General features: G+C 64.9%; 423 protein-coding genes, 3 tRNA genes and 2 pseudogenes (2 of these 428 running past the window's edge). 211 read left to right on the plus strand and 217 right to left on the minus strand.

Annotation, left to right across the window (positions count from 1 at the left end):
• A protein-coding gene (locus ACE10Z_RS06725) for a TRAP transporter substrate-binding protein (protein WP_375787239.1) crosses the window boundary here: on the minus strand, window positions 1–183 show its beginning. Its footprint begins 906 nt before the window's first position; 183 of the gene's 1,089 nt are visible here — the first part of the coding sequence; it begins with the start codon at window positions 181–183; the stop codon falls past the left edge of the window.
• Window positions 184–479: 296 nt separating this feature from the next.
• On the opposite strand from ACE10Z_RS06725, the gene ACE10Z_RS06730 reads away from it, so the two are divergent.
• Window positions 480–1,565: an NAD-dependent epimerase/dehydratase family protein gene (locus ACE10Z_RS06730; protein WP_375787240.1), complete on the plus strand. Its 1,086-nt coding sequence runs from the start codon at window positions 480–482 to the stop codon at window positions 1,563–1,565.
• A 300-nt stretch (window positions 1,566–1,865) separates the two neighbouring features.
• Here the strand turns inward: ACE10Z_RS06730 and ACE10Z_RS06735 are convergent, their stop codons facing one another.
• The 5 genes from ACE10Z_RS06735 to ACE10Z_RS06755 all read right to left on the minus strand — a co-directional run bounded on the left by ACE10Z_RS06735 (window position 1,866) and on the right by ACE10Z_RS06755 (window position 7,574).
• A complete protein-coding gene (locus ACE10Z_RS06735; RefSeq protein ID WP_375787241.1) occupies window positions 1,866–3,173 on the minus strand; it encodes an NAD(P)H-dependent oxidoreductase in 1,308 nt (435 codons plus the stop codon).
• Window positions 3,174–3,330: 157 nt separating this feature from the next.
• Window positions 3,331–4,131, minus strand: coding sequence for a phytanoyl-CoA dioxygenase family protein (locus ACE10Z_RS06740; RefSeq protein WP_097673904.1), 801 nt, complete (start codon window positions 4,129–4,131; stop codon window positions 3,331–3,333).
• 57 nt (window positions 4,132–4,188) lie between these two features.
• A complete protein-coding gene (locus tag ACE10Z_RS06745; RefSeq protein ID WP_375787242.1) occupies window positions 4,189–4,863 on the minus strand; it encodes a GntR family transcriptional regulator in 675 nt (224 codons plus the stop codon).
• 255 nt (window positions 4,864–5,118) lie between these two features.
• Entirely contained in the window at window positions 5,119–6,375 is a 1,257-nt protein-coding gene (locus ACE10Z_RS06750; protein ID WP_375787243.1) for a M20/M25/M40 family metallo-hydrolase, read from the minus strand.
• Between the two features lie 389 nt (window positions 6,376–6,764).
• Complete coding sequence (locus ACE10Z_RS06755) at window positions 6,765–7,574, minus strand: alpha/beta fold hydrolase (RefSeq protein ID WP_375787244.1); 810 nt, start codon at window positions 7,572–7,574, stop codon at window positions 6,765–6,767.
• A 152-nt stretch (window positions 7,575–7,726) separates the two neighbouring features.
• Here ACE10Z_RS06755 and ACE10Z_RS06760 point away from each other — a divergent pair, with 152 nt between their 5' ends.
• Complete coding sequence (locus ACE10Z_RS06760) at window positions 7,727–8,269, plus strand: methylated-DNA--[protein]-cysteine S-methyltransferase (protein ID WP_375787245.1); 543 nt, start codon at window positions 7,727–7,729, stop codon at window positions 8,267–8,269.
• Window positions 8,270–8,454: 185 nt separating this feature from the next.
• Here ACE10Z_RS06760 and ACE10Z_RS06765 read toward each other — a convergent pair.
• The 9 genes and pseudogenes from ACE10Z_RS06765 to ACE10Z_RS06805 form a co-directional block, all read right to left on the minus strand.
• Window positions 8,455–9,570 (minus strand): annotated as a pseudogene (locus ACE10Z_RS06765) (integrase core domain-containing protein); the annotation flags it as partial.
• A 281-nt stretch (window positions 9,571–9,851) separates the two neighbouring features.
• Complete coding sequence (locus tag ACE10Z_RS06770; RefSeq protein ID WP_375787246.1) at window positions 9,852–10,721, minus strand: MBL fold metallo-hydrolase; 870 nt, start codon at window positions 10,719–10,721, stop codon at window positions 9,852–9,854.
• 72 nt (window positions 10,722–10,793) lie between these two features.
• Complete coding sequence (locus ACE10Z_RS06775) at window positions 10,794–11,984, minus strand: serine hydrolase domain-containing protein (RefSeq protein ID WP_375787247.1); 1,191 nt, start codon at window positions 11,982–11,984, stop codon at window positions 10,794–10,796.
• A gap of 18 nt (window positions 11,985–12,002) precedes the next feature.
• A complete protein-coding gene (locus tag ACE10Z_RS06780; RefSeq protein WP_375787248.1) occupies window positions 12,003–12,617 on the minus strand; it encodes a glutathione S-transferase family protein in 615 nt (204 codons plus the stop codon).
• Window positions 12,618–12,894: 277 nt separating this feature from the next.
• The gene (locus tag ACE10Z_RS06785; protein ID WP_375787249.1) at window positions 12,895–13,737 is read right to left on the minus strand and encodes a fumarylacetoacetate hydrolase family protein; all 843 of its coding nucleotides are present in this window, start codon (window positions 13,735–13,737) and stop codon (window positions 12,895–12,897) included.
• Window positions 13,738–13,877: 140 nt separating this feature from the next.
• Window positions 13,878–14,726, minus strand: coding sequence for an MBL fold metallo-hydrolase (locus ACE10Z_RS06790; protein ID WP_375787250.1), 849 nt, complete (start codon window positions 14,724–14,726; stop codon window positions 13,878–13,880).
• A gap of 132 nt (window positions 14,727–14,858) precedes the next feature.
• Window positions 14,859–15,848, minus strand: a complete 990-nt coding sequence (locus tag ACE10Z_RS06795) for an NADPH:quinone reductase (protein ID WP_375787251.1) — start codon at window positions 15,846–15,848, stop codon at window positions 14,859–14,861.
• Window positions 15,845–16,627, minus strand: coding sequence for an SDR family oxidoreductase (locus tag ACE10Z_RS06800; RefSeq protein WP_375787252.1), 783 nt, complete (start codon window positions 16,625–16,627; stop codon window positions 15,845–15,847). Before ACE10Z_RS06800 ends, ACE10Z_RS06795 begins: the two co-directional genes overlap by 4 nt.
• A gap of 335 nt (window positions 16,628–16,962) precedes the next feature.
• Window positions 16,963–17,478: a CvpA family protein gene (locus ACE10Z_RS06805; RefSeq protein WP_375787253.1), complete on the minus strand. Its 516-nt coding sequence runs from the start codon at window positions 17,476–17,478 to the stop codon at window positions 16,963–16,965.
• Between the two features lie 109 nt (window positions 17,479–17,587).
• Here ACE10Z_RS06805 and ACE10Z_RS06810 point away from each other — a divergent pair, with 109 nt between their 5' ends.
• The gene (locus tag ACE10Z_RS06810) at window positions 17,588–18,349 is read left to right on the plus strand and encodes an SDR family NAD(P)-dependent oxidoreductase (RefSeq protein WP_375787254.1); all 762 of its coding nucleotides are present in this window, start codon (window positions 17,588–17,590) and stop codon (window positions 18,347–18,349) included.
• Between the two features lie 714 nt (window positions 18,350–19,063).
• Here the strand turns inward: ACE10Z_RS06810 and ACE10Z_RS06815 are convergent.
• Both ACE10Z_RS06815 and ACE10Z_RS06820 read right to left on the minus strand, forming a co-directional pair.
• The gene (locus ACE10Z_RS06815) at window positions 19,064–20,665 is read right to left on the minus strand and encodes a GMC family oxidoreductase (RefSeq protein ID WP_375787255.1); all 1,602 of its coding nucleotides are present in this window, start codon (window positions 20,663–20,665) and stop codon (window positions 19,064–19,066) included.
• Between the two features lie 123 nt (window positions 20,666–20,788).
• Window positions 20,789–22,222 carry a coniferyl aldehyde dehydrogenase gene (locus ACE10Z_RS06820; RefSeq protein WP_375787256.1) on the minus strand — a complete coding sequence of 478 codons (1,434 nt, stop codon included), beginning with the start codon at window positions 22,220–22,222 and terminating at the stop codon, window positions 20,789–20,791.
• A gap of 316 nt (window positions 22,223–22,538) precedes the next feature.
• Here ACE10Z_RS06820 and ACE10Z_RS06825 point away from each other — a divergent pair.
• The 3 genes from ACE10Z_RS06825 to ACE10Z_RS06835 all read left to right on the plus strand — a co-directional run bounded on the left by ACE10Z_RS06825 (window position 22,539) and on the right by ACE10Z_RS06835 (window position 25,127).
• Window positions 22,539–22,615 (plus strand) — tRNA-Met (locus tag ACE10Z_RS06825).
• 423 nt (window positions 22,616–23,038) lie between these two features.
• Window positions 23,039–23,245 carry a hypothetical protein gene (locus tag ACE10Z_RS06830; RefSeq protein ID WP_375787257.1) on the plus strand — a complete coding sequence of 69 codons (207 nt, stop codon included), beginning with the start codon at window positions 23,039–23,041 and terminating at the stop codon, window positions 23,243–23,245.
• A 688-nt stretch (window positions 23,246–23,933) separates the two neighbouring features.
• Entirely contained in the window at window positions 23,934–25,127 is a 1,194-nt protein-coding gene (locus ACE10Z_RS06835; protein WP_375787258.1) for a polysaccharide biosynthesis/export family protein, read from the plus strand.
• 279 nt (window positions 25,128–25,406) lie between these two features.
• Here ACE10Z_RS06835 and ACE10Z_RS06840 read toward each other — a convergent pair whose 3' ends face one another.
• Window positions 25,407–29,015, minus strand: coding sequence for a hypothetical protein (locus ACE10Z_RS06840; protein ID WP_375787259.1), 3,609 nt, complete (start codon window positions 29,013–29,015; stop codon window positions 25,407–25,409).
• Between the two features lie 642 nt (window positions 29,016–29,657).
• On the opposite strand from ACE10Z_RS06840, the gene ACE10Z_RS06845 reads away from it, so the two are divergent.
• Window positions 29,658–31,799, plus strand: coding sequence for a type I secretion system permease/ATPase (locus tag ACE10Z_RS06845; protein WP_375787260.1), 2,142 nt, complete (start codon window positions 29,658–29,660; stop codon window positions 31,797–31,799).
• A complete protein-coding gene (locus ACE10Z_RS06850) occupies window positions 31,783–33,195 on the plus strand; it encodes an HlyD family type I secretion periplasmic adaptor subunit (RefSeq protein ID WP_375787262.1) in 1,413 nt (470 codons plus the stop codon). Before ACE10Z_RS06845 ends, ACE10Z_RS06850 begins: the two co-directional genes overlap by 17 nt.
• A gap of 21 nt (window positions 33,196–33,216) precedes the next feature.
• On the opposite strand, the gene ACE10Z_RS06855 is transcribed toward ACE10Z_RS06850, so the two are convergent.
• Window positions 33,217–34,020, minus strand: coding sequence for an FkbM family methyltransferase (locus ACE10Z_RS06855; protein ID WP_375787263.1), 804 nt, complete (start codon window positions 34,018–34,020; stop codon window positions 33,217–33,219).
• Window positions 34,021–34,170: 150 nt separating this feature from the next.
• On the opposite strand from ACE10Z_RS06855, the gene ACE10Z_RS06860 reads away from it, so the two are divergent.
• Complete coding sequence (locus ACE10Z_RS06860; RefSeq protein ID WP_375787264.1) at window positions 34,171–35,481, plus strand: autotransporter strand-loop-strand O-heptosyltransferase; 1,311 nt, start codon at window positions 34,171–34,173, stop codon at window positions 35,479–35,481.
• A 42-nt stretch (window positions 35,482–35,523) separates the two neighbouring features.
• The gene (locus ACE10Z_RS06865) at window positions 35,524–41,886 is read left to right on the plus strand and encodes a hypothetical protein (RefSeq protein WP_375787265.1); all 6,363 of its coding nucleotides are present in this window, start codon (window positions 35,524–35,526) and stop codon (window positions 41,884–41,886) included.
• 131 nt (window positions 41,887–42,017) lie between these two features.
• On the opposite strand, the gene ACE10Z_RS06870 is transcribed toward ACE10Z_RS06865, so the two are convergent.
• On the minus strand, window positions 42,018–43,535 hold the full coding sequence (locus ACE10Z_RS06870; RefSeq protein ID WP_375787266.1) for a helicase HerA domain-containing protein: 1,518 nt from the start codon (window positions 43,533–43,535) through the stop codon (window positions 42,018–42,020).
• Between the two features lie 514 nt (window positions 43,536–44,049).
• Between ACE10Z_RS06870 and ACE10Z_RS06875 the strand changes: the two genes are divergently transcribed.
• The 3 genes from ACE10Z_RS06875 to ACE10Z_RS06885 are packed head-to-tail and all read left to right on the plus strand — an operon-like array spanning window position 44,050 to window position 46,078.
• The gene (locus ACE10Z_RS06875) at window positions 44,050–45,396 is read left to right on the plus strand and encodes a hypothetical protein (RefSeq protein WP_375787267.1); all 1,347 of its coding nucleotides are present in this window, start codon (window positions 44,050–44,052) and stop codon (window positions 45,394–45,396) included.
• Window positions 45,397–45,398: 2 nt separating this feature from the next.
• Window positions 45,399–45,959, plus strand: coding sequence for a hypothetical protein (locus ACE10Z_RS06880; protein WP_375787268.1), 561 nt, complete (start codon window positions 45,399–45,401; stop codon window positions 45,957–45,959).
• The gene (locus tag ACE10Z_RS06885) at window positions 45,956–46,078 is read left to right on the plus strand and encodes a hypothetical protein (RefSeq protein WP_375787269.1); all 123 of its coding nucleotides are present in this window, start codon (window positions 45,956–45,958) and stop codon (window positions 46,076–46,078) included. Before ACE10Z_RS06880 ends, ACE10Z_RS06885 begins: the two co-directional genes overlap by 4 nt.
• A 27-nt stretch (window positions 46,079–46,105) precedes the next feature.
• Here ACE10Z_RS06885 and ACE10Z_RS06890 read toward each other — a convergent pair whose 3' ends face one another.
• The 4 genes from ACE10Z_RS06890 to ACE10Z_RS06905 form a co-directional block, all read right to left on the minus strand.
• Window positions 46,106–46,816 (minus strand): alanyl-tRNA editing protein, encoded by a 711-nt coding sequence (locus ACE10Z_RS06890; RefSeq protein WP_375787270.1) that lies wholly within the window; start codon window positions 46,814–46,816, stop codon window positions 46,106–46,108.
• An 11-nt stretch (window positions 46,817–46,827) separates the two neighbouring features.
• Window positions 46,828–47,991, minus strand: coding sequence for an OpgC domain-containing protein (locus ACE10Z_RS06895; protein WP_375787271.1), 1,164 nt, complete (start codon window positions 47,989–47,991; stop codon window positions 46,828–46,830).
• A gap of 211 nt (window positions 47,992–48,202) precedes the next feature.
• Window positions 48,203–48,817, minus strand: a complete 615-nt coding sequence (locus tag ACE10Z_RS06900) for a TetR/AcrR family transcriptional regulator (protein WP_375787272.1) — start codon at window positions 48,815–48,817, stop codon at window positions 48,203–48,205.
• A gap of 84 nt (window positions 48,818–48,901) precedes the next feature.
• Window positions 48,902–49,222, minus strand: coding sequence for an acyl-CoA dehydrogenase family protein (locus tag ACE10Z_RS06905; RefSeq protein ID WP_375787273.1), 321 nt, complete (start codon window positions 49,220–49,222; stop codon window positions 48,902–48,904).
• 11 nt (window positions 49,223–49,233) lie between these two features.
• Between ACE10Z_RS06905 and ACE10Z_RS06910 the strand changes: the two genes are divergently transcribed.
• The gene (locus ACE10Z_RS06910) at window positions 49,234–49,449 is read left to right on the plus strand and encodes a hypothetical protein (protein WP_375787274.1); all 216 of its coding nucleotides are present in this window, start codon (window positions 49,234–49,236) and stop codon (window positions 49,447–49,449) included.
• On the opposite strand, the gene ACE10Z_RS06915 is transcribed toward ACE10Z_RS06910, so the two are convergent.
• Window positions 49,431–49,658: an acyl-CoA dehydrogenase family protein gene (locus ACE10Z_RS06915; RefSeq protein ID WP_375787275.1), complete on the minus strand. Its 228-nt coding sequence runs from the start codon at window positions 49,656–49,658 to the stop codon at window positions 49,431–49,433. The genes ACE10Z_RS06910 and ACE10Z_RS06915 overlap by 19 nt on opposite strands.
• 222 nt (window positions 49,659–49,880) lie before the next feature.
• Here ACE10Z_RS06915 and ACE10Z_RS06920 point away from each other — a divergent pair, with 222 nt between their 5' ends.
• Entirely contained in the window at window positions 49,881–50,981 is a 1,101-nt protein-coding gene (locus ACE10Z_RS06920) for an asparaginase (protein WP_375787276.1), read from the plus strand.
• On the opposite strand, the gene ACE10Z_RS06925 is transcribed toward ACE10Z_RS06920, so the two are convergent.
• Window positions 50,960–51,514 (minus strand): sigma-70 family RNA polymerase sigma factor, encoded by a 555-nt coding sequence (locus ACE10Z_RS06925; RefSeq protein WP_375787277.1) that lies wholly within the window; start codon window positions 51,512–51,514, stop codon window positions 50,960–50,962. The genes ACE10Z_RS06920 and ACE10Z_RS06925 overlap by 22 nt on opposite strands.
• Before the next feature lie 177 nt (window positions 51,515–51,691).
• Between ACE10Z_RS06925 and ACE10Z_RS06930 the strand changes: the two genes are divergently transcribed.
• The 5 genes from ACE10Z_RS06930 to ACE10Z_RS06950 all read left to right on the plus strand — a co-directional run bounded on the left by ACE10Z_RS06930 (window position 51,692) and on the right by ACE10Z_RS06950 (window position 58,484).
• Complete coding sequence (locus ACE10Z_RS06930; RefSeq protein WP_375787278.1) at window positions 51,692–52,672, plus strand: AraC family transcriptional regulator; 981 nt, start codon at window positions 51,692–51,694, stop codon at window positions 52,670–52,672.
• 60 nt (window positions 52,673–52,732) lie between these two features.
• The gene (locus ACE10Z_RS06935; RefSeq protein WP_375787279.1) at window positions 52,733–53,539 is read left to right on the plus strand and encodes an MBL fold metallo-hydrolase; all 807 of its coding nucleotides are present in this window, start codon (window positions 52,733–52,735) and stop codon (window positions 53,537–53,539) included.
• A gap of 86 nt (window positions 53,540–53,625) precedes the next feature.
• The gene (gene htpG, locus ACE10Z_RS06940; protein WP_375787280.1) at window positions 53,626–55,485 is read left to right on the plus strand and encodes a molecular chaperone HtpG; all 1,860 of its coding nucleotides are present in this window, start codon (window positions 53,626–53,628) and stop codon (window positions 55,483–55,485) included.
• 412 nt (window positions 55,486–55,897) lie between these two features.
• Window positions 55,898–57,103 (plus strand): zinc metallochaperone GTPase ZigA, encoded by a 1,206-nt coding sequence (gene zigA / locus ACE10Z_RS06945; protein ID WP_375787281.1) that lies wholly within the window; start codon window positions 55,898–55,900, stop codon window positions 57,101–57,103.
• Window positions 57,104–57,335: 232 nt separating this feature from the next.
• The gene (locus tag ACE10Z_RS06950; protein ID WP_375787282.1) at window positions 57,336–58,484 is read left to right on the plus strand and encodes a DUF3095 domain-containing protein; all 1,149 of its coding nucleotides are present in this window, start codon (window positions 57,336–57,338) and stop codon (window positions 58,482–58,484) included.
• 72 nt (window positions 58,485–58,556) lie between these two features.
• Here ACE10Z_RS06950 and ACE10Z_RS06955 read toward each other — a convergent pair whose 3' ends face one another.
• From ACE10Z_RS06955 to ACE10Z_RS06965, 3 genes are all read right to left on the minus strand, one after another.
• Complete coding sequence (locus ACE10Z_RS06955) at window positions 58,557–59,000, minus strand: DUF2147 domain-containing protein (RefSeq protein WP_375787283.1); 444 nt, start codon at window positions 58,998–59,000, stop codon at window positions 58,557–58,559.
• A gap of 149 nt (window positions 59,001–59,149) precedes the next feature.
• Window positions 59,150–60,535: an MATE family efflux transporter gene (locus tag ACE10Z_RS06960; protein ID WP_375787284.1), complete on the minus strand. Its 1,386-nt coding sequence runs from the start codon at window positions 60,533–60,535 to the stop codon at window positions 59,150–59,152.
• A gap of 140 nt (window positions 60,536–60,675) precedes the next feature.
• A complete protein-coding gene (locus tag ACE10Z_RS06965; RefSeq protein WP_375787285.1) occupies window positions 60,676–61,206 on the minus strand; it encodes a GNAT family N-acetyltransferase in 531 nt (176 codons plus the stop codon).
• A gap of 142 nt (window positions 61,207–61,348) precedes the next feature.
• On the opposite strand from ACE10Z_RS06965, the gene ACE10Z_RS06970 reads away from it, so the two are divergent.
• From ACE10Z_RS06970 to ACE10Z_RS07030, 13 genes are all read left to right on the plus strand, one after another.
• Complete coding sequence (locus ACE10Z_RS06970; RefSeq protein WP_021078629.1) at window positions 61,349–61,948, plus strand: superoxide dismutase; 600 nt, start codon at window positions 61,349–61,351, stop codon at window positions 61,946–61,948.
• Between the two features lie 267 nt (window positions 61,949–62,215).
• A complete protein-coding gene (gene crcB / locus ACE10Z_RS06975; protein WP_375787286.1) occupies window positions 62,216–62,602 on the plus strand; it encodes a fluoride efflux transporter CrcB in 387 nt (128 codons plus the stop codon).
• A gap of 485 nt (window positions 62,603–63,087) precedes the next feature.
• Window positions 63,088–63,801 (plus strand): protein TolQ, encoded by a 714-nt coding sequence (gene tolQ / locus ACE10Z_RS06980; RefSeq protein ID WP_016846954.1) that lies wholly within the window; start codon window positions 63,088–63,090, stop codon window positions 63,799–63,801.
• 34 nt (window positions 63,802–63,835) lie between these two features.
• A complete protein-coding gene (locus tag ACE10Z_RS06985) occupies window positions 63,836–64,303 on the plus strand; it encodes a biopolymer transporter ExbD (protein ID WP_097676111.1) in 468 nt (155 codons plus the stop codon).
• Window positions 64,304–64,333: 30 nt separating this feature from the next.
• The gene (locus ACE10Z_RS06990; RefSeq protein WP_375787287.1) at window positions 64,334–65,269 is read left to right on the plus strand and encodes a cell envelope integrity protein TolA; all 936 of its coding nucleotides are present in this window, start codon (window positions 64,334–64,336) and stop codon (window positions 65,267–65,269) included.
• A 72-nt stretch (window positions 65,270–65,341) separates the two neighbouring features.
• Entirely contained in the window at window positions 65,342–66,685 is a 1,344-nt protein-coding gene (gene tolB / locus ACE10Z_RS06995; protein WP_375789764.1) for a Tol-Pal system beta propeller repeat protein TolB, read from the plus strand.
• Window positions 66,686–66,870: 185 nt separating this feature from the next.
• Complete coding sequence (locus tag ACE10Z_RS07000) at window positions 66,871–69,195, plus strand: putative bifunctional diguanylate cyclase/phosphodiesterase (RefSeq protein WP_375787288.1); 2,325 nt, start codon at window positions 66,871–66,873, stop codon at window positions 69,193–69,195.
• Window positions 69,196–69,371: 176 nt separating this feature from the next.
• Window positions 69,372–70,106, plus strand: coding sequence for a hypothetical protein (locus ACE10Z_RS07005; protein WP_212320437.1), 735 nt, complete (start codon window positions 69,372–69,374; stop codon window positions 70,104–70,106).
• A gap of 270 nt (window positions 70,107–70,376) precedes the next feature.
• Entirely contained in the window at window positions 70,377–70,871 is a 495-nt protein-coding gene (gene pal / locus ACE10Z_RS07010; RefSeq protein ID WP_375787289.1) for a peptidoglycan-associated lipoprotein Pal, read from the plus strand.
• 248 nt (window positions 70,872–71,119) lie between these two features.
• On the plus strand, window positions 71,120–72,142 hold the full coding sequence (gene ybgF, locus ACE10Z_RS07015) for a tol-pal system protein YbgF (protein ID WP_375787290.1): 1,023 nt from the start codon (window positions 71,120–71,122) through the stop codon (window positions 72,140–72,142).
• Window positions 72,143–72,193: 51 nt separating this feature from the next.
• The gene (gene tilS, locus ACE10Z_RS07020) at window positions 72,194–73,228 is read left to right on the plus strand and encodes a tRNA lysidine(34) synthetase TilS (protein ID WP_375787291.1); all 1,035 of its coding nucleotides are present in this window, start codon (window positions 72,194–72,196) and stop codon (window positions 73,226–73,228) included.
• Between the two features lie 259 nt (window positions 73,229–73,487).
• Complete coding sequence (ftsH, locus tag ACE10Z_RS07025; protein ID WP_097676103.1) at window positions 73,488–75,410, plus strand: ATP-dependent zinc metalloprotease FtsH; 1,923 nt, start codon at window positions 73,488–73,490, stop codon at window positions 75,408–75,410.
• Between the two features lie 12 nt (window positions 75,411–75,422).
• Entirely contained in the window at window positions 75,423–75,836 is a 414-nt protein-coding gene (locus tag ACE10Z_RS07030; RefSeq protein WP_375787292.1) for a DUF3052 domain-containing protein, read from the plus strand.
• 2 nt (window positions 75,837–75,838) lie between these two features.
• On the opposite strand, the gene ACE10Z_RS07035 is transcribed toward ACE10Z_RS07030, so the two are convergent.
• Window positions 75,839–77,341, minus strand: a complete 1,503-nt coding sequence (locus ACE10Z_RS07035) for a hypothetical protein (RefSeq protein ID WP_375787293.1) — start codon at window positions 77,339–77,341, stop codon at window positions 75,839–75,841.
• Window positions 77,342–77,750: 409 nt separating this feature from the next.
• On the opposite strand from ACE10Z_RS07035, the gene ACE10Z_RS07040 reads away from it, so the two are divergent.
• Complete coding sequence (locus ACE10Z_RS07040; protein ID WP_176533690.1) at window positions 77,751–78,425, plus strand: TetR/AcrR family transcriptional regulator; 675 nt, start codon at window positions 77,751–77,753, stop codon at window positions 78,423–78,425.
• An 84-nt stretch (window positions 78,426–78,509) separates the two neighbouring features.
• On the plus strand, window positions 78,510–78,938 hold the full coding sequence (locus ACE10Z_RS07045) for an OsmC family protein (RefSeq protein ID WP_016841620.1): 429 nt from the start codon (window positions 78,510–78,512) through the stop codon (window positions 78,936–78,938).
• A 139-nt stretch (window positions 78,939–79,077) separates the two neighbouring features.
• Here the strand turns inward: ACE10Z_RS07045 and pyk are convergent, their stop codons facing one another.
• Window positions 79,078–80,514 (minus strand): pyruvate kinase, encoded by a 1,437-nt coding sequence (gene pyk, locus ACE10Z_RS07050; protein WP_375787294.1) that lies wholly within the window; start codon window positions 80,512–80,514, stop codon window positions 79,078–79,080.
• Entirely contained in the window at window positions 80,511–81,119 is a 609-nt protein-coding gene (locus tag ACE10Z_RS07055) for a DUF1036 domain-containing protein (protein ID WP_092123478.1), read from the minus strand. Before ACE10Z_RS07055 ends, pyk begins: the two co-directional genes overlap by 4 nt.
• 197 nt (window positions 81,120–81,316) lie before the next feature.
• Between ACE10Z_RS07055 and ACE10Z_RS07060 the strand changes: the two genes are divergently transcribed.
• The 3 genes from ACE10Z_RS07060 to ACE10Z_RS07070 all read left to right on the plus strand — a co-directional run bounded on the left by ACE10Z_RS07060 (window position 81,317) and on the right by ACE10Z_RS07070 (window position 83,971).
• The gene (locus ACE10Z_RS07060) at window positions 81,317–81,619 is read left to right on the plus strand and encodes a DUF1244 domain-containing protein (RefSeq protein ID WP_176533687.1); all 303 of its coding nucleotides are present in this window, start codon (window positions 81,317–81,319) and stop codon (window positions 81,617–81,619) included.
• A 175-nt stretch (window positions 81,620–81,794) separates the two neighbouring features.
• Window positions 81,795–82,067 carry a DUF2312 domain-containing protein gene (locus ACE10Z_RS07065; RefSeq protein WP_029085502.1) on the plus strand — a complete coding sequence of 91 codons (273 nt, stop codon included), beginning with the start codon at window positions 81,795–81,797 and terminating at the stop codon, window positions 82,065–82,067.
• A gap of 140 nt (window positions 82,068–82,207) precedes the next feature.
• Entirely contained in the window at window positions 82,208–83,971 is a 1,764-nt protein-coding gene (locus tag ACE10Z_RS07070; RefSeq protein WP_375787295.1) for an adenylate/guanylate cyclase domain-containing protein, read from the plus strand.
• A 35-nt stretch (window positions 83,972–84,006) separates the two neighbouring features.
• Here the strand turns inward: ACE10Z_RS07070 and ACE10Z_RS07075 are convergent, their stop codons facing one another.
• The 4 genes from ACE10Z_RS07075 to ACE10Z_RS07090 all read right to left on the minus strand — a co-directional run bounded on the left by ACE10Z_RS07075 (window position 84,007) and on the right by ACE10Z_RS07090 (window position 90,186).
• Window positions 84,007–85,602, minus strand: a complete 1,596-nt coding sequence (locus tag ACE10Z_RS07075) for a DUF882 domain-containing protein (RefSeq protein ID WP_375787296.1) — start codon at window positions 85,600–85,602, stop codon at window positions 84,007–84,009.
• Between the two features lie 264 nt (window positions 85,603–85,866).
• The gene (locus tag ACE10Z_RS07080; protein ID WP_375787297.1) at window positions 85,867–88,182 is read right to left on the minus strand and encodes a L,D-transpeptidase family protein; all 2,316 of its coding nucleotides are present in this window, start codon (window positions 88,180–88,182) and stop codon (window positions 85,867–85,869) included.
• Between the two features lie 303 nt (window positions 88,183–88,485).
• Complete coding sequence (locus ACE10Z_RS07085) at window positions 88,486–89,976, minus strand: sigma-54-dependent transcriptional regulator (RefSeq protein ID WP_375787298.1); 1,491 nt, start codon at window positions 89,974–89,976, stop codon at window positions 88,486–88,488.
• A gap of 21 nt (window positions 89,977–89,997) precedes the next feature.
• Window positions 89,998–90,186, minus strand: coding sequence for a hypothetical protein (locus ACE10Z_RS07090; RefSeq protein WP_375789765.1), 189 nt, complete (start codon window positions 90,184–90,186; stop codon window positions 89,998–90,000).
• On the opposite strand from ACE10Z_RS07090, the gene ACE10Z_RS07095 reads away from it, so the two are divergent.
• The 10 genes from ACE10Z_RS07095 (at window position 90,119) to ACE10Z_RS07140 (ending at window position 99,283) form a co-directional block, all read left to right on the plus strand.
• On the plus strand, window positions 90,119–92,065 hold the full coding sequence (locus tag ACE10Z_RS07095) for a M3 family oligoendopeptidase (RefSeq protein WP_375787299.1): 1,947 nt from the start codon (window positions 90,119–90,121) through the stop codon (window positions 92,063–92,065). The genes ACE10Z_RS07090 and ACE10Z_RS07095 overlap by 68 nt on opposite strands.
• Before the next feature lie 251 nt (window positions 92,066–92,316).
• Window positions 92,317–92,469, plus strand: a complete 153-nt coding sequence (locus ACE10Z_RS07100) for an aa3-type cytochrome c oxidase subunit IV (protein WP_375787300.1) — start codon at window positions 92,317–92,319, stop codon at window positions 92,467–92,469.
• Window positions 92,470–92,611: 142 nt separating this feature from the next.
• Entirely contained in the window at window positions 92,612–93,736 is a 1,125-nt protein-coding gene (locus ACE10Z_RS07105; protein ID WP_375787301.1) for a Re/Si-specific NAD(P)(+) transhydrogenase subunit alpha, read from the plus strand.
• 11 nt (window positions 93,737–93,747) lie between these two features.
• Window positions 93,748–94,065: a proton-translocating transhydrogenase family protein gene (locus ACE10Z_RS07110; RefSeq protein ID WP_016841609.1), complete on the plus strand. Its 318-nt coding sequence runs from the start codon at window positions 93,748–93,750 to the stop codon at window positions 94,063–94,065.
• Window positions 94,066–94,108: 43 nt separating this feature from the next.
• Entirely contained in the window at window positions 94,109–95,506 is a 1,398-nt protein-coding gene (locus ACE10Z_RS07115) for an NAD(P)(+) transhydrogenase (Re/Si-specific) subunit beta (protein ID WP_375787302.1), read from the plus strand.
• Between the two features lie 12 nt (window positions 95,507–95,518).
• The gene (locus ACE10Z_RS07120) at window positions 95,519–95,689 is read left to right on the plus strand and encodes a hypothetical protein (RefSeq protein ID WP_375787303.1); all 171 of its coding nucleotides are present in this window, start codon (window positions 95,519–95,521) and stop codon (window positions 95,687–95,689) included.
• Window positions 95,690–95,703: 14 nt separating this feature from the next.
• On the plus strand, window positions 95,704–96,522 hold the full coding sequence (locus ACE10Z_RS07125; RefSeq protein ID WP_375787304.1) for an alpha/beta hydrolase: 819 nt from the start codon (window positions 95,704–95,706) through the stop codon (window positions 96,520–96,522).
• A 55-nt stretch (window positions 96,523–96,577) separates the two neighbouring features.
• On the plus strand, window positions 96,578–97,675 hold the full coding sequence (locus ACE10Z_RS07130) for a calcium:proton antiporter (protein WP_375787305.1): 1,098 nt from the start codon (window positions 96,578–96,580) through the stop codon (window positions 97,673–97,675).
• Window positions 97,676–97,795: 120 nt separating this feature from the next.
• Window positions 97,796–98,080, plus strand: coding sequence for a cupin domain-containing protein (locus tag ACE10Z_RS07135; protein WP_092123500.1), 285 nt, complete (start codon window positions 97,796–97,798; stop codon window positions 98,078–98,080).
• A gap of 276 nt (window positions 98,081–98,356) precedes the next feature.
• Entirely contained in the window at window positions 98,357–99,283 is a 927-nt protein-coding gene (locus tag ACE10Z_RS07140; RefSeq protein WP_375787306.1) for a hypothetical protein, read from the plus strand.
• A 74-nt stretch (window positions 99,284–99,357) separates the two neighbouring features.
• Here the strand turns inward: ACE10Z_RS07140 and ACE10Z_RS07145 are convergent, their stop codons facing one another.
• The gene (locus ACE10Z_RS07145; RefSeq protein ID WP_375787307.1) at window positions 99,358–100,017 is read right to left on the minus strand and encodes a tetratricopeptide repeat protein; all 660 of its coding nucleotides are present in this window, start codon (window positions 100,015–100,017) and stop codon (window positions 99,358–99,360) included.
• Between the two features lie 113 nt (window positions 100,018–100,130).
• Complete coding sequence (gene rpsU / locus ACE10Z_RS07150) at window positions 100,131–100,427, minus strand: 30S ribosomal protein S21 (protein WP_021078544.1); 297 nt, start codon at window positions 100,425–100,427, stop codon at window positions 100,131–100,133.
• 264 nt (window positions 100,428–100,691) lie between these two features.
• On the opposite strand from rpsU, the gene aqpZ reads away from it, so the two are divergent.
• On the plus strand, window positions 100,692–101,414 hold the full coding sequence (gene aqpZ / locus ACE10Z_RS07155) for an aquaporin Z (RefSeq protein WP_375787308.1): 723 nt from the start codon (window positions 100,692–100,694) through the stop codon (window positions 101,412–101,414).
• Window positions 101,415–101,615: 201 nt separating this feature from the next.
• Here the strand turns inward: aqpZ and ACE10Z_RS07160 are convergent, their stop codons facing one another.
• Together ACE10Z_RS07160 and purE are read right to left on the minus strand one after the other, a co-directional pair.
• On the minus strand, window positions 101,616–102,719 hold the full coding sequence (locus ACE10Z_RS07160) for a 5-(carboxyamino)imidazole ribonucleotide synthase (RefSeq protein WP_375787309.1): 1,104 nt from the start codon (window positions 102,717–102,719) through the stop codon (window positions 101,616–101,618).
• Window positions 102,716–103,204 (minus strand): 5-(carboxyamino)imidazole ribonucleotide mutase, encoded by a 489-nt coding sequence (gene purE, locus ACE10Z_RS07165; RefSeq protein ID WP_375787310.1) that lies wholly within the window; start codon window positions 103,202–103,204, stop codon window positions 102,716–102,718. The genes ACE10Z_RS07160 and purE overlap by 4 nt, the downstream gene beginning before the upstream one ends.
• A gap of 347 nt (window positions 103,205–103,551) precedes the next feature.
• On the opposite strand from purE, the gene ACE10Z_RS07170 reads away from it, so the two are divergent.
• A complete protein-coding gene (locus ACE10Z_RS07170; protein WP_375787311.1) occupies window positions 103,552–104,088 on the plus strand; it encodes a GGDEF domain-containing protein in 537 nt (178 codons plus the stop codon).
• A 6-nt stretch (window positions 104,089–104,094) separates the two neighbouring features.
• Here ACE10Z_RS07170 and ACE10Z_RS07175 read toward each other — a convergent pair whose 3' ends face one another.
• The 3 genes from ACE10Z_RS07175 to ACE10Z_RS07185 form a co-directional block, all read right to left on the minus strand.
• Complete coding sequence (locus tag ACE10Z_RS07175) at window positions 104,095–104,346, minus strand: hypothetical protein (RefSeq protein WP_375787312.1); 252 nt, start codon at window positions 104,344–104,346, stop codon at window positions 104,095–104,097.
• Window positions 104,347–104,365: 19 nt separating this feature from the next.
• Window positions 104,366–104,575, minus strand: coding sequence for a hypothetical protein (locus ACE10Z_RS07180; protein WP_050401735.1), 210 nt, complete (start codon window positions 104,573–104,575; stop codon window positions 104,366–104,368).
• Window positions 104,576–104,760: 185 nt separating this feature from the next.
• Complete coding sequence (locus ACE10Z_RS07185; protein ID WP_024583705.1) at window positions 104,761–104,967, minus strand: YdcH family protein; 207 nt, start codon at window positions 104,965–104,967, stop codon at window positions 104,761–104,763.
• Between the two features lie 240 nt (window positions 104,968–105,207).
• Between ACE10Z_RS07185 and ACE10Z_RS07190 the strand changes: the two genes are divergently transcribed.
• Window positions 105,208–105,393, plus strand: coding sequence for a YdcH family protein (locus tag ACE10Z_RS07190; RefSeq protein WP_050422666.1), 186 nt, complete (start codon window positions 105,208–105,210; stop codon window positions 105,391–105,393).
• Between the two features lie 93 nt (window positions 105,394–105,486).
• Here the strand turns inward: ACE10Z_RS07190 and ACE10Z_RS07195 are convergent, their stop codons facing one another.
• Window positions 105,487–106,590 (minus strand): NAD(P)/FAD-dependent oxidoreductase, encoded by a 1,104-nt coding sequence (locus ACE10Z_RS07195; protein ID WP_375787313.1) that lies wholly within the window; start codon window positions 106,588–106,590, stop codon window positions 105,487–105,489.
• A 267-nt stretch (window positions 106,591–106,857) separates the two neighbouring features.
• On the opposite strand from ACE10Z_RS07195, the gene ACE10Z_RS07200 reads away from it, so the two are divergent.
• The 3 genes from ACE10Z_RS07200 to ACE10Z_RS07210 all read left to right on the plus strand — a co-directional run bounded on the left by ACE10Z_RS07200 (window position 106,858) and on the right by ACE10Z_RS07210 (window position 113,234).
• The gene (locus ACE10Z_RS07200; protein WP_375787314.1) at window positions 106,858–109,545 is read left to right on the plus strand and encodes an EAL domain-containing protein; all 2,688 of its coding nucleotides are present in this window, start codon (window positions 106,858–106,860) and stop codon (window positions 109,543–109,545) included.
• 354 nt (window positions 109,546–109,899) lie between these two features.
• On the plus strand, window positions 109,900–111,423 hold the full coding sequence (locus ACE10Z_RS07205; RefSeq protein WP_375787315.1) for an ABC-F family ATP-binding cassette domain-containing protein: 1,524 nt from the start codon (window positions 109,900–109,902) through the stop codon (window positions 111,421–111,423).
• Between the two features lie 344 nt (window positions 111,424–111,767).
• Window positions 111,768–113,234, plus strand: coding sequence for a glycerol-3-phosphate dehydrogenase (locus tag ACE10Z_RS07210; protein ID WP_375787316.1), 1,467 nt, complete (start codon window positions 111,768–111,770; stop codon window positions 113,232–113,234).
• A gap of 7 nt (window positions 113,235–113,241) precedes the next feature.
• Here the strand turns inward: ACE10Z_RS07210 and ACE10Z_RS07215 are convergent, their stop codons facing one another.
• The gene (locus ACE10Z_RS07215; protein WP_375789766.1) at window positions 113,242–114,471 is read right to left on the minus strand and encodes a tetratricopeptide repeat protein; all 1,230 of its coding nucleotides are present in this window, start codon (window positions 114,469–114,471) and stop codon (window positions 113,242–113,244) included.
• Window positions 114,472–114,870: 399 nt separating this feature from the next.
• Here ACE10Z_RS07215 and ACE10Z_RS07220 point away from each other — a divergent pair, with 399 nt between their 5' ends.
• The 3 genes from ACE10Z_RS07220 to ACE10Z_RS07230 are packed head-to-tail and all read left to right on the plus strand — an operon-like array spanning window position 114,871 to window position 117,697.
• On the plus strand, window positions 114,871–115,971 hold the full coding sequence (locus tag ACE10Z_RS07220) for an ABC transporter ATP-binding protein (protein ID WP_375789767.1): 1,101 nt from the start codon (window positions 114,871–114,873) through the stop codon (window positions 115,969–115,971).
• Window positions 115,968–116,882, plus strand: a complete 915-nt coding sequence (locus tag ACE10Z_RS07225) for an ABC transporter permease (protein ID WP_375787317.1) — start codon at window positions 115,968–115,970, stop codon at window positions 116,880–116,882. The genes ACE10Z_RS07220 and ACE10Z_RS07225 overlap by 4 nt, the downstream gene beginning before the upstream one ends.
• Window positions 116,882–117,697: an ABC transporter permease gene (locus tag ACE10Z_RS07230; RefSeq protein WP_375787318.1), complete on the plus strand. Its 816-nt coding sequence runs from the start codon at window positions 116,882–116,884 to the stop codon at window positions 117,695–117,697. The genes ACE10Z_RS07225 and ACE10Z_RS07230 overlap by 1 nt, the downstream gene beginning before the upstream one ends.
• 336 nt (window positions 117,698–118,033) lie before the next feature.
• Here ACE10Z_RS07230 and ACE10Z_RS07235 read toward each other — a convergent pair whose 3' ends face one another.
• The 4 genes from ACE10Z_RS07235 to ACE10Z_RS07250 form a co-directional block, all read right to left on the minus strand.
• Complete coding sequence (locus ACE10Z_RS07235; protein WP_097677078.1) at window positions 118,034–118,885, minus strand: carbohydrate ABC transporter permease; 852 nt, start codon at window positions 118,883–118,885, stop codon at window positions 118,034–118,036.
• Window positions 118,882–119,751 carry a carbohydrate ABC transporter permease gene (locus ACE10Z_RS07240; RefSeq protein WP_097677079.1) on the minus strand — a complete coding sequence of 290 codons (870 nt, stop codon included), beginning with the start codon at window positions 119,749–119,751 and terminating at the stop codon, window positions 118,882–118,884. Before ACE10Z_RS07240 ends, ACE10Z_RS07235 begins: the two co-directional genes overlap by 4 nt.
• Before the next feature lie 179 nt (window positions 119,752–119,930).
• Window positions 119,931–121,316, minus strand: coding sequence for an ABC transporter substrate-binding protein (locus tag ACE10Z_RS07245; protein WP_298380049.1), 1,386 nt, complete (start codon window positions 121,314–121,316; stop codon window positions 119,931–119,933).
• 206 nt (window positions 121,317–121,522) lie between these two features.
• Window positions 121,523–123,487, minus strand: coding sequence for an AsmA family protein (locus tag ACE10Z_RS07250; protein ID WP_375787319.1), 1,965 nt, complete (start codon window positions 123,485–123,487; stop codon window positions 121,523–121,525).
• Window positions 123,488–123,730: 243 nt separating this feature from the next.
• Between ACE10Z_RS07250 and ACE10Z_RS07255 the strand changes: the two genes are divergently transcribed.
• From ACE10Z_RS07255 to ACE10Z_RS07270, 4 genes are all read left to right on the plus strand, one after another.
• Window positions 123,731–124,438 carry a CoA transferase subunit A gene (locus tag ACE10Z_RS07255; protein ID WP_092123538.1) on the plus strand — a complete coding sequence of 236 codons (708 nt, stop codon included), beginning with the start codon at window positions 123,731–123,733 and terminating at the stop codon, window positions 124,436–124,438.
• A gap of 78 nt (window positions 124,439–124,516) precedes the next feature.
• The gene (locus tag ACE10Z_RS07260) at window positions 124,517–125,167 is read left to right on the plus strand and encodes a 3-oxoacid CoA-transferase subunit B (RefSeq protein WP_163151796.1); all 651 of its coding nucleotides are present in this window, start codon (window positions 124,517–124,519) and stop codon (window positions 125,165–125,167) included.
• 1 nt (window position 125,168) lies between these two features.
• Window positions 125,169–125,813 carry a GNAT family N-acetyltransferase gene (locus ACE10Z_RS07265; RefSeq protein WP_375787320.1) on the plus strand — a complete coding sequence of 215 codons (645 nt, stop codon included), beginning with the start codon at window positions 125,169–125,171 and terminating at the stop codon, window positions 125,811–125,813.
• Between the two features lie 615 nt (window positions 125,814–126,428).
• On the plus strand, window positions 126,429–126,914 hold the full coding sequence (locus ACE10Z_RS07270) for a Crp/Fnr family transcriptional regulator (protein WP_375787321.1): 486 nt from the start codon (window positions 126,429–126,431) through the stop codon (window positions 126,912–126,914).
• Here ACE10Z_RS07270 and ACE10Z_RS07275 read toward each other — a convergent pair.
• Together ACE10Z_RS07275 and ACE10Z_RS07280 are read right to left on the minus strand one after the other, a co-directional pair.
• A complete protein-coding gene (locus tag ACE10Z_RS07275) occupies window positions 126,853–127,680 on the minus strand; it encodes a metallophosphoesterase (RefSeq protein WP_375787322.1) in 828 nt (275 codons plus the stop codon). The genes ACE10Z_RS07270 and ACE10Z_RS07275 overlap by 62 nt on opposite strands.
• A gap of 395 nt (window positions 127,681–128,075) precedes the next feature.
• Window positions 128,076–131,978 carry a PAS domain-containing protein gene (locus ACE10Z_RS07280; protein ID WP_375787323.1) on the minus strand — a complete coding sequence of 1,301 codons (3,903 nt, stop codon included), beginning with the start codon at window positions 131,976–131,978 and terminating at the stop codon, window positions 128,076–128,078.
• A gap of 364 nt (window positions 131,979–132,342) precedes the next feature.
• Here ACE10Z_RS07280 and ACE10Z_RS07285 point away from each other — a divergent pair, with 364 nt between their 5' ends.
• The 6 genes from ACE10Z_RS07285 to ACE10Z_RS07310 all read left to right on the plus strand — a co-directional run bounded on the left by ACE10Z_RS07285 (window position 132,343) and on the right by ACE10Z_RS07310 (window position 135,627).
• Window positions 132,343–132,741 (plus strand): phasin family protein, encoded by a 399-nt coding sequence (locus ACE10Z_RS07285; RefSeq protein WP_375787324.1) that lies wholly within the window; start codon window positions 132,343–132,345, stop codon window positions 132,739–132,741.
• Window positions 132,742–133,015: 274 nt separating this feature from the next.
• Complete coding sequence (locus ACE10Z_RS07290) at window positions 133,016–133,453, plus strand: phasin (protein WP_074130367.1); 438 nt, start codon at window positions 133,016–133,018, stop codon at window positions 133,451–133,453.
• Between the two features lie 188 nt (window positions 133,454–133,641).
• Window positions 133,642–133,718: transfer RNA gene (locus ACE10Z_RS07295), tRNA-His, on the plus strand.
• 211 nt (window positions 133,719–133,929) lie between these two features.
• On the plus strand, window positions 133,930–134,220 hold the full coding sequence (locus ACE10Z_RS07300; protein ID WP_375789768.1) for a hypothetical protein: 291 nt from the start codon (window positions 133,930–133,932) through the stop codon (window positions 134,218–134,220).
• Between the two features lie 219 nt (window positions 134,221–134,439).
• Window positions 134,440–134,766, plus strand: coding sequence for a hypothetical protein (locus ACE10Z_RS07305; protein WP_375787325.1), 327 nt, complete (start codon window positions 134,440–134,442; stop codon window positions 134,764–134,766).
• A gap of 180 nt (window positions 134,767–134,946) precedes the next feature.
• Window positions 134,947–135,627, plus strand: a complete 681-nt coding sequence (locus tag ACE10Z_RS07310) for a ParA family protein (RefSeq protein ID WP_021081815.1) — start codon at window positions 134,947–134,949, stop codon at window positions 135,625–135,627.
• 420 nt (window positions 135,628–136,047) lie between these two features.
• Here the strand turns inward: ACE10Z_RS07310 and ACE10Z_RS07315 are convergent, their stop codons facing one another.
• Entirely contained in the window at window positions 136,048–136,344 is a 297-nt protein-coding gene (locus ACE10Z_RS07315) for a DUF4282 domain-containing protein (RefSeq protein WP_050404422.1), read from the minus strand.
• 321 nt (window positions 136,345–136,665) lie between these two features.
• On the opposite strand from ACE10Z_RS07315, the gene ACE10Z_RS07320 reads away from it, so the two are divergent.
• From ACE10Z_RS07320 to ACE10Z_RS07330, 3 genes are all read left to right on the plus strand, one after another.
• Complete coding sequence (locus tag ACE10Z_RS07320) at window positions 136,666–137,124, plus strand: MaoC family dehydratase (RefSeq protein WP_375787326.1); 459 nt, start codon at window positions 136,666–136,668, stop codon at window positions 137,122–137,124.
• An 8-nt stretch (window positions 137,125–137,132) separates the two neighbouring features.
• Window positions 137,133–137,615: a MaoC family dehydratase gene (locus ACE10Z_RS07325; RefSeq protein WP_375787327.1), complete on the plus strand. Its 483-nt coding sequence runs from the start codon at window positions 137,133–137,135 to the stop codon at window positions 137,613–137,615.
• A gap of 206 nt (window positions 137,616–137,821) precedes the next feature.
• Window positions 137,822–137,965, plus strand: coding sequence for a hypothetical protein (locus tag ACE10Z_RS07330; protein WP_167350177.1), 144 nt, complete (start codon window positions 137,822–137,824; stop codon window positions 137,963–137,965).
• A 106-nt stretch (window positions 137,966–138,071) separates the two neighbouring features.
• Here the strand turns inward: ACE10Z_RS07330 and ACE10Z_RS07335 are convergent, their stop codons facing one another.
• The 3 genes from ACE10Z_RS07335 to ACE10Z_RS07345 form a co-directional block, all read right to left on the minus strand.
• Window positions 138,072–138,212, minus strand: a complete 141-nt coding sequence (locus ACE10Z_RS07335; protein WP_173640867.1) for a hypothetical protein — start codon at window positions 138,210–138,212, stop codon at window positions 138,072–138,074.
• Between the two features lie 227 nt (window positions 138,213–138,439).
• On the minus strand, window positions 138,440–138,859 hold the full coding sequence (locus ACE10Z_RS07340; RefSeq protein ID WP_050630361.1) for a hypothetical protein: 420 nt from the start codon (window positions 138,857–138,859) through the stop codon (window positions 138,440–138,442).
• A 154-nt stretch (window positions 138,860–139,013) separates the two neighbouring features.
• Window positions 139,014–139,979, minus strand: a complete 966-nt coding sequence (locus tag ACE10Z_RS07345) for a hypothetical protein (RefSeq protein ID WP_375787328.1) — start codon at window positions 139,977–139,979, stop codon at window positions 139,014–139,016.
• Here ACE10Z_RS07345 and ACE10Z_RS07350 point away from each other — a divergent pair.
• Complete coding sequence (locus ACE10Z_RS07350) at window positions 139,897–140,220, plus strand: hypothetical protein (protein WP_375790125.1); 324 nt, start codon at window positions 139,897–139,899, stop codon at window positions 140,218–140,220. The two genes, ACE10Z_RS07345 and ACE10Z_RS07350, sit on opposite strands and share 83 nt — an antisense overlap.
• An 8-nt stretch (window positions 140,221–140,228) precedes the next feature.
• Here the strand turns inward: ACE10Z_RS07350 and ACE10Z_RS07355 are convergent, their stop codons facing one another.
• The 3 genes from ACE10Z_RS07355 to ACE10Z_RS07365 all read right to left on the minus strand — a co-directional run bounded on the left by ACE10Z_RS07355 (window position 140,229) and on the right by ACE10Z_RS07365 (window position 141,810).
• Window positions 140,229–140,663, minus strand: a complete 435-nt coding sequence (locus ACE10Z_RS07355) for a nuclear transport factor 2 family protein (protein ID WP_229170418.1) — start codon at window positions 140,661–140,663, stop codon at window positions 140,229–140,231.
• 316 nt (window positions 140,664–140,979) lie between these two features.
• Window positions 140,980–141,240: a hypothetical protein gene (locus ACE10Z_RS07360; protein WP_298378539.1), complete on the minus strand. Its 261-nt coding sequence runs from the start codon at window positions 141,238–141,240 to the stop codon at window positions 140,980–140,982.
• A 126-nt stretch (window positions 141,241–141,366) separates the two neighbouring features.
• Window positions 141,367–141,810 carry a nuclear transport factor 2 family protein gene (locus ACE10Z_RS07365; protein ID WP_375787329.1) on the minus strand — a complete coding sequence of 148 codons (444 nt, stop codon included), beginning with the start codon at window positions 141,808–141,810 and terminating at the stop codon, window positions 141,367–141,369.
• A gap of 358 nt (window positions 141,811–142,168) precedes the next feature.
• On the opposite strand from ACE10Z_RS07365, the gene ACE10Z_RS07370 reads away from it, so the two are divergent.
• From ACE10Z_RS07370 to ACE10Z_RS07380, 3 genes are all read left to right on the plus strand, one after another.
• Window positions 142,169–142,408 carry a hypothetical protein gene (locus ACE10Z_RS07370; RefSeq protein WP_375787330.1) on the plus strand — a complete coding sequence of 80 codons (240 nt, stop codon included), beginning with the start codon at window positions 142,169–142,171 and terminating at the stop codon, window positions 142,406–142,408.
• Window positions 142,409–142,488: 80 nt separating this feature from the next.
• A complete protein-coding gene (locus ACE10Z_RS07375) occupies window positions 142,489–142,680 on the plus strand; it encodes a hypothetical protein (RefSeq protein WP_375787331.1) in 192 nt (63 codons plus the stop codon).
• A gap of 335 nt (window positions 142,681–143,015) precedes the next feature.
• Window positions 143,016–143,402 (plus strand): hypothetical protein, encoded by a 387-nt coding sequence (locus ACE10Z_RS07380; RefSeq protein ID WP_375787332.1) that lies wholly within the window; start codon window positions 143,016–143,018, stop codon window positions 143,400–143,402.
• A 16-nt stretch (window positions 143,403–143,418) separates the two neighbouring features.
• On the opposite strand, the gene ACE10Z_RS07385 is transcribed toward ACE10Z_RS07380, so the two are convergent.
• From ACE10Z_RS07385 to ACE10Z_RS07410, 6 genes are all read right to left on the minus strand, one after another.
• Window positions 143,419–144,696 (minus strand): hypothetical protein, encoded by a 1,278-nt coding sequence (locus tag ACE10Z_RS07385; protein WP_375787333.1) that lies wholly within the window; start codon window positions 144,694–144,696, stop codon window positions 143,419–143,421.
• 15 nt (window positions 144,697–144,711) lie between these two features.
• The gene (uvrB, locus tag ACE10Z_RS07390; RefSeq protein ID WP_375787334.1) at window positions 144,712–147,624 is read right to left on the minus strand and encodes an excinuclease ABC subunit UvrB; all 2,913 of its coding nucleotides are present in this window, start codon (window positions 147,622–147,624) and stop codon (window positions 144,712–144,714) included.
• Between the two features lie 112 nt (window positions 147,625–147,736).
• On the minus strand, window positions 147,737–147,943 hold the full coding sequence (locus tag ACE10Z_RS07395; protein WP_375787335.1) for a hypothetical protein: 207 nt from the start codon (window positions 147,941–147,943) through the stop codon (window positions 147,737–147,739).
• Entirely contained in the window at window positions 147,940–148,215 is a 276-nt protein-coding gene (locus ACE10Z_RS07400) for a hypothetical protein (protein WP_375787336.1), read from the minus strand. The genes ACE10Z_RS07395 and ACE10Z_RS07400 overlap by 4 nt, the downstream gene beginning before the upstream one ends.
• Before the next feature lie 110 nt (window positions 148,216–148,325).
• Window positions 148,326–149,546 carry an NAD(P)-binding domain-containing protein gene (locus tag ACE10Z_RS07405; RefSeq protein ID WP_375787337.1) on the minus strand — a complete coding sequence of 407 codons (1,221 nt, stop codon included), beginning with the start codon at window positions 149,544–149,546 and terminating at the stop codon, window positions 148,326–148,328.
• Complete coding sequence (locus tag ACE10Z_RS07410) at window positions 149,539–150,441, minus strand: LysR substrate-binding domain-containing protein (protein WP_375787338.1); 903 nt, start codon at window positions 150,439–150,441, stop codon at window positions 149,539–149,541. The genes ACE10Z_RS07405 and ACE10Z_RS07410 overlap by 8 nt, the downstream gene beginning before the upstream one ends.
• A gap of 187 nt (window positions 150,442–150,628) precedes the next feature.
• On the opposite strand from ACE10Z_RS07410, the gene ACE10Z_RS07415 reads away from it, so the two are divergent.
• Window positions 150,629–150,862 carry a hypothetical protein gene (locus ACE10Z_RS07415; protein WP_375787339.1) on the plus strand — a complete coding sequence of 78 codons (234 nt, stop codon included), beginning with the start codon at window positions 150,629–150,631 and terminating at the stop codon, window positions 150,860–150,862.
• 129 nt (window positions 150,863–150,991) lie between these two features.
• On the opposite strand, the gene ACE10Z_RS07420 is transcribed toward ACE10Z_RS07415, so the two are convergent.
• Both ACE10Z_RS07420 and ACE10Z_RS07425 read right to left on the minus strand, forming a co-directional pair.
• Entirely contained in the window at window positions 150,992–151,645 is a 654-nt protein-coding gene (locus ACE10Z_RS07420) for an SCO family protein (RefSeq protein WP_375787340.1), read from the minus strand.
• Entirely contained in the window at window positions 151,642–152,757 is a 1,116-nt protein-coding gene (locus tag ACE10Z_RS07425; protein WP_375787341.1) for an MBL fold metallo-hydrolase, read from the minus strand. The genes ACE10Z_RS07420 and ACE10Z_RS07425 overlap by 4 nt, the downstream gene beginning before the upstream one ends.
• A 220-nt stretch (window positions 152,758–152,977) precedes the next feature.
• Between ACE10Z_RS07425 and ACE10Z_RS07430 the strand changes: the two genes are divergently transcribed.
• The gene (locus ACE10Z_RS07430) at window positions 152,978–153,685 is read left to right on the plus strand and encodes a glutathione binding-like protein (RefSeq protein WP_375787342.1); all 708 of its coding nucleotides are present in this window, start codon (window positions 152,978–152,980) and stop codon (window positions 153,683–153,685) included.
• 117 nt (window positions 153,686–153,802) lie between these two features.
• Here the strand turns inward: ACE10Z_RS07430 and ACE10Z_RS07435 are convergent, their stop codons facing one another.
• Entirely contained in the window at window positions 153,803–154,594 is a 792-nt protein-coding gene (locus ACE10Z_RS07435; RefSeq protein WP_375787343.1) for a crotonase/enoyl-CoA hydratase family protein, read from the minus strand.
• A gap of 89 nt (window positions 154,595–154,683) precedes the next feature.
• Between ACE10Z_RS07435 and ACE10Z_RS07440 the strand changes: the two genes are divergently transcribed.
• Window positions 154,684–155,280, plus strand: coding sequence for a TetR/AcrR family transcriptional regulator (locus ACE10Z_RS07440; RefSeq protein ID WP_375787344.1), 597 nt, complete (start codon window positions 154,684–154,686; stop codon window positions 155,278–155,280).
• 189 nt (window positions 155,281–155,469) lie between these two features.
• Here the strand turns inward: ACE10Z_RS07440 and ACE10Z_RS07445 are convergent, their stop codons facing one another.
• Window positions 155,470–156,216: a hypothetical protein gene (locus ACE10Z_RS07445; protein WP_375787345.1), complete on the minus strand. Its 747-nt coding sequence runs from the start codon at window positions 156,214–156,216 to the stop codon at window positions 155,470–155,472.
• 334 nt (window positions 156,217–156,550) lie between these two features.
• Here ACE10Z_RS07445 and ACE10Z_RS07450 point away from each other — a divergent pair, with 334 nt between their 5' ends.
• Window positions 156,551–157,123: a hypothetical protein gene (locus ACE10Z_RS07450; protein WP_375787346.1), complete on the plus strand. Its 573-nt coding sequence runs from the start codon at window positions 156,551–156,553 to the stop codon at window positions 157,121–157,123.
• A gap of 216 nt (window positions 157,124–157,339) precedes the next feature.
• Here ACE10Z_RS07450 and ACE10Z_RS07455 read toward each other — a convergent pair whose 3' ends face one another.
• A complete protein-coding gene (locus ACE10Z_RS07455; protein ID WP_375787347.1) occupies window positions 157,340–158,014 on the minus strand; it encodes an HAD family hydrolase in 675 nt (224 codons plus the stop codon).
• 315 nt (window positions 158,015–158,329) lie between these two features.
• Between ACE10Z_RS07455 and ACE10Z_RS07460 the strand changes: the two genes are divergently transcribed.
• Both ACE10Z_RS07460 and ACE10Z_RS07465 read left to right on the plus strand, forming a co-directional pair.
• Window positions 158,330–159,913 (plus strand): DUF1800 family protein, encoded by a 1,584-nt coding sequence (locus ACE10Z_RS07460; RefSeq protein ID WP_375787348.1) that lies wholly within the window; start codon window positions 158,330–158,332, stop codon window positions 159,911–159,913.
• Window positions 159,910–161,139, plus strand: coding sequence for a DUF1501 domain-containing protein (locus ACE10Z_RS07465; RefSeq protein ID WP_375787349.1), 1,230 nt, complete (start codon window positions 159,910–159,912; stop codon window positions 161,137–161,139). The genes ACE10Z_RS07460 and ACE10Z_RS07465 overlap by 4 nt, the downstream gene beginning before the upstream one ends.
• Window positions 161,140–161,441: 302 nt before the next feature.
• Here the strand turns inward: ACE10Z_RS07465 and ACE10Z_RS07470 are convergent, their stop codons facing one another.
• The 4 genes from ACE10Z_RS07470 to ACE10Z_RS07485 form a co-directional block, all read right to left on the minus strand.
• On the minus strand, window positions 161,442–162,479 hold the full coding sequence (locus ACE10Z_RS07470; protein ID WP_375784156.1) for an IS110 family transposase: 1,038 nt from the start codon (window positions 162,477–162,479) through the stop codon (window positions 161,442–161,444).
• Between the two features lie 179 nt (window positions 162,480–162,658).
• A complete protein-coding gene (locus tag ACE10Z_RS07475) occupies window positions 162,659–163,600 on the minus strand; it encodes an aldo/keto reductase (RefSeq protein WP_375787350.1) in 942 nt (313 codons plus the stop codon).
• A gap of 275 nt (window positions 163,601–163,875) precedes the next feature.
• Window positions 163,876–164,337 (minus strand): GNAT family N-acetyltransferase, encoded by a 462-nt coding sequence (locus tag ACE10Z_RS07480; RefSeq protein WP_375787351.1) that lies wholly within the window; start codon window positions 164,335–164,337, stop codon window positions 163,876–163,878.
• Between the two features lie 102 nt (window positions 164,338–164,439).
• Window positions 164,440–165,255, minus strand: a complete 816-nt coding sequence (locus ACE10Z_RS07485; protein WP_375787352.1) for a PAS-domain containing protein — start codon at window positions 165,253–165,255, stop codon at window positions 164,440–164,442.
• Window positions 165,256–165,466: 211 nt separating this feature from the next.
• Between ACE10Z_RS07485 and ACE10Z_RS07490 the strand changes: the two genes are divergently transcribed.
• Entirely contained in the window at window positions 165,467–165,820 is a 354-nt protein-coding gene (locus tag ACE10Z_RS07490; RefSeq protein WP_375787353.1) for a DMT family protein, read from the plus strand.
• Window positions 165,821–165,991: 171 nt separating this feature from the next.
• On the opposite strand, the gene ACE10Z_RS07495 is transcribed toward ACE10Z_RS07490, so the two are convergent.
• From ACE10Z_RS07495 to ACE10Z_RS07505, 3 genes are all read right to left on the minus strand, one after another.
• Window positions 165,992–166,132: a hypothetical protein gene (locus ACE10Z_RS07495; protein ID WP_375787354.1), complete on the minus strand. Its 141-nt coding sequence runs from the start codon at window positions 166,130–166,132 to the stop codon at window positions 165,992–165,994.
• 76 nt (window positions 166,133–166,208) lie between these two features.
• Window positions 166,209–166,385, minus strand: a complete 177-nt coding sequence (locus ACE10Z_RS07500; protein ID WP_375787355.1) for a hypothetical protein — start codon at window positions 166,383–166,385, stop codon at window positions 166,209–166,211.
• A gap of 179 nt (window positions 166,386–166,564) precedes the next feature.
• Window positions 166,565–167,218 (minus strand): glutathione S-transferase family protein, encoded by a 654-nt coding sequence (locus ACE10Z_RS07505; protein WP_375789769.1) that lies wholly within the window; start codon window positions 167,216–167,218, stop codon window positions 166,565–166,567.
• 650 nt (window positions 167,219–167,868) lie between these two features.
• Here ACE10Z_RS07505 and ACE10Z_RS07510 point away from each other — a divergent pair.
• The 3 genes from ACE10Z_RS07510 (at window position 167,869) to ACE10Z_RS07520 (ending at window position 170,625) form a co-directional block, all read left to right on the plus strand.
• Complete coding sequence (locus ACE10Z_RS07510) at window positions 167,869–169,071, plus strand: pyridoxal phosphate-dependent aminotransferase (protein ID WP_092117420.1); 1,203 nt, start codon at window positions 167,869–167,871, stop codon at window positions 169,069–169,071.
• 268 nt (window positions 169,072–169,339) lie between these two features.
• Entirely contained in the window at window positions 169,340–169,867 is a 528-nt protein-coding gene (locus ACE10Z_RS07515) for a DUF992 domain-containing protein (RefSeq protein WP_375787356.1), read from the plus strand.
• A 275-nt stretch (window positions 169,868–170,142) separates the two neighbouring features.
• Window positions 170,143–170,625, plus strand: coding sequence for a DUF992 domain-containing protein (locus ACE10Z_RS07520; RefSeq protein ID WP_375787357.1), 483 nt, complete (start codon window positions 170,143–170,145; stop codon window positions 170,623–170,625).
• Window positions 170,626–170,680: 55 nt separating this feature from the next.
• Here ACE10Z_RS07520 and ACE10Z_RS07525 read toward each other — a convergent pair whose 3' ends face one another.
• The gene (locus tag ACE10Z_RS07525; protein ID WP_375787358.1) at window positions 170,681–171,613 is read right to left on the minus strand and encodes an alpha/beta fold hydrolase; all 933 of its coding nucleotides are present in this window, start codon (window positions 171,611–171,613) and stop codon (window positions 170,681–170,683) included.
• Between the two features lie 124 nt (window positions 171,614–171,737).
• On the opposite strand from ACE10Z_RS07525, the gene ACE10Z_RS07530 reads away from it, so the two are divergent.
• The 6 genes from ACE10Z_RS07530 to ACE10Z_RS07555 all read left to right on the plus strand — a co-directional run bounded on the left by ACE10Z_RS07530 (window position 171,738) and on the right by ACE10Z_RS07555 (window position 178,090).
• Window positions 171,738–172,655, plus strand: a complete 918-nt coding sequence (locus ACE10Z_RS07530) for a LysR substrate-binding domain-containing protein (RefSeq protein ID WP_375787359.1) — start codon at window positions 171,738–171,740, stop codon at window positions 172,653–172,655.
• A 169-nt stretch (window positions 172,656–172,824) separates the two neighbouring features.
• Window positions 172,825–174,873, plus strand: a complete 2,049-nt coding sequence (locus tag ACE10Z_RS07535) for an elongation factor G (RefSeq protein WP_375787360.1) — start codon at window positions 172,825–172,827, stop codon at window positions 174,871–174,873.
• 95 nt (window positions 174,874–174,968) lie between these two features.
• Window positions 174,969–175,610, plus strand: a complete 642-nt coding sequence (locus ACE10Z_RS07540; RefSeq protein ID WP_375787361.1) for a YoaK family protein — start codon at window positions 174,969–174,971, stop codon at window positions 175,608–175,610.
• Window positions 175,611–175,641: 31 nt separating this feature from the next.
• A complete protein-coding gene (locus ACE10Z_RS07545) occupies window positions 175,642–176,532 on the plus strand; it encodes a shikimate dehydrogenase (protein ID WP_375787362.1) in 891 nt (296 codons plus the stop codon).
• 115 nt (window positions 176,533–176,647) lie between these two features.
• Complete coding sequence (locus ACE10Z_RS07550; RefSeq protein ID WP_375789770.1) at window positions 176,648–177,226, plus strand: hypothetical protein; 579 nt, start codon at window positions 176,648–176,650, stop codon at window positions 177,224–177,226.
• A 255-nt stretch (window positions 177,227–177,481) separates the two neighbouring features.
• On the plus strand, window positions 177,482–178,090 hold the full coding sequence (locus tag ACE10Z_RS07555; protein WP_375787363.1) for a hypothetical protein: 609 nt from the start codon (window positions 177,482–177,484) through the stop codon (window positions 178,088–178,090).
• A gap of 204 nt (window positions 178,091–178,294) precedes the next feature.
• Here the strand turns inward: ACE10Z_RS07555 and ACE10Z_RS07560 are convergent, their stop codons facing one another.
• On the minus strand, window positions 178,295–179,431 hold the full coding sequence (locus ACE10Z_RS07560) for an L-lactate dehydrogenase (RefSeq protein WP_375787364.1): 1,137 nt from the start codon (window positions 179,429–179,431) through the stop codon (window positions 178,295–178,297).
• 123 nt (window positions 179,432–179,554) lie between these two features.
• On the opposite strand from ACE10Z_RS07560, the gene ACE10Z_RS07565 reads away from it, so the two are divergent.
• The 13 genes and pseudogenes from ACE10Z_RS07565 (at window position 179,555) to ACE10Z_RS07625 (ending at window position 191,822) form a co-directional block, all read left to right on the plus strand.
• On the plus strand, window positions 179,555–179,728 hold the full coding sequence (locus ACE10Z_RS07565; protein ID WP_375787365.1) for a hypothetical protein: 174 nt from the start codon (window positions 179,555–179,557) through the stop codon (window positions 179,726–179,728).
• 216 nt (window positions 179,729–179,944) lie between these two features.
• The gene (gene glmM, locus ACE10Z_RS07570) at window positions 179,945–181,291 is read left to right on the plus strand and encodes a phosphoglucosamine mutase (protein ID WP_092117402.1); all 1,347 of its coding nucleotides are present in this window, start codon (window positions 179,945–179,947) and stop codon (window positions 181,289–181,291) included.
• Window positions 181,292–181,463: 172 nt separating this feature from the next.
• A pseudogene (locus ACE10Z_RS07575) lies at window positions 181,464–181,628 on the plus strand (MFS transporter); the annotation flags it as partial.
• Window positions 181,629–181,946: 318 nt separating this feature from the next.
• Complete coding sequence (locus ACE10Z_RS07580) at window positions 181,947–182,798, plus strand: outer membrane protein (RefSeq protein ID WP_375787366.1); 852 nt, start codon at window positions 181,947–181,949, stop codon at window positions 182,796–182,798.
• A gap of 179 nt (window positions 182,799–182,977) precedes the next feature.
• Window positions 182,978–183,829 carry an outer membrane protein gene (locus ACE10Z_RS07585; protein WP_375787367.1) on the plus strand — a complete coding sequence of 284 codons (852 nt, stop codon included), beginning with the start codon at window positions 182,978–182,980 and terminating at the stop codon, window positions 183,827–183,829.
• 71 nt (window positions 183,830–183,900) lie between these two features.
• Window positions 183,901–184,491 (plus strand): glutathione S-transferase family protein, encoded by a 591-nt coding sequence (locus tag ACE10Z_RS07590; protein ID WP_375787368.1) that lies wholly within the window; start codon window positions 183,901–183,903, stop codon window positions 184,489–184,491.
• 18 nt (window positions 184,492–184,509) lie between these two features.
• Complete coding sequence (locus ACE10Z_RS07595; protein ID WP_375787369.1) at window positions 184,510–184,980, plus strand: GNAT family N-acetyltransferase; 471 nt, start codon at window positions 184,510–184,512, stop codon at window positions 184,978–184,980.
• Window positions 184,981–185,148: 168 nt separating this feature from the next.
• A complete protein-coding gene (locus ACE10Z_RS07600; protein ID WP_375787370.1) occupies window positions 185,149–185,361 on the plus strand; it encodes a hypothetical protein in 213 nt (70 codons plus the stop codon).
• Between the two features lie 78 nt (window positions 185,362–185,439).
• Window positions 185,440–186,612, plus strand: coding sequence for a phosphoserine transaminase (locus ACE10Z_RS07605; RefSeq protein ID WP_375787371.1), 1,173 nt, complete (start codon window positions 185,440–185,442; stop codon window positions 186,610–186,612).
• A 233-nt stretch (window positions 186,613–186,845) separates the two neighbouring features.
• Entirely contained in the window at window positions 186,846–188,435 is a 1,590-nt protein-coding gene (gene serA / locus ACE10Z_RS07610) for a phosphoglycerate dehydrogenase (protein WP_375787372.1), read from the plus strand.
• 95 nt (window positions 188,436–188,530) lie between these two features.
• Complete coding sequence (locus tag ACE10Z_RS07615; protein ID WP_375787373.1) at window positions 188,531–188,722, plus strand: hypothetical protein; 192 nt, start codon at window positions 188,531–188,533, stop codon at window positions 188,720–188,722.
• On the plus strand, window positions 188,715–189,887 hold the full coding sequence (locus tag ACE10Z_RS07620; protein ID WP_375787374.1) for a thiolase family protein: 1,173 nt from the start codon (window positions 188,715–188,717) through the stop codon (window positions 189,885–189,887). The genes ACE10Z_RS07615 and ACE10Z_RS07620 overlap by 8 nt, the downstream gene beginning before the upstream one ends.
• A gap of 267 nt (window positions 189,888–190,154) precedes the next feature.
• On the plus strand, window positions 190,155–191,822 hold the full coding sequence (locus ACE10Z_RS07625; RefSeq protein ID WP_375787375.1) for a mucoidy inhibitor MuiA family protein: 1,668 nt from the start codon (window positions 190,155–190,157) through the stop codon (window positions 191,820–191,822).
• A 182-nt stretch (window positions 191,823–192,004) separates the two neighbouring features.
• Here ACE10Z_RS07625 and ACE10Z_RS07630 read toward each other — a convergent pair whose 3' ends face one another.
• From ACE10Z_RS07630 to hemP, 6 genes are all read right to left on the minus strand, one after another.
• On the minus strand, window positions 192,005–192,448 hold the full coding sequence (locus tag ACE10Z_RS07630) for a hypothetical protein (RefSeq protein WP_375787376.1): 444 nt from the start codon (window positions 192,446–192,448) through the stop codon (window positions 192,005–192,007).
• Between the two features lie 307 nt (window positions 192,449–192,755).
• Window positions 192,756–194,108 carry an esterase-like activity of phytase family protein gene (locus tag ACE10Z_RS07635; protein WP_375787377.1) on the minus strand — a complete coding sequence of 451 codons (1,353 nt, stop codon included), beginning with the start codon at window positions 194,106–194,108 and terminating at the stop codon, window positions 192,756–192,758.
• A gap of 108 nt (window positions 194,109–194,216) precedes the next feature.
• Window positions 194,217–195,020 (minus strand): heme ABC transporter ATP-binding protein, encoded by an 804-nt coding sequence (locus ACE10Z_RS07640; protein ID WP_375787378.1) that lies wholly within the window; start codon window positions 195,018–195,020, stop codon window positions 194,217–194,219.
• Window positions 195,017–196,117 carry a FecCD family ABC transporter permease gene (locus ACE10Z_RS07645; protein ID WP_375787379.1) on the minus strand — a complete coding sequence of 367 codons (1,101 nt, stop codon included), beginning with the start codon at window positions 196,115–196,117 and terminating at the stop codon, window positions 195,017–195,019. Before ACE10Z_RS07645 ends, ACE10Z_RS07640 begins: the two co-directional genes overlap by 4 nt.
• Window positions 196,114–197,064, minus strand: a complete 951-nt coding sequence (locus ACE10Z_RS07650; RefSeq protein ID WP_375787380.1) for a hemin ABC transporter substrate-binding protein — start codon at window positions 197,062–197,064, stop codon at window positions 196,114–196,116. The genes ACE10Z_RS07645 and ACE10Z_RS07650 overlap by 4 nt, the downstream gene beginning before the upstream one ends.
• An 8-nt stretch (window positions 197,065–197,072) precedes the next feature.
• Window positions 197,073–197,279: a hemin uptake protein HemP gene (hemP, locus tag ACE10Z_RS07655; protein ID WP_375787381.1), complete on the minus strand. Its 207-nt coding sequence runs from the start codon at window positions 197,277–197,279 to the stop codon at window positions 197,073–197,075.
• A gap of 251 nt (window positions 197,280–197,530) precedes the next feature.
• On the opposite strand from hemP, the gene ACE10Z_RS07660 reads away from it, so the two are divergent.
• The 6 genes from ACE10Z_RS07660 (at window position 197,531) to ACE10Z_RS07685 (ending at window position 202,967) form a co-directional block, all read left to right on the plus strand.
• Complete coding sequence (locus tag ACE10Z_RS07660) at window positions 197,531–199,879, plus strand: TonB-dependent hemoglobin/transferrin/lactoferrin family receptor (protein WP_375787382.1); 2,349 nt, start codon at window positions 197,531–197,533, stop codon at window positions 199,877–199,879.
• A 146-nt stretch (window positions 199,880–200,025) separates the two neighbouring features.
• The gene (locus ACE10Z_RS07665; RefSeq protein ID WP_375787383.1) at window positions 200,026–200,358 is read left to right on the plus strand and encodes an antibiotic biosynthesis monooxygenase family protein; all 333 of its coding nucleotides are present in this window, start codon (window positions 200,026–200,028) and stop codon (window positions 200,356–200,358) included.
• A gap of 47 nt (window positions 200,359–200,405) precedes the next feature.
• Entirely contained in the window at window positions 200,406–200,879 is a 474-nt protein-coding gene (gene hutX / locus ACE10Z_RS07670; protein ID WP_375789771.1) for a heme utilization cystosolic carrier protein HutX, read from the plus strand.
• 25 nt (window positions 200,880–200,904) lie between these two features.
• Complete coding sequence (gene exbB, locus ACE10Z_RS07675) at window positions 200,905–201,690, plus strand: tonB-system energizer ExbB (RefSeq protein ID WP_375787384.1); 786 nt, start codon at window positions 200,905–200,907, stop codon at window positions 201,688–201,690.
• 3 nt (window positions 201,691–201,693) lie between these two features.
• Window positions 201,694–202,140 carry a TonB system transport protein ExbD gene (exbD, locus tag ACE10Z_RS07680; RefSeq protein WP_375787385.1) on the plus strand — a complete coding sequence of 149 codons (447 nt, stop codon included), beginning with the start codon at window positions 201,694–201,696 and terminating at the stop codon, window positions 202,138–202,140.
• Between the two features lie 5 nt (window positions 202,141–202,145).
• Entirely contained in the window at window positions 202,146–202,967 is an 822-nt protein-coding gene (locus ACE10Z_RS07685) for a TonB family protein (RefSeq protein ID WP_375787386.1), read from the plus strand.
• A gap of 177 nt (window positions 202,968–203,144) precedes the next feature.
• On the opposite strand, the gene ACE10Z_RS07690 is transcribed toward ACE10Z_RS07685, so the two are convergent.
• From ACE10Z_RS07690 to ACE10Z_RS07705, 4 genes are all read right to left on the minus strand, one after another.
• Window positions 203,145–203,987 (minus strand): carbohydrate ABC transporter permease, encoded by an 843-nt coding sequence (locus tag ACE10Z_RS07690; protein WP_375789772.1) that lies wholly within the window; start codon window positions 203,985–203,987, stop codon window positions 203,145–203,147.
• A 58-nt stretch (window positions 203,988–204,045) separates the two neighbouring features.
• Complete coding sequence (locus ACE10Z_RS07695) at window positions 204,046–205,002, minus strand: carbohydrate ABC transporter permease (protein WP_375787387.1); 957 nt, start codon at window positions 205,000–205,002, stop codon at window positions 204,046–204,048.
• A 132-nt stretch (window positions 205,003–205,134) separates the two neighbouring features.
• Window positions 205,135–206,481, minus strand: coding sequence for an ABC transporter substrate-binding protein (locus ACE10Z_RS07700; RefSeq protein WP_375787388.1), 1,347 nt, complete (start codon window positions 206,479–206,481; stop codon window positions 205,135–205,137).
• A 148-nt stretch (window positions 206,482–206,629) separates the two neighbouring features.
• A complete protein-coding gene (locus tag ACE10Z_RS07705) occupies window positions 206,630–207,673 on the minus strand; it encodes a C-terminal binding protein (RefSeq protein WP_212316156.1) in 1,044 nt (347 codons plus the stop codon).
• 270 nt (window positions 207,674–207,943) lie between these two features.
• Between ACE10Z_RS07705 and ACE10Z_RS07710 the strand changes: the two genes are divergently transcribed.
• Window positions 207,944–209,629, plus strand: a complete 1,686-nt coding sequence (locus tag ACE10Z_RS07710) for a methyl-accepting chemotaxis protein (RefSeq protein WP_375787389.1) — start codon at window positions 207,944–207,946, stop codon at window positions 209,627–209,629.
• A gap of 390 nt (window positions 209,630–210,019) precedes the next feature.
• On the opposite strand, the gene ACE10Z_RS07715 is transcribed toward ACE10Z_RS07710, so the two are convergent.
• Window positions 210,020–210,403: a nuclear transport factor 2 family protein gene (locus ACE10Z_RS07715; protein WP_375787390.1), complete on the minus strand. Its 384-nt coding sequence runs from the start codon at window positions 210,401–210,403 to the stop codon at window positions 210,020–210,022.
• A gap of 135 nt (window positions 210,404–210,538) precedes the next feature.
• On the opposite strand from ACE10Z_RS07715, the gene ACE10Z_RS07720 reads away from it, so the two are divergent.
• Window positions 210,539–211,495: a LysR family transcriptional regulator gene (locus tag ACE10Z_RS07720; RefSeq protein ID WP_375787391.1), complete on the plus strand. Its 957-nt coding sequence runs from the start codon at window positions 210,539–210,541 to the stop codon at window positions 211,493–211,495.
• 262 nt (window positions 211,496–211,757) lie between these two features.
• On the opposite strand, the gene ACE10Z_RS07725 is transcribed toward ACE10Z_RS07720, so the two are convergent.
• Window positions 211,758–212,699 (minus strand): DMT family transporter, encoded by a 942-nt coding sequence (locus ACE10Z_RS07725; protein WP_375787392.1) that lies wholly within the window; start codon window positions 212,697–212,699, stop codon window positions 211,758–211,760.
• 424 nt (window positions 212,700–213,123) lie between these two features.
• Window positions 213,124–213,969: an HD domain-containing protein gene (locus ACE10Z_RS07730; protein WP_375787393.1), complete on the minus strand. Its 846-nt coding sequence runs from the start codon at window positions 213,967–213,969 to the stop codon at window positions 213,124–213,126.
• Between the two features lie 133 nt (window positions 213,970–214,102).
• On the opposite strand from ACE10Z_RS07730, the gene ACE10Z_RS07735 reads away from it, so the two are divergent.
• Window positions 214,103–214,504: a DUF1330 domain-containing protein gene (locus ACE10Z_RS07735; protein ID WP_097673176.1), complete on the plus strand. Its 402-nt coding sequence runs from the start codon at window positions 214,103–214,105 to the stop codon at window positions 214,502–214,504.
• 113 nt (window positions 214,505–214,617) lie between these two features.
• On the opposite strand, the gene ACE10Z_RS07740 is transcribed toward ACE10Z_RS07735, so the two are convergent.
• Entirely contained in the window at window positions 214,618–215,235 is a 618-nt protein-coding gene (locus ACE10Z_RS07740; RefSeq protein ID WP_375787394.1) for a TetR/AcrR family transcriptional regulator, read from the minus strand.
• A 74-nt stretch (window positions 215,236–215,309) separates the two neighbouring features.
• On the opposite strand from ACE10Z_RS07740, the gene ACE10Z_RS07745 reads away from it, so the two are divergent.
• Window positions 215,310–215,714, plus strand: a complete 405-nt coding sequence (locus ACE10Z_RS07745) for a hypothetical protein (RefSeq protein ID WP_375787395.1) — start codon at window positions 215,310–215,312, stop codon at window positions 215,712–215,714.
• Window positions 215,715–215,716: 2 nt separating this feature from the next.
• Here the strand turns inward: ACE10Z_RS07745 and ACE10Z_RS07750 are convergent, their stop codons facing one another.
• From ACE10Z_RS07750 to ACE10Z_RS07770, 5 genes are all read right to left on the minus strand, one after another.
• Window positions 215,717–216,871, minus strand: coding sequence for an alpha-hydroxy acid oxidase (locus tag ACE10Z_RS07750; protein ID WP_375787396.1), 1,155 nt, complete (start codon window positions 216,869–216,871; stop codon window positions 215,717–215,719).
• Window positions 216,872–216,978: 107 nt separating this feature from the next.
• Window positions 216,979–217,788, minus strand: a complete 810-nt coding sequence (locus ACE10Z_RS07755) for an MlaD family protein (protein WP_375787397.1) — start codon at window positions 217,786–217,788, stop codon at window positions 216,979–216,981.
• 82 nt (window positions 217,789–217,870) lie between these two features.
• The gene (locus ACE10Z_RS07760; protein WP_375787398.1) at window positions 217,871–218,797 is read right to left on the minus strand and encodes a DMT family transporter; all 927 of its coding nucleotides are present in this window, start codon (window positions 218,795–218,797) and stop codon (window positions 217,871–217,873) included.
• A 427-nt stretch (window positions 218,798–219,224) separates the two neighbouring features.
• Entirely contained in the window at window positions 219,225–219,611 is a 387-nt protein-coding gene (locus tag ACE10Z_RS07765) for a hypothetical protein (protein WP_375787399.1), read from the minus strand.
• 357 nt (window positions 219,612–219,968) lie between these two features.
• The gene (locus ACE10Z_RS07770; RefSeq protein ID WP_375787400.1) at window positions 219,969–220,742 is read right to left on the minus strand and encodes a LuxR family transcriptional regulator; all 774 of its coding nucleotides are present in this window, start codon (window positions 220,740–220,742) and stop codon (window positions 219,969–219,971) included.
• 79 nt (window positions 220,743–220,821) lie between these two features.
• On the opposite strand from ACE10Z_RS07770, the gene ACE10Z_RS07775 reads away from it, so the two are divergent.
• From ACE10Z_RS07775 to ACE10Z_RS07785, 3 genes are read left to right on the plus strand one after another with little or no spacing between them, the layout of a single operon-like run.
• Window positions 220,822–221,478 carry an acyl-homoserine-lactone synthase gene (locus tag ACE10Z_RS07775; RefSeq protein WP_375787401.1) on the plus strand — a complete coding sequence of 219 codons (657 nt, stop codon included), beginning with the start codon at window positions 220,822–220,824 and terminating at the stop codon, window positions 221,476–221,478.
• Entirely contained in the window at window positions 221,438–222,802 is a 1,365-nt protein-coding gene (locus ACE10Z_RS07780; RefSeq protein ID WP_375787402.1) for a cytochrome P450, read from the plus strand. Before ACE10Z_RS07775 ends, ACE10Z_RS07780 begins: the two co-directional genes overlap by 41 nt.
• Before the next feature lie 53 nt (window positions 222,803–222,855).
• On the plus strand, window positions 222,856–223,059 hold the full coding sequence (locus tag ACE10Z_RS07785; protein WP_375787403.1) for a hypothetical protein: 204 nt from the start codon (window positions 222,856–222,858) through the stop codon (window positions 223,057–223,059).
• A gap of 104 nt (window positions 223,060–223,163) precedes the next feature.
• Here the strand turns inward: ACE10Z_RS07785 and ybaK are convergent, their stop codons facing one another.
• Window positions 223,164–223,646: a Cys-tRNA(Pro) deacylase gene (ybaK, locus tag ACE10Z_RS07790; RefSeq protein WP_375787404.1), complete on the minus strand. Its 483-nt coding sequence runs from the start codon at window positions 223,644–223,646 to the stop codon at window positions 223,164–223,166.
• Window positions 223,647–223,995: 349 nt separating this feature from the next.
• On the opposite strand from ybaK, the gene ACE10Z_RS07795 reads away from it, so the two are divergent.
• From ACE10Z_RS07795 to ACE10Z_RS07820, 6 genes are all read left to right on the plus strand, one after another.
• Window positions 223,996–225,288, plus strand: coding sequence for an adenylosuccinate synthase (locus tag ACE10Z_RS07795; RefSeq protein ID WP_375787405.1), 1,293 nt, complete (start codon window positions 223,996–223,998; stop codon window positions 225,286–225,288).
• A 35-nt stretch (window positions 225,289–225,323) separates the two neighbouring features.
• On the plus strand, window positions 225,324–226,925 hold the full coding sequence (locus ACE10Z_RS07800) for a hypothetical protein (RefSeq protein ID WP_375787406.1): 1,602 nt from the start codon (window positions 225,324–225,326) through the stop codon (window positions 226,923–226,925).
• Between the two features lie 193 nt (window positions 226,926–227,118).
• Window positions 227,119–227,553, plus strand: a complete 435-nt coding sequence (locus ACE10Z_RS07805; RefSeq protein WP_375789773.1) for a DUF5413 family protein — start codon at window positions 227,119–227,121, stop codon at window positions 227,551–227,553.
• 284 nt (window positions 227,554–227,837) lie between these two features.
• Window positions 227,838–229,460 (plus strand): inorganic phosphate transporter, encoded by a 1,623-nt coding sequence (locus ACE10Z_RS07810; RefSeq protein ID WP_375787407.1) that lies wholly within the window; start codon window positions 227,838–227,840, stop codon window positions 229,458–229,460.
• A 63-nt stretch (window positions 229,461–229,523) separates the two neighbouring features.
• A complete protein-coding gene (locus ACE10Z_RS07815; RefSeq protein ID WP_375787408.1) occupies window positions 229,524–229,892 on the plus strand; it encodes a Crp/Fnr family transcriptional regulator in 369 nt (122 codons plus the stop codon).
• Between the two features lie 215 nt (window positions 229,893–230,107).
• Window positions 230,108–230,668: a DUF4112 domain-containing protein gene (locus ACE10Z_RS07820; RefSeq protein ID WP_375787409.1), complete on the plus strand. Its 561-nt coding sequence runs from the start codon at window positions 230,108–230,110 to the stop codon at window positions 230,666–230,668.
• 67 nt (window positions 230,669–230,735) lie between these two features.
• On the opposite strand, the gene ACE10Z_RS07825 is transcribed toward ACE10Z_RS07820, so the two are convergent.
• From ACE10Z_RS07825 to napE, 10 genes are all read right to left on the minus strand, one after another.
• Entirely contained in the window at window positions 230,736–231,026 is a 291-nt protein-coding gene (locus ACE10Z_RS07825) for a hypothetical protein (protein ID WP_375787410.1), read from the minus strand.
• A 222-nt stretch (window positions 231,027–231,248) separates the two neighbouring features.
• Window positions 231,249–231,413 (minus strand): DUF3309 family protein, encoded by a 165-nt coding sequence (locus ACE10Z_RS07830; RefSeq protein ID WP_074131060.1) that lies wholly within the window; start codon window positions 231,411–231,413, stop codon window positions 231,249–231,251.
• A 264-nt stretch (window positions 231,414–231,677) separates the two neighbouring features.
• Window positions 231,678–232,091, minus strand: a complete 414-nt coding sequence (gene msrB, locus ACE10Z_RS07835) for a peptide-methionine (R)-S-oxide reductase MsrB (protein ID WP_375787411.1) — start codon at window positions 232,089–232,091, stop codon at window positions 231,678–231,680.
• A gap of 145 nt (window positions 232,092–232,236) precedes the next feature.
• Window positions 232,237–232,953, minus strand: coding sequence for a peptide-methionine (S)-S-oxide reductase MsrA (gene msrA / locus ACE10Z_RS07840; RefSeq protein WP_375787412.1), 717 nt, complete (start codon window positions 232,951–232,953; stop codon window positions 232,237–232,239).
• A 311-nt stretch (window positions 232,954–233,264) separates the two neighbouring features.
• Window positions 233,265–234,374, minus strand: coding sequence for an ATP-dependent RecD-like DNA helicase (locus ACE10Z_RS07845; RefSeq protein ID WP_375787413.1), 1,110 nt, complete (start codon window positions 234,372–234,374; stop codon window positions 233,265–233,267).
• Window positions 234,375–234,476: 102 nt separating this feature from the next.
• The gene (locus ACE10Z_RS07850; RefSeq protein WP_298374339.1) at window positions 234,477–235,115 is read right to left on the minus strand and encodes a NapC/NirT family cytochrome c; all 639 of its coding nucleotides are present in this window, start codon (window positions 235,113–235,115) and stop codon (window positions 234,477–234,479) included.
• The gene (locus ACE10Z_RS07855; protein ID WP_375789774.1) at window positions 235,112–235,579 is read right to left on the minus strand and encodes a nitrate reductase cytochrome c-type subunit; all 468 of its coding nucleotides are present in this window, start codon (window positions 235,577–235,579) and stop codon (window positions 235,112–235,114) included. The genes ACE10Z_RS07850 and ACE10Z_RS07855 overlap by 4 nt, the downstream gene beginning before the upstream one ends.
• Entirely contained in the window at window positions 235,579–238,092 is a 2,514-nt protein-coding gene (napA, locus tag ACE10Z_RS07860) for a nitrate reductase catalytic subunit NapA (RefSeq protein WP_375787414.1), read from the minus strand. Before napA ends, ACE10Z_RS07855 begins: the two co-directional genes overlap by 1 nt.
• 42 nt (window positions 238,093–238,134) lie before the next feature.
• Window positions 238,135–238,461 carry a chaperone NapD gene (locus ACE10Z_RS07865; protein ID WP_375787415.1) on the minus strand — a complete coding sequence of 109 codons (327 nt, stop codon included), beginning with the start codon at window positions 238,459–238,461 and terminating at the stop codon, window positions 238,135–238,137.
• 28 nt (window positions 238,462–238,489) lie between these two features.
• The gene (gene napE, locus ACE10Z_RS07870; protein WP_375787416.1) at window positions 238,490–238,675 is read right to left on the minus strand and encodes a periplasmic nitrate reductase, NapE protein; all 186 of its coding nucleotides are present in this window, start codon (window positions 238,673–238,675) and stop codon (window positions 238,490–238,492) included.
• 386 nt (window positions 238,676–239,061) lie between these two features.
• Here napE and ACE10Z_RS07875 point away from each other — a divergent pair, with 386 nt between their 5' ends.
• From ACE10Z_RS07875 to ACE10Z_RS07910, 8 genes are all read left to right on the plus strand, one after another.
• Window positions 239,062–240,267: an LLM class flavin-dependent oxidoreductase gene (locus tag ACE10Z_RS07875; protein ID WP_375787417.1), complete on the plus strand. Its 1,206-nt coding sequence runs from the start codon at window positions 239,062–239,064 to the stop codon at window positions 240,265–240,267.
• A gap of 420 nt (window positions 240,268–240,687) precedes the next feature.
• On the plus strand, window positions 240,688–241,638 hold the full coding sequence (locus ACE10Z_RS07880; protein WP_375787418.1) for a sulfonate ABC transporter substrate-binding protein: 951 nt from the start codon (window positions 240,688–240,690) through the stop codon (window positions 241,636–241,638).
• 40 nt (window positions 241,639–241,678) lie between these two features.
• On the plus strand, window positions 241,679–242,632 hold the full coding sequence (locus ACE10Z_RS07885; protein ID WP_375787419.1) for a sulfonate ABC transporter substrate-binding protein: 954 nt from the start codon (window positions 241,679–241,681) through the stop codon (window positions 242,630–242,632).
• Entirely contained in the window at window positions 242,614–243,795 is a 1,182-nt protein-coding gene (ssuD, locus tag ACE10Z_RS07890; protein WP_375787420.1) for an FMNH2-dependent alkanesulfonate monooxygenase, read from the plus strand. The genes ACE10Z_RS07885 and ssuD overlap by 19 nt, the downstream gene beginning before the upstream one ends.
• Window positions 243,792–244,700: an aliphatic sulfonate ABC transporter permease SsuC gene (ssuC, locus tag ACE10Z_RS07895; RefSeq protein WP_375787421.1), complete on the plus strand. Its 909-nt coding sequence runs from the start codon at window positions 243,792–243,794 to the stop codon at window positions 244,698–244,700. Before ssuD ends, ssuC begins: the two co-directional genes overlap by 4 nt.
• An 8-nt stretch (window positions 244,701–244,708) precedes the next feature.
• On the plus strand, window positions 244,709–245,554 hold the full coding sequence (locus ACE10Z_RS07900; protein WP_375787422.1) for an ATP-binding cassette domain-containing protein: 846 nt from the start codon (window positions 244,709–244,711) through the stop codon (window positions 245,552–245,554).
• Between the two features lie 7 nt (window positions 245,555–245,561).
• Window positions 245,562–246,146, plus strand: a complete 585-nt coding sequence (locus tag ACE10Z_RS07905) for a flavin reductase family protein (RefSeq protein WP_375787423.1) — start codon at window positions 245,562–245,564, stop codon at window positions 246,144–246,146.
• Window positions 246,147–246,381: 235 nt separating this feature from the next.
• Window positions 246,382–246,537, plus strand: a complete 156-nt coding sequence (locus ACE10Z_RS07910) for a hypothetical protein (RefSeq protein ID WP_171947754.1) — start codon at window positions 246,382–246,384, stop codon at window positions 246,535–246,537.
• A 33-nt stretch (window positions 246,538–246,570) separates the two neighbouring features.
• On the opposite strand, the gene ACE10Z_RS07915 is transcribed toward ACE10Z_RS07910, so the two are convergent.
• From ACE10Z_RS07915 to ACE10Z_RS07940, 6 genes are all read right to left on the minus strand, one after another.
• Window positions 246,571–247,956 carry a sigma-54-dependent Fis family transcriptional regulator gene (locus ACE10Z_RS07915; RefSeq protein WP_207835228.1) on the minus strand — a complete coding sequence of 462 codons (1,386 nt, stop codon included), beginning with the start codon at window positions 247,954–247,956 and terminating at the stop codon, window positions 246,571–246,573.
• Window positions 247,957–248,009: 53 nt separating this feature from the next.
• Window positions 248,010–248,360, minus strand: coding sequence for a flagellar motor switch protein FliN (gene fliN / locus ACE10Z_RS07920; protein WP_021076999.1), 351 nt, complete (start codon window positions 248,358–248,360; stop codon window positions 248,010–248,012).
• Between the two features lie 18 nt (window positions 248,361–248,378).
• Window positions 248,379–249,002, minus strand: a complete 624-nt coding sequence (locus ACE10Z_RS07925) for a FliH/SctL family protein (RefSeq protein WP_375787424.1) — start codon at window positions 249,000–249,002, stop codon at window positions 248,379–248,381.
• Complete coding sequence (fliG, locus tag ACE10Z_RS07930; RefSeq protein WP_375787425.1) at window positions 249,002–250,087, minus strand: flagellar motor switch protein FliG; 1,086 nt, start codon at window positions 250,085–250,087, stop codon at window positions 249,002–249,004. Before fliG ends, ACE10Z_RS07925 begins: the two co-directional genes overlap by 1 nt.
• A 1-nt stretch (window position 250,088) precedes the next feature.
• Window positions 250,089–251,666 (minus strand): flagellar basal-body MS-ring/collar protein FliF, encoded by a 1,578-nt coding sequence (gene fliF / locus ACE10Z_RS07935; protein WP_375789775.1) that lies wholly within the window; start codon window positions 251,664–251,666, stop codon window positions 250,089–250,091.
• 227 nt (window positions 251,667–251,893) lie between these two features.
• On the minus strand, window positions 251,894–252,169 hold the full coding sequence (locus ACE10Z_RS07940; protein ID WP_002714638.1) for a DUF1153 domain-containing protein: 276 nt from the start codon (window positions 252,167–252,169) through the stop codon (window positions 251,894–251,896).
• 424 nt (window positions 252,170–252,593) lie between these two features.
• Here ACE10Z_RS07940 and ACE10Z_RS07945 point away from each other — a divergent pair, with 424 nt between their 5' ends.
• Complete coding sequence (locus ACE10Z_RS07945; protein WP_375787426.1) at window positions 252,594–253,373, plus strand: alpha/beta fold hydrolase; 780 nt, start codon at window positions 252,594–252,596, stop codon at window positions 253,371–253,373.
• Window positions 253,374–253,543: 170 nt separating this feature from the next.
• Here the strand turns inward: ACE10Z_RS07945 and ACE10Z_RS07950 are convergent, their stop codons facing one another.
• Window positions 253,544–254,740: an OpgC family protein gene (locus tag ACE10Z_RS07950; RefSeq protein WP_375787427.1), complete on the minus strand. Its 1,197-nt coding sequence runs from the start codon at window positions 254,738–254,740 to the stop codon at window positions 253,544–253,546.
• 849 nt (window positions 254,741–255,589) lie between these two features.
• On the opposite strand from ACE10Z_RS07950, the gene ACE10Z_RS07955 reads away from it, so the two are divergent.
• Both ACE10Z_RS07955 and ACE10Z_RS07960 read left to right on the plus strand, forming a co-directional pair.
• Window positions 255,590–256,558, plus strand: a complete 969-nt coding sequence (locus tag ACE10Z_RS07955) for a helix-turn-helix domain-containing protein (protein ID WP_375787428.1) — start codon at window positions 255,590–255,592, stop codon at window positions 256,556–256,558.
• 476 nt (window positions 256,559–257,034) lie between these two features.
• Complete coding sequence (locus ACE10Z_RS07960; RefSeq protein ID WP_375787429.1) at window positions 257,035–257,322, plus strand: hypothetical protein; 288 nt, start codon at window positions 257,035–257,037, stop codon at window positions 257,320–257,322.
• A gap of 136 nt (window positions 257,323–257,458) precedes the next feature.
• Here ACE10Z_RS07960 and ACE10Z_RS07965 read toward each other — a convergent pair whose 3' ends face one another.
• The 3 genes from ACE10Z_RS07965 to ACE10Z_RS07975 all read right to left on the minus strand — a co-directional run bounded on the left by ACE10Z_RS07965 (window position 257,459) and on the right by ACE10Z_RS07975 (window position 260,480).
• The gene (locus ACE10Z_RS07965; RefSeq protein ID WP_375787430.1) at window positions 257,459–257,641 is read right to left on the minus strand and encodes a hypothetical protein; all 183 of its coding nucleotides are present in this window, start codon (window positions 257,639–257,641) and stop codon (window positions 257,459–257,461) included.
• A 510-nt stretch (window positions 257,642–258,151) separates the two neighbouring features.
• A complete protein-coding gene (locus ACE10Z_RS07970; protein ID WP_375787431.1) occupies window positions 258,152–258,871 on the minus strand; it encodes a flagellar hook assembly protein FlgD in 720 nt (239 codons plus the stop codon).
• Between the two features lie 10 nt (window positions 258,872–258,881).
• Window positions 258,882–260,480 (minus strand): flagellar hook-length control protein FliK, encoded by a 1,599-nt coding sequence (locus tag ACE10Z_RS07975; protein WP_375787432.1) that lies wholly within the window; start codon window positions 260,478–260,480, stop codon window positions 258,882–258,884.
• A gap of 359 nt (window positions 260,481–260,839) precedes the next feature.
• On the opposite strand from ACE10Z_RS07975, the gene mnmA reads away from it, so the two are divergent.
• The 4 genes from mnmA to ACE10Z_RS07995 all read left to right on the plus strand — a co-directional run bounded on the left by mnmA (window position 260,840) and on the right by ACE10Z_RS07995 (window position 263,302).
• Complete coding sequence (gene mnmA, locus ACE10Z_RS07980) at window positions 260,840–262,036, plus strand: tRNA 2-thiouridine(34) synthase MnmA (RefSeq protein WP_207835238.1); 1,197 nt, start codon at window positions 260,840–260,842, stop codon at window positions 262,034–262,036.
• A gap of 24 nt (window positions 262,037–262,060) precedes the next feature.
• Window positions 262,061–262,699 carry a class I SAM-dependent methyltransferase gene (locus ACE10Z_RS07985; protein WP_375787433.1) on the plus strand — a complete coding sequence of 213 codons (639 nt, stop codon included), beginning with the start codon at window positions 262,061–262,063 and terminating at the stop codon, window positions 262,697–262,699.
• Window positions 262,700–262,752: 53 nt separating this feature from the next.
• Window positions 262,753–263,109 carry a hypothetical protein gene (locus tag ACE10Z_RS07990; protein ID WP_375787434.1) on the plus strand — a complete coding sequence of 119 codons (357 nt, stop codon included), beginning with the start codon at window positions 262,753–262,755 and terminating at the stop codon, window positions 263,107–263,109.
• Between the two features lie 116 nt (window positions 263,110–263,225).
• Window positions 263,226–263,302 (plus strand) — tRNA-Met (locus ACE10Z_RS07995).
• A 111-nt stretch (window positions 263,303–263,413) separates the two neighbouring features.
• Here the strand turns inward: ACE10Z_RS07995 and ACE10Z_RS08000 are convergent.
• The 3 genes from ACE10Z_RS08000 to ACE10Z_RS08010 are packed head-to-tail and all read right to left on the minus strand — an operon-like array spanning window position 263,414 to window position 266,485.
• The gene (locus tag ACE10Z_RS08000) at window positions 263,414–264,538 is read right to left on the minus strand and encodes an alkene reductase (protein ID WP_375787435.1); all 1,125 of its coding nucleotides are present in this window, start codon (window positions 264,536–264,538) and stop codon (window positions 263,414–263,416) included.
• 45 nt (window positions 264,539–264,583) lie between these two features.
• Complete coding sequence (locus ACE10Z_RS08005; protein ID WP_375787436.1) at window positions 264,584–265,591, minus strand: MBL fold metallo-hydrolase; 1,008 nt, start codon at window positions 265,589–265,591, stop codon at window positions 264,584–264,586.
• A gap of 24 nt (window positions 265,592–265,615) precedes the next feature.
• Window positions 265,616–266,485, minus strand: a complete 870-nt coding sequence (locus tag ACE10Z_RS08010; RefSeq protein ID WP_375787437.1) for an alpha/beta fold hydrolase — start codon at window positions 266,483–266,485, stop codon at window positions 265,616–265,618.
• A gap of 363 nt (window positions 266,486–266,848) precedes the next feature.
• On the opposite strand from ACE10Z_RS08010, the gene ACE10Z_RS08015 reads away from it, so the two are divergent.
• Complete coding sequence (locus ACE10Z_RS08015) at window positions 266,849–267,790, plus strand: ring-cleaving dioxygenase (RefSeq protein ID WP_375787438.1); 942 nt, start codon at window positions 266,849–266,851, stop codon at window positions 267,788–267,790.
• Here ACE10Z_RS08015 and ACE10Z_RS08020 read toward each other — a convergent pair.
• Together ACE10Z_RS08020 and ACE10Z_RS08025 are read right to left on the minus strand one after the other, a co-directional pair.
• Window positions 267,787–270,648, minus strand: coding sequence for a winged helix-turn-helix domain-containing protein (locus ACE10Z_RS08020; protein WP_375787439.1), 2,862 nt, complete (start codon window positions 270,646–270,648; stop codon window positions 267,787–267,789). The two genes, ACE10Z_RS08015 and ACE10Z_RS08020, sit on opposite strands and share 4 nt — an antisense overlap.
• A 92-nt stretch (window positions 270,649–270,740) precedes the next feature.
• Window positions 270,741–271,172, minus strand: coding sequence for a hypothetical protein (locus ACE10Z_RS08025; RefSeq protein WP_375787440.1), 432 nt, complete (start codon window positions 271,170–271,172; stop codon window positions 270,741–270,743).
• A 196-nt stretch (window positions 271,173–271,368) separates the two neighbouring features.
• Between ACE10Z_RS08025 and ACE10Z_RS08030 the strand changes: the two genes are divergently transcribed.
• Entirely contained in the window at window positions 271,369–272,292 is a 924-nt protein-coding gene (locus ACE10Z_RS08030) for a helix-turn-helix domain-containing protein (RefSeq protein ID WP_375787441.1), read from the plus strand.
• A gap of 19 nt (window positions 272,293–272,311) precedes the next feature.
• On the opposite strand, the gene ACE10Z_RS08035 is transcribed toward ACE10Z_RS08030, so the two are convergent.
• Together ACE10Z_RS08035 and ACE10Z_RS08040 are read right to left on the minus strand one after the other, a co-directional pair.
• Window positions 272,312–272,938 (minus strand): hydrolase, encoded by a 627-nt coding sequence (locus tag ACE10Z_RS08035; RefSeq protein ID WP_375787442.1) that lies wholly within the window; start codon window positions 272,936–272,938, stop codon window positions 272,312–272,314.
• A gap of 14 nt (window positions 272,939–272,952) precedes the next feature.
• On the minus strand, window positions 272,953–273,996 hold the full coding sequence (locus ACE10Z_RS08040) for an alpha/beta fold hydrolase (protein WP_375787443.1): 1,044 nt from the start codon (window positions 273,994–273,996) through the stop codon (window positions 272,953–272,955).
• 115 nt (window positions 273,997–274,111) lie between these two features.
• On the opposite strand from ACE10Z_RS08040, the gene ACE10Z_RS08045 reads away from it, so the two are divergent.
• The 9 genes from ACE10Z_RS08045 (at window position 274,112) to ACE10Z_RS08085 (ending at window position 283,737) form a co-directional block, all read left to right on the plus strand.
• Window positions 274,112–274,750, plus strand: coding sequence for a hydrolase (locus tag ACE10Z_RS08045; protein ID WP_173641047.1), 639 nt, complete (start codon window positions 274,112–274,114; stop codon window positions 274,748–274,750).
• A 132-nt stretch (window positions 274,751–274,882) separates the two neighbouring features.
• Window positions 274,883–275,167 (plus strand): XapX domain-containing protein, encoded by a 285-nt coding sequence (locus ACE10Z_RS08050; protein WP_375787444.1) that lies wholly within the window; start codon window positions 274,883–274,885, stop codon window positions 275,165–275,167.
• The gene (locus tag ACE10Z_RS08055; RefSeq protein ID WP_375787445.1) at window positions 275,164–277,041 is read left to right on the plus strand and encodes an amidohydrolase; all 1,878 of its coding nucleotides are present in this window, start codon (window positions 275,164–275,166) and stop codon (window positions 277,039–277,041) included. The genes ACE10Z_RS08050 and ACE10Z_RS08055 overlap by 4 nt, the downstream gene beginning before the upstream one ends.
• 1 nt (window position 277,042) lies before the next feature.
• Window positions 277,043–277,483 carry a DoxX family protein gene (locus ACE10Z_RS08060; protein ID WP_375787446.1) on the plus strand — a complete coding sequence of 147 codons (441 nt, stop codon included), beginning with the start codon at window positions 277,043–277,045 and terminating at the stop codon, window positions 277,481–277,483.
• A 25-nt stretch (window positions 277,484–277,508) separates the two neighbouring features.
• Complete coding sequence (locus ACE10Z_RS08065; protein ID WP_375787447.1) at window positions 277,509–278,417, plus strand: glyoxalase; 909 nt, start codon at window positions 277,509–277,511, stop codon at window positions 278,415–278,417.
• A 50-nt stretch (window positions 278,418–278,467) separates the two neighbouring features.
• A complete protein-coding gene (locus ACE10Z_RS08070; RefSeq protein ID WP_375787448.1) occupies window positions 278,468–279,847 on the plus strand; it encodes an alginate export family protein in 1,380 nt (459 codons plus the stop codon).
• 202 nt (window positions 279,848–280,049) lie between these two features.
• Window positions 280,050–281,432, plus strand: a complete 1,383-nt coding sequence (locus tag ACE10Z_RS08075; protein WP_375787449.1) for an alginate export family protein — start codon at window positions 280,050–280,052, stop codon at window positions 281,430–281,432.
• Window position 281,433: 1 nt separating this feature from the next.
• A complete protein-coding gene (locus ACE10Z_RS08080) occupies window positions 281,434–282,129 on the plus strand; it encodes a YoaK family protein (RefSeq protein ID WP_375787450.1) in 696 nt (231 codons plus the stop codon).
• 6 nt (window positions 282,130–282,135) lie between these two features.
• A complete protein-coding gene (locus ACE10Z_RS08085) occupies window positions 282,136–283,737 on the plus strand; it encodes a Na+/H+ antiporter (RefSeq protein ID WP_375787451.1) in 1,602 nt (533 codons plus the stop codon).
• 58 nt (window positions 283,738–283,795) lie between these two features.
• Here the strand turns inward: ACE10Z_RS08085 and ACE10Z_RS08090 are convergent, their stop codons facing one another.
• Both ACE10Z_RS08090 and ACE10Z_RS08095 read right to left on the minus strand, forming a co-directional pair.
• Window positions 283,796–284,425, minus strand: a complete 630-nt coding sequence (locus ACE10Z_RS08090; protein ID WP_375787452.1) for an alpha/beta hydrolase — start codon at window positions 284,423–284,425, stop codon at window positions 283,796–283,798.
• Window positions 284,422–285,360: a ring-cleaving dioxygenase gene (locus ACE10Z_RS08095; protein WP_375787453.1), complete on the minus strand. Its 939-nt coding sequence runs from the start codon at window positions 285,358–285,360 to the stop codon at window positions 284,422–284,424. The genes ACE10Z_RS08090 and ACE10Z_RS08095 overlap by 4 nt, the downstream gene beginning before the upstream one ends.
• Window positions 285,361–285,482: 122 nt before the next feature.
• Here ACE10Z_RS08095 and ACE10Z_RS08100 point away from each other — a divergent pair, with 122 nt between their 5' ends.
• Entirely contained in the window at window positions 285,483–286,376 is an 894-nt protein-coding gene (locus tag ACE10Z_RS08100; protein WP_375787454.1) for a LysR substrate-binding domain-containing protein, read from the plus strand.
• 5 nt (window positions 286,377–286,381) lie between these two features.
• Here ACE10Z_RS08100 and ACE10Z_RS08105 read toward each other — a convergent pair whose 3' ends face one another.
• From ACE10Z_RS08105 to ACE10Z_RS08115, 3 genes are read right to left on the minus strand one after another with little or no spacing between them, the layout of a single operon-like run.
• Window positions 286,382–287,530: a hypothetical protein gene (locus tag ACE10Z_RS08105; protein ID WP_375787455.1), complete on the minus strand. Its 1,149-nt coding sequence runs from the start codon at window positions 287,528–287,530 to the stop codon at window positions 286,382–286,384.
• A gap of 38 nt (window positions 287,531–287,568) precedes the next feature.
• Complete coding sequence (locus ACE10Z_RS08110; RefSeq protein ID WP_375787456.1) at window positions 287,569–288,678, minus strand: FAD-dependent monooxygenase; 1,110 nt, start codon at window positions 288,676–288,678, stop codon at window positions 287,569–287,571.
• Between the two features lie 40 nt (window positions 288,679–288,718).
• Window positions 288,719–289,921, minus strand: a complete 1,203-nt coding sequence (locus tag ACE10Z_RS08115) for an MFS transporter (RefSeq protein WP_375787457.1) — start codon at window positions 289,919–289,921, stop codon at window positions 288,719–288,721.
• 437 nt (window positions 289,922–290,358) lie between these two features.
• Here ACE10Z_RS08115 and ACE10Z_RS08120 point away from each other — a divergent pair, with 437 nt between their 5' ends.
• Genes ACE10Z_RS08120 through ACE10Z_RS08130 form a run of 3 tightly spaced genes read left to right on the plus strand, consistent with a single transcriptional unit; the run spans window position 290,359 to window position 294,421 of the window.
• Window positions 290,359–291,666 carry a c-type cytochrome gene (locus ACE10Z_RS08120; RefSeq protein WP_375787458.1) on the plus strand — a complete coding sequence of 436 codons (1,308 nt, stop codon included), beginning with the start codon at window positions 290,359–290,361 and terminating at the stop codon, window positions 291,664–291,666.
• A 41-nt stretch (window positions 291,667–291,707) separates the two neighbouring features.
• A complete protein-coding gene (locus ACE10Z_RS08125; RefSeq protein WP_375787459.1) occupies window positions 291,708–292,196 on the plus strand; it encodes a (2Fe-2S)-binding protein in 489 nt (162 codons plus the stop codon).
• Window positions 292,193–294,421: a molybdopterin cofactor-binding domain-containing protein gene (locus tag ACE10Z_RS08130; protein WP_375787460.1), complete on the plus strand. Its 2,229-nt coding sequence runs from the start codon at window positions 292,193–292,195 to the stop codon at window positions 294,419–294,421. Before ACE10Z_RS08125 ends, ACE10Z_RS08130 begins: the two co-directional genes overlap by 4 nt.
• 16 nt (window positions 294,422–294,437) lie before the next feature.
• On the opposite strand, the gene ACE10Z_RS08135 is transcribed toward ACE10Z_RS08130, so the two are convergent.
• The gene (locus ACE10Z_RS08135) at window positions 294,438–295,109 is read right to left on the minus strand and encodes a TetR/AcrR family transcriptional regulator (RefSeq protein WP_375787461.1); all 672 of its coding nucleotides are present in this window, start codon (window positions 295,107–295,109) and stop codon (window positions 294,438–294,440) included.
• A 202-nt stretch (window positions 295,110–295,311) separates the two neighbouring features.
• On the opposite strand from ACE10Z_RS08135, the gene ACE10Z_RS08140 reads away from it, so the two are divergent.
• Genes ACE10Z_RS08140 through ACE10Z_RS08155 form a run of 4 tightly spaced genes read left to right on the plus strand, consistent with a single transcriptional unit; the run spans window position 295,312 to window position 299,038 of the window.
• Window positions 295,312–296,562, plus strand: coding sequence for an FAD binding domain-containing protein (locus ACE10Z_RS08140; protein WP_375787462.1), 1,251 nt, complete (start codon window positions 295,312–295,314; stop codon window positions 296,560–296,562).
• Between the two features lie 29 nt (window positions 296,563–296,591).
• Complete coding sequence (locus tag ACE10Z_RS08145) at window positions 296,592–296,891, plus strand: DUF485 domain-containing protein (protein ID WP_375787463.1); 300 nt, start codon at window positions 296,592–296,594, stop codon at window positions 296,889–296,891.
• Window positions 296,888–298,546 carry a cation/acetate symporter ActP gene (gene actP, locus ACE10Z_RS08150; protein WP_375787464.1) on the plus strand — a complete coding sequence of 553 codons (1,659 nt, stop codon included), beginning with the start codon at window positions 296,888–296,890 and terminating at the stop codon, window positions 298,544–298,546. Before ACE10Z_RS08145 ends, actP begins: the two co-directional genes overlap by 4 nt.
• Before the next feature lie 36 nt (window positions 298,547–298,582).
• Window positions 298,583–299,038 carry a hypothetical protein gene (locus ACE10Z_RS08155; protein ID WP_375787465.1) on the plus strand — a complete coding sequence of 152 codons (456 nt, stop codon included), beginning with the start codon at window positions 298,583–298,585 and terminating at the stop codon, window positions 299,036–299,038.
• 142 nt (window positions 299,039–299,180) lie between these two features.
• Here ACE10Z_RS08155 and ACE10Z_RS08160 read toward each other — a convergent pair whose 3' ends face one another.
• From ACE10Z_RS08160 to ACE10Z_RS08175, 4 genes are all read right to left on the minus strand, one after another.
• Window positions 299,181–300,530 (minus strand): carbohydrate porin, encoded by a 1,350-nt coding sequence (locus ACE10Z_RS08160; RefSeq protein ID WP_375787466.1) that lies wholly within the window; start codon window positions 300,528–300,530, stop codon window positions 299,181–299,183.
• Between the two features lie 307 nt (window positions 300,531–300,837).
• Complete coding sequence (locus ACE10Z_RS08165; RefSeq protein WP_375787467.1) at window positions 300,838–301,899, minus strand: ABC transporter permease; 1,062 nt, start codon at window positions 301,897–301,899, stop codon at window positions 300,838–300,840.
• Window positions 301,896–303,422 (minus strand): sugar ABC transporter ATP-binding protein, encoded by a 1,527-nt coding sequence (locus ACE10Z_RS08170; RefSeq protein ID WP_375787468.1) that lies wholly within the window; start codon window positions 303,420–303,422, stop codon window positions 301,896–301,898. The genes ACE10Z_RS08165 and ACE10Z_RS08170 overlap by 4 nt, the downstream gene beginning before the upstream one ends.
• 64 nt (window positions 303,423–303,486) lie before the next feature.
• Entirely contained in the window at window positions 303,487–304,452 is a 966-nt protein-coding gene (locus tag ACE10Z_RS08175; protein WP_375787469.1) for a sugar-binding protein, read from the minus strand.
• Between the two features lie 253 nt (window positions 304,453–304,705).
• Here ACE10Z_RS08175 and ACE10Z_RS08180 point away from each other — a divergent pair, with 253 nt between their 5' ends.
• Together ACE10Z_RS08180 and ACE10Z_RS08185 are read left to right on the plus strand one after the other, a co-directional pair.
• Complete coding sequence (locus ACE10Z_RS08180) at window positions 304,706–305,977, plus strand: ROK family protein (protein WP_375787470.1); 1,272 nt, start codon at window positions 304,706–304,708, stop codon at window positions 305,975–305,977.
• A gap of 79 nt (window positions 305,978–306,056) precedes the next feature.
• Entirely contained in the window at window positions 306,057–306,815 is a 759-nt protein-coding gene (locus tag ACE10Z_RS08185) for an SDR family NAD(P)-dependent oxidoreductase (protein ID WP_375787471.1), read from the plus strand.
• 23 nt (window positions 306,816–306,838) lie between these two features.
• Here ACE10Z_RS08185 and ACE10Z_RS08190 read toward each other — a convergent pair whose 3' ends face one another.
• The 21 genes from ACE10Z_RS08190 to ACE10Z_RS08290 all read right to left on the minus strand — a co-directional run bounded on the left by ACE10Z_RS08190 (window position 306,839) and on the right by ACE10Z_RS08290 (window position 330,976).
• Window positions 306,839–309,205, minus strand: a complete 2,367-nt coding sequence (locus ACE10Z_RS08190) for a xanthine dehydrogenase family protein molybdopterin-binding subunit (protein ID WP_375787472.1) — start codon at window positions 309,203–309,205, stop codon at window positions 306,839–306,841.
• Window positions 309,206–309,220: 15 nt separating this feature from the next.
• Window positions 309,221–309,679, minus strand: coding sequence for a (2Fe-2S)-binding protein (locus ACE10Z_RS08195; protein WP_375787473.1), 459 nt, complete (start codon window positions 309,677–309,679; stop codon window positions 309,221–309,223).
• Between the two features lie 15 nt (window positions 309,680–309,694).
• Window positions 309,695–310,585 (minus strand): FAD binding domain-containing protein, encoded by an 891-nt coding sequence (locus ACE10Z_RS08200; protein WP_375787474.1) that lies wholly within the window; start codon window positions 310,583–310,585, stop codon window positions 309,695–309,697.
• Window positions 310,585–311,598: an ABC transporter permease gene (locus tag ACE10Z_RS08205; protein WP_375787475.1), complete on the minus strand. Its 1,014-nt coding sequence runs from the start codon at window positions 311,596–311,598 to the stop codon at window positions 310,585–310,587. The genes ACE10Z_RS08200 and ACE10Z_RS08205 overlap by 1 nt, the downstream gene beginning before the upstream one ends.
• Window positions 311,591–312,607, minus strand: coding sequence for an ABC transporter permease (locus ACE10Z_RS08210; protein ID WP_375787476.1), 1,017 nt, complete (start codon window positions 312,605–312,607; stop codon window positions 311,591–311,593). Before ACE10Z_RS08210 ends, ACE10Z_RS08205 begins: the two co-directional genes overlap by 8 nt.
• Window positions 312,604–314,142 carry a sugar ABC transporter ATP-binding protein gene (locus ACE10Z_RS08215; RefSeq protein ID WP_375787477.1) on the minus strand — a complete coding sequence of 513 codons (1,539 nt, stop codon included), beginning with the start codon at window positions 314,140–314,142 and terminating at the stop codon, window positions 312,604–312,606. The genes ACE10Z_RS08210 and ACE10Z_RS08215 overlap by 4 nt, the downstream gene beginning before the upstream one ends.
• 88 nt (window positions 314,143–314,230) lie before the next feature.
• A complete protein-coding gene (torT, locus tag ACE10Z_RS08220; protein WP_375787478.1) occupies window positions 314,231–315,337 on the minus strand; it encodes a TMAO reductase system periplasmic protein TorT in 1,107 nt (368 codons plus the stop codon).
• Between the two features lie 110 nt (window positions 315,338–315,447).
• The gene (locus tag ACE10Z_RS08225; protein ID WP_375787479.1) at window positions 315,448–317,409 is read right to left on the minus strand and encodes a hydantoinase B/oxoprolinase family protein; all 1,962 of its coding nucleotides are present in this window, start codon (window positions 317,407–317,409) and stop codon (window positions 315,448–315,450) included.
• A 3-nt stretch (window positions 317,410–317,412) separates the two neighbouring features.
• Entirely contained in the window at window positions 317,413–319,437 is a 2,025-nt protein-coding gene (locus ACE10Z_RS08230) for a hydantoinase/oxoprolinase family protein (RefSeq protein ID WP_375789776.1), read from the minus strand.
• Between the two features lie 193 nt (window positions 319,438–319,630).
• A complete protein-coding gene (locus ACE10Z_RS08235) occupies window positions 319,631–320,590 on the minus strand; it encodes a helix-turn-helix domain-containing protein (RefSeq protein ID WP_375787480.1) in 960 nt (319 codons plus the stop codon).
• Window positions 320,591–320,695: 105 nt separating this feature from the next.
• The gene (locus tag ACE10Z_RS08240) at window positions 320,696–321,661 is read right to left on the minus strand and encodes a LysR family transcriptional regulator (RefSeq protein ID WP_375787481.1); all 966 of its coding nucleotides are present in this window, start codon (window positions 321,659–321,661) and stop codon (window positions 320,696–320,698) included.
• Between the two features lie 210 nt (window positions 321,662–321,871).
• A complete protein-coding gene (locus tag ACE10Z_RS08245) occupies window positions 321,872–322,849 on the minus strand; it encodes a biotin-dependent carboxyltransferase family protein (protein WP_375787482.1) in 978 nt (325 codons plus the stop codon).
• Window positions 322,839–323,714 carry an allophanate hydrolase subunit 1 gene (locus tag ACE10Z_RS08250; RefSeq protein ID WP_375787483.1) on the minus strand — a complete coding sequence of 292 codons (876 nt, stop codon included), beginning with the start codon at window positions 323,712–323,714 and terminating at the stop codon, window positions 322,839–322,841. The genes ACE10Z_RS08245 and ACE10Z_RS08250 overlap by 11 nt, the downstream gene beginning before the upstream one ends.
• Before the next feature lie 43 nt (window positions 323,715–323,757).
• Window positions 323,758–325,158 (minus strand): acetyl-CoA carboxylase biotin carboxylase subunit, encoded by a 1,401-nt coding sequence (locus ACE10Z_RS08255; RefSeq protein ID WP_375787484.1) that lies wholly within the window; start codon window positions 325,156–325,158, stop codon window positions 323,758–323,760.
• Between the two features lie 14 nt (window positions 325,159–325,172).
• The gene (locus ACE10Z_RS08260) at window positions 325,173–325,415 is read right to left on the minus strand and encodes an acetyl-CoA carboxylase (RefSeq protein ID WP_021082329.1); all 243 of its coding nucleotides are present in this window, start codon (window positions 325,413–325,415) and stop codon (window positions 325,173–325,175) included.
• A 38-nt stretch (window positions 325,416–325,453) separates the two neighbouring features.
• Entirely contained in the window at window positions 325,454–326,182 is a 729-nt protein-coding gene (locus tag ACE10Z_RS08265) for a LamB/YcsF family protein (RefSeq protein ID WP_092124377.1), read from the minus strand.
• Between the two features lie 87 nt (window positions 326,183–326,269).
• Entirely contained in the window at window positions 326,270–327,457 is a 1,188-nt protein-coding gene (locus ACE10Z_RS08270) for an ABC transporter substrate-binding protein (RefSeq protein ID WP_375787485.1), read from the minus strand.
• Between the two features lie 30 nt (window positions 327,458–327,487).
• Window positions 327,488–328,561, minus strand: a complete 1,074-nt coding sequence (locus ACE10Z_RS08275) for a branched-chain amino acid ABC transporter permease (RefSeq protein WP_375787486.1) — start codon at window positions 328,559–328,561, stop codon at window positions 327,488–327,490.
• A gap of 3 nt (window positions 328,562–328,564) precedes the next feature.
• The gene (locus ACE10Z_RS08280; protein WP_092124380.1) at window positions 328,565–329,479 is read right to left on the minus strand and encodes a branched-chain amino acid ABC transporter permease; all 915 of its coding nucleotides are present in this window, start codon (window positions 329,477–329,479) and stop codon (window positions 328,565–328,567) included.
• A 1-nt stretch (window position 329,480) separates the two neighbouring features.
• Window positions 329,481–330,203: an ABC transporter ATP-binding protein gene (locus tag ACE10Z_RS08285; RefSeq protein ID WP_375787487.1), complete on the minus strand. Its 723-nt coding sequence runs from the start codon at window positions 330,201–330,203 to the stop codon at window positions 329,481–329,483.
• Entirely contained in the window at window positions 330,200–330,976 is a 777-nt protein-coding gene (locus ACE10Z_RS08290) for an ABC transporter ATP-binding protein (protein ID WP_375787488.1), read from the minus strand. Before ACE10Z_RS08290 ends, ACE10Z_RS08285 begins: the two co-directional genes overlap by 4 nt.
• Window positions 330,977–331,073: 97 nt before the next feature.
• Here ACE10Z_RS08290 and ACE10Z_RS08295 point away from each other — a divergent pair, with 97 nt between their 5' ends.
• Both ACE10Z_RS08295 and ACE10Z_RS08300 read left to right on the plus strand, forming a co-directional pair.
• On the plus strand, window positions 331,074–331,994 hold the full coding sequence (locus tag ACE10Z_RS08295; protein ID WP_097673243.1) for a LysR substrate-binding domain-containing protein: 921 nt from the start codon (window positions 331,074–331,076) through the stop codon (window positions 331,992–331,994).
• Between the two features lie 175 nt (window positions 331,995–332,169).
• Entirely contained in the window at window positions 332,170–332,823 is a 654-nt protein-coding gene (locus ACE10Z_RS08300) for a TetR family transcriptional regulator (protein WP_375787489.1), read from the plus strand.
• An 8-nt stretch (window positions 332,824–332,831) separates the two neighbouring features.
• Here the strand turns inward: ACE10Z_RS08300 and paaZ are convergent, their stop codons facing one another.
• Both paaZ and paaG read right to left on the minus strand, forming a co-directional pair.
• Window positions 332,832–334,859: a phenylacetic acid degradation bifunctional protein PaaZ gene (gene paaZ / locus ACE10Z_RS08305; protein ID WP_375787490.1), complete on the minus strand. Its 2,028-nt coding sequence runs from the start codon at window positions 334,857–334,859 to the stop codon at window positions 332,832–332,834.
• Window positions 334,860–334,974: 115 nt separating this feature from the next.
• Entirely contained in the window at window positions 334,975–335,766 is a 792-nt protein-coding gene (gene paaG, locus ACE10Z_RS08310) for a 2-(1,2-epoxy-1,2-dihydrophenyl)acetyl-CoA isomerase PaaG (RefSeq protein ID WP_375787491.1), read from the minus strand.
• Window positions 335,767–335,997: 231 nt separating this feature from the next.
• Between paaG and ACE10Z_RS08315 the strand changes: the two genes are divergently transcribed.
• On the plus strand, window positions 335,998–336,228 hold the full coding sequence (locus ACE10Z_RS08315; protein ID WP_375787492.1) for a hypothetical protein: 231 nt from the start codon (window positions 335,998–336,000) through the stop codon (window positions 336,226–336,228).
• Window positions 336,229–336,230: 2 nt separating this feature from the next.
• Here the strand turns inward: ACE10Z_RS08315 and ACE10Z_RS08320 are convergent, their stop codons facing one another.
• The gene (locus tag ACE10Z_RS08320; RefSeq protein ID WP_375787493.1) at window positions 336,231–336,800 is read right to left on the minus strand and encodes a TetR/AcrR family transcriptional regulator; all 570 of its coding nucleotides are present in this window, start codon (window positions 336,798–336,800) and stop codon (window positions 336,231–336,233) included.
• An 89-nt stretch (window positions 336,801–336,889) separates the two neighbouring features.
• Here ACE10Z_RS08320 and ACE10Z_RS08325 point away from each other — a divergent pair, with 89 nt between their 5' ends.
• The 4 genes from ACE10Z_RS08325 (at window position 336,890) to ACE10Z_RS08340 (ending at window position 341,720) form a co-directional block, all read left to right on the plus strand.
• Complete coding sequence (locus tag ACE10Z_RS08325; RefSeq protein WP_375787494.1) at window positions 336,890–337,207, plus strand: monooxygenase; 318 nt, start codon at window positions 336,890–336,892, stop codon at window positions 337,205–337,207.
• A 153-nt stretch (window positions 337,208–337,360) separates the two neighbouring features.
• Window positions 337,361–338,410 carry an aldo/keto reductase gene (locus ACE10Z_RS08330; protein WP_375787496.1) on the plus strand — a complete coding sequence of 350 codons (1,050 nt, stop codon included), beginning with the start codon at window positions 337,361–337,363 and terminating at the stop codon, window positions 338,408–338,410.
• Window positions 338,407–339,261, plus strand: a complete 855-nt coding sequence (locus ACE10Z_RS08335) for an amidohydrolase family protein (RefSeq protein WP_375787497.1) — start codon at window positions 338,407–338,409, stop codon at window positions 339,259–339,261. Before ACE10Z_RS08330 ends, ACE10Z_RS08335 begins: the two co-directional genes overlap by 4 nt.
• 119 nt (window positions 339,262–339,380) lie before the next feature.
• Window positions 339,381–341,720, plus strand: coding sequence for a Tex family protein (locus ACE10Z_RS08340; RefSeq protein ID WP_375787498.1), 2,340 nt, complete (start codon window positions 339,381–339,383; stop codon window positions 341,718–341,720).
• A 149-nt stretch (window positions 341,721–341,869) separates the two neighbouring features.
• Here ACE10Z_RS08340 and ACE10Z_RS08345 read toward each other — a convergent pair whose 3' ends face one another.
• Window positions 341,870–343,330 (minus strand): catalase, encoded by a 1,461-nt coding sequence (locus ACE10Z_RS08345; protein WP_375787499.1) that lies wholly within the window; start codon window positions 343,328–343,330, stop codon window positions 341,870–341,872.
• A gap of 629 nt (window positions 343,331–343,959) precedes the next feature.
• Between ACE10Z_RS08345 and ACE10Z_RS08350 the strand changes: the two genes are divergently transcribed.
• From ACE10Z_RS08350 to ACE10Z_RS08365, 4 genes are all read left to right on the plus strand, one after another.
• On the plus strand, window positions 343,960–344,847 hold the full coding sequence (locus ACE10Z_RS08350; protein ID WP_375787500.1) for a LysR substrate-binding domain-containing protein: 888 nt from the start codon (window positions 343,960–343,962) through the stop codon (window positions 344,845–344,847).
• A 157-nt stretch (window positions 344,848–345,004) separates the two neighbouring features.
• Window positions 345,005–345,535 (plus strand): hypothetical protein, encoded by a 531-nt coding sequence (locus tag ACE10Z_RS08355; protein WP_375787501.1) that lies wholly within the window; start codon window positions 345,005–345,007, stop codon window positions 345,533–345,535.
• Between the two features lie 146 nt (window positions 345,536–345,681).
• On the plus strand, window positions 345,682–346,374 hold the full coding sequence (locus ACE10Z_RS08360; protein ID WP_212315806.1) for a response regulator transcription factor: 693 nt from the start codon (window positions 345,682–345,684) through the stop codon (window positions 346,372–346,374).
• A 268-nt stretch (window positions 346,375–346,642) separates the two neighbouring features.
• Window positions 346,643–347,734, plus strand: a complete 1,092-nt coding sequence (locus ACE10Z_RS08365; protein WP_375789777.1) for a sensor histidine kinase — start codon at window positions 346,643–346,645, stop codon at window positions 347,732–347,734.
• A gap of 201 nt (window positions 347,735–347,935) precedes the next feature.
• Here the strand turns inward: ACE10Z_RS08365 and ACE10Z_RS08370 are convergent, their stop codons facing one another.
• The 24 genes from ACE10Z_RS08370 to ACE10Z_RS08485 all read right to left on the minus strand — a co-directional run bounded on the left by ACE10Z_RS08370 (window position 347,936) and on the right by ACE10Z_RS08485 (window position 374,624).
• Window positions 347,936–348,562 carry an FMN-dependent NADH-azoreductase gene (locus ACE10Z_RS08370; protein WP_375787502.1) on the minus strand — a complete coding sequence of 209 codons (627 nt, stop codon included), beginning with the start codon at window positions 348,560–348,562 and terminating at the stop codon, window positions 347,936–347,938.
• 9 nt (window positions 348,563–348,571) lie between these two features.
• Window positions 348,572–350,146, minus strand: coding sequence for an isochorismatase family protein (locus ACE10Z_RS08375; RefSeq protein ID WP_375787503.1), 1,575 nt, complete (start codon window positions 350,144–350,146; stop codon window positions 348,572–348,574).
• A gap of 17 nt (window positions 350,147–350,163) precedes the next feature.
• Window positions 350,164–351,012 (minus strand): MBL fold metallo-hydrolase, encoded by an 849-nt coding sequence (locus ACE10Z_RS08380; protein WP_092124404.1) that lies wholly within the window; start codon window positions 351,010–351,012, stop codon window positions 350,164–350,166.
• Window positions 351,013–351,063: 51 nt separating this feature from the next.
• Window positions 351,064–351,954 carry an amidohydrolase family protein gene (locus ACE10Z_RS08385; protein ID WP_375787504.1) on the minus strand — a complete coding sequence of 297 codons (891 nt, stop codon included), beginning with the start codon at window positions 351,952–351,954 and terminating at the stop codon, window positions 351,064–351,066.
• Complete coding sequence (locus tag ACE10Z_RS08390) at window positions 351,951–353,069, minus strand: VWA domain-containing protein (RefSeq protein ID WP_375787505.1); 1,119 nt, start codon at window positions 353,067–353,069, stop codon at window positions 351,951–351,953. Before ACE10Z_RS08390 ends, ACE10Z_RS08385 begins: the two co-directional genes overlap by 4 nt.
• The gene (locus ACE10Z_RS08395; protein WP_375787506.1) at window positions 353,066–353,947 is read right to left on the minus strand and encodes an AAA family ATPase; all 882 of its coding nucleotides are present in this window, start codon (window positions 353,945–353,947) and stop codon (window positions 353,066–353,068) included. Before ACE10Z_RS08395 ends, ACE10Z_RS08390 begins: the two co-directional genes overlap by 4 nt.
• Before the next feature lie 9 nt (window positions 353,948–353,956).
• Complete coding sequence (locus tag ACE10Z_RS08400; protein ID WP_021075858.1) at window positions 353,957–354,979, minus strand: xanthine dehydrogenase family protein molybdopterin-binding subunit; 1,023 nt, start codon at window positions 354,977–354,979, stop codon at window positions 353,957–353,959.
• 1 nt (window position 354,980) lies between these two features.
• The gene (locus ACE10Z_RS08405; protein ID WP_375787507.1) at window positions 354,981–356,573 is read right to left on the minus strand and encodes a xanthine dehydrogenase family protein molybdopterin-binding subunit; all 1,593 of its coding nucleotides are present in this window, start codon (window positions 356,571–356,573) and stop codon (window positions 354,981–354,983) included.
• Window positions 356,574–356,585: 12 nt separating this feature from the next.
• Entirely contained in the window at window positions 356,586–357,065 is a 480-nt protein-coding gene (locus ACE10Z_RS08410) for a (2Fe-2S)-binding protein (RefSeq protein ID WP_375787508.1), read from the minus strand.
• A 6-nt stretch (window positions 357,066–357,071) separates the two neighbouring features.
• Window positions 357,072–357,890 carry an FAD binding domain-containing protein gene (locus tag ACE10Z_RS08415; protein WP_375787509.1) on the minus strand — a complete coding sequence of 273 codons (819 nt, stop codon included), beginning with the start codon at window positions 357,888–357,890 and terminating at the stop codon, window positions 357,072–357,074.
• Window positions 357,891–357,905: 15 nt separating this feature from the next.
• Window positions 357,906–358,349: an SRPBCC family protein gene (locus ACE10Z_RS08420; protein WP_375787510.1), complete on the minus strand. Its 444-nt coding sequence runs from the start codon at window positions 358,347–358,349 to the stop codon at window positions 357,906–357,908.
• A 215-nt stretch (window positions 358,350–358,564) separates the two neighbouring features.
• Window positions 358,565–359,002, minus strand: a complete 438-nt coding sequence (locus tag ACE10Z_RS08425) for an SRPBCC family protein (protein WP_092124412.1) — start codon at window positions 359,000–359,002, stop codon at window positions 358,565–358,567.
• A 9-nt stretch (window positions 359,003–359,011) separates the two neighbouring features.
• A complete protein-coding gene (locus ACE10Z_RS08430; RefSeq protein ID WP_375787511.1) occupies window positions 359,012–361,903 on the minus strand; it encodes a flotillin domain-containing protein in 2,892 nt (963 codons plus the stop codon).
• Between the two features lie 26 nt (window positions 361,904–361,929).
• Window positions 361,930–362,763, minus strand: a complete 834-nt coding sequence (locus ACE10Z_RS08435; RefSeq protein ID WP_375787512.1) for a phosphoenolpyruvate hydrolase family protein — start codon at window positions 362,761–362,763, stop codon at window positions 361,930–361,932.
• 3 nt (window positions 362,764–362,766) lie between these two features.
• Window positions 362,767–364,977: an ABC transporter permease gene (locus tag ACE10Z_RS08440; RefSeq protein ID WP_375787513.1), complete on the minus strand. Its 2,211-nt coding sequence runs from the start codon at window positions 364,975–364,977 to the stop codon at window positions 362,767–362,769.
• Window positions 364,970–365,752, minus strand: coding sequence for an ABC transporter ATP-binding protein (locus ACE10Z_RS08445; RefSeq protein WP_375787514.1), 783 nt, complete (start codon window positions 365,750–365,752; stop codon window positions 364,970–364,972). The genes ACE10Z_RS08440 and ACE10Z_RS08445 overlap by 8 nt, the downstream gene beginning before the upstream one ends.
• Entirely contained in the window at window positions 365,745–366,830 is a 1,086-nt protein-coding gene (locus tag ACE10Z_RS08450; protein ID WP_375787515.1) for a branched-chain amino acid ABC transporter permease, read from the minus strand. The genes ACE10Z_RS08445 and ACE10Z_RS08450 overlap by 8 nt, the downstream gene beginning before the upstream one ends.
• A 1-nt stretch (window position 366,831) precedes the next feature.
• Window positions 366,832–367,842, minus strand: coding sequence for a branched-chain amino acid ABC transporter permease (locus tag ACE10Z_RS08455; RefSeq protein ID WP_375787516.1), 1,011 nt, complete (start codon window positions 367,840–367,842; stop codon window positions 366,832–366,834).
• Between the two features lie 129 nt (window positions 367,843–367,971).
• On the minus strand, window positions 367,972–368,790 hold the full coding sequence (locus ACE10Z_RS08460; RefSeq protein WP_375787517.1) for a helix-turn-helix transcriptional regulator: 819 nt from the start codon (window positions 368,788–368,790) through the stop codon (window positions 367,972–367,974).
• A 138-nt stretch (window positions 368,791–368,928) separates the two neighbouring features.
• Window positions 368,929–370,179, minus strand: coding sequence for an ABC transporter substrate-binding protein (locus ACE10Z_RS08465; protein ID WP_050401637.1), 1,251 nt, complete (start codon window positions 370,177–370,179; stop codon window positions 368,929–368,931).
• A gap of 497 nt (window positions 370,180–370,676) precedes the next feature.
• A complete protein-coding gene (locus ACE10Z_RS08470; RefSeq protein ID WP_375787518.1) occupies window positions 370,677–371,396 on the minus strand; it encodes an SDR family NAD(P)-dependent oxidoreductase in 720 nt (239 codons plus the stop codon).
• A gap of 25 nt (window positions 371,397–371,421) precedes the next feature.
• Window positions 371,422–372,666, minus strand: a complete 1,245-nt coding sequence (locus ACE10Z_RS08475; protein WP_375787519.1) for an acyl-CoA dehydrogenase family protein — start codon at window positions 372,664–372,666, stop codon at window positions 371,422–371,424.
• 113 nt (window positions 372,667–372,779) lie between these two features.
• Window positions 372,780–373,715 (minus strand): helix-turn-helix domain-containing protein, encoded by a 936-nt coding sequence (locus tag ACE10Z_RS08480; RefSeq protein ID WP_375787520.1) that lies wholly within the window; start codon window positions 373,713–373,715, stop codon window positions 372,780–372,782.
• A 135-nt stretch (window positions 373,716–373,850) separates the two neighbouring features.
• Window positions 373,851–374,624, minus strand: a complete 774-nt coding sequence (locus tag ACE10Z_RS08485) for an SDR family oxidoreductase (RefSeq protein ID WP_375787521.1) — start codon at window positions 374,622–374,624, stop codon at window positions 373,851–373,853.
• A 136-nt stretch (window positions 374,625–374,760) separates the two neighbouring features.
• Here ACE10Z_RS08485 and ACE10Z_RS08490 point away from each other — a divergent pair, with 136 nt between their 5' ends.
• A complete protein-coding gene (locus ACE10Z_RS08490) occupies window positions 374,761–375,669 on the plus strand; it encodes a LysR family transcriptional regulator (protein ID WP_375787522.1) in 909 nt (302 codons plus the stop codon).
• A gap of 37 nt (window positions 375,670–375,706) precedes the next feature.
• Here the strand turns inward: ACE10Z_RS08490 and ACE10Z_RS08495 are convergent, their stop codons facing one another.
• From ACE10Z_RS08495 to ACE10Z_RS08505, 3 genes are all read right to left on the minus strand, one after another.
• Window positions 375,707–375,859 carry a hypothetical protein gene (locus ACE10Z_RS08495; protein ID WP_375787523.1) on the minus strand — a complete coding sequence of 51 codons (153 nt, stop codon included), beginning with the start codon at window positions 375,857–375,859 and terminating at the stop codon, window positions 375,707–375,709.
• Window positions 375,860–375,991: 132 nt separating this feature from the next.
• Entirely contained in the window at window positions 375,992–376,456 is a 465-nt protein-coding gene (locus ACE10Z_RS08500) for a hypothetical protein (protein WP_375787524.1), read from the minus strand.
• 46 nt (window positions 376,457–376,502) lie between these two features.
• Window positions 376,503–376,841 (minus strand): hypothetical protein, encoded by a 339-nt coding sequence (locus ACE10Z_RS08505; RefSeq protein ID WP_375787525.1) that lies wholly within the window; start codon window positions 376,839–376,841, stop codon window positions 376,503–376,505.
• Window positions 376,842–376,956: 115 nt separating this feature from the next.
• Between ACE10Z_RS08505 and ACE10Z_RS08510 the strand changes: the two genes are divergently transcribed.
• Window positions 376,957–377,889 carry a LysR family transcriptional regulator gene (locus tag ACE10Z_RS08510; protein WP_375787526.1) on the plus strand — a complete coding sequence of 311 codons (933 nt, stop codon included), beginning with the start codon at window positions 376,957–376,959 and terminating at the stop codon, window positions 377,887–377,889.
• Between the two features lie 53 nt (window positions 377,890–377,942).
• Here ACE10Z_RS08510 and ACE10Z_RS08515 read toward each other — a convergent pair whose 3' ends face one another.
• The 3 genes from ACE10Z_RS08515 to ACE10Z_RS08525 form a co-directional block, all read right to left on the minus strand.
• Entirely contained in the window at window positions 377,943–380,216 is a 2,274-nt protein-coding gene (locus tag ACE10Z_RS08515; protein ID WP_375787527.1) for a TonB-dependent receptor, read from the minus strand.
• 147 nt (window positions 380,217–380,363) lie between these two features.
• Window positions 380,364–380,735 (minus strand): DUF2946 family protein, encoded by a 372-nt coding sequence (locus ACE10Z_RS08520; RefSeq protein ID WP_375787528.1) that lies wholly within the window; start codon window positions 380,733–380,735, stop codon window positions 380,364–380,366.
• Window positions 380,736–380,896: 161 nt separating this feature from the next.
• Window positions 380,897–382,321 carry an aldehyde dehydrogenase family protein gene (locus tag ACE10Z_RS08525; protein WP_375787529.1) on the minus strand — a complete coding sequence of 475 codons (1,425 nt, stop codon included), beginning with the start codon at window positions 382,319–382,321 and terminating at the stop codon, window positions 380,897–380,899.
• 95 nt (window positions 382,322–382,416) lie between these two features.
• Here ACE10Z_RS08525 and ACE10Z_RS08530 point away from each other — a divergent pair, with 95 nt between their 5' ends.
• The 3 genes from ACE10Z_RS08530 to ACE10Z_RS08540 all read left to right on the plus strand — a co-directional run bounded on the left by ACE10Z_RS08530 (window position 382,417) and on the right by ACE10Z_RS08540 (window position 384,970).
• Entirely contained in the window at window positions 382,417–383,322 is a 906-nt protein-coding gene (locus tag ACE10Z_RS08530) for a LysR family transcriptional regulator (protein ID WP_375787530.1), read from the plus strand.
• Between the two features lie 123 nt (window positions 383,323–383,445).
• Entirely contained in the window at window positions 383,446–384,066 is a 621-nt protein-coding gene (locus ACE10Z_RS08535) for a hypothetical protein (protein ID WP_375787531.1), read from the plus strand.
• A 130-nt stretch (window positions 384,067–384,196) separates the two neighbouring features.
• Complete coding sequence (locus ACE10Z_RS08540; RefSeq protein WP_375787532.1) at window positions 384,197–384,970, plus strand: SDR family NAD(P)-dependent oxidoreductase; 774 nt, start codon at window positions 384,197–384,199, stop codon at window positions 384,968–384,970.
• 22 nt (window positions 384,971–384,992) lie between these two features.
• On the opposite strand, the gene ACE10Z_RS08545 is transcribed toward ACE10Z_RS08540, so the two are convergent.
• The 4 genes from ACE10Z_RS08545 to ACE10Z_RS08560 form a co-directional block, all read right to left on the minus strand.
• Window positions 384,993–387,176 carry a TonB-dependent receptor gene (locus ACE10Z_RS08545; protein WP_375789778.1) on the minus strand — a complete coding sequence of 728 codons (2,184 nt, stop codon included), beginning with the start codon at window positions 387,174–387,176 and terminating at the stop codon, window positions 384,993–384,995.
• A 613-nt stretch (window positions 387,177–387,789) separates the two neighbouring features.
• Window positions 387,790–388,464 (minus strand): RraA family protein, encoded by a 675-nt coding sequence (locus ACE10Z_RS08550; protein WP_375787533.1) that lies wholly within the window; start codon window positions 388,462–388,464, stop codon window positions 387,790–387,792.
• Window positions 388,465–388,497: 33 nt separating this feature from the next.
• Entirely contained in the window at window positions 388,498–389,523 is a 1,026-nt protein-coding gene (locus ACE10Z_RS08555; RefSeq protein ID WP_375787534.1) for an amidohydrolase family protein, read from the minus strand.
• Between the two features lie 22 nt (window positions 389,524–389,545).
• Window positions 389,546–390,874 (minus strand): MFS transporter, encoded by a 1,329-nt coding sequence (locus ACE10Z_RS08560; protein WP_375787535.1) that lies wholly within the window; start codon window positions 390,872–390,874, stop codon window positions 389,546–389,548.
• Window positions 390,875–391,076: 202 nt separating this feature from the next.
• On the opposite strand from ACE10Z_RS08560, the gene ACE10Z_RS08565 reads away from it, so the two are divergent.
• Window positions 391,077–392,012, plus strand: coding sequence for a LysR substrate-binding domain-containing protein (locus ACE10Z_RS08565; protein WP_375787536.1), 936 nt, complete (start codon window positions 391,077–391,079; stop codon window positions 392,010–392,012).
• 249 nt (window positions 392,013–392,261) lie between these two features.
• Window positions 392,262–392,612 (plus strand): hypothetical protein, encoded by a 351-nt coding sequence (locus ACE10Z_RS08570; RefSeq protein ID WP_298375274.1) that lies wholly within the window; start codon window positions 392,262–392,264, stop codon window positions 392,610–392,612.
• A 6-nt stretch (window positions 392,613–392,618) separates the two neighbouring features.
• Here the strand turns inward: ACE10Z_RS08570 and ACE10Z_RS08575 are convergent, their stop codons facing one another.
• A complete protein-coding gene (locus ACE10Z_RS08575; RefSeq protein WP_375787537.1) occupies window positions 392,619–393,332 on the minus strand; it encodes a gamma-glutamyl-gamma-aminobutyrate hydrolase family protein in 714 nt (237 codons plus the stop codon).
• Window positions 393,333–393,417: 85 nt separating this feature from the next.
• Complete coding sequence (locus ACE10Z_RS08580; protein ID WP_375789779.1) at window positions 393,418–394,392, minus strand: hypothetical protein; 975 nt, start codon at window positions 394,390–394,392, stop codon at window positions 393,418–393,420.
• Between the two features lie 466 nt (window positions 394,393–394,858).
• Between ACE10Z_RS08580 and ACE10Z_RS08585 the strand changes: the two genes are divergently transcribed.
• Window positions 394,859–395,401, plus strand: coding sequence for a cytochrome b (locus ACE10Z_RS08585; protein WP_375787538.1), 543 nt, complete (start codon window positions 394,859–394,861; stop codon window positions 395,399–395,401).
• A gap of 155 nt (window positions 395,402–395,556) precedes the next feature.
• Here the strand turns inward: ACE10Z_RS08585 and ACE10Z_RS08590 are convergent, their stop codons facing one another.
• On the minus strand, window positions 395,557–396,045 hold the full coding sequence (locus ACE10Z_RS08590; RefSeq protein ID WP_375787539.1) for an Lrp/AsnC family transcriptional regulator: 489 nt from the start codon (window positions 396,043–396,045) through the stop codon (window positions 395,557–395,559).
• Between the two features lie 126 nt (window positions 396,046–396,171).
• Here ACE10Z_RS08590 and ald point away from each other — a divergent pair, with 126 nt between their 5' ends.
• The 7 genes from ald (at window position 396,172) to ACE10Z_RS08625 (ending at window position 403,570) form a co-directional block, all read left to right on the plus strand.
• Complete coding sequence (ald, locus tag ACE10Z_RS08595; RefSeq protein WP_375787540.1) at window positions 396,172–397,287, plus strand: alanine dehydrogenase; 1,116 nt, start codon at window positions 396,172–396,174, stop codon at window positions 397,285–397,287.
• 352 nt (window positions 397,288–397,639) lie between these two features.
• The gene (gene leuC, locus ACE10Z_RS08600; protein WP_375789780.1) at window positions 397,640–399,028 is read left to right on the plus strand and encodes a 3-isopropylmalate dehydratase large subunit; all 1,389 of its coding nucleotides are present in this window, start codon (window positions 397,640–397,642) and stop codon (window positions 399,026–399,028) included.
• A 1-nt stretch (window position 399,029) separates the two neighbouring features.
• Window positions 399,030–399,680, plus strand: coding sequence for a 3-isopropylmalate dehydratase small subunit (gene leuD / locus ACE10Z_RS08605; RefSeq protein ID WP_375787541.1), 651 nt, complete (start codon window positions 399,030–399,032; stop codon window positions 399,678–399,680).
• Window positions 399,677–400,810 (plus strand): 3-isopropylmalate dehydrogenase, encoded by a 1,134-nt coding sequence (gene leuB, locus ACE10Z_RS08610; protein ID WP_375787542.1) that lies wholly within the window; start codon window positions 399,677–399,679, stop codon window positions 400,808–400,810. The genes leuD and leuB overlap by 4 nt, the downstream gene beginning before the upstream one ends.
• Window positions 400,810–401,871 (plus strand): ABC transporter substrate-binding protein, encoded by a 1,062-nt coding sequence (locus ACE10Z_RS08615; RefSeq protein WP_375787543.1) that lies wholly within the window; start codon window positions 400,810–400,812, stop codon window positions 401,869–401,871. The genes leuB and ACE10Z_RS08615 overlap by 1 nt, the downstream gene beginning before the upstream one ends.
• On the plus strand, window positions 401,868–402,701 hold the full coding sequence (locus ACE10Z_RS08620; protein WP_375787544.1) for an ABC transporter ATP-binding protein: 834 nt from the start codon (window positions 401,868–401,870) through the stop codon (window positions 402,699–402,701). The genes ACE10Z_RS08615 and ACE10Z_RS08620 overlap by 4 nt, the downstream gene beginning before the upstream one ends.
• Entirely contained in the window at window positions 402,698–403,570 is an 873-nt protein-coding gene (locus ACE10Z_RS08625; protein WP_375787545.1) for an ABC transporter permease, read from the plus strand. Before ACE10Z_RS08620 ends, ACE10Z_RS08625 begins: the two co-directional genes overlap by 4 nt.
• A gap of 61 nt (window positions 403,571–403,631) precedes the next feature.
• Here the strand turns inward: ACE10Z_RS08625 and ACE10Z_RS08630 are convergent, their stop codons facing one another.
• Complete coding sequence (locus ACE10Z_RS08630; RefSeq protein WP_375787546.1) at window positions 403,632–403,838, minus strand: hypothetical protein; 207 nt, start codon at window positions 403,836–403,838, stop codon at window positions 403,632–403,634.
• Window positions 403,839–404,044: 206 nt separating this feature from the next.
• Here ACE10Z_RS08630 and ACE10Z_RS08635 point away from each other — a divergent pair, with 206 nt between their 5' ends.
• The gene (locus tag ACE10Z_RS08635; RefSeq protein WP_375787547.1) at window positions 404,045–404,302 is read left to right on the plus strand and encodes a hypothetical protein; all 258 of its coding nucleotides are present in this window, start codon (window positions 404,045–404,047) and stop codon (window positions 404,300–404,302) included.
• An 85-nt stretch (window positions 404,303–404,387) separates the two neighbouring features.
• Here the strand turns inward: ACE10Z_RS08635 and garD are convergent, their stop codons facing one another.
• The 6 genes from garD to ACE10Z_RS08665 form a co-directional block, all read right to left on the minus strand.
• The gene (gene garD / locus ACE10Z_RS08640; RefSeq protein ID WP_375787548.1) at window positions 404,388–405,929 is read right to left on the minus strand and encodes a galactarate dehydratase; all 1,542 of its coding nucleotides are present in this window, start codon (window positions 405,927–405,929) and stop codon (window positions 404,388–404,390) included.
• Between the two features lie 214 nt (window positions 405,930–406,143).
• A complete protein-coding gene (locus ACE10Z_RS08645) occupies window positions 406,144–407,592 on the minus strand; it encodes an aldehyde dehydrogenase family protein (protein ID WP_375787549.1) in 1,449 nt (482 codons plus the stop codon).
• Between the two features lie 17 nt (window positions 407,593–407,609).
• Window positions 407,610–408,965 (minus strand): glucarate dehydratase, encoded by a 1,356-nt coding sequence (gudD, locus tag ACE10Z_RS08650; protein ID WP_375787550.1) that lies wholly within the window; start codon window positions 408,963–408,965, stop codon window positions 407,610–407,612.
• A 31-nt stretch (window positions 408,966–408,996) separates the two neighbouring features.
• Entirely contained in the window at window positions 408,997–409,938 is a 942-nt protein-coding gene (gene kdgD / locus ACE10Z_RS08655) for a 5-dehydro-4-deoxyglucarate dehydratase (protein WP_375787551.1), read from the minus strand.
• 127 nt (window positions 409,939–410,065) lie between these two features.
• Entirely contained in the window at window positions 410,066–410,971 is a 906-nt protein-coding gene (locus ACE10Z_RS08660; protein ID WP_375787552.1) for a LysR substrate-binding domain-containing protein, read from the minus strand.
• A gap of 344 nt (window positions 410,972–411,315) precedes the next feature.
• The gene (locus tag ACE10Z_RS08665; RefSeq protein WP_375787553.1) at window positions 411,316–412,653 is read right to left on the minus strand and encodes an MFS transporter; all 1,338 of its coding nucleotides are present in this window, start codon (window positions 412,651–412,653) and stop codon (window positions 411,316–411,318) included.
• Between the two features lie 134 nt (window positions 412,654–412,787).
• Between ACE10Z_RS08665 and ACE10Z_RS08670 the strand changes: the two genes are divergently transcribed.
• From ACE10Z_RS08670 to ACE10Z_RS08705, 8 genes are all read left to right on the plus strand, one after another.
• On the plus strand, window positions 412,788–413,813 hold the full coding sequence (locus ACE10Z_RS08670; protein ID WP_375787554.1) for a histone deacetylase family protein: 1,026 nt from the start codon (window positions 412,788–412,790) through the stop codon (window positions 413,811–413,813).
• 237 nt (window positions 413,814–414,050) lie between these two features.
• A complete protein-coding gene (locus tag ACE10Z_RS08675; RefSeq protein WP_375787555.1) occupies window positions 414,051–414,980 on the plus strand; it encodes a Gfo/Idh/MocA family protein in 930 nt (309 codons plus the stop codon).
• A 2-nt stretch (window positions 414,981–414,982) separates the two neighbouring features.
• Entirely contained in the window at window positions 414,983–416,053 is a 1,071-nt protein-coding gene (locus ACE10Z_RS08680) for an aldose epimerase family protein (RefSeq protein ID WP_375787556.1), read from the plus strand.
• Window positions 416,054–416,088: 35 nt separating this feature from the next.
• Window positions 416,089–416,967, plus strand: a complete 879-nt coding sequence (locus ACE10Z_RS08685; RefSeq protein ID WP_375789781.1) for an SMP-30/gluconolactonase/LRE family protein — start codon at window positions 416,089–416,091, stop codon at window positions 416,965–416,967.
• Window positions 416,968–417,025: 58 nt separating this feature from the next.
• Window positions 417,026–417,772, plus strand: coding sequence for a TetR/AcrR family transcriptional regulator (locus tag ACE10Z_RS08690; RefSeq protein ID WP_375787557.1), 747 nt, complete (start codon window positions 417,026–417,028; stop codon window positions 417,770–417,772).
• 19 nt (window positions 417,773–417,791) lie between these two features.
• The gene (locus tag ACE10Z_RS08695) at window positions 417,792–418,661 is read left to right on the plus strand and encodes a hypothetical protein (RefSeq protein ID WP_375787558.1); all 870 of its coding nucleotides are present in this window, start codon (window positions 417,792–417,794) and stop codon (window positions 418,659–418,661) included.
• Between the two features lie 5 nt (window positions 418,662–418,666).
• A complete protein-coding gene (locus tag ACE10Z_RS08700) occupies window positions 418,667–419,584 on the plus strand; it encodes a DUF1932 domain-containing protein (RefSeq protein ID WP_375789782.1) in 918 nt (305 codons plus the stop codon).
• An 89-nt stretch (window positions 419,585–419,673) separates the two neighbouring features.
• Window positions 419,674–420,456, plus strand: a complete 783-nt coding sequence (locus ACE10Z_RS08705; RefSeq protein WP_375787559.1) for an SDR family NAD(P)-dependent oxidoreductase — start codon at window positions 419,674–419,676, stop codon at window positions 420,454–420,456.
• Between the two features lie 373 nt (window positions 420,457–420,829).
• Here ACE10Z_RS08705 and ACE10Z_RS08710 read toward each other — a convergent pair whose 3' ends face one another.
• Complete coding sequence (locus ACE10Z_RS08710; protein ID WP_375787560.1) at window positions 420,830–421,642, minus strand: enoyl-CoA hydratase; 813 nt, start codon at window positions 421,640–421,642, stop codon at window positions 420,830–420,832.
• Between the two features lie 220 nt (window positions 421,643–421,862).
• A complete protein-coding gene (locus ACE10Z_RS08715; RefSeq protein ID WP_375787561.1) occupies window positions 421,863–422,246 on the minus strand; it encodes a hypothetical protein in 384 nt (127 codons plus the stop codon).
• A 329-nt stretch (window positions 422,247–422,575) separates the two neighbouring features.
• Here ACE10Z_RS08715 and ACE10Z_RS08720 point away from each other — a divergent pair, with 329 nt between their 5' ends.
• On the plus strand, window positions 422,576–422,974 hold the full coding sequence (locus ACE10Z_RS08720; protein WP_375787562.1) for a hypothetical protein: 399 nt from the start codon (window positions 422,576–422,578) through the stop codon (window positions 422,972–422,974).
• A gap of 262 nt (window positions 422,975–423,236) precedes the next feature.
• On the opposite strand, the gene ACE10Z_RS08725 is transcribed toward ACE10Z_RS08720, so the two are convergent.
• Window positions 423,237–424,952 (minus strand): arylsulfatase, encoded by a 1,716-nt coding sequence (locus ACE10Z_RS08725; RefSeq protein WP_375787563.1) that lies wholly within the window; start codon window positions 424,950–424,952, stop codon window positions 423,237–423,239.
• Window positions 424,949–425,932, minus strand: a complete 984-nt coding sequence (locus ACE10Z_RS08730) for a formylglycine-generating enzyme family protein (RefSeq protein ID WP_375787564.1) — start codon at window positions 425,930–425,932, stop codon at window positions 424,949–424,951. The genes ACE10Z_RS08725 and ACE10Z_RS08730 overlap by 4 nt, the downstream gene beginning before the upstream one ends.
• A 502-nt stretch (window positions 425,933–426,434) precedes the next feature.
• Here ACE10Z_RS08730 and ACE10Z_RS08735 point away from each other — a divergent pair.
• Window positions 426,435–427,475 (plus strand): transporter, encoded by a 1,041-nt coding sequence (locus tag ACE10Z_RS08735; protein ID WP_375789783.1) that lies wholly within the window; start codon window positions 426,435–426,437, stop codon window positions 427,473–427,475.
• A gap of 225 nt (window positions 427,476–427,700) precedes the next feature.
• Here ACE10Z_RS08735 and ACE10Z_RS08740 read toward each other — a convergent pair whose 3' ends face one another.
• Window positions 427,701–428,405 (minus strand): hypothetical protein, encoded by a 705-nt coding sequence (locus ACE10Z_RS08740; RefSeq protein ID WP_375787565.1) that lies wholly within the window; start codon window positions 428,403–428,405, stop codon window positions 427,701–427,703.
• Window positions 428,406–428,589: 184 nt separating this feature from the next.
• Here ACE10Z_RS08740 and ACE10Z_RS08745 point away from each other — a divergent pair, with 184 nt between their 5' ends.
• The 7 genes from ACE10Z_RS08745 to ACE10Z_RS08775 all read left to right on the plus strand — a co-directional run bounded on the left by ACE10Z_RS08745 (window position 428,590) and on the right by ACE10Z_RS08775 (window position 436,469).
• Window positions 428,590–429,210 (plus strand): class I SAM-dependent methyltransferase, encoded by a 621-nt coding sequence (locus ACE10Z_RS08745; protein WP_375787566.1) that lies wholly within the window; start codon window positions 428,590–428,592, stop codon window positions 429,208–429,210.
• A gap of 23 nt (window positions 429,211–429,233) precedes the next feature.
• Window positions 429,234–429,644, plus strand: coding sequence for a DOPA 4,5-dioxygenase family protein (locus tag ACE10Z_RS08750; protein WP_375787567.1), 411 nt, complete (start codon window positions 429,234–429,236; stop codon window positions 429,642–429,644).
• Between the two features lie 144 nt (window positions 429,645–429,788).
• Window positions 429,789–432,170 carry a putative bifunctional diguanylate cyclase/phosphodiesterase gene (locus ACE10Z_RS08755; protein WP_375787568.1) on the plus strand — a complete coding sequence of 794 codons (2,382 nt, stop codon included), beginning with the start codon at window positions 429,789–429,791 and terminating at the stop codon, window positions 432,168–432,170.
• Between the two features lie 289 nt (window positions 432,171–432,459).
• Complete coding sequence (locus tag ACE10Z_RS08760; RefSeq protein WP_375787569.1) at window positions 432,460–433,422, plus strand: DUF2778 domain-containing protein; 963 nt, start codon at window positions 432,460–432,462, stop codon at window positions 433,420–433,422.
• Between the two features lie 249 nt (window positions 433,423–433,671).
• A complete protein-coding gene (locus ACE10Z_RS08765) occupies window positions 433,672–434,721 on the plus strand; it encodes a Rieske 2Fe-2S domain-containing protein (RefSeq protein ID WP_375787570.1) in 1,050 nt (349 codons plus the stop codon).
• An 8-nt stretch (window positions 434,722–434,729) separates the two neighbouring features.
• Entirely contained in the window at window positions 434,730–435,476 is a 747-nt protein-coding gene (locus ACE10Z_RS08770; protein WP_375776549.1) for a GntR family transcriptional regulator, read from the plus strand.
• A gap of 12 nt (window positions 435,477–435,488) precedes the next feature.
• Window positions 435,489–436,469: a PDR/VanB family oxidoreductase gene (locus ACE10Z_RS08775; RefSeq protein WP_375787571.1), complete on the plus strand. Its 981-nt coding sequence runs from the start codon at window positions 435,489–435,491 to the stop codon at window positions 436,467–436,469.
• A gap of 34 nt (window positions 436,470–436,503) precedes the next feature.
• Here ACE10Z_RS08775 and ACE10Z_RS08780 read toward each other — a convergent pair whose 3' ends face one another.
• Entirely contained in the window at window positions 436,504–438,465 is a 1,962-nt protein-coding gene (locus ACE10Z_RS08780; protein WP_375787572.1) for a putative bifunctional diguanylate cyclase/phosphodiesterase, read from the minus strand.
• A gap of 243 nt (window positions 438,466–438,708) precedes the next feature.
• Here ACE10Z_RS08780 and ACE10Z_RS08785 point away from each other — a divergent pair, with 243 nt between their 5' ends.
• Window positions 438,709–438,960: a VOC family protein gene (locus ACE10Z_RS08785; RefSeq protein WP_375787573.1), complete on the plus strand. Its 252-nt coding sequence runs from the start codon at window positions 438,709–438,711 to the stop codon at window positions 438,958–438,960.
• On the opposite strand, the gene ACE10Z_RS08790 is transcribed toward ACE10Z_RS08785, so the two are convergent.
• From ACE10Z_RS08790 to ACE10Z_RS08800, 3 genes are read right to left on the minus strand one after another with little or no spacing between them, the layout of a single operon-like run.
• Window positions 438,950–439,423, minus strand: coding sequence for a heme-binding protein (locus ACE10Z_RS08790; protein ID WP_375787574.1), 474 nt, complete (start codon window positions 439,421–439,423; stop codon window positions 438,950–438,952). The genes ACE10Z_RS08785 and ACE10Z_RS08790 overlap by 11 nt on opposite strands.
• Before the next feature lie 39 nt (window positions 439,424–439,462).
• Window positions 439,463–440,968 carry an aldehyde dehydrogenase family protein gene (locus ACE10Z_RS08795; protein ID WP_375787575.1) on the minus strand — a complete coding sequence of 502 codons (1,506 nt, stop codon included), beginning with the start codon at window positions 440,966–440,968 and terminating at the stop codon, window positions 439,463–439,465.
• A gap of 10 nt (window positions 440,969–440,978) precedes the next feature.
• Window positions 440,979–442,520 carry a hypothetical protein gene (locus tag ACE10Z_RS08800; RefSeq protein ID WP_375787576.1) on the minus strand — a complete coding sequence of 514 codons (1,542 nt, stop codon included), beginning with the start codon at window positions 442,518–442,520 and terminating at the stop codon, window positions 440,979–440,981.
• A gap of 310 nt (window positions 442,521–442,830) precedes the next feature.
• Between ACE10Z_RS08800 and ACE10Z_RS08805 the strand changes: the two genes are divergently transcribed.
• The 6 genes from ACE10Z_RS08805 (at window position 442,831) to ACE10Z_RS08830 (ending at window position 447,353) form a co-directional block, all read left to right on the plus strand.
• On the plus strand, window positions 442,831–443,598 hold the full coding sequence (locus tag ACE10Z_RS08805) for a TenA family transcriptional regulator (RefSeq protein ID WP_375787577.1): 768 nt from the start codon (window positions 442,831–442,833) through the stop codon (window positions 443,596–443,598).
• A gap of 21 nt (window positions 443,599–443,619) precedes the next feature.
• Window positions 443,620–443,964, plus strand: a complete 345-nt coding sequence (locus tag ACE10Z_RS08810; RefSeq protein WP_092124472.1) for a 2Fe-2S iron-sulfur cluster-binding protein — start codon at window positions 443,620–443,622, stop codon at window positions 443,962–443,964.
• A 3-nt stretch (window positions 443,965–443,967) separates the two neighbouring features.
• Entirely contained in the window at window positions 443,968–444,264 is a 297-nt protein-coding gene (locus ACE10Z_RS08815; protein ID WP_375787578.1) for a ferredoxin, read from the plus strand.
• Between the two features lie 12 nt (window positions 444,265–444,276).
• Window positions 444,277–444,606: a 2Fe-2S iron-sulfur cluster-binding protein gene (locus tag ACE10Z_RS08820; protein ID WP_092124474.1), complete on the plus strand. Its 330-nt coding sequence runs from the start codon at window positions 444,277–444,279 to the stop codon at window positions 444,604–444,606.
• Window positions 444,607–444,733: 127 nt separating this feature from the next.
• Window positions 444,734–445,543, plus strand: a complete 810-nt coding sequence (locus ACE10Z_RS08825) for a GntR family transcriptional regulator (RefSeq protein ID WP_375787579.1) — start codon at window positions 444,734–444,736, stop codon at window positions 445,541–445,543.
• Between the two features lie 178 nt (window positions 445,544–445,721).
• A complete protein-coding gene (locus tag ACE10Z_RS08830) occupies window positions 445,722–447,353 on the plus strand; it encodes a GMC family oxidoreductase (protein ID WP_375787580.1) in 1,632 nt (543 codons plus the stop codon).
• Window positions 447,354–447,617: 264 nt separating this feature from the next.
• Here ACE10Z_RS08830 and hemE read toward each other — a convergent pair whose 3' ends face one another.
• The gene (gene hemE, locus ACE10Z_RS08835; protein ID WP_375787581.1) at window positions 447,618–448,664 is read right to left on the minus strand and encodes a uroporphyrinogen decarboxylase; all 1,047 of its coding nucleotides are present in this window, start codon (window positions 448,662–448,664) and stop codon (window positions 447,618–447,620) included.
• A gap of 121 nt (window positions 448,665–448,785) precedes the next feature.
• Here hemE and ACE10Z_RS08840 point away from each other — a divergent pair, with 121 nt between their 5' ends.
• Complete coding sequence (locus tag ACE10Z_RS08840; RefSeq protein ID WP_375787582.1) at window positions 448,786–448,971, plus strand: hypothetical protein; 186 nt, start codon at window positions 448,786–448,788, stop codon at window positions 448,969–448,971.
• Window positions 448,972–449,094: 123 nt separating this feature from the next.
• On the opposite strand, the gene ACE10Z_RS08845 is transcribed toward ACE10Z_RS08840, so the two are convergent.
• The 3 genes from ACE10Z_RS08845 to ACE10Z_RS08855 form a co-directional block, all read right to left on the minus strand.
• Window positions 449,095–449,385 carry a hypothetical protein gene (locus ACE10Z_RS08845; protein WP_375787583.1) on the minus strand — a complete coding sequence of 97 codons (291 nt, stop codon included), beginning with the start codon at window positions 449,383–449,385 and terminating at the stop codon, window positions 449,095–449,097.
• A 155-nt stretch (window positions 449,386–449,540) separates the two neighbouring features.
• On the minus strand, window positions 449,541–451,211 hold the full coding sequence (locus ACE10Z_RS08850) for a pilus assembly protein TadG-related protein (RefSeq protein WP_375787584.1): 1,671 nt from the start codon (window positions 451,209–451,211) through the stop codon (window positions 449,541–449,543).
• A 1-nt stretch (window position 451,212) separates the two neighbouring features.
• Window positions 451,213–451,626 (minus strand): TadE/TadG family type IV pilus assembly protein, encoded by a 414-nt coding sequence (locus tag ACE10Z_RS08855; protein ID WP_375787585.1) that lies wholly within the window; start codon window positions 451,624–451,626, stop codon window positions 451,213–451,215.
• Between the two features lie 395 nt (window positions 451,627–452,021).
• Between ACE10Z_RS08855 and ACE10Z_RS08860 the strand changes: the two genes are divergently transcribed.
• A protein-coding gene (locus ACE10Z_RS08860) for a LysR family transcriptional regulator (protein ID WP_375787586.1) crosses the window boundary here: on the plus strand, window positions 452,022–452,100 show its 5' end (the start). 809 nt of this gene lie beyond the right edge of the window; only the first 79 of its 888 coding nucleotides appear in the window; the start codon lies at window positions 452,022–452,024; the stop codon falls past the right edge of the window.

Below are 452,100 nucleotides of genomic sequence, written 5' to 3' on the forward strand. Positions count from 1 at the left end.
GGTGATTTCGGCGACGCGCTTGCAGAAGAATTCGCAGCCGCCATAAAGCGTATCGAGCGCCTTCGGCCAGCTTGCCGCGAGCCGCCACCTGACCTCCGGCATCGATTGCGCGACCGCGGGCGCAGCCACCGCCGTCGCAGCCAGCCCGACGCCGCCTGCCCTCAAGAAATCACGACGCTTCATGCGTATCCCTCCTGTGTGCCGATGCCTCGACAAGGGGAACGATCTTGATGCCGTCTTTCTTCGCCGATCGATCGACGTTGCTGTGGTGATGTGTCCGTTGGCCCTCGACGGGCTCTTGTGTGTGGAAATCCGAGCTTTCGGTTCCGCCGGTCAGGATGATGGTTTGCCGGAGGAAATCAAGCGCCCGCCTTGGTTGCAACTGCGAAGGGAAATCGGCGCTGTTGGTCTCATCCGATACCTGTCGGCCGTGCTGCGATCTGCTACGACGGCAGGGGAGTTGATGGGAGTTCAAGGACATGGCCAACAAGAAAGTCGTGGTCGCCGGCGCGACCGGCCTCGTGGGCAACGCCGCCTTGCGACACTTCGGCGCATCTGGCGATTGCGAGCGCATCGCGCTGTCGCGCCGCAAGCCGCGCGATCTCTACGGCGCGCAGCATGCGCGAATCGACCTCACCAGCGCCGAGGATTGCCGTCGCGCCGCGGCCGAGCTCGCCGGCGCAACGCACCTGATCTATGCCGCGCTCTACGAGGCGCCGAGCCTGGTCGATGGCTGGCGCGATGCCGGGCAGATCGAAACCAACGACCGGATGCTGCGCAACCTGATGGGCGTGCTCGAACCCGTCGCCCCTGATCTCAAGCATGTCGCGCTCTTGCAGGGCACCAAGGCCTATGGCGTGCACGTCCGGCCGCTCATGGTGCCGGCGCGCGAGGGCCGCTCGGAAATGTACGAGCAGCCGAATTTCTACTGGGCGCAGGAGAATTTCCTGCGCGAGCTGCAGCGCGGCAAGCGCTGGCACTGGAGCATCCTTCGCCCGGTGCTGATCATCGGCGAAGCCATGGGCGGTGCGATGGACCTGATCCCGCCGCTCGGCGTCTATGCGGCGGTGCTGCGTGCGCAGGGCAGGTCGCTCGATTATCCCGGCGGCGCGCCGCGTGTGGCGCAGGCGGTCGACGTCGATCTCCTGGCGCGCGCGATCGCCTGGTCGGGCGACGCCGAAACCGCGCGCAATGAAGCCTTCAACGTCACCAATGGCGATGTCTTCACCTGGGAAAATATCTGGCCCGCTGTATCAGATGCGCTCGAGATGGCGCCGGGCCGGCATGTGCCGCTGTCGCTCGCGCAGGAGTATCCGAAATGGATCGCGCTGTGGGACGAGTTGCGCAAGAAGCACGATCTGATCGCGCCCGGCTTGGAGGAGTTCGTCGGCCTGTCCTTCCAATATGCCGATTACAGCATGCGCTACGGGCAGACGGAGGCCGGGCCGCCGTCGATCGTGTCGACAGTGAAGATCAACCAGGCCGGATTCACCGAGATGATGGATACGGAAGCGATGTTCCGCAAATGGTTCAAGCTGGCGAAGGTGAGCCGGTTGTTGCCGTGAGTTCAGCCCAAGCTCTCTCGTCTCCCTCGCCCCGCTCTTGCGGGGAGAGAGGCGAAGGACGTCGCTCCGTTGGAGTGAACGGTAAGAGAGCGCCATAGCGATGAAGTGAGGTTGAATCGGTTTGGCCTCGGGTTCGGCTCACCTCTCCCCAGCGGGGAGAGGTCGATTTGCGCAGCAAATCGGGTGAGGGGCCGCAGCTCCAACGAGAGACCGTAACCCCTCACCCGGCGCTGCGCGCCGACCTCTCCCAAGGGAGAGGTGAACTTTCGACGCCGCTCCAGCTCAACCTCATCTCATCATCTAGCGCGAGAACGCCGTCTCCATCGCCTTGCGCGTCTTGATGGTGTCGTTGCTCTCGTCGACCTCGACGTCGCTCCAGCGCACCACCGCGCCGTGGGCGATGTCGTTCTTCAGCTTGACCCGATGCGCAAGCCCGATCGGCAATGCGCTGGCGGCGAGGCTGGCGGAGGCGGGCATCAGCTTGCCCCACACCGTGTAGCCGCCTTCGCCATCGAGCATCTCGCCGGCGCGCAGATTGCGCTTCGCCACCGCCGCGACGTCGCCGCGAAAGCCGCGCGGCTGCCCGGTCGGCTCGTTGCGCAGCGCTGCCGACAGCACGGAAATGTTCAGCTCGAGCCCGATCAGATGATACGGCTTGTACATCGCAGCATAGCGGCCCGACGCATCGGTCTTGAGGCCGTATTGCTTGAAGCAATCGGCGGCATAATCGTTCGGCGCCTCCAGCACCACATAGACGCCCCAGCGCAAATCGCGAAACACCGGACGGCCGTCGCGCTCCAGCGACGACACCACTTCGACAATGCCGGATTTCTCCAGCACGCCGCCTTTGTCGCGCGGCCGCATCACGTGCGGCAGGTCGTCGACGCCGCAGGGCGGAAACAGCAAGCCCTCCGACGGCACGTCAAGGGTGCAGGCATTGGCGATCGCCGCCATCTCGATCGCGGATTTGGTGCCATCGAGGAAGGAGTTGAACATCTGCGGGTTCATGCCGGCGGATTGCGCTTCGCCCGCGGTGAGCCCGTAATGTTGCCACACGCCCTCCGGCGTCACGTCGTGATAGGCCGGCAGGTATTTCGTACCCTTGCCGGCGGCGACGACGCGGAAACCCGTGGCGCGCGCCCAATCGACCATCTCCGCGGTCAGCGCCGGCTGGTCGCCATAGGCGAGCGAATAGACTACGCCGGCCTTGCGCGCCTCTTCGGCGAGCAGCGGCCCCGCCAGCACATCGGCTTCGACATTGACCATCACGACATGATTGCCGGCGGCGATTGCTGCGCGGGCATGGCGGATGCCGACCGCGGGATTGCCGGTCGCTTCCACCACCACGTCGATCGCGCCGCCTGCGATGGCGCGCGCGCCGTCGTCGGTGAAGGTGGTCGCATTGATCCGTGCATCGTCCCAGCCGACCGTGCGGCAGGCCTCGCGCGCACGGTCGCGGTCGAGATCGACGATCACCGGCACCTCGAGCCCCGGCGTGTGCGGCACCTGCGACAGGAACATCGAGCCGAATTTTCCGGCGCCGATCAGGGCGACGCGAACCGGCTTGCCGGCGGCAGCGCGGGTTTTGAGGAGGTGATGCAGGTTCATGATGGGTGTCCGGGATGATTGCCATGTCCCGGACGCGGTGCAGCACGAAGTGCTGCTCCGCAGAGCCGGGACCCATGGAGGAAGCTGAACAAGTGTGTGGGCCCCGGCTCAGCAGCACATCGCTGCGCGCTGTGCTGCGTCCGGGGCACGAGCGTGTTTACTCCGCCGCCTGGCGCGGTGCACGCGCCAGCCGCAGCAGCGCGTCGTCGGCAACCGTCTGGATCGGCGTGAAGTCGCGGTGCGCGATGTAGTCCGGCCGCGTCGGGGTGCGGATGTAGTTCGAGACCGCGTTCAGCGTCAAATAGACGATCTTGCGCGGGTAGGGCGTGATGTTGCCGCTCGAGCCGTGCACCAGATTGCCGTGGAACATCAGCATGCCGCCGGGCTTGCCGGTCGGCGCGACGATGCCGCCCTGCTTCACGAGCCGGGTCACCGTCTCTTCGTCCAGCGTCCACAGCGGGTAGGACGTGGTCTCGAGATCGTGCGAGGCTTTCAGGTCGCCGGCGGTCTGGCTCTGCGGCACCAGCATCAACGGGCCGTTGATCGGCATCACCTCGTCGAGGAAGATCGCGATGTTCATCGCGCGCGGCTCCGGCATGCCGTCGTCGCGCTTCCAGGTGCCGTAGTCCTGGTGCCACTGCCAGACGTCGCCGGTGAAGGCCGCCTTCGCGTTGATCTTGAACTGATGCATGTAGACCTTCTCACCGAACAGCTGCTCGATGGGGTCGATCATGCGCGGATGCGCGCCGAGGAGGCCGAACGCCTCGTTGTAGAGATGCGCGGCGAATGCCGTGCGCGGCGCGCCGCTCTTCTCGCGCCACACCTCGGGGCGGTTGGCGTCATAGATCGCGACCGCCTCGCGGGCCAGGAAATCGACCTCTTCCTGGCTGAACAGTTCGGGCAGGAACAGCCAGCCTTCGCGATGAAAGAATTCGACCTGCTCTTGGGTCAGTTTCATGGTGCTTTCCTCCTTTGATTGTTGATCTTCGGTCTTGCGGCGACACGATGATCCCGCTCACGCCGCCACGTCGATTGTCCTCAGCTTCTCTTCGGTCATCCGCCCCGCCGTCTGCGCATGCGCCAGCGCCGCAGCCTCGGCGGCGGCGGCGTTGCCGGAGAAAATATGCGCGGCGATGGTCTCGTGTTCGGTCCAGGCGCTGCCGCGATAATCCAGCTCGGCGAGCACGGTCGCCATCGAGCGGCGCATATGCGGCCATTGCGGCGCGATCATTTCCTCGATCGCGGAATTGCCGGCCAGCCGGTAGATCGCGCTGTGGAAGTCGACGTCGAGCGCGATCAGGCGCGCCAGCGGCGCGTCGCCGTCGATCGCGCGTCCGGCTTCGAGCGCGGCTTCCAGCTGTGCGCGTGCCACGGAATCCTCTCTTGCGCGCGTCGCGGCAAGCCCCGCCGCCAGCGCATCGATGGCGCCGCGCACTTCATAGAGCTCGCGGATGCGCTGCGGATCGAGCTGCGTCACCTCGAAGCCGCGCTTGCCGCTCTCGGCGACGAGGCCCTGGCGATGCAACAGGTGCAGTGCATGCGAGATCGGCTGGCGCGAGACGCCGAGCCGATCGGCAAGTTCGTTCTGGGTGATGCGCTGGCCGGGCAGCAGCGTGCGGTCGATGATCGCTTCGAGCAATCGCCCGTAGACCTGGTCGATCAGGTTTGGAAGCGGGTCCAACGGGATCATGCCATCAGTCCAAATTGGAATACGGAATTCCGTGTTCGGAAATAGAAGCTACTGCGGGTTGCGGGAGCGGTCAAGGCTAAGTCAAGAATTGTCCTAAGATATTGATTTGTATATAGTTTTTTTCTTGTCCCTGCCCGAGCCCATCCGTCATGGCCGGGCTTGTCCCGGCCATCCGCGTCTTTCCTCATGCACAAACCAAGACGTGGATACCCGGGACAAGCCCGGCCATGACACGGCGATTGTCGTCAGGAGATCCTACTTCGCCTTGCCCAGCTCCATCAGGATCCGCGTCATCAGGTAGAGCCGCGGTACGATCGAGTTGGTGTCGATGTATTCGTCGCGGGCGTGATAGCCCCAGCCGGCGAGGCCGAAGCTTTCGACCACGGTGGCCCTACCGCTCCGCGCGGCGTAGCCGGCGTCGGTCGCGCCGCCGGTCATCTCCGCGATATCGAGCGTGCGGCCGAGTTCGGCGTAGATCGCCTGGCCCTGCTTAGCGAGCGCGCGGCCGCGATCATTTGCGACGAAGGGTGGACGGCCCGCGGCGACCTTCACGGTCACCTCGGTGTCGGGGATCAGCCTGTCCTTGACCTTCTCGTCGAGCGCGGCCTGCAGCTTCTGCACGCCGTCCGGAACGGTGAGGCGGATGTCGGCGCCGGCGCTGGCGTGATCAGGGATCTGGTTGCGCACGGTGCCGGCCTTCGCGGTGGTCCAGTTCAGCTGCGTGCCCGGGATGGATTTCGCGACGTCCTGGGTCTGCAGCAATTGATGCGCGAGCTCGATCAGCGCGTTGCGGCCGAGCTGCGGTGCGGCGCCGGCATGCGAGGCCTTGCCCTTCACATCCATCGTGCCGGTCGCGGTGCCGCTGGCGCCGAGCAGCAGGCTTTCGTTCTTGGCCACCGGCGGTGCCACCGTCGGCTCGCAGGACAGCACCACATCGTGCTGGTCGGCGAGCTCGGCGATGATCTCGCCGGAGCCGATCGAGCCGACCTCTTCGTCCGGGTTGAACGACACGGTGAGTTTGGCGTAGTCGCGCCAGCCCACATCGTTCAGGATCTTCAGCGAATGCAGGATGACGGCGATGCCGCCCTTGTCGTCGGCAATGCCGGGCCCGTAGATCCTGTTGCCGTCGACCTTGTAGGGCTGGGTGTCGAGGATGCCGTGCTCATAGACCGTATCCATATGCGCGATCAGCATCAGCTTCCTGCTGCCGGTGCCCTCAAAGGTGGCGATCACCATGTCGGCGCCGGCGCCCTTCGTGGTCTTGCGCCGCTCGGTCCTGGCGCCGAGCGCCTTCAGCCGCGCTTCGGTGTAGTCGGCCATCTTCTTCAGGCCCTCGACATCGCTGGAGCCCGACTCGATCAGCACCATGTCATGCAGGCTCTCGATCACGGCCGGCTGGGCCTGCTCGGCGGCCGCGCGCAGCTTTTCATCCGCGGCGGCAAAGGCAGAGGACGAGGCGAGGGCGAGCGAGAACAGACCGGCCGACGCGAGCAATTTGACGGATAGTTTCATGAGTGTCCTCCCTGTAAAGCGCAGGGAGGACACTAACATCGCAAACCACCTGTCTCCAGCCGCGTCAGGCCTGGTCGAGCACCTCGACATCGAGTGTTTCGATCTCGGCGGCGTCGGCGGTCGCATCGATCGCCGCGATCCTCTCGCCTGATATCGTGACCCGCAGCACGTGCCGCCCACTCACTGCACCTCTCCCCTTGTGGGAGAGGGATAGGCCGCCATTGGCGGCCGTTCCTAACAGGACGCCGAAGCAGAGCTTCGGCTATGTCGCATCGACAGATGCGATCCGGGTGAGGGGTCTGTCTCCGCGGAGAGAAACCCCTCACCCGGCACGATGTCGCTACGCGCCATCGCGCCACCCTCTCCCACAAGGGGGAGAGGTGCACTGCCTATGCCGCCAAGAACTCCAGCACGATCTCGCAATAGCGCTGCGGGGCCTGTTCGAACATCGGGTGCGTGGTGCCGGGGATCATCTCGGTGCGCGCGCCCTTCACGTTGGCGGCAAGCGCGTGCAGCACCTTCGGCAGCACGCCCTTGGTGTTCGCGCCGCCGATGAACAGCGTCGGCGTCTTGATCGCCTCCGTGTCGGCCTTCGAGAACGGAGGGCGCTGGTCGCGGGTCTGGCCGAGCAGCGTGGTCGCATTGTCGCGCAAGAGCTGTTTGGAGGTTGCCGGAATCCGCTTCCAGGCGCCGGGGCCTTCGAGCGCGTCCATGAAGATCTGCAAGCCGCCGTCGATGTCGCCCTTGGCGATCTCAGCGGCACACGCCGCGAAGCGTGCTGCCAGCGGCGAGGGGCCCGGCTTGAAATCGGGATCGAGACTCTCGTCGAGCTCGCCGCCGGGCTCGGCCAGGATCAGCTTGCGCAGCAGGTCCGGCCGCCGCTGCGCGACGCGGAAGCAGATATGGCCGCCGCGGGAATGCCCCATCAGGTCGACCGGTTTGGTGTCGAATGCCTCGATGAAGGCGATCACGTCGTCGACATGCTGTGCGATCGAATAGGTGTCGCCGACGCCGTCCCAATGCGCCGGGAAGAAATGCCGCAGGCTGACCGCGATGACGCGATGCCGCCGCGTCAGCGGGCCGAGCACCGCCGACCAGATCCGGAAATCGCACAGCGAGCCGTGCACGCAGACCAGCGGCGGGCCCTCTCCGATATCGAGATAGGGCATGTCGAAACCGTTGACGTGGAGGCTGTGCATTCGAGGGCTCGCAGGCAGGAGATGTTGTTGATTTGACCCAAGTTCCCACGGAATTCGGGTGGATAGCAACATTCTCCAAGCCTAGATTTCAGATCAGCAACAGGCTCGCATGCGTGAGCCCAAACGATATGAAGGAACATCTGGAGCGAGCCATGACCGGCCAGCATTTTGCAATCTTCGAGACCATGATCGGCGCCTGTGGCGTCGTCTGGGGCGAGCACGGCGTCACCGCCGTGCAGCTGCCGATGGGCACCGAGGAGAAGACCCGCAAGCGCATCTTCCAGCGCAACGGCGATGTCACCGAGGCGGCGCCGCCGGCCGAGGTGCAGCATGCGATCGACGGCATGATCGAGCTACTCGCCGGCAAGCCGAACGACCTCGCCGACATCGTGCTCGATCTCGACGGCGTGCCGGAGTTCAACCGCGGCGTCTACGACATCGCGCGGAAGATTCCGCCGGGCAAGACTGTGACCTATGGCGATATCGCGAAGCAGCTCGGCGGCGTCGAATTGTCGCGCGACGTCGGCCAGGCATTGGGCCGCAACCCGTGCCCGATCGTGGTCCCCTGCCACCGGGTACTGGCGGCCGGCAACAAGCCGGGCGGCTTCTCGGCCAATGGCGGCGTGGTGACCAAGCTGAAGATGCTGCAGATCGAAGGCGCGGTGGTGAACCACACGCCGAGCCTGTTTGATTGAGCGGTGTGAGCAACCGGCAACATGGGTAACAGTTCAGACCGACGACATGGGTAACACAATTCTCGTTTCGTTCAGGTCTGTTGTTGTTGAGGCTGTGGACCCTGAGGGCAACGCGCAGCGTTGTCCTCAAGTCCACAGCCTCTTGCTTTGCGTCTCGGCCTGCGGAGTTGGTCACCGCGGCGAGCGATCGTGCCGAGCACGATCGGGCCATAGCTGACGGTCCAGCCGTCTTGGTCCTCGGCCAGGCCGACGGGCTCACCGATCAGCGCTTCGCTGATGTAGATCGTGTTGCCCAGCCACTTGATCTCTCCGTTCTGCCGGACCGAGCGGACCTCCTGATCGTCAGCGTATTCCGGCTCGCGCAAGACACCGTGGAAGCGGCGCGAGGAGGCTTGGTAACGGTCGGCTGGCGTGGCGTTGTCGAGCGATTGGTGCGGACGTTCTTGGTTGTAGAGATGCTGGAAGCTGTGCAAGCGCTTGAGCTGCTCGCGCATGGTGGGAGCCGGCGGACTGGCAACGTCTTGCAGCAGGGTCAGATGCATGCGTTCATGGCGGCCGTTCTGCTGAGGTTTGCCCGGTGCAATGCGCTCTGGCGTCACGCCGGCTTTGATCAGCTTGACCGACAGCCGCGACAATCCTCCGGCGCCGCGCGAGGCAAACGGCGAGCCGTTGTCCGAGCGCATGTAATGCGGCAACCCAAACTCGCGGAACGCCGCGTCCAGCACCGGCCAGACATGATCCGTGTCGGTGCGCGCCAGAACCTGGCAGCGCAGCAGGTAGCGGCTGTAGGCATCGGTGATCGTCAGCGGCTCGCAGCGCATGCCGTCCCCGGTCAGGAACCAGCCCTTGAAGTCGATGCACCAGGTATCGTTGGCTGCATCGCAACCGGCAAAGGGCGCGCTCGAGGGCGGGCTACGCCGGCGCAGCTTGCGCTTCACCGTCAGGCCCTCACGATCGAACAGCTCGCCGATCGTGCTTGCCGCAGGCCATGCCGTCCGAGGTGACTTCCGTTCAAGAAAGGCCAGCACCTTGATCGGCCCCCAGGTCGGATGCGCCCGACGCACCTCAAGGCAGCGCTCGGCGATCTCCTCCGCAACGCTTTGCGGACGATGCAGAGGAGCTCGCGGACGATCGAACAGTCCGGCCGCGCCTTCTTCCTCGAACCGTGCAAGCCATTTGTAGCCCACCCGACGGCTCACTCCGAACCGCCGACACACCGCCGCAAATGACTCCTCGTGCTTTTGCGCCGCAACCACAAACCGCATCCGCTCATCCACAGCACAGGTCTCCATCCACCCCATCGGCAAGCTCCTCCTTGCCGATCAGTTGACCTGTTACCCATGTCGCCGGTCTATTCTGTTACCTATGTAGCCGGTTAGGACCGGTGGTCACCCTCCCCTGGAGGGGGAGGGTCGGCTCACACGAAGCGTAGCGCAGTGTGAGACGGGGTGGGGTGATCTCTCAACACGGGCAGCACCCGATACGAGAGACTTTCACCCCACCCCGCCGCTCATTTCATTCGCGTCGACCCAAGAGCGAGCTTCGCTCGTCTCGACCCCTCCAGGGGAGGGTAAGCGCTCAGCTACACCGTCTCACACACGAATCCGTTGCCCTTCCGCCTGATCTTGCCGACCGTCGGCGAGGGGAAGTGCGCGGGGCAGCACAGCGTATCGGTGTCGCAATAGCGCTCGAGGAAGCCGCGCCGCGTCCTTGCGGCCTGCGCCTGGTCGACATCGAATTTCGCCGACAGCTCCGGGTAATGCGTCTGGATCGGCGAATGCATCAAATCGCCGGCAAACACCGCATCATCCTTGCCGCGGCCGAAGGTGAAGGCGACATGGCCCGGGGTGTGGCCGGGCGTCGGCAAAATGCGGACGTGATCGCCGATCGCAAAATCATGGCCGACGAGTTCGGCCCGCTTGGCTTCGACCACCGGCAGCACGCTGTCGGCGAATGGCGGGACTTCCGCCTTGGCGTTGGTCTCGGTCCAGTAGTCGAACTCGCTCTTGTCGAACACGTAGCGCGCGTTCGGGAAGGTCGGCACCCAGCGGCCGTTCTCGAGCCGCGTGTTCCAGCCGACATGATCGACATGCAGATGCGTGCACATCACATAGTCGATGTCGCCGACCGAAAAGCCCGCCGCCGCGAGGCCGCGCAGATAGTTGTCGTCGGTCTTCATGTTCCAGCTTGGCCGTCCCGGCCGCGGCTTGTCGTTGCCGATGCAGCTGTCGATCAGGATGGTGTGGTGCGGCGTCTTCACGATGTAGGACTGGAACGCCAGGATCAGCGTGTCGATGTCATCGAGTGCGCCGGCCGCTTTCATCCAGCCGCGGTTCTCCGCGAGCAGCTCCGGTGTCAGTCCGGGCAGCATGTCACGCGCGGGCAGGAACAGGCCTTCCTCCTCGACAATGCGATGAATGGTGAGATCGCCGGCGGCAAATTTCAGACTCATGGTGATTCCTTGGCGTTGGCGTTTTCAGGCGAAGTGGGGTCCGGTTCGCGTGAAGAAACCGCGCAGAAGAGTCTAGTGCGCGTCGCGCACGGCGGGAATGATGATGTTGGCGAGGATGTCCATCGCCGCAAGACCTTCCTTGGGCTGGCCGTACTGGGCTGCCGTCGTCATCATCACAAGGTCGAGATCAGGAACGATGATGATGCGCTGTCCGCCCCAGCCGAACGCGCCGACCCATTTCACTTCCTTGCCGTCGGACAGCGAGCGGCCCATCCACCACTGATAGCCATAGAACAGCGTGCCGCCGAAATAGCCAACGGCCTGGAAGCGCGGCACGATCGATTGCGCGATCCAGTCGGCCGGAACGATCTGCCGCTCCTTCCACCGCCCGTGGTCGAGCAAGAGCTGGCCGATCTTGGCGGCATCGCGCGGCCGCAGCCTGAGACCGGCGGCGGCGGCGATCTTGCCGTTCTTGTAGGTCTTCCATTCGAGATCGCTGATGCCGAGCGGCTGGAATAGCGTCTCGCGCGCGAAGGCTTCGAGCGGCTTGCCGGCGACCTGTTCGAGGATGTTGCCGAGCAGATCCGTGCCGCCGCCATTGTAGGTCCACAGCGTGTCCGGCGGCGCTACGATGGGCCTAGCCAGAACGTAACCGATCGGATCGGCGTCGAAGGCGAGGTGCGGCTCGTCGTTTTTCGGATCGTTCCAAGGCAGCGCTTCGTCCCATTTGATGCCGGATGACATCGTCAAGAGATGACGCAGCGTGATCGCGTCCCATCCGGCCGACTTCGCCGGCTGATGCTCGGGGAAGAATTTCACGACGAGCTCGTCTGCGCTCGCGATCAGCTTGCGGTCGATGGCGATGCCGACCAGCAGCGAGGTCACGCTCTTCGATGCCGAGCGCATGTCGTGCCTGGTCGTCGCGGTGAATTCGATACGGGCCTCTGGCTGTCCCCACGGCTGGTCGATGCCGGCAAAATATTGCTCGAACACCAATTTGCCGTGGCGGGCCACGACCACGGAATGCACCTCGCTGCTGCGCAGGCCGAGCCGCGCAGCGATGCCGCAGAGCCTTGCGCCATCCATGCCGGCGCTGTCGGGCGTGGCAATAGCCCAGCCGTCGTCGAGCGCCGCCGGCGATCCGCAGGGTTGGTCTTGTTGTGGAGGTGTCATGCCGTCGGCCCTCGCGTCAGTGCCCAGGACGGTCAGCGCGAGCACAAGGCCCGCGCCGAAGAGATGCAAGAGGGAGAAGCGATTGCGCATGCTGTCTCCCTGTCTTGGTTACGCCGCAGGCGGCGCCGAAACCTTCACCGACGGCCGCTCCAGCATTCTCTGGTAGAACGCGTCGAGCTTCGGATAGGCCTTGCGCCAGCCGCAATCGGCAAAGCGGAAATCAGCGTAGCCGAGCACGCAGACGAGGCCGATCTGCGCGATGTCGAACGACGAGCCGTTCAGCACGTCCGGCCGGTTCTCGAACCGCGCCATGCCGGCCCAGGCCCTGTTCCAGTGATCGTCATGCCAAGCCTGCCACAGCGAGCCCTGCGGCCGCACCATCTTCTCGTAGCGGCACAGCAGCATGGAATCGAGCATGCCGTTGAGCAGCGAATGATCGGTCTTCAGCTGCCAGCGCCGCGGGCCGTAGCCCGGGATCAGCCGGCCGCCGCCGATCTCGTTGAGATATTCGACGATGACGTAGGAATCCAAGATGACGTCGCCATGATCGAGGATCAGCACCGGCAGCTTCTTCAGCGGCGAGATCTTGGAGTATTCGTCATTGGCCGTGCCGGGTGCGACGCTGGCTGGCACGAACTCGATCTTGTCGATCAGGCCGAGCTCGATCGCCGCGATGCGCACCTTGCGGGCGAACGGGGAGGCGGGAGAGAAGGTGAGTTTCATGGTGATGACCTCGTTTCGCATACACAGTCGTCATCCTGAGAGACCGTGAATGTATGACTCTCGATGACGCAACATACTCGATGTCGTCCCGGCGAAAGCCGGGACCCATAACCACCGAAGGTCATTGTTGCGCGACGCTGGGGCCGCAGCCTTCTAACAACTCAACCCTGTGGTTATGGGTCCCGGCTTTCGCCGGGACGACGAGGGGAGAGATTGCGCTGTATCCCCGTTATCCCGCGCAACGGCAAAGCCGTTGCGCGGGATGACGGACCGGCAATTACGCCGCGACGATTTCCTGGCGCTGCTCGCCGAGGCCTTCGATGCCGAGCGTCACGACGTCGCCGACATTGAGGAAGGTCGGCGGCTTCATACCGAGGCCGACGCCGGGCGGAGTGCCCGTCGTGATGATGTCGCCGGGCAGCAGCGTCATGAACTGCGAGACGTAGGAGATGCATTTCGCCATCGTGAAGATCATGGTCTTGGTCGAACCGGTCTGGCGGCGCTGACCGTTGACGTCGAGCCACATCGACAGGTTCTGCACGTCGGCGATTTCGTCCTTGGTGGCGAGCCAGGGGCCGACCGGACCGAAGGTGTCGTGCGACTTGCCCTTGGTCCACTGACCGAGGCGCTCGGTCTGGAAGTTGCGCTCGGAGACGTCGTTGCAGACGCAATAGCCGGCGACGTGGTTCAGCGCGTCGGCTTCCGAGACGTATTTGGCGCGGGTGCCGATGATCGCGGCGATCTCGACTTCCCAATCCAGCTTGGTCGAGCCGCGCGGCTTCTCGACCGCATCGTTCGGGCCGGACAGCGAGGTATTCGCCTTCATGAAGATGATCGGTTCGGTCGGGATCTGAGCGCCGGTCTCCTTGGCATGGTCGGAATAGTTCAGGCCGATCGCGACGAACTTGGAGATGCCGGTGACCGGGGCGCCGAAGCGCGGCTTGCCGGAGACGGCGGGGAGGGAGGCGGGATCGAGGGCGGAAAGCTTCGTCAGCGATTCCGGCGTGTAGGCTTCGCCGGTCAGGTCCTTCAGATGGGCCGAGAGGTCGCGGAGCTGGCCGGATTTATCGATCAGACCGGGCTTTTCCGCACCCTTTTCGCCATAACGAACAAGCTTCATGTTGATCACTCCCTACGGTGTCTTGAGGATTGTTACTGGTATACCTCGACACGCTTCATGGAACAGCGCGCCGGGAAATTCAACCGCCATGAGCGCGCTGCATTGCTGCCAAGCCTTATGTCAAGGCCATTTCGGGCCGATCATCCCAGCGCGATGAACCTGAAGGCGTCGCCGTCGCGCCTGATGTGGCCGGCGTTGAAATGCCCGCCGATCACCAGCGTCGGCGTGTCGGCAAAGCGCGAGAACAATTCGCGCCGCGTTGCGGCCGATTGCTTCTGGTCGGAGTCCGCGGTCGACGACCAGTCGAGGTGATACATCTGGCAGGGATGATGCGCGACGTCGCCGGTCAGCAGTCCTTCCGCGCCGCCGGACTTGATGTGGATGCTCATATGGCCGGGGCTGTGTCCCGGTGTCGGGATCAGCGTGATCTCTTCGGTGAGGCGATGATCGCTCGGCACCAGTTCGGCCTTGCCGGCATCCGCGATCGGCTTCACCGAGTCTGCGAACACGGCAGCATGCGCGGCATCGTCGCTGTGGTCGCGCCAGTGCTCGAATTCGGTCCGGCCGAATATGTAGCGTGCATTGGCGAAGGTCGGCACCCATTTGCCGCCGGAGAGTTTCGTGTTCCAGCCGACATGATCGACATGCAGATGCGTGCACAGCACGGTGTCGATGCTGTCAGGTGCAAATCCGGCCGCGGTCAGCTTCTCCAGGAACGGGTCGCTGCGGTTGTTCCAGGTCGGCACGTTGCGGCCCTGCTTGTCATTGCCGAGCCCGGTGTCGACGATGATGCGGTGCTCCGGCGTCTCGACCAGCAGCGAATGGATCGACATTTTCAGCCGGCCATCCTCATTGGCGAAATGCGGGATCAGCCAGGGCAGGTTCTGGATCTCTTCCCGGCCGGCCAGCGGCAGGATGAAGCGCGTGCTGCCGACGGTCTCGAGCTCGACGACCTTTGTGATTTTGACCTTGCCGATCGTCCAATGCATGCGGCGTGTCCTCGGTTTCTTGTTTCTCTCGTCAGAACATGCGGGTTTCCGCGCGCCGGTGCAATGGATCAAGCAAGCGCCCCGGTGCACCTCGCCCGCCTGCGAGGAGAGGGCGAAGAGAGCGCGTGCCTGTCATCGCGCGCAGTCGACGATCACGGTGCCGATCTTGTCGCCCTTCTCGACGGCGAGATGGGCCTCGGCGGTCTCCGCCAGCGCGAATTGTCCGGCGATGTTGTGCACCCGGGTGCCCGACGCCAGCCATTTGGTGATGTCGGCCTGCGCGGCCGCGAGCAGCGGCGGCGGCAGCGCGAACAGCACCAGCGAGCGCACCGTGATGCATTTTTCCATCAATTCGCGCACCGGCAGCGTTGGCGTGCGGTTACCGTTGGTGGCATAGACCGCGATCGTCGAGTTCAGCGCCATGATCTTCAACGTGGTCGCGAGGTTGCCGCCGAAATCGACGTCGATCACGCGGTCGACGCCGCGGTTCTCGGTGAACGCCATCACCTTGGAGACGACGTCCTCGGTCCGGTAGTTGACGACCGTATCGGCGCCGGCAAGCCGTGCCTCGACGTCCTTGACCTGCGAGCTCACGGTCGCGATCACGCGCGCGCCGCCCCACTTTGCCAATTGCACGGCGTAATGGCCGACTGCACCGGCACCGCCGGTGACCAGCACCGTTTGCCCGGAGATCGGACCGTCGGCAAACAGCGCGCACCACGCGGTCATGCAGGGGATGCCGAGCGTCGCGCCGGCCGCGAACGACACGTCCTGCGGCAGCGGTGTCACCAGGTAATCGGCGAGCGTGATGTACTCGGCCGCGGTGCCGAAGGCGCGGCCGTTGCGCTGGCCGTTGAACAGCCAGACGCGATCGCCGGCGGCAAAACGCGTCACGCCTTCACCGATCTGGTCGATGATCCCCGCGCCGTCGCTGTTCGGGATCACGCGTGGAAACTCCATCGCGCGATAGTTACCGCTGCGGCGGCCGACATCGGCCGGATTGACGCCTGACGCCTCGAGGCGAACCCGGACCTCGCCGGGGCGGGCGTCGGGCGTCGGCATCTCGCCGACGGTAAGTACCTTCGGCGCCGCGCCTGTTCGTTCGTACCAGACCGCCTTCACAGCGTGCCCGGGAAGGCGCCGCCGTCGAGCAGCAGGTTCTGTCCGGTGATGAAGCCGGCCTTGGCGCCGCACAGGAAGGCGCAGGCGTAGCCGAATTCGTCGGGATGACCGAAGCGGCCGGCGGGGTTCAGCTTGGCTCGCTCGGCGAGGACCTGCTCGGCTGAGATGCCGCGCTTCTCGGCCTCGGGCTTCGCGGTGCCGCGCAGACGGTCGGTTTCGAACGGGCCCGGCAGCAGGCCGTTGATGGTGACGTTGTTGATCACGGTCTTGCGCGACAGGCCGGCGACGAAGCCGGTGAGGCCGGCGCGGGCGCCGTTGGACAGGCCGAGGATCTCGATCGGCGCCTTCACCGCCGCCGAGGTGATGTTGACGATGCGGCCGAATTTGCGCGCCATCATGCCGTCGACGGTCGCCTTGATCAGCTCGATCGGCGTCAGCATGTTGGCATCGATCGCCTTGATCCAGTCGTCGCGGGTCCAGTTGCGGAAATCTCCGGGCGGCGGGCCGCCGGCATTGTTGATCAGGATGTCCGGATCGGGGCAGGCCTTGAGCACGGCTTCGCGTCCGGCCGCCGTCGTGATGTCGCCGACGATCTCGGTGACGGTGATGGTGGGATGGCCTTTACGGATCTCGTCGGCGGTCTGCTTCAGCGCCTCGGCGCCGCGCGCCGTCAGCGTGACATGCACCCCCTCATTGGCGAGCGCGATCGCGCAGGCGCGGCCCAGTCCCTTGCTCGATGCGCAGACGATGGCGCGGCGGCCTTTGATTCCAAGATCCACGAGTTCACTCCCTGTGATGTCGGGTTGGTTTGTAAAGCTTCGATGGCGCCAGTCTAGCCAAGCCCGGCGGCGCCGGTAAGGGACGTGCAATGCATAAGTGCATGCCGGGTAGGAACAGGCGGGGCAATGCGCTCGGGTAAAGCAGAATGAGTTGGCGCGGTCTCGGTTCACCTCTCCCCGCCGGGGAGAGGTCGGATTGCGAAGCAATCCGGGTGAGGGCTCTCGTTCTCTCGATAGATCGTAACCCCTCACCCGATTTGCTGCGCAAATCGACCTCTCCCAAGGGAGAGGTAAACCTTCGACGCCGCTTCAGCTGAACCTAATCTCGTCACGCTTTAGATGTGCTGCTCGCGCCGCAACCGCTCGATCGCCATGGTGGCTTCGGGCGGCAGCGACCGGAAGCCGGCCTGTCCGGCCGCGGAGAACAGCGGCCGCAATTGCGATCCGTTGAGGAATTGCGGCTGCCTCGCCAGCGGCACCAGCTGATCGAACACCAGCACCAGCGTGGTCACGACGAGGCCGACCCTGATCGCGCCGAGCAGCGCGCCGCCGAGGCGGTCGCCGATCCCGATCTCCGAACCGATGGTGTCGTCGAGCATCGTCCGCGCCATCTTGCCGAGGATGACGCCGATCAGAAGAAAGAGGCCGAACAGCAGCACCCCGTTGGGCGGGAACGGCGAGGACGGCAGCGTCGCGATGTGCGGCCCGATCATCGCCATTGCGGCAACCGCGAGCGGCGCCGCGACCAGATAGGCCAGGATGGTGACCGCGCTGCGCAGCAGGCCGGTCGTGAAGCCGGTGACGACCGCGAACAACAACCCGAGCGTCACGACGATGTCGAAGAGGTTCATGGATAAGGATTCCTGCCCCAATCTCCTGCGGTCCCCTGGTTGATCAAACCTGCTTACATCAGGGACAATTGTCGCTATCACTGGTCCGCTTCAATCCGGGAACCCGCCGATGTCCGACCTATTCGATGTCAGTAAAGAAATCATCCTCATCACCGGCGCCTCGCAGGGGCTTGGGCGGCAGTTCGCCCGCGTGCTGGCGGCGCATGGCGCTGCGGTGGTGCTGGCGGCGCGCCAGACTGCGAAGCTGAAAGGCCTCGCGGAGGAGATCAAGGCCAAAGGCGGCCGCGCAGCCGCGGTGCAGATGGACGTTGCGGATATTTCCGGTATCGCAAAGGCGCTCGACGCCGCGGAAGCAGCACTCGGTCCGGTCTCTGTGTTGATCAACAATGCCGGCATCGCGATCGAGAAGCTCTCGACCGAGCAGACCGAGGCCGATTGGGACGCTGTGATCAACGCCAATCTGAAGGGCGCCTACTTCCTCGCGACCGAGCTTTCGCGGCGCATGATCCTGCGCAAGCAGCCGGGCAACATCATCAATGTCGCGTCCGTGCTTGGGCAGGGCGTGCTCAAGGCGGTCTCGCCCTATGCGATCTCCAAGGCCGGCATGATCCAGGGCACCAAGGCGATGGCGCTGGAACTCGCCGGCAACAACATCCGGGTCAACGCACTGGCGCCGGGCTATATCGACACCGAGATGAACCATGATTTCTGGTCGACGCCGGCAGGCGAGCGGCTCGCAAAACGGATTCCGCAGCGCCGCGTCGGTGCCGAATCCGATCTCGACGGCGCAATCATGCTGCTCGCCTCCAGCGCCTCGCGCTACATGACCGGCACGGTGGTGACGGTCGATGGCGGGTTTTTGCTGAATTAACTTCGCAGCCACCACCGTCATCGCCCGGCCTGTGCGCAATTGCGCACATGGACCGGGCGATCCAGTACGCCGAGGCCTTTCGGCTCAAGCACTGCGGTCTCTGGAATACTGGATCACCCGCCTGCGCGGGTGATGACACTGAGCAAGCTGAGCAATCAATCCGTCATCCTGAGAGCACGTGAGGCTATGTCCTCGTCCACCACCGTCATCGCCCGGCCTGTGCGCAATTGCGCACATGGACCGGGCGATCCAGTACGCCGAGGCCTTTCGGCTCAAGCACTGCGGTCTCTGGAATACTGGATCACCCGCCTGCGCGGGTGATGACACTGAGCAAGCTGAGCAATCACTCCGTCATCCTGAGAGCACGTGAGGCGATATCCTCGTCCACCACCGTCATCGCCCGGCCTGTGCGCAATTGCGCACATGGACCGGGCGATCCGGTACGCCGAGGCCTCTCGGCTCAAGCACAGCGGTCTCTGGAATACTGGATCACCCGCCTGCGCGGGTGATGACACTGCGCAAGCTGAGGCCGTCTGCACGATTTCTGAATAATAGAACAGTACCGCTGAGTTGCCCGACGAGTCAAGTTGCCGTATCGAACGCCGGCAGTCGCCGGCTACTCTGCATGGGGTTGTTTTCGATATTTTGGCAGTGCGCCCCTGCGGCGGCAGTCTCATAGGTGGGCAAGGGCGCTCTCGCGCCCTTCCCATTTGGTTACCGCATCTCCGCCTTGATCATGTCGGCGGCCTTCTCGCCGATCATGATGGTCGGTGCATTGGTGTTGCCGCCGATCAATGTCGGCATGATCGAGGCGTCGACCACGCGCAAACTTTCGAGCCCGTGAACGCGCAGCTTCGGATCGACCACCGCAAGCGGATCGCCGGTGCCCATCCTGCAGGTGCCGACCGGATGATAGACCGTGTCGGAGCGCGCCCGCAGGATATTGCGGATGTCGTCGTCGGTGCGGACATCTGATGTGAACATATCCTTTCGCTGCAGCGCGCGCAGCGCCGGCGTGTCGAGCAGCCGCTTCGTCATCTTGAAGCCCGCGACCATGGTCTCGACGTCGCTGTCCTCGCCGAAGAAATTCGGATCGATCGCGGGGGCTGCGAGGGGATCGGCGCTGTTCAGCCACACGCTGCCGCGGCTGGCCGGGCGCAGCAGGCAGACATGGCAGGAGAAGCCGGTGCCCCAGCGCGGCTTGCGGCCGTGGTCTTCCACCATGGCCATGCAGAAATGCAGCTGGATGTCGGGGACGTCGAGTTCAGGTCGCGTCTTCAGGAAGCCGCCGCATTCGGCGACGTTCGAGGTCATCGGGCCGCGCCGCTCGCGCCGGTATTGCCCGATACCCTTGATGATCCGCCCGATGCCGCCCCACGACAGCCCCGAGAAATACGGTGCATCGGAGGCAAAGCCGAACACGAAGTCCGGATGATCCTGCAGGTTCTGCCCGACACCCGGCAGATCATGCACGCTGGCGAGCCCGTGCTTGCCGAGTGCTGCGGCGTCGCCGACGCCCGACAGCATCAGCAATTGCGGCGACTGGAACGCACCGGCCGAGAGGATGACCTCGCGCCGCGCACGCAGCACCTTCTTCTCCTTGCCCTGCATGTATTCGACGCCGACGGCACGCTTGCCCTCGAAGAGGATGCGGGTCGCCTGCGCTTGCGTCTCGATGCGCAAATTGGGCCGCCGGCCCATGTGGGGATGGATATAGCCGCGCGCGGCGCTCCAGCGCTCGCCATTCCTCTGGGTCACCTGGTAGATGCCGAGGCCTTCCTGTTCGGCGCCGTTGAAATCGTCGCGGATCCGGAACTGGGCCTCGCGCGCGCCCTGCAGGAACATCTCCTTGACCGGATTGTCGGACTGCAGGCCGGTGACGTTGAGCGGGCCGTCCTTGCCATGATATTCGCCGTCGAGCTCGGTGTTGTTCTCCGAACGCTTGAAGTAGGGCAGGACGTCGGCGTAGCCCCAGCCGGTATTGCCGAGCGAAGCCCAGTGATCGTAGTCGGCGCGATGGCCGCGGATATAGACCATGGCGTTGATGGCGCTCGAGCCGCCGAGCCCCTTGCCGCGCGGCTGATAGCCGATGCGGCCGTTGAGGCCCTTCTGCGGCACCGTGTCGAACGCCCAGTTGTTGAGCTTGCTCGAGAGCATGAGAATGATGGCGCCGGGCGTGGTCACGACCCAATTGTCGTTCTTGCCGCCGGCATCGAGCACCGCCACCGAGGTCGCCGGATCCTCCGACAGCCGCCCCGCCACCGCGCAGCCGCCGGAGCCTGCGCCCACCACCACGAAATCGAATGTATCAGTCACGTTTGTTTCCCCCTGTCTTTATTCTTATCCGTCATTGCGAGGAGCGTAGCGACGAAGCAATCCGTCCGTCCGTTGTGCGTCGCTATGGATTGCTTCGCTTCGCTCGCAATGACGCTCTGCGAGTTACGACAACAGCCGCATCAGCTTCTCCAGCCGCGCGATCTTCGCGCCATAGGGCGGATAGAGATCGGCCAGCCGGTTGAAGCGCGAGCGGTAGAACACCGGCTTCAGCTTGGTCAGCGTCTTGAATCCCCATTCGCCGTGATAGGCGCCGGTGCCGGACGCGCCGACGCCGCCCATCGGCTGATAGGCCTGCGCGAAATGGAACAGGCAGTCATTGATTGTGACGCCGCCGGACACCGTGCGCGCCAGCACCGCGTCGCGGGCGGCGTTGTCGGTGCCGAACCAGTACAGCGCCAGCGGGCGGTCGCGCCGGTTGATGAAGGCGATCGCCTCGGTTGCGTCGCGGGTGCCCATGACCGGCAGCAGCGGTCCGAAGATCTCCTCCTGCATCACGGTCATCTCGGGCGTGGCATCGACGATGACGGTCGGCGGGAATTTGCGTCTCGCCTTCCACTCGGGATCGTTCGGCGCGGCCGGCTGCATGATGGTGGCGCCCTTTGCCGCGGCGTCGGCGACGAGGCCCTCGAGCCGGGCATAGTGCCGGTCCGAGACGATCGAGGTGTAGTCGGGATTTTTTGGATCGGTACCGAACATGTGCTGCATGTGGCCCTGCAGCCGCATCGCGAACGGCTGCACCGAGGCTTGCGGCACCAGCACGTAATCGGGCGCGATGCAGGTCTGGCCGGCATTGAGCAGCTTGCCGTAGGCGATGCGCTGCGCGGCCTCGTCGATGTCGGCGGAGCCGTCGACGATCGCGGGCGATTTGCCGCCGAGCTCGAGCGTCACCGGTGTCAGGTTGCGGCCGGCGGCTTCCGCGACCAGCCGGCCAACGCGGGTCGAGCCGGTGAAGATCAGATGATCGAACGGCAGGGCGGCAAAGGCCCTTGCGATTTCATCGTCGATATCGGTGACCGCGAGCTCGGTGGTGTCGAATTTCTTCGCGATCGCCTCGGCCAGCAACGCGGCGAAACGCGGCACCAGCTCGCTCGGCTTGATCATGGCCCGGTTGCCGGCCGCGATCGCGGCGACCGCGGGCGCCAAGGTCAGCTGCAGCGGATAATTCCAGGGCGCGATGATCCCGACCACGCCGAGCGGCTGCGGGATCAGCCGGTTCCTGGCCGGCGCGAACTGCACCGTGGTCGGGATCCTCTCGGGCGCCATCCAGCCCTTGAGGTGCTTGGCCGCATGCTTGATCTCGCCGAGCACCAGCATGGTCTCGGCGATCGCGGTCTCGACAGTGGAGCGGTGGCCGAAATCGGCCGAGATCGCCGCCTCGAATCGCGCCTCGTTCTCGGTCAGCGCGGCGCGCAGGCGGCGCAGCCGGTCGAGCCGCGCCTGCAATGTCGGCGCCGGCTCACTCCGCGACAGCTCGAACTGGCGGTGAAAGGTGTCCTCAAGCGCATGCAGCCCCGGGCTCTTCAATGGCCGGTCCATGGCGTTTCCCCTCGAATGACGTGTCCTTGACGGATTTTGTTGGGCGCCAAGCTCCGCTTTTGCGCGCGATCTGGCAAGAGCCGGTTCCCGGCGGTAAATTTGCCAGGAAAACCACCGATTTCGGCGTCACAAATTCCTCAAAAACCCGCATCCGGGGCTTTCCAAACCGTACTCACGTTGATACATACCCCTCGCACCCGACGGCTTCGGCCCGGGTCGCCTTCTCAGGAAGCCCTCCGGACGGATCGATCGGCGCCATCTGATGCGTTGGCCGACCGGCTCGGGCACTCTTTCTGCAAGGCATGCAACGGTTTAACGCGGGGTGGAGCAGCCCGGTAGCTCGTCAGGCTCATAACCTGAAGGTCATAGGTTCAAATCCTATCCCCGCAACCAAGTTCGATACGGAAACCCGGCAATCTGAATGGATTGCCGGGTTTTTGTTTTTGGGGGCGAACGTCGCGCCGCAACGCAATCAACGACTTGGTTTCGTGGGTTCGAAACACCGCAACCTCCCGCGGTTGGCATAACGACACCGGGCGCGAACAGCGGAGGTCGACTTGCCCTGGCCATCTCGAGTGGCTTGATTGGGGTACCGTCGATCTCGCCGATCAATCGGATTATCGACGCCGTGAATTCGCGGGATCGTCACGACGATGTCGGCGCGTGGATGGCTCCGACAGTCGTGTGAGCCGAACCAGGGGAGGTCGCTGCGGCGGGGAACGCTCAGTACGATGCGCCATCGACGAGGTGCTTCGGTGAACCACCAAGCGTGCAGGCGATGCGCATCCGGATTTCAATCGCGCTTGCCTCGATGCGTTGTCGACACACGCCCGATTATTTTTTGTCCTTGTCGGCGGTGTCGTCCACGTTGCCTCCATTGTCGACGCATTTCTTGAAATAGTCGCGTTCGGCCTGTCCGTTGCCTTTGGCGCTGCCCGCCGCCGGATTGCCGGGCTGACGTGGCGGAAAATTCTTCGCAACCAGCGCATTGCATTTCCTCGTGACCTCAACGGTGACGACTGATGTCTCGGTTGGGTCGCCTGCCTGACCAGTTTCGCGGAAACGGCGGTGTCTACGTCGGTCCCCATCGCACCAATTCTGAACGCGCCGGTCCGTTTGCTATTTTCGAACACTATTGGCAGCTAACGCATTGCCGACCGGAATTTCTTGCCGTCGCTGCGGCGTGAGACGGTTCCCGGTCCGTAAAATTGGGAGGAGCGTTTCATGAGATACGGAACAGCCGTGCTGACCCTGTTATTGCTGTCCGGAGGAAGAGCAATGGCACAGGGCGTATCGCAAACCCCGACCCAGACCGTTACGCAGCAGCGCCAGAGCGGATCGACGGTGGCGGGCGGGCCGAATTCGGCGGTGAGAACCAACCAAGGCGTTAGCACCGGATTTAGCAGCCCGTTCGCAAGTCCGTTCGGAAGCTCCAATAGCTCCCAATCGAAGGGCGGCTACGCCGGTTCCGGCTCTAGCCGGTGATCTCTTCACCAAGGTGAGGTCCGCCAAATCTGCCACCTGTCCGTCATCTCGCCATGATGATGTCTCCGCAGCCAGCGAACTAAATCCGCGCCAGCGTGCCAAGCTTGGTTAACTGCTGGTTGAGCCCCGTAAGATCGTTGCAAATCAGCAACTGCCGCGATCCAAAAATCTGCTCCAACGCAGATTCACTTTGAGATTGCGCCGAGCCCACGAGAGTTCCGACAGCATGGGGACTAATCTTAAAATCAAACTCTTTGCCGGAATCGTCCTTAGCTGCACGATTGGCCTGGCCGGGTGCAGCATGTTGCCGACGTCGGGGCCATCCAGCCAAGCTGTAAAAAGCGAGACGCCGGTCGATGAAAACAGCCTTCCGTATGCGCTGGTTCGCGTCAATTCAGACGTGGTGTCCGTACTTGCGCGCACGGGCAAGTTGACGGTTACCTATCCCGATCGTCAGCCCCCCCGCGAAATCAGATTTGGCGTGGGCGACGTCGTCAGCGTGACCATCTTCGAGGCCGCCGCAGGCGGCCTGTTTATCCCGGTTGAAGCGGGTGTTCGGCCGGGCAACTTCATCGCCCTACCTAATCAGACGGTGGACCACAAAGGCAATATTTCCGTTCCTTATGCCGGCGCCGTCCGCGCGCAAGGGCGGACGCCTTCCGAAGTCCAGCAGGCGATTGCGGATGCGCTGAAGAATCGCGCGATCGAGCCGCAGGCTGTCGTCGCCCTCATTGATCAGCGGACGTCGCTCATCAGTGTTCTCGGCGAAGTGAACAATCCGATTCGCTATCCCGCAAACGCTGCTGGCGAGCACCTGCTTGATGCGATCACGCGTGCCGGCGGCCCCAAGGGACAAGGCTTCGACACCTGGGTCATGCTCGAGCGCAACGGCAAGCAGGCGACCGTGCCGTTTGGGTCGCTGGTGTACGAGCCGTCGAACAATATCTGGGTCCATCCGAACGATACGGTTTACGTTTATCGTGAGCCGCAGACGTTTGTGGCGTTTGGTGCGACCGGCCAGCAGGGTCAGTTCAATTTCGACGCCTGGCGAATTTCGGTGGCCGAGGCCGTGGGCAAGGCAGGCGGCCTGAACGATGCGCTGGCTGATCCCGGAGCGATCTTCCTCTATCGCGGTGAGCGGCGCGAAATTGCCGCGATGATGGGCGTCGACGTGAGCCGTTTCACGACGCCGATCATCCCGATCGTGTATAATTTCAATATGCGCGACCCGTCGACGTACTTCCTGGCGACGAAGGTGCTGATCCGGAACAAGGACGTGCTGTACACGTCGAACGCTCCAGCGGTGGAATCGGCGAAGCTGATGACGTACATCAGGCTGGTCACCGCAACGGTCAATGATCCGATAGTTGCAGCCTACAATGGGGCGGCGCTTCGGAGTCTGGTCGTAACTGGTCCCTGATCCGCATGCGGTACGACGGGCGATACATCGTCGTCTTGAAGACGGCGGTGGTCGCCCTCAAACCGCGGCAGGCTGCCGTAACGGCCTGGAGACAGAGCGGTCCCGCCGCTTTCCGGCTGAATCTCGTACATCTCGGCATTCTCTTTGATCGGCGAGACGCGATAGGGAAATGAAATATTCCGAGTGTACCACCGCGATTTGTTTGGGAAGAGATTCGCGCGCACGTTGCTGGTTGCCCGGGGTGCGGATCACTGCGTCCCCGCGATCCAGGGGCGCGTCCTAGACGATGAAATGAAATTCCTGCCAGGCGCTCCAGATCATGCCGTCATTGGCGCGAACCCAGAGGTCGTCAGACACGGTGCCGCCATCGAAAGTCGTGCTGGCGAGCTGGGCCGCACTGACGTTGATTGCGATGTTGGCGGGCTGCGCATTCCCGCCGATGCTCCAGTGGCCGCTGCTGGCCGACGGCGTCGAATCCCAGAATTGATACTGGCTCATGCTGTCCCCGTCGGCATCCGCGACCGAGAACAGGCTCGACGCGGCCACGCTCTGGTTGGCGGTCGCGTGGAAGTCGGATGCGGAGACGACCGGAGCATGGTCAATCGGGGCGTTGACGTGAAATTCCTTCCACGGCCCCCAGGCGAAGCCGTCATAGGCCCTCGCCCAGAGATCGTCCGAACCGGAGCCGCTTTGAAAGCTTGTGCTCGAGAGCTGGGCTGCCGTCACATCGATTGCGACATTGGTGCCCTGAGCTGCTCCGGCAACCACCCAGTGCCCGCTGCTGGGATCAGACGTCGAATCCCACAGCTGATATTTGGTGATGGTGTCTCCATCCGCGTCGGCGGTCGAGAACAGCGTGGAGGCCGCGATATCTTGGCCGTGGCTCGCTGAAAAGTCGGTGGCCGTCACGATCGGAAGATTGTCGACCGGTGCGTTGACGTGAAACTCCTTCCAGCTGCTCCACATCATGCCATCGAAGGCGCGCACCCAGAGATCGTCGGAGCCCGAACCGCTCTGGAACGACGTATTGGGCAATTGGGTGGGCGTCACATCGATGGCGATGTTGGCGGCCTGCGCCACGCCGCCGACCACCCAATGCCCGCTGGCAGGATCGGCGGTCGAGTCCCAGAACTGATAATGAGTGAACGTATCGTTGTCGGAATCGCTGACCGTGAACAGGCTTGAGGCGGCGATGTCCTGACCGTGCGTTGCGGTCATGTCCGACGCGATCACCACGGGGGCATGGTCGATCGGTGCGTTGACGTGGAATCCCTTCCAGGCTCCCCATGTGATGCCGTCATTGGCTCGCACCCACAGATCATCCGAGCCGGAGCCCGACTGAAACGAGGTGCTCGGCAATTGAGCAGCCGTCACATCGATGGCGATGTTGGCGGCTTGCGCCACGCCGCCGACCACCCAGTGGCCGCTGGCGGGATCGCTCGTTGAATCCCAAACCTGATAGGCGGTGATCGTGTCGCTATCCGCGTCGGACGCGCTGAAGAGACTGGATGCGGCGATATCCTGGCCATGGGTCGCAGACATGTCGGTTGCGCTCATGACCGGCGCATGATCCGGACCTGGTGTGACTGTGAACGGCACCCATTTTCCCCATAGCGTGCCATCGTAAGCCCTGGCCCAGAGCTGGTCCGGAGCCGAGCCGAACTGGTAGCTGGTCTGGGCAAGTTGAGCCGCGGTGATGTCGATTTCCGCATTGGTGGCCTGAACGGCACCATTCACCACCCATGCGCCGTTGCCGTTGTCGTCCCAGAGTGCGTACTGGGTGATCGTATCGCTGTCCGGATCGGTGGCGCTGAACAGAATCGAAGCCGCGACCGAGGTTTGTGCGTGGGCTGCCGTGAAAGCAGAAGCCGAAGCAACGGGAGCATGATCAGGACCTGGCGTGGCTGTGAACGGTACCCATGCTCCCCACAGCGTGCCATCGTAAGCCCTGGCCCAGAGCTGGTCCGGAGCCGAGCCGAACTGGTAGCTGGTCTGGGCAAGTTGAGCAGCAGTGATGTCGATTTCCGCATTGGCGGCCTGAACGGCACCATTCACCACCCATGCGCCGCTTCCGTTGTCGTCCCAGAGTGCATATTGGGTGATCGTATCGCTGTCCGGATCGGTGGCGCTGAACAGGATCGAAGCCGCGACCGACGTTTGTCCGTGGGCTGCCGTGAAGGCGGAAGCCGAAGCAACGGGAGCATGATCCGGACCTGGCGTGGCTGTGAACGGCACCCATGCTCCCCACAGCGTTCCATCGTAAGCCCTGACCCAGAGGTGGTCCGGAGCCGAGCCGAATTGATAGCTGGTCTGGGCAAGTTGCGCAGGCGTGACGTCGATTTCCGCATTGGTGGCCTGAACGACACCATTCACCACCCATGCGCCGTTGCCGTTGCTGTCCCAGAGTGCGTATTGGGTGATCGTATCGTTGTCCTGGTCGGTGACGCTGAACAGGCTCGAAGCCGCGATCGATGTTTGCCCGTGGGCTGCCGTGAAGTCGGATGCCGAAGCAACCGGAGCATGCTCCAGAGTTGGCGTGGCCGTGAACGGAACCCATGCTCCCCAGAGATATCCGTCATAGGCCCGGACCCAGAGCGTGTCCGCGGCCGTTCCGAACACGTAGCTCACTAGCGAGAGGCTGGCGGCCGCGACGTCGATCTCGGCGTTGGTGGCTTGTGTGACACCATTGATCGCCCAGTGCCCGTGGCCCTCGGTGTCCCAGAATGCATATTTGGTGATGGTGTCGCCATCCGCGTCGCTGGCCGAGAACAGTGAGGATTCAGCCACCGAGAGTTGCCCGCGCGCACCGGTCACGTTCGCTGCCGTCACCACGGGCGCATGATCGGCCGGAGAAATCACGAAGGATTTCCAGTCGCTCCACAAATAGCCGTCGAAGGCTCTGACCCACAGCGTGTCCGAGCCGGGTCCGGCCTGGTAACTCGCTTGGGCCAATTGCGACGCGCTGATGTCGATCTCGGTGTTGGTGCCCTGGACTGTTCCTCCCACTGTCCAGTGACCGTTGCCGTTGGTGTCCCAGAAGGAATATTCGGTGATGGTGTCGCCCGTGGCCATGTTCACCGAGAACAACGATGAGGCCGCATAAACCTGATTTCGGGCGGCGGACTGATCGCTGGCGGTGACGACCGGTGTCGTCCGGATGCTGTATCCGAGGTCCTTCAGCACTCCGATGTCCAGGTTGGAGATCGCGTACTGGTAATCGGGGTAGAAAACGATCCCGTTCATCAAGTCCAACGTGAGCGGGTCCTTGACGGTCGACGGGGTGGCGTAAAGGTCGGATTGCTGGTTCCCGAAATGGTAGTAGTTCTGGGTGGTGCTGTTGGTGGTCAGCGGCACCGGGCCGCCGTAAGCGGCCTCGGCATTCGCACCGACAAAGTTGGCGCCGGTTGCGGTCTTTTGAATCAGGTTGTCGAACGTGGATTCGTAAGCGCCGGCCAACTGGCCGCTCTGGTCGTACCAGCCCGTCATGCCGAAGCCGTGCATGAGCTCATGAAGAAAAACGTTGATCGGATTGATCACGTTTCCGGGCACCTGACTGGACCAGCTCAGGCCATAGTCGAGGTCGATGTACTGGAAGTAGCCAGGATCGATGTTGATGGTGATGTCGCTTGTCGTTCCAGGGACATGCTGTCCGGTGGTCAGCTCGTACTGGCTTGACGGCTCATACACCGCGAGCCCGCCATTCGTGCCCACGTTGTAGCTGGAGGTTGGCCCGCCGTCGGCACGGCCAACGGAGGTTGGCAGGATGTTGAGTGACACCACCATGGTGCCAATGCCCAGGATATATCGCTGCCAAATGTTGAGGGCCTGCTCGAGATCGTAGACGAGAGACGTGTCGGCAGATCCGCCTACGTTCGATGAATCGTTCAATGTTACGGAATAATTCCAAGCCATCTTGGTCGAGCTTTCAATCTATGGTAGCGTGGAAATAATAGACAATATTCATACTGACCAGTCACCGAGTAGTTAGTCACCGGGTAGTTAATGGCCGCCAGATGGCCGGCCCCGGACAAGGCGGTGCGTGAGGCTGTTCATGTCCAGCGCCTCGGGCGCGATTGGCTTGGGTCATCACCATCTTGGGTCATCACCTTGGGGCATCACACAGAGGCCGGGCCATTCCTTGCATGCTGCAAGGTCGGAAGGGCATGACCCTCTTATACGCGATAAGGCCGACGCGATCATCCCTGTGATCCCGGTGAGGGCCATACCGCGTGCCGCGCTCCGTAAGACTACGGAGCCTGGTTCGGCTTCCGAACGGTTCCACGATGGACTCCAGGATCGGCATGATGTCGCTCGCGAATTCGGCTCGGCCGTTGATAACGCCAATTGCATCTCGCCGGAGAGCCATAGTACTCTGCCTGTCATATTCATTTGCTGCTCTGTCGTTTCGTTACGAACAGTCAGGTTGCGCTGACGGCGAGGCCGACGAGCAGGGGCAGGGCGCGCTCACGGCAATCCCGGCTCACCTTCGACTGCAGTTATTTTCAGCTACCGAGCAGATTAAGTCGCGAGATGATTGAAACGCGGAGCGGTACGACAGCAGACAGCGGGATAGTTGGGCTCGCGATGTTGCTGCGTTTTCACGGCATCCCGGCCGATGTCGACCAGATTCGTCATCAAGTCGGTAGTGGCCCGTTCGGAACGCCGGAGATGCTGCGCTACGCGCGCTCGACCGGCGTCAAGGCTCGCGAGCTGAGCACCAACTGGCTGAGGCTCGAGAAGGTCCCGCTTCCTGCCATCGCGCTGTTGCGCGACGGCGGCCATTTGATCCTCGCCAAGGTGGGCGCCGACAAGATCCTCGTTCAATCGCCTCTGTCGGAACGCCCGGAGTTGATCACGAGGGCCGACCTGGAAGCGGTGTGGACCGGCAAGCTGATCCTCGTGAGCCGGCGGGCGGGACTGGTCAATCTTGCACGCCGCTTTGACCTGTCGTGGTTTCTGGGGGCGATCCACAAATATCGGTACCATTTCGTGGAGGTGTTGATCGCCTCGTTTTTCTTGCAGCTGTTTGCACTGGTGTCGCCGCTGTTCTTTCAGGTGGTGATCGACAAGGTCCTGGTTAATCACACGCTCAGCACACTGGATGTGCTCGTCGTGGGGTTGATCGGCATCGCGGCTTTCGAGACGGCCCTCGCGATACTGAGGACCTACCTGTTCTCCCACGTGACCAACCGGATCGATGTCGAGCTGGGGGCCCGCTTGTTTCGGCATCTCATCGGGCTGCCCATTGCCTACTTCCAGGCTCGCCGCGTCGGCGACTCGGTTGCGCGGGTTCGCGAGCTGGAGAACATTCGCAACTTCCTGACCGGCTCCGCGCTGACGGTCGTGATAGACCTGTTCTTCACGGTCGTCTTCATCGCGGTGATGTTTATCTACTCGCCGATCCTGACCTGGATCGTGCTTGGGTCCTTCCCGCTTTATGTCGGCATCTCGGCCGGCGCGACGCCGATGTTCCGTCAGCGGCTGGATACCAAATTCGAGCGCGGGGCCGAAAACCAGGCCTTTCTCGTCGAGAGCGTGACCGGGGTCGAGACCATCAAGGCCATGGCGCTCGAACCGCAGATGCAGCGCCGCTGGGAGGAGCAGCTTGCCGGATACGTTGCGGCCAGCTTCCGCGTGCTCAGCCTCGCCAATGTTGCGAGCCAATCGGTCCAGTTCGTAAGCAAGCTCGTCACCGCGGTGATCCTTTACGCCGGCGCCAAGCTGGTGATCGACGGCAGTCTCACGGTGGGCGAGCTGATCGCCTTCAACATGTTCTCGTCACGCGTGAGCGCGCCGGTTCTGAGGCTGGCGCAGCTCTGGCAGGACTTCCATCAGGCCAGGCTCTCCGTCGCGCGGCTCGGCGACATCCTGAATACGCCGGCGGAGCAGACGTTCAGCCCCGGTCGTGCCGTGCCGCCGCCCATCAAGGGTCAGGTCACACTTGAACACGTGTCGTTCCGCTATCGGGTCGATGGACCCGAAGTGCTGCACGACATCAACATCAGCATTCCGGCCGGCCAGGTCGTCGGCATCGTCGGCCCGTCCGGTTCGGGCAAGAGCACCTTCACGAAGCTCGTTCAGCGCCTTTACGTTCCGGAGAAGGGCAGGGTCCTTGTCGACGGGATTGACCTGGCGATGGTCGATCCGGCGTGGCTGCGTCGCCAGGTCGGCGTCGTCCTGCAGGAAAACGTGTTGTTCAATCGCAGCGTACGGGAAAACATCGCGCTCGCCGACCCGGCCGCTCCGATGGAGAAAGTGGTCGCCGCGGCTCAGCTCGCGGGAGCTCACGAATTCATTCTGGAACTGCCGGAAGGCTACGACACCGTCGTCGGCGAGCGCGGCTCCAGCCTGTCGGGAGGGCAGCGGCAACGCATCGCGATCGCGCGGGCCCTTATCACCGATCCCCGCATCCTGATCTTCGACGAGGCGACGAGTTCGCTGGACTACGAAAGCGAAAGAGTCATTCAGGACAATATGAACCGGATCGTGAAGGGACGAACGGTTTTTGTCATTGCGCATCGTCTGTCCGCTGTCAGGCGCACCGACCGGATCATCACCATTGATCGCGGCCGGCTCGTCGAACAGGGATCCCACGAGGAGTTGCTCAGCACAGGCGGAAGATACGCGTCGCTGTACCGGTTGCAGGCGGGGATCCATGAAGTCGGCTCGTGAAGTGGTCGCCGTCGGCGGCAAGACGCGGGATGAGCTGGCCTTCCTGCCGGCCGCCCTCGAAATCGTCGAGACGCCGCCATCTCCCACCGCGAGGCTCACCGCCGGCTTGCTTGCTGTCCTGTTCTGCTGCGCCGTCGCGTGGGCGGGTCTCGGCAAGATCGACATCGTTGCCTCCGCACCCGGAAAGATCGTACCGGGCGACCGTGTGAAGCTGGTTCAGCCGCTGGAGATCGGAGTGGTGCGGGCCATTCACGTCCGCGACGGCCAAACCGTCAAGGCCGGCGAGATTCTGATCGAGCTGGATCCGACCAGCAATCAGGCGGAGCTTCAGCACCTGAAAAACGATCTTCTCTCGGCACTGCTGGATATCTCACGCACGCGTTCTGCGCTTGACGGAAACACCGACGCGCTTGACGGCATGCCCGACGACACGCCGCCCGCCTTGATTCAAATGCATCTGGAGTACTTGCGCAGCCAGGATTCCGAGCAGCGCGCCAAGTTGTCCGAACTGGATCGGCAACGAGTGCAGAAGGTCGCGGAGACCAAGACAATCGATGCCAGCATCGCCAAGGTTGAAGCCTTGCTGCCGGTGCTGCAGGAGCGGGTCGGGGTTCGCAAGTACCTGGCGGACAGGGAGTACGGATCAAAGTTGCAATACCTGCAGGAGCTCCAGGAGCTCGTCGGGATGCAGCAGGACATCCTGGTGCAACGGAGCAAGCTTGAGGAGGCCAATGCGGCCGTCGCCGCGCTCGCAGAGACGCGGGCCAAGCTTGTCTCGGAATACCGGCACCGCCTGTACGATGATCTTGCCAAGGCGACGCAGAAGGCCGGCAGCCTCAAGGACGAGGTGTCCAAGGCCGAGCACCGGACGAACCTTCAGAAGCTTGCCGCCCCGATCGACGGCGTGGTGCAGCAATTGGCCGTGCACACTGTCGGCGGTGTCGTCACTCCCGCCCAGACGCTCGCGGTCGTCGTACCCAGCGATAATCTGATTGAAATCGAAGCGATGGTTTCAAATCGCGATATCGGCTTCGTGCACCCGGGCCAGGACGCCGAAATCAAGGTCGATACCTTCAACTTCACGCGCTACGGCCTGCTGCACGGCAAGATCGTCAGCGTCTCGCCCGATTCGGTCTCCCGCGACCGGTCGCCGGATTCAGCCCGCGAGCCCAATGGCGGCGCGCCGGAGGAAAGCAGCGAGCCAAAGGGGCAGGGGCCGGTGTATATCGCGCATGTCTCGATCGACCGGACCAAGATGGTCGTCGATGACAAGGAGATCAATCTTTCGCCGGGAATGACCGTAACCGTCCAAATCAGGACGGGCGCCCGCAGCATCATGAGCTATTTGCTGTCGCCGATCATGCGCTACCGGCAGGATGCTCTCCGCGAGCGGTGAAGGAATTCGGCGGTCAGGTCGTCATGACGTGGTTCGCGATTCCACGTGGCTCAGGCTCGGGTCGGATTCATGGATCGCAAGGCAGTTCTGCCCCGCGTCGTAGGTCCGGTACCCATGATCGGCCAGCATGCGAACGAGCGCAGCCTTGTCGGTCTTGATGAATTCTGCATGAATCACGGGGTGGTGCTGCCGGATCGTGGCGTTGGCCCCTTCCAGCACCTTCAGCTCCATCCCTTCGACGTCGATCTTGATCAGATCGCAGCGGCTCAGATTCAGGGAGTCCAAGGTGATCATCGCCGTTTCAGAGCCGTTGGCCTGGGAATAATCGATCTTCTGGCCGATCTGCTCCGTGCCGGGGCGTTGCGTCACCTCCAGACTTCCGAAACTCGCGGGTACCTGATGGCTTAAGGTCGGCACCCAGGTCTTGCCGGTTTCCGATGAGATAACCGCGTGCATCGCCCGCGCGTTGAAGCAGTTGTTGATGGCGATGTTGCCGGCAAGGGCGTAGTAGACCCGTTCCTGGGCTTCGATGGCAAGGATCGAACCCCAGCCGTCCATGTGCTTGGACCATTCGATGGTGTGAACGCCGATGTTAGCCCCGCAGTCGATGGCGACCACGCCGTCGCCTCGGTAGGTTCTTCGCAGTGCAAGAAGACCCTTGGTCAGCTCGATTTCCGTGACGTCGAACGCACCGTGCTCGAGAATCTGAATCCCCACGCCAAAGGTGTGATCGCCGGCGGTGTGGTAGTCGAGCCGATTGACGATCAGCGGGCCATGCGCCGACGCTGCGATCACAAACGGGACCTTGCTGGGATTGCGGCTCATCGATTTGTGCTTCTTTGTTTCTGCCGTTCCGGGGCGAGCGGCTGCGAAGTGGTACTCGCTGAGGTTTTCGTCCGTTGACGCGGTTGTCAATCTCGCTTACGGTTCAGCGGTATTTTAGCGTTCTTTGTATATTCAGGGCAGGGGATATTCGTGAATGCAATTGCCGTCGCGCCGGCGATCGGGCTGAAGCGTCCGATTGACCATGGGGCCGACCAACCCAAAGTGATCGTTGATCGGTCGACCACCGCCGTACCTGCCAAGCCGGAAGCTGTTGCGCCGGATGCCGAAACGCCGAAGCGCGCCTATCCGGCGGCTGCCGAACTGCCCACGCAAGTCGGTCCAAAAGGACTGCGATTCGACTTCAATGACGGCGCCCGGGTCGTTTGTCCCGAAGCCGAAGGTCCTTGGCGCGTGCGTCTTTGGGACGCCGAGACCGGCAATGTTCTGTTCGAGACGCAGTTCGCGGGCGGACGCGTCAACAGCTCAAAGCGCTACTACATTCGCTTCCGTATCGAGGTCTTGCAGGGCGAGAATGTCATTTTCTCGCATGAGTACAACGCGACGGATCGTCACGTCCTGATCCAGCTTCCGATCGGCACCCTCGGCGACACGATCGGCTGGTTTCCCTATGTGGAGAAGTTCAGGCAAGCTCACAATTGCAGGCTGACCTGTGCAATGGCGGAGAAGTTGATTCCGCTGTTTCGCGATGCCTATCCGGAGATCAACTTCGTCACGCATGAGGAAATTCAAACCGACCGGTACTACGCCACGTACAGCGTCGGATTGTTTTTCGACGACAAGAATTTCGTCTACCAGCCGTGCGACTTCCGCTTTGTGGGGCTGCACCGCACCGCCGGATACATCCTCGGTGTCGATCCGACCGAGGTGGCGCCGCGCATCTCGCTGGCCGATGATCAAAGACCCATCCCCGAGCCCTACGTTTGCATCGCGGTTCAGAGCACCACGCAATGCAAGTACTGGAATAACCCGAACGGCTGGCGCGAACTGACGAGTTTTCTCAAGCAGGCCGGCTACCGCGTGATCTGTATCGATCAGAAGCCGACGCACGGCCACGAGTTGGTATGGAATCATATTCCGAACGGCGCGGAGGACTGGACCGGTGACCGCCCGATTCAGGAGCGGGCGAATCTGCTCAACCATGCGGACTTTTTCATCGGCCTTTCCAGCGGACTTGCCTGGCTGGCCTGGGCGGTCGGCACCCCGGTCGTGATGATCGCGGGCTTCACGCATCCGACAAATGAATTTGCTACGCCCTACCGCGTGATCAATTATCACGCCTGCAACAGCTGCTGGAACGATCCGGCGGTTCGATTCGACCACAAGGATTTTTTCTGGTGCCCCCGCCACAAGGGGACGCCGCGTCAGTTCGAGTGCACAAAGCTGATCACCGTGGATCATGTGAAGTCGGTGATCAGAACGATTCCCGGATTCAAGCTCTAGCCTATTTCAAGCACTGACCATTTTTTGGGGGGGCGCGCTGCCATGAGCACGACTTTTGTAAGCTCGGGTGTTACCAGCTCTGGACTGATCGAAACGGGAGGCAATACGCTCGAGGTCCTCGGCGGAGGCTCAGCAACCCAGACGACGCTGAGTAGCGGTGGCCAGCTCCTGGTCGATTCCGGCGGCTACGCGGTAGGGACCACGATTTCCAACGGCGGCAGTGCCGTCGTCAGCGCGGGCGGCGGGGCCGATCGCTTCGCCGTCTCGAGTGGCGGCACGCTCAACGTGGCGGGGACCGTCAACAGCTTCACCGCGGTGTTCACCGGCGGCGTCGAGAACATCGAGGCCGGCGGGTTCATCTCCGGAGCCATCGGCTCGGGGACCGGCATTTCCGGCGGCACCGTCAATGTGCTGGCGGGCGGCTCGGCTTCATTCCTGTCGGTTTCGAGCGGTGGCGTCTTCAACGTAGCCGGCACGACGCTCAGCATGATCGGGGTCCGTAACGGCGGCGTCGAAAACGTACTGTCGGGCGGTTTCATTTCGGGGGCAACAAGTTCCGGGACCGGCGTTTCCGCCGGAGGCATATTGAACCTTTCTGCCGGCGGGTCCGCGGTCCACGTTGGCGTTTCGAGCGGCGGCACGTTCAACGTGGCCGGTAGTGTGCTCAGCAACACCGCGATCTACGCCGGCGGTGTCGAAAACGTCCTGGCGGGCGGGTCGATCTCCGGAGCGAGCGGATCCGGGACCGGCGTTTCGGGCGGTACGTTGAACCTGTCGGCGGGCGGCTTGGCGTCCTACGTCGGCGTCTCGGCCGGCGGTGTTTTCAACGTCGCCGGTACGGTGCTGAGCTCTGTCGGCGTGTACAGCGGCGGCGTCGAGAACGTGCTGTCGGGCGGCGTGGTGCAGGGTGTGTCTGGAGGCTTTGGCACCGCGATCTCCGGCGGCACGGTGAACGTGCAGTCGGGCGCGACCGCGACCGCGATGTTCGTCTATGCGAGCGGCGCGCTGAACGACAGCGGCATCGTCACCAATCAATTCGTACTCAGCGGCGGCGTTGAAACCGTCTCGTCCGGAGGCCTCGCGTCGGGCGTGCAGGTTTCGGGCGGCGGTCTGCTCGACATTCTCGCCGGCGGCTCGGCGACGAATGTCGGCGATGCCGGGAGGGTCATCGTCGAGGCCGGCGGCACTGCCGACCACATCCTGGTTTCGTCCGGCGGTGTGCTCAGCGTCGGCGGCACCGTCACCAGCAATACAGGCGTCCTGGCAGGCGGCGTCGAGACCGTGCTGTCTGGTGGATTGATCAGCGGGGCCAGCGGCTCGGGGACCGGCATTTCGGGTGGTACGGTAAACCTTCTGGCCGGGGGCTCGGCGGTCTTTGTCGGCGTGTCGAGCGGCGGCACGTTCAATGTGGCGGGCACCGTGCTCAGCAATGGCTTGGTGTTTGCCGGCGGTGTCGAGAACGTGCAGTCCGGTGGTCTGATCACCGGAGCCATCAGTTCGGGGACCGGAGTTCTCGGTGTATTGAACGTTCTGGCCGGTGGTTCTGCGGCGTATGTCGGTGTTTCGAGCGGCGGCACGTTCAACGTGTCGGGCACTGTGCTCAGCAATGTCGCTGTCTATGGCGGCGGTGTTGAAAACGTTCTCTCGGGTGGCGTCGTCACCGGCGTTACCGGTTCCGGGACCGGCGTATCCGGCGGCACGGTCAACGTCCTTGCGGGCGGTGCACTGGATCACCTGACGGTGTCGAGCGGCACGCTGAATGTCTCCGCCGGCGGCACTGCGCACAACATTGCGGTGTCGAGCGGCGGCACGTTCAATCTTGCCGGCACGACGACGAGCAACACGATGGTGTCGGGCGGCGGTGTCGAGAACGTGCTGTCCGGTGGACTGATCTCGGGATCCTTCACCGCGGGGAACGGAGTTATCGGCACTTTGAATCTTCTTGCCGGTGGTTCGGCTACTTACGTCGGTGTGTCGAGTGGCGGTACGTTCAACGTGGCCGGTACCGTACTCGGCAATGTTGGCGTCTTTGACGGCGGCGTTGAGAATGTTCTCTCGGGTGGCGTGGTCACCGGCGCCCCGGGCCTCGGGACGGGCATATCCGGCGGTACCGTCAACGTATCTTCCGGCGGTGCGCTGGATCATCTGACGGTTTCGAGCGGCACGCTGAATGTCTCGGCTGGTGGCACGGCACACGACGTTACGGTGTCGAGCGGCACCCTGAATGTTGCGGGCACGATCATCAGCAATACGCTGGTCACCAACACCGGTGTCGAGAACGTGCTGTCCGGCGGGTTCATCTCCGGCGCATCGAGTGCAGCGACCATCATTCTCGCTGGCGGCACCGTGAACGTCCTGGCCGGTGGTTCGGCCGAACACGTCGGTGTGTCGAGCGGCGGCATCTTCAATGTCGCGGGCAAGGTGCTGAGCAATACCGGTGTCTACGCCGGCGGCGTCGAGAACGTCCTGTCCGGTGGATCGATCTCGGGAGCGAGCGGATCCGGCACCGGAATTTCGGGCGGTACGTTGAACCTGTCGGCTGGCGGCATGGCCGCCTTTGTCGGCGTGTCGAGCGGCGGCATCTTCAACGTGGCCGGCACGGTGCTGAGCAATGCCAGCGTCACCAGCGGCGGCGTCGAAAACGTGCTGTCCGGTGGATTGATCACCGGAGCCGTCAGTTCAGGCACCGGCATAAGCGCAGGCGGCGTATTGAACGTTCTGGCCGGCGGCACGGCGGCTTTCGTCGGCGTCTCGAGCGGCGGCATATTCAACGTATCGGGCACCGTGCTCAGCCGCGTGGGCGTTTATGCTGGCGGTGTCGAGAATGTCTTCTCGGGTGGTGTCGTCAACGGGGCCGTGGGCTCCGGGACGGCCGTCTCCGGCGGCACGGTGAACGTCTTTTCGGGCGGCGCACTGGATCATCTGACCGTTTCCAGTGGCGGCGTGTTCAACGTTGCTTCCGGAGCCACGGCGCACGACATCGCGGTGTCGAGCGGCGGCACGTTTAAGCTTGCCGGGACGACGACGAGCAACGTCTTCGTGTTTGGCGGTGCTGAGGTCGTATCGTCCGGCGGCTCCACAGGTCCGGTCACGATCTCCGGCGGTCTGGTCGAATTGCAGGCCGGCAGCATTGCGACCGGCGGCATCACGTTCAGCGGGTCCGGAGGTCAGCTCAAGATCGACGGCACCTCTTTGGCCGGCACCACCATCAGCAGTCTGGTGCTGGGCGACAGCATCGATCTGGCGGGCCTCAATTTCGTATCGGGCGGGTCGGCGACCTTGCTGGCCGGCAACGTCCTGCATGTCACCGAGGGGGCTTCCTCCTTCGATCTGCAGCTTGATACGACACCTGGCGTGCGGTTCAGCGTCGGCACCGATGGCGGCACGGGTACGCTGGTCACGACGCGCGCCGACATCGCGCCGGTGACGTCAGCGTCCAACGTGCAGGCAACCCTGAACGAGACCTCTGCGCTCGCGTCCAGCCTCTTTACGGTGTCGGACGCCGATGGTGATCCGATCACCCAATATGCATTCTGGGACACGCAAGGTAACGGACACTGGACCGTCAACGGCGCCGTGCAGGCCACCAACGCCGAGATCGATGTTGCGGCGGCGAACCTGTCGCAGGTGAGCTATGTGTTCGGTCCAAGTGGCTCGAGTGATACCCTTTATGTTCGCGCCAATGACGGCACGGTTTGGGGCGGCTGGACCCAGTTTACGGCCAAGGCATTTGTCGACACTCCGCCGACCGTGAACGCAGTCAACGTGACTGCGGCGCACGGCCAGACGTCGATTGCCGCATCCAGCCTGTTCACGGTGAGCGATCCGGACGGCGACACGATGACTCAGTACGCGCTCTGGGACACTGGAGGAAGCGGCCACTGGGTGGTGAACGGTGTGGCGCAGGCTGCCAACACCGAGATCGACATCACGGCGGCGCAACTGTCGCAGACGAGCTACGTCTTCGGGCCGACAGGATCCGCCCCCGATACGTTGTACATCAGGGCGAACGACGGAACGTTGTGGGGAGGCTGGACCGCGTTCACGGCAACCCCGGGCCCCGATCAGGCTCCGGTGGTGACGGCGCAGAACGTGACCGCCAATCACGGCCAGACGTCGGCGCTCGCTTCGAGCCTGTTCTCGGTCTCCGATGCCGAGAACGATGCGATCACCCAGTACGCATTCTGGGACACCGGCGGCAGCGGTCACTTTGTGGTCAACGGCGTCGCCCAGGCGGCCAATGTCGAGATCGACGTTTCGGCGGCGAACCTCTCGCAGGTCAGCTACGTGTACGGACCGGGCGGCTCGACACCGGATACGCTCTACGTGCGGGCCAACGACGGATCGAAGTGGGGCGCCTGGACCGCGTTCACGGCAACCCCGGGCCCCGATCAGGCTCCGGTGGTGACGGCGCAGAACGTGACCGCCAGTCACGGCGAGTTTTCGACGCTCGCCTCGAGCCTGTTCTCGGTCTCCGATGCCGAGAACGATGCGATCACCCAGTACGCGTTCTGGGACACCGGCGGCAACGGCCACTTTGTGGTCAACGGCGTCGCCCAGGCCGCCAATGTCGAGATCGACGTTTCGGCGGCGAACCTGTCGCAGGTCAGCTACGTGTTCGGTCCCGGCGGCTCGACACCGGATACGCTCTACGTGCGGGCCAACGACGGATCGAAGTGGGGCGCCTGGACCGCGTTCACGGCAACCCCGGGCCCCGATCAGGCTCCGGTGGTGACGGCGCAGAACGTGACCGCCAGTCACGGCGAGTTTTCGACGCTCGCCACGAGCCTGTTCTCGGTCTCGGACCCCGAGAACGATGCGATCACCCAGTATGCGTTCTGGGACACCGGCGGCAACGGCCACTTTGTGGTCAATGGCGTCGTCCAGGCCGCCAACACCGAGATCGACGTCTCGGCGGCGAACCTGTCGCAGGTCAGCTACGTGTTCGGTCCCGGCGGCTCGACGCCGGACACGCTCTACGTGCGGGCCAACGACGGATCGAAGTGGGGCGCCTGGGCCGCGTTCACGGCGACCCCGGGACCCGATCAGGCTCCGGTGGTGACGGCGCAGAACGTGGCAGCGGTTCACGGCGAGTTTTCGACGCTCGCCTCGAGCCTGTTCTCGGTCTCGGACGCCGAGAACGATGCGATCACCCAGTATGCGTTCTGGGACACCGGCGGCAACGGCCACTTTGTGGTCAACGGCGTCGTCCAGGCCGCCAACACCGAGATCGACGTCTCGGCGGCGAACCTGTCGCAGGTCAGCTACGTGTTCGGTCCCGGCGGCTCGACGCCGGACACGCTCTACGTGCGGGCCAACGACGGATCGAAGTGGGGCGCCTGGGCCGCATTCACGGCCACACCAGGCCCCGACACGGCTCCGGTGGTGACAGCATCGAACGTCTCCGCAATCCACGACCATTCGGTCGCGGCCTCGAGCCTGTTCTCGGTCTCGGACGCCGAGAACGATGCGATCACCCAGTACGCGTTCTGGGACACCGGCGGCAACGGCCACTTCGTGGTCAATGGTGCCATCCAGGCCGCCAACACCGAGATCGATGTCTCGGCGGCGAACCTGTCGCAGGTCAGCTACGTGTTCGGCCCCGGCGGCTCGCCGTCGGATACGCTCTACGTGCGGGCCAATGACGGCAGCGAGTGGAGCAACTGGAAGGCCTTCACGGCCACCGCAACCAACCAGGCGCCGACGGTCGCGGTCGCCAACGTCGTGACGGTCTCGGGGCAGGCCTTTGCCGCCGCGAACCTCGTCACGGCGACGGACGCCGACGGCGATGCCATCACGAAGTATGCGCTGTGGGATTCCAACACCAACGGGCGCTGGAACGTCGGCGGCACCAACGCGCAAGCGAATACCGAGATCGACATCACCGCGGCGCAGCTCTCCCAGACGACCTATCAGGCCGGCTCGGGCACCGACCAGCTCTGGATCCGGGCCTATGACGGCATTGCGTGGGGAGCCTGGCAGTCCTTCAACGTGACCGGCGAGAGCCCGAGCAGCGCCACCATCGCAGCGGGCACCACCCTGGAATTGCCGGGGGCGTCGAACGCCACCGTCGCATTCCAGGGCTCGACGGGGACGCTGAAGCTCGACAATTCCGCGAGCTTTGCGGGAACGGTCGCCGGGATGACCACTTCGGACAGGTTCGATTTTGCGGACATCAATTTCGCAAATGTCCACGCCCCGTCGTTCAGCGGAACCAGTACGAACGGAACGCTCACGGTGACGGATGGCACCGTTACGGCGAGCATTGCGTTGCTGGGCAACTACATGAACACCGTATTCGTAACTTCGAGTGATGGCCATGGCGGTACGTTCGTTCTCGACGGAGGCGTAACGCTGCCGGCTGCGCCGCCTCCGTCCCCGCTCGCGCAGCCGCATAGTGCGTGAGGACTGGAAGATGGAGCAGGTGGCGCAACCGCTGAGATAGGGTGGTTCCGCCTGCTTCCGGCAGAGACGAAAAGGCCCGCCTCCCGGCGGGCCTTTTTCGTAACTTGCAGTGCGTCTCGATCCTGCACAGCTCACGGAGTTGAGCTGTTGCAGGCTATCTCCGCGGACTGGTCATCGGCATTCGGGTCGGCGGCGGCGGTGGCCCAGGCGAGCTCGACGAGTGTCACGATCCGCCGGCCGGCACCGTCAAGCTGGCAGACGATCAGGCCCTGCTCCTCGATGTAGGTCAAAAGATGCCGGGCGCGGCGCAGCGAGTGCGTGCCATAGGCGCGGGCGATCGCTGCATCGCTCGGGCAGGGCCAGCCTTCCTTGGCGGCGCGGGCGATCATCATGAAGACACCCTGCATGTCCTCGGGCAGGATGGCGGCCCGCAGCGAGACGTCCTGCCACGCGTCGTCCTCAGCCATCTCGGTGCCGAGCCCGGCGCGGGCGCGCGTCAGCATGCGGCGGAAATCGGCCAGCTCCGGCACGACGGCACCGAGACCCTCGATCCGGCAGCGGACCACGAACTCCTGATAGAGTACGCCGATGGCGCGGAAGCCGGCGTCGGGCTCGGCGAGGATCGCGCGCAGGATGCGATCCAGCCGCTCACGCCGCTCGGCCAGCTGTTCGGCGCTGAGTGGCGGTTCCGCGGCTTCGGGATCTTGCTCCGGTCCTGTTGGCTTGGCGGCCATCAACTGGCTGAGCAGGTCGGGCGACGGCGCGCGGCGCGGAGGTCTGGCCGTTGTTTCGGGCGGCGGGGCCGCGAGGATGATGGCGCGTGCATCCTCAAGCGCCGCTTCAGGCAGCGGCATCAGCCGCGGCGCCGCGTTGCGCGGTTGCGTGTCGGTCGGACCGATGCGCAAGCCCAGCGGACGGCGGGAGAGTGCGGGTCCCAGCGCCATGAATTGTCCGCGCTCCAGGTCGCGGAACGCTTCCGCCTGCCGCCGCTCCATGCCGAGCAGGTCGGCGGCGCGCGCCATGTCGATATCGAGGAAGGTCCGGCCCATCAGGAAGTTCGATGCTTCGGCGGCGACATTCTTGGCGAGCTTGGCCAGCCGCTGGGTCGCGATGATCCCGGCAAGCCCCCGCTTGCGGCCGCGGCACATCAGGTTGGTCATCGCGCCGAGCGAGAGCTTGCGCGCCTCGTCGGAGACTTCGCCCGCGATCGCCGGCGCGAACAGCTGCGCCTCGTCCACCACCACCAGCATCGGATACCAATGGTCGCGGGCAACCTCGAACATGCCGCCGAGGAAGGCCGCGGCGCGCCGCATCTGGTTCTCGGCGTCGAGCCCCTCGAGATTGAGCACGGTGGAGACACGATGGATGCGCACGCGCTCGCCGGCGACCTGCAGGCTGCGCTCGGTATGGTCCTCGGCATCGATGACCAGGTGGCCGAATCGCTCGGCCAGGGTCACGAAGTCACCCTCGGGATCGATGATGGTCTGCTGCACCCATGGCGCGCTCTGCTCCAGCAGCCGGCGCAGCAGATGAGATTTGCCGGAACCCGAATTGCCCTGCACCAGGAGGCGCGTCGCCAATAGCTCCTCGAGGTCGATGGCCGCCGAAGCGCCGGCCGTCGTCTGTCCCATCTCGATCGCTACGGTCATGTGCCTCGACTCAAATTGTCCTTGCGGCATGCCGCTTAACAAGCCGATCGCGCCGCGTCGAGCGCACCGCGGCATGATCCCCAGGCGCGACCGGGACTTCGACAACGGCGATGCTCGTCTGGCGAGATGACGATTGATCGAGCTACTACAACGTGTTTAATTTGCTTGCCTGTCTGGTGAAGATTCCGTTCGCGTCAATTTCGGTTCAGATGCGCGGTCCGGCCGGTTCGGACCCGCTCTCCATTCAATCAGCCCGTCGAACGCGATGCCTGAGTTCAATTATGACGCATTCATTTCCTATCGCCGGTCCGACGGGATTGCCGTTGCACGGTGGCTGAGACGTGCGCTTGTCGGCTTTCGTCTTCCTGCCGCGCTGCGCGGCGTCTATGGCCGGAAGCTGTGCGTCTATCTCGATTCGGCCTATGAACGGGGCACCAGCGACTTCTACGAGCAAAGCATCAAGCCGGCGCTGCTGTCCTCGCGATATCTCATTGTCGTCGCGACGCCGAATGCGATGCGGCGGCCGGGAGGTGTCGAGGACTGGATCGAGCGCGAGATCCGGGATTTCTCGACGGGCCCCGGTGCGGGTAACGTCATCGTCGCCAGGGGCGCAGGCGATTTCGACGGTCCGCTGCCCGGCGGCTTGAAGGATGCGTTCCCGAATATCGAGATCGTCGACTTGAGAGGTGCGGGACGATTCTGGTTCCTGAGCTTTTCGCGCGTCGTCCGCCTGAGCGCGGAAAAGCTGAAGATCGTCGCGCCCCTGTTCAACATCCCGCCGGACGAGATGCCCCGGCTCCGGCAGGAAGAGGAGAAGCGGCAGCAGACGCAGTTGGGCGCCGTCGCGGGCGCGACGCTTGGAACGCTGCTCGCGGTGGGCAGTCTCAGTGTGGTCGCCTTGATCAACCAGCACAAGGCGATCCGTGCCAACGACGACAGCATGTTCGCGGCATCCAGCATGGTTGAGGAGGCGGTCAATCTGAGCGCCGGCGATGCTTCCACTTCGCGGACACGCCGGCTCATCATCAGCCGCGGCTGCGACCTGCTCGACAAGGCGGATCAAGGGACGACGAACGATCCCCCGATCAACGGGGTTGTAACCTGCCGGCTCGAGCGCGGAGCCCGCCGCGAAGCGCTGCATGAAGACAAGGAGGCGCGCAAGGAATTCAACGACGCCATTGAACGCGCGGCGCTGAGTCATCAGAACCGCGCGCGCGTTGATGCGGCATTGGCTCTCCTGCAGGCACGCCAAGCCTATGCCGAGTATCTGATGCGACAGAAAGATACGGATGGCGCCAGCCACGCATATGCCGATCTCCTCGAGGACGCCCGGCGGCTCGGCAAGGAGCATGATGGGCGCGCGCAAATTGTCCGGTTCGAGGCCGAGGCGCAGGGCCAGACGGGCGACCTGCACGCCGCCGCAAATCGCCACCAGGAGGCGGCCGACAGCTATTCCGCTGGTGCCGATGCGCTGAAGCGCTTGCTCGACGCCCGCAGGTCCGACGGTCGCACCGAGGATGATCAGGTCGTCGCATGGCGGGTGCGCCTGTTCCGGCTGGCGGGCCAGCAATATGTCACGCTTGATCGGCTGGATCCCGCGGCCGAGCAGTTCAAGCTTGCTGTCGGTGCCGGCTCATCCGATGACGGCAAGCCCGCCGACGTGTCCGTCGCGTATGAGGTGGCTATCGCCCAAGCGTACACGCTCCTGATCGAGCGCAAGCGCGGAAATGCCGCCGCTGCCGCCGAGGCCAAACAGGGCGCCCTCAACACCATCGCCGCGATCGCGGGCTCCGGTGCAGGGGCTGACCTCGGGCAACACGTCGCCGATCTCAAGCGCTGGATCGAACAGCAGGGGAATTGAGGGTGGACATCTTCGGCAGCGCGCGCCTTGTGACCGCAACGCTGGCATCGTTTGTCGTGAGCGCGACCGTGCTCGGCGGCGCCGGATATTCAGCGTCGCGTATCCTGGTCGCGCCGCAGCGAGACGTGTTCCGGGCCGCGGCGTTTGACATGGAGCTGGCGCGCGGCTGGTGGTGCGAACTGGACGACAGTGAATTTGTTTGCTCACCGCCCGGCAAGCCTCCCCATGCGGCCATCGCGATCATCGCGATGAAGGAGCGCAATGCGCAGGACAATTTGCAGGCCTACGAGGACCACCTGAAGCAGCGGCAAAGGATCGGTGATGAAGCTACGGGCAAGCTGTCCGAGGTACGCTCTGTTGGACGCACGACGATCGGTTCGCACCAATGGGTCGAGGCGTTGCATTCCGGTTCGGAACTACCCAATTTCGACACCTACTATCTTGCCACCAACACGTCGGAGCTCGGCATTCTCGTCACTCTGTCGGTGCACAAGGACTACGCCGACAAATATGTCGCCGAACTCAAGCAAATGATCACAACGCTCAAGATCTATCAAAGGTGAGCACGCCGCGACACCTCACGGTGCCGCTGCCGTTACTCGGCTTCTTCACCAATGGCGTAATCGGTCTGCCGTTGATCGCCCTCGCGCCGGAGACGGCCGGCAAGCCGCTCGCGAAATAGCAAGCGCAGGCGGCTTGGGAGAGCGGGTCAGACCGCAACCTTGATCCTGCGGTTCTGGCGGCCCTTGTTGTCGATCTTGACGATGCGCGCGGGTCGCGCGCGCCCGGTCGACGCCAGATGCGTGCCGCCGCAGGCCTGGCGATCGAGGTCGAGGATTTCGACGATGCGAACGAGTCCATCCTCCCCGGCCGGCGGGGCGACGGCCTTGCTGCGGAACAGGCCGGGCACGGCCTGCGCTTCGTCGTGTGGCATGAAGATGCTGCTCACCGGAAGGTCCCGCCGAATGACCTCGTTCAGCGGCGCCTCAAGCGCCCGCAGCGTGTCATTGTCGGCTCCCGGCAGATCGAAATCGACGCGGAACGTGGCGTCGGCGTTGAGCTGGGCGCCGGTGAGAAGGGCGCCGCCGAACTGGGTATAGACCAGTGCATTGACGACATGGGCCAGCGTGTGCAGTTCGCACATCAGGGCGCGAAATGCCGGCTCGACCTCGAGCGTCACTTTGCCGGAGGGCAGGGCTTCGCCGGCAAACAGATGCCACAGGCCGCGTTCGTCGCGCTCAAGTCCGGTGATGGGCAGCACGCCGCCGGACCATCTCAGGATACCCTGGTCCGGAAGCTGCCCGCCCCCTCCAGGAAAGAACGGGGAGCGTTCGACGAGGACGGCGCCGGGCCTGGCGTCGCGCACCTCGGCTTCGAGCTGCAGGATGTCGGGATGATCGTGATAGAAGGCGCGCGACATCGATGACGCGCCTATTCCGCCGGCTTCGCGACCGCCTGCGCAGCCAGGGGCGGCTTCGGCGCCTTGTCGACCTTCTTCGACCACGAGCGGTAATAGGCGAGCACGGTCATCAGCACGATGCCGATCGCGCTGACCGCGATCTGCATCCAGAGGCTGCCGGAGACCTCGACCAGCACCACATGCGCGACCACGGCAAGGAAGACGCCCGAGCAGAACACCTCGAGCGACTGCTGGCCGCATTTGATGATCGGCTGGAATATCGGCCATTCATATCCAGCCCATTCGCGGGGCAGGAAGCGCGTGACGAAGAAGGCGAGGACCACGAAGTGCAGCACGCGATAGGGCGCGAGGTTGGTCTTGTCGTTCGGATTGAAGGCGTCATAGAGCCAGGCCGGCATCGCCTGGCCCAGTTCCGGGAAACGGCCCGCCAGCGTCATGACCAGTGCGAACAGCAGATAGGCGCCGCCGAGCCAAAGGAAGGCGCGCGAGCGGATGAATGTGATCGATTCGCTGGCGCCGCCGAGCGCGAACCAGCCGCCGAACACGAACAGGAACTGCCAGCAGAACGGGTTGAAGTACCATGAGCCGCCTGGATAGGCCGGCAGATTCCAGCCGAAATGGCGTGCGGCGAGATAGAGCAGGAACGAGGCCGCCAGCGTCAGATTGAGCTTCCGCAACATCGCCCACAGCACCAGCGGATAGACCAGCATCAGCGCGATGTAGAGCGGCAGCACGTCCATGTTGACCGGCTTGAAAGCCAGGATCAGGCCCTGATAGAGCGTCTCCGCCGGATTCTGCATGAAGCCCGCGACGTTGAATTCATTCTGCAGGTTGGGGTCGTGATAGCGCTGCGCGAGATAGCCGATCTCGGCGATGTAGACCACGAACAGCAGGACGTGCGCGACATAGATCTGCCAGGCCCGCTTGATCAGCCGGGTGGCGCCGATCACGGTGCCGCGCTCCAGCATCATGCGCGCATAGACAAAGGACGCGGTGTAGCCGGAGATGAACACGAACAGATCGGCCGCGTCGCTGAAGCCGAAATTCTTCTGCGTGATCCAGTTCACGGCGTTGTTCGGGATGTGATCGAGATAGATCGCCCAGTTGGCGAAGCCGCGCAGCAGATCGAGGCGATAGTCGCGGCCACGCGGCGGCAGAACAGCCCTGACGTCCATCGGTTCGCTCCCATCCCCAGTGCCCGCGAGTCCAACCGCGGGTCGCCCACGACATCATACTAGAACAGGATTTCGACGGTTGTGTATTGGTTTTTGGAAACGGATGGCCAGCAACAGCTGGCCAAACAACGATGAATTTGGATCAATCGTTTCCGCCGCGGACCTCTCCCTGGCAGACAGTGCGTAGGCCGGAGGCCGCACACCGGCGCAGCTAGCGCTGAACGAACCCGTTGTGCAGCGTGGTGAACAGCGTCTTGCCCTTCTTCAACAGATCGTATTTGCGGCCATAGAGCAGCCAGACCGCGGTCAGGTGGCACATGCCGCCCATCATCAGCGACATCGCGGTGTAGGGATCGAGATTGCGGCGATAGGTTCCGGCGCGGATCGCCTGCTTGATCAGCTGCACGTAACGCAGCGCGTATTTGTCGACCGCCTTCTTGACCCGCGGTTCGGCGGCAAGGACGCTCGGCCATATCTCCAGGAAGAACACGCGGCCCCAGCTCGGGTTGTCCTTGATGTACTGGAAGTTGGTCAGGAAGATGATGCGAAGCTGCTCGACGGGGTCAGCGCCCTTCACCAGCAGCGGCTCGGTCTTCTGATACAGCACCTCGAAATTGCCCTCGGGCACATCGAGCACCAGCGCGCGCTTGTCCTCGAAATAATCGTAGATGCTGGAGAGCGGTACTTTCGCCACCGCCGCGACCTCGGTGAGCGAGGTGCCGTCGATGCCCCTCTGGCCGAACAGCTTGGTCGCTGCCGAGAGGATCTGCTCGCGCCGATCGCGGCTGCGTTGTTGCTTGAGCTTGAGCGTCGTCCCCGAAGCCACTTCCTTCTCCCATCCCGCAAAACAGTAAGACAGCGGAAGTGGATCACCAAGAACTATTGCAACATAAAGTGGAAGAGGCCGTTGTCAGATTGGCGCGTTCCGCCGTTGATGGTTGCGGAACGCGTTGCGGGCGATGATCTGCCGCATGATCTCCGATGTGCCATCCAGAATGCGGACCACCCGCGTTTCGCGCCAGATGCGCTCGATCGGCAGGTCCCTGGAATAACCGGCACCACCGAACAGCTGCATGGTCGTGTCGGCCACCTGCTGCACCATGGCGGCGCCGGTATATTTGGACAGCGCCGCGGCGGCGGTGCGGGCGGCGGCATCGCTCTGGTCGTAGCGCCAGGCCGCCTCATAGGCGACAAGGCGCGCGGCGCGCTCGCCATGTCGGCGATCTGCCACTCGATGCCCTGATGGTCGCGCAGCTTGCGTCCGAACGTCTCGCGCGCCGAGACATGATCGAGCGCGTAGCCCAGCAGCTGGCTCGCTGCGCCGACGCAATAGGCGCCCCCATGCGTGCGCCCGGCATCCAGGCACCGCATCGCGATGGCAAATCCTTCACTCTCCTGGCCGAGCAGGTTTTCGCGCGGAACGCGGCAGCTCTCGAAGATCACTTCGGCATGCGCTGAGCCGCGGCCAGCATCGAGAGGCCGAGACCGCCGAATTGCTTCGGCGTGTTGGTGCCGAACAATCCCATCCTGCGCAGGCCGGCCATCGCGCTCTCCGGCACCTCGCCGGTTGCCTCGATCGCGGCATCGTGGGGCTTGAGCTCGCTGCGCACGAATTCGCGCACCCGGCCTTGCAGAATGCGGAGATCGTCGCGAAGCTCGAAATGCATGGCGGGCCCATATTTCGAATAATCTTCGAAAAACGTGCGCCGTCATTCCAGCGGTGTCAACATTTGCAGGAGCGCCGGCGAACAAGGCGGTGTGAGCAGGGTACTGGGTGAGAGCGGCCGGGAAGGTCGGAATTCTGTCCCCGATGGATTCCGCCGCAAGTTTGTCCATTTCTTGCGCGATAAAACCACGAGTTGTGAGTAGGCAGTTTGCTGGGGGAAGAAATGACGCTGCACTCGTTCCGATCGGCTCGTTCCGCACGCATCATCGTCGGCCTTGCCGCAGCCCTTGTCATCGGGCTTGCGTCGCCGGCCATTGCACAGCAGTCGCCCGCCGGCGGCGCGCTGGCCCGCGTGCTCGTTCTCGGCACCGGCGGAACCATCGCGGGCCAGGCCAATGCACGCGCCGGCAATGCCTATGATTCGGGCAAGGTCAGTGCGGCGAACCTGATCACCGCCATTCCGGGCATCGACAAACTTGCCCAGATTTCGGCCGAGCAGATCTCGTCGATCGGCTCGCAGGACATGAACGACAAGGTCTGGTTCGACCTCGCCAAGCGCATCCGCGCAGCGATCGACAACAAGGAAGTCGACGGCGTCGTCATCACGCATGGCACCGACACGATGGAGGAGACGGCGTTCTTCCTGCAAAACGTGCTGGACACCGACATGCCGGTCGTGCTGGTCGGATCGATGCGGCCCTCGACCGCGATCGGCGCCGATGGCCCGGCCAATCTCTACGAGGCGATGCGGGTCGCATCGGCGCCGGAATCCCGCGGCCGCGGCGTGCTGGTGGTGCTTGACGACACCATCCATGCCGCGCGTTGGGTGCAGAAGACCAATACCACCAGCGTCGAGACGTTCCGATCCCCGGATGCCGGTCCGGTCGGTTATGTCGACACCGGCTCGCTGCGCTTCCTGCAGCCGGCCGCACCAGCCAAGGGCGCCAAGCTGAATTTGCCTGACGCTGCGCCCTTGCCGCGGGTCGACATCATCTACTCCCACGCCAACATGGATGCCGCGCCGATCGAGGATGCGGTCAAGCGCGGCGCCAAGGGCATCGTGCTGGCCGGCGTCGGTGACGGCAATTCATCGAAGGGCGCGATCGATGCGCTGGCGGCCGCGGCGAAGCAGGGTGTCGTGGTGGTGCGGTCGACCCGCGTCGGCTCGGGCTATGTCAACCGCAACGTCGAGGTCGAGGACGACAAGCTCGGCTTTGCGGTCTCGCTCGATCTTAATCCGCAGAAGGCGCGCGTCCTGGCTCAGCTCCTGATCGCCAACGGCGTGACCGAGTCCGCGGCGGTTCAACAGGCGTTCGCGCGGTAGACCGTGAGTGTCGACGCGCCACCTGCGGGGCTCGCAGCGGCTGGTTCCTGGTGCGATTGCACTGCTCGCCGCGCCGCGAGCAGCAATGCGCGGGCTTCCGCGATGCGCGACATCACAGTGGTGACGGGAACGCCGGTGACCTCGGCGATCTCCTTGTAGGTGAGATCGAGATACTCGCGTAGTGCGATGACCTCGCCGAGTGGTTCGGGCAGCTCGGCGACGAGTTGCCGGATGGTCGGGGAGTCGCGCCGCTCCCGCGTCCTGCTCGCGCCGGCATCTGAGGCTGAGCCGCGGCGAGACTGCTTCTCCTGGCAGACGGTCTTGAGGATCGCGAGCAGCCAGGGCCTGATGGCGGTGCCGCGAAAGCCGTCGAACTGGCGCAGTGCGCGCAGATAGCAGTCCTGCACGGCCTGTTCGGCGTCCGCCTCGGTTCGCGTCAGCACCTGGGCGAACGCATAGGCATCGTCGAGCCACGGCAGCGCGGCGTCACGAAACTGCTGCGCCGTTTTATTCCCGGCTTTCGCACTACGCATCATAGGGTTGCATCTCGTGAATAGCTTTACCGTCAATCTGCGGAGTGGTATCAGGCTCCCCGCCGGAGTCGTGGACCGTCGCGCCAAGCGTAGGGACAGGAACGACATGCGCACGCCGGGAAGAACGCGATCGTTCGTCGCCTCGTATCGATCGATCGCGCTTTCGGAGCACGGATCATGTCCGAGACACAGGTGCCCAACCGGTTCTCGATTTTCCATCACGGGCTGGCGAAGGGGCCGGCCTATGAGGCCTGGCGCGAGGGCATCTGCCGCGGCTTCTGCCGGCTCGACGTCGGACCGACCGACGACAACCGCATCGATTGCCACAACGAGTTCACGCTGCTGCATACGGTCGCGATCGCGACGCCGCGCGGCGGCTCAGCCCGTTTTGCCCGCACCCGCGCGCTTCTGAGTGACGGCTGCGACGATTTGGTGCTGATATCAGCGACGCGCGGCTCGGTGCAGGTCACACAAGGCCGCAAGGCGATCGAGCTTAAGCGCGGGCAGATGTGCCTCACCGAGATGAATATCGTCGGCACGGCCGATCTCACCCAGTCCGGCAGCTTTACGACGACGCGGTTTCCGCGGCGCCTTTTGCTCCAGGTCGTCCCCATGGCTGAGACCCGGCTGGCGCGCCCGCTCGGCCGCGAGCCGGCCTTGAGCGCGATGATCGAGCGTTATTCGGCGCTCTGCACCGAGCTCGCCGGCGATCTCGATGTGTCGGGCCAGCAGGCGGCGGCGCATCATCTTGCCGATCTGGTCGGCCTCGTGCTCGGCGGCAGTGCCGAGACCAAGGAATTGGCCGCATGCGACGGCGTGGCGAAGGCGCGGCTCGATCTGATGAAGGCCGATGTCCTGAAGAATCTCGACAATGGCAGGCTCACGATCGGGGCCATAGCGAGGGCCAATGCGCTGAGCACGCGCCAGGCGCAACGCCTGTTCGCGTCCGAAGGGACCACGTTCTCGGAATATGTCCTGGAGCAGCGCCTGCTGCTGGCGCGCCGGCTGCTGCTGCACGCGCAGGGCGCCGGCCGCAAGGTCAGCGACATCGCCTATACGGCCGGCTTCAACGACCTGTCCTATTTCCATCGCGCATTCCGCCGCAGGTTCGGCGCAGCGCCGGCGGAGATGCAGATGGAATTGGGGCGCCGGCATTGAACACGTTGCGTTGCCGACGTAGATCAAGGGACCAGCTTCACCCCAACGCCTGTGCTCTCAATGCCTCTCTGGACCTGCGAACAATGCGGCGCGCAATTTCCTGAAACCGCGGTGCCGCCGCCGGCTTGCCCGATCTGCGAGGACGAGCGGCAATATGTGAACTGGAAAGGGCAGACATGGCTGACGCGCGAGGGTCTCGCGCAACGGCATAAACTGGTCTGGCGCGATGATCTCGGCTTGGTCGGGATCGCGCTCGAGCCGTCATTTGCGATCGGGCAACGCGCACTGCTGGTGCCCGACCGCGGCGGCTGCGTGATGTGGGACTGCGTGCCGCTGGCCACGCCCGAGGCGATCGCGCATGTCAAATCGCTCGGCGGGCTGAAGGCGATCGCGATCTCGCATCCGCATTATTATGGCGCGGTTGCCGACTGGAGCGCGGCGTTCGACGATGCACCGGTCTATCTGCACGGCGACGATGCGCAATGGGTGACGCGGCCCTATCGGTCGATCGTGCCTTGGCAAGGCGACAGCCATCGCATCTCCGAAGACATTCTCCTGGTGCGCGTCGGTGGGCATTTCGCCGGCGCCACCATGCTGCATTGGTGCAAGGGCGCGGACGGGCGCGGTGCGCTCCTGACGGGGGACATCGCGATGGTGGCGATGGACCGCCGCTCGGTCAGCTTCATGTACTCATACCCGAACTACATTCCGCTCAACGCATCCGCAGTCCGCCGCATCGCACGCGCGGTCGCGCCGCTGGCGTATGATCGGGTCTACGGCGCCTGGTGGGGCAAGAACATCGCAACCGATGCCAAGGCGGCGTTCGGCCGCTCGGTCGAGCGCTATCTCGCGGCGATCTCGGACTGACGGGTTCCGCCGGCTCGTCTTGCCAGGCGGCGCGATCGCGCTATATCAGGGCTTTCCCGCCACTTACCATTTGTCCGAGTTTCTGCATGACCACAACTGCCGCTGCCGAATCCCAGCCGTTCCAGGCCGAGGTTGCCGAATTGCTGCACCTGATGGTGCATTCGGTCTATTCCGAGACCGATATCTTCCTGCGCGAGCTGATCTCGAACGCATCCGACGCCTGCGACAAGCTGCGCTATGAGGCGATCGCCAATCCCGGCCTGATCACGGACGGCACGCCGCCGGAGATCAGGATCGTCCCGAACAAGGCGGCCGATACGCTGTCCGTTATCGATACCGGCATCGGCATGGAGCGGGCGGAGCTGATCGACAATCTCGGCACCATCGCGCGCTCCGGGACCAAATCGTTCCTGTCGAAGCTCACCGAGGCCAAGGACGGCGCCAACCTGATCGGCCAGTTCGGCGTCGGCTTCTATGCCGCCTTCATGGTCGCCGAGAAGATCGTCGTCACCAGCCGCCGCGCCGGCTCGGACGAGGTCTGGGTGTGGTCGTCGGAAGGAGGCAGCGGTTTCGAGATCGCGCCGGCGAGCGAGGAGGCTGCCAAGCGCGTCGCGCGCGGCACCGAGATCGTGCTGCACCTGAAGAAGGACGCCAAATATCTCGAGGCTTACGAGATCGAGCGCATCGTCCGCGAATATTCCGACAACATCCAGTTTCCGATCCTCCTGGTGCCGGAGGAGGGCGAGGCACGCCAGATCAACTCGGCGAGCGCGCTGTGGCAGCGCTCGAAATCCGAGCTCAAGCCGGAAGATTATGCGCAGGCCTACAAGCAGATCGCGGGCGCGTTCGACGATCCGGCGATGACGCTGCATTACCGCGCCGAGGGCCGGCAGTCCTATGCCGTGCTGCTGTTCGCGCCATCGCAAAAGCCGTTCGACCTGTTCCAGGTCGAGCGCAAGGGCAAGGTCAAGCTCTATGTCCGCCGCGTCTTCATCGCCGACGACGCCGAGCTGCTGCCGGCTTACCTCCGCTTCATCCGTGGCGTGATCGACAGCGAGGACCTGCCGCTCAACATCTCGCGCGAGATGCTGCAGAACAATCCGCAGCTCGCGCAGATCCGCAAGGCCGTCACCAGCCGCGTGATCGGCGAGCTGGAAACGCTCGGCGAAAAGGAGCCGGAGACCTTCACAAAGATCTGGGACGCGTTCGGCCCGGTCATCAAGGAAGGCCTCTGGGAGGACTTCGAGCGCCGCGAGAAGCTCCTGGCGCTGGCCCGCTTCACCACGACGTCGGGCGAGAAGCGCTCGCTGAAGCAGGTCGTCGACGACTTCAAGCCGAACCAGACCGAGATCTATTATCTGGTCGGCGACAGTGTCGAGCGGCTGAAATCGAACCCGAAGCTGGAATCGGCACGCGCCCGCGGCATCGAGGTGCTGCTGCTGACCGATCCCGTCGATGCGTTCTGGACCTCGGCGCCGCTCGAGTTCGGCGGCAAGCCGCTGAAGTCGCTGAGCCAGGGCGATGTCGATTTCGGCCTGATCCCGCTGGCCGACGACAAGTCCGACAAGAAGGACGAGCCGGCAGCCGATGCCGCGACCACGATCGCCGTGATCAAGGACGCGCTCGGTGAGCGCGTCTCCGACGTCCGCGCCTCGCAGCGGCTGACCGCGAGCGCATCGTGCCTCGTCGCCGGCGGCGACGCGCGCGATCGCGCGCTGGAGCGGCTGCTCGCCCAGCAGAACCGCGGCGAGATCACCAAGCCGATCCTCGAGATCAATCTGCGTCATCCGCTGGTCGCGGCGATTGCGACCGACACCGCGCAGGCGAAGGATCTGTCGCTCCTGCTGTTCGAGCAAGCGCAGATCCTCGACGGCGAGATGCCCGACGATCCCGCCGCATTCGCCAGCCGCTTGAACCAGCTCGTGCTGCGGGGATTGGGGAAGTAGGGGCGGCGCGCTTCGCCTGCCGGCCCCGTCATCCCCGCGCAAAGGCTTCGCCTTTGTCGCTGGAGGAGCGCGCTCTTGCGCGCGTCTCGAAGGATGCACGGCCGAGCTGTTGCAGCGGGGCCATGCATGCTTCGAGACGGCCGCTGCGCGGCCTCCTCAGCATGACGGACTGGGCCGTTCGTAGCCTGGGTGAAGCGAAGCGCAATCCGGGACACGTCCATCCGCGGATCGTGCGGCCTCCGGATTTCGCTGCGCTTCATCCGGGCTACGCATTTGTGAGAAAGGCAAGCTGACGGTGCCGCACCCCGGCGCTTGACAGGTCGCGGCTACTTGATGTTATGTTATAACATAACATCAAGCGAATGCCGCATGTCCCGCCGCCGCCTATCCCTCCAGCAACTGTTTGATCTCGATGCAAAAACTCCCCGTCACCATCTTGTCCGGCTTCCTCGGGGCTGGAAAGACCACTTTGCTGAACCACGTCCTGAACAACCGCCACGGCCTGAAGGTTGCGGTGATTGTGAACGACATGAGCGAGGTGAACATCGACGCCGACCTCGTCCGCGATGGCGGTGCGAACCTGTCCCGGACTGACGAAAAACTGGTCGAGATGAGCAATGGCTGCATCTGCTGCACCCTGCGCGACGATCTGCTGAAAGAAGTGCGCGCGCTCGCCGAGAGCGGCCGCTTCGATTATCTGCTGATCGAATCCACCGGCATCTCCGAGCCGCTGCCGGTCGCCGCGACCTTCGAGTTTCGCGACGCTGACGGCAATAGCCTCTCCGATGTCGCGCGCCTCGACACCATGGTCACGGTGGTCGACGCTGCCAATCTCCTGAAGGACTATGCCTCGACCGATTTCCTCACCCAGCGCGGCGAGGCGCTCGACGGCGACAAGCGCACGCTGGTCGACCTGCTGGTCGAGCAGATCGAGTTCGCCGACGTCGTCGTGTTGAACAAGGTCGATGCCGCGACACCGGCGGAGCGCGAAGCTGCCCGCACCATCGTGCGTGCGCTCAATCCCGACGCTGACCTCGTCGAGGCGAATTTTGCCAAAGTCCCGTTCGACCGCGTGCTCGACACCGGCCGCTTCGACCATGAACGTGCACAGCAGCACCCGCTCTGGCACAAGGAGCTCTACGGCTTTGCCGAGCACGTGCCGGAGACCGAGGAGTACGGCATCACAAGCTTCGTCTACCGCGCGCGGCGGCCGTTCGATCCGGTGCGATTTCACGGCTTCCTGCGTGAGAGCTGGCAAGGCGTGATCCGCGCCAAGGGCCATTTCTGGATCGCGACGCGTCCGAATTGGTGCGGCGAGATGAGCCAGGCCGGCGCGATCGTGCGAACCGAAGGCCTCGGATCGTGGTGGGCCGCAATCCCGCGCGAGCGCTGGCCGGATCATCCGGACTGGCGGCTGATGATGCAGCGGAGCTGGAACGATCTCTACGGCGATCGCCGGCAGGAGCTGGTGTTCATCGGCTCCGGCATGAACGAGGACGACATTCGTCGCCGTCTCGATGCCTGCCTCGTCGCCGGTCGGCCGGGCATGGACCCGCAGGCCTGGGCCAAGCTGCGCGATCCGTTTCCGCCGTGGAGAAGAACAGGCGAGGCAGCGTGAGGGGCATTTTGATCCGGCGCGTGATGCCTTCCCCGTCATCCTGAGGAGCGCGTAGCGCGTCTCGAAGGATGCACGGCCCGGCTGGTGGCCGTCGACCCTTCGAGACGCCGCTTCGCGGCTCCTCAGGGTGACGGGACCTCGCTCCACTCGAGCTGCGCTTTCAAAATCCGGTCCCAATCCGCGGCGTATCTGCTAGAGAGTCTTGCAGGGGCGAACACAACACGGCGTTGCGATGGCTGGCGGCAGCGAGGTCTTCTACGGCGGCATTCCGGTGTTTCGCGGCTTCGCGCGCCTGATGGATCCGGCGCTGTATGCGCCGCTGCCCGATGACTGGACGGTCGGCGTCGCCGATATCGTGGAGTCGACCAAGGCGATCGCGGCGCAGCGCTACAAGGCGGTCAACATGGCCGGTGCCGCGGTGGTTGCCTCCGTCACCAACGCGCTGGATGGCCGCGAATTCCCCTTCGTGTTCGGCGGCGACGGCGCGAGCTTTGCGGTCGCGCCGGCCGATCTCGACAAAGCGCGCGAGGCGCTGGCTGCGACCGCGCGCTGGGTGCGCGACGACCTCGATCTGGTGCTGCGGGTGGCGCTGGTGCCGATCGCCGCGATCCGCGCCGCGGGCGCCGATGTGCGCGTCGCGCGCTTCGGGCCGTCGGCCAATCTGTCCTATGCGATGTTCTCCGGCGGCGGTCTTGCGTTTGCCGATGCCGTAATGAAGCGCGGCGAGTTCGCCCTCGATCCGGCGCCTGAGGGCACGCAGCCCGATCTGTCCGGCCTGTCCTGCCGTTTCGAGGTGATGCCGTCGACGCGCGGCGTCATCCTCTCGGTGCTGGTGCTGCCGGCGAAGGACGCCGATCCCGCGGCCTTCCGTAAGGTGATCGAGGATATTGTCGTGCTGGTCGAGAAGAGCCCGGAGGCTGGACGGCCGGTGCCTGCAAATGGCCCGCCGCTGCGCTGGCCGCCTCAGGGCATGGAGTACGAGGCGCGTGCGCGGCGCGGCGGCTCGCTCGCACTGCGCCGTGCCACGGTGCTCGCGTTCACGCTGTGGGCCTATACGCTGATGCGGTTCAATATCCCGGTCGGCAAGTTCGTGCCGAAAAACTATGTGCGGCAGCTGGTCGAGAATTCCGACTTCCGCAAGTTCGACGACGGCCTGCGCATGATCCTGGATTGCACGCCGGAGCTCGCCGCCGAGCTCGAGCAGCGCCTGGTTGCCGCCGCCGCGCAAGGCATCGTGCGCTACGGCCTGCATGAGCAGGATGCCGCGATGATGACCTGCTTCACGCCGTCGGTGATGCGCGCCGACCACGTCCACTTCATCGACGGCGCCCGCGGCGGCTACGCCTCGGCCGCCACCGTGCTGAAGACGCGCGCGGTGTGAGTTGTTGCAACATCGGGATTCTGCTCCCTCTCCCGCAAGCGGGAGAGGTGAAGGAAAAATCCCGCCTAGCCCTTATCGCCCCACGCGCGTCCAGGTCTCGCCGCCGCACAGCGCGCCGACGCAGCCTTCGACGCGCAGCGTGCTCTCGCTAGTCACCGAGACACTGCTCGCATAGGTGCCGCCATCGTCGGCGTTGTAGATCTGGCCCGACCATTTGCCCGCGGCAACCGGCTGCATGCCGGAGAACAGCGGCAGCCCGATGATCGGCCGGTTGGCCAGCGACGGGTTGGGATTCTTGTTGTCGACCTGCGGTTTGCCGGTCGTCGGATCGATCGGGTCGCGCAGGCTCACCACCACGCCGCAAATGCCGCCGCCGCATTTGCTGACCTTGACGCGGGCATCGCCCGCCTGGGTCTGCCAGACGCCGAAAGGCTCAGGCGCGCCCTGTGCATGCGCGGCGGGCACAGCAAGTCCCGTCGCGACGATTGCGATCACGAATCCCAGTCTGCAGGCCATGGCTTATTCCCCAAGAGGCTGGCCTGAATAACAAGTCGAAAGATTTCTGCAATGACATATTCGCGCGAACAGGCGCGTGGTACCCGGAAATTTTATTGCTTTCTTCCCGGGCGGTCATGCTCAGGCAACGCGCAGCTGCGTAGCGATGGTTATCCCCAACGGGTCAGCCGAATCGAAATGATGGTCGCGAGGCCGAATGCCACCATCGCACCGCCGACCAGCGCAAACAGCGTCCACGCCGGGGCGCTCGCGGTGGCGAGCCACCAGCCGCCGATGCCGACCAGCAGCAGGCGGATGGTCCCGGCCAGCACCGGCCCGCCGACCCTGGCTGCGCCCTGCGAGGAGAAATAGAGGCAGACACCGACACCGAAGAAGCCGAAGGCCGGGCCGGCCAGCGCGAAATAGGACGAGGCCGCGGCAGTCACGCCTGGATCGGTGGTGAACAGAGCAATCCACAGCGTCGGCTTGAGTGCGACCACGAGTCCGACCAATCCGACGACAAGTCCGGCAACCGTGCCGGCGGTCCACGCCACCTTGCGGGCCCGCGTCACCAGTCCCGCACCAACAGCCATGCCGACCATCGGCACCGAGGCGACGCCGACCGCGAATGCGATCGGGATCAGCAGGAATTCCAGCCGTGAGCCCATGCCGTAACCGGCCAAGGTTTCGGTGCCGAAGCCCGCCAAAATCTTGGTGAAGATCAGGATGGTCAGCACGCTTTGCAGCGGCGACAGGCAGGAGATCGCGCCCACTTTCAGGATGTCGAGGAACATCGCGCGCTGAAAGCTGAAGGCGGCGAAGTCGAGCTTCAACCGGCTGCGGCCAGAGGCGAGATACCAGGCGAGGAAGATCGCACCACACGTGAAGGCCGTGAGCTGGCCCGCGGCGACGCCGCGCATGCCGAGGCTCGGCATGCCGAACAGCCCAAGACCCAGTACGCCGCCGACCGCGATCTGGATCATCGAGACGGTGATCAGCGTCATCGAGGGAACGCGCATATCGCCGGTGCCGCGCACGACAGAGGCGAGCGTGTTGACCAGCCAGATCGAGATCGCGCCGGAGAACAGCACCTGCGAGTAATGCATCGATTGTTCGAGCACACCGCCGCGTCCGCCGAGCAGCGCATAGAAGGTGCGGCCGAACCCCAGCATCATCACGGTGAAGAACAATCCGGCGCACCCACCGATGATCGCCGCATGCAGCGCCAGGTCGGCGGCGCGGTCGCGGTCGCCGGCGCCGAGCGCGCGGCTGATCGCCGACGAAACGCCGCCGCCCATCGCACCGGCCGACATCATCTGTGTCAGCATCGCAAACGGAAACACCAGCGCGATGCCGGCCAGCGGCTCGGTGCCGAGCCGGCCGATATAGGACGTCTCGGCGACCGCGACCAGCGTCGAGCCGAACATCGCGATGGTGTTGGGGACCGCCAGCCGCAGCAGCGTCGGCAGGATCGGTGCCGTCAGCAGATGATCGACCGGGACCGCAGGCGTGGCCGCGGCGGGGCTGATGTCGTCGATCGAGGCATCGATGGTCATGCGTCAGCGGCTCACTTCGCAAGCGGGAGAGTAGTGGCGCACTGCAATTCGACGCCAGTGAACCAGGCTCGCAATCAATAAATGATGATTGACATGTTACGAGTCCGAGCTGGGCCACGCCACCCGCGCTCGTGCAGGGGTCACCACGGCAGGCCGCATAGGTCGATCTTGCCCTGGCGCGGCGCGCGGACGATGTCGTTGACGAACGGCGTCATCGCCTCGAAGCGGATCTGCCCGGAGGGCTGTTCGCAAGTCACCTCGCCGGCGAAGGGATGCCAGCCGCGCGCCTGATAGAATGCGAAATTGTGCGGCTCGCAGAATAAGATTGCAAATTTCACGGCGTCATTGGCACGAATGGTGTGCACGGCGGCATCGAGCGCGAGCGACGCGTAGCCGCGCCGCCGGCAGTCCTCGCGGGTCGAGACCCCGCCGATGCCGCCGACATGCACCTTGTGGCCGTTCCAGGTGATGGTCCGGAAATAGATACCGACATGGCAGGCCAGCCCGCTGTCATCGGGCGCGTCGAGCAGCACGCGCAAATCCGCGTGAGCCCATTTGATGTCCGCCCATGGCTTGTTCTCCATGATATCCGGGCTCCAGACCGCCCGGAGCAGCGGCTCGGCGCGCCGCCATGACGCATCTCCGTTGAGAATGTCGATTTCGATGCTCATCGTCTCAGGTCCCTGGGTCTTGGTCTTCGGCTGCGCCGATCTGTCATACACGATCCGAAAATGCGGTGTTTCTCCGCCGTGGAACCTTCTATAAGGGGGACCCGTTAAGTGTAGTCTCCCACCCTCTGTTGGACATTACCCCATGACCTTCACGCTACCCGATCTGCCCTACGCCCACGACGCCCTTGCGCCCTACATGTCCAAGGAAACGCTGGAGTTTCACCACGACAAGCATCACCAGGCCTACGTCACCAACGGCAACAACGCGATCAAGGGGACCGAATTCGAAGGCAAGTCCCTCGAGGAGATCGTGAAGGGCTCGTTCGGCAAGAACGCGGCCGTCTTCAACAATGCCGGTCAGCACTACAACCACATCCACTTCTGGAAGTGGATGAAGCCGAATGGCGGCGGCAGCAAGCTGCCCGGTCGGCTGGAGAAGAAGATCAACGAGGATCTCGGCGGGTTCGAGAAGTTCAAGACCGACTTCGCTGCCGCCGGTGTCGGCCAGTTCGGCTCCGGCTGGGCCTGGCTGCAGGTCAAGGGCGGCAAGCTCGAGATCGCCAAGACCCCGAACGGCGAGAACCCGCTGGTCCATGGCGCAGTGCCGATCCTCGGCGTCGACGTCTGGGAGCACTCCTACTACATCGACTACCGCAACCGCCGTCCGGACTATCTGAAGGCGTTCGTCGACAGCCTCGTCAACTGGGACTACGTCGACGAGCTGTTCGGCAAGGCCGGCTAAGCGCAGATCGCAATTCGGCTCGACCCTCTTATACCCTCCCCTGGAGGGGTCGAGACGAGCGGAGCTCGCTCTTGGGTCGACGCGAATGAAATGAGCGGCGGGGTGGGGTGACGGTCTATCCACGCGCGACACTGTCCGTGTTGAGAGATCACCCCACCCCGTTTCGCATTCCGCTTCGCTTCATGCGAACCGACCCTCCCCCTCCAGGGGAGGGTAAGCCTTTGAGCGGCGCGTGCTGAGCTTCTCCACACACCAGCGGGGGCATTGGTGGGTAACGCGGCAAGCTATCTTCTCGTCTTTTTCGGCGGCGGCCTCGGCGCAACGCTGCGGCAGCTGATCAATGTCACCTGCGCGCGCTGCATCGGCACCGCGTTTCCCTACGGCACCTTCATCATCAACATCACGGGCTCGACCGTGATGGGCCTGATCGCCGGCTATCTCGCCTTCAAGGGCGAGGCCTCGCAGCCGTGGCGGCTGTTCCTGATGACCGGCATCCTCGGCGGCTACACCACTTTCTCCGCCTTCTCGCTCGACACCGCGGTTCTGTATGAGCGCGGCGAGCTCGGCCTTGCCGTGTTGTACGTCGCGGGCTCGGTGGCGTTGTCGATCGCGGGTCTGTTCGCCGGGCTTGCGATCGTGCGGCATTTGACTTGAGCTTGAATCGCGCCCTATCCCCATCGTCGTCCTGGCGAAAGCCAGGACCCATTACCCCAAGTCTCAATGTTGCGCGCGGCTGGGGCCACGATCCCGTTCATCACCGAGCGCGGTGGTTATGGGTCCTGGCTTTCGCCAGGACGACGCAAGGAGAGGGGCACCCGCACCCCCGCCATCCTGCGGAAACCATTCATCCCGGGAACCCGCCAACCGGCTCCGCCGGCGGCATTTCCCGCCTCCAAATTTCCCTTTGGTAACCTCGCCTTAACCATGATTAGCGTTTGGTTAGGGTCGGAATGCCGCGTGAAAAGCCCTCGTTTTGACATGTTGGCAGGGGAAGCAGGGCCCGGCTTTGGACGGGCCCCCCATGCGACAGATGTAAGAGGCTCTCGCGCAGTTTTTGCCGCGCCGGGCGTGTGGCCGTCGAACCGGTGCCGATTGGCGGCCCGCCTGATAGGGACACTTGCGTTGAGAGGATATTGCCGATGAATCCCGCCGACGTGGCTCAGTCAACTCTGCCACTGGCATCGAGCGATGTGTCGCTGATCGCGTTGTTTTGGCAGGCCCATTGGGTCGTCAAATGCGTGATGTTGGGACTTTTGTCCTGCTCGGTCTGGGTCTGGGCGATCGCGATCGACAAGATCCTGCTCTACGCCCGCACCAAGCGGGCGATGGACAAGTTCGAGCAAGCGTTCTGGTCCGGCCAGTCGATCGAGGAACTCTACCGGGCGCTCTCGGCCAAGCCGACCCAGTCGATGGCGGCCTGTTTCGTGGCGGCGATGCGGGAGTGGAAGCGCTCCTTCGAGAGCCAGTCGCGGTCCTTTGCCGGCCTGCAGGCCCGGATCGAGAAGGTCATGAACGTCTCGATCGCCCGGGAGGTGGAGCGGCTGGAACGCCGGCTGCTGGTGCTGGCCACCGTCGGCTCGGCCGGCCCCTTTGTCGGCCTGTTCGGCACCGTCTGGGGCATCATGTCGAGCTTCCAGTCGATCGCGGCCTCGAAAAACACCTCCCTGGCGGTGGTGGCGCCCGGTATCGCGGAAGCGCTGTTTGCGACCGCAATCGGCCTGATTGCCGCAATTCCGGCGACTATTTTCTACAATAAGTTCACCTCGGAGGTGAACCGGCAGGCCGCGCGCCTGGAGGGGTTCGCCGACGAGTTCTCCGCCATCCTGTCGCGTCAGATCGACGAGCGGGGCTGAGACTTATGATGGTCACTGTTGTGAGCGCACGATCATGGCGATGAGCATGGCAGGGTCCGGCGGTGGCAGACGCCGCCGCGGCGGGCGCAAGCCGGTCATGGCCGAGATCAACGTCACGCCGATGGTCGACGTGATGCTGGTGCTGCTGATCATCTTCATGGTCGCGGCGCCGCTGATGACGTCGAACATCGACATCGACCTGCCGGTCGCGAGCGGCGGCAAGTCGATCTCGTCGAACCAGCCGCCGCTGACGCTGTCGGTCAAGCGCACCGGCGGTGGCTGCAACTCGAATGTCGAGCTCTATCTGGGCGACGCGCCGATCACGGCCGCCGATTTTCCGGCCAAGATCAAGGCGATCGGGGACGCCCGGTCGGATGCCGAGAAAGTGGTCTATCTCCGTGGCGACAAGGATGTCTGTTACACGGATATGATGAAATTGCTCGGGGAGGTCCGGGCCGCGGGATTCAAGGCGAATATCGTCATCATCCCGGAAGGCGGATAACCACCATGCCAAGGCACGGGGAAGCCTGATTTGAAGGTCAAGGTCGACAAGACTCTGGCGGCATCGATCGCCCTGCACGTCCTCGTGATCGGGTGGGGCCTCGTGTCGTTTTCGACCAGGGCGTACGTCATGCCGGAAGAAGAGTCGGTCGCGGTCGATGTGATCTCCGCCGATCAGCTCTCCCATGTCATGACCGGCCAGAAGGACGGCAAGAAGGAAAATCCCAAGCCGCTGGTCGACAAGGTCGCCGAAGCCAAGCCGGTCGACGACATGGTCGGTAAGGTCGAGGAAAAGAAGCCGCCGGTGGTGACCGAAACCGCGCCCGCACCGACGCCGAAGGTCGAGAAGCCGGAAGACAAGAAGCCGGATCCGCCGAAGAAGGTCGAGAACAAGCCAAAGGAAGATCCGAAGCCGGTCGAGAAGAAGCCCGATCCGGAGAAGCCCGACCCGATCGCGGAAGCGATCAAGAAAGAAGAGAAGAAGCCGCCGCCGAAGCCGGTTCAGCAGGCCGCCAAGCCGCCGCCGGAGCAGAAGCCGAAGGATCGCGTGTTCGACCAGAGCAAGATCGCGGCGCTGCTCGACAAGCGCGACCCGACGCGGGCCGCGGCGACCGGCGATGCGCTCAATGCCAACGCTGCGCTCGGCACGGCGAAAGGCAGGGCCGCCGACAACTCCGCGACCTGGGGCGCGATGTTCAGGCAGCAGGTCGAACGCTGCTGGAAGAACAAGCCCTACGGCAGCATCGAGGAGCAGCGGACCCAGGTGGTGATCGACGTCGATCTGAAGCGCGACGGCACGCTGGCGCGCATGCCGGTGGCGGAAGGCTCGCCGGGCACGCCCTACATGCGCGTCTATCAGGAGAGTGCCTTGCGCGCGATTATCGCATGTCAGCCCTACAACCTGCCTGCGGGCTGGTTTGAGGAATGGAAGGCATTCGCACCCGTGTTCAAAGAGAATAATACGTAACGTCAGCTGCGACGCTTGACCCATAGCGGACAAAGTCTACCGACCATGACCGACAACAATGATTTGCGTGCAATGATGTTTCGCCTCGACCGCCGACAGATGATTTTCGGAATGGCCGCGCTTGGCGCACTCGCTGGCGTACCCCTCCGTCAGGCCGTCGGACAGGAAAGCGGGCGCAAGCAGATTCCCGTCCCGGGAGGCGAGTTCGCGCCGGTGCCGATCGCGATTCCGAATTTCTCGGCCGGCACGCCCGGCGATACCGAAGTCGGCGTCGGTGTTGCGCAGGTCATCACCAACAACCTCAAGCGCAGCGGCTTGTTTGCGCCGATCGACCAGGCTGCCTTTCTCGAGAAGCAGGTCAACATCGACGCGCCGCCGAACCTGAATAACTGGGCGAGCATCAAGGCGCAGGCGCTGGTGGTCGGGCGCATGACGCGCCAGGGCAACGGGCGCGTGAAGGCCGAATTCCGTCTCTGGGACGTCGGCACCGGCCAGCAACTCGCCGGCCAGTCTTACGACACCTCGGCCGAATACTGGCGGCGCATCGCGCACATCATCTCCGACCAGATCTACGAGCGCATGACCGGCGAGAAGGGCTATTTCGATACCCGCGTCGTGTTCGTCGACGAGAGCGGCGCTGCGGATCGCCGCGTCAAGCGGCTGGCGCTGATGGACCAGGACGGCGCCAACGTGCGCTATCTGACCCGCGGCTCGGATCTCGTGCTGACGCCGCGCTTCTCGCCGTCGACCCAGGAAATCACCTACATGGAGTTCGGGCAGGGCGACCCGCGGGTCTATCTGCTCAACATCGAGACCGGCCAGCGCGAGATCGTCGGCAACTTCCCGGGCATGTCGTTCTCGCCGCGCTTCTCGCCCGACGGCCAGCGCGTCATCATGAGCCTGCAGCAGGGCGGCAACTCCAACCTGTTCGTGATGGATCTGCGCTCGAAGTCGATGACGCGGCTGACCGACACGCCGGCGATCGACACCTCGCCATCCTACGCGCCCGACGGCACGCGGCTCTGCTTCGAATCCGATCGCGGTGGCAAGCCGCAGATCTACGTGATGCCGGCAACCGGCGGCGCGGCCCAGCGCATCTCGTTCGGCGACGGCACCTATTCGACCCCGGTATGGTCGCCGCGCGGCGACTACATCGCCTTCACCAAGCAGGGCGGCGGGCAGTTCGCGATCGGCATCATGAAGCCGGACGGCTCCGGCGAGCGCATCCTGACCTCGGGCTTCCACAATGAAGGCCCGACCTTTGCGCCGAACGGGCGCGTCGTGATGTTCTTCCGCGATCCCGGCGGCAACAGCGGTCCGTCGCTGTTCACCATCGACGTCTCCGGGCGCAACGAACTGCGGGTGCCGACCCCCGGTTTTGCCTCCGACCCCGCCTGGTCCCCGCTGTTGTCGTGAGGCTGGCGCAGAGCTGCTCCGGGGGAACTCCGGGGCGGTCGGCACTTCTTACCTAGCGCACTGAAACTTATGCCGAATTTCGATTATCAATGGGTCGCGGCAACGACTCGCTAACGATGTTCCCTCAGAAAGACTTCACCTGCGATCAGTAAGAGTGCGAGCTGAAAAGGACGCGCGCTCTCACAATGCAGTTTGCAAGTCAGACGGGAGAACCGGACCAGTCGATGTCGCCGACGATCTCCGCGGCGCTGGTCGATTCCCTGTTCATGAACCCCGCGCCCATGATCTTCGGCGCCTTCGGCCCCGCCATCGCGGGCGCCGTGATTGCGTTCGTCACCGGCAATCTGCTGTCCTGGCTGTGCGTGCCGCTCTTCATCGTGGTGGGTCTGGCGCGCGCGCTGCAGATGTACCGCTATCAGCAGCGCAGTTCCGGTCTCACCGTCGAAGAGTCCGTGACGTGGGAAAAGCGCTACCGGATCGGCAGTCTCGCCTACGGCATCGCGCTCGGCCTGTGGGGCGCCGCCGTCCTGCTCACGACCAGCGATGCCGCCGCCCATATGCTCTGCGTGACCACGGTGGTTGCCTACACCTCGGCGGGGGTAGGGCGGACCTTCGGCCGGCCGCAGATCTTCCACCAGCATCTGTTGATGTCGATCGGTCCCCTGATCGCGGCGCTGATGTATGTCGGCGGTCCCTATCACATCGCCCTTGCGCTGCTCAGCCTGGTGTTCTTCAGCGCCATCCGGCACCTCACCTCCGCCCTGCAGCGCATCTACGTCAACGCCTGGATCGCCAAGGAGCGCGAGGCGGCGCTGGCGCATCAGTTCGATACCGCGCTCAACAACATGCCGCACGGCCTGTGCATGTTCAGCGCCGACGGCCGCCTTGCGGTGATGAACCACCGATTCATCGAGATGATGGAGCTGTCGGACGATTTCGTGCAGCGCGGCGCCAGCGCGACCGATATCTGCAATGCCTGCGTGCTGTCCGGCGCGATCTCGGCCGCGGCCGCGCAACAGATTCTCTGCGAGATCGAGGGTTCCCAGCGCGGCGACATCGTCACCAGCGACCCCGATCCGGCCCAGAACCGTTCGCTGGACTGGACGTTCCAGCCGATGCCGGGCGGCGGCACGGTCATGCTGGTCGAGGACATCACCGAGCGCAAGGACGCCGAGGCCAGGATCAGCCATCTCGCGCGCTACGACGAACTGACCGCGCTGCCCAACCGCGTCAATTTCCGCGACGAGATCGGGCGGCTGCTCGCCATGCAGCACGGCGACCATCGCTCCGCATTGCTGTTCGTCGACCTCGACCAGTTCAAGCAGGTCAACGATACGCTCGGCCATCCCTGCGGCGACCAGCTGCTCTGCGCGGTCGCCGAACGGCTGCGCGAGATGCTGCGTCCGGAGGATTTTGTTGCCCGGTTCGGCGGCGACGAGTTCGTCGTGTTCCAGCAGAACATCCATTCGCATGAGGACGCCGCCGCGCTGGCGCGGCGCATCGTCGACCGCCTCAGCGAGCGCTACAAGATCGACAACCATCTGGTCGAGATCGGCGCCAGCGTCGGCATCGCGATGACCGCGCCCGGTGTCGGCGCCGACACGCTGCTGAAGAATGCCGACATGGCGCTCTACCGTGCCAAGGCCGACGGCCGCGGCACCTTCTGCTTCTTCCGCGACGAGATGGCCCAGACTGTCGAGGCCCGCCGCATCCTCGAGCTCGATCTGCGCAAGGCGCTCGCCAACGAGGAATTCGAGCTGTTCTACCAGCCGCTGATCAACCTGAAGTCCGGCAAGGTCTCGACCTGCGAGGCGCTGCTGCGCTGGAACCATCCGGCGCGCGGCACGGTCTCACCGGTCGACATCATTCCGGTCGCCGAGGATATGGGCCTGATCGTCGATCTCGGCCGCTGGATCCTGCGCAAGGCCTGCATGGAATGCATGAAGTGGCCGGAGGCGGTGAGCGTCGCGGTCAATTTCTCGCCGCAGCAGTTCCATCAGCGCGACGTGCTGAGCGAGGTCCGCTATGCGCTCGAGGTGTCCGGTCTGCCGGCGCACCGCCTCGAGATCGAGATCACCGAATCCTCGCTGCTGCACAACACCGAGCTGACCCACGACGTGCTGTCGCAACTGCGCTCGCTCGGGGTGCGGATCTCGCTGGACGATTTCGGCACCGGCTACTCGTCGCTCAGCTATCTGCACAATTTCCCGCTGCAGAAGGTCAAGATCGACCGCTCCTTCCTCGAAGGCATCGACAGCGATCGGCCGCTGACCTTGCTGCGCGGCGTGGCGCGGCTGTCCGCGGACCTCGGCATGTCGGTCGTGGTCGAGGGGATCGAGACCAACGAGCAGCTCGAACTGATCAGTTCCGACGGCGCTGTGACCGAAGCGCAGGGATACCTGTTCAGCCGGCCGGTTCCCGCCGTCCGCATCCGCCAGCTGCTCAATGCCTCGCATGGCCGGCGCACGGACGACCAACTGCACGTGGTTCCCTCGCGCTCGATCGCGTGAGCTGACGCACCGACTGTTTCAATCGATAGTTGTAAGCGCCTTTGACTGCACGATTCGAAATGCACCGTTGCGGTCAGAGGTTAACCGTATTGCCGCGATTGCTTTGACGAAAATTAAGAAGCTGTTAATCTTTTGGCTCGCGCGTTGAAGTTGTTGAGTTGTTTGGGGAGTTCCACATGAGGTCCGCGGCCGAAGCCATCAAGCCCGCGACAGGAAGGCTTGCGGACCCTCTGGATCAAGTCGACTACCGTCTCGCTCAGACTCCCGAACAGAAAGACGAAATCTACCGGCTGCGTTACCGCGCCTATCTGCGCGAAGGCGCGATCCGGCCCTCGGCGGACGAGCGCGTCGTCGATCAGTTCGACGATGCGCCGAACGCCTGGGTGTTCGGCGTCTATCTGCAAGGCGAGCTCTGCAGCTCGATCCGCATCACCGTGGCGACACCGGAGTGGCGCTCCTCGCCGACGCTCGACGTATTCGGCGATGTGCTGCTGCCGAAACTCGATCAGGGTCTGGTCTTCATCGATTCGACACGCTTCGTCGCGGACCCCGACAAGGCGCGGAACAATCCGGAACTGCCCTATGTCACGGTGCGGCTCGGCTCGACCGCGGGCGTGCATTTCAACGCCGATTACGGCCTGGCGCCGGTCCGGCCCGAGCACATGGCGTTCTACCGGCGCGTGTTCCTGCATGAGACCTGGTCGGAGCCGCGGCTCTACCCGGGGCTAGTGAAGCCGGTCGGGTTAATGGCGTCGCATCTGCCGACCGTGCGGGAACGTGTGCTCGCCCGCTATCCGTTCCTGCGCTCGAGCGCCTTCGAGCGGCGGATGCTGTTTGAGCGGGAAGGCCAGTTGCAGCCCGACGGTATCGTCCGGCCGTTCGAGCGCGCCTCGATCGTGCCGAATCCCTGAACAAACCGGCGTTCTGATCAATCTGACATCGATCGACTGTTGCGCGCGGGCCAAATTGTCCTGCAAAAGCGGCCGGTTCCTGCGGACCTTGGCTTCCCTTCACCATCGCGCCACATTTGCCACCCATTAACCATCGGGGGCGCTTTTCGCCATTGCCTGGCATTTGATCGGGTCCAGCAAGGTCTCGTCAAGGTTGACGGAACGTTCGCTTAACCATCGCCCTGTAGACCCAATGGACAGTACGAAGAGCGTGAGCGTGGAGGCTCCGGAATGAAATATCAGATGCGTATCCTCCAGGGTATGAAGCTGGCTGCGGTTCTGGCGGTGGCGTTGTCGATGGGTGCCTGCGCCAACAAGAACGGCATGGGCGCCGATGGCGCGATGGCGAGCGCCGCGACCCCGGGCAGCCAGCAGGATTTCGTGGTCAATGTCGGCGACCGTGTGTTCTTTGAGAGCGATCAGACCGATCTCAGCCCGCAGGCGACAGCGACCCTCGACAAGCAGGCGCAGTGGCTGCAGACCTACAACCGTTATTCCTTCACCATCGAAGGTCATGCCGACGAGCGTGGCACGCGCGAATACAACATCGCGCTCGGTGCGCGCCGTGCCCAGTCGGTTCGCGCCTATCTCGCTTCGCGCGGCATCGACCCGAACCGCATGCGCACCATCTCCTACGGCAAGGAGCGCCCGGTCGCGGTCTGTAACGACATCTCCTGCTGGTCGCAGAACCGCCGCGCCGTCACCGTGCTGAACGCCAGTTCCTGACGCGATCCTGGACGAGTTTGCCAAGCCGGCGCCTTCGGGCGCCGGTTTTGTTTTGGTCGCATGAAGGCCTGACCCGGCTTCATCAACATGAACGAAGCTGCGTGCAATTGGCCGCTTGCTTGTTCCACCGTCCGTACTAAACCGGTATCCGCGACGCTGTCCCGGATTTGAACTGCCAGTCACAATTCCGGCGTACTCCGTCTTTCAATGTCGCTCGCTTTTCACGTCGATCTCGTCGTCAGGGCAAAATGTCATCCAGGCTTCATTTTCTTTCCTCCGCCGCGGCGATCGCGGCGCTGTTCGCCGTTTCCGCACCAGCGTTTGCCCAATCCGACGATTCCGATGCCGAGATGCGGATCGAGCGGCTGGAGAACCAGCTCCGGCAGCTGACCGGCCAGAACGAGGAGCTGCAGTACCGCAACCGCCAGCTCGAGGAGCGCCTGCGCCAGCTCGGCGGCCAGCCGCCCGGCCCGAATGGACAGCCTCCGGCGGCCCAGCCCGGTGTCGCGGCGGCGCCGCCGGCGCAGCAGGGTTACCCGCAGGCGCAGCCAGGCTACGCCCAGCCGCAGCAAGGGTATGGCCGGCAGCCGCAGGGTGGCTATGACCAGCAGCAGATCGCGGCGCCCGCGCCGATCGTGCAGGAGCCGGCACCGGCGGCAGCTCCCCCCGGCCGCCGCGGCCGCGGCGACGCCTTCGATCCGACCCAGAATCCGAATGCCCCCGGCGCTCCGCGCGTGCTCGGTGGCGGCGGCCAGATGCCGATGCAGAACGATGCGGCGGTCGGCGCGCCGGGCGGCCGCGGAGCGGGCGAGCCGCTCGATCTCGGCAACACCAGTCCGCAGCGGGCGCCCGGCGCGAGCGCGGCCCTGACCACGTTGCCGCCGTCGGCGACGCCGAAGGACGAGTTCGACCTCGGCATCGGCTATATGCAACGCAAGGACTATGCGCTCGCCGAAGAGACGATGAAGAACTTCGCCACCAAGTATCCGAGCGATCCTTTGGTGGCGGATTCGCAATACTGGCTCGGCGAAAGCTATTTCCAGCGCCAGCAATATCGCGATGCTGCGGAAACCTTCCTCGGTGTGACCACCAAGTTCGACAAATCCGCGAAAGCGCCCGACGCGCTGCTGCGGCTCGGCCAGTCGCTGGCGGCGCTGAAGGAAAAGGAAGCCGCCTGCGCCGCGTTCGGCGAGATCACGCGGAAGTATCCGCGCGCGTCCGGCGGGGTCAAAGCTGCGGTTGACCGCGAGCAGAAGCGCGTGAAGTGCTAAACCAGCCGGGGGAGGCCGCTGCCGGCCTTTCCGCGACCTGCTGGTTCTGTGATGCCCGACGACCAATCCGCCATCCCGGCAAGGGACGCCAAGCGCCTGTTCGCAGGCCTGGCGCGCGCGCCGGCGATCGTGCTCGCGGTGTCGGGCGGTCCCGATTCCGTCGCGCTGATGTGGCTGGCCGCGCGCTGGCGCCGCGCGCTCGCGCAGGGACCGCGGCTGGTGGCGGTCACCGTCGATCACGGTCTGCGTGCTGAAGCGGCCCGCGAGGCCCGCGACGTCAAGCGGCTGGCGCGGAGCCTCGACCTGCCGCATCACACCTTGCGCTGGCGCGGGCCCAAGCCCAGCACCGGCCTGCCGGCAGCCGCGCGTGAGGCGCGCTATGGTCTGCTCGCGCAAGCCGCGCGCAAGCACGGCGCGACGCATATCCTGACCGCGCACACCCGTGACGACCAGGCCGAGACGCTGTTGATGCGGATGCTGCGCGGCAGTGGCGTCGCGGGTCTCTCGGCGATGGCGCGCGAGACCGAGCGCGACGGCATCATGCTGACGCGACCGTTGCTCGATATCTCGAAGGCGCAGTTGATAGCGACGCTGAAGAAGGCGCGCATCGGCTTTGCCGACGATCCGACCAACCGCGATCCGTCCTTCACGCGACCGCGGCTGCGCGCGCTGATGCCGCTGCTCGCGGAGGAGGGCGGCGACGCGCGGAACCTGGCGCGACTCGCCGCGCGGATCGCACGCGCCAACGCCGCGCTTGAGGTGCTGGTCGACGGCGCCGAGCGCTATCTTGCGTTGAAAAGCGAGCATAATCTCGATGCGGGCTTCGACGCGGCACTGTTCGCGGTGATGCCGGACGAAATCCGCCTCCGTTTGCTCAAGCGCGCCGTCGATCGCACCGGACATGAGGGGCCGGCCGAACTCGGCAAGATCGAAACCCTGCTCGCCGCGGTCGATGAGGCCGTCAATCAGCTCTTGGGACAAGGCGAATCCAAGCTGAAACAGACGCTTGCCGGAGCGGTCATCAGCGTCGCCTCCGGTCGCATCAGGATCAGCCCGGCGCCGCCTCGCCGGCCCCGTTCCCGCTGAGCCGGGTTCGATTGCTTCAACCGCTGTCATAATCCGGCAAGGAGGCTTAACCACCCCGGAAAAACACCGGATTCTGCGTCATTTTTTGACCGGGAATCGGGCTAGGATGCGGTAAATAGTCGTGCGCGGTTCCCTTGGCATCGACCCCCGCGGCACCTAGATTGTAGGGCATCGACGGGATGGATTCCCTGGGGATTCCCACAGAGCCTGCCCAAGGATTAGAGAGAGGCCGCGATCCGCGCGACCACGAAGGAAGACCATGAACGCCAATCTGCGGAATTTCGCCCTCTGGGTCATCATTGTCCTGCTGTTGCTGGCGTTGTTCACGCTTTTCCAGAATCCTGGCCAGCGCTCGTCGTCCTCCGACATCTCGTTCTCGCAGCTTCTCACTGAGGTCGATCAGGGCCATGTCCGCGACGTCGTGATTCAGGGGCCCGAGATTCACGGCACCTTCAACAACGGCACCAGCTTCCAGACCTACGCGCCGAGCGACCCGTCGCTCGTGAAGCGCCTCTATGACGCCAAGGTGCAGATCACCGCGAAGGCGCCTGGCGACAACGTGCCGTGGTTCGTCTCGCTGCTCGTCTCCTGGTTGCCGTTCATCGCGCTGATCGGCGTCTGGATATTCCTGTCGCGGCAGATGCAGGGCGGCGCCGGCAAGGCGATGGGCTTCGGCAAGTCGCGCGCCAAGATGCTGACCGAGGCGCATGGCCGCGTCACCTTCGAGGACGTCGCGGGTGTCGACGAGGCCAAGCAGGATTTGCAGGAGATCGTCGAATTCCTCCGCGACCCCGGCAAGTTCCAGCGGCTCGGCGGACGCATTCCGCGCGGCGTGCTATTGGTCGGCCCTCCCGGCACCGGCAAGACGCTGATCGCGCGCGCGGTCGCGGGTGAAGCCAACGTGCCGTTCTTCACGATCTCCGGTTCTGACTTCGTCGAAATGTTCGTCGGCGTCGGCGCGAGCCGTGTCCGCGACATGTTCGAGCAGGCCAAGAAGAACGCGCCGTGCATCATCTTCATCGACGAAATCGACGCGGTCGGCCGTCATCGCGGCGCCGGCCTCGGCGGTGGCAATGACGAACGCGAGCAGACGCTGAATCAGCTGCTGGTCGAGATGGACGGCTTCGAAGCCAATGAAGGCGTGATCCTGATCGCGGCGACCAACCGTCCCGACGTGCTCGATCCCGCGCTGCTGCGTCCCGGCCGCTTCGACCGTCAGGTCGTGGTGCCCAATCCGGACGTCGTCGGCCGCGAGCAGATCCTCAAGGTCCACGTCCGCAAGGTGCCGCTGGCGCCGGATATCAACCTCAAGACCATCGCGCGCGGCACCCCGGGCTTCTCGGGCGCCGACCTGATGAACCTCGTCAACGAGGCCGCGCTGACCGCCGCCCGCCGTAACAAGCGGATGGTGACGCAGGCCGAGTTCGAAGAGGCCAAGGACAAGGTGATGATGGGCGCCGAGCGCAAGTCGCTCGTCATGACCGAGGAAGAGAAGTTGCTGACGGCCTATCACGAGGGCGGCCACGCCATCGTCGGCCTCAACGTCGTCGCGACCGATCCGATCCACAAGGCGACCATCATTCCGCGCGGCCGTGCGCTGGGCATGGTGATGCAGCTGCCGGAGCGCGACAAGCTGTCGATGTCGCTGGAGCAGATGACCTCGCGCCTCGCCATCATGATGGGTGGCCGTGTCGCGGAAGAGCTGATCTTCGGCCGCGAGAAAGTGACCTCGGGCGCCGCCTCCGACATCGAGCAGGCGACCCGCCTTGCCCGCATGATGGTGACGCGCTGGGGCCTGTCGGAAGAGCTCGGCACCGTCTCCTATGGCGAGAACCAGGACGAGGTATTCTTGGGCATGTCGGTCTCGCGTACCCAGAATGCGTCCGAGGCGACGGTCCAGAAGATCGACTCCGAGATCAAGCGCCTGGTCGAGGAAGGCTACAAGGAAGCGACCCGGATCCTGACCGAGAAGCACGGCGACCTCGAAGCGCTGGCCAAGGGCCTGCTCGAGTTCGAGACGCTGACCGGCGACGAGATCATCGACCTGCTGAAGGGCAAGAAGCCCAACCGCGAGTCCGTGCTCGAGCCGTCGACGCCGCGCGCCTCCGCCGTGCCGCCGGCCGGCAAGTCGCGCCCGCGTCCCGATCCGGACACCGGCATGGAGCCGCAGCCGCAGGCGTAAGCCTCGCCCGCCATGGCCGGCACTCCCGGCAAACCGATTGTGCAAAAGCTCGGCCTCAAGCCGGGCTTTTGTATTTTTGTCGACGGGTTGTCCGTTCCCTATGGCGACATCGTTGGCGAGCTGCCCGCCGACGTGCGGATCGCGAAGACCGCGCGGGCGCCGCTCGATGCCGTGCATCTGTTCGCCGCCGAGGCCAAAGGGCTCGCCGCTAAGCTGCAGCGTTACCGCGAGGCGATCGCACCTCGCGGCATGATCTGGGTGTCGTGGCCGAAGAAGAGCTCAGGCGTCGCGACCGATCTTGACGACAGGGCGGTGCGCGAGATCGGGCTCGCGTCCGGTCTGGTCGACATCAAGGTCTGCGCCGTCGATGCGGTGTGGTCGGGGCTGAAATTCGTGATCCCGGTCAAGGAGCGCGGCAAGCGCTGAGGCTATTTCGAACCCTCTGCCGCCGGCGGGGCGCCGGCCGTCGTCTCGTCCGATCGCACATGGATGACGGCGATGTCGTCCCTGTAGAGCCGCTTCCAGCCCTTCAGGTGGTCCAGCGCGTTTCCGGCCGGAGAGTCTGAGCTCAGCAGCGTGGCGTCGATCCGGTATTTGTCGAGCAGGTCCAGCAGCTGACCGACGTCGCGGGCATCGAGCGCGGCGTAATAATCGAGCACGAATTGCTCGCCATAGAGCTCGGCGCGGCCGTCGATGAACACCTTCATGTCGCGGCTCACCATGTAGCCGCCGAACGGCGCGGTGCTGAACACGCGCTGCGCCTTGTGTTGCTGGAGGACGTCGACCGCGGCAACGGGCGAGAACGCCGGCAGGAATTTGAACTCGTGTTGCGCGACGAACATTGTCGTCGTCACCCACGCTCCGATCACCATCGCGATAGTGGCCAGGATCGTGACGACGGGGGCGGCGCGTCCTTCCTCGAAGCGGGCGGCGCGGACGCCTGCCATTCCCCATTGTTCGGCGATCGGCTTGGCGAGCACCAGCGGCGCGATGAAGGCGAACACCTCGATGTTGCGGATATGGCTCAGCGCCATCCAGATCAGCCCGAGCAGCAACAGGATCCGCGGCACCGATAGCGTCAGCCCGCGATAGCAGATGACGCCGATCAGGCCGAGCAGCGTGGCCTCGAAGAAGCTTGGCTTGCTGAAATCCGCGGGCAGCCATTCGCCGATCAGCGACAGCAGCTTGCCGAGGCTGAGGATCTTGGTCGCACCCAGCAGGCTATTCCAGCCGTAGGGCGTCACGCAGCTCGCGGCCAGCGCAGCGACGCCGAACAATCCCCATCGCACGATGAGCTGACGGCGGCGGCTGGGCTCCGCGCTCCACACCGCCTCCAGTCCGATCGGCCCGATCAGCGCCAGGCCGAGCACGAAGCCGCCATGTAGATTGGCCCACAGCGCCATCAGCGGCAGCAGCCACCATGACGGATGGGTGCGGCGATCCGCGGCCGACATCAGGCCGCCGATGAACGCCAGCAGCACCGGCAGTGCGAGCACATGCGGCCGCGCGAAGAAGTGGATCGTCGACAGCAGCAGCGCCAGCGCCGCGATCAGGAGTGCGCGCGCCGGATCGAAATACGGGCTCAGCAGATGCAGGAAGATCGCGACCGTCGCGCCGATCGCGACCGACGTCAGGATCACCGGTCCGGCCCAATCGCCGCCGTAGACGAGGGCATACGCCACCTGCGACAGCCACGAGCTCGAGATCCAGGGCTCGCCGAAACGGGTGAACGAGAACACGTCTGATGTCGGCATCACGCCGTGTTCGAGGATCCACTGTCCGACCTTGATCTGCCACTCCGTATCGGAATCGCGCAGCAGGATCTCACCGGCGGAGAGATAGAACAGATAAGCGCCGACGGCGGCGCACAGCGGCACCAGTCCTCGCATCGCGCTACGGCTGCTCACGCTGCTGGTGATGGAGAGTGACATGCGCTTTCTTGGCTCGGCCGGGGACATCGAGGCAACGCCACAACGCGACGTCGGGCGCACTCGACCACGGCTTCCGATAAATTCGGGTAAATGCGATCGCGATGTTGTGGGTCTGCGCGAGATCGGATGTCTCGATTTCGAGTGATCATCTTAGTGCGCGATTTACCATCGCAAGCCCCACCCGAACCCGTGTGCCGTTGGCGCCGCGCTTCCGTCGGCCGGAGGGTCGCCAGTTCAATCGGAGGTGGCGCGCGGCCGTCGCAAAATCCTTACAATTCCAGCTTGTCATTCAGTCTGAATAGATGTTCACTCCTTCAGACGGTTGCGGGATCAATCGTTCAAAACATTGAAGACGCGTGTGTTCTGCCGGTGGGCGCCGGCTAGGGCACACGGTGGGGGACGGAACGCCATGGTCTACCGGCGAACACATCAGGTCGTGAAACGGCTGGCTGCCCGGCGCAGCGCCATCCTGTCGGCTGCGCGGGACGCGGCGGCGGCGGGCGGCATGGCCGCGGTCCAGATCGCACCCGTCGCGGTGCGAGCCAATGTCGCGGCAGGTACTGTCTATCGCTATTTCCCGTCGAAGGCCGAGCTGATCTCGGAATTGATCACGGAGGTCTCGCGCGACGAGCTGTCCGCGATCCGGCGCGCCGCAGAGGCCGCGCCCGGACCGTCATCGGCGCTGGCCGCTGCGGTGACGACGATTGCGGTCCACGTGCTGTCGCAGCGCAAGCTGGCCTGGGGCATCCTGGCCGAGCCGGTCGATGTCGACGTCACTGCCTCGCGCCTCGCCAGCCGCCGCGATATTTCCGGCGAGCTTGCCATGCGCATCGACGCTGCCGTGCGCGCCGGACATCTGCCGGCGCAGGATACGGCGCTGGCCGCCACCGCCCTGCTCGGCGCGCTGCATGAAGCGCTGGTCGGCCCGCTCGCGCCGGCCAATCTGGACGATCCGATCAAGCTGCGCGATGCGGTGCAGACCGTGACGCTGCTCGCGCTGCGCGCGGTCGGCGTGATGGACGCGCGTGCCCGTGGACTCGTCGTGCAGGCGACGACCCCGGCGAAGGCGCTGGTCGGGGCCTGAGATCGCGGCTGCGCGGCGAACACTTCTGTCGCATTGGCGTTGTAGCTTTGCGGGCTGGGTTCAACCAACCTCACGGAGCAACACATGACGACGACCCATGGTTCGGCCAAATGGCAGGGCGGCATCAAGGACGGCAAGGGCGCGATCTCGACCAAGAGCGGCGCGCTCTCGGATTACCCCTATGGCTTCGCCAGCCGCTTCGAGGGCAAGCCCGGCTCGAATCCCGAAGAGCTGATCGGCGCGGCGCATGCCGCCTGCTTCACGATGGCGCTGTCGCTGATCCTCGGTGAAGCCAAGCTGACGGCCGAGCACATGGAGACCAAGGCCGACGTGACCCTGGAGAAGGTCGCCGACGGCTTCGCCATCACGGCAGTGCATCTGACGCTGTCGGCGAAGATCCCGGGCGCCGACAACGCCACGTTCCAGGAATTGGCGGGCAAGGCCAAGGCCGGATGTCCGGTGTCGAAGCTGCTCAACACCAAGATCACGCTCGACGCGTCGTTGCAGGGCTGACAGTCTGGAGCGCAGCATTGTGGCCACGCTGATGCGTGGCCCGGCGCGGCGGGTTAGCGCGTTTTCGAGCGAAGCCTGCCCCGCACTTGATGCGGGGTGGGCACCGGTTCGCGTGAAGAAAACGCGTCGAAACAAGAATCTACAGCTGCGCGTCGCCGTTCGGGCCGACCGAGGCGATGCGCAGCATATTGGTGGTGCCGGGCGCGCGCAGCGGCACGCCGGCGACGATGATGACGCGCTGGCCGGCCTTGGCAAAGCCGTCGCGGAACGCAATCGAGCCGGCCCGATCGACCATGTCGTCGAGATCGTGCGCGTCCTCGGCGACCACGCAGTGCACGCCCCACACCACCGCCAGCTTGCGGCCGGTGACGAGATTCGGCGTGATCGCGACCACCGGCACCTTCGGGCGCTCGCGCGCCACCCGGATTGCGGTCGAACCTGACGACGTCCAGCAGATGATCGCCGACAGATCGAGCGTCTCGGCGATCTGCCGCGCGGCATCGGCGATGGCATCGCCCACCGTCGGCTCCGGATCGGCACGCTGCGCGTTGAGCACGCCGCGGTAGGTCGGATCGCGCTCCACTTCCTCACCGATGCGGTTCATGGTCGAGACCGCTTCGACCGGGAATTTGCCGGCGGCGGATTCAGCCGACAGCATGATGGCGTCGGCGCCTTCGTAGACGGCGGTGGCGACGTCGGAGACCTCGGCGCGCGTCGGCACCGGCGCCTGGATCATCGACTCCAGCATCTGGGTTGCGACAACCACCGGCTTGCCGGCGCGCCGCGCCATCCGGGTCATCTGCTTCTGCAGGCTCGGCACCCGCTCCAGCGGCAGTTCGACGCCGAGATCGCCGCGCGCCACCATCAGCGCGTCCGACGCCTCGATGATGTCGGCGAGGCGGTCGATCGCCTGCGGCTTCTCGATCTTGGCCATCACGGCGGCGCGGCCGCGGATCATCTTCTTGGCCTCGATCACGTCCTCGGCACGCTGCACGAAGGACAGCGCGACCCAGTCGATCCCCTCCGGCAGCGCGGCTTCGAGATCGGCGCGGTCCTTTGGGGTCATCGCGGAGACCGGGAGGTCGGTGTCGGGCAGGCTGACGCCCTTGCGGTCCGACATCTTGCCGCCGATCACGACGCGCGTGACGGCGCGGTCGGGCGAGGTTTCCTCGGCGATCAGCCGCACCTTGCCGTCGTCGAGCAACAGCGCGTGGCCGGGCCGGAGCGCGGCAAGGATCTCCGGATGCGGGAGCTGGACGCGGCTGTTGTCGCCCGGCGTCTTGTCCGAATCCAGCGTGAAGCTCTGGCCGTTCTTGAGCTGGGTCGACCCTTCCGCGAAGGCGCCGACCCGCAGCTTCGGCCCCTGCAGGTCGACCAGGATGCCGATCGGCCGGCCGTAGCTCGATTCGACATTGCGGATGGTCTTGACCAGCTCCCGCATCTTGTCGTGCGGGGTATGGCTCATGTTGATGCGGAACACATCCGCGCCCGCCTCGAACAGCTTGCGGATCATCGCGCTGTCTGAGGAGGCCGGGCCGAGCGTTGCGAGGATCTTGATTCGGCGCAGTCGTCTCATTGTTTGTTTCCGGGCGGTGCGGCTGGCGGCAGGCCCGACGCGCCCGGAGGCGCTGCGCCCGGCGGCGGGTTGGGCAGGCCCGGCATTGCCCCGGGGCTTCCCGGGGCCACGCCGCCCGGCATTCCCGGCACTTTCTGCGGCTGTTGTTCGTTGGCTTCGGTCAGCTGGACGGTCCATGCACGCTGCTCGCCGGTGTCGACCTCGAAGAAGCCGGTGCGGTCAAAGCCCCGCGCCAGGCAATTCTCGGTGCCCTTGATGGTGAATTCCTTGTCGCGCGAGCACATGAAGGCCTGACCGGACCATTCGCCGCCGCGATCGTAGTCGAGAGCGTAGATGTAGTAGTAGCGCGCCACAAGATTGCCGCGCAGCAAGGTCTCGCAGGTTCGCGACGACACATTCCACCAGCCTTCCGTGGTCCAGCCCTCGGCATCCTTGTAGCCGAGCGCGATCCCGACCCGGCTCGAGGTGTTGTTGCAGAGCCGGAAATCGGCGGCCGCCGGGCTCGTCCACAGGCATGCCGCGACAAGCGCCAGCACCGGCAGGATGCCGGCCAGGATCAGGCGGATGGTGCGGGGAGCTGAGGCGAGAGAATCTGTTGGGCTCATGCGGCGAAGCTATATCAAATCATTGTCGATTTCGCGTGCCCGGCAGGCACTGTCAACGGACGGGCGCCCGTCTGCCACGCTGCGGGACCGTGGCAAGTTTGGCCGGACAGCTCCGTATTGCGCGTCGATATGGCAAAATCTGTGACAATTCCCACCTGATATCAATATGGTGAGCGCATCACACCGGGATCACGATCATGAGCATTGACGACAAAACCAGAACGGAACTTGAGGCCGCAGTGTTTCGGCGCCTTGTCGATCATCTCCGCAACCGGACCGATGTGCAGAACATCGACCTGATGAACCTCGCCGGCTTCTGCCGCAATTGCCTGTCCAACTGGATGAAGGAAGAGGCGGACGCCAAGGGCCTTGCCGTGAGCAAGGACGAGAGCCGCGAGGCGGTCTACGGCATGCCCTATGAGGAGTGGAAGGCGAAATATCAGGGCGGCGCGACGCCGGAGCAACTCGCGGCGATGAAGAAGGCTCAAAGCGGGCATTAATTCCCGATTGATGTGACGCCAGTTCCGGGGCCGTCAGCATCTCCTGTGGGCGCGCTGTGGATGAGCGCGATGTTTCCTTGACGGAACGTGCTCCAAAATCGAGGGTCGCCCCGCAACAAGCGGTGCGCGTGGCGCGTATTCGCGCGACATTTCATTGCCATTTCAGGAGTACGCGATGGCCACCACGTCTGCCGCCGTTCAGGATGAACCCGCAACGCGATTTGCCAAGGACCAGCTCAAGTCCATCATCGAGCGCATCGAGCGGCTGGAAGAGGAAAAGAAGACGATCTCGGACGATATCCGCGACGTCTATGCCGAAGCCAAGGGCAACGGCTTCGACGTCAAGGCGCTGCGCACCATCGTGCGCCTGCGCAAGCAGGATGCCAACGAGCGCCAGGAGCAGGAAACCATCCTGGAGACCTATATGCAGGCGCTCGGGATGCTCTGAGGCGGCGGGCGGGCCGGCCTGGCGTCGTCAAGCTGCCCGCCCAAGGTACTCCCTAAGGCCTGCGCGAGCCTCTCTCGAGGCTTGGGTGCAATCCCGGGATTTGCTAGACTGCCGGTGAGGTAACCGGGCAGAGCGTTCAGATGGACGTGCCAGGACCAGAGCGTCGGCTCGCTGCGGTCCTCGCCGCCGACATGGTCGGCTTTAGCCGCCTGATGGAGGCTGACGAGACGGGCACCCTTGCGCGCCTCAAGACCCATCGGATCGAACTGATCGATCCGGCCATCACCAAGAATCGCGGCCGCATCATCAAGACCACCGGCGATGGCCTGCTGGTCGAATTCCACAGTGTCGTCGATGCGGTGCTGTGCGCGGCCGAGGTGCAGCGCCGGATGGCCAAGCGCAACGCCGACGTCGCGCCGGCGCGGTGGATGCAGTTTCGCATCGGCATCAATCTCGGCGATGTGATCGTCGACGGCGCTGACATCTTCGGCGATGGCGTCAATGTCGCGTCCCGCCTCGAGGTGCTGGCCGAACCCGGCGGCATCTGCATTTCCGGCGCGGTCCGCGATCAGGTCGGCGATCGTCTGGAGGATCTGAGCTTCGAGGATCTCGGCGACCAGACCGTCAAGAACATCGCGCGACCGATCCGGGTTTTCCGCATCCATCTCGAATCGGGCGCCAGATCCGCAACCGACCATCCGAGCGCGGCGGCCGCCCCTGTCGTCGCCAAGAAGCCCTCGATCGCCGTGCTGCCGCTGGTCAATATGAGCGGCGATCCCGAGCAGGAATTCTTCGCCGACGGCCTCACCGAGGACATCATCACCGAGCTGTCGCGCTTCCACGATCTGCTCGTGATCTCGCGCAACTCGACCTTCGTGTACAAGGGCAAGGCCGTGAAGGTGCAGGACGTCGCGAAGGAATTCGCGGTAGACTATGTGCTGGAAGGCAGCGTGCGCAAGGCAGGCGGCCGGATCCGCGTCACGGTGCAGCTGATCGATGCCGAGGCCGACCGGCACGTCTGGGCCGAACGCTACGACCGCGAACTCGCCGACATCTTCGCCATCCAGGACGAGATGACGCGTGCGATCGTGTCGACCTTGCCGGGCCGTGTCGAGGCCGCCGCCCATGACCGCGTCAAGCGCAAGCCGACCGACAACATGGCGGCCTATGAGTGCGTGCTCGCCGCCAAGGTGCTGCATCATCGCTCGGCGCGCGACGACAATGCGGAGGCGCAGCGCCTGCTCGAGCGGGCCATCGTGCTCGATCCCAACTACGCCCATGCGCACGCCTGGCGGGCCTGCGTGCTCGGGCAGACCTGGGTCTACAATTGGTGCGACGATCGCGACGCGACCTTCGCGCAGGTGGCCGCGGAGCTCGAGATCGCGCTCAAGCTCGACGACAACGACAGCGACGTGCACCGGATCCTCGCCGCGCTGAACCTCAACCGCGACGACCACGACAAGGCGGCCTTCCACCAGGAGCGCGCGCTCGCGCTCAATCCCAACTACGATCTCGTCGTCGTGCAGCAGGGCGAACTCCTGACCTGGCTCGGGCGGCCGGAGGAGGGCATCGACTGGATCAAGCGGGCGATGCGCCTCAACCCGTTCCATCCGGAGCGGTTCTGGAGTCATCTCGGCCGGGCCTGCTACTGTGCCGAGAAATACGCCGACGCGGCCGAGGCGTTCTCGCGGATCACGCGGCCCGACCACACCCATCACGCCTTCCTCGCCGCAACGCTGGCGCAGATGGGCAACGCGGTGGCGGCCACAGCCCACGCCGCCGAGGTGATGAAGCGCGAGCCGAGCTTCTCGGTCGCCGGGCATTTGGCAACCCAGCACTACAAGCGCGAGCCAGACCGGGCGCGCTACGAGGCCGGCCTGCTCAAGGCAGGGCTGCCGGCCTGATCGGCCGATGAAATGATCTTGTCGGCGGCGGAGGTTCAGCGCAGCGAGGCGGTGCGCAGCACGAAGGATTGGGTCGTCAGGAGGGCGGTCGCCGAGCCCGAGAAGTGATCGCAAGTCATGCCCATCATCGGATCTTCCGAGAAGGTCATGGCGACGGCGGCCTGCGGCTTCACGAAGTGAGCCCGCATCATGTTCATGTCGGTGTCGCCAAGCACCGTGGTCAGCATGCCGCTGCTCGCGCTCGGCGCCAGCATCACGACGCGCATCCAGATGTCGTTGCCCTTGGCGGCCGAGATCCGCGCCGACGTCGTGATCACGCCCTGGCTAGGGGTGCCCTTCGCAACGACGGTGTTGATTTCGGTGGCCGGCGCCGCCGCATTGCGCGCCGGGCGCACATTGCGCGGGATCGGCGCGGTCGCAGCGACGATGTTGGCGCGATCGACCGGTGAGGACGCAGCCGGCGCATAAGCGAGCGCCTTGTTGAAATTCTCGGCCGTGCTGGCGGTGGTCTGCGGATCCGAACCGCCGACTGCCTCACGCGCCTTCAGCGCGGCGATCTGCGCGGCCGATGCCTGCTTCGGCGCCGCGGACTCGTCACCCCAGAAGCCGCGAGCATTGATGATGTCGGCGGGCGATTGCGGCGCGGTGTTCTCGGCCGTCTGCACCACCTGCACCGCCGGCTTCGCCTTCGGCATCGGGACGAGCTGCGCGTCGGCGGCGGCGAGCTGGATGGCGGCGGCGAATTGCTGCGGCTTGGCGCGCGGCAGCGGAACAGGGTCGGCGGATTTCGCAGGGGCCGCGGCCGCAACCACGGTGGCAGCGGGCTTGTCGTTCACGGCGGCCGCGCCTTCGTCTTCGTCGTCACCCGACTTGCCGCCACCGAACAGCCTCGCGAACAGGGTCGGCTTGCTGATGGTCGCAGCATCGTCGCCATTGCCGCGGCGCTCGATGTCGGCCTTGGCGAGTTCATAGCCCTTCAGCGGCGTGCCGTCGGTCGGAACATGGACGGTGCGGCCGTCGGGGAACACCCGGACCAGCTGCTCGCGGGTCATCCGCGGCCAGTGGCGAATGCCGCCGGTGTCGAGATGCACGAAGGGCGAGCCCGAGGTCGGATAGAAGCCGACGCCGCCGCGCTGCAGGCGCAGGCCGGCGAAGCGGATCTGCTCCAGCGGCACGCCGGGAATGAAGAAGTCCATCGCATGCCCCAGCATGTGCTGGCTGTGGCGCGCAACGCCCGAGGAGCGGCGGCGGAGCATGGCGTTGGTGGCAGGGGCGCGATAGGCGGAGATGATCTGGATCGGCTGTTTGCCGCCGACGTCGTTATAGACTTCCCAGAGGATGTCGAACAAATGACGGTCCATCACCGTCTCGTCCTGGGAGCGCCAGTCGCGCAGGAAGTGATTGAGCTGCTTCAGCGCGGCCTCGTCGTAGCGGCCATCGCGCTTGAAGGTGATGGTGAGGTCTTCGCCGGAATGGGTGTGGTGGAAGGAGAGGGTGCGGGTCTGGTTCAGCGCCGTCGCATCGTGCACCGAACCTGCACCCGCCAACAGCAATAGCGCGGTCAGGCCGACTTGGTACCCGGCCTTAGGCAGCGACAGCGGATTGTAGCGGCGTGCGAAAACAGCCAGCACTATGAGCCCACCCAGTCGACGAGCGTTCGGTCGGCATCCTCGCAGACCCCCTGCGGAAGACGGTGAACGCTTTCTTAAAGCGGGAGGGTTAACCGAGGTTTACCGACCCGCCCCCAAGTTGGGCTTAACTAACTGGGCGAGTGTGGCAAAAGATAGCCCTGATCCCTGGACCCCAAGGGAAATGGTTAACGTAAACGATCTCGCTTTTTGAGCGAGATCGTTGATTTTGCTTCAAAATTTATCGCAATCGGGCGGAGAAGCAGTTTAGCGGGTGATCACCCGGCGCTGCTGCTGGGCCTGGCCGCGGCGGGCCGGCTGCGGCTCCGGCTGGCCGAATCCACCGAACAGGCGCTCGAAGAAGTTCGGTCCGGAGGAGCCAAAGCCGCTGTTGTCACCGGCGACGTTAACGCCCGGGGGCAGGCTGCTGCTCGGCGGCCGCGCGTAGCTCGGCTGGGCATGCGCCACCACGGTTTCGAGATCCTTGCCGCGGCTGTTCTTGAGCAGCGACAGCATGGCGGCGTCGCGGCCGTAGATGTCCCTGCGGATTTGCAGCTTGCCGGCGTCGTCCACGAACGCGGTCTGATAGGTGATGTTGACCGGGATCGGCGTCGGGAATTTCAGATCGACTTCGCTCGAGCCGTACATGCTGCGGATCCGCTCCGGCGTGTAGTGCTGGTTCGGCTCGGTGATGTTGAGCAGCACGGACGCGTACTGATCCGGATTCTGCACGCGCATGCAGCCGTGGCTGAAGGCGCGCTCATCCTTCGCGAACAGATACTTGTCCGGCGTGTCGTGCTGATAGACCAGGAACTTGTTCGGGAAATTGAAGCGGATGCGGCCGAGTGCGTTGGCTTCGCCGGGCGGCTGCGAGACGTGGATCGAGCCGTCGCGGTTGCGCTCGAGCTTGAGGCCCATGCGCTGCAGCACCGTCGGATCCTGCTGCAGGGCCGGCAGATACTCGTTGTAGATGATCGACGGCGGCACGTTCCAGGTCGGGTTGACCGTGATGTACTTCATCGTCTCGGTCAAAAGCGGCGTGGCGTGCTGCCCGGGCTTGCCGGTGACGACGCGCGTGGTCCAGACCTGCGCGCCGTTCTGCATCACCTTCAGCGTGTAGTCCGGGATGTTGAGGATCACATAGGCATTGCCGACATTGGCCGCGCCGAGCTGGCGGGGCAGCCAGCGCCAGCGCTCCATGTTGACGAGCACGGTGTCGATCTGGCGGTCGCGCTTCGGGTTGTTCAGCGCCTTCACCGTGCGCTCGTCGAGCACGCCTGTCGCCTTGAGGTCGACGCTGCTCTGGAATTTCTCCACGGCGCGCGCCACCGTCGCGTCATACTTGGTGCTGTCGGCATCCTCGGTGACACCGAGCTTGTTGCGCAGGTCCGGCACGCGCGGATCGTCCATCTCGACCGCGGCCTGCTTCTTGCGCGCGGGGACGTATCTCAGCGTCGGGCCGTCGGCGATCGTGATCACCGGGCCGTCGCCCTGGCCACGCAGCTCGGCGAGCTTCTTCTTCAGCTCCTTGTAGAGCTTCTGCGGCGGGTTGTAGCCGTCGAGCGCGGCGGAGGCGTCCTTGGCCGAGGTCACATTGGTGAACACTTCCGCCGGATCGATCGGGTGTTCCGGATAGAGGATGTCCGCCGACACCTGCGACCAGTGCATGCGGCCGCTCTGGGCCTGCCGTGCATAGTCCAGCATGCTGGCCGCGAGCTTCAGCTCGGCGTCGGCCAGCGCATCGGGCGTCGTCGCAGCAGTGAAATCCGGCACCGGATAGTCTGATGCATCGAGGCCGTCGGCGGCCGCATCCTTCAGGCGGGCGATCACGCCCTTGCCGGCATCGGTCAGCTTGCCGGCCTTGGTGAAGACGGGTGCATATTCGCGCGCCGAATAGAACTTCTCGGCCGCGGCGCGCTCGTTCTTGCGATCGAAGGTGCGCAGCGACTTGTTGGCGAGCAGCTCGCGCAGCTTGTCGGCGACCGGCTGATCCTCGGCGGCAACGTTGCTTGCGGCCTTTGCGGGTTCGGTCGCCGGAGCAGCGGCCGTCGCGGGAGCCGGAGCTGCAGCGGGCGCCGTGGCCGTTGCGGGCGCGGGGCTTGCGGAAGGCGCCGTTGCGGTTGCAGGGGCGGGTGAGGCGGCAGCCGGCGCGACCGCTGTATCGGTCTTCGGCGCATCGATAGCCTTGGTCGCCGGCGCGGTGGCGACATCGGCGGGCTTCGGCTCGACAGCCTTTGCCGTCGCGCTCGGTTCTGCCGGCTTTGCATCGAGAGGCTTGGCCTCGACAGGCTTGGCATCGAGAGGCTTGGCTTCGGTGGCCTGCACCTCGGCCGGCTTCACGTCCGTCGGCTTGGCTGCGTCAGGCAGCGCGGCGGTGGTGTCGGCCTTGAAATCGCTTGCGGTGGGTGGCGGCACATTGGCCGGTTCGGGGCGCGGGATCGCGGCGTCGATCGCCAGTTCCGAGGCGCTGGAGCGAGTCGTGTCCTGCGCGAAGGCCGAGCTCGCGGACACCGTGAGGAAAGTCGCCGCGACGGCCATCAACACGCGGTCAAATCCTCGACGGTTGTTCGAACAGTCACGCATTTTCGCACCCCCTGGGTGGAACTGCCCCCAGAGTCTGGAACAGTTCAAATCGGTATTCGGTTTCATAGCTTGCGCGAAAGCGCCGGCTTCTCAAACGACTCGTATGCCTGCACGCAACTAACGCAGACGATACATTTGCCCCTCTTATGCAGCCAGCGCCTTGCGGGGCAACTCACGACAAACTGACCTCGAAGCAGCTGATTTCGCTCGGGCCGTGCGTTTTTGCCACGCGGCACAGCCTTTGTCTGTCACCGACGGGACACGGTTCAAAAGGTTCCCTGGTATTGTCTTGTCGGCTCAGGTTTAGCTGGCGTCGCTTGTGCGCGTGCCGGCCGCGGCTTCGTCGAGCTTGCGGTAGAGCGTCGAGCGGCCGATCTTGAGGCGGCGCGCGACCTCCGACATCTGGCCGCGATAATGCGAAATCGCGAACCGGATGATCTCGTTCTCGAGATCTTCTAGCGGGCGCACCTCGCCTGCGGCAGTGAGCATCGACAGCCCACCCGCCGTGGGCAGGGCAGAGGTGACCGGTATTTCGTTACCAGAGATCATGGCGGGCGCCGTGGACGGCGACACCACCAGCGGCTCGCTCTGCAACGATTTGCCTTCCGGCACCGGGTGCGTCGCTCCTTGCGGGAAGTCGGCGAGCCCGAGCTGGTCGCCGTCGCTCATCACCACGGCGCGATACACCGTGTTCTCGAGCTGGCGGATGTTGCCCGGCCAATCGAGCTGCGCCAGATGCGCCATCGCATCGCCGCTGATGCCGGTGATGTTGCGGTTTTCTTCGGCGCAGAATCGCGCCAGGAAATGCCGCAGCAGATGCGGGATGTCCTCGCGCCGCTGCCGCAGCGCCGGGATGGTCAGCGGCAGCACATGCAGGCGATAGAACAGGTCCTCGCGGAACTGGCCGGCTTTCACGAGATCGAGCAGCTTGCGGTTGGTTGCCGAGATGATCCGGACATCGACCTTGACCGGCTTGCGGCCGCCGACGGCCTCGACGGTGCCTTCCTGCAGCGCGCGCAACAGTTTCACCTGCGTGGCCAGCGGCAATTCGCCGACCTCGTCGAGGAACAGCGTGCCGCCATGGGCCTCGACGAACTTGCCCTGGTGACGCTCGGTGGCGCCGGTGAAGGCGCCCTTCTCATGGCCGAACAGGATCGATTCGACGAGATTGTCCGGGATCGCGCCGCAGTTCACCGCGACGAACGGCTTGGCCTTGCGCTCGCTGCTGCCGTGGATGGCGCGCGCGAACAGTTCCTTGCCGACGCCGGACTCGCCTTCGATCAGCACCGGGATGGTCGAGGATGCAGCCTTCTGCGCCGTGCGCAGCACCCCGGCCATCGCCTCGCTGCGGGTGATGATGTCGGAGAAGGTCAGCCGGCCCTCGCGGCTGTGGCGGATGCGCTGCAATTCGCCCTTCAGCGCCGACGCGTTGAGGGCGTTGCGCAGGGACACCTGCAGCCGCTCGAAGCCGACCGGCTTGACAACGAAATCCTGGGCACCGGCGCGCATCGCCGACACCACATTGTCGATGCCGCCATGCGCGGTCTGCACGATGACCGGGACGTTCAAACCAGCTTCACGAATTTTTGCGAGGACTCCGAGACCGTCGAGGCCCGGCATCACGAGGTCGAGCACGACGGCATCGATCGCCTGCGTCTCGGATGCGGTCAGGGCCGCTACCGCCGCGTCGCCACTGTCCACGACGAGGGGCTCATAGCCGCACTTCTGCACCATGTTTTCAACCAAACGACGCTGTACTGCGTCATCATCGGCGATCAAAATGGTGGCAGCCATGGTTTTCCCCGCACGCTACGTTTATTTGTCTCGAATCGGGGCAATGTCGCCGATGCCGATTAACGCACTCTTAAACCTTGCAAACCCGCTTTGATTCCGCCGCCGCCGACATCGTTCCGACTGAAGTAAGGTTACGAACAAGATGACCTCGCGCTCCAAAACTGCCTCCCCCAAGTCTGCTCCCAGCAAGTCTGCTCCTGGCAAGTCCACTCTCAGCAAGGCCGCTCTCCGCAAGGAAGCCGCGCTGCGCAAGACGGCCCCGCAGCGTAAGCCCGCCGCAGCGAGCCCGGCGGCGAAACAGGCAGCCGGCAAGGCCGGCAAGCTTCCGGAATGGAATCTGGCGGATCTCTACTCCGGTATCGACGCGCCGGAAGTCGCACGCGATTTGCAGAAAATGGATGCAGATTGCGTCGCGTTTGAGACCGACTACAAGGGCAAGCTTGCCGAAAATACCGGCAAGGAAGGCGGCGGAAAGTGGCTTGCCGAGGCAGTCAGGCGCTACGAGGCGATCGACGATCTGGCCGGCCGTCTCGGCTCTTATGCCGGCCTGGTCCATGCCGGCGACAGCGTCGATCCCGCGATCTCGAAATTCTATGGCGACGTCTCCGAACGGCTGACGGCCGCATCCGTGCACCTCCTGTTCTTCTCGCTCGAGCTCAATCGGGTTGACGATGATGTGATCGAGCGCGCGATGGCCGAACCCGCGCTCGGGCATTACCGGCCGTGGATCGAAGATCTGCGCAAGGACAAGCCGTACCAGCTCGAGGACCGCGTCGAGCAACTCTTCCACGAAAAGGCGCAGAGCGGCTACGCGGCCTGGAACCGGCTGTTCGACCAGACCGTCTCCAGCCTGCGCTTCAAGGTCGCGGGCAAGGACCTCGCGATCGAGCCGACGCTGAACCTGTTGCAGGACAAGGCCGGCGACAAGCGCAAGGCGGCCGCGCAGGCGCTCGCCAAGACCTTCAAGGACAATGAGCGCACCTTCGCGCTGATCACCAACACCCTGGCCAAGGACAAGGAAATCTCCGACCGCTGGAGGGGCTTCCAGGACGTCGCGGATTCCCGCCATCTCAACAACCGGGTCGAGCGCGAGGTGGTCGATGCGCTGGTCGCCTCGGTGCGCGCGGCCTATCCGAAGCTGTCGCACCGCTATTACGCGTTGAAGGCCGGCTGGTTCAAAAAGAAGAAGCTGCCGCACTGGGACCGCAACGCGCCGCTGCCGTTCGCGGCGACCGGCACCATCGCCTGGCCCGAGGCGCGCAACATGGTGCTGTCGGCCTATAACGGCTTCTCGCCCAAGATGGCCGAGATCGCGGAGCGCTTCTTCAGCGATCGCTGGATCGATGCGCCGGTGCGTCCCGGCAAGGCGCCCGGTGCGTTCTCGCATCCGACCACGCCGTCGGCGCATCCCTATGTGCTGATGAATTATCAGGGCAAGCCGCGCGACGTGATGACGCTGGCGCATGAGCTCGGCCATGGCGTCCATCAGGTGCTGGCGGCGAAGAACGGCGCGTTGATGGCGCCGACGCCGCTGACGCTGGCGGAAACCGCGAGCGTGTTCGGCGAGATGCTGACCTTCAAGCGGCTGTTGTCGCAGACCAGGAACGCCAAGCAGCGCCAGGCGCTGCTCGCGGGCAAGGTCGAGGACATGATCAACACCGTGGTGCGGCAGATCGCGTTCTATTCATTCGAGCGTGCGGTTCATACCGAGCGCAAGAATGGCGAGCTCACCGCCGAGCGGATCGGCGAGCTGTGGCTCAGCGTGCAGGGTGAGAGCCTCGGGCCCGCGATCGAGATCAAGCCGGGGTACGAGACGTTCTGGATGTACATCCCGCACTTCATCCACTCGCCGTTCTACGTCTACGCCTATGCGTTCGGCGATTGCCTGGTGAACTCGCTCTACGCGGTCTACGAGCACGCGTCCGAGGGGTTCGCCGAGCGTTATCTCGACATGCTCGCCGCCGGCGGCACCAAGCATTACTCCGAGCTGCTGCGGCCGTTCGGGCTTGACGCCAAGGACCCGAAATTCTGGGACGGCGGCCTGTCCGTCATCGCCGGCATGATCGACGAGCTGGAGACGATGGACTGACGACCGTCGGCCTTCCGGCTGGCCCAGCATCAGATTCGCTCGGCGTTTGTTGCGCCTCACGGCATGATCGTCCCGTGACGCCCACGTTTGGGAGATCAATCCTGCCCGAGGGGCGGCCGCAGGGCCGTCGCTCGAGGGGTGAATCGGGGACGATTTGCGCTTCAAATCGCCCGATCGGGAGCACGCCGTTGCCCTGACAATCTGTTTGCGGTAATGGCTCGCAGAACGCGAATTTCTGACTGGGGACAGCGATGGCAGACCATAGCGAAGTGGCCTATACGACCGCCGACGGCAACGATTACGTGGCGCATGAGCAGACCTATGAAGGGTTTCTCGTGCTGGTCAAATACGGCACCATCAGCGTCGCCATCATCCTCGCCTTGATGGCCTATTTCCTGGTCTGATCCCTGATCGGCTAGCGGCATCGCCGTCCCGCGGCGGTGCCGGAATTCCTGTCGAAACCCGGATGGAAAAACCGGGTATCCAATCTGGCGAAAATAACGCTAGTTTGAAGACGCGTGCGCCGCTCGCGCCGCCGGAGGGCCCATGAAGATCGCCGTTGCCAAGGAAATCGATGCGTCCGAGCCGCGGGTTGCGGTTTCGCCCGATACCATCAAGAAGTTCAAGGCGATCGGCGCCGAGGTCGCCGTTGAGCCGGGCGCGGGCGTCAAGTCGGGGCTGCCCGATTCGGAGCTTGTCGCGGCGGGCGCCACCGTTAGCGCCGATGCGCTCAAGGACGCCGACATCATCATCAAGGTGAAGCGGCCCGAGGCCTCCGAACTGGCGAAGTACAAGCGCGGCGCGCTGGTGATCGCGATCATGGACCCCTACGGCAACGAGGCCGCGCTGAAGGCGATGGCCGATGCCGGCGTGTCGGCCTTCGCGATGGAGCTGATGCCGCGCATCACCCGCGCCCAGGTGATGGACGTGCTGTCCTCGCAGGCCAATTTGGCCGGCTACCGGGCGGTGATCGAGGGCGCCGAAGCCTTCGGCCGCGCTTTCCCGATGATGATGACCGCCGCCGGCACCGTGCCGGCCGCCAAGGTGTTCGTGATGGGGGTCGGCGTCGCCGGCCTGCAGGCGATCGCGACCGCGCGCCGGCTCGGTGCCGTCGTCACCGCGACCGACGTGCGGCCTGCCACCAAGGAGCAGGTGGAGAGCCTCGGCGCCAAATTCCTCGCCGTCGAGGACGAGGAGTTCAAGAACGCGCAGACCGCCGGCGGCTACGCCAAGGAGATGTCGAAAGAATACCAGGCCAAGCAGGCCGCGCTGACCGCCGAGCACATCAAGAAGCAGGACATCGTGATCACCACCGCGCTGATCCCGGGCCGTCCGGCGCCGAAGCTGGTGTCGGGCGAGATGGTGAAGTCGATGAAGCCGGGCTCGGTGCTGGTCGATCTCGCGGTCGAGCGCGGCGGCAATGTCGAGGGCGCAAGGCCCGGCGAGGTGGTCGAAACCGACGGCATCAAGATCGTCGGCTACACCAACGTCGCCGGCCGCGTCGCCGCCTCGGCCTCGAGCCTCTATGCGCGCAACCTGTTCTCGTTCATCGAGACGATGGTCGACAAGGCCAACAAGGCGCTCGCGGTCAATTGGGACGACGAGCTGGTGAAGGCCACCGCGCTGACCAAAGACGGCGCCGTCATCCATCCCAACTTCCAGCCGAAGTAAGGAGACAAGCCATGGAGCATCTCGCGCAGGCCGTCGATCCGTTCGTGTTCCGGCTGTCGATCTTCGTTCTTGCCGTGTTCGTCGGCTACTTCGTGGTGTGGTCGGTGACCCCCGCGCTGCATACCCCGCTGATGAGCGTGACCAACGCGATCTCGTCGGTGATCGTGGTCGGCGCGCTGCTCGCGGTCGGCGTCGGCATGGTGTCGAGCGGCTCGGGCTGGGCCCGCGGCTTCGGCTTCGTCGCGCTGATCTTCGCCTGCGTGAACATCTTCGGCGGCTTCCTGGTCACCCAGCGCATGCTGGCGATGTACAAGAAGAAAGCCAAGTGAGCGGCGTGCACCTCGGGGTGACGAAGACAAAGGGGGACCTGAGATGAACGCCAATCTGGCTGCTGTTCTGTACCTCGTGGCGGGGGTGCTGTTCATCCTGTCGCTGCGCGGCCTGTCGAGCCCGGCATCGTCGCGCCAGGGCAACATGTTCGGCATGATCGGCATGGCGATCGCGGTCGCCACCACGCTGGCGAGCCATCCGCCGGCCGACGGCATCGCCTGGCTCTTGGTGATCGTCGCGATCGCGATCGGCGGCGGCATCGGCGCGGTGATCGCGCGGCGGGTGCCGATGACCTCGATGCCGGAGCTGGTCGCCGCGTTCCACTCGCTGGTCGGCATGGCCGCGGTGCTGGTCGCCGCCGGCGCGTTCTACGCGCCCGAGGCGTTCGATATCGGCACGCCCGGCAACATCCATCCGCAGAGCCTGGTCGAGATGTCGCTCGGCGTTGCGATCGGCGCCCTGACCTTCACCGGCTCGGTGATCGCGTTCCTGAAGCTGTCGGCCCGCATGAGCGGCGCGCCGATCATCCTGCCGTTCCGCCACGTCATCAACATCGTGCTGGCCTTGGCGCTGGTGTTCTTCATCGTCGGCCTCGTGATGAGCGGCAGCGCGCTCGACTTCTGGCTGATCACGATCATCGCGCTGGCGCTCGGCGTCTTGATGATCATCCCGATCGGCGGCGCCGACATGCCGGTCGTGATCTCGATGCTGAACTCCTACTCCGGCTGGGCCGCGGCCGGCATCGGCTTCACGCTCGGCAACTCGGCGCTGATCATCACCGGCGCGCTGGTCGGCTCAAGCGGCGCGATCCTGTCCTACATCATGTGCCATGCGATGAACCGCTCGTTCATCTCGGTGATCCTCGGCGGCTTCGGCGGCGAGACCGCGGCGGCCGGCGGCGGCTCGGGCGAGCAGAAGCCCGCAAAACTCGGCTCGGCGGACGATGCCGCCTTCATCATGAAGAACGCCTCCAAGGTCATCATCGTGCCCGGCTACGGCATGGCGGTGGCGCAGGCCCAGCACGCGCTGCGCGAGATGGCCGACCTCCTGAAGAAGGAAGGCGTCGAGGTGAAATACGCCATTCACCCGGTGGCGGGCCGCATGCCCGGCCACATGAACGTGCTGCTGGCCGAGGCCAACGTGCCCTATGACGAGGTGTTCGAGCTCGAGGACATCAACTCGGAGTTCGCCCAGGCCGACATCGCCTTCGTGATCGGCGCCAACGACGTCACCAACCCGGCGGCGGAAGAGGACAAGACCTCGCCGATCTACGGCATGCCGGTGCTGCAGGTCTGGAAGGCCGGCACCGTGATGTTCATCAAGCGCTCGCTGGCGTCGGGCTATGCCGGCATCGACAACCCGCTGTTCTACCGCGACAACACCATGATGCTGCTCGGCGACGCCAAGAAGGTCACCGAGAACATCGTCAAGGCGATGTAGGGCGGGCAGTGAATGGCGCTGAACCGGGAGTGGCATCGACAGCATCGCATGCCGCCTCGGACCACCCGCGAGCAGCGCATCAAGTGGCATGTCGCGCATGCGGTGGCGTGCGCGTGTCGGCCGATCCCCGACAGCATCAGGGTTGACGTCGAGCAGCTGCTCAAGCTCCGCGGCAAGACATAGCTGCGGCTCCGGTGATGGCGCTGGCACTCGCAATCCTGAAATGGCTCGTGATCGCCGCGGTCGTCGTCTATCTCGGCGGGCTCGCGGTGCTGTACGTCAAGCAGCGCGAATTGCTGTTTCCGATCCCGCCGGTCGGGCGGACGGCGCCCGCAGCCGCCGGCCTTCCCGAAGCGGAGGAGCATGTCCTGACCACTGATGATGGCGAGAAGGTCATCGTCTGGCATGTGCCGGCGAAGCCGGGCCGGCCGGTCGTGCTGTTCTTTCCCGGCAATGGCGATTTCCTGGCCGGCCGCGTGGCGCGCTTCAAGGGCATCACGGCCGACGGCACCGGGCTGGTGGCGCTGTCCTACCGGGGCTACGCCGGCTCGAGCGGTTCTCCGAGCGAGCAGGGGCTGTTGCAGGACGCCGCGGCCGCTTACGCGTTCACCACCGCGCGCTACCGCGCCGAGCAGATCGTGGCGTGGGGATTCTCCCTCGGTACCGGCGTTGCGGTCGCGCTCGCCGCCGAGCATCCGGTCGGCAGGCTGATCCTGGAGGCGCCCTATACCTCAACGGCCGACGTTGCCGGTGCGCACTTCTGGTTTGTGCCGGTCAGCCTGCTGATGCGGGATCAATTCCACTCCGACCGGCGAATCACCAGCGTCACGGAGCCGCTGCTGATCATCCATGGCAGCGACGATCCGGTGATCCCGATCGGCTTCGGCGAGCGGCTGTTCGGCCTCGCCCACGAACCCAAGCAGTTCGTGCGCCTGCCCGGCGGCGGGCACGACGATCTCGATAATTTCGGTGCGATGGATCCCGCGCGGCGGTTTATCGACGCCGCAAGAGGCTGACGGCGGCGATTGTCTGTCGCATAATCGGAGCCAATGACGTGAGGGGGCCCCCACAATGAGCGCACACGGACCGATGCCACGGTCGGCCTGGCTGTATCCCGTTCTGGCGGTGCTGTTGTTTGCCGCGGTCTCGGCCACCGGCTACAGCTTCGCGCCATCGGCCGGGGGCTGGGTGTTCGCGGCCGTGCTGCTGGTGATTCTGTTCGGCACCGTGTTTGCGGCCGTCCATCATGCCGAGATGATTGCCGAGCGGATCGGCGAGCCGTTCGGCACGCTGCTGTTGACGCTGGCCGTGACGGTCATCGAGGTGGCTCTGATCTCGACCATCATGCTGGGCGACACGCCGGCGCCGACGCTCGCGCGCGACACCGTGTTCGCGGTGGTGATGATCGTCTGCAACGGCCTGGTCGGGCTCTGCATCTTCATCGGCGGCATCCGCTACCGCGAGCAGGATTTTCAGATCACCGGCGCCAACCTTTACCTCAGCGTGCTGTTCGTGCTCGCGACCATCACGCTCGACATGCCGAATTTCACGCTTACCGCGCCGGGCCCGATCTACTCCACGGCCCAACTCGCCGTGATCAGCGTCGTGACCCTGCTGCTCTATGCGGTGTTCCTCTACACCCAGACCATCCGTCACCGCGATTATTTCGTCAGCGGCGCCAATGAGGCGGCGGCGCATGGCGAGGTGATGTCGGACCGCATGACGGCGATCAGCGTTGCCCTGCTGCTGGTTTCGCTGCTGGCGGTGGTGCTGCTGGCCAAGAAATTCTCGCTGGTGGTCGATGTCGTCACCGTCAAGATCGGCGCGCCGCCGGCCTTTGCCGGTCTGGTGGTGGCGGCGCTGATCCTGCTGCCGGAGAGCGTTGCCGCGGTGTCGGCAGCGCGCAAGAACGACCTGCAGAAGAGCATCAACCTCGCGCTCGGCTCCTCGATCGCCACCATCGGGCTCACGGTTCCCGCGGTAGCCGTTGCCGCCTATGCACTCGACAAGCAGCTGGTGCTCGGGCTCAGCAACCAGCATATGCTGATCCTGCTGCTCACCTTCATGGTCAGCATGCTCACCTTCGGAACCGGCCGCACCAACATCCTGTTCGGGCTCGTTCACATGGTGGTGTTCGCCGTGTTCGTGTTCATGGTATTCGTGCCTTAGAGCCTTTACCGTTCCGATTGAATCGGAACGGGGCTCTGGATTATTGTTTTGACGCGTTTTCTTCACGCGAACCGGTATCCATTTCGCTTGAAAACGCTTTCGTGGAGAAGTGAAGTGACAATGCTCAGCGCCAAATCGGATGTGCAGGTGGATACGGCGGAGGTTCGCGTGACCGAATGGCGGCTCGCGCCGGGCAGCGCCACCGGCCACCACACCCATGAGATGGACTATGTCATCGTTCCGATCACCGCGGGCGAGATGACGATCGTGGCGCCGAACGGCGAGCGCTCGAAGGCGCAGCTCGGGGCCGGCAGATCCTATTTCCGCAAGGCCGGGGTCCAGCACGACGTGCTCAACGAGACGGCCAGCGAGATCGTGTTCCTCGAGGTCGAACTCAAGCCCTGACGTGGCGCAACAACCCTGCAAAGAACCCTACACGGAACCCTGCGCGCGCCGAATGGCAGGTCCGAGTCCGCGAAGCTGTGGAAATTCATAACCCGTTAACGGCTGCACGATGATCTAGAAGGCGGATGCGGCCTACGCAGGGGGCGCCTCCGGCTGAAACCAAAGTGACACCAAAGGTGACGTCGGAACGGGGGTTTGCCACCGATCCGTCGCAGTTGATCCCTGAATGTGCCTCAAAGTTCCAGCATGAAATAACGGGGTGGGGAGTGGCAGGTCATGCTGAGTTACCTGAAGAAATTCGTGATGGACATCTTACCCTCGGTGGCAGCGACCATCATCGGGGCGTACATCGTTAATCATTATATCGTGGCCAAGCCGCAAGCGCCGGATGCCGCAGCCGTGACCGCCGCCGTGGATCCCAAGGCGGATCCGAAAGCCGCCGCCAAGCCCGCCGAAAAGTCCACCGTGGTCAGCAGCCTCCCGGAAGCCGGCGTGAAGGCCAAGGGCATGTCCGAGCGCACCCTGATCGAGCGGTCGGCGTCGGAGAAGGCCACCGTCACCGAGAAGCCCGCCGATCCCAAATCGGCTGATACCAAAGCTGCCGACACCAAAGCTGCCGACACCAAAGCTGATGCACCGGCCGAAACGGCCAGCATCCCTGCCGATACGCGCCATCATCCGGCCGCGCCGAAGGCGGTCGCGAAGGCTGCGCCCGCCACCGCGCCGGTCGAGTCCGCCGTCACGCCGGAGGAAGCCCGCGATGCCAACGATCTTGCGCGTGCTGCCATCGAGCGGCTGCGCAAGGAGCGTCCTCAGGACGCCGTGCGTTCCCAGGACGCCGTGCGTTCCCAGGAGGCTGCGCGCTCACAGGACGCTCGCAGCACCGATCTCGCCCGCCTGCCTGACCAGCAGCGTCCGGCGGCAGCCCCGGCGATCCGGCCGTTGCCGCCGCCAATCATGGTGTCGAACCCGTCCAACGACAATGCCGATCAATCCTCGCAGCCGCGTCCGCCCTACGCCGCCAATGCCCAGGACTCGAATCGGCTGACGCCGCCGGCCGATATTCCGGTGCCGGTGCTCCAGGCCCCGCTCGACCTGCGCGCCGACGCCGCCATGCCGGCGCCGAAGAACGAGCGCACGTCGGTGACCGACGACATGTTCTCCGGCATGAAGTCGATGTTCCACGCCGTCCTGCCGAAGTAACGCGCAGCACGGATCTCTCGTTCTTGATGCATCTTGTTCGAGCGGATCGGTAACCGCTCGTTCGGGAAAAAGCGCTAGCCGCCGGTGCGCGCCAGCCCGCTGCGCGCGCTCCCGTCATTTGGCCGCAGCGCGAGTGCGCGATTATAGGACGCCGCCGCCTTGGCCTTGTCGCCGAGCCGCTCATAGGCTTGGCCGCGCGCGCTCCACGCCGCGACATTGCTGGGATCGGCCTGCACGGCCTCGTCGAGGTCGGTGGCGGCCTGCTTGGCCTTGTCGAGGGCGAGGTAGCTGGTGGCGCGGCCGACCAGCGGCTCGGCCTTCTGCGGCGACAGTCCGCTGGCCGCCGTGAAATCGTCGATCGCCTGCTGATGTTGGCCGCGGCCCTGATAGATCAGGCCGCGGCCGTACAGCGCCTGGATGTTGTAAGGGTCGGCGGTCAGCGCCTGCTCAAACTCCGCCTGCGCCTCATCGACCTTGCCGGAATGCGCCAGGACCTGTCCGCGCGTGGCGTGGTCCTTGGCACTGTTGATGTCCTGTGGGGTGATGGTGTCGGCAGTAGGCTTGTCGGCGGCGGCAGCCGGTTTCGGCTTGTCGTCCGAGCCCCATGATCCCAAGTCGAAGGAGCAGCCCCCGAGCGGCAGGCCGACAACCACGGCCATGATGGCGAGTTGCGCCGCACGACGGCGGTGCGCGGCTTCAGGGAGCAGGGAGCGGGGCGCCGCGACAGCCATCATGCAAAATGCTCTTGCCGGTGGTTTTGCATGGATACCCCGGAACACGGCTTGCTTCAAAACAACAACGCGGGCCCGTGGCCCGCGCTGTTAGACTTCCATATCGGTAAAACGGTTCAGCGAGGTCCGCGACCAGCGCCTGCACCACCGGGACGGCCGCCACGGTCGCCACCGGGACCAGCGCCGAACACCGGCTTCGGCTTCATCGGCAGCAGGCCTTCGCGCTGCAGCTTCTTGCGCGCCAGCTTGCGTGCGCGGCGCACGGCTTCGGCCTTTTCGCGAGCCTTCTTCTCAGAGGGCTTTTCGTAGTGACCGCGGAGCTTCATCTCGCGGAAAATGCCCTCGCGCTGCATCTTCTTCTTCAGCGCCTTCAGGGCTTGGTCGACATTGTTATCGCGGACGAGAACCTGCACGCGGCATCCTCTTTTGAATTGATCGGTTCGGAATTCTGGCGAGGTAAAGGGGCGGCAAAAGGCCTGCCTCTTAACCCTAGGCGCGCGCATGTATCAGACAAACGCGCAGATGTCCACCGGTCGAGTGACTTTCGGGCCTAGTAAAGCCACGAAATGGGGCGAAAATGCCATTGTGCGGCCCTGATTTGGGTGATTTGGCGCCGGTATCGGGGCCGCTCCCGGAGTTTTCGATAACCCGGACATTGGAAATAGGGGAGATGCCACATGGACATGAAGAAATACGCGGCCGAGCTGATCGGTACGTTCTGGCTCACATTCGCTGGCTGCGGCAGTGCGGTGATCGCGGCCGGCTTTCCGCAGGTCGGGATCGGCCTGGTCGGCGTGTCATTGGCCTTCGGGCTGAGCGTGGTGACGATGGCCTATGCGATCGGCCATATCTCGGGTTGTCACCTCAACCCGGCCGTGACGGTCGGGCTCGCCGCGGGCGGGCGTTTCCCCGGCGGCCAGGTGCTGCCCTACATCATCGCGCAGGTCGCCGGCGCGATCATCGCGGCCTGGCTGCTCTATGTGATCGCCAGCGGCGCGCCCGGCTTCGATGTCAGCAAGGGCTTCGCCTCCAACGGCTATGACGCGCACTCACCGGGCCACTACAGCATGGTGGCGTGCTTCATCACCGAAGTGGTGATGACCATGATGTTCCTGTTCATCATCATGGGATCGACCCACGGCAAGGCGCCCGCCGGCTTCGCGCCGCTCGCCATCGGCCTCGCGCTGGTGATGATCCACCTCGTCAGCATTCCCGTCACCAACACCTCGGTGAACCCTGCGCGCAGCACCGGGCCGGCACTGTTCGTCGGCGGCTGGGCGCTGGGGCAGCTCTGGATGTTCTGGGTCGCGCCCCTGATCGGCGGCGCGCTCGGCGGCGTGATCTATCGCTGGCTCAGCGACGAGCCGACCGGCATTGTCGCCGGCGTCAAGACCGCGTGACCGGCTCGTGCCTTTTCGAGCGAAGCCTGCCCCGCACTAGATGCGGGGTGGACGCCGGTTCGCGTGAAGAAAACACGTCAAAGCACAAAGCTGGAGCATCGGTTCTGATTCAATCAGAAGCGATGCTCTATCGGGATCGTGGTTGCCACGATCCCGTTTCCATCGACGGCGCGAAGGCGGGCCGCGGCCACCGGTGTGGATTTACGGCTTGCGGGCCGGCGTCACTTCGGTGACGTGCCCCATCTTGCGGCCGGGGCGCGGCGTACCCTTGCCGTACAGATGCACGGTGGCGCCGGGAACGGTGAGCCACTGCTCGTAGTCCAGGATGTCGTCGCCGATCAGGTTGGTCATGGTGACCTCGCCGTGGCGCACCGGCTTGCCCAGCGGCCAGCCGGCGATCGCACGGATGTGCTGCTCGAACTGTGAGATCGAGGCGCCGTCAAGCGTCCAGTGGCCGGAGTTATGCACGCGCGGCGCGATCTCGTTGACCAGCACCGTCGCTGCGCCGTTACCGGGCACCACGAACATCTCCACCGCGAGCACGCCGACATAGTCGAGCGCCGTGGCGATCTTTTCGGCGATCGCCCGCGCCTGCGCTGCAAGCTCCCCGGGGATTGCGGCCGGCGCACGGGAAGTTTTCAGAATATGGTCGCGGTGCTCGTTCTCGGTCACGTCGAAGCACTCGACCTCGCCGGAAGCCGAGCGCGCGGCGATCACGGAAATCTCGCGCTCGAACGGCACGAAGGCCTCGAGGATGGCCGACTTGGTGCCGAGGTCCTGCCAGACCTGCTCGACGTCGTCGCCGGCGCGGATGATGGCCTGGCCCTTGCCGTCATAGCCGAAGCGGCGGGTCTTGATCACGGCAGGCAGGCCGATCCTTTCGATCGCTGCGCGCAGCGTGGCGAGCGATGAGACGTCGGCATAATCGGCGGTGCCGATCCCGAGCTTGCTGACGAAATCCTTCTCGATCAGCCGGTCCTGCGTGGTCTCGAGGATCTTGTACGCGGGCAGCACCGGACGGCGCGCGGCGAGCACCATCGCGGTCGCGGCCGGGACATTCTCGAATTCATAGGTGACGACGTCGACGTCGTTGGCGAACAGTTCGAGCGCCTCGACGTCGGCATATTCCGCACAGGTCGCGTTCTGCACCACGTCGAAGGCCGGCGAGTCCGGATCCGGCGAAAACACCTGGCAGCGCAGCCCGAGGCGCGCCGCGGACATCGCCAGCATCCGTCCCAATTGTCCGCCGCCGAGGATTCCAATGGTGTCGCCCGGCTTCAGCTTCACGAGGTTCGAAGCCGTCACGCCGTGCCCTCCGGATGGTCCTTGACCGCATCGGTCTGCTGCTGGCGCCAGGCGGCAAGACGGGCCGACAAAGCGGGATCGCTGAGCGCGAGCACGCTCGCCGCGAGCAACGCGGCATTGATCGCACCGGCCTTGCCGATCGCGAGCGTCCCGACCGGGATGCCGGCCGGCATCTGCACGATCGAGTACAGCGAATCGACGCCGGACAGCGCCTTCGACTCGACGGGAACCCCGAACACCGGAAGCTCCGTCAGCGCCGCCGTCATGCCCGGCAGATGCGCGGCACCGCCGGCGCCGGCAATGATCACCTTGTGCCCGGCCGCGTTGGCGCCCTTGGCAAAGGCATAGAGCCGGTCGGGGGTGCGGTGCGCCGAAACGATGCGCGTTTCGCAGGCAACACCCAGCGCGGCCAGGGTCTCGGCGGCGTGGCGCATGGTGTCCCAGTCGGACTGGCTTCCCATGATGATGGCGATCGGAGCGGTCATCTCTTCAATTCTGTGCAGGAATCCAAAAGCATAGGCCGGATTATAGGGGCGGCCCGGGCGTCATCCAAGGCGTGGCAAGGGAGTTAGAATGGACTATCCTGTCTTGGTGAATCCCGGCAAGCCTTCATAAGCAGGCCTCAACAAGGATGCGCATGAAGAAGAAGACGACGGCGGCGGCCTCCGCGGCGGCAAAACGACGAAAAGGCGCGGCCGCCGCGCGCAAATCCGCACCCGGCAGGACTGGAGCAAAAGGGACTGGAGCAAAAGGGACTGGAACCAAAGGGGCTGGAACCGAAGCTTCTACGCGAGGCGCGGTCGCGTCCGGCGACAAATCCACGATCCGCAGGTTGCGGGCGCAGCTGGCGCGGGCCCAGGCCCGGATCGAGGAGCTGCAAGCCTCCGCCGAGACCGACTTCCTGCTCGACATCCTGAACCGGCGCGGCTTCGAGCGCGAGCTCGTCCGTTCGCTCTCCTTCATCAAGCGCTATCAGGCCTCCGGCGCGCTGATCGTGCTCGACGTCGACCGCCTCAAGCCGATCAACGATGCCTTCGGGCACGCGGCAGGTGACGAGGTGCTGAAGACGATCGTCGCCGCGATATCGGACCAGGTGCGCGCCTCCGACGTGATCGGCCGTCTTGGTGGCGACGAGTTCGCGGTGCTGCTGTGGAATCTCAGCGAGACCGATGCCCGCGCCAAGGCGGTTGCGCTGGAGGAGGCGATCGACCGCCTGACCTTCGTGTTCCGTGGCCGCCAGATCTCTGCGGGTGCCTCCGCGGGCGTTGCGATCCTCACCGCGCATTCGGATGCCGATCGCGTTCTCGATGAGGCCGATCGTGCAATGTATGTGCGCAAGGCGCAGCGGCGCCACGAATCCAGCGGCTAGCAAGGGCTAAAGCGCGCTCAGATCCGCCGGCACATTGCCGTAGGCCCGCAGCAGCTTGGCATCGCCGAATTCGCCGATCGCGGGATCGCCGGTGCGGCTGAACGCGACGGCGCCGATGCTGCCGGGCATCCGCGACATCGTCTCCGCCCGGCGCAGCGCGATCGCCGAGCTCTGGCATTCCTCGGCACTGCCGGCGACCGGCGTACCGTCGTCGTCCTGCATGAAAGGCAGCGCCACGTAGTAGGTCACGTCAGCCATTGCTGTGCTCCCTCAGAGATCAGGCGGCATCGCTCGCCGCATGGGTTCGCGCCGGCACGCAACCCGCGGCGATCGCGGCCTGCAGTTCCTCGAGCTCGGCTTCCAGATATTCGTTGGCCATGATCAGCGCCTTGATGGTGCTGCGCAGGTTGCCGTCGCACATCGCGATCGCCTGATCGCAGGCCTTCTCGTAGCGGCTGTTGTCGGGCAGGGAAGGTGGTGCGGACATGGCGAAACTCCCTCTGATAGCTGGCGGCTGGATCGATATGTTCTTATTTTGTTCTTTTGGAGTCAAGCGCCGAAAAGCACACCTGCGTCCGTTGCCGCGAACGTGAAGCCAATGAGGCGCTGTGGATGACGGGGAAAACCGCCGCCGGATCTGAACCAGCGGCCGCCGAACCGCCGAGGCGGGCGTCAGGCGATGATGTCGGGCGTGATCTGATCTTCGATGAAGGCGATGCGGTCGCGCAATTGCAGCTTCCGCTTCTTCAAGCGTTGCAGCATCAAGAGATCCGGCGCCGGCGATTGATGCAGCGCGTCGATCGCGGCATCGAGGTCGCGGTGCTCTTGCTGCAGACGCGCAAGCTCGGCGAGGAGTTCGCGCTCATCCTGATCGTTCATGGTTGTGTATTGACTGGTAAGCACGACGAGGTTGTTGCGACCGAAGCAGCCGCTTGCCGGAATATCCTCCCTGAGCGCGCGCGGCGCAAGCCGAACCGGTTCCATAGTCACGATTAGTTACAGATAAACCGAAATGAGTGCGTGCGGCATTTCGCGTCCCCTATCGACAGCACGGCCCACTCGTGTAGACTTATTGGTCCGGATCGAACCTGAGGTTTAACGCACCGAGGAGTGTTCGCAATGGCGATACAGGCCCATCTCGTTGAGCTGGAGCGTAAGCACAAAATACTTGAGAACGAACTGCACGAAGCACTCGTTCACCCCTCTGTAGACGATCTCCACATTTGCGAGCTCAAGCGCCGCAAGTTGATGGTCAAGGATCAAATCGAGCGGTTGAGACTTTCCGCTGACGACACGGTCCACTAAGCCGGTTCCTCCGCAAATTTGCAAATAGTCTGGCCCGTTACCGAGGGATGAACGCCGCGGCGCGCATCCTTCGGTAGGCTATGCTGCATTTGCTCAGAGCTCCGCCAGCTCGCCGACGTGGTCGGCGACTGCGAGCGATGACGTCAGTCCGGGCGATTCAATCCCGAACAGGTTGATCAGGCCGGCGACGCCGTGATCGGCCGGTCCCTGGATCAGGAAATCCTGGGTCGCGACCGCCGGCGGCACGATCTTGGGCCGGATTCCGGAATAGCTCGGCATCAGCGCCCCGTCCGGCAGGGTCGGCCAGTATTTGCGGATCGCCGGATAGAACCGCTCGGCCCGATCAGGGTCGACGGCATAATCGATGTGATCGATCCATTCGACGTCGGGGCCGAACCTCGCCTGTCCGGCCATGTCGAGTGTCAGGTGCACGCCGAGCCCGCCGGGCTCCGGCACCGGATAGATCAGGTGCGAGAACGGCGCCCTGGCGCTGCAGCTGAAGTAATTGCCCTTGGCCAGATAGGCCGTTGGAATCAACTCGATCGGCATGCCCTCGACGTTGCGCGCGACCGCCGTTGCGCCGAGGCCGGCGGCATTGACCAGCAGATCGCAGGCGAGCGTCATGGGCGCCGCGCCGCCGGCCTCGATCTCGAACCCGTTGGCCGTGGCCCTGGCGTGGAGCAGCGGCGTATGGAAAGCGAATGCCGCCCCGGCCGCCTCGGCGTCGCCGCGCAGCGCCAGCATGTAGGCATGGCTGTCGATGATCCCGGTGGAGGGCGACAGCAGCGCCGCGTCGCAGTTCAGCGCCGGCTCCAGCGCGCGCGCCGCCTCGCCGGACAACAGTTGCATGTCGTCGACGCCGTTGGCCTCGGCATGGGCCCGGATCGACTGCAGTTTTTCGGTCTCTTTGGCCGTGGTGGCGACGATCAGCTTGCCGCAATTCCTGTGCGGGATGCCGTGCTCGGCGCAGTAGCGATAAAGTGCCCGCTTGCCGCTGACGCACATCCGCGCCATCAGGCTGCCGGCCCGGTAGTAGATGCCGGCGTGGATCACCTCGCTGTTTCGCGACGAGGTGACGGTGCCGATCGCCTCGGCCTCCTCGATCACGATTACTTCGCGGCCGGCCTGTGCCAGCCGGCGCGCCACCGCGAGGCCGATCACCCCCGCACCTACGATCACGCAATCAACCCTGTCCATCTCGTCCTTCACGTCCGAATTTTTCCGCACAGCCACGCCGCTGCCGCCAACATCGTTCAGCCGATCCCATCGTTTTGGGCAAGTGCTTATTAGGCAAGTGCTTGGGCCATCTCAAATAGTTGGGGAGCCATGCCCTGTTAGGGCAGCATTAATCATGTCAGGGCAATTGCCGTACATTAAGTGGCATTTTCCAGTTGCATCCCTAGGCGTTTACCCGATCCAAACCGCCGGAGCCGGACACTCGCCCCGGAAATCCGCGGGTGATTGATGGTTGGCAGGAAGTGGCAGGCGGGCGGGAAGAATTCGATTCCGGCAAGGGCCGTCCTTTGCCTGATCGCCGCCGTCGTGCCGGTCGGTGCAGCCCGGGCCGCCTCCGCCGCCTTCGCACCGTCGACCTATCTTGGTGACCTCGATCCCGGCGTGGTCTGGGAGCTCCTGATCGGCAGCGTGGCCGTTGCGTCCTTCCTCGGCGCGGTCGGGCTGTGGATCCTTTCGGCCCTGCGCAAGGCCAAGCGCGCGCAACTGCGGCGCAACGCCTTCGTGTCGTCCGCCCTCAACCATCTGAACCAGGGCGTGGTGATGACCGATGCGCAGGAGCGCATCGTGTTCTGCAACGACCGCTATCTCGACATCTACGGCCTGTCGCGTGCCGACATCAGGCGCAACATGACCGGCACCGAGCTATTGGAGCTGCGCCGCGACCGCGGCGTGCTCGACATCAGCGCCCAGGATTTCTTCGCCCGGGCAGCGACGCCCGAAGGGCTGGTCACCGAACTGCCCGGCGGCCGGTCGGTGCTGGTGAAATATTTTCCGCTGCCGAACGGCGGCTCGGTCGCGACCCATCTCGATTGTACCGACCAGCGCAAGCTGTCGCGCAAGCTCGCCTCGACCACGCAATTCCTCGAATCCGTGCTCGACAACGTCCCGGTCTGCGTCGCGGCCAAGAACATCGAGGACGGCCGCTACATCTTCGCCAACCGCGCGTTCGAGCGCTTCTCGCGCTTCTCGCGCGATCACATCGTGGGCAAGCGCGCCGACGAGATCTTCCGTCCCGAGACCGCCGTCAGCATCGACACCGCCGACCGCGCGGCGCTCGACGCGCCGGAAGGCTATCACCGCAGCGAATTCTTCGTCGAACGCGGTTCGGAGCGGCGCATCCTGGCGTCGAACCGCGTGATCGCCCGCAACGAGGCCGGCGATCCGGAATTCCTGATCGCGCTGTTCGAGGACGTCACCGACCGCCGTTCGCTGTCGCGCGAGCTCGAGAACAGCAAGAAATTCCTCGAGCTCGTGGTCGACAACATCCCGGTCTCGCTGATCGTCCAGCGCGTCAGCGACGGCCGCTATCTGCTGGCCAACCGCAGCGCCGAGACGATCCTCAACCGCCGCCGCGAGGACGCCGCCGGGCTGACGGCTTCCGACATCTTCAATGCGCGCGAAGCCAAGCTGATCGTCGCCCGCGACGAGGCTGCGATCAGGAAGCGCAGCATGATCGCCGAGGAGCACCCGATCTCGACCAAGGACGGCCTGCGGCTGTTCCTGACCCGCCGCATGACCGTGCTCGACGATCATGGCGAGCCGCAATATCTGATCAAGACCCATGAGGACGTCACCGACCGGCGCCAGACCGAGTCGCGCATGGCGCACATGGCCTATCACGACGGCCTGACCGACCTGCCGAACCGCGCCGCCTTCCTGCAGGCGCTGACCCAGATGATCGAGGCCTGCGACGGTACCGACGAGGAGTTCGCCGTGCTCTGCGTCGACCTCGACGGGCTGAAGGAGATCAACGACGTCTACGGCCATGCGATGGGCGACAAGGTGCTGATCGAAGTCGCGCAGCGTTTGCAGACGGTGGCGCGCGGCGGCGTGGTCGCGCGGCTGTCCGGCGACGAATTCGGCCTCATCATCGACGGCCGGCAGCCGGCCGCGGGCATAGCGCTGGCCGAGCAGGCCGCCGAGGCGTTGGGTGAGGATTTCGCGATCGACGGCAAGTCGGTGCGCACCGGGCTGACCGCGGGGGTCGCGGTGTTCCCGCATAACGGATCCGACGCGGCCTCGCTGCTGGCCAATTCGGGCGCGGCGCTGTTCCGCGCCAAGGCCAAGTCGCGCGGCACGATCTCGATCTTCGAGCCGGAGATGGACCAGCAGATCCGCGATCGCCGCGTGCTGCACCAGGAACTGTCAGTCGCCATCAAGAACGGCGAATTGTCGCTCTACTACCAGCCGCAGGCAGCCACCGGCGCGAGCGTTGCGAGCAGCCAGATCATCGGCTTCGAGGCGCTGGCGCGCTGGCACCATCCGCTGCGCGGCTTCGTGCCGCCCAGTGACTTCATTCCGCTCGCGGAAGAAAGCGGCCTGATCGTCGAGATGGGCGAATGGATTTTGCGCGAAGCCTGCCGTGAGGCCGCCTCCTGGGCGGTGCCGATGCAGGTCGCCGTGAACCTGTCGCCGGCGCAGTTCACCCATGGCGACCTCGTCGGCCTCGTGCATTCGATCCTGCTCGAGACCGGGCTGACGCCCGACCGGCTCGAGCTCGAAATCACCGAGGGCGTGCTGATCGAGGATTTCGACCGCGGCCTGTCGCTGCTGCGGCGGCTGAAGACGCTCGGCGTGCGCATCTCGATGGACGATTTCGGCAGCGGCTATTCCTCGCTGAGCTACCTGCAGGCGTTTCCGTTCGACAAGATCAAGATCGACCGCGCCTTCGTCATCAATCTCGGCCGCAATCCGCAATCGGCCGCGATCGTCCGTGCGGTCATCGATCTCGGCCACGGCCTTGAAATGTCGATCGTCGCCGAAGGCGTCGAGACCGAGGCGCAGCTCAGCTTCCTCTCCGAGGAGGGTTGCGACGCGGTGCAGGGCTATCTGATCGGCCGGCCGGCCCCGATCGGTCAATTTGCCGCGCTGGTCGGCGGCGACCACTTTGCCGAAACCGTGCGCAGGGCCGGGTAGATCGGCCTGAACCGTCGGACCGGCCCGGCCGGCTGCGCTTGCCATCCGTTGTGCGTCCGGTTAAATCTTGGCCCACCACAACATTCTTGCCGAGAAAGGAGGGCTGCGTCGTGGCGACATTCATCGATCACCACCTCAGGCGTGGCCCCGTCAACGCCCTGCAAATGCGTTTGCAGGGCTGACCGGAAACTCGGGTAAAATCTCTTCCTGGTCTGCCCTTCGTGGCCGTGCGGCGCCGAACGTTTGAACGTTCGTGGCTGCATTTGAATCCCTCGCCGCGCTTCGACACGCACATCCGCTGCTGGCTGGACGCCGCAGGATGCCGTGATCGCCGGCAAGACCAGAGAATTGATCGTGTCCCTCATCAATGTACGCAATCTCGGCGTGACGCTGAACGCGCCGCTGTTTTCCGAACTGAATTTCGTCGTCAACGCCGGCGATCGGATCGGCCTCGTCGCCGCCAACGGCCGCGGCAAGTCCACGCTGCTGCGCTGTATCGCAGGCAGCATGGAGCCCAATGAAGGCGACATCACCCGCGCGCGCGGCCTGACTGTCGGCCATGTCGAGCAGGACGCGCCGCCGAGGCTGCTGGATACGCCGTTCCATGCTGCCGTGCGCGAGGCGCTACCCGGCGAGCAGCGCGCCAGCGAGAGCTGGCGGGTCGACGTCGCCTTGCAATCGCTCGATGTGTCTGAGGAGCTGTGGGCGAGACCGCTGAAGCAATTGAGCGGCGGCTGGCTGCGGCTTGCAATGCTCGCCCGCGTGCTGGTGACCGAGCCCGATGTGCTGCTGCTCGACGAGCCGACCAACCATCTCGACCTCGCCAAGATCAGCCGGCTTGAAGCCTGGCTGAATGCGCTGCCGCGCGAGATGCCGGTGGTGATCGCAAGCCACGATCGCGCCTTCCTCGATGCGACCACCAACCGGACGCTGTTCCTGCGCCCGGAACGGTCGCAGCTGTTCTCGTTGCCCTACACCGCGGCGCGCGCGGCGCTCGACGAGTTCGATGCCTCGGACGAGCGGCGCTTTCAGCGCGACATCAAGGCCGTGCGGCAACTCCGGCAGCAGGCCGCCAAGCTCAATAACCTCGGCATCAACTCCGGCAGCGACCTTCTGCTGTCGAAGACCAAGCAGTTGAAACAGCGCGCCGAGAGACTGGAGGAGATGGCGAAGCCGGCCCACGTGGAACGCTCGGCGGGAACGATCCGGCTCACCAACCGCGACACCCATGCCAAGGTTCTGGTCAGGCTGAACAACGCCGCGATTGCCACGCCCGACGGCAGGCCGTTGTTCAGGACCGGCCAGCAGTTCATCTGCAAAGGCGACCGGATTGCGCTGCTCGGGCCGAACGGCGCCGGCAAGACCCGGTTCGTCGCGGCGCTGCGGCTCGCCATCGAGGACCCCGAGGCGGCAACCGCCGAGATCAGGGCCACCGAGTCGCTGGTGCTTGGCTATTGCGACCAGGCGCTGGCTGATCTCGCGGATAGCGACACGCCGATGCACATGCTGACGCGGCGCTTTGCGGTCGGCGATCAGCGGGCGCGCGGCCTGCTCGCCGGCGCCGGGCTCTCGATCGAGATGCAGGGCCGTCCGATCGGGCGGCTGTCGGGCGGGCAGAAGGCCCGTCTCGGCATGCTGGTGCTGCGGCTCACCCAGCCGAGCTTCTATCTGCTCGACGAGCCGACCAACCATCTCGACATCGAGGGCCAGGAGGCGCTGGAGGAGGAGCTGATGGAGCAGCAGGCCAGCTGCCTGTTGGTGTCGCACGACCGTCAGTTCGTGCGCACGGTGGCCAACCGGTTCTGGGTGATCGAAGGCAAGAAGCTGATCGAGGTTGATGGCCCCGAAGGCTTCTTCGCCTCGGTCGGCTCGGACTAGCGCGTGATGGCGCCAGATCGGATCGTCGTCGCGAGGACGGTGTGCCGCTTCCGCTTGCGAGCGTGTCGCAGGCGGAGCGCCGCCAAAATATCGAAAACAACCCCATGCAAAGTAGCCGGTGGCGGTCGGTGTTCGAGCAGGCGACTTGACACGTCGGGCAACTCAGGAGCATAATTCTAATATTCCGAAATCGTGCAAGCGTATGCTCGTCGCCGCAAGCGGGAGAGGTGGGGGATGCCGTGAGACCGCTTCACCCGGGCATCATGTCGTTAAGCGCCACGCCTTGACGCATTTTTCGCGCGAACACGTATTTCGTTCGCATTGAAATGCGATAGGCGTTGCGCATGGCGGACTGTGACGTCGCGATCATCGGCGGTGGCCTGAACGGCACGAGCGTGGCTCGCGACGCGGCCGGCCGCGGCCTGCGCGTGATCTTGCTGGAGCAGGGCGATCTCGGCTCCGGCGCGTCGCAGGCCTCGCCGCGGCTGGTCCACGGCGATCTCGCGGGGCTGGAACGGCGCGAGTTCTTCCGCGTCCGCCGGGCGCTGAGGGAACGCGATGTATTGCTGCACATCGCGCCGCATCTGGTGCGGCCGATGCGCTTTGCGATCCCGGCGCATGCCGAGGAACGACCGCCGTGGCAATTGCGGTCGTTGCTGCTGCTCTACGAACGTTTGGCCTCGCGCAGCGGCCTGCCGCGCTCGACGACGCTGGATGTCACCCACCATCCGGTTGGCAATGCGCTGAAGCGGCCGTTTGGAACCGCGTTCGAATATTCCGACTGCGTGGTCGACGATTCCCGGCTCGTCGTGCTCAACGCCGTCGATGCCGCGGCGCGCGGCGCCGATATCCGCACCGGCGCGCGCGTGACCCGGGCCGAGCGCGGCGAGACCTGGCGGCTGGTCACGATCGACCGCGGCTATCGCCGGGTGATCACGGCGCGGTCGCTGGTCAACGCGACCGGCGCGTGGGCCGCCTCCGTCGCCGACACCGTGTTGCGTGTGCCGGCGCCACAACTCGCGACCGTACAGATCAGCCAGATCGTGGTGCGCCGTCTGTTCGACTGCGACACCGTCTACGTGTTCCAGAATCCCGACGGGCAATTGATCTTCGCCAGTCCCTACGAGCGCGACTTCACCCTGATCGGTAGCGTCAGCCATCCCTTCAAGGGCGATCCGGCCATTGTCGCGATGGGTGTGCGTGAGGTGGCTTATCTCTGCGGCGCAGCCAATCGCTATTTTCGCGAGCAGATCACCCCGGCCGACGTGCTGCGAACGATATCCGGCGCCAATTCCGTCATCGCTCCCGCGCGCCGGCGCAGCAGCGATGGCGCTGCGTCGCTCGATTTCAGGCGCGGCAAGGCCCCGCTGCTCACCATCTTCGGTGGCGATGTCACCACCTCGCGGCGCCGCGCCGAGCGGGCGGTGTCGGAGTTCACGCGGTTCTATCCGATGACGCCGCGCTGGACCGCAACAGTGCCGCTGCCGGGCGGCGAGTTCGCCTGGCAGCGTTTCGAGACCGAGGTCGACATCGCGCGCGACCGCTGGCGCTTCCTCGGCGAGGCGCAGGCGCGGCGGCTGGTGGCCGCCTACGGGCTGAACGTCAAGGATATCCTGGGCGATGCAAAGGAGATGGCTGATCTCGGTCCGGCCTTCGGCCCGGAGCTGACTGGAGCTGAGGTACGCTACCTCATGCGCCGAGAATGGGCTCGCTTTCCCGACGATATCCTGTGGCGCCGCTCCAAGCTCGGCCTGACCATATCGCAAGCGGATCGCGATGCGCTCGCGGCGTTCATGGCGAAGGTGGATTGAGGTTCGGCTATTGCCGCGCCGCCTCCTGCGACCAGGCGAGGTCACGCTTGGATGGACGGCGATGCAGCCGCTCCGCGATCAGGTTCGTCGCTTGCCGGCCCTGGCCGGCACGCAGGCATGCGACGATGAAGGTATCCTCCCACAATTCGCGCTGGGCATGGCTGCCGCCGATCCGTACCAGCTCGGGCATCAGCGGCGCCAGGATACGCACGGCGCCGTCATGATCGCCGGCGGCGAAGGCGGCAACGCCCCGGCCGAGCCCGATCGCGGCAGGGCCGGGCGCCAGCTTGCCGTCGGCGTCGCGCGCCGCCATCTCGGCCAATCGCGTCTCCAGCGCATCGTTGTCCGTCGTGGCTGCGACCAGCGCGTGGTGCACGTCGGCGAAATGCGCGCCGGCTTTCGGGAAATAGCCCTCGCCATAGGCGGCGACATCCTTCCAGTGCGGCTCGAGACCCGTCTTGCCGGCGACCGAAAGCCGCCACAGCAGCGAGGCCGTGTCGGTGTAGATATTGAGCGGCGGATAGGGCCGGCCGGCCGGCTTGATGTGCTGCTCGTAAATGCTGAGCGCGCCGTCGGCGTCACCTTCCTCGATCGCGATCAAGGCAAGGTGCCAGGCGAGATGGCCCTGCAGGAAGCTGGTGCGATCATTCGCCGGCAGCCACGCGGAGAGGACGCTGCGGCCTTCCGCCGCGTCGCCCTGTTCGAAGAGCGCATGCGCTACCGCGTGTGCGGCGCCGGCGTTCTCCGGCTTCAGCGCATAGCCGCGCTCGGTGACGGCGCGGCCCGAGACGACATCACCGGCCTCGGTCTTCGACCAGCCGAGATAGGTGAGGAACCACCAGTCGTCGCCATAGTCGCTCGCGTAACGTTCGGAGATTGCGAGCCGCGCGGCGTCATGGTCGGACCGGCCGGAGAAGGCATAGAGGCCGAAGGCGCCGAGCAACAGCGAGAGGATCTGCGCATCGCGCGGATATTCGCTGAGATGCTGTTCGGCCGCTGTCATCGCGTTCTTGCCCTGGCCCTCGATCACGGACGCGATGATCTCGATGTGCTGGCGCTCGCGCGGGGTCGCGGCCGCCGCGAGCTGCCGCGCATCGGCCGCCTTGGCGCGGGCCGCGGCGCCCTCCATGTTGAGCTGGTGGACGCGGGCGCGGCCGAGATGGGCCAACGCGAAATCGGGGTCCTCGGCGATCGCCGCCTCGAACGCTGAGTCAGCGCCGTGCAGCGCCGCCAGCATGCGATCGACGCCGTCGACATAATAGGCGGCGGCGCGGTCCGAGGTGGTGGTCAGCGGCAGGCCGTAGCGGTCGTGGATCATCGGTTGTCCTCCCGAGTTTGGCTGCGAAGTCTAGGGCATTTTCGGTTCTGATTGAATCAGAACCGAAGCTCTAGCTTTTTGTTTTGACGCGTTTTCTTCACGCGAACCGGTTTCCACTTCGCTTGAAAACGCTCTAGCAGAGGCGCGGAAGCCGACAATATTGCGGGAGATGTCCGCGAGGCGGTTGAGCCGATGGCGATCCGCCGCTAGCTTGCCGCCAGGATTGGACCTTGCGGGGAATCGGGGCTTGCGGACGTGACATCGGGCGAAGCGAGTGCGGAGGCGGCAAAGCCGTTGCCTGAACCGGCCGTCCCGGACATGCCGCTGCTGCGGATCGAGGGCGTCGCCAAGTCGTTCGGCAATTTCCGCGCGGTCGACCAGCTCTCGCTCGACATCCGCGCCGGCGAGTTCTTCGCGCTGCTCGGCCCGAGCGGCTGCGGCAAGACCACGCTGCTGCGCATGCTGGCCGGCTTCGAGACGCCGGACGAGGGCCGCATCCTGCTTGGTGGCAGCGACATCGCGCAAGTGCTGCCGCATGAGCGGCCCGTCAACATGATGTTCCAGAACTACGCGCTGTTCCCGCATCTGTCGGTGCGCGACAACATCGCCTTCGGCCTCAGGCGCGCCGGCATGGCGCGTCGCGATATTGCGATGCGCGTTGCCGAGATGGTGGCCCTCGTCAAGCTCGACGGGCTCGAGAAGCGCAAGCCCGACCAGCTCTCCGGCGGACAGCGACAGCGCGTCGCACTGGCACGCTCGCTGGCGCGCCGCCCGCAGGTCCTGCTGCTCGACGAGCCGCTCGCCGCGCTCGACAAGAAGCTGCGCGAGAGCACGCAAGGAGAGCTGATGGAGCTGCAACGCCGGCTCGGCATGACCTTCATCATCGTCACCCACGATCAGGAGGAGGCGATGACGATGGCCGGCCGGATCGGGGTGATGGACGCCGGCCGCCTGGTCCAGGTCGCCACCCCGCGCAACCTCTACGAGGCGCCGGCCTCGCGCTGGATCGCCGAGTTCGTCGGCGACATCAATCTGTTCAACGGCCAGGTCGCCGCCCGTGAGCGCAGCCGCCTGACGGTCTCGACCGCGGAAGCAGGCACGCTCGTGGTCAGCGAGCTGTGGCCGCCGGTGACCAAGGAGGTTGTCAGCGTCGCGGTTCGTCCCGAGAAGGTGAAGCTGTCGCGCCGCGCGCCGGCCTCGGACGCGGGCGGATCGCAGGCGATCAACCGGCTGGAGGGCGTCGTCACCGACGTCAACTATCTCGGCGGTGTCACCAGCTACCGGGTGAAGCTGGAGACAGGTGCGGTGGTGCGCTCGTCGGTGGCGAATACCGCGCGGCTCGACGTCGACGCCTATCTCGCCGGCCAGCGGGTGGTGGCGTGGTTCACCGCCGACGACTGCCTGGTGCTCGAGCAATGAGCGCGCGCCGCATCTTCGCCCGGCCGGCGCGGCTCGCCGCGATCGCGCCCTATCTCTGGATGGTGCTGTTCTTCCTGGTGCCGTTCGGCTTCGTGCTGAAGATCAGCCTGTCGCAGACCGCGATCGCGCAGCCGCCCTACACGCCGGTGTTCGATTTCACCGAGGGGCGCGCGGCGCTGGCGGCCGCGTTTGCGCAACTGTCGTTCGACAATTTCCGCCTGCTGCTGCAGGACAATCTGTACATCCTGTCCTATCTGCGCAGCCTCGTCGTCGCGGTGACCTCGACCTTGATCCTGCTCCTGATCGGCTACCCGATTGCGTACGGCATGGCGCGGCTGCCGCAGCGCTGGCAGGCCGTGGCGATGATGCTGGTGATCGTGCCGTTCTGGACCTCGTTCCTGATCCGGATCTATGCCTGGATCAACATCCTGCAGCATGACGGCCTGCTCAACCAAATGCTGCTGGCGCTGCACATTGTCTCGACGCCGGTGGTCTGGCTGTCGACCGACAGCGCGATGTATCTCGGCATCGTCTATTCCTATCTGCCGTTCATGATCCTGCCGCTCTATGCGACGCTCTCGAAGATGGATGCCTCGCTGCTCGAGGCCGCGGGCGATCTCGGCGCCTCGCCGCTGCAGGCGTTCTGGCTGGTGACATTCCCGCTGTCGCTGCCGGGCGTCGGTGCCGGTGCGCTGCTCTGCTTCATTCCTGTTGTCGGCGAGTTCGTGATCCCCGATCTGCTCGCCGGCTCCAATTCGTTGATGATTGGGCAGACGCTGTGGCTCGAGTTCTTCACCAACAAGGACTGGCCGGTGGCGTCAGCTGCGGCGGTCGCATTGTTGCTGCTGCTGGTGCCGCCGCTCGTGCTCTACGACCGCCTGCAGCGCCGCCAACTCGAGGCCAATCGCTGATGGCGCGCACCGCGACCCGCCTCACGCGCTTCAACATGACGTCGTTGGCGCTTGGGCTGGCGTTCCTCTATCTGCCGATCGTCATCCTCGTGATCTATTCGTTCAACGCCTCGCGGCTGGTGACGGTGTGGGGCGGCTGGTCGCTGCGCTGGTACCACGAGTTCTTCAACGACCGCGCCATGCTGGAGGCGGCGTGGATGAGCCTGTCGGTCGCGGCGGTGTCGGCGACGCTGGCGACCCTGCTGGGCACGCTGGCGGCGGTCGGGCTGGCGCGGGGTGAGCAGTTCCGGGGGCGGGCGCTGTTCTCCGGCATGCTGTATTCGCCGCTGGTCATGCCGGAAGTGATCTCGGGCCTGTCGCTGCTGCTGCTGTTCGTGGCGCTGAACGCCGAGCGCGGCTTCTGGACCGTGACGATCGCCCACACCACGCTGACGATGTGCTTCGTCACGGTCGTGGTGCAGTCGCGTCTGGCCACGCTCGACCGCAGCCTGGAGGAAGCCGCGATGGACCTCGGCTGCGATCCGGTGCGCGCGTTCCTCCTGGTGACGCTGCCGCTGATCGTGCCGGCAATCGTCGCCGGCTGGATGCTGGCCTTCACATTGTCGCTCGACGACGTCGTGATCGCGAGCTTCACCACCGGCCCCGGTTCGGCGACGCTGCCGATCCGGATCTATTCCGAGGTCCGGCTCGGCGTGAAGCCCGAGATCAACGCGATCTGCACGCTGGTGATCGCGCTGATCGCCGTGATCATCGTGATCGCCTCGTTCGCCTCGAAACTGTCAAGCGCGCGCGGCGAAAGCGCCGCGCCGCTGTAGATTCTTGTTTTGACGCTTTTTCCTCGCGCGAAACATCTCCGCGCAAGGGAGCCACCGGCGGAAGGGCTCCCTCCCCCCTTGCGGGGGAGGGTTGGGGAGAGGGGTGCTACACGGCACACTCTCTCCGTTCAGCGCTTCAACAAAGCGCGATCGAGATTGCGAGACCGAGGCTCGCGTCAATCATCTCAGCCGGGGTCACCCCTCTCCCCACCCTCCCCCGCAAGGGGGGAGGGAGCCTGGGCAGCGTGCTCACCTAACGTCAGTTTCTAGCGCAGTGAGGAGAGAGAACTTGCGCGCGCCGCCCGGACGTCCACTTCGCTCGAAAACGCTCTGGCCTCACGACTTGACGGCGCCCGCGGTCAGCCCGCCGACCATGTAGCGCTTGAAGGCGTAATACACCGCAGCGGGCGGCAGCGCGTAGATGAAGCCGGTGGTCATCAACAGCTCCCACGGCGAATCGTCGGCGGCGAGGAAGTTGCCGAGCGCGACCGGCAGCGTGATGTCGGTGTCCTTCGACAGCAAGAGGAACGCGTAGAGATATTCGTTCCAGGCGAGCAGGATCGCATAGGTGCCGACCGCGACCAGCGAGGGCATCATCAGCGGCACATAGACCAGGCGGAACAGCTGCAGCGTGGTGGCGCCGTCCATCGTCGCGGCCTCGTCGAGCTCGACCGGCAGCTTGTCGGAGGCCTGTTTCAGCACCCAGATCGCGTAGGGCGCGGCGATCGTGACCATCGCGAGGATCAGCGACCAGTGATTGTTGAGCAGGCCGTAGGTGCCCATGGTGCGGTACATCGGCACGGCGAGGAATGCCGCCGGGATGAAATAGGTGAACAGCGCCATGTTCATCACCACGCGGCCGCCCGGTACGCGCAGCCGCGAGATCGAGAACGCGGCCGCGGTGGCGACGAACAGCGTCAGCGCGCCAACGGCGAGCGCGATCACGGCCGAATTCCAGAACTGGATCCAGAAGTCGCGCAGGAAGTAATGCTGCTGGTGGAATACGATCGAGAAATTATGCAGCGTCGGATGCGTCGGCCACAGCTTGCCGGTGAACGCGTCCTCCTTCGGCGAGATAGCGAACACGAACATGTGGTAGATCGGGATCATGGTCCAGATGAAGACCGGGATGCCGATCAGCAGCAGCTTGGCTTCGGTGCCGACTTCGCGGAGGGTGGGCAGCTTCATCGCGACAACCGTTTCATCATGTAATAGACCAGCGGCAGCACGAACGGCATCGCGCAGACGATCGAGGCCATCGCCAGCGACAGCTGGTCGAGCCTGAGATAGCGGATGCCCAGCGTCGACAGCACGTGGGTGAGGTCGGCGGGCCCGCCGCCGGTGAGCAGATAGACGCTGTTGAAGTCGCCGAGCGTCCAGATCATCGAGAGCAGCGTGCAGGTGATGTAGAGTGTCTGCATCGACGGCCAGGTGATGTAGCGGAATTTCTGCCACCAATTGGCGCCGTCGACGTCGGATGCCTCGTACAGATCGTGCGGGATGGCGAGCCGCCCGGTCAGCAGGATCAGCGTCCAGAACGGCAGCGACTTCCAGATGTGCACGCCAATCGCCATCGCGAGCGCGACCGCCGGATCGTTCAGCCAGTTCGGGCCGTCGTCGCCGGTGAACTTGAAGATCAGCTGGTTGACCACGCCCCATTCCGGATTGAGCATGAAGCGCACCGACAGAATGGTCGGGATCGACGGCACCGCCCAGGGCAGGATGAAGATGACAGACAGCCACCTGATCCAGGGCCGCTGCTGCGCGAAGAAGCCGGACAGGAACAGCGCGATCAGCATCTTGATGTTGATGCCGATGACCAGGAAGATCAGGGTGTTGACGGCCGCGCGCGCGAAGATCGGGTCGTTGTAGAGCGCGACATAGCTCGACGGATGACGCGCCAGCCACAGGCCGTAGCCGACCGGATAGACCACGAAGGCGAGAAAGACGAGCAGATACGGCGCGAGCAGCGCGATGCCCCAGATCTGCGGCGGCGACAGCCGCGCCGACAGTGGCGGCGAGGGGACATCGGATGCGGAGAGCGTGATCGCCATATACGTTACCCTACACCCCGCTGTCGTCCCTGCGAAAGCAGGGACCCATAACCACCGGCTTCCGTCGTTGTGCGAAAGCCGTCGACCAGTATTCTCGAAAACGACCGCCGCGGCGTATGGGTCCCTGCTTTCGCAGGGACGACAGATACATGTGCCCGCGGCGGTCGTCGTCGCTTACGTTACCCCGCGACCTGCTTGATGCGGGCGATCAGTTCGTCGACGGCCTTGTCCACCGGCACCTTCTCGCTGACGACGCGGTTCATGGCCTTGGCCCAGACGTTCTCGTTGTTCAGGATGGTGAACTTCCAGTTCTTGGTAAAGTCGAACGGCGCGGTGCCGCCGGTGAACTGGTTCCAGACCGCCTTGCGATGCCGGTCGGCCTGCCAGAACGGGCTCGCCTGGCTCGCCTTGGTCACCGGGAACCAGCGGCCGAGCGCACCTTCGATATAGGGCCGGACGTTGTCTTCCTGCATCAGGAAGCTGATGAACTGCTTGCCTTCCGCCTTGTTCTTGGCGTTGGCGAAGATCAGTCCGGTCTTGACGTCGGAGCGGTAGCGGATCGTCGAGCCGTCCGGGGCCTTCGGGAACGACGCCGTGATGATGTCGTGCTCATAGGCCTGCTTGCCGGCGGCGCGCTGTGCGTCGGTGAGCGCCGGGTTGGTCGAATCCTCGAACCACTTCGCCGCAATCGAGATCGTGAAATTGTGGGTCATCACGATCGTCTTGTTGTGGAAGGCGACGTTGTTGTCCGGGTCCTTCCAGGTCGTCGAGGAGGGCGGGGTGCAGCCCTTGATGTAGGTGTCGGTGTAATCCTTCAGCGCGTGGATCAGACCGTCGCGCACCTTGGGATCGTCGACCAGCAGCTTGCCGTCGTCGTCGACCAGCTTGACGTGGTAGGCGTCCATGAAGGTGTAGAACGACTGGAACGAGTCGGTGGATTCCACGCCCATCGGCTGGCCGACGCCGTAGATGCGCTGGCCGGTCGCCTTGCGGATCCCCGGCTGCACCTTGTCGCACCAGAACGTCCAGTAATCCTCCCACTTGGTCGGGATGTCGGCGGCCTTGAAGCCGGCCTTCTCCAGCATGTCGCCCCAGATCTGGACGTGCATGCTCTGCTGCTTCAGCGGGAAGCCGTAATAGGACTTCTTCTTGGTGACGTCATTGTAGAGCAGGGCGGCTTCCAGCGTGTTCGGCGCGAAGGCATCCTTCATCGGCAGCATGATGTCGGAAAGGTCTTCGAGCTTGCCCTCGAAGGCCCACTTGCCCTGGGCCTGCACATCGTAGGTGTCGGAATAGGCGACGTCGGGCACGGTGCCGGAATCGAGCGCGGCGACCGTCTTCGGAATCATGTCCTGGATCGCGTATTGCGACAGTTCGACCTTGATGCCGGTCTTGGCTTCGAATTTCTTGATCGTATCGAGCAGCGCGTCGTCTTCGGACTTGTAAAATCCCTTGCCCCACCAGACGGTGATCGTCTTGCCCTGGGCCAGAGCGGGTGCAGTTGCGGCGAACAGGCCGACCGCAGCGACCGCAATTGATAGCGCACCGATAACCTTGGATCTCACGTTCTTCTCCCCTCATGAGGCCGGTTTTTTTAACCGGTTAGGGAAAACACTAGCGCATGCCCGTGACCCGATAAAGATGCCGCGTCGACGACTTCTGTAGGGGGCTCGCGGAAGAGCGTGGATCAGTCCCGCTGCATTGATGCGGAAAGTGAATGGATCGATCAGTTCGACCTTGGTCAGCTCGAATCCGGTCAGTTCGAATCCGGTCAGTTCGACTTGGCATTCTCGGCCGATGTCGCCGGCGTGTTGCCGGGCGCGCCGGCCGCGGCATCGGGCGCGACCGCAGGCCGTGCAGCGCCGCCGGTGAAGCGCTCGATCACCGAACGCACCGCGTCGCGGGTCTTGCGATCCTTCACGGCGTCGAGCAGCGGGGCGGATGCGGGCGAGCGGCGGATCAGGCTTTCCGGATCGGGGAAGATCAGCGGATCGTCCCACGGGCCCTGGATCACGAAGGGCAGATCGAACGCGGTGCCGCCGGCCGCCGCCGAGGTCAGGCTGGCGACGCCCTTGAGATCATACTCGCGCGACGGCACCGAGGCGGTGCCGGTCAGCGTGATCTTCGCCGCCGGGCTCTCGACATGGATGTCGTCAGCGGTCGCGACGCCGTCGGCGAATTTCACCGAAATGCTGAGATTGTCATAGGGCGTCGAGCCGGAGCGGAAATTGCCACCGCCCGACAGCGGCCGCTTCTCCAGCCGCCGCAGCAATTGCTCGACATTGAAGCCGGCGATCGCGCCGTCATGCCCGTTCAGCGTCGCGGTGCCGTCCAGCGACGACGCGAGGCCGAACGGGCTCGAGCCGGAGGCCGTCAGCGAGACGTTGAGGTTGCCGCGGCCGGACAATTTGTTGATGCCGAACAATTCGCTGGCACAGGCCTGCAGATCGACATCGGCGAACTGGAACTGGGCCCTGACGTCGGCGACCGCATCCGAGCGCGCGATCGCGAACGAGCCCTTGGCGATGCCGCCATACATCTGCGCCTCGCCGACGCTGAGCGCGAGCGCGCCGCCGCGCAGATTGGCGCCGAACGCGGTGCGGCCGAGCTTGGACGGGCCGACCGTCACCTTGGCGGCCGACAGGCGCATGTCGAGGTCGGTCGACGACAGCGAGGAGAGGTCGAACAGCTGCCTGTTCCAGTCGCGCTGGCCGCTGGCCAGCAGGCGGAACGTCGAGATGTAGGGCGTGAAATCGAGATTGCCGGCGGCAAGCGTCGCCTGCAGCGTTTGCCGGCCGTTATTGGCGTAGGTCATCACGCCCTCGGCGACGTTGCCGTCGAGCTCGACATTGACATTGGTGAGCGCGACCGAGCCGCCGACCACATTGGCACGAGCCTTCAGTGCGAAGCGGCCGAAGCCGCCACCGCCGCCGGGCGGCGCCTGTCCCATCCAGCGCAGCGCGTTGCGCAGCGACGGTGAGTCCATGGTGGCGGTGCCTTCCATCATCAGGCTGGTGCGGTTGGCGACGGTTCCGTCGAACGCAACCTTCAGTGGCGCGCTGGCAAGCCGCGCCTTGAGGCCGGAGCGGTCGCCCGACAGCAGCGCGACGAAATCGCTGGCGCTGATCGAGCCGTCGACGCGCTCGCCCCGCCAGTCGAACTGGCCGGTCGCGGCAAAGGAGCGCGAGATGGAGGGCCAGGCCAGCGACAGGTCGATGTCGCCGAGCTGTTCGGAGATGTGGTTGGTGCCGTCCTCGTAATTCAGCCCGCCGTCCTGGATCCGGATTTCGGAGAATGACACCTGGTTCTCGGCGCCGGGCGTCATCGTCTTGGCGATGGTCTCGACGAACGGGGTCCAGTTGCTCTCGCCGGCGCTGTCGCGAACCACGTGGATATGCGGGCGGAGCATCATGACGTCGGCAATCTCGAACCGCCGCAGCAACAGCGGCAGCAGGCGCAGGTTCGCGGTCAGCACGTCGACCTGCAGGGCCGGATCGGTGGTGTCGGCGCCCTTCAGCCCCACATCATGAAAGGAGACATAGCTGCCCGGAAACACCGAAACGTCGATCGGGCCGTTGACGACGAGCTCGAGCCCGGTCACGGCGCGAATCTGCGCTTCCACCGCGCTCCGCAGCGCGTCCCGGTTGAGGAACCACGACGTTCCGACCAGCCCGACGAGCGCCAGGCCGAGAAGCGCCGCGATCGGCATCCCCAGGCGCTTAATTCCTTGGGCCATCGTCAATGACATATCCGGGTCGGGTTGAGTTTTGTCGGGTCGTCGTCGAACACAGCGGGCTCGCTCCGGAGGCCCCTGCCAACCCACGCAACTTGAAGGGTTTTCTTGACGCTTTCAAGGCCATGTTGATATCGGAGGCCGCCGCCCGTCGCCGCACGGGGCCGTGATTGACGCATTGCGAAGATTTCGCCTAATAATCCGCTGGACAGAGCCGTTCCGCGCCCTCCATCAGGTATTCATTGCATGAACAAGGTTTATCCCGACGCCAAATCGGCACTCGATGGTCTCCTCAAGGACGGCATGATGATCATGTCGGGCGGCTTCGGCCTCTGCGGCATCGCCGAGACCCTGTCGGACGCGATCCGTGATTCCGGCGTCAAGGGCCTCACGGTCGTCTCCAACAATGCCGGCGTCGACGGCATCGGCCTCAGCCGGCTCTTGGAGACACGCCAGATCAAGAAGATGATCTCGTCCTATGTCGGCGAGAACAAGCTGTTCGCCCAGCAATATCTCGCCGGCGAGCTCGAACTCGAGTTCAACCCGCAGGGCACGCTGGCCGAGCGCATCCGCGCCGGCGGCGCCGGAATCCCGGCCTTCTACACCAAGACCGGCGTCGGCACGCTGATCGCTGAAGGCAAGGAAGTGAAGGAGTTCGACGGCGAGAAGTACATCATGGAGCGCGGCCTGTTCGCCGACGTCGCCATCGTGCATGCCTGGAAGGGCGACACCGCCGGCAATTTGGTCTACCGCAAGACCGCGCGCAACTTTAACCCGATGATGGCGACCGCCGCGAAGGTCACCGTCGCCGAGGTCGAGCATCTGGTGCCGGCCGGCGAGATCGACCCGGACCACATCCACACCCCCGGCATCTTCGTCAAACGCATCATCGAGGTCGGGACCGGCAAGAAGCGGATCGAATTCCGCAACACCCGCCCGCGGCCCGCCGCTTAACGCATGATCCGGAAAGCCGGGCACCGGTTTTCCGGCAAGATCATGCGCAACTAAGACATAACTCTTCAGGAGAGCCTCATGGCCTGGACCCGTGAACAGATGGCCGCCCGCGCCGCCAAGGAGTTGCGCGACGGCTATTACGTCAATCTCGGCATCGGCATCCCGACGCTGGTCTCGAACTACATCCCCGACGGCGTCGACGTGAACCTGCAGAGCGAGAACGGCATGCTCGGCATGGGCCCGTTCCCCTATGAGGACGAGGTCGATGCCGACCTCATCAATGCCGGCAAGCAGACCGTGAGCGAATTGCCCTCGACCAGCTACTTCTCCTCGGCCGATTCCTTCGGCATGGTGCGCGGCGGCCATATCGACCTGTCGATCCTCGGCGCCATGCAGGTGGCGCAGAACGGCGACCTCGCCAACTGGATGATCCCCGGCAAGATGGTGAAGGGCATGGGCGGCGCCATGGACCTCGTCGCCGGCGTCAAGCGCGTCGTGGTCGTGATGGAGCATTCCGCCAAGGACGGCCCGAAGCTGCTCAAGCAGTGCAACCTGCCGCTGACCGGCGAGCGCGTGGTCGACATGGTGGTCACCGACCTTGCGGTGTTCACCATCGACAAGCACGGCAAGGACGGCATGGCGCTGATCGAGCTCGCCGACGGCGTCACGCTCGACGAGGTCAAGGCCAAGACCGAGGCGGAATTCCGCGTCGCGCTGACGAACACCTGAGATGCTTGGTGCGGGACGATCCACGATCCGTCCCGCACGATCCGACGACGCCGGCTTCATCGCCCGCATCGTGCTGGCCGCGCAGCGCGGCCCCTTGCCGCGCGGCTGGTTCGATATCGCGCTCGACCGGCCGGAGGCGGAGTGTCTCGCGTTCATGGCGCGGCTCGCCGTGGCGCGGGTGCGGTCATGGTACCATGTCGCCCATTTCCTGATCGCTGAGGTCGACGGCGTGCCGGCTGCCGCGCTGTGCGCCATGCCCGCATCCGGAACGGTCGTCGCCGCACGCGCGGCGATCGAGGAGGTCGCGGCCGAGACCGGCTCCGATGCCGACGGTATCGTCGCGCGCGGCGGCTATGCCCGCAATTGCTGGGTCCAGGGCGGCGAGGGCGACTGGCTGATCGAGCACGTCGCAGCCGAAGCGTCGCATCGCGGCGGCGGCCTGGTGCAGGGCCTGATCGCCCGCGCGCTCGCCGACGGCAAGGCTGCCGGCTATTCGCGGGCATCGATCTCGTTCGTGATCGGCAACGACGCGGCCGAGCGCTGCTACACCATGGCCGGTTTTGCCTTCGCCGAGGAGAAGCGCGACACGGCATTCGAAGCCCTGACCGGCGCGCCGGGCTTTCGCCGATTTGCGCGGGGGATGTGAGGGAGTGGCGAGGCCACATACACCACTGTCGTCCCTGCGAAAGCAGGGACCCATACTCCGCGGCTTGTGTAGTGGAAGCGACTCGTCGTCCCAGCATCGCCTAACAATCAGCATTGGTGGTTATGGCCCCTGCTTTCGCAGGGACGACACTGAAGATGGTCCTCGCGCGATGCGACGCATCGTCATTGCGTACCTCATCTCGGTGTCATCGCCCGGCTCGACCAATGGCCAAACTGTCAGTGATGTGTCGGAACAGGTGTAAGCTAGGTCTCCGGTCTAAACATCGAGCCGGGCGATGACAGTGTGAGTGGGGACGCAGCTTCGCATTCTCGCGACATGATTTGTCCGAGCTTTGCCGGCATGATTGCCGACAATTTGGGCAAACCGCCCGGCTAATCCCGTTCACCTCGGCCGCATCTCCGCCTAGTGTCCCGAATCCGAAGTTCGTATCACTCGCCGCACCTTCGGAGCGAACTTCGGATTCGATAAGGACACTAGCAAACTTATGATTCTAGTGGGCTTTATGAATGCGAAGTTCGTGAAAGCGGCTGCCGCGAAATCGCACGAACTTCGCATTCAGCACACTAGTCTGACTGCAGACGGAGATGAAGCAGCATGCGAGCGATCCTTGATCACTGCACCGGCGGCAGCAGGCGCAGCCTGCCGGCCGGCACGGATTTCATCGACGAGGGCGGCCAGACAGGTCATCTGTTCGTGCTGCTCGAGGGCAAGGTCGAAGTCGTGAAGGGCGACAGTCTGGTCGCCGTGATCGACGAGCCCGGCGCGGTGTTCGGCGAGATGAGCGTTCTGCTCGACCGGCCGCACAGCGCAAAGGTGCGTGCGGCGTCCGACTGCGTCCTCTACGAGTTCGACGATGCGGCGTCGTTCCTTCGGGAGCAGCCTGCGGTGGCGCTGCTGATCGCGCAGCTGCTGGCGCAACGGCTGCATGTTGCCACGACCTATCTTGCCGATCTGATGCACCAATATGCCGATCACGGCACGCATCTGGCGATGGTCGGCGAAGTGCTGCAGAGCATGATCAACCTGCCACCGATGCAGGTCGCGCCAGGCTCGGATCGGCAATCCGATCCAAGGATGTGAGCCAGTCCGGCGCCTCGCTGAGCGGCGTTGCCGGCCGCTGCAGGGGAGCGTTGAGATCGACGATCTGCGCGTCGCCGGCGGCGAGCCAGAAGGCCGTCTCCTGGGTGAGATCGAGCACGATGTAGACCGGCGGCCGGCCGGGCTGCAGGCCGGTATTGAACACCCAGGTCGTCCCGATCCGGTCGAACCACGAGCCGTCCGGGATGAATGGCGATTGATGCACATGGCCCGAGATCACCATCGCCGGATGGTGGCGCTCGATCCAGCGTAGCAGCTCGACGTCGCCGAAGAAGCGCTTGCCGCCCCAGCTGATCGGGGAATCCGCCGGCGGGGCGTGATGCACCCAAACCCAGCGGCGGTGCGGGATGGCGGCTGCCTCGCGCAGCTGGGCGTCGATCCGCGCCTTGACCTTCGGGCCGTCCCACCACGGGCAAACCGTGAACAGCGTGTCGCCGATGATCAGATTGTCGCCGTCGCAGACCACGCCGAATTCCCTGACGGTGGCGACCCATCGCGCGACCTTCTCGCCCTCCGCGTTGCGCTCGTCGAGGTCATGATTGCCCGAGCAGAAGATCACGCGTGTGAGATTGGCGAGCCGCGCGAGGTATTTGGTGACGACGACGATCTGGGCGCGGAAATCGACCGCCGAGCCGAGGTTGAGCGCATCGCCGGCGAAGATCACGACATCAAATTGCGGCGCGGCTGCCAGCAGCCAGTCGAACTGCGGCAATGAATAATGCAGGTCGGCGACGACGAGGCAGCGCATCCGCCAGATCCAGATGCCCGGAAAGCGGGCTGGGTTCGCAAGACAATGAATTTCAAACAATCCGAGTTGCAGCAAGATCCATGCCGTGCTGCGCCGATGAAGCGCGACAGATTTTCGCAGTGAGGTTGGCACGCTGGCCAGGCTCCCTCTCCCCTTGTGGGAAAGGGTGGGGAGAGGGGTGGCCCCGAGCGAGATGATTGAGGTGAGGCTCGCTTTCGCAATCTCGATCGTGTGGCGTTGCTGGATTGAATGGAGCGAGCGTGCCGCGTGGCACCCCTCTCCCTAACCCTCTCCCACAAGGGGAGAGGGAACCCTTCCGCCAGTGCGTCGCTCACGCTACCGGGAGACGACAAACATCACACGCACGCTGAAAAACACCAGCTACACGCGACCGCTTACACCCTTGCCGCGGCGTGGGAGAACACGATCTCGATCAGCGTGCCGGTGCGGCCGCCGGTGCGGATCTGGAATTTGGCGCGGTTGGCTTCGACCAGCGCCTTGGTCAGCGACAGGCTGACGCCGCCGGAGCCGGCCTGATCGGACGGCGTCGGTGCGCGGAACGGCTCCAGCGCGGCTGCGACCTCGTTGTCGTTGAGGCTCTGGCCGGTGTCGCGCACGCGCAGCATCACCTCGCCGAAATCCGACAGCGCGGTCGAGACGATCACCTGGCCGCCGGCATTGGCGAGATGGATCGAGTTGCCGATCAGGTTCAGCGTGATCTGGCGCAGCGCGCGGGCGTCGGCGACGACAGGCGGCAGCGTGTGCGCGAGCGAGGTGCGGATGATGATGCGCTCGCGATTGGCCTGCGGCTGCATCACGGCGACACAGCTCTCCACCATCTCGTTGAGGTTCTGGCTGGTGAAGGCGAGGTCGAGCTTGCCGGTTTCGATCCGCGACAGATCGAGCAGGTCGTTGACGATGGCGATCACCCGCTCGCCGGAGGCGCGGATGTCCTTCATGTATTCGACATAGCGCTCGTTGCCGAGCGCGCCGAAGCGTTCGCCGATCATCACCTCGGCAAAGCCGATGATGGCGTTGAGCGGCGTGCGCAGCTCGTGGCTGATCCGCGCCAGCATGTCGGATTTGGCGTTCGCCGCGCGTTCGGCGAGTCGCCGCGCCTCGCGCAATTCGCCCTCGCTCTTTTTCGTCTGCGAGAGATCGCGGAACACCGCGAAGAAGTTCGGGCCGTCGGCGCGGGTGCGGCCCATCGTGACCGACAGCGGGATGATGCCGCCCTGGCGCACGCGGCCGAGCGTCTCGCGGCCGTGGTCGAGCAGGCTGGCGACGCCGGCCGATTTCACGCTGGTGAGATAGTCGAAGACGCCGTACTGGCTTTCCGGCGCGAACAGGTCGGCGAGATTATGCGTGATGAACTCGTCGCCATCATAGCCGAACAGCGCCTCCGCGCTGCGGTTGCAGGAATGGATGTTGCCCTCGGCATCGAACATGATGATGCCTTCGGCTGCGGTGTCGAGGATCGCGCCGAGCTCCTCGGCGTCGGCGTGGCCGGCCTGCGGCGGTAGTGGCGCAAGCACCGGCTCCGCGGCAGCAACAGGCTCGTGATCGGGCTCCGGATCGGACAGGGCGGCCGCGACCGCGGCGTCTTCGTCCAGCGTGCGCGAGAAGATCAGCGCCAGCGCGGAATCGTCGTCCCAGGTGATGGTGTGCAGCCGTGCCTCCGCGGACACCGATTGCACGCCGTCGTCCGCGTTCTGGTTCGCGGAGATCGTCACCGGCGTGCCGGTGCCGGAGCTGCTGCTCGCCTGCGAGACGCCGGGCTCGACATAGAGCGCGTCCAGCCCGCCGGTGGCTTCCAGCGCGTGCAGGCTGTCATAGCCCATGCGGGCGAGGAAGGCGTGGTTGGCATAGAGCAGGCGGTCGAGCCGGTAGATCAGGATGCCGACCGGCAGGAGATCGAGCAGCGCGCGGTCACGGCGGGACGCTCCGCGCGGTGCGGGTTCCGTCGCGGCGAGCCAACCGGCCTTTGGCGGGTCGGCCGGTGTCTCGAGCTGCGCGACCGTCTCTTGCGGCGGCGACGTCTCCGCCTCCTGCGGCGGTTCGCTGGCGGGCGGCTCTTCGGCAACCGCCTCCGTAGTGGCGCGCTCGTTCGTTGTCGCGGTGAGGCCGGCCTCGCTCTCGAGCCGCGCCGACAATTGACGGGCGAGCTCGTTGAAGGCGTTGTTCTCGACCGGCGTCAGCGACGGCGGCCGATTGTCGCCGGCGGGGCGGAACTGCACCACGTTCTGCGGCGGGTCGTGACGCACGTCGTGCGTGTCCTCCTGCGTTCCTCCTTTCGTTTCTTGCGGCGTTTCCACGGCGTGATCCGGATCGGCTTGGTGTGAAATCTCTGCGGCTGTCGGCTCGGTCAATTCCTCGGGTGGTGCTGCGGTCGGGTCGGGCGGCGGAGCAACTTCATGCGGCGCGGCAGGCCCGGGCGGCGCAGCGGTACGCGGCGCCGGCGCGACATCGGCCGACAGCGATCGCGGCGCGATCGAGCCGCTGAAGAACTCATAGCGGCGCAATGCGGCGAGTCGCGCAAGCCCGTCGAGATCGCGACACACACCAAAGCCGCGGTAGCCGGCGAAATTCCTGGAACGATCGAACACCGGCAGGCCGGACAGTTCGACCGGCAGCCGGCCGCCGCCGTCGACCGGCCAGTGCAGCGTGATGCCGCTCCAGGTGTCGCGGCTGGCGAACGCCTTGAGGACGCGGCCTTCGGGATCGAGGCCAAAGCTCTCGGCGATGTCGCTCCAGAGGCGGCCGAACCCTGCCGCGGTGTGCAGGCCGATCAGGCGGGTGAATTCGTCGGAGCCGAGCGAGAAGCGCGCCTCATGGTCCATCTGCCACATGAAACGCAGCGGATGCCGCCGTACCGGCAACGGCTCATCGAGCCAGGATGGCGGCGGCACCGGCGCCAGCGTCGCGGGCGCTGGTTCGGCGGCAGGCGGCGGAAGTGGCGCATCCGCGATCGCATAAGGCGAGGGGACAGCATCGGCCGGTGGCGCCGATATTTCTGGAGCCGGCGCATGTGCGGTCTCTTCGAGAGCGGGCGTGGGCTCAGCTGCGGGCGCTACGACCTGTGCCGCGGCGGGCGCCTCGATCAGCGCTTCCGACAACGGCTCTTCGACGGCGGCAGTTTCGTCTGGTGTGGTGTCGAGAGGCGTGGTCTCGACCGGTGCTTGCTCTGCATGCGCCTGTTCGGTCGATGCGAGCGGTGGAGCAAGGTGCGCAGGCGCTTCGACCTGTGCTTCAGCGGGCACTTCGATGAGCGCTTCGGATAACGGCTCCTCGACGGCGGGAGTTTCGTCAGGCGTGGTGTCGAATGCCGCGGTCTCGACGTGCGCCGTCTCGACGGGCGTCTCTTCCGACGCGGGAGATGGAGCCGCGTCCGCAGGCTCGGATTCAGTCACGCCGACGATCGGCTCGGCTGCTTCCGCGGGCGGATCCAGCGCATCGAACAGCGTGAAGGTGACGGGCGCTTCGCTGGCCGGCGGGGCGGCTTCTTCATGCGCGGTTGGCGGTTCGACGGCGGCAGGCGCTGGCGGCGGCTCCACGGCCGCGGCCTCTTGCGGCGCTGCTGTGCGTACCGGTGCTTCCGGTGCAACCGGCTCCGGCACGATCGGCGCTGCCGGTTTGGCGGCGAGATGCGCCGCCGGCTTGATCAGCGCGATCAGCGCGCGATCGGCACCGCGGCCGATCCGCTGCAGCACGACGCGGCCGATCGCAATGCTCGCCGCCGCGCGGCCCTGCGCCAGCGCTTCGTCGCGCGCGGCATCGAGGCCGGCTTCGGCGAGATCGTGCAGGCCGGGCAGCGAACGCGCCGCCTCGTTGGTTGCGAGCAAAAGTCCGTCGCCGTTGAAGGCGGCCGCCGGACGCGGCAAGCCCTGCACCAGCCGCAGCAAGCGCTCGGCGAGCGGCATGTTGCGGCCGCTGGCATTGAGCGCGGTCATCAGGATGCCGTGGCTGCCGTCGGATAGCTCGATCCGCCTGCAGGCGCAGGTCGCGAGCATGCCGGGCGCAGCGCCGAAGCCGGGCAGCCGCTCCAGCCGGACCGCGCCGCCTGCGTCTAGGCGGTAGCCGAGCCGCGCGACCTGACGGCGATGCGGATCGGCCGGGCCGAAGGCGCGTTTCGCCAGTTCGGCGCCGTTGGCGGCACCGAACACCTGCGCGCCGGCCGGATTGGCCCACAGAATCCGTGCGCCGTCGGCCGACCACAGCCATGCCGGCAGGGCGCTCGCCGCATGGTCCGCCAGCCTCACATCGCCGAGCGCCTGGATCTGGAATTCCGCGTCAGTCATCGCGTAAGATTTGACCGCATGGTTTGGCTTCTTCCTTAGCTTTGCCGGAGCGCCGGCGGCCGCAGGACGACAGCCTTAACAGAAGGTTAGTATCGCAACTGGGGGGCGGCAGGTCCATGTCCGCGGCCAAGGTGCCCCGGCTTAAGCCGGGATAACGTTAACTTGGCTGAACGATCCACAGCCGTTTGGCGTTGTCAGGCGGAGAGAGGCGGATGCGACAGCGTGTTGCGGAGCCAGGGCGGCGCCGCGTCATACCTGCGATTGGTGCGCCACGATATGTTCCGCCGTCCAGTCTACCTTGTATTCTACCCTGGGTCCGCAGGGTCAACCCGGCGGGCCGATCACCAAGCGAGGGAGAGCGACCATGAGCGACGACGGGCGTGACCATTTCGAGATCCCCAAATTCGAGATTCCCAAGGACATGCGGTCGATGGCTGAGGCGAGCTTCGATCAGGCGCGCAAGGCCTTTGAGCAGTTCGTGACCAACGCGCGGGACACCGCCGGCAAGATCGAAGAGCGCAACGCCACGGTGCGCGCCGGCGCCAAGGAGCTTTCCACCAAGGCGCTGTCCTACGCGGAGAAGAATGTGCAGTCGTCGCTGGACTACGCCCAGTCGCTGCTCAAGGCCAAGGACCTCACCGAGGTGATGCGGCTGCACAGCGAATATGTGCAAGGCCAGATGCGCTCGCTCGCCGAGCAGGCCAGCGAAATGGGCCAGGCCGTCAGCCGCGCCGCGATGGATGCGGTCAAGCCCAAGGGCTGATGAAGAGCTGATGAAGAGCTGACGGAGTGTGGCAGGCCCAACCCTGGTCGGGCGCGGTAATCCCATATTCCGCCACATAAAAAATGTGGCGTCGCACGCGATCCCACGTTGCGTTGCACAAAATTGACATGATATGGGTGTTTATTAGGCGCGCCCGACGAAGGGCACTCCCGTGAATCAAGGCAGCGTGATCCATTTCAGCGCTCCCGGCCTGATGGGCTCCGGGACGTCCGCAATGGTCACATCTACTCACCCGTTGCGAAGGATTACACGTATGACCAACCCGTCCGATCCGTTCTCCGCCTCGATCATCCCGTTCGAAGTTCCCGAGCAGGTGCGTGCGTTCGCCGAAAAGGGCGTGCTGCAGGCCCGCGACAGCTACGCCAAGTTCAAGGACGCTGCCGAGACCCATAACTCGACGGTCGAGGCCGTGTTCACCTCGATGAACAAGGGCGCCACCGCGTATTCGGCCAAGCTGATCGAGTTCTTCAAGGCCAACACCACCTCCTCGCTCGACTTCGCCCAGGAGCTGTTCAGCGTGAAGTCGCCGACCGAAGCGGTCGAGCTGTGGACCTCGCACGCCCGCAAGCAGTTCGAGACCTACACCGCGCAGGCCAAGGAACTGGCCGAGCTCGGCCAGAAGGTAGCCAGCGAGACCGCCGAGCCGATCAAGGCCAGCGCCTCGAAGTTCTACCAGCAGCCGGCCGCCTGATCGCAGCCTGCACGAGATAGCGGAAGGCCCGGGCCGAAGCGGTCCGGGCCTTTTTGCTGGACAAGGGCCGTTAAGCGGTCCGAGATAACGGCGGAAATCCGCGCGTTAAGCGCTTGCCAAAGGCGGGCGTTGCACCTAGTTTCCGCCCGAAATCGCCGCCCCCTTTTTGCGGGGCCGTGCGTCAGGATGCAGTTGTAGCTCAGTTGGTTAGAGCGCCTGTCTGTGGAACAGGAGGTCGGTGGTTCGAGCCCACCCAACTGTACCATCCACACGATCACCCACCGCGACATCGCAAGATCTGGCCATCGCAGGATCGCTCGCCGTCTGCTCATCGCCCGTGGCGTGTCATCTCGCCCGCTTGCACTTGCTCGTTCCATCACCCACACTCCGCGAAACGACGCCTTAACGACGCCTAGTGACACCTTTGGGGGGGATGCATGGGGATCGCCGGTTCAAGGAGATTTTCGTTTGCGTTGATGCTCTCGATCGCCGTTGCAGCTTTGTTGCTGCCGGGCCGGGGCGAGGCCTACACGCCCGACCAGCAGCAGGCCTGTACGCCGGATGCGTTCCGGCTTTGTGGTCCCGAGATTCCCGATGTCGATCGCATCACGGCCTGCATGATCAGGAACAGGGCACAGCTGTCACCGGCCTGCCGCGTGTTCTTCCGCGCAGATCCCGAGCCGCGTGAGGCGAGCGAGCGCGTCGAGCGGCGGCCTGCGAAGCGGAAGGTCTCCACGTCGCACAAGACGAAGAAGTCCACCCACTGATGTCCGCCCATCGTTTGGTTCTCTCCGCGCGCATGCCAGAGCCGCGAGCCCGGTGCGTTGTCGTGATGCGAACCGGCGCGCGCTTCGCGCGCTGGATTCCGCGGCGGCAATTTCAAGACCGTGATGCGCGACAGACTGACGCCTTGTGACGCTGTCACGCAGCATCATCTCTGGAGCTTGTGTTGTTTGCCAAATCCGTTTCGCGACGGAACGGATGGAGTGAGGCGCGTGAGCGAATACGACAAGCAAGAGATCGATCGGCACTTCGCCTGGTTCGAAGCCAGGCTTCCGGAAAAGCCGGCGCGCTTCGTCGCGTGGCTGCGCAAGCCGTCGTCGCGCTATGTGCGGATTCCGCTCGCGATCCTCCTGATCATCGGCGGCATCTTCAGCTTCCTGCCGGTGCTCGGACTCTGGATGCTGCCGCTCGGACTCCTTTTGTTCGCGCAGGATGTACCGTTCTTGCAGAAACCGACGGCGCAATTGCTCGGCTGGATCGAGCGCAAGTGGATCGCGCGTCAGCGCGCCAAGACTGCCGAAAAACGCTAGGGTGAGTCATATCAAACGCTTAGCGCTTCCATTTGCGGTTGCGTCATAAGTATAGTGTGACTCAAAAAGCAGAATGCACCGGTAATCTTGGCCACTTTGCGGATTGCAAGAAGTTTCTTCTTTCGCGAATCAGCATGCTGATTCATTTTCGCCTCCTGGGGTCAATCTGGAGGCCAACGTATGAACGTGATTGTTTTCGCTTCGCGTAAGGGGGGCTCGGGGAAAAGTACCCTGGCTGCTCACCTCGCCGCGCAAGTGCACAAGGCAACGAAGCCCTGTCTGCTGATCGACGCCGATCCGCAGGGCTCGCTGACGCTCTGGCATAAATTGCGCGGCACCAACGAGCCGGCGATCAAGACGGCGGTGAACTCGGTCAGCGGGATCATTGCCCAGGCCAAGCGCGACGGCATCGAGTGGGTGTTCATCGACACGCCGCCGAATTTGTCGGCTGTGGTCGACGACTCCATCAAGAACGCCACGATGGTGATCATTCCGGCGCGGCCCGGCGTGTTCGACGTCAACGCGGTGCAGGAAACGATTCAAACCTGCCGCTCGATGCGCAAGCCCTATGCCGTCGTGATCAACGGCGCGCCCGCGCAGCGTGACGGCGCCGAAAGCCGCATCGTCGCGATCGCGCGTGAGGCGCTGGCGAAATTCCGCGCGCCGGTGTGGAGCGGTCAGATCACCAACCGCGCCGACCTTCTGATGGCGCTCGGCCAGGGTGAAGGCGCCCGCGAATATTATGCGGAAGGCCGCGCTGCTGCCGAGATCAATCGGTTGTGGGCCGCGATCGAACGCTCGATCAAGGCGATCCGCGGCACGGCGTCGGCGTCCGGCGCGATGCACAAGCAGGCTGCGTAACAACGCCGCCTTGGTTCGAACTGGAAAGAAACGCGCGGCAGTCGCGCGTTTTTTGTGTGCTGAAGCGACGAGGCAATCGGAGATTGCCTCGCTGACTTGGCGATGACGCGATGGATGGCGTCACGCCACCATCAGCAGATAGAACACGATCACCGGCGCCAGGGTCAGGATCACCGACCAGATGCCGACAGCCCACAAGATATCCTCGGTCGTAAAGCCCGGCTCGGCACCCGGCCTCACGGCAAAAAAACCACTCCTGGAATTCACGACGCCCCCGCGTTGGTCTTCAGCGCAATGCGGAGACTGATACGCAAGCGGTTTTAAGATCCCGCTCGGAATTTCGCTGGTATTTTCGCGCGGGTGCTACTTCGGATTAACCACAGCCGGGGCGGGGGCGCATCCGGCGGGAGGCCGAACGCCTCAGTGCATGCTTCCGTCGCGATCGCGGATCGCGCCGAGATGCTCGTTGATCCGGAAGACGATCAGGATGAACTCGGCGGCGATGCGCGAGAACACGATGCCGACGAAGACGCTGGCGATCGACGCGAGCAGCTGGATGAAGCCGACGAACGGGCTGATCGCCATCGCGGTGAGGCTCCACAGGATGCCGGAGATCCCGAACAGCACGATGACCGCGATCACCAGCCAGTAGAACGTCTTGATGATCGTGGGCGTGATGAAGCGGTCCCACTGAAACAGATCCTGGAAATCGAACATCATGGTTCTCCCGGCCAGCCGAAATATGATTCGCGTCTCGTTCATCCTACTGCGTCACCCCCGGCGTGATCACTTCGTCCCGGCAGCCTGCGCAGCAGGCGTCCGTCGGGACGAGGCGTTTCGCCGGGCCAATGGTTCGGGGCGGCGCCAAAGCGCCTCCGCACCCAAAGGGATCGATGCCGCAGAAGCCCAATCAGTCTCGCCAAAGCCAGGCCCGGGACCGGGCGCCGGCAGTCCAGGGGCGAGCTATGCGAGTGGGCTGGTTGTGATTGCTGCAAATAACGGCCACAATCGGGCTTCCCTCCAGCATATCCTCACCCAATGACCACGCTGACCTTCGAAGACTTCAAGCCCGGCCGTTTCGGCACGTTCGGCCCGCGCCATGTTTCGCGCGAGGAAATCCTCGCCTTTGCCGCCGAATTCGACCCGCAGCCGATGCATCTCGACGAGGACGCCGCGAAGAAATCCATGCTCCGCGGCCTGTCGGGCTCAGGCTGGCATCTCGGCTCGCTGATGATGCGGATGATGTTCGACGGCTTCATCGGCCGCACCGCCTCGCTGGGCGCGCCCGGGGTCAACGAGATGCGCTGGGTGGCGCCGCTGCGTCCGGGCGACGATTTGACGCTGGATGTCGATGTCATTGAGGCGCGCGTCTCGAAGAGCCGGCCCGAGACCGGCATCGTGACCTTCAAGAGCACGATCCGCAACGCGCGCGGCGAGATGCTGTGCGAGATGGAGGCGCCGATCATGATCAGCCGCCGTAACGCTTTGAGCGCATAGGAGAGATCATGCGCTTTTTTGAAGACATCGAGATCGGCGCCCAGCGCGAGTTCGGCTCATTCACCTTTACCGCCGAGGACATCAAGCGCTTTGCCGCGCAGTTCGATCCGCAGCGCTTCCATCTCGACGAGGAGGAGGGGCGCAAGTCGCTGTTCGGCGGGCTCGCCGCATCGGGCTGGCATGTCGCCAGCGTCTGCATGAAGCTGCTCGTCGCCGACGGCAAGCGGCTCGCCGCGGAAGCCGCCGCGCGCGGCGAGACGGTCGCGGTCTGGGGACCCTCGCCGGGCTTCCGCGAGCTGCGCTGGATCCGGCCGGTGCTGGCGGGCGACACCATCAGCTTCACCAACCAGATCGAGACCAAGCGCACGTCCGAGAAGCGGCCGGAATGGGGCATCCTTCAAGCCCGCAACACCGGCGTCAATCAGCGCAATGAGGTGGTGTTCTCGTTCCTCGCGACCGCCTTCGTGCCGCGCCGGAATCCCGGTTCCTGATGTTGCCGCAGCGCCTCTGATGTTGCACGGACGCCATGGTTGGCAGCTACTTCTGCTGCCGACGTAGTTGTGCGTTGCGTGGAACTCATTTTTTGCTAACGCATTTTGAACCTTTGTCCCTGCCTTATGGCTGGGGCACGAGCACTTGGGCGAGCACTTGGGCGAACACTTGGCCTCGCACGTGGGCCGAACACCTGGGGACGATTATGGCAGATCGCAGCGCGCTGAAACTCGTCGGCATTATCTTTGCGACGGTCACAGTTGTTGTGATGCTGGCCACTGGATTGGTTGTGAAGGGCTTTGCCGACGGCAATTATTCCTTCGAGACTACTGCGAGCATCGATCGCTGATTGACCGTCTGTGACATCGGCGCTCGAGGGAGCGCCAGGTAGCGTGCGTTCGCGCTTTTCAATGTGACCGGTCGGCAGGCTGCGTCACACTTCCTTCAAAAGCTCTTCAGCGATTCCAGATCAGCACCATCACGACGGTCGCGGCTGCCAGGATGCCGAGGAACCGGATCATGATCGTGCCGATGCCCTGCTGCGGCTGGCGCAGCGGTATAGGATCGGCGGCGTTATCCGGCCGGACGCTCTGCATGAATTCTCTCCAAATGGATGCCCGCCAAGGCGTGGTCCGAACGCGAATTCCGGATTGGACGCGGGCTCGGTATCCCAAGTTCAAATCGGCTTCTGCAACAATTGACGCCGCACAGTTTACACCGCGCTGAATAACGAATCGTTCAGCGCTGAATCGGCCCATGCAAAACGAAGCCGCCGCCCCCCGTTCGGGAGGCGGCGGCCATCAGTCTGGAAAACTGATCGGGATCAGCTGTTGCGCAGGCCGTCGGCGGCGCGCTTCCACTGCGAGACGTTGTCGGCGATCATGCGCGTCGACTTCATCGCGGCCTGGCTGAGCTGGGCATAGCCGGAGATCTCGCGCTGGACGCGCTGGCCCTCGGCATGCAGCAGGTCGCGCAGGCTCTCGAGCTCGCCGATCAGCTTCTCGATCTCGGCGAGCGAGGTGCCGGCGACGCGCTGGATCAGCGAGTTGACGTTGCTGACGGTGGCGTCGGTATTGGTGTCGGTCGGCGCGGTCTCCGGGCTCGCCACCGGCCGGCGCAGATAGGCGATGTCGTTGCGCACGAAGTCGCGGATGCCGGCTTCGACTTCCGAGACCGCAGCAAGGTTGGAATCGACCTCGGACGTCGCCTCGGTGGCTTCCTCGGTACGGTTGGTGGCGTTCATCGGCTTTCCCCTGGTTCGCAATAGCGAAGCGCGGCTTGTCCCCCGCACGACGAATTGATGAAGTTACGGACCTATCAGTGCCGCCGAATTTGACCGCATCTGGGCCAAGTTGGGGCAATGCCTGATCATTAGCGCGACAGGGCTAACAGATCGTTCACCATGAGCGCTTGTAGCCGGCGCCGATGCTCTTGTTGATCGTGCCCTGGGCGGTCTCGCCGACCGAGCCGGAGACGGTGACGCCGTCGAACAGCTTTTGCTCGGCGCCGACCCGGCGCAGCCATCTGTCCTCGGCGGTCGACAGCGTCTGGCCTGCGGTGATGCTGGTGCCGGTGTCGGTAACGGACAGGCGCGCAGACTGATCGGTGTCGTAGCTGCGCGACGGATGGCCGTCGACGCCGGGCACCGGGACCACGCCCTGCTGGATCAGGTTGTAGCCGCTCTGCAGCGTCAGCGAATACTGCTCCGACAGCGGCACCGATTTGCTGAGCGAGGTGCCGACCTTGCTCTGGTCGGCGCCGGGATCGACCCGCGCCTCGATCGAGGTCTTGTCCCAGATCGAAGCCACGCCACCCGCCGAGATCGACGCCCAGGCCGAGCCGCCGGATTGCGGCAGGCTGCCGCCATTGGCGAGCCGCTCCGACAATTGCTCCGACGTCGTCATCGTGCCCTGCTTGGCGACCGTCATGTCGGCGCCGATGCGGGTGTCGAGGAACGGCGAGATCGACTGCTTGACCGACACCGCCGACGAGCCGTTGGCGTTGTTGTTGGTCGACCAGGACGGATCGTTGCCGGCGATGCTGCTGCGTTTGGCTGCACTCTTCGGTGCCAGCGTGGGCAGGCTGGTGGAGTCGGTGTCGAGCTGGCTCCAGTCGAGCTTGCTCTGGTCGATACCCTTCAGGATGTCGGCGTCATTGGCATCGGCCGCCGGTGGCGCCTCGTCGGCCGCAGCCTCCGCATCGTCAGCGGGGATGTCTTTCGCGGTGTCTTTCGAGCTGTCTTGCGCGGCGGGAGCGATCGCCCATGGTGAGGTCTGCGCCGTGGCCGAAAGCGCTATCGCCACGCTGAAGCCGGCCGCCAGCACCGGCAGCCTTGTCCAGCCAAATCGTGATGTAGAAGTCATTCCCAGCCCGCAAATTCCAGCGCCGCAACATGCGGTTTTCTTGGCGCGAAATTGTGGCAACGGCGCTGCGAAGGCAACTGATCAACGCGTGATCGTCATGTCCGGGACAAACGTGCGCGTACGCAAGGCCCCCCGCGCGGCCGGTTCGGGGCTGGTGAAACCGGCCGCGTCCCGCCGGAGCGCCGAACACGCGAAGACGCGCTTCGCGCTCGAGCCCGGACATGACGAAGGCGTGAAGTGATGGAGCCGTCAGACCGCGATGCGCGGCAGATGGATCGGGTAACCGACGGTCTGCTCGACCAGGTCGAAACTGTCGACCAGCACGCGGAAGCTCGTGAGCTTGCCGGCCCTGAACTGCGCGAAGTGCGCGATCCTGAGCGAGATCGGCTTGTTGGAGTCCAACGCCGTCAGCGAATAGCGCAACATCGAGGCCGCGGAATCCGCGCCCAGCATGATCGACTCCCGATCGAAGCGGTGAACCCTCAGGTTCTCGCCGATCTGCCTGATCACCTCGAGCACGGCGGCCTTGCCGCGGCGCGAGCCGAAGAAGGAAAACAGGTCGATCGGCCCGTAGATGGCCCATTCGACCTCGTCATCGAGCAGCGGCTCGATGTCTGCAAGCTGGCGTTCGTTGATCGCGCGATGCAATGCGCGCGAAAAACGCCAGAGGCTGTGCTCTGTCATTTTGGTCTCGTCCTGAAACTGGATTTTCAAAGCAAACGAATGGCAGGCGGTCAGCGCCGACGCCCTGCCAGGTTGCTGCACGTCACTATTACGGCCTCAAATAGGGCGGAATGGCCAAAACACAAATGACTTTTTTGCAATGCACAATTGCACCGGTCTTGACCGGAATGTGACCGTCCGCCCGCAGAACCCCGTTCCGATGGGATCGGAACCGGGTTCTGGATTCTGATTGACGCGTTTTCTTCACGCGAACCGGCATCCATCCCGCATCACGTGCGGGACAGGCTTCGCTCGAAAACGCTTCGGTTGCCGCAATTCAGCGGTCGCGCTGCCGCAGCGGCTGCCGCTCGATCACGATCTCGGCGTCGTGGATCGCCACCACCGCGAACAGCAGCGCGCCGCCGATGCCGCCGATCGCAGCGCCGAGCGGCATGAAGGTGAAAAACACCAGCGTTCCGCTGTCGAGACCTGAGGTTTTGGCCAGTCCTATCCAGGTGAGCCCGGCGCCGATGCCGAGAGCGGCGCCGCCAAGGGCGCCCAGTGCAAGACCAAGCACAGCGAGCAATGCGACTTTCATGGTGATTTCAGCCCCGACCGCAACAAGCCCAGTGATAGGTCAGCGTCGGGCCTTTCAGGTTCAACGCTGGCGGGGACGAATTTGCGGGGCGGGGACGCCCGCGTGGGTTGCCTGGTTTTCCGGGAGCTAGCCCGCGTTTTGCCCGGTCAGCGCCGCCGCGACGTCACGCTCCAGCACCTGCTGGACGAGGTCGAATGTGTCGATGATCTCGCGGATCTCGGTGATCTTGCCGTCGCGCAGCGTGTAGAACACCGCGACGTCGAACTGCACCATGCGGGCGTTGTTGCGCTTGCGGAAGAACACCCGCAGCTGGGCGGCGACCTTGTCGCCTTCGGCCACCACCGTCGGCGCCTCGTAGCGCATGTCGGAATAGCGCTCGTGGATCGTGGTCCACATCTGGCGCAGCGCCGCCTTGCCGCGGTGCTGGCCCATATGCGGAAGAATGTCGATCGGGGCGTTGGCGAGAAACGCGACGTCGTCGCTGCAGCGATCGAGCGCGCCCTCGATGCCGCCGGCATAATAGACGTCGAGGAAGTTCAAGACGCGCTGCCGGTTCAAATCCTCGCCCATGATCGACTCCGCCGGTTCAGTCCGACTCGCCTTTGACTAGCCCTGGCCCGTATTGTGAACCGAAGCGTTCCACTCTCAAACATATGTTTTGACGCACGAGACGCGATTAGGTTCGGCAACCGGAACGTGCATTGCGGCACAACATGCATGCGGTTGCGCCGGGGTGCCATCCCGACATGGCAGGATACTGAACTGATGAAACTGAACTGATCGCGTCTCGAAGACGTGAAGCGCGCAGGGGCAGGTGGCCGCGAATTCATGAGAACTCCCCGCGCGCGTTTCACGTTGGCCCCGAAGCGGTGGGAACCGGCGGGGCGGCTCGGCCGTTGATCCCAGAGAATTCCATTGGAGCCGCATCATGAAATCTATTCTTCTCGCGTTCGCCATTGCCATCAGTGCGCTTGCCGCCACCGCGCCCGCCGACGCCAAGGGCTGCATCAAGGGCGCGGTCGTCGGCGGTGTCGCCGGTCATTATGCCGGCCATCACGGCATGCTCGGCGCCGCCGCCGGATGCCTCTACGGCCGCCATCACGCCAAGGAGCAGGAACGTCAGCGCCAACAGCAGCAGGCGCAGCCCTCGCAGCAGGAGAAGCTGTAAGGCGCGACCAGTTGTGAACTCTGATCCCCGGAACGCCGCCCGCTCGGGCGGCGTTGTCTCCTTGCGTAACGGAGACGATGATGACGAAACCACTGAACAAGCCCATCCAGCCCGTTCCCGACGACAACCAGAGCCACAAGGGTCCCGGCAGCACCCCCGGCGTTCCCCTCGACACCACCAAGGGCCATCGCGACGACGAGAAGCACAACATCCGCGAGCAGGCCGCGCACGGCAATCTGATCCAGAACACCAGCAACAAGCGGTCGGGGTAGAATTCCGGATCGAGATGCAAACTTCGCCGTCGTCCCGGCGAAGGCTGGCGCCCAACAACTTGCTCGGTGTCATCACCCGCGCATGCGGGTGATCCAGTATTCCAGAGACGTCCGTGGTTGAGCCGAGAGGCCGCGGCGTACTGGATCGCCCGGTCGAGCCGGGCGATGACAGTCGTAGCGGGCGAAGCGAAACCCATCAGGCCGCAACCGCATGACGAGATGACCAGCGGACGCGCCGCGATCGCGTTTCCGGCGTGACCTGCGTCACGTCGCAGGCGCGGGCGCGCGGCTAGCGTGGCAGCATCGGATCACCCGATTGGGAAGGGATCGCCGCCATGAATGCCATCGCTGCACCGAAATCTTCCGCACAGAACCGGCTCGAAGGCTTTGCGCTCACCGCCATCCTTCAGGGCCTCCCGACCTTCGCCGCCGCCGTGCTGATGCTGAAGATGGTCGGCGCCCCGGAAATCGTCGGCGAACGCTATGGCGCCGCGGTCTACGTCGTGCTCGCCTCGCTGGTCTACGCGGCGATCACGCCTTGGCTCGCCGCCAAATTCCCGCAGCGCTTCGTGCACATCCATGCGCCGATGTTCTTCGACGCGAGTCTGTCGTTCTCCGAGAAGATCGCGCAATGGCGGAGCCAGCCCGGCGTCTCGCTGCAACTCATGACCATGATGATCATGATGTCGCTGCTGGCGGTCGCGGTGGTGAGCGTGGGGTGAGTGCTGCTGTTTGTGATTAGGCGAACGGCAGCTTGTGATCAGCGGAAAACTGCGGAGCTAGAATGTGAATTATTCCGAATCGGCATCGGAGATTGTCGTAGCCTTTAGCGCGACCAGCCGCGTTGACCTTTCTTCGGTCCTTCCCGAGCACGGGCGTATGATCATGCTCCAGATCCGAGTCGCTCGTAAAGACCAGTGAAGAGACGTGAGTTCTGCGTTCACTCGTGAATGCGTGACGCGCAATCGTCTGGAAGTAGTGGTCAGCCCCGTTCGAGTCACGGTCGATTTGGCCCGGATCTAAGCCCTGTAGGTGAAGCCAAAGCAACGCCGGGCGTTGTTTGCTGAATTGTCGGTCGCACGTCGTGCTGACGAGTTTCATGATTTTTCTTGCTTGTTGATTTGGTCTCATCGGGATCAAATTGCAAAAGATAAGTTCCTCGTTGCGACGAATGAAGTACCCGTAGTCGCCTTCCCGGGTACGAAGTTCCGCGAATGTTTTGTGAAGCCATTGATCGTTACGTACGTCGGGATACTTAACGAAAAATTCGTTTAGTGAACTCGTCTCAATTTGAACTCGGAGCGCTGATGATTGAAAATTCTCATTTCGAACGTAGCTTGAAAGGACATGACGCTTTACCCCATCAACGCCTCCGGTATCGTTTTCCTGGCCGAGGATTTCTATGCGGATAGTTGTTAGCGAGAGAGGATGACACTCTCTCAATTCACGGCTCAGGCGAGACATCAATCGCGCCGCAAACTCGTATGAGACCCCTAGTCCAATCTCCGGCGAGAGGCATTTGCTCTCTACCTCAACCTCGATTCCTCCACGTTCTGCGACGAAGTCAGCGCCCGGATCGCCGCAAAGGCCGAAACGTTGGATATTCCAACCAAATTCCAGTAGCTGGTGTGCCGTCCGAAATTCGTGATCCAAATGACATAGCCGGCCGTTCGGAAGGATTTCGGAGATGACTCTGCGACGAAACACCCGAGCTTGATCAGACGAGAGCTGACTCTTGATTTGTGTGCAGGCTCCGACAAACGCATAGGCATCGTAGATCGGCTTTTCCTTTGGATACCAAAGCTTGCGCGTCGCTCTCCATTTTCGAAGCGCGGTGTTTAATCCGTGTTCGATCGAAAAAAGCCGGGGCGCGATCTCCGTGAATGCCGACCAGTCCTCCAAAGATCTTTGTTTTCGCGTTAGCGCATCTAAAAGCGTGGAGAAGCCAATCCATTCAACAAATTCTCTCCAGGAATCTTCGGCGCTCGTTCTTGTAACGCCCGGCTGTAGTTTCAAGTTTCTAAAAACTCCTCACCTCTTCTTCCACCCGCCCCGCTTGCCCGGAGCACCACCGCTGCTCCGCGGCGAAGGGCCGAACTCCGGCCCTGACTGCCGCGAGTCGGTCGGCTGGATGATGCGGCTCGTCGTGCCGAACGGTTTTGCGGGCAGCGCGCCGCCTGGGCGGAAGGGCAGCGATTCCGGGCCGTGCATCTCGTCGAGGTCGGGCTTGTGCACCCGTGAGCCGGACTTGCCGCTGCGGCTCGCCTTGAGCGAGGTCTGCGCGGTCTTGTTCTTCAGCGCGGCGACCGGCAGGTTGGCGGCATCGCCGTACTTCCTGGTGCCGGCATAGGCGCCGGCCTGCTTCTGCACGTTGCGCTGCTTGGCGGTCGGATCGTCGACCACGGCCATCTCGGTGGCGCGCAGCCGCTTGACCTCGTCGCGCAGCCGGGCGGCTTCCTCGAAGTTCAAATCGGCGGCGGCCTCGCGCATCCGTGTTTCGAGGTCGCTCAGCACGGCCTCGAAATTATGCCCGATCGAGATCACGTCGTCGGCCATGCCGCCGTCGCCGATCTCGACCAGCACGTGGTCGCGCTCGTAGACGGAGTTGAGGATGTCGCCGATCGACTTCTTGACGCTCTCCGGGGTGATGCCGTGGGCTTCGTTGTACTCGACCTGCTTCTCGCGGCGGCGGTTGGTCTCGGCGATCGCGCGCTCCATCGAGCCGGTCATCTGATCGGCATAGAGGATCACCTTGCCGTCGACGTTGCGCGCGGCACGGCCGATGGTCTGGATCAGCGAGGTCTCGCTGCGCAGAAAGCCTTCCTTGTCGGCGTCGAGGATCGCGACCAGCGCGCATTCGGGAATGTCGAGGCCCTCGCGCAGCAGGTTGATGCCGACCAGCGCGTCGAACGCGCCGAGCCTGAGATCGCGGATGATCTCGATGCGCTCGATGGTGTCGATATCAGAGTGCATGTAGCGGACGCGGATGCCCTGCTCGTGCAGATATTCGGTCAGGTCCTCCGCCATGCGTTTGGTGAGCACCGTGATCAGCGAGCGGTAGCCGGCCTGCGCGGTGGCGCGCACCTCGCCGACGAGGTCGTCGACCTGGGTGCGGGCCGGGCGGATATCGACCGGCGGATCGATCAGTCCGGTCGGGCGGATCACCTGCTCGACGAACACGCCGCCGCTTTCGTTGATCTCCCAGCCGCTCGGCGTTGCCGACACCGCGACCGTCTGCGGCCGCATCATGTCCCACTCCTCGAAGCGCAGAGGGCGGTTGTCCATGCAGGAGGGCAGGCGGAAGCCGTATTCGGCCAAGGTCGCCTTGCGACGGAAGTCGCCGCGGAACATGCCGCCGATCTGCGGCACGGTGACGTGGCTCTCGTCGGCGAACACCAGCGCGTTGTCGGGGACGTATTCGAACAGCGTCGGCGGCGGCTCGCCGGGGCGGCGGCCGGTGAGGTAGCGCGAATAGTTCTCGATGCCGGCGCAGCTCCCCGTCGCTTCCATCATCTCGAGGTCGAAGGTGGTGCGCTGCTCCAGCCGCTGCGCCTCCAGCAGGCGGCCCTGGTCGTTGAGCTGGTCGAGCCGCATCTTCAATTCTGATTTGATCGACTTGATCGCCTGTACCAAGGTCGGGCGCGGCGTCACATAGTGCGAATTGGCGTACATCTTGATGAATTCGAGCTCGTCCTGCTTGTGGCCGGTGAGCGGATCGAACTCCTCGATGGTCTCGATGGTGTCGCCGAACAGGTTCACGCGCCAGGCGCGGTCTTCATAGTGCGCCGGGAAGATGTCGATGACGTCGCCGCGGACCCGGAAGGTGCCGCGGGTGAAGTCGGCCTGGGTGCGCTTGTATTGCAGCGCGACCAGGTCGGCGATCAGCTGCCGCTGGTCGATGCGCTCGCCCTTCTTCAGCGCGAAGGTCATCGCGGTGTAGGTCTCGACCGAGCCGATACCGTAGATGCAGGACACGGAAGCCACGATGATGACGTCGTCGCGCTCGAGCAGCGCGCGCGTCGCCGAGTGGCGCATGCGGTCGATCTGCTCGTTGATCGAGGAATCCTTCTCGATGTAGGTGTCGGTGCGCGGGACGTAGGCTTCGGGCTGGTAATAGTCGTAATAGCTGACGAAATACTCGACCGCGTTGTCGGGGAAGAAGCTCTTGAACTCGCCATAGAGCTGCGCGGCCAGCGTCTTGTTCGGCGCCAGGATCAGCGCCGGGCGCTGCGTCGCCTCGATCACCTTGGCCATGGTGTAGGTCTTGCCCGAGCCGGTGACGCCGAGCAGCACCTGGGTGCGGTCGTTGCGCCCGATGCCCTCGACCAGGTCCGTGATCGCGGTCGGCTGGTCGCCCCTGGGCTCGTAGGACGACTTGATCTCGAACCGCACGCCGCCTTCGGATTTCTCCGGGCGCGGCGGCCGATGCGGCGTCCACACCCGCATCGAGCCGTCATCCCTGCGGAATTCCGGGCGGCCGTCGCGGATCAGGTTCTCCAGCGCGTCGGCGGTGGCCTTGACGCCGAGCGCCTCCATCTTGCTGCGCGGCGGACGGGCGAGCGCCTCGTCGTCGTCCTCGGCGGTCGGCAGGCCGAGCTGCCGCGCCAGTTCCGGATCGAGCGTCGGAATGGTGGCCGAGGTGCCGTAATTGGCCTGCGGGGCTTCCTCGAGGCCGGAAGCGTCGCGCCTGGCGACGTCCTCGCTGGTCTCGCGCGTCGACGCCCGCGCGCGATGCGCGGCGGCCTCGCCGCCGGCGCGGCGGTCCCAGGAATTGTCCGGCGGCGGCTGCAGGCCGGTGCCCGAACCCATGCCGGCATCGCCGCGATTGATCGCGGGATTGAGCAACTCGGCCAGCGCCGGTCCGATCGGTTGGACCTCGGGCCGGTGAGCTTTGGATTTGGGGGATTTGCCGGGCTTTTTCGGGGTGTTCGGTGTCTTCGCCATGGCCGGAATATGGGACGAGTCCGGCAGCGAGAAAAGGGCAATCGACGGCTGGATCGGCGCACAGGCGAGACTGCTGACAGCAGGGTGTCAGCAGGCGGCGCCTTCGCGGTCGTCAGGCCCGCGGCAGGTCGACGATGTCGAGATGGATCCCGCCGCAGCCGTCGCAGCGCATGGTCCAGTATTCGGCGGCGCGGCCGGGAATGACGCGCAGCAGCGAGAGCCGGGCGGCGCATTCCGGGCAGCTGGTTCTGACCTGCGTCGGCCAGACCGGATCCGGCTCGCATTGCGGGACGATCGCGACCACGACGTTGCCGGTCACGCCGACGGCATTGTCATGCCATATCGTTGTGGGAACCGGTCGATAATCCGCTTCGCGTCGTCGATCGCCGCATCCGGATCGGACCACGCAAAGCCGATGTCGAGCATCGGAAACGGCATGCCATCGATGACGACCGGCCTTTGATCGACCCGTTGAATCCTGGCGTGCCATTGCCCCTTCCCCATCTCGAACGACTTGATCTCAAAACCGCTGTAAATCATCGCGACCTCGAAATGCCCCTTCTCATAGGAAGCACGGGCGCTGGGTGCCATATGTGAACCAGATCACAAGTCGCGCGGTTTATTTCCGACGGGCGAGGGAATCTTTCGTTCCAGCTGCTTGTTTTGATGCGGCTTCTTCAGGCGAACCGCTCGAAAACGCCCTAGCCGCGGGCCGCGATGTGATCGGCGAGCACGGCCGCGTCGTCGCCGACGCCTGACAGGAACGAGGATTTCATCTTCGACAGCCATTGCAGGCCGAGAAAATACAGGCCCGGGACGTCGGAGACGCCGTGGCGGTGTCGTGGTGCGCGATCGGCGTCCAGCACCGGTATGTCGATCCAGTCCAGGTCGAGCCCGTAGCCGGTGGCCCAGATCACGCTGCTGATCCGCTCAGCGCGCAGGTCGATGGTGCGCAGCGGCGCAGTGAGGCACGGCGGATCGGGCAGGCGGACGCGCGCCAAGGGATCGTCGGGATGATCGAGGCCGCGCGCCGCGACGAAGTCGTCGACGATCCCGAGGAATGTCGCGTAGTAGGCGTCGCCATTGGCGATGTTGGTGGCGAGATCGGGCGCGATCCCGAGCACGCCGTCGTGCGCCACCGTCACGCGGCCGAGCAGCGTCACGCCGTCAGCGGCGAAGCGGCGGAAATCGATGGTGTGGCCGCCATGGGCGCCCGAGATCACCGGCAGCAGGCGGGACGGGCCGCGCTGCTCGACCGGCGTCTGGTCGACGCCCATCTCGGCCAGCCACCAGATCAGGTCGCGGCCGCGATAGCGGCGCGGCAGGCGGTTGTGACGCCCGACCGAGAGGAAGACGCGGCGGCCGGCGCGCATCAGCTCGTCGGTGATCTGCGCGCCCGAGGCGCCGGCACCGATCACCAGCACGGCGCCGTCAGGCAATTGCGCGGGATTTTTGTAATCGCTGGCGTGAACCTGAAACAGGCCGCGATCATCGCCCAGCACGTCGGGCCGCAGCGGCCGCTGATAGGGGCCGGTGGCGACGACGACGTTGCGGGCGGCGATGCGGCCGCCGGCGATCTCGGCGAGGAAGCCATCGGCGTCGCGGCGCAGCTTCGTCACCTCAACGCCGCAGCGGATCGGCGGCGCGATGAAGGCGGCGTAGGCCTCGATGAAGGCGATGATGGACGCGGTGTCCGAGAAGCCGTCGGGATCGCTGTGCGGAAACGCGAACTCCGGCAGTCGCACCGACCAGTTCGGAAACTGGAACATCAATCCGTCCCAGCGTTCGCTGCGCCAGCGCTCGGCGATCCGCCGCCGCTCCAGCACCAGATGGGCGATGCCGCGCTGCTTCAGCCGGTGGCTCATGGTGAGCCCGGCCTGGCCGCCGCCGATCACCAGCGTGTCGATCGTCTCGTCAGGCATTGCGCGCTCCCTTGTGGCGCGCGGCGGGTTCCGTGGCGGCGCGGATGATCCAGCGCCGGAACGCGGCGAAATCGCGCTGTTCGGCGTGGAAGCCGCGATAGACGAGATACCAGCGCATGCCCTTCGGCACGCTGAGCGCAAACGGCGCCACCAGCCGGCCGGCGGCGAGATCGTCATCGATATAGGGCCGGATGCCCATCGCGATCCCGAGCCCGTCGCTAGCTGCCTGCAGCGCCTGGCCGTAGAATTGGAATTCGGGCCCGCGCGCCGTCAGGCGCGGCACGCCCGCGGCCTTCAGCCAGGACGGCCAGTCGTCGGGCGAATGCGCGACGCGGATCAGGCTCGGTCCCTTCAGGTCGGCGGGACGCTTCAACGTGTTGGCGAGCCGCGCGGTGCACACCGGCATCAGGTCGGCGGCGAACAGCGGCTCGGCGACCAGGCCCGGCCACTGGCCGTCGCCGAGCTGGATGCCGCAGCTCCAGTCGTCGGCGAACGGCACCGCCATGCCGCCGGTGGTGATCCGCACCTCGATGTCCGGCTCCGCTTTGCGGAACTCGGCGAGGTGCGGGATCATCCATTTCAGCGCGAAAGTCGGTCCGACGCCGACGGTCAGCACCCGCGTGCTCGCGGACGCCGTGACCTGCGCGGTGAGGCTCGCCAGCGCGTCGAAGATCGGGGTCAGCCCGCCCTGATAGGCGCGGCCCGCCTGTGTGGTGACGAGGCGGTTCGCCTTGCGCTCGAACAGCGCGACGCCAAGCCGCTCTTCCAGCAGATGCACCATCCGGCTGATCGCGGCGGCCGAGACGTTGAGCTCGCCGCCCGCGGCCGCGAAGCTGCCGGTCCGCGCCGCGGCCTCGAATGCCTTGATGCCGTTGAGAAAGAGCAGCCGCCGCATGAACCCTCAGGAAAACTGATGCAAGGGCAAGATAACTCAGTTTGCCGGCAGAGGCCAAGCAGCGCAGAAATATCACCATCCGTCATGGCCGGGCTTGGCCCGGCCATCCACGTCTTTCCTGATGCAGAGCCAAGACGTGGATGCCCGGGCCAGGCCCGGGCATGACGATGCTCAGGGAGTGTACCCAATGACCGAGACCACTGACGCCCTGGTGCTCGATCTCGTGGAATGGGTCGCGCGCGAGCCGCGGCCCTATGCCGAGGTGCTCGAGGTGTGGCGCACCTCATGCCCGCGGCTGACGATCTGGGAGGACGCAGTCGACCGCGGCTATGTCGCGCGCCGTCCCTCGGTCGAGGGCATGCGGGTGACGGTGACGGAGGGCGGCGAGACATTTTTGCGCGCGCATGGGCGGATGCATTGAGGCTTGAATTCGTCATGCCCGGGCTTGTCCCGGGCATCCACGTCTTGGTCTCGATCCGAAGGAAGACGTGGATGGCCGGGACAAGCCCGGCCATGACGGAAGGGAGAGCGCGCTGAATGCAATGCAGAGTCAGCGCGCCGGCTCGGCGAGCCGCGGCCGGATGATCTCGACCATGCGATCGGCCGATGTGCCCGGCGGAAAGAAGCCGAGATAATTGCCGTCGCGGTCCATCAGATAGATGTAGGCGGTGTGATCGACGGTGTAGTCGCCGTCCTTCAACGGCACCCTGGCATAGTAGACCTTGTAGGCATCGGCGACCTTGCGGATCGCATCACCGCTGCCGGTCAGCCCGATCAGCCGCGGGTGAAACAGCGGCGCATACTCCGCGAGATGCGCGGCGGTGTCGCGCTCGGGATCGACTGTGATGAAGATCGGTTGCACCTGATCGCCGTCAGGGCCGAGCTTGTCGAGCGCAAGCCCAATCGCCTGCAGATCGGTCGGGCAGACGTCGGGGCAATAGGTGAAGCCGAAATAGACCAGCATCAGCCTGCCGCGGAACTCCTGGTCGGTGCGCTCGCGGCCGGCCTGATCTGTGAGCGCGAACGGGCCGCCGACCGGCTCCCTGTTCCACATCAGGATGTCCATGATCTCGGCGGCCGAGCGCGCCGATTGCTGTGGCGCATCGCCGGCCAGCGCCGATGCCGCCGCCAGCCACAGGCCGGTGCCGGCGCATGCCAGGCCCACGCCAGCGCATGCAATGACGCGCAGGATCGCCGCGGTCATATGCCGAAGGAGAGGCGGCTGCCTGTTGTCGTGACCAGCACCTTGTCGCCCATCTGCGCGGTCGCTTCCTGCACGAAGTTGAGCCCGGAGCAATGCATCGGGATCACCACGTCGGGGTCGAGCTTCTTGATCTCGGCGACCACCTCGGTGAGGTAGTCCTTCGGCGCCGGTCCGAGATGGAAGCCGCCGACGATCGCGTGCACCTTCTGGATGCCGGAGACCTCCTGCGCCTGCTTGACCGAATTGACGATGCCGACATGGCCGCAGGACGAGATCACGACCAGGCCGAAATCCTTCACGTTGAAGCAGGTGGCGTGCTCATGGATGTGCTCGTCGGGCACGATCTTGCCCTCCATCTCGGCCGGCAGATAGTGGCTGGCGTTGCAGCCGAGCCCATCCTTCATGCCGAACTCGACCCAGGTCTGCGGCAGCACGCGCTCGATGCTGCGGCGGGTGATCTTGCCGGTGGTGAAGGCGTGGCCGGCGATCACGGTCGGGGTCTCGCACAGCACGGTGGTGACGCGCTGCGCTGCGAGCTGGCGGCGATCCAGCGTGCCGAAATCGGCGAACTGGCCCTTGGTCGGCGTCGCGCTGACGCGGTGGCAGAAATTGTCCTCGCCGCCGGCATAGAGCTTCACGTCAGCCGGAAGCTTGTCGCGGAATTTGTCGAGGAAGCCGTTGAGGCCGCCGAAATGGTCGTAATGCCCATGGCTCACGATCAGTGCGTCGAGCTTGGCGGGATCGACGCCGACCAGCTCCATGTTGTTGAGCAGCACCTCGGGCGTGTAGCCATAGTCCAGCATCAGGGTGCGCCGGTTGCCCGCGGCCTCCGATTCCAGCCACAGCGACAGGCCCCATTCGTTGTGCAGCGATTTGCGGAAATCGGCGCCGCGTGCTGCCGGCGCGATCGAGACGCCGTTAGCCTGTTTCGGCTTGAAGAAGATGTCGAAGCTGGAATCGACCAGCACGCGGATCGACAGCTTGTCGACGGTCGGCACCTCGATCGGTGCCGCGCTCGCAATCTCGACGCAGGAGAATGCGCCCGCGGCTGCGACGCCGGCGATCGCGGCCGAGCCCTTCAGGAAATCACGTCGTGCCAAATCGCGTGTCATTGTAATCTCCTATGTTCTGAAAATTTTTCAATGCCAACCACGCTGAGCCTAGGAGCAATCGGGGCGCGGCTCAATCGGGCGCTTGCGTCGTTTGCAGATCACATTCGCGCGCGGTGCAATGCGCGCGCCATTGACTTGGATGCGGTTATGCGCGCAACTTCATGCATTCGCATCTTTCTCGTGATGCGTCAGCAATCCCCGGACATGCAGGATCACGCCCATGATCGATCTCCACTACTGGTCCACGCCGAACGGCCACAAGATCACGATGTTCCTCGAAGAGACAGGATTGGAGTACAAGGTTTTCCCGGTGAACATCGGCAAGGGCGATCAGTTCAAGCCGGACTTCCTGCAGGTCGCGCCGAACAACCGCATTCCCGCGATCGTCGATCACGCGCCGAAGGGCGGCGGCAAGCCGTTACAGTTGTTCGAATCCGGCGCGATCCTGCTTTATCTCGCCGAGAAGACCGGAAAGTTCCTGGCCGAAGATCTCTACCGCCGCTATGACGCGATCCAGTGGACGTTCTGGCAGATGGGCGGGCTCGGGCCGATGGCCGGGCAGAACCATCACTTCCGCAACTACGCGGTCGAGAAGTTGCCTTACGCGATCGACCGCTATGTCAACGAGACCAACCGGCTCTACGGCGTGCTCAACAAGCGGCTCGCCGACCGCGAATTCATCGCCGGCGACTATTCGATCGCCGACATGGCGAGCTATCCCTGGGTCGTGCCCTACAAGAACCAGGGCCAGGAGATCGACGACTTCCCGCATCTGAAGCGCTGGCTGGAGACCATCGGCAAGCGCCCGGCGACCGAGCGCGCCTATGCCAAGGCGAAGGAGGTCAATCCGAATTTCGGCCAGCCCGCGATCCGTACCGAGGAAGAGCGCAAGCTGCTGTTCGGACAGACCGCGGCGGTGGTGCGATAGGGGGCGAGGGGTCTATCCTCTGTCATGGCCGGGCTTGACCCGGCCATCCACGTCTTTGGCACGGAACGTCGTGGATGCCCGGGTCAAGCCCGGGCATGACGAGTTGATGGAGCCAGCTCACGCCCCGACATACTTCGCCGGCCGCCGCTCTCGCCACGCCGCGAGCCCCTCGGTGAGGTTGTGGCTCGGCACCAGCGCGGCGAACTGCTCGCTCTCGACCAATAGGCCTTCCGCAATCGGCATGTTGAGCCCGCGCGTCACCGCGGTGATGGTGCCGGCGACGGCACCGGGCGAATGCCTGGTGATGCGGCCGGCGAGCTCGCGCGCGGCGGTCAGCAATTGGTCGTGCGGCACGATCCGGTTGATCAGCCCGATCTCGCGCGCATGCTCGGGCGGGAACGGATCGCCTGATAGCAGCAGCTCCAGGGCGCGCTTGCGTCCCGCCAGCCGCGGCAGCCGCTGCGTGCCGCCGAAGGTCGGGGGCATGCCGAGCTTGATCTCGGGTTTTGCAAACAGCGCGCGATCGCTGGCGATGGCGAGATGCACGGCCTCGGTGATCTCGCAGCCGCCGCCGAAGGCGAGCCCGTTGACCGCGGCGATGACAGGCTTCTTGAAGGCCTCGAGCCGTGCGGTCATGGCTTGGCCGCGGCGGACGAAGTCGCGGACCGCGACGGCCGCGCCCTGTTTGACGCTTTCCGAGAATTCCTTGATGTCGGCGCCCGCCGAGAAGGCGCGTTCGCCGGCACCGGTCAGGATCACGGCGCGCACGGCAGCGTCACCCTCGATGCGGTCGAGCGCCGCCATCAGCTGATCGATCAGCTGGTAATTGAGCGCGTTGAGCTGTTCGGGGCGGTTCAGGGTGATCAGGGCGATCCCGTCGTCGATGGCGAGCAGGATGGGGGCGGGCATGGCGCAGTCTCCGGCATTGGTGTTCGTGGGGCCGAACCTAGCGGCTGGCGGAATTTGTGTATATTCACTGGTGAGTATACATACGACGGATGCCGAGACCCTCCGAACCCACCCGCGAGCGCATCGTCCAGGCGGCGAATTCGTTGTTCTACAGCGAAGGCATCCGCCGCGTCAGCGTCGATGAGGTGGCCGCCAAGGCCGGCCTCACCAAGCGCACGCTGTATTATCACTTCAAGAGCAAGGACGATCTGGTCGCCGCCTATCTCGCCGCGCGCGACCAGCCCAATCTCGCGCTGTTCCGCAAATGGTTCGCGGAGGCCGAGGGCGGCGTGCCGGTAAAGGTCGAGGCGATCTTCAAGAACCTCGCGCGCTCGGCGCGGCATCCGAAATGGAAGGGCTGCGGCTTCCTGCGCACCTCCGCCGAGCTTGCCAACATGCCAGGCCACCCCGCGATCCGGATCGGCGCCGCGCACAAGAAGAAGTTCGAGGACTGGCTGCGCGCGACCTTCACGGAGCAGGGCATCGCCGATCCGCTCAAGCTGGCGCGGCAGATACTGCTGCTGCTGGACGGCTCATTCGCGGTGGTGCTGCTGCATCGCGACGCGAGCTACATGGAAACCGCGGGCGAGGCCGCGCACACGTTGATCGAGACGGCGTTGCCGAAGCCGAGGCGTAAGCGGGGCTAGGGCCGCGTCCGCTTCGCTCTCAAAAAGACGACATAGAATCCGGTCCAAGTGCACGTCGGCATTGGGCCCAGAACCTGACATCACGAAGTTCGCCTCGTTCGATCACCTCTATCGTCTTGGCAAGTTCGATACGCTTTTCTCGGGTGATCACCGGCTCGCATTCGGGCGGCGCTTGCAGCGCGCCAAATGCTATTTCATTGCAGCCAACGCTTCCACGAAAGGACGATCGGTTACCGTAATCATGCCGAACTCCGGATAGTCCATATCGATGGTCATCCACAGCGCAGATGCAAGAACGGCTCCGTAAACGGTGTCGATCAACGAAAATCGGCGCCCTATGCGACCATTGCCGAAACCTATGATGCCAAGGCTGATTGCCGCCGTACCCAAGAGGATCGCCATGATCGGAATGGGCAGATGTCTTCTCGCCATCGCAAGGTGTACCGAATGCAGATCGATGACCTCGTTGATCGGAGGCAGAACTACCGCCATCGAGGGTGCGTCGCCCAGCGTAGCAGTGGTCGCCAACCTCCACATTCGTTCATGCAAGCCACTTGCTTTGGCGAGCAACGGCTCAGTTTCGTCGCGTGTTTCGCGACCAAGGAGCATGGCCTTGTCGGCGGCATACTCTTTCAATGCAGATTTCAATTCTCCACGTTGAGGGTCGGCTATGATGTCGGCCCGCAAGTAGGCTGTTGTGAGCGCGTTCGCTTCCCTGACGATGAGATCGGTCCGAGTTGTGAAGCGCGATGCTGCTCCCGAAAATGCAAAGCCGACCAAGAAGGCAACCAGCGCGGCCGTAGATGTCCGAACCAAAACTATTTGTCGATCAAAGGGCTCATCAACGGAGCGACTAATTGAGCCCAGCCAAAAGCCGATCTCGTGGGCGGTAACAACTCCGGCGATTAGGCCCGTCGCGACCAGTAGCTCCATCATTGCAGCCTCCCGAACGCACCGCAGGTTGTCGGACGTTCAGCTGATCAGAGCGTCGCGTTATCATTCAACCTGACAACACTGGGTCATGGCAGCTTAGATATCCGACTTGGGTCCAAACCCCATAACCGGACCCATCCGCCGCATCAGATGTAGACGCCAGATTGAGAAGGTGACGGTGTAGGCGTTCACGTCGATGAGCTTGATCTAAATCAAGCGCGCAGAGCTCCTGCGCGCGAGGCTTCGGAGAGTGACATCTCTTTCCGGGCCAATTAAGGGGCGGACATTTGTCAACCTCTGCAACAAATCTGCGATGGGACCCACTCCGGACATTCGCTTGCCGAAGGGCAATTTGATGAGCGATGACAAGGACAAGCAGCGTTCTGAGGCGGACGCCGAACTAGAACGCGAAATCCGCCAAGGGCGAAAGTTCACTGCACAAGAGGCCATGGGGCGGATGATTGGCCCGGGCGCGATGAAAGGCGGTTCGGCGGTCCCTAGAGTGCAAGAGGCCGAGACGGGGATCGGGACATGGCTAAGAAGCAACCTCACGGATTCGACGGGAGCATTGCAGGAGCTATTGCACCGTCAACTCAAGGGAAGCGAGTTGCTGCTTAACAACCTTGATCAGCCGCTCCTCGCGTTGGCGGACTACTGCAAACAGGTTCTCGCATCGGATCATCGGTTGGAAGAACTTGTCCGCGAAGCCGATGTCGAATGGGGACGAAGGATGGACGAACGGCCCCATTTCAACAGAGAAGGTTCTCCAGCGCACCCAGACGACCCCTATACGAACGATACCGTCCGCATGGCATTGGGCGAAGTCGTGACGAAGATTTCGGAGGCGACAGGCGGGAAGGCATCGCTTTCCACTCCATCTGACCCAAGTCGAACATCGCCTAAGGTCTGAAAAGGGTCAGAGGCGGTCGATGACGGCCGAGCCGACTGGCATCCGCTTCACCCTCAGAAGCGGACCTTCATGAGTACACGCCCTGGCTGATCTGCCTCCGTCATCGCGAGGAGCTCGCGACAAAATTGCAAAACAGTTTTGCGCTGAAGTGACGGAGCAATCCATCGCTCCGCAGATGCGGGACGATGGATTGCTTCGCTTCGCTCGCAACGACGGTTAGAGCGCGCCGCGCTCCTGCAGCAACGCTAGCACCGCATTGAGGTCCGGCAGCACGGCTGCGCATTTCGCGCGCGTCGCTTCGGTCGGCGGCGCCATGTCGGGCACCATCAGCGTGATGGCGCCGGCGGCGTGGGCCGCCGTGACGCCGTGGTTGGAATCCTCCACGGCGATGCAGGTTGCCGGTGCCACGCCGAGCCGCGCGGCTGCCTTCAGATAGAGCTCCGGGTCCGGCTTGCCTTGCGTGACATCGTCGAGCGTCAGCAGCGTTTCGAAGCGGTCGCGGATGCCGGCGAGCGCGAGATGGCGCTCGGCCGTGCGGCGGGATGACGAGGTCACGATCGCGGTCCGGCGGTCGGCGGCGGCAAGACCGTCGAGCAGCGCAATCGTGCCGGGCTTCAGCGGCAGGCCGGCGTCAAACATGCGATCGCGGGTGACGATGAAGGCGCGATTGACATCGGCGAGCGGGAACGCCGTGCCGTAATGATCGCGCAGCATTGCTTCGCAAACCGGACCGGGAAGCCCGACCATGGAATGGCACAGCGCGACGACGCCGTCGGCGTAGCCGCATGCATTCAGCGCCGCGACCAGGCTGTCGAAATAGACCTTCTCGGTGTCGAGCAGCGTGCCGTCCATGTCGAGCAGGACGGCGTCGACGGTCCAGGGTGCGTTCACGTGGCGCTCACCGCTGCTTGCTGTTGCGCGAGTTTCCGCAGGCAGGCGGGGCACAGGCAGTCGCCGCCATCGCTCGGCATCGGCAGGCGAAAGCTTTCGTCGGAACACCAGCACGATCCCGTGAGCGAGCAGGAGAATTCGCTGCCGCATGCCGTGCAGGCAAGCCGGCGCGGTGCAGCTGGTTCGGAACGATCGTGTGACGTGAGGTCCATTCTAACCGCGATTTAATGCGCGAATTAATCTCGGGTTCATCCCGGACCGCGCTATGATGCCGGGCAACTGATATAGCCGGGATAGGCCGTTAAGGGAATTCTGATGGCCCGTGATTCGCAAGCCGCGCTGATTGCTCTCAACCGGTTTGGATTTGGCGCCCGCGGCGGGGCGGCCGGCGACTTCATCAACGCGGCCTCCGATCCGCACGGTTTCGTGCTGGCGGAGCTGGCGCGTCCGAACGGCGCGCTGCTCGAAGTGCCGGGCCTGCTCTCGACACCGGAGCTCGGCAAGCAGGTGTTCGACTATCAGTTCGAGATTCAGCAGGCGCGCAACGCGGCGAAAGCCGCGCAGTCAGGCGCGAGCGAGACGCCGCCCCAGGGGCCCGACGCGAAGCCGCAGCCGCGGCGCAATCTGTCGCTGTCGACTGCCGCGAAGGAGATTGCCGGCAAGGATCCGGCGATGCAGCCGCAGGCCGCCGACAACGCCAATGCGGCGATGACGCCGTCCGCGACGATGCAGCCTCCGACGATGCAGACGGTGGCCGGTCCGCCCAAGCCGCCGGCGCAGCCACTCAACATCATCCAGAAGACGTTCCGCGCCGAGGCGCTGGCGCGGCTGCAGCGCGGCGTGGTCGCCGATTGCGGTTTCGTCGAGCGGCTCGTGGTGTTCTGGTCCAACCATTTCTGCATCTCGGCCAACAAGGGCGCGCTGGCGCGGATGTGGGCCGGCTCGTTCGAGCGCGAGGCGATCCGCCCGCACGTGCTCGGCCTCTTCGGCGACATGTTGAAGACCGTCGAGCAGCATCCGGCGATGCTGTTCTTTCTCGACAACCAGCAATCGCTCGGCCCGGAGTCGCGCGCCGGCATCAACCGCAACCGCGGCCTCAACGAGAATCTGGCGCGCGAGATCATGGAGCTGCATACGCTCGGCGTTGGCGGCGGCTACACCCAGGACGACGTCACGGCGCTGGCGCGTGTCATCACCGGCTGGACCTTCGCCGGCCGCAAGGGGCAGCTCGGTGCGCCCGGCAGCTTCGTGTTCAACGCCAATGCGCATCAGCCCGGCCCGCAGCAGGTGCTGGGCAGGACCTATGCGCAGGCCGGCCTCGCGCAGGGCGAGGCGGTGCTGTCCGATATCGCGCGGCATCCCTCGACCGCAAAATTCATCGCGACCAAATTCGCCCGTCATTTCGTCGCCGACGATCCGCCGCCGGCGCTGGTGGCGAAGCTGCAGGACACCTTCACCAGAACCGACGGCGATCTCAGGGCGCTGGCCACCGCGCTCATCCAGTCCAACGAGGCGTGGCAGGTGCCGCTGACGAAAATGCGCTCGCCCTACGAATTCCTGCTCGCCTCCGGCCGCCTGCTGGCGCGCAATCCTGAGGATCCCGGCCGCTATCTCAACGGCCTCAACGTGCTCGGTCAGCCGCTGTGGTCACCGGCCGGCCCGAACGGATTTCCGGATACCTCTGCGGCCTGGGCCGCACCCGAGGGCATCAAGCTCAGGCTCGACATTTCGGCGCAGCTTGGCTCCCAGCTCGCCGACCGGTTCGACCCGCGCGAACTTCTCGAGTTGATCGCGGCGGATGCCGCTTCGGTCGAGACGCGGCGCACCATCGAGCGCGCGGAATCGCGGCAGCAGGCGCTGGCGTTGCTGCTGATGTCGCCGGAATTCCAGAGGAGATGATCATGGATTGCTCCGAGAGCCTGATGATGCAGGCGACATCGCGGCGCACGCTGCTGCTCGGCGGCGCCTCCTTTGCCGCCTGGGCCTATTTGCCGAAATTCGCACGCGCGGCCGATGGCCGCGATCCGCGCTTCGTCACCATCATCCTGCGCGGCGCGCTCGATGGCCTTGCCACCGTCGCGCCGATCGGCGACCCCGATTATGCCGGCCTGCACGGCGCGATCGCGCTGAAGGCCGATGGGCCGAACGCGGCGGTGATGCTCGATCCGTTCTTCGGCCTGCATCCGGCGATGCCGGAATTCGCGCGGATGTATCGTGCCAAGCAGGCCGCGGTGATTCATGCGGTCGCGACCTCCTATCGCGATCGCTCGCATTTCGATGGCCAGGATGTGCTGGAGAGCGGCTTCCCCGGTCCCGGCCGCGTGCAATCCGGCTGGCTCAACCGCGCACTCGAAGCATTGCCAAAGGGCGAACGGGTGACGAGCGCGCTTGCGGTCGGCCCGACCACGCCGCTGGTGTTGCGCGGCGCCGCGCCGACCGTCGGCTGGGCGCCGACCGCGCTGCCGCAGGCCGCCGACGACACCGCGATGCGGCTGCTCGATCTCTACCAGCACCGCGATCCGACGCTGGCAAGCGCGTTGACCCAGGGCTTGCAGCTCGAGAAGCAGGCGCAGGGCAATGAGATGAAACCGCAGCCCGGCGGTGGCGGCGTCGCGGCGATGCGGCTGGTGGCGCGTGGCGCGGCCAAGCTGATGGCGGCCGATGACGGCCCGCGGATCGGCGCGCTGGCCTTCGACGGCTGGGATACGCATGCCAATGAAGGCGGCCCGGTCGGCCGGCTCGCGCAATTGCTCGGCGGTCTCGACGGCGCGCTGGCGGAATTTCAGAGTGGCTTAGGTGCGCACTGGCGCGACACTGTGATCGTGGTCGCCACCGAGTTCGGTCGCACCGCGCGCATCAACGGCACCGAGGGCACCGACCACGGCACCGGCACCATCGCGCTGCTTGCCGGCGGTGCGGTGAACGGCGGCCGGATGATCACCGACTGGCCGGGGCTGAAGCCGGCCAATCTCTATCAGGCCCGCGACCTCGCCCCGACCACCGACCTGCGCGCCGTGATCAAGGGCGTGCTGCACGACCAGTTCGGCCTTGGCGAGCGCGTGCTGGCTGATGCCGTGTTCCCGGAGAGCGCGCCGGTGAAGCCGATGAAGGGGCTGGTGGCGTAGCACTCGCCACATGCTCAGTGTCGTCCCGGCGAAGGCCGGGACCCATATGTGGACGGCCCCCGTGGCACAAGAGCTTTCTGAGTAGATCGGATCGCTGCATCCATATGTCCGGCCTGTTGATGCGACACGCAATGGTCGCTGGCCAAGATGGGTTGCGCGACGCGAGCTCCAAACAACCCCGCGACCTGTTGGCGGCCAATGGGTCCCACGGACTGTCTCGCATCGTTGATCGACCGATTGCTCCATCTGCTCTTGCAGCTTCCGGGTCGGCTGGTGGGCGAACCCGCCGGCCGGCCAATCTGTTAGGCGGCGGCCGCCATGGCATTGAGCCGCGCGGCATCGTAACTCTCGCCCGTCGCCATCAGCTTCCAGGCGATGCGGGCAACCTTGTTGGCGAGCGCCACGGCGGCCAGCTTCGGCGGCTTGCGCTTGAGCAGCGCCAGCAGCCAGCGCGACGGATGGCCTCGGCCCCGCCGAACCTGCTGGATGACCGCAGTCGCCCCAACCACGAACAAGCGGCGCAGGTCTTCGTCACCGGCCCGCGTGATCTTGCCGAGCCTGGTCTTGCCGCCGGTGGAATGATCCTTCGGTGTGAGGCCGAGCCAGGCCGCAAAATGCCGGCCGGAGCGGAACGCATGCGGATCGGGCGTCTTCATCACCAGCCGTGTTGCGGTGATCGGGCCGACGGATGGGATCTGCGCCAGACGCCGGCTCAGCGCATCGGCGCGGTGCCAGGCCATCAGCCTAACCTCGAGTTGCTTGAGCTCGGCTTGCAGAGCAGCGTATTGGCGTCCCTGCACCGCAAACACCTCGCGCGCCATGGTGGGCAAGCTCTCGTCCTGCGCGATCCGCGCCAGCAGCGGCTCGATCTTGTCGAGCCCCTTGGGCGCGATCAGGCCGAGCTCCGCCGCATAGCCGCGGATCGCGTTGCTCAGCTGGGTGCGCCGGGCGATCAATCCATCGCGCAGCCCCGCCAGCATCAGCGCGGCCTGTTGCTCGGCCGTCTTGACCGGCACAAAGCGCATGTTCGGCCGGTCCATCGCTTCACATAGCCCTTCTGCATCGCGCCCGTCATTCTTGTTCCGCATCACGTAAGGCTTCACCAATTGCGGGGCCATCAGCCTCACCTCGTGACCGAGCTTGCCAAGCTCCCGCGCCCAATACTGCGAAGCTCCGCAGGCCTCCATCCCGATCACGGTCGGCGGCAATTTGGCGAAGAACTCCAGCACTTGCTTGCGCGATAGCTTCTTGCGCAGCACCACCTGCTCCGCCGCATCAACCCCATGCAGCACAAAAATATGCTTCGACGTATCCATTCCAATGCGGATAATCTCTCCCACGGACGGCTCCTTTGTCTGAGATTTGCAACAACCTCATTCTGGCACACTGATGCCGTAGGGGGCCGTCCACACCATCAACCACCGAACTCGATTGTTGGAAAACGCTGGAGTCACAGCACGCCGTAACCACGCGCATTTGTGGTTATGGGTCCCGGCCTTCGCCGGGACGACGCAAGTAATTAGCCCTTCGTAATCCGATCGATCTCCGCCATCTCCTCCGCACTCAGCTTCCAGTTGATCGCTTTCACGTTCTGCTCGACCTGTTCGGGACGCGTCGCGCCGGCGATGACGCTTGCGACTTGCGGGCGGGCGGCGAGCCAGGAGAAGGCGAGCTCCAGCATGCTATGGCCGCGCTCCTGTGCGAAGGCCTGCAGTTGCTCGACGATGTCCTCGTTGCGCGGTGTCACGTAGCGGTCCTTCAGGGCCGGCGCCTTGGCGAAACGGGTGTCGGCGGGGGCGGCGGCGCCGCGCTGGTACTTGCCGGTCAGAAGACCGCTGGCGAGCGGGAAGAACGGCAGCAGGCCGAGATTGTATTGCTGCGCCGCCGGCAGCAGGTCCTTCTCGATTCCGCGTACCACGAGGCTGTATTCGTCCTGGCAGGACACGAAGCGGTTTACGTTCAGCTCGCGCGCGACGTATTCGGCCTCCGCGATCCGCCACGCCGGGAAGTTGGAGTTGCCGATGTAGCGCACCTTGCCCTGGCGCACGAGATCGTCGAGCGCACGCAGCGTCTCGTCGATCGGGGTCAGCGGGTCGTAATCGTGCTGCTGGTAGAGATCGATGTAGTCGGTCTTCAGCCGGGTGAGGCTCGCTTCAACGGCGGACATGATGTAGCGCCGCGAGGCGCCCTGCCTGGTGCCGTCGGTCGCCATCGGCTTGGAAAATTTGGTGGCGAGCACGATGTCCTTGCGACGATCGCCCAGCACGGCGCCGAGCACCGTCTCCGAGCCGCCCATGCCCGCATAGATGTCGGCGGTATCGAACAGGGTAATGCCGAGATCGATCGCCTTGTGGATCACCTTGCGCGAGGTTTCCAGATCGGTGCGCTGGCCGAAATTGTTGCAGCCGATGCCGACCGCGGACACGCGCAGGCCGGAGCCGCCGAGATTACGAATTTCCATGAGACAATCCTGTGGGATAGGCGAGGGATGCAGCGCATTGTGACAAGCACGCCAAGGCGCGGCAAGGTGCCGCCCTACCGCCGATCACGCATGGCACCTATCACGCACGGCCATGTCGCAAAAAAAGCGGTCCCGGTCAGACGCGGCGACTGACGGGGACCGCTCGGGGCGAAGATCTGAGACGGGGGGCCTGATCTTACGCGAGCGGAAGCCTAGCCGGGCTTTGTAACGCGCCGGTGACATCTCCATTCAATCCACAACCCGCGCGGGCGCGCTCAGAGGATCTTGCGATAGATGACGAAGCCGGGCTTGTCCGCGACCTTGTCATAAAGCTGCATCGCGGTGTGGTTGGTCTCATGCGTCTGCCAATAGACGCGCGGCGATCCCGCGAGCTTCGCCTGCGCGTAGACGCTGTTGATCAAGGCGCGGCCGACGCCCTTGCCGCGCGCGGCTTCACTGGTGAAGAGATCCTGCAAATAGCAGGTGGGCGCGATCGCCGTGGTCGAGCGGTGAAACAGATAATGCGTCAGCCCGAGCAGCGTGCCGCCGGCGTCGGCAACCAGCGCATGCATCGGCTCGTAGGCATCGAAGAAGCGCTGCCACGTCATCGCGGTGATCTCGGGCGCGAGCGCGGTCGGTCCGGATCGTTCATAGAACGCGTTGTAGCCGTCCCACAGAGGAAGCCATTGCGCGTAATCGTCGCGCGTGACGAAGCGGATGCTGACGTCGTCGGACATGAATGATCCTTGGATGATCCCGCGTTGCACGATGTCTGTGCATCGCCCGCGACCGTTCTACCGTCGCTATCGCGTGGGATCAATTGCCGACGTGGTCGCGCCTCACTCGGCGGCGCGCAGCAGCCGCGCCCGATGGCGCTGGTGCCCGGCGCGCTGTGCGCGATATTCGTCCGCCTTCGCCGGATCGTCGGTGTGCCGTACGAGGTCGGTCACCGGCGTATAGCTCAGCATGCGGCCGCCGTCGGGCAACGCCGTGCAGCTGAAGCGCAGCACCTGGCCGTCGGCGAGATTGAGGTTGATCGGCGTGGAATCGCCCGATCGCATCATCGCGATGCGCTCGGCGATGAACGCGCTCAGCTCGTCTTCCGGCAATTCGTAGGCGCCGGTGTCGCGGCCATGATACATCAGCGCGACGAAGGGCGGCTTGCTGTCGGCCTGCGCGTCGGAGAGCGCGAAATATTCGCGGAAGGCGCGGTTGATGAATTCGGCGCGGGTGTCGGCGTCGAGCAGCACGATGCCGATGTCGACCTGGTCGAGCGCGGCGGCGAGCCGCGCCGAGGTGGCATGATGCTGCTGGTCCGCGGCAAAGGCGTCGATCCATTTCTGCCGCAGCATTCCGGTGATCAGGGCGGTGCCGGCCGCGGTCGCGGCCAGCATCAGCATCCGCGCGACGTCCGCCGCGTCATAGCCGGGCAGCGCGCGATGATCGAGGAAGAACAGCGCCGAGCCGGTCACCGCAATCGCGGCGGAGATCAGCCCGGAGCGGATGCCGCTGATCGAGCTGGCGAGCGCCACGATGCAGACGAACAGCGGCGCCGGATTGGGGACGGGGACAAGGAGGCGGTCGATCAGGAAGGCGGCGAGCGCCGTGATCGCCGTCAGGGCCGGACCTGAAATTGCACGCCAATCAAACCGCATGCTCGCTCTCGCTATCTGTCAAACGAACGATAAAGCGGTAGTTTGACGACAGCTCCGCAACGGCGCCGGGATTTCCGCCCCGACCGTTAAGCCGGCCTTGCGCGAGCAGAACCAGCTTTCGCTGCTTTCAAATCAAATGATATGCAGATCGGTATGGAACCCGGTTCCGGGCCTGCGGGTTACCGCGTGCCGTGCTTGCAAGAGGACATCGATGCCCACCATTTCGCCTTCGCTGCTGCCGATCCTGATGCTGTTTGCCTCGAACGTCTTCATGACCTTCGCCTGGTACGGCCATCTCAAGTACAAGGATCATTCGCTCCCCATCGTCATCATGGTGAGCTGGGGCATCGCCTTCTTCGAATACTGGCTGGCGGTGCCGGCCAATCGCTGGGGCAGCGAGGTCTACAGCGCGGCGCAGCTCAAGACCATGCAGGAGGTGATCACGCTGGTCGTGTTCGCCGGCTTCTCGGTGTTGTATCTGAAGGAGCCGCTGGGCTGGAATCACGCGCTCGGGTTTGCCTTCATCGCCGCCGGTGCGTTCTTCATCTTCCACAAATGGAGCTAGCGCGCTTGCGCTAGTGTCCCGAATCCGAAGTTCGTATCATTCGCCGCACCTTCGGAGCGAACTTCGGATTCGATAAGGACACTAGCAAACTTATGATTCTAGTGTGCTTTATGAATGCGAAGTTCGTGAAAGCGGCTGCCGCGAAATCGCACGAACTTCGCATTCAGCACACTAGTGGCGCGGGGCCGGCTTGGCGGCAGGCGTCGTGACGTGCGCCGGGTGCGCGCGGTCCTCGCCCTGCGTGCCCGTCACGATCAGGAGTGAAGCCGCAAGCAGGATCGCCGCCGACAGCGTCACAGTCACAAGTCCCACGGGGGTCTTCATCATGTCGCGCCGCTGTCTCTCCCGCGCCCTGCCGCGGATCAGGTGCCAAATGGAATTTGCTGGATTACGCCGGGAGCGATGTCGCCATGCTGATGTTGCTCGCCAGCACCGTCACGGCGACGACCAGGCACAGCGTCAGCGCGCCAAGCGCGAGCGACGCGGCGATCGCGTTCGTCAGGCGGGATGATGCCACCGGGGCAGGGCGGCCATGGAAGCCTGCCGTGCCGGACCACCGTTTCATGGTCTAAATCCCTCGGGCCGCGAGCGAATCACTCGCGACATCCGAGCAAATCTGCCCAGCGTCACCGGCAACATTGCGGCGGCGAGGTTCCCCGAAAACGGCGGAAATGCGGCGTCGGCAGGGGTTTTGCCCGCAATTTGGGCAGTTTCCCCGCTATTCCCGGAATTCAGACCCGGCTTTTAGACGCCTGCGACAAGGCGGCCCTGGGGCTCGGCCTGGGAGCCCGGCTGCCAATCCATCGAGACAAATCCGGGGGTCTGCTCGACCCGTTTCAGCCAGGCGCGGATCGACGGGAAGGTCGCCAGGTCGAAGTCGCAGCGGTCGGCGACGTGGGTGTAGCCGTAAAGGGCGATGTCGGCGACGGTGAACTGTTCGGCCGCGAAAAAGGCGTGCCCCTTGAGGTGATTTTCCATCACCTGCAGCGCCGCGTAGCCGCGCTCCATCCAGTCCTCGAGCGCGTGCGTCTGCAGGTCGCGCCCGCCCTTGACCAGCGACAGCCAGAAATAGGCGGCGCCGATATTCGGCTCCAGCGCATGCTGCTCGAAGAACATCCACTGCAGCGCCTCGGCGCGCTCGATCCGCGACTCCGGCGCCAGCGGGGTGCCGATCGCGACGTACCAGAGGATGGCGTTGGACTCGGCAAGATGGCGGCCTTCGGCGACCTCGAGCAACGGCACCTGGCCGCTCGGATTCTTGGCCAGGAAATCCGGGGTGCGGCTCTCGCCGCGCAGGATGTCGATCTCGATCGCCTGGTATGGCGTGTTCAGCACCGCAAGCGCCAGCCGGACCTTGTAGCTGTTGCCGGAGCGCTGCATCGAATAGAGCTTGTACATTGCGTCGGTGTTCACTCGGTGCGTCAGGTTCACTTGGTGCGTCAGGTTCACTTGGTCTGAGACGGTACGCTTGAAAATTGCGCGGCCTGTCACACCGCAATGCCGCTAAACAATGATGCCGACAGGGGTGCGTCGCAAGCCCTGGAACGTGGAAAAAGTCGAAACGTCTACCGCACTGCACGCGTGCAAAACGATTCCATCAACACGACAGAACAACTCGGATCACGGCTGCGCGACGCTGTGCACGGTGCCGGTCGATGCCATCGACGCCGCGGCCGACACGCCGTCATTCACAAACGTTAACGCGCCATCCCGATCGAGCGATGGCCGGTCGGCGGCCGCAACGGACCGCCAGCCTCGGCACCATCGGGCAAGCGCCGCGCGACAATTGTCCTCGGAGCAATCCGCGCTGGCGCACGCGGCCGCAGGCCTTGCCGGCAAGGCTGGGCGGCTACGGCTGCGCTTGCCGGATATGAGTCATTTGGAGCCGGAACTTGCGGAAAATTGCGCATGCCGCGAGCCGTGCGGGAAAGTTTTGGTGCTTTACCGCCAAGCTTCTTGCGATGCAGCGGCGACAGGCCTAGGGTGCCGCGATCCCATCCAAATCAAGTCGTGGCCCAACGGCTCACGACGTTTGCCAGGAGATGATAATGGCCTTCCTGTCCGCTGCGCTCGACCGTGTGAAGCCGTCCGCGACGATCGCGGTCACGGACAAAGCACGCGCGCTGAAAGCCGCGGGCCGCAACGTCATCGGCCTCGGCGCCGGCGAGCCTGACTTCGACACGCCCGCCAACATCAAGCTGGCTGCGATCCACGCGATCGAGGCCGGCAAGACCAAGTACACCGATGTCGGCGGCATTCCGGAGCTCAAGGAAGCCATCATCAACAAGTTCTCGCGCGAGAACGGTCTGAGCTACAAGCCGAACCAGATCATCGTCGGCACCGGCGGCAAGCAGGTGCTCTACAATGCGCTGATGGCGACCATCAATCCGGGCGACGAGGTCATCATCCCGGCGCCGTATTGGGTCAGCTATCCCGAGATGGTGGCGCTTGCCGGCGGCGAGTCGGTGCCGGTGGTTTGCCCGGCCTCGACCGGCTTCAAGCTGCGCCCGGAAGATCTCGAGAAGGCGATCACGCCGAAGACCAAGTGGGTGATCCTGTGCTCGCCGTCGAACCCGACCGGCTCGGCCTACACAAGGAGCGAGCTCAAGGCGATCACCGACGTGCTGGTCAGGCATCCGCATGTCTGGGTGATGACCGACGACATGTACGAGCACCTCGTCTATGACGACTTCGTCTTCACCACGGCGGCGCAGGTCGAGCCGAGCCTCTACGAGCGCACGCTGACCGTGAACGGCGTGTCGAAGGCCTACTGCATGACCGGCTGGCGCATCGGCTATGCCGGCGGCCCGGCGCAGCTGATCAAGGCGATGGCGACGATCCAGTCGCAGTCGACCTCGAACCCGTCGTCGATCGCGCAGTGGGCGTCGGTCGAGGCGCTCAACGGTCCGCAGGACTTCATCGCCGCGAACAACAAGGTGTTCAAGGAGCGCCGCGACCTCGTGGTGTCGATGCTCAACCAGGCGAACGGCATCGAGTGCCCGCGGCCGGAAGGCGCGTTCTACGTCTATCCGTCCTGCGCCGGCACGATCGGCAAGAAGGCGCCGTCGGGCAAGGTGATCGACAACGACGAAGCGTTCGTCACCGAGCTGCTCGAGAGCGAAGGCGTCGCGGTCGTGCAGGGGTCGGCGTTTGGCCTCGGCCCCGCGTTTCGCATCTCCTACGCCACCAAGACCTCGGATCTGGAGGATGCCTGCAAGCGCATCCAGCGCTTCTGCGGTAATCTGCGGTAATTGGTTCTGAACCAGGAAACCAAGAAACGCTCCCGCATCTGGTGCGGGAGCGTTTCTGTTTGTGTAGTGGTCGATTGATGTGCGCACATCGCGCGCCGGTAAAATCGCAGAGTCAAATCACAACCTGCTCACCTCACGCGTGTGTGCGCGAACATCGATGCCACACGCTGGAAGTTTTTACGGCGTCTTTGCGAACTGCCTTGTTTTGGACACGACCCTTGCATTGTGTCCGCCGCGCAAATTCAGTTCACCTTGCGGAGACAGACCAATGCGACTTTCGACTCTCACCCTTGCAGCGCTTGCGTTGCTGGCGCCGTTCGCCACTGCCAACGCGGCACCTCAGCAGGTTCAGGCCGGGGTTCTGCAATGCCAGGGCGGCGAGAACGTCGGCTTCGTCGTCGGCTCTGTTGCCCGCCTCGAATGCGTGTTCCAGAGCGGCGGCCGCCGTCCCGAGCCTTATGTTGCGACCGTGAAGCGGATCGGCGTCGACCTCGGCGTCACCGCGACGACCCAGCTCGCCTGGGCCGTGAGTGCGCCGACCACGCAGCTTCCGCGCGGTGCGCTTGCCGGCAGCTACGGCGGCGTCGGCGTCAACGCTTCGGTCGGCCTCGGCGCCGGCGGTAACTTCCTGTTCGGCGGCCCGAACAACGCCTATGCGCTGCAGCCGATCAGCGTGCAGGGCCAGACCGGCCTCAACGTTGCGGCCGGCATCGCCGGGATCGATCTCGAGCCGGTCCGCACCGCTGGTCCGCGCCGGCATCACCGTCACCACCGCCATCATCACCACCACCACTAAGCTGGTCGGTGTTCGATCAAAGAGGCCCGCGAAAGCGGGCCTCTTTTTTTGCGGTCCGTTTTTTGCTGTGCGTCGTTTGTTGTCTGTTGCATGACAGCGTCAGCAGGGCGCGCGGGGCATAGCAATAGCGCCACATCCTGCAACAATTGGTGGCCGGGCACCGCAAATTCTGGCTGCACAATCGATGCTATGGCATAGGATGCGAAAGGCGCCGCAGACACGGCGCCGTTCTGTTCTCTGCTCGCGTCATGCCCCTCAGCCGGAGACTCTCCAACATGCGTCGCTACACTCTCCTTGCCGGTGCCGCCATCGCCACGCTGACCGCAATCGTTGGCGCCAACGCCCAACAGCCGAGCCAGCGCGTTCAGGTCGGCGTCCTGGAATGCCGCGGTGGCGCGAGCGTCGGCTTCATCGTCGGCTCCGTGACCCATCTCGGTTGCGTGCTGCGCGCCAATGGTCTGCCTGAGGATCGCTACATCGCGACCATCCAAAAGGTCGGCATCGATCTCGGCCTCACCCAGGAATCGGCGCTGACCTGGGGCGTCTATGCACCGGTGGAGCGGCTCGGGCCGGGTGCGCTCTCCGGCAATTATGCCGGCGCGCAGGGAAGCGCGACGCTCGGCGTCGGCGTCGGCGGCAACGTGCTGGTCGGCGGCTCCGACAACACGATCGCCCTGCAACCGCTCAGCGTGCAGGGCCAGGTCGGCGTCAACATCGCCGCCGGCCTCGAAAGCCTCGAGTTGCGTCCGGGGCGGTAACGCCGTCGAGGCATGATCTTGTCGGAGACCGCTTCGCTCTTTTCCGGATCATGCCCTAACGCCCGCGCGTTGCGTTCGCCAATCTGCCGAAGAAGCCGCGGGCTTCTTCGGCAACGATCCCGGGCGCTTCGGCGTGAACATAATGCCCGGTGTCGACGAACCTGATCGAAGGTTCGCTCCAATAGTCCCCCAGCCTGTCCGACCATTCCGGCGAGATCAGCGGATCACGGCGGCCCCAGAGAAAGCGCGAGGGGATTTCGATGCGCGGCTGCGCCGGCAGTCTGCCTTCCAGCCAGAGCCGGCGATTGGGCGCGGACGAGAGATACCAGTCGAAGCCGCCCTGGATGTTGCCCGGCTTCATGAAGTTATCGACATAGGCTTCGAGCAGGTCGCCGAATACGGCGGGATCGTCGCCCGACCAATGGTCGAGGAAATGGCGGAAGTAGAGCCGGCATGACTCGCGCGAGCTTCCGACCAGTTGCGCGGCCCATGGCAGCTGCTGGAAGTATTGATACCAGACCTCGATCAGGTGGCCGGGCTCGCCGTAGCGCTGGCCGAGGCCCGGATAGGGCGTGCAGAGATAGAGCGTGCCGGTCAGCCGCCGCGGCTGACGATGCGACATCGCCTGCATGACATAGGCGCCGAGATCGCCGCCGATCACACCGAAGCTGATATGACCGAGCGCGTCCATGAGCGCGAACATGTCCAGTGCATGGCGCTCCGCCGTGGCGGACGCGTCAGGTCCGGGCACGGGCTTGCCGGTGTCGCCGCAACCGCGCAGGTCCGGCGCGATCAGCTCAAAACTGTCGCCGAGCCGCATCATCAGCGGACGCCACACCAGCCAGAACTCCGGCCAGCCATGGAGCAGGAGCAGCGGCGGGCCCTTGCCGAAGCGCGCGACATTGACGGATAGGCCGCCGATCTCGATCTTCTGTTGCGTGATGCCGGCTGCGGCTGCCTCCGCGAAAGCTTTCTCCAGTGCCGTCATGGCGACCTCCTGTGGTTTGCCGCAGGCTGTCCGCGTTCGCGCGTCCGGTCCAATACTCGTTCGATACGGTAGCAGAGCTGTTGCATATTGCTGCCGGCGCCGGCCGCCGTGCTATATCGCCGGCATGGAATTGCGACATCTCAGATATTTCGTGGCGCTTGGCGAGGAATTGAATTTCACCCGCGCCGCGGAGCGGCTGCACATCGCGCAGCCGCCGCTGAGCCAGCAGATCCGCCAGCTCGAGGACGAACTCGGCGTGACGCTGCTGCAGCGGAGTAGCCGTCCTGTCAGGCTCACCGAGGCCGGCGAGCTGTTTCTTGCGCGCGCACGCGCGCTGCTCGCAAGTTTCGAGAGTGCGGTTGCCGACGCGCGGCGCGTCGGGCGCGGCCAGGCCGGCAGGCTCGCGATCGGATTCGTCGGCTCCGCCATGTTCGCCGGCCTGCCCGATATCGTCGGCGCCTATCGCGACGCTTGTCCCGATGTCGAGCTCATGCTCGACGAGATGCTGGCGGCGGAGATTGCCGAGGCATTGCGGCGGCGCCGGATCGATGTCGGCTTCGCACGCCCGGCGCTGTTGCCCGAAGCAGGGCTTGCCCAGCGCCTGATCCTCGATGAGCGCTATGTCGCGGCGCTGCCGCGCACGCATCCCCTCGCGGCGCGCGACGACATTGCGCTCGCCGAACTGTCCGACGATGCCTTCGTACTTTATCCGGCACAGCCGGAGCCTTCCGTCACCGGCCTGATCGTTGCCGCCTGCCAGGCCGCCGGCTTCACGCCGCGGCTCGCGCAGGAAGTTCTGCATCTGCAAACCGCGATCGGCCTGATCGCCGCCGGTGTCGGCGTGTCGCTCGTTCCGGAAGCCGCGGCGCGCGCGCAGACCGGCCGCGGCGTGGCGTATATTCGCCTTGCGGCGCCGGTGGTGACGGCTCCGCTCACGATGGTGTGGCGCGAGGAAAATGTGTCGCCCGCCGTGCAGCGGTTGCTCGACCTTGTGAAGCGCTGGCGCGAGATTGCGCCGGGACTTGCGCCCTTGAGGAACTGACGCATCGGACGCATCGTCCGGCGAATGGCGGCGCGCAGCTCCGCCATCGCAAACTTCCGCGACGCCGCACCGCAGCGACGTTTTCCCGCTTGCCAAATGTCAAACGCAGGCAGAGCATGAACGGTCGCCGACCCAATCATGGGCCGAGCTCCAACACGAGGAGGCGGCAATGGGACAAGACGTCAGAAGTCCCCGAGGTCCACGGTGCATCGCGCTGGTGGGCCCTTTCCAAAGCGGTAAAACCACACTTCTGGAAGCGATCCTGGCGCGCACTGGCGCCATCAAGAATGCCGGCAGCGTCGATGCCGGAACCTCCGTCGGCGATGCCAGCCCCGAGGCGCGTCAACACAAGATGGGCGTAGGCCTGACTGCCGCCACCACCACCTTTATGGGGGACAGCTATACCTTTATCGATTGTCCCGGCTCGATCGAATTCGCGCACGATATGCGTGCCGCGTTGCCGGCGGTCGATGCCGCGGTCGTGGTCTGCGAGGCTGACGAGAAGAAGCTGCCGCAGCTGCAGATCATCCTGCGCGAGCTCGAGGAGCTCGGGATTCCCCGTTTCCTGTTCCTGAACAAGATCGACCGCGCCAACAAGCGCGTCCGCGAGACGCTTGCGACGCTGCAGCCGGCGTCGCGCGTGCCGCTGGTGCTGCGCCAGATCCCGATCTGGAACGGCGATCTGATCGAAGGCTTCGTCGATCTCGCGCTGGAGCGCGCCTTCGTCTATCGCGAGCACAAGCCGTCGGAGGTGATGGCGCTGGAAGGCGGCAACCTCGATCGCGAGAAGGAAGCGCGCTTCTCGATGCTGGAGAAGCTCGCCGATCACGACGACGCACTGATGGAGCAGTTGCTGGAGGATATCCAGCCGCCGCGCGATGCGGTGTTCGACGATCTCGCGCGCGAACTGCGCGAAGGGCTGATCTGTCCGGTGCTGCTTGGTGCGGCGGGCCGCGAGAACGGCGTGCTCCGGCTGATGAAGGCGCTACGCCACGAGGCGCCAGGCGTCACCGAGACCGCCAGCCGGCTCGGCATCAAGGACCAGAAGGACGCGCTGGCCTATGTGTTCAAGACCGTGCATCTGCAGCACGGCGGCAAGCTGTCGCTGGCGCGCGTGCTCGCGGGCCGGCTCGACGATGGCGCGACGCTGCAATCCTCGAGCGGCGAGAGCGGTCGGGTCTCCGGCATCCTCGCGGTCTCGGGCACGCATGACAGCAAGCGGCCGCAGGCCGAGGCAGGCGACGCGGTCGCGCTCGGCAAGCTCGATGCGATCAAGACCGGCGATACGGTCTCGAGCGGCAAGACCGCCCCGGCCTCGCTGGTCAAGATCGAGCCAGTGGCGGCGGTGCTGTCGATCTCGATCGCCGCGACCGACCGCAAGGACGACGTCAAGCTCGGCCAGGCGCTGCTGCGGCTGAACGAGGAGGATCCGTCGCTGACGATGATCCAGAACCCGCGCACCCACGACACCGTGCTGTGGGGGCAGGGCGAGATGCATCTGCGCGTCGCGCAGGAGCGGCTGAAGGACCGCTACGGCGTCAACGTCAAATCGCATCCGCCGGCGATCGGCTATCAGGAGACCATCCGCAAGGCGGTCACCCAGCGCGGCCGGCACAAGAAGCAGTCCGGCGGCCACGGCCAGTTCGGCGATGTCGTGCTCGACATCAAGCCGAAGCCGCGCGGAAGCGGCTTCGAATTCCACGAGAAGGTGGTCGGCGGCGCGGTGCCGCGCAACTATATCGGCGCGGTGGAGGAGGGGGTGGTCGACGCGCTCGCGCGCGGCCCGCTCGGCTTTCCCGTGATCGACGTCGACGTCACGCTGACCGACGGCTCCTATCACAGCGTCGACTCCTCCGACCTTGCGTTCCGCACCGCGGCGCGGGTCGGCGTCTGCGAGGCGTTGCCGCAGTGCCAGCCGGTGCTGCTGGAGCCGATCCACACGGTCGAGATCGTCTGCCCGACCGATGCGACCGCCAAGATCAACGCGATCCTGTCGGCGCGCCGCGGCCAGATCCTCGGCTTCGACACCCGCGAGGGCTGGAGCGGTTGGGACTGCGTCCGTGCCACGATGCCGGAATCCGAGATCGGCGACCTCATCGTCGAGCTGCGCTCCGCCACCGCCGGCGCCGGCACCTTCACTCGCCAGTTCGACCGCATGGCCGAAGTGACGGGCCGCGCCGCCGACCAGATCATCGCCGCGCATCGCGACGCGGCGTGAGACTGCTGCTGCGATCACGCCCCGCGCGGGCGTGATCGTTGGCAGGATGGCCGGAGGCCGCTAGCTTGCGTCCCTGATGGGGGCGCAACGACATCATGCTTGAATCCCGCCGCAACCTGGCGCTGGCCTGCGCGCTCAGCGCGGTGGCCGGCTATGTCGACAGCATCGGCTATCTGCATCTCGGCGGGTTGTTCGTGTCCTTCATGAGCGGCAACTCGACGCGGCTCGGCGTGACCTTGGCCGAGGGGCACTGGCAGCATGCCCTGGAAGCGTTGGCGCTGATCGTGTTGTTCGTCGCCGGTGCTGCCGCCGGCAGCCTGGTCGTGCTCAGCCGCATCGCGCATCGCCAGCCCCTGATCCTGCTCGCTGAGGCGTTGCTGCTCGCGGCGGCGGCTTTGGCTTATGCCTATGGCCTGCCGAACGCCGCGGTCGCCGCCATCGTGCTGACGATGGGGCTCGAGAACGCCGTGTTCCAGCTCGAAGGCGGGGCCGGGCTCGGCCTGACCTATGTCACCGGGGCGCTGGTGAAAGCGGGGCAACTGATCGCCGCCGCGCTGACCGGCGGGGCAGGCTGGGCATGGCTGCCCACCCTGTTGCTGTGGGCCGCGCTGGTCGCAGGCGCGCTGCTCGGCGCGCTTGCCTACCGCTGGATCAATCTCGGTGCGATCTGGTTTGCCGCGGCCGCCGCGTTCGCCCTCAGCGCGTTGGTTGCCGCAACCGCGAAGCGGACGGATTGACAGCGCGCCTGCCTTGGCCGATGTCACGGCCATGACATCCCAAGGCAACATCCAAGGTAACGCCCAAGGTAACGCCCAAGGTAGCGCCCAAGGCAAAACCCGCGCCGCGTGCCTGATCGGCTGGCCGGCGGCGCATTCCCGCTCGCCGCTGATCCATCATTACTGGCTGCGCACGCTCGGCATCGAGGGCGGCTACGTGATCGAGGCGGTGCCGCCGGAGGACTTCAAGGATTTCCTGTTCCGCCTGTCGCTGCGGGGCTTCGTCGGCGCCAACGTCACCCGTCCGCACAAGGAGCACGCGCTGGCGCTGTCGGCGCCGGATGAGCGCGCCCGCGCCGTCGGTGCCGCCAACACCTTGTGGTTCGCCGACGGCGAATTGCGTTCGACCAACACCGATGTCGAAGGCTTCATCAACAATCTCGACGCCTGCGCGCCCGGCTGGGACAAGACCGAGGACGCGCTGGTGCTCGGCGCCGGCGGCGCGTCGCGTGCGGTGGTGTTCGGCCTGATCGAGCGCGGGATTGCGCGCGTGCATGTGGTCAACCGCACCATCGACCGCGCCCGTGCGCTGGCCGACCAGTTCGGCGCACGCGTTCATCCCGCGACGTGGGACACGGTCGGCGAGCTGCTGCCGCGCGCAGGGCTGCTGGTGAACGCCACGTCGCTCGGCCAGCATGGCCAGCCCGCGCTCGAGGTCGATGTGCGGTTGCTGGCGCAAAATGCGGTTGTTTCCGATATTGTCTATGTGCCGCTGGTGACGCCGCTGCTCGCCGCAGCCGAGGCGCGTGGCCTGAAGACCGCCGACGGCCTCGGCATGCTGCTGCATCAGGCGGTGCGCGGTTTCGAATTGTGGTTCGGACAGCGCCCGCAGGTCACGGCGGAATTGCGTGCGCTTGTCGAGGCCGATCTCACAAAGACTTGAGGCCTGGAATAGCGTCTCCGGCAGGGTGTCTCGTGTTAGTCCCCCGCGTTCCCTCCCGGAGATCCCCATGCCTGCCAGCCGTTCCCATTTCATTCGTCCGTTCATTGCGCTTGCGATGGTGACGGCATCCACGCTCTACGCGCTTGCGCAGCAGCCGCCCACGCCGACGCGGGTGCGCGGAACCGTCGAGAGCGTCGATGGCGATACGCTCGCGGTGAAGTCGCGCAGCGGTGAAGACGTCAAGCTGCACATGGCGGGCACTATGGTGGTGCTCGGCCTCACCAAGATCGCGCTGTCCGACATCAAGGTCGGTTCCTTCATCGGCACGACCACGGTGCCGGGGCCCGACGGCGTGCCGAAAGCGGTCGAGGTCCATGTCTTCCCCGAAAACATGCGCGGCACCGGCGAAGGCTCGCGCCCGTACGATCTGAAGCCGAACAGCAGCATGACCAACGCCACCGTGACGGAATCCGTCGTCGGCAATGACGGTCATACATTGCTGGTCAAGTACAAGGACGGCGAGAAGAAGGTGCAGGTCACGCCCGACACGCCTGTCGTGACCTATGTTCCCGGCGGCAAGGCGGATCTGAAGGCCGGCGCCAAGGTCATCGCTTTCATGAAGAAGCTGCCCGACGGCTCGCTCGAAACCGACCGTATCAGCGTCGGCCGCGATGGCCTGACGCCGCCGATGTGACGCTTGGTACGTAGCCCGGATGGAGCGAAGCGAAATCCGGGAATCTTTCCACGGAGGCGGTCCCCGGATTGCGCTTCGCTCCATCCGGGCTACAGCAGCAGCGCAACATCACCTGTCCGTTACCGCTGTAACAGCCCGTCATGCGAAGCGTAGTTGTCGTGCGTGCCGCCTTCCCGCGAAGGGGAGGTAGCCGCACGGAATACCTTCAACTCCCCGGTGTTCCCTATTCCGCCAGCCAAACCCATGAGGGACACCATGTCGAAATCGACGCTGTTCGCCGCATTGCTTCTCGTTGCCTTCACCTCGGCCGCATCGGCGCAGCAGCCGCCGACGGTGCGCATTCGCGGCACCATCGAGGCCGTCGACGGCGCGATGCTGTCGATCAAGTCGCGCGACGGCGACGATATGAAGGTACGCACGACCGACAACGTCGCGGTGTTCGGCGTCGCCAAGACCGATCTGTCGCAGATCAAGGCCGGTTCCTATATCGGCGTCACCGCGATGCCCGAGCCGGATGGAACGCAGAGGGCGATTGCGGTTCACATCTTCCCGGAGAACCAGCGCGGTGCCGCCGAAGGCTTTCGTCCCTGGGATCTGCGTGCCAACTCGACCATGACCAACGCCACCGTCGCCGAGACGGTGGAGGGTACCGACGGCCAGAACATCCGGGTGAAATACAAGGATGGTGAGAAGAAGGTCGTGGTGCCGCCGGGAACCCCGGTCGTCACCTTCGTCTCCGGCGACAAGTCGGAGCTCAGGCCGGGCGCCAAGATCATCATCTTCGGCGCGGTGAAGAAGGACGACGGCACGCTGGAAGCCAACCGCGTCAATGTCGGCCGCGACGGCGTCACACCGCCGATGTGACGCGAAGCGTCATCCCGGGGCGATGCGCAGCATCGAACCCGGGATCTCGAGATTCCGGGTCTGGTCCTTCGGACCATCCCGGAATGACGATCTACGATAGCGTAGCCCGGATGGAGCGAAGCGAAATCCGGGGCAAATCTGTCCGCGGAGAGATTCTCCCGGATTGCGCTTCGCTGCATCCGGGCTACGACGGCGACAGCCGCGCTAAACCGCCAGCACCTTGTCGTCGATCTCGGCGATCGTGTTGACGCCGCACAGCCCCATCGTGGTGGTGAGCTCCTTGCCCAGGATGTCGAGCGCCTTGGCGACACCTTCCTGGCCGCCGGCGCCGAGGCCGTAGGCATAGGCGCGGCCGATCATGCAGGACTTCGCGCCGAGCGCGAGCGCGCGCATGATGTCCATGCCGGTGCGGATGCCGCCGTCGAACATGATTTCGAGTTTCGAGCCGACCTCGTCGACGATCTCCGGCAACACCTCGATCGAGGACGGAGCGCCGTCGAGCTGGCGGCCGCCATGGTTGGACACCACGATCGCCTGCGCGCCGGTCTTGGTGGCGAGCTCGGCGTCCTCAACGTCGAGGATGCCCTTGAGGATCAGCTTGCCCGGCCAGATGCTGCGGATCCAGTCAATGTCCTTCCAGTTCAGCGTGGTATCGAACTGCGAGGCCGTCCATTCCGACAGCTTGGTCAGATCCTCGGTGCCTTTGACGTGACCGACTATGTTGCCGAAGCTGCGGCGCTTGCCGCGCAGCACGCCGGCGACCCATGACGGCTTGCTCGCGAAGTCCAAGAGCTTCGACAGCGACCATTCCGGCGGCACCGTCATGCCGTTCTTGATGTCCTGGTGGCGCTGCCCGATCACCTGCAGGTCGACGGTCAGCACCAGAGCCGAGCATTTCGCCGCAATCGCGCGCTCGATCAGCGACTTGATGAAGCCGCGATCCTTCATGACGTAGAGCTGGAACCAGAACGGCTTGTCGACGGCGGCCGCAATATCCTCGATCGAGCAGATCGACATCGTGCTCTGGGTGAACGGGATGCCGGCCGCCTGCGCCGCGCGGCAGGCGTAGATCTCGCCGTCGCCGTGCTGCATGCCGAGCAGGCCGACCGGCGCCAGGATCAGCGGCATCGCCGAGGGCTCACCGAGGATCGTGGTCGCCAGGCTGCGCTTGGACACATCGACCAGGATGCGCTGGCGGAACTTGATCTGCTGCAAGTCTTCGGAGTTGGCGCGCAGCGTATCCTCGGTGTAGGAGCCGCGGTCGGCATAATCGAAAAACGCCTTCGGCACCCTGCGCTTGTGCAGCTGGCGCAGATCTTCGATGCAGGTAATGTGCTTCATGGACGTTCCCGGCCCTTCTTCTCGGTCGCAAGTTCGATGGAGACGTCTTGCGGGTGTTCGGTCTTGCCGTCATCTAGCATGGTTGGAGGGCCCGCCAAATCTGAAGACGGATGGGAGAGTACGATGACGCAATCAGGCTCCAAGCCGAAGCCAGACGAGAATGCCGAAAAGCGCCGGCTCGATGAGGCCCTGGAAGAGGGCCTGGAGGAGACGTTTCCCGGTTCCGACCCCGTTAATGTCACCCAGCCAGCCCCGAGCAAGGGCGACCAGCACGTCAAGCGCGGCGGCAAAGGATAGGGGACAGCGTTCGTTCCGGTGGTTGCCGAGCAGGCAATAATGTTATATCTTTCAGTGCTTTAAGGTCGAAGCGCGGGGTTTAGCCGCGGTAATGATTCATCATATTTTTTGAAGTCATTTTAGCGCCTGGCAGTCTATAAGGCCGATGCACGCTACACTGGTAGGCGTTCAGGACTCTCTCGCCGGGTGGTTCGAGAGGTCCGTGTTGGGGGTATCATGAGCCGCAAATATTTCGGGACCGATGGAATTCGGGGCCGCGCCAATGGGCTGATCACGCCGGAGCTCGCGCTCAAGGTGGGGCAGGCCGCAGGGTTGGTGTTTCAGCGTGGCGACCATCGCCATCGCGTCGTGATCGGCAAGGACACGCGGCTGTCCGGCTATATGATCGAATACGCCATGGTCGCAGGGTTCACCTCGGTCGGCATGGACGTCCTGCTGGTCGGCCCGATGCCGACGCCGGCGATCGCGATGCTGACCAAGTCGATGCGCGCCGATCTCGGCGTCATGATCTCGGCGTCGCATAATCTTTTCGAGGACAACGGCATCAAGCTGTTCGGCCCGCAGGGCTTCAAGCTCTCCGACGATGTCGAGAAGCAGATCGAGCAGCTGCTCGACGAATCGCTCGACCGCCGCCTGGCGCAGAGCGCGAGCCTCGGCCGCGCCCGCCGCATCGACGGCGTCCATGACCGCTACATCGAATTCGCCAAGCGCACCCTGCCGCGCGACCTCTCGCTCGACGGCTTGCGCGTCGTGGTCGATTGCGCCAACGGCGCCGCCTACAAGGTGGTGCCGGAAGCGCTGTGGGAGCTCGGCGCCGACGTGGTGCCGATCGGGGTCGAACCCGACGGCTTCAACATCAACAAGGAATGCGGCTCGACCTCGCCGGAAGCGCTGTCGCGGAAGGTGCGCGAGATGCGCGCCGACATCGGCATCGCGCTCGATGGCGACGCCGATCGCGTCATCCTGGTCGACGAGCGCGGCCACATCGTCGACGGCGACCAGCTGCTCGCGGTGATCGCGCAGAGCTGGAAGGAAGAGGGGCGTCTCGCCAAGCCCGGCATCGTCACGACCGTGATGTCCAATCTCGGGCTGGAGCGCTTCCTGCAGGGCCACGGGATTTCGATGGTGCGCACGCCGGTCGGCGACCGCTACGTGCTCGAGCAGATGCTGAGCGGCGGCTACAATCTCGGCGGCGAGCCGTCCGGCCACATCATCATGTCGGACTATTCGACCACCGGCGACGGCTTCGTCGCTGCGTTGCAGGTGCTGGCCGTGGTGCAGAAGCTGCGCCGCCCGGTGTCGGAGATCTGCCGGCGTTTTGACCCGTTGCCGCAAATCCTGAAGAACGTTCGCTATCGCAGCGGCAAGCCGCTCGACGACGCCGAGGTCAAGTCCGCGATCACCGACGGCGAGAAGCGCCTTAACGGCCATGGCCGTCTGTTGATCCGCCCCTCCGGCACCGAGCCGGTGATCCGCGTCATGGGCGAGGGCGACGATCGCATCCTGGTGGAAGAGGTCGTCGACAATATCGTCAGCGCACTCGGCCACGCCGCGGCGGCTTAGGGCCCCGTCCGGCCGCGTCAGCCAGTGATCCGTCATCCCCGCGCAAAGGCGAAGCCTTTGCGCGGGGATGACGGGGATTGAGCTCAATTGCTGATTTCACAGCGCATCGCTGCCACTAGCTAATGCAACTGGTTTGCCCTACCGCCGCGTCGTACGACGCGGCGGCATTTTTCGCTTCGGCATGATCTCCGGCGTCTTCTTCGCCGTCGCCTTCGGCATCGGTGGTCGCGGCGCCGCGGTGCTTGGCAAGCTCGCGGACCACACCTCGATCGCCTTCGTCTATCAGCTGTGCGCATTCCCGCCGGCGATCGGCCTGATCGCGGTGTTCCTCCGATAATGCCGAAGGCCGTTCGCTGAACGTCCGCGGCGAGGGCGCTCCGCATTAAGCATTCGCTAACACTCAGGGCTTGCGTGCGCGGCAAACCCTGCGCCTGCGTCAACGCTTCATTAGCACCTGTGGCGAGGTCGCCATCTTTCGCCTCCGCACGCGCGCGTCTATGGACCCATAAGCAACAGCCGCAGAAAACGGTGAGAGAAAATCAACCTTAAAAATTAGGGTTAAGTGCCGCTTAAACATTTGCTGGCATCGTCCGCCTTGAGTTTCAGACGTGGGGCTTTCGTGTGTCGCCTCACTTGGCCCAAAAGGACGAAGCCAATGCGTAGCGTAACGACCCTGATTGCCGCAGGCGCGGCATCCCTGCTGTCTTCGGTGGCGTTCGCTGCCGACATGCCGATCATGCCGCCGCCCCCGATGGCGTATGCTCCTCCGCCGGTCCAGGATTTCGGCGGCTGGTATCTGCGCGGCGACATCGGCATGACCAACACGCAAGCCAAGCTGCACGCCGCTGCCTACGACACGCTGCCGGCCGGCACCGCGTTCAGCCAGTTCGGCACCGGCTTCGACAGCGGCATGCTGTTCGGCGTCGGCGTCGGCTATCAGTTCAACAGCTGGTTCCGCGCCGACATCACCGGTGAGTATCGCTCCAAGGTGAGCTTCAACGGCACCGACTTCTTCACGTTCCCCGGGCCGAGTTCGCTGGGCGACACCTATCATGGCGGCGTCCAGAGCTGGGTCGGCCTCGCGAACATCTATGCCGATCTCGGCACCTGGGGTTGCTTGACCCCGTTCATCGGTGCCGGTGTCGGTGCCGCGGTGATCAAGACCTCGGCCTTCTCCGACGTCACCACGTTCCCGAGCGGATCCGGCCTGACCAGCTCCTTCATCGCCGACGGTGCGACCAAGACCAACTTCGCCTGGGCGCTGCATGCCGGTGTCGCCTACAGGGTCACCAACAACTTCACGGTTGAACTGGCCTATCGTTACCTCGACATGGGCACCGCCGGCCACGGCCAGGGCCACTTCTTCGACGGCACGCCGGTCGGTCCTTCGACCTTCCAGTTCCGCGACATGACCTCGCAGGACGTGAAGCTCGGCGTACGCTTCGCCTTGCCTTGCTGCGACGTGCTGCCTCCTCCGCCGCCGCCCCCGCTGATCCGCAAGGGTTAATTTCGCCCCTTCACGGTTAACGATTGCAACGGCGCGGGATCATCCCGCGCCGTTTTGCTTTGCCGTGTCGTGTCGCGCCTTCTGCAACTTGACTGGTCGAAAGCGGCCGGCGACAACGATTGGTTAAGGTTAACAGGCGATGATCAACGCGCATTCGGTGAGTGGGATGGAGCGTTGCAATGCGTAGGTTCTTGCTGGCGGCGATGATGTTCGGGGCGGTGACCGGCGCGCAGGCGGCCGATATGCCTGATTTCCTTCGCGGCAGTCTTCCCGCTTCCAGCGCGCCGACCAGAAACTGGGACGGCTGGTATGCCGGCGGTCAGGTCGGCCAGACATGGATCAACACCGACTTCGGGGGCAGCGTTGCTTCGCTGACCAATTCCATCTTCCGCAACACCACGCTGCAGGGGCCGACGTCCCAGTTTAATTTGCTGGGCCGGGTCAATGCGCAAAGCTCGGGCTTCGGAGCGTTTGTCGGACGCAACTATCAGTTTGACGACGCCGTGGTGGGTGTCGAAGCAAACTACACCTATTGGTCCGGCCTTACGACAACGACCTCCGGAAGCCTGGGTCCGATTCAAGTCGCTCAGCCAACCCTGGTCCTGCCGGCCGGCGCGTCTGCCGCCGATGGCGTGACGTTGAATGGAAGCGCTTCGCTGAAGCTCAAGGACGAGATGACATTCCGCGGCCGCGCCGGTTGGGCAACCGGTGACTTTCTGCCCTACGCCTTCGGCGGCCTCGCCGTCGGCCGAATGGATGTTTCGCGCACGGTCACAAGCTCTGTGAACAGAACGATCAACTTTGCTAACGGAAGTTCGTCCACCTTTGCACTGCCGCAGTTTTCCCAAACCGCGACGGATGCGAAAACGGACGCCTACGTTGCCGGCTGGACCGCTGGTCTCGGCCTGGAATACATGTTGTGGAACTGTGTCTTCCTGCGCGGCGAGTGGGAATACGTCAAGTTCAGCCCGGTCAAGAATACGTCGGTCACGCAGAACAGCGTTCGTGCTGCCATCGGCTACAAGTTCTGACGCGCGCCACCTTGCTTGACACTGCAATGTGCGGCTGATCCGATGTTGCTCCGCAAGCGGAGCGACCTCAGATGAAAATCTACGGCGACGCCAATTCAGGCAATTGTCTGAAGGTGAAATGGGTGTGCGACAAGTTGGTGCTGCCGTACACGTGGGTCGAGATCGACACCATGAAGGGCGGCAGCCGGACGGCGGAATTCCTCAAGCTGAACGGTTGGGGCCAGGTGCCGACGGTCGAACTGGATGACGGCCGCACGCTCGCGCAATCCAACGCCATCATCCGCTACCTCGCGCGCGGCAGCGATCTGATCCCCGGGGATCCCTATCGCGCGGCGCAGATGGATGCCTGGATGTTCTGGGAGCAGAACAGCCATGAGCCCTATGTTGCCGTCTGCCGCTTTCAGACCGTGTATCTCGGCAAGGCGGTGTCGGAGATCGATCCGAACCTCATCACGCGCGGCTATGTGGCGCTCGATCATCTTGAGCGGCATCTTGCCGGCGCGCAATTCCTGGTCGGCGATGCGTTCTCGCTGGCTGACGTCTCGCTGCTTGCCTATACGCGCATGGCGGAGGATGGCGGCCTTGCGCTCGCGGCCTATCCCATGATCCGCCGCTGGATCGCCGATGCCGAGCATGTGCTCGGCCTGCCGGCGGTGCGCTGAGCTCTGGTGAACATCGATATGACTGAAGCTTCATCGATCACGATCCGCCGCGCGCGCCGCGAGGATGTCGCCGCCATCGTCGGCATGCTGGCAGACGATCCGCTCGGCCGTGCGCGCGAGCGGATCGAGGATCCGCTGCCGCAAAGCTATTACGACGCCTTCGCGCGGGTCGAGCGCGATCCCAACCTGCAGCTCGTCGTCGCCGTCGACAGGGAGGGTGCCGTGGTCGGCTGCCTGCAGCTCGCGGTTCTGCCGGGGATCAGCTCTCAGGGCTCTTCGCGCGGCCTGCTCGAGGACGTCCGCGTCGCAACACACTGCCGCAGCCGCGGCATCGGCGAGACGCTCGTGCAGTGGGCGGTCGCGGAGGCGCGCGCGCAAGGCTGCATGCTCGTCGAGTTGCTGACGCATCACACGCGCGTCGATGCGCAGCGCTTCTATGAGCGGCTCGGATTCGCGCGCAGCCATGTCGGCATGACGCTCCGTTTTTGACGTGCGCGCACCAAGTTGTGCCGCACAGAAGACAATGCCTGCGGTAGCCGCTGCTGCGCTGTCCGGTTAACAGCCAATAAACTAAGCCGGCCTCCGTGAATTTACGGGTCGGAACGAGTCCGGTATGTCGGGCGTCTCCCACGGGGCGGCGGGCAACTGGGGATTTGGATGTCGGATTATTCGATCGTCCGGGTCGGCAACGAGTACATCGTGCAGGCCGGCGATAAGAGCATTTTGAAAATATCGAGCCGGCGCAAGGCGGTTAAGATCATGACTCTCGCGGCAGATTTGCTCGATCAGGAGACCATGCAGCAGGTCGAGGACGCCCCATCAATCAGCCGTGATCCCCCGATTGCCTCGGAAAAGTCTGAACTTCCTTGACGTTTTGGTGCCCTTCCACTATCTCCGACCGCGGGAAACCTCTCCCCACCGAGAGGCAGCTATCTGGAAGGGTAGATTATGACTGCAGCGAAGCCCGCTTCGCGGCCCAATGTGCCGCATTTCTCCTCCGGCCCCTGCGCCAAGCGCCCCGGCTGGAACCCCAACAATCTCAAGGACGCCGCCCTCGGCCGCTCGCATCGTGCGAAGGTCGGCAAGGCGAAGCTCAAGCTCGCGATCGAACTGACGCGCGAAGTGCTCGAGGTGCCTGCCGACTACAAGATCGGCATCGTGCCGGCGTCGGACACCGGCGCGGTCGAGATGGCGCTGTGGTCGCTGCTCGGTGCGCGGCCCGTCACCACGCTCGCCTGGGAATCCTTCGGCGAGGGCTGGGTCAGCGACATCGTCAAGGAACTGAAGCTGAAGGACGTCACCAAGCTGAATGCGGCTTACGGTGAAATCCCCGATCTCGCCAAGGTCGATCCCGCATCCGACGTCGTGTTCACCTGGAACGGCACCACTTCGGGCGTGCGCGTGCCCAACGCCGACTGGATCAGCGCAACCCGTGAAGGCCTCACGATTTGCGACGCGACCTCGGCCGCTTTCGCGCAGCCGCTCGATTTCGCCAAGCTCGACGTCGTCACCTTCTCCTGGCAGAAGGCGCTCGGCGGTGAAGCAGCGCACGGCATGCTGATCCTGTCGCCGCGTGCGGTGGAACGGCTCGAGACCTACAAGCCGGCGTGGCCGCTGCCGAAGATCTTCCGCCTCACCAAGGGCGGCAAGCTCAACCAGGGCATCTTCGAGGGCGAGACCATCAACACGCCGTCGATGCTCTGCGTCGAGGACTATCTCGATGCGCTGAACTGGGCGAAGTCGATCGGCGGCCTGAAGGCACTGATCGCGCGTGCCGACGCCAACACCAAGGCGCTCGCCGACTGGAAGGCAAAGACGCCCTGGATCGATTTCCTGGCCAAGGACCCGGCGATCCGCTCCAACACCTCGGTGTGCCTGAAGTTCACCGATCCCGCGATCACCTCGCTTCCATCAGAAGCGCAGGCCGACTTCTGCAAGAAGCTGGTCGCGCTGGTGGAGAAGGAGAACGCCGGCTTCGACTTCGCGTACTACCGCGATGCGCCGGCGGGCCTGCGGATCTGGTGCGGCGCCACCGTCGAGGCCAAGGACGTCGAGCTGCTGACGCAGTGGATCGACTGGGCCTTCGCCGAGACCAAGGCCGCGCTGCCCAAGGCGGCCTAAGCTTTCTCTTGTCACCTCTCCCCGTTCTTACGGGGGGAGGTCGGATTTCTCCGGGCGATGCGTAGCATCGTCCCGTGCAATCCGGGTGAGGGGCCTTCTCGGCTTGTTCCTCGCCCGTGGCTGCCCCTCACCCCAACCCTCTCCCCGTAAGAACGGGGAGAGGGAGAAGTGATCTGAGACTTCACCACATTGGTCCAAGAGACCCGCCCGCTGCAGGGCAGAGGAACAGTCACATGACAAAACCCAAAGTTCTGATTTCCGACGCGCTGTCTCCCGCCGCCGTGCAGATATTCAAGGATCGCGGCGTCGAGGTCGACTTCCAGCCCAATCTCGGCAAGGACAAGGACAAGCTCGCCGAGATCATCGGCAATTATGATGGCCTTGCGATCCGCTCGGCCACCAAGGCGACCGCCAAGATCATCGAGAAGGCGACGAAGCTGAAGGTGATCGGCCGCGCCGGCATCGGCGTCGACAATGTCGAGATTCCGGCCGCGACCGCCAAGGGCATCATCGTGATGAACACGCCGTTCGGCAATTCGATCACGACCGCCGAGCACGCCATCACCTTGATGCTGGCGCTGGCGCGCGAGATCCCGCAGGCCGACGCCTCGACCCAGGCCGGCAAGTGGGAGAAGAACCGCTTCATGGGCGTCGAGATCACCGCCAAGACGCTTGGGGTGATCGGCTGCGGCAATATCGGCTCGATCGTCGCCGACCGCGCGCTCGGCCTGCGCATGAAGGTGATCGCGTTCGATCCGTTCCTGTCGCCGGAGCGTGCCAAGGACATCGGTGTCGAGAAGGTCGAGCTCGACGACTTGCTCAAGCGCGCCGATTTCATCACGCTGCACACGCCGCTGACCGAGAAAACTCGCAACGTGATCGACGCGGCCGCGATCGCCAAGATGAAGAAGGGCGTGCGCATCATCAACTGCGCCCGTGGCGGTCTGGTCGACGAGCAGGCGCTGGTCGATGCGCTGAATTCCAAGCATGTCGCGGGCGCCGCCTTCGACGTGTTCGTCGAGGAGCCGGCGACCGCGAACGTGCTGTTCGGCCATCCCAACGTGATCTGCACCCCGCATCTCGGCGCCTCCACCACCGAGGCGCAGGAGAACGTCGCACTGCAGGTCGCCGAGCAGATGTCGGACTATCTTTTGTCGGGCGCGATCTCGAACGCGGTCAACTTCCCATCGATAACCGCGGAAGAGGCGCCGAAGCTGAGGCCGTTCATCGAGCTCGCCGAGAAGCTCGGCTCGTTCGCCGGCCAGCTCACCGAGAGCGGCATCCTCAAGACCACGATCACCTATGAGGGCCACGTCGCCGAGATGAAGATCAAGGCGATCACTTCGGCGGTGCTGTCCGGCCTGCTGCGGCCGATGCTGGGCGAGGTCAACGTGGTGTCGGCGCCTGTTGTCGCCAAGGAGCGCGGCATGGTGGTGGACGAAGTAGTCCGCGCGGCGCAGAGCGACTACGAAAGCCTGATCACCGTCACCGTCACCACCGAGCGCCAGGAGCGTTCGGTGTCCGGCACCGTGTACGCCGACGGCAAGCCGCGCCTCGTCGACATCAAGGGCATCCGCGTCGACGCCGAGTTCGGCAAGTCGATGATCTACGTGACCAACGAGGACAAGCCGGGCTTCATCGGCGCGTTCGCGAGCCTCTTGGGTGATGCGAAAATCAATATCGCGACCTTCCATCTCGGCCGCGTCAAGCAGGGCGGCGATGCCATCGCACTGGTCGAGGTCGACGGCGCGGTGCCGGCGGATCTGCTCGCCAAGGTGCAGTCGCTGCCACAGGTGAAGCAGGCCAAAGCGTTGACGTTCTAACTGCTCTCTCCATCGTCATGGCCGGGCTTGACCCGGCCATCCACGTCTTACTGTCACGTGGCGCAAAGACGTGGATGCCCGGGTCAAGCCCGGGCATGACGAGCGGCGATACCGTTCAAGCACGTCCAAATTCCGATCTGCGGAACATGACGCCGTCTCCGGCCCCGGAGGCGGCGTTTGCCGTTCCGGGGCGTCTGGTATTCCTGTTGCAGCGTCCAAAATATGTGTACGAAGGCGTCAAGACACGCCACTATCCGGCGATCTCAGAGGGAGAAAACAATGCGTGAAGCCGTAATCGTTTCCTACGCGCGCACTGGCCTGGCGAAGTCCGGCCGTGGCGGATTCAACATCACCCCGCCGATGTCGCTGGCCGGGCACGCCGTCAAGCACGCGGTCGAGCGCGCCGGCGTCGACAAGGACTACGTCGAGGATTGCTATCTCGGCAATTGCGCGCATGGCGCGCCGAACATCGGCCGCCAGGCGGCGCTGCTCGCCGGCCTGCCGAAGACGACCGCCGGTGTCTCGGTGAACCGCTTCTGCTCGTCGGGCCTGCAGACCATCGCGATGGCCGCCAATTCGATCCGTTCCGACGGCTCCGATTGCATCGTCGCCGGCGGCGTCGAGAGCATCTCGATTCCCGGCGGCGGCTCGCCGAAGGAATCGATCGATCCGGATCTGCTCAAGACCGCGCCCGCCATCTTCATGGCGATGATCGACACCGCCGACATCGTCGCAGAGCGCTACAAGGTCAGCCGCGAATACCAGGACGAGTATTCGCTGGAGTCGCAGCGCCGCATGGCGGCCGCGCAGCAGGCCAACAAGTTCAAGGACGAAATCGTCCCGATGAAGACCAAGATGAAGGTGGTCGACAAGGCGACCAAGGCCGAGTCGATCGTCGACTACGTCGTCGATCGCGACGAGTGCAACCGCCCCGAGACCACGCTGGAAGGCCTTGCCAAGTTGGAGCCAGTCAAGGGTCCGGGCAAGTTCGTCACCGCCGGCAATGCCAGCCAGCTGTCCGACGGCGCCGCCGCCGTGGTGCTGATGGAAGCCAAGGACGCCGAGAAGCGCGGCCTCAATCCGCTGGGCCGCTTCGTGGCCTGGGCCTCGGCCGGCTGCGAGCCCGACGAGATGGGCATCGGTCCGGTGTTCGCCGTGCCGAAGCTGCTCAAGCGCCACGGCCTGAAGATCGACGACATCGATCTCTGGGAGCTCAACGAAGCCTTCGCCAGCCAGTGCCTCTATTCGCGCGACCAGCTCGGCATCGATCCCGAGAAGTACAACGTCAACGGCGGCTCGATCGCGATCGGCCATCCCTTCGGCATGACCGGCGCCCGGCTCACCGGCCACCTGCTGCAGGAAGGCCGTCGCCGCAAGGCGAAGTGGGGCGTCGTGACCATGTGCATCGGCGGTGGTCAGGGCGGCGCGGGCCTGTTCGAGATCTACAGCTAAGCGTACGGCTCGGCACTGCTCAAGATTTGCAGCACGGCGCCTCAGGGCGCCGTGCTTTTTTGTGCCGCTATCCGTGCATTGACGGTGGACGTGACCACCCGACATCGCCGCGCCATCCGGCAGCCGCGAGCGCGCCATCGTCGCGCCGCAGGGAAACCTCAATCGAACCAGTCCTTTCCTCGCTGCGTCTCACCACGAGAGGCGGCCCGCCTCTGAGCCCGGCGCGCCGTTCGTCTCGCGCGATGCGATGTTTCCCGGAGGGATGTGATGCGAAAGATTGCGAATTGTCTTGTGACCACCAGCCTGGTGCTGGCGGGTGCGCTGGTTGCCGGGCCGCTCCATGCGGCCGATCTCGATGCGGCGTCGCAGGTCGACGCCGTCACTGTCTATCCCGATGGCGCGAGCGTCACTCGCGTCATCACGCTGGATCTGCCCGCCGGTGACAACACGCTCGTCGCGAAGGATTTCCCGATGGGCCTCGATCCGTCCTCGCTCCGCATCGAGGGCGAGGCGGGCGGCAGGCTGACGATCGGGGCGATCGATGCGCGGCCGCCGCGCCCGGTGCAGCCGGCGAACCTGCCCGAGATCGACAAGCGGATCGAGGCGCTGCGGGATCAGCGCGAGGATCTGCAGGGGATCATCGCCTCGGCCGATGCGCGGCGCAAATTCGCCGAACATTTCGCCGAGGCTTCGCCGGTCGGGATCGGCGAGAAGGGCGAGGCGCGTCCGGTCAGCGAGTGGCGCGCCGCGTTCTCGGCGGTCGGGGACGAAGTCGCAACCGCCGACACCGCGATCCGCGACGCCGCGCGCAAGCAACGCGACATCGATCGCGAGATCGCGCGCCTCGAGGCCGATCGCGCCGCCAAGCCGCCGAGCAAGCTCGAGGTGCGGATCGAACTGGCCTCCGCTGCCGCGACCCGCGCGACATTGCGGGTGACCTATGCGGTGCGCAACGCGCGCTGGATGCCGATTTACGACGCCCGTCTCGATACCGGCGCCAAGGATCGCAAGCCGGCGATCGAACTGGTGCGCCGCGCCGAGATCACCCAGTCGACCGGCGAGGACTGGTCGAACGTCGCGCTCACTGTCTCCACCGTGCGCGTCGCACGCGGCGGCAACGCGCCCGACCTCAATTCGCTGATCGTGCGATATCCGCAGCCGCCGCGGCCGCTGGCCGCCGGCAGAGCCTTCGACAGCGTGCAACAGCCCTCGGCGCTGATGCCCGCACCGGCTGCGCCGCCGATGGAGCAGCATCTGTTCAAGCAGGCCGAGGAGCGGGACGCCGTTGCCGAGGTTGGCGCCTTCCAGGCCACCTTCAAGATTCCCGGCCGCGTCAGCGTCGCCGCTAATGAGAGCGCCAAGAGCCTGCGGATCTCGACGGCGACGATTGCCCCCGATCTCGCAATCCGCGCCGTGCCCGTGATCGATCCGACCGCGTTCCTGGAGGCGAGCTTCGTGCAGGCCGACGAGGCGCCGCTGCTGCCGGGGCAGGTCGCGATCTATCGCGACGGCATCTTTGTCGGCCGCAGCCGGATGGCGACCGCCGCCAAGGACGAGACCGTGCGGCTCGGCTTCGGCGCCGACGACAAGGTCAAGATCGAGCGCACGGTGGTGAAGCGCAATGAAGGCTCTGCCGGCCTGATCGTGACGACGTCGAAGACCGACGAGCGCGCGTTCAAGACCACGGTGCGCAACGGCCATGACTTCCCGATCAAGGTCGCGATCCAGGATCAGCTCCCGGTCAGCGAGAACGACGATATCGTGGTCGAGATGCTGCCGTCGTCGACGCCTGCGACGACAACCAACCTGCGCGACAAGCGCGGCGTGCTGGAATGGGCGTTCGAGGCCAAGGCCGGCGAAGTCCGTGACATCAATTTCGCCTGGCGGATGCGCTGGCCCAAGGACAAGGGCGTCGTGATGGTGCCGGCAGGCTGATCTGCACCGGGTGTACGACGCGACGTTCGCGAAAATTGTCGGACGAAGAAGGAGTGACGCTCCGCGGGAGGACGCCGGCAAGAGCATGATCCGGAAAAGTGTGTAGCGGTTTTCCGAAAAAGATCATGCTCAAAACAAAGAGATAGAGCGGGATGATGATTCGAAGAAAAAGTCATCCCGCTCTAGAAGCCCGCGTCCTCCTCCAGCCATTGTTGATTGTCCCAGCGCGCGCGACGGCCGACGACATACTCGCGAACATCGTCCATGAAGCGCACTTTGCTGGCGAGGGCTCCAATGAAAGCCGCCAGCGCCGCGATCCAGGGCCATAGATGCATCAGCAGCGAGGCGGGAATCTGATTGGCGAATCCCGCCTGCAGCGCGCCCGTGACCAGGTAAGCCAACACGCCCCACACAGCGGCCAGGATCGTCGCCACGACCTCATAAGTGTTTTGATGAAATCTCACCAACCGTCGCATCAAGCATAGGTAGGCAAAGTAGACGATCACGCCGAGCATCAAAGCGATGAGCCCGGGTGGAAGCCCCCAGCTCTGGTCCCAGCTCAGGTACGCAACGAAGCCCGCGGCGATGAACGCCTCGATGTAGGTCAGGCTGGAATTTTCTCGCATGATTTGCCCCGAAGCGATTCAAGTATCGGCCGAGGCTATCACCATTGAGCGCTTCGGTAGAAGGGCAATTGCAGGACAACCTTTGGAATGGGCTGCTTCCGCAAACTCGCTGTCATGCCCCGCCTTGAGCGGGGCATCCAGTACGCCGCGGCTTATCCGTTGCATTCGAACGTCTCTGGAATACTGGATCGCCCGGTCCCGTCTACGCCAAGGCTTCGACGAGGCCATGAGTGCATGGCGCGCCGAAGCTTTAGCGGAGGCGGCGAGCCGGGCGATGACGCTGTCGTGTATTGCGCGAGCTACCGCCTCACTTCGCCTTCAGAAAGTCGCCGACTTCGAGCAGCACGAACTCGTCGTCATCGGCCTTGTTCGGATCGCGGCTCGAGGAGAACGGCAGGTTGTTGTCGTTGCCGACGATGATGTGGGTCTCGTCGACCCGATCGACGTTCTCGATGGTGAAGAACGGGAAGGTGTAGACGCCGTCGTTGAGCGGCTTGCGGGCCTTCTTGTTCGGATCGCGGATCTTCATCAGGTCGATAGAGGCGATCTTGCGCACCGGCTTGCCGACATTGGCGTCGGACAGCTCGATCTTGTAGACCCGCTTGAACTTGGCGAGGTCAGGGAAGCAGTTCTCGCCGCGCTGGCCCTGCGGACAGGCCTTGTCGGCGGTGCCTTCGCCATTGTCGCGCTCGATCACGAGGCCCTGGGTCGGATCGATCATGTTGAAGTCGCCGATCGCGTTGCCGTTCTGCTCGAACACATATTGCCAATAGCGACCGGTGAACTTCTCCGCCGCGACGTCGAATTCGAGGATGCGCGAGGCTTCCTTGCCGTCGACCTTCTCCCAGTCCTTCTTGTCGGCATCCCACAGCGGCCCCTCGAGCAGGCCGTAGAGGAATTTGCCGTCCTTGGAGGAGGCAAAGCCTTCGTAGCCTTTGGAGCGGCGCAGGTTGACGTTGGTGTAGGTGGCGCCGGGCGCGCCGGGTGACTGCACGGCCCAGTGATCCGGCGAGCGCACCGGCTTGCCGTCGGCGACCGTCTCGAACACGGCGAGGATCTTGCCGGTCTTGTCGGCCTTGAGGATGTACGGTCCGAACTCGTCGCCGATCCAGAAAATGTCGTTGATGATCTGGAAGCCCTCGGTATCGAAGTCGGCGCCGGTGAGGTAGCGCTTGGCGGTGTCCTCATGCACGATGCGGAACGGCACCTTCTTGTCGGGATCGTGCAGGAACACGGTCTCCTGACGCTCGATCTTGCCGCTCGTCCAGTCCATCTTGTAGCGGTTCAGGTACAGCATCGAGTCCGCCGAGTTGTAGCGCGCGCCCATGCCGTTGTCGGTGATCACCCAGAACGAGCCGTCCGGCATCGCCTTGATGCCGGAATGGCCTTGCAGCGGCTGGCCCTTGAACGGCAACGACACGCCGGTCGGCCGCTCATAGGACTTGCCCATCACGGTGCCGATGGCGTCGACGCGCTTGCCGGTGGTGTATTTGCCCGATGTCTTCAGATCGGCCGGGGCGTCGGCGGGGGCGTCGATGAAGCTCTCTGCGGGCATCACGGCGTGTCCTGCCAGCGTTGCCGGGAATTCGCCCTCGCTCTGCGCGAACGCCGATGTGGCGAGCAGGATCGAGGCGACGGAACAGAGCAGTGACAGGCGCATGGTTGATCTCCCAAAGGATAGACGATGCGGTGTTCTCCGAGCCGCCTGTTACAGCCGGCTGACAGTTTTGTGAATCGGCGCTGTTGTGACGGAATAAGGCTTGCGGCGTTACGTCGCCTTGGCCGCCGGCCGCATCGTCTGCGGCAGCAGGAACGGCACGCCACTTCCGGTGTAGTCGATCGTGGCGTCGATCTCGAAGATCTGCCTCAGCGTGTCGGCCCGCATCGCGGCGGCGCGGTCGCCGTCGACGGCAAGCCGGCCGCGATGCAGCAGCAGGATGCGGTCGGCGAACCGCATCGCGAGGTTGAGATCATGCAGGATCGCGATCACGGCGGTGCCGCGCGCGGCGCGCCGCCGGGCGGTCTCGACCAGATCGATCTGATGCCGCAAATCGAGGCTCGATGTCGGCTCATCCAGCAGCAACAGCCCCGGCCCGTGCAGCGCTTCGCCGCAGGCGAGCTGCACCAGCACGCGGGCGAAATGCGCGCGCTGCTGCTCGCCGCCGGACAGCGTCGGCAATTGCCTGAGCCGGAAATGCGCCAGCCCGACCTCGTCCAGCGCGGCAGTGACCAGCGCACGCGTCACCGCGCGCGGGCTTTCGCCGGCGCCCATGCTGAGGATTTCCTCGACCGTGAACGGGAAGGTGACGTTGACGTGCTGCGACAGCATCGCGCGGTGCTGTGCCAGCTCGCGCGGCGCGTAGCTGGTGAGGTCGCGCTGCCTGAGCCGGATCGTTCCGCGCGACGGACGGAGATCGCCCGACAGTATCCGCAACAACGTCGATTTGCCGGCGCCGTTGGGACCCACGATCGCGACCATCTCGCCGGCGCCGATCTGCAGCGAGACCGTATCGACCAGCGCGGCGCCGCCGACCGTCATCGATACCGACTGCGCCTCCAGGAGTGCTGTCATATCGATACCAGGGAGCGCTGGCGCAGCAGCATGGCGAGGAAGAACGGCGCGCCGATCGCAGCGGTCAGGATGCCGATCGGCATCTCGGCCGGAGCCACGATGGTGCGCGCCACTGTGTCGGCGCCGACCAGCAGGATCGCACCGAGCAATGCGGACGCCGGCAGCAGCAGGCGATGCCCGGGTCCGATCACCAGCCGCAGCAGATGCGGCACCACGATGCCGACGAAACCGACCACACCGCAGACCGAGACCGCAACCCCGGTCATCGCCGATACCAGCACGATCGAGATCCGCTTCAGCCGTTCGACGTCGACGCCGCTGTGGAACGCCTCGGCCTCGCCGAGCACCAGCACGTCGAGCCCGCGGGCGATCGAGAGACAGGCGATCAGGGCAATGGCCAGCACCGGCGCCAGCGCCGTGAGCTTGGTCCAGGTTGCACCGCTCAGCGAACCCAGCATCCAGAAGGTGATGTCGCGCAGCTGGCGGTCGTCGGCGACGAAGACCAGGAGCCCGATGCCGGCATTGGCGATCGCGGCAATCGCAAGCCCGGCCAGCAGGAAGATCGCAATCGAGGTTCGGCCGCCGCGGCTCGCAATGCCATAAAGCACGATGGTCGTGATCAGCGACCCGGCGAAGGCCGCGATCGGCAGCAGCTGGTGTTGCAGGAAGCGCTGGCTCTCGCCGAGCTGGCTGTCGGTGAACACGATCGCCACTGCGGCGGCAAACGCGCCGCCGGAGGAGACGCCGACCAGCGCGGGATCGGCGAGCGGGTTGCGGAACAGGCCCTGCATGATTGTGCCTGATACGGCAAGGAGTCCGCCGACCATGGCGGCCGCCGCGATCCGCGGGATCCGGATCGACCACACCACAAGCTGGTCGCGCGCGAGCAGCGGGTTGGCCACGCCGTCGGCCCATAGCCCGAGCGCGGCGGGAAGCCGTGCCAATGGAATGCCGGCGGCCCCGACCGTCAGGGCGATCAACGCGCTTGCTGCGAGCGCTGCAAGCAGGCAAAGGAGGGTGAGTGTCGCCGCCGGCCGCAGCGACATGCCGGCGCGCCGTTGTTTCGCGCGCGTGGGGCGTTCGGTCAGCACGCTCATTGCCGACAGTTCGGGGTCAGCGCTGCCGGCTTGAAGGTGGCGGCCTCCGGCGCCAGCGCCGGATAGAGCTTGACCGAGAGGTCGCGTGCCGCGGCCGCGGTGCGCGGTCCGAAGCCGAGCAAATAAAGCCCCTCCATCGAGATGAAAGCCTTGTTGGCCGCAACCGGTGTCAGCGCGAAGGCCGGATGCGCGAACACGGCGTCCGACGTCAGCGAGTCCTTGCCGCGATCGATCGACAGCACGACGTCGGGTTTGGCGGCCACGATGGCCTCGTCGTTGACCGGCTTGTAGCCGTCGTAACCGTCGATCGCGTTGACGCCGCCGGCGAGCTGGATGATCTCGTCCGCGGCGGTCTTGTGGCCCGCGGCCAACGCCCGGCCGTTCAGGAGCGACATCACGAACATCACGCGCACCGGCTTTTTCACTTTGGCGCGCAGTGTGCGCAATTGTGCGAGGTCGCTCTCCACCGCTGTGGCCAGGCAAGCGGCGCGCGGATCGGCGCCCATGGCATGGCCTACCAGCCTGATCTTCTCCACCAGCCCGGCCTCCGAGAACGTTTCCGGCACCAGCACCAGCGGCACCTTGGCCGCCTCCAGCACGTCCATGGTCTCCTTCGGCCCGGAGCCCTGCACCGCGAGCACCAGCGACGGATGCAAGCCGAGCACACCCTCCGGCGACAGTTGGCGCATGTAGCCGACGTCGGGCTTCTCACGCAGCGCGGACGGTGGGTAGAGACTGGTCGCATCGATACCGGCGATGCGGTCCTCGAAGCCGAGCGCATAGAGAATCTCGGTGATCGCACCGCCGATCGAGACGATCCGCGTGGAATCATCGATCACGACGTCGCGGTCGCGTGCGTCGTGCACGGTGATGCCCTCGGCGGCCGCCGTGCCGATCGGCAGCAGACAGGAGAGCGCGAGCAGAGCGAGCGTGCGACAAATCGTCATCGGGGCCGTCACTTGGTCAGGATCAGCTTGTTCTGCGAAGTCAGTCGCAAGCGGTAATGCTCTTCGCCATGCACGATGATGATCTCGCGCTCGGCCGAGAACAGGTCGCGGCTGTCGAGGCGATTCCCGCTCATGATGAGCGTTTTGGCCGCGTCAGACGCTGATGCGGCCTGTTTTCCCGCCACGCCGATGTTGTCTTCGGAAGTTGCCGACATGCTCGTGGTGCTGCGCCTACGAAATCTTCAAATGATGCTTGCTTGTATAAGCGGGCGAAGGCGCATTCCAACGGCTGCACCTTACAATCGATGTAAACAGCGCCGCCGCATTCTTGACCGTTTTGTTGCCGGCTCGTAACCAATCATCACGCGATGCGAGCTTGTGGCTTGTATCGCAACACAGCCAGCAAGCCGCTCAGTGGAGCGCACGCCAGCCAAACCAGAAATGCGATGATCGGGCTGGGGCTGGAATGGCTGACGGGGCTAGGGTTTCGCGCGCCTTGATTTTGGGTGCGTTGGTGTTTTCATTTTCGGCAGCGCTGCCGGCAAGCGGTTTGGCGCAAACCGCCGATGCGTCGGCTGCGCGTCCCGCAACCGAGCGGCCGAAGCAGGCCAAGCGCAAGCCAAGGCCCGCGGCCAACCCGCAGGCGGCGGCGTCGCCTGCGATGAATGCGCGCGCGCAGATCGGCGCGGTGCCGGTGCAATCGCTCGACACCATCACGGCGGTCGCCTCCAAGACCGAAGAGCGCGCGATCGACGCGCTGGCGCCGGTCAGCTCCGTCACGCTGGAGCAGATACAGGGCCTGCAGCCGAACCGGGTCTCCGACATTTTCTATAACGTGCCTGGCGTCTCGTTCCAGGAACGCGGCGACGATCCGGCGACCGTGATCAATATCCGCGGCCTGCAGGATTTCGGCCGCGTCGCTGTCGTGGTCGACGGCGCGCGGCAGAACTATCAGCGCACCGGCCACAACGCCAACGGCTCCTTCTTCCTCGATCCCGAATTGATCGGCGGCGTCGACGTGGTGCGCGGCCCGACCGCGAATATCTACGGCTCCGGCGCGATCGGCGGCGTGGTCTCGTTCCGCACCAAGGATATCGACGATGTGGTGCGTCCCGGCGAACGCTGGGGCGTCGATATGTCGGGGTCCTACGGCAGCAACAAGGACCGCGGTATGGGTTCGGTGTTCGGCGGCGTGCGCGCCGATCCGAACGTCGATGTGTTCGGCGGCGCGGTCTACCGCACCCAGAGCAACTACAAGGACGGGGCGGGCACCGAGATCGGCAACACCGGCAACGATATCGCGGCCGGCCTGATGAAGGTGACGATCCGCCCGGCCGAAGGCCACGAGTTCAAGATCGGCGGTGTCTTCCAGGATTACCAGTACAATATCGGCCAGCCGAACCGCGGCCCGACCACGACGGCGGCGCCGCTGGCGGCGATCGCGGGCTCCTCGGTCTATGCCTCCGACGCCAGGAACTACACGGGCACGCTGAGCTGGCGATATTCCAAGCCCGACGACATGCTGTTCGACTGGAACATCTCGGTCTACGGCAACCGCACCGACAACGACCAGGTCAAGACCTACAACAACCGCATCACGTCAGGCGGCGGCGTCTGCACCCTCGCCAATCCCGGCAACAACATCTCCGGCTGCGTCGGCGACAAGCGCGGCTATTCGCTCGACACTGTCGGCCTCGACGTCAACAACACCTCGCGCTTCAATTTCGGCGACTGGCGTAATGCCGTGACCTACGGCTTCGACGCCTTCCGCGACGATGTCGAAACCTTCGACTCCCGCGGCAACTCCAACATCACGACGCCCGGCGGCCAGCGCACGGTGTCCGGCGGCTTCGTCCAGTTGAAGCAGAACTATTCGAGCTGGCTCGAACTGGTCAGTGCGGTCCGCTACGATCACTACGAGCTCACCTCGATCAACACCACGACCAGCGGCGACCGGCTCTCGCCGAAGATCACGGTCGGCGTCACTCCGGTGGCCGGCTTTACGCCCTATGTGAGCTATGCCGAAGGCTATCGCGCGCCGTCGATCACCGAGACCCTGATCGCGGGCGGCCACGCCACCGGCGGCGGGCCGGCGCTGTTCAACTGCCCCGACGGCACCAGCGGCCTGTTCTGCTTCCTGCCCAACGCGGCGCTGCGGCCTGAGGTCGGCAAGAACAAGGAAGCCGGCATCAATCTGAAGTATGACGGCATCTTCACTGCGAGCGACTCGTTCCGCGGCAAGATCAACGTGTTCCACAACGACGTCGACGGCTATATCGACCTTGTCGCGTCGGCGCCGACCACGACGCCGTTCGGACGCTTCAGCCAGTTCTACCAGTACCAGAACATCGCCCACGCCCGCATCGAGGGTTTCGAGCTCGAGACGATATATGACGCGGGTGACTGGTTCGTTGGCGTCGCCGGCCATCTGATGCGCGGCCGGAACACCGCGACCAATGTCGGGCTCGCCGCCATCACGCCGCGCAAGGTGACGACGACGGGCGGCGTCCGCCTGCTCGACCGCTCGCTGATCATTGCCGCGCAATGGTCCTCGTTCGGCGCCAACAACGATTTGCCGGCGGGCTATCTGCCCTCGACCGGCTACGAGTTGGTCAATCTCTATCTGACCTGGAACGCCACCAAGGACATCACCTTCACGGCGTCGGTCGACAATCTCTTGAACCAGTACTACCGGCCCTATGCGATCCCGGGCTCCTCGAGCGACGGCACGACGCAGAACGACGTGCTGTTCTCGAGCCCCGGTCCGGGCACCGTCTACAAGGCCGGGCTGAGAATTCACCTAGGTGGAGCGTAACGCGACGAGCCGATCATTCCATCCAGGTTGCTCTGGCCGCGCTGGTGCCCCAGCGCGGCCTTGGCCTATTCATGATATCAACGAGATCAACCGGCAGGATCCAACGCATCGTCCGAGGCATCCGCCGCCAACAGGAGAAGGCTTTCATGTTCATCGCAATGAACCGGTTTCAGGTGATCAAGGGCAAGGAACAGGCGTTCGAGACGGTCTGGAAGACCCGCGAATCCTATCTCGGCGATCTGCCGGGATTCATCGAGTTTCACCTCGTGAAGGGCCCCGAGGCCGAGGACCACACGCTCTATGCGACCCACACGGTGTGGGCCAGCAAGGGAGCGTTCGAGGACTGGACCAGGTCCGATGCATTCCGCCGCGCCCATTCCCGCGCCGGCAACGAGACCGGCGGCAGCCTCTACCTCGGCCATCCCAAGTTCGAAGGCTTTGAGGTGTTGATCACCGAGCGCGCCAAGAGCCCGGCGTGACGGAGGCAGTCGTGCAGAACGCGGAGCTTGCCGGATTGAAGGCCTATATGGCCGACAATCCCGGCGCTGTGATCGAGGACGTCGCGCGGGAGCGCAAGGTGACGCCGCGCGCGGTGCTCGAGGCGCTGCCAGGCAGCATGGTGCGGATCGGCGCCGGCGAGTTCGCCGCCGCGATGCAGGACATCGCGGAATGGGGCGAAGTGACGCTGATCGTGCACACCGATGACGCGATCTTCGAGTTCACCGGTGCCATTCCGAAAGGCGAAGTGGGCCGCGGCTATTTCAACCTGATGCAGCCGAAGGGCCTGCACGGCCACCTCAGGCATGAGCGCTGTGCGGCGATCGGCTTCGTCGAGCGGCCCTTCATGGGCAAGGTGTCGGCTTTCATCGCCTTCATCAATCTCGACGGCGGCATCATGTTCAAGGTGTTCGTCGGTCGCGACGAGACGCGCGCGTTGCGCGGCGATCAGCTGGCGCGCTTCCACGCGCTGGCGGACCGCATCGCACCGAAAGCGGGCTGAGACCGACGAGGGACGGGAGGCAACCATGTCGCATCGCAGGCTTGGGCGACGCATCGGGATGTTGGCAGGCGCCATGTTCGGCATGCTGCCGGTCGCGAGCCTCGCCGCAGCCGACGCCGCACTGCTGCCGCGCAACCTCTCGCCCTGGGGCATGTTCGAGAGCGCCGACATCGTCGTGAAGGTGGTGATGATAGGGCTCGCCTTCGCCTCGCTGGTGACCTGGACGGTCTGGCTCGCCAAGACCGTTGAGATCCGCCGCAAGACGACGCTTGCGCGGCAGCGGATCGGGCTGCTGGAGCGCGACACGCAGCTTGCCGAGGTCGAGCAGGCGAGCCGCGGCGGCAGCGATGCCGTGGCGCAGATCGTGCAGTCGGCGTCACGCGAGGCCGCGCTGTCCGGCGGCATCTTCGATGACGGCTTCAAGGAGCGCATCGCGCTGCGGCTGGAGCGGGTCGAGGCGGCGATGTCGCGGCAGATTGCGCGCGGCACCGGCGTGCTCGCGACGATCGGTGCCACGGCGCCATTCGTCGGCCTGTTCGGCACGGTGTGGGGCATCATGAATGCCTTCATCGGCATCTCCGAGGCTCACACCACCAATCTCGCGGTGGTCGCGCCTGGAATTGCGGAGGCGCTGCTTGCGACCGCGCTCGGCCTGGTGGCTGCGATCCCGGCGGTCGTGATCTACAATCATCTGTCGCGTTCGATCGCAGCCTATCGCGCGCTGCTCGGCGACGCGTCGGTCATGGTGATGCTGCTGGTGAGCCGCGAGGGCGATCGCAGCCTGTTCCGCCTGGCGCACGCCGCGGAGTAGGCGATGGGTGCGAAACTCGGCTCTGGCGGTGCGTTCGGTGGCCGGCGTCGCGGCGACGACGATCTGGCCGAGGCGCATGAGATCAACGTCACGCCGTTCATCGACGTGATGCTGGTGCTGCTGATCATCTTCATGGTGGCGGCGCCGCTGGCGACCGTCGACCTCGGCGTCGACCTGCCGGCCTCGACCGCCGAGCCGCAGCCGCGGCCGGACAAGCCGGTGTTCGTCACGGTGAAGCCTGATCTCTCGGTCGCCGTCGGCGAGGACGTGATCGCGCGCGATGCGCTGACTGCGACCCTCGACGGCGCGACACAAGGCAAGAAGGACGAGCGCATCTTCCTGCGCGCCGACAAGGCCGTCAGCTACGGCGACCTGATGGAAGTGATGAACCTGTTGCGCAATGCCGGCTATCTCAAGATCGCGCTGGTCGGCCTTGACGGGCGAAGCTGATTTCGATGAATGCGTATGCGCTTCATGATGCGGGCGGCGATATCAGGTTGAGTCGATGGGGCCCGTCGGCGGCCGCGATCCTGGCCGCGCATGCTGCGCTGATTGCGCTCGGCATCACCTGGATCTCGGCGCCGCCGCCGGGCGTTGCCGTGCCTGCGGTGCTGGTCGACCTGACGCCGATCACCTCGGCGCCGGCGATTTCGGAGACCGAGCTGCCGCCGGGCCCGGCGATGCAGGAGGCCGACGCCTCGCCGCCGGAGCTTGCCGTCGCGCAGGCGCTGCAGCAAGAGATCGCGCCGACGCCGCCGCAGGAGAAGCCCGAGGTGACGGCGCCGCCGGAGCAGAAGCTTCAAGCCACGCCGCCGAAACCCGAACCCACGAAGCTCGTTCCGGAGCGGAAGCCCGAACCGATCAAGCCGAAGGTGATCCGCCGGGAAGCAAAGAAGCCGTCCGAGGCGACGCCGGCACCGCGCACCAGCGCGCCGAGCCGCGCCGAGCGCCAGGCGCCGGCGGCCTCCGCGATCAGCGCCGGCACAGCCGCGTCGGCGATCGCGGCCTATAACGCGCGTGTTCGCGCGCATCTGCTGCGCTTCCATTCCTATCCGGCCGGCGGCAACGGCCAGCGTGGCGTGGTCCGCCTGGTGTTCACGCTCGGCCGCGGCGGTCAGGTGCTGTCGAGCCATCTCGGCGGCTCGTCAGGCAATCCGACCTTCGACGCGCGGGCGCTGGCGATGGTGCGCCAGGCCCAGCCGTTTCCGGCGTTTCCGCCCGAGGTCACGCAGGGCTCGATGGGCTTCAGCGTGCCGGTCGCGTTCGTGCCGCGGTAGGGCGCGATCTTATTGAGGGAGGCCTGCCCTCCATCCCCGTCATCCTGAGGTGCGAGCGGAGCGAGCCTCGAAGGATGAATCGGCCACAGTGGGGTCGTGCATCCTTCGAGGCTCGCCGAAGAGGCTCGCACCTCAGGATGACGGAGATAGAGCGAATGAGGCTGACCGATGCGCCCGCTACTCCTTCACCGCGCCGGTCAGCGACGACACGTAGTAGTCGACGAACAGCGAATAGAACAGCGCGACCGGCAGCGAGCCGAGCAGGGAGCCTGCCATCAGCGCGCCCCACTGGTAGACGTCGCCGGTGATGAGCTCGGTCAGGATCGCGACCGGCACGGTCTTGTTGGCGCCGCTCTGGATGAAGGCGAGCGCGTAGATGAACTCGTTCCAGGACAGCGTGAAGGAGAAGATGCCGGCCGAGATCAGGCCGGGCACCGCGAGCGGCAGCGTGATCCGCCACAGGATCTGCAGCCGCGTCGCGCCGTCGACCAGCGCGCATTCCTCGAGCTCGTAGGGGATCGACTTGAAATAGCCGATCAGCAGCCAGGTGCAGAACGGCACCAGGAAGGTCGGATAGACCAGGATCAGCGCCAGCGGTGAATCGAACAGACCGAACTGCACGATCACGGTGGCGAGCGGAATGAACAGGATCGACGGCGGCACCAGATAGGCGAGGTAGATGCCGAGTCCGACATAGGGGCTGCCGCGGAAGCGCAGCCGCTCGATCGCATAGGCGGCGAGCGTCGAGGCGAACAGCGACAGGAAGGTCGAGCCGATCGCGACCAGCATGGTGGTCTTCAGCCAGCGCGGATATGACGTGTCGAACAACAGATGCTTGACATGCGCCAGCGTCGGCGAGGTGATCCAGAACGGATTGTGCTCCTTGTAGTTCAGAAGCTCGGCGTTCGGTTTGAACGAGGTGATCGCCATCCAGTAGAACGGGAACAGCAGGATCAGGATGAAGCAGGCGAGCGGCAGATAGATCATCACCACACGCCGGGCGCGGGAATCCCACGCCATCGTGTCGGGCGTGGCGCTGGCGACGTTGGAGGATTGGGCCAATACTTGAACATTTTGGTCAGTCATTGGCTTCTCCCTGCTGCCATTTGCGGCGGGCGAGGCCGAAGTAGCTGAACAACGTCGCGAACACGAGGAACGGGATCATCGAGACCGCGATCGCGGCGCCCTCGCCGAGTTCGCCACCGGCGATGCCGCGCTGGAACGCCAGCGTCGCGAGCAGATGGGTCGAGTTGACCGGGCCGCCGCGGGTGATGGCGTAGACGAGCTGGAAATCGGTGAAGGTGAAGATGATCGAGAACGTCATCACGATCGCGAGAATCGGCATCATCATCGGGAAGGTGATGTAGCGGAAACGCTGCCAGGAGGTGGCGCCGTCGAGCATCGCCGCCTCATAGAGCGAGGGCGAGATGGTCTGCAGCCCGGCCAGCAGCGAGATCGCGACGAACGGGATGCCGCGCCAGATGTTGGCCGCGATCAGCGAGAACCGCGCCGGCCAGGGTGAGCCGAGGAAGTCGACATTGCTGTCGCGCAGGTGCAGCACATCGACCAGCAGATAGGAGATGATCGAGAACTGCGGATCGTAGATCCACCAGAATGCCAGTGCGGAGAGCACCGTCGGCACGATCCACGGCAGCAGCACGATGGCGCGGATCAGGCTCTTGAACGGAAAATGGTTGTTGAGCAGCAGCGCCAGCCAGAAGCCGAGCGCGAATTTTCCGAAGGTTGCGACCGCGGTGTAGAAGATCGAGTAGAACACCGCGTTCCACCACAGCGGATCCTTGAGCAGATACTGGAAGTTCTCTAGCCCGATATAGATGCCGCGCTGGCCGATCGTGGTGTCGGTGAAGGCGAGCCAGATGCCGAGGCCGAGCGGATAGGTGAGGAACACCAGCAGCAGGCCGACCGCGGGCGCAAGGCACATCACGATCAGGAACGGCTTGTAGTCGAACAGCCGCGCGAGCCAGCCGGGCTGGCGCAGCACTTGTCCCCGTGTAGATAGCGTCGTTACAGACATTGAATGCTCGTCCGCTGCCGTCATTGCGAGGAGCGAAGCGACGAAGCAATCCATTCTCCTGGTGGAACGATGGATTGCGTCGCTTCGCTCGCAATGAAGGTTGGGTCCAGATCTACGGTTCAACGACCGCCGTTACCGGCCCTGCCGCCGGAAGTACCGCTTGGCGCGCTGCTCGGCTTCCGCGGCGGCAGCCTCAGGCGTTGCCGCGTCGGTCGCCACCGAGGCGCACATCTGCACCAGCACATAGTCGGCGTTGACCGCGCCGGTCGCGGTCGAGATCGGCCCCTTGTAGCCGTTATAATAGGGGCTCTTCATCGTGTCCTTGAAGATCGCGACCTTGGGATCGCCCGACCACACCGCAGCGTCCGCGTAGGCCGCGAGCGGCTGCGACCAGTAGCCGGAGTTGGCGTTGAGCCAGGGCTCGTACTGCTCCTTCTCCAGCATGAATTGCAGGAACGCCTTGGCTGCATTGGGATACGGGCTGTGCTTGAACGCCATCGCGTTCAGGGTCAGGCCCGACATTGGCGAGGTCGATGCCAGCCCCTTGGGCAGGAACTGATGCTCGGTGTCGTCGGCGACCGCCTTGGTCGCGGGATCGTTCTTCAGCGAGAAGTACAGCGAGACGCCGTTGGCGGTCAGGCCGATTTCCTGCGACGAGTAGGCGCGGTTGTTGGAGACGTCGTTCCAGGAGGGCGTGCCGGCGATGAAGGTCGGATAGAGTTCCTTCAAATATTTCAGCGCGGCGATCGTCTCCTTGCTGTTGATGATGATGTTGCCTTCCTCATCGAGCAGCGCGGCGTTGTGCGACCACAACAGCCAGTTGGCGAAGCCGTTGCCGTCGCCGACGGCGTTGCCGAGCGCGAAGCCCGCCGGCTTGCCGGCTGCCTTCAGCTTCTTGCAGAGCTCGAGGATGCCGGCGTGGTCTTCCGGCACCTTGTCGAAGCCGGCCGCATTGACCAGCGACTTGCGGTAGACCAGCGGGCCGCCCGAGGCGCCGAACGGCAGGCCGACCCAGCTCTTCGACTTCGAGCGCATGCCGTAGCGTTTCGCGAGCGTGAGCCATCCGCCGTAGCGCTTGTCGAGGTAATCGGCGACGTCGGTCAGTTCGATCAGCTTGTCGATATAGATGTGCGGCGCGTCGCCGAAGCCGATGATGATGTCGGGGCCGGCGCCGGAGTTCGAGGTCACCGCGGTCTGCTGATTGATGTCTTCCCAGCCGACGAAGTCGACCTTGACCTCGACGCCGGTCTTGTCGGTGAATCGCTTGGCATTGGCGCGGAACACGTCTTCGTCGGCCTGGACGAAGCGCACCGGCCGCAGCATGCGCAAGCTCGCGCCCTTCTCGATCGGCAGCGACGGCGCCGCCACGTCGGCAGCCTTCACTTTCGATGCGTCCTGTGCCGAAGCCCCGGTGACTGCCAGTGCCGCCACGGACGCCCCCAGCGCCAGCGCGTCGCGACGCGTGATCTCGTACTTCATGTCGTTCGCACTCCCGTTCTTATTGTTTCATTGTTATTGTTCCTTCCCGGCGTTGGCCGCCGGTGAAGGGTCTTGTGGTCTCCGCGCGCCCCGCCGCGCGAAGGGCCCGCATCAGGCGGGCCCTCGCGCGAAAAAGCGCATTCCCGCCTCAGCTGTTCGGACCGCGATCCATGCTGACGGGTTGCCAGCGGCGCAGCGCGGTGTCTTGCAGCACCGACGGGTTGACGCAGCTTACCGGCCACATGCCTTGCAGCACTAGTGACAATTCGTAGCCCACCCGGCGCTTGCGCGCCTCGTCAAAACGTGCCGATGCCGAGGCGACATGGGCGGTCAAGGTAACATTGTCCATCCCGAGCATCGGATTGTTGTGCGACGGCGGCTCCTTTTCCAGCACGTCGAGCGCGGCGTGGGCGATCCAGCCCTCCTGCAGCGCCTTGATCAGCGATTCCTCGTCGACGGTGGCGCCGCGGCCGGTATTGATGAAGATGGCGGATTTTTTCATCTGACGAAAATGCTTCTCGGTCAGCATGTGATGCACTTCGGGCCGCGCCGGGGCGTGCATCGAGACGAAATCCGACTGCGACAGCACTTCCGACAAGGTCGAGGGAATCACGCCGTGGTCGTACATCAGCGTTTCCTGGATGAAGGGATCGTAGGCCACCATCCGGAGGCCGAACGGCGCGGCGCGCTTGGCCACCGCGCGGGCGACGCGGCCGAACGAGATGAAGCCGAGCGTCTGGCCCATCAGCCGCGGAATCTTCAGGAGCGCCGGGCGGCCCTCGGCCCAGCGGCCGCTGCGCACCATCTTGTCCTGCTCGATCAGGCGGCGGAAGCCCGCGAGCAGCAGCATCATGGCGTGGTCGGCAACCTCCTCGATGAAGGTGTCGGGGATGTTGGTGACGGGGATGCCGCGGGCGGTCGCGGCCTTGACGTCGACCGAGTCGACGCCGACGCTGCCGAGTGTGATCACCTTGCAGTTCTCCAGCGCGTCGATCACCGCCTTGGTGATCGGCATGCCCTTGGCGTAGATCGCGTCCGCAGTGCGTGCGGCGGCGATGAATTCGGCCTCGTTGGCCGGCGCCTCGACGATCTCGGCGCCGATCGGATCGAGCGCCTCGCGCTCATAATCGTAGCCGCCGCCGGCGACCGTGAAGCTCGCGCCCTTCGGCGTCACCACCCTGAATTTCGACATTGTCTGCTCCCGATGTGAGGTCTTCTGTTCTTGCTTCTTGCTGGTTTGCTTCTTGATGTTGTTGCTTGCCGGAGCGCGGCTCGCACCACCGCTGTCCCTACTTCTACGCGAGCGGCGCTGTTCTCTCCACAATTGCCGGTTGGTCCGCAGCCCGATTCTCCGGGCTTCTACGGGGAACCACCGTAACCATCAGGTAAAGGGTCTCACATTACGGTGAGCGGAATCAATCCGCCAATCGCGTCGCGTTCCCCGCCTCTTCTGGAGATCCCCGTGAAGCTGTCAAATCTGAAGATCACCCCCAAGCTCGGCATTCTGGTGGGGGTGACCCTTCTTGGTCTGTGCACGGCCGGCATCCTCGCCGGTCACTTGATGCAGCGTGAGATGACAAATGCTCGCATCGACCAGGCCAAGGCCATCGTCGAGATGGCGAAGAACATGGCTGCGGGCCTGAAGAAGGAAGTCGACGCCGGCAAGATGACCAAGGAGGCCGCGCTGGCCGAGTTCGGCAAGCGCGCCAACGCCATGACCTACGACAATGGCGCCGGCTATCTGTTCGGCACCGACTACAACGGCATCACGGTGCTGGCGCCCGATCCGAAGCAGGTCGGAACCAATCGCATGGATGTCGTGACCAATGGTCGCAAGCTCTCGCAGGAACTGATGGACGGCGTGAAGGCCAAGGGCGAGATCCTGCTGTTCTATGATTATGTGAAGCCCGGCCAGGAGACGCCGATCCACAAGCTCGGCTATGCCGTCGCGGTCCCCGGCTTCGACATGTATCTCGGCACCGGCGCCTATCTCGAGGATATCGACGCCAAGATGCGGCCGATCGCGTGGCTGCTCGGCCTTGCGATCCTCGGCATCGGCATCATCTCCGGATCGGTCGCCTGGCTGATCGGCCGCAGCATCTCGCGGCCGCTCAACCTGCTGGGCAGTCGCATGCGCGACATCGCCGACGGCAAGCTCGATGGCGACATCCCGGGCGTCGGCCGCGGCGATGAGGTCGGCGGCATGGCGGCGACCGTGCAGATCTTCAAGGACAATGCGATCCGCATCCGCGGTCTCGAGCAGGCCGAGGCCGAGACGCAGGCGCGCGCCGCATCCGAGCGGCGGAGCGCGATGCAGAACCTTGCCAGCGATTTCGAGCGCAGCGTGAACGGCATCGTCCGGACGGTGGCCTCCGCCGCTGCCGGCATGCAGACCACGGCACAGTCGATGACGGCAACCGCCAGCGACGCCAGCGCGCGGGCCGCGACCGTGGGTGCTGCCTCCGACTCTGCCTCCAACAATGTCGGCACCGTCGCCGCGGCAGCCGAGGAGCTCTCCAGCTCGGTTGCGGAAATCTCCCGCCAGGTGGCGCGCTCCAGCGAGGTCGCAAGCCAGGCGGTGGCCGATGCCGAGCGCACCAATGCGACCGTGCAGGCGCTCTCCACCGGCGCCGAGAAGATCGGCGAGGTGGTCAAGCTGATCCACTCGATCGCCGCCCAGACCAATCTGCTCGCGCTCAACGCCACCATCGAGGCGGCGCGCGCCGGCGAATCCGGCCGCGGCTTCGCGGTGGTCGCCTCCGAGGTGAAGGCGCTGGCCAACCAGACCGCGAAGGCGACCGAGGAGATCTCGGCGCAGGTCGCAGCGATGCAGGCTTCGACCGGCGAGGCGGTGACCTCGATCGGCGGCATCACCGCGACCATCGCGCAGATGAGCGAGATCACGGCCTCGATCTCGACCGCGATCGACCAGCAGGGCGACGCGACGCGTGAAATCGCGCGCAACATTCAGCAGGTTGCGGCTGGCTCGAGCGAGATCTCCGCCCATATCGGCGGCGTCACCACCGCGGCCGCCGCCACCGGCACCGCGGCGGGCGACGTGCTGTCGAACGCGCGCGAGCTCGACACACAATCGGGCATGCTGCGCAACGCGGTCGACGAGTTCCTGCAGAAGGTGCGTGCGGCGTAACGGATCGCGTAGGGTGGGTTAGCTAGCGAAGCGCAACCCACCCAGCGCATTCCACGTCTGTGCACCCCGTCATCCCCGCGCAAAGGCTTCGCCTTTGTCGCTGGAGGTGCGCGCCTTGCGGCGCAATTGCGCCGCTGGGCGAGCCTCGAAGGATGAATCGGCCCGGCTGGTGGCCGTCGATCCTTCGAGACGCGCGCAAGAGCGCGCTCCTCAGGATGACGGAATTAGCGGGCTTCGCAGCGGCGCGCTGCCAAAATATCGAAAACAACCCCATGCAAAGTGGCCGGTGGCGGCCGGCGCCCGACCAGGCACGCCCGACCAGGCAACTTGACTCGTCGGGCAAATCAGTGTCACATTTCTAATATTCCGAAGTGCCGGCCGTGGGCGACGCTACGATCCTGCCGGGAAGACCTGCGCGACGTGAAACGCCTTGGTGGTGACGAGCCACCTGCCGTCGATCCGATGAAACACGAGATGGTCGATGAAGCCGGTTTGGCCGGCCCTGACGCGCACCTTGGCGATGGCGAGATCAGACGCGGTCTGGTCGATGCTGATGATGGCCTCCTCGCGCGGCGATTTCATCGACGCCGGCGAGGGACGGCTGCGGATGAAGTCGCGGAATTCGGCGGCCGACCGCACCGTGTGCTTGCCGTCCCGGATGCCGTGCACGATGCACGCATCGGAGAAGACGTCGCGGAACCGGCTATCGTCGACGTCATACATCAGGTTGAAATATCCATCGATCGCAGCTGCGATGGCCTGGATGTCGCTCATTGCAAAATCTCCTTAAGCGATGATGTGGCGGTGGTCGCACCGGATCGAGCCGGTGATCTGCGCGGACAGTGGCCGATATAGTGGCGGAGTGCTACGACTGGGCGGTCATCTCTTGGATGACTGAGAGGCATCGGCATGGACGAAGTTGACGGTCGGCTGGTTGGCGGCCTCGTGGTCCTCGCGGCGCTGGCGGATGCGCGCAGCTTTGGCCGGGCCGCCGAACGGCTCGGCATGACGCAATCCGGGGTCAGCAAGGCGATCGCCAAGCTCGAGGCGCGCCTCGATGCCCGGCTGGTTCACCGCACCAGCCGCGCCGTCGAGCTCACCGAGGAAGGTCGTGCGCTGGTCGAGCGGGTTGCCGCGCATCTGGCCGGGATCGGCGAGGCCGCGGCGGAGACCTCGAAATCGCGCGATGCGGTCCGCGGCCGGCTGCGGGTCAATGTCGACCCGCTGTTCTCCCGCATGGTGCTGTCACCGAAGCTGAGCGAGTTCCTGCTGCAGAATCCAGGCATGGAGCTGCGTATCGAGACCCGCGACCGGATCGCCGATCTGGTCAGCGACGGTTTTGATCTGGCGGTGCGCTTCGGCGAGCCGTCGCCGTCGGCGCTGATTGCGCGCCGCGTGCTCGATGCGCGCGTGCTCACCGTGGCTTCGCCGATCTATCTCGAACGACACGGCCGGCCGCTTGATCCGCGGGAACTGGCGAGCCGCGATCATCAATGTATCCACGCTATCGACGCGGCGACCGGGCGGCCGTTCGATTGGGAGTTTTGGCGCGGCGGCGAGGTCGTGCCGGTCGCGGTCAACGGGCGGCTCACCGTGACCGATTCAGGAACCAAGCTTGGTGCTTGCCTGGCCGGCTTCGGCATCGCGCAGGTGATCGATCTCGGCCTCGACGATCACTTGCGGAGCGGCGCGCTGGTCGAGCTGTTTCCGGACTGGCCCGACGAACGCTTTCCGCTCTACGTCTATTACGCCTCGCGTAACCACGTGCCGGCCAAGGTGCGGCGGTTCATCGACTTCATCACGGAAACGCTGGCGGCAAAGCCACATTCGCCACGCAAATCCGCCGGCTTGCGCAAGGCAAGCTAGCCGTATCCTCGGCGTCAGCTAAGGCCTGATGAGATTGGGTTGAATCGGCTTGCCGCGGCTCCGGTCCACCTCTCCCCGTCGGGGAGAGGTCGGATTGCTCTCGGCGATGCGAAGCATCGTCCGGTGCAATCCGGGTGAGGGCTCTTGCTCTCTGGATAGACCGTAACCCCCTCACCCGATTTGCTGCGCAAATCGACCTCTCCCAAGGGAGAGGTGAACATTCGATGCCGCTCCAGCCTAACCTAATCTCATCATGCGTCAGCTAGCGCTTCGCCGATCCCTGCCGTGAGGCGATGATGACGCCGGCGAGCACCAGCGCGTAGCCGATCAGATGGTAGGGCGCGAGCGTCTCGCCGAGCAGCAGGATCGCCATCGCCGAGCCGAACACCGGCACTAGATGGAAGAACGGCGCCGCGCGATTCGGGCCGATCAATGCGACGCCGCGGTTGAAGAACAGATAGGCGAGCGTGGACGGGAAGATCAGCGTGTAGCCCAGCGTCGCAAAGGTCAGAACGTCGAGCTTCAGCGTCACGCCGTTGGCGAATTCCCAGATGGCCACCGGCAACAGCATCAGCGCACCGCAGCAGGTGGTGAACGAGATCAGCGAGAGCTGATGGATTTTCGGCCGTCGCGGGATCAGCGCCGAATACAGCCCGAACGACACCAACGAGGCGCCGAACATGATGTCACCGCGGTTGAAGCTGATGCTGGCGAGCGCCGAGAAGTCGCCGCGCAGGATGATGGTCAGCACGCCGGCCAGCGAGATCGCGATGCCGGCTAGCTGCGCCGGCGTCAGCCGCACGCCGAACAGGATCAGCGACCACAGCGCCACGAACAGCGGCCCCGCCGACTGGATCAAGAGCGCGTTCAACGCCTCGGTATATTGCATCGCCCAGTAGGAGATCGCGTTGTTGAACGCGAAACCGACCGCGGACAACAGCAGCATCAGCGGCAGCGCCCTGCGCAGCTTCGGCCAGTCCTCCTTCAGATGCGGCCAGGCGAACGGCAATAGGATCAGGAACACGCCGAACCAGCGGATCGTGGTCAGCGTGACCGGCGGCACATGGCTGCCGACATGCCGTGCCAGCACGATATTGGCGGCCCAGAACAGCGACGTCAGGCTGAGCAGCAGATAGGGCTGGTTGTTGAGCCAGTGCAGCGGCTGATAGCGCGGGGTTGTGGCAGGTGCGGGCAGGGCGGTCATTATCTGGCGGATGTTGTGCCCGAATCTGCTGCCACCACAAGACGAAAGAGCGGATTGGAGCCATGCGTGGCCGAGCTTGTCATTACTCAAGGCACCACGAGAACTCGCTTCCGTCATCCTGAGGAGCGCGCAGCGCGTCTCGAAGGATGCACGGCCACAGTTGGGCCGTCGACCCTTCGAGACGCGCGTGCCGCGCTCCTCAGGGTGACGGGGTGATTGCTCAGCTTGCTCAGTGTCATCACCCGCGCATGCGGGTGATCCAGTATCCCAGAGACCGCGGTGCTTGAGCCGAGAGGTCGCGGCGTACTGGATCGCCCGGTCAAGCCGGGCGATGACAGCGGTGGACGAGGACATAGCCTCACATCCTCTCAGGGTGACGGGGATAGTTTCTTGTGCGCGGCCTGCGCGTGTCTCGGATACCCGCCTACTTCTGCGGCCCCGACAGCGAGATGTCGCGCTCGGCGCGAAACCCGTTGCTGTAGAGATTGGCTATCCATTGCCGTCCGGTGGAGGTGATGTTGAGGTGGCGGATCGCCTTCTGCACATGCGGCGCGACGCTGTCCCAGTAGAAGCGCGGGTAGAGGTCGACGAGATCGGCCGGGGAATCGTAGCCGAGCTGGCGGTTCAGTCCGGCCTCCTCGAATTCGAGGTACAGCGCGTTGGCCTTGCGGATGTAATGGGGATCGCCGAGCTGGCCGATCAGGTCGGCGGCCCGCAGCAGGATGGCCTCCTCGCCGAACTCCTCATTGCCATCCGGCGCGCTTTGCGGAAAGCGGGTGCCCTCGATGGCGCGCGCGATGCGCTCCTTGTCGAGGAGCGCGACGCCCTTGAGGCGCTCCCTCACGAAGATCTTCGAACGGTCGACGTGATAGGACATCAGCGCCGCATCCGACGAGCCGCGCGGCAGGATCACCTTGCGGCCGTCGGCAGCGACCAGATAGCCGTCCTGGTCGTCGGCATCGAACAGGCCGCGCACATAGCCGATGTCATGGGTGAGGCAGGCGACGATGACATGCGCATAGTCCTCGGCGCTCATGTGCGAGTGCAGCGCGCGGCCGCGCAGGATGGCGTGGCCGGCCAGGGTCACCAGCATGGTGTGCTCGACATTGTGGTAGAGTGCGTCGCTGTTGCCGATGCATTCGATCGCGATCCGCGCGATCGAGGGCACCATCTCGACCAGCTGGGTCTGCGAAGAGCCGAACCGGCGCTGCATGTATTCGCCGAGGAATTTGCCGAGCGCGTCGGCCGCAAGTTCGGGAAGGGTCATCACGGCATTGACCTCCGAGATCGGGGAACGAGCTTACGGCCTGGCAGCATTTCAGGGTAGTCCCGCGGTGTGACATAATCGTTGCGGCCGGACCGACCCGGCCCGGACTGATACGACTTTGGGCGGGAGCTGGTGGATGGGTGTCGATCTCTTGAACGTCAAAGGCTTGAGCGAACTGGACCAAAAGGCTCCGGTCGTGATGGTCAATCTGATGCGATTTCGCCAGCGGTCGCTCGATGGCGACGGCTCGGGCTGGGATGCGTATCTGCGCTACAGCGCGCTCACCGTCCCCATGATCAAGGCACGCGGCGGCACGCTGCTCTGGACCGGCAGCGCCGAGACGGTCGCGCTGGGCGAGCCGGCCGGCCAACGCTGGGATTACCTCGCATTGGTCTATTACCCGAGCGTCGCGGCGTTCCTCGACATGATGACCTCGGCCGACTACGAGACCCGCTGCGATCCGCATCGCCGCAACGGCTGCGAGGAGCACGTCATCATCGCGACGCGCGAGGCCTACAGCAAGTTCAAGGTGGGGTGAAGCGTGGGTGCGCTTTGCCTACACCGTCACGCTGAGGAGCGCGAAGCGCGTCTCGAAGGGTCGGCGGCCCGGCTGGGGCCGATTCATCCTTCGAGACGCCGCTTCGCGGCTCCTCAGGATGACGGGTTGTTTAGCGGCGCAAGGGCTGCGCGACAGGCGGCCTGCACCACCCGGCAGACCTCATCCCGCGACCGCCCCGCGCTCAGCGAGGCGAAGGTCGGATAGCTCGTCAGCGCGAAGATCAGGTCGACGGCATCCTTGCGGGCATGCTGCGACGCGCCCTTGCCGGCGATGCGGTCGATCAATGCGGTGACGGCGCGGCGGCGGCGCTCGTTGCGCTCGCGCACGGCTTCGGCGAATTCGGGATCGGTCGCCATCGCGTCGTGCAGGCGTCCGACCGCGGAATCCCGGCTCCAGAAGCCGCAGAAGATCTCGACCATGCGGTCGAGCGCGGCGCGCGGATCGGCCATCGCCATGGCGTCGGCGAGCTGATGCAGCCCGCCATGGCGCGCGATCTCGTCGAACACGGCTTCGAGCAGGCCGCGCCGCGAGCCGAACTGGTTATAGACCGTCAGCCGGGTGACGCCGGCGGCCTTCGCCACCGTATCCAGCGAGAAGCGCGAAATGCTCTCGCCTTCGCGCAGCGTGCGCGAGGCCGCCTCGATCACGCGCTCGCGGGTCTCGGCGGCGGCGGCGCTGCGCGCCGGGCTCACATAACTGCGCGGCGGCATCGGCTGGCCTTGCTTTCGTCAGATTGACTATACATTATGTATATCTAATTTTCAATGCCCATTGGAGCGACATCATGCAGACCGCCCTCATCATAGCCCTGTCCCTTCATGTCCTGTCATCGGTGTTTTGGGCTGGCTCCAGCTTCACTTTGGCGCGCACCGGCGGCCTCGGTGGCGAGAAGCTATTGGTTCCGCAAATCGGCGCGGCGACGGTTGCGATCGTGACCGGCGCCACGCTGTGGCGCCTGGTCCATGAAGGTTCGTTCGCGCTGTCGGAGCAAATCCTGGCGGGCGGCGCGATCGCCGCGCTGGCCGCCATTGCCGTGCAGATCATCGTCGGCGGCGGCGCCATCAGGCAGTTGCGCAATGGCGCGGCCGAGGTGTCAGCCGCGCGTTCGCGGCTCGCGATCGCCCACCGCATCGCAGCCGGGCTGCTCGCGATCACGGCGATCTGCATGGGCGCTGCGCGCTACGCGTGAGCTCAGAACTTCCGCACCAGGTCCGCCGTGATCTCTTTCAGGCTGCGGATGCCGAGCAGCGCAAGATCGCGGTCGATCTCGGCGTGCAGCAGCGAGATCGCGCGCGCTACGCCGGCCTCGCCTGCGACCACCGCGCCGTAGAGGAACGGGCGGCCGATCCAGACGAAGTCTGCACCGAGCGCGAGCGCCTTGATCACGTCGGTGCCGCGGCGGATGCCGCCGTCCATCATGACGGTCATGCTACCCTTCTGAGCCGCGATCTCCGGCAGCGTGCGCAGCGCGGAGACGGTGTAGTCGAGCTGGCGGCCGCCATGGTTGGAGACCATCACGCCGTCGCAGCCGTGCTCGCGCGCCAGCCGAGCATCCTCCGGCGAGATCAGCCCCTTGACCACGAGTTTGCCGCGCCAGCGCTTGCGGATCAGCTCGACGTGTTTCCAGGCGAGTTGGTCGCGGCTGCCGATGTTGCGCATCAAATTCTTGGACAGCACAGGAGGGCCCCGCTTGGCGTCCATGTTCTCGAAATGCGGCATGCCGTGATTGAACACGGTGCGCGCCCAGGTGTTCAGCAGCCAGTCCGGATGGGTGATGGTGTCCCAGAACACAAGCGGCGTGATCTCCAGCGGCACCTGAAAGCCGTTGCGGATGTTGTTCTCGCGGTTGGGTGGCACCGGCACGTCGGCGGTGACGACGAAAGTGTCGTAGCCGGCCGCCGCGACGCGATCGACCAGCGGCTCGATCCGCTCGGGAAGGCCGGCAAGGTAGGCCTGGTACCAGGCCTGCTGGTTGGCGGCACGGACGTCCTCCAAGGTGATCAGCGAGGAGGCCGAGAGGATCATCGGGACGTTGGCCGCGGCCGCTGCGCGCGCCAGCACGATATCGCCGCGATAGGCGCAGAGCGCCGACGAGCCCATCGGCGGGATTCCGAACGGCGAGGCGTAGCTCTTGCCGAACAGCGTCGTGGTCTGGTCGCGGCCGGAGACGTCTTTGAGCACGCGCGGCACGAAGCCGTATTCGTCGAAGGCCCGGCGATTGTCTGACCGCGCCGCGTCGGTCTCGGCGCCGCCGGAGATGTAACCGTAGAGGAATTTCGGCAACAGCCGCCGCGCCTGCGGCTCGAAATCGTCGAGCGTCAGATAGCGCCGCAAATGCCGGGGCACGGCGCTCGCCGCGCGGTTGACGGTTGCGGGAAGCGGGGAAGGGGCTGCGGTCCGGTCGTGCACGTTGGGCGTTTCCGTTGTTCTTGGTTCTTGGCTGGAACGCGAGGCTAGCGCCTGGCGGCGGGCTGGACAAACTTCTCGTTGAACTTGTTGACCGACTGGCTGACGTCGGTGAGCGTCTTGCGGGTCTCGGCGATCATGGCGCCGGATTTCTTGTCAAAACTCTGGATCAGCTCGCGCAGCGAGATCACGGTCGGCAGCAGCTCGCCGCCATATTTGTCGCTGCCGAAGCTCTTCAGGAACTTGTCGGCGGACGTCAGCTTGGCGTCGACAGTGCTGATGCCGTCGTCGGCGGCATCGATGAAGCCCGCGATCAGCTCGCCGTTGCCGGACAGCGAGTTGGTGAAGTTCTCGAGCCCGAGCAGCGAGTCCTTGATGTCGGCCTCGTTCTCGGTGATGACGCGGTCGACATTGCGCAGCGCGACCCGCAGCTTCTCCTGAATGCCCATCGTGCCTTCGGCGTCGGCGGTCAGCTCGGGAATGCCGTCGGCGCCGAGCGCAGGCGGCGGAGCATCGTCGGTGCCGCCGGTGAAGGAGATCGAGGCGATTCCGGTGAGGCCCTGGAATTCGAGGCCGACCTGGGTGTCCTTCTTGATCGGGGCGTTGCCCTCGATCCGCGTCATCGCCACCACGCGGTGACGGTCGAGTCGGATCGAGACCACCTCGCCGATCCGCACGCCGGCGAAGTTGACGCTGCCGCCGCGGCGCAGGCCGGAGGCCGAGCCCTCGAACACGACGCGGAACGGCACCATCCGCTTGATGCCGGCATAGCGCTGATAGCCCAGCCAGCCGCCGAGCGAGCCGGCGATCAGGGCCAGCGTCAGGGTGCCGATCACGAGATTGCTGGCGCGCGCCATGCGTTTGGGACCTGTCCGCGAAGCAGACCTCAAGAGATAGCGGATTTGCCGCCGATAGTCACCGCGCCTCCGGCGGGCAAGATCAGGCCGACTGCCTCCGCGACGCCGCGAAGACGCCGGCCAGCACCAGCGCGAAGCCGACGAAGTGGAAGGCCTGCGGATGCTCGCCGATGAACACGATCGACATGATGGTGCCGAACACCGGAACCATGTGGAAGAACGGCGCGGCGCGGTTGGCGCCAATGAGCTGCACACCGCGGTTGAAGCACAGATAGGCCACCGTCGAGGGGAATACCGCGACGTAGAACAGCGACAGCAGGTTGCCGGTCGTGAGCTGCATCACCGGACGCGCGCCGAGTTCCCAGATCAGGAACGGGACCAGGAACAGCGCGCCGCAGCCGAAGGTGAAGGCCGCGACCGACAGCCCGTGGATCTTGGGCCGCTTCAGGGTCAGCACCGAGTACAGCGCGAAGATCACCAGCGCGGCGATGAAGATCAGGTCGCCCTTGTTGAACTCGATCTTCGATAGCGTCGTGAGATCGCCGTGCAGCAGGATCACCAGCACGCCGGCGAGCGACAGCAACACGCCGCAGAGCTGCGCCAGCGTCAGCCGCGCGCCGAGCAGGATCAGCGACCACAGCGCGACCATCAGCGGCACGGAGGATTGCAGCAGCAGCGTGTTGAGCGCCTGGGTGTGCTCGAGCGCCCAGTATTGCAGCGTGTTGAAGGCGCTGATGCCGGTCAACGACAGCAGCATCATGATGCCGAGATTCTTGCGGATCGCAGGCCAGTCGCTGGCGAGGTGTTTCCAGGCAAACGGCAGGATGATCAGGAACGCCACGAACCAGCGCAGGAACGACAGCGTCACCGGCGGAATGTGGCCGGCGGCGAGCCGGCCGACGATCGCATTGCCGGCCCAGCACATCGCGGTGATGCAGAGCAACAGGTACGGCTGGTTGGCGATCCAGGCGCCGGACGCAGGCGTTGTGGTGGAATCGGAGGCAGACATTCAAAAGGCCCGGGTTCACGACGCCGCGGCCCGCCCACCCGGCCGTCGCAGGGCCGGTACGGATCTCCCCGGTGCCCTGTCACAGACACGGATTCCGCCGTTCTATCAATGGGGATCGACGCATCGCGACCATGCGCGAAGGCCCCTTACGGAAGGCGCGATGGCGCTTTGCCGGGCCTCCGCCACAAGCCTCTAGAGCATGATGAGATCAGGTTGAATAGGAGCGGCATCGGAGGTTTACCTCTCCCTTGGGAGAGGTCGGCGCGCAGCGCCGGGTGAGGGGTTACGGTCCCTCGTTGGAGCTGCGGCCCCTCACCCGATTTGCTACGCAAATCGACCTAAGAGCGAGCTTCGCTCGTCTCGACCCCGCTGGGGAGAGGTGAACCGAACCCGAGGCCGAACGGATTCAAGCTAACTTCATCTCGCTCTAGCTGGTCTCCGGTGGCGTGGTCTGGCGCTTGACGATCTGCTCGGCGAGCTCGATCAGGATCCGCTTGGTGTCGGGGTCCCTGACGTCGCGGAACACCCGCAGCATGCGCAGCTCGAGCAGGGATTGCAGCGATTCCGACGCCTGGCCGCCCTGTGTCTGCGCTGTGGTGGCGGGCCGGCGATTGAGGATGTCGGCGGCGATCCCGAGCATCTCGGCGACGGTCGCCAGGCGGCCGGTCTCGATTTTGACGGTGCCGTCCACGCCGTTCTTGTGCAGGGAGGCCCCCGCGCACAGGATCTCGGCGAGATCTGCCTGCGACAGCCCCATTGCGCGCCAGCGCGCCTGCACCAGTTGATCGATCTGGTCGTCCTGCGATGTGCTCATGGTGCGCCTGGGCGATCTCCAGCTACGTCCGTCGACAGCATGTCCGCGACGATGATTGGTAGCAAATGGAACAGGGGTTCGTCGCGACGGGACTTCTACGGATCACCCGGATCGACAATCGGTCCCGGACCGACAATCGGTCCGGGCGCACCGGGCGAGGTGCAGGACGATCCGTGCTTTCACGACAGCCAGGCAGTCGCGCCGGGCGGGCACCGCAATACGCACCCATGGTCTGAAATCCCTGTCATCAGGCCGCAGCCTTATTATCAAGATCGTATACGAATGCAATCTAGGGGTTATCGTCGAGGCGAATCCAACCCAGGTGTGTGACCTTGCCACAGTTCGCGGCGTTGCCGCTCACAGGTCGATGATCCCGAGCGCGATGCTCTTCGCCACCCCATGCGTCTTGTTGGAGGCCTCGAGCTTGCGCAGCGCCTGCTTGATGAAGCCTTCCACGGTCTCCGGCGAAATACCGAGGATCTGCGCGGTGTCGGCCACGGTCTTGCCGCGTGCCGCCCAGGCGATCACTTCCTTCTCGCGCCCCGTGAGCTTGATGGTCTCGGCGGCGTCGGCGGGCTTCAGGATGGTCGGCGCATTGCGCTGGTCGCGGTTGACGATGTCCATCGCCCGCTGCACCCAGTAGATCATCAACAGATGCAGTTCATGGCGGTGGCAGATGAACAGCTTGTCGAAGTCGCGCCGCTCGTCTTCCCAGAAGAACACCGTCGAGCTCGAATGCACGGCGCCGAGCCGGTCGCGATAATGGAACGGCACCACGAAGCCGTCCTTGAAGCCGAACTCCCGGGCGGCATCCATCGTCTTGGCCTCGGGCGCCCGCTTGTGCCCGCTTCGCTCCGGCAGCTTCAGGCTGCTCCAGCTGAATGGCGTGTTGGTGCGTCGCGACCGCGCCAGCGCCGGATCGGCATGGACGAACTCGTTCTGCACATACGCCCGCTTCCACGCATCGGGAAAGGTGCCGACGTGATAGGGCAGATCAAGGTCGGGCCGGCCGGCATCGACAAAGGCGAAGCCCGAGAAGCCGTAGTTCTGGATGACACGGTGCAATGACGAGCTGAGCTCGTCGATGGTATCCGACGCCTCGATGGTTGCAATCGCGTCTACCAGGCCCATTGACTAAAACCCCCGGTTTCCGGGGGTACCACAGTTAACCCCTTTCGTTCCAGATGTTCCGCATTTGGAGGAAAGGATAATGCCGCATTCATTGGACGGATATCATGCACTCATCACCAGGGAAGAGCTTGATCCGGCGCATGTCGGGGCGATGTTGCGGCTGCGCAAGCGCCTGTTCGTCGACCATTGCGGCTGGCTTCTGAGCACGACCGGCGACGTCGAACGCGATCAGTTCGACTGCTGGTACACCGAGCACTGCCTGTTGTTCTCAGGCGTCGAGCTGGTCGGCGGCTTCCGTGCGATCCGCACCGATTATCCCTATCTGACCAAGTCGGTGTTCCCGCAGCTTGCGGTGCGCCGCTTTCCGAGCCGCCGCGACGCCTGGGAAATCAGCCGTTTCGGCGTGCTGCCGAGCGCCGCGCGATCGCGGACGGCACGCGTGAACTACGCGCTGATGTTCCGCTTCGCCGAGCTGCGCGGGGCGGCGGCGCTCGTCGCGCTCGCCGACCTTTCCTACGAGCGCTTTCTCACCCGCATGGAGATCCGCACCCGCCGCTACGGCCCGCCGCAGGTGATCGGCAATGATCGCATGGGCCGCCCGCTGACGGCGCTCGCCGGAGAAATCCCGCTTGGTCTTTCCGACAATCCCGGCCTGACCAAATTCCTCGACCTTGGACGGCAATTGGAGATCCACGATGCCTCACATGTTCTCGGACGTTCGAGCATTCCAGCGTGACCCGCTGCGTCTGTTGCTGACGCGCGGCAACGAGGCCGAGCTGGGGCTCGTGCCGCTGCGGCTCGGTCCCGCGCCCGTCTTTCTGGTGAACGATCCCGATCTGCTGCGCCCGATCCTCAAGGCGCCGGAGACCGACATCGGAAAGGGCAAGCTGATCAAGAAGCTGACGCCGGTGCTCGGCCGCAGCTCGCTGATGCTGAGCGGCGAGGAGCACAAGCGGCGGCGCACGGTGCTGCAGAAGCACATGGCCAAGGGCAGCGTCGAGAAATTCCTGCCGCATATGTGCGCCGAGATCCGCGCGGTCGGTGCCAGCCTGGCGCGGCTCGGATCGTTCGATCCGCACCATGTCACGGCGATGCTGGCGCTCCGGACCATCTGCGTCGCGATCTTCGGCTCCCAGGTGATGTCGTCCGGCGACGAGGAAGCGCTGGTTCAGGCCGTCGGCGTGATCGAGGACGATCTGGCCGAGGAGATGTTCCGCGCGTTGCCGTTCGGTCCGGTGGCTTGGTATCGGCGCCGGCAGAATCGGGTCTGCGCCAAGCTTGCGATGTCGACGGTGGTGCAACGCCTGCGCCGCAAGGCGGGCTCAAGCAGCGCGCTGCGCGATCTCGAAGCGCTCGGCCTGAGCGATCGCGATCTCGAGGACGAGATCCTGACGCTGCTGCTGGCCGGCCATCACACCACGGGTTCGACGGCGGCGTGGATGTTCTACCAGTTGGCCGCCGATCCCGCCCTGATGGATGACATTGCCGACGAGGCGGCGGAGTGCCTTGGCGACAACGGCGAGCTGCGGCTTGACGCGGTGAAGCGCGCCAATCTGAGCGCGACGTTCGTCAAGGAGGTTTGCCGGCTCTATCCCAGCGCCTGGTGGTTCTCGCGCGAGGTGATGCAGCCGGTGACGATCGGCGGGCGCGAGCTCAAGGTCGGCACCTCGCTGTTGATCTGTCCCTGGCAATTGCAGCGCGATCCCAGGCATTTCGAGGATCCCGACCGCTTCCTGATGACGCGGCGCTACAACACCGACGCCTACGTCCCGTTCGGCGCCGGCCCGCGCGCCTGCGCCGGGATGGGGGTTGCGATGCTCGAGTTGCAATTGCTCGCGCTCGAGATCGCAGCCGCCTATCGCTTCACCGCCGTCAGCCCGAATCCGGCGCCATGGCCGAAAGCCTCGGTGACGCTGATTCCGCCGCCGATGAAGATCGACATCGAAGTCCGCGAGATGCCATCGCGCAGCCTGCATCTCGGCGAGGAAGCCGAGCGGCTGCCATACATCCCATCCGCCAACGCGGCGTCCATCAGCACATTACAATCGGTATCCCAATGACAACACACATCACGACGGCCAGCATCGGGCAAAGGGCCATGGATCAAGTGCAAATGCGCAGTTTGCGCGACGTCATCGCGGTGCTGATCGAGCAGCGCAGCATCGTGACGGCGGCCGGCGCGACCTTCGCCGCACATCTGCTCGACCTCGCGATCATGCAGCTCAGGCTCAACGTCAACGATATTTCGGCGGAGGAATTGTCCGGCCTGTCCGATTACGTCGGCGCGGAGTTCAACAGGGACAAGCCCTCGCATTGATCGCGCAGAGCGTTTTCGAGCGAAGTGGGCATCGGTTCGCGTGAAGAAAACGCGTCAAGACAAGAAGCTGGAGCTTCGCTTCTGATTCAATCGGAAGCGAAGCTCTAGTCCTGCGTCGCCACCAGCGCCTTCATCGTGGCGCCGGCGGCGAGCGCGGCGTCGTTCGGATCGATCTCGATCTGCAGGCCGCGCTGGCCGCCATTGACGAACACGGTGACATGGGTGAACGCGGTCTCGTCGATCGCGGTCGGCACTTTCTTTTTCTGGCCGAACGGGCTGATGCCGCCGACATGGTAGCCGGTCAGCCGCTCGGCATCGGCCGGGCGCATCATCTTCGCCGACTTGCCGCCGAGGGCTGCGGCAAGCTTCTTCATGCTGACCTCGCAGTCGGACGGCACCACGGCGCAGACCGGCTGGCCGTCGACCTCCGCCATCAGCGTTTTGAGCATCCGGTTGGGATCGACGCCGAGCGCCTCCGCCGCCTGCAGCCCGATGCTCTCGGCGCTGGAATCGTAGACATAGGTGTGGAGCCTGAAGGCAATGCCTAGCTTGCGCAGCGCCATCGTTGCTTGTGTGGAATTGGGCATGGTCCGGGCCGGTTGATACGGCCGAATGATCGCCGCAATGGGCCCGGCGATCAATCGGCCGAAGGGTCAGGGTCAGGCCACCCCAACATTAAATTCCCGCCAGTCCGGCGCCGCCGGGCGCGGCATGGAATTTTCGGGGGATATCAAAGGCTTGTCGCTCCTCTAAAAGGCGTAAACGACCCCGTTCTTGCTTGCGCAGCCGACCCGCTTCCTTTATCCGGTAGGCGCCTTGCGTGCGCGCGGCCGGGCGCCGCGATTTGGGCTGGGCATATCATGCATGGTCGCTGTGGGCGGACGCGTTTTCGCCGCGATCATGGTCTCTGAAACACCTGAAGGGAACATCTTCGCAATGGCCAATGTTGTCGTCGTCGGCGCCCAATGGGGCGACGAGGGGAAGGGCAAGATCGTCGACTGGCTGTCGGAACAGGCCGACATCGTCGTGCGCTTCCAAGGCGGCCACAATGCCGGCCATACCCTCGTGATCAATGGCGAGACCTACAAGCTGGCGCTGCTGCCCTCCGGCGTGCTGCGCCCGAACAAGCTCGCCGTGATCGGCAACGGCGTGGTGTTCGACCCGCAAGCCTTCCTCGACGAGGTCGCCAAGCTGAAGGAGCAGGGCGTTGCGGTCGGACCGGACAATCTGCGGATCGCCGAGAACGTCACCCTGATCCTGCCGCTGCATCGCGAGCTCGACTCGCTGCGCGAATCCTCCAACGCCGTCACCTCGATCGGTACCACCCGCCGCGGCATCGGCCCGGCCTATGAGGACAAGGTCGGCCGTAGAGCCATCCGCCTGATGGATCTCGCCGATCTCGATACCCTGCCGCACAAGATCGAACGCCTGCTGGCGCACCACAATGCGCTGCGCCGCGGCAACAATCTGGAGGAGATCGACGGCAAGGGTATCCTGGCCGAGCTGACGGCGCTGGCGCCGAAGCTGTTGCCCTATGCCGAGACGGTGTGGCGGCTGCTCGACCTCAAGCGCCGCGAGGGCAAGCGCATCCTGTTCGAGGGCGCGCAGGGCGCGCTGCTCGACGTCGACCACGGCACCTATCCCTATGTGACGTCGTCCAACACCGTGGCGGCGCAGGCCGCGACCGGCACCGGCCTCGGCCCGGGCGCGGTCGGCTATGTGCTCGGCATCTGCAAGGCCTACACCACCCGGGTCGGCCAGGGTCCGTTCCCGACCGAGCTGAACGACGAGATCGGCGAGGAAATCGGCCGCCGCGGCAAGGAATTTGGCGTCAACACCGGGCGCAAGCGCCGGGTCGGCTGGTTCGACGCGATGCTGGTGCGGCAGACCGTCCGCACCTGCGGAATTGCCGGGCTGGCGCTGACCAAGCTCGATATTCTCGACGGGTTCGATAGCATCAAGGTCTGCATCGGCTACAAGCTCGACGGCAAGGAAATCGACCATCTGCCGGCGGGCGAGGGCGCGCAGGCCCGCATCGAGCCGATCTACGAGATTATCGAGGGCTGGAAGCAGCCGACCGCCAATGCGCGGTCCTGGGCGGACCTGCCGGCCCAGGCCATCAAGTATGTCCGCCGGGTCGAGGAACTGGTGGGGTGTCCGGTCACCCTGCTTTCCACCAGCCCGGAACGTGAAGATACTATTCTGGTACAGAATCCGTTCGAGGCTTAACGGGATATTACCGATATCCCACCAATTGTGTGGAAATGGCTGACTACTACCCGCTGATCGCCCGTGCCATCGCCGGACTGGACCCCAACGCCCCCGGCGAAGCCCGCCGTGCGCTGTATGCGCGGGCGCGGACGGCGTTGATCCAGCAACTCCGCGGCGTGCAACCGCCGCTCTCCGAATCCGAGATCACCCGCGAGCGTCTGTCGCTGGAAGAGGCGGTGCGCAAGGTCGAGTCCGAGGCCGCGCAGCGCGCCCGCGAGGCCTCGCGCCCCGGCGGCGGCACTGCCCGCAGCAGCGACCCGCTGCGCCGGGCCAATCCAAGGCCGCCGGAGGCAAATCCAAGGCCGCCGGAGGCAAGTGCAAGGCCGTCCGAGGCCAATCCCGCCGACAATGCCGCGCGCCCGCGGCCGCCGGCCGAGCCGCGCCCGCCGCGCAATTTGCGCCCCGACGCGCCGCCGCCGGCCCCGCCGCGGCCGCAGAACCCGCAGCTTGCTGCCGGCACCGATACCCAGGCGCCGCAGGCCCGGCCGACGCCGCCGCGCCGTGGCCCCGAAGGAGCGCCGCCCCCGACGCCGCCGGCTGCCCCGGGTGTGCGCGGCTTCCGCGACATCACCGCCGACGCCGACGATCTCGGGCGTGCCGCGGCGCAGGCCAGCCGCAACGCGCGCAAGACCTACGCCAACGTGCCGTCGCCCTCGCCGGAATTCGACCGGCTCGAGCCGAGCCTCGAAAACCGCGGCGGCGATCCCGAGGCGCCGTATTCCTACGACGAGTCGATCGAGGAGGCGGAGCGCTACACCCCGCAGCCGCCCCAGGCGCCGCCGCCGCCACGCGCGCGGGGCAGCAATGCCGAGCGCGAGCCGAAGCGGCCGCGTGTCGGTTCGATGTTCCCGTTCAAGACCGCGATCGTGATCGGCATCCTGCTGATCCTCACCGGCGCCGGCATTCTCTGGGGCAAGCCGGCCCTGACCTATGTCAGCAGCCTGTTGAAATCCTCCGCCCCTGTCGAGGCGCCGAAGGATGCCGCGGCGACGCCTTCGAGCAAGAAGATCACCGACCGCGTCGGCCAGCCCTCGTCGGGCGAGCCGGTCGCTCCGGTGGCGCAGCGCGTGGTGCTCTATGACGAGGACCCGTCGGATCCGAAGGGCAAGCAATATGTCGGTTCGGTGGTCTGGCGCACCGAGCAGGTCAAGGGATCGGGCAACCAGAAGCCCGACATCGCCGTGCGCGCCGACATCGACATCCCCGATCGCAAGTTCAAGATGACGATGTCGTTCCGCCGCAACACCGATTCATCGCTGCCGGCGAGCCACACCGCGGAATTGACCTTCATCCTGCCGCAGGACTTCGCCAATGGCGGTGTCGGCAACGTGCCGGGCATCCTGATGAAGTCCAACGAGCAGGCCCGCGGCACGCCGCTGGCCGGGCTCGCGGTCAAGGTCACCGACGGCTTCTTCCTGGTCGGCCTCTCCAATGTCGACGCCGACCGCTCGCGCAATCTGCAGCTCTTGAAGGAGCGCTCCTGGTTCGACGTGCCGCTGGTCTACACCAACCAGCGCCGCGCCATCATCGCGATCGAAAAGGGCGCCCCCGGCGAGCGCGCCTTCAACGACGCCTTCGCGGCGTGGGGTGAGTAAAAGCCTTAGCGCTCACCTCGGTACTCACGATCTCATCGCCCGGCTCAGTCCGGGCGATTCCGTATCGCAGCGAAGTCTGGTTGTTGCAGCGCATCGACGCGATGATGCCGGAACATTGCAGGGCGCTTTCGATTTTCCCTAGAACCGTCGCGTGACTGCGTTACACTCGCCTGATGTCGGGCAGGGGCACGCCATGAAGCGCTATCTGATCTTCGCAGCCATCGGGCCATTCATCGGCGGCTTCCTGTTGCTGCTCATGACCACCTATCAGTCCGGCTACTGGACCGAGACCAATGGCGGCGAAGTGGCGAAGCTGCTCGTCGTGTTCGTGAAGTCGCTGCAATACAATTATCTGTTCGGCATCGTGCCGTCGCTGATGTTCGGTGCGATCGACGATATCCTGATGCATATGCGGCGGATCACGCCAACGGTGCGGATGTTCATTGTCGGCGCGGTGGCGTTCGTCGGTGCGGCGCTGACCTACGCCTCGCACGGCTCCGAAAGCGGCCCGGTGCAGTTCATCCTCTACGGGCTGGTCGGCTTCATCCCGGGCGTCATCACGTCCTGGCTGGCGCACAAATATGCCGAAGAGCAGCACGTGCCGGCGACGCCGGCATCCCAGCACTAGCGCATGCACGGGTTAATTGCGGAAAAGCAGAAGTCGTCAGCTTCGGCGTGATCGGCGATTTTTGACCGGTTGGCGCAATGAGCGCATCGCGGCCGGATAAGAGGCAGTGTCTAACGCACGGTGGGCGGCGGGTCGCGCCATTATAGTAATCATGTCAATGCATTGGGTGCCGGCTGCAAACCGGGCGCATTGGCGTTCACGGAACTGTCACATGGGCGTCATGTAAACATAGTCCCAATGTCACATGGCCGCTTTTGTCCTCCCGCGGCCATGAGGGCGATCATATGAGCGATGTGGCGTTACCTGGTTCGATCGAGCCTGCGCGTAGCGGCGGGCCCGATCTCGAGAAAGGCTTTCATCCTCTCACCGGCATCATCTATCTCGGCGTGATCGGAGCCGCGCTGCTGTTCGTGGCCTACAGCATCTACGCGGATGTCGGCGCGACGGGCGCCGGCAAGACCTCTTATCTCGCGTTCCTGCTGCTGTTCGTTGCGCTGCTGATCTCGCTCGGCTTCGAATTCGTCAACGGCTTTCACGACACGGCGAACGCCGTCGCGACCGTGATCTACACGCGTTCGATGCCGGCCCACATTGCCGTTGTCTGGTCGGGCCTCTTCAATCTGATCGGTGTCCTGCTCTCCAGCGGCGCCGTTGCTTTCGGCATCGTCTCCTTGTTGCCGGTCGAACTGATCCTTCAGGTCGGCAGCAGCGCCGGTTTTGCGATGGTGTTTGCCCTTCTGATCGCCGCCATCATCTGGAACGTGGGTACCTGGTATTTCGGATTGCCCGCCTCGAGTTCGCACACCCTGATCGGATCGATCATGGGCGTCGGTATCGCGAACGCCTTGATGCACGGACGGGAGGGGACATCCGGCGTGGATTGGTCGCAAGCCGTCAACACCGGCAAGGCGCTGCTGCTGTCGCCGCTGTTCGGATTTGCGCTCGCTGCCATCCTGCTCTACGGGCTGAAAACCGCGCTGCTGCGCGCAACGCCGGCGCTGTTCGGCGAGCCGAAAGGCGATCAGCCGCCGCCATGGTGGATTCGCGGCATCCTGATCCTGACCTGTACCCTGGTCAGCTTCTTCCACGGATCGAACGACGGTCAAAAAGGCATGGGTCTCATCATGCTGATCCTGATCGGCGTGGTCCCAACCGCTTACGCGCTCAACCGCGCGATGCCTGCGAGCCAGATCGAGGCATTCACCGCGAATTCGGCGGCGGCGAGCAAGGTCATCGAGGATAAGGGAGCCGATCGCAAGGTGACGGGCAATCCGCGCCAGGCAGTGACGAACTACATCGCGCTTCGGCAACTCAGCGACGAGACCTATCCGTCACTCGCCGTTCTCGTCGGCGAAATCCGCGACCAGGTCGTTCAGTACGGTTCGCTGGCGAAATTCCCGGCCGAGACCGTCGGCAACACGCGCAACGACATGTATCTGGTGTCGGAGGCGCTGCGCTTGCTCATGAAGAGCAGCGACAACGGCCTGAACGATGCCGATGTTGCGACGCTCAATCGCTACAAGGGATCGCTGGATGCCGCGACCAAATTCATTCCGTCCTGGGTGAAGATCGCGGTCGCCATCGCGCTCGGCCTCGGCACCATGGTTGGCTGGAAACGGATTGTCGTGACGGTCGGTGAAAAGATCGGCAAGACCCATCTGACCTATGCGCAGGGTGCCTGCGCCGAGATCACGGCGGCGGCGACCATCGCCGCGGCGGACGGATACGGCTTGCCGGTGTCGACGACGCATGTGCTGTCGTCCGGCATCGCGGGCACCATGACCGCAAACGGGTCCGGCCTGCAATGGTCGACGATCCGCAACATCGCGATGGCCTGGGTCCTGACCCTGCCGATGGCGATGCTGATCTCGGGCATTCTCTACTTTGTTTTCGCGCATTTGTTTTAGCCGGAGCAGCAAGACGACCGGATGCATGAGATCTGCATCCGGGTTCGGGGAAAGGAATTTCGAGTGGCAGATGCAAGCTTCAGCCTTCTGACGGGCAACGATATCGAAACGCGCCTGGTCCGAGCCGGTGGCATTATTTTTCGCGAGGGTGAGCAGGCCAACGAGCTGTTCGTGATCAAGAGCGGCTACGTGCGCATTCAGGTCGGCAACAAGACCATGGCGGACCTGCCGGCCGACACGATCTTTGGCGAAATGGCATTGATCGACAATGAGCCAAGGAGTGCGACCGCCACGGCGCTCACGGATGTCGAGCTCGTCCCGGTCTCGGAAAAACAGTTTCTCTTCCTCGTCAGCCAGACGCCGCATTTTGCCCTGAAGGTGATGAGGACGCTGGCCCAGCGGCTCAGAAACATGAACAAGGGCGTCTACTGAGAGAAGCGAACATCAATTCTCGCCATTCACGCATCGCGCGCAAACGCGCTCGCTGATCGCTACAAGAAAAATGACGGACGTTTCCGTCCGTCGCCGCTCCGGCCTGACGCCGTCCGCGGCGGGCGGTACGTGATGCGGCCTTGCGCGTGACGGCCTTGAATGTGACACAGTGGTAATGTGACGCAACTTGAACCACCTGCCTGCGTTACCATGTGATGGCCATGCTCGAGGACGACATTTTCTCCCCCCACGCCACGCGATCGCGGCCGCCTTTCGGCGGGGCGCAGGCGCGCGGCAAGGTCATCGATCAGGACGGGCGCGAGCTCGGCGATGGCCTGCTACATCCGCAGTTCCAAGGTTTTCAGGGAGCGTTTCAGGACGGCTTCCGCTTCGACTTCCGCAACTCCACCGCCAACCCGTTCGGCAACCTGACGCGCGAGGAGCGGCTCGCGCGGCTGGAGATGATCGCAAAGCTGCTCGACGTCGCTTTCGTCGTGCCGGGCACCAATGTCCGCTACGGCATCGACGGGTTGATCGGCCTGATCCCGGTGATCGGCGATCTCATCACCACCGCGATCTCGCTGTGGCTGGTGCGTGAAGCCCGTCTGCTGGGCGCGCCCTGGCACATCACCGCGCGGATGCTTGCCAATGTCGCGGTCGACGGCGTGGTCGGCATGGTGCCGGTGGCGGGCGATGCCTTCGACGTCATGTTCCGCGCCAATATCCGCAATGTGCGGATGCTGCGGCGCTGGCTCGACAAGCAGCCCAGGATTTAGCGTAGCTTCCCAAAACAAAAGCCCCCGGATCGGTCCGAGGGCTTTTCGTTAGCGACGAGCAGAAAGTCTATGCTGCGTCGGCGTCGGTCTGGGCCGGCTCAGGGCGCGGACGGCGCGGCAGCGGGAAGCCTTCGCTCTCATACAGCGAACGGATGCCGTTCTGGTCGAAACGGGCTTCCTCGACCTGGAGATAGGCGCCGTTCAGCGAATCCGCCGGCAGCTGCTCCATCGCGAACTGCACGGCCTCGGCAGCAGTGCCGAAACGGCGGTAGGCAAAGCCGGCCCGCTTCTTCTTGCGGATCGCGGCAGGGAACAGTTCGGCGGACGTGTTATAGTTGAACGGACGCAGGGGACGCATGGTCGACGACCTCTTGTGTTCTTGGCATAGAGCGGCGAAAGGGATTTTGGGGGACGGCGGCCTATAATCGGCGGCGCGCCGTACATGTCATTTCGATCCCTAATATAAGCCTCTTTGACAAAAATGCGACCCCCGAAGCGCCCCCGGCAGGGCACATGCTGAATCCGCGCATAGCACGCGGTCAATCAATATAAATCAATATATTTCAATGGCTTAAAGCCATTAAATCTTGTCGAGCCAGGCTAGGATCGCGACCACGATCAAAATCACCCCGAAAAGGCCCATTCCGGAGTGGCCGAGACCGTAGCCATAGCCACGGATCCGGCCGCTATAGCCGCCCAGCAGGATAACCAGCAGGAGGATGATGAGGATCAGTCCGAGCGACATGGCGCCCTCCTCAGAACAGGCGGCAGCCGCTCGGCGAGACGCCGACGGCCCCGCGAATTCACAGCAAAGCACATTCCGGGGCGCAAGTCGTTAAGGCCGCCGGCCGATCACGAGGATGTTGTCGGGCGCCGGGGGCGGCTGAGGCGGGATGTTTGCCAAGCCTACCTAGTCGTTGCCGGGCTCGACCCGGCAACCCATCGTGCAGAAACGCTCTCTCTTTCGATGGATGCGCGGGTCAAGCCCGCGCGTGACAAATTGCAGCCGTTACTTCTTCTCGTTCAGCTTCAGCGCCGCCGAGTTGATGCAGTAGCGCAGCCCGGTCGGGCCGGGGCCGTCGTTGAAGACATGGCCGAGATGGCCGTCGCATTTCGAGCACAGCACTTCGGTGCGGATCATGCCGTGGCTCATATCGTGCTCCTCGTCGACATGGCCCTCGGCCGCGGGCTTGGAGAAGCTCGGCCAGCCGCAGCCGGAATCGAACTTCTGGTCGGACTCGAACAGCGTCTGGCCGCAGCCGGCGCAGACATAGGTGCCCTTGCGGGGATCATGCTCGTATTCGCCGGTGAACGGCCGCTCGGTCGCCTTCTCCCGCAGCACGGCGTACTGCATCGGCGTCAATTCCTTGCGCCACTCCGCCTCGCTCTTGTGGACCTTGCCGTCGGTTTTGGTGTCGGACATGGAAACTCCCTTGTTGTCGTCATTGCGAGCGAAGCGAAGCAATCCAGTGTGAGGTACGCACATGGATTGCTTCGTCCGCGGAGTTTATCATCGGGCCGGCCAAGGCCGGACCCGTTGGCTCCTCGCAATGACGGTGACTATTCCGTCAGTTGGTGACCTTGGTGCTGCTCACCAGCGTCGGCTTCTCGATGTAGTTCTCCGCGAAGATCTTCTTCAGGTTCTCGACCTTCGGGATGTCGTTATACGCAATATAGGGCTGGTTCGGGTGCAGCGTCAGGTAGTCCTGGTGGTAGCCCTCCGCCGGATAGAACGCCTCCAGCGCGCCGACCTTGGTGACGATCGGCTTCTTGTAGACCTTGGCCGCGTTGAGCTGGGCGATATAGGCGTCCGCCACCTTCTTCTGCTCGTCGCTGGTCGTGAAGATCGCCGAGCGATATTGCGTGCCGGAGTCGGGGCCCTGGCGGTTCAGCTGGGTCGGGTCGTGCACGACGGAGAAGAAGATCTGCAGGATCTTGCCGTAGGAGATCTTCTGCGGGTCGTACTTGATTTCGACGGACTCGGCGTGGCCGGTGGTGCCGGTCGAGACCTTCTCGTAGTCGGCATTCGCCTTGCTGCCGCCGGAGTAGCCGGACACCGCGCTGACGATGCCCGCGGTGTGCTGGAACACGCCCTGCACACCCCAGAAGCAGCCGCCGGCGAGCACCGCGGTCTTGATACCGGTTTCCGGGGCGCTCGCGGCCGGCGCCGGAATGACCACGGCGTCCTCGGCGGCAAGCGAGGGCGCAACGGCAAAAGCTGTGACGGCCAGCGCGCCGATCGCGGCGGCGTAAAGCGAGAGGCGGCTGAGGGAGCTTTTGGGCATGGGTTCCTCGTGGGATCGCAGTTGGGGGCCAGTCTAGAGCGGGAGCCGGCATTGGCAAACCGGGCCGGGCTGCTCCGACGCTTCAAAATACGGGCGAGGGGGCGCTTTGTTACGGCGCCAGCCACACGGTTTCGTGAGGGAAATGCCGGTTATTCAGGTGTGTAGGTGCTTTACACCCGTCATCCTGAGGTGCGAGCGGAGCGAGCCTCGAAGGATGAATCGGCCAACAGCCGGGCCGTGCATCCTTCGAGACGCCGCTTCGCGGCTCCTCAGGATGACGGGTCTATGGAAGTACGGAGTGCGCGGAACGATCACACCACGATGCTCAGCCGCTTCGCCGCCCGCGTGATGCCCGTGTAGAGCCACCTTGCGCGGCTATCCTGGAACGCGAAGCTCTCGTCGAACAGCACGACGTCGTCCCATTGCGAGCCCTGCGACTTGTGTACGGTCAGTACATAGCCATAGTCGAACTCGTCATAGGGCTTGCGCTGCTCCCACGGCACGCCCTCGACGCCGCCGTCGAAGCATTCGCCGCGCACCGAGACCTTGGTGACCTTGTAGCCGAAATCCTCGTCCGGCATCACGCGCATGGTGATGATCTTGGATTTCGACTGCGCGCGCGCCTTGACCCGCCACAGCCCGCCGTTGAACAGGCCCTTCTTGCGGTTGTTGCGCAGGCAGACCAGCTTGTCGCCGGCGACCGGGAGGGGATCCTCGATGTGCTGCCGCTGCCGCACCCGCATGTTGTAGGCGCGGCGGGTGTTGTTGCGGCCGACCAGCACCTGGTCGGCGCTCATCACGCGGTCCGGATCGAGCTCCTTGCGCGAGACCACCTCGCTCTCGCCATGGCGGCCGATCTCGAGCTCGCGGCCCTCGCGGATATCCATCGACATCCGCACGATCGGATCGTCCTGCGCCTGTCGATGCACCTCGGTCAGCATCGCGTCCGGTTCGGCGTCGGTGAAGAAGCCGCCGCCCTGGATCGGCGGCAATTGCGCGGGATCGCCGAGCACCAGCAGCGGGCAGTCGAATGACATCAAATCGCGGCCAAGCTCGGCATCGACCATCGAACATTCGTCGATCACGATCAGCTTGGCTTTTGATGCCGGCGCATCGTCCCACAGCTCAAAGCTCGGCTGCTCGACGCCGGACTCGCGGGCGCGGTAGATCAGGGAATGGATCGTGGAGGCGCTGTCGCAACCCTTGTTGCGCATGACCAGCGCTGCCTTGCCGGTGAAAGCCGCGAACTTCACCTCGCCGTCGACGCCTTCGGCAATGTGGCGGGCGAGCGTGGTCTTGCCGGTTCCGGCATAGCCGAACAGGCGGAACACCGGCGGCGTCCCGTTCTGGCCGGGCTTGGCTTTCAGCCAGTCGGCAACGGCTTTCAGCGCGGAGTCCTGGTGCGGCGTAAAGGTGGTCACGTGAGGCTGTCTTGGGGCTTTCGGAGAGGGAGCCAGCGGGGCATCGCCGCGACTCGGACCCCAAACCTAACCATTCGAGCCGTCCGCGCAAGGCGGCGGGCACTACTGCCAGCCCGGAATACCGTGCATGTCGGGCAGCTTGTGGGCGATGCCCTTGTGGCAATCGATGCAGGTCTTTTCGCCTGAGAACAGGAAGCGCTCATGTGCGATGCTGGCCCGGGGCGATTGCTTGGTGACGTCCATCGATTGCGCGCTGTGGCAGTTGCGGCATTCAAGCGAATCATTGGCCTTGAAGCGGGCCCATTCGTGCAGCGCGAGCTCCAGACGGTGGTCGATGAACTTGTCGCGGGTATCGATGCTGCCGAACAGGTGGCCCCAGACTTCCTTGGAGGCCTGCATCTTGCGAGCGATCTTGTCGGTCCAATTGTGGGGGACGTGACAATCCGGACAGCTGGCGCGCACGCCGGACCGGTTGCTGAAGTGGATGGTCGATTTCAGCTCCGCGAAGACGTTGTCGCGCATCTCGTGACAGCCGGTGCAGAACTTCTCGGTGTTGGTCAGCTCCAGCGCGGTGTTGAAGCCACCCCAGAAGATCACGCCGGCGACGAAGCCGGCGAGCACGAGCACGCCGAGCCCGAACACCGAACTCGGCCGGATCAGGACGCCCCAGAGCTCGACGGCAAAACGCCATGCACGCGCAATGAAGCCCTGCCGCCCGGCGGGAGGATCGACGCTGCTCATCTGCGGCCACCGGGGGCAGCGCGGTTGAGCATCGTGTCAATGTCGACGAAGTCGTTGGTCACCGGCGGCGTCACCACGTTCTGCGGCACATGGCATTCGGTGCAGAAGAACCGGCGCGGCGATACCGAGGCGAGGAACTGGCCGTCACGATCCATGAAGTGGGTGATGCTGACCATCGGCGCCTGGGACTCGCCGGTGCGCGCGCGGGCATGGCAGGACAGGCATTTGTTGCCCTGGATGTCGACCTGATAGCCGTCGATCGAATGCGGGATGACGGGCGGCTGTTCGGGATAGTTGCGCACCTCCTTTTCGGAGCTGTTGCGCGGTCCCGTCATCGGCGGCGCCGGGCCTTCCTCGTTGAGCGGCGCCGGGCCGCGCAGGCCGGAGTTCAGTCCTTGGGCGGCAAGGGTGCCAGAGCCCGCGGCCAGGATCAGGAGGAGAAGCAGACTGCGGAATTTCATCATCATGTCGTCGCCACCTTCTCGATGCGGACGGCGCATTTCTTGTAGTCGGTCTGTAGTGAAATCGGATCGGTGGCGTCGAGCGTCACCTTGTTGATGAGCTTCGATTCGTCGAACCAGGGCACGAACACCAGTCCTCGCGGCGGCCGGTCGCGGCCGCGCGTTTCGAGCCGTGCGCGGATGAAGCCGCGGCGCGATTCGACCTTGACCTCGTCGCCGCGCCTGAGCTTGAGCTCCGTCGCATCGTCCGGGTGCATGAAGCAGACGGCCTCCGGAAACGCCTTGTAGAGCTCGGGCACGCGCCGCGTCATGGTGCCGGAATGCCAGTGCTCCAGCACACGGCCGGTCGACAGCCAGAACGGATAGTCGTTGTCGGGGGATTCCGCCGGCGGCTCGTAGGGCAACGCGAAGATGCGCGCCTTGCCGTCCGGGAAGCCGTAGAACTGCACCTCGGCCCCCTGCCGCACATAGGGATCGAGACCTTCGCGGAAGCGCCAGCGGGTTTCCTGGCCGTTGACGACCGGCCAGCGCAGTCCGCGAACCTGATGATAGGTGTCGAACGGTGCCAGATCGTGGCCGTGACCGCGGCCGAACGAGGCGTACTCCTCGAACAGTCCCTTGTGCACGTAGAAGCCGAATGCCTTGGACTCGTCGTTGGCGTAGCCGGCCTCGATGTCGGTGACGGGAAATTTGTCGACCTCGCCGTTGCGGAACAGGATGTCGAACAGCGTCTTGCCGCGATATTCCGGCTTCTTCGCCAGCAATTCCTCCGGCCAGACCTCCTCGACCTTGAAGCGCTTGGAGAACTCCATCACCTGCCAGAGGTCCGGGCGCGCCTCGCCCGGCGCCGAGACAAGCTGGTGCCACATGTGAGTGCGGCGTTCGGCATTGCCGTAGGCGCCTTCCTTTTCGACCCACATCGCCGTCGGCAGCACGAGATCGGCGGCGAGCGCGGTCACCGTCGGATAGGCATCCGACACGACGATGAAGTTCTCGGGATTGCGGTAGCCGGGATAGGTCTCCTCATTGGCGTTGGCGCCGCCCTGCAGGTTGTTGTTGACCTGGATCCAGTAGGCGTTGAGCAGTCCGTCCTTCAGCATGCGGTTCTGCAGGACCGCGTGGTAGCCGGGCTTGTCCGGGATGGTGCCCTCGGGAAGCTTCCAGATGTGCTCGGCCTTGTCGCGGTGCTCCTTGTTGGTCACCACCATGTCGGCCGGCAGGCGATGAGAGAAGGTGCCGACTTCACGTGCCGTGCCGCACGCCGAGGGCTGGCCGGTCAGCGAGAACGGGCTGTTGCCGGCTTCGGATATCTTTCCGGTCAGGAGATGGATGTTGTAGACGAGGTTGTTGCACCAGACGCCACGCGTGTGCTGGTTGAAGCCCATGGTCCAGAAGCTCGTGACCTTGACCTTCGGGTCGGCATAGAGCTCGGCGAGCGCCTCCAGGCGATTGAGCGGCACGCCGGACATCTCTGCGGCCTTTTCCAACGTATAGTCGGCGAGGAACTTGACGTAGTCGTCGTAGCTCATGTCGGTGGCGTCGCCCGCCTTGGCGCGCCCGGTCGCTTTCTTCTCCAGCGGATGTTCCGGGCGCAGGCCGTAGCCGATGTCGGTCTGCCCCCGCTTGAAAACCGTATGCTTGCCGACGAAGTCTCGGTTGACCCGACCGGTCTTGACGATGTGATTGGCGATCGCGTTGAGCAGATAAAGGTCGGTCTGAGGCTTGAACACCAGCCCGATGTCGGCGAGGTCGAAAGAGCGGTGCTCGAATGTCGACAGCACGGCCACGCGCACATGCGGCGCGGAGAGCCTGCGGTCGGCGACCCGAGTCCACAGGATCGGGTGCATCTCGGCCATGTTCGAGCCCCATAGCACGAACGCATCCGCGGCCTCGATGTCGTCATAGCAGCCCATCGGCTCATCGATGCCGAAGGTGCGCATGAAGCCGGCCGCCGCGGACGCCATGCAGTGGCGGGCATTGGGGTCGATATTGTTGGAGCGGAAGCCCGCCTTGAACAGCTTCAAGGCGGCGTAGCCTTCCCAGATCGTCCACTGGCCGGACCCAAACATCCCGATGCCGCTCGGCCCGCGCTTCTTCAGCGCCGCCTTGTACTTCTCGGCCATCACGTCGAAGGCCTCGTCCCATGACACCGGCATGAACTCGCCGTTCTTGTCGAACTTGCCGTTCGTCTTGCGCAGCATCGGCTGCGTCAGGCGGTCATGGCCGTACATGATCTTGGACAGGAAATAGCCCTTGACGCAGTTGAGCCCGCGATTGACCTCCGACTTGATATCGCCATGGGTAGCGACGACGCGGTTGTCCTTGGTCGCTACCATCACGCTGCAACCGGTGCCGCAGAAGCGGCATGGCGCCTTGTCCCATTTCAACTCGCTCTCGCCGCGATCGGTGACGAGATTGGCAGCGCTGGCAGCAACCGGCAGTCCGCCCGCCATGGCGGCCATGGCTGCGGCCTCCAGTTTCAGCACCTGGCGGCGATCAAGCTTGGATGCGGTCATGATGCGTCTCTCTTGTGGCGTATCGGACTTGCAGACAGGAGATCAGGCGCCGGCGACGCCAAGGGCATGGAAGACCAGCGAAGCCGAGTAGACGTCGGGCAGCGTGCTGATCGCGTTGAGCGTCGTCCCGAGCGAGCCGGCATCGGGCGCATCGACCACGACAACGAGTTTTCCCCTGATGTCGCGCTGGTAGATTTCGCAGCCCGCGAGCGCGGTGATGGCGCGCTCGGCCGAGGCGAGGCGCTCGGGGCGCACCTGCACCAGGATGCTCGCGATCTCGCCCCCCGGTGGGGCGACCACCCGCTCGACCTGGGGCAACTGGCCCGTGATGAGGGCTCGGCGATCGATGGTTGTGTGAGGTCTGATCATGGTGGACCGCCGTTCTTGAATGGGCTGTCTAGTAGTGCGCAGGCGGGCCGGGCGGGCCCGTCATCATCTGGTAGATCCACACCGCAAGGCCGTAGCTGCCGACCGTGGCGACCGCCAGGGCGGGCATCACCACCGCGGTGAGGATCAGGAACGCAAAAATTTCCATGCGCCTGCGGCGCGGCCGCGCGCGCGTGCTGTCGCCTGTGGCCGACATTCGTCGTCTCGCTGGGAATATGTGGGGGAAAGGCCTCGTTGCCTTCCTCAGAAAGTAACGATTGAGCCGGAGAAAAGCACTGATCCAGATCAATGCGCGCAAAAATTACAATCCTCCAGGAGCGATTCGGATGCGGCAAAGAGCGTCGCTGGAGGCTGGGCGGGGCAGCAGACCGAAGGGCGTGTCTTGTCAGGCGAAACTCACCGACGCGGGCATCCGTTTACCGGACGCAATAGTTTGGTGCCGTCCGTAGCGCACTCGTCGTGGATCGGTAATGATGGAGCGTCGCGCGCCAATCCGTCTCGTCTGGCGAAATTCGGCGAACTGGACTCGGTTTCCCACCGCAATACACTGAGAGCAATAACAAACGCCCGGGAGAAAAACTGATGAAATTCGGCATCTTTTACGAGCTGCAACTGCCGCGCCCTTGGAATGACGGCGACGAGCTCAGGCTCTACCAGAACGCATTGACGCAATTGGAGACCGCCGACCGGCTCGGCTACGACTACGCCTGGGTCGTCGAGCATCACTTCCTCGAGGAATATTCGCACTCGCCGGCGCCGGAATCCTTTCTTGCCGCCGCGAGCCAGCGCACCAGGAGCATCCGGCTCGGCCACGGCATCTTCCAGCTCACCACCAATCATCCCGCGCGCGTCGCCGAGCGCGTCGCGGTGCTCGATCTGCTGTCCAACGGCCGCTGCGAATTCGGCATGGGCGAGAGCGCCTCGATCACCGAGCTGACGCCGTTCGGCCGCGACATGGAGACCAAGCGCGAGGTGTTCGAGGAAGCCGTGCAGGCGATCTTCCCGATGTTCACCAAGGTCGGCACCGAACATCACGGCAAGTATTTCGACATCCCGCTGCGCAACGTCGTGCCGAAGCCGGTGCAGAAGCCGCATCCGCCGCTCTGGATGGCCTGCTCGCAACTGCCGACGATCGAACGCGCCGGGCAGAACGGATTTGGCGCGCTCGGCTTCCAGTTCGTCAGCGCCGAGGCGGCGCATGCCTGGGTGCACGCCTATTACAACGCGATCACCAAGCGGCTGAAGAAGCTCGCCGACTACGAGATCAATCCCAACATGGCGCTGGTCTCGTTCTTCATGTGCGCCGAGACCGATGAAGAGGCGCGCAAGCGCGCCGACGGCGCGACCTTCTTCCAGTTCGCCCTGCGCTATTACGGGCAGGCGCAGAACCGGCAACGCCCGGCGCCCGGCACCGTCAACATGTGGGACGAGTACAACAAGTGGAAGCGCGAGAATCCGGAGGCACAGGAGGCGGCGCTGCGCGGCGGCCTGATCGGCTCGCCGGAAACGATCGCTAAGAAGCTGCGGCGCTTTCGCGCTTCGCATATCGACCAGGTGATCCTGCTCAACCAGGCCGGCAAGAACACCCATGAGCATATCTGCGAGTCGCTGGAACTGTTCGGGAAAGAGGTGATGCCCGAGTTTCAGCACGATCCCGAGCACGATGCCTGGAAGAAGGGCGTGCTTGACGGCTCGATCCAGCTCGAGGAGATCGACACCCAGGCATTCTCGGACCGCTACGGTAAACTCGCGGTCAATGTCGGCCCGAAGACCGCAGCCGCCGGCTGATCGAGAGCAGTAGCTTGAATAGGTGCGGCCGCGTGTTCGGTCGACCTCTCCCCAACGGGGAGAGGTCGATTTGCGCAGCAAATCGGGTGAGGGGCCGCAGCTCCCGCGAGAGACTGTGACCCCTCACCCGGCGCTGCGCGCCGACCTCTCCCAAGGGAGAGGTGACCTACCGACGTTGCTTGAGATTGCTCTAATCTCATCGCGTTTCGTCCTGTGCAGCGACCTCGCGATCGCGTGAAGAAAATAATTCGCTACGTGCGACCTGCGCCTTGAACGAAACGGCACGCGCGATGCCTGCAGCGAAGTGCGGGCATCGCTATTTTTGTGCGGTGCTCGACAGCTTCATTCGCGCGCCCCATCATCCTGACATCGCATGATCGCGTGTTGAGAAACGCGCTTGATCGTCAGGAGAGTTTTGGAATGAAGCGTCGTGAGTTCCTCCAGCGGTCGTTCGTCGCAGCCGCCACGGCCGCGCTGTCACGAAACGCGCAGGCCCAGGCGGACGCGAAGGAAATTCGTATCGGCTACCAGAAGAACGGCGTGCTCGTGATCACGCGCCAGCGCGAGGCCTTGGAAAATCATTTCAAGCCGCAGGGCGTCAGCGTGAAATGGGTCGAGTTCTCCTCGGGGCCGCCGATGATGGAGGCGATGAATGTCGGCAGCGTCGATTATGGCGCGGTCGGCGATTCTCCGCCGATCTTCGCGCAGGCCGCGGGCGCGGCCATCGTCTATGCCGCCGCGCAACCCATCATCAATGGCTCCGGCATCCTGGTGCCGCAGAATTCGGCAATCACAGCTATCGCCGATCTCAAGGGCAAGCGCGTCGGCTTCACCAAGGGATCCAGCGCCCACAACGTCGTGATCCAGACACTGGAGAAGGCCGGGCTGACCTATGACGACATTACGCCGGTCTATCTGACGCCACCGGACGCGGGCCCGGCCTTTGCCAATGGCGGGATCGATGCCTGGGCGATCTGGGACCCGTATTTCGCAATTGCCGAGACCAGGCAGAACGGCCGCATCCTGGTCAAGACCCGCGACATCACCGAGACCAACTCGTTCTACATCGCCAACCGCGACTTCGCGAACAAGCACGGCGCCCTGCTGCAGCAGATCGTCGATGTCACGACATCGACGGCGAAATGGGCCGAGGCGCATCCCGATGAGGTCGCGAAGTCGCTGGCCGCCGTCACCGGCGTGCCGCTCGATATCCAGACCATCGCGGCAAAGCGGGCCGGCTTCTCGGTCGGGCCCGTCACCGACGATATCATTGCGACCCAGCAGGGCGTCGCCGACCGCTTCTTCAAGCTCGGCCTGATCCCGAAGCAGATCGCGATCCGCGACATCGTCTGGCGCAACACCCAGACCTGATCGGCGCGCGTTTGGTCAGTTCAATGCAGAGGATATTCCCATGACGCGTTTACTTCGGCGCTGGGTCGCTCGCGCCGTGCTCTCGGTCAGCATCGTCGCCGCGACCGTCGGCGCCTCCTACGGCCAGGAGAAAGTTGTCCGCATCGGCTATCAGAAATACGGCAAGCTGGTGCTGCTCAAGAGCAGGGGCTCGCTCGAGGAGAAGCTGAAATCGGCCGGCACCAAGGTGGTGTGGACCGAGTTTCCCTCCGGGCCGCCGCTGCTCGAGGCGCTCAATGTCGGTGCGATCGATTTCGGCAACACCGGCGAGGCGCCGCCGATCTTCGCGCAGGCCGCCGGAGCGCCGATCCAGTATGTCGCATACGAGCCGCCGGCGCCGAAAGGCGAGGCGGTCCTGGTGCCGAAGGACAGCCCGATCAGGTCGGTCGCTGATCTCAGGGGCAAGAAGGTCGCACTGAACAAGGGCTCCAACGTCCATTATCTGCTGGTGAAGGCGCTGGAGAAAGCCGGCGTCAAATATTCCGAGATCGAGCCGGTGTTCCTGGCGCCGGCCGATGCGCGCGCGGCGTTCGAGCGCGGCGCGGTCGATGCCTGGGTGATCTGGGATCCGTTCCAGGCCGCGGCGGAGGCGGCGACCGGCGCGCGCACCATCGCCGACGGCACCGGCATCGTCGCGAACTATCAGTTCTACTTCGCCTCGAAGACGTTCCTGCAGACCGATCCGAAGATCGTCGAGCTCGTGCTGGCGCAGCTGAGCGAGGTCGATGACTGGGCCAAGGGCGACATCCACGCCGTCGCCGAACAGCTGGCGCCGAGCATCGGCCTGTCGGTGCCGGTGGTGGAGGTCGCGCTGAAGCGGCAGGCCTATGGCATCAAGCCGGTCACCGACACCGTCATCGCGGATCAGCAACAGGTCGCCGACACGTTCTTCGCGCTCGGCCTGATCCCCAAACAAATCAAGATTTCCGACGTTGCATGGAGACCGGGCACGTGAGCACCCCAACCAACGCCAATATCCTCTGGTTCCTGCCGACCCACGGCGACAGCCGCTATCTCGGCACGTCGATCGGCGGCCGCGAGGTGAACTTCAACTATCTGCGCCAGATCGCGCAGGCCGCGGACCAGCTCGGCTATTACGGCGTGCTGCTGCCGACGGGCCGTAGCTGCGAGGACTCCTGGGTGGTGGCCTCGGCCGTCGCGCCGTGGACCGAGCGCCTGCGCTATCTCGTGGCGGTCAGGCCCGGCCTGCAGTCGCCGAGCGTCGCCGCCCGCATGACCGCGACGCTGGACCGGCTGTCGAACGGCCGCCTCTTGATCAACGTCGTCACCGGCGGCGATCCGATCGAGAACAAGGGCGACGGCATCTTCCTCGACCACGACGAACGCTACGCGGTGACGCGCGAGTTCCTCAACGTCTATAGCGATCTGCTGGCCGGCAAGACGGTCAATGTCGAAGGCCAGCACATCCGGATCGAGGACGGCCGCCTGCTGTTCAATCCGGTGCAATCGCCGCGGCCGCCGCTGTATTTCGGCGGCTCCTCGGACGCCGGCATCGACGTCGCGGTCGACACCGTCGACAAATATCTGACCTGGGGCGAGCCGCCGGCACAGGTCGCCGAGAAGATCGCCAAGGTGAATGCCGTTGCCGCGCAGCGCGGCCGCAAGCTGTCGTTCGGCATCCGCCTGCACGTGATCGTGCGCGAGACCAACGCGGAGGCCTGGAAGGCCGCCGACGAATTGATCCAGTACGTCACCGACGACAACATTGTTGCCGCGCAGAAGATCTTCGCGCGGATGGATTCGGTCGGGCAGCAACGCATGGCGCAGCTGCATGGCGGACGGCGCGACAAGCTCGAGATCAGCCCGAACCTCTGGGCCGGCGTCGGCCTGGTGCGCGGCGGGGCCGGCACCGCGCTGGTCGGCGATCCCCAGACCGTCGCCGCGCGGATCAAGGAGTATCAGGACGTCGGCGTCGATACCTTCATCATGTCGGGCTACCCGCATCTCGAGGAAGCCTATCGGTTCGCCGAGCTGGTGTTCCCGCTGCTGTCGCTGGCGCAGCCCGGCAACGTGACGCCGATCCGCGTCAACACCGGGCCGTTCGGCGAGACCATCGGCAACGACTACCGTCCGCAGAAGCAGGCATCGCAATCATGAGTCTCATTGACAGCCTTCCGCGCCGCAAAGCGTTTTCGAGCGAAGTGGATGCCGGTTCGGGTGAAGAAAACGCGTCAAAACAGAAATCTGGAGCTCCGTTCCGATCCCATCGGAACGGAAACAGCTCCAGCGCGCTAAAACTTCCGAAGGTCGACGGCTTGATCCCGTGGATCGTGCCGCTCGGGATCGTGCTGATCTGGCAGCTCGCCTGCGTCACCGGTTTCGTGCCCTCGCGGGTGCTGCCGGCACCGACCGATGTCGCACTGGCCGGGTGGAAGCTGTTGCTGTCCGGTGAGCTGGTCCGCAACATCTGGGTCAGCTTCTGGCGCGCATCGATCGGCTTCGTGATCGGTGGTGGCATCGGCTTCGCGTTCGGCCTCGCCAACGGGTTGTCGCAGCTCTCGGCCAAGCTCACCGACACCACGCTGCAGATGGTGCGCAACATCCCGCATCTGGCGCTGATCCCGCTGGTCATCCTGTGGTTCGGCATCGACGAGTCGGCCAAGCTGTTCCTGGTCGCGCTCGGCGTGTTCTTCCCGATCTATCTCAACACGCTGCACGGCATCCGTACCGTCGACCCGCAGCTGATCGAGATGGGCCGCATCTACGGCATGACTGACGGCGAACTGTTCCGCCGGGTGATCTTCCCGGGCGCGCTGCCGTCGATCTTCGTCGGACTGCGCTTTGCGCTCGGCATCATGTGGCTGACGCTGATCGTCGCCGAGACCATCGCGGCCTCGTCGGGCCTCGGCTACATGGCGATGCAGGCGCGCGAATTCATGCTGATCGACGTCGTCGTGCTCTCGATCCTGATCTACGCCTTGCTCGGCAAGCTCGCCGACAGCGCCTCGCGGGCGCTGGAGCGGCTCACCCTGTCGTGGCACCCCGCCTTCCAGAAGAAGTGAGAATGAGAATGCAAGAAGCGCTTCGTTTCCAGCCGGTCGACGCCGAACCGGTTGACCACGCCGACATCGTCGTGAAGGCGCGGCATTTGCGGCGCGTGGCGGAAGGTGCGGCCCGCGGCCTGTCGCTGACCATCCGCGGCTTGCGCAAGGCGTTCGGCGACAATGAGGTGCTGCGCGGCATCGACCTGCACATCCCGGCCGGCCAGTTCGTCGCGATCGTCGGCCGCAGCGGCTGCGGCAAGAGCACGCTGCTGCGCCTGATCGCCGGCCTCGACGCGCCGACGGCGGGAAGCATCGCGTTCGGTGAAGAACCCCGGGCGCAGGATGTCCGCGTCATGTTCCAGGAGCCGCGCCTGCTGCCCTGGGCGCGGGTGCTGTCCAATGTCGAGGTGGGGCTGGGGCGCGAACGCTCGTCTGCCGACGCGCAGGCCCGCGCCGAGCGGGCGCTGGTCGAGGTTGGCCTCGGCGACAAGCGCGACCAATGGCCGTCGGTGCTGTCCGGCGGACAGAAGCAGCGCGTGGCCCTGGCGCGGGCGCTGGTCTCCCAGCCGCGCGTGCTGGCGTTCGACGAGCCGCTCGGCGCGCTCGATGCGCTGACTCGCATTTCGATGCAGCAATTGCTGGAGCGGGTCTGGCGCGACCAGGGCTTTACCGCGATCCTGGTGACGCACGATGTCGCCGAGGCGGTTGCGCTCGCCGACCGCGTGCTGGTCATCGAGGACGGCCGGATCGCCGAGGATGTCACGATCGACCTGCCACGGCCGCGCCGGCGCGGTTCGGCCGAACTCGCCGCGCTGGAAGGCGAGATCCTGAAGCACCTGCTCGAGGGCAGCGAAGACACATCCGATCTGTGAGGTCGCCATGAATTCCGTCGTCCGCAATGTTTCGATCGAGCCCGCGGTGGCGGCCGATGAATTCCGTGGCGCGATGCGCCATCTCACCGGCGGCGTCAGCGTCATCACCGCCGGGCGGGGCAAGGATATCTCGGGCATGACGGTGACCTCGGTGTCGTCGCTGTCGGTCGAGCCGCCGTCGCTGATCGTCAGCATCAACCGCGCTGCCTCGTCATGGCCGCTGATCGCGCGCCATGGCGTGTTCGGCGTCAACATCCTGACCGCGGATCAGCTCGACATCGCCGAGCGCTTCACCGGCAAGGGCGGCTTGAAGGGCGCCGACCGGTTCACGGGAGCCGAATGGACGACGCGCGCCTCGGGCGCGCCATTGCTGGTCGGGGCACTGACTGCGATCGATTGCGAGGTCGAGGAGGTCATCGAGCGGCATTCGCACGCGATCGTCATCGGTCGCGTGCTCGATGTGATCGCATCGGAGCGCACCGCCGCGCTGGCGTATTGGCACGGCGAATATGTCGCGATCGACCGCGACGAAGACGCCGCCAGGCTGGCCGAAGTCAGCCTGCCGTCACGTCACGTCCATGGTGTGCGCTAGCGCGCTGCTTGTCCGGATCAGGCGTCAGAAGAGCGCGCTCAGCGTCGCCGGGCCATATCACGTTCCAGTGGTATAAATATAAAAGCGCAATAGGAGATTGAATAAGGCAGCTGCCCGCAAGACTCAAGGGATGAATGGCAAGGGAATGGCAAGGGGCTGGCGCGGCATGTTGGCCGTGGCGCTTTCCCGGCAAGCGCACTAAAAGCCGCGGATGTTTCGCAGACGTGACGGTTCGATGAAGCGCGTGGGAGCCTGGCTGTTCTATCTCGTCGGCGCAATCGCCGTCGCGTACCTTGCGCTCTATGCGTATGTGACCTTCACCGGCCGCGACATCACACCAGGCGATCCGATCCGGATCTTTCGCAAGCCCGATGCGCCCAACTATTCGTGAGCCGCGGCGGGGTCGCCCGCCGCTTTCCCTTTCTCAGCCGGCGCTCGCCATGCGCTGATAATCGGGCGCGCCATTGCCGGCCGGGGTGATCGGGATGCCGCCGTCGGCATATTCGTTCAGCTTGTTGCGCAGGGTGCGGATCGAGATGCCGAGGATGTTGGCGGCATGGGTGCGGTTGCCGAGGCAGTGCTTCAGCGTCTCCAGGATCAGGTCGCGTTCGACGTCGGCGACGGTGCGGCCGACCAGCGCGCGGGTGACCTGCTCGGCGGCCAGCGTGGCGTGCGCGACCGCGGGTGCGGTCTTGGCGAGGTCGAGACGGTCGCCGTCGGGGGTCAGGATCGCGTCCGCACCGATCTCGTCGCCCTGCGCCATCAGGACCGAGCGATGGATGGTGTTCTCGAGCTCGCGGACGTTGCCCTGCCAGCGGTTCGCGGTCAGGACGCGGCGGGCCTCAGTCGAGATCGGGCGGACCGCCACGCCGTTGGCTTCGGCATATTTCTTGGCGAAATGCTGCGCCAGCTCGAGGATGTCGGCCGGACGATCGCGCAGCGGCGGGATCTTCAGATTGACGACGTTGAGGCGGAACAGCAGGTCCTCGCGGAAGCTGCCTTCGCGCACCGCCTCCGACAGATTGCGGTTCGAGGTCGCGATGATTCGGATGTCGACCGGGACCGGCTTGGTGCCGCCGACGCGGTCGATCACGCGCTCCTGGATCGCGCGCAGCAGCTTGGACTGCAGGCGCACATCCATCTCGGAGATTTCGTCGAGCAGCAGCGTGCCGCCGGTCGCTTCCTCGAACTTGCCGATGCGGCGCGCCACCGCGCCGGTGAAGGCGCCTTTCTCGTGGCCGAACAGTTCGGATTCCAGCAGGTGCTCCGGAATCGCCGCACAGTTGATCGAGATGAACGGCCGCTTGGCGCGAGCCGAGCGGGAATGGACGTAGCGCGCCAGCACTTCCTTGCCGGTGCCGGACTCGCCGGTGATCATCACGGAGGCATCTGAGCCCGCGATCTGCTGCGCGAGCTTGATCACCCGGCCCATCGCCTCGTCGCGATAGATCAGATCGCGCGCGTCGTTGGCGACTGCGGCGAGCACCGCTGCAATCAGTTCGGGGTCGGGCGGCAGCGGGATGTATTCCTTGGCGCCGGCATGGATCGCGGCGACCGCGGCGCGGGCGTCGTTGGAGATGCCGCAGGCGACGATCGGCACGTGGATGTGTTCGGCCTCGAGCCGCATCACGAGGTCGCGGATGTCGAGGCCGACATCGACCAGCAGGAGGTCGGCGCCCTTGCCGCTGCGCAGCACGTTCATCGCCTGCTCAGCGGCCTCGGCGTGGGTCACCGAGGCGCCGTTGTCCATCGCGATCTTGGTCGCGGTCGTGAGCTGGCCCTTCAGGGTGCCAACGATGAGAAGCCGCATGATGATCTCCTGTTCGTCTGGTCGCGCAGGTTCCGCGCGGTACCGTCAAGTTGTTACGAGCGTTCTGCCTTGATGATTTCGGTCATGGTCACGCCGAGCTTGTCTTCCACCAGCACCACTTCGCCACGCGCCACCAGGCGGTTGTTGACGTAGATGTCGATCGCCTCGCCGACGCGGCGGTCGAGTTCGAGCACGGTGCCCGGTCCGAGCTTCAGCAGGTCGCCGACGTCCATCTTGGAGCGGCCGAGCACCGCCGAGACCTGCACCGGCACATCGAACACGGCCTCGAGGTCGGCCGCGATGCGCGCGGCATTTTCGTCCTCGTTGTAGCCGATGTCGTCGATCCCCGGCGCGTCGGCGGCGTTGAGATCGGGCAGCGGGACGTGGGTGTCGGTGTCGCTCATGGTTCAGCCCTCAATCCTTCAGCCGGTCTGGTCGCGGGACGCCAGATAGCGCCCGACGAGTTCATTGATCTTGCCTTCGATCGCGGCGCGCTCCAGCACCACGCCGCCGTCGGCCCATTCGATCCGGCAGTCGCCGGTCGCAATGGTGGGCTCGGCCAGGATCACCAGCCGGCCCTGGAAACCGGAATGCGCCGCCATCCGCTCGATATTGTCATGCGCCGTCTCGTAGAGCGCGTCATTGATGCGGACCACGAGATGCGGGGTCGCCACCAGATGCGAGAAGCAGTCGGAGACCAGCGCGGTGATCTCGCCGAGCGGTTCGCGTGCAACCAGTTCGGAGCAGAGCTTGCGGGCGACCGCGACCGCGACGTCGACGGCCTCGGTCTCCATCCGCGTCTCGATGCCGGCGAAGCGGGCGGCGATCCCCTTGATCGCGGTGCCGATCTCCTCCAGCGCCTGCGCCGCGCGGCGGTCGCTCTCGACCTTGGCCTCGCGCAGCGCGGCCTCGTAGCCGGCGCGATAGGCCCGCGCCTCGGCGTCGGCGACCTTCTGCGCGACCTCGGCCGGGGTCGGCGCACGCTCGCGCGAACGGTCCGGTGCCGAGAAGTCGGTGTCGAACAGGAATTTTGCGGGCGCGGCCATCAGTACACCAGCTCGTCGTCGGCGCGGTTCTTGGTCAGGGTGATCTCGCCGCGGGCAGCGAGATCCTTGGCGAGGTTGACCAGCAGCGCCTGGGCCTCGTCGACGTCGCGCAGACGCACCGGGCCCATCGCGGCCATGTCGTCCATCAGCATCTTGCCGGCGCGCGAGGACATGTTGCCGAGGAAGAAGCTGCGCACCTCCTCGTTGGCGCTCTTCAGCGCGACGCCGAGCTTGTCCTTGTCGATGTTGCGCATCAGGGTCTGGGCCGAGGCCGAATCGAGCTTGATCAGGTCGTCGAAGGTGAACATCAGCGCCTTGATGCGCTCGGCGGATTCGCGGTTTTCCTCTTCCAGCGAGGTGATGAAGCGGGTCTCGGTCTGGCGGTCGAAATTGTTGAAGATCTCGGCCATCACCTCATGGGCGTCGCGGCGGCGGGTCTGCGACAGGTTCGACATGAACTCGGTGCGCAGCGTCTGCTCGACGCGCTCGATGACTTCCTTCTGCACCGCCTCCATCCGCAGCATGCGGCCGACCACGTCGAGCGCGATGTCCTCGGGCAGGATCGCCAGCACGCGCGCGGCGTGCTCCGGCTTCAGTTTCGACAGCACCACGGCGATGGTCTGCGGGTATTCGTTCTTGAGGTAGTTGGCGAGCACCTCTTCCTGCACGTTGGAGAGCTTCTCCCACATGTTGCGCCCGGCGGGGCCGCGGATCTCGTCCATGATTCCGGTGACACGCTCGGCCGGCAAATACTGCTGCAGCAGCCGTTCGGTGGCGTCGAAATTGCCCATCAGCGCGCCGGAGGCCGACATCCGCGACACGAATTCCAGCATCAAATCCTCGACCACGTCGGCCTCGACGGTGCCGAGCGTCGACATGTGGACCGACAGTTCGCGGACCTCCTCGTCGTCGAGCATCGACCAGATCTTGCCGCCATACTGCTCGCCGAGCGCGAGCATCAGGATCGCGGCGCGCTTCGGACCGGGCAGCGGCTTGCCCTTGGCCCGGCCGTTCTGCCGGCTCGCCAGCGTCGAGAGGACGGTGGCGATGTCGTTGGCGTTGGTGGTCTGGGGTACGGCGGCCATGTCAGTTCTCTACCGGCTCGCTCAGCCATTGACGGACGATGGAGACGGTTTCGTTCGGATTGCGTTCGGCGAGTTCGCCGACCCGGTGCACGGCCTGGGCGTGGACCTGGCCCTGGATCTGGGCGACGTCGATCAATTGCGCAGCGCCGCTGCCGCTTGGGATCAGCGCCTGGCCGGTTGCGCCGGCGCTCTCGGCATGGGCTTCGGCCAGCGCCGGCACGCCCGCACCGCCCGCCAGCGACGGAATGACGTCGGCCGCCACGATGCGCTTGACCAGCGGGCGGACCACCATGAACAGCACGACGAGGCCGAGCATCATCATGACGCCGAGCTCGATGACGTACATCACGTCATCCTTGGTGAATTGCAGCATGCCGAGCAGGCCGGTCGGCTCGGCGATCGGCTGCGCGGTCGGCGGCTCGGCAAAACGGAGGTTGACGACCTCGACCTGGTCGCCGCGCTTCTGGTCGAACCCGATCGCGGAGCGGACCAGGGCGGCGATGCGGTCGAGCTGCTCCTTGGTGCGGTCCTGGTAGACCATCTCGCCTTTTTCGTTCTTGGAGTAGGCGCCGTCGACCAGCACCGCGACCGAGATGCGGTTGACGCGGCCGGCCTCGGTCACCTCGGTCTTGGTGGTGCGGGAAATCTCGTAATTGTTGGTTTCCTCGCTCTTCTTGCTCTGGTCGCGGGCGCGGGCGGCGTTGTCCTGGTTCTGGTTGCCCGGCAGCTCGTTGGCGACGGTGACCTGGCCGGAATTATCGGCGGTGAGGCTCGATTCCTCGCGGGTCTGGGTCGAGCGCAGCACGCGGCCTTCGGGGTCGAACTTGTCCGAGGTCTGGGTGATCTTGTTGTAGTCGAAGTCGGCGGAGAGCTGGACGCGGGCGCGACCGGCGCCGACCACCGAGGAGACGATGTCCTCGACCTGCTTGCGCATTCGCTTCTCGAAGGCGGCGCGGCGCTCGTCGCCGACCGCGGCATCGGCATCGGATTGGGCGCCGTCGGCGAGCAGCTGGCCGGCCTCGTCGACAATCGAGACCCGCTGCGGCTTCAGCCCGTTGACGGCAGAGGCGACGACGTGGCGGATCGCGCGGATTTGCTGCGGCTCCAGCGCGCCGCGCACCCTGAGCACGATCGAGGCGGAGGGTTCCGGCGTCTCGCGCGAGAACAGCGGCTTTTCCGGCAGCACGAGGTGGACGCGCGCGGCCTGGACGCGGTCGATGGCGCGGATGGTGCGGGCGAGCTCGCCCTCCAGCGCCCGCAGGTGATTGATGTTCTGGACGAAGCTCGTGGTGCCGAGCGCGTCCGACTTGTCGAAGATCTCGTAGCCGACGCCGCCGCCCTTGGGCATGCCGCCCTCGGCGAGCTTCATCCGGAGCCGCGTCACCTTGTCCTTCGGCACCATGATCGCGGCGCCGTCGCTGCGCAGCTCGAACGGGATCGCCTGGCGCTCCAGCTCCTTGATAATGGCCGAGGAATCCTCGGTCGACAGGTCGGTGAAGAGGGTGGTCATCTGCGGCGTGGTGACGCGCATGATGACGAACGCGAAGAAACCGATCAGGGCTGCGGTGACCGCAACCATGGCCGCGAGGCGGGCCGCACCTAGACCTCTGAAGAAAGCAACCAGACTTTGCACCAACGGCCCCCAGGGATTCGGCCCACGCGGGTCCGACTGGGCAAATATTGCCTAGGGTATGGTTTCCATATGGTTAACGAAGGTTAAGAACCGCGGCAAAAACGCGGACATCAAAAAAACCGGCTTCGCAAAGCGAGGCCGGTTTTCGTCAAATACCACTCTTTAGGAGAAACTTACTGCCGGTACTGCTGGATACGCGTCGTGCGCAGTCCGGCCAGACCATGCTGGTCGATCGAGAACTGCCAGGAAAGGAATTCATCGACGGTCAACGTGTAGCGGCTGCAGGCCTCCTCAAGGGAGAGCAGGCCGCCGCGGACCGCAGCGACGACTTCGGCCTTGCGGCGGATGACCCACCGTTTGGTACCGGGGGCCGGCAAATCCGCAATCGTTAACGGGCTGCCGTCAGGCCCGATGACGTATTTCACCCTCGGGCGATGGGGTTCTGTCATGGCGTACTCACAAACTCTCAACCACTGAACTCGCGATTGGTAACCTACGCCCACCGGTTTAAAATTTGCCTAAGCCCAAGCGTTCAATACGAATCTCGTTGGAACGGCCGGGAACAGGGCGGCGGATTAGGCGCTTGGGAGCGGTGACGCCGGTTTTCACCCCTCCCATCCGGCCGCCTGGCTAGCCACACCTGCGGCTGATCCAGCCCCGCTAGCAGCAGAAGCCAACCTTTCCTTCCGGCATCTTCCCGCTGTGTCGTCGACCTCATGCGAGGTGAACATTGGTCAAGCTTCCCACCTGTTCAACTATCCTTGATCTCCGCGGCGACGTCGCGCGTAACCAGGCGCCTTTGCCTGCGTAGGAGAGATTGTCCGCTCACCGCCGGCGGGCGCGGTTTCCAATCCTTCCATCCGAGCCTTTGTCATGATGATGAACAGACGCACCTTCTCGACCGCCTTGCTTGCCGGCGCCGCAGCTTCGCTGGTGTCTTCGCGCGGCATCGCCGCAACCACGCCGCCGGTGAAGGCGCGCAATGTCGTGTTGGTGCACGGCCTGTTAGCCGACGGCTCGTGCTGGTCCGAGGTCATTCCGCGCCTGCAGGCCGCGGGGCTCAATGTGACGTCCGTGCAAAATCCGTTGACCACGCTGCCGGAAGCGGTCGCCTCGGCGCAGCGTGTGCTCGATCGTCAGGACGGCCCGACCGTTCTGGTCGGCCATTCCTTCTCCGGCATGATCGTCACCGAGGCCGGCGTGCATCCGAATGTTTCGGCGCTGGTCTATATCGCCGCGCGCGCACCCGATGCGGATGAGGACTACACTGCGCTCGCCAAAACCTATCCGACGCCGCCCGCGAGCGCAGGCATCGTGTTCGATGGCGACGAGGGACGGCTGAATGAAGCAGCGTTCCTGCGCGATTTCGCCGGCGACATCCCGGAAGCGAAAGCAAAGGTGCTCTATGCCGTGCAGCAGCCGTTCCACAAGCAGCTGCTGTCAGGCAAGACCAGCCACGCGGCCTGGCGCAGCAAGCCGAGCTACTACGCTGTCTCGACCGGGGACCGCACCATCAATCCGGATCTCGAACGCTTCATGGCCAGGCGGATGGGCGCCACCACGATCGAGGTGAAGGCCAGCCATCTCGCGCTGATCTCGCAGCCTGAGCCGATTACGCGGCTGATCCTCGACGCCGCGGGCCGGTCGGAGTGAGTGTCGCCAATAAGCGTGCCTCGCGACGTCACCGCCGGAGCAAAAACCGACGCTTGAACGGAATGGTTTCCCCGACAATGCGCGCGCGATCGAAACTGGCAAATGGCCGATATCCGGCACGATTCAAATTATCATCAGGGGCAACAGGTTTGACGGAGCGGCGACGACTGTCAGTTCTGGACCAGCAGCGATCCGGTGCGCGCGATCCTCGGCATTTCCCGGTCAACCGTGTCCTCCGCAGGCTTGCGCTTGGCGCTGAGCGCGTTCAGGAGCGCCGCAGCGACAATCATCATCAAGACGCCGCCGAGACTGAGTGCGATCTGCATCGAAAGCCGGTTCGAGACGTCGAACAGATCAAACTGGCAGATCAGCGTCAGGAGCACGCCGAGACAATAGATCGGCAGCGAATTCTCGCCGCAACGCCTCGCGCCGCGCAGCATCGGTGTCGACAGCCCTCGCCAACCCTGCGGAACGAGCCATGACGCCACGATCGCGAGAGCCAGGAAATGCAGCAGCCGCAACGGGCTCAGATTCGATTTGTCCAGTGGAAATAACAAATCCGTCAAAGCCTGCGGCACCAGCGGCTTGATGTGCTGGCCGAGTGCAAGGACCAGGCTCAACGCCAGAAGGAGAACGGAAACAGCCAGCGCGGAGCGCGACGTCACCCATCCCCGGATTTTCTTCCCCTCGACCACATACCAAGCGCCCAGCACGACCAGCAACTGCCAGGCCAGCGGATTGAAGAACCACACGCCGCCGGGCCAGGCAGGAACCCGCCAGCCGAAGAGGTGCACCAGCGCATAGAGCAACAGCGAGAGGCCAAGCGTCACGTTTGGTGCGCGCAGCAGCAGCCACAACAGCGGCGCGAACAGGACGTGAAAGATCACAAAGACCGGCAAGACATCGGCATTGACGGGGCGGTATTGCAGAATCGCGGCATGTGCAAGCGTCGCGCCCGGACGCTCGAACAGAACCCGCGTGTTGCTCTCGTCGGCAAGACGATCGCTGCCCGCGATGTAGACGAGGACGGCGCAAGCGAGTGTAAGCAGGAGCAGGGCGGCATAAATGTCCCATCCGCGCCGCAACGAGCGGCCGATCATGCCTCTCCAGCCGTCGCGCTGACGCGTTCTTCCGTAGGCCAGCGCGCAAGTCATGCCTGAGATGAACATGAATATTTCGGCGGCATCGCAAAAGCCGTAGCTGCGCAGCGTCAGCCAGCTCCCGACGTTGTTTGGAATGTGGTCGAGAAAGATCCACCATAGCGCGATGCCGCGGCAAACGTCGATGCGCGGGTCGCGGTCGGTCGATCTGAATTCCGGCGGAGTTTCGCCGATCATTCGCTTCGAGGTGTGGGTTCGGTCATGCATCTGTAGATCTGTCCGGCCTGCGCGTACGGCCTCATCGGGCGTCGGCCCGTGAGACGCCCGGATGCTCCGAGGCGCGCGTGCCGGACTAGCCTCCGGCCAAGCCACAGGATTGTACGCTCGGCTACCCCAGGGGTGGCGGCGCTTTAGCCGGCCAGCCGCAATCGCGGGGCCCGGGTGGATCGCCGTCTTCCGGTGGCGCCGGCAAGGCCTCGCCGATGCGAGGTATCAAAAGCTGCTTTCGCATTTCGGCGAGGCGGGCACGACAGTACTCATGATAAAGCATGTCGAATATGGTGGACATGATCGAACGCCTTCCTGATCACTGAGGTTGAATTCCCACGTGACAGATTTCGACCATTTCAATCGACGGCCAAAAGCCAATGGTGCCGCCGGCATTTTATGTCCGACAAGTTCTGCTTAGCGATTTGGCCAAAGCAGCGAAATAAAATCGGTATCTGCAATCATTCAAACATTCAAAGTAACCTGCCCGCGGCTCCGTAAACCGGATCAATTGCGAACAGGGGCATCGCGCTTGCGCGCTGCCAAGGGCGTCTAATGAATCCGATGGCGGCAATTACAGATAGTGCCGTCGCAACCGTCTCCTCCTAAGGGAGAAATAAAGGCCGCGACTTTCGCGATCAGTATATAGGTAATATTCTGACCGGTACGTGAACTAGTTCACATCAGCATCGATCACAAGCAGTTCAATCTAGCAGATCGACAGCGTGGCTTCTTGGATTTGTGCGCACGGACCCTGAAAAGGCCGGTGCGCGAATTGCAAAATGCAGACACTGATAATGGTGTGCCGCAGTATTTCATCCTGATGTTCTGTAAAGGCTGGAGGTCCCCATGCCTACGGACGCAGCCAATTTTGCATCGTATCGATTTTCGACGCGCGACCTTCCGGAGCGGATTCGTATTCCTCTATGGCGCGAGCACTTTGGGCGATGCGTCGTGCATGCCGATATCGAGCCGCTGTCGAACATTCCACTTCAGGCTGATGCGTCGCTGCAGGCGGTTCAGGGCTTGCGTACCCTCGCGCTGAAGGGCACTTCGATGCGCTTCAAGCGTTTGCAGACGAACCTGGCCGATGGCGATGATTCCATCGGTCTCATCTTCTGCTCTCCCGGCAGAAGTCAGCTATCGCAGCTCGGCCGGGAAGTTGAGCTTCGCTCGGGTGATGCAATCGCAATTCTGCATTCCGAGCCCGTCAGCGTGATCTATGTCGATGGATTGCAATTCGGTCTGGCCGTGCCGCGCGCGGAGCTTGAGCAGCGCGTGACGAACGTCGAAAGCCTGGTCATGCGACCGATCGGGCACCGGACAGAGGCATTCCGACTATTCGCGGCATATCTGAAATCGGTCCACAAGGCGAGAGCGCTGGCCGCCCCAAAACTTCATCATACGGTCGTGACCCACATCTACGATCTCGCCGCTCTCGCGATCGGCGAACCTCCCGCCTTGGGCGAGAGCAGCGCGAGCGCCGTCGTGGCTGCGCGGCACAGTGCAGCACTCGACTACATCACTGCACACTATCAGGAGCCTGGGCTCAGCGTTCAAACGGTCGCACGTCGCCAGGGCATCTCACCTCGCTATCTGCAGCGCCTGATGGCGTCATCGGGAACGTCGTTCACGGAGCGCTTGAACGAATTGCGTCTCCAGCGGGCGTTCGAATTGCTGACCGGGTCTCACGCCCGCCGTCAGCGAATTTCCGACATCGCGCTGGAGGTTGGCTTCTCGGATGTTTCGCATTTCAATCGCTTGTTCCGAATTCGCTTCGGCGATTCTCCGCGCGGCGCCCGAAGGGGGGCCAACTGAGCCGCGCTGCCGTTATCGGCATGTGCATGCCCGCCTTTATCGCGGGGGTGCCGGCCGCCAGGACAGGTCGTCGGACCAAAGGTAGATCGCGATCGCTGCCTGTAACAAGGCGATGCCGATCCAGAAAACCGGCGAGTGATGGATGGGTCGTCGATCGCTCGGAGCTGGCTTCATTCGATCAACTCATTGCGCCGGAGTATCGAGGCCGGCGATATCTGAGGCGGATGTTGTGGCGCCTCGCGGAACCCGGCCATAGGCGCGCATCGATAAGGCTCGATGCGCGCTAGGAACCGAGAGTGTCGCTCAGGCGGACCGCTCCTTGCAAGACATCCCTTGCGAGAGCCCCCGCGCGCCGCTGGCGCGGTTGCATCGGTTGCAAAGCAGAGTGAGCTAGCTCACGGCGTGTGCGCGCGCAACGCATCATTGTCGGGGCGTCGCATCGGAGCGACGAATGGAAAACGAAGGACCCTGACATCATGGCCAATATCGACCACAAGCAAGGCACCTATACGATCGCCGCCAATTCGAGCCAGCCGTTCACGTTCTGGTGGGGCAAGGATTCGAAAGCGCCGAACGAGTTTTTCGACGTATCGATCGCGCCGCATTTCGAGAAGAACCGGACCTCGATGGAGCCCCTGCACGAAACCGACCGGGCCGTCTACTGGGATCACCGTGGCGGTGTCGGGGTCGTGCTGATCCTGACCTTGCGGAATCGCAACAATTTTCCGGTGACGTTCGAAGCCAATCACGTCCGCATCTATTGATACGGCGAGGACATGGAGCAGGCCGCGCCGGTTGCGCGGCCGGCACATGCCAAGCCTGTCAGCCATGACTGGCGTTCGGGGCCCGTGAGTTTGGCGGGACAGCCTCGCGCTCGGTCATTCCACTCCGGCCGCGTTCCTACTCGCCGGCAGTCGGCGGCAGCCGTTCCCGGAGCACTGCGATCTCGAGCATGACGGTGATGGCGATGGTCCTGAGGCGCGCATTCTCGGTCATGGTCTCGGCAAGCTGCGGGTGGGATGCCACGGCATGGCTTGGAGTGGTCTGGGCGCGATCTGGCGGTGTCGGGCGTGTCGGGGTCACGGGCTAGCTCTTGCCGGCGGTCAAGGTGCGCAGCCTGGGCAGCTGCGGAGTTTCAGGGCGGAATCGGCGTTTAAGCGCGGAACCTGAAGATAACGTCCGCTTGCTTACAGGAAGCTGACGCGTAGCAATTTATTGCTGTTTATGTCTGTCGAGGTCGCATGGGAAGCATGGGGCCCTGGCACTGATTTGCCCGACGGCGCAATCCTCCGTCGCAAAAAACCAAATGCAGGACTCGGACAGTCCTGTCGCGAGAATGCGGAAGTATGACTTGCAGGCCATACCGCATATCCAGTGTCGTCCCTGCGAAAGCAGGGACCCATCGCCACCGAAGTTCTTTGTTGTGTGTTGCTGCGATGACAAGTCCCGCCAGCAACACCCGCCGCGGAGTATGGGTCCCTGCTTTTCGCAGGGACGACAGGTGTTTATGCGGCAACTCGCGATGCGCAAACGCGCACGCGCAATTTCCGCAAAGCCGAGTGCTGGATTGGGAAGATGCAGCGAAGCCGTAGCTTAGCTGCTGCTGCTCGTCGCGCCGCGCACCACGCGCTTGATCTTGTCGGTGGTGTAGGTCTGGCCGCCGATCGAGAGCAGCGGCGGCGAGGCGGTCAGGTCGACGGAGTCGACCAAGCCCTGAATCTCGGTCGAGATGGCGAGGTCGTTGCCCTTGGAATCCTTGCCGGTCGCGGTCAGCGTGTAGGTGCCGGCCGGCCATTGCGTGCCGTCAGTGCCCTTGCCGTCCCAGACGAAGCTGGCGTTGCCCTGATTCAGGTTGAAATTGCCGGAATAGGCGGTCTGGCCGGTCGCGCTCGTGATCGTGATGGTGGCGCTGGTGGCTTGCGGGGACGCCAGATTCCAGGTCGCGGATTTGTTGAACTGGGTCTTGCTGCCGTCGACCGCGACCGTGTTGCCGACATAGGCCAGTGCCTGGGTCGACTGCGCGCTCTTCTCGATCGCGATCAGCTGCTTCAGCTGATCGTTGGATTTCAGCTGCTGCTCGACGCCCGCGAACTGCACGAGCTGCTGGGTGAACTGGTTGGTGTCGAGCGGGTCGAGCGGGTTCTGGTGCTGCAACTGCGTGGTCAGCAGCGTCAGGAAGGTCTGGAAATTGTCGGCGATGCCCTGCGACGAGGTCGTCAGGCCGCCGCCGGTGCTGCTGCTTCCGGAGCTCGTTCCGTTGCTGGTGCCCGGGGCTGAGACGACGGGCGTCGGCATGGTTGCATCGACTGCCATGGTGAACTCCTCACACTCTGATATCGACGCCGCCGAGGGCGCTGCTTGCACGGCCGTAGGAGCGGCCTGCCACCGCGGCGGGAGCATTGTCTTCTTCGGCAACGATCAAACGATGAGCGTTCGGATTGGACTGGCCATTGTTGTTCTGGCCCGACTGCGACTGGTCGCGCAGGCTGAACTGCAATCCGCCATTGCCGGTCGACAGGCCGGCATTGTCGAGCGCGCGCTGCAATTGGTTGGCGTCCTGGCGGAGCATCGACAGCGTTTCCGGCCGTTCGACGGTGAGATGCGAGGTCACCTGGCCGTTGCGATCGACATCGATGCGGACATCGATGCGGCCAAGCTCGGCGGGGTCGAGCCGGATCTCGAAGCGGCTCTTGCCGCTCTTGGCAGAGGCGGCGATCTGCATCGCAAGCCCGCTGAGCGGCACGGCGGCGGCTTGCGCGGCGTTGGTTACGGTCAATTGCGCGGTCGCAGACGGCGTCGTCTGGCTGGTCGGCAGTTGCGGCTGGAGTGCATTTGCCGCCTGCGCGCTGGGATCGGGCGTCGTGAGCTGGGCTTGCGCAGCCGCGTTGCCGCCGGCCGTCGGCGCCGGCGCAGCGTTGCCGTCGCCGCCTGCATCGGCCTTGATGGCATCGGCTGCGCCGTCTGCGGTGGCCTTCGCCTTGCCGGATACAGCCGCCGGCTGCGTGGCCGCGGGAACGATGTTGGTCGGAGCAGCCTGCGCGGTGTTGGCGTTGCCCTGGGCCGCGCCGTCCTGGCCGGTTGGCGTCGTCGCGGTCGCGTCCTTTGCGGCCACCTGTGCCTTGGCTTGCGTCGTCGTCTTCGTGGCGGTCGTTCCCGCGGCGACGGTGGCGGCGAGTGTCGCATCGCCGGTCGCCGTCGCTGCGCCCGAAACCGTTGCCGCATCTGTCGTGATGACCTGTCCCTCGGTCTTGACGCCGGCCGCCTTGGCGACCTTGTCGGCATTCGCCGCGGTGGTCGCCGCCGTTGCGGTGTCGGCGCCGGCAGGCGCACCGCTGCCGGCCGCCGCACCGGTGCCGGCGATGGCGGAGCTGGCGGCGATGGCCGCAGCCGCAATCGCAAGCGGTGCTGCCGGCTGGCCGGATGGTGCGGTCGCCGTCGCTGTCGGGTCGGTCGCCGGTGCAGCGGCGACGGGAACGGCGACCACGGCGTTGGCCGCTGTCGCATTGGATGGGGCCGGCTGCGGCACGGCTTGCGTCGTAGCCTTGTCGCCGGTGGATTGCGTATCGGTGCTCGACTTCGCGTCGTCCGATTTCGATTTCGACTTGGTCTTGCGCGGCGCGTCGCTGGCGCTATCGACCTTGTTGTCATCGCGCGAGCTGCCGGAATCCCGCGACGTCCGGTCGGGGGCGGTGCTGGTGTCGCGGGAGCGCGCATCGGTCGTCGAGGTCGAATCGTCGGACCGGCGCGCGGGCGCCGGTTGGGCGTCGTACCGGTTGTTGTCGCTTGTGGACGCAGTATTGCTGTCGACCAGCGCGGCAAAGCCGTCGTTCCCCGCCTGCGAAGCGGGATCGGGCCGCGCCGACCGTGTCGTCGGGCCCTGAAAAGACCGGCTTGCCAATGCTTCCGACGTGACGCTGACCACTGCCAACCCTCGCAAATGAGACTTCCGGCCTTTTGTCAGCAAGGAGCGGGCCAACCGTTGGGTTTAACAAATGGCTAGTTATTTCAGCTGGTTAAGAGCCGTGCGCACGGCCTGGAACAGGTTCCCGGCAGGCCCCGTTTTTGCCCGGCGGCAAGATTTGCCGTCCGCGCACGGCAAGGTACGGATTCCGCCGGATTGCCTCGCCGGAATACGGCCTATATTAAAGGTGGCCTCCGACGCGTCCCGAACCGACTGAACCGGCCTTGGACGCGTTCTAAGGCTCTCTGGACAAAGGCTTTTTCCAATTTCGTCGCGGAGCGCATAAGCTCGCCGCGACAGTGACCAATGACCGATTAGAGATGCTCAACAGTCTGGATCTTGAAGGCCGCCCTGAAGACACACGGATCGTCGTTGCCATGTCCGGCGGCGTCGACTCCTCGGTGACGGCTGCGCTGTTGAAGTCGCAGGGCTATGACGTGGTCGGGATCACGCTGCAGCTCTACGACCATGGTGCTGCGACCCATCGCAAGGGCGCCTGCTGCGCCGGCCGCGACATCCACGACGCGCGCAATGTCGCGGAGCGGATCGGCATCCCGCATTACGTGCTCGATTACGAAAGCCGCTTCAAGCAATCCGTGATCGACAATTTCGCCGACAGCTACGCGCTCGGCGAGACGCCGGTGCCATGCATCGAGTGCAACCGCTCGGTCAAGTTTCGCGATCTGCTCTCGACCGCGCGCGAGCTCGGCGCGCAGGCGCTGGCCACCGGACATTATGTCGCCTCGCGCCGGCTTGCCGACGGATCGCGCTCGCTGACTTGCGCGGCGGATGCCGATCGTGACCAGAGCTATTTCCTGTTCGCGACCACGCGCGAGCAGCTCGACTTCCTGCGCTTCCCGCTCGGCGACATGACCAAGCCGCAGACCCGCGAGCTGGCGCGGCGCTTCGATCTCGAGGTCGCCGACAAGCAGGACAGCCAGGACATCTGCTTCGTGCCGACCGGCCGCTACACCGACATCATCGGACGGCTGAAGCCGAATGCGATCGCGCCGGGCGACATCGTCGATCTCGCCGGCAACGTCATCGGCCAGCACCAGGGCATCGTTCATTTCACCGTCGGCCAGCGCAAGGGCCTCGGCATCGCCTCAGGCCACCCGCTCTATGTGGTCAAGCTCGATGCGGCGACGCGCCGGGTCGTGGTCGGGCCGCGCGAGGCGCTGCGGATGGATCGCATCGCGCTGCGCGACGTCAACTGGATCGGCGACGGCGCGCTGGACCGCGTGATCGGCGAGGGCATCGAGATCTATGTCCGCGTGCGTTCGACGCGCGCGCCGCAGCCGGCATGGTTGCGCGCCGCCGATGGCGGCTATGAGGTCGAGCTCGTCGCCGGCGAGGAGGGCGTGTCGCCCGGCCAGGCCTGCGTGTTCTACGATGCAGCCTCCGGGCAGGCGCGTGTGCTCGGCGGCGGCTTCATCAGGAGCGCGAGCGCGAGCCGCGTCGCACGGGCCGCGACGCAGGATGCGATGGCGCCGCTCGCGGAAGCGGTTCGCGGCTAGACAGAAGAAACATCGGGGCAGGGAATGGCTGGGGACATCGACCGCGAGGGGGTCGAAAAGGCGTATGGCCGCTGGGCACCGATCTACGATCTGGTGTTCGGCAAGGTGTTCGATCAGGGCCGGCAGTCGACGATCGCGGAAGCCGACCGGATCGGCGGACGTGTGCTCGATGTCGGCGTCGGCACCGGGCTGTCGCTGTCGGAATATGCGCGCACCACAAGACTGTGCGGCGTCGATATTTCCGAGCCGATGCTGCGGCGGGCGCTCAAGCGCGTGCGCGCGCTGGGCCTCAGCAATGTCGAGACGCTGGCGGTGATGGACGCCAAGAACCTCGCATTCCCGGACGCGTTCTTCGACGCGGTGGTCGCGCAATACGTCATCACCGCAGTACCCGATCCCGAGGCGACGCTCGACGATTTCATCCGCGTGCTGAAGCCGGGCGGCGAACTGATCCTGGTCAATCACATCGGCGCCGAGAGCGGCCCGCGCCGCATCTTCGAGCTCGCCTTCGCGCCGCTGGCGCGGCGGCTTGGTTGGCGTCCGGAATTTCCATGGGAGCGGCTGACCAATTGGGCCGCGAAACATGGCGGCGTTAGCCTCGCGGAACGCCGGCCGATGCCGCCGATGGGGCATTTCTCGCTGATCCGCTTCCGCAAATCGTGAGGCTTGCTGCGATTTTGACGGGAACATCGGCGCGTCGTCACGGTTTTCTCGTCATGAGGATCAATCGAACGCTCGCTTTATCCTGTGCCCTGATCATGGCGCCCGTCGTTGCCGCGGCGCAGGCGCCGCCGACATCAGCCACGCCGCCGGCACAGACCGCGCCGCCGGCGCCGTCGCGCGCCGCCGCCAATTGCGCGCCGCAGCAGCCTTCGCACCCAGCTGTTGCGGTTCCGGAGGGAACCACCACCGGGCAAGCTTTGGGCGACAAGCTCGCCAGATCCGACGGCGTGCTGTGTCCGCCGGCCGGCGTCGACCCCGAAATGCGTGCGCCGACCCCGCAAGGCGGCAACACGCCGGTGATTCCTCCACCCGGCGGCCCCGGTGGCGACCCCTCGGTCAGACCAAAATAGCCTCTATCTGCAATAGTTTGCGATCCCGTCCGGGTTTGCTTGACAGGCGTGCGCGCCACTCTTTATATGCCGCGCGTTCGCACCCGCGGCTTGCATGCCGCCGATCGCGAGCCCATGGCGGGGTAGCTCAGCTGGTTAGAGCACGGGAATCATAATCCTGGGGTCGGGGGTTCGAGTCCCTCTCCCGCTACCAAGGCTGCGAATTCGTACGCCAGCCTACGATTTTCTGCGATTTCGAGCGCTCGGTGTTGGCGCCGGGACTTACCGCATCTGCTCCGACTGCCACCAGGAAGTATTAGAAGCACTATTCGCCTCGACCAATTTGCGCGTCAATGAACGCCAGGCTCGGATAATCGAGATACCCCGCATCCGACCCGCCATAGATCCCGACCGGCTGTGGCGAGTTGTAGGGACCACCAGCTCGTATCCGCGCCGGGAGGTCCGGGTTGGCGAGAAAGAGGCGGCCGAACGCGACTGCGTCCACCTCGCCGGAATTGACGATGTCGGTGGCACGCTCGGGCGTGATGCCGGCATTGACGATGAGGGGCCCGCGATAATGCGCGCGGAATAGCGCAAGCATTCGCTCGTAGTCCGGCGCTCCGGTCCACGCGTTGGTGTCTGCAAGGTGCAGATAGGCGAGCCCCGCGGTCTGCAGCCAAAGCGCGAGCCGTCCATAGGTGTCTTCCGGCTTCGGGTCCCGCGTGCTGTTGTAGTCGGCAAAGGGCGACAGCCGCAGTCCGATCCGCGATCGCGGCATCACGTCGGAAATCGCCGCAACGATTTCGAGAAGCAATCTGGAGCGCGCTTCGATGCTTCCGCCGTAGTCGTCGGTTCGCAGATTGATCGTCGGTGAGAGAAACTGGTGAACCAGATAGCCGTTGGCGCCGTGAATCTCCACGCCGTCAAAGCCGGCGCGAACGGCGTTGGCGGCCGCCCGTCGAAACTCGTCCACGACGGCCTGAATCTCCGCGGTGGTCATCGCACGCGACGACGTGGCCGCGACGCGCACATAAGCGCCGTTGGCGAGCAGCGCCCATACCTGCAGCTGTTCCAGATCGTCATTCACGCCCGATGGCGACAGCGGCTGCTTGTTGGACAACAGGCCGCGCGCGCTGGCGCGGCCGGCGTGCCAGAGCTGGGCGACGATCCGGCCCCCTTGCTTGTGGATCCGCTCGACGACCGCCTTCCAGCCCTCGGTCTGCTCGTCGGTCCACAGGCCGGGCGTTCGATCAAAGGCGTTGGACATCGGTCCTACATTGATGCCCTCGCTGATAATCAGGCCGGCGCCGGCGCGCGCCGCGTAGTATTCGCCGGCGGAATCATTGATGACACCATGTTCGTCGGCGCGCGAACGCGTCATCGGCGCCATGACGATCCTGTTCGGGAGACTGAGGTCGCCGAGGGCCGTGGGACGAAAGAGACCTGCCATGTTGTTCACCTTCGGTTGGGCTGTTCGCAGGGTTGGCGCCGGCAGCTAGTGCCGCAGGACCGTCGTGTAATTCGCAGGGATCCATTCAAACCGGCCGTCCGTGGCGCGCACGTGTCCCAGGCCCGGAAAGGCAATGTGGGCGGCGGCGATCCACGTGTCGGTTCGCGCAGCATCCGAGAACGCTGCCACGCGTCTGGCCTCGGCCGCGAGCGGATCGCTGTCATAGGTCACGGTCACGGCGGGATCCGGAAACTGGATCGGGGCGACGTGGACGAGGTCTCCCCACACCAGCAGCCGATGCGGTCCGCTCGTCACCTCGTATGAGGTGTGGCCCGGCGTATGGCCGAACGTCGGGATCGCGCGAATCCCGGGTGACAGCTCTGCGCCCTGCTGGAACGGCCGCACGCGGCCGGACTCCAGATAGGGCTTCAACGAAGCGCGATCGCCTTCGAACATCGGCTTGAGGAAGGCTGGTGCCTGGTCCTCGCTTTTCGGATCGAGCCAGTAGTCAAGGTCGTTCTGGCTGACCCTGACGATCGCGTTCGGGAACGCTACCTTGCCATGCGGAGCTATGCCTCCGACGTGATCGGCATGGAGGTGCGTGAGATAGACCTCGTCGATCTGCTCGGGCCGGTAGCCGGCAGCGATCAGGTTCTCGACGAGATGACCGCAGCAGTCTCCGTACAGGCTGCCCGCGCCGCTGTCGATCAGCACGAGCTTGCTCCCGGTGTTGATCAGGAAAGCGTTGATCGAACCTTCCACGGGGGCAGCAAGCCGCTCCGTAGCGAGACGGGATTCGGCTTCGCCGGGATGTGCATCCGAAAGCCTCACGGCCTTGCGGCTCCCATCGGCCGCCGCCTCGTTCCGGGTCATCACCTCATGAACGGGGAAGGGGTGGGTGCCATCGAGCAGCGCCGTGATCTCAAGCTCGCCAAGCATGATCCGGTAGAAGCCGGGTGCCTGCGTGTGTTGCAATGGAGCGGCCGCATCGCAGCTGCCGCCCAGCAGGAGGCACGCGATTGCGCTCGCGATAAGCGTGCGGACCGGGGTCATGATCGTCTCCATTGTCGTGCGCGATCAGACGGCCGTTGTCCAACCGTCGAGAAAATCGAGCAGCAATCTGGTCACCGTTTCGGGCTGCTCCTCATGCGGAAGATGGCCGCAGCGCTGGATCGGCGCCACCCGCAGGTTCTCGGCCATCTCGCTCCAGACCGCTTGCATATCGAACAGCTTTCCGACGGCGCCGAAGTCCTCTCCCCAGATCGAGAGCACGGGACACGCGATCTTGCTGTCGGCATCCGCAAGGTCCTGCGCGATGTCCTCCGGGCCGGCCCGGTAGTCCGACAGGGCTCCGCGGACGCCGCCTTCGGCGGCAAAGGCCTTCACATAGGCGGCGATTGCTTCATCGGAGATGCTCTGCGGATCGTGACACCAATCGGAGAAGAAGTGACGCAGCCAGATCTCTTCGCGGCCCGCCAGCAGGGCTTCGGGCAGGTCGGCCACCTGGTGAAACAGGAAGAACCAGTACTGCCGCGCGATCCGTGCGTTCATGTCGCGCGCGACGATCCGCGTCGGCACGTTGTCCATCACGACGAGCCTGTCGACCAGCGCGGGATGGTCCTTCACAAGGCGCGTGGCAACCCGCGCGCCGCGATCGTGCCCAACCAGTGCGAACCGGCCGATGCCGAGAGCCTCTGCCAGCTTGACGATGTCATTGGCCATGGTCCGCTTGTCGTAGCCGGTCGAAGGCTTGTCGGTGTCGCCATAGCCGCGCAGGTCGGGCGCTATCACGCGATATCGACGAGCAAGCTCGGGAATCTGGAAGCGCCAGGCGTAGCTCGTCTCGGGAAAGCCGTGGAGCAGGATGACCGGTGGACCGGAGCCCGCGTGACGATAATGCTGACGGATGCCGTTGGCCCTGATCGTGTCGTGTCCGACGTCGTCCATTGCGATCTGATCCCCTGAACCGGCGCGGGCGGCCTCGATCTTGTTCCGATGTTGATCCAAAACAAGTCCGGCTGATTGCACATCCTGGCGCGCGGTTGTACGATTGCGTCCAGGTTGAAGTGAGGATGCTGCCGGTTGTGGCTCCCAATTCCGTCTGGCCCCCCACGTGATCGGGCGAAAATCCAAGACATTTCGACCGGTATCGGCCTCAATAAGTGATCAGACAGCTGCGATTGCCGATGGCGGGAGCAGGGACGACGAATTGCGTTCGTGTGCGATTTGGATCGTCAAATCGAGGATTGCATATCGGCTATGAAGGGTTCTTTTTATTACTATTCAGCAAGGCAACGGTGAGCGCGTATCGTGGCCGAACCAGACAGATCGCGCGCGCCATCCCGTGGACTTCATCACGTCACGACCATCATTGATGACGCGCAGCGCGCTGCGCGTTTCTATTCCGGCGTTCTCGGTCTGAAACGTGTCAAGAAAACGGTCTGCTACGACGACCCGGGCAGTTACCATCTCTACTATGGCGACGACGCCGGCAGCCCGGGAACGGTGCTGAGTACCCTGGCATGGCGATGCGTCGCAAAGGGATTGGTTGGGGTCGGCGAAGTCGTGCAGACCGCCCTTCGTGTGCCGGCCGGATCGCTCAAATGGTGGTCAGAGCGGCTCGAGGCCGCGAACGTCGCGTGCCGGTTCGATCATTCGCCATTTGGCGAGCCGCTGCTTTGCTTCGCCGATCCCGACGGAACCACGCTTGCTTTGGTGGAAGCGGAGCAGGATCGTCGCGAGGCCGCGCGCAGCGATGCCATTCGAGCGGTCATGGGATTGAACGACATCACCCTGAACGTCCGCGCGGAGGACGCCACGGTCGACATCCTCCAGGACGTGCTGGGTTTCAGGCGCGTTTCGCAGGCCGATGATTCGATCCGGTTCGTCGCACATGACGGTCCCGGGGGCACGCTGACGCTGCGGATGGTGGGCGCGTCGTCGCGGGGCCGGCTCGGAGGCGGCACGATCAGGCATGTCGCTTTCCGCGCGGCCAACATCGAAGATCAATCCGAAATGATCCGGAAGCTTCAAAGACGGCACGACATCGCCGTGACCGAACCGATTGAGAGAACCTATCTGACTGCGATCGGCTTCCGGGCGCCATGCGGCGTGCTTTTCGAGATCGCAACCGATGGGCCCGGCTTCGCGGTCGACGAGCCGCGCGATCAACTCGGGGAGGATCTTAGATTGCCCGGCTTTCTCGAGGAGCGTCGTCTGGAGCTGCAAAACATCCTGCCCCCGCTGAGCTAGCCGGACTTGTGGTTGTGCAACTCGTCGAGCATGGCCTTGGTCCGCTGGAAAGGCACGGCGTCGAAGCCCTCGGTAAATTTTCCGAGCGTCCGCTCGAGCACCGTTGCAGCCTCGCTGGTTCGTCGCTGCTGACGCAGCAAGCTTGCAAGACTTTCGGCCGACCTAAGCTCCCATCCAAGGGCGCCTTGCCGTTCCGAAACCTCGAGCGCCTCGCGCAAATGAGCTTCGGCCGGCTCCGAGCCGGGTCCCTGCAATGCAGCCAGGACATCGCCGTGGATTCTCAGCGAATCCGGCAGCAGCCAGAGCGCCTCCGAAGCCTTGGTTCGCTCCAGGCATTCCGCGGACGCCAGCAGCGCCTCTTCCGGCCGATCGTCCGCCGCCAGCACCTCGGCCAGGCGGCCGAGAAACGGGATCGACACATTTTCGTATTGGGCGCCGCTCAGCTTCGAGAGCGCTTCTCGCAACAATCTCTCGGCGGGCTCGATCTGGCCGCGCAGGAACAGCAGTCTGCCTTCGAAGCCGATCGACGAAAATACGTAGCTTTGGATATCGTTATCCTGAGCCACCTGCCTGAACCGCTGTATCGCGCCGGCAGCCCTGTCGAGGTCCTCCAGGCTCAGGAACAGCGAAACCCCGCACCAGCTGAGTGCCTGGCAGATCGACGTCGGATTGCCGGTCTCCTCAGCCTCGGAATGCGCCGACAGGCAGGCTCGAACGGTTCGGTCGAAGCGTCCGAGATTCCAATAGGCCCGCGCCATCACGCATTGCGCATAGACCGAGTGATTCAGTCCCCATCGGCCGATCTGCGAGACGTCACTGTGAATTCGGAAGTACTCGTGGGCCTCACGCGCGAGCTCCAGGGCCGGTGCATATTCGGCGCGAAAGAACAGCGACGCGCTCTTCGCGCTCTTCATCATCGCCAGCGCGGCCGGCTCGTCGGCGTCAGCGACGAGCCTCTCGATTCTCTCCGTCCCCTGCAGGGCGCCCTTGAAGTCGCCGCGCCGATGCAGGAACACGATGAGGCCCAGCCGGGCCCTCAGCTCCCATTGCCGGTCGCCGAGACGTGCCGCAAGCTCGATTGCCCTGTTCAGCGCGTCGCGCGATTGGCCCGTCATGCCCTGGGTGAACATCACGGCGAGGCCGTGAGCTGCCTTCAGGACCATCTCGTTGCGCTCGCTTTCGATCGCCGGATCGAGAGCGTCGATCGCCCTGGTCGTCCAAGCGATACATTCCGTCAGAAGCGAATTCTCCAGCCACACGGGCACGGCAGCGGCCGCGAGCGCAACGCCCGCTTGCGCGTGGCTGTCCGTCGCGAACGCCCAGTCCAGGATTCCGCGCACATTATCGAGTTCTTGGACCGCATCCCTCAGGGTTTGCACCTGTTTCGGGCCGTCGGCATATCTGCAGAGCATCTCGGTGACGCACGCGGCAAGCCGCGCGGCGAGTTCGTTCCGCTCGGATTGCTCGACCAGCTTGGCAAGCGCGAACGCCTTGGTGATCTCCAGCAGCCGAAATCGGGCGCGCTCGGAGCCGATGTCGACCGAGACCAGCGATTTGCAGACCAGATCAGCGAGGATCGATGCGGTGTCGGCGCCCTCAGCTGCCGGAATCACGGAGACGGCGGCCTCCAGCGTGAAGCTGCCGGCGAAAATGCCGAGGCACCGGAGAACATATCGCTCGCGCTCGCACAGCAGCTGATAGCTCCAGTCGACCGCCGCCGCGATCGTACGATGCCGCGCCGGCGTGCCGCGGCGCGGATCCGCGAGCAGATGCACGCGGTCCTCGATCCGGGCGGCCAGTCCGTTGACGCCGAACGCGTCGACGCGCGCGGCCGCGACCTCGATCGCGAGCGGGTTGCCGTCCAGTTCGCGGCAGATCTGCGCGGCAAAGCCGGCATTGGCATCGGTAAGCTCGAAATCGTTGACGACGGCAGCCGCCCGCTCCACGAACAACTGAACTGCCGGATAGCCCAGCACGTCCTTCGGTCCGAGGGGCAGACCCGCTGGAGGCACGTCGAGGGGAGGGAGCCGGAACACCTGTTCGCCATCGACGCGGAGCGGCTCCCTGCTTGTGGTCAGCACCTTGATGCCGCCGGCGCCGCGCAGCAGCTCGCCGATGGCGGCCGACGCCCCGTCGATCAGATGCTCGCAATTGTCGAATACCAGAAGGAGACTCTTGTAACGGAGCGCCGCCGCGATGCCGGACAATACGTCGCTCGAACGTGCGTCGATCGGAAGAGCGGACGCAATGACGCTCGAAATCAACGATGCATCCGTGATCGAGCCGAGGTCAATCAGCCACACGCCGTGCGGAAACTGCGGCAACATCGCTTCCGCGAGCCGAAGCGCGACCGACGTCTTGCCGACGCCCGGCGGTCCGACGATACTCAACAGGCGGCTGTCGGCCAGTTTTTGCTGGATCGATCGAAGCGCTTCCGCGCGTCCGACCAGCCGGTTCAATTGCGCCGGCAGGTTATGAGCCGCCTGCATCGCCGGCTGATCAATGGCCGGGCGCTCTTCTTCGAGCACCTTGATGGGCGCAACGAAGCGATACCCGCGTCCCGGACTGTTGACGATGTACTGATTGGCGCTGTCGTCCTCGCCAAGCGCACGGCGAAGCGCCGCCACCTGGACGGTAAGGTTCGCTTCAACGACGAATGTATCGGGCCAGGCGATCTCGACGAGTGCGCGCTTACTCACCAGTTCGCCGGCGTGCTCCACGAGTGCGATCAGAATCTCGATCGCCTTGCCGCCGAGACGAATGACGCGGTCGCCCTCGAGCAGGATTCGTTTGGAGGTGGAAAGGCGAAACGGTCCGAATAGAAACGTACGCTCTGGTCTGTCGTTGCGATCGGGCATCCTTCAGTCAGCCATGGGCCTTCTCAAGCGACCTTGCTACGCCACAGCCCGGAGGGTGTCCATCCCCTTGGAGGTCCGCGCGAACGAGGACGTCACAGCTGGTTTTCGCGCTCGACCTGAAGGGCAATCGCCTGCCGGCGGGCCATGATCGCGGCCACTGTGAGGCGTTCGGCCTCGACCGCGGACAGTGCCGCCAGTTCCACCGCGACCGTGGCCATTTGCTCGATCAGATCGGCGCGGGCGTGAAGCTGCGCGGTTTGCCGCTTGCTGACCCATCCGGACAGGGTCTCGGGCGCGAGTGTGGCGTCGCGTTCGAGGCCGGAGCGCAATGCCTCGCGAAGCGCTGCGGCGCGTTCGGAGGACTCCTGGACAGCTGCCTGCAGTCCCTGCGTCCGACTCACGAACTCCGCGTCACGAGCAACGGCGCCCCCGACGAACAGTCCGTTGATGTTGCCAAGGCTCACTTGCAGGCGAGCCAAATGGAGGCACAAATCCTCACCGAATTGAGCCAAATTGCCGTTCATCAAATCCTCGTCTCATCGATGTACGCAACTTCTCGCGGCGGAAGGTCGCAGCCAACTAAAATCTTGCAAATTCCATGCGGTTCACGGAAACGCCGCGTCAGCGTGTGGAAGCATTCTTTTTGGAACGATTTACTGGCCGGGCGATGGGGTGGCGAATAACCATCGGCTGGGTGTGCAGAATCTCGACGGGGCTCCGATGGACGACACCGATACTTCATCCGATGGCTTTTATGGCCGTCGGCTGGCCTCGCACCTCGGAATGGAAGGCGATTGCGTTCGCAAGATCAATCGCCATGGCAAGCTCGCGCTTGCCATCACGAGATTGACATGTACCCGCTTTGTTCGAGAACGGACTGCGGCGATTCCGTCGGAGCCGGCATTCAGCATCCTCCATCAACTGGGCGATCTGGACCGGCACTCATGCTGGCTCGCCGGCCGCCAGAGGTATTCCGGATCGTTCGGTGCGGGAACAGTGAGCGTCATCGACCTGCGCGACAATCCGCAGTGTGAGTTCAGAGGCCCGTTTGATGCGCTTCAGTACTACATCCCGCGCCGCGCTCTTGACGACTTCGCCTACGAGAACAGCGCGAAGCCGATCTCCACGCTGAAGTGGACCCGTGACCGGCGCGATCCATATCTGTCCACGCTTTCAAACGTTCTCTTGAGTGCTCTCGAAGAGGAGAGCGCGAACAATCAACTCTTCGTCGATCAACTCGGACTGAGCTTGCTCGCCCACTTCGCGCAGACCTACGGCGATCTCAGCTCCCGCGAGGGCATTCAGGAGGGGGGATTGGCGCCGTGGCAGGAGCGGCGTGCCAAGGAGATCATGCGTGCCCGCCTCGCCAGCGGTTTGACGATCGCCGATGTCGCGGCCGAGTGCAGGCTGACGCCGAGCCATTTTGCCCGCTCGTTCCGGCGCAGCACGGGTATCGCTCCCCACGAATACCTCTCCCGGCTCCGGATCGATGAGGCCAAGCGCCTGATGACCATCACCAAGCTGCCGTTGGCGGATATCGCGCTGATCTGCGGGTTCGGTGACCAGAGCTATTTCACCCGGGTCTTCTCGCGCAGCGTGGGAACGAGCCCCGGCGCCTGGCGCCGGGCCCGTTCTGAAGGCTGACCGGCTTCCGCCGAAGCACCTAGGTCGGATGGATCATGTCGCGCGCATAGGATAGTCCGATGCCGTAGCCGCCGCCATGGGCTTCGACGATGGCGCGTGCGCGGTCGTAGGTCTCATGGCGGGTCCAGTCTCGCTGCAACTCCAGAAGGACCTGGATCCATGATGTCGGCTTTGCTCCCGCGGCCTCCATGCGGCGAAGCGCGAGGTCATGGCCGGCCGCGGTGAGACCTCCGCAGGCGTCGCCGACCACGTAGACCTCAAGCCCGGCGGCCAACGTCGACAGAACGGTGAAGCTGACGCATGCCTCGGACAGCAGTCCCGATACGATGAGGCGCCGCCGGCCAGTCGCGAGAATCGCCCCGCGCGCGGTGTCGTCTTCCCAGACGTTCATGTTGCGCCGTTCGATCGGGACGATGCCGGGCAAGGCCGCACTGATCGCCGGCATCAGCGGACCGCTGTAGACTTTCGTCGCAGAGGTCGAGGCAACGACCGGAAGGCTGAACGCTGCGGCCGTCTTGGCCAGGGCGACCACGTTGTTGAGGAGGACTTGCCGGTCGATCGAGCTAACGCCGAAGGCGAGGCCCGCCTGCTGGTCTGCGAACAGGAGCGCGCAGTCTTTCGGTTCGAGAAGGGGAGCGTCGGTCATGTGATCACCCAATGTCACGCCTTGAGGAATTCGAGTAGATCCGCGTTGAGCTGGTCCGCGTGGGTCGTGGCAGTCGCGTGCGGAGCTCCGGGATAGACCTTGAGCGTGGCAGACTTGATCATCTCGGCCGCGCGCTTTCCGGTGTACTGAAGCGGGACCACCTGATCGTCGTCGCCGTGGACCACCAACGTGGGAACGTCGATCTTCGCCATATCCGGGCGGAAATCGGTTTCCGAGAACGCCGTCACGCAGTCGATCGTCGCCTTGATCGAGGCCTGCAAGCCGATCTGCAGCGTCTGCTTGAATGTGCCCTGGGAGACCTTGGTGCCGTGGTTGGTCCCGTAGAAGAGCGGGCTGAAGTCATCAAGGAATTGCGGACGGTCCTTAACGAGCCCGGCCCTGATGCCGTCGAAGACGGCCTTGTCGACGCCGTCATGGTCCGCCGTCTTGCCGAACAGGGGAGTCACGGCGCTCACCAGCGCCAGCTTCGACACCCGCGAGGAGCCGTGGCGCGCGACATAGCGCACGATGTCGCCGCCGCCCATGGAGAAGCCGACCAGGGCGACGTCGGTGAGCGCGAGATGCTTGATGAGTTCGGCGATGTCATCGGCGAACGTATCATAGTCGTAGCCTTCCCAGGGCTGGCCCGACCGGCCAAAGCCGCGGCGATCGAACGCCACCGCGCGGAAGCCGTGACTGGCGAAGAACAGCATCTGGGCGTCCCACATGTCCGCGCTGAGTGGCCAGCCATGGCTGAACAGGATCGGCTTTCCGCTGCCCCAGTCCTTGAAGTAGAGATCGGTACCGTCCCGTAATTTCAGCAGCGCCATCAATTGCTCCTCTGTGGTCGCGACGGCCGCGCACAGATACGTCGGGCCATCCCCGCCAAACTCATCGATGGAAGCCCCCTTTGGCTTGGACGGCCTCGGCGCTGTTTGCACGGCCTCGCGGTCTCGGCTGAGCGCGCCGTCTGCAGGCTTTGACGGGCGCGATCCCGGAGCGAGACATCTCCAAGAGCAGTTTTGTCGCATGCAGGCCTTCATCGCGACTTCGTCCAAGCAGCGAACAACCTGTCCAAGCTGCGGCGCCGCCTCGGGTCATACACTCGAAGCCGCACGGACGCTGGATGTCATTCGCTCCGGCCGGCAATCGTCAATTCAAGGAGAAATCTCGATGTCCAAACTCGATATGCTGACCCCAGACAACAGCGCAATTGCGCTCATCGACTACCAGCCGGCGATGTATCAGGGCGTCCAGTCGCACGACCGCCTCGTGGTGTTCAACAACGTCCAGATCCTGGCGAAGGCCGCCAAGCTGTTCAAGATTCCGACCGTGCTGTCCACGGTGGCGAAGGATTCGTTTTCCGGACCGTTCATGCCTGAAGTCGCCGAGCTGTTTCCCAATCACGACATCATCGACCGCACCTCGATGAACTCCTGGCTCAATGCCAATTTTCGCAAGGCGGTCGCCGCGACCGGGCGCAAGAAGTTCGTGATCGGCGGTCTCTGGACCGAGGCCTGCGTGATGTTTCCGGCGCTGGACATGCTGAAGGAAGGATATGAGGTCTACATCCCGGCGGATGCATGCGGCGACCTGTCCATGGAATGCCACAACCGTTCGATGGATCGCCTGGTGCAGGCCGGCGCGGTTCCGATCACCTCGTGCCAGTACGCGTTCGAGTTGCAACAGGACTGGGCGCGTACCGAGACCTACGACGGCATGATGGAGATCCTGAAGGCGCACTCGCCTTACGGCATCCAGATCCGCTTCTCGAAGTGGGCGCTCGGCGAGCATGCGTCGGAGGCTGGCTAAAGCATGATCCGGAAAATTGCGAAGCGGTTTTCCGAATAGATCATGCTCAAGCAAGGGGCTAACGCGCGATGAGCTGATCTCATCGCGCCTTAAGCCGCCTGATTTCTCCCTCCATCCTCCGAGAGGGGTGCGATGAAGATCTACATTCTGTCCCTTGGCGCCGGCCTGCTGGTCGGCGTCATCTACAGCCTGCTCAACGTACGTTCGCCCGCACCTCCTTTGGTAGCTCTGGTCGGTCTGCTCGGCATCCTCATTGGCGAGCAGATCGTTCCGGTCGCGAGGCAGATCGTCGTCGGCGAGGGCATTGCCGCCGCATGGCGGCAGGCGAAATGCGCGCCTCACATGTTCGGCCTGCTGCCAGGGCGGCACGCCGAGGAAGTCAAGACAACCACAGATGTTGCGGAGAAGGCGTCATGAGCGCTCCTGATACGATTCTGCATCGCGGCCTGTTCACCACGCTCGACCGGTCCAACCCGGCCGCGAGTGCCGTCGCCATCAAGGACGGGCGCTTCACGGCGGTCGGCCACGACCACGACGTGATGCCGCTGGCCGGACCATCGACCAGGGTGATCGATCTGAAAGGACGGCGCGTCCTGCCCGGGTTGATCGACAATCATTTGCACATCATTCGCGGCGGGCTCAACTTCAACATGGAGCTGCGCTGGGACGGCGTGTGGTCGCTCGCCGACGCGATGGCCATGTTGCGCAAGCAGGTGGCGATCACGCCGCCGCCGCAATGGGTGCGCGTCGTCGGTGGATTCACCGAGCACCAGTTCGCCGAGAGGCGCCTGCCGACGATCGACGAGCTCAACGCTGTCGCGCCGGATACGCCGGTCTTCATCCTCCATCTCTACGACCGCGCGATGCTCAATGCCGCAGCGCTGCGCGCCGTCGGCTATACCAAGGATACGCCGGAGCCTCCGGGCGGCGAGATCACGCGCGACGCGAAGGGCAACCCGACGGGGCTCCTGCTCGCCAAGCCGAACGCCAACATCCTCTATGCGACGCTGGCGAAGGGCCCGAAGCTGCCGTTCGACTACCAGGTCAATTCGACCCGGCATTTCATGCGTGAGCTGAACCGGCTCGGCGTCACCGGCGCGATCGACGCCGGCGGCGGCTTCCAGAACTACCCGGAAGACTACGCGGTCATCCAGAAGCTCTCGGACGAGGGGCAGCTGACGATCCGGCTTGCCTATAACCTGTTCACGCAGAAGCCGAAGGGCGAGAAGGACGATTTCCTGAACTGGACCAGGACCTCCAAGTACCAGCAGGGCACCGACTACTTCCGCCACAACGGCGCCGGAGAGATGCTGGTGTTCTCGGCCGCCGATTTCGAGGATTTCCGGGTCGCGCGTCCCGACATGCCGCCGGAGATGGAGGGCGAACTCGATGGCGTCGTTCGCATTCTCGTCCAGAACAAATGGCCGTGGCGGCTGCACGCAACCTATGACGAGACGATCTCGCGCGCGCTCGACGTGTTCGAGAAGGTCAATCAGGACATGCCGCTGGACGGCCTGCACTGGTTCTTCGATCACGCCGAGACCATCTCCGACCAATCGATCGATCGCATCGCCGCGCTCGGCGGCGGCATCGCCGTGCAGCACCGCATGGCCTATCAGGGCGAATATTTCGTCGAACGTTACGGATATGGCGCGGCCGAAGCGACGCCGCCGGTGAAGAAGATGCTCGACAAGGGCGTCAAGGTGTCGGCGGGCACCGACGCGACCCGGGTCGCATCCTACAATCCGTGGGTCTCGCTCGCCTGGCTCGTGACCGGCATGACGGTCGGCGGCTTGCGCCTCACTCCGCCGCGCAACTGCCTCGACCGCGAGACCGCGCTGCGCATGTGGACCGAGAATGTCACCTGGTTCTCGAATGAGGAAGGCAAGAAGGGGCGTATCGAGGTCGGGCAGCTCGCCGATCTGATCGTTCCGGATCGCGACTATTTCTCGTGCAGCGAGGCCGAGATCGCCGACACGTCGAGCGACCTCACGGTGGTCGGCGGCCGTATCGTCTACGGTGCCGGAGATTTCAAGGCGCTCGACACCAATGCGCCGCCGCCGGCGATGCCGGATTGGTCACCGGTGCGCAGCTTCGGCGGCTATGGCGACTGGCTCGGAGCCGACGGCAAGGCAAAGGCGGTAAGGGCGAACGCCATGCAGATGTGCGGTTGCAGCAGCGGCTGCGGTGTGCACGGTCATGACCATGCGCGCGCCTGGACCGGCAAGCTGCCGGCTTCGGACCTCAAGAGCTTCTGGGGCGCGCTCGGCTGCGCCTGCTGGGCGGTTTGAGATGCATGCGAAGGCCGGCACGCCGCGTTGGATAGCAGCCATCCTGTCCTGGCCGTGGCTACTTCCGATCGCCCGAGGCGCGCTGGTCTCCGCATTCCTGATCGGCGGCATCCAGAAGCTCGCCGATTTTCCGGCAGCCGTCGCCGAGCAGGCACATTTTGGTCTGCAGCCGGCCTGGCTGTGGGCCGTGGCGGCGATCGTCGTCGAGCTTGGCGGCTCGCTGCTGGTCGTCGCCAATCGGTTCGTCTGGCTTGGCGCCGGCGGGCTCGGCGTGCTCACTTTCGTGGCGATGCTGACCGCCAATGCGTTTTGGCTATCGGCCGGCCACGAACGGTTCATGGCGATCAATGCGTTCTTCGAACACCTCGGCCTCATCGCGGGTCTTGTCGTCGTGACAATCTGCGCTGAAAAGACGCGACCTCGTCGAATCAGTGAATTCTAGTCCAATTTCGCTCAAGGAGTTGTCCATGAAACGGCTATCGGCATCGATTCTGCTCTTATCGGTTGCGACTGTTGCCGCAGCGGTACCAGCGGTCGCCAGGGATGCGGGAAAGGCCGGCAGGGAGATGGTTGCGGTGGCGCCGCAATACGATACGACGCATGTCTATGTCGCGCCTGACGACGTGGACAAGTTCGTGTCGAGCTTTCTGGCGACGTTCGGCGGCCAGAGCACCAAGCAGGTGGTCGCAACGGTCACGCCCACGCCGAGCAGCACGACGTCGCAGCTGCTTCAGACACCGGTCGGCACCGTTTCGCTGTTCGGCTTCAAGACGCCGGTGCCGTATCCCTTCGGCGCCGAACGGAACGGATATCTGGTCAGCGACATGGACGTTGCGATCAAGGCCGCTCGTACGGCGGGCGCCGACGTGATTGTCGCGACCTTCCCGGATCCGATCGGACGCGACGCCGTGATCCAGTGGCCGGGCGGCGTCAATATGCAGATCTACTGGCACACGACCAAGCCGAACTACGCGGCCTTCGAGAAGGTCCCGGAGAACCGGGTGTATGTCTCGGCCGACAGGGCGGATGCATTCGTGCGGAGCTTTCTCGCTTTCTCGCACGGGAAGGTCGTGTCGCAGGCCGCGAAGGCCCCCGGGATCGAAGTCGGCAAGGCAGCGGAGACCTACAAGCGGATTCGCATCGAATCGACATTCGGCAAGATGGTCGTCCTCGTGACCGACGGTCATCTCCCCTATCCCTACGGCCGCGAGACGACGGGCTATGAGGTGGCGGATCTCGCCGCGACGCTCGCGAAGGCGAAGTCGGCGGGAGCGGCTGTCCTTGTCGAGCCCTACACGTCCGAAGGAAGGTCCGCGGCGATCGTGCAGTTTCCGGGCGGTTATGTCGCCGAAATTCACGCCGCTGCGGCGAAGTAGGAACCAAGATGGCGGTTGCCTCGTCACGATTGCTCTTGCAACGAGGATGCGTGGCGGCCGCCATCTGGCTGATGGCGGCTCCGCAATCGGCGCGCGCTGAAGACCAGACGTCTGTGCCGCAGCGACCCGCCATCATGTTCAACCGGTGGCAGGAGGACTGGTCGGTGCTCGCCGATCCGCGTGTCCCGCGCCAGCCGTTCGACGAATTCAAGTATATTCCGCTGTCCGATGTTGATCCTTACACCTACCTCTCGTTCGGTGCGGACACGCGTGAGCGGTTCGAAGGCAACAACGCGGCCGGGTTCGGTACCGGTGCAAACCGCAACCAGGACTACGTCATCAGCCGCAACGAATTCCACGCTGACCTTCGGATCGCCTCGCAGATACAGGGGTTCGTGCAGTTCCAGAGCGATTTCGCGCCCTGGAAGACCCAGCTGACGCCTGTCGATCAGAACCGACTCGATCTCGAACTGGCGTTCATTGCCCTGACGGAGCCTGTCGGCGACGGAACGCTGAAGGTGCGCGTGGGGCGCCAGCAATTCTCGTTCGATCTGGCGCGATTTGTGTCGGTTCGAGACGGTCCGAACGTCCGCCAGTCCTTCGATGCGGGTTGGCTCGACTACGAGAGCGGGGCATGGCGGTTCATCACCTTCTACAGCCATCCAGTACAGACCCAGGACCAGCGGGTCTTCGACGATTATAGCAGCAGCAAGCAGACCTTCGGTGGCGCGAGACTTGAGTACAAGTTCTCGGATTCGATGAATGTCGCGGGCTACTACGCAAACTTTACTCAGGCCGACGTGCGCTTTCCGAATGCGGCGGGCAATGAGCAGCGTGACGTCTTCGATGTCCATTTCAACGGCAAACTCAATCAGTGGGATTGGGACATCGAGGCGATGAATCAGACCGGCAGCATCGGGAGCCGCCCGATCGAGGCCTGGGCCTTCGGCTCCCTTGCCGGCTATACCTTTGCAGATGTGAAGTGGAGCCCTCGCGTCGGTATCCAACTGGATGCCGCCTCCGGCGATGGCCACACGGGTGGACGGTTCGGGACGTTCAATCCGCTATTTCCAAACGGCTATTATGTCGCGCTCGCTGGATATACCGGTTATGTCAATTTCATCCACCTCAAACCTTCGCTGACGTTGCATCTCACCTCTTCGCTCAAGATCATGCTCGCCGCGGCGGCCCAGTGGCGTGAAAACACGGCGGATGCGGTCTATACCCAGCCCGACATACCCATCCCTAATACCGCCGGTCGGCCGGGTGCATACACCGGCAGCTATGGGCAGGTTCGGCTGGACTGGACGATCGATCGTGCAACTTCGTTCGCGGTGGAAGCCGTCCATTTCGCGGTCGGCAATGCGTTGCGGAGTGCGGGGGCGCATGATTCCAACTATCTTGGTGTCGAGATCAAGCGTGGATGGTAGCCCGGCGAAGACAAAGGTGAGCTTCCCAGAGCGATGCTTCAGTGCAGGCGAATGGCGAAGGCACCAGAGAGGCCAGTCACTTCGAACTGCAAGGCAGCCGCCGGGAGCCGGCCATGCTGCGCAGCGCGGCAAGTCGCGCCTCCAGCGAGCCTGGAAGCAGGTGGTGCCAACGTGGATTGAACGGGGAACCGCAAGGAGGTTCTTGCCGCTCGTCGCGGCAGCGGTTTGCTTTGATGCGGCCAAGGCGTCTGATGCGGAGGGCGGGACAGACGCGAGACCTGCCATCCAGGCAAATCGATGGGTTGAGGATTGGTCGGTGCTCGCCGATCCGAAGTTGCGGACCGAAACGTTCGACGGGCTCAAATACATTCCGCTGTGGGCCACGGACCCGAAGAGCTACATCTCACTTGGAGCCACGCTGCGTGAGCGCTTCGAGTCCAACAGCGCGGCGGCATTCGGGACCAGCAACAGCCATGCGGACAGCTATCTGTTGCAGCGGCTTCAGGTCCATGCCGACGTGCATTTCGACGAGAACTGGCGGGCGTTCGTCCAGCTCGAGGACGATCGCGCTTTCGACAAGCAGAACGTCTCCTCGGTCGACCAGGACCGTCTCGATCTGCGGCTGGCATTCATCGAGTATGTCAACACCACTGCGGCGGGCACCTTCAAGGCGCGCGCCGGACGTCAGGATTTTGCGTTCGACCTGCAGCGTTTCGTGTCGTCGCGGGACGGACCGAACGTGCGCCAATCCTTCGATGCGATCTGGGCCGATTGGGAGAGCGGCGCCTGGCGCATCCTCGGCTTCGTCAGCCGTCCCGTGCAATATCTTGACGTGCGTCCCTTCGACGACACGTCGAATGACCGCTTCAAGTTCAGCACCCTGCGCGTCGAGCGGAAGGTGTTCGGAAACGACGAGCTGTCCGGCTATTATTCACTCTATGAGCGCACTGACGCCAAATATCTCGACGCGCGTGGCGACGAGCAGCGGCATGTCCTGGACGTGCGGTTCGCGGGCAAGGGCGCCGGGTTCGATTGGGATCTCGAGGCTATGGGACAGGCCGGTCGGGTCGGTACGACGGACGTCCGGGCATGGGCGGTCGGCGCGCGAACCGGCTACACTTTTTCCGATGTGACGTGGCAGCCTCGCATCGGCCTGCAGTTCGACGCCGCGTCGGGCGACCGCCACCCCAGAGACGGTGTGGTCGAGACCTTCAATCCGCTGTTTCCGAACGGCTACTACTTCTCGCTCGGCGGCTACACGGGGTACACCAATCTTATCCATCTCAAGCCGGCGATCTTCGTCAATCCGACGGATCGGCTGAAAGTCATGGCGGCGGTTGCCTTCCAGTGGCGCCGGACGACGGCTGATGCGATCTATGTCCAGCCCAATGTTCCGGTTGCCGGCACCGCCGGAACCGGCAGCGCATGGACGGGGGCTTACGGGCAGTTGCGCCTCGACTACACCTTCAACGATCATCTCACCGGCGCGATCGAAGCGGTACACTTTGCCGTCGGCAACACGATCCTCGGCGCCGGTGGGCACACGAGCAATTATCTCGGTGTCCAACTCCAGTACGGCTGGTAGCATGTCAAAGACCATTTCCCTTCTCGCACTGCTGATGAGCCTCAACGCAGGCTTCGTCGATACGGCCGGCTTCCTCGCCCTTCAGGGACTGTTCACCGCGCATGTCACCGGTAACTTCGTCACCTTCGGTGCCGCCATCGTGCTCGGGACGTCCGGGGCGCTGGCAAAGCTGCTTGCGCTTCCCGTTTTCTGCTTGGTCGTGATCGTCACGAGGATCTTCAGCTTCTACCTCCCCGTCATGGGACTGCCGATCCTCCGCTCGATGCTGGCGATCAAGACCCTGCTTCTCGCCATAGGTGGTGCTGCGGCCGTCCATTTCGGGCCGTTCGTGCAGGGAGACAGCTGGCAGGCGATCGTCACCGGAATGCTACTCGTTGCCGCGATGGCCATTCAGAACGCGGCGCATCGCATCCATATGGGGACCGACCCGCCCAGCACCCTGATGACGGGAACGACGACCCAGATCATGATCGACATCGCTGACGTCCTGCGGCGCGCACCGGTCTCGGTTCTGACCGTTGCCAGGCCCCGCTTGGGCAAGATGTCGGCGAGTGTGGCTGCGTTCGCGTTGGGGTGCGCGGCGGGCGCCTGCCTTTATGCCAAGTTCAGCACCTGGTGCTTCGTCCTGCCCCCGCTTCTCGCGTTGCCGGCGGTGTTTCTTGCGGGTGCCGAGCCCGCGCCGGAAAAGAAGGCCTAGCGTTCGATGAGTTCAGCCGAGGCGTTCCAGACTATCCTTCTGCTGCTCATGATCGCCGTCGTGCTCGACACGGTGGCTCGTCGCTTGCGCCTGCCGTCCGCGTCGGTGCTGGTACTGGCCGGCATCGTGCTGGCCCTGGTTCCGGGACTTCCCGAAGTGGAATTCGACCCGGACTTCGTCATGGTGCTGTTTTTGCCGCCGCTCTTGCTCTCGGGCGCCTACTTCACGGTGTGGCCCGACTTTCGCGCCAATCTCAGGATCATCCTGCAATTGGCGGTCGGGGCCGTCGTGTTGACGACCCTGCTGGTCGGTGTCGTGACGCATTTCTTCTTCCCTGCATTGCCCTGGGCGGCGTGTTTTGCGCTTGGCGCAATCGTTTCGCCGCCCGACGCGGTCGCGGCGCGGGCTGTGCTCGACCATCTCAACGTGCCGCCGCGCATCGCTGTCCTGCTCGAAGGCGAAAGTCTCATCAACGACGCATCTGGCCTCGTTCTCTTTCGTTTCGCAGTCGCCGCCGCCCTGACCGGCGCCTTCAGCGCGGAGGCGGCCGCGGCAAGCTTCGTCTATGTTTCGGCCGTGGGCATCGGTATCGGTCTCGCGCTCGGCTGGATATGCGCCTTCGTCGCGGGAAGATTGACCGACGCCAGGTTGACCGTGGTCTGGACCTTCCTGTCCGCCTGGGCCGCCTATCTGCTGGCCGATCGCCTGCACGTGTCGGGGGTGCTTTCGACGGTTGCATGCGGGCTGGTCCTCGGACGTCTGCAGCACAAGGCCTTGAGCGCAGCGTCCCGCGTGCAGGCGCTGGCGGTGTGGTCCGTCGTGACCTTCGTGATGGAGGTCCTGGTCTTCGTATTGGTGGGGTTGGCGCTCCGCGGTGTCCTCCACCGCTTCGGTTCGGATTGGGGGATCGTGCGTACGCTTGCGCCGGCAGCCGCGACGATCTTTGCAGTGATGGTGCTCGCCCGGTTCGCGTGGATTTTCCCGACTGCCTACATTCCGCGAGCGCTGATCCCGTCGCTCCGCGCGCGGGATCCCTATCCACCGCTGGCCGTTCCGTTGGTGATGAGCTGGGCCGGGATGCGCGGGGTCGTCAGTCTCGCCGCGGCATTGTCGTTGCCGGAGCATTTTCCGGGCCGCGACATCATCCTGTTCGTGACCTTCTGTGTCGTCGCCGCGACCATCGTCGTCCTGGGACTGACGCTTGGTCCGGTGGCGAAGACGCTGACGGGGAAAGAGTTCCTGCTCCGCGGAGAGGAGACGTTGTCGGAAGAGGTGCTCCGGGCCGAAATCGCCCGAGCGCAATTCGATGCGATCCGCGCGCATTCTGTCGGGGCCGCGGGCGAGCACGCGCACCCGCGACTCGTCGAACAATACGGACATCGCCTTGCGGTCGCCGAGGATCATGCCCTCGCCAAGGGAGTCCATGAGGAACGCAGGCTTCAGCACTACCGTGCCGTATTGATCGCGGTGGAAGCCGGCCGCGACAAGCTTCTGGAGCTCTTCAACGCCGGGCGCATTCACGACAGCGTCATGCACAGGCTGGAGGGAGAGCTCGATCAAGAGGAGCTTTTTGCGGCGCGTGTGGTCGAGCTGATCGAAGTTGACTGACGCGCGCGCCCCAGCAATCGAGCCGAACTGCCGGAGTGACAGTTCGGCTCGGATCAAGCTAGGCGACCTGAGCGTCAACGCTGGCGATCCAATCGCGGGCCAGATCGACGTCCGCTTGCGAAAGCTGGTGACCGGCCGGCAGGGTCGTGAGGGTCACCTTGGCTCCGGCGTCCGCGAGCATTGCCGACAGTCTGGCCGCGTTGCTGGCCGGAACGATCGGGTCCGCTTGCCCAGAAAGGATGAGCACCGGTTTGCCGTCGAGCTTGGCTTTGGGCGGGTCCGACAGCGGCACCATCGCCCGAAGCAGCACCGCGCCGGCGAGCACCTCCGGCTTCATCAGAACCAGCGCGGCCGCGATGTTCGCGCCGTTGGAAAATCCCACCGCGACCGGCGCCGCGATGCCGTGGCGTCGCCCTGCGTCTTCGACGAATGCACCAAGCTCGAGCGCGCGCTTGCGCACGTCCTGTTCGTCGAACACGCCCTCCGCGAGGCGGCGGAAGAAGCGCGGCATGCCGTGTTCGAGCACGCGGCCGCGTGGCGAGAGCAGCGCCGAACCCGGCGATATCATGGCGCCGAGTTGCAGCAGATCGTTCTCGTCGCCGCCGGTGCCGTGCAGGAGCAGCAGCGGCGGCGCGTCAACCTTGCCGGCTTTCTCAAAACGATAGACGAATGAGGCGGTCTCCGTCACGACACGGCTCCTTCCAGCTTCGGCAAGACGCCCTCGATCTCCTTGCGATGTGACTCGAGGAAGCCCGGCAGCTTCAGTGCGTGCCCCAGCGTCTCCACCGGCTCATCGACGGCAAAGCCCGGGATGTCGGTCGCGATCTCGAACAGCACGCCGCCGGGTTCACGAAAGTAGATCGAGCGGAAGTAGTTGCGGTCCTTCTGTTCGGTCGGATGCAGTCCGTGATTGTCCACGAGCCGCTGCGCCATTCTGGCCTGCTCGGCGTCGTCGGCCGCGCGGAACGCGATATGGTGCACGGAACCGCCGCCCTGATGACCGCGCAGGAATCCCTTCGCCTCATAGATGTCGACGACGCTGCCGTTGACGTCACCAGCCGCCTTGTAGCGGATCACGGAGCCCTCTCGGGCCGTCTCCTTGAAGCCGAACACGTCAGTCAGGACCGCCGCGGTTTTCGCGGCATTGTCGAGCAGCAGCGTCACGCCGTGAAAGCCGCGGATCGCGTGCTCGACCGGAACGTCGCCATTGCTCCAGGCCGGCTCGTCTTCGGCGCCCGGCACGCCGACGAGCGCCAGCGCCATGCCGTCCGGATCCGTGAACGGCAGCACCGATTCTCCGAAACGCTTTTCCAGCGCTTCGTAATGGATGCCCTTTTCAAGGAAGCGTTGCGTCCAGTAGCCGAGCGAGCGTTGCGGCACGCGGAAGGCGGTCTGGTGGGTTTCGCCGACGCCCCGCCGTCCGGGAGGAACACCCTGCCAGGGAAAGAACGTCAGGATCGTGCCGGGCCGGCCGGTCTCGTCGCCATAGTAGAAGTGATAGGTGGCCGGATCGTCGAAATTGACGGTCCGCTTGACGAACCGCAGGCCGAGATCCCGCGTGTAGAAGCCGAAATTCCTGATGGGGTCACCGGCGATGGCGGTGACATGATGAAGTCCTGACATGTTTGCCTCCAGCTCGAATGAGCAACTTCGTTTCGCGGATACATATCGGATGGCTTTGTTCTGAGGACAATTCATGCTTTAATGGCATCTATGTCTACGATTTGGCGACAATCGAGGGGGTGATGGACAAGCTGGCGAGCCTGAGAGCCTTCGTGAAGGTCGTCGAAAACGGCAGCTTCGCCGAGGCCGGCCGCCAGATGCGGCTCTCGCGGTCGGCGATCAGCAAATATGTCGGCGATCTCGAGGAGAGCCTCGGGGTGCAATTGCTGAACCGCACCACCCGCCACGCGAGCCCGACCGAAAACGGCCAGATGTATTTCGAGCGAGCCGTCGTCATCCTTTCGGATGTCGATGCGGCGGATCAGGCGGTCACCCAGTTGCAATCGGCGCCGCGCGGCCTGTTGCGCGTCAATGCGCCGATGTCGTTCGGCACCATACGCCTCGGGCCCGCGCTCGCCGATTTCATGACGAAGTATCCAGACCTTCAGATTCAACTCGTGCTGAGTGACGATCTTCTCGATCCTGTTCAGGATGGCTTCGACGTGACGTTGCGCATTGCCGAACTGGAATCCTCGAGCCTGATCGCGCGCAAGATTGTCCCCGTCCCGCGGCGGGTCTGCGCATCGCCCGACTACCTGAAGCGTCATGGTACGCCGCTCCATCCGCAGGATCTGCGCGATCACGTCTCGCTGACCTACGGCTTTCTGCTGACGGGCAATCAATGGAAGCTGACGGGCAGCGACGGCGTCCACTGGATCCAGCCGGCATGGTCGCTGTGCGTCAACAACGCGGAGGTGCTGCGCGACGTGACGGTCAAGGGCAAGGGCATCGCGCTGATACCGGAGTTCATCGCGGCGGACGCCCTGAAGAACGGCAGCCTCCAGGCCGTCCTTGCGAACTATTCGGCCCCGCCGCTCACCCTTTACGCGGTGTATCCGCCCACGCGACATCTTGCCGTCAAGGTCCGCCTGTTCATCGATTTCCTAGTCGACCGGTTCGGGTCGGACGCCGGCTGAGCGCGCTAATCCGTGTTCCTTTCGCGCGACCAGCGATTGCCGAGCGCAAGGCCGTATTGGTAGAGGGCGTTGCCATAGTCCAGCTGCAGCCGTTCGGTCGATTGCAGCGCGACGTCGACATTCGCGCGGGCCGATTGCAACGCGCGTGCGAGAACCGAGGCCTCGTAAGCCGCTTTGGCGGTCCCTCCGGCGGTGTGAGGCCGCACCACGAAAGCTGCGTCGCCGGTCAGCAGGACGCGGCCGAACAGGGTTTTCGGCACCGTCACGTCGAGGATGCTCTGAAGGAACGGATCCGGGGTCTCCGAGACCAGCGCGGCCATCTTCGGATGGATCTCGCGCAAGGCGCGTGCCCTCAGATCGGCAACGGCTTTTGCCGATGCCGAGCCGCGCGGAAGCGAGGATCGATGCCGCGTGCCATCCTTGTCGGTCAGCACATTCGCGAGTTCGGCGGCACCGACATGCACATACCAGACCCAGTTGAGACGACGCGACCCGGGCGCCACGGCCCCGTCGGGTCCCGGGATGAAATACGCCAGCATGTGGCCACCGTTGCGGGCTTCCGAGAAGGTGAAACGATCATCGAAGAATGGGAATAGATCGGAAGGCACGTTTCGTTCGTCGAGCGTGCCTCTCCAGGCAACATAACCGGCGTATCGCGCCTCGATGTCAGGAAGCATTTGACGCCGGACCGCCGAGCCCGAACCGTCCGCGGCCACGAACAGATCGCTTTCCACGATGGAGCCGTCGCCAAGGGTCGCCGCGACCTTGGAGCCTGCCTGTGACACCACCGTCACCGCGGAGCCGGCCCGATAGCATTCATCGGGAACGGCTGCCCGCAGCGCCTTGTGGATGGCTTCCCAGGAGGTGAACTCCTGCGGCATGTCCTGGAGAACGCCATCGCCGCCGTCCGGGTCGAGATAGCGCCGGCCGCGGCAGGTCGTGAAAGGGAGCGGACCTGCATTGTTGTCCTCGAGCAACTGGATCAGTTCGCGCTGGACGACGATCCCGGCGCCTCGGGCCAGCATCGGACCCGGCACGCGCTCGTGCACGGTGACGGTCGCGCCCAATTTTCGAAGGGTGATTGCGTTGCAAAGCCCGGCGACCGATCCGCCGCTGATCGTCACCCTGAAATCATGATCGGCATGCCAGCTCATCGGCTTCTCTCCTTTTTCTGTTTCGACAACCGGCTGGCTCACGCAAGGTGCGCACCCAGCTCGCGGCCGGATGCGGCGACCACGGCGCCTGCCTGTATGCGTTCCCGGCCGTATTGCTGGAGCGCCTCGCCGAGCGGTGCCGATGCAAGGTGCTTTCGCAGCGCCATGGCGTCAGCCGCCGCCTTTGCGATGCCCATCCCCGTATGCGGCCGAACGACGAACGCCGCGTCTCCCACCAGCGCAATCCGTCGCGAGATCATTCGCGCTGTTTCGTAGTCGAAGATCCCCTGCACGAATGGCTGGGGCGTCGCTTCGACCGCCGCAGCGAAGGAGCGCGGCAGCAATCGTTTGGCGTCCGCGACGAGCTCGTCGCGGGCGTGTGCGGAGACCGCGCCCGGAGGCAGCGAGTATGGGTGGATGCGGTCCTCGCGGTCGGTGAGCACGTCATCTCGCGCCGTCGACCCGATCGCCGGCCGATACCAGACCCAATTGTATCTGCGATCCCCGCTCTCGGTTTCGCCGTTCGGTCCGGGGACCAGGAAGCCGATCACATGGGAATGCGGCATCCGGAAATATGCGAAGCGCTCGAGGAGGTCGCTGGCCGCGAAGCCCGGCAGGTCGCGTTCCGGCAACAGGCCGCGCCACCCGACATAGCCCGCGTAGACGTTGGCCGCGCCCTGGCCGTCGACCGCGGCGCGCGCGACGGACGCGATGCCGTCCGCGCCAATGACGAGATCGGCGGCCGTCTCACTTCCGTCGCTGAAGCTGATGACGACGCGATCGGCCTCCTCGCGAAGATGTTCGACCTTTCGATCGAGCACATATGACTGGTCCGCGATGTGCTTTCGAAACACGCGATAGATCGAGTCCCACGATAGTTGCATCTGGGGCGGCATCTTCTGATCGATGGTCGGACCCGTCTCGCCGAATATGATCCGTTCCCGCGCGACCACCCCGACGCGCGCGAAATGCTCGCACCCGGCCGCGCGCAGAACGGCAAAGGTCTCGCGCTTCCCCAGCAGGCCGGCGCCGCGCCCTTCGAGCCCATGGACCGATCGCTCGTAGACCGTGACGTCGTGTCCATCCTGGGTCAGCAGCGTTGCAGCGAACAATCCTGCAAGGGAGCCTCCGATGACCGCGATCCGCATGCCTTGTGATCTCCAAATGGGTCCGTTCGACCTCGGGACGTCAGTGATGCGCTGCGTTCCGGCCGAACAGCGTAGGCAACTGCAAGAGCAGGCCGGCGGTCGCCAGTGCGGCTCCGTAGCCGCAAACACCGAGCCACGAGGCGTGCGCATAGGCCCAGCTCGCGCCGAGGGATCCAAGCGATCCGCCGATGAACATGGCGGTCATGAAAACCGTGTTCAGCCTGCTTCGTGCCTCGGGGCGGAGCGCGAAAATCAGGTGCTGGTTGGCAACCAGCGCCGCGTTCACTCCGACGTCGAGCAGCACCACTCCGATGCTCAATCCGGCGATGCTGTTCCAGCCCCCGAACACCGCCCAGGAGGACAACGAGATCGCGGCGGCGATCGCGATCACGAGATGAGGGCCGCGCTTGTCGGCTGTGCGGCCGGCGAGCGGCGCAGCCAGGATCCCCGACGCGCCGATGACGCCAAACAGGCCGGCGATCTCGGGGCCGAAGCCAAACGCCGGCTCTTGCAGATGCAGGGACAAGACGGTCCAGAAGGCGATGAAGGAGGCGAACAGCATCGATTGTGTCGCAGCGGCGAGGCGAAGCGCCGGCTCCTCGATCAGCAAATGCACCAGCGAATGCAGCGCGGACCCGTATCCCAGGCTCTGTGTCGGATGATGGCGGGGCAGGGTCGTGCGGACCAGTGCGGCGGCGCCGAGCGCCAAAGGCACGCCGAGCCAAAACATCTCGCGCCATCCGAAATGCGATCCGACGAAGCCGGCTATCGTGCGGCTGAGAAGGATTCCGCCGAGGATTCCGCTGACGACCATTCCGACCGCGGCACCCCGCGTCTTGTCGTCGGCGAGCGTTGCGGCGAACGGGACGATCTGCTGCGCCACCGTGGCCGCTACGCCCAGCACCAGCGAGGCTGCGATCAACGCGAGCGTGGTTGGTGCAACAGCAGCGAAAGCGAGTGCTGCCGCCAGAACGACGAATTGCGCGGCGATAAGGCGCCGCCTCTCCACGAGATCGCCCAACGGGACCAGCAGGAGGAGACCGACTGCGTAGCCAAACTGCGTGGCCGTGGGTATCAGGCCGATCGCCGAGGAGCTCGGATAATTCGCTTCGATCAGGCCGAGCAGCGGCTGATTGTAATAGATGTTCGCGACCGCGATGCCCGCACAAACCGCCATGGCAAACGTGCGCGCGCGGGTGAGTTCAGGGACCCGTTGATCCGTGCTGAGAGCAGACGTCGACATGGCCGCAATCCTCGCTGGTCGGCGCGCAGCTTCAATTCGCTGCGTCCGCCGCTTGACTTGAAACACGATCGGCAGTTAATTATCAATTGATAAATAACAAGTCCGTCCAAAATGAATGGCCGTCATGTGCCGCTGGCTGCGCAGCGCGCGCTCCGGCTGAGAGAGCTTGCATGGCACCTTACGTGGCTGGTCTGCGAACGTATTGGACTGAATGCGCATGCTTTGGACTGGCTTTTGAGCCGCAGGCGCATCGCGACGTCGTGACCACGGCGTCGACGAAGTGCCCAGCGATCGTGCCTGCCGGCCGAGCAGGCGGCCGAGGCCGATGCTCCGCACCGTCGGGACCTCATCGGGAGATTGTTCAAGGGCCGCATCAAACTGAAAAGATGACGCCTGCGGCGAACTGATATGGCGTTTCCATTCAGGAAGGGAAGGCGATGAAGCTCAGGTCAGTTCTGCTCGCGCTGCTTGCCGTCGGGGCGATCGGTGGAACGGGGGCGCTTCTCTACGCCTGGGAATCGTCGATTGATCCGATCGATCCGCGATCAGCCAGGGCGACCGATACTGTGATGGTGCGTCGTGGCGCAAGCCTCGCGCTGCTTGGCGACTGTGCCACCTGTCACACGGCGACCGGCGGAACGCCCTACGCTGGCGGACTTGCGATGCCGACGCCGTTCGGCACGATCTACTCCACCAACATCACGCCCGATCCGGAGACCGGCATCGGCCGGTGGTCGGAGCAGGCGTTCGTTCGCGCCTTGCGGTCCGGCGTGGATCGCGAAGGCCGTCACCTTTATCCGGCGTTCCCGTACGACCACTTCACGCGCGTGTCGGACGATGATGCGAACGCATTGTATGCCTTTCTGATGTCGCTCGACCCGGTCAGGTCGTCGGCGCCGCCAAACGGACTTCCGTTTCCGCTCAATATTCGCCTGACGCTCGCGGGCTGGAAGCTGCTGTTTCTGCATCAGGAGCGCTTCGTCGCCGACCCGTCGAAGGATGCGAAGTGGAACAGGGGGAAGTATCTGGTCGACGGGCTCGGGCACTGCGGCGCCTGCCATTCTCCCCGAAACCTGATGGGAGCAGAAGAGATCTCGGCGAGTTTCCAGGGCGGCGTGGCCGAAGGCTGGCGTGCCTACGCGCTCGGTCGAAGCTCACCGTCGCCGGTCCCGTGGGATGAGGCGGCCCTGACGGATTATCTCGCACATGGCTCGCATCCCATGCATGGCACGGCTCAAGGTCCGATGGCGAACGTGACTGACAATCTGTCCCAGGTCGATCCCGCTGACGTCAGTGCAATGGCCTATTATCTGGCCTCGCTCGGCAAGGGCGAAGCACGGACAAACGCAAAGATCCTCGTTCCCAAGGGGCCGGGACAATTGCCGCAGGCGGCCGGCGTGCAAGTTGCGACGCCGTCCCTCCAGTCCGGCCCGGGCGGAGCGATCTACGGTGTCGTTTGCGCATCATGCCATGAGGGCGGCAGACCTTTGCCGCTAGGGGGCGTTGGCCTTGCTCTCTCCACGGCTCTTGCCGACGACACACCGGCCAATCTGATCAATCTGGTGGTGCGGGGAATACCCGCATCCACCGATGGCTCGACGCATCCGATCATGCCCGGCTTCGGCGATGTTCTCGACGACCGGCAGATCTCCGATCTCGCCAACCACCTGCGCACGCAGTTCGCCGGCAAGACCCAGTGGGACGGGGTCGCCAAGGCGGTCGCGGACGCAAGAGCCAACCGGTGAGCCGGCAAGAGAACAATGAGCAGAAGGGTCGCTGACGCGCCATGACAACGTTGACCGTTAACGGCGAGAGCCGATCCATCAAGGCGAGCCCGGACACGCCGCTGCTCTATGTTCTGCGGGACGAACTCGGACTGAACGCTGCAAAGTATGGATGTGGCCTCGGCCAGTGCGGCGCGTGCACCGTGATCGTCGACGGCAAGGCCATCTTCTCCTGCATCACGCCGGTAATGGTGCTGGAAGGGCGGGCGATCGTCACGCTGGAAGGGCTTGGGAGCCAGACAGCGCCGGGCCCGTTGCAGCGGGCCTTCATCGCCGAGCAGGCGGCGCAGTGCGGCTATTGCATTCCCGGCATGATGATGCGCGCGCAGGCGCTGCTCAATCGTGATCCTGATGTGACCGATGAGGCGATCAGGGCCGAACTGCAGCCTCACCTCTGTCGATGTGGAACACATATGCGCATCCTGCGTGCGGTCCGGCGTGCCGCCGATGAGATGACGCCGAAGACTGCCGACGTGAGGACAGAACGATGACACATGCTGTCTCGCGGCGCGCCGTATTGGCGGGCGCCGGGGCGCTGCTCGTCGCATTCCGGCTCGCCGGAGTGCATGCGCAGACCGAAACCGGCACCGGTGGAGGCCCCTCGAAGCACGGTCTTCCCGGAAGCCTCGACGACACACCGAAGATCGACGCTTGGATCCGGATCGATGCGTCGGGCGCGGTCACGATCCTCACGGGAAAGGCCGAGCTTGGCCAGGGCCTCAAGACGGCGCTGCTCCAGGTCGCGGCCGAGGAGCTCAAGGTGCCGTTCGACCGGTTGTCGCTCGTCACGGCAGATACCGCACGGACGCCGAATGAAGGCTATACGGCCGCAAGCCATTCGATGCAGGACTCCGGCACCGCAATTCGGCATGCAGCGGCGCAGGCGCGCGAGATCCTTCGTGACGAGGCCGCCCGCAGGCTTGGCGTGGCGGCGGCCTCGCTCCAGGTCCGCAACGGCGCGGTGTTCGGCCCGCACGGCGCACGCCTGGCCTATGGCGAACTGGTTCGCGATCAACTGCTATCTGTGCAAGCGAGCCCAACGTCGCGTCTGACCTCTCCGGCAGACTTCACGGTGATGAATCAGCCGGTTTTGCGGATCGATATACCAGCCAAGGTGACGGGCGGTAGCGCCTATGTCCAGGATCTGCGCCCCGAGGGGATGCTGCATGGTCGTGTCGTCCGTCCACCGAGCTACGGGGCAACCTTGCGCGATCTCGATATCGCGCCTGTCGAGCGTATGAACGGCATCGCCAAGGTCGTGCGCGACGGCAATTTTCTCGGCGTGATCGCAGACCGGGAGTGGACCGCCGTTCAGGGAATGCGAACGCTCGCTGCGACCACGACCTGGATCGAGCAGCAGGCTCTGCCCGATAGCGCGGACTTGGCTGGTGCCCTGATCAACCTGCCTTCGCGCGACACGACGATTCACGACGAGGGACGTCCGGGCAAGCCGGGAATTGCCGTCGAAGCGAGCTTCAGCCGGCCCTATCTCACCCACGGTTCGATCGGGCCATCTTGCGCGATTGCACAGTTCGCGGACGGGAAGCTCACCGTTTGGACGCACACGCAGGGCGTCTTCTTCCTTCGCGATGCGATTGCCGGCATGCTGCGCATGCCCATTGAAAACGTTCGCTGCATCCATGCGGAAGGCGCGGGTTGCTATGGCCACAATGGCGCCGACGACGCCGCGGCCGATGCAGCGATGCTTGCCGTCGCGATGCCCGGCCGGCCGATCAGGGTGCAGCTGATGCGTGAACAGGAGCACGCCTGGGATCCGTTCGGACCTGGCATGGTGGTCAAGCTCCGCGCCGCGGTCGGGCCGGACGGGGTGATCGCGGATTGGCACCACGAGGTCTGGAGCCAGTCGCATATGATGCGGCCCGGGCCTCCGGGAACGCTCACCGCCGCTCGACTGAAGTCCGACGCATCTCCACCCGCGCCGCCGGTTGCGCTGGCGCAGCCCGAGGGCGGCGGCGACCGTAACGCGATTCCGCTCTATGCGATCGCGAACTGCAAGGTGATCAGTCATTTCCTGCCCGACATGCCCTTGCGTGGCTCCTCCATGCGCTCACTGGGTGGTTACCTCAACGTGCTTTCGATCGAGAGCATGTTTGACGAACTGGCGGCGCGCTCGGGGCAGGATCCCGTCACGTTCCGGCTTCGCCACACGGTCGATCCCCGCGCGCGTGACGCCATCGAAACGGCGGCAACGCGCTTCGGCTGGGCGCCGCGGGTCAAGCGTTCCGACAACACCGGATTCGGCTTAGGCTTTGCACGTTACAAGAACCTCGAAGCCTGGTGCGCGGTGGCCGTCGAGATCGAGGTCGTGCGCCTCAGCGGCGCCGTTCGCGTCCGCCGTGTCGTGGCGGCGGTGGATACGGGGCAGGTCGTGAATCCGGACGGTGTCCGCAACCAGATCGAGGGCGGCATCCTGCAATCGATCAGCTGGACGCTGTTCGAGCGCGTGACGTTCGATCGCACCCGCGTCACGTCGGTGGATTGGTCAGCCTATCCGATCATGCGGTTCGACAGCGTTCCGGGCGCGGTTGACGTTCACCTGATAGATCGGCCCGGCGATGGCTTCTATGGCGTTGCCGAGGCCGCGCAAGGGCCGACGGGAGCTGCGATCGCGAACGCGATCAGGGATGCAACCGGCGTGCGGATGCATGACCTTCCGTTCAGTCCTGCCCGTATCAGGAAGGCGATCGGCGCGTAATTGGTGGGAGCGATATCTAGGCCATCGCTTTCGCCGGGAGGACGAAGCGAACGCCGCCCAGGAACGTCGTCACCTTTGCATCGATGATCGAATTGACGTCGGTTTCCAGGGGCATCGAGTAGATGAACTTGCGAACCCCGAGATAGAAGATCGCGGCGTGCAAGCCCCATATCATCTCGACTTCGAGATCGGTGGTCGGCAGCTCATCGGTCGAGGGACGTCCGTACTCGATCCTGATCTCCTCGATCACTCTTTCGAACGCTCGTTCGCGCAGCATCTTGAGATAACGGGCGTTCAGCCCGAGGTCCTTGAGGCCCGCGAACATGAACAGGCGGATCCATTCGTAGGTGAGGATGACCTCGGCGTATTCGCGATAGAACTGGATCAGCCTGGCCTTGAGGGGGACCGAGCGATCGGTGATGATCTTCTCCCAGGACGGTTTCCAGCGCCCGACGAAGACTTCCTGATAGACCCGCTCGATAAGGGCTTCCTTGCTTGGAAAATAGCGATAGAGCAGGGGCTGCGTGATGCGCAGCCGCTTTGCGAGTTCGCGGGTCTGCCCTTCGAACCCGTGCTCGGCGAAGAACGACACGGCTTCTCGCGCGATGATGGCTTCCCGCTCGGACGGGTCCAGCCTCTGCTGCTCTCGGATCGGCGTCGGAAGACGCGCTCGTCTGGCTTGCTTCACGCCTGATTCGTCGGTTTGAGGATACTTCAGCACCCTCATACACCGATTTGCTGCCGGAGCCGATCGCAGCAAGCGGCCATCACTTTTTGTTTATCAATTGATAAATAACTCTTGACTCGAGCCCGGCGTCGCGCCAGTTATTGATCAGCTGATAAATAAGCAGCGAAACGCTGCATCACCGATCACCTAAAGGAGGATGCTCATGAGCGACGACCGCTGGACGCGTGGAGTGCCGCCGAAGGCGCTTGTCATCGGCGGATCAATGGCCGGGCTGTTCGCTGCGTTGCTGTTGCGGCGGGAAGGCTGGGACGTCGATGTCTACGAGCGTATCGGCGCCGAGCTCGCGGGGCGAGGCGCTGGCATCGTCACGCATTCGGAATTGTTCGACGTCTTGGGCCGGGCCGGCATCGATACCGCGGCCGCGGCGGTAGGGGTCGTCGTTCCGGGGCGTCGCGTGCTGGACCACGGCGGCCGGATCGCAGGCGAGCTCGGGTTGCGGCAAGTGCTCACATCCTGGGGGCGTCTCTATGGGCTCCTGAAGGCGGCGCTGCCGGCCGAGCACTACCATCACGGCAAGAACCTCGAGGGTGTCACGGAATTCGGCGACCGGGTGGTGGCGCGCTTTTCCGACGGCACCGAAGCGTCGGGAGATCTGCTGGTCGGCGCCGACGGCATATTCTCGAGTGTCAGGGCGCAACTTGCGACAGAGGTCCAGCCCAAATATGCCGGCTATGTCGCCTGGCGGGGCCTCGTCAACGAGCGGGACCTGTCGGCCCGGACGCGGGCGGAATTGTGCGACTGGTTCGCCTTTAGTCTCCCTCCCGGGGAGCAGATGCTCGGCTATCCCGTTGCCGGCGCCAACGAAGAGATGGATGTCGGCGAGCGCCGCTTCAATTTCGTCTGGTATCGCCCGGCCGACGCCGACCACGGATTGGCGGATCTGCTGACAGACATCGATGGTGTCAGGCAGCCATTGTCGATTCCGCCGACCAGGATTCGATCCGATGTGATTGCCGCGATGCGTCGGGACGCGGAGCGGCTGTTGGCGCCGCAATTCGCCGAGGTCGTTCACCTCACGTCCCAGCCGTTCATCCAAGCCATCCTGGATCTCGAGACGCCGCGCATGGCGCTCGGAACCCGCACCGTCATCCTCGGCGATGCTGCGTTCGTGGCGAGGCCCCATGTCGGCATGGGCGTGACGAAAGCCGCGGCGGATGCGGCGGCTCTGGTCGATGCGTTGCGGGCCCATCCGGCGGATACGCCGGCGGCGCTCGCGAAGTTCGAGTCGGCCCGACTTCCGTTCGGGGCCGCAGTCGTCCGGCGCGCCCGCCATCTCGGCGCGTACATGCAGGCGCAAATCGCCACGGCCGAAGAACGGGCGATGGCAGAGCAGCATCGCAGCCCCGAGGCAGTGATGGCGGAGACTGCAGTGGCAACCGGCATTGCCGCCTAGCGAATTCAACGGAGGGAGGACAATCACCAATGGACCTGCAAACCATCCAGCAGCATCCGACGTTCAGACAGCTTGTGAGCGAGCGCACACGCCTTGGCGTTGCGATGTCGATCGTCATGGCTGCTGCCTACTTCGCCTACATCCTGACCATCGCGTTCTGGCCGCGGCTGCTCGGGTATCCGCTGTGGAGCAGCACGGTGATCACCTGGGGCGTGTTGATCGGCGTCGGCCTGATCGCGCTCGGCTTCCTGCTTACGGCGGTCTACGTGCGGCGCGCCAATTCCCGTTTCGACAGCCTCAGTCAGCTTCTTCTGGAGGATCTCCGATGACGTCACGTCCGGCTTGCGCAGCCTTGTTTGCAACTGCGTTCGTCCTGCTTTCCGGGCCTGCGGCGGCCGATGCACTGACATCGGCGACAGGCACGCGGCAACCGTTGAACGCGACGGCGATCGCCATGTTCCTCGGCTTCGTCGCCATCAGTCTTGGCATCACATGGTGGGCTGCGCGGCGTGGTACGAGCACGGCCAAGGACTTCTACGCCGCCGGCGGCGGACTCAAGGGTGTCCAGAACGGGCTCGCGATCGCCGGCGATTACACGTCGGCTGCGACATTCCTGGGTGTCACGGCGCTCGTCTATACCTCGGGCTACGACGGCATGATCTATGCGATCGGCTTCCTCGTCGGCTTTCCGATGATCCTGTTCCTGATTGCCGAGCCGCTGCGCAATCTCGGCCGCTACACCTTTGCCGACGTCGCGGCATATCGGCTGGCCGAAGTCCCGGTGAGGGCGGTCGCGGGCGTCAACACGCTCGTGATCGTGGTCTTCTATCTGATCGCCCAGCTGGTGGGGGCCGGCAAGCTGATCCAGCTGTTGTTCGGGCTTCCCTACATCTATGCGGTCGGCATCGTCGGCGTGCTGATGATGATCTATGTGACGGTCGGAGGCATGCTCGCGACGACCTGGGTGCAGATCATCAAGGCTGTCCTGCTGATGTCAGGCTCGGTCCTGATGTCGATCCTGATCCTGGGGCACTTCGGCTTCAGTCTGGAGGCGCTTTTCCGCGCAGCCGTGACATTGCATCCGAAGGCCGACGCCATCATGGCGCCCGGCGGGCTTGTCAAGGATCCGGTATCCGCGATCTCCCTCGGACTAGCCCTGATTTTCGGTACGGCCGGGTTGCCGCACATCCTGATGCGTTTCTTCACCGTGAGCGATGCCCGCCAGGCGCGCACATCGGTGCTGGTCGCGACCGGCTTCATCTCGATCTTCTACAGCCTGTTGTTCGTGCTCGGCTTCGGCGCGATCGCGATCGTTTCGGCCAACCCGCAGTTTCGGGATGCGTCGGGCGGCCTCGTTGGCGGCGTCAACATGGTGGCTCTGCATCTGGCCGATGCCGTCGGCGGATCGCTGCTGCTCGGGTTCATCTCGGCGGTGGCGTTCGCGACGATCCTCGCTGTCGTATCGGGGCTGACGCTCGCGGGAGCCTCGGCGGCGAGCCACGACCTCTATGCCCGCGTGATCCGCAGGGGCCGTGCGAGCGAGCATGAGGAAGTGCTCGTCTCGAAGGCTGCCGCGGTTGCGATCAGCCTGATTGCGATGGGTCTGGGTGTCCTGTTCGAGAACCAGAATATCGCATTCATGGTCGGACTGGTGTTTGCGATCGCGGCGAGCGCGAACTTCCCGGTGATCCTTCTCTCGATCGTCTGGCCTGACCTGACGACGCGCGGCGCCGTGAGCGGTTCGCTCGCCGGCCTGCTGGCATCGGTGGGACTGGTCGCCCTCAGCCCGGGCGTATGGACCGCGACGTTGAAGCTCGGATCCGCACCGTTCCCATACGACAATCCCGCCCTGGTCTCGGTTCCTCTCGCCTTCGCCGTATCGTGGGCGGTGTCGGTGCTGGACCGCAGTGCGGCGGCGGCTTCTGTTCGCGCATCGTTCGGTGCGCAGCATGTTCGTGCCCAGACCGGGCTCGGCGTCGAGTAACGCAGCATGGATCATTCATCCCAAGGAGGCACAACAATGAGCACCGATGCGATCGAAACGGGGAGGGCGGCGTGGCCTGACGCCATTCGCAAGGAGTTCGATATCAACCAGCTCAATGGGCAGGTCGGGACGCGGCTCCTGTCCGAAACCGGGCGCGTGCGCGTCTGGGAAATCCGACTTGCGCCGGGTGAGCGCATCGGATTCCATCGCCACGTGCTGGACTACTTCTGGACCGCGGTAACGCCGGGCCGGGCGCAGTCACATGCGGAGGACGGGACGATCGTCGAAGCCGTCTACTCGGCCGGGGAGACGCATCACTTCGTCTATGGAAAGGGTGAATACAAGATCCACGACCTCGAAAACGTCGGCGATACCGACTTGTGGTTCACCACGGTTGAATTCCTCGACAGCGCCAATGCGCCCTTGGAGCTTAGCCGCAAGCGCGAGGGCGAAACTTCCTCCGAACCGGGCGATGGCCGACGCGCGCGATGACGCATCTTCAATGATTGCGTCCATGCAACGCGCGAATGGCGCCGAACTCCTTGCCTATGCCCTTCAACTCCAGGACCGCTAGCCCGGCGTCGTGGGGGTTACCATGGCTGGCCTCGCTCAGGCATGCTAGCCCCCCTTCGGCTCAGAAGTGCACCAGAGTGCGCAGACCATTGACCCAGGCATTCTCGGTCTTGATGCCGGCGGCATTATAGCCGCGCCCGCCGGGATTGATCACGTACTGGGCGTCGAACTTGAGGTTCATCCAGCCGGTCGCCTGCCAGCCGTACCAGGCTTCGATCGGAACTTCGTTTCCGCCCGCATTCAGGGTGAGCGCGGCCGAATTCACGTGGGTCGTACCCACAGCGAAACCGACTTCGTCTTCCGGGCGCCAGGAGAACGTTCCGGTGTGCCTGAAGCCCAGGGCGACCTGGTAATCCTGATACGACGTCCGGTGATCGGCGACGGTCGTATTGAGGAACATGTACCAACCCTGTGCCTTTGCACCCTCAACGGTCAGCCGCTGCAGGATCGACTCGTAGACGCCGTAGCGGCCGCGCTGATCGCCCAGATTCTGGTCCGAGACGCCGCCGATGCCCGGCGCGATCGCAATGATACCGGGGAGGCCGCCGTCAATCGTCGACGCGCTGTCATACCAGCCGCCGAATCGCCACGTCCCGTTCAGGGGACCGCTCGGCGCCCAGACCACCTCGACCGGCACCAGCACGCCGGAGGCCCGGCTCGAGCCGGGGACGCCCGGCAGGAAGTAAGTCGCGGAGTCCGACGTTGTCAGATAGTTCGGATTGGCATCGTAGACGCCGACCGAAAGCTGCCATTCCTTGGTGAAGTTGTAGTGTGCGACACCAGCCCATTGGCTCACCGGCCAGTTATAGATGTAACCACCCTGGATGTTGCCGGGCTGACCGCCGCAGAACGTCAGGTTGATGAACTCGCACAGGCCGAAGAAGAAGTCGGAGCCGACCGGCAGACGGCCGCCCTTGAGTTCAAGGCGATCATCGAACAGCTTCTGCGAATAGTAGAGCTCGGTGAGGCGAAGAATACTGCCGCGGCCGTACACTTCGTTGGTCAGCTGCAAGGCCGGAATGCCCGCCTCGTCGTTCAGGTTGCGGCCGAAGCGGTCGACCAGCGTGAGGCCGACCGTACCGCCCTGAATGCCGGCAAGCTTCGCCATATCGAACTTGGCCTGAAAGAACAGCTGCCCGGCTTGGGTCGCGGTGTTCCTGTTGCCACCCGACAAATTGCCGACAGCTTCGTCGCCGAGCGTCAGGGCCAGCGAGATGCCCCGCTCCTTCAGTTGCGTCCTGCCGAGATCGCCGAACAGATACGGTCGTGTCCAGAAATCATCGGTCTCCGTGTAAGGCACAGGCGGAGCCTTCGTTAAGAGATCGGCCGCATGCGCGCCGCCGTCGAACAGAGATAACAAAGCGATCCCCACGCCGCATGCCCGCGCGGTGTTTATTGACCTTTGCAACATTTTTTGCACTCCCAGCGTCCCCGGCTTTGTCCAATTTTCTGTCACGTTCCTGCCCAAAGCCCTTCGGCCTGGAACGTGCCCCGTCAGTGTTGTCTACCCATCAACTTGAGATAGAAACTGCGCGCGTGCCAAAGCCCTTCAAGACGGTGGTGAGGGTCTGCCCGCGGCCCGGCCCGGCTCGGCCCACAGCGCCGACGCGGACGAGAGCGTCGTATGCTTGATCAGTCTTGCGCATCGAACTCTTCCCCTTGTGTCTCTACCCTGGTCGCCGCGGCCATATTCCCGGTCGTGGTTCTTCGTAATCAAGTCACGCCTGATCACCCGCGCTTGTCGGCAGCGCGGCCGCGCCGTGCGCAGATGCACTTTGCAGAATTGTGGACTCCTTCGATCTTGGCGTAGTGCGGGCGAGGCCAGCCAGCGCGGCCTTGCGCCGCCGCCGGGCCTGCAATTGCTGATCCGCCAGCACGCCGATCAGAATCACGGTCCCCATCACCGCGAAGTTCAGGGAGTTCGGAATGCCGAGGATGTTCACGAGGTTCTGCAGCACCTGCAGCAGCGCGGTGCCCAGCACGATGCCGAGAATCGAGCCTTCGCCGCCGCGCAGGCTGCAGCCGCCAAGGACGGCAGCCGCAATCGCATAGAGTTCGTAGAAGTTGCCGAAGGAACTCGGGGAGACCGAGTTGGTATAGAACACGAACAAGACGGTCGAGACGCCGGCGAGGCCACCGCTGATGACATAGGCGGTCGCGATCACGAGATTCGTCCTGATGCCGGAGTAGCGCGCCGCTTCCTCGTTCTTGCCCACGGCATAAAGCCAGCGTCCGTAGACCGAACGATGCAGCAGCACGCCGAGGATCAGCGCAAGGATGATCAGGAAGATGAAGGTGTTCGGAATGCCCGCGACATTGCCCGAGGCGATGCTGCTCAGCGTGCTGGCCTCGTCGCCGTAGCCGAAGCCGCGCGTCGAATCGCTGGTGTAGTAGCGCGCGGCGCCGCGATAGATCAGCAGTCCGCACAGCGTCACGATGAAGGGCTGCATCTTCAGCCGGGTGATCAGGAAACCCTGGATGCCGCCCAGCGCAAGCCCGCCCATCAGGACCAGCAACAGCGCGAAGGGCCAGGGTACCTGATACGTCGTCAGAAGGTCGATGAAGACGACGCCAAGCAACGCGAACATCGAACCGAGCGAAAGATCGATGCCTCCGGTGATGATGACTAATCCTTCGCCCAGCGCGAACACACCGAACAGGCCGATCAAATTGGCCATGTTCAGCAGGTTCACGAACGACAGGAAGGCCGGATTGATCGCGCCGGTGATGGCGGAGATCACCGCCAGCAGCAAGAACAGGCTGAGTTCCTTCTTCATCATGGCGCAGCGGTCTCCAGGGTTTCGAGCGCCTGGCCGACCGCCAGCCTCAATACGTTGTATTCGCTGAACTGGCTGCGCGCGAGCACGCCGCTGACGCTGCCTTCATGCATCACCGCGACCCGGTCGGAGACGCCGATGACCTCTTCCATGTCGGATGAGATCATCACGATGGCGACGCCCTGGTCGGCGAGGTTGCGCATCAGGGCGTAGATCTCGCTCTTGGCACCGACATCGATGCCGCGGGTCGGCTCGTCGAAGAACATCACGCGTGGCTGCATGGAAAGCCATTTGCCCAGCACCACCTTCTGCTGGTTGCCGCCGGAGAGCATCACGGCATCGATGTCGATGCTCGGCGCCTTGATCGACAGGCGCCTGGCTTGTTCCTTCGCGATTCCGCGCTCGGACGCGCCGTTGACCAGCCACATCCGCGCATGATCCAGCAGGCTGGCGAGCGTCACGTTTTCCCGGATCGGCAGTTCCAGCACCAGTCCGGATTTCTTGCGGTCCTCCGGCACCAGATAGATTCCTTGCCTGATCGCATCGCGCGGCGAGGCGACGCCGACCGGCGTGTTGTCGATCCTGATCTCGCCACCCAGCAGCGGGTCGACGCCGAATACCGCGCGGGCAAGCGAGGTGCGGCCGGCGCCGACGAGGCCGGCGAGGCCGAGGATCTCGCCGCGCCGCACGGAAAGGTCGATCTGCCGGTCGGGAAAGGCCGTCGTCACGACGCCGGCGATATCGCAGCCACCCGGCTCTGGCGAGCGTGCCGGGGGTGTGTACAGCGCCTTCAGGTCGCGGCCGATCATCAGCCGGATCATTGCGGCATGGCTCAGCTCGTCGCGCGCCAGCTCGCCCACGGTGCGCCCGTCGCGCAGCACCACGACGCGATCGGCGCAGCTCATGATCTCGCCGAGCCGGTGAGAGATGTAGATCACCGAGATGCCGTGCGCCTTCAGGTCGGTAATCACCTCCAGCAGCCGTTCCGTCTCCGAAATCGTCAGGCTGGAGGTCGGCTCGTCCATGATGATCACCCGGGCATCGATCGAGAGCGCCTTGGCGATCTCCACCATCTGGCGCTCCGCGATCGACAAATTGTCGACCAGCGTGTTCGGCGCGAAATCGGCACCCAGCCGTTCCAGCAGCGGCGTCACGCGGGCGCGCATCTGCGCATTGTCGACCAGCTTCAGCGGGCCGCCGGCGAGCTTCTCGCGTCCGATGAAGACATTGGCCGCGACGTCGAGATTCTCGAACAGGTTCAGCTCCTGGTGCACAAAGGCGATGCCGGCGAGGGTCGCCTCGTTCACCGTCATCCTTGCGTGCTCGTTGCCGCCGATGCGGATCACGCCCGCGCTCGGCGCGATCACGCCGGCCAGCACGCGCATCAGCGTCGATTTACCGGCGCCGTTCTCACCGATCAGGCCCAGCACCTCGCCGCGGCAGACGCGCAAATTGACGTCGTCGAGTGCCCTGACGCCGGGATAGGTCTTGCTGATTCCGCTGAGTTCGAGCAGCGTCTCCGCCATTCGGCATGTCCTCCTGCAGCCCGCCCGGCGGCCTGTGGCGGCCGGGCGGTGAAGCCGACTGAAGTTACTTTTTCAGCAGTTCCTTCAACCGCCCGGCGAACTCCGCGACGTTGGTCTTGCTGATCACCTTGGTCGGCACGATCAGCTTGCTGTCCTTTGGAATCCAGGACCTGTCGCCGTTCAGCGTCTTGATGATGTTGGTGGCGGAGAGATAGCCGAACTCGTAGGGCTGCTGCACCACCGTGGATTCGATCGTGCCGTCGGAAATGCCCCGCAGCGTCCGCTGGTCCTCGTCGAAGCCGACGATCTTCACCTTGCCGGCCTTGCCCGCGGCCTTCACCGCATCATAGATCAGCGGGGTCTCGTAGCTCCACAGGCCGGAGAGCAGCGCGATGTCGGGATATTTGACGAGCACGTTCTCCATGTTCGCCTTGGCCTTGGCAAAGTCCACCTGGTCGGTGAACACGTCGACCAGCTCGACCTTGGTGCCGGCGATCGATTCCTTGATGCCCTGTACGCGCTCGCGGGCGTTGTCGGCGTCCATCGTTCCGACGAACAGCGCAATCTTGCCGCCGTTCGGCAGCGCCTTCTTGATCTCCTCGCCGGCCTGCCGCCCGGCTGCGACGTTGTCGGTGCCGATATAGGCGAGACGGTTGCTCTGCGGCGCGTCGCTGTCCGTGGTGATCAGCACGGTCTTGGCCGCGACCTTGTTGAGTTCTTCGGTTGCATGCGGCGCATCGTCGACCGAGATCGAGATGCCGGCGACGCCGCGCACCAAGAGGTCGTCCAACTCGCGCCGCTGGCCAGCCGCGGTGCCTTCGTTGGTGACGATCAGCTCGATATTATATTCCGGGTGCTCTTTTTGCGCCTTCTCAAGCCCGCGGCCCGCGATGGTCCAGAAGTCGGCGGCAACATTGGTCACCAGCGCGATAGTCTTTTTCTGCTGCGCCTGTGCTATCCCTGTGGCCATGGCGAGCGCGGCTGCGCCCGCCAACAGCGGCACGATCAATCTTCTCGTTGAGTCATTCATATGCACCTCCCTGTCGACACCCCCGGTGAGGGGATTTCACGCCCGGCGCTTTTCGCGCCTTATTTTATTCACGTAACTAATAAATTAGCGCGACAAAATGTCCAGTCAAGGATGTCGTTGCCCGCAACTTCAAGCAATAATAGTGTGACGGTGATGTAATGTTACCACGATCGGACGCCTTTTGACCGTTATATGAGTTGTATATGAGTTACTCGCGTTGAATAACTTCACCAATCGAATTAAAAAGGCCGGTATGACTGAACAGCCCGAACCGCTGAGACGTGCTTCGAGTTTGGCCCGCGGGTCGAACCGCGGCCGGCTCGTCGAAGTCTTGCGGCGTCAGGGGCCATTGCCGCGCGTCGAGCTCGCACGCAGCACGGGGCTGAGCTTCCCGGCCATTTCGGCCATCACGTCGAAGCTGATGGCGGAAGACCTGCTGTGCGAAGCCGTGACAGATGCGGCGACCTCGTTGCCGGACGATACCGACGAGGAGGACGCGGATGGGCTGAACGGCCGCCGCCGCGGCCGGCCGGCGGTCTTGCTGACCCTGAACCCCGAGTTCGGCCGCATCATAGCCGTCTCGTTGCGCATGAACCTGATCGAGACACTGATCGCCGACTTCAGCGGCGCTGCCCTGGCGCAATCGCGGCTCGAACTCACGACCCGCGGGCTCGACGCAGGCGGGTTGTGCGACCTCGTGACCGCGCAGATCGACGCCATGCTCGATGAGACGGCCACGCCGCGAGACCGCCTGTTGGGAATCGGGATTGCGCTGCAGGGCATCGTCGATGCCGACACCGGCCGGCATCTGTGGAGCCCGGCGCTGTCGATCACCGACGTCGATCTGGCGACGCCGGTCCGCGAGGCATTCGGCGTCGAAGTCGTGATGGCGAACGACGCGGTCGCGGTGGCGCTGGCCCTCGTGGCGGCCGAGCCGGCGCTGGCGCAGGGCCTCACGGCCACGCTCATGGTCGGTCACGGCATCGGCATGGGCATCGTTGTCGACGGTGAAGCGCGCTGGGGTGCCGGCGCGGGCAGTGAGATCGGCCATGTCAAGTTGACGCCGAACGGTCCGCAATGCCGCTGCGGTCAGCGCGGCTGCATCGAGGCCCATCTCGCCGACTATGCGCTCTACCGCGACGCCCGCACCTTTCTCGATCTGCCGCCGGCGGTGTCGCAGCAACCATCCGAGGCGCAGATGGCTCTGTTGCGGGCGCGGGCACGCGCCGGCGATCCCCGTCTCGAACAGCTGTTCCGGCAGGCAGGCCACGCGCTTGCCGAGGCGGTCGCCACGACGATCTCGGTGCTGCGCCCGCACCATTTGATCCTCGCAGGTCCCGGCTTGCAGGCGTTTGACATGATGCGCAGTGCCTATGAGGAGCGGCTCGAGCAGGCAGTGTTGCCGTGGCTGCTCAAGTCCACCGCGATCCATGTGCGTCCAAGCGAGTCGGCGACGATTGTCGACGGCATGGTGCGGCGGACGCTGCGGGTCGTGGACCGACACCACATGGAGACGACCGAGTGAACCTCGGGAGCCGTGGCTCTTGCCTCGAGCCGCAGCGACGCAACCGGCGCGCTTGACGCGCCAAAGCGAGAGAATGCCAATGCAGGGTGCCATCTATCCAAGCCTCAAGGACCGGACCGTCCTGGTAACCGGCGGCGGTTCCGGCATCGGCGAGGCCATCGTCCGTCAGTTCATCGGCCAGGGTGCGCGGGTCGGATTCATCGATATCGATCTGACGTCCTCGGAGCAGCTGCTGTCCGATTTGGGAGCGCATGCCCGCGTGCACTTCGAGCACGCCGATCTGCGCGATATCGCCGCGCTGCGACGTGCGGTTGCCGGCATCCGCGAGGCGCTCGGGCCGATCACCATCCTGGTCAACAATGCGGCGCGCGACGACCGTCACACGATCGAGGACGTCACGCCGGAATTCTGGGACGAGCGGTTCGCCGTCAACCTGAAGCATCAGTTCTTCAGCGCCCAGGCGGTCGCACCCGACATGAAGCAGGCGGGGGGCGGTTCGATCGTCAACATCGGTTCGGTGAGCTGGGTGATCGGCCAGGGCAACATGCCGTGCTACACCACCGCCAAATCAGCGGTTCAGGGCCTCACCCGCGCGCTGGCCCGCGATCTCGGGCCGCACAATGTGCGGGTCAACTCCATCCTGCCCGGATGGATCATGACCCGGCGGCAGCAGGATCTGTGGTTGACGCCCGAAGGCGTGGCCGAGCTAATGCAGCGCCAATGTCTTAAGCGCAAGCTCGTGCCCGACGACATCGCCCGCGTCGTCCTGTTTTTCGCCGCCGATGACAGCGGCGCCTGCACCAACCAGAGCCATATCGTCGACGGCGGCTGGGTCTAGCGACAACGCCCGCCGGCTTGTTGCTATGTCTCGGGAGCGGTCTGATGCGAACGTGTCAGATTGTCGGCCCACGCATCGGCAATGTGGGGAAGGGTCAGATCCTGCTTGCGATCGAGTAGCAGTTCGAGCACGCGTGGCGGGGTCAATGGAAGGGCCTGGACGCGCTTGCCGGTGGCGTTTGCAACCGCGCATGCGACGGCGGCTCCGACATTCAGGATCGGCACCTCGCCGGCACCCTTGGTCCCGAGCGGTCCGATTGACGGCGCCCCCTCGTAAAGACTGATCTCCACCGGCACGACATCGAGCGCCAGCGGCACGCGATAGGTCTCGAAACCGCTTTGGCAGACACGGCCGTTGCTGCCGATCGTGACTTCCTCGTGCAACGCATAACCCAGCCCCTGCACGACACCGCCCTGGATCTGGCCATGGATGGCGCGCGGGTTCAGCGCGCGGCCGACGTCCTGCACCACGCGATAGCTGAGCACCTCGACGTGTCCGGTTTCCGGATCGACGGCGACCTCGCAGTCGTGGACCGCGAAGACGGGGATGTCGATCGCGTCGATGAAATGTCCGGCGACGCAGCTCGGCATCGCCGGCACGCCGGCGCCGGTGAACGCGCCGGTGCCGGACACCGGGCCAGCCAGCGCCTGGGCACGGGTCGCGACCTCCGCGACCGTGCGGCCGGAGCCCGGCGCGCCGGCGATCTCGATCCGCCCGTCGCGCATGACGAGATCATCGGGCGCAGCCTCGATCATCTCGGAGGCGACCTTCAAGAGCTTGGTGTGCACCTCCTGCGCCGCCGACAGGCTGGCCGCGCCGAGCGAAACGGTGGTGCGGCCACCGCCGACGCCGACATCATAACCGGCTGCATCGGTATCGGCCGCGCGGACGATCACATGCTCGGGCGTAATGCCGAGCGTGCTGGCCACGATCTGCGGCAGGCTCTGCATCATCGAGCCGGATCCAATCTCCACACCCGACGTGACCAGCGTCGCCGTGCCATCGGCATTCATGTTCACCGTCGCGGCCGATGGGCCGACGAAGACGAACCAGGTGCCGACGGTGGTCGCGCGTCCATAGAGCCGGCCGTCGGTGCGCGCCGGCGGCGCTGCCGCATCGCGCAGCGTATCCATCCGCTCGAGCATCGGGCCGAGCACATCGCCTTCGAACACCTGGCCGGTGGCGCCGAGATCCCTGTCGCCGAGCACATTGCGGCGGCGGAAGGCAAGCGGATCCATCCCGATCCTCGCTGCGATCTCGTCAGTGTGGCGCTCGAGCGCAAAGGTGTTGTAAACGCCGTTGCAGCAGCGGAACGCGCCGTTCGGCGCCGTGTTGGTATAGACCGCGCGCGAGACCATGCGCACGCTTCCAAGCCTGTAGTTTCCACCGAGCGTGTGCGCGGTCATGGTGGTCAGGAAGATCTGTTCGCCGCCATAGGCGCCGCAGTCCATCAGGACGACCGCCTCGCGCCCCACGATGTCTCCCGCGCGCGTCACCGCCGAGCGGATGCGGATATCGGCGTTCTCGCGGAACAGGCAGGTCAGCATCTCCTCCTCGCGCGAATTGACGAGGCGCACCGGCCGGCCGCTGGCGCGGGCGAGCAGGGCGACGAAGGGTTCAACGGCCAGATCGAACTTCAGACCGAAGCCGCCGCCGACCGGCGGCACCGTGACGCGGACCTGCGAGGCCGGTACGCCCAGCAGGCGCGCGGTCGCATTGCGGACGCTCCAAGGAACTTGCGTTGACGTCTCGATGTGGAAGCGTCCGTCCTCGTAACTCGCGACGACTGCGCGCGGCTCGAAGGCGACGTGGTTCTGCCGGCCGACGCGAAAGCAGCTTTCGACGATCTCGACGTCGGGCCGGGCAAAGGCGGCATCGACGTCGCCGCGAACGACGGTCGCTTCCCAGGCGACGTTGCCGCCACGCGCGCTGCCTTCGAGCAAGACCTCATAGTCGCGCCAGTCCGGGTGAACCAGCGGCGCGTCCGACGCCAGCGCGTCCGCCATGGTCAATACCGCGGGGAGAGGTTCGATCTCCACGTCGATCGCCGCGAGTGCGGCCTGCGCCTGTGCCAATGTGACCGCTGCGACCGCGGCGAGCGGTTCGCCGTCGTAGCGAATGACGTCGCGCGCGAACAGCGGGTGATCGGCGATGCCGATCCCGACCATGCCGGGCGCATCGGCCGCCGTCACGATCGCACGCACGCCCGGCATGCGGGCCGCTCTGGACGTATCGAGACGAAAGATCCGCCCCGCCGGCACGGCGGCGCGCAGCACCGCGGCATGCAGCATGCCGGGCAGATACCGGTCGATGGTGTAGCGCGTGCGGCCACGCAGCTTGTCGGCGGCGTCACGCCGGCGCAAATCCATCGTTGCGGAAACGTCTGACATCCTTGCGTCTCCCGATCATGTCGTGGCCAAGGCGAGCAGTGTCGCCTCGACGATGCGTTCATAGCCCGTGCAGCGGCAGATATTTCCGGTCAGCGCCATCAGGATGTCGTCACGGGTGGCATCCGGCTGGGTCGTCAGGAAATGCGTCAGGCTCACCACCATGCCGGGAAAGCACATGCCGCACTGGACGGCATCGCTGGCCTCGAGCGCGGCCTGGATGCGGTTCAGCATTCCCTGAGGCGCAAGGCCTTCGACGGTGCGGATCTCGCGGCCATCGGCCAGCGCAGCGGGCAGCAGGCACGACGGCGTGGGCTCGCCGTCGACCAGCACCATGCAGGCGCCGCAAAAGCCCTCGCGACAGACGGGCTTCGCGCCGGTCAGATGCATCTCTTCGCGCAGGATATCGACCAGCGGGGTGGCAGGATCGGCCGCAGAGGAGAGGCGATCGCCGTTGACGGTCAGGTTGAATCCCATGTCATCTCCGCGCGTTCATGAGCCAAGTGCAGCGATCGCGGCGCGGCGGACGAGGCCGGGTAGCACGCTGACACGATACCAGGCCGGCGCATCGACGCTGTCGCGGCCGACGAACTCGTCGATGAGTTCGGCCGCAATCTGTGCCGCTTCTGCGGCGTCGAGTGGGCGTCCGAGAAGTGCCGCTTCAAGGCGCGGCCAGCGGCGCGCGCTCGGTTCGACCGATCCGACCGCGATCCGCGCCGCCTGGACGCGGTTCGCCGTATCGACGCTGACCGATAGGCTGACGATGGCGACCGGATAATCGCCCGCTCGGCGCAACGGCAGGCGGGCATGGGCCGCCTTGCGCTCCGCTCGCGGCACGATGATCCGTGTCACCAGGCGGCCGGGCGCGAGCGTTGATCGGATCGCGAGGAAATCCGCCAGGCCGATGCGCTCGCGGCCGTCGCGGCCGGAGATCTCGACATCGGCATCGAGGCAGAGCAGCGCCGGCACGCAATCCGCCGCGGCGAACTCCGACGTCGCGAGATTGCCGCCGATCGTCGCCATCGCGCGGATCGCGGGGTTGGCCGAGCCTCCAGCGGCTGCTGCGAGACCGGCATATTCCGGAAGGTCGGCCAAGGCTGCCGCAAGCGCCGCATGCGTGACCGCCGCGCCGATCTCGATGGCATCGCCGCCGATCCGGATCGCGGTCAGCTCGGCGATCCTTCCGATGGCGACATAGTGGGTCCTGAGCGGTTCGTGCCGGATCGGCGATCGCATGATCCATGTGCCGCCGGCCAAGGGGGCACCTGCCGCACCATATTCGCTCAGCGCACCGAGTGCGGCGGCGAGCGATGGCGCGACATAGATCGATGCCGGCGCATCGCGCGACGAGACCGGGATGTTCTCGATGGGAGAGCCTGACATCATTGCCGCCGCTCCTGCCGCAGGCGATCCAGCAGCACGCCGATGACGACGATCGCGCCGAGCACGACCATCTGGACGTATCCGTCGATCCGGGTGAGGTTCATGCCGTTGGAGAGAATGGTGATGAACAGGGCGCCGAGCACGGCGGTGCCGACGCCGCCGCGTCCGCCCGCCAGGCTCGTTCCGCCGACTACGGCACCGGCGATCGCCTGCAGCGAGAGCGCGCCGCCGAGGTTCGGCTCACCCGATCCGGTTCGCGCCGTCATCATGATCGCACCGAGCGCGGCAAGTCCCGAGCACAGCACATAGGTCGCGACCAGGATGCGCCTGACCGGCAGGCCGGCGATCGCCGCGGCACGCGGGTTGGTGCCGATCAGATAGAGCGACCGGCCGAACACGGTGCGGCCTAGCAGCAAATGAAGCGCGATGCCGACCGCGAAGGTGATCACAATCGCCGCTGGCACGCCGAAGATGCTGCCGCTGTAGAAGATCTGCGAGAACGGCGCCGGCACGCCTTGCACGGGCCGTCCGGCCGAAAGGGTGGTCGCAATCCCGATCGCGATATTGTAGCTGCCGAGGGTCGCGACGAAAGGATTGACCCCGAGCAGCGCGACGACCACGCCATTGAAGAGGCCGCACGAGATACCGAGCGCGAAGCCGGCGCCGAGGCCGGCGAGCAGCACGGCGGCCGCGTCGTGACCAGACGCCGTGGCGCCGGCCATCGCGAGCGCGCTGCCGACGCTGACCATCGACACCGTCGGGCCAAGTGCAAGGTCGAAGCCGCGCGTCAGGATGACCACGGTCTGCGCCATCGCGAACAGCGCCAGATAGCTGGTCTGCTGTGCGATGTTGAGCAGATTGGCCGGCGACAGCACCCCGCGGTCGACCGCGGCGAAGCCGAGCAACAACACTGCCAATGCGACCGGCAGGACCGCGCTCCAGAGCCGGCCGCCGAGCGTCAGTTTCGGCCGGTCGGTGTCCTTGGCGGCAACGGTCAATTCGAGATCAGACACGCGGCTTGCTCCGTCGGCTCAGTTCGTCGAGCGCCACGGCGGCGACCATGATGACGCCGAGGAAGACCGGCTGGAGCCGCGAGTCGACGTGCAGGAGGTTGAGTGCGTTGCCAAGGATGGTCAGGAACAGTGCACTGATGGCGACGATCTCGATGCGTCCGACGCCACCGCGCAAGCTGACGCCGCCGATCACGGCGGCGGCGATCGACTGCAGCATCATCCGGTCGCCGCCAAAGCTTGCCTGGCCGGAGCCGACCTGTGCCGTCAGCAGAATGCCGGTCAATGCCGCAAGGACGCTCGAGACCACGTAGGTGCCGACGATATGGCGCTGGATCGTCACGCCCGACACCACGGCGGCATCGACATTGCCGCCGATCGCGTAAACGTAGCGGCCGAACAGCGTGCGCCGCTGTGCAAACACCATCACCAGGATCACGATCAGCGCGACGTGGGCGGCGGTCGGCAGACCGAATGCCTGGGCCCGTCCGAAGCCTTTCACGAATATCTCGGGCATGCCGTAAACGGGGATGCCGTTGGTGATCATGAGGCCGACGCCAGCGGTCGCGGACATCGTGCCCAGGGTCACGACGAAGCCGGAGACCTTGAGCTTTGCCACGCACAAGCCGTTGACGAGCCCGACCGCGACGCCGCAACCGAGCCCGGCCGCGACCCCGCTCGCGATGATGAGGACGTTGGAGCCGGGAAATGCGGCCGCGGTGGCCGCCATGGTCTTGGCGGTGACGACGCTCGCCAGGGCGACCACCGCACCGACCGAGAGATCGAAGCCGCCTCCGATGATGACCAGTGCCTGGCCGCAGGCGACGATTGCCAGCAGCGAGGCGTTGCGCAGGATGTTGAGGACGTTGACGATGCCATAGAACTGCGCATCGACCGCCGACATGCCGGCCACGAGCACCACAAGCAGGGCCGGCAGCAGCCCGATCCGGCCTGCGATCGACCGGAGGCTGACCGAGCCCCGTGGCGCTGCGGCGACCAAGGCCGTGTTCATGCGACCTCCGCGGCGAGATGATCACGGAAGAAGCTCGAAAGCACATTCTGCTCGGTCTTCTCGGCGCCCGTCAGCTCGGCGGCGATGCGGCCCTGATGCATGACGTAAAGCCGGTTCGACAGCGCCAGCACCTCGGGCAGTTCGGACGACACCACGATCACGGCGGCGCCGGCCTCGACGAGGCGCTTCATGAACTCGTAGACCTCGAGCTTGGCGCCGACGTCGATGCCGACGCTCGGCTCGTCGAACAGGAACACGGTCAGCTCGCGCGTCAGCGCGCGTCCCAGCATTACTTTCTGACGGTTGCCGCCCGACAGGGCGCCGGCGCTCCGTTCGATGTTCGGCGGCCTCAGCTGCAGCTGCTCCATGATGCCCGCGATCGTCACGCGTTCGGCGGCCTGCCGTAAGACACCGAAGCGGGCGAAGGCGGGCAGGTCGAGCCCGGTCATCGATGCGTTCTCGCGGATCGGACGGGACAGCGCGAGCCCTTCGGCGATCCGGTTGGCGGGAAAGTAGGCGACGCCGCGTTTGAGGCTATGCCTTGGGGTTGGAAATTCGTAAGGCGCGCCGTCGATCCGGATCGCGCCCGCTGACGCGCGCTCGATGCCGTAGATCGCGCGGATCAGCTCCGACTTGCCGCAGCCGACGAGGCCCGCGATGCCGGTGATCTCGCCGGCCCGGGCGTGGAAATTGACCTCCCGGACGCTGCCGTCGGCGAGCGTCAGGTTCTCGACGTCGACCATCACCTTGTCCGGCCGGTGGGCGATGGCCGGAAACAGCAGGTCGATCGTGCGGCCGGTCATCAGTTCCACCAGTTCGCCGTCCGTCGACCTCGCGGCATCGAGGGTCCGGATGTGGCGGCCGTCGCGCAGCACCGTCACACGGTCGGCAAGGGCGCGGATTTCGCGCATGCGGTGCGAGACGTAGATCAGTCCGACATTCTGGCTCTTCAGGCGCGCGATCAGCTCGAACAGCCGCCCGGTTTCGCGTTCGGTTAATGAAGCGGTCGGCTCGTCGAGGATCAAAAGGCGGACGCGGCCGAGCAGGGCCTTGGCGATCTCGGCCATCTGCTGATGCGCGCGTGACAGGTCGTCGATCCGTTGCGCGGGATCGAGGTCGAAGCCGAGCTCGTCGATCAGCGTCCTGGCGCGCTTGCGCATCTCGCGCGCGCGCAACATTCCGCCGCGCGTGACTTCGCGGCCGAGGAACAGGTTCTCTTCCACGGTGAGGCTTGGGATCAGCGAGAACTCCTGAAACACCGGACTGATGCCGATCTCTCGCGCGCGCTGCGGCGTCAGATGGCGGATCTCCTCGCCGCCGAAATGGAACGTGCCTTCGTCGGGGGGAAACGTACCGGATACGACATTGATCAGGGTCGACTTGCCGGCGCCGTTCTCGCCGAACAGGACGTGAAGTTCGCCGGCACGGACATCGAGGTCGACGCGGTCGAGCGCACGGACGCCGGTGAATCGCTTCGATATCCCCCGCAACTGAAGCAAGGGCTCGGCCGGCTTCGGGTCGATCTCGACATTCATCCGCTTCTCCGTGAGCCAGCAGGCGGGAGCACGGCTCCCGCCTCGGCCGTTCGGGCCGGCTTACTTGGCCGTGCTTACTTGTGCACGCTTACTTGGCCTTGACCGAATAGACCGGCGTCCAGCTGGCGGGCGCCAGCACGAGATCCATCTGCAATTTCGGCACCGTGGTCTTGTCGATCACCGTGGCCACCGGCTGGACCAGGCTCATGACTGGCTTCTTCTCGATCAGACGCACAGCCTGGTCGATCGCGATCGCGCCTTCGCCGACGGGATATTGGGTTGCGAAGGCGAGGATGTCGCCGCGGTTCAGCGCGTCGAGCATGGCTTGGTTTTCGTAGGACGACACGATCTTCAGGTCGCTTCGGCCCGCCTCGGCGACAGCGCCAATGGCGGCTTCGGCGGTGGGGGCGGTGCCCCAGATCACGTTCATGTTGGGATAGGCCTGCAATGCGTCCTGAATGAGCTGAAGCTGCACGGCGACGCCGGAGTCGCCGAACTTCTCGGCCAGAATCTTGGCGTTCGAGTTCTCGGCGATTGCCTTCTTGAACCCTTCATTGAACGATTCCGCCCAGCCCGAGCCGGCTGGACCGGGGAATGTCACGATGTTGAGCTTGTCGCCGGGCTTGGTCTGCGCCAGCAGGCCCTCGCCGGTGACCTCGCCCATGGCGACAAAGTCGACGTAATTGGCCGCGGGCAGTGCGTTCGGCGGCAGCGGATTGGTGACGCCGACCACCGGCACGCCCTTGGCCTTGGCTTCCTCGAACTTCTTGCTGAGGCCCGCGCCGGAGATCGCGCCGACAATGATCGCGTCCGGTCCGCTCGCCATGCAGTCATCGAATTGCGAAAGCTGCTTGGGCAGATTTTCGTAACCGCCAGCCTCGTAGAGGTTCATGTTGACGTTCATCGCCTCGGCCTGCTTCACGATGCCGTACGCGACGGCGACCCAGAAGCTGTCCTTCATGTGAGGAAACAGCACGCACAGCCTGTAGGGCTTCTCGGCCTTCGGCAGCGGCGTATAGTCCGCCGGTTTCGGCGTGCCGGATGACGCGTCGTACACCTTCATTGGAAACCACGGTGTCTCGGTCCCGGCCGCCGCCGGCATGGCGGTGCCGGCAAGGGCGAGGGCCGCGGCGATGCCGAGCACGGAGCGGATCGGCCACAGTCGGTTGGAAGAAAGGCACGTCGTGATCGTCATAGCGCAATCCTCATGGTTTGAATGAAAGTGCAGGCGATGCAGGGGAGGCGACGGCTTCGAATCCTCTTTTGGTGGACCGCGCCGTCTGCCGGCGCGGCTGCCGGTGACGATCAGCCCGCTTTCCACATCGCGACCGAGCGCCGCTCGAATGCCTCGCGGAATTGACGGGTGGATTCGGGAAGCAGCGCGCCGGTGCCCCAGTCGAGGATCACCGCGTGCTTTCGGATCACGTCGAACGCGTTGATCTCTCCGCTGCGGTAGCGCTGCGCCACCTTCTCCGGATCGAGCCGGACGTTGGCGACGCGCTCGGAGCGGATCCTGGTCCGGAGCGCAGCGGTCGCGACCTTGTCGACCTCGTAGTTGCAGAGCTCGGCATCGATGGTGTGCACCACGACGCCATAGTCCTTGGCGGCACGCTCGACCGAGACATAGTCGTCCTTGATGTCCTCGATCACGAGGTTCGGATCGCGCTCCAGCGGATCGCCGAACCCGCCGCCGCCGGCGGTCGGACGCGAAAAGACGTCGCCTTCGCCGATCGGCACGTCCGAGAAGATCGAGCCCAATCGCTCCTCGGCTGTGCTGCCGGCCCGCTTCAAGGTCAAGCCGTGCGGCATCGACGGCAGGCCACCCTCGATGCCCCACACGATGGCGCGCTCGCGGTCGCAGATATAGGAGATCACGGTCTTCTCGGCCTGCAGCATCCGCGACGTCTTCACCACGCCGGCGCCGCCGCGCCATTTGCCGGGGCCGGGCGAGTCCTTGAGGATCTCGCATTCGGTGGTCAGGATCGGGTTGGCGCGCTCCTGGCCTTCGACCGGCTGCGACATCAGCCCGGTGCCGAAGCAGGCGGTCGTGACATTGCTGCCGTCCTTGCCGTTGCGGCCGCCCCAGCCGCCGGGCAGCCAGTCGTAGAACATGAAGATCGGCTTGTCGGCGCTGCGGGCGTCGAGACCGCCGGTGAGCAGATATTCGAGATTGAAGGCGCAGGCGAGCGCGCGCTCCGGCATCAGCTTCGACCACATTTCGTAGATCGAGTTCATGATCTTCTCGAACGGCATCAGGAATCCGGTGACCGCGATCGGCCATTTGGCATCGACGATCGAACCTTCGGGGGCGATGATCTCGAAGCAGCGGTAGAAGCCGGAATTGAGCGGCAGATCGGGGAAGAAGGTCTTCATGCCGGCGGCGACGGCGGAAAAGGTCGCGCCGAACGCCGAGTTGTAGATCGAGCCGATGGTCGGATGGCTGCCGGTGAAGTCGTATATCGCGCGGTCGCCCTTGATCGTCATCTTGATGCGGATCGGGATCATGCCTTCGCCGCCGGCCGGATCGCGGTCGATGTAGTCGACGGTTTCCCATTCGCCGTCGGGCAGCGCTGCGATGCGCTGGCGTGCCGAGCGCTCGACATAGTCCTGCACGGCGGCAAGCCCGGTCTCGACGGTATCGCGGCCGTATTTGCCGACCAGACGCAGGATCTCGCGTTCGCAGACGGCGGTTGCCTCGGCCTGTGCCTGGATGTCGCCGATGATCGAGGCCGGGTCGCGGGTGTTGGAGGCGATCAGATGTGCGACGTCCTTGCGTAAGCCGTTCTTGTCGAACAGGCGGACCGGCGTGATGCGCAGGCCCTCGCGGAACATCTCGCGGGCGGCGACGTCGAACGATCCCGGTACGCTGCCGCCGACGTCCGACCAGTGCCCGTTGGACTGGCTGAAGGCGATGATCTTGCCGTCGGCGAAGATCGGACGGATCAGCCGCACGTCGGAAAAATGCGTGCCGCCGGCATAGGGATCGTTGATCGCGAAGACGTCGCCCTCATGCATGTCGCCTTCGAAATGGCGCATCACGTCCTTGCAGGTGAAATGCAGCGTGCCGACGTGGACGGCGATATCCTGGTTGCCTTGCGCTGCGCATTCGCCGTTGGCGTCATGCAGCGCGCTCGAGAAGTCGCGGTTGTAGATGACGAAGGAGTAGCAGGTCCGCAGCACCTGCTCGCCCATCTGGTCGACGCTGGTGATGAAGGAATTCTTCAGAACCTCGAAGGTTACGGGGTCGAGCGGGAGAGCTCCGGCCATGGTTCACTCCTTCACGCGGATGATGATGTTGAGATATTTGTCGACCTCGGCGGCGGCGCCGGGCGGAACCACGGTGGTCGCATCGAGCTGCTCGATGATCGCGGGGCCTTGAAAGGAGAAGCCGCAGGGCAGGTCGTCGCGCCGATAGACGGGCGTATCGAGCCCGCTGCCCTCGAACCAGACCCTGCGGCGGCTAACCGGCTCGGGGCTAGCGCCGGTCGGCTTGTGAACGGCAAACTCGGCCTTGGGAACCACACCGACCGCCTTCAGATTGAGACGGAAGAAGCTGACCGGCGCGCTGTCGCGGCGAAAATTATATTCGCGCTGGTGCTCGGCGTGGAAGCTCTGCACCAGGTCGGCGATCGCGCCGATCGGCTGCGGTGCGTTCACCGCGAGCGAACGCCACTGGCCGCGGTACATCATGTCGATCGACCGCTGCAGAACGATATCCTTCTGCGCGACGCCCTCATGAGTCAGCCGTGCGAGCGCGGCTTTCTCAAGTTCGGCGAACTGCGCTTCGATCTCGGCGGCGTCGGCGTCGGCCGCGTCGACCATGCAGCTCTGTGAGAAATCGTGCTGCATGTCGACGAGCAGGCATCCGAGCGCGGAGGTCACGCCGGGATTGGGCGGCACGATCACGACGGGTATCGACAGCTCGCGCGCGACGTCGACGCCATGCAGCGCGCCAGCGCCACCGAACGCCACCAGCGCAAAGTCGCGCGGGTCGTAGCCGCGACTGATCGAGATCAGCCGCACCGCATCCGACATGTTGGCATTGGCGACCTTGACGATGGCGTCTGCGGCCTCGTGCAGGCCGAGGCCGAACGGCTTGGCGACGCCGCTCTCGACGGCTTTTCGCGCCAGCTCGGGGTCGAGCTTCACCTTGCCGCCGGCGAGGTCGGTGCCGAGCCGGCCCAGCGTCACGTTGGCGTCGGTGTTGGTCGGCTGGGTGTTGCCGTTGCCGTAACAGGCCGGTCCCGGATGGGCTCCGGCCGATTGCGGGCCGTTGCGCAGGGAGCCGGCCGGGTCGGTCCAGGCCAGCGAGCCGCCGCCGGCGCCGATGGTGAGCACCTCGATCGAGGCGAAGCGGATCGGATAGCCGAATTCGATGTGCCAGTCCTTGGTGACGCGCGAGCGGCCCTCATAGGCAAGCGACACGTCGGTCGACGTGCCGCCCATGTCGAGGCCGATCGAATTGGGAAAGCCGCACAGGCCGGCGATATAGCGGCTGGCGATGGCGCCGGCGGCGATACCGGAGCCGGCGAGGCGCGCCGCAAAGTCCTTGACGCTCGCCGGCGTCATCACGCCGCCGCCGGTGTGCAGCAGCAGGAGATCGCGGGTGTAGCCCTCGTGGGCGAGGCGTTCGCCGAGCCGGCTCGTGTAGTTGACGACGACCGGGCTCACGACGGCGTTGGCAACCGTGGTCGAGAACCGCTCATGCTCGAATATCTCGGGAAGCACCTGCGAGGAGATCGACACCGGAATGTCGGGCATCTCCGCCAGCAGGATGTCACGCATCGCGCGCTCATTGGCGCCGTTGAGATAGGCGTTCATGAAGCAGACCGCGACCGCGGCGACGCCGCGACGCTTGAGGATGCGGGCCACGTCGCGCGCAGCCTCGACGTCGAGCGGTTCGATCACCTTGCCGCCGGCATCGACGCGCTCGGGCACGGTCAGGCGATCGCGCCGCGGCACGTAGGGCCGGACAACGTCCTTGTAGGTGTCCCAGAGGTCTTCCTTGTTGGCGCGTCTGATCTCGATGACGTCGCGGAACCCCTTGGTCGTGACCACGGCGGTGCGGGGCAGGCGGCGGGTGATCAGCGCGTTGGTGGCAACCGTCGTGCCGTGCGAGAACAGCGCCACCCTGGAAAGATCGATGCCGGCCTTGGAGACGCCGCCCATGATGCCTTCGATCGGATCGCGCGTGGAGGAGGTCTTCTCGATGCGGATGAGACCTGTCGTCTCGTCCATAATGCAGATGTCGGTGAACGTGCCCCCGACATCGACAGCCACACGAAGGTCCTGCACCATGCGACTTCCTTTCGAACAAGCGTTTCGCCGATCTTAGGCAGAGCGGCGGCCCGCCTTCTTGACGCTGAGCGCAGGAAGACTTGTGCGAGAGAGCGAACCGCATGGCGGGCCATGCGTGCCCGGACCGGTGGCGGGCTGCCCGGGGAACGGTCGGCTCAGCGGTCAGATGGGTGCGGTCGCGCTGCCGTGTTCAGGCGTTGGCGGCGCGCGAGGTGGCGCGCGCCTCGCTCGGGGTGCAGCCGAACCGGCCGCGATAGTTGCGGCTGAACTGCGCCTGGTCGGCAAAGCCCCATTGATAGGCGATTTCGGAGATGCTCTTGCGGCAGCTTGCATCGCGCAGCAAGGCGTCGCACATCGATAGCCGCTGATTGCGGATGTAGGCGCAGACGGTCAGGCCCTCACCCTCGAAGATCTGGTGCAGATAGCGCAGCGAAATGCCGCAGCCGTCGGCGACCATCTGCGGCGTGAGCCGCATGTCGTCGAGGCGAGCGCGGATGAACTGCTCGCAGCGCAGCAGATGGCCATTTCGTACGGAGGACGAGTGGCCGGTCAGCACGCGGTCGTCGGATTCGATGGCCATCGCAAGCAGCTCGATGAGGTGCTTGCCCATCATGGCGCGCGCCGTCTCGTCCATTTCCTCGATCCGCTCACCGGAGAGGCGCAACGTGTCGACGAACAGCGCACCGACGCTGCGGCTGGCGTCGAATTGCAGCGTGGCGAGACGCTCGGGCCGGGAAATGCGGGCGCGCAGCACCGCGCTCGGGATCTTCAGACACCACAGCGCCGTTGGATCCTGATGGCTGAACTCGTACGGGAGGTGGCTGCGCTCGATCAGGAACGCACCCGGCCGGCAGTGCACCACCTTGCCGTCCTGCTCGAAACGGATTTCGGCAAGCTCGGGCACCGTGATCAAGAAGGATTCCTCGCGCTCGCTCAGCAGATGCCGCTCATGCCGCTTGTAAAGCAGGCCATTTGCAATGTTGCGGGACACCGAGAGGGGGCCCATCGACCAGGCGCCGAGGCGCGCATTGAAGTCGCGGGTGCTCGGAAAGCGCAGGTCGAGCGAGTAATAAGTCTTCGAGACGACCTCCTGCCAGTACTGGCGGCGGGTCTGCAACGGGATGTCGTTGGTCGTGTAGGTGACTTGCATGTCTCACTCCCCGCCGCCGGCTGTGCCTCCGGTCGTCGTGTCCCGGCCAAAGTTTGGCGAGGACTGCCGGACGGCGTCAAGTCGAATAAAACGGAAACAGATGGTCTAGATTTCGATCGCCTCCTCGGCCTGGTGCCGATGATCCATGCTGACCGGGGGCCGGGCCGGGCCTACGCCTGCCACCGCAAAGCGCATGAAATCGCGGAACGCTATCGCGGCTTCCGACGGCTTGATGTCGCGCCGCCACGCAAGACCGATATCCATGCTGGGCACCTCGTCTTCGATGACGCGGGTCTCGATCCGCTGTCCTTCCAGCGACCAAGGCCGGTAGATCAGGTCGGAGAGAATGGCGATGCCCATGCCGCCTGCGACCATGGAGCGCACGGCTTCGACCGAGGAGGTGCGGAAGATCGTGTTCGGTTCGAGCGAGGCGTTGCTCCAATAGCGCATCGAGGTGTGCTTGGCCTCGTCGACGGTGAGCATGACGTAAGGATAGGTGGCGATGTCAGCGAGATAGACCCGCTCGGCGCGGGTCAGCGGATGCTCGGGCGCAAGCCACAGACGGCGCGGCGATCGCAGCAGCGTCTCGCTGGTCAGCTTGGCGTTGTCGCGCAGGTTGGAGACCAGCATCACCGCGAGATCGAGTGCGCCATCGACGATCGCACGTTCGAGCACGTCGCGCGGCGCCTCGAACAGCTCGATCGTGATGCCGGGAAAGCTTGCCTGGAAGCGTTTCTGATGGCGCGGCAGGAAATAGCCCGACACGGTGTAGGTGACGCCGACGCGGATCGTCCCGAACAGCGGTCCTGCCGACATCTGCGTGTTCCGCACCGCTTCGGCGACGGCGGCGAGGATTTGACGGCCCTGGGACAGGAAGCGGCTGCCCTCCATGGTGACGGTCACGCCGTTCGGAGCACGTTCCAGCAGGCGGGCGCAGACGGTCGCTTCGAGCTGTTGAATGGCCGCGGTGACCGCGGATTGCGAGACGTTGAGGTCGATGGCCGCCTGGCTGATGCGCCCGGTCTCGGCGGCGGCGACGAAGTAGCGGATCTGTTTCAGAGAAACGGACATCGCGGTTGTTCCGATGTTGCCTAGCTCATGAGCGGTGTTTCTCAGCCCGGCTGCATTCGTTGCAACTCTCGTGCCGACAGGTGCAGAGCGCGCGGTGACGTCTATATCATGCGCGAAAGGCCGCAACCGACGGCCTGAAGCCTGGAATACGCGCGGTCGCCCCGATCGGTGGCCGCGGTCTTTGGTGGATAGGGCAGCGGCTGCCGGCGGCTACGCCAGAGCGTTGTGCAGCTTGCCCAGCAATTCCGACCGGCTCTTGCGGGCCGCAAGCGCCTGGTTCATGTCGACCTTGACGAACTTCACCGGCGTGTTGGGCTGCAGCTGGCCGATCAGATCCATGTCCGCGGCGATCACGGTTCCGACCATGAAGTAGCCGCCGCCGGAGACTGCGTCACGATGCAGCACGATCGGTTCGGTGCCGCCGGGAACCTGGATCGAGCCGTAGGGATAGCAGGCATCGGTGATGTTGGACGGGTCGGAGCCGGCGCCGAACGGCGGTTCGCGCGGAACGAATTCGAGCGGCTTGCCGCCCTTGAAGCGGTAGCCGATCCGGTCGGCTTCCGGCGCGACCTTCCAGGTGTCGGAGAAGAAGCCGTTGCCGGCCGCCTCGGTGATGCGGTGCCAGTAAAGACCGGGCATGGCGCGCAGTTCCGTCGGCATCCCTGCCGGTTGTCCGCGCAATTCCCTGGCAACGCTGCGTCCGTCCTTGCCCGTCGCGGCGGCACTGCCGATCGGCAGCTCGTCGCCGGCCTCGAGCTTGCGGCCCTTGAAGCCACCAAGCGCGCCCAGCGCGTAAGTCGAGCGCGAGCCGAGGACGACTGGCACGTCGATGCCACCGGCGACCGCGATGTAGCCGCGCGCACCCTGCTTGAGGAAGTCGAAGGAGAGGATCTGGCCGCGCTTCACCCTGAAGCTGGTCCAGCTTTCGCGCGGCTCGCCGTCGAGCTTGGGCGGCAGCTCCGCGCCGGTGACCGCGACGGTCGCGTCCGCGGTGAATTCGAGCTCGGGTCCCATGAACACGGCCTCAAGCACGGCAGCACCCGCCTCGTTGCCGACCAGCAGATTTGCGGCGACCAGCGCGTGACGGTCCATGGCGCCGGAGAGCGGGATGCCGATGTGATAATAGCCCGGACGTCCGAGATCCTGGACAGTGGTCGCAAGACCCGGCTTCAAAACCTTAACGGCCATGGAGAACTCCATCGAGTTTGGCGTTGTAGGCGTCAACGTCGCGGTTGAACTCGGTCAGCGAGAACGAGACGTCGCGGATCAGAGGCGCAAAGCGGCCGGCGTCGACGTCGGCGACCGCCGCGTCATAGGCAGCCCGGTCGATCGGCTTCCACTTCACGATGTCGCCCGGTTTGAACAGGCACATGAAGTCGCGCAAATAGCTGATGTTCTGGTTGGGATCATAGATCGGCATCGGCGTGATGCCGAACATCTGATAGCCGCCGGCGCCGCGCACCGAGTAGATGCAGCTGAAGCAGCCGCCATGCCCGACGGTGAGCTTCGGCGTGTCGGTGCGCGGGCGCAGATATTTCGGCGCCTGAAGCTGCCGCTTGCGCTCGACCATCTGATAGAGGAACGGCAGGCCGGCGACGAAGCCGACCATCGAGACGAACCAGGGCGCGCTGGAATGCGCCTTGATGAAAGCATCGACGCTATCGAGGCCGTTGATGCGCGCGGCGTATTCGAGGTCGGTCCCGTTCGGGTCCTGATGACGCTCGCGGAAGCGCATTAGGGTCTCATGCGTCCAGGGATCGTTGTACAGCACGGGAATCTCGATGATCCGCGTCTTGATCACCGGTTCCGATTTTTCGGATGCGGAATCCAGCCGCTTCAGCTCGGCCAGCAGATCGTCGGGCTTGATCTGATCCGGATCGAACTTGACCTGATAGGACGCGTTTGCCGGGCAGATCTCGGTGACGCCCTTGATCTTGGCATCGCGCACCGCATTGGTGATGAAGAGGCTCTTGAAAAAGGCCTCGAGCGACATCGCTTCGCCGACCTCGGCGAAAATGTGCTCGTCGCCGCCGAAGGAAAATCGAGTTTGCATGACTAGCGGCCTCCTGTTGCTGACGGGGCGGATTCTCTCGCCATCATGACGCGACCTTCGCGGCCGATGGCGGCTGAGCGGTGGCAAGGCCGGCGGCATGGGACTCCAGCCACGGTTCGAGCCATGCCGTATGGAAGCGTCCGGCTTTGACGTCGGCGTCGCGCGCCAGCGCCTGGTGCAGGGGCTTTGTCGTGGAAATGCCCTCGACGCTGAGCTCGGCGAGCGCACGCTCGAGCTTTCTGATCGCGCTCGGCCGATCCTTGTCGTGCACGATCAGCTTGCCGAGCAGGCTGTCGTAGAACGGAGGCACCGTGTAGCCCTGATAGAGCATGCTGTCGAAGCGCACACCGTCGCCGCCGGGCACGCTGAGCGCACTCACCGTACCCGGATTGGGCAGGAAGTTCCTGGCGGGGTCTTCGGCGTTGATGCGGACCTCGATCGAATGGCCGCTGACGCGCACTTCGTTCTGGCGAATGCGCAAGGGCTCACCGCCGGCGATCCGGATCATCTCGCACACGAGGTCGATGCCGGTGACCATTTCGGTGACGGGATGCTCGACCTGGATGCGGGTATTCATCTCCAGGAAGTAGAATTCGCCGGTCCTGTCGTCGTAGAGATATTCGAGCGTCCCGGCGCCACGGTAGTTGACCGCCTTGGCCAGCGCCACGGCCGACGTGCAGAGTTCTTCACGCACGGCCTGGGTGAGCGAGGGCGAGGGGGCTTCTTCCCAGACCTTCTGGCGGCGCCGTTGCAACGAGCATTCGCGCTCGAAGCAATGGATCACGTCGCGTCCATCGCCGAGCACCTGGACCTCGATGTGCCGCGCGCCTTCGATCAGCTTCTCGACGTAGAGCCCGCCGTCGCCGAAAGCTGCGAGCGCTTCGGCCTGCGCCTGCGGCATCAGATGATGAAATTCCTCGGCGGACCGTGCGATGCGGATGCCGCGTCCACCGCCGCCGGCGGCGGCCTTGATCATGACGGGGAAGCCGGTTTTCTCGACCAGCGCGAAAGCCGCATCCGCAGACTCCAGCCGCCCCTGGCTGCCGGGCACGGTAGGCACACCGGCCGAGGCGGCCGCCTCGCGCGCCGCGACCTTGTCGCCCATCAGCCGGATCGATCGCGCGGTCGGGCCGACGAAGATCAATCCGGCGGCTTCGACCGCGCCCGCGAACTCGGCATTCTCGGCCAGGAAGCCGTAGCCGGGATGGATGGCGTCGGCACCGACGCTTTGCGCCGCGGCGAGGATGGCCGCCTGGTTGAGATAGGATTTCGAGGCCTGCGGCGGACCGATATCGACCGACTCGTCGGCTAGTCTCACCGCGAGCGAATCCTTGTCGGCCTTGCTGTAGACCTGGACCGTCGCAATGCCGAGATCGCGCGCTGCGCGGATGATGCGCACCGCGATCTCGCCGCGGTTGGCTATGAGGAGCTTCTTGATCGCCATGGCTGGTCGGGGGCTCAAACGTCGATTTCGGCGATCGGCTGGCCGGCCATCACGGCGTCCTCGTTCTCGGCCAGGAAGCGCACGATCTTGCCGGCGGCGCCGGCCTTGACCTCATTGAACGATTTCATCACCTCGATGAGCCCGATCGTGTCGCTCTCCGCTACGACGTCGCCGTCGTTCTTGTAGACCGGCTTGTCGGGGGCGGGCTTGCGGTAAAAGATGCCCGGGAGCGGCGAGAAGATCTGCTGCGTTGCCATGGTTTCCTCGTGGGTCGTTGGTTTTTTGTCGCGACGGCTTAGCGCGCGGTGAGATAGGGGCGAACCGCTTCGCGGACGGCCTCCGCGATGGCGACGGCGTTCGGCGTGTCGGAGTGAATGCAAATCGAATCGGCGCCGACCACGATGTCGTTTCCCGCCACCGTACGCGTCTTGCCCTCGTTGACGGCTCTCGCGCATCGGGTGGCGGCGTCGGCCGGATCCTTCGCTTCGTGCTCGCGCGTGATAATCAGGCTGCCATCGGCATTGTAGTCGAGGTCGGCATAGTACTCGGCGACGAAGGCATGGCCGCGGCGCTCATAGACCTGCTGGTGCAGCGTTCCCTTCATGCCGAGCAGCGGCACCTTGTAGACATCGGCGGCGTCAGCCACGGCTTCGGCGATGTCCTCGTTGCGCGAGGCCATGCCGTAGAGCGCACCGTGCGGCTTGATATGATTGAGCGCCATGCCTTCGGCATCCAGGAAGGCCTTGAGGGCGCCGATCTGGTAGAGCAGGCAGTTGGTCAGCTCCTCGCGGCCGATCTTCATCTCCCTGCGGCCAAATCCCTGCAGATCCGGCAGCGAGGGGTGCGCGCCGACCTTGACGCCGAACTGCTTGGCGAGCTGCACCGTCTTGCGCATGTGGTTGAAGTCGGAGGCATGAAAGCCGCAGGCGACGTTGGCGACGTCGATATGGGGCATCAATGCCTTGTCGTCGCCCATCTTGTAGAGGCCGTAGGCCTCGCCCATGTCGCAGTTGATCACGACCATCTCCTGATTTCCTTCCAACTGGCTTTGCATACGACCATCGCGGCCGCCCCGGGTGCGTCCGGCGCACCGGGGCGGCGCGTTGCCGGGTTACTTGGACACCAGATAATCGAGCGGGATCTTTTCCGAGATCGTCCACTGGTCGATCACCTTCGGCTTGCCGGCCTCGGTGTCGACGATCAGGTAACGGCCCTGGTTCTGGTGGTGGATGTCCTTGGTGAAGGTGCGCGGCCCGAACAGCGTGGACTCGTCTTTCATCTTCTCGAGCTCGGCCACGACGGGCGCAGCATCGGTCGATTTGGCGCGTTCGACCGCCTTGGCCCACACATCGATCAGGACGTAGCCCGGATAGACGTACTGGCTGGACGGGTCGCCGCCGGTGACTTCCTTGTACTTCTTGTTGAACTCGTTGACCTTCGGGTTCGGATCGTCGCCGTAGACCGAGCCCTGCACGGGAACATAGAAGTTCGACAGATCGGGAACGGCGTTCAACCAGTAGCTGCCGTCGACGCCGGAGCCGTTGAGGATCATCGACTTGATGCCGGCGGCGCGGATCTGCTTGATGGCGGAGACGGCGCCCGGCATCATCGTGCAGAGCATGATGGCGTCGGGTTCCTTCGGCAGGCTCTTGATGCGCGTGATCTGCGACGCGATCGAGGCGTCGTCGTTCTTGAAGGTGTCGCTGCCGACCAGCTTGGCCTCCTTCAGGCGCGGCAGCATCCAGTCGAAACCGTCGCAAATGCCCTTGTTGTAGACGGTCCAGCTGTCGAGCAGCCGGTAGAAGCTGCGCGCGTTCTTCTTAGTGTACGCCCATTCCGACATGGTTGCACCCTGCACCGGTGCCAGCACCGAGGCCGAGAACGAGAACGGGCCGACGCCGGGAATGCCAGCCTTGATCGATTCGGCGCAGAGGAAGAAGGAAACCTTGCCGGCGGCCTGCGCCTGCAGCGCCGCGGGCGCACCGTAATCGTAGTCGCAGGAGACGATCACGAGGTCGGCGCCCTGGTCGAGCACCGCAAGGCCGGCTTTGGCGCCTTCGGCCTGATCGGTCTTGGTGTCGGCAAACACCGGCTTGATCTTCTTGCCGAGCAGGCCACCGGCCTTGTTGATCTCATCGATCCGGATCAGCGCCGCGTCCTGCGCCGGCTTGTCATAGGCCTGCATGAATCCGGATGCCGCGGTCGCAAAACCGACGACGATCTCGTCGGCCGCCTGGGCCGGCGTGAACCAGAGCGCGGATGCTCCGGCCAGGATGCCGAGTAATGTCGTAAAGCGCATATCCCACTCCTCCAATTTTACAAACGAGCGTCAGTGCAGTTCCTTCAGTGCGGTCTGGACGGGCCGGGTCAGGCGCCGCCGCAACGGCCATCGGCGCCATGAGAACTCCCGGTTGCGGGTCAATCCCGTCGGCAGGTACATCAGGATCACGATGGTGATGATGCCGATCGCGATCTCCTGCACGCCGTTCGGCAGGCCGACGGTGTGCCCGCCCAGGCTGATGCCCTTCTCGAGATCGCGGAACAGCTCGATCAGCACCGATATCGCGACCACGCCCGAGACGGCGCCGCTGAGGCTGTACATGCCGCCGACCACCAGCATCGACAGCGTGATGAAGGTGGTCCGCAGATAGAATGCGCCTGGATTGACGATGCTCAGGAAATGCGCGTACAGCGCGCCGGCGAGCCCGATAATGAAGGCGCTGACCACGAAGGCGATCAGCCGTTCGCGGACGATGTCGATGCCGGAGGCGCTGGCGGCGACTGCTTCGTCGCGCGTGGCGCGCAGCGCGAGCCCCGAGCGCGAGATCGAATAGAGATAGGCGATCGCGATGGCCACGGCGCCGCCGATCCATGCGGTCCAGACATTCATGGTGGGCGGAATGCCGACGATCGAGCCTTGTCCGCCCGTCACCGAATCCCAGTTCGAATAGACGTTGTTGATGACGCCGAGCAGGCCGAAGGTCGCAATCGAGGCGGCTATGCCCGACAGGCGCATGATGACGCGCCCGACGATCAGCGCGAACAATGCGGCAAACAGGCCGGAAATCGGCGTCGCCACCCACATAGGCAGTTGCGCGTGGAGCAGCCACGCCGGCAGGCCCTTGAGCGTGATCGACTTCATCACCGGCGGAATGGTGAGCCAGGCGGTCATGTAGGCGCCGAGGCACATGAAGCTGATATGGCCGAACGACAGCAGGCCCGAATTGCCGACGAAGACGTAGAGGCCGACCACCACCATGATGTTGATGAACATCTCGACCACGGTGCGGTTGAAGGCCCGGCTGCCGAATTGATAGGAGAGGGCGGCCATGATGAGCAGCGCCACGATCAGCACGATCGGCGTGATGATCGTTTGCCGGATGACGGACGGCCGCTGCGACATCGATCAGACCCTCTGCTTGGCGGATTTTGGTGCAAACAGGCCCTGCGGCCGCACCAGAAGGACGACGATGACGGCGCCGTAGACGAAAGCGTCCCGGAACACGCGGGCGTCGTGCGGCAAGGTCGCCTGGAACACGACGCTGGCCGCACCGATCAGGAAGCCGGCGGCAACGGCGCCGGGAATGCTGCCGAGGCCGCCGATCACGGTCGCGATGAACGCGATCAGCATCACGTTGGCGCCCATGCCGATGTCGGCGGTGCCGGAATTGGTCGCCAGGATCAGGCCGATCGCCGCCGCCAGCATGCCGCTAATGGCGAAGGCCAGCAGGATCACGCCGTTGGCGCGGACCCCGAGCATGCGCGCCATGGTGAAATTATCTGCCGCCGCGCGCATCTCGAGCCCGTAGCGCGTGCGCTTCAGGAACAGGACGAGGATCACAAGCACGGCCAGCGTGATGATGATGGTCACGACCTGGAGCATCGGGATGTGCGCGCCGAGGACTTCGACCGGGAGGCCAAGGCTCGGCCACAGCGTGATCGACTTCGGCCGACTGGAAAACAGCATCAGCAGCAGATGCCGGATGACGAAGCCGAGCGCGAATGACGCGATCATCATCGTCGCCGGGTTGGCGTTGCGGAAGCGGCGGAAGACGACGACCTCCGACAGAATGGACAGCGCAGCGCCGATCAGCAGCAGCAGCGGGATCAAGAGATAGAACGGCAACTGGCCGGCAAACACGATCGCCGCCGCGTCGATCGACGGCCACAGCATGGCGAAGACGCAGAAGGCGATGAAATCGCCGTGAGCGAAATTGACGAGCCGCATGACGCCGAAGATCAGGGCGATGCCGAGCGCGCCCAGCGCATACAGGCTGCCGAGGCTCAGCGCGTCGAAGATGATCTGGAGCAGCTCGCGCATCTCAGTGATCTCCGAAGCCGAAATAGGTCTGCTTCAGGCGTTCGTCCCTGACCATGTCGACCGCGGGGCCCTCGAGCACGATGCGGCCGCCGCGGATCAGCACCATCCGCCCGCCCGTCATCATGGCGCGCGTCGAGCTCTGCTCGACGATCAGCAGCGTGAGCTTGCGCTGGGCCCGTAGCCGCAGCAGGATCTCGTAGACCTGGTCGATGATCTTCGGCGCGAGACCCAGCGACGGCTCGTCGATCGCCATGATGCGGGGCGCGGCCATCAGCGCGCGGCCGATGACCAGCATCTGCTGCTGGCCGCCGGAGAGCATGCCCGCCGGGCTGTGGCGGCGCTCGGCCAGCATCGGGAATTCCTGGTAGACCTGATCCAGGTCGCCGGCGATTGTCTTGCGGTCGGCGCGCATACCGGTGCCGACCTTCAAGTTCTCCTCGATCGTCAGCGCGCCGAAGACGTTGCGTCCTTCCGGCACCAGCGAAAACCCGCGCCGGGCGATGTCTTCGGGCGCGGCGCCGGTGATCCTTGCGCCGTCGATCATGATGGAGCCGGAGCCCGGCGGCACGACGCCTGCGATGGCGTTGAGCAGCGTCGACTTGCCGGCGCCGTTGGGGCCGGTCACGAACAGGATTTCGCCTTCGTCGACCGTCAATGTCACGCCGCGAAGCGCCGTGAGGCGTCCGTAGCTGACCGTGATGTCGTCGACGACGAGTGCGGTCATGACGCCACGGCCGCTTCGGCTGCGACCGCTACAATCAATTCGTCGCGCTGCGTGCCCATATAGGCATGCCGCACGGCATCGCTGTTGCGGATCTGGGCGGGTGGGCCGACTTCGATGATCTCGCCGGAATCGAGCACGAAGATGCGCTCGCAGAGCTCCAGCACGAGGCCGATATTGTGCTCGATCAGCAGCACACCGACATTGAGCTCGGATGCGATCCTGCGGATGATGGCGGCGAGTTCGTGGCTCTCATGCTCCGACATGCCCGCCGCCGGTTCATCGAGCAGCAGATATCGCGGCGTGCCCATGATGGCGCGGCCGATGGCAACGCGGCGCTCGTCCGTATAGGGCAGCGCGCCGGCAATGCTGTTGGCGAGATGCGAAATGCCGAGCCAGGCCATCACCCGCTCGGCCTCGCTGATCGCGTCGGGACGGCCTTGGCCGAGGCCGACGCCGGTCACTTCCAGGTTGTCCATGACGGGCAGATCGCGGAAAAGGCGGCCTGACTGGAAGGTCCGTGCCACGCCTTTGCGTCGCAGCATGTGCGCTGCAATGCCGTTGAGCGTTTCGCCTTCCAGCTCCACGGTGCCCGCGCCGACCGGCTGGAAACCGGTCAATACATTAATAAGGGTGGTTTTGCCGGCCCCATTGGGGCCAATCAGTCCGGCGATACGCCCCCGCGGCACGGCTAGTGTAACGTCGGACAGCGCCTTCAGGCCTTCGAATTGGACGCTGACACCGCGAGCGACCAACTCCAAACCCTCGGACATCATCTGAACGCCTTCTCACCCGGAACCGACGGATTGATCTTTCCGTTCCGTAGCGGGATTGTAAAATTCGAAATATCGTTCGCTGATATCGGAAATATTTATGTCTCTGACGTTCCGTCAGGTTCGGCACTTCATCGCGACAGCGGAGAGCGGACGCGTTTCCGCGGCCGCGGCGGCTCTGAACGTGACGCAATCGGCGGTCACGTCGTCCATCAAGGCGCTCGAGGCCGAACTCGGCCGCAAATTGTTCGACCGCCATTCCAACGGCGTGACGCTGACGTTTGACGGCCACGAGTTCTTGCAGCGCGCCCGCGCGATCGAGGCGAGCGTGTCAGATGCGACGCGGGGGCCGCATCGCTGGGGAACACAGGTCGACGGCACCGTCGACGTTGCCGTGAGCTATACCGTTGCTGGATATTTCCTGCCGCCGTTGCTGACGCGATTCTGGCGGTCCTTCCCGGGCATCACGGTCCGGCTGCACGAGTTTCAACGCGATGCGATCGAGCAAAGCCTGATCAGCGGCAGCGTCGATGCGGCCATCATGCTGATCGCGAATCTGCATGACCGCCACTCCATCCGCTCGCGGCTGCTGCTGCGCTCGGCGCGTCGGTTGTGGACATGCGTCAATCATCCGCTGCTGCGCAAGGACAACATCAAGCTGACCGATCTGGCGAGCGAGCCCTATCTCATGTTGACCGTTGATGAGGCCGAGCGCTCCGCAATGCGCTACTGGCAGCACACGGCGCATGTGCCCAACGTCATCTTCCGCACCCTGTCGGTGGAGGCCGTGCGCAGCATGGTCGCGACCGGGATGGGGATCACCATCCTGTCGGACATGGTCTACCGTCCCTGGTCGCTCGAGGGACATCGCATCGAGCTCAAGACGCTTGATGACGACGTCCATACCATGGATGTCGGGCTTGCCTGGAAGGGCAACGCGGCGCTTTCACCGGCGGCCCGCGCCTTCTGCGAGTTCGTCGCCCATTCCTATCCCGGATCGGAGCCGTTCAAGCTCGACTAGCGGCCCGGAGAGGCGCCATTCCAACTCAGCCATGGAATTATTCGACCGGATGGTCAATAAATGCTGGTTCGGACGCGGCCCGGCGCAAGCAGGGGCGGTGGTCCCGGAATTTTGCCGTCAGTTAATTCACATCTCTGGACGAGAGCCGAATAGCCGGCTTGTGGAACGGAAAGACATGGCCCGATCGCGCGCCAAAGACTACGACGACAAGCGCCTCTCGATGCTGCATCGCTCGGCCGAGCTGTTTGCCGCATCGGGCTATGTCGGCACATCGATGAACACCATTGCCGACGCCTGCGGTGTCTCGAAGGCGCTGCTCTATCACTATTACCCCGACAAGGAGGCGATCCTGTTCGATATCCTGTCGTCGCATCTCGAGACGCTCGTGGCGGCGGTTCGGAAGGCGAGCGCACAGGCCGGCGATCCGGTCGAGCGCTTCAGGACGATCGTGGCGACGTTGCTTGAGCTCTACCGGCATGCCGACGCCGAGCATCAGGTCCAGATTGCTAGTCTCAAGCTGCTGCCGAAGGACAAGCAGCAGCCGCTGCTTGCGAGCGAGCGGATTCTCGTCGGGATCATGTCGGATGCGCTCGCCGCGGCGGTGCCGGCAGCGAAGGAGAAGCGTGTCCTTAAGCCGCTGACAATGAGCGTGTTCGGCATGTTGAACTGGCACTATATGTGGTTTCGCGAGGGCGGGCCGATGACCCGCGTCGAATACGCCGACTTCGTCGCGCAACTGGTGCTGGCCGGTGCTGCGGATGCCGCCGCCATCCGGCCGCGCAGCAAGGCAAAGCCCGCCGGCCGAAGCCGGCAGGCCGAGTTGCTCTGAGCTGCGCGTTACGCCCGCATCGCGTTCATCGTCAGAAGTTCATATGTCGCCGCCGTCTCGCCAGTGCCGGTCGTGATCTCGACGTCCCAGCGCACCTCGCCATACTGCTTGTTGCGCGGCGTCTTTTCCTTCGCGGTCAGCCGCACCTGGATCTGTTCGCCTGGTTGGACCGGCTTCACGAAGCGCAACGAGTCGAGGCCGTAATTCGCCAGCACCGGTCCGTAGTCGGGATCGACGAACAGGCCGGCCGCGAACGACAGCAGCAGGTAACCATGCGCGACGCGGCCGGGGAAGAACGGATGTCCCTTGGTCGCTTCCTCGTCCATATGGGCGTAGAAGGTGTCGCCCGTGAAATGCGCGAAGTGCTCGATGTCGTCGAGCGTGATCTGCCGCGCCTTCGAGACCAGCGTGCGGCCGATCTCGAGATCGTCGTAGTGATAGCGGAACGGGTGCAGGTCACCTTCGAGCACCGGGCTGCCCTTGAACCAGCGACCGGTGACGCCGCTCAGCATCGCCGGCGAACCCTGCAAGGCGGTGCGCTGCATGTAGTGCTGGAGGCTGCGGACGCCGCCCAGTTCCTCGCCGCCGCCGGCGCGACCCGGTCCGCCGTGAACCATCTGCGGCATCGGCGAGCCGTGCCCGGTATGCTCGGTCGCGCAGTCGCGATCGATGATCGCGACACGGCCGTGAAAGCTGCCGATGCCGAACGCGAGTTCAGTCGCGGCCGGGATGTCGTGGGTGTAGACCGATGCGACCAGGCTGCCGCCGCCGCGATTGGTCAGCGCGATGGCTTGCTCGAGGTCGTCATAGCCCATTACGGTGCTGACAGGCCCGAACGCCTCGATCTCGTGCACTGCGGTTGCCGCGAGCGGTTTCGAGCAGTGCAGCAGCAGCGGTGGGACGAAGGCGCCGCGCCGGGCGTCGGCGTCGATAAGCGGGAAGTTGTCGGGATCGCCGGCCACCAGTTCGGCTTCGGTGCGAAGCCTCGCCACGTGAGCAAGCACATCGCTGCGCTGGGCAAGGCCGACCAGCGGTCCCATCCTGACCTTCTCATTCTCGGGATTGCCGATCGTGACCTTGGCGAGACGCTCGCGCAGCGCCGTGATGACGGCGTCGACCTGCGCTGCCGGCGCCAGCGCGCGGCGGATCGCGGTGCATTTCTGCCCGGCCTTGACCGTCATCTCCTTCGCCACCTCCTTGATGAAGAGGTCGAACTCCGGGCTTCCCGGCACGGCGTCCGGCGCGAGGATTGCCGCGTTGAGCGAATCCCGCTCGGCGATGAAGCGGACCGCTTCGCGCGCGATGACCGGATGCCGTTGCAGCTTTTGTGAGGTGTCGGCCGAGCCCGTAAAGGACACCACGTCCTGGCAGGTGAGGTGGTCGAACAGGTCGCCGGTCGATCCAACGATGAACTGCAGGACGCCTTCCGGCAGTGCGCCGGACTCGGTGATCATCTGCACCAACTCGTAGGCGACATACGAGGTGACGGTCGCGGGCTTGGTGACGACGGCAACGCCTCCAAGCAACGCGGGCGCCAGCTTCTCCAGCATGCCCCAGCACGGGAAGTTGAATGCGTTGATATGCACGGCCACCCCGCGCAACGGCGTGACGATGTGCTGACCGGCGAATGCGCCGCCCTTGGAGAGCCCCTCGACGTTGCCGTCGAGCAGGTACCTGGTGTTCGGAAGCTCGCGGCGTCCCTTGCTGGCATAGGCGAACAGCGTGCCGATGCCGCCATCGACGTCGATCATGGCATCGGTGCGGGTTGCGCCCGCATGGAGCGACAGCTTGTAGAGCCGGTCCTTGTGCTGGCTCAGATAGTCGGCCAGCGTCTTCAGCAGGCCGGCACGCTGGTGGAACGACAGCTTGCGCAGATTTTTGCCGCCGACCGTGCGGCCATAGGCGAGGATCTCGCGCATGTCGAGATCGCTCCTGGTCGCGACCGCCACCACGTCGCCGGTGACTGCGCTGTGAATCTCGGCGGCGGGTTCGCCGGGACCGGTCCAATGTCCACGGACGAAGCTGTCGAGTTTCATGACGGAGTCTGCTGTTCGCGCGCGGCCGGATTGAGGCTGTGTCATTGAAATCGAATCCTTTGACCTGTGATCTATGTTGCGTCTTGCCTTGGCGGCGGAACGTTCAATTCTGCGTCTAGATGCGTCCGACGAAGCGCGGTGCGCGTTTCTCGAGGAACGCGGTCACGCCCTCGGCGAAATCCGGCGTTCGCCCGGCGCGGCCCTGGAAATCGCGCTCGAGGTCGAGCTGCGCATCGAGCGTGTTGGTCTCGGACGCATCAAGCGCCTGCTTGATCAGCGCGAGGCCATCCGTGGGTTGCGTCGCGAGGTTGGCGGCGAGCGCGTGAGCCTCGGTCATCAGGTCCGCATCCTCAACCATCTTCCAGATCATACCCCATGACTGCGCCTGTTCTGTCGAGACGGGCTCGGCCAGCAGCGTCAAGGCGCGCGCCCGGGCAGGGCCGACCAGTCGCGGCAGGAACCAGGTGCCACCGGAATCCGGGACGAGGCCGAGCTTGGCGAAGGCCTGGATGAACTTGGCCGACCGCGCCGCGATCACGATGTCGCAGGCAAAGGCGACGTTGGCGCCGGCGCCGGCCGCAACGCCGTTGACGGCGCACACGACCGGCATCGGGATGCTACGCAGCTTGCGCACCAGCGGATTGTAGAATTTTTCAATTCGCACGGAGAGATCTGGCGTCTCGCCTGGCGTGAAGACGCCGTCCGAAAGATCCTGGCCGGCGCAGAAGCCGCGTCCGGCCCCGGTCAGGATCAGCGCACGGCAGGATCTGTCCTGCTCGGCGTCCGTCAACGCGGTGAGCAAGGCGGTGTGCAGTTCGGCGCTGAAGGAATTCAGGCGATCGGGCCGGTTGAGCGTCAGGACGCGATATCCGTCGCGGATATCGGTCAACACCATATCGCTGACCATGATTACCTCCCATTGCGGCTTCTGATGACCGAAGGTCGCGTGACCTGCGTCCGGATTACGATTGACCGTCCGGTCAGTCAATTATAATTATCCCACACTCTGGCATCGATGGCGTCGTGGGGCTTATCGAGCGCGGACGATTCTATTCCCGGTCGCGATCTCGCGCACGACGTCAGATGAGTTTCGCGCGCGGCACGACACGGAGTATTCGCGAAGCTTCCCGCACCGCGCATGAGCCTGTTTGCACCGGCCGGAGGCGGAGAGGATTTCGACGGTTACGACTACATGGCGAGCGGCCTGCGCAGCAATCTACCGCATATCGCCAAGCTCGGCGTCGCCACCGAGGCGGATCTGGCGGTGGACAGTTTTGCTGAGCGGTTGCGCACCGAGATCGTCGCCATGCAGGGCGTCTTTGCGCTGCCGACCTTCGTCGGCGCATGGTCGTGCAGGCAGCCGGGCTGACCTCAGGCATTGCTAACGACCGCGTCGATGAACGTTGCGGCCAAATCCCTCAACTGTTTGCGGCTGTATCCGGCGCGCTCCATCACCGCCAGCCCGCGCGTGTACGTCACGATGACGCGCGCCAACCGGTTCGCATCGGCCGCGCTGCGCTTGCCCGGCGCCGTTCCGAGGGCCTTGCCGATCAGCTGCTCGAGCCGCGCGAGCACATCCTGCACGCGCTGACGCACATCTGCGCTTGAAATGGCCGCGTCGAGCGCCGTGCGCGTGGTCAGGCAGCCGCGCGGCGGCGAACCGCCAGTCATGTTGACGATGATCATGTCGAAGAAGTGCCTCAGCCCCGCCGCAGTGTCGCCCTGCGAGAGCGCGTTGCCGGCCGCCTCCAGGAACTGCCCGGTATATTGGTCGAAGGCGCGCAGGAAAATCGCTTCCTTGTCGCCATAGGCGTTGTAGAGGCTGCCGCGCTGCACGCCGGTCGCCTCCGCGAGGTCCTGCATGGTCGCGTCGTGCAGGCCCTTGCGCCAGAACACGTCGAGCGCGGTTGCGATCACCTCGTCCTCGTCAAACTGACGCATGCCTACCATTCGGTTCGCTCCAATAGACTATTCTTGACAATATTGTCAAGATTGACAATGATGTCAAGAATGATGCCCAGGAGGTCCAGATGATCACCGCCGTCACGACGTTCAAATTGCCGAAGCCGGTCACGCGCGAAGAAGCGCGCAGCATCTTCCTGAGTACCGCACCGCTCTATCGCGACGTGCCGGGGCTGTTCCGCAAGACCTATGTGCTGTCCGAGGACGGCATGACGGCCGGTGGCATCTATTTCTGGAACTCGAGGGGTGAGGCGGAGGCGCTGTACACCGATGCGTGGCGCGCCCGTGCCCGCGAGAAATACGGCGCCGATCCGACGGTGACCTATTTCGAAAGCCCCGTCGTGGTCGACAATGTGACCAAGGAGATCAGCTCTGACGACGAATAGGATCGCGTCGTCACGTCAGATCCACGGCGGCACGGAACTTTCGGCCGTCGCTCGACGGCGCAAGGTCCGGATGTGAGGTGCGTCCGCTTGTGCTCGGCACGCTCGCGAGGCTAGTCTCCCTGCAAGCAAGAAAACTGCAAGGGAGCCGTCACGGTGAACCAATCTCCGTCCTTACATCCGACGCCTGCGTCGACGCTGCCACGCCGCAGGCTCGGTCGCACCGGGCTCGATGTCTCCATCCTCGGTTTCGGCACCGCGCCGCTCGGCGATCTCTTCGCGCGGCTCGACGACGCCACCGCGATCGCGGCAGCGGAGCGGGCGTTTGCGCTGGGCGTGAACCTGCTGGATTCCTCACCGCTCTATGGCCATGGTCTCGCCGAGCATCGCTGCGGCACCGCGCTGCGCCGCGTGGCGCGTGACGACATCGTTGTCTGTACCAAGGTCGGGCGCTGGATCGACGCGTTCCACGGCCGCGGCGACGGTTCGAACTTCGTCGGCGGCCAACCGCATCGTGCGGTGGTTGATTATTCCTATGACGGAACCATGCGCTCGGTCGAGCAGTCGCTGCTGCGGCTCGGCACCGATCATATCGACTTGCTGCTGATCCACGACGTCGACGTCTGGACCCATGGCGCCGACGCCATCGAAGCCAGATTCCGCGAGGCGATGGAGGGCGCTTATGTCGCGCTCGACAAATTGCGCGCCGAGCGCGTGGTCAAGGGTATCGGGATCGGCGTCAACGAGGCCGAGATGTGCGTGCGCTTCGCCAGGGCCGGAACGTTCGACACCATGCTGCTCGCCGGCCGCTACTCGCTGCTGGAGCAGCCGGCGCTGGCCGAATTCCTGCCGCTGGCGCAAGCGCAAGGCATCGGTGTGATGCTCGGCGGCGTGTTCAACTCCGGCATCCTGGCGACCGGCGCGGTTGCCGGCGCCAAGTACAATTACAAGGACGCGCCGCCCGACGTGCTGCACAAGGTGGCGGCGATCGAGCGCGTTTGCCGCGCCCACAGCGTGGCGCTCGCGACCGCCGCGCTGCATTTCGCGCTTGGCCATCCGGCGGTCGCGAGCGTCGTGCTCGGCGCACAGACGCCGCAGGAGGTCGAGCGCAATGCCGCCGCATTGTCGTCGCCCGTCCCCGCCGCGCTGTGGCGTGACCTGAAAGCCGAGGCGTTGCTCGATCGGCACGCGCCGGTGCCGGCATGATGCGGATCGATGCCCATCACCATGTGTGGACCTTGGCGCGCGCCGATTACGGCTGGCTGACGCCAGAGCGCGGGCCGATCTATCGCGACTTCGGGCTGACCGATTTGATGCCGCATCTCGTTGCGGCTGCCATGGACGGCACGATCCTGGTGCAGGCGGCGCCGACCGAGGCGGAGACGGCGTTCATGCTCGACGTCGCCAAAGGCTCGGAGCTGGTGCGCGGCGTGGTCGGCTGGATCGACTTCGATGCCGCCGATGCCGCGGCGCGGATCGATGCGATCGCCGATCGCGAACTGCTGGTCGGCTTGCGGCCGATGGTGCAGGACATCGCCGATGACGACTGGCTGCTGCGGCCGGAGCTGGCGGCGCCGCTCGAGGCGATGGTGCGGCATGACCTCGTATTCGACGCGCTGGTGCTGCCACGCCATCTGCCTCGGCTTGTTCAGCTGGTCGATCGCCATCCGGACCTGCAATTCGTGCTCGACCATTTCGGCAAGCCGCAACTCGCAACCGGCGACATCGCGGCCTGGAAGGACGACATCGCAAGCCTCGCCGCGCGGTCCAACGTCGTCTGCAAGCTGTCGGGCCTTGCAACGGAGGCGGCGCCGAACTGGCAGGTCGCCGATTTGCGCGAGGCGGTGGAGCATGCACTGGCATGCTTCGGTCCGCAGCGGCTGCTGTGGGGCAGCGATTGGCCCGTCGTCAACCTCGCCGGCGGCTATGCGCAATGGTTCGCGGCGGCTGAAACCTTGCTGGCTGATTTGTCAAGTGAGGCAAGAGCTGCGATTTTCGGCGGCAATGCGGCGCGGGTCTATTTGTCAAGCCGCGGACGGCCAACATCCCGGAAATAGCGCGTGCGGCGCGGCAAATTTGATCCACAGCGCGCCTTGATGAATCATTCCGGGATGGTCCATAAGCGGCGTCCGCGCCATCGGTGATTTGGCGGCGCAACGGGGTGAGAGAGACAGGCGTGGCAAAGATCCATCATCAGATTGCGCAGGAGCTGGGAGTTCGCGACGAGCAGGTCGAGGCGGCGGTGACGCTGCTCGACGGCGGCGCCACGGTGCCGTTCATCGCGCGATACCGCAAGGAGCTCACCGGCGCGCTCGATGATGCGCAGCTGCGCACGCTGGAAGAGCGGCTGACATATTTGCGCGAGCTCGAGGAGCGCCGCACCGCGGTGCTCAATTCGATTCGCGAGCAGGGCAAGCTCGATGCCGCGCTCGAAGCCCAGATCATGGCTGCCGACAGCAAGGGCCGTCTGGAAGACATCTATCTGCCGTACAAGCCGAAGCGTCGCACCAAGGCCGAGATCGCCAAGGAGGCCGGGCTCGAGCCGCTCGCCGATCTCCTGTTGACGCAGCCGCAGAACGATCCGAACGAGGCTGCGACGCCCTTCGTCAATGCCGAGAAGCAGGTCGCCGACGTCGCCGCCGCGCTGGACGGCGCGCGCGCGATCCTGGTCGAGCGCTTCGCCGAGGATGCCGACCTGATCGGCGCGCTGCGCGAGGAGATGTGGTCGAACGGCATCATGGCCTCGACCGTCCGCACCGGCAAAAAGACCGAAGGCGAGAAGTTCAAGGACTATTTCGATTTCTCCGAGCCGCTGCCGAAGCTGCCGTCGCACCGCATCCTGGCGCTGTTCCGCGGCGAGAAGGAGGAGATCCTCGACCTCGCGATCAAGCCGGAAGCCGAGGCGCCGGCGGTCGGCGTGCCCGGCCTCTACGAGCTCCGGATCATGAACCGCTTCGCGATCTCCAGCCAGGGCCGCAAGGGCGACAAGTGGCTGACGGAAACGGTGCGCTGGGCTTGGCGCACCAAGATCCAGATCCATCTCAACATCGATTTGCGGATGCGGCTGTGGACCGCAGCCGAGACCGAGGCTGTGCGCGTGTTCGCCTCGAATCTGCGCGACCTGCTGCTGGCGGCGCCGGCCGGCCCGCGCGCCACCATGGGGCTCGATCCCGGCTATCGCACCGGCGTCAAGGTCGCGGTGATCGATGCGACCGGCAAGGTGGTGGCGCATACGGCGATCTTTCCGCACGAGCCGCAACGGCGCTGGGACGAGGCGCTGGCCATTCTCGGCAAGCTCGCGATCGAGCATGGCGTCGAGCTGATCGCAATCGGCAACGGCACGGCCTCACGCGAGACCGACAAGCTCGCCGCCGAGCTCGTGAAGCGGCTGCCCGAGCGCAAGATGACCAAGATCGTGGTCTCCGAAGCCGGCGCGTCGGTCTACTCGGCCTCCGCCTTCGCCTCGAACGAGTTGCCCGATCTCGACGTCACCATTCGCGGCGCGGTCTCGATCGCGCGGCGCCTGCAGGATCCGCTGGCTGAACTGGTCAAGATCGATCCGAAGGCAATCGGCGTCGGCCAGTACCAGCACGATCTCGGCGAGGCCAAGCTGGCGCGCTCGCTCGATGCCGTGGTGGAAGATTGCGTGAACGCGGTCGGCGTCGATGCCAACACCGCCTCGGTGCCGCTGCTCTCGCGGGTGTCGGGCATCGGGCAGGGGCTGGCGCAGAGCATCGTGCAGCATCGCGACGCCAACGGCCCGTTCAAGTCGCGCAAGGCGCTGAAGGAGGTGCCGCGGCTCGGGCCGAAGGCGTTCGAGCAATGCGCCGGCTTCCTGCGCATCAGCAACGGCGAGGATCCGCTCGATTCATCCGGCGTGCATCCGGAAGCCTATCCGGTGGTACGCCGTATCCTCGAGGCGACCAAGAGCGACATCAAGGCGCTGATCGGCAACGCCGATGTGGTGCGCGGACTGAGGCCGCAATCCTTTGTCGACGACACGTTTGGCCTGCCGACCGTCACCGACATTCTGCGCGAACTGGAAAAGCCCGGCCGCGACCCGCGTCCGGCGTTCAAGGCGGCGGTGTTCAAGGAAGGCGTCGAGGAGGTCAAGGATCTCAAGAAGGGCATGATCCTCGAAGGCACTGTGACCAATGTCGCCGCCTTCGGTGCTTTCGTCGATATTGGCGTGCACCAGGATGGCCTGGTGCACATCTCCGCGATGTCCCGAAACTTCATCAAGGACCCGCGCGAGGTGGTGAAGCCGGGCGACATCGTCAAGGTCAAGGTGCTGGATGTCGAGGTGGCGCGCAAGCGCATCGCGCTGACCTTGCGGCTTGACGACGAGATCGGGCCGAAGAAGGACAACGCCGGAATGTCGCGCGATTTCTCGCGCGGCTCCGCCAAGATGACGTCATCAGCTCCGCGCCGTCCGCAGGAGCAGTCCGGCGGCGGCGCGCTTGCCGAGGCGCTGCGCCGCGCGGCCGAGAAGAGCGGGCGCGGCAAGCCGACCTAGGTCCGCGGTACGGGCGCAATTCCGTCCCCGTCATGCTGAGGAGGCCGCGGAGCGGCCGTCTCGAAGCACGACGGCCCTACTGTGGCCGTCCATCCTTCGAGACGCGCCTACGGCGCTCCTCAGGATGACGGGACGAATGGCGGTCCGCGCTACGACTTGCCCGCGGCAAACCGCGCCAGCGCATCCGCGACACCCCTGCCGTAGGCCGGATCGGCTTTGCTGCAATTCGCAACATGCCGTTCCTGAATGTGCTTCGACGCCTGGCCGACCTGGCGGGCGGTGTTGTCGAACAGCGCCTGCTTTTGTGCGGCATTCATCTTGCGGAACAGATCGCCCGGCTGCTGCCAGTGGTCCTCATCCACGCGATGGTCCCAATGTGCGGCCGCGCCTGAGAGCTCGAGCGGCGGCTCGTTCAGTTGCGGCTGGTCGGTCCACTCGCCATGGCTGTTCGGCCAATAGGTCAGCGTGGCGCCCAGGTTGCCGTCGGTGCGCATCGCGCCGTCGCGGTGATAGCTGTGGAACGGGCATTTCGGCGCGTTGACCGGGATCTGATGGTGGTTGACGCCGAGCCGGTAGCGTTGCGCGTCGCCATAGGAGAACAGGCGGGCCTGCAGCATCTTGTCCGGCGAATAGCCGATGCCGGGCACGACATTCGCCGGCGCGAACGCCGCCTGTTCGACCTCGGCGAAGAAGTTCTCCGGGTTACGGTTGAGCTCGAAGTGACCGACCTCGATCAGGGGATAATCCGCCTTCGGCCACACCTTGGTCAGATCGAACGGATTGAACGGGAAGGCGTTGGCCTGTGCGTCGGTCATCACCTGGATGAACAGCGTCCAGCGCGGGAAGTCGCCACGCTCGATGCTGTTGAACAGATCGCGCTGGTGGCTCTCGCGGTCCTTGCCGACCAATGCCTCGGCCTCGGCATCGGTCAGGTTCTGGACACCCTGCTGGGTGCGGAAGTGGAACTTGACCCAGCTGCGCTCGTTGTTGGCGTTGATGAAGCTGTAGGTGTGGCTGCCGAAGCCGTGCTGGTGACGGAAGCTCTTCGGAATGCCGCGCTCGCTCATGACGATGGTGACCTGGTGCAGCGCTTCCGGCAGCAGCGTCCAGAAATCCCAGTTCATGTCGGGGTCGCGCACGCCGGTGCGCGGATGCCGCTTGATCGCGTGGTTGAGGTCGATGAAGCGCAGGGGATCGCGGAAGAAGAATACCGGCGTGTTGTTGCCCACCACGTCCCAGTTGCCTTCATCGGTGTAGAATTTCAACGCGAAGCCGCGGATGTCGCGCTCGGCGTCCGCCGCGCCGCGCTCGCCGGCAACGGTCGAGAACCGCGCGAACATCGGCGTCTGCTTGCCGATCTGCGAGAAGATGCTGGCTTTGGTGTAGCGCGTGATGTCGTGGGTGACGGTGAAGGTGCCGTGCGCGCCGGCCCCCTTGGCGTGCATCCGCCGCTCCGGGATCACTTCGCGGTGAAAGTGCGCCAGCTTCTCGATCAGCCAGACGTCCTGCAAGAGCGCCGGCCCGCGCGGCCCCGCCGTCATGATGTTCACATTATCGGCAACGGGTGCGCCGGAGGCGTGGGTCAGAAACGGTCTCTTGATCTCGCTCATCGAAAACTCCTGGGTTTGTCTGTTGAAGGTCAGCACTTCGCTTCCCGGCGCATCCGCAAGGCGGCGCCGGCAAAGCCTCTGGTCGTTACCGCTCGAGTTACGACCGTTGGTCGCGCCTAAAACGGCCTGCTTGCCTTGTCATTCGAGGGGGGCACCCGGACTAAAGTGGCCGAGAGGACCTTGTCACTTCGGCTTCGATAGGAGAATGACGAGGATGCTATGCGATTGAGAGGCAGTGCCTCTTAATGCCGGCCTGTCATCCGCCCGCGAAAATGTGCCTCTCGCGACCCCGGACAGTGATTTCAGTCAACTTGATGCATCGGCTTGCTCTCCGGGCTTCTTCGACCCGAGAACTAGAAGGCCCGGCGCCTGACAACAACGAGACAAGCCCGTCGATCCCGGCCAAAAGTCCACTGATTGCGGCCATCGGTGCAGTGAATGACCGCCGCTCGTTCCCGGCTCGGCCGGGTTTTCGACGTGTCCACGCAACACGTGACCTATCGTAATTCCTGGCATCGAACGGCCGCCGGATTGGGATCGGCGCGGATTGATAGTCCCAAGGTCAGGCCATACCTATCTCGCCAGGTGTTGCCTATCAATCGAGGGCTTGCGGCATGAACCTGAGCGGGATGTCGTTACGCGACCTGGAATATGTCGTCGCCATCGCGGATCACGGGAGCTTCGTAAGGGCCGCCGAGCATTGCCGTGTCGCTCAACCGTCGCTTTCCGCACAGGTCAGGAAGCTCGAGGCGTGGCTTGGAATTGCCATCTTCGAGCGAACGACGAGGCGCGTGATCGTGACGACGGAGGGACGAACTTTCGTCGAACAGGCCCGTCGGGTCCTTGCCGAAGCAAGGCTTCTGTTGACCCTGGCGCAACGGTCGGACGAGCCCTTTGGCGGTTCGTTGCGTCTTGCTGCGATTTCGACGCTCGGCCCGTATCTTTTCCCGAGGATTCTCCAGGGGCTCAGGCGGCGATATCCGAAGCTCGGTCTCGTGCTCAGCGAGGGTCTGACTGACGAACTCTTGTCGAAGCTGATCGACGGCGATCTCGACGCCGTGCTGCTATCCCTGCCGCAGAACGATCCGGCGTTGGCGACGGCGACGTTGTTTTCGGAACCGTTTCTGCTCGCCTGTCCCAGGGGCCATCCGGCGTCCAGGAAGAGCGGGCCGACTTGGGAAGGGCTCGACGCCCAGGATCGTCTGTTGCTGCAGGAAGGGCACTGTCTGCGCGAACAGGCGCTGGTCGGCTGTTCTGCCCCGGACCGGAGCAATCGCCTCGCCACCAGTCTGGAAACGCTGAAGTACATGGTTGCTGCCGGAGAAGGCTGCACGCTCGTCCCGGCCCTTGCCGTCTCGGAGCGCGACGCGGTCGTCTATTCACGGCTGCGCGGCGCCAATTATTCGCGGAAGATCGGGCTCGCCTGGCGCCGGAGCGATCCGCGCACATCGGAATTTTCGACGCTGGCAGACAGGCTGAAGCAGATCGCAGGCTCGTTCGACGTCGATGCGGTCTGATGACGCTCGCTGCGATCCTGCAAAGACCCGAATCCTAAATCCGGCGTCAGAATCTGGCGCATTTGTCAGTTGAAGTCGGCCTCGCGCTTGCGTCTTCTGATCATCCTCTGCATGCGGCGACACGAGGTTCGCCGCGGTCCCAATCAGGGAGGATTTCATGACGAGCAGGCTCTTCACGTTTCTCACGGCGGCGACGCTCGCTGTCAGCGTTGCGCTTGCACCCGTAGCCCTCGCCAGGGGTGGCGGCGGTGGCGGTGGTGGTGGTGGGCACGGCGGTGGCGGTGGCTTCGGCGGCGGCCATGGCGGCGGTTTTGGTGCCGCCATGGGCGGTGGCATGCACGGTGGTGGTTTCGGTGGCGGAATGCATGGCGGTGGTTTCGGCGGCGGCATGCGCGGTGGAGGTATGGCGTTCGCCGCCATGGGTGGCGGCGGACATTTTGCCGGTGGGCATTTCGGCGGCGCGCGCTTCGCCGGTGCACCGGCGTTCGGCCCGCGATTCGCCGGCGCCGGATTCCACGGCTCGCACTTCTTCCATCATGGCGGCTTCTTCCACCACCATCACCGCTTCCATCGCTTCGCCTTCTTCGGCGGGCCCGCCATCTATGCCGATTACTATGACGGCTGCTACCGCAGGGTATGGACGTCGTACGGGCTGCAATGGGTCAATGTGTGCGGGGACTATTGGTGATCGCCCAACGAACCGCACCGTTGTCGCGGTCGTCGCCAGGCGTTCCATCCAGCCCCGGAATGGGATAGTCTGGCGGCGACTGTTGCGGGGCGCTCGGAGAGTTTGAGAACTCGGGGAGTTCAGGACAACTCGGAGAGTTCAAGAACATGACCGGAGCTCACCGCCGCATTCTCGTCGTCGAGGACGATCCGGAGACCGCCGGTCAGCTGGTCGAGGAGCTGACCACCAGCGGCTACGACGTGGATCTGGCTGCGAACGGCCGCGAGGCGCTGAGCCAGGGGGCGGCCCGCGACTACGCCGTGATCACGATCGATCGCATGCTGCCGGACATCGACGGCATCACGGTGATGCGCCAGATGCGCGACGACGGCATCGCGGTGCCGTTCCTGATCATCAGCGCGCTCGGCGAGGTCGATGACCGCGTGCGCGGTTTGCGCGCCGGCGGCGACGATTATCTGGTCAAGCCGTTTTCCTTTGTCGAGCTGCTGGCGCGGCTGGAGGCGCTTGGCCGCCGCAGCGAAACCGTAGCCAAGGAGACCATCCTGCGGGTCGGCGATCTCGCGGTCGATCTGATCGCGCGGACGGCAAGCCGCCACGGCCGCAAGATTCCGCTGCTGCCGAAGGAATTTCAGCTGCTCGAATATCTCGCGCGCAACGAAGGCCGCGTGGTGTCGCGCGCCATGCTGCTGCAGCACGTCTGGGACCTGCACTTCGACCCCTCGACCAACATCATCGACGTCTATGTCGGGCGGGTGCGCCGCAAGGTCGACGACCAGCAAGCCTATCCGCTGATCCACACGATCCGCGGCATCGGGTACTGCCTCCGTGCTCCTGGCTAAAACCCTCAGGTCGTCGACGTTTCGCCTGGCGTTGATCGCCATCGGCACGTTCGGCCTCATCGTGTCCGTGATCTTCGCCTATGTTTACTGGTCGACGTTGTCCTATGTGCGCGACAGGTCCGACCGCGCCATCATGACCGAGCAGGCAAGCCTGGATGATGCCTATGCGCGGTCCGGCCGCGATGGCCTGACCGCGTTGATCGCGCAACGCATCGCAAACAAGGGTCTTGCCGATCAGGTTTATCTGCTGGTTGGCCCCGGCTCGGTCGTGCTTGCGGGGAATCTCAAGCAATGGCCGCCAGACACCGCAGGGGATCAATGGACGGAGTTTCGAACCTCGCTGCCAGCGCTGCCTTCGGGAACTGCGCTGGTGCGCGCCCTGACGAAGACGTTGCCAGGCGGTGATCGGTTGCTGGTCGGCCGCGACATCAGCGATCTCGACGGCTTCATGGCGCAGATCAGGGCCGCGGGCATCGCGGTCGTCGTGCTGATCATTGGCCTTGCGGCAGCCGCCAGCATCGGGGTCACGCGGCGAACGGTCGGCCGGATCGAGTCGATCAATGCGACCAGTCGCGCCATCATGCTCTCCGGCCTCGACCAGCGCATCCCGCTCCATGGCAGTCATGACGAATGGGACCGCGTCGCCGAGAATCTCAACCTGATGCTGGATCGCATCCAGACCCTGATGGGCGACGTCAAGCAGGTCAGCGAAAATATCGCCCACGACCTGCGCACGCCGCTGACCCGGATGCGCGGCCGGCTCGAGAAGGCCTATCACGCCCCGCGCAACGGGGAGGGCGATGCGGCGCTGATCGGCGACACTATCGCCGATCTCGACGCGGTGCTCGGGATGTTCGCATCGATCACGCGGATTTCCGAGATCGAGACGCGGGCCCGCAAGGGCGCGTTCCGCACCGTCAATCTCGTCGAGATCGCAGGCGAGGTGGTCGAGCTCTACGATGCCGCCGCCGAAGAGGTCACGACCCATCTCGACCTTGCCGGCGACCCGGCGGTGCTGGTCACCGGCGATCGCGACCTCCTGTTCGACGCCATCGCCAACCTCGTCGACAACGCCATCAAGCATGGCCGTCCCGGCGGACGGGTGACCGTGACCTGCGACAACGACGAAGGCGGGCCGGTGATTTCGGTCGCCGATAACGGTCCCGGCATTCCGGCCGAACAGCACGATCAGGTCTTCAAGCGCTTCTACCGGCTCGAGCAGAGCCGCTACACGCCGGGCAACGGCCTCGGCCTCAGCCTGGTCGCCGCGGTCGCGAGCCTGCACGGCGCGCGAGTCGAATTGCGCGACAACGCGCCGGGACTGCTGTGCAGGCTCGTGTTTCCGCCGACGGAGGTGTAGGGCGGGTTAGCGCTGTCGCAAGAATGCGGACGCATGGCTCACAACTCCGTCCACACACTCACCGTCGTGCTGGCGAAGGCCAGGACCCATTACCCCAAATGGCAATTGTTGTGCAGCGCTGGGGCCACGATCTCATTCACAATCAGATGCGGTGGTTATGGGTTCTCGCTTTCGCCAGGACGACGATGTGGCGAGAGCAGGTCAAAACCGCCCCGCCATCTCCGCGAGCCGGCGGTGCGCGGCTTCGCGGGCCGTGCGGATCGGATCGGTGGGCCCGGTGGTCGGGCCGACCGGCACGAAGCGGACGTCGCTGATGCCGATGAAGCGCAGCGCTTCGCGCAGATAGGGCGTTGCCATGTCGATGCGGCCGCGGTTCATGCCGGTGACGAAGTCGCCGCCGCTGGCGATGATCACGACCGTCGGGCGGTCCTTGAGCAGCGGCAGATAACCTAACGCCGGATCGAAGCGGAACGTCAGGCCGGGCTGGATGATGACGTCGAGCCACTGCTTGAGCTTGTAGGGGATGGAAAAATTCCACATCGGTGTCGAGATAAGTACGCGGTCGGCCAGCGCCAGCCGCAGCGCCAGGCGCTCGGCCATCGCAAAGGCATCTTGCTGCGAATTGGTGAAGCTCTTGCCGCCGATCCGGGCGTATTTGGCTTCGAGCAGGTAACCCTCGAACTCCGGCAACGGCTCGCGCCAGAGGTTCATCGCGTCGATCTCCCAGTCCGGCCGCATCTCGCGGAAGCGATCCAGAAAGACGCGCGCGCCGGCCGCCGATTCCGAATCGGCGCGGGGAGAGCAGCTAAGATGCAGCAGCTTCGGCACCGCGCCTCCTCAGCCGAGCGCCTTGATGACGGTGTCGGCGTTGGTCACCACGGAGACGTTCTGCAGGGCATAATTGATCGCGGCGTTGTGCCAATCGGCATTCATGGTCGAGCAGCAATCCTCCGGCACGATCATGAAATAGCCCTTGTCGGCGCCGGTGCGCGCGGTGTGCTCGACCGACATGTTGGTCCAGGCCCCGGTGTTGATGATCATGTCGCGACCGGTGGCCTTCAGGATTGTCTCGAGCCGCGTGCCCTCCCAGGCGCTCATCCGCATCTTCTCGACCACGAAGTCGCCCGGACGCGGTTCGAGACCGGAGACCGGCGCCGCGCCCCAGCTGCCGCGCACCATCGCCTTGCTGTCGACCAGCCCTTCGAACAGCGGCGCGTTCAGTGTCACGCCCGGCGCGCCCGGCTCGACCACGAACCAGACATGGATGATGGCGACGCCGCGCGCGCGCGCAGCCTCGGCCACACGGCGTACATTCTCGACGACATGCTGCTGGCGCGCATGTGCCGGCGCACCGGACTCGGCGAACGCGCCGCCGTCCATGATGACGTCGTTCTGCATGTCCTGGATAATCATCGCGCAGCGCTGCGGATCGATCTGCATCTCGCCGGCGGCGAGATTGGGCGCCGGCGTGGAGGACGATACGGTGCCAGCGCCGCCGCGCTTGCCGGTCATATAGGGCTCGTTGCGCGGCCCGACCTTGGTCGGGATCGCGTAGACGGAGTGGGTCGCGGTCAGATACAGCGTGCGGAAATCGGCGCCGCCCCAGGCGTGGTTGGCGACGAGTTCGGGCAGGCGGACCTTGCCGAGCAGGTCACCAGCGGGCGAATAGACCCAGACGCCGCCGGGCGCGGTGACCCAGACATTGCCGCGCTGGTCGCACTTCATGCCGTCGGGCAGGCCGGGCTCGAGCTCGGAGCGGATGCCGGAGGCGAACACGCGCGGATTGCCGAGCGAGCCGTCGGCGCCGACGTCGAAGGCGCGGATCAGCGCCTGCACGGTGTCGTTGACATAGAGGATGCGCTCGTCGGGCGAGAAGCACAGCCCGTTCGGCTGCTCGAACAGATAGCGGTCGACCAGCAGTTTCGGCGCGCCGCCACCGGGCGGCACGCGGTAGACGCCCTGGAAGCCGAGCTGGCGCGGTCGCTCGACGCCATAGACCGGCATGCGGCCGTACCAGGGGTCGGAGAAATAGATCGCGCCCGAGGAGTGGACGCAGACGTCGTTCGGACTGTTGAGCTCCTGGTTCTCGTAATGCGAGGCCAGCACCTCGCGCCGTCCGTCAGGGCGCTCGCGGATCAGCGAGGAGGTCGCATGTTCGCAGACGATCAGATTGAGGTCGGCGTCATAGGTCATGCCGTTGCACTTGTTCGACGGACGCTTGACCTCGACCACACCGCGCCGCGCATCCCAGCGCCGGCGCACATCGCCCGGCATGTCGGAGAACAGCAGGAAGTGATCGACCGGATGCCAGATCGGCCCTTCCGTGAAATCGAAGCCGGTGCCGACCTGGCCAACCGGCGCGTAGGGGTCGATCAGGTCTTCGAATTCCGCGCGCAGCGTGACATGCGTCATCGCGTTCGTCCTCGCTGTTACGCCGGAAACCAGCTGCGTTGCGGCAGGCTCTGCACGACGGGCCCCGGCACCTGGTCGTGCAGGCGGCCGACCACCATGCCGCCCTCGATCTTCGCCGGACGATCGTGCACCGGCAGCAGATAACGCGAGCTGGAGAGCAGCTTCTTGATCGCGGCCTTCTCGGCGCGCTTGCTGGTGCCATGGTTGCCAGTGGTGCGCGGCTCGGCGTCCTGGATCTCGTTGAACGGCGTCACGATCTGGTCGTTGAAATCATAAATCACGTCGCCGCAGATCGTGGCGATGCCGTCGGCGGTGTGGACATGGATGTTCATCGAGCCTTCGGTGTGGGCATTGGCGGCATCGCAGTAGACGCCCGGCATCAGCTCGACCGGACCCGTGATCTCGAGGTCGAGAAAGCGCAGCGCGCTCTTGGTGTGCAGGCGGTCGATCAAATGCTTGATGTCGGGCGCGGGGTACTGCGGGTGCATCAGGCCGGAGACGGAGTATTCCAGCTCCTTGCGGTTGACGACGACGGTCGTATTCATCGGGAACAGATCGTCCTTGCCGGCATGGTCGATGTGCAGATGGGTGTGGCAGACGAAACGGACGTCGCCCATCCGCACGCCATGGCGGGCGAGCTGGTTCTCGATCATGTTCTCGTGGAACTGGAGGCCGCGCATGCCGAGTGTCTCCATGATCTGGTTCGAGCGGTAGCCGGTATCGACCAGCACGGGGTAGGGACCGCCGAGGATGAGGAAGCCGAGCGTCAGCACGCGGCGGGTGCGGCCGCAATTGTGCCCGAGCACGAGGAAGCTCGATTCCAGCTCGATATCGCCATAGTCCAGAATCTTGATCTCCAACGGCATCGCTCGCCCTCCCAATTCGTGTTCGTTGTTGTGTTCGCGTCCGCAGCGCACCTATGGCCCCAGCCGATAGACCCGCGCCGCCGTCGTGCTGAAGATCGCCTCGCGCTGCTCGCGGCTGAGCCGCTCGGCGGCCGCCTTGAAGGCGTCGATGAGATCGCGGTAGCTGGTCCACAGCTTCTCGATCGGAAAGTTCGAGCCGAACAGGCAGCGGTCCGCACCGAAGATCGCGACCGTGTCGACCACGACACCGGCGATATGCGCGGCGTCGTTGCGATGGATGAAGGTGCCGAGCCCGGACAGCTTCGACACCACGTTGGGGCACTGAGCGAGCCGCGCCATGCCGGCGCGCCAGGCAGCCCGGCCCTGCGGCGACAGATCCTCCAGCATGCCGGCGTGCTGCAGGATGAAGGTCACGCCGGGGCACGCTTCAACAAGGCCTGCGGCATCGGCCATCTGCGGCGCGAACACCTGCAGGTCAAAACTCCAGCCATAGTCGGCGAGGTGGCCGACATTGCGCCGGATCACGGGATCGGTGCAGAGATCGGGACGGGCCGCGAACCGATAGAGCGGGTTTTCGTGCCAGTGCAGTTGCATGCGCACGCCGCGCACCAGCGGATAACGTTTCAACCGATCGAGCTGCGGCCGAACGTCGTCGACGGAAAAATCGGCATAGGCGACGAGGGCGTGCGGCCAGCCGTGCTGATCCGCGGTCTGCTGCACCCAGGCCGCCTCGTCCTCGAACTGGACGTTCGGCCAGTTGGTCTGGACATAGACCGAGCGGGTGATGCCGGTGCCCTTGAGGTCGTCGAGATACTCCTCGATCGGATAGTCGCGGCGGATCGGCTCGTAGGGGCCGAAGATGCGCGGCTGCATCGGGCCGGACAGCCAGGCGAGATCGGCCTGACGCCAGATGTGATGATGTCCGTCGACAATGCCGGTCACGCAGCTCTCCTTGTTGCAAGCGACAGTAGATGCGCAACCACTGCCGCGCTCGATCCGCCGTCCACGAGATCATCGACAAAGCGCTGGATCGCGATCAGCGCCTCGGTTTGTGGCTTGAATCCGGGCGAGGTCGCCAGCGGCGTCAACCAGCTCACGCGCCAGGCCCGGCGCGACAGTTTTGCAACGGCATCGCGCAGCGCAGCCGGATCGCCGCGCTCGAGGCCGTCGGAGACGATCACGACAGCGGCGCCGCGGGCGTACCCGCCGAACCGGGGCACGGCGAGGAAGGCCTGCAGCGCGTCGCCGATCCGGGTGCCGCCGTCCCAGTCGCTGACCAGGAACGAGGCCGCGCTCAGCGCCTGCTCGCGCCGCTTCAACCGCAGCGCCGGGGTGACACGGGTCAGCCGCGTACCGAAGGTGAAGACCTCGACATTGCCGGCCGCCTGCACCAGCACATGCGCGAGCCTCATGTTCTCCTCGGTGCGCGCCTTCATCGAGCCGGAGACGTCGATCAAGAGCAGGATCTTGCGCGGGCGCTGGCGGCGGCGCATCCGGCCGAGCCGCAGCACCTCGCCGTCATTGCGCACGCTGTCACGCAGGGTGCGGCGCAGATCGGCGAACGGGCCGCTCCTCGCGCGCCGCCGCCGGTGGCCGCGGCGGCGCGGCAGCCGTTTTGCCGCCTCGCGCGACAGCCGGCGCAGCGGATCGCTGGTTGCAGTCTGGGCAAAGCGGCGCTCGACCAGCGCTTCGGCGCGCGCCGCGGCGAGGCCGGATTCATTGGCCTCGTCGGCGAGCGGCGGCTCGTCCTCGCCGCGGCCCTCCTCCTGCAGGCGGACGGTTTCTTCGTCTTCGCCTTCGGCCTGCTCAATCGCATCAGCGCCCCGGAAATGGATGTCGAACAGCCGGTCATACGTCGCGCGGCGCTCCGGCGGCGGCGCCAGCGTGGCAAGGCCGGCCCGGCGGATGTGCTCCAGGCTGCGCGGCCCGAGCAGCTCGATCGCGGCGAGGAAGCTCGTCGTCTGCTCCGGTGCGACCGAGAAGCCGTTGGCGCGCAGCAGCGCGACAAAGGTGATGAAGATCTGTGCGGCGCGCGGCAGCTTGAGATCGTCGTTCACGCGGCAGCCTCCGCGATGATCGCATCGAGCCGTGGTGAAATGAAATGCAGATCCTCCTCGTCCTTCAGCGCAACGCCGATCGAGCGCTTGAAGGCATCAGGCCAGCGTGCGCCGCCCTTGTGCAGCAGGGTCGCGGCCTCGGCCCAGTCGACCGCTTCGGCAATGCCCGGCGCCTTGCTCAGCGGCTCGCGGCGCAGCCGGCCGACGGCGGCGACCACGGCACGGGCGGTGGCTTCGGCAACGCTGGAGGCCCGCATCATCACGATGCGCGCCTCACGCTCGGCATTCGGATAGTCGATCCAGTGATAGACGCAGCGCCGCCGCAGCGCCTCGTGCAGGTCACGCGTCCGGTTCGAGGTCAGCACCACCACGGGATGCTCGGTGGCGCGCACGGTGCCGCGCTCGGGGATCGAGATCTGGAAGTCGGAGAGGAACTCGAGCAGGAAGGCCTCGAACTCCTGGTCGGCACGGTCGATTTCGTCGATCAGAAGAACGGTCGCATCCGGCGCGCGCAGCGCGGCCAGCATCGGGCGCTCGATCAGGAACGACTCACCGTAGATGTCGATGCTCTCTTCGCCCGCCTGCCGGATCGCCAGCATCTGGCGCGGATAGTTCCATTCATAGAGTGCCGCGGCGGCGTCGATGCCCTCGTAGCATTGCAGGCGGATCAGCCTGCGGCCAAGCACGGCGGCGATCGCTTTCGCGGCTTCGGTCTTGCCGACCCCCGGCGCGCCCTCCAGCAGCAACGGCTTGCCGAGCGCCAGCGAGAGATAGGACGCCGTCGCGATGCCGTCGTCGGCGAGATAATAGGCCGCGCGCAGCGCCTTCTCCAGCGCCTCGGGGCTGTCGATGCCGACGATGTTGCTGCGAACCGGCATGGAGAGACCTCAGCGCCGCGGTTGCGGCCGCGCGCCGCCCTGCGCCCGGATCGCGCGCAACACCTTCTCCGGCGTGATCGGCAGATCGTCGATCCGGACGCCGACGGCATTGAAGATCGCGTTCGCGACCGCGGGCAGCACCGGATTGGCGCACATCTCGCCGGGTCCCTTTGCGCCGAACGGGCCGTCCGGCGCGGGACGTTCCAGCACCGCGATGTCGTGCGGGCAGATGTCGCCCGGTCCCGGCATCAGGTATTCGACGAAATCGCGCGGGCCATGCACCGGCTCCGGATAATACGGCTCCGGCGTTTCATAGAGCGCGTGGCTGACGCCCATCCAGGCGCCGCCGACCAGCTGCTGCTCGACCAGCCGCGGATTGAGTGCGCGGCCGAGCTCATAGGCCGAGTCCATCCTGACCATGTCGACCTCGCCGGTCTCGTCGTCGACCTCGACCTCGGCGACCAGACAGGCATGCGCATAACATGTCGCCGGCGACATCTCGCCGGTTTCCGGGTCGACGTCGGACAGCGGCACCAGGAAGATGCCGCGGCCGGAGATCGTCTTGCCCTGCTTGAACTGCGCGGCAATCGCGACGTCCTTGGTCGAGATCGAGCGATGCGGTGCGCCCTTGACGTGGATGTTGCCGCGACCGTCGGTCTCGAGATCGGCGGCGTTCACCTCGAGCTCCTCGGCGGCCGCCTCCATCATCACGCCGCGCGCCTCCCGCGCCGCCGCCATCACGGCGTTGCCGACGCGATGGGTGCCGCGCGAGGCGAACGAGCCCATGCAGTGCGGGCCGGTGTCGGAATCCGCGGTGTCGACATAGACGTCCTCGACCGGCACGCCGAGCGTCTCGGCGCAGATCTGCCGCGTCACCGACTTCATGCCCTGGCCGAGATCGATCGAGGACAGCGCCACGGTGAACTTGCCGCTCGGATTGGAATGCACCAGCGCCTGGCTCGGGTCGCCGCCGAGATTCATGCCGATGGGATAATTGACCGACGCAATGCCGCGTCCGCGATGCCGGGTCATGTCAGCGCCTCCTGGTGCCGAAGACGGAAGAGAAGCGGGTGGCGCCGTGCGACGGTGCGCTCGGCCGCGGTGGCGGAGGTGATGTTGGCGGTGAGGGGGGCGGTGGTGGCGGTGGCTCGCGGGTCGCGGCCGGCGCGCGGTCATACGTCGTGCGCTGCTGGATCGGTGCAGCCGCCGGTGCATGTGATTCCCGCGGTGTCAGCGTCACCGCGGCACGGATGCCGCCGCCATCCTTGCGCGACGACATCCGCCTGAACTCCTCGCGGATCGGCCACTTGGCTTTTTCCGCGGCGACCTGCACGCATTCGATCAGCGCGGTGTTCTTGGCCTCGCGGCGATGCGCCTTCATGTCGCCATCGCGATACGCATTGAGGATCCGGAACTCCATCGGGTCCATGCCGACCAGATGAGCGAGCTTGTCCATCTGGCATTCGATGGCGAAATCCATCGCCGTGACCCCGAAGCCGCGCATCGCGGTCGCGGGCGTCCGGTTGGTGAAGACGCAGTAGACGTCGCCATGGACGTTCGGGATCGTGTAGGGGCCGGGCAGATGCGCGGCGCATTTCACCGCCGCATAGCTCGACAGCCGCGTATAGGCGCCGCTGTCGAAATAGGCGCGCACCTTGCGGGCGACGACGCGGCCGTCGCGCATCACGCCATCCTTGATGTAGATGCGCTCGGCGCCGCGCGGCGGGCCGTACTGCATCTCCTCTTCGCGCCCGAACACGTAGCGCACCGGGCGCCCGGTCAGCATCGCGCCGAGGATGCAGAGCGGTTCGGTCAGGGTATCGACCTTGCCGCCGAACCCGCCGCCGACGGTGCCGCCGATGAAATGGAAGGTGTTGGAGGGGACGTCGAGGATCTTGGCGCAGGTATCGACCGAGAAGAAAAGCGCCTGCGTCGAGGTGTAGACGATGTAGCGGCCGTTGGTGTCGGGCGCTGCGATCGAGCCGTTGGTCTCGGTCGGCGCATGCTCGATCGGCGACATCTGGTAGCGCTGCTCCAGCACATGGTCGGCCGTGGCAAGCGCCCGATCGGCGTCGCCGAAGCGCAGCTGCTGGCGATCGTAGGTCTCGTGATAGGTGAAGGTGTTCTTCGGATAGACCTCGTTGACCACGGGCGCGCCGGGCTTCAAGGCATCCTCGACATCGAACACCGCCGGTAGCGGCTCGTAGTCGATCTTGACCTTCGCAATGGCCTCAAAAGCTTCGCGCGGGCTGTCGGCAACGATGGCGACGATCGGCTCGCCCTTGTAGCGCACCTTGTCGACCGCAAGCGACGGCTCGTCGTCCTTGCCGAAATTGATCAGGCTGAGCAGCGTATTCAAGTTGCGCGGCACGTCGGAGGCGCGGATCACGCGCCGCACGCCCTGCGACCGCTCGGCCTCCGAAGTGTCGATGCGCCGCAGCCTTGCATGAGAATGGGCGCTGCGCACCACCTTCAGGTGCAGCATGCCCTGCAGCTTGTGGTCGTCGAAATAGGGCGAGGTACCGGTGACATGGCCGAGCATGTCCTGGCGCTGCGTGCCCTTGCCGATTTCTTTCAGATTATCGTCGCGCTCGTCGGCGAAGAGGTCCTTGCGCAATTCCAGCATGGCACTGTTCCCTTACGCGCGGGCCCGGCCGCCGGAGGCGGCTGATAGCACGGCGTTGATGATCGGCTCGTAGCCGGTGCAGCGGCAGATATTGCCGGAGATCGCCTCGACGACCTCGGCGCGGCTCGGCTGCGGATTGCGGTCGAGCAGCGCTTTTGCGGCCATCAGCATGCCGGGCGTGCAGTAGCCGCACTGCGCGGCGAAATTGTCGGCGAACGCACGTTGCAGCGGGTGCAGATTGGGGCCGTCCTTGATGCCGTCGAGCGTCTCGACCGAACGGCCGGCGACCGTTTCGGCGAGCGTCAGGCAGGAGAGGTGCAACTCGCCGTCGATCAGCACGCTGCAGGTGCCGCAGCCGCCCTGGCCACAGCCGAATTTCGGCGTCATGTCGCCGATCAGCTCGCGCAGCGCGACCAGGAGATTGGTGCCGCCATCGACGAAGATCGCGACGTCGCGGCCATTGTGCTGAAATTGGAGAGGGGTCTTGGCCATGACGATCTATTCCTGACCGGACAACAGGCGCCTGAGATGCACGCCGACGATCTCGCGGCGATACCAGGCGCTGGCGAGCGCATTGTCGCCGGGCGAAGTTCCTTCGACGGCCGCCGCGGCCGCCGCATTGATCGTGGACGTGTCGAGCGAGCGGCCTTCCAGCGCGCGCTCGGCGGCGCGGGCGCGGATCGGCGTCGGCGCCATCGAGCCGAGCGCGACGCGGGCGCCGACGATCCGGCCGCCGTTGACCGGCAGATGCGCCGCGAGCGTGATCACCGCGCCGCCTTTGGGCTTGATCCGCGCGATCTTGCGGTAGCGGAAGGCGTCAGCGCTGCCGGGCTTGGCAAACGAGATCGCGAGCACCAGCGTACCGGTTTGCCGGTCGCGCGCTTGCAGGAACTCCTCGATTCCGATTTCGCGGCCGCCGAGCCCGCCTTGCACCGACACGACCGCGTCGAGCGCAAGCATCGCGACCGTGAAGTCGCCATATGGCACCGGCGCGAACAGGTTGCCGCCGACCGTGCCCATATTGCGCACCGCCGGTCCGCCGATCGAGCGGGCGGGGGCGTGCAGGAAGCCGAGATCGCGCTGGGCCAGGATGCGCGCAAAGGTGACGCCGGCGCCGAGTGTGATGCGTGAGCCGGAGGCGTCGATCCGCGTCATCGCCTGGTCGCTGGCGCGCACGACGGTCGAGATCGAGATGTCGCCCTCGTTCAGCGCCCGCATCACCAGCGTGCCGCCGCCGAGATAGCGCGCGCTGCGATCCGACGACAGCGCCGCCGCGGCGTCATGGGTGCTGGCGAAGGTCTTCACCGTGACTGGCATGATGTCCTACCCCGCTTATGCGGCCTCCTTCAGATGCCGGCGGATGGCGTCGAAGCCGGCCTGGTAGATGTCTTCCGAAACCATGTGCGTGATGCGGTCCGTGTCCTCGGTCCGCGTCGTGAAGCGCGACTCCCAATGCCAGAAGGTGCGGTCGCCGTCGGTGACCGGCAGCAGACGGACATGGGCCACGTAGTTGAACATGGGGACCGGCGTATCGAGCAGGCAGTAGCTGAACGATTGTTCGAGATCGGATAGCGCCAGCAACTGCTCGCGCAGTTCGGATCCATCCTTCAGCTTGAAGCGCCTGACGCAGCCGATCTTGTCGGACGGCTGCGCCCGCTCGATGCCGCTGGTCGCGACCGCCGGATGCCAGCGGTCATGACCGTTGAAATCGCGCAGCACGGCCCACACCGTCTCGGTCGGTGCATCCAGGATCGTGCTTTTGACGATATGCGGCATGGTCAGCGTCCAATGCCCATCGCTTGCATCGATGTGGCCGCGTGCACCACCTCTCCCCAACGGGGAGAGGTCGCGCCGAAGGCGCGGGTGAGGGGGCTCAGGTCCCACGAGGGACCGCAACCCCTCACCCGGATCGCATCTGGCGATACGATCCGACCTCTCCCACAAGGGGAGAGGTGGACTGTCAGCGTGGCGAAATTTGACCGAAGCATTCATCAGCCTCCGAACGCCCGCTTCAGCGCGTCGAAGCCGCCCTGGAACACGCCGCCGCCGATATTGTTGACCAGTTCCGCCTCGCGCTCCGGCGCGCAGTCGAACTCGGCCGTCCACTCCATGAACGTCTGGTCGCCGTCGGTGACCGGCGTGAGCCGCAGCGTTGCGACGTAGTTCTCGACGCCCATCGGCGATTCCAGGATCGAGTAGGTGCAGAACATGTCGTAGTCGGACAGGCCGAGCAGCTTCTCCCTGATCCGATCGCCGTTGCGCAGGCGAAAATCCCTGACGCAGCCGATCTTGTCCGAGGGCTCGCCGCCTTCGATGCGGCTCTCCGCGATCGCGGGATGCCAGTTCGGCAGCCCGTTGAAATCGCGGACACGAGCCCAGACCCGGTCATTGCGGGCGTTGACGACAGTAGAGACGTAAACCCGTGCCATGTTGCGAGCTCAGTCCTTCTTGCGCGGCGTGCGTTCGGGGCGCGGCTCGCCGCCGCCCTCGGGCGCTGTCGGCTTGGTCTCACCGCCGCTTTTGCGTGCGGAGTCCTTGATGCCCTGCATGTCCCGCGCCTCGCGGATCAGGCCGGGCATCTTGGCGAGGCTGCCGCCTTCGACGCCGATGTCCGAGAGGATCGAGTCGATCAGCGGCGCCTGCACGCGATAGCGCAGCGCCGAGTCGATCACCTCGTCGGTGGCGCTGCGGCCACCGCCGCCGCCATTGCCGTTGCCATTGAGCCCGTCGACCTGGAGGATGCGGATGCCCTCGATCTTCTCCATCGGCTTGACGCTCTCGCGGACAATGCCCTCGATCCGGTCGAGCAGTTTGCGGCGGAACAGCGAGTAGCGGGCCTGGTCGGTCAGCACGTTCTCGGCCTCGTTGAGCAGGCGCTGCGCCTCCGCCTCGACAGTGGCACGGACGCGTTCGGCGCCGGCCGCGATCCTGGTTTCCTCGGCCTGCTTCTCGGCGAGCAGCACCTCGACGGTCTTGCGCCGCTTGGCGATCTCGCTCTCGCGCGCGGTAACGACGCGCTCGGCCGCCTCGGTGGCGTGGACCCTCGCGTCCTCGGCGGCGGCGCGCGCCGCGGATTCCTCCAGCGACTTCTGGTGCAGCGCGATGGCCTTCTCCATCAAGGCGGTCTCGACGTCCTTCTCGCGGTTCACCTCGAGCTTGCGCAGCTCGCGCTCGCGGCCGACCCTCGCCTCGTCGAGGCCGCGGTCGGAGGCGATGCGGGCGCGCTCGACCTCTTCACGCGCCGCGATCTCGGCCTCCTGCAGCGATTGATTGCGGGCGACCTCGAGCTGCTCGATCGAACGTCGCCGCTCGATCCGCGCCGCCTCCAGCGCCTGCTCGCGGGTCACGTCGGTGGTCTCGATCTCCTTGCGGGCCGTGATCTCGGCCTGCCTGACTTGCCGGTCGGCATCGATCCGCTCGGAACGCTTGGCGGCGAGTGCGATCACGCGCTCCTCGTCGGCGAGCTCGATCGCCCGCTTCTGGTCGATGTTGAGCACCTCGCGGGTCCTGTAGGAAGCGATGCGCTCGCTTTCCAGCGCCAGCTCGACATCGATCCGTTGCCGTTCGATGGCGTCGCGGCGCTTCAACTCGGCGGCCTCGATCGCCTCGGTGCGCGCGATCTCGAGCCCGCGGGTCTCGCGTTCGGCACGGATGCGCTGCGCGGCGACCGACTTCTCCTGCGAAATGCGTGCCGCCTCGATCGATTCGCGCGAGGCGATGTCGGCCTCCTCGATCGCACGGGTGCGGGCGATCTCCAGTGCGCGGACGTGCTCCTCCTGCGCGATCCGCGACGCTTCGGTGGCGTCGCGCGCGGTGATCCCGGCGATCTCGATCGCCTGGTTGCGTTCGATCTCGAGCTTGCGCGTGGTGTGATCGGCGGCGATGCGCTCGGCCGCCAGCGTCTTCTCTCTGATGATGCGGGCGGCCTCGACCGACTTCTGCGCTTCGATCTCGGCTTCCTGGATGGTGCGGACCTGCTGGATCTCCAGCGCCCGGGTGCGCTCGTCGGAGGAGATGCGCTCGACATTGACCGTCATGGTCTGGGCGATGCGCGCCTTCTCGGTGGCCTCGCGGGCGGCGATCTCGGCTTCCTCGACGGCGCGGGTGCGCTCGATCTCGCGGCGGCGGGTCTCTTCCTCATTGGCGATACGGGCGTCGGTGACGACGCGGTCCTGCTGGATGCGGGCCTTTTCGATCGACTCGCGGGCGGCGATCTCGGCCTCTTCCACCGTGCGCATCCGCTCGATCTCGCGCTGGCGGACTTCGCGCTCGGAGGCGATGCGCGTGGTGTCGACCGATCGCTGGTTGGCGATCCGCGCCTTCTCGATCTCCTCACGCGCCAGCAACTCCCGTTCTTCGACCGCGCGGGTGCGTTCGATCTCCCGGTGCCGGGTCTCGCGTTCGGAGGCGATCCGGGCCTCGGTGATGGCCTGCTCATTGGCGATCCGCGCTTTCTCGATGGCTTCGCGCGCGGTGATCTGGGCCTGCTCGGCCTCGGTCTCGCGCAGCGCGCGCTCGCGTGCCACTTCGGTGCGTTGTAGGGCGCGGCGCATCTCGATGTCGCGCTCCTGCTCGAGGCGGGCGGTCTCGCTCTCGCGCTCGATGTCCAGCGCCTGCCGCTCGGCCTCCAGGTTGCGGGAACGGATCTTGATCATCGAGTCCTGCTCGATGTCGTTGCGCAGCTTGCGCTTGGCCTCGATGTCCTCCATCAGGCGAGTCAGGCCTTCGGCGTCGAAGCGGTTCGAGGGGTTGAAATATTCGAGGTCGGTCTGGTCGAGATCGGTGATCGCGACCGACTCCAGCTCGAGGCCGTTCTGCGCCAGCGCTTCGGCGGCATTGGCCTTGACGCGAGCGACATATTCGCCGCGCTGCTCGTGCATCTGCTCCATCGTCATCTCGGAAGCAACCGAGCGGATCGCGGAGATGAACTTGCCGGAGAGCAGCGTGTGCAGCTGTTCCGGCTCCATGGTGCGGCGGCCGAGCGTGGCGGCGGCGATCGAGACGGCCTCGCGGGTCGCCTGTACCCGGACGTAGAAATCGGCCTCGATGTCGACGCGCATGCGGTCGCGGGTGATCACGGCATCCTGCCTGGAGCGCACGATCCCCATCGGCAGCACGTTCATGTTCACAGGCGTGTAGTCGTGGATGAACGGCAGCACGAAGGCGCCGCCATTGATCACCACGCGTTCGCCGAGGAAACCGGTCCGGACGAAGGAGGTTTCCTTCGATGAGCGGTGGTAGAGCCAGTTCACCACATAGACGATGATGACGATCGCGACGATTGCGACGATGAGCCAAAGGATCAATTCACCGACCAGCATCCCTGACATCTCTTCCTCCCTTGGTCACGGCGCCTCTAGCGGGCACCGATCGCCTTGAACTTGCGAACCTGTTCGGTCAGTGCCCGCTCCACCGGCAGGCGCTCCATCGAGGAGGCGCCGTAGAAGCCGTGACAGTTGCGGGTCTGCTTCATGATGAAATCGGCATCCGCGGGGTCCGCGATCGGACCGCCATGCGCGAGCACGATGATGTTCGAATTGACGCTGAGCGCGGCCTCGGCCCAGGCCTCGATGCGGGCAGGGCAGTCGGCGAGCCTCAGCGCAGTCTGCGCGCCGATCGTGCCGCCCGTGGTCAGCCCCATATGGCAAACGATGATGTCGGCGCCGGCGATCGCCATCGCGGTCGCTTCCTGCTCGCTGAACACATAGGGCGTGGTCAGCATGTTCTTGTCATGCGCCTTCGCGATCATGTCGATCTCGAGCGCATAGGACATTCCGGTCTCTTCGAGATTGGCGCGGAAGGTGCCGTCGATCAGGCCGACGGTCGGGAAGTTCTGCACCCCGGCGAAGCCGAGTGCCTTGAGCTGGTCGAGGAACACGTCCATGTCGCGGAACGGGTCGGTGCCGTTGACGCCGGCAAGCACCGGCGTCCTGGTCACAACCGGGAGCACCTCACCAGCCATCTCGACAACGATGGCGTTGGCGTCGCCATAGGGCATCAGCCCGGCGAGCGAGCCGCGGCCCGCCATGCGGTAGCGGCCGGAATTGTAGATCACGATCAGGTCGACGCCGCCGGCCTCCTCGCATTTCGCCGACAGGCCCGTCCCGGCGCCGCCGCCGACGATCGGCTCGCCGCGTGCGATCATGGCGTGAAACTTCTTCAGCAGCGCTGCGCGTTCAAACCTGGGCATGGGTCACCTCGCCACTCTTCGCCGGCCACCGGCGCGTCCGAGCAGCGGACGGAACGCGCTGACGATGGCGGCGGTGAACTCGGGATCGTTGATGTTGCGCTTGATGCGGATGATCTGCCGGTTGCCGGTCTGGCGCACAGTGCGCTCCAGCGCGCGAAACAGCGCCGCGTCGGCATCGGGGTCCCAGAACGGCTGGCCGGGTGCATCGAGCGCGGAGATGCCGCCTTCGGCCAGGAAGAAGCGCACCGGCCCGTCCATCTGGTTGAGGCGCTCGCCGATCCAGCGGCCCATGCGCTCGTTCTCTTCCGGCGTGGTCCGCATCAAGGTGACCTGCGGATTGTGGACGTGGAATTTGCGCTGCCGGTAGCGCTCCGGAATGGTGTCGGGCGCGCCGAAGTTCACTATATCCAGCGCGCCGACCGAGCCGACATAGGGTACGCGGCTGCGGATGATGGCACCAAAGCGGTCGTCGGTCGCCGGGAACACGCCGCCCATCAGCAGGTCGCAGACCTCGGTCGTGGTGAGATCGATGACGCCGGCGAGCTGGCCGGACTCGACCAGCTTCTCCATCGAGCGGCCGCCGACGCCGGTGGCGTGGAACACGAGGCACTCGAAATCCCCGCGGAGGTCAGCTGCGATCTTCTGCACCGCCGGCGTGGTCACGCCGAACATCGTGATGCCGATGGCAGGGAGATGAGTGCCCGTATCGCGCTGCTTTCCGGTCTTTTCCTCGAGCCGCGCCTTGACCATGCCGACCAGGGCATGGGCGCCGTTGCCGAGCACCGTGCGCGAGATCGAGTTGAGACCCTGCACGTCGGTCACCGAATACATCATGGTGATGTCGGCGGGACCGACATAAGGACCGACGTCGCCGGAGGCGACCGATGAGATGATGAGCTTCGGCACGCCGATCGGAAGCGACCGCATGCCTGGGGCGACCAGCGACGCGCCGCCCGAGCCGCCGGCCGAAATGATGCCGGCGACATTGCTCTGGCGGCGCAGCCATCGCTCGAACGCCTCCGCCATCGCTGTGACCGACGCGCCGCGATCCGCGCCGAACACGCTTGAGCCGCCGCGGCCGTGGTTCAGGGCGATCTCCTGCGCGGTGACGTCGCAGCTCGCCGCCTTGCCGCTGGTCGAGACGTCGACCAGCCGGGTGCGCAGGCCGCTGCCCGCGATGATATCGCGGATGAAGCGCAGCTCCGCACCCTTGGTGTCGAGCGTGCCGACGACCAGCACGACGGGAGGCCCTGATGTCCTCGACGTCGCCGGTTCGCGCCGCGCGCGCGTTGTCTCCTCAAGACGCGTGACGGCGACGGATTGCGTCCGGGCAGCGGCCTCGATACGGGCGATCGGCACCGGTTGCGACCAGCGCGTCGGCAGCACGGGATTGGAGATGTAGATGCGAGCCGGACCCTTGCGCTCCGGCTGCGGCGTGGCGGCCGCCTCAGCTTTCGCCGGCGCCGTCTCGGCACCGATCTCTTCAGCGCCGTGGGTGCCGACGCCAAGCAATCGCTGCTGCAGTTCGCGGTCGGTCGCGAGGCGCGCGGAGTCGATGATGCGGTTGACGCGGCCATTGACCATGATGGCGACGCTCTGCGACACCGCGGTCGCGACGCCGATGTTCTGCTCGATGACCAGAACGGACATGTCGCCTTCGTCGCCGAGCCGCAGCAGCATGTCCTCGACTTGCGCGACGATCACAGGCGCGAGGCCCTCGGTCGGCTCGTCCATGATCAGTAGATGCGGATTGGTCAGCAGCGCGCGCGAGATCGCGAGCATCTGCTGCTCGCCGCCGGAGAGCTGGTTGCCGCCGTTGTTCTTGCGTTCGGCGAGGCGCGGGAAGGTGTCGTAGATGCGCTCGATGGTCCAGGCGCCGCGCCGCAGGCCGCCGGCGAGTGCAAGGTGTTCGTCGACCGTCAGCGAGCGCCACAGCCGCCGGCCCTGCGGCACATAGCCGACGCCGAGACGGGCGATCCGCGCCGGATTGAGCCGGGTGACTTCCTCGCCGCGAATCCGGATCGACCCGCTGCTGGCGCGCACCAGGCCCATGATAGCCTTGCACAGCGTGGTCTTGCCCATGCCGTTGCGGCCGACCACCGAGAACACGCCGGCATCGAGCGTGAGGTCGACCCCCTGCAGCGCATGCGAATGGCCGTAATAGACGTCGAGGCCCTTCACCTCGAGCGCAGGCGCGGCGCGGCGTTCATTCATGGCCGCCTCCGAGATAAAGCTCCTGCACCTCGGGATCGGACTCGATCTCGCGCGGCAGGCCTTCCTTGAAGATACGGCCGTTGTGCATCATCGTCACGCTCTCGACGACGCGCAGGGCGACATCCATGTCGTGCTCGATGATGATGTAGCCGATATGCGCGGGCAGCGAGGTCAGGATCTCGATCAGCTCGCGCCGCTCGGTCGGCGACAGACCCGCTGCCGGCTCGTCGAACAGGATGAAGCGCGGCGCGCCGGCCAACGCGAGCGCGATCTCGAGCTGCCGCTGCTGGCCATGCGCAAGCTCGGCAACGCGCTGGTCCTTCACGCCGGCGAGGTGCACGGCCTGCACCAGCGTCTCGGTCGCGTGCATCAGCGCATCGTTCTGCCCCGGGCGCAGGAACGAGAACCGGCCGCGCGAGACGCCGCGGCAGGCGAGGTAGACGTTGTCCTGCACGGTGAGGCCGGGGAACAGCGCCGAGATCTGGTAGGTGCGGCGCAAGCCCCGGCGGATCCGCTCATAGGGCGGGAATTGGGTGATGTCCTCGCCGAAGAAGCGGATCGTGCCGGAGGAGGGTGAGAAGTCGCCGGTGATGCAGTTGAACAGCGTCGTCTTGCCGGCGCCGTTCGAGCCGAGCACCGCACGGCGCTCGCCGGGACGTACCGTGATGGTGACGTCGGTCAGCGCCGCCAGTGCGCCGAACAGCCGGGTGACGCCGCGTAGCTCCAGTGCTGCGCCGGCGCCGACCACGGAAAGTCGCTGCGCGACGCTATCCATGGCGGCCTCCGCCTGAACGTTGCGTCGTGGATGCGTTGCGGCGCCGCCAGCGCTCCCACAAGCCGATCACGCCGTCGGACGACCAGAACACGATGGCGAGGAAGCCGAGCCCGATCAACAGCCGGAAGCGGTTGCCGTCGAGCCCGAACTTGATCAGCACGTCGAGCGCGAAGGTGCGCAGCAGGACGAAGATCAGTGCGCCGATGAACGGGCCGATCGGTCGCGTGATGCCGCCGACCACGGCGATGATCAGGACGTCGATGCAGGCGCCGACGCTGACCGAGCCGGGCGAGATCTGCCGGTAGTTCCAGACCTGCAGCACGCCGCCGAGCGCCGCGATGAAGGCGGCGAAGGCGTAGGCTGCGATGCGGTGGGCATTGGGATTGAAGCCGAGCGCCGCCATGCGGCGAGGGTTGTCGCGGACGCCCTGCAGCGCGAGGCCAAACGGCGCGCGCGAGACATACTGGACGGCGAAGTAGCAGACCGCGGCGACGCCGAGCGTCACATAGTAGAAGGCGATGTCGGCGCGCCAGTCGACACCCCAGAAATGCGGCGTCGCGACGGTGTTGATGCCGGTATGGCCGTTGAAGATGGCCCAGTTCTGGTTGGTGAAGTAATAGAACGCCGCGCCGATCGCGAGCGTGATCATGATGGTGTAGATACCCTCGGTGCGCACCGCCAGCGCACCGCCGAGGGTGCCGAACAGCGTTGCCAGTGCCAGCGCCATCGGGGTCGCCAGCCACCACGGCCAACCGAGGCTGATATTGGCGTTGCCGCTCATGCCGAACACCGCGACCATGTAGCCGGCGAAGCCCGCGATGGTGAGCTGCATCAGGCTCACCATACCGCCATAGCCGGCGAGGAACATCAGGCTCAGCGCGATGATGCCGAGGATCAACGTGGTGGCGAAGATCTCGATCAGGAAGAAGCCGTTGGCGATCAGCGGCATGATCACGAGGATCAGCGCGACCAGCCAGGCTGCCGGATTCTGGAATTCCGGCCAGGCGCGGATCAAGGCGCGGCGGGTCGCGTTGGCGGACGGATCGGGGCGGAACTGGGTGCTCTGGAGCAACGACATTTCATCGCCTCGCAAGCAGGCCCTGCGGCCGCAGCGCTAGCACCACGACCATGATCAGGAAGGTGACGACGATGGCGTAGGTCGGGATGTAGACCGAGCCGAGCTGCTCGGCGAGGCCGATGATGACGGCGCCGAGCGCGGCCCCCGGGATCGAGCCCATGCCGCCGACGATCACGACGACCAGCGAGGCCAGCAGGAAGCGCGTATCCTCACCCGGCGACAGCGACTGGAAGGTGCCGCCAACGACGCCGGCGATGCCGGCGAGCCCTGCGCCGAGCGCGAACACCAGGACGAAGACGAGCTGGATCCGGACCCCGGTCGCGGCCAGGATGTCGCGGTCATCGACCCCGGCGCGCACGATCATGCCGATCCGCGTGCGGTTGAGCGCCAGCCACATTGCGATCCCGATCACGGCGGACGCCGCGAAGATCACCAGCCGCACCAGCGGGTATTGCAGATAGACCGGCTCGCCGGATGATTTGACTGCTGTCAGCAGCGGCAGCTGCACCGGGCCGATCAGCCAGCTCGGGGTCTGGACCTGGTAGAAGTCGCCGCCGAACACCCAGAGCATCAGATCGGCGAACACGATCGAGAGCCCGATCGTGACCATGGTCTGCCGCAGGTCCTGGCCCTCCATGCGGCGGAACACGGCGAGCTGCAGGATCACACCAACCAGCGCCGCCGCGACGAACGCGACGATGAAGCTCAGGATCCACGACCCGGTCCAGGTGCTGATGGCGTAGCCGATATAGCCGCCGAACAGGTAGAGCGAGCCGTGCGCGAGGTTGACGTTGCGCATCAGGCCGAAGATCAGCGTGAAGCCGCTGGCCACCAGGAAATACAGCCCGCCGAGCGTGATGCCGTTCAGCACCGCGTTGAGGAACACGCGCTTGCGGCCGATCGCGGCTTCCAGCCCCGGCGGCCAGATCGCGAACACCAGCCACAGCAGCACCGCGACCGCAATGATCACGATCAGCGCCCAGGCCGGATGGCGTTCGATGAACCTGGCCATCTCTGTCGCATTCCCTCAGTGGTCGCGACCGTCTGCCGGGCCGCGTATCCTTGCATCCTACCGAGGGCGAAAGCGGCGGATTTGATCGACAGTATCTTTTATCGCTGCTTCATCGTTGCGCGGAACCCGTTACGGCCGCAACACCTTGGCGGCGCGGCGATAGTCGGTCGGGGCCATGCCGACATTGGCGGCAAAGAAGCGGGTGAAGCCGCTCTGCGAGGAGAAGCCGAGATCGAAGCCGATATCGGCGATCGGCGCTTCGGTCGCCACCAGCGCATCCAGCGCCTGCTCCATGATCAGCGTGTTCATGTAGAGGTGAGGGGTGACGCCGGTCTGGGTGCGGAACAACCGGTAGAAATGCGGCCGCGACAGGCCCGCTTCGCGCGCGATCGCATCAAGCTCGATCTCGGCGCCGGGGCTTTCCGACATCAGCCTGATCGATTTGCGCACCCGGAAATCGGTCACCGCGGCGGCGGCGGGCGCATCCTGCGCCGCCTGCCAGCTCTCCTCGTAGCAGGAGTCGATCAGCTGCCGGAGCTCGCAATCGAGGCTGCGCAGCGACGGCGCGCCGCACACCAGTGCTGCGGTGCGGCGGATCAGCCGGTCGAGCGCCTCGGTGCGCGGAAAGAAGGTGCGGCCGAACCGCAGGCCCTGCGCGCTCGCGGGCTGCGGCGCGAACCATTCGGCATTGACATAGAGCACGAAGAAGATCGCGCCGTGGTCCATGTCGGTCGGCAGAAAATTGTGCGGTTCCCACGGGTTGACCGCAACCACGGTGTCGTCCTTGAGCAGCAGGCGCTGCTCGGAGACATCGATCTGCGCCGGCGTCCCGCCGACATGAAAGATCAGGTGCCCTTCGCGGTGCGCATGCACGTTGAAGGGACGGTTCAACTGATAGACCGTCGCGCGACCGAACCGGCCGTGGAAGACGGCAAGCGCCCTGCTCATGCCTCCCCTCCCGCGGGATGTTCTTGTCTTTTCGACAAGCGTTCATCATCCGCCCGCGGAAAGCAAGGGCGAGCAGGGCTCTTGATGCAACCGCGCGCCTTCGTCACGGCTGGCTTGCTCGCACCTGCAACAAATACGTCAGTACTTCTTGCACTCCGGGACCGTGCGGCTCGGCAGGCCGATCTTGGCGAACACCGCCGGATCGTAGCCCAGCGTCTGGTTGACGTTCGGGATCACCTTCACGACCTTGCTGAACAGCGCGCCCTTGCCGTCGTCGACCACCTCGGTGACGAAATTGGTGCCGATCGCCTGGCGGTTGGCGTCGAGCTTGATCTTGCCGTTGGGGGCGTCGATCTCGATCTTGGCCAGCGCGTCCTTGAGCTTGGCCTGGTTGTTGGAGAGATCGCCGTTGACCTGCCGCAGCGCCAGGATCAGCGCCATGGTCGAGCCGTAGTAGTTGGTGGCGAGCAGCGACGGGCTCGGGAAGCGTTTGCTCTCCGGGAACGAGTCCTGATAGGCCTTCACGAATTTCTGCCAGCCCGGATCCTCCCAGGTATCGGCCTGGCCGCTGGCGGCGATGGTGCCGATCAGGGCGTTCTTGGCGCTGCCCTTCGACGACAGGATGGTCTGGTCGATCATGATCGAGCCGCCCATCAGATGCGCCTTGCCGCCGGCCTGCTGATACTGGTTGAGGAAATTGACGGCGTCGGCCCCGCCGAGGCCGAGATAGATCGCATCGACATCGTCGGGGAGCGCTGCGATCACCGAGGCGAAGTCCTTGGTGCCGAGCGGCACCCATTGCCGGTTGGTGACCTGGCCGCCGGCGCCGCAGAATTCGAGCACGAGGCCGAACACCTGGGTGTAGATGAAGGAGTAATCCTCGCCGACGGTCGCGATCTTGCGATAGCCCTTGGTCTCGTAGGCGTATTTGCCGAGGCCGACTTGCCACTGCGCGCCGTCCATGTTGTAGCGGAAGAAGTTCGGCGCCGGATCGACATAGGTCGTCTCCTGTGCGCCGGAGGCTGCATTGACGAAGGTCAGCTCCGGATGGGTCTTGGCGAAGTTCTTCACCGCGATGCCTTCGTCGCCGGACAGCGGCGACAGCAGGATCTGCACCTTGTCCTGCTCGATCAGCTTGCGCACTGCGCGTACCGCGGAGTCCGGCGTCGCGTCGGTCGAGGCGACGACGAATTCGAGTTCCTTGTCGCCGATCTTCTTGCCGAGCACGTTGAGCGCGGTCTGGTGGCCTCGCATGCCATCCTCGCCGAGCACCGTATAGGTCCCCTCAAGCGTCGCGGTGACGCCGACCTTGATCTTCTCCTGGGCGAATGCCGTGCCCGAAAGCAACAGGCTGCTCAACGCAATCAGTCCCAAACTGCCTTTCAACATCGCTCTCCTCCCTCGGTGTTGTTGCCGGCGTCCACATGGCCTGACGAAGGCTGACGGGCGTCCGGTTGTTGCCGGCAAAGCTAGCCGAAGGCAGGCGCGGCGCGGATGTCGTCACGGTGGGGAAGCTTAACGGGCAGTCTCATTTTGATTGTTGCGCCGCAACGAGCTTCGCGGCGCAATGTCGCTGTTACCTGCTCGGTGTCATCACCTGCGAAAGCTGGTGATCCAGTATTCCAGGGACAGCGGTGCTTGAGCCGAGAGGCCGCAGCTTCTCCGGTGTCGTTCCTGCGAAAGCAGGGACCTATAACCACTGCCTTGTGTGATGGAATTCGCTGGGGCCCCAGCGTCGCACAAACAACTGTACCCTGTGGTTGTGGGTCCCGGGTCGCGCTTCGCTTGCCCGGGACGACACTGAATTTGCAGCAGCGTTCGTAACGTGACCCATACATCCGCTGCCGCAGGGCGCGGAGCGGCAACGTGGTCCGGGCATCGCCTTGCTACGGCATATGGTGGCCGGCCGCCTGTCCGCCGTCGACGTGAAGCACTTCTCCGGTCACGAAGCCTGCGCCATCGAGATAAAGCACTGCGTCGACAATGTCGGAGATCTCTCCCATCCTGCCGACCGGGTGAAGCGCCGCCAGCGCCGGATGTGCCTCCGCCGGGTGCATCGGGGTCTTGATGATTCCGGGCGACACCGCGTTGACGCGAATTCCGCGCCTTGCATATTCGATGGCGAGCGCGCGGGTTGCGGCGTTCAGGGCGCCCTTGGTCAGCGAGGCGAGGGCGGCGGGAACGCTGCTCATCGGCTGGTCGACGAGACTGGTCGTGATGGTGACGACGTGACCATGGCCCTGCTTGCTCATCAGCTCCAGCGCGCGTTGGGTCATGTTGAAAAAGCCGGTCACGTTGGTCGAGATGTAGCTGGCGTAGTCATCCTGCGTATAGGCGGTGAACGGTTTCGCCAGGAAGATGCCGGCGTTGTTGACCAGCGTGTCGACGCGGCCGAAGCGCTCCAGCGCTACCTTGAACACGTCCTCCGCCGTACCGGCCGCGCCGACATCGCCCGCCACCGTGACGAAATCCGCGTCAGTGGCCGGCTTGATCGAGCGCGAGGTCGCAACAACCCGGCAGTTGCGATCCCTGAAGGCCTGCACGATGCCGGCGCCGATCCCCTGCGATGCGCCGGTGACGACTGCCACTTTCCGCTCTGCGCTCATGACTTCGCTCCTCCAAAATATCGCACTACGCCGCGCCGCTTGCGGCGAGCGGGCTGTAGTCGCGGCTCTTGAACATCGTGTGCAGCTGCCGCCGCCGGATGCCGAGATTGCCGCCGTCGAAGATCGGCAGCGCGAGCGCGTCCTGCAGCAGGCCGCCGAATGGCGCTTCATGGTCGTAGCTGTCGATGCCGACCACCCGCATCAGATCGGTGATGACGCGCACGGCCGCCTCGGAGCCGAAGATCTTGGCCTGCACCGCGAGTTCCTCGGCCGCCGGCGACTGGGTGTCCAGGGCGTGGCAGGCGCGCCAGCTGAGCGTGCGCGCCGCTTCGATCGTGGTCTTGGCATCGGCGAGCGCGTATCCGACCGCCTGATGCTCGATGATGGGGTGAACGCCGCCGCGCTTCTCGCTGCGGGCAAAATCCAGCGCGAACGCGAAAGCCGCCCGCATCAGCGCGACGCCGAAGATTCCGACCAGGGCCGCGGTGCCCGTGAATGCCGCCGCGGTCAGCGCCAGGCCGGAACCTTGCTGTCCGAGCAGATTGTGGTGTGGCGTAGCGACATTCTGCAAACCGAACTGCGGGACAAGGTGGGCACGATGACCGATACTGTCGATCGCGCGTTCGAACACCAGGCCGCTCACCGGTCCTTGCACGGCAATGATCGAGATGGCCGCATCGGGGGCTGCTGCGGGATCGGTCCGGCACACGATGGTCAGAAGATCGGCGCCCTCGCGATTCCAGCCGGTGGCCGAGGACACCCATTTCTTGCGGCCATTGATCAGCCAGTTGTCGCCCTCGCGCCGGGCGGTGGTGCGGACGCCCTCGCCGGGCGGCGGCGAGGCGGCGTTGGCGCTGCCGCCCGGCTCGCTGGAACAGAAGGCGGCGAGCGGCGCGCCGCTGGTCTTCAGGAATGGCGCGAGCAGCCGTTGGCACTGCTCCGGCGTGCCGCCGAGCAGCAGCGGCAGCAGGCCGAGCACGCTGCCGAGCATGGTGAGCGTCACGCTGGGATTCGCGCTGTAGAATTCCTCGGCCAGGATCGCCATGTCGATCATGCCGGCGTTGTCGCCGCCTGCCGGCGCCGGAATGCACTTGCGCAGATAGCCGGCCGCCACCATCGCCTCGTAGGTCGGTTTGGTGGCGAGGAAGCGCTGTTCCGGCGTTGCCAACTTTTCGGCGGCCCTGGCCTCGGCCAGCACCTCCCTGGCAAATTTGCGGGAGGCGAGCTGCAACTCGCGCTGCTGTGCCGTGAGCGTGAAATCGATCGCCATGCCAATGCCCTCCGTGTCGGCGGTTCGGGCTATGGCTATCGCGGCGTGGTCAGGAAATCTTGGACGGCAGCGCCCGATTTCTTGGCCCGGAGTGAACCTAATCTCGTCGCGCTTCAGTGCGCGGCGGCGCGGCGGAACTCGCGCGGGGCGAGGCCATTGTGGCGCTTGAACAGGCGGTTGAAATGCGAGATGTCGCGGAAGCCCGCGGCAAAGGCGATCTCGGCAATGGTCTTGTGCGCGGAGGTGCGATCGAGCAGGGCGCGCGTGCACGCGGCGATCCGCTGTTCGTTGACATGTTCGCCCACGGAGCGGCCGGTGCTCGCGAACAGGCGGTGTACGTAGCGCTCGGAGCAGCGGAATTTCGCGGCCAACGCCGGCGCGCCGAGCTCGGGGTCGTCGCTGTGCCGGGCGATATGGTCAAGCATCATCGACAGCAGCACCGGCGTATGCACGCGCTCGGCCGCCACGTCGGTGAGGATGTCGGGTGCGTGCGCGATCAGCTCGGCGATATGCGTGCCGAGCATCGGCGAGGTTGTTGCGAGGCGACCGCCGCTCAGGCAGAGTTCGGCGTAGCTCGCCAGCGTCCGCGACAGCGCGCGTCCGGTTTCGGTCGCAGACAGGCCGAGCCGCGGGCGATCGAACAGCGTGTCCGGCAACAGGCGCCGCGGCACGGCAAAGCAGAACAGCTCGAAGTGATGCCGGTGGGCGATCTCGAACGGCTGCGTCGTATCGGCGACCGCCAGATCGCCGGGGGCGCTGATCTGCTCATAGCCGCGCTGCGAGGTGCGCCCCAGCCCTTCGAGCTGGAGGTTGACGAAGCAAAGGTCGTCGGTGCTTGCAGCGATGTGCGAAGCGAGCCGGTGCACGATGTGTCCGCTCGCCGTGACCCGCGATATCTGCAGCGGTGCGGCGTCGACCTTGCAGATCGCGCCGGCAAACGATTCCTCGCCAATCCTGCGCGGCTCGAGGCGCACAAAGGCAGCTGCGAGGTCGTCGGCCCAACTGCCGAAGGGCTGATCCGGACGGGCCGGCCTGGTTGACCATTCCATGTGCGCCTCGAATAGACCGTCACTGCGAAGGGCCCAGCGGGGCGAAAGATATCGCCGGCAAAACCGGCGGTCAAATTCCGCCGGCGGTCCGTTTCCCCTGCAATGAAAGGCGCGTGGATGCAGGGAAGGTCGACCTCACTTCGTGGTGTAGCCGCCGTTGACGAGGATGGTCTGGCCGGTCATCCACCAGCCGTCAGACACCAGGAGGCGGATCCAGGGCACGATATCCTTGATGTCGGTGAGGCCGGTCTTCGAGAAGCCGGACAGCGCTGCTGCCGATTTGTGATAGGCGACCGCATCAGCGCCTTCGGCCGGATAGAAGAACGGCGTGTCCATTGGGCCCGGGCCGATCGCGGTGACCGAGATGCCGCGTGCGCCGAATTCCTTCGAGGCCGCGCGGGTGAAATGCTCGACCGGCGCCTTGGTGCCGGCATAGGCGGCATAGAACGGCGTGTAGGCGCCGAGCAGCGACGTCACCAGCGTGCAGATCTTGCCGTTGTCGTTGACGTGACGGCCGGCTTCCTTGAGGAAGAAGAACGCGGACTTGGCGTTGACCGCGCTCATCGCATCGTATTCGGCCTCCGAGATCTCGACCATCGGCTTCTTCAACACCTTGCCGACGGTGTTGATCGCGATGTCGGGACGGCCGATCGCAGCGACGGCATCAGTGAACAGCTTCTCCATCGCGCCCGAGGTCGTGAGGTTGGCCTGGAAGGTGACCGCGTTGGCGCCGGCAGCCTTGATCGCAGCCACTGTCGCGTCGGCGTCGGCCTTGGTCGCGGCGCTGTTGTAGTGGATCGCGATCGCCTTCGCGCCGTGCGCCGCGAGATCGCGTGCGATCAGGCCGCCGAGGTTCTTGGCGCCGCCGGCGACGATGACGGTCTTGCCCTTGATGCTGTGGTCGGTCATGGCGTTCGGCTCTCCAGGTCGTGCGGCTGCGCCCTGCGGCCGCTTTCTGGAGGCAACGATATCGTCTAGGATTTGCCGATAAAGCCGCCCATTCTGACCTCACTTGTCAGAATTAGCGAACAATCGGGGCCCGATCGTGGACCGCATCGATCTCTTCCGCATCTTCGCCCGCGTCGTCGAATGCGCAAGCTTTACGCGGGCGGCCGACACGCTGGGCCTGCCGCGCTCGTCGGTCTCGTCTGCGGTCGCCGAGCTGGAGCAGCGCGTCGGTGCCCGCCTGCTGCATCGGACGACGCGAAAGGTGTCGCCCACGCACGACGGCGCGGCGTTCTACGAACGATGCCTGCGCGTCGTCGCCGATGTCGAGGAGGCCGAGAGCCTGTTCCGCCACGCCGCCGCCGAGCCGTCGGGCCGGCTCAGGGTCGACGTGCCCGGACGGATCGGACGCCTGATCATCGCGCCGGCGCTGCCCGCTTTCCTCGATCGCTATCCGCAGATCGACATCGATCTCGGCGTCACCGATCGCGCCATCAACCTGATCGCGGACTCCGCCGATTGCGTGGTGCGCGTCGGCCCGCTCGGCGATTCCGGTCTGATCGCGCGGCCGCTCGGCAATCTCGTGCTGATCAATGTCGCGAGCCCCGGATATCTCGCGCGCCACGGCACGCCGCAGACGCCCGACGATCTCGGCGCGCATTGGGCGGTCAACTACGCCTCGCCCTCAACCGGCCGCATCGAGGAGTGGGAATGGTGTGAGCAGGGCGCGGCGCGCACCATGGCGATGCGCGGCCGCGTCACCGTCAACAGCGCCGAGGCCTACATCGCCTGCTGCCTCGCCGGCCTCGGCCTGATCCAGATCCCCGCCTACGACGTGAGGCGGCATCTCGAAGCCGGAGAGCTCGCCGAGGTGATGCCGCAGCATCGCGCCACGCCGATGCCGATGACCTTGCTCTATCCGCACCGCCAGCACCTGTCGCGGCGGCTCCAGGTGTTTGCCGATTGGCTGACGGAATTGCTGAAAGATCAGCTGCTGGTCGCGGGTTAGAACTTCAGCGTGATGCGAGCCCGGAAGCCGCGCCGCATCATCGCCTGCTGTTGCCGGCGCGGGTCGAGACCGTCCTTGTCGCGCGCTCCGCCTCGGCCTTGGGTTGGAAAAACAGGCCGGGCATCACCGAGACCAGTCCGAAGGTCATTCCGAGGAATGCCAGGAACGTATCGAGATAATTGATCTCCATTTCAGTTGTCTCCATTCGGCCTGCACCGGGCTGACCCGGTGCAATGCGTTCGTTGAACCTAGATATGGTCCGGTACATTGCTCGGTACAATAGAAACATTGATCTCGGAGCAATACTTTCAATGCTCCGCGTCTAGGCCGCAATCCGGCCCTGCTGCGGGTGCCGCTGCTCGATGGCTTTGACGGAGTTTTCGAACGCCTTTTCGAGGACGCTGCTGCCGATCGACCCGAGCACGAGACCGAGGATCCATCCTTTGAGATTCTTGCCGTCGCGCACCACGACCACGTCAATGTCGGTCGCGCCATCGGGCCGCCGCACGAAGTTGTAGGTGTGGCCCGACCTGCCGCCCCACACATTGGAGTCGGTCGTCGTCAGGACGACATGGTCGGGGTCGGACCAGTCGTAGTGCAAGCGCTCCCAGATGCCGTTCGAGCCCTCGGTCACGTCAGCATGCGAGGGGCCCCGATGATGCACCTTGAGATAGGCATCGGCGCTATTGCCGAACAGTTTGGAGCGGCCCGGCCCGAAGTCGGTGAGACCGGTGACGTACTGCTCGGGCGTCAACTTCGTCGTCCGATGAAGGTGGATCGTGGACATCTGTGGCTCTTGCACCTGTGATGGAAGGCTCCGACCGCTGTGCCGACTAGTTGGAGAGCGTGCCCGACTTGCGGACAGTCACGCTGTCGCCGTTCCGGCTGATCTCCACTGCGCCTGGCTGGTTCGGCGTCGAGAGCAGGGCACGCTGACCGGGCGCCAGCACCGAGACGAAGCGGACGGGGGTTCCGGCCTCGCCCTGTGCGAGCGTGGTCACGACGCGATATCCATCGGGCTCGACCGTGTAGTAGGTGACGCCGGATACGTCGCCCAGATGGATGCTTTGGGCCTCGATCGGCCTGAGCCCGCGCGCCTCTGCGGCGCCAAGTGAGGCGCCAAGTGAGGCGAGGGTAAAGGCTGTGGCGAGAATTGTGCTGCGGATCGACATGGGATCCTCCGTTGGCTTGAGTATCGGAACCTGGGCGGCGAGCGATTGCCCGTCTGCTCCCTTGCCGGAGGAGATGGTCAGGCTATGATCATCGATCAAACAGATTGGATCGATAGTGGCCATCGATACCGTCAATTTGGGTCGCATCGACCTGAACCTGCTTGTTCATCTCAATGCGCTACTCACCGAACGGAGCGTGACCCGGGCGGCAGGCGCCGTCGGCATTGGCCAATCCGCCATGAGCCACAATCTCGCGCGCTTGCGCGAACTGTTCGATGACGAGCTGCTCACGCGAGGGGCCGATGGCATGCGCCTCACCCCGCGCGCGATGACCTTGCTCGATCCGGTGCGGACCGCGCTCGCACAGGTCGAGGCGGTGCTCCTGCGCGAGAAGACCTTCGATCCGGCCACGGCGGTGCGGACGTTCAGGCTCGGCCTGTCGGACAGTATGGAAATCCTGATCGTGCCGCGCCTTCTGGCGCGCATGCGCGAGATCGCGCCGGGCATTCACCTGCGGCTCTACAATGTCGATACGTCCCGGCTGCTCGATGATCTCGACGCCGACGAAGTGGATCTCGCGCTCTCCTACGGGCCGATCCAGCAAGGACAATTGCATCACAAGCAGCGCGTGCTGTTCACCGAGAGCTTCCTTTGCATGTTCAATGCGGAGAAGACGGGTATCACGCCGCCAATCTCGCTCGAGGACTACATCCGGCTTCCGCACGTGCTGACCAGCCTGCGGCCGGGGCGCACCGTGCGCGGCACTGTCGATGAAGCACTCGAAGAGCTCGGGCTACAGCGTTCCGTTGCGCTGACCACGCCGCGCTTCCTCACCGTGCCGTACCTAGTGGCGCAAGCGCCGGTGATCGTCACGATGGGCGCGCGGCTGGCGCGGCGCTTCGCCGCCGATCTCGGGCTCAGCCTCAGTCCGCCGCCGGTGAAGGTGAAGGACGTCACGGTGTCGCTGCTGTGGCACGCGTCCTACCATCACGATCCGGCCCATGTCTGGTTGCGGGACCAGCTGGTCCAGCTGGTCGCCGAACTGTGAGCCGGCGCGGCGGGCGCGCCTGGACGCCTGCTTCGTGGTGCACCCTGGCCTCGTCAGAACTTCTGCGTAATGCCGGCATAGAAGCCGCGGCGCGGGCCGTATTGCGGCGCGAACACGCCGATGCCGGAGCCGTCGCGGATCTGGTAGACGGTGTCGAACAAATTGACGACGTCGAAGCGCAGCGTGGTCGGCTTGTTCGGCGCAACAATGTTGAAGTCGTGCGAGACGCCGAGGTTGACCTGTGCATATGGCGGCACCGTGCCGGTGTTGGCGAAGCCGGCGCGCAAGCCTGAACCGTAGATCACCGACGCGCTGAACTTGGTGTCGTGCCATTGGTACCAGCCGCCCACCGATGCGGTCAGGGTCTGGGCATGGTCGGTGTTGATATAGTTGTTTGCGATAAAGGCTAGCGCGACCGGATCGAACAGATACTGGTTCGACACGACGGTGGTGGCGACTTGCTTTGCGATGGCGACATTGCCGTAGAGATGCAGATTGTCGTGGTCGTATCGCGCCGTCAGCTCGACGCCCTCGTTGGTGCCTTTCGCATAGTTGAAGGCGGTCAGGACGTAGGCCTGGCCGAACTGGCCATCGTCGAGCAGATCGGTCGCGATCTTGTAATAGGCGTCCATGCCGACCTCGAGGCCGGGGATCGCGTCAACTTTCTGCGTGACGCCGATGTCGAACACGTGCGAGCGCTCCGGCAGCACGGGGTCATTGGCGGTGGTCGCTGGCTGCGCTGTCGTGTTCTGCACCAGCGAGAGGTTGGTCGGTGCCGCCAGCACCTGCTCGGGCGGCGTGAAGTTGCGGGCATAGCCGGCATGGAAGGTCGTGCCGTCGTAAGGCTTCCATGTCAGGCTGATCCGCGGGCTCAGCTGGTTGGCATCGACATATTGCCACATCTGGTCGAAGCGCAGGCCGGCATTGAGCGTCAGCTGGTTGGTGATCTTCCATTCGTCGGCGATGTAGGTGGAGAACAAATATCCGGTCTTGGCGCTGGAATCGAACACCGAGAGCGGCGCATCGATCGGGTTGCCGGCATCGTCGAGCGGCAGCACGGTCGAGCCGTTGTTGACCAGTGAGCGCTCGGCGCTGAACGCGACACCGAACTTCAGCGTGTGCGCGAAGCCCAGCCGGTAGGCGGTGTCCTCCTGGATGCCGTTGATGAAGCTCTGGCGATACACGTCCGACGCAACGCCGTTGAAGACGAGATCGCCGACCGGATCGGGCATGAAGTGCAGCTGGCTGTAGCGATTGAAATAGGCGACCTGGTAGTCGAACCCGTCGCCCGACTTCTGATAGGCCACGACGTTGAACTGGTTGAATTCATGCTGCCGTTCGTTGAGCAGCGCGGAATCGAAGTTCGAGACACCGTAGGCGGTGAACGCAGGCGTCTGGCCGGGATTGTTGGGGATCTGATAGGCGCCGTTGGAGACGCCGCCGATATAGGTCAGCCGGCTGGTCGGATCGATCGCGGTCGAGACATAGGCAAAGCCCTTCTCCTGGTCGGTCCGGTCGTGGATGGCGCTATAGGCCGGCGTCGGGTTCTCGATGCCGACGTCGCTGCCGAAATAGCGTCGCGAGACATAGTACTGGGTTTGCCCGATCGTGCCGCCATAGTCGACGCTGGTGGTGAGCGTGCCGTGGCTGCCGCCATAGACGCTGATGCTGCCGGAATTGTTGAAGGCGTCGGCCTTGGTCTGGATGTCGAGCACGCCGGCGGTGCGCAGGCCATACTGCGCGGGCAGTGCGCCGGTGATCAGCGCCATGCTGCCGACGATCCCGGTGTCGATGATCTGGCCGAACGCGCCGACGCCGTCGGGCAGCATGATCCCGTTGATACGGTATTGCAGGTTGGCGTGCTCGTTGCGCACGTGCAGTTCGCCGCTTGCGGCGGAGTCCTGCGAGACCCCGGGCGCCTGCAGCAGGGCCTTGTCCAGGGTGGTGTTGGTGCCCTGTGGCAGCGCCTCGAGGGCTTGCCGGCTCATCTGGTAGCTGTTGGCGCCGGTGGGCGCCAGCAGCGCGGCGCGGGCCTGGTCGAGTCGTGTGTTCTGGCTTGCGACGGCTTGAGCCTGGGTTTGCTCTGGAGATTCAGGCGTAGCCGATACCGCACCGGTTCTGCGCGCGCGGTGACCGCCGCCGGTCGCAATGCGCGTCTTCGGCTTCTTCGGCCCGGACGGCGCGGTGTGGTGCTGCGGCGCCGTCACCGTGATGTCCGGAAGTGTCGTTGTCGGCGCGGACGTCTGCCCGAATGCGGCGCCGTTGATCCCGTAGACCAAGAGCGATGCAGCGCCGGCGGCGGCGTGTCGTTTGATAATTCCTGACATGTTGGTTCCCGATCTCACGAGGCTGCGATCCGCATCCTCACCGAAGGACGCGGTCGAGCCCGCCGTCGATGTGCGACAGCGAAATTCCCCATTGATCAAACGGCAGCCGACATGGGGCCGCGTTCGAAGTTCAGTCGTGCAGGGAGTTCAGGAGATCGGAGGTGCGCGCGGCTGATAGTGCAGCCGGCCGATGTCGAGCGGGGCCGCATAATTGTCGATGTGCCAGGCGAGCAGAGCTGTGGCATCCGGCAGCTGCAGTGGAGGCAGCGCCGGCGCCGGCATTGCCGAGTTGACCATCGCGACGACGGCGCAGATCGCGCAGACGTCTGCGGCCTGATCGGAATCAGGATTTGAATAAGGCGCGTCGCGCGAGGCGTTCTCGACATGCGCCGCTGATGATGTTGTCGCATGTGCCGACGCAATGGCATGAAAATGGCCGAACGACAGCACGAACTGGATCGACAGCGCCAACAGCGCCAGCCGAGCCCCGTGCCTGATGTTCGAACGAAACCACTTCATGACGACGCCATTTCCGCGTCGACAGGTCACGAGACCGTTGGACGGCGCCTGCGACGCAGGTGTCGCACAGTTTCGAAAACGTGCCGGCCTGTCAATCCGCATTGCCGGGCAATGCGATCAATTTCCGGCCGCCCCGACGATTCTGCAACACCGCGTCGTCGTCAGGCTGCGCGCGCACCAAGCAACGTCTTCGGCTCCAGATAGGCCTCCAGCCCGAACGAGCCATTCTCGCGGCCGAGGCCCGATTGCTTCATGCCGCCGAACGGCGCCAGCGGTTCATGCGCGGCGCCGTTGATCACGACGCGGCCGCTGTCGAGGCGGGCGGCGATCTGTTCCGCGTGCGCCTGGTCGCCGAACACATAGGCCGAGAGGCCGTAGCTGGTGTCGTTGGCGATGGCGATGGCGTCGTCCTCGTCGCGATAGCTGAGGATCGCGAGCACCGGCCCGAAGATTTCCTCGCGCGCGATCCGCATCTCGTTGCTGACGCCGGCGAACACCGTCGGGCGCACGAAATAGCCGGAGAGCCCCTCGGGCTTGCCTTCGCCGCCGGTGAGCAGGCGCGCGCCTTCCTCAAGGCCGAGGTGGATGTAGCGTTGCACGCGCTCCCATTGCGTCTGGCTCACCATCGGTCCGACGGTGGTCGCGGGATCGCGGGGATCGCCGACCTTGACCCGCGTCTCGATCGTGGCCTTCAGGCGCGCCTCGAACTCGGCGCGACGCCGTTCTGACACCAGCAGGCGGGTGCCGGCGACGCAGGCCTGGCCCGAATTCATGAAGCCGGCCTCGATCACGCCTGGGATCACCGCGTCGAGATCGGCGTCGTCGAGGATGATGGTTGGCGACTTGCCGCCGAGCTCGAGCGTCACCCGCTTCAAACTGTCGGCGCTCGCCCGCACGATCGATTTGCCGACGGCGGTCGAGCCGGTGAAGGAGATCTTGGCGATGTCGGGGTGTGCGGTGATCGCGTTGCCGACGTCGGCGCCGCGGCCGTTGACGACGTTGTAGACGCCTGCGGGGAGGCCGGCCTCGTGCAGGGCGCGCAGCACCACCTCGGTCTGCATCGCGCTCATCTCGCTCGGCTTGATCACCGCGGTGCAGCCCGCGGCGATCGCATAGGCGAGCTTGTTGCAGATGAAGCCGGCGTTGGAATTCCACGGCGTGATCAGCCCGACGACACCGATCGGCGTCATCACGACGCGGGCCGTGCCGATCTCGCGCTCCAGGGGAAAGTCGGTGAGTGTGCGCGCGGCGGCGAGGAACGCGTCGGCGGCGTAGTCGGCCATCCAGCTCGATCGCGAGACCGGCGCGCCGTATTCCTCGAGCACGGCCTCGCGCAGTTCGTCGACATGCGCGCGCATCGCGGCGTGCAAGGCGTGCAGCATCTTCAGCCGTTCGTCCTTGCCGGTGCGCGCCATCGCAGGCAGCGCGCGCTTCGCCGCCGCGACCGCCTCGTTGACGTCGTCGGCGTCGCCCAGCCGCACCTGGCCGATCACCGCGCCGGTTGCCGGATTGTATAGGTCGAACAGTTCGCGGCCGTGAGGCGTGACGAACCGGCCGTCGATGTAGATGTGCTCGATGATGCGCATGTGATCTCTCCACTGGTTGCCCGATGGAGATAGCGGTGGCGATTGATCCAGATTAGTGGCATTATCGCGGATGAATTAATCCGAAAATCGGGACAATGAGCCGGGGACGACTGGTCGAGCTGGAGGCGGCGGTGGCGGTCGCGCGGCGCCGGAGTTTTCGCGCCGCCGCAGCCGAGCTCGGGCTGTCCACCACGGCGTTGAGCCAGGCGATCGCCGAGCTCGAGGCACGGCTCGGCGTGCGCCTGTTCAACCGCACAACCCGCAGCGTGTCGCCGACCCCGGCCGGCGAGCAGTTCGTGGCCGAGGTCGCGTCGGCGCTGACCGCGATCCGCGACGCCTCCGACGCCGTCAACCAGCACCGCGCGACGCCGACCGGCGTGCTGCGGCTCAACACCTCGACGGGCGCGGCGCGGCGAATCCTGCGGCCGATCATCTTCGAGTACCTCAATCGCTATCCCGAGATGTCCGTCGACATCGTCACCGAGGGCAAGCTGATCGACATCGTGCGCGAAGGCTTTGACGCCGGCTTCCGCCTCGCCGAGCAGGTGCCCGTCGACATGATCTCGGTGCCGCTCGGACCAAGCGGGCGCCTCGTCGTCGTCGGTTCGCCGGCATATGTTGCGACGCGCGCTGTCCCGCGCACGCCGGCCGATCTCGTCAGGCATGATTGCATCCGGATGCGGCTGCCCGCCGGCAGGGTCTACCGGTGGGAATTCGAGAAGGACGACGAGCAGATTCTGATCGATGCCTCCGGCCGGATCACACTCGACGAACCGCATCTCATTCGCGAAGCGGTTCTTGCGGGATACGGGCTTGCCTACATGTCCGAATGGGACGTTGCCGACGATCTGCGCGACGGGCGTCTGGTTCAACTGCTGGCCGACTGGACTCCATCCTTCCCCGGTATCTGTCTCTATTATTCCGGCCGCCGTCACCTGCCGGCCGGCCTGCGCGCCCTCATCGATCTGATCCAGGAGCGGCGGCGACAGACCGAGGACTGAGTGCGTGCAAGGTGCGCCGATCGGCGGCAGATCCGTCGCCGGCTGGCCGTTCCCGGGCCAGGCGCCGCGCTGGCGTTGTGGACGTCCGGCGGGTATAGTTTGCCCGCACGTGACGGTAACCTGATGTTGACTTTCGCAAGCAAGCTCGGTCTCGCAATTCCATTCCTGGCGCTGTGCCTGAGCACCCAGCAGGCCGACGCCCAAGCTGGACCTGTGCGCTACTGGACGCCGGGCTCGCTGTTCGGCTTCGGCGGCAGCCTGGCTGACGGCCAGAAGGCGGACACTTACGGAAACTTTCCAGGCTTCGACGCCACCGCCCCGCAAGGCGGCGATTTCTCGTATCTGAACGGCCGTCCGGATGGCTGGTTTATCGGCAGCGAAGGCGGCCGCGCCGGCTGGAACACGCTTGGTCAATCGGCGGCATTCGGCTCGCTCGAATATCAGGGCGCGCAGGTCGGCTACAATTTCAAAGGCGTCGGTGACACGCCGGTGACGTTCTTCGCCGGCTTCGACTCGTTGAAATACAATCCGCCCGGCGCCGGCGGCCCGCTGGCGCCGTTCAGCGGCAATCCCGGCGTCAACGCCGGGTATACGGCGCGTGCGGGACTCGAGTTCCGCCCGACCTCGAATGTCACCCTGTCGTTCGGGGCCGGTTTCACCCAGCAAGGGGCGGAGCGCATGGACAGCGACATCCATTCGCAGCTGCTGCCCGGCCAGTCTCCGGTTCTGTTCGGCGGCCGCTAGCGCGTTCGAACAGATCGGGGGCATGAAGTAGCGCTTCAGCGCAAGACTTTGGCGTTGCAGTCCTGATCCAACCAGAGCTTCAATCAGAACCAAGAAGGCTCGAGATCGCGAGCACGGGCAGAATCGAAACATGGACATGCAAGGCAAGATCGCACTCGTCACCGCCGCGGCGTCGGGCGCCGGCCGCGCGGGCGCATTCATTCTCGCGCGCGAGGGCGCGGCGGTCGCGGTCGTCGACCAGAACGAGGCCGGCGCCAAGGCGGTGGTCGACGAGATCAAAAAGGGCGGCGGACGCGCGCTGGCGCTGGCCGGCGATCTGCGCGACGACGGGTTTTCGCGCGACATCGTCGCGGCGACTGTGAAGGAGTTCGGCGCGCTCGATTGCGTCTGGAATCATCTCGGCATTCCCGGTCCGTCCGTGATCGACGACCTGGAGGGCTGGGATCTCAGCGTCGATCTCAATCTGCGCTCGCAGCTGATCACCACCAACGCGGCGCTCGGACAGATGACGGCGCGGCGCAAGGGCAGCATCCTGTTCACCGCATCGACCTCGGGCCTGGTCGGTTCGCCATGGAGCCCGACCTATTCGGCGGCCAAGGCCGGCGTGATCGGTCTCGCGCGGGCGCTCGCCAAGCGCCATGCCAAGGATGGCGTTCGCGTCAATGCGATCTGTCCCGGCGCGATCGACACGCCGATGCTGCGGGTGTTCGTCAATCGGCCCGACCAGCCGGGCCACAACGAGGCCGATCCAGAGGAACTGATCAAGGCCGCGGTCACCCGCAATCCGATGGGCCGCGCCGCACGCCCGGAGGAGATCGCGGAGGTCGCGGTGTTCCTGCTGTCGGACAAGGCCTCGTTCGTCACCGGCATCGCGATGCCTGTCGACGGCGGGACGGTGGCGTAGCGTCGCTTCTCAGAAAACCGTACTAGAACTTTGCCCTGATGCCGGCGTAGGCGGCGAGCGGCATGCCGGGCACGAAGGTGCGCGGATCGCTCAGCTGCGCCATCAGGTTGGGCAGACCGCCAGCACTGGTAAAGCCGCCCGTTTGATAGAACGCGCCGCTCAGATAGTAGTGCTGGTTGAACACATTGTTGATCAGGCCGAACACCTCGATGTTCTTCGTGAGCTGGTATGACGTGTGCAGATTGACGACCGAGTAGGCCGGCACCTTCGGGCTCTGGTTGGTGTAATCATGGATGATCCACTGGCTGCCCACGAAATTGAGGTCGGCGCCGACCTTCCACGCATCTGTCACGTTGTAGTCGACGCCGGCCTTGAAGCGGTGCGCGGGAATGCCCGGGATGTGGTCACCTGGCGTGACGTTGACAAATTGCGCGCCGGCGTCGTTGGTCAGGGCATTCGGATTGTTCGGCGAAGACAGCGTGATCGCGCTTCGATAGGTCGCGTCGACAAAGGTGTAGTTGGCGTAGGCGTTCCAGCGATCGAGGCGATAGTCGAGCTTGGCCTCGATGCCTTGCCGCAAGGTCTGTCCGGCATTCTGGAAGAAGCCGAAATTGTTGACGCCGAGCGGGCTCGTGACCTGGATGATGTCGTCGTCGGACAGGGTGTGGAACACGCCCAGGCCCCAGCTCAGCATGCCGGTCCTGGCGTCGCGGCCCCAGCTGCCGCGCAGGCCGGCCTCGACGGTGTGCGACACCACCTGCTTGAGCGGCGGATCGGCCACCAGGAAGGTGTCGATCATGCAGGGATGGTTGGGATCGGAGCAGCCGAGCTCCAGCGGCGTCGGCGCGCGGTTGGCCTCCGAATAGCCGGCATAGGCGGTGAGGTTCGGAGTGATCTTGAAGGTGCCGCCGATCACCGGGTTGAACCGCTGGAAGCGATTGCTGCTGTTGAGCAGGTCGTTGGTCCCGGTCTGGTCCTGCAGGTCGATCTGGGCATAGTTGAACCGTCCACCGGCTGTGACCGAGAACCTGTTCGTCACGTCGAACGTGTCGGTGAGGTAGACGCCGGTGTAGGTGTTGGTGGCGCGCAGGTCGACCGGGCTGAGGCCAGCGTCGGGCTGGTTGATGAAGACCCCGGTGCCCGTCACGAACAGATTCTGGTCGACGGTGCCGAGCTCGCTGGTCGCAGTAAACTTGGTGTTGCCATGGTCGACGCTGACGCCCATGACGACGTGGTTGTCGTGTCCGAACAACTTGTCGGTATTGGTGAACTGGGCCGTACCGCCAAAGCTGTTGGTGGCGACCCGGTTACGATCGAGTTCGCCAAGGAAAGCGTTACCCAGCGTGTTCGGAGTCGCCGGACCGTCCGCCGGACCGAAAACCGGAAGGCCGTCGCCGATGCACAATGTCGTGGGATCGTCGCACGGCGCAACGTCGGTGCCGTTACCGTCGACATGGGACTGCCGGAAGCCGCGGAAATAGGCGTTGCCCTGGAACGACCAGGTGTCCGAGAAATTATGGTTCAGCGTGGCGTTGACGAAGGCGAGCTGCAGCATCGTCGATTGCGGCCAGGTGTAGACGCTCGACCAGCGCTGGTTGAGCATCTGGACCGGCGTTGCGGCGACGTTGCCGAGCAGATTGCTGGCGCCGGTGAAATTGACGTGGAATTCGGTGTCATCGTTGCGCGCGCCGATGTCGACATACATGCGGTTGACGTGCGACGAATTGGCGTAGTCGCGCCAGCCGCGGTCATAGGCGGATTCGAACGCCGCATAGGCCGAGATATTGTCCTTCTGGCCGCCGGCCTGCACGCTGCCCTGCACGCGGCCGTATGAGCCGCCGAACACTTCACCCTCGACGCCTTGGTAGGTGAAGCCGTTCTTCATCTGGATGCTGAGCGCGCCGCCGATCGCGTTCAAGCCGAATACGGGGTTGTTGGGAACCAGCGACACCCGGTCGATGGCCTTTTCCGGGATGAAATCCCAGTTGACCACGTCGCCCCAGGATTCGTTGATGCGCACGCCGTTCTGATAGACCGCGATGCCCTGCGGCGTTCCCTGAACCGGCGAAGCGACGAAGCCGCGATAGTCGAGATTGCGCTGGAACGGATTGCCGGTCTGGTCGGTCAGCGTGACGCCGGGCAGCTTGCGGTTCACCGAGTCCAGAAAGTTGGTCGAATAGTTGTGGCTGAAATCCGCCGAGGTCAGCACCTCGGTATTGGACGGAATCTTGTCGCGATCGAGCAGGCTCGAGTCGCGCTCGGACGGGCTCGGGACGCCGGCGCCACCCTCGGGCGCCGCAGCGGTCTGTGCCGGCGCGGCCCGTGTTCGGGCGGCTCGCGAGGTCCGCGCCACCGGCCGGGCGGCGGGCTTGATGGTGCGCGTACCCGAAAGCGGCGAGGGGGCAATCACGGTGACCGGCGGTAGTTCGGTCGGGGCGGGGGTCTGGGCCTGCACCATCGTCAGCGGCGCTGCGGCTCCGATGGCGGTGAGCACGGCCGCAGCGCCGCGCGTATGGACCGAAGAAGACAAAAATCGTGTTGCCGTACGCAACAACGCACCAGCCATGGAGCCCACCCTGTTGTCCCGGTTCGGCTTTTATCCCCGACGAACCTTGGCCTTGAGACTGCGGGAGCGCTTTGGCTTTGGCAAACAAGATGTGTCCCGGAGGTCCGGGATTCTTTTCCATCTGCAATCGGGAAAAATTCCCGATGCCGGTCGACGGACGCGCCGACCGGTTGCGGGGCGATGATTCTCGGCGGTTTTGCGGAGACTTATGCCCAAGAGGCAGGCATCTCGCCTCGTGGGCCGCGGCCGCAGGTCAGTCCTTGAACTCGCAGCCGAGCCGTTGCAGGGCCTCATCGACCCAGCGACGGTCGCTGGTGCCGGCGAGAATCTGCTGGATCGCCTTTTCCTCAGTTGCCTTCTTGGCCTCGGTCAGCTTGCAGACGGCCTCGGCGTGGTCATGCGGCACGCAGAGCACGCCGTCATCATCGGCCACGATGAGATCGCCGGGCTCGACGATCATGCCGTCGATCGAGATGGCGCAATTGATCTCGCCCGGGCCGTCCTTGTACGGGCCGCGATGAGCGACGCCGGCGGCGAACACCGGGAACGATCCGGCGCGGATCGCGCCGGCATCGCGGATCGAGCCGTCGATCACGAAGCCCGCGACGCCCTTCTTCTCCGCCAGCGTCGACATGATCTCGCCGATGATGGCGTTGACCAGGACGCCGCCGGCATCGACCACGATGACGTCGCCCGGCTGGGCCAGGTCGATCGCCTTGTGCACCATCAGATTGTCGCCGGGCCGGGTCTTCACGGTCAGCGCCGGGCCGCCGAGCCAGCCGCCGGCATGCATCGGCCGCAGCCGGTTGGTGCCCGCGATCCGCGACATCACATCGCTGATATTGGCGACCGGAAGTGTGCGGTAGCGCGCGACCAAGTCGGGCGACACTTTCCGCTTCGCCTTGTGAATTGCGAATCCTATGGCCATCGGTGTTCTCCGGTGTGTTGTCGGTGCGGTCGTTCAGTGCGCGCGGCGGTCGAGATGGGCGTTGAGGCGCGGATAGACGCGGCGGGCGTTACCCTCGAAGATCTTGGCCTTGTCCTCCGCGCTCAGCGGCAGTGCATCGATGTAGCGGCGGGTGTCGTCGAAGTGATGTCCCGTTTCAGGGTCGATGCCGCGGACCGCACCGATCATCTCCGACGCAAACAGGATGTTCTCGACCGGGATCACCCGGGTCAACAGCTCGATGCCGGGGAGATGATAGACGCAGGTGTCGAAGAACACGTTCTTCAGCAGATGCTCCGACAGCGGCGGCAGCTTCATGTCCTGCGCCAGGCCACGGTAGCGGCCCCAGTGATAGGGCACCGCGCCGCCGCCATGCGGGATGATGAACCGCAGGGTCGGGAAGCGCTTGAACAGGTCAGACGTCAGGAACTGCATGAAGGCGGTGGTGTCGCCATTGAGGTAATGCGCGCCGGTGCCGTGGAAGCACGGATTGCAGGACGAAGAGACATGGACCATCGCCGGCACGTCGAGCTCGACCATCTTCTCGTACAGAGGATACCACCATTCGTCGGTCAGCGGCGGATCGCACCAATAGCCGCCGGCCGGATCGGGATTGAGGTTGCAGCCGACGAAGCCGAGCTGCGTCACGCAGCGCTCGAGCTCCTCGATGCAGTTCGCAGGCTTGACGCCGGGGCTCTGCGGCAGCTGGCAGACGGGGACGAAATTCTGCGGAAACAGCGTGCAGACCCGGTGCACGAGGTCGTTGCAGATCGTGGTCCATTCCCGGCTGGTCGCTTCCTTGCCGACATGGTGCGCCATGCCGGCGGCGCGCGGCGAGAAGATGGTGACGTCGGTGCCGCGCTCTTTCTGCAGGCGGAGCTGCGCGCCCTCGACGCTGGTGCGGATCTCGTCGTCGGTGATGCCGAGATTGGTGGTGAGCGGCCGGCGCGATCTGTCGGCGAGGCCGGCGAGCTGCTTGTCGCGGAAGATCTGCAGCTTGGCAGGCTCGGTGGTGTAATGGCCGTGACAATCGATGATCATGGTTGGGTCCTTGGCAGGTTTGTCAGTGTGCGACGGATGACGGGATCGCGCCCGTCAATTCCGTCTCGCGCGGTTTGACGCGCATGGTGGCGGCGATGGCGGAGGCGACGAACAGGAAGCCGGCGATGCCGACCAGCGCCCAGGAGAAGCTTCCGGTGGAGTCCTTGATCAGGCCGATGCACCACGGGCCGATCAGCCCGCCGAACTGCGCCAGCGTGTTGACCATGGCGATCGCGGCGGCCCCGGCCGCGCCGGTCAGCAGCGAGGCGTTGATGCTCCAGAACAGCGGATTGCCGGCGTTCAGGCTGAAGCCGACGATGCAGAGGAACACGAAGGCCAGCACCGGGCTCGCGACATAGGCGCTGCCGAGCATGGCGACGGCGGCGAGCAGATAGACGGCCGCGAGATGAAACTTGCGATCCCCTGTCTTGTCCGAGCTGCGGCTGACCACGATGGTGCCGACAACGCCGAGCAGCGGCGGGATCGCCGACAGGAAGCCGACCTCGATGTTGCTGAGATTGCCCATGCCCTTGATGATCTGCGGCAGCCATAGCAGCAGGCCATAGATGCCGACCAGCGCGCAGCCGAACAGCGCCGCCAGCAGCCAGACCCTGATATCGAGGACGCATTCGATCAACCTGTGCTGACCTTGTTGTTCGATCTCGGCCCGCTCGGCGGCGAGCTCGCCCTCCAGCCAGGCGGCTTGCTCCTTGCTCAGCCAACTCGCCTTGGCCGGGCGATCGGTCAGATAATAGAGCGTGAACAGGCCGAGCAGAATGGTCGGCACGCCCTCGGCGATGAACATCCATTGCCAGCCGTGCAGGCCGGACGCGCCGTCGAGGAAGGTCATGATGCTGGTCGAGATCGGCCCGCCCAACACCGCCGAGAACGAGCCGGCGATGATGTAGCCGGCCACCGCGCGGGCGCGATAGCGCGAGGGGAACCAATAGGTCAGATACAGCACCACGCCGGGCATGAAGCCGGCTTCCGCGACGCCGAGGCCGAACCGCATCACATAGAGGCTGAGCGGATTCCAGACGAAGGCGGTCAGCGTGGCGACGAGACCCCAGGTGATCAGGATGCGCGCGAGCCAGATCCGCGCCCCGAGCCAGTGCAGCATCAAATTGCTCGGCACCTCGAGCACCATGTAGCCGAGGAAGAAGATGCTGGCGGCAAAGCCGAAGATCGCGGGGCTGAGGCCGAGGTCCTTGTTCATCGTCAAGCCGGCGTAGCCGAGATTGATGCGGTCGAGATAGTTGAAGAACATCATGACGAAGAGGATCGGGATCAGCCGCCAATAGACCCGGCGGATGGTTTGTTGTTCGAGCTCGCTGACAGACGCTTGGCCCATTGGAATCCTCCCTTGCTTTCTTGTTATCGCGCCTGTGATCCGAACCGGGCGGAGCGCCTGTTATTCGCGGCGATTTCGCATGGCTGACCGGCTGCGCGTGTTGCCCCTTGGAGCATCGGCGTTTTGCCGCCAAGATCGGGAAACGGTCGTGGGAGGTCAAATACCGCTTTGACCCGTCACTTATAGGGAAACGGAATAAGCGATGGATTACAGGCAGCTTCGCTACTTCATCGCGGTGGCCGAAGAGCTCAGCTTCAGCCGCGCCGCCAGGCGGCTGCATGTCAGCCAGCCGCCGCTGAGCACGCAGATCAAGGCGATGGAGGAGGAGCTCGGCACGCAGCTGTTGTCGCGGACACGGCGTGCGGTCGAACTCACCCAGGCCGGCCAGTTGCTGCTGGAACACGCACGGCGCGCCGTCAGCGAGCTCGACCTCGCGTCGGAGACCGTGCGCCGTGCAGCGCGCGGGGAAGCCGGCGTCGTCCGTGTCGGCTTTACCGACTCGGTTCCGATGCTCGACATGTTCGCCGAACTGTTCCGCGGTTTCCGCGGCAGCTATCCGCGGGTGAAGATCGAACTCAGGCACATGTCGACGGCAAAGCAGCTGCAGGCGCTCGCTGACGCCGAGCTCGACGTCGCGATCATGCGGCCGCCGCTCGACTTCCGGCCTGCGGCCGATCTTCAGGTTCATGTCGTGTGGCGCGATCGCTTGATGGTGTTCCTGCCGCTCGATCATCCGCTGGCCGCCGCACCCGGCAAGCTCAGCGTTGCCGACCTTGCCGAGCATGAATTCGTCGGCATGGCGGAGAGCGGCTGCGGCGTCGGCGACCAGGCGGCGATGCTGTGTCGGCGCGCCGGCTTTGCGCCGCGGATCGCGCAGGAAGCGCATGAACTGCGCACGGTGCTCAGCCTCGTCGCCGCCGGGATCGGACTGTCGATCTTGCCGTCATGCTATCAGCAGGCCGGCGTCATGAACGTCGTCGCGAAGGCGCTGGACACGCCGGATGCGGAGAGCCGCATGCTGGTGGCGATGCGTTCCAACGCCTCGCTGCTGCCGCGCCGGTTCGTCGAATGCGCGCTGCAGGCGGCGTCGCGAAGTGCGCCGCCGTTGGTCCCCGAGGTCGCTGCGGCGATCCGCTGATCGAGCCGCACCGAAGCCGATTGCGTGCGCATGAGATGGCGACCCGCCCTGCGCGGCATGCGGCGGTCCGCGCTCCCATACTTTCGTCGGCCGTAGTCTCCCGGAATGCAGTCTGGCGTCACTCTTGCATACTTCAATGCAAGGTGCTGGGGCGCCGATTCGTCGTGTTTCGCCGGCAACGGCAATGTCGCCGGCGAACAGTCAATGATGCGCGCCCGCAGCTGGATCGACGCTTGCGGAGACGACACCATGCACGCCATCACGCGTGCGGCACTGCTGCTTGGGACGATGTGGTTGACATCGCCGACCCTGGCGCGCGATGACGGCCGCTACGCCAACTCACCTCTGAAGCCCTGGTTTGAAAGCCTGCACAGCGGCTACGGACAATGCTGTTCCGACGCCGACGGATCCGTGGTCGCCGATCCGGACTGGGAGTCGGATCATGGCCACTATCGCGTGCACATCGACGACGAATGGGTCGTGGTGCCGGACGAGGCCTTGATCACCGAGCCGAACAAGATCGGGCGAACCATGGTGTGGAAGCACTACATCGACGGCCACCCGCGCGTGCGCTGCTTCATGCCGGGCAGCATGACCTGAGGCGTCTCACTCAGGCGCGCGGCGTGCGAGGAAGCGCGTGACCACGCCGCCGAGCGTGGCGTGGCCGAGCGGCTCAGTGAGCGATGCCTTAGCGGTTTCGACCACGGCGTCGGGCGCGAGGCCGCGGCGCAGGTCGCACAGCGCGTCGGCGTAGTCGACGGTGAACTCCGGATGCGGCTGCACCGACAGCGTGGTGCCGTTGGCGTAGAGCAGGCCGGCATGCGGCGTGAACTCGGACGCCATGATGGTGCGTGCGGAGGCGGGCGGGGTGATCACCTGGTCCTGATGCGAGGCGGCCGCCGCGATCGTCTCGCCGTCGATCAGCCCGTTGTCCGGCGCCAGCTGATAGACGTGGCGGCCGATGCCCCAGCCCTTCTCGGACTTGCGCACCTTGCCGCCGAGCGCCTGCGCGATCAGCTGATGGCCGAAGCAGACGCCGACCATCGGAATGTGCTTGTCGTGGGCTGTGCGCACGAAGGCTTCGAGCGGCGCGATCCAGGCGACATCGTCATAGACGCCGGCCGCTGATCCCGTGATCAGAATTGCATCCAATGTGGCCGGATCCGGAAGTGCCTCACCGTTGGCGACGCTGACGACGTCGCAGGCGATCGAGGGATCGGCAGCGGCCACCATCCGCTGGAACATCTGCGGATAGCTGCCGTGGCGCTCGCGGAATTGCGGACTGACGAGCCCGGTTTCGATGATGGTGATGCGGGGCATTGAACGCGCTGATGGATGAGCGGGAATGCCTCAGCGTTTACTCCGGAAGCGCTGACGGCCGCAAGCCGTGCGCCGCAGCCGCCGCTCAATTCCGCGACGGCGCCGCCGCGTCGATCGTTGCTGTGTGCTGCGCCGCCGGCGTCGTGCTGAAGATCGCCGGTGTCGGGCTTTCGATCGCCGGGGTCGTCGCGACGATCGCCGGCTCGGTGCGGTAACGCGGCAGCTGATCCTCGAGCGAGTAGCCGACGCAAAGCGCAAGGCTCGACCACACCGCCATGCTGAAATACAGCGACATCCAGGCGATCTCCTCGCGCCATTCGGCGATGTCGTGGGTCACGACCCAGCGCCGGCTGACGTCGCGCAGGCCATCGAGCGGATGCAGCAGCGTGCCGCCGGCGGCGAGATTGGCGCGCCAGCGGTTCAGATACATCGGGACGTCGACGGTCATCAGGAAGGCGAGGAAGGCGGCGATGCCGACGATCGCGACGATGAAGGCCCAGCGCACCGGGCCCTGAAACTCGGGCAGCAGCCGGCACAGCGCGATCCCGACCAGGAAGAACACCACGGCCCAGATCGAGTTCTCGATCGCGTTGCAGAGATAATGGGTGGTCAGCACCGCATACCAGGAGAAGCATTCCGCGATCACGATCAGCGGCACGATGATCCAGGCGATGGTCACGGTGGTCTCGGCGCCGGTCATGGTGCCGAGCTGATGCAGAATGATCGCCCATTGCGCGGCGAAGCAGACCTCGGCGACGGTGGCAACGGTGCGGCCGACCACGACGCTCGACAGCCAGGTGTCGAACAGGCAGATGCGCTGCACGTCGGCGCGCGGCAGCACCGAGCGGAACGCGCAGCCGAACACATAGGCCGCGCAGAGCAGCAGCATCAGGCCGATGCCGGACGTGTTGCTGAGGCTGCCGTTCGACTGCTCATGGAACTGGCGGTACAGCGCGAACCAGACCGCGATGTTGGCGGCGCTGACGAGGCTCAGGAAGCCCCACCACCGGACCACTGGATTCGACCAAGCCAGCGAAACCGGCCGCGCCCGCCACTCCATGCTCATTCACCGCTCCGCGTGTAACCGAACTGATATTGAACTGTAGCAATTCTGTCATAGAAGGCGGCGAATCACGACTAAAAAATGCGTGTGGCGCGCGGGGCCGGGCGGCTCCGATTGTGACAGCGTTTGTGACAGCGAGCGCGGTTTGTGACAGCGAGCGGCCAACCAAACCTCCTCCCATCATCAGGGATGCGCCGAAGGCGCAGGCCCGGAATCCATCGGCCCGCCGTGTCGCGGTTGAATGGATTCCGGGCTCGCGCGGGGCCTATCATCGGGCCGCGCGCTGCGCGGACCCGTTGGCGCGACCCGGAATGACGATGGAGGGAGCCCGGCCTTCGCGATCGTGATCGAAGTTGGCGCCCGCACCGGTAGGCAGGCGTCGCGCGATCATCTATTGAACGGCTTCCTTTTCGGCCGAACCCGCACGGGCGGCTTCAAGCGAAGGCGCCTTGTGACGACGGACATGACGGCCAGCTACGATCCGCTGTTGCGCCGGATTCACTGGGCGACAGCGGTGCTGTTCATCGCGGCCATGCTGATCGGACTTTATTGCGGGCTGCAGCCGGCGGGGACGTCGCCGCGGCGCGAGCTGCTCGAGCTGCACAAGTCGCTCGGCGTCACCCTGTTCTTCCTGGCGATCCTGCGGCTGATGGTGCGGGCCGCGACCACGGCGCCTCCGGAGCCGGGTTCGTTGTCGCCGCTGGTCAGGATCGCGGCACGGCTCAATCACTGGGCACTCTACGCCATTCTCTTCGTGATGCCTGTGACCGGATACATGTTCTCGTCGGCCGGCGGTTATTCGCTGCGCTATTTTTGGACCTTCAGCTGGCCGCGCCTGTTCGCCGACAACAAGGCGGTCGCAGAGGCGGGCGAGGTCGCGCATGGCGCGCTCGCCTACGTCGTTTATGCCGTGGTCGCGCTGCATATCGCCGCGACGCTCTGGCATGCCGTCGTCAAGAAGGACGAGACGCTGGCCCGGATGTGGCCGCGCGCGAAAACACGTTGAACGTGGCGGAGTGTTGTTCGGATATACCTCTCCCCGATGGGGAGAGGTCGATTTGCGAAGCAAATCGGGTGAGGGGCCGCAGCTCCAACGAGACACCGTGACCCCTCACCCGACGCTACGCGTCGACCTCTCCCAAGGGAGAGGTGGAACTGCGGTCAGCCGCGCAGTGCGGTTTCCGGAATGGTGCGGCGGACCACCTCGCGCATCGCGAAGCTGGAATGGATGCGGGCGACGCCTGGCATCCGCGACAGGTGCTGCTTGTGGATGCGCTCAAAGTCGGCGATGTCGCGGGCGATGACCTGCAGATGATAATCGTCGCTGCCCGACATCAGATGGCAGGACACGACGTCGGGGCAGCGTGCGATCGCGGCCTCGAAGGCTGCGAGATAATCCTCGCTCTGCTTCTCCAGCGTGATGGTGACGACAACTGTTGTCACAAGGCCGAGCGCTGATGGTTCGAGGTCGACGCGGTAGCCGCGGATCACGCCGATCTCCTCGAGATGGCGGATGCGCCGCGCGCAGGCGGTCGGCGACAGCCCGACCTTCTCAGCCAACTCGATCTGGCTCGCGCGGGCATCGGAGACCAGCTCGCCGAGGATTCTGAGGTCGATACGATCGAGACCGTCCACGCAGTTTTCCTTCAAAGGCTGAGCCGATAGCGAAGGATATGGGCGCTTTTGGATGTGCACAAGCCGGAATTCGCTGAGAAACGCCGTCTGACGGGGAATAGCCTCGAAGCTGAGGGAAATGAATCTCGCAAGGAGCAAACCATGCGCATCGGCGTGCCCAAGGAAATCAAGGTCGAGGAATATCGGGTCGGGCTGACGCCTGCCTCGGTGCGGGAATATGCGGCGCACGGCCACGAAGTCGTGGTCCAGCGCGGCGCCGGTGACGGCATCGGCGCCGGCGACGACCTCTACACCCAGGCCGGCGCGCGGATTGCCGACACCGCCGAAGAGGTGTTCTCGGTCGCCGAGATGATCGTGAAGGTGAAGGAGCCGCAGCCGTCCGAATGGATCAGGCTGCGCGAGGGACAGATCCTGTTCACCTATCTGCATCTTGCGCCCGACGTGCCGCAGACCGCGGGGCTGATCGCCTCCGGCTGCACGGCGGTCGCCTATGAGACCGTGACCGACGCGCATGGCGGGCTGCCGTTGCTCGCGCCGATGAGCGAAGTCGCAGGTCGGCTTGCGATCGAAGCCGCGGGAGCTGCCTTGCGCAAATCCGCCGACGGCATGGGCAAGCTGCTCGGCGGCGTGCCGGGCGTTCCGCCGGCGCGTGTCGCGATCATCGGCGGCGGCGTGGTCGGCACCCATGCGGCGCGGATGGCCGCCGGGCTCGGCAGCGACGTCACCATCCTCGACCGCTCATTGCCGCGGCTCCGCGCGCTGGACGATCTCTTCCTCGGCCGCGTCCGCACCCGTTACGCCACGCTGGAAGCGATCGAGCAGGAGGTTTTCGCGGCCGACGTTGTGATCGGCGCGGTGCTGGTGCCCGGCGCCAGCGCGCCGAAACTTGTCTCGCGCGCACAGCTTGCAGGCATGAAGCGCCGTGCGGTGCTGGTCGATGTCGCGATCGACCAGGGCGGCTGCTTCGAGACCTCGAAGCCGACCACGCATCAGGCGCCGACCTATCTGGTCGACGACATCGTGCACTATTGCGTCGCCAACATGCCGGGCGCGGTGCCGGTCACCTCGAGCCACGCGCTCAACCACGCCACCTTGCCGTTCGGCCTCGCGCTGGCCTCGAAGGGGCTGCGGGCGCTGGTCGAGGATCCGCATCTGCGCGCCGGCCTCAACGTCCATCGCGGCCGCATCACCAACCGTGCCGTCGCCGAGAGCCAGCATCTACCGGCCGTGATGCCGGAGGAAGCGCTGGCGTCGTGAGGCTTGGCTCACGCTGCGGATACTGAGGCTAGATTCGTAGCCCGGATGCAGCCAACGGGTCACGCGAACGCGCGCCCGATGACAGGCTCCGCGAAATCCGGGGCTGGGCCCTCTGCGGCTCCGCGGCGATACCGCCCCCGGATTTCGCTTTCGCTCCATCCGGGCTACGGCTTTTGTCAAGCTGCGCCAGCGCAGCCCTCCTTCCATCTCATGCTCCTCACTCGGCTCTGGCCGGGCGGTCGCCTGCGTGATCTGATGCGCGCAACGTAAGCCGCGTAAAGCGGCGATCAGCGGCGCGCCGCGGGCCTCAAGAAGCGAAGGGAGGACTGTCTTGGAAAAGACCGGTCGTACGATGCTGACCAAGATCTGGGGCCAGCATGTCATTGCCCGCCTCAGCGAGGACACCGACCTCCTTCATATCGACCGCCATCTGCTGCACGACCTCGGCGGGTCGCGCGGCCTGCTCGATCTCAAGAGCCGGGGCCTCAAGGTTCACAATCCCGAACTGACGTTTGCGACGCCGGATCATGCGTTGTCGACGGCGCCCGGTCACGCCGGAACCAGCAAGATCGGCATGGAATTGCTGGCCGCGCTGCGGGCCGAGACGGCGGCAAGCGGCATCACGCTGTTCGATGTCGATCAGCCCGGCCAGGGCATCGTCCACGTCATCGGGCCGGAACTCGGCTTGAGCCTGCCGGGCGCGACGATCGTCTGCGGTGATAGCCACACCTGCACCCATGGCGGCCTCGGCGCGCTCGCCTTCGGCATCGGGTCGAGCGAGCTCACCCATGTGCTGGCGACGCAGGCGCTGATCCAGCGCCGACCGAAGACGCTGCGGGCGCGCTTCGAGGGCAAGCTGCCGCTCGGCGTCACCGCCAAGGACATGATCCTCGCGCTGATCGGCCATATCGGCGCTGCCGGCGGCACCGGCTACGCAGTCGAATATGCCGGCAGCGCGATCCGCGCGCTGCCGATCGAGGGACGGCTGACGATCTGCAACCTCTCGATCGAGCTCGGCGCCAAGATGGGCATGGTGGCGCCCGACGAGAAGACCTTCGAATTCCTGCGCGGCCGTCCCTATGCGCCGCAGGGCGAGATGTGGGATCTCGCAGTCGAGGCATGGCGCGAACTGCCGAGCGATCCCGATGCGGTGTTCGACCGCGAGGTCGTGATCGATGTCGAAAAGATCATCCCGCAGGTGACCTGGGGCACCAGCCCCGAGCACGTCGTCGGCGTCGATGGCGTCATTCCCGATCCGAAGTCGGTCGACGATCCGGCGCGGCGTGCCGCGATCGAGACCGCGCTTGAGTATATGGGCCTGCAGGGCGGTGCGCCGATCGCAGGCACTCCGGTCGACTGGGTGTTCATCGGCTCCTGCACCAACAGCCGGCTCAGCGATCTGCGCGCCGCGGCCGAGGTCGCGCGCGGCCGCAAGGTCGCGGCCGGGGTCCGCGCCTGGGTGGTGCCGGGCTCGGAGAACGTCAAGCGCGAGGCGGTCGCTGAAGGGCTCGACAAGATATTCATCGACGCCGGCTTCGAATGGCGCGAGCCCGGCTGCTCGATGTGCCTTGCCGCCAATGGCGAGGTGGTGGCGCCCGGGCAGCGCTCGGTCTCGACCTCGAACCGCAACTTTGTCGGCCGGCAGGGGCCGCGGGCGCGGACGCATCTGGCGAGCCCCGCGAGTGCGGCGGCCTCGGCCATTGCCGGTGCGATCGCCGATGTCAGGATGATGGGACGCTAAGATGCCAAAACCGTTCGACAAGCTCACCGCGACCGCTGCGCCGATCATGCGCGCCAATATCGATACCGATGTGATCATCCGGATCGAGCGCCTGGTCGGCAACGGGGTTCGCGGCACGCTCGGCAAATGGGCGTTCGGCTCGCTGCGCTATCTGGCCGACGGCTCGGAGAATCCGGATTTCATCCTCAACCGCGAGCCGTACCGGGAGGCCGAGATCCTGGTGACAGGACCGAATTTCGGCTGCGGCTCGTCGCGCGAGGGCGCGGTGTGGTCGCTGCAGGAGCGCGGCATCCGCGCCGTCATCGGCTCCGGCTTCGGCGACATCTTCTTCGCCAACTGCTTCCAGAACGGCGTCCTGCCCGTCATCGTCGACAAAGCGGTGGTCGATCGGCTTGCCGCCGACATCGAGGCGACGCAGGGCGCCGGCAAGGTCTCGATCGACCTCGAGGCTCAGACCATCGTCTCGCCGTCAGGCGCCCGGCATTCCTTCGAGATCGATCCGCGGCGGCGCGAAGGGCTGTTGAAGGGCCTCGACGAGGTCGCGCTGACATTGCAGCGTGACGACGAGATCCATGCCTTCCAGGCCGCCGACCGCACGGCACGGCCCTGGATTCATTTTCAGGGAACACCCGCTTCAAGGACATCGGCATGAGCACGCAATCCAACATGATCAAGGTCGCCGTCGTCGGCGGCGAGGGCATCGGCCCCGAGGTCACCGCACAGTCGCGCCGCGTGCTCGACTGGTTCGCGGCCAAACGCAACGTGCCGATGACACTGCGCGAGGCGCAATACGGCCTGATCCCGTATCTGGCGACCGGCAAGGTGCTGCCCGAGGACACTGCGGAGGCGATGGACGAGGCCGACGCCATCCTGTGGGGCGCGACCGGCGGGCCGGAGACCACCGAAGTGCCGGCGGCGGCGCGCAAGGCCGGCAGTCTCTTGGGCCTGCGCAGCAAATACGATCTCTACGCGAACTTGAGGCCGATCGTGGCGAGCCCGGCGCTGTCGGCTTCCGTACCGCTCAAGCCCGAGGTGCTCGACGGCGTCGACTTCGTCATCATCCGCGAATTGACCAGCGGCATCTATTTCGGCGAGCCGCGCGGTATCGAGACATTGCCGGACGGCCAGCGCCGCGGCTTCAACACCGAGCAATACACCACCAACCAGATCCGCCGCGTGGCGCGCTCGGCATTCGAGCTGGCGCGGACCCGGCGCAACAAGGTCTGCTCGGTCGACAAGGCCAACGTGCTGGAGACCAGCGTGGTGTGGCGCGAGGAAGTGATCAGGCTGCACAAGGAGGAGTTCTCCGACGTCGAACTGACCCATCTCTATGTCGACAATGCCGCGATGCAGATCGTGCGCGAGCCGCGCCAGTTCGACGTAATGGTGACGGGAAACATCTTCGGCGACATCCTGTCCGACTGCGCGGCGATGGCGTCAGGCTCGCTCGGCATGCTGCCGTCGGCCTCGCTCGGTCCGGTCGATCGCTTCGGCCGGCGCAAGGCGCTCTATGAACCCGTGCATGGCAGCGCGCCCGATATCGCGGGCAAGGGCATCGCCAATCCGCTCGGCTCGATCCTCAGCGTCGCGATGCTGCTGCGCCTGACGCTGAATCGTCGCGAGGATGCCGACTTGCTGGAGCAGGCGGTGCACGCCGCGCTGGCGTCCGGCGCGCGCACCGCCGATATCGCCGAGGCCGGCGCGAAGAAGCTCTCGACTGCCCAGATGGGCGATGCCGTGCTCAGCGCGCTCGACAAGATCTCGGCGAAGGAGCACGCGTGATGGCGCGCCTCACCACGCCCCACCTTTCAAGGCGATCGGCTCTGACGGTGATCGCCGCGGGTGGCGCGGCGCTGGCGACCGGGCGTGGATGGGCGCAGGCGGCCACCGGCCGCGCGATCTATCCGGTCGCGGTACCGGTCTATCAGACGCAATTTGTCGCTGACCGTATCGGCTACTTCAAGGAAGCCGGGCTCGACTGCAAGCTGGTGCAGGGCGGCAGCGGCGTGAAGACCCGCGAGATCATCGCCTCGTCGCAGGGCGATATCGGGATCGGCGACGTCACCCATCCGATGCAGCTGACCAATCACGGCCGCGCCGCGCGCGTGCTGCTGCCGGTCGACACACGATCGAACTCGGTGATGTTCATCCTGCGCAAGGATCTGAAGGACCAGGGCATCAACTCGCTGGAGGCCTTCACGCAATGGAAGCGGCCCGACGGCCGCAAGCCGATCGTCTCGGTCTCCTCGCTCGGCGGCACCAACCATGTCTGGGCGTCCTACTACATGGAAACCATGGGGCTGGACGACAAGGTGACCTGGATCGGCACCGGCAATGTCGACACCATGCTGGGATCGCTGAAGTCGAAGCAGGTCGATATCCTCGTCAGCTCGCTGTCGCTGCTGAACGAGGCGCAGCAGCAGGGCTGGGGCGAATTGCTGTTCGACGGCACTGACGAGGCGATCTGGAACAAGCATATCGGCGGCAAGGTGCCGGTCACCGCGCATTTCACGCTGCAGGCCACCATCGACAAGGATCCGGCCAAGATGCAGGCCTATGTCACCGCGCTGTGGCGCGCCTCGCAATGGATCAAGACGCACAAGCCGGCGGAGGTCTACGACGCCATCGAGCCGTATGTCGGCAGCACCTCGCACGACGCCAATCTGCTCGAGATCACCGCGATCCAGAAGGTCGCGGATTATGAAGGTTCGATCGACGCTGCCAGCTTCGCGCGCGGCGAGAAGGTCTGGTTCCGCGAGATGACCGGCATCAAGCCGCTCAAGATCGCTGACGTGGTCAACTCGAGCCTCATCGACGCGGCACGAAAGGCCTATCCGGGTTGAGTACGCTCGAGACGAGCGCAACCGTATCGCCGCGCGCCTCGGCCGACCGCCGCGTCGAGGTCAAGGGCCTGTGCAAGTCGTTTCAGCTCGCCAGGACCACGATCGAGGCGGTTCGCGACGTCAGCTTCGACGTGCGCCGCGGCGAGTTCGTCGCGCTGCTCGGGCCGTCGGGCTCCGGCAAGAGCACGGTGCTCAACATGATCGCTTCGCTGATCCGTCCGACCGGCGGCGAGATCCTGATCGACGGCAAGCGCGTCGTCCCCGGCAAGGCGACGCCCAATGTCGGCTATGTCTTCCAGCGCGACACGCTGTTCCCCTGGCGGACCGTCGCCGACAATATCGGTTACGGGCTGGAGCTATCGGGCGTAGCAGCTCAGGAACGGAAAGAGCGCATCGCCGAATGCGTCGCTCAGGCCGGGCTCAAGGGATTCGAGAACGCCTACCCGTCGGCGCTATCCGGCGGCATGCGGCAGCGCGCGGCGCTGATGCGGACGCTGATCGTCGAGCCGCAGATCCTGTTGATGGACGAGCCGTTCGGCGCGCTCGATACCCACACCAAGATCGACATGCACGAAGTGCTGCTTCGGATCTGGGAGCGCGAGCAGCAGACCGTGCTGTTCGTCACCCACGATCTCGGCGAGGCTCTGACATTGGCCGACCGCATCATCCTGTTCTCGGCGCGGCCGGGCCGCATCAAGGACATGTTCGCGGTCGACTTCGCCCGCCCGCGCGATGCGGTGAAGGTGCGTGAGACCCCGCGCTATGCCGAGCTGTTCCAGCACATCTGGCACTCGCTCGGCGAGGAATTCGTCAAGGGCCGCGGCGCATGAGGCGATACGGCATGCTCAGTACGATCGGCTGGCAGGTCCTGATCTGCGCCATCGTGCTGTCGGTCTGGCAATGGGGCTATGACCTGCGCACGAAACTGCCGTGGCTGGTGCCCGATCTGCTCGATCCCTATTTCATCTCGAAGCCGTCGATGATCTTCGACAACTTCCTGGTCCAGAGCTGCCTGAAATCGAAGCTCGGCGCCTTCAACGGCTGGTTCAACGGCGAGTTCGCAAAGTGCCTGGCGCGCAACGAGAACAATCTCTGGGCGGCGACGGCGATCACGCTGAAGAACACCTTCTTCGGCTTTGTCACCGGCGTGGTCTCTGGCTTCGTCGCCGGGCTGATCCTCGGACGGTCCGACCGTCTCAGCGCGATCTTCCAGCCCTTCATCACCGCGGTGAATTCGATCCCGCGGATCGCGCTGGCGCCGATCATCGTGCTGGCGTTCGGGATCGGCGACATGTCGAAGATCGTGACCTCCTGGATCGTGGTGGTGTTCCTGGTGTTCTTCAACACTTTCGAGGGCGCGCGCTCGATCGACGAGGGCTTTACCAATGCGGCGCGGCTGCTCGGCGCCAGCGAGTGGCAGATCACCCGCACCGTGGTGATCCCCTCGACCATGGCCTGGGTGTTCGCCTCGCTGACGCCGGCGATCTCGTTCGCGCTGATCGGCGTGATCGTCGGCGAGTTCATCGGCGCCGAGCGCGGCATCGGCCGCCTGATCATCGAGTCCGAGGCGCGCGGCGAGGCCTCGGGCATGATGGTCGCGGTCGTGGTGCTGATGCTGGTCGGCGTCGTGCTGTCGGCGATCATCTGGCGGCTGCAGGCTTACCTCCTGCGCTGGCAGCGGCAGCGCAGCGCCGAGTAAGAAGCGGCCCGCGGCGACATTTCATTTGTCGCGCGCGGGCCATTTTGAGATTTGGGTTCGCTCAGATCGAGGCCCGGGTTTGCGACGGAGCTGCGGCTGCGGTTTCCGACGGCGAGGTCTCGCCGTCGAGCCAATCCTGCTCCTTGGCCAGTGCGCGCCAGGCCGCCTCCATGCGCTTGTAGCGGTTGTAGGTCGGCTCGTCGTCGGCGCGCTCGGCAAGCTGCGCGCAGTTCTCTGCATTGTCGAGGAAGTGCTGCGATTGCTTCATGGAACGTCCTCCTGTTGCTGGGGACGTGGGCCGTCAAATCAGGCTATTCAACGCGTGGAACATGAGCATTTCGCCACACAGGTGAATGTCTGTTCAGCGAGGTTCCCTGCGCGATGTTCCGCATCTGCACCGTAGGGTGCGATATAGGAACGCTATGTCGCACCCGACGTTCCTCCTCCACATCGCCACTCGAGGAGGAGAGCTTCATGAGAAAGTATCTGTTTGCTGCGGCCATGGTGACCGCGATCGCATCGCCTGCATTCGCCGATGAAATCGGCGTTCGTGCCGGTCCAGTCGGCGCCGGCGTGACCGTCGGCGAGTCGCATGAATATCGCGATCGGGATCGCGACCGCACCACGGTGATCAAGGAGCGTGAGCCGCGCAGTGACCGGACCACGGTGATCAAGAAGCAGGACGAGCTCGGCAATCGCAGCAAGACCGTTATTCATCACGACGACGATTGATACCGATCAAGACCGTGAAGATGAAAGTCCGCCGCTGACCTCGTCACGGCGGACTTTTCGTGTGCGTTAATGGTCGTCGCCGGTCCTAGGTGACCGGTGCCGGGTTAAACAGCGTGAGATCGTTGTGAATGCCCCAGCGGTCCGACCATGGCTTGGTGCGGCCGCTCGCGACGTCGAGGATCAGGCGGAACAGGTCCCAGCCGGTTTCCTCGATCGTCTTCTCGCCGGTCGCGATGCAGCCGGCGTCGAAATCGATCAGGTCCTTCCAGCGCCGCGCCAGTTCGCTGCGGGTCGCGACCTTGATGACGGGTGCGGCGGCAAGGCCATAGGGCGTGCCGCGGCCGGTGGTGAACACCTGCAACGTCATGCCGGAGGCGAGCTGCAGCGTGCCGCAGATGAAGTCGCTCGCCGGCGTTGCCGCAAACAGCATGCCCTTCTGCCGTGCCTTCTCGCCCGGCGACAATACGCCGGCGATCGGACCCGAGCCGGATTTCACGATCGAGCCCAGTGACTTCTCGACGATGTTGGCGAGCCCGCCCTTCTTGTTGCCCGGCGTGGTGTTGGCGCTGCGGTCGGCGCCGCCGCGGGCGAGATAGGCGTCGTACCAGGCCATCTCGCGGATCAGTGCGCGGCCGACATCCTCGTTGACGGCGCGGCGGGTCAGAAGCTGGATCGCGTCGCGCACCTCGGTCACTTCCGAGAACATTACAGTCGCGCCGGCGCGAACCAGCAAGTCAGCGGCGAAGCCGACAGCAGGATTTGCGGTCACGCCGGAGAACGCATCGCTGCCGCCGCATTGCAGGCCGATCACGAGATCGGCGGCCGGGCAGGTCTCGCGCGCGCGGGCATTGAGCACCTTCAGGCGGGCCTCCGCCTGCGTCATGATCGCATCGACGATGGCGCCGAAGCCGTCAAAGGCTTCGTCCTGCATCCGCACGATGGCGTCGCTGACGCCTTCCGGCACCAGCCGTTCCGGCGCGAGCTTCTCGCAGCCGAGCCCGACCACGAGGATCTCGCCGCCGAAATTCGGATTGAGCGCGAGGTTCTGCAACGTGCGGATCGGCACGACGGCGTCGGGCGCGGTGATTGCGACGCCGCAGCCATAGGCATGCGTCAGCGGCACGACGTCGTCGACATTGGGATATTTCGGCAAGAGCTCGGAGCGGATGCGCTTCACTGCGTATTCCATCGTGCCCTTGACGCATTGCACGGAGGAGGAGATGCCGAGGATGTTCTTGGTGCCGACCGAGCCGTCGGGATTACGAAAACCTTCGAAGGTGAAGCCTTCGAGCGGCGGCAGCGCCGGCGGCACCGCGGTTGCGATCTCGAGCTGATCGAGCGGCGGCGCGTCGGGCATGCGGATGCGCGCCTCGTCGACCCATTCGCCGGCCAGGATCGGCGACAGCGCATGGCCGATCACCTCGCCATAGCGGATGATCGGCGCGCCCTCGGCGATGTCTTCCAGCGTGGTCTTGTGGCCCTGCGGCACGAAGGCGCGCAGCGTCAGGCCGCAGGCGAAGCGGGAGCCGGCAGGCAAGCCGAAATCATTCACGACGATCGCGACATTGTCGCGCGCGTTGAGCTTGATGTAGCGAGGCTGCTCCTGCGCGCCGATCGACTGGTCCATGACGAATTCCTCACGAGCGGTCAGAGTTCAGGTTACGACGCATCCACGCACGTCAACCTCTCCCCACCGGGGAGAGGTCGGCGCGTAGCGCCGGGTGAGGGGCCACAGGTCCCACGAGAGAGCGTAACCCCTCACCCGGATCGCTCGCGCGATCCGACCTCTCCCACAAGGGGAGAGGTGGGCACCTTCGTCGCCGCCGGAGCTGCATCGCGCCTTAGCCAGGATACGTATAGGCCGTTTTCACCGTGGTGTAGAACTCGCGGGCATAGGCGCCTTGTTCGCGCGCGCCGTAGCTCGAGCCTTTGCGGCCGCCGAACGGTACGTGGTAATCGACGCCGGCGGTCGGCAGATTGACCATCACCATGCCGGCCTCGCTGTTGCGCTTGTAATGCGAGGCGTATTTCAGGCTCGTGGTGCAGATGCCCGAGGCGAGGCCGAACTCGGTGTCGTTGGAGATCGCCAGCGCCTCTTCATAGTCCTTGGCGCGGATCACACAGGCGACCGGGCCGAAGATCTCCTCGCGGGCGATGCGCATCTGGTTGGTCGCCTCGGTGAACAGCGCGGGCTGCAGATAGAAGCCGGGCGTCTCGCGGTTCAAGAGCTCGCCGCCCCAGTGCAGGCGGGCGCCTTCGTCCTGGCCGATCTTGATGTAGCGGAGGTCCTGGTCGAGCTGGCTCTGGTCGACGACAGGGCCGACATGCACGCCGCCCTTCAGCGCGTCGTCCACCGAAAGCCCCTTCATGCGCTCGGTCATCGCGGCAACGAAGCGGTCGTGAATTCCTGCGGTGACGATCAGGCGCGAAGAGGCCGTGCAGCGCTGGCCGGTCGAGAAATAGGCGCCGTTGACCGCGACCTCGACCGCGACCTTGACGTCGGCGTCGTCGAGCACGACCAGCGGATTCTTGCCGCCCATCTCGAGCTGGAACTTCTTCATCGGATTGGAGAGCACGCAGGCCTGCGCGATCTTACGGCCGGTCTGAACCGAGCCGGTGAAGGAGATCGCGGCGACATCGGGATGTTCGAGCAGGGTCTGGCCGACCACCGAGCCCGAGCCGACCACGAGGTTGAACACGCCGGGGGGAATGCCGGAGCGCGCGATGATTTCGGACAGCGCATGCGCGGAGCCCGGCACCAGCTCGGCCGGCTTGAACACCACCGAATTGCCGTAGCAGAGCGCGGGCGCGATCTTCCAGGCCGGGATCGCGATCGGGAAATTCCACGGCGTGATCATGCCGATGACGCCGACCGGCTCGCGGGTGATCTCGACATCGAGACCGGGGCGCACCGACGCGCCCTTCTCGCCCATCAGCCGCAGCGCTTCGCCGGCGAAGAACGCAAAGATCTGCCCGGCGCGCGCCACCTCGCCGATGCCTTCCGGCAGCGTCTTGCCTTCCTCGCGCGCCAGCAGGCGGCCGAGCTCTTCCTTGCGGGCGAGGATTTCGATGGAGATTTTGGTCAGCGCGTCAAAGCGCTCCTGCGGCGTCGAGCGCGCCCAGGCCGGGAAGGCGGCCTTCGCCGCGGCGATCGCGTTTTCGGTCTGCGCCTTGTCGGCCTTGGCGTATTCGCCGACCACGTCGGCCGTGTTGGAGGGGTTGATGTCCCGCGTAATGCCCGTTCCGTCGACCCATTCGCCGGCGATGAAGTTCTTTTGGTGAGCGGTCATGTTTCCAACCTTTCTTGTTAGCGCACGAGGCAGGGACGCTTGTCGTCGAAGGTCCACCCCTGGATCAGGAACTGCATGGCCAGCGCGTCGTCGCGGGCGCCGAGGCCATGCTGCTTGTATAGCGCGTTCGCCGCCTCGATGGCACCGCGATCGAGCTCGATGCCGAGACCTGGCCGATCCGGGATCGCGATCTTGCCGCCCTTGATCTGCAGCGGCTCCTTGGTCAACGCTTGGCCGTCCTGCCAGATCCAGTGGGTGTCGATCGCGGTCACCTTGCCGGGCGCGGCGGCGCCGACATGGGTGAACATCGCCAGCGAAATGTCGAAATGATTGTTGGAGTGCGAGCCCCAGGTCAGGCCGTTGTCGCGGCAGGTCTGCGCCACCCGCACCGAGCCCTGCATGGTCCAGAAATGCGGATCGGCGAGCGGAATGTCGACCGCCCCGAGCCGCAGCGCGTGGGAGAGCTGGCGCCAGTCGGTCGCGATCATGTTGGTCGCGGTCGGCAGCCCGGTGGCGCGGCGGAACTCGGCCATGATCTCGCGGCCGGAGAAGCCGGCCTCCGCGCCGCAAGGATCCTCGGCATAGGCGAGCACGCCATGCATGTTGCTGCACAGCCGGATCGCCTCGTCGAGCGACCAGGCGCCGTTCGGGTCGAGCGTGACGCGCGCGTTCGGAAAGCGTTTTGCAATTGCGGTGACGGCCTCGATCTCCTCTTCGCCCGCGAGCACGCCGCCCTTGAGCTTGAAATCGGCAAAGCCGTAATGCGCCTGCGTCGCCTCGGCGAGGCGCACGATCGCCTCCGGCGTCATCGCAACCTGATGGCGCAGGTTGAACCAGTCCGCCTTGCCGGTCTCGCCTTCGACGTAAGGCAGGCTGGTCTTCTTGCGGTCGCCGACGAAGAAGAGATAGCCGAGCGTTTCGACGCTCGTACGCTGCTGGCCTTCGCCGAGCAAGGCTGCGACCGGGAGATTGAGATGCTGGCCGAGCAGATCGAGCAGCGCGGATTCCACCGCGGTCACTGCATGGATGGTGACGCGGAGGTCAAAGGTCTGCTTGCCGCGGCCGCCGGCATCGCGATCGGCGAAGGTCTGGCGCATCGACGCCAGGATGTTGTTGCAGGCGCCGATGGTCTGGCCGACGACGAGGTCGCGGGCGTCCTCGAGCGTCTTGCGGATCTTCTCGCCGCCCGGCACCTCGCCGACGCCGGTGTGGCCGGAATTGTCTGACAGGATGACGAGATTGCGGGTGAAGAACGGCGCATGTGCGCCGCTCAGATTGAGGAGCATGCCGTCGCGGCCGGCGACCGGGATCACCTCCATCGACGTAACGACGGGGGCGCCGGCAAAGCCGGTGCGGATCGTGTCTTGAATCATCTGCTCCTCCCTTGGTCGTTGGCCATGCGGCTTATTCCGCCGCCTGCTGGGTCGACGCCTGCGGCAGCTTCGCCACCAGCGCCGCGAGCTCGGCGATCTCCTGCTCGGTGAGATCGGTCAGCGGCGGGCGCACCGGGCCGGAATCGCGGCCGATCACCTTCATGCCGGCCTTGATGATCGACACCGCATAACCCTTCTTGCGGTTGCGTATCGCGATCAGCGGCAGGATGAAATCCCTCAGGCCTGCATGGATGGTCTGATGATCGCGCCGGCGCACCGCGGCGTAGAACCTGGTGGCGAATTCCGGCACGAAGTTGAATACCGCGGACGAATAGGTGGTCACGCCCATGTCGAGATAGGGCAGCGCAAAGGTTTCCGCCGTCGGCAGGCCGCCGATATAGGTCAGGCGGCCGCCGAGCCTGGTGTAGACGCGGGTCATCAGCTCGATGTCGCCGATGCCGTCCTTGTAGCCGACGAGGTTCGGGCAGCGCTCGCAGAGGCGCGCCAGCGCATCGGGCTGCAGGATCGCATTGTCGCGGTTGTAGACGATGACGCCGATCTTGACCGACGCACACACCGCCTCGACATGGGCGGCGAGGCCGTCCTGCTCGGCATGGGTGAGATAGGGCGGCAGCAGCAAGAGGCCGTCGGCGCCGGCCTTCTCGGCTCCAACAGCGATCTCGCGCGCGATGGCGGTGCCGTAGCCGGTGCCGGCCAGCACGGGAACGCGGCCCTTGGTCTCTTCGACCGCGATCTTCACGACATGCGGAACTTCAGACGGCGTCAGCGAGAAGAACTCGCCGGTGCCGCCGGCGGCGAACAGGCCGGCGACGTCATAGCCGCACAGCCAGTCCATGTTGGCGCGATAGGTCGCCTCGTCGAACGAATGATCCGGCTTGAACGGGGTCACGGGAAAAGACAGGAGGCCGCCGCCGATTCTCGTGGCCATCTCCTGAGGGGTCATCTTGCTCATGGCGCCACTCCTTGAATGATATTGGGATAACGGATGCGCGAGCAGCGCGCGTCCATGGCCGAGTTCTTAAGGAATGCTTCGATGCGCGTCCAAGCCAAACGCGGTATCGAGCGATGCACAATCTGCATCAATCGCCGCGCAGATGCGGTGCGGCGATTTCGGTTGCGATCTCGATCAAGGACGGCAGCAACTGGTTCTCGTGATCGCGCCGCCACACCATGAACAACTCGACCGGCACCGGCGTGCGTAGCTTCAGCGGCTTCAGCTTGACGTCCGCGATCTTCAGGCTGGCCGCGGCCTCCGGCACGATCGCGACGCCGAGCCCGGCGCGCACCATGGCGAGGATCGAGTGGATCTGGCTGAGATGCTGCACATAGCGCGGCAGCACGTCGGCGCGCGTGAACAGCGACACCAGCAGATCATGGAAGTAGCGCGCCTCATAAGGCGAATACATCACGAAGGGCTGGTCGTCGAAATCCTTGATGCTGACGGTTTCCGCCGCGGCCAGCGGATGCTTCTTCGGGATCGCGGCGAGCAGCGGTTCGGCCACGACGCGCCGGCTGGCGAATTCCGGCCGCGCGATCGGCGGCCGCAGCAGGCCGGCATCGATCTGGCCGGTGGTGAGCGCCTCGAACTGGTCGCCGGACACCATCTCTTTCAGGGAAAAATCGACTTCGGGCAGGCGGGAGCGGGCGGCTGCGATCAGGTCGGGCAGGAAGCCGTAGGCGGCCGCGGCCGTGAAGCCGATCTTGAGCGAGCCCGTTTTGCCGAGCGCGATGCGGCGGGCGACCTGCGCGGCGGATTCCGCGAGCTTGAGGATGCGCCGCGCCTCGGGCAGGAAGCTGCGTCCCGCCGGGGTCAGCCGCACCGAACGGCTTGTGCGTTCCAGCAGCGGCGCGTCGATGATGTGCTCGAGTACCTGGATCTGCCGGCTGAGCGGCGGCTGCGTCATGTTGAGCCGCGCCGCGGCGCGGCCGAAGTGCAATTCCTCGGCCACCGTGACGAAACAGCGGAGCTGGTTCAGGTCGAACATCGATGCTAGCCTGGAATGGATCGGTCGAGGATTGGTCCGTTCTAGCATCGATGCCTCCCACTGGCCAAGAAGACAAAAAAGCAGACAAACAAGAAGACAAAGACGGCGGTCGAAGCCGCCGTTTGGCTTTCTGCTCCCTCTCCCCGTTCTTACGGGGAGAGGGTTGGGGTGAGGGGCTTCGCTCCGCGCAACGGCCGCCTCAATTTGCAAGCGCGATCCGAACGAGTCGGAAGGACTGCCTTTGCCGAGACGTGTTGCTTCGCCCCTCACCCGAAATTCGCTGTGCGAATTTCGACCTCTCCCCGCGGAAGGGCGTGGAGAGGTGAAGCGCGTTCAGGCCTGGCTCAGGCCGCCTTCAGCTGCACCCGCTTGATCTCGCCGACGATGAACAGATAGGCGATCGCCGCGACCAGCGCGTTGGCGCCGACGAACACCAGCGCGCCGTTGAACGAGCCGGTGGCGGCGAGGATGTAGCCGATGATGATCGGCGTGGTGATCGAGGACAGATTGCCGAAGGTATTGAACAACCCGCCGGAGACGCCGCCGGCTTCCTTCGGCGAGGTGTCGGAGACGACAGCCCAGCCGAGTGCGCCGATGCCCTTGCCGAAGAAGGCGAGCGCCATGAAGCCGACCACCAGCGCCTGGCTGTCGACGTAGTTGCAGGCGATGATCACCATCGACAGCAGCATGCCGCCGACGATCGGGATCTTGCGCGCCATGGTCAGCGAGCCGGTGCGGCGCAGGAGGTAGTCCGAGATCACGCCGCCGAGCACGCCGCCGACGAAGCCGCACAGCGCCGGCAATGTCGCAACGAAGCCGGCCTGCAGGATCGAGAGCCCGCGCTCCTTCACCAGATAGACCGGGAACCAGGTCAGGAAGAAGTAGGTCAGCGTGTTGATGCAGTACTGGCCGATATAGACGCCGAGCATCATGCGGTTGGCGAGCAGCTGGCGGATATGATCCCAGCTCGGGCCGCTGTCGTGCGTCTTGCCGGCCTTCGCCGCATCCATGTCGACCAGCGCGCCGCCCTGCTTGATATAGTCGAATTCGGTCTCGTTGATCCCAGGGTGGTCCTTCGGCTCGTAGATCGTCTTGATCCAGGCGATGCCCATCACAATGCCGAGCCCGCCCATGACATAGAACACGTGGCGCCAGCCGTATTCGTGCGCGATCCAGCCCATCAGCGGTGCGAAGATCACGGTCGCGAAATACTGTCCGGAATTGAAGAACGCCGATGCCGTGCCGCGCTCATTGCCGGGGAACCAGGCCGCGACGATGCGGGCATTGGCCGGGAACGATGGCGCTTCGGCGAACCCGACCAGAAAGCGCAGCCCGAACAGCAGGACTACGGCCGCGCCTGCGGAGAGGAACCCGACCAGGCCCTGCATTGCGGTGAAGATCGACCAGACGATGATGCTGATCGCATAGACCCATTTGGAGCCGTAGCGGTCGAGCAGCCAGCCGCACGGCACCTGCGCGATCACATAGGACCAGCCGAAGGCCGAGAACACGTAACCCATCGCGACGGGGTCGAGATGCAGTTCCTTGGAGAGGGCAGGGCCGGCGATCGATAGTGTGGCGCGATCGGCATAGTTCACGGTGGTGACGAGAAACAGCATCGTCACGATCAACATCCGGACGCGGGATCGCCGCGCGTCCGTGGCGGACACAATTGCGCTCATTCGCGCCTCCTTGAAAGATTTCCTCGGGGACTGTCCTAGAGAGATGACGACAATGGGTCCAAGCCGAAACGGGTATCGATTGATACCGATTTTGAATGGATTATGGTGGGAACCTCACCGAACAGGAGTATCCCGTGAAGGCCGTCTACAGTGATCTGCACCGCAGCCATGATCCGCAATTCTTCCTGGTCCGTGGCGTGGTCCAGCGCACGACCGAGCAGCCCGAGCGCGCCGACCGCTTGCTGGCGGGCCTGAAGGCCGGCAAGCACACGCTGATCGAGCCGACCAAATTCGGGCAGGGGCCGCGGGCGCGGGTGCATAGTCCGGAATATCTGAGCTTTCTCGAAGGAGCCTGGGAGGAATGGTCGGCGCTCGGCAATGCCGGACCGGAGATGATCGCGAACATGCACCCGGTGCGCAACGCCGGCACCTACCCGAGCCACATCGTCGGCAAGCTCGGCTGGCATACGGTCGACACCGCAGCGCCGATCGGCCCCGGTACCTGGGCCGGCGCCTGCGCCTCCAGCGACGTCGCGGTCACCGCGGCGCAGATGGTGCTCGACGGCGAGGACGCCGTCTACGCGCTGTGCCGACCGCCCGGTCACCATGCCTATCGCGATCTCGCCGGCGGCTTCTGCTTTCTCAACAACAGCGCGATCGCGGCCGAGCATCTGCGCCAGAAGCACGAGCGCGTCGCGATCCTCGATGTCGACGTGCATCACGGCAACGGCACCCAGGGCATTTTCTACGAGCGGCCGGACGTCTTCACCGTCTCGATCCACGCCGATCCGTCGTTCTTCTACCCGTTCGTCTGGGGCTATGCGCATGAGCGCGGCGCCGGGCCCGGCCTCGGCACCAATCTCAACATTCCCCTCGCCAAGGGCACCGGCGACGACGACTACATCAAGGCGCTCGCGGCGGCGGAGAAGGCGATCCGCTCGTTCGCGCCGACCGCGCTCGTGGTCGCGCTCGGGCTCGACGCTTCCGAGAAGGACCCGCTCGCGGGCCTCGCCGTCACCACCGACGGCTTCCGCCGGATCGGCGAGGCGCTCGCCCGGTGCGGCTTGCCGACGGTGCTGGTGCAGGAGGGCGGCTATCTTTCCGACATCCTCGGCGCCAATCTGACGGCGGTGCTCGGCGGATTCGAGGCCGCGCGCTAGCCCGGTTTCGAACGACGTGATGACCGGTTCGCGTGAAGAAAGCCCGTCAAGACAATGATCTGGAGCATCTGTTGTGATGGATCAGGACCGGTGCCCCCGCCGTGCGGCGTACAACAAGTCGTGGTTGATTTGCGCCTTTGCAACCAAAGGCGGATCATGCCGTTGGTATCCGGCGCTGGCCTATGATCCTGCCCGGCGGCATCGGCCGGCCAGGCGGGCAGCAACGCGAGGACGGCCATGAGCGATCTGCTTCGTATCGCCATTGTCGGTTTCGGGGAGATCGCGTGCCGGCAGCACGTGCCCGCGATCGCAAAGACATCAGGCGCCGCACTCGTCGCGGTGGCCGATCCGGCCAAGACCCCATCCGGCCTGCCGCATTTCCGCGATCTGCAGGAGTTGTTGCGCGACGGGCCGGAGATCGATGCCGTTGCGCTGTGCACGCCGCCGCAGGCGCGTCACGCGCAGGCCGCCGCGGCGCTCGCCGCCGGCAAGCATGTGCTGCTGGAGAAGCCGCCTGGGTCTACGCTTTGCGAACTCACGCCACTGATCGCGGCCGCGCAAGAGGCGGGCCGGACATTGTTTGCGACATGGCACTCGCGCTACGCACCCGCGGTTGGGCCAGCACGCAAATTGCTCGCCGGCCGCGCGATCAACAAGGTGACGGTCATCTGGAAGGAAGACGTCCGCGTCTGGCATCCGGGCCAGACCTGGATCTTCGAGGCCGGTGGCTTCGGCGTGTTCGATCCCGGCATCAACGCGCTGTCGATCCTGACCGAGATCCTGCCGCGTCCAGTCTTTGTCAGGAGTGCGGTCCTGGACTTTCCTTCCAACCGGGAGGCGCCGATTGCCGCGGCAATCGAGCTGTCCGATGAGAACGGCCTGCCGATCCACGCCGAGTTCGATTTTCGCCAGACCGGGCCGCCGAGCTGGGACATCCTGTGCGAGACCGAGGCCGGGCCTGTGACGCTGTCGAAAGGCGGACGGCAGCTGCGCGACGGCAACAGGTTGGTGGTCGACGCCACGGATGAAGAATATCCCGCGCTGTACCGCCGCTTCGTCGCGCTGACGTCGGACGGAAAATCCGACGTCGACCTCGCGCCCTTGCGGCTGGTCGCCGATAGCTTCATGCTGGGGCGACGGCGCCTTGTTGAGGCGTTCGGGGACTGACAATGACATCAGCCAGCATTGCTCGCGCGCCCTTCGGCAAATTGCACGATGGCACCGTGGTCGAGCGCGTGACGCTGCGCGGCGAACACGGTTTTGAGGCCAGCATTCTTCCCTTCGGCGCCACGCTGCAGGCGCTGCTGGCGCCCGATCGCGGCGGGCATTGCGACGATGTCGTGCTCGGCCATGACGAATTCGACGGCTATCTCGCGCAACGCAAATTCTTCGGCGCAACGATCGGGCGCTATGCCAACCGGATCGCTGGTGGGCGCTTCGTGCTCGATGGCGAGACGGTGAATCTCGACGCCAACAACGGCCCCAACGCGCTGCATGGCGGCCCGCAGGGCTTTGATCGCAAGCTGTGGCGGGTTGTCGAGCTCACCGATGAACCGGGGCCGACGCTGGTGCTGGAGCGCGAAAGCCCGCATGGCGAAGGGGGCTATCCGGGCAATCTTCAGACCCGGGTGACCTATCGCGTGCGCGACCCGATGGAACTCGCGGTGATCTACGAGGCGACCACCGACCGGCCGACCTACGTCAACCTCACCAATCACAGCTTCTTCAATCTCGACGGCGCGCGCTCAGGCATGCAGATCCTCGATCATCGGCTGACGATCGCTTCCGACCATTTCCTCGCGGTCGACGCTACCGCGATCCCGTTGTCGGAGCCGCCGCGGCCGGTCGACGGCACGCCGTTCGACTTCCGCAAGCCCACGGCGATCGGCGCGCGGATCAGGACGAATGACGAACAGCTGCGGCTCGGGCGCGGCTATGACCACAATTTCTGCCTGGCCTCGGGGACAGGCGTTCGCCTCGCCGCGCGCCTCGAGGCGCCGCGCAGTGGGCGCGTGATGGAGCTGTTCACCGATCAGCCGGGACTGCAGTTCTATTCCGGCAATTTCCTCGACGGCTCAACCGCCGGCAAGGGCGACCGGCTGTATCGCCAATCCGATGCGCTCTGTCTCGAGCCGCACGCCTGGCCGGATACGCCGAACCGGCCCGATTTCCCGTCGGCGCGGCTCGATCCCGGGCAGATCTATCGGCGCACCGCAATCTATCGCTTCTCGACCATGTGAGTGACGCCATGACCGACCGTGCCGCCGAGCCGCTGATCGAACAGGTGCCGACATCGGTGCTGTCAGCCGCGCGCTGCCACCTCGGTGAGGGCCCGACCTATGACGCGTCAACCGATACCGCGTGGTGGTTCGACATCCGTGAGCGCCGCCTGTTCGAGCATCGGTTTGCAAGCGGCCGCACCGTCGTTCACGAGCTGCCGAAAATGGCGAGCGCGCTGGCGCGGATCGATCGCGAGCGGCAACTGATCCTCACCGAGGATGGGCTTTACGTCCGGCAGGTTGCCAGCGGCCGGCTGGAACTGTTCGCCGCACTCGAAGCCGACAATCCGGTGACGCGCTCCAATGATGCGCGCGTGCATCCATCGGGCACCTTCTGGCTCGGCACAATGGGGCGTCAGGCCGAGCAGGGCGCCGGCGCGATTTACGCGCTGCACCGAGGCCGCATCACCCGGCTCTATCCCGGGATCACGATCCCGAATGCGATCTGCTTTTCGCCCGCAGGTGACGTCGGCTATTTCGCCGATACCGCGACCAATGTGCTGCATCGCGTGCCGCTCGATCCATCGACCGGATTGCCGACCGGCGAGCCGATCGACCTGATCAGACATCAGGGCCCCGGTGGGCTCGACGGCGCGATCGTCGATGCCGAGGGGATGATCTGGAACGCGCGCTGGGGCGGCGGCTGCGTCGATGTCTACGACCCCGGCGGCCGGCATCTGCGCTCGCTGAAGGTGCCGGCGAAGCAGTCGAGCTGCCCGGCCTTTGTCGGCCGCGATTTTGCGCGCGTGCTCGTCACATCGGCCTGGCAGGATATGGACGAGGCCCAGCGCGCGGCCGATCCCGGCCACGGTCAAACCTTTCTGCTCGATGCCGGGGCGCGCGGCCGTGCCGAGCCTGACGTCAAACTGTCCTGACCGCGGGTTTGGCGCCGCATTGTTGACGCGACCTGAATATTTGGACGATAGTACAAATATGGTCCGTAAACCTGCCAAGTCCGGCATGAAGGCCGACGCCAACGCCGCCAGCACCCGCAAGCCGAACATGCGCGAGGCGATCCTCGCCGCGGCGGAGGAATTGTTCTCGACCTACGGCTTCAACGCGGTCTCGGTACGCGACATCGCGCAGGCAGCCGGCGCCAATCCCGGCAGCGTGACCTATCACTTCAAGACCAAGGACGGCCTGCTGCTGGAGATCTATCGGCGCCATTGCGGCCCGATGAACCGGCGGCGCTCGGAGCTGTTGGCGGCGGCGCGGCGGGTGCGCGATTTGCAGGACCGGCTGGAGGCGATCGTGCGCGCCTATGTGCTGCCGGCCTTCACCTCGGGCAGCGATCTTGCCGGCGGCGGGACGCGGTTCACGCGATTGCGTGCGATCATGTCGGCCGAGGGCAACGAGGTCGTGCGCAAGATCATCGCGCAGACCTTCGACGACACCAGTCATGCCTTCATCGACGCGATCCATGAAAGCCTGCCGCACATTCCGCGCACCGATCTGGTCTGGCGCGGCCACTTCCTGCTCGGCGCGCTCTACTACACGCTGGTGACGCCGGAGCGCGTCTCGCGCCTGTCGCGCGGCAGCGCCGACGGCACCGATGCCGGCCATGCCATCGAGGAGCTGGTGCGCGCGACCGTTGCCGCGCTGCAGGCCGCGCCGCTTGATCAACCAACGCCTGTGCAGCGTAAGGCGCCGGGCCTGAATCCAGGACGCGCTCTGACCTGACCCCGCGGAGTTCGTCGCCATGGAGAAACTTCGGCTGCGCACCGTGCTTGGTAATCACCCGCATGTCCAGGCGGTGAAGAGCGGTGAGCTGCGCTCGGAACTGTTCGACCTCGACTTCACCGAATTCGCGCCGACCAACGCCGCGTTCAAGCCGATGGTGCGCGAGCAGGCGTTCGACGTCTGCGAGATGGCGATCGTGACCTATCTGATGGCAAGGGCGCATGGCAAGCCGCTGGTGCTGCTGCCGGCGGCGATGGTCGGCCGCTTCCAGCATGGCCATGCGCTTTATCGCGCCGACGGCGGCACGCTGATGCCCGTCGATCTCGAAGGCAAGCGGGTCGGGATCCGCTCGTTCACGACCACGACCGGCGCATGGATGCGCGGCATCCTCGCCAACGATCATGGCGTGAACCTCGACCGGATCGACTGGGTCACGTTCGAGGACCCGCATGTCGCCGAATATCTCGACAGCACCGAACGGGCGCCGAAGGGCAGGGCCATCATCCAGATGCTGAAGGACGGCGAGCTCGATGCCGTGCTGGGCGAGACCTCGAGCGATCCGGCGCTCAAGCCATTGTTCGCCGATCCGGCCGCAGAGGCGGCGCGGTGGTACGCGCGGCATGGTGTCGTGCCGGTCAATCATCTGGTGGTAGTGACGCAGCAGCTTGCGACATCGCGCCCGGACGTGGTGCGGAGCCTCTACGGGCTCCTCAAGCGTGCCAAGGCGAAGGTCGGTCCGGCTGACGTGCCGGACCTGCTGCCGTTCGGCGTCGAGGCGAACCGCAAGCCGCTCGAACTGATGATCGACTATTGCATCCAGCAGGCGCTGATCCCCCGGCGCGTCGCGGTCGACGAACTGTTCGACGACACAATACGGGACTTGAACTGATGACAATCTCCGGCGATCCGCGGCAGTGGCAGGTCGGCATGCTCGGCTATGGCGAGGTCGGACGCATCCTTGCCGAAGATCTGCGCAAGCAGGGCGTGAAGGTCGCTGCCTACGACATCAAGCTCGACCGCGAGGAGGGCGCGCCGCTGCGCGCACACGCGGCGGAGACCGGCGTCGTGCTCGCGCAGTCCCACGCCGATCTCGCGGCGCGGGCCGATTTCATCATCTCGGCGGTGACGGCGAGCCATGCGGTGCCGGTGGCCGCGGCCTGCGCGCCCGCGGTCCGGAACGGCGCCTGGTTTCTCGATTTCAATTCGGCCTCGCCCGGCGCCAAACAGCGCGCGGCCGCGCGCATCGATGGCGCCGGCGGCCGCTATGTCGAGGGCGCGGTGATGACCTCGCTGCCGCCCTACCGGATCAAGGTGCCGCTGCTGCTCGGCGGCCGCGGTGCGCGGGAACTGGCGCCGCTCTTGGTCGCGCTCGGCTTCGCGGCGAAGGTCGCAAGCGACGAGCTTGGCGTGTCCTCGGCGGTGAAGATGTGCCGCAGCATCATGATCAAGGGCCTCGAGGCCATGGTGATTGAGAGCTTTACCACCGCACGCGCCTATGGTGTCGAGGATGCGGTGCTCGCCTCGCTCAAGGAGACCTTTCCAGGCATCGATTGGGAGAAGCAGGGCGCCTATTTCTTCCAGCGGGTGATCGAGCACGGCCGGCGGCGCGCCGAGGAGGTGCGCGAGGTGGCGGAGACCGTGCGCGAAGCCGGGCTGACGCCATGGTCCGCGTCGGGCACGGCCGAGCGGCAGGGCTGGATCGCCGATCTCGCCGACGAGGGCGTGTTCGGGCCCAAGGGAACGCCGGACTTCGCCCGCAGCGCCGACTGGCGCGCCGAGGCCGACCGGATTCTTGCGCGCATCAAATCCTGAGTGCTGCGCGCGCGGTGAATCCGCCGCGTTCCCCGCCGACGCGCAATGCGCTATTGCTCTATGAACAATTTTGTTCTGGAGGCACTCCCATGAAGAATTCCGGCAAGGTCGTCGCCATTACCGGGGCGGCGCGCGGCATCGGCAAGGCCTGCGCCGCGCGCTTCCTGTCCGATGGCGCCAGGGTCGTGATCTCGGATGTCGACGCTGCGGGGCTCGTCCACACCGCCCAGGAGCTCGGACATGAGGACCAGTTGCGGGCCGTCGAGGCCGACGTCAGCAAGCGCGCCGATGTCGATCGTATCGTAGCTCACGCGGTGAAGGAGTTCGGCCGGCTCGACGTCATGGTCAACAATGCCGGCGTCGCGCGCAACCGCGACTTCCTCGATATCAGCGAGGCCGAGTTCGACGACGTGATGGGCATCAACCTCAAGGGCGCGTTCTTCGGCGTCCAGGCCGCGGCGCGCCAGATGATCGCGCAGGGCGGTGGCGGCGTCGTCGTCAACATGTCCTCGGTCAACGCGCTGCTCGCGATCCCCTCGCTTGCGACCTACGCGATGTCCAAGGGCGCGATGAAGCAGCTCACCTCGGTGGCCGCGGTGGCGCTGGCGCCGCACGGCATTCGCGTCGTGGCGGTCGGGCCCGGTACGATCCTGACCGAGATGGTGGCGACGGCGATCTTCTCGTCGGAGGACGCGCGGCGCAGCGTGCTGTCGCGCACCCCGGCCGGCCGTTGCGGCGAGCCGAGCGAGGTTGCCTCGGTCGTGGCTTTCCTCGCCAGCGACGACGCCTCCTACATCACCGGCCAGACCATCTATCCCGACGGCGGGCGGTTGATCCTCAACTACACGGTGCCGGTCACCGAGAAGAAGTAGGTGGCAGGATCAATCGCGAGCGCGCTGCCAAAATATCGAAAACAACCCCATGCAAAGTAGCCGGCGGCTGCCGGCGCTCGGCATGACACGTTCGTCCAGGCACACGTTCGTCCAGGCTACTTGACGCGCCGGGCAAATCAGTGATATTCTTCTAATATTCAGAAATTGTGCGACATCATCATCTGTCATCGCCCGGTTTAACCGGGCGATCCAGTACGCCGCGGCCCATCGGCTCAAGCACAACCGCCTCTGGAATACTGGATCGCCCGGTCCCGTCTCCGCCAAGGCTTCGACGAGGCCTTGGATCCCTGGCGCGCCGAAGCTTCAGCGAAGGCGGCGAGCCGGGCGATGACAGGTGAGGATGAGGACGCCGCTACCGGCCCTTGAACTGCGGCTTGCGCTTTTCCATGAAGGCATTGCGGCCTTCGCGGAAATCCGCGCTGTCCATGCAGTCGATGCCGATCTGCTTGATCGCGGCCATGTCGCGATCGGCGGGATCCTTCAGCACCTGCGCGATGGTGATCTTGGCGGCCTTGATCGCCAGCGGCGCGTTGCCTGAAATCGTGCGTGCGATCTCCATGGTCGCATCCCACAACTCGGCGTCCGGCAACACGCGATCGACGAGGCCGATCCGCAGCGCTTCCGCGGAGTCGATCCGCATGCCGGTATACATGATCAGCCGCGCCCAGGACGGGCCGACCAGCGACACCAGGTGGCGCAGCCCGTCATAGCCGTAGGCGATGCCGAGCTTGGCGGCGGGAATGCCGAACTGGCCGCTGGCGCCGGAGATGCGGATATCGGTCAGCATCGCAACCTGCATGCCGCCGCCGAGGCAAAAGCCGCGGATGCAGGCGATGGTCGGCTTCGGGTAGTCGGCGAGCAGGGCGCGCTGGACAGCGCTGCGCCGTGAGTATTCCTCGGAGGCCTCGGCGTTGTGCCTGGTCTTCTCGAACTGGCTGATATCGGCACCGGACACGAAGGCCTTGTCGCCGGCGCCGACCAGGATCACGACACGAACGGCCGGATCGTCGCGCAACGCTGTCAGCGCCTCGCCGAGCCCCTCCCACATCTCCAGCGACATCGCATTGCGCTTGCCGGGATTGTTGAAGGTGATGACGCCGACGCCATCGACCACGCTTTGCAGGATCTTGCCGTCGGCAAGCGACTTGTCTGAGATGATTGACATATGAGGATCCGGTCTGATTTCGGCCAAGGCTAGGATCAGGCTAGCACCCGGTTGCGAGCCGAGGCAGGCCGTTTAGAGCACGGCGCGATTGCATCGGCGCGCGGTAGCTCTCCCGGTAGTTGTACGGCTTGCAAAATAAACTGACGCGAAAGGGTTGCGCCGTAGAGTGCGCCGCCCGCGCTCTGTCTTTAACTTTGAAGTCTGCAACGCAGCGACGAGATTATGGACACCGCTGGTACGTCTTGAGGTTGTTGAAATCGACACCGACCGAAATTTGGTTCGTATCGCCGGGTCGGATGATCAGGTCGGATTCCGCCCACTCTTGCTGCGCGCGCTCGTTTGGGCAGCGCAAACGGGCGGAGTAGATTGACCCTTGGGGGCCAGCGGTTTCGCTTACCCACATCACGGTGCAGTTGCCTGCGGGACCGGCGTAAGTCTTGTCTGTCAGGGCGACGGCCGATTTGTCCGCGTTTTTGCAGGCATCTGCACTCGGCGCCCATGATCCCAGCAGCGCTTCCGGGATCGAAGCAAGCCGCTTTACGCCCGCGATTGCGACCGGCGACGAGATGACGAGCGAGACGACGAGAGGAATGACTATTCGCATGACACACCCCCTTGCTGGTCGGGACATGGGCGGCCGAGAGAAGCTCCTCCGGTCCAAACTATCCAATGCTGAAGGCGTCACAGACCTCAACTGTTTCTGCTGACGCGCCAACTAAGTGTTGATCTGGATCAAGTAAGTCGGGTTGAGAGGTGAGCTGATGCGCGCGCAGATCAAGATCAAACGGGCACCTTGGTGGAACTGGCTAATTGCACTTGGCCGCTTTTAGTGGGAACCTCCGCAACCCACAACGTCATTGCCGAAGGTGCATAGCGCGAGAAGCTCTTTCTTGTTGGACTCCGGCAGCCTATTGACCATTTGAGGAGAGTGTCATGAGAGCCTTCAATCCGTTGGTGGTCTTAGCACTTCTAGTTACAGAATCGGCCTCAGCACAGGCTGCGGATTTGAACGGAGCTTGGACCGGCGACGCCTCGGCCTGCAGTCAGATCTTTACCAAAACGAACAGCAAACTTGCGTTCAAGCAAGATGCTGATCTCCACGCGGGCGGTTTAATCGTTCAAGGAAAGCAAATAACCGGCACATTTCAAAAATGCACTGTCAAATCGTTGCACGATGACGGGGCGGATCTGAAAGTGATTGCGTCGTGCTCGGACGGCGTCGCGGTTTCAGACGTGCCATTTGACGTGAAAATCACCGGAGAGAATAGCATCACACTCAGCTCCAAGAAGCCGGTGCCAATGGAAACGCAGTATGTTCGCTGCTCGATGTGACGTCCGCGGGGCAAGACCTGAGGAATACGTGGATGAATGATCCGGCCGTCGAGCCTAGGAGCGTAGCGTCGTAGGCTTGACTTCCGCTCCGGGGCAGATCCGGAAGAACTCGGGTTAAGCTTATCAAGTCCACTTCACCCCCAAGGAGCGGGCATGGAGCGGACATGCCGGGTCGGCCGCTCAGGGCCAGGAGGAGACATTTCCCCGGTGCTGCGCGGGGCGGCCTGGAGGCCGCCCCCACCATGCCGATCATGAATACATGTTATTTTGCCATCGCCGTCCTGGCGGCCTCGATTTTCGCCTTCACGGCATCGAGATTGAAACTCGCGCCTTTCTGCATCGGCGGAAACTCGATCGCCGTCATCGCCAGCTTTTCCACCTGCTGCTGAACAAACACAAAGCGCCAGAATTCGAATTTGAACCAGTCGAAGTATTGTTGCGCGCCGTATTTGGTCCCGCTATCGGGCCATCCCGTTCGCTCGAAAGGATCGAGGCGAAGGTTAATCAGGTAGGGCACGTCAGGCTTGGTTTTTTCACCCAGCCAGCCTCCAGGCTGGTCGATGAAGCGATACTTGTAGTCGTCGATGCGCACGGCACCCAGCTCGCTTTCCCCGAAGTACCAGATTTCGTGCCGGTTCGACGGCCCCTTGCCGGTAATCATGTCCATCTGGTTATAGCCGTCCAGATGACATTTGTAGGTCGTGTCACCGATCTGCTTGCCCTTCTTCAGCTCTTCGACAATGTTCGGGTTGCCGGCCGCCGCAAGGAGGGTCGGAAACCAGTCCAGCCCGGAGATGATGCCGTTCTCGACCTTGCCCGCCGGCACTTTGCCCGGCCAGCGGATCATCGCCGGCGCGCGGAAGCCGCCTTCCAAGACCGTGCCCTTGCTCTGCGCGAATGGCGTCTGTCCACCATCAGGCCAGGTGAATACCTCGGTGCCGTTGTCGGTGGTGAAGATCACGATGGTGTTGTCGTCGACGCCCATGTCCTTGAGTTTCTTCATCACGATGCCGACGTCGTCGTCGAGCTGCGCCATGCCGGCCTCGTGGATGGACCAGCCGTTCTTGGAGTTGCGCAGCGCTTCGTACTTCGGCGACAGATGGGTGACGATGTGCATGCGGGTCGGATTGAGCCACAGGAAGAACGGCTTGTTGTCGGCCTTGGCCTTGTCGATGAACTTGAGCGCAAAGTCGCGGATTTCGTCGTCCACGGTTTCCATCCGCTTGGGATAGAGCGTGCCCGCGTCCTCGATCTTCTGTTTGCCGACCTTGCCCCAGCGCGGATCCACGGTGGCGTCGTCGACATTGGTCGCATAACAATGGAGCATGTTGCGTGGACCGACGGTGTTCAGCAACTCCTGAGGATAGGCGGGATGCGCTGGATCTTCCATCGCATCGAGGTGATACAGGTAGCCGAAGAACTCGTCGAAACCGTGCACCGTCGGCAGAAACTCGTTTTTGTCGCCAAGGTGGTTCTTGCCGAACTGGCCGGTGGCGTAGCCCATTCCTTTCAGCGCGGTAGCGATGGTTACGGCCTGCGCGGGTATGCCTGTGGGTGCGCCGGCCTGGCCGACCGTGGTCATGCCGGTCCGGATCGGCAGCTCGCCGGTGATGAAGTTGGCGCGGCCCGCCGTGCAGCTCGCCTCGGCGTAGTAATCGGTGAACAGCATGCCCTCGGCGGCGATCTGGTCGAGATTCGGCGTCCGGCCCGCCATCATGCCGCGGTGGTAGGCGCCGATATTCCAGATGCCGATGTCGTCACCCATGATGACGACGATATTGGGCCGCTGTCCGGCCGGCGCGGGCACCGGGGCCGACGTTGGTTGCTGCGCTTGTGCGAAGCTTGTCGCACCAACGGAAGAGAGTGCTGAAGCGGCGACGAGCGAACTACCGCTCAACAACAGATCGCGGCGTTTCAATCCTGCGCTGGTGGGTCCCGTGCTCATCTCAGGCTTTTCCGGAATCGTATCGTTACTCATAACGTGATCCTCTTCCTGGTGATGCACCTGAAGCCGACATGGCTTGCTGAGGTGTCGATCGGCTCGGCATGACGCGCGGCCGGACGATAGCGGCGGCAGTAGCTCGGAGCGCAAAGATGCGAGCCGCCTTTAAGCACCTTGCGTGGAATCCTGAGGTTCGGCTGACAAGCGTCGTAGCTTGCGGCCTCGGGCCCGCCGCGAGGATTTTGCGGGATGCAGCAGGCTTTCGGGGCGTCGGCTTCGTGCTTCTGCGAATACCAATCGGCCGTCCATTCCCAGACATTGCCGATCATGTCGTGCAGGCCATAGCCGTTGGCTGGGAATGCGGTGACGGGTGAGGTGCGTTCGAAGCCATCAGCCACCAGATTCTGGTGCGGGAAATTGCCCTGCCAGGTATTCGCCATGTGCCTGCCGCCGGGAAGTTGCTCGTCACCCCATGCGAATTCCGCGCCGTCGAGGCCGCCGCGCGCGGCAAACTCCCATTCGGCTTCGGTCGGCAAGTCCTTGCCAGCCCACACCGCGTAGGCCTCAGCATCACGATAGGCAATGTGGACCACGGGATGATCGTCGAGGCCGCTGATCGAACTGCGGGGGCCGTATGGCCGGCGCCAGTTGGCGCCAAATTTGAAACTCCACCATTGCGACCAGTCGCGCAAATCGACCGGATGCTTCGGTGGCGTGAAAACCAGCGAGCCTGCCTTGAGCATGTGCGGCAGTGCGCCCGGATAGTCCTTTGCGTCAGGCCGCGTCTCCGCGAGTGTCACGTAGCCTGTTGCGTTGACGAACTTGCGAAAATCGCGATTGGTGACCGGCGTTGCATCCATCCAGAAGCCGCTCACCGAGACGCGATGGACCGGCGCCTCTTCGGCATAGTGCCTGTCGGAGCCCATGCGGAACGTGCCGCCCGGGATCCAGATCATACCCCTTTGGCTGGGCCCATCCGACGAAGGTTCGCCTGCCGCAACGCCAACGTGGTGCATGGGCTACTCGCAGTGAACGAGTTTCAAAGTTACGAGCGCCGCCCCCAAGCAAAAATCTCTCGGCAGCTTTCTAGCTCGCCGATTGCTTCGGGGGACGATTTAACGCCTTGGTCAGTCAAAAGACGATCAAAAGACGATCGCGTGTCTGAAGTGCGACTAGACAGCGTCTACAACCTAGACAAGATAACAGGATAAGATGCTTCCAGCAACGCATCCCCCTTATCTTGATCCAGATCAACCGAGTCAGGTCGCGTCTTCCTTATCAAGAGCCCGTGACGACTATGCAAAAACTGCCAAGGCTGTGGCGTCATGGACACAGCCTTTCAATAAAAGTCCGGCTGAACGCAAGTATTCCGATTTCGCATGGACCAACGGCAGCGTTAGCTTACTCTTTCCGAGTTTCTACCCCGCCGGAGCAATGGCGGGAATCGCGAGAGTCGGGGGATCGGCGATGCGGTACCTTGGATCGGGTTTGGGACGCAGATTTTTTTCGCAGTGGCATTTGAGTGTTGGGGCGCTTGCCGCTCTACTCGTGCTTTCCAACCAAGAGGCTCGTGCCGATGAAGGCGGCGTGAGCTTTTGGATACCCGGATTTTTTGGCAGCCTCGCGGCTGTTCCTCAGCAGGCGCCGGGCTGGTCGGTGACCTCGATTTATTATCACACCTCTGTTTCTGCCGGCGCCGACGTGGCGCGGTCGCGCGAAATCACGCTCGGTCGCTTTCCCGCGAATCTGACAGCCAATGTGAGCGCGAACGTCAATGCGAACGTGAACCTTGGCTTTCTGGCCGGGACTTATACCTTTGCGACACCGGTGCTTGGTGGTCAGGCCTCTGCCACCCTGTTGGCGGCCTACGGATCCAACTCCACCTCGCTCGCTGGATCGCTTGTGGGGACGTTGACGGGACCGGGCGGCGCCACGTCCCCCTTCTCCCGGTTTGACAGCATCGACAGCTCGCTCATTGCATTCGGCGACCTGATCCCGCAGTTCGCGCTGCGCTGGAATGCCGGTGTCAACAATTACATGACGTACATTACCGCCGACCTCCCGGCCGGCGCCTACCAGTCGACCCGCCTGGCGAATTTGGGGATTGGGCACTGGGCAATCGACGCGGGCGGCGGCTACACCTATTTCGATCCAAAGACCGGGCATGAATTTTCGGCGGTGCTGGGATTCACCTACAACTTCGTCAACCCCTCCACTGAATATCAAAGCGGCGTCGACATGCACCTCGACTGGGGCGCGTCGCAATTCCTGACCAAGCAGTGGCAGGTCGGCCTCGTCGGTTACCTCTATCAGGAGCTCGGATGCGACAGCGGCTCCGGCGATCGCGTCGGCTGCTTTCGGTCGCGCGTGGCCGGCGTCGGCCCGCAGGTCGGCTACATTTTCCCGGTGGGTGACATGCAGGGATATCTGAACCTGAAGGCCTACGGCGAATTCGCCAATGAAAATCGGCCGGCAGGCTGGAATGTCTGGCTGACGTTCAATCTTCAGCCCGCGGCGCCAACGCCGCCGACATCCACAAGGCCAAGATTCACAAAGTAGCGACGCCGGTGACGCTGCCACCGGTGCCGTGCTGAAGGATCATCCGGCGCGGCGGTAGCAACGCAATCAGCCAACAGACACTCCGCTGGCGTGCGGACATGTCCGAGTTGGGTCAAAAGGCGACATCCCTGTGGTCGGGGCCGCGAGTCCGCTTTACTGCTCGAAAGCGGACATCCTGAATTTTTGAGTACGCACCCTAACCTGCGGCCGCGCGTCCGATTCGCGCTACGTCAGCTCTTCCGGATCGTCAGCAGCGCGCATCCGCGCGATACTGTCTTCGGTCGCCGCCGCGCCGGCCGCCGCGACCGCGATCTCGCGCGCCAAATTGGTGCATTCGGCCCACAGCAGGAAGAACACCAGCGGCGGCCGCTCGCGCGCCTCCAGCATCTGCCGGCAGCGCTCCGCGGCGCCGTCGAGCGCCCACCACTGCCGGGCGACGACCATGACCTTGCGGAAGCTGCGCAGCGTGCCCGAGAATTTCTGCGGATCGGCACCCACGATGGCGCCGCAATGGTTCAGCCAGTTCAGCGCCGCATAGATCGCGATGCCGTAATCCTCGATCGCGGTTCCCGTGAAATCGACGACGGTGTTGTCGTGCGCGCGCTGGCGCAGGAAGCCGTCGATCATCTCGGCCTGGCGCGCCGGATCGACCAGCAGCGAGATGTCTTTCCGCGGCACCATCGGGACATAGCGCATCGCCTCGAGCCGCGTGTGCTCCCAGATCGCGCTGACTTCGCCGAGCAGGTCGCCGGGCTTGCGCTTGCAGGCCGGATAGACCAGCACGCCGTTGTCGGCGAGATCGAGATAGCGCGGCACCACCTTGTCGAGCGCGGCGAGAAACGCGCAGGGATCGGTGAGGCCGCGCAATTCGCTGGCGGCGTCCTCCGTCTGTGCAGGCTTGTTGCCGCGTGTCCAGCCGAAATTGGCCATCCCCGGACGCCCCGATCTCAACCTCGCCATCAGGTTAGATGGAAAATGTGGCGATGCAAATGCGGCATTTGCTGCTGCGCAGCCGTGCGTGTCGGCTGCTGCCGGTTGACGCGGGAGACCGCCGCGCCTAGCTCATGGTTAATGGTGCGCAACGCGGGTTGTTGCCGCTCTCGGAACTATCGCCATGACCGCTTCTGATCGACAATCGCATTGGCAGACCGTCTATCTGACCAAGGGCGAGCAGCAGGTGAGCTGGTCGCAGGCCGATCCGCAGCCCTCGCTGCGTCTGATCGAATCCGTCGCGCCCGGCCGCGATGCGTCGATCATCGACATCGGCGGCGGGGCTTCGCGCCTCGTCGATGCGCTGCTGGCGAGGGGCTTTCATGATCTGACCGTGCTCGATCTCTCGGAAGCTGCGCTGGCGAGCGCGCGGGAACGGATCGGCGCGACCGGCGCAGCGGTGCGCTGGGTTGCCGACGACGCGACGGTCTGGCAGCCGCAGCAGGCTTTCGACATCTGGCACGATCGTGCGGCGTTTCATTTTCTCGTCGAGGAGAGCGACCGCGCGGCCTATCTCGAGAGACTGCATCGCGGTGTCAAGGCGGGCGGCCACGCCGTGATCGGCACCTTCGCGCTCGACGGTCCGGAAAAATGCAGCGGCCTGCCGGTGCAACGCTATGATCCCGCAACGCTCAGCCGGACCGTCGGTCCGGCATTCGAGTTGATCGCGCATGAAGCGCACCGGCACGTCACGCCCTGGGGCGCGACGCAGTCGTTCCAGTTCAGTGTGCTGCGGCGGACGTGACCGGCCGCGGAAGGAGAGGCGAGATGACGGACGGGCCACGGGCGATCGGCGAGATCGCGAGCTATCACGCCCACGTCTATTACGACCCCACAACCAGCCGGGGCGAAGCCGAACGCCTGCGCGACTGGATGGGTGAGCGCTTCCTGGTCACGCTCGGGCGCTGGCACGACGTCAAGGTCGGCCCGCACGATCAGGCGATGTATCAGGTGGCGTTTGCGGCCGAGCTGTTTCCGACCCTGGTGCCGTGGCTGATGCTGAACCACGGCAGCCTGAGCATCCTGGTTCATCCCAACACCACCAATCCGCGCCGCGATCATCGCGACGATCCGCTCTGGATCGGCACGCCGCTAGCCGTCCATGCCGACAAGCTGCCCGAAGAGGCCGAAATGGAGCAGGCGCCGGCCCCGAACACGTCGCCGACATTGCGTCCCTGAGCGCCAGCTCCCGTCGACGGGATGGGTAAAGTTTGACGCAATTGCGTTACAGCCAAGTCGTTTCAAACTCATCGCGTTTTGCAACGTGAGGTTAAGCCGGCATTTCTAGGCTTACCCGACATTTCAGGGTCGGGCGCATTAGGCATGTTCTTTTCGTTTCGAAGCTGGTCACTGTGGCGGGTGGTAGGGCCTCTGCTCGCCATCGTGTTGCTGCTGGGCGGTCTGTCGGCCGGCAGCCTGCAGGTGATGTCCGCGGTGCGCGCCTATGTGGCGGGCGAGAGCCTGTGGTCGAAGGGGCAGAAGGACGCCATCTACTACCTTCAGACCTATATCAGCACCGGCGCGCCGCTTTATCTGCAGAAGTTCGATGCCGCGATCGCGGTGCCGCTGGCCGATCGCACGGCGCGGCTCGCGCTGGAAGCGCCAGGCAACAACGACGCCGTGGCAAGGGCCGGCTTCGCCAAAGCGGGCAATCATGACGACGACATCGGCGGCCTGATCTGGCTGTTCAAATATTTCCGCACGATGCACCACGTGGCCGGCGCGGTGACGGCCTGGCGGAATTCGGATGCGCTGCTCGATCAGTTGATCGAAATCAGGAACGAGGCCGCGAACGACGTCGCGCTGCATGATCCCTCGGCTGCGACCATCAAGCACTGGGCCGAGCGGATCGGTGCGGTCGACGCCGCGCTGAGCACGCTCGCCGTCGATTTCTCCGATCATTTGGGGAAGGCGTCGCGTCAGGTCTCCGCGCTGTTGCTGCTGGTCAATCTCGTGATCGCAGCCTGCCTGGCCGGTATCGTCCTGTTCCACACGCGACGGATGCTGTGGCGGCGCTGGCTTGCCGAGACCGCGCTCGCCGTCGAGAAGGAGCGTGCCCAGCTCACGCTGGCCTCGATCGGCGACGCGGTCATCGTGACGACGCAGGACGATCGTGTCGGCTACATGAACGGCGCCGCGCAGCGGCTGATCGCGTCGGGGCGGGACGTGACCGGATGGCAGCTCTCATCGCTCTTCAACATTGCCGAGCAGCCGGTGCGGGGATCGTTCCAGAGCGCCGATGCCGACGACGAAAGCCGGCTGCAGCAGCGGCTCCTGGTGCGGCCGGATCATTCCAGCGTGCCGGTCTCGGTGGTCGAGACCCCGATCGTGCATGCCGGCGAGCCGGCGGGCCGCGTCATGATCATTCACGACATGACCGCCGAGCGGCGGCTGGTCGAGGAACTGGCGTGGGCTGCGTCTCATGACGCGCTCACCGGCCTTGCCAACCGGCGACAGTTCGAGTTCGAGCTGCACAAGGCGATGACGGGCTCGGCGGCCATCGGCGCCGATCTGATGCTGATCGACCTCGACCAGTTCAAGATCGTCAACGACACCTGCGGCCACATGGCGGGTGACCGGCTGCTGAAGCAGGTGGCGAAGCTGCTGGCCGCGGAGGTCGGCGACAAAGGGCTGGTTGCGCGTCTCGGCGGCGACGAGTTCGGCATTCTGCTGTGCGATGATGGCTCCGCCACACACGACGTTGCGGCCGATGTCGCGGAGCGGATCAGGGCGGTGGTCGAGCAGTCGAGCTTCGTCCATGAGGGCTCGAGCTTCCGGATCAGCGCGAGCATCGGTCTGGTCGCGCTTGCCGACAGCGCCGGTGTGCAGGACGCGTTGCGGCTTGCCGACGTCGCCTGCTTCCTCGCCAAGGACAAGGGACGCAATCGCGTCCAGGAGCACCGTCCGTCCGATACCGGCATGGCGGTGCGCGTCGCCGAGATGAGCTGGGTCAATCGCATCCGCAAGGGATTGGACGAGGGACGCTTCTGCCTCTACGAGCAGGAGATCCGTCCGATCAACGGTGCGCTGAGGGGCAATGAGCGGCGCGAATTGCTGCTGCGGCTGCGCGACGAGAGCGGCGCCCTGGTGCCGCCCGGCAGCTTCCTGCCCGCGGCCGAACGCTACGGCCTGATGCCGCTGATCGACCGCTGGGTGGTTCGCCGCGCCTTCGAGATCATTGCCGAGCGCAAGCACCACCCGCGCAAGATTGCGAGCTACGCCATCAATCTCTCCGGCGCCACCATCGGAGACGGGGACTTCGTCGACTTCGTCGCTGAACTGTTCGCGCGGTATGATGTTTCGCCGGCATTGGTGTGTTTCGAGATCACCGAGACCAGCGCCATCTCCAATCTCGATGAGGCGCAGACGTTCATTGCGCGGCTGCGCGAGATCGGCTGCAGCTTCTCGCTCGACGATTTCGGCACAGGCATGTCCTCGATCGCCTATCTGAAGCACCTGCCGGTCGACATCATCAAGATCGACGGCTCGTTCGTGAAGGAGATCCTGAACAGCAAGGTCGATCGCGCGATGGTCGAGATGATCACCAAGACCGCGAAGATCATGCAGAAGCAGGTGGTCGCCGAATTCGTCGAGAGCCTCGCGATCCTGGACGAACTGCGCCAGATCGGGGTCGACTACGCCCAGGGTTACGCCATCGGGAAGCCGGTCCCGGTGCTCACCCTCCGGGAAGAAAAGATCGCCTGAGCTGCCAAAATTGTCCCGAAACGGGACTTTTTCGGCCATTTCAGCCCGCCCGGGGCTGATTCCCGGGCACTTCCATCCGAAAAACGTTTAAAAATCCTGTCGTTGCCCGCTTCGTCTCGATTATGCCTTACTCTAATTCCCTGATATGATGAGCGAACGGTGAATCCAACGTGGGCCGGGTAACAGGCCCCAGAGCACCGACTTGGGGATGATGGGTCAACGTACGACGAAAGCAGCCGCGCGTAAGTCGAACCGCGGCGTGTCTCTGGTGGGCAGCACGGCGTTCGCCGTGAGCGCACTCGTCCTGTCGTCTGGCCTTGCCGCCTGGATGGTCGGCATCGACCCTACCGCATGGCTGCATGGACCGGCACTCGCCAACACCACCGCCTCGCTGAATTTCGACGATCGCTTCGGCTCTCGCTCCACGATCAACACGGCCTCACTGTATTATCCTCTGCGCCGCGGGTTCCGTTCGAGCCGCGGCGATTTCAATTCCGAGTTCGGGCAGATCGAGGACGCGCTGGCCGGCCAGCTACGTGACACCCAGACCGAACTGCCGACCAGCGAGCCGGCGACGGCATCCGTCGCGGCCACCACCACCACGACCGCGGCGTCCGCCGTGCCGATGCCGCGATCGCGGCCGGCCGTGGCCAATCTGCTCGCGCGCAACGATCAGCCGCTGCCGCCACAGGCACCGGTGCAGCAGGGCGACAACCGGACGTTCCTGCAGAAGATCGCCGACATGATGCCGGGCAAGCTGCAACTGGCCTCGCTGGATCCGAATGACGGATTGTCGTCCGGTCCGAGCCTCGATCTCGGCGCGCTCGGCTATGACAGCACCACGGCGGTCTACGACATCACCGGCCGCATCGTGTACATGCCCGACGGCACCAGGTTCGAGGCGCATTCGGGTCTCGGCAATCTGCTCGACGATCCGTCGCATGTGAGCGCCCGCAACGCCGGTGCGACACCGCCCGGCGTCTATGAGATGAAGCCTCGCGAGAAGCTGTTCCACGGCGTGCCGGCGCTGCGCATGACCCCGGTCGATGGCAGCGATACGTTCGGGCGTGTTGGCCTGCTCGTGCACAGCTACATGCTCGGGCCGAACGGCGACTCCAACGGCTGCATCTCGGTCAAGCATTACGACAGATTCCTGCAGGCCTATCGCAGCGGCACGATCAAGCGCATCGCGGTCGTGGTCAGCATCAAGGACGTCAAGTCGGCCTCGACACGCGCGGCGTCGAACTCGTAGCCGCAGACCAGCGCGGCCGGTTCATCGAACCCGTCAATCCCCAGTGAGTCTCCTCGCCTCCGGTGCGAAAGCGCCGCGCGATCCGCCGTTGGTGCGGCGGAATGCGCCGGCAAAACTCTCGCAGCTGCAAATTCCTTAATTTATGTATACATTATATCCCTCAGAACGGATTATAATACCGTATCTTGCTAAATATGAGGGGATAATGTATACAGTGGGTATCCGAAGCGAACCCGAGAGGGCGAACCGATGCCAAAACCCTTTCCAATGAACGCGTGGTACGCGGCCGGCTGGGATGCCGAAATCAAGCACGCGCTGTTGCCGCGGACGATCTGCGGCAGGCATGTCGTGATGTACCGGAAGGGCGACGGTGAGGTGGTGGCGCTCGAGGATGCCTGCTGGCATCGCCTCGTGCCGCTCTCCAAGGGCCGGCTGGACGGCGACACCGTGGTCTGCGGCTATCACGGCCTGAAATACAATGCGCAGGGCCGCTGCACCTTCATGCCCTCGCAGGAGACGATCAATCCGTCGGCCTGCGTCCGCGCCTATCCGGTCGTCGAACGCCATCGTTTCATCTGGCTCTGGATGGGCGATCCCGCGCTCGCCGATCCCGCGCTGGTGCCCGACATGCACTGGAATCACGATCCGGCCTGGGCCGGCGACGGCAAGACCATTCACGTCAAATGCGACTACCGCCTGGTCGTCGACAATCTGATGGACCTGACCCACGAGACCTTCGTGCATGGTTCGAGCATCGGCAATGATGCGGTCGCCGAAGCGCCGTTCGACGTTACCCATGGCGAGAAGACCGTGACCGTGACGCGCTGGATGAGGGGCATCGAGCCGCCGCCGTTCTGGGCCAGACAGCTGCAGAAGCCGGGCCCGGTCGATCGCTGGCAGATCATCCGCTTCGAGGCGCCGTGCACCGTCAATATCGACGTCGGCGTCGCGCCGGCCGGATCGGGCGCGCCGGAAGGCGATCGCTCGCAGGGCGTCAACGGCTATGTGCTCAACACCATCACGCCGGAGACCGAGAAGACCTGTCATTATTTCTGGGCCTTCGTCCGCAATCACCGCATCACCGAGCAGCGCCTGACCAGCGAAATCCGCGACGGCGTCGCCGGCATCTTCCACGAGGACGAGATCATCCTGGAAGCGCAACAGCGCGCGATGGACGAGAATCCGGACCGCGTGTTCTACAACCTCAACATCGACGCCGGCGCAATGTGGGCGCGGCGCGTCATCGACCGCATGGTGGCGAAGGAAAATCCGCCGCAGCAGTTGCAGGCGGCGGAGTAGGGCAAGCCATGGCGGAGCGCGAAGCCGATCGCTCAGTGTCGCACACCGTGCGGGCGCAGCTCGCGCTGCGCGACCTGGTTCTCTCGGGCCGGCTGCGGCCGGGCGAGCGCATCTCGGAGCTGCAGGCGGTCGAGATCACCGGGGTGTCGCGCACGCCGGTGCGGATGGCGCTGGTCCGGCTGGAGGAGGAAGGCCTGCTGGAGGCGATCCCGTCCGGCGGCTTCATGGTCAAGGCGTTTTCCGAGCGCGACATTCTCGATTCGATCGAGCTGCGCGGCACGCTGGAGGGCCTTGCCGCGCGCTTTGCCGCCGAGCGCGGCGTCTCGTCGCGCGATCTCGAACCGCTGAAGGAATGCCTCAACGAGATCGACGGCCTGGTGCGGCAGGACCCGATCTCCGTCGAAGCGTTCTCGTCCTATGTCGCGCTCAACGCGCGCTTCCACGCGCTGCTCACCGAGCTGTCGCGCAGTCCACCGCTGATCCGGCAGATCGATCGCGCCTCGGCGCTGCCGTTCGCCTCGCCGAGCGGCTTCGTGATGGCGCAATCGGCGTTGCCCGAGGCGCGTCAGATCCTGCTGATCGCGCAGGACCATCATCGCGTGGTGGTCGACGCCATCGAGAATCGCGAGGGCGCGCGTGCCGAGGCGATCATGCGCGAGCATGCCCGGCTTGCGGCACGCAATCTGCGGCTGGCGCTGCGCAACCGCACGCACCTTGATCTGCTGCCGGCGCTGGCGCTGGTCACGGCCGGCTGAACGGAGCGCGCCATGCGATTCATCGAAACCTGGACGTCCGCCACGCTGCTTGCGACGCGCGATCTCACGACCGGCATCCGCGAATTCCTGCTGCGGCCGGACAATTTCACCGGCGCGCCTTATCCCGTCGGCAGCCACATCGATGTCGGCGTCACCATCGAAGGCCAGCCGCAGACCCGATCCTACTCGCTGGTCGGCGAAGCCGATCCGCAAGGTTTCCGGATCGCGGTGCGACACGCGCCGGATTCCCGCGGCGGCTCGCGCTATATGTGGTCGCTCGCGCCGGGGGCGCGGCTCACCATCACGCTGCCGACGTCGCTGGTGCAGCTCGACTGGACGCGGCGGCAATTCTGCCTGATCGCAGGTGGCATCGGCATCACGCCGATCGTCGGTGCGGCGCAGGCGCTGGTTCGCCGCGATGCCGGCGTGACGTTGCACTATGCCGTGCGCACGCGCGGCGATGCGGCCTATCTCGATACGCTCGACCGTCTGCTCGGCGACCGCCTCATCGTCCATGCCGGCGACGAGGGCAAACGGCTCGACCTCGACGGCGTCTTCGCAGGCTTGCCGCAAGATACGATGACGTTGTTCTGCGGCCCGATGCGGATGCTGGATGCGGCACGGCACGCCTGGGAGGCGTCCGGCCGTCCGATGACTGACCTGCGTTACGAGACCTTTGGATCGAGCGGGCTGCTGCCGACCGAGGCGTTCCGCGTGCGGCTCAAGGGTGAGGGGACCGAGTTCGTGATCCCGCGCGACCGCTCCATGCTGGACGTGCTCAACGAAGCCGGCCATGAGGTGATGAGCGACTGCCGGCGCGGCGAATGCGGCGTCTGCGCGATCGACGTGGTCGATGTCGACGGCGAAATCGACCATCGCGACGTCTTCTTCAGCGATCACCAGAAGCAGGAGAGCCGCAAGATCTGCGCGTGCGTCTCGCGGGCCCGCGGCACCATCACGGTGGACACCTTGCATCGCGCCGACGCGCCGTGATGTGCCCGGCCGGTGTGCGGGCGCCCGATCGGCGCTACGCCGCGTGCACCGAGTGCTGCGCATTGTGGTCGAGCAGCGCGGAAATATCGCTGCCCGACATCGGCCGGCCGATCAAATAACCCTGCACCTCGTCGCAGCTGGTCTGGCGCAGATATTCGAGCTGATCGGCGGTCTCGACGCCTTCGGCCACGACGCCGATCTGCAGGTCCTGCGCGAGGCTGATCACCGATTTGACGATCGCGGCGCAATCCGGCTGGGTCAACATGTCCCGGATGAAGGATTGATCGATCTTGATGCGGCTGAACGGCAGCTTGCGTAGATAGGTCAGCGACGAGAAGCCGGTGCCGAAATCGTCGAGCGCGACCGTCAGGCCGAGCTCGAGCAGCCCGTTCAGGATCGCGGGCGCAGATCCGTATTTCGAGATCAGCATCGATTCGGTGATCTCGATCTCCAGCCGGTTCGGCGCGACGTTGGCCTCGGCAAGCGCCTCGACGATGGTCTGCAGGATGCCGACGTTCTGGAACTGGACCGCGGAGAAATTCACCGCGATCCTGATGTCATCCGGCCAGCGCGACAGCATTGCGCAGGCGCGGCGGATCACCCACTCGCCGAGCTGGTGGATCAGTCCGCTCTCCTCGGCGATCGGAATGAAGACGCTGGGCGGGATCAGTCCGCGCGTCGGATGCTGCCAGCGCAGCAGCGCCTCGAAGCCGGTGACGCGGCCTTTACGGATGTCGAGGAACGGCTGGTAGACCAGAAACAGCTGGTCCGCCTCGATCGCCTGTTCGAGGTCGCGCAGCAGGGCGCGGCGGTCCCGCGCCGACTGGTCGTCGCTGGCCTCGAAGAAGCAGATCGTGCCGGGGCCGGATTTCTTCGCCCGGTACAGCGCGATGTCGACATGCTTGAGCAGATCGTGGGACGTGTTGCCGTCCCGCGGCGCGAGCACGATGCCGATGCTGATTGCGCTGGTGATCTCGAACCCGTCGATCGGGAACGGATCGGCGAACGCCGCGACGAACCGCTCGGCGATCGCCAGTGCCTCCTCGGGCCGCGTCAAATTGGACATGATCAGCGCGAACTCGTCGCCGCCGATCCGCGCGACGTGCTCGGCCGCGCGCGTGCAGCGCTGCAGCCGGGCCGCAAGTTGCACCAGGAGTTCGTCGCCTGCCGGATGGCCGAACCTGTCGTTGATCTCCTTGAGGCGATCGAGATCGAGCAGCAGCACGGCGAATTCCTCGCTCGAGCGCTCCAGCCGACTCAGCGCACCGTTGAGCGCCTCATTGAAGGCGACGCGGTTCGGCAGATGCGTCAGCGGATCCTGCCGCACCGTCCGTTCGGCCTCGTGCTGGGCGATGATGCGGCGCCTGAACTCGAACGCATTAAGGAACACGCCGCGCAGCAGCACGGAGCCGTAGACCAGGACGAGGACGGCCATCAGCAGATAGATGAAATCGCCGTCCCTGCCGAGGCAGATCGCGGTGCCGACGAAGATCGGCCCGGTGAAGGCGATCGCGGCGATCGGGATGGTGGAGAAGGCGAAGGCGCCGCCGGCCAGCATGCCGGCGCAAAGACAGGTGATCACCAATTGCGCGCCGCTCGATGCATTCGCGAAGAAGGCGACCGGGACGACACCCCAGGCGGCACCGAGCGCAAATGCATTGCGCACCAGCCGGTGCATGGTTCGGCGCGACACGAATTGCGGCTTGGCGATGCGGCGCGACGCGCGCGCCTGCAGGCCGAAGAACAGCGCGGCGCTGCTCACGGCGGCCGCCCACACCAGCGCAAAGGCCCAATCCGGCGATTGCCACAGCGCAACCGCGAGCACCAGCGCGTTGCAGGCGTTGGCCAGCATGATGCCGAAGGAATAGCCGAGCACGAGCGAAACCTGCTCGGCGCGGATGTGGCCGGCAAGCGCTTCATCTGTCTGTGGTGCGCCGAAGGCCGCGAGGTCACCCGCGAACAGGGCCGCGAAATATGATCTGAGACCGATACGCATCTCACTACATTGCCTGCGCGTCACCACGTCGCCTGCGTGGTTTGACCATGCGCAGGGACCAAGAATTCTCTGCAAACCTTTGACAAACTATGAACTATTGGAACGAACCGTGCCACCGCAGGCTCACGTTTTTGTTCCACCGGCAGGCATCGCTAACAAATCGATATAAATGCGTGATTCGACATCACGGCCGGCAAAGATTGCCCAATGCCACGCGGCTTGATCGCCCGCCGGTTTTTCGCAATGAGTTGGGTCACACGGGCCAGCCACGTCGTCCTGACCGTGCGTGACCTCGCGGCGAGCCGCCAGTTCTACGAAAACGTGATCGGGCTGATCCTGACCGCGGAGGAGGGCGATGCTGCCGCGCCGACTGGGCCGAGGTGCCGCACCAGGGCCGCCGGCAGCGCCGACGAGCTCAATATGCTCGTCGGGCAACTGCTCGAAGGTCTCGGTGCGAGACATCAGTCGTTCCCGGCGACACCAGTCACTTCTTGATGTCGGCTGCGACCAGCACGCGATGACCGTGCAGCAGCTCTTGCAAGGCCTGCAGGGCTGCGACGCCGCACTGGGTGTCCTGCTCGCCGTTGCCGCCGCTCAACCCGATGCCGCCGACAACCTCGTCGTCGACCACGATCGGAAAGCCGCCGACAAACACGGCGAATTTTCCGTCGAAACTCCACTGGATACCGAAGGCCTCGTTGCCGGGCAGGGCAGGTCCGTTCGGCGGCTGGTTGAACAGGTGAGTGGAGCGCTTGTGTCCGGCCGCGGTGAACGCCTTGTTCCAGGCGATCTGCGGGCCGGTGATCCGCGCGCCATCCATCCGCTCCAGCGCCAGCGGATAGCCGCCGTCGTCGGTCACGCAGACCGTCTCCGCAACACCGATCTCGGCGGATTTGCGGATCGCGGCCGCGATCATGTGGCGGGCTTCGGCAAGTTCAAGTTTGAAAGATCGTCTCATCGCTATCTTCCGGGATTGGAGTAGGCGGTCGACCGCGGCTCAGGTGCCGCGGTAGACCGTCTTGATCTGGGTGTAGAATTCGAGACCGGTGCGGCCGGACTCGCGGAAGGTCGAGGTGCTCGACCGTTTCAATCCGCCGAACGGCGCGTTGATCAAATTGCCCGTCGTGGTGCGGTTGATCTTCACCGTTCCGGACTGGATGTCATTGGCGAAATCGTGCATCGCGCGCGGGCTGCGCGTCACGATCGCGGCCGACAATCCATATTCGCTGGCATTGGCCTTGGCGATCGCGTCAGCATAGCTGTCGACCTCGATGATCGCGATGACCGGGCCGAAGATTTCCTCGCGTGCGATCGTCATGTCCTGGGTCACGTCGGTGAAGATCGCGGGTGAGACGAAGTATCCGCCGTCATAGGCGGTACCGGTGAGCCGGTCGCCGCCATGGAGGTGCGTCGCTTCCTTTTTCCCGATCGCGACGTAGCGCAGCACGGTTTCGAGCTGCCTGCCTGTGGCCAGCGGCCCCATCTCCATTCCGCTGGTGAGGCCGCTGCCGATCTTGATCGCCTTCACCTTGGCGAGTAGCCGTGCGGTGAACTCCGCCCGCACCTGTTTCATGACCAGGACCCGGCTGGTGCCCGTACAGGCCTGGCCGGCCAGCGACAGGCCGCCCTTGACGGTCAAATCGACCGCCAGATCGAGGTCGGCGTCCTCCATGACGATCAGCGGGTTCTTGCCGCCGAGCTCCATTTGCGTGCGGGTCGTGAAGCTGACCGCGCGGCAGATCTGCTCGCCGGCGGACGTCGACCCGGTGAAGGAAATCGCGCGAATGACCGGCGGCTCGGTGATGCCAGGCCCGATCTCGCCGGCCTTGCCGGTGATGAAGTTGAGCGCGCCGTTCGGCAGGCCTGCCGCAATCAGCGCCTCCGCCAGGCGATAGCCGCTGAGCGGCGCATCGGACGACGGCTTGAACACCACCGTATTGCCGGTGATGAGGGCCGGCGCGATCTTGCGCGCCGGGATAGAAATCGGAAAATTCCAGGGCGTGATCACCGACACGATGCCGAGCGGCTCGCGCAACGTATAGACCGTCATGTCTGCATCGTCGTTTGGAAACACCTCGCCGGAGAGCGACTGTCCCTCGACGGCATAGAACCGCAGGGTCTGCGCCGAGCGCAGCACCTCGTCGCGGGCGAGGCCGAGCGATTTGCCCATTTCCCGCGTCATCTCCCGCGCGATGTGATCGGCGCGCGCCTCGAGATGATCGGCGGCCCGGTTCAGGATGGCGGCGCGTTTGGAGATCGGCGTCCGCCGCCAACCCTCGAAGGCGGCAGCCGCGGCATCGACGGCCGCTTGCGCATCGGCGGCGGTCGATTCCTGGAAGCGTCCGACCAGGTCGCTGTTGTCGGCGGGATTGATGTTCACGAACAATCTGCCGGACGCGCTTGCGATCCGCTCCCCGGCGATCAGGTTCGGAAATTCCTCGATCCCTGCGCTGCCCGCCGCGGACGCGCGCGCGTTGCGTATCGTCGTTTCAGCTATCGTCACAGGATTCTCCTCAGTGCCAGATCAGGACTGCGCAAGCGGTAGACACCGCGAGCCCGGTCAATACGGGGACCATCGCGGTCCGCACGATCTGGAAGACGGGGACGCGCGCGAAGCCGGCCACTGCGATCAGCGATGACCAGGCCACCAGGGTGCCGCCGCCGGTCCACACCGCGCCCATCTGGCCGATCGCGGCGAGCGTCGCGGGCTCCATCCCGACCGACGGTGCCAGCGCACCCGACAGTGAGCCGGTCAGCGGCAAGCCGGCAAAGCCCGAGCCGTCGATGCCGGTGATCATGCCTGATATCAGGATGCCGAAGGCGACGAAAAACTCGTTGCCCGGTATCCAGGCTTGCGCGGTCTGGATCAGTTCGAACAGCAGGCTCGGCGCCTGCGCCGCGGGCACCCCGAGGATCGGCGCGGACAGGCCCGGCTCGGCGCCGAGAAAGAAGAAGCCCGCGATCGGCAGCACGGAGCCCATCGCCTTGAATGCGAAGACGAAACCTTCGGTGACGTGGTCGGCGCTGGTGTCGAGGAATTTGCGCAAATCATCGGTGATGAAGGATGCGCAGATCATCACGATCGCGGCGACGCCGCCGACCAGTGCGGCAGCGTCGCCGCCCTTGAGGTCGTGGCCGATGCCGAGCTTGGCCAGCACCATCACCGCGATGACGCAGAGAAAGGCGAGCGGGGTCGCAACGGCAAAGAATTTCGACCAGCCTTCGCGGCGCGTCGGCACCCCGGCGAGTTCCTTGTCGATCTGCGCCTGGGTCGCGAGCGGCCGCTGGCCGTCGGCGGTGCCGCGTGCGATCTCCGCTTTGTCGAAGCTGCCTTCCTGCTCCAGCCGCGCCAATTCGCCGTTGCTGGACTGCGCCTGCCAGCGCTCCAGCAGCCTCTCGTCGGCCTTGGTGATCGACTTGCGGATCGAAAAATAGGCGAGCGTCAACGCGATGCCGCCGGTGATGAGCGACAGCACCAGCGCGCGGTCCGCGACGGTGGCGGCGCTGACCGCGGCGCCGGCCGCCTTGGCGCTGATTCCCGGCGCGACGCCGATCACATAGTCCGACGACAGCGCCATGCCCTGTCCGGCGATCGCGATCGCAATGGCGCCGCCGAGCGGCGACAGGCCGGCCGCAATCGCTGCGGGCAGCAGCACCGCGGAGACCAGCGGCACTGCCGGCGTCGGCCAGAAGAACAGCGAGATCACATAGGTGATGGCGGCAAGCACGAAGTAGGCGGTGTGTCCGGTCTTCATCACGGCGCGGAACGGCTCGACCATGCGAATGTCCGAGCGCAGCACCTTGAGCGCGTTCAGCAGCGCCGTCATCAACGCGATCACCAGGAAGATGTTGAACAGCTCCCTGGCGGCGGTGAAGCTCGCATTGAACACGCTGGCGAGTGCCGCGACCGGGCTGTGCGTCCAGGCAAGCGCGACCAGGAGTGTCGCGATCACCGACGGCACCACGACGTTGGCACGCCAGATCATGGTGAGAACGATGACGGCGACGCCGAGCAAATAGACCCAGTGCGCGGCAACGATCGGAGCGTGCTGCATGGCTGTTGCTTCCCCCTCTAATGGCGCGAATAATGTATACTGTATTCCGAGTTGGCAAGCGCAAATTGCGAGCTGGCAATCCGTGCATCGCAGAAGGATGGGAGCATCTCCGACCGCATTTTTGTGCATGAGAAGCACAAAATAGCGGCGATTCAACGCGGTTGGTGTCGGGTGGAATGGAGGGCGGGGAACCCGGCCTTCGGTGTTGACAGGCGCAAAGATAGTATACAGTATACCGAAATCGCCAACCAAAATCGGACCGATGGTCCATTGTCGGGCGGCCATTTCTTCACGGCACAGGAGCGCCACGATGCAAAAGCTGATGGATCACGTGGAATTTCGAGCGGCCCTCGAAAATGCCATCAAGGGAAAGAGCGCCAACAAGGCTCCGTTCAGCGTCGCCTGGGCCAGCGGCAAGCTCAGCCGCGCCCATCTCGCGCGCTGGGCCGAGAACCACTACCACTATGTCGGTCCGTTCGCCGACTACCTCGGCTACATCTATGCGCGGATGCCGGAGCAGTACCAGGAAGCCAAGGACTTCCTGCTCGCCAATATGTATGAGGAAGAGATCGGGGGCGACCGTCATACCGATCTGCTGATCCGCTTCGCGGAGGCCTGCGGCACGACCGCGGCGCGCATCAAGAACCCCGACAACATGACACCGACGACGCGCGGGCTGCAGAGCTGGTGCTATGCGGTCGCGATGCGCGAGGATCCGATCGTCGCCGTGGCCGGCCTCGTGGTCGGTCTGGAGTCGCAGGTACCTTCAATTTATCGCAAGCAGACGCCGACCCTGCGCGAGAAGTACAAGTTCACCGACGAGGAAGTCGAGTTCTTCGACCTTCACATCGTGTCGGACGAGATTCACGGCGAGCGCGGTTACCAGATCGTGCTCGAGCACGCCAATACGGTCGAGCTGCAGCAGCGTTGCCTCAAGATCTGCGAGATCGGCGCTCAGATGCGGCTGCTCTACACCACCGCGCTGTACCACGACTATGTCGCAAACGACATTCCGCTGTCGGAGCTCGATCTTGCCAGCGGCGTCTCCGCCGAAGAACGCGTGCTGTTGCAGGCCTGAGCCGCGGGGAGCAGCGGCGCGATGCCCAACGTCATCTTTCACCGCAATGGCGAGACCTTTGTCGGCGAGGTCAAGGAGAACACCAATCTCGTCGTCCGCGCCGGCATCCGCCAGTTTCCCTATCCCAACTTCCTTTACGGCTGCGGGATGGGGAAGTGCGGGAAGTGCGCGTCGCTGATCATCAAGGGCGGCGAGCACTTGCCGGAGCCGAACTGGAAGGAAAAGAAGCGCCTCGGTGCCAGGATCGAACAGGGATATCGCCTCGCCTGCCAGCTCTGGCTCACGCATGACGTTGAACTTTCGCAGGAGGCAGCCCCGCTGGTCGACGTCGTCGCGCCGGCCGGCGCCGCGGTTGGGAGGACGTGACCGATGTATGTGATACTGACGAGCAAGCCGGGGCAGTTTCGCACCGAGATCGCTGGCGGCCTGCGGCCGCTCGCGGCCTATGACTACCTGTTCTACGGCATCAGGAAAGCGACGTTCGTGATTGCAGAGCTGGTCGAGGAGACCAAGGTCAAGGTGATCGACGAAGCCTGGTCGCCGCCGATCGTGAACGAGGTGCCGTCGAAATTCCTCGAGAAGTTCGAGACGCCCGAGCGGGCGCTGAACGAACTCGAGCACCTCATCACATTCGGTCACATGGATACCAAGCTGCGCAAGCGCTGAGCGGATGGCGGGATGATCGAAGTCACGTTTCTGACCAATGGCGGGAAAACCGTCACTGCCGCGGAGAACAGCAATCTGCTGCGCGTCTCGCTGCGCGAGCAGGGCGGCATTCCGTTCAAGTGCGGCGGCGGCCTATGTGGAACCTGCAAATGCCTGATCGAGAAAGGCATCGAGAACACCGATGCGATCAAGCCGAAGGAGCGGAAGCACCTTACCGACGCGCAGTTCGCCGCCGGCTATCGGATGGCGTGCCAGACCTTTCTCACCGGCAGCGTGAGCGTGTCGTGGGTGCCGAAAGCCGCGGTGCCGGCGGCTCGACCTGTAGCTGTTGACGGCGAATGAGCGCGGCTTGATGGCGTGGAGCCGGCGGTCTAAATACCGAGCAGCGGTCATTCGGCCAGGACTCTGGCAGCTCGCTGGACCTCCGGTGTCCATGCATTGAGCGAAGCGCGACCGGACAGGTCGGTTCATGGCAGGCAAGCTCGGAAGCTCCAAACGTCTCGGCGACGACTACCTCTCCCTCCACGGCAGGGTCATCGAGGAGCTGCGGCAGGCGATCCTGAGCCGGCGGCTGAAGCCCGGCGAGCGGCTGGTCGAAGGCCGCCTCGCCGATGAGCTCGGCGTTTCCCGCAATCCGGTGCGCGAGGCGATCCGCGTGCTGGAGTCGGAGGGGCTCGTCGAGGTGACCGCGCGGCGCGGTGCCTCCGTCATCACGATGAGCGATGAGGAAGCGCGCGAGACGGTCGAAGTCCGCGCGCTGCTCGAGGGACAAAACGCGCGGCTGGCTGCGCGCCGCCGCGAGGAGAGCATCATCAAGCGGATCGCGGCGGTGTTGAAGCAAGGCAACGAGGCGGTCGCGGGACGGCGCTACGACCTGTTGTCTGATCTCAACCAGCAATTCCACCATGAACTGGCGGAGGCCGGCCGCAACCGCGTGCTCGCCGATCTGCTCAAGCGGCTGCGCGAACGCACGGCGATGCTGTTCTCACCTACCGATCCGGTGCGCCAGGCGCGCACTTGGGATGAGCACGCCGCGATTCTGCGCGCCATCATCGCCGGCGACGAGCGCGCCGCCGCCACGCTTGCCGCCGAGCACGTGATGCGGGCCGGCGCGGATTTTCTGTCGAGCCTCCATGTGCCCGATGAGGAGGCCTCGCTGGAGGCGGCGTCGGCGAAATATGGCCTGCCGTCGGGCTCCCGCGTGGATCAAACGACGACCAAGCCGCCGCGCCGGAACCAGCAGCGCGCTGGTACGCGGCGGCAAAAAACAGAGAGCTGAACGCGCCCGCCGGGTTGATGGTTTGTGGCCCGCCGATCCCGCGGGCAAAGGTCCGGTGGTACCGCTGCGGATCGCAGGCTAACTTTCTTGACCGTATCTGCCACGCTCGCTACGTCTCTTCCCAATGCCGGACAGGGGCGCAACCCTGCCGGCCGCGCCGCATGGCCGGGGGAAACCAATGAATAACAACAATCATGGCGCGTCGCCGAACGACGTGGCCGAGTATGATTATGTGATTGTCGGCGCCGGCTCGGCCGGCTGCGTGCTCGCCAACCGCCTGAGCGCCGACGGCAAGCATTCGGTGCTGCTGCTCGAGGCCGGGCCGAAGGACACCAACATCTGGATCCATGTCCCGCTCGGATACGGCAAGCTGTTCAAGGAAAAATCCGTCAACTGGATGTACCAGACCGAGCCTGAGCCCGGCCTGAACGGACGCCAGGTGTTCCAGCCGCGCGGAAAAGTGCTCGGCGGCTCCAGCTCGATCAACGGCCTGCTCTATGTGCGCGGCCAGCACGAGGACTACGACCGCTGGCGGCAGCGCGGCAATGCCGGCTGGGGTTATGACGACGTGTTGCCCTACTTCAGGAAGGCCGAGGATCAGCAGCGCGGCGGCGACAAATATCACGGGGCGGGCGGACCGCTGCCGGTGTCGGACTGGCGGCACCACGATCCGCTGTCGGAAGCCTTCGTGCATGCCGCGGCCGAGGTCGGCATCCCGACCAATCCGGATTTCAACGGCGCGACCCAGGAGGGCGCGGGCTTCTTCCAGACCACGACGCGGCGCGGCCGGCGCGCCTCGACGGCGCGGTCCTATCTGCGGCCGGCGCTGACGCGCGGCAATCTGCATGTCGAGACGTCGGCGCTGGCGCAGCGCGTCCTGTTCGACGGCAAGCGCGCGAGCGGCGTCGCGTACAGGCAGAACGGGCAGTTGCGCACGGCCAAGGCGCGCAAGGAAGTGCTGGTGTCGAGCGGCGCGTACAACTCGCCGCAATTGCTGCAGCTCTCCGGCGTCGGCCCCGCCGATCTGTTAAAGCAGCACGGCATCGAGGTTCTGCTCGATGCGCCCGGCGTCGGCAACGATTTGCAGGATCACATGCAGGTGCGCATCGTCACGCGCTGCGCCCAGACCGTCACGCTGAACGACGTCATCAACAATCCGGTGCGCCGCGTCATGGCGGGCCTGCGCTACGCGGCGCTGCGCAAGGGGCCGTTGACGATTGCCGCCGGCACCTCGGGGGCGTTCTTCAAGACCAGTCCGCGGCTGGCGTCGCCCGACATCCAGATCCACTTCCTGCCGTTCTCGACCGACAAGATGGGCGAGAAGCTGCATCCGTTCTCGGGCTTCACGGCTTCGGTCTGCCAGCTGCGCCCGGAGAGCCGCGGCTCGCTGAAGATCCGGAGCGCGGACCCGGGCGTGCCGCCGGAAATCCGCATCAACTACCTGGCGACCGAGACCGATCGCCGCGCCTTCATCGACGGCATCCGCATCCTGCGCAAGATCCTGGCCGCGCCGGCGCTGAAGTCATACTCGATCGGGGAAGTCGATCCCGGCGCCAAGGTGGTCAGCGACGACGACCTGCTCGAGTTCTGCCGCCGCACCGGCAGCACGGTCTATCATCCGACCTCGACCTGCCGGATGGGCAACGATGCGCTCGCGGTCGTCGACAACAGGCTCAAGGTGCGCGGCGTCGAGGGTCTGCGCGTGGTCGATGCGTCCGTCATGCCGGACCTGATGTCGGGCAATACCAACGCGCCGACGATCATGATCGCGGAGAAGGCCTCGGATATGATCCTGGAGGATGCAAGGTAGGAGTCCTCAGTTCCGTCATCCTGAGGAGCGCGTAGCGCGTCTCGAAGGATGCACGGCCACAGGCGGGCCGTCGACCCTTCGAGACGACGGCTGCGCCGTCTCCTCAGGGTGACGGTGACAGAGTGGGCGTAGCCCGGATGGAGCGAAGCGTAATCCGGGGCCGGTCCATCGACGGAGGAGGGAGACCCGGGCCGTCGACCCTTCGAGACGACCGCTGCGCGGTCTCCTCAGGGTGACGGTGTTAGGTCGGTAACTCGGGCTACATCACCCCTTATACGCGCGCACCCGTGCGACCATCTGCTCGACATGGGCGATCGGCGTCTCCTGCAGGATGCCGTGACCGAGATTGAAGATCAGCCGGCCGTTGCCGAAATTCTCCAGCACATCGTCGACCGCGCGGTCGAGCGCGGCGCCGCCGGCAATCAGCGCCAGCGGATCGAGATTGCCCTGCACGGCGACGCGGCTCTGCACCCGCTCGCGGATCATCGACGGCTCGGCTGCCCAATCGATCGAGACGGCATCGACGCCGGTTTGCTCGACATAGGCCGGCAGCATGCCCGCCGCGCCGCGCGGAAAGCCGATGATCTTTGCATCGGGGACCTGCTTGCGCACCCCTGCAACGATGCGCCGGGTCGGCTCGATCGACCAGCGGGCGAACTCGCGTGGCGGCAGCACGCCGGCCCAGGTATCGAAGATCTGCAGGCAATCGGCGCCGGCCTTGAGCTGGCCGACGAGGTAGTGGATCGAGTTCTCGACCAGGACGTCGATAATCCCAGCGAAGGCGTCCGGATGGCGATAGGCGAGCATCCGTGCGGGGGCCTGGTCCGGCGTGCCCTGTCCGGCCACCATGTAGGTCGCAACCGTCCATGGCGCGCCGCAGAAGCCGATCAGCGTAATGTTTGGCGCAAGCTCGCGCCGGACGCGGCGGAGGGTTTCGAAGACCGGCTCGAGCTTGTCGAAATTGGCCTCGGTGGCCAGCGTCGCGATCTCGCCGGGCGTTGCCAGCGGATCGAGCCGTGGCCCTTCGCCGGCCTCGAAGCGCACCGAACGGCCGAGCGCGTAGGGGATCACCAGAATGTCGGAGAAGATGATTGCGGCGTCGAAGTTGAACCTGCGGATCGGCTGCAGCGTGATCTCGGTGGCGAATTCGGGCGTGAAGCAGAGATCGAGAAAGCCGCCGGCCTTGGCGCGCAGCTCGCGATACTCCGGCAGATAGCGGCCGGCCTGCCGCATCATCCAGAGCGGCGGCACGGCCTGTCGGTGGCCCGACAGGAGGTCAATGAGCGGCTTCTTGGTGGGATCCTGGGGCACGCGAAAGTTCCTGATCACGGTCAAAATTTGGCCCCTGATACACGCTGCGGCGCAATGGGCCAAGGCGGTTCTGGAACCCCCCTCTGCGCAAGGACGTTGTCCCCCGGATTGGAGGGACGCTATGGCCGAGAAATTCGATCCTGCCGCGCATGACAAGTACGCCGAGAAGCCGCACGAGGCACGGGCTGCCGACCGCAAGGCGCGCTCCCGGTTGAAGGAGGGGCTGGAGGATACCTTCCCGGCCTCCGATCCCGTCAGCGCCACGCAACCGGCGCCGTCGAAGCACGACGGCAATCGGGACAATTAGCTCGTATATCGCAGCGATCGCCTAACCACGATGCGAAACGAGTTCAGTTCTGCCAGGAACGGCCCGCCGCGCAGCGGCGGTTCGAGGCGCACCGCGCCCGCATATCGTGGCGCTCCGGACCGGCTAGACCGGACCGCCTTCGGGGCGCTGCACCCGGTCAAATTCGAAGGTCACGCCGAGTCGGCGCTCCAGCCGCCAGACCAGAATGCAGTGCCGCCGGATCGGTTCGCTCTCGATCTCGAGATCGAACGCGAACGGAACTGCGGCATCGCTTTCCACGGCCAGCCCCGCGCCGCCGGTCGAGATGTTGAGCACAAGACATCCAACGCTGGCGTTGCGGAAGAAGATCGTTCCACGCTTCATCAGGACGGTTCGCTGGCTGTCGATCTTGTATCTTCTTATTGTTGCACTCACGCCAGTCTCCTACCCCGATGTGATGCCCAGTCGCGATCGTTCCCCGGAGAACGCTAGAGCGGGATGACTTTTCGTCGAAATATCATCCCGCTCTATCTCTTTGTTTTGAGCATGATCGTTTCGGAAAACCGCTACACACTTTTCCGGATCATGCTCTAGTTCACCAGCACCGCGCCATCGCAGCGGATGCCCAGCACCCAGACGTCGACCTGGCCGAGCCCAATGCCGAGCGTCGAGAGCAAGGACGCCAGCACCTGATCGATGGGGCTCGTCACGCCGTTCAGGATGCTCATCACCAGCGCGCCCAGTCCCGGGATCGGAAGCCCGAGCGGGCCGACATTGATGGTGAGCGAGAGGTCGCCGAGCAGGCTTGATGTGAGCGACGTGAGGAAGTTGGTGGTCGTCACCGTCTTCTTCGTCCCCGACTGGATGTCGCTGTAGCTGAAATTGACGTTGGTCGGCGTGGTGTTGCCCATGCCGGCATGGGCGAGGCCGGTGACGGTGACGAGGCCGAGATTGACCAGCAGCGCCGGCGGCGGATTGGGCTTGGTCGTGAAGTTGGTCATGTCGGCAACCGTGACGTTGCCGATCCAGGCGTCGACGATTCCCGGCGTCACGCCGATCGTGACCTGCGAGGTGTTGATGTTCGGATGGCCGCACGACACCGCGTTGAGTGTCGCGGTGCCCGAGGCGACCTCGACATAGACCGGGAGGTTGATCGCGGAAACGCTGCCGGAGCCGAGCACATTGATCGTCGCCAGGATCCTGGTCTGCGCAGTGTGGACGCTCACGCCCTGGGTGCCCATCGCGATCCAGCTCGAGCCGACCGGGCGCTCGCCGACCGTCGCGATCACGGATACGTTGGCGATGCCGGGCAGCCCGAAATTGACCGAGGTTGCGATCTGATGGTTGCCGTTGGCGATCTGCGCCACCGTGTTGATGAGGTCGAAGACCGAAACGCTGGCGCCGACCTTCGGTTTCTGGCCCACCGTCAGGTTGGCAAACGGGCCGAGGTCGATCAGGGTGCCCGGCGAAACCTTGGCTGAGGAGCCGGTGACGGCCTGGGAGATCGTCGACAGCGCGGTCGTCGCCGCGTTGGCGCCGTTGGTGATCTGCTGCGTGGTCAGCGCCGCCGCCATGATATCGCCGACCTTGACGTTGCTGCTCAGGAGGTCGCTGTAGGTGACGCCGGTCAGGTTGATCCGGGTCGCCAGCGCCGACAGGAAGTCGAGGGCGTCGATCTTGGCGCTGATCAGCGAATTGTAGTCCATCACCGAGAGCGACAGCGTGGTGCCGAGCATCGAGCCGAGCAGCGCGTTGATCACGCCGCCGTTGACGGAGAGCAGCCGCGAGCCGATCTCGAACGTTGCCATTTCGGTCGATGTCGCGGTGGCGGTCGTCGTGATGTTGAAGCTGCTCGCGCCGGTCAGATAGCGCGCGAAGTAGAGCGGGGTCTTGGTCGTCAACGTGACGCGCGCGGCGTTCGGAATGCCGACCGCCGGGGTGACGAAGCGGGCCTGCGGCGCGACGGCGCTGTTTGCGGTGTAGGTCCCCGTCTCGACCTTGACCAGCGCGCTGGCCGGATAGTTGTTCTGCGTCACCGTCGCGGAGGCGGCGTTGACCGGATTGTTCAGATTGGCGGCAGCGACGATCGCGGCGAGGTCGGCGGTGCTCTGGGTCTTGCGCCGGTCGGCGAAGATCGTGCCGAGATCGATGGCAAGCCCGGCGCACCCGATCAGGAGCGTCATCAGGCCAGCACTGATCATCGCGAAGTTTCCTCGTTCGTCGGCGCCGAAGCGCCGCATCAGCATGAGGAAGCCGCCCATGCTAGAATCCCCCGTACTGGATCGCCGCGGAGCGGACGATGGTGCTCGCCGGAGCGGGAACGAAAGGCAGCTTGTAGATGAAGTTTCCGGCCGCGTTGTAGTTGACCGTCACGACGTAGACGTTGGCGTTCGACGGGGACGGCGCGGCATTGACGGTGAGATTGCCGGCTACGAGCAGCGGATAGGTCGATGCGTTGGCGGTGACGTAATTCGTCGCGAGGCTGTTGCGTTCGGTGTCGGTCATTCCGGCGATCGACGACCGCGCCGCTTCGGCGGCGAGTTGCTGAACGCCATGCACCATCGCGAGATACGAACCGAATACAATGATGCCGAAAATGAAGGCGAGAAACAGCGGCAGCATCAGCGCAAATTCGACAGCAGAAGCGCCGCTACGACAGCGAAAGAACCTGGTCATGGCACACCTCGAAACGCAACTAGGGCGCCACGTTGCGAGGCTTTGATTAAGGAAAACTATGAAAACGCTTCCGCGAATCGGCGACGTCAATTCAGATCAATGGCAGCGTTCAAACTTATCGGGTGGGCGACCCGTTATGGGGGGATCAGAATCTTTGATGCCATGTCCGCAGAAACCCGGGGTCTGATGGTGTCGAGGTGCCGCGTGCGTGTGCAGATGCAGTCGTCCGATACCGTAGCACTACGTGGCAATGCACGTAACAATACATATGACCTGCAATTGCAGGGGCGATGCAACAAATTGAACCTAAACGAAAGTGCAACCAAATGTTAGTATAGCTGAATCACATACTGGAGAACGTAATTGCGTCCCGTGCTGAGATTGGAGGGCTCGCGATGCACAGACCACGTCAGCATTTGAATATTCCGACAGAGATTGTTCGCACCGTCGTTGCGATTGCAGAGACGGGAAGTC

The sequence above is a fragment of the Bradyrhizobium sp. Pha-3 genome (genome assembly GCF_042258615.1).
GTDB lineage: Bacteria > Pseudomonadota > Alphaproteobacteria > Rhizobiales > Xanthobacteraceae > Bradyrhizobium.

Excerpts from the sequence above, each read along its gene's own strand:
- ACE10Z_RS06730 (WP_375787240.1), top strand. The coding sequence starts at position 480 with ATGGCCAACAAGAAAGTCGTGGTCGCCGGCGCGACCGGCCTCGTGGGC.
- ACE10Z_RS06735 (WP_375787241.1), bottom strand. The coding sequence starts at position 3,173 with ATGAACCTGCATCACCTCCTCAAAACCCGCGCTGCCGCCGGCAAGCCG.
- ACE10Z_RS06740 (WP_097673904.1), bottom strand. The coding sequence starts at position 4,131 with ATGAAACTGACCCAAGAGCAGGTCGAATTCTTTCATCGCGAAGGCTGG.
- ACE10Z_RS06745 (WP_375787242.1), bottom strand. The coding sequence starts at position 4,863 with ATGATCCCGTTGGACCCGCTTCCAAACCTGATCGACCAGGTCTACGGG.
- ACE10Z_RS06750 (WP_375787243.1), bottom strand. The coding sequence starts at position 6,375 with ATGAAACTATCCGTCAAATTGCTCGCGTCGGCCGGTCTGTTCTCGCTC.
- ACE10Z_RS06755 (WP_375787244.1), bottom strand. The coding sequence starts at position 7,574 with ATGCACAGCCTCCACGTCAACGGTTTCGACATGCCCTATCTCGATATC.
- ACE10Z_RS06760 (WP_375787245.1), top strand. The coding sequence starts at position 7,727 with ATGACCGGCCAGCATTTTGCAATCTTCGAGACCATGATCGGCGCCTGT.
- ACE10Z_RS06770 (WP_375787246.1), bottom strand. The coding sequence starts at position 10,721 with ATGAGTCTGAAATTTGCCGCCGGCGATCTCACCATTCATCGCATTGTC.
- ACE10Z_RS06775 (WP_375787247.1), bottom strand. The coding sequence starts at position 11,984 with ATGCGCAATCGCTTCTCCCTCTTGCATCTCTTCGGCGCGGGCCTTGTG.
- ACE10Z_RS06780 (WP_375787248.1), bottom strand. The coding sequence starts at position 12,617 with ATGAAACTCACCTTCTCTCCCGCCTCCCCGTTCGCCCGCAAGGTGCGC.
- ACE10Z_RS06785 (WP_375787249.1), bottom strand. The coding sequence starts at position 13,737 with ATGAAGCTTGTTCGTTATGGCGAAAAGGGTGCGGAAAAGCCCGGTCTG.
- ACE10Z_RS06790 (WP_375787250.1), bottom strand. The coding sequence starts at position 14,726 with ATGCATTGGACGATCGGCAAGGTCAAAATCACAAAGGTCGTCGAGCTC.
- ACE10Z_RS06805 (WP_375787253.1), bottom strand. The coding sequence starts at position 17,478 with ATGAACCTCTTCGACATCGTCGTGACGCTCGGGTTGTTGTTCGCGGTC.
- ACE10Z_RS06810 (WP_375787254.1), top strand. The coding sequence starts at position 17,588 with ATGTCCGACCTATTCGATGTCAGTAAAGAAATCATCCTCATCACCGGC.
- ACE10Z_RS06820 (WP_375787256.1), bottom strand. The coding sequence starts at position 22,222 with ATGGACCGGCCATTGAAGAGCCCGGGGCTGCATGCGCTTGAGGACACC.
- ACE10Z_RS06835 (WP_375787258.1), top strand. The coding sequence starts at position 23,934 with ATGGGGACTAATCTTAAAATCAAACTCTTTGCCGGAATCGTCCTTAGC.
- ACE10Z_RS06845 (WP_375787260.1), top strand. The coding sequence starts at position 29,658 with ATGATTGAAACGCGGAGCGGTACGACAGCAGACAGCGGGATAGTTGGG.
- ACE10Z_RS06850 (WP_375787262.1), top strand. The coding sequence starts at position 31,783 with ATGAAGTCGGCTCGTGAAGTGGTCGCCGTCGGCGGCAAGACGCGGGAT.
- ACE10Z_RS06855 (WP_375787263.1), bottom strand. The coding sequence starts at position 34,020 with ATGAGCCGCAATCCCAGCAAGGTCCCGTTTGTGATCGCAGCGTCGGCG.
- ACE10Z_RS06865 (WP_375787265.1), top strand. The coding sequence starts at position 35,524 with ATGAGCACGACTTTTGTAAGCTCGGGTGTTACCAGCTCTGGACTGATC.
- ACE10Z_RS06870 (WP_375787266.1), bottom strand. The coding sequence starts at position 43,535 with ATGACCGTAGCGATCGAGATGGGACAGACGACGGCCGGCGCTTCGGCG.
- ACE10Z_RS06875 (WP_375787267.1), top strand. The coding sequence starts at position 44,050 with ATGCGGCGGCCGGGAGGTGTCGAGGACTGGATCGAGCGCGAGATCCGG.
- ACE10Z_RS06890 (WP_375787270.1), bottom strand. The coding sequence starts at position 46,816 with ATGTCGCGCGCCTTCTATCACGATCATCCCGACATCCTGCAGCTCGAA.
- ACE10Z_RS06895 (WP_375787271.1), bottom strand. The coding sequence starts at position 47,991 with ATGGACGTCAGGGCTGTTCTGCCGCCGCGTGGCCGCGACTATCGCCTC.
- ACE10Z_RS06910 (WP_375787274.1), top strand. The coding sequence starts at position 49,234 with ATGGTCGCGCAGCTTGCGTCCGAACGTCTCGCGCGCCGAGACATGATC.
- ACE10Z_RS06915 (WP_375787275.1), bottom strand. The coding sequence starts at position 49,658 with ATGCATTTCGAGCTTCGCGACGATCTCCGCATTCTGCAAGGCCGGGTG.
- ACE10Z_RS06920 (WP_375787276.1), top strand. The coding sequence starts at position 49,881 with ATGACGCTGCACTCGTTCCGATCGGCTCGTTCCGCACGCATCATCGTC.
- ACE10Z_RS06925 (WP_375787277.1), bottom strand. The coding sequence starts at position 51,514 with ATGCGTAGTGCGAAAGCCGGGAATAAAACGGCGCAGCAGTTTCGTGAC.
- ACE10Z_RS06930 (WP_375787278.1), top strand. The coding sequence starts at position 51,692 with ATGTCCGAGACACAGGTGCCCAACCGGTTCTCGATTTTCCATCACGGG.
- ACE10Z_RS06935 (WP_375787279.1), top strand. The coding sequence starts at position 52,733 with ATGCCTCTCTGGACCTGCGAACAATGCGGCGCGCAATTTCCTGAAACC.
- htpG (WP_375787280.1), top strand. The coding sequence starts at position 53,626 with ATGACCACAACTGCCGCTGCCGAATCCCAGCCGTTCCAGGCCGAGGTT.
- zigA (WP_375787281.1), top strand. The coding sequence starts at position 55,898 with ATGCAAAAACTCCCCGTCACCATCTTGTCCGGCTTCCTCGGGGCTGGA.
- ACE10Z_RS06950 (WP_375787282.1), top strand. The coding sequence starts at position 57,336 with ATGGCTGGCGGCAGCGAGGTCTTCTACGGCGGCATTCCGGTGTTTCGC.
- ACE10Z_RS06955 (WP_375787283.1), bottom strand. The coding sequence starts at position 59,000 with ATGGCCTGCAGACTGGGATTCGTGATCGCAATCGTCGCGACGGGACTT.
- ACE10Z_RS06960 (WP_375787284.1), bottom strand. The coding sequence starts at position 60,535 with ATGACCATCGATGCCTCGATCGACGACATCAGCCCCGCCGCGGCCACG.
- ACE10Z_RS06965 (WP_375787285.1), bottom strand. The coding sequence starts at position 61,206 with ATGAGCATCGAAATCGACATTCTCAACGGAGATGCGTCATGGCGGCGC.
- ACE10Z_RS06970 (WP_021078629.1), top strand. The coding sequence starts at position 61,349 with ATGACCTTCACGCTACCCGATCTGCCCTACGCCCACGACGCCCTTGCG.
- tolQ (WP_016846954.1), top strand. The coding sequence starts at position 63,088 with ATGAATCCCGCCGACGTGGCTCAGTCAACTCTGCCACTGGCATCGAGC.
- ACE10Z_RS06985 (WP_097676111.1), top strand. The coding sequence starts at position 63,836 with ATGGCGATGAGCATGGCAGGGTCCGGCGGTGGCAGACGCCGCCGCGGC.
- tolB (WP_375789764.1), top strand. The coding sequence starts at position 65,342 with ATGATGTTTCGCCTCGACCGCCGACAGATGATTTTCGGAATGGCCGCG.
- ACE10Z_RS07000 (WP_375787288.1), top strand. The coding sequence starts at position 66,871 with ATGCAGTTTGCAAGTCAGACGGGAGAACCGGACCAGTCGATGTCGCCG.
- ACE10Z_RS07005 (WP_212320437.1), top strand. The coding sequence starts at position 69,372 with ATGAGGTCCGCGGCCGAAGCCATCAAGCCCGCGACAGGAAGGCTTGCG.
- pal (WP_375787289.1), top strand. The coding sequence starts at position 70,377 with ATGAAATATCAGATGCGTATCCTCCAGGGTATGAAGCTGGCTGCGGTT.
- ybgF (WP_375787290.1), top strand. The coding sequence starts at position 71,120 with ATGTCATCCAGGCTTCATTTTCTTTCCTCCGCCGCGGCGATCGCGGCG.
- tilS (WP_375787291.1), top strand. The coding sequence starts at position 72,194 with ATGCCCGACGACCAATCCGCCATCCCGGCAAGGGACGCCAAGCGCCTG.
- ftsH (WP_097676103.1), top strand. The coding sequence starts at position 73,488 with ATGAACGCCAATCTGCGGAATTTCGCCCTCTGGGTCATCATTGTCCTG.
- ACE10Z_RS07030 (WP_375787292.1), top strand. The coding sequence starts at position 75,423 with ATGGCCGGCACTCCCGGCAAACCGATTGTGCAAAAGCTCGGCCTCAAG.
- ACE10Z_RS07035 (WP_375787293.1), bottom strand. The coding sequence starts at position 77,341 with ATGTCACTCTCCATCACCAGCAGCGTGAGCAGCCGTAGCGCGATGCGA.
- ACE10Z_RS07040 (WP_176533690.1), top strand. The coding sequence starts at position 77,751 with ATGGTCTACCGGCGAACACATCAGGTCGTGAAACGGCTGGCTGCCCGG.
- ACE10Z_RS07045 (WP_016841620.1), top strand. The coding sequence starts at position 78,510 with ATGACGACGACCCATGGTTCGGCCAAATGGCAGGGCGGCATCAAGGAC.
- pyk (WP_375787294.1), bottom strand. The coding sequence starts at position 80,514 with ATGAGACGACTGCGCCGAATCAAGATCCTCGCAACGCTCGGCCCGGCC.
- ACE10Z_RS07055 (WP_092123478.1), bottom strand. The coding sequence starts at position 81,119 with ATGAGCCCAACAGATTCTCTCGCCTCAGCTCCCCGCACCATCCGCCTG.
- ACE10Z_RS07060 (WP_176533687.1), top strand. The coding sequence starts at position 81,317 with ATGAGCATTGACGACAAAACCAGAACGGAACTTGAGGCCGCAGTGTTT.
- ACE10Z_RS07065 (WP_029085502.1), top strand. The coding sequence starts at position 81,795 with ATGGCCACCACGTCTGCCGCCGTTCAGGATGAACCCGCAACGCGATTT.
- ACE10Z_RS07070 (WP_375787295.1), top strand. The coding sequence starts at position 82,208 with ATGGACGTGCCAGGACCAGAGCGTCGGCTCGCTGCGGTCCTCGCCGCC.
- ACE10Z_RS07080 (WP_375787297.1), bottom strand. The coding sequence starts at position 88,182 with ATGCGTGACTGTTCGAACAACCGTCGAGGATTTGACCGCGTGTTGATG.
- ACE10Z_RS07085 (WP_375787298.1), bottom strand. The coding sequence starts at position 89,976 with ATGGCTGCCACCATTTTGATCGCCGATGATGACGCAGTACAGCGTCGT.
- ACE10Z_RS07095 (WP_375787299.1), top strand. The coding sequence starts at position 90,119 with ATGACCTCGCGCTCCAAAACTGCCTCCCCCAAGTCTGCTCCCAGCAAG.
- ACE10Z_RS07100 (WP_375787300.1), top strand. The coding sequence starts at position 92,317 with ATGGCAGACCATAGCGAAGTGGCCTATACGACCGCCGACGGCAACGAT.
- ACE10Z_RS07105 (WP_375787301.1), top strand. The coding sequence starts at position 92,612 with ATGAAGATCGCCGTTGCCAAGGAAATCGATGCGTCCGAGCCGCGGGTT.
- ACE10Z_RS07110 (WP_016841609.1), top strand. The coding sequence starts at position 93,748 with ATGGAGCATCTCGCGCAGGCCGTCGATCCGTTCGTGTTCCGGCTGTCG.
- ACE10Z_RS07115 (WP_375787302.1), top strand. The coding sequence starts at position 94,109 with ATGAACGCCAATCTGGCTGCTGTTCTGTACCTCGTGGCGGGGGTGCTG.
- ACE10Z_RS07120 (WP_375787303.1), top strand. The coding sequence starts at position 95,519 with ATGGCGCTGAACCGGGAGTGGCATCGACAGCATCGCATGCCGCCTCGG.
- ACE10Z_RS07125 (WP_375787304.1), top strand. The coding sequence starts at position 95,704 with ATGGCGCTGGCACTCGCAATCCTGAAATGGCTCGTGATCGCCGCGGTC.
- ACE10Z_RS07130 (WP_375787305.1), top strand. The coding sequence starts at position 96,578 with ATGAGCGCACACGGACCGATGCCACGGTCGGCCTGGCTGTATCCCGTT.
- ACE10Z_RS07135 (WP_092123500.1), top strand. The coding sequence starts at position 97,796 with ATGCTCAGCGCCAAATCGGATGTGCAGGTGGATACGGCGGAGGTTCGC.
- ACE10Z_RS07140 (WP_375787306.1), top strand. The coding sequence starts at position 98,357 with ATGCTGAGTTACCTGAAGAAATTCGTGATGGACATCTTACCCTCGGTG.
- ACE10Z_RS07145 (WP_375787307.1), bottom strand. The coding sequence starts at position 100,017 with ATGATGGCTGTCGCGGCGCCCCGCTCCCTGCTCCCTGAAGCCGCGCAC.
- aqpZ (WP_375787308.1), top strand. The coding sequence starts at position 100,692 with ATGGACATGAAGAAATACGCGGCCGAGCTGATCGGTACGTTCTGGCTC.
- purE (WP_375787310.1), bottom strand. The coding sequence starts at position 103,204 with ATGACCGCTCCGATCGCCATCATCATGGGAAGCCAGTCCGACTGGGAC.
- ACE10Z_RS07175 (WP_375787312.1), bottom strand. The coding sequence starts at position 104,346 with ATGGCTGACGTGACCTACTACGTGGCGCTGCCTTTCATGCAGGACGAC.
- ACE10Z_RS07180 (WP_050401735.1), bottom strand. The coding sequence starts at position 104,575 with ATGTCCGCACCACCTTCCCTGCCCGACAACAGCCGCTACGAGAAGGCC.
- ACE10Z_RS07185 (WP_024583705.1), bottom strand. The coding sequence starts at position 104,967 with ATGAACGATCAGGATGAGCGCGAACTCCTCGCCGAGCTTGCGCGTCTG.
- ACE10Z_RS07190 (WP_050422666.1), top strand. The coding sequence starts at position 105,208 with ATGGCGATACAGGCCCATCTCGTTGAGCTGGAGCGTAAGCACAAAATA.
- ACE10Z_RS07195 (WP_375787313.1), bottom strand. The coding sequence starts at position 106,590 with ATGGACAGGGTTGATTGCGTGATCGTAGGTGCGGGGGTGATCGGCCTC.
- ACE10Z_RS07200 (WP_375787314.1), top strand. The coding sequence starts at position 106,858 with ATGGTTGGCAGGAAGTGGCAGGCGGGCGGGAAGAATTCGATTCCGGCA.
- ACE10Z_RS07210 (WP_375787316.1), top strand. The coding sequence starts at position 111,768 with ATGGCGGACTGTGACGTCGCGATCATCGGCGGTGGCCTGAACGGCACG.
- ACE10Z_RS07215 (WP_375789766.1), bottom strand. The coding sequence starts at position 114,471 with ATGCTGGCGGCGCTGCACGGCGCTGACTCAGCGTTCGAGGCGGCGATC.
- ACE10Z_RS07220 (WP_375789767.1), top strand. The coding sequence starts at position 114,871 with ATGCCGCTGCTGCGGATCGAGGGCGTCGCCAAGTCGTTCGGCAATTTC.
- ACE10Z_RS07225 (WP_375787317.1), top strand. The coding sequence starts at position 115,968 with ATGAGCGCGCGCCGCATCTTCGCCCGGCCGGCGCGGCTCGCCGCGATC.
- ACE10Z_RS07230 (WP_375787318.1), top strand. The coding sequence starts at position 116,882 with ATGGCGCGCACCGCGACCCGCCTCACGCGCTTCAACATGACGTCGTTG.
- ACE10Z_RS07235 (WP_097677078.1), bottom strand. The coding sequence starts at position 118,885 with ATGAAGCTGCCCACCCTCCGCGAAGTCGGCACCGAAGCCAAGCTGCTG.
- ACE10Z_RS07240 (WP_097677079.1), bottom strand. The coding sequence starts at position 119,751 with ATGGCGATCACGCTCTCCGCATCCGATGTCCCCTCGCCGCCACTGTCG.
- ACE10Z_RS07250 (WP_375787319.1), bottom strand. The coding sequence starts at position 123,487 with ATGGCCCAAGGAATTAAGCGCCTGGGGATGCCGATCGCGGCGCTTCTC.
- ACE10Z_RS07255 (WP_092123538.1), top strand. The coding sequence starts at position 123,731 with ATGAACAAGGTTTATCCCGACGCCAAATCGGCACTCGATGGTCTCCTC.
- ACE10Z_RS07260 (WP_163151796.1), top strand. The coding sequence starts at position 124,517 with ATGGCCTGGACCCGTGAACAGATGGCCGCCCGCGCCGCCAAGGAGTTG.
- ACE10Z_RS07265 (WP_375787320.1), top strand. The coding sequence starts at position 125,169 with ATGCTTGGTGCGGGACGATCCACGATCCGTCCCGCACGATCCGACGAC.
- ACE10Z_RS07270 (WP_375787321.1), top strand. The coding sequence starts at position 126,429 with ATGCGAGCGATCCTTGATCACTGCACCGGCGGCAGCAGGCGCAGCCTG.
- ACE10Z_RS07275 (WP_375787322.1), bottom strand. The coding sequence starts at position 127,680 with ATGCGCTGCCTCGTCGTCGCCGACCTGCATTATTCATTGCCGCAGTTC.
- ACE10Z_RS07280 (WP_375787323.1), bottom strand. The coding sequence starts at position 131,978 with ATGACTGACGCGGAATTCCAGATCCAGGCGCTCGGCGATGTGAGGCTG.
- ACE10Z_RS07285 (WP_375787324.1), top strand. The coding sequence starts at position 132,343 with ATGAGCGACGACGGGCGTGACCATTTCGAGATCCCCAAATTCGAGATT.
- ACE10Z_RS07290 (WP_074130367.1), top strand. The coding sequence starts at position 133,016 with ATGACCAACCCGTCCGATCCGTTCTCCGCCTCGATCATCCCGTTCGAA.
- ACE10Z_RS07300 (WP_375789768.1), top strand. The coding sequence starts at position 133,930 with ATGCTCTCGATCGCCGTTGCAGCTTTGTTGCTGCCGGGCCGGGGCGAG.
- ACE10Z_RS07310 (WP_021081815.1), top strand. The coding sequence starts at position 134,947 with ATGAACGTGATTGTTTTCGCTTCGCGTAAGGGGGGCTCGGGGAAAAGT.
- ACE10Z_RS07315 (WP_050404422.1), bottom strand. The coding sequence starts at position 136,344 with ATGTTCGATTTCCAGGATCTGTTTCAGTGGGACCGCTTCATCACGCCC.
- ACE10Z_RS07320 (WP_375787326.1), top strand. The coding sequence starts at position 136,666 with ATGACCACGCTGACCTTCGAAGACTTCAAGCCCGGCCGTTTCGGCACG.
- ACE10Z_RS07325 (WP_375787327.1), top strand. The coding sequence starts at position 137,133 with ATGCGCTTTTTTGAAGACATCGAGATCGGCGCCCAGCGCGAGTTCGGC.
- ACE10Z_RS07330 (WP_167350177.1), top strand. The coding sequence starts at position 137,822 with ATGGCAGATCGCAGCGCGCTGAAACTCGTCGGCATTATCTTTGCGACG.
- ACE10Z_RS07335 (WP_173640867.1), bottom strand. The coding sequence starts at position 138,212 with ATGCAGAGCGTCCGGCCGGATAACGCCGCCGATCCTATACCGCTGCGC.
- ACE10Z_RS07340 (WP_050630361.1), bottom strand. The coding sequence starts at position 138,859 with ATGAACGCCACCAACCGTACCGAGGAAGCCACCGAGGCGACGTCCGAG.
- ACE10Z_RS07345 (WP_375787328.1), bottom strand. The coding sequence starts at position 139,979 with ATGACTTCTACATCACGATTTGGCTGGACAAGGCTGCCGGTGCTGGCG.
- ACE10Z_RS07355 (WP_229170418.1), bottom strand. The coding sequence starts at position 140,663 with ATGACAGAGCACAGCCTCTGGCGTTTTTCGCGCGCATTGCATCGCGCG.
- ACE10Z_RS07360 (WP_298378539.1), bottom strand. The coding sequence starts at position 141,240 with ATGAAAGTCGCATTGCTCGCTGTGCTTGGTCTTGCACTGGGCGCCCTT.
- ACE10Z_RS07365 (WP_375787329.1), bottom strand. The coding sequence starts at position 141,810 with ATGGGCGAGGATTTGAACCGGCAGCGCGTCTTGAACTTCCTCGACGTC.
- ACE10Z_RS07370 (WP_375787330.1), top strand. The coding sequence starts at position 142,169 with ATGAAATCTATTCTTCTCGCGTTCGCCATTGCCATCAGTGCGCTTGCC.
- ACE10Z_RS07375 (WP_375787331.1), top strand. The coding sequence starts at position 142,489 with ATGACGAAACCACTGAACAAGCCCATCCAGCCCGTTCCCGACGACAAC.
- ACE10Z_RS07380 (WP_375787332.1), top strand. The coding sequence starts at position 143,016 with ATGAATGCCATCGCTGCACCGAAATCTTCCGCACAGAACCGGCTCGAA.
- uvrB (WP_375787334.1), bottom strand. The coding sequence starts at position 147,624 with ATGGCGAAGACACCGAACACCCCGAAAAAGCCCGGCAAATCCCCCAAA.
- ACE10Z_RS07400 (WP_375787336.1), bottom strand. The coding sequence starts at position 148,215 with ATGGCACCCAGCGCCCGTGCTTCCTATGAGAAGGGGCATTTCGAGGTC.
- ACE10Z_RS07405 (WP_375787337.1), bottom strand. The coding sequence starts at position 149,546 with ATGCCTGACGAGACGATCGACACGCTGGTGATCGGCGGCGGCCAGGCC.
- ACE10Z_RS07410 (WP_375787338.1), bottom strand. The coding sequence starts at position 150,441 with ATGCGGCGGCTGCTCTTTCTCAACGGCATCAAGGCATTCGAGGCCGCG.
- ACE10Z_RS07415 (WP_375787339.1), top strand. The coding sequence starts at position 150,629 with ATGACCGAGACCACTGACGCCCTGGTGCTCGATCTCGTGGAATGGGTC.
- ACE10Z_RS07420 (WP_375787340.1), bottom strand. The coding sequence starts at position 151,645 with ATGACCGCGGCGATCCTGCGCGTCATTGCATGCGCTGGCGTGGGCCTG.
- ACE10Z_RS07425 (WP_375787341.1), bottom strand. The coding sequence starts at position 152,757 with ATGACACGCGATTTGGCACGACGTGATTTCCTGAAGGGCTCGGCCGCG.
- ACE10Z_RS07430 (WP_375787342.1), top strand. The coding sequence starts at position 152,978 with ATGATCGATCTCCACTACTGGTCCACGCCGAACGGCCACAAGATCACG.
- ACE10Z_RS07435 (WP_375787343.1), bottom strand. The coding sequence starts at position 154,594 with ATGCCCGCCCCCATCCTGCTCGCCATCGACGACGGGATCGCCCTGATC.
- ACE10Z_RS07440 (WP_375787344.1), top strand. The coding sequence starts at position 154,684 with ATGCCGAGACCCTCCGAACCCACCCGCGAGCGCATCGTCCAGGCGGCG.
- ACE10Z_RS07445 (WP_375787345.1), bottom strand. The coding sequence starts at position 156,216 with ATGATGGAGCTACTGGTCGCGACGGGCCTAATCGCCGGAGTTGTTACC.
- ACE10Z_RS07460 (WP_375787348.1), top strand. The coding sequence starts at position 158,330 with ATGGCCCGTGATTCGCAAGCCGCGCTGATTGCTCTCAACCGGTTTGGA.
- ACE10Z_RS07465 (WP_375787349.1), top strand. The coding sequence starts at position 159,910 with ATGATCATGGATTGCTCCGAGAGCCTGATGATGCAGGCGACATCGCGG.
- ACE10Z_RS07475 (WP_375787350.1), bottom strand. The coding sequence starts at position 163,600 with ATGGAAATTCGTAATCTCGGCGGCTCCGGCCTGCGCGTGTCCGCGGTC.
- ACE10Z_RS07480 (WP_375787351.1), bottom strand. The coding sequence starts at position 164,337 with ATGTCCGACGACGTCAGCATCCGCTTCGTCACGCGCGACGATTACGCG.
- ACE10Z_RS07485 (WP_375787352.1), bottom strand. The coding sequence starts at position 165,255 with ATGCGGTTTGATTGGCGTGCAATTTCAGGTCCGGCCCTGACGGCGATC.
- ACE10Z_RS07490 (WP_375787353.1), top strand. The coding sequence starts at position 165,467 with ATGCCCACCATTTCGCCTTCGCTGCTGCCGATCCTGATGCTGTTTGCC.
- ACE10Z_RS07500 (WP_375787355.1), bottom strand. The coding sequence starts at position 166,385 with ATGAAACGGTGGTCCGGCACGGCAGGCTTCCATGGCCGCCCTGCCCCG.
- ACE10Z_RS07505 (WP_375789769.1), bottom strand. The coding sequence starts at position 167,218 with ATGTACAAGCTCTATTCGATGCAGCGCTCCGGCAACAGCTACAAGGTC.
- ACE10Z_RS07510 (WP_092117420.1), top strand. The coding sequence starts at position 167,869 with ATGGCCTTCCTGTCCGCTGCGCTCGACCGTGTGAAGCCGTCCGCGACG.
- ACE10Z_RS07515 (WP_375787356.1), top strand. The coding sequence starts at position 169,340 with ATGCGACTTTCGACTCTCACCCTTGCAGCGCTTGCGTTGCTGGCGCCG.
- ACE10Z_RS07520 (WP_375787357.1), top strand. The coding sequence starts at position 170,143 with ATGCGTCGCTACACTCTCCTTGCCGGTGCCGCCATCGCCACGCTGACC.
- ACE10Z_RS07525 (WP_375787358.1), bottom strand. The coding sequence starts at position 171,613 with ATGACGGCACTGGAGAAAGCTTTCGCGGAGGCAGCCGCAGCCGGCATC.
- ACE10Z_RS07530 (WP_375787359.1), top strand. The coding sequence starts at position 171,738 with ATGGAATTGCGACATCTCAGATATTTCGTGGCGCTTGGCGAGGAATTG.
- ACE10Z_RS07535 (WP_375787360.1), top strand. The coding sequence starts at position 172,825 with ATGGGACAAGACGTCAGAAGTCCCCGAGGTCCACGGTGCATCGCGCTG.
- ACE10Z_RS07540 (WP_375787361.1), top strand. The coding sequence starts at position 174,969 with ATGCTTGAATCCCGCCGCAACCTGGCGCTGGCCTGCGCGCTCAGCGCG.
- ACE10Z_RS07545 (WP_375787362.1), top strand. The coding sequence starts at position 175,642 with ATGACATCCCAAGGCAACATCCAAGGTAACGCCCAAGGTAACGCCCAA.
- ACE10Z_RS07550 (WP_375789770.1), top strand. The coding sequence starts at position 176,648 with ATGGTGACGGCATCCACGCTCTACGCGCTTGCGCAGCAGCCGCCCACG.
- ACE10Z_RS07555 (WP_375787363.1), top strand. The coding sequence starts at position 177,482 with ATGTCGAAATCGACGCTGTTCGCCGCATTGCTTCTCGTTGCCTTCACC.
- ACE10Z_RS07560 (WP_375787364.1), bottom strand. The coding sequence starts at position 179,431 with ATGAAGCACATTACCTGCATCGAAGATCTGCGCCAGCTGCACAAGCGC.
- ACE10Z_RS07565 (WP_375787365.1), top strand. The coding sequence starts at position 179,555 with ATGACGCAATCAGGCTCCAAGCCGAAGCCAGACGAGAATGCCGAAAAG.
- glmM (WP_092117402.1), top strand. The coding sequence starts at position 179,945 with ATGAGCCGCAAATATTTCGGGACCGATGGAATTCGGGGCCGCGCCAAT.
- ACE10Z_RS07580 (WP_375787366.1), top strand. The coding sequence starts at position 181,947 with ATGCGTAGCGTAACGACCCTGATTGCCGCAGGCGCGGCATCCCTGCTG.
- ACE10Z_RS07585 (WP_375787367.1), top strand. The coding sequence starts at position 182,978 with ATGCGTAGGTTCTTGCTGGCGGCGATGATGTTCGGGGCGGTGACCGGC.
- ACE10Z_RS07590 (WP_375787368.1), top strand. The coding sequence starts at position 183,901 with ATGAAAATCTACGGCGACGCCAATTCAGGCAATTGTCTGAAGGTGAAA.
- ACE10Z_RS07595 (WP_375787369.1), top strand. The coding sequence starts at position 184,510 with ATGACTGAAGCTTCATCGATCACGATCCGCCGCGCGCGCCGCGAGGAT.
- ACE10Z_RS07600 (WP_375787370.1), top strand. The coding sequence starts at position 185,149 with ATGTCGGATTATTCGATCGTCCGGGTCGGCAACGAGTACATCGTGCAG.
- ACE10Z_RS07605 (WP_375787371.1), top strand. The coding sequence starts at position 185,440 with ATGACTGCAGCGAAGCCCGCTTCGCGGCCCAATGTGCCGCATTTCTCC.
- serA (WP_375787372.1), top strand. The coding sequence starts at position 186,846 with ATGACAAAACCCAAAGTTCTGATTTCCGACGCGCTGTCTCCCGCCGCC.
- ACE10Z_RS07615 (WP_375787373.1), top strand. The coding sequence starts at position 188,531 with ATGACGAGCGGCGATACCGTTCAAGCACGTCCAAATTCCGATCTGCGG.
- ACE10Z_RS07620 (WP_375787374.1), top strand. The coding sequence starts at position 188,715 with ATGCGTGAAGCCGTAATCGTTTCCTACGCGCGCACTGGCCTGGCGAAG.
- ACE10Z_RS07625 (WP_375787375.1), top strand. The coding sequence starts at position 190,155 with ATGCGAAAGATTGCGAATTGTCTTGTGACCACCAGCCTGGTGCTGGCG.
- ACE10Z_RS07630 (WP_375787376.1), bottom strand. The coding sequence starts at position 192,448 with ATGCGAGAAAATTCCAGCCTGACCTACATCGAGGCGTTCATCGCCGCG.
- ACE10Z_RS07635 (WP_375787377.1), bottom strand. The coding sequence starts at position 194,108 with ATGCGCCTGTCACTGCTCTGTTCCGTCGCCTCGATCCTGCTCGCCACA.
- ACE10Z_RS07640 (WP_375787378.1), bottom strand. The coding sequence starts at position 195,020 with ATGACAGCACTCCTGGAGGCGCAGTCGGTATCGATGACGGTCGGCGGC.
- ACE10Z_RS07645 (WP_375787379.1), bottom strand. The coding sequence starts at position 196,117 with ATGAGCGTGCTGACCGAACGCCCCACGCGCGCGAAACAACGGCGCGCC.
- ACE10Z_RS07650 (WP_375787380.1), bottom strand. The coding sequence starts at position 197,064 with ATGACGATTTGTCGCACGCTCGCTCTGCTCGCGCTCTCCTGTCTGCTG.
- hemP (WP_375787381.1), bottom strand. The coding sequence starts at position 197,279 with ATGTCGGCAACTTCCGAAGACAACATCGGCGTGGCGGGAAAACAGGCC.
- ACE10Z_RS07660 (WP_375787382.1), top strand. The coding sequence starts at position 197,531 with ATGGCTGACGGGGCTAGGGTTTCGCGCGCCTTGATTTTGGGTGCGTTG.
- ACE10Z_RS07665 (WP_375787383.1), top strand. The coding sequence starts at position 200,026 with ATGTTCATCGCAATGAACCGGTTTCAGGTGATCAAGGGCAAGGAACAG.
- hutX (WP_375789771.1), top strand. The coding sequence starts at position 200,406 with ATGGCCGACAATCCCGGCGCTGTGATCGAGGACGTCGCGCGGGAGCGC.
- exbB (WP_375787384.1), top strand. The coding sequence starts at position 200,905 with ATGTCGCATCGCAGGCTTGGGCGACGCATCGGGATGTTGGCAGGCGCC.
- exbD (WP_375787385.1), top strand. The coding sequence starts at position 201,694 with ATGGGTGCGAAACTCGGCTCTGGCGGTGCGTTCGGTGGCCGGCGTCGC.
- ACE10Z_RS07685 (WP_375787386.1), top strand. The coding sequence starts at position 202,146 with ATGAATGCGTATGCGCTTCATGATGCGGGCGGCGATATCAGGTTGAGT.
- ACE10Z_RS07690 (WP_375789772.1), bottom strand. The coding sequence starts at position 203,987 with ATGGCGTGGGATTCCCGCGCCCGGCGTGTGGTGATGATCTATCTGCCG.
- ACE10Z_RS07695 (WP_375787387.1), bottom strand. The coding sequence starts at position 205,002 with ATGTCTGTAACGACGCTATCTACACGGGGACAAGTGCTGCGCCAGCCC.
- ACE10Z_RS07700 (WP_375787388.1), bottom strand. The coding sequence starts at position 206,481 with ATGAAGTACGAGATCACGCGTCGCGACGCGCTGGCGCTGGGGGCGTCC.
- ACE10Z_RS07705 (WP_212316156.1), bottom strand. The coding sequence starts at position 207,673 with ATGTCGAAATTCAGGGTGGTGACGCCGAAGGGCGCGAGCTTCACGGTC.
- ACE10Z_RS07715 (WP_375787390.1), bottom strand. The coding sequence starts at position 210,403 with ATGAGCGACATCCAGGCCATCGCAGCTGCGATCGATGGATATTTCAAC.
- ACE10Z_RS07720 (WP_375787391.1), top strand. The coding sequence starts at position 210,539 with ATGGACGAAGTTGACGGTCGGCTGGTTGGCGGCCTCGTGGTCCTCGCG.
- ACE10Z_RS07725 (WP_375787392.1), bottom strand. The coding sequence starts at position 212,699 with ATGACCGCCCTGCCCGCACCTGCCACAACCCCGCGCTATCAGCCGCTG.
- ACE10Z_RS07735 (WP_097673176.1), top strand. The coding sequence starts at position 214,103 with ATGGGTGTCGATCTCTTGAACGTCAAAGGCTTGAGCGAACTGGACCAA.
- ACE10Z_RS07740 (WP_375787394.1), bottom strand. The coding sequence starts at position 215,235 with ATGCCGCCGCGCAGTTATGTGAGCCCGGCGCGCAGCGCCGCCGCCGCC.
- ACE10Z_RS07745 (WP_375787395.1), top strand. The coding sequence starts at position 215,310 with ATGCAGACCGCCCTCATCATAGCCCTGTCCCTTCATGTCCTGTCATCG.
- ACE10Z_RS07755 (WP_375787397.1), bottom strand. The coding sequence starts at position 217,788 with ATGGCGCGCGCCAGCAATCTCGTGATCGGCACCCTGACGCTGGCCCTG.
- ACE10Z_RS07760 (WP_375787398.1), bottom strand. The coding sequence starts at position 218,797 with ATGTCTGCCTCCGATTCCACCACAACGCCTGCGTCCGGCGCCTGGATC.
- ACE10Z_RS07765 (WP_375787399.1), bottom strand. The coding sequence starts at position 219,611 with ATGAGCACATCGCAGGACGACCAGATCGATCAACTGGTGCAGGCGCGC.
- ACE10Z_RS07770 (WP_375787400.1), bottom strand. The coding sequence starts at position 220,742 with ATGGGCCTGGTAGACGCGATTGCAACCATCGAGGCGTCGGATACCATC.
- ACE10Z_RS07775 (WP_375787401.1), top strand. The coding sequence starts at position 220,822 with ATGCCGCATTCATTGGACGGATATCATGCACTCATCACCAGGGAAGAG.
- ACE10Z_RS07780 (WP_375787402.1), top strand. The coding sequence starts at position 221,438 with ATGCCTCACATGTTCTCGGACGTTCGAGCATTCCAGCGTGACCCGCTG.
- ACE10Z_RS07785 (WP_375787403.1), top strand. The coding sequence starts at position 222,856 with ATGCGCAGTTTGCGCGACGTCATCGCGGTGCTGATCGAGCAGCGCAGC.
- ybaK (WP_375787404.1), bottom strand. The coding sequence starts at position 223,646 with ATGCCCAATTCCACACAAGCAACGATGGCGCTGCGCAAGCTAGGCATT.
- ACE10Z_RS07795 (WP_375787405.1), top strand. The coding sequence starts at position 223,996 with ATGGCCAATGTTGTCGTCGTCGGCGCCCAATGGGGCGACGAGGGGAAG.
- ACE10Z_RS07800 (WP_375787406.1), top strand. The coding sequence starts at position 225,324 with ATGGCTGACTACTACCCGCTGATCGCCCGTGCCATCGCCGGACTGGAC.
- ACE10Z_RS07805 (WP_375789773.1), top strand. The coding sequence starts at position 227,119 with ATGAAGCGCTATCTGATCTTCGCAGCCATCGGGCCATTCATCGGCGGC.
- ACE10Z_RS07810 (WP_375787407.1), top strand. The coding sequence starts at position 227,838 with ATGAGCGATGTGGCGTTACCTGGTTCGATCGAGCCTGCGCGTAGCGGC.
- ACE10Z_RS07820 (WP_375787409.1), top strand. The coding sequence starts at position 230,108 with ATGGCCATGCTCGAGGACGACATTTTCTCCCCCCACGCCACGCGATCG.
- ACE10Z_RS07825 (WP_375787410.1), bottom strand. The coding sequence starts at position 231,026 with ATGCGTCCCCTGCGTCCGTTCAACTATAACACGTCCGCCGAACTGTTC.
- ACE10Z_RS07830 (WP_074131060.1), bottom strand. The coding sequence starts at position 231,413 with ATGTCGCTCGGACTGATCCTCATCATCCTCCTGCTGGTTATCCTGCTG.
- msrB (WP_375787411.1), bottom strand. The coding sequence starts at position 232,091 with ATGTCCGACACCAAAACCGACGGCAAGGTCCACAAGAGCGAGGCGGAG.
- msrA (WP_375787412.1), bottom strand. The coding sequence starts at position 232,953 with ATGCCCAAAAGCTCCCTCAGCCGCCTCTCGCTTTACGCCGCCGCGATC.
- ACE10Z_RS07850 (WP_298374339.1), bottom strand. The coding sequence starts at position 235,115 with ATGAGCAGCGTCGATCCTCCCGCCGGGCGGCAGGGCTTCATTGCGCGT.
- ACE10Z_RS07855 (WP_375789774.1), bottom strand. The coding sequence starts at position 235,579 with ATGATGAAATTCCGCAGTCTGCTTCTCCTCCTGATCCTGGCCGCGGGC.
- napA (WP_375787414.1), bottom strand. The coding sequence starts at position 238,092 with ATGACCGCATCCAAGCTTGATCGCCGCCAGGTGCTGAAACTGGAGGCC.
- ACE10Z_RS07865 (WP_375787415.1), bottom strand. The coding sequence starts at position 238,461 with ATGATCAGACCTCACACAACCATCGATCGCCGAGCCCTCATCACGGGC.
- napE (WP_375787416.1), bottom strand. The coding sequence starts at position 238,675 with ATGTCGGCCACAGGCGACAGCACGCGCGCGCGGCCGCGCCGCAGGCGC.
- ACE10Z_RS07875 (WP_375787417.1), top strand. The coding sequence starts at position 239,062 with ATGAAATTCGGCATCTTTTACGAGCTGCAACTGCCGCGCCCTTGGAAT.
- ACE10Z_RS07880 (WP_375787418.1), top strand. The coding sequence starts at position 240,688 with ATGAAGCGTCGTGAGTTCCTCCAGCGGTCGTTCGTCGCAGCCGCCACG.
- ACE10Z_RS07885 (WP_375787419.1), top strand. The coding sequence starts at position 241,679 with ATGACGCGTTTACTTCGGCGCTGGGTCGCTCGCGCCGTGCTCTCGGTC.
- ssuD (WP_375787420.1), top strand. The coding sequence starts at position 242,614 with ATGGAGACCGGGCACGTGAGCACCCCAACCAACGCCAATATCCTCTGG.
- ssuC (WP_375787421.1), top strand. The coding sequence starts at position 243,792 with ATGAGTCTCATTGACAGCCTTCCGCGCCGCAAAGCGTTTTCGAGCGAA.
- ACE10Z_RS07900 (WP_375787422.1), top strand. The coding sequence starts at position 244,709 with ATGCAAGAAGCGCTTCGTTTCCAGCCGGTCGACGCCGAACCGGTTGAC.
- ACE10Z_RS07905 (WP_375787423.1), top strand. The coding sequence starts at position 245,562 with ATGAATTCCGTCGTCCGCAATGTTTCGATCGAGCCCGCGGTGGCGGCC.
- ACE10Z_RS07910 (WP_171947754.1), top strand. The coding sequence starts at position 246,382 with ATGAAGCGCGTGGGAGCCTGGCTGTTCTATCTCGTCGGCGCAATCGCC.
- ACE10Z_RS07915 (WP_207835228.1), bottom strand. The coding sequence starts at position 247,956 with ATGCGGCTTCTCATCGTTGGCACCCTGAAGGGCCAGCTCACGACCGCG.
- fliN (WP_021076999.1), bottom strand. The coding sequence starts at position 248,360 with ATGAGCGACACCGACACCCACGTCCCGCTGCCCGATCTCAACGCCGCC.
- ACE10Z_RS07925 (WP_375787424.1), bottom strand. The coding sequence starts at position 249,002 with ATGGCCGCGCCCGCAAAATTCCTGTTCGACACCGACTTCTCGGCACCG.
- fliG (WP_375787425.1), bottom strand. The coding sequence starts at position 250,087 with ATGGCCGCCGTACCCCAGACCACCAACGCCAACGACATCGCCACCGTC.
- fliF (WP_375789775.1), bottom strand. The coding sequence starts at position 251,666 with ATGGTTGCGGTCACCGCAGCCCTGATCGGTTTCTTCGCGTTCGTCATC.
- ACE10Z_RS07940 (WP_002714638.1), bottom strand. The coding sequence starts at position 252,169 with ATGACAGAACCCCATCGCCCGAGGGTGAAATACGTCATCGGGCCTGAC.
- ACE10Z_RS07945 (WP_375787426.1), top strand. The coding sequence starts at position 252,594 with ATGATGATGAACAGACGCACCTTCTCGACCGCCTTGCTTGCCGGCGCC.
- ACE10Z_RS07950 (WP_375787427.1), bottom strand. The coding sequence starts at position 254,740 with ATGCATGACCGAACCCACACCTCGAAGCGAATGATCGGCGAAACTCCG.
- ACE10Z_RS07955 (WP_375787428.1), top strand. The coding sequence starts at position 255,590 with ATGCCTACGGACGCAGCCAATTTTGCATCGTATCGATTTTCGACGCGC.
- ACE10Z_RS07960 (WP_375787429.1), top strand. The coding sequence starts at position 257,035 with ATGGCCAATATCGACCACAAGCAAGGCACCTATACGATCGCCGCCAAT.
- ACE10Z_RS07970 (WP_375787431.1), bottom strand. The coding sequence starts at position 258,871 with ATGGCAGTCGATGCAACCATGCCGACGCCCGTCGTCTCAGCCCCGGGC.
- mnmA (WP_207835238.1), top strand. The coding sequence starts at position 260,840 with ATGCTCAACAGTCTGGATCTTGAAGGCCGCCCTGAAGACACACGGATC.
- ACE10Z_RS07985 (WP_375787433.1), top strand. The coding sequence starts at position 262,061 with ATGGCTGGGGACATCGACCGCGAGGGGGTCGAAAAGGCGTATGGCCGC.
- ACE10Z_RS07990 (WP_375787434.1), top strand. The coding sequence starts at position 262,753 with ATGAGGATCAATCGAACGCTCGCTTTATCCTGTGCCCTGATCATGGCG.
- ACE10Z_RS08000 (WP_375787435.1), bottom strand. The coding sequence starts at position 264,538 with ATGGCAGGTCTCTTTCGTCCCACGGCCCTCGGCGACCTCAGTCTCCCG.
- ACE10Z_RS08005 (WP_375787436.1), bottom strand. The coding sequence starts at position 265,591 with ATGACCCCGGTCCGCACGCTTATCGCGAGCGCAATCGCGTGCCTCCTG.
- ACE10Z_RS08010 (WP_375787437.1), bottom strand. The coding sequence starts at position 266,485 with ATGGACGACGTCGGACACGACACGATCAGGGCCAACGGCATCCGTCAG.
- ACE10Z_RS08020 (WP_375787439.1), bottom strand. The coding sequence starts at position 270,648 with ATGCCCGATCGCAACGACAGACCAGAGCGTACGTTTCTATTCGGACCG.
- ACE10Z_RS08025 (WP_375787440.1), bottom strand. The coding sequence starts at position 271,172 with ATGAACGGCAATTTGGCTCAATTCGGTGAGGATTTGTGCCTCCATTTG.
- ACE10Z_RS08030 (WP_375787441.1), top strand. The coding sequence starts at position 271,369 with ATGGACGACACCGATACTTCATCCGATGGCTTTTATGGCCGTCGGCTG.
- ACE10Z_RS08035 (WP_375787442.1), bottom strand. The coding sequence starts at position 272,938 with ATGACCGACGCTCCCCTTCTCGAACCGAAAGACTGCGCGCTCCTGTTC.
- ACE10Z_RS08045 (WP_173641047.1), top strand. The coding sequence starts at position 274,112 with ATGTCCAAACTCGATATGCTGACCCCAGACAACAGCGCAATTGCGCTC.
- ACE10Z_RS08050 (WP_375787444.1), top strand. The coding sequence starts at position 274,883 with ATGAAGATCTACATTCTGTCCCTTGGCGCCGGCCTGCTGGTCGGCGTC.
- ACE10Z_RS08055 (WP_375787445.1), top strand. The coding sequence starts at position 275,164 with ATGAGCGCTCCTGATACGATTCTGCATCGCGGCCTGTTCACCACGCTC.
- ACE10Z_RS08060 (WP_375787446.1), top strand. The coding sequence starts at position 277,043 with ATGCATGCGAAGGCCGGCACGCCGCGTTGGATAGCAGCCATCCTGTCC.
- ACE10Z_RS08065 (WP_375787447.1), top strand. The coding sequence starts at position 277,509 with ATGAAACGGCTATCGGCATCGATTCTGCTCTTATCGGTTGCGACTGTT.
- ACE10Z_RS08080 (WP_375787450.1), top strand. The coding sequence starts at position 281,434 with ATGTCAAAGACCATTTCCCTTCTCGCACTGCTGATGAGCCTCAACGCA.
- ACE10Z_RS08085 (WP_375787451.1), top strand. The coding sequence starts at position 282,136 with ATGAGTTCAGCCGAGGCGTTCCAGACTATCCTTCTGCTGCTCATGATC.
- ACE10Z_RS08095 (WP_375787453.1), bottom strand. The coding sequence starts at position 285,360 with ATGTCAGGACTTCATCATGTCACCGCCATCGCCGGTGACCCCATCAGG.
- ACE10Z_RS08100 (WP_375787454.1), top strand. The coding sequence starts at position 285,483 with ATGGACAAGCTGGCGAGCCTGAGAGCCTTCGTGAAGGTCGTCGAAAAC.
- ACE10Z_RS08105 (WP_375787455.1), bottom strand. The coding sequence starts at position 287,530 with ATGAGCTGGCATGCCGATCATGATTTCAGGGTGACGATCAGCGGCGGA.
- ACE10Z_RS08110 (WP_375787456.1), bottom strand. The coding sequence starts at position 288,678 with ATGCGGATCGCGGTCATCGGAGGCTCCCTTGCAGGATTGTTCGCTGCA.
- ACE10Z_RS08115 (WP_375787457.1), bottom strand. The coding sequence starts at position 289,921 with ATGTCGACGTCTGCTCTCAGCACGGATCAACGGGTCCCTGAACTCACC.
- ACE10Z_RS08120 (WP_375787458.1), top strand. The coding sequence starts at position 290,359 with ATGAAGCTCAGGTCAGTTCTGCTCGCGCTGCTTGCCGTCGGGGCGATC.
- ACE10Z_RS08125 (WP_375787459.1), top strand. The coding sequence starts at position 291,708 with ATGACAACGTTGACCGTTAACGGCGAGAGCCGATCCATCAAGGCGAGC.
- ACE10Z_RS08130 (WP_375787460.1), top strand. The coding sequence starts at position 292,193 with ATGACACATGCTGTCTCGCGGCGCGCCGTATTGGCGGGCGCCGGGGCG.
- ACE10Z_RS08140 (WP_375787462.1), top strand. The coding sequence starts at position 295,312 with ATGAGCGACGACCGCTGGACGCGTGGAGTGCCGCCGAAGGCGCTTGTC.
- ACE10Z_RS08145 (WP_375787463.1), top strand. The coding sequence starts at position 296,592 with ATGGACCTGCAAACCATCCAGCAGCATCCGACGTTCAGACAGCTTGTG.
- actP (WP_375787464.1), top strand. The coding sequence starts at position 296,888 with ATGACGTCACGTCCGGCTTGCGCAGCCTTGTTTGCAACTGCGTTCGTC.
- ACE10Z_RS08155 (WP_375787465.1), top strand. The coding sequence starts at position 298,583 with ATGAGCACCGATGCGATCGAAACGGGGAGGGCGGCGTGGCCTGACGCC.
- ACE10Z_RS08160 (WP_375787466.1), bottom strand. The coding sequence starts at position 300,530 with ATGTTGCAAAGGTCAATAAACACCGCGCGGGCATGCGGCGTGGGGATC.
- ACE10Z_RS08165 (WP_375787467.1), bottom strand. The coding sequence starts at position 301,899 with ATGATGAAGAAGGAACTCAGCCTGTTCTTGCTGCTGGCGGTGATCTCC.
- ACE10Z_RS08170 (WP_375787468.1), bottom strand. The coding sequence starts at position 303,422 with ATGGCGGAGACGCTGCTCGAACTCAGCGGAATCAGCAAGACCTATCCC.
- ACE10Z_RS08175 (WP_375787469.1), bottom strand. The coding sequence starts at position 304,452 with ATGAATGACTCAACGAGAAGATTGATCGTGCCGCTGTTGGCGGGCGCA.
- ACE10Z_RS08180 (WP_375787470.1), top strand. The coding sequence starts at position 304,706 with ATGACTGAACAGCCCGAACCGCTGAGACGTGCTTCGAGTTTGGCCCGC.
- ACE10Z_RS08185 (WP_375787471.1), top strand. The coding sequence starts at position 306,057 with ATGCAGGGTGCCATCTATCCAAGCCTCAAGGACCGGACCGTCCTGGTA.
- ACE10Z_RS08190 (WP_375787472.1), bottom strand. The coding sequence starts at position 309,205 with ATGTCAGACGTTTCCGCAACGATGGATTTGCGCCGGCGTGACGCCGCC.
- ACE10Z_RS08195 (WP_375787473.1), bottom strand. The coding sequence starts at position 309,679 with ATGGGATTCAACCTGACCGTCAACGGCGATCGCCTCTCCTCTGCGGCC.
- ACE10Z_RS08200 (WP_375787474.1), bottom strand. The coding sequence starts at position 310,585 with ATGTCAGGCTCTCCCATCGAGAACATCCCGGTCTCGTCGCGCGATGCG.
- ACE10Z_RS08210 (WP_375787476.1), bottom strand. The coding sequence starts at position 312,607 with ATGAACACGGCCTTGGTCGCCGCAGCGCCACGGGGCTCGGTCAGCCTC.
- ACE10Z_RS08215 (WP_375787477.1), bottom strand. The coding sequence starts at position 314,142 with ATGAATGTCGAGATCGACCCGAAGCCGGCCGAGCCCTTGCTTCAGTTG.
- torT (WP_375787478.1), bottom strand. The coding sequence starts at position 315,337 with ATGACGATCACGACGTGCCTTTCTTCCAACCGACTGTGGCCGATCCGC.
- ACE10Z_RS08225 (WP_375787479.1), bottom strand. The coding sequence starts at position 317,409 with ATGGCCGGAGCTCTCCCGCTCGACCCCGTAACCTTCGAGGTTCTGAAG.
- ACE10Z_RS08235 (WP_375787480.1), bottom strand. The coding sequence starts at position 320,590 with ATGCAAGTCACCTACACGACCAACGACATCCCGTTGCAGACCCGCCGC.
- ACE10Z_RS08240 (WP_375787481.1), bottom strand. The coding sequence starts at position 321,661 with ATGTCCGTTTCTCTGAAACAGATCCGCTACTTCGTCGCCGCCGCCGAG.
- ACE10Z_RS08245 (WP_375787482.1), bottom strand. The coding sequence starts at position 322,849 with ATGGCCGTTAAGGTTTTGAAGCCGGGTCTTGCGACCACTGTCCAGGAT.
- ACE10Z_RS08250 (WP_375787483.1), bottom strand. The coding sequence starts at position 323,714 with ATGCAAACTCGATTTTCCTTCGGCGGCGACGAGCACATTTTCGCCGAG.
- ACE10Z_RS08255 (WP_375787484.1), bottom strand. The coding sequence starts at position 325,158 with ATGGCGATCAAGAAGCTCCTCATAGCCAACCGCGGCGAGATCGCGGTG.
- ACE10Z_RS08260 (WP_021082329.1), bottom strand. The coding sequence starts at position 325,415 with ATGGCAACGCAGCAGATCTTCTCGCCGCTCCCGGGCATCTTTTACCGC.
- ACE10Z_RS08265 (WP_092124377.1), bottom strand. The coding sequence starts at position 326,182 with ATGGTCGTGATCAACTGCGACATGGGCGAGGCCTACGGCCTCTACAAG.
- ACE10Z_RS08270 (WP_375787485.1), bottom strand. The coding sequence starts at position 327,457 with ATGCGCTTTACGACATTACTCGGCATCCTGGCCGGAGCATCCGCGCTC.
- ACE10Z_RS08275 (WP_375787486.1), bottom strand. The coding sequence starts at position 328,561 with ATGTCGCAGCGGCCGTCCGTCATCCGGCAAACGATCATCACGCCGATC.
- ACE10Z_RS08280 (WP_092124380.1), bottom strand. The coding sequence starts at position 329,479 with ATGCGCGAGCTGCTCCAGATCATCTTCGACGCGCTGAGCCTCGGCAGC.
- ACE10Z_RS08285 (WP_375787487.1), bottom strand. The coding sequence starts at position 330,203 with ATGACCGCACTCGTCGTCGACGACATCACGGTCAGCTACGGACGCCTC.
- ACE10Z_RS08290 (WP_375787488.1), bottom strand. The coding sequence starts at position 330,976 with ATGATGTCCGAGGGTTTGGAGTTGGTCGCTCGCGGTGTCAGCGTCCAA.
- ACE10Z_RS08295 (WP_097673243.1), top strand. The coding sequence starts at position 331,074 with ATGTCTCTGACGTTCCGTCAGGTTCGGCACTTCATCGCGACAGCGGAG.
- ACE10Z_RS08300 (WP_375787489.1), top strand. The coding sequence starts at position 332,170 with ATGGCCCGATCGCGCGCCAAAGACTACGACGACAAGCGCCTCTCGATG.
- paaZ (WP_375787490.1), bottom strand. The coding sequence starts at position 334,859 with ATGAAACTCGACAGCTTCGTCCGTGGACATTGGACCGGTCCCGGCGAA.
- paaG (WP_375787491.1), bottom strand. The coding sequence starts at position 335,766 with ATGGTCAGCGATATGGTGTTGACCGATATCCGCGACGGATATCGCGTC.
- ACE10Z_RS08315 (WP_375787492.1), top strand. The coding sequence starts at position 335,998 with ATGAGCCTGTTTGCACCGGCCGGAGGCGGAGAGGATTTCGACGGTTAC.
- ACE10Z_RS08320 (WP_375787493.1), bottom strand. The coding sequence starts at position 336,800 with ATGCGTCAGTTTGACGAGGACGAGGTGATCGCAACCGCGCTCGACGTG.
- ACE10Z_RS08325 (WP_375787494.1), top strand. The coding sequence starts at position 336,890 with ATGATCACCGCCGTCACGACGTTCAAATTGCCGAAGCCGGTCACGCGC.
- ACE10Z_RS08335 (WP_375787497.1), top strand. The coding sequence starts at position 338,407 with ATGATGCGGATCGATGCCCATCACCATGTGTGGACCTTGGCGCGCGCC.
- ACE10Z_RS08345 (WP_375787499.1), bottom strand. The coding sequence starts at position 343,330 with ATGAGCGAGATCAAGAGACCGTTTCTGACCCACGCCTCCGGCGCACCC.
- ACE10Z_RS08350 (WP_375787500.1), top strand. The coding sequence starts at position 343,960 with ATGTCGTTACGCGACCTGGAATATGTCGTCGCCATCGCGGATCACGGG.
- ACE10Z_RS08355 (WP_375787501.1), top strand. The coding sequence starts at position 345,005 with ATGACGAGCAGGCTCTTCACGTTTCTCACGGCGGCGACGCTCGCTGTC.
- ACE10Z_RS08360 (WP_212315806.1), top strand. The coding sequence starts at position 345,682 with ATGACCGGAGCTCACCGCCGCATTCTCGTCGTCGAGGACGATCCGGAG.
- ACE10Z_RS08375 (WP_375787503.1), bottom strand. The coding sequence starts at position 350,146 with ATGACGCATGTCACGCTGCGCGCGGAATTCGAAGACCTGATCGACCCC.
- ACE10Z_RS08380 (WP_092124404.1), bottom strand. The coding sequence starts at position 351,012 with ATGCCGTTGGAGATCAAGATTCTGGACTATGGCGATATCGAGCTGGAA.
- ACE10Z_RS08395 (WP_375787506.1), bottom strand. The coding sequence starts at position 353,947 with ATGCCGGTTCGCAGCAACATCGTCGGCATCGACAGCCCCGAGGCGCTG.
- ACE10Z_RS08400 (WP_021075858.1), bottom strand. The coding sequence starts at position 354,979 with ATGACCCGGCATCGCGGACGCGGCATTGCGTCGGTCAATTATCCCATC.
- ACE10Z_RS08405 (WP_375787507.1), bottom strand. The coding sequence starts at position 356,573 with ATGCTGGAATTGCGCAAGGACCTCTTCGCCGACGAGCGCGACGATAAT.
- ACE10Z_RS08410 (WP_375787508.1), bottom strand. The coding sequence starts at position 357,065 with ATGGCCAAGACCCCTCTCCAATTTCAGCACAATGGCCGCGACGTCGCG.
- ACE10Z_RS08415 (WP_375787509.1), bottom strand. The coding sequence starts at position 357,890 with ATGCCAGTCACGGTGAAGACCTTCGCCAGCACCCATGACGCCGCGGCG.
- ACE10Z_RS08420 (WP_375787510.1), bottom strand. The coding sequence starts at position 358,349 with ATGCCGCATATCGTCAAAAGCACGATCCTGGATGCACCGACCGAGACG.
- ACE10Z_RS08425 (WP_092124412.1), bottom strand. The coding sequence starts at position 359,002 with ATGGCACGGGTTTACGTCTCTACTGTCGTCAACGCCCGCAATGACCGG.
- ACE10Z_RS08430 (WP_375787511.1), bottom strand. The coding sequence starts at position 361,903 with ATGTCAGGGATGCTGGTCGGTGAATTGATCCTTTGGCTCATCGTCGCA.
- ACE10Z_RS08435 (WP_375787512.1), bottom strand. The coding sequence starts at position 362,763 with ATGCCCAGGTTTGAACGCGCAGCGCTGCTGAAGAAGTTTCACGCCATG.
- ACE10Z_RS08440 (WP_375787513.1), bottom strand. The coding sequence starts at position 364,977 with ATGAATGAACGCCGCGCCGCGCCTGCGCTCGAGGTGAAGGGCCTCGAC.
- ACE10Z_RS08445 (WP_375787514.1), bottom strand. The coding sequence starts at position 365,752 with ATGGATAGCGTCGCGCAGCGACTTTCCGTGGTCGGCGCCGGCGCAGCA.
- ACE10Z_RS08450 (WP_375787515.1), bottom strand. The coding sequence starts at position 366,830 with ATGTCGTTGCTCCAGAGCACCCAGTTCCGCCCCGATCCGTCCGCCAAC.
- ACE10Z_RS08455 (WP_375787516.1), bottom strand. The coding sequence starts at position 367,842 with ATGGCCAGGTTCATCGAACGCCATCCGGCCTGGGCGCTGATCGTGATC.
- ACE10Z_RS08460 (WP_375787517.1), bottom strand. The coding sequence starts at position 368,790 with ATGAGCAGGGCGCTTGCCGTCTTCCACGGCCGGTTCGGTCGCGCGACG.
- ACE10Z_RS08465 (WP_050401637.1), bottom strand. The coding sequence starts at position 370,179 with ATGTTGAAAGGCAGTTTGGGACTGATTGCGTTGAGCAGCCTGTTGCTT.
- ACE10Z_RS08470 (WP_375787518.1), bottom strand. The coding sequence starts at position 371,396 with ATGAGCGCAGAGCGGAAAGTGGCAGTCGTCACCGGCGCATCGCAGGGG.
- ACE10Z_RS08475 (WP_375787519.1), bottom strand. The coding sequence starts at position 372,666 with ATGGCGATCGATTTCACGCTCACGGCACAGCAGCGCGAGTTGCAGCTC.
- ACE10Z_RS08480 (WP_375787520.1), bottom strand. The coding sequence starts at position 373,715 with ATGGAATGGTCAACCAGGCCGGCCCGTCCGGATCAGCCCTTCGGCAGT.
- ACE10Z_RS08485 (WP_375787521.1), bottom strand. The coding sequence starts at position 374,624 with ATGACCGACCACAGCATCAAGGGCAAGACCGTCATCGTCGCCGGCGGC.
- ACE10Z_RS08495 (WP_375787523.1), bottom strand. The coding sequence starts at position 375,859 with ATGGAGATCAATTATCTCGATACGTTCCTGGCATTCCTCGGAATGACC.
- ACE10Z_RS08500 (WP_375787524.1), bottom strand. The coding sequence starts at position 376,456 with ATGTCCACGATCCACCTTCATCGGACGACGAAGTTGACGCCCGAGCAG.
- ACE10Z_RS08505 (WP_375787525.1), bottom strand. The coding sequence starts at position 376,841 with ATGTCGATCCGCAGCACAATTCTCGCCACAGCCTTTACCCTCGCCTCA.
- ACE10Z_RS08515 (WP_375787527.1), bottom strand. The coding sequence starts at position 380,216 with ATGTCAGGAATTATCAAACGACACGCCGCCGCCGGCGCTGCATCGCTC.
- ACE10Z_RS08520 (WP_375787528.1), bottom strand. The coding sequence starts at position 380,735 with ATGAAGTGGTTTCGTTCGAACATCAGGCACGGGGCTCGGCTGGCGCTG.
- ACE10Z_RS08525 (WP_375787529.1), bottom strand. The coding sequence starts at position 382,321 with ATGCGCATCATCGAGCACATCTACATCGACGGCCGGTTCGTCACGCCT.
- ACE10Z_RS08530 (WP_375787530.1), top strand. The coding sequence starts at position 382,417 with ATGAGCCGGGGACGACTGGTCGAGCTGGAGGCGGCGGTGGCGGTCGCG.
- ACE10Z_RS08535 (WP_375787531.1), top strand. The coding sequence starts at position 383,446 with ATGTTGACTTTCGCAAGCAAGCTCGGTCTCGCAATTCCATTCCTGGCG.
- ACE10Z_RS08540 (WP_375787532.1), top strand. The coding sequence starts at position 384,197 with ATGGACATGCAAGGCAAGATCGCACTCGTCACCGCCGCGGCGTCGGGC.
- ACE10Z_RS08550 (WP_375787533.1), bottom strand. The coding sequence starts at position 388,464 with ATGGCCATAGGATTCGCAATTCACAAGGCGAAGCGGAAAGTGTCGCCC.
- ACE10Z_RS08555 (WP_375787534.1), bottom strand. The coding sequence starts at position 389,523 with ATGATCATCGATTGTCACGGCCATTACACCACCGAGCCTGCCAAGCTG.
- ACE10Z_RS08560 (WP_375787535.1), bottom strand. The coding sequence starts at position 390,874 with ATGGGCCAAGCGTCTGTCAGCGAGCTCGAACAACAAACCATCCGCCGG.
- ACE10Z_RS08565 (WP_375787536.1), top strand. The coding sequence starts at position 391,077 with ATGGATTACAGGCAGCTTCGCTACTTCATCGCGGTGGCCGAAGAGCTC.
- ACE10Z_RS08570 (WP_298375274.1), top strand. The coding sequence starts at position 392,262 with ATGCACGCCATCACGCGTGCGGCACTGCTGCTTGGGACGATGTGGTTG.
- ACE10Z_RS08575 (WP_375787537.1), bottom strand. The coding sequence starts at position 393,332 with ATGCCCCGCATCACCATCATCGAAACCGGGCTCGTCAGTCCGCAATTC.
- ACE10Z_RS08580 (WP_375789779.1), bottom strand. The coding sequence starts at position 394,392 with ATGGAGTGGCGGGCGCGGCCGGTTTCGCTGGCTTGGTCGAATCCAGTG.
- ACE10Z_RS08585 (WP_375787538.1), top strand. The coding sequence starts at position 394,859 with ATGACGGCCAGCTACGATCCGCTGTTGCGCCGGATTCACTGGGCGACA.
- ald (WP_375787540.1), top strand. The coding sequence starts at position 396,172 with ATGCGCATCGGCGTGCCCAAGGAAATCAAGGTCGAGGAATATCGGGTC.
- leuC (WP_375789780.1), top strand. The coding sequence starts at position 397,640 with ATGCTGACCAAGATCTGGGGCCAGCATGTCATTGCCCGCCTCAGCGAG.
- leuD (WP_375787541.1), top strand. The coding sequence starts at position 399,030 with ATGCCAAAACCGTTCGACAAGCTCACCGCGACCGCTGCGCCGATCATG.
- leuB (WP_375787542.1), top strand. The coding sequence starts at position 399,677 with ATGAGCACGCAATCCAACATGATCAAGGTCGCCGTCGTCGGCGGCGAG.
- ACE10Z_RS08615 (WP_375787543.1), top strand. The coding sequence starts at position 400,810 with ATGGCGCGCCTCACCACGCCCCACCTTTCAAGGCGATCGGCTCTGACG.
- ACE10Z_RS08625 (WP_375787545.1), top strand. The coding sequence starts at position 402,698 with ATGAGGCGATACGGCATGCTCAGTACGATCGGCTGGCAGGTCCTGATC.
- ACE10Z_RS08630 (WP_375787546.1), bottom strand. The coding sequence starts at position 403,838 with ATGAAGCAATCGCAGCACTTCCTCGACAATGCAGAGAACTGCGCGCAG.
- ACE10Z_RS08635 (WP_375787547.1), top strand. The coding sequence starts at position 404,045 with ATGAGAAAGTATCTGTTTGCTGCGGCCATGGTGACCGCGATCGCATCG.
- garD (WP_375787548.1), bottom strand. The coding sequence starts at position 405,929 with ATGGACCAGTCGATCGGCGCGCAGGAGCAGCCTCGCTACATCAAGCTC.
- ACE10Z_RS08645 (WP_375787549.1), bottom strand. The coding sequence starts at position 407,592 with ATGACCGCTCACCAAAAGAACTTCATCGCCGGCGAATGGGTCGACGGA.
- gudD (WP_375787550.1), bottom strand. The coding sequence starts at position 408,965 with ATGATTCAAGACACGATCCGCACCGGCTTTGCCGGCGCCCCCGTCGTT.
- kdgD (WP_375787551.1), bottom strand. The coding sequence starts at position 409,938 with ATGAGCAAGATGACCCCTCAGGAGATGGCCACGAGAATCGGCGGCGGC.
- ACE10Z_RS08660 (WP_375787552.1), bottom strand. The coding sequence starts at position 410,971 with ATGTTCGACCTGAACCAGCTCCGCTGTTTCGTCACGGTGGCCGAGGAA.
- ACE10Z_RS08665 (WP_375787553.1), bottom strand. The coding sequence starts at position 412,653 with ATGAGCGCAATTGTGTCCGCCACGGACGCGCGGCGATCCCGCGTCCGG.
- ACE10Z_RS08675 (WP_375787555.1), top strand. The coding sequence starts at position 414,051 with ATGAGCGATCTGCTTCGTATCGCCATTGTCGGTTTCGGGGAGATCGCG.
- ACE10Z_RS08680 (WP_375787556.1), top strand. The coding sequence starts at position 414,983 with ATGACATCAGCCAGCATTGCTCGCGCGCCCTTCGGCAAATTGCACGAT.
- ACE10Z_RS08690 (WP_375787557.1), top strand. The coding sequence starts at position 417,026 with ATGGTCCGTAAACCTGCCAAGTCCGGCATGAAGGCCGACGCCAACGCC.
- ACE10Z_RS08695 (WP_375787558.1), top strand. The coding sequence starts at position 417,792 with ATGGAGAAACTTCGGCTGCGCACCGTGCTTGGTAATCACCCGCATGTC.
- ACE10Z_RS08705 (WP_375787559.1), top strand. The coding sequence starts at position 419,674 with ATGAAGAATTCCGGCAAGGTCGTCGCCATTACCGGGGCGGCGCGCGGC.
- ACE10Z_RS08710 (WP_375787560.1), bottom strand. The coding sequence starts at position 421,642 with ATGTCAATCATCTCAGACAAGTCGCTTGCCGACGGCAAGATCCTGCAA.
- ACE10Z_RS08715 (WP_375787561.1), bottom strand. The coding sequence starts at position 422,246 with ATGCGAATAGTCATTCCTCTCGTCGTCTCGCTCGTCATCTCGTCGCCG.
- ACE10Z_RS08720 (WP_375787562.1), top strand. The coding sequence starts at position 422,576 with ATGAGAGCCTTCAATCCGTTGGTGGTCTTAGCACTTCTAGTTACAGAA.
- ACE10Z_RS08725 (WP_375787563.1), bottom strand. The coding sequence starts at position 424,952 with ATGAGTAACGATACGATTCCGGAAAAGCCTGAGATGAGCACGGGACCC.
- ACE10Z_RS08730 (WP_375787564.1), bottom strand. The coding sequence starts at position 425,932 with ATGCACCACGTTGGCGTTGCGGCAGGCGAACCTTCGTCGGATGGGCCC.
- ACE10Z_RS08740 (WP_375787565.1), bottom strand. The coding sequence starts at position 428,405 with ATGGCCAATTTCGGCTGGACACGCGGCAACAAGCCTGCACAGACGGAG.
- ACE10Z_RS08745 (WP_375787566.1), top strand. The coding sequence starts at position 428,590 with ATGACCGCTTCTGATCGACAATCGCATTGGCAGACCGTCTATCTGACC.
- ACE10Z_RS08750 (WP_375787567.1), top strand. The coding sequence starts at position 429,234 with ATGACGGACGGGCCACGGGCGATCGGCGAGATCGCGAGCTATCACGCC.
- ACE10Z_RS08755 (WP_375787568.1), top strand. The coding sequence starts at position 429,789 with ATGTTCTTTTCGTTTCGAAGCTGGTCACTGTGGCGGGTGGTAGGGCCT.
- ACE10Z_RS08765 (WP_375787570.1), top strand. The coding sequence starts at position 433,672 with ATGCCAAAACCCTTTCCAATGAACGCGTGGTACGCGGCCGGCTGGGAT.
- ACE10Z_RS08770 (WP_375776549.1), top strand. The coding sequence starts at position 434,730 with ATGGCGGAGCGCGAAGCCGATCGCTCAGTGTCGCACACCGTGCGGGCG.
- ACE10Z_RS08775 (WP_375787571.1), top strand. The coding sequence starts at position 435,489 with ATGCGATTCATCGAAACCTGGACGTCCGCCACGCTGCTTGCGACGCGC.
- ACE10Z_RS08780 (WP_375787572.1), bottom strand. The coding sequence starts at position 438,465 with ATGCGTATCGGTCTCAGATCATATTTCGCGGCCCTGTTCGCGGGTGAC.
- ACE10Z_RS08785 (WP_375787573.1), top strand. The coding sequence starts at position 438,709 with ATGAGTTGGGTCACACGGGCCAGCCACGTCGTCCTGACCGTGCGTGAC.
- ACE10Z_RS08790 (WP_375787574.1), bottom strand. The coding sequence starts at position 439,423 with ATGAGACGATCTTTCAAACTTGAACTTGCCGAAGCCCGCCACATGATC.
- ACE10Z_RS08800 (WP_375787576.1), bottom strand. The coding sequence starts at position 442,520 with ATGCAGCACGCTCCGATCGTTGCCGCGCACTGGGTCTATTTGCTCGGC.
- ACE10Z_RS08805 (WP_375787577.1), top strand. The coding sequence starts at position 442,831 with ATGCAAAAGCTGATGGATCACGTGGAATTTCGAGCGGCCCTCGAAAAT.
- ACE10Z_RS08810 (WP_092124472.1), top strand. The coding sequence starts at position 443,620 with ATGCCCAACGTCATCTTTCACCGCAATGGCGAGACCTTTGTCGGCGAG.
- ACE10Z_RS08815 (WP_375787578.1), top strand. The coding sequence starts at position 443,968 with ATGTATGTGATACTGACGAGCAAGCCGGGGCAGTTTCGCACCGAGATC.
- ACE10Z_RS08820 (WP_092124474.1), top strand. The coding sequence starts at position 444,277 with ATGATCGAAGTCACGTTTCTGACCAATGGCGGGAAAACCGTCACTGCC.
- ACE10Z_RS08825 (WP_375787579.1), top strand. The coding sequence starts at position 444,734 with ATGGCAGGCAAGCTCGGAAGCTCCAAACGTCTCGGCGACGACTACCTC.
- ACE10Z_RS08830 (WP_375787580.1), top strand. The coding sequence starts at position 445,722 with ATGAATAACAACAATCATGGCGCGTCGCCGAACGACGTGGCCGAGTAT.
- ACE10Z_RS08840 (WP_375787582.1), top strand. The coding sequence starts at position 448,786 with ATGGCCGAGAAATTCGATCCTGCCGCGCATGACAAGTACGCCGAGAAG.
- ACE10Z_RS08850 (WP_375787584.1), bottom strand. The coding sequence starts at position 451,211 with ATGGGCGGCTTCCTCATGCTGATGCGGCGCTTCGGCGCCGACGAACGA.
- ACE10Z_RS08855 (WP_375787585.1), bottom strand. The coding sequence starts at position 451,626 with ATGACCAGGTTCTTTCGCTGTCGTAGCGGCGCTTCTGCTGTCGAATTT.